The 461,373-nt window shown below is 46.7% G+C and carries 467 protein-coding genes, 2 tRNA genes, 1 other RNA gene, 2 pseudogenes, 1 riboswitch and 4 other annotated features (2 of these 477 cut by a window edge); of the genes and pseudogenes, 81 read left to right on the forward strand and 391 right to left on the reverse strand.

Annotated elements, in window-relative coordinates; genetic code table 11:
- Positions 1-332, reverse strand: the 5' portion of a protein-coding gene (locus U719_RS16495; protein ID WP_023468487.1) for a zinc dependent phospholipase C family protein. Its footprint begins 292 nt before the window's first position; 332 of the gene's 624 nt are visible here — the first part of the coding sequence; the start codon lies at positions 330-332; the stop codon falls past the left edge of the window.
- 3 nt (positions 333-335) lie between these two features.
- Complete coding sequence (locus U719_RS09200; RefSeq protein ID WP_023468488.1) at positions 336-905, reverse strand: GNAT family N-acetyltransferase; 570 nt, start codon at positions 903-905, stop codon at positions 336-338.
- 130 nt (positions 906-1,035) lie between these two features.
- On the opposite strand from U719_RS09200, the gene U719_RS09205 reads away from it, so the two are divergent.
- Complete coding sequence (locus tag U719_RS09205) at positions 1,036-2,247, forward strand: MFS transporter (protein ID WP_023468489.1); 1,212 nt, start codon at positions 1,036-1,038, stop codon at positions 2,245-2,247.
- 16 nt (positions 2,248-2,263) lie between these two features.
- Here the strand turns inward: U719_RS09205 and U719_RS09210 are convergent, their stop codons facing one another.
- The 3 genes from U719_RS09210 to U719_RS09220 form a co-directional block, all read right to left on the reverse strand.
- Entirely contained in the window at positions 2,264-2,809 is a 546-nt protein-coding gene (locus tag U719_RS09210; RefSeq protein ID WP_023468490.1) for a DUF402 domain-containing protein, read from the reverse strand.
- Between the two features lie 105 nt (positions 2,810-2,914).
- Positions 2,915-4,372 (reverse strand): 6-phospho-beta-glucosidase BglA, encoded by a 1,458-nt coding sequence (gene bglA / locus U719_RS09215; RefSeq protein WP_023468491.1) that lies wholly within the window; start codon positions 4,370-4,372, stop codon positions 2,915-2,917.
- Positions 4,373-4,396: 24 nt separating this feature from the next.
- On the reverse strand, positions 4,397-6,289 hold the full coding sequence (locus U719_RS09220; protein WP_023468492.1) for a beta-glucoside-specific PTS transporter subunit IIABC: 1,893 nt from the start codon (positions 6,287-6,289) through the stop codon (positions 4,397-4,399).
- Between the two features lie 164 nt (positions 6,290-6,453).
- Here U719_RS09220 and U719_RS09225 point away from each other — a divergent pair, with 164 nt between their 5' ends.
- Both U719_RS09225 and U719_RS09230 read left to right on the forward strand, forming a co-directional pair.
- Positions 6,454-7,164 (forward strand): GntR family transcriptional regulator, encoded by a 711-nt coding sequence (locus U719_RS09225; protein ID WP_023468493.1) that lies wholly within the window; start codon positions 6,454-6,456, stop codon positions 7,162-7,164.
- Positions 7,165-7,182: 18 nt separating this feature from the next.
- Positions 7,183-7,638, forward strand: a complete 456-nt coding sequence (locus tag U719_RS09230; RefSeq protein ID WP_023468494.1) for a hypothetical protein — start codon at positions 7,183-7,185, stop codon at positions 7,636-7,638.
- A 92-nt stretch (positions 7,639-7,730) separates the two neighbouring features.
- On the opposite strand, the gene U719_RS09235 is transcribed toward U719_RS09230, so the two are convergent.
- Positions 7,731-8,072: a hypothetical protein gene (locus tag U719_RS09235; RefSeq protein ID WP_023468495.1), complete on the reverse strand. Its 342-nt coding sequence runs from the start codon at positions 8,070-8,072 to the stop codon at positions 7,731-7,733.
- 322 nt (positions 8,073-8,394) lie between these two features.
- Between U719_RS09235 and U719_RS09240 the strand changes: the two genes are divergently transcribed.
- Positions 8,395-9,780 carry an MFS transporter gene (locus tag U719_RS09240; protein ID WP_023468496.1) on the forward strand — a complete coding sequence of 462 codons (1,386 nt, stop codon included), beginning with the start codon at positions 8,395-8,397 and terminating at the stop codon, positions 9,778-9,780.
- Between the two features lie 231 nt (positions 9,781-10,011).
- On the opposite strand, the gene U719_RS09245 is transcribed toward U719_RS09240, so the two are convergent.
- Genes U719_RS09245 through U719_RS09255 form a run of 3 tightly spaced genes read right to left on the reverse strand, consistent with a single transcriptional unit; the run spans position 10,012 to position 11,944 of the window.
- Positions 10,012-10,644: an HAD hydrolase-like protein gene (locus tag U719_RS09245; protein ID WP_023468497.1), complete on the reverse strand. Its 633-nt coding sequence runs from the start codon at positions 10,642-10,644 to the stop codon at positions 10,012-10,014.
- A complete protein-coding gene (locus tag U719_RS09250) occupies positions 10,641-11,135 on the reverse strand; it encodes an AAA family ATPase (protein ID WP_023468498.1) in 495 nt (164 codons plus the stop codon). The genes U719_RS09245 and U719_RS09250 overlap by 4 nt, the downstream gene beginning before the upstream one ends.
- Positions 11,132-11,944: an MBL fold metallo-hydrolase gene (locus U719_RS09255; RefSeq protein ID WP_023468499.1), complete on the reverse strand. Its 813-nt coding sequence runs from the start codon at positions 11,942-11,944 to the stop codon at positions 11,132-11,134. Before U719_RS09255 ends, U719_RS09250 begins: the two co-directional genes overlap by 4 nt.
- A 127-nt stretch (positions 11,945-12,071) precedes the next feature.
- Here U719_RS09255 and U719_RS09260 point away from each other — a divergent pair, with 127 nt between their 5' ends.
- Positions 12,072-12,455, forward strand: coding sequence for a VOC family protein (locus U719_RS09260; RefSeq protein WP_023468500.1), 384 nt, complete (start codon positions 12,072-12,074; stop codon positions 12,453-12,455).
- 79 nt (positions 12,456-12,534) lie between these two features.
- Here the strand turns inward: U719_RS09260 and U719_RS09265 are convergent, their stop codons facing one another.
- Positions 12,535-12,930 carry an Rrf2 family transcriptional regulator gene (locus U719_RS09265; protein WP_235147578.1) on the reverse strand — a complete coding sequence of 132 codons (396 nt, stop codon included), beginning with the start codon at positions 12,928-12,930 and terminating at the stop codon, positions 12,535-12,537.
- Between the two features lie 267 nt (positions 12,931-13,197).
- On the reverse strand, positions 13,198-13,587 hold the full coding sequence (locus tag U719_RS09270) for a thiol-disulfide oxidoreductase DCC family protein (RefSeq protein ID WP_023468502.1): 390 nt from the start codon (positions 13,585-13,587) through the stop codon (positions 13,198-13,200).
- Between the two features lie 202 nt (positions 13,588-13,789).
- On the opposite strand from U719_RS09270, the gene U719_RS09275 reads away from it, so the two are divergent.
- Positions 13,790-14,533 (forward strand): SDR family oxidoreductase, encoded by a 744-nt coding sequence (locus tag U719_RS09275; protein WP_023468503.1) that lies wholly within the window; start codon positions 13,790-13,792, stop codon positions 14,531-14,533.
- Between the two features lie 55 nt (positions 14,534-14,588).
- On the opposite strand, the gene U719_RS09280 is transcribed toward U719_RS09275, so the two are convergent.
- From U719_RS09280 to U719_RS16855, 4 genes are read right to left on the reverse strand one after another with little or no spacing between them, the layout of a single operon-like run.
- Entirely contained in the window at positions 14,589-15,047 is a 459-nt protein-coding gene (locus U719_RS09280) for an NUDIX hydrolase (RefSeq protein ID WP_023468504.1), read from the reverse strand.
- Positions 15,019-15,744 carry an alpha/beta fold hydrolase gene (locus U719_RS09285; protein ID WP_023468505.1) on the reverse strand — a complete coding sequence of 242 codons (726 nt, stop codon included), beginning with the start codon at positions 15,742-15,744 and terminating at the stop codon, positions 15,019-15,021. The genes U719_RS09280 and U719_RS09285 overlap by 29 nt, the downstream gene beginning before the upstream one ends.
- On the reverse strand, positions 15,734-16,147 hold the full coding sequence (locus U719_RS09290) for an RDD family protein (protein WP_023468506.1): 414 nt from the start codon (positions 16,145-16,147) through the stop codon (positions 15,734-15,736). Before U719_RS09290 ends, U719_RS09285 begins: the two co-directional genes overlap by 11 nt.
- Positions 16,148-16,159: 12 nt before the next feature.
- Entirely contained in the window at positions 16,160-16,327 is a 168-nt protein-coding gene (locus tag U719_RS16855) for a hypothetical protein (RefSeq protein ID WP_023468507.1), read from the reverse strand.
- Between the two features lie 122 nt (positions 16,328-16,449).
- Here U719_RS16855 and U719_RS09295 point away from each other — a divergent pair, with 122 nt between their 5' ends.
- Positions 16,450-17,376 (forward strand): zinc-binding alcohol dehydrogenase, encoded by a 927-nt coding sequence (locus tag U719_RS09295; protein ID WP_023468508.1) that lies wholly within the window; start codon positions 16,450-16,452, stop codon positions 17,374-17,376.
- On the opposite strand, the gene U719_RS09300 is transcribed toward U719_RS09295, so the two are convergent.
- Both U719_RS09300 and U719_RS09305 read right to left on the reverse strand, forming a co-directional pair.
- Entirely contained in the window at positions 17,358-17,954 is a 597-nt protein-coding gene (locus U719_RS09300; RefSeq protein ID WP_023468509.1) for a hypothetical protein, read from the reverse strand. The genes U719_RS09295 and U719_RS09300 overlap by 19 nt on opposite strands.
- The gene (locus U719_RS09305; protein ID WP_023468510.1) at positions 17,955-18,686 is read right to left on the reverse strand and encodes a DUF5694 domain-containing protein; all 732 of its coding nucleotides are present in this window, start codon (positions 18,684-18,686) and stop codon (positions 17,955-17,957) included.
- A 109-nt stretch (positions 18,687-18,795) separates the two neighbouring features.
- Here U719_RS09305 and U719_RS09310 point away from each other — a divergent pair, with 109 nt between their 5' ends.
- On the forward strand, positions 18,796-19,146 hold the full coding sequence (locus U719_RS09310) for a hypothetical protein (RefSeq protein ID WP_023468511.1): 351 nt from the start codon (positions 18,796-18,798) through the stop codon (positions 19,144-19,146).
- Positions 19,147-19,490: 344 nt separating this feature from the next.
- On the opposite strand, the gene U719_RS09315 is transcribed toward U719_RS09310, so the two are convergent.
- Complete coding sequence (locus U719_RS09315; RefSeq protein ID WP_023468512.1) at positions 19,491-20,843, reverse strand: phenylacetate--CoA ligase family protein; 1,353 nt, start codon at positions 20,841-20,843, stop codon at positions 19,491-19,493.
- A 172-nt stretch (positions 20,844-21,015) separates the two neighbouring features.
- Here U719_RS09315 and U719_RS09320 point away from each other — a divergent pair, with 172 nt between their 5' ends.
- Positions 21,016-21,870: an AraC family transcriptional regulator gene (locus tag U719_RS09320; protein WP_023468513.1), complete on the forward strand. Its 855-nt coding sequence runs from the start codon at positions 21,016-21,018 to the stop codon at positions 21,868-21,870.
- 55 nt (positions 21,871-21,925) lie between these two features.
- Here the strand turns inward: U719_RS09320 and U719_RS09325 are convergent, their stop codons facing one another.
- Positions 21,926-23,275 (reverse strand): phenylacetate--CoA ligase family protein, encoded by a 1,350-nt coding sequence (locus tag U719_RS09325; RefSeq protein WP_023468514.1) that lies wholly within the window; start codon positions 23,273-23,275, stop codon positions 21,926-21,928.
- Between the two features lie 245 nt (positions 23,276-23,520).
- A complete protein-coding gene (locus U719_RS09330) occupies positions 23,521-23,910 on the reverse strand; it encodes a hypothetical protein (RefSeq protein ID WP_023468515.1) in 390 nt (129 codons plus the stop codon).
- 159 nt (positions 23,911-24,069) lie between these two features.
- Here U719_RS09330 and U719_RS09335 point away from each other — a divergent pair, with 159 nt between their 5' ends.
- Complete coding sequence (locus U719_RS09335; RefSeq protein ID WP_023468516.1) at positions 24,070-25,494, forward strand: NAD(P)H-binding protein; 1,425 nt, start codon at positions 24,070-24,072, stop codon at positions 25,492-25,494.
- A gap of 121 nt (positions 25,495-25,615) precedes the next feature.
- The gene (locus U719_RS09340; protein WP_041255502.1) at positions 25,616-29,203 is read left to right on the forward strand and encodes a dynamin family protein; all 3,588 of its coding nucleotides are present in this window, start codon (positions 25,616-25,618) and stop codon (positions 29,201-29,203) included.
- Positions 29,204-29,258: 55 nt separating this feature from the next.
- Here the strand turns inward: U719_RS09340 and U719_RS09345 are convergent, their stop codons facing one another.
- The 3 genes from U719_RS09345 to U719_RS09355 form a co-directional block, all read right to left on the reverse strand.
- Positions 29,259-30,167: a LysR family transcriptional regulator gene (locus tag U719_RS09345; protein WP_023468518.1), complete on the reverse strand. Its 909-nt coding sequence runs from the start codon at positions 30,165-30,167 to the stop codon at positions 29,259-29,261.
- 12 nt (positions 30,168-30,179) lie between these two features.
- Positions 30,180-31,130, reverse strand: coding sequence for a magnesium/cobalt transporter CorA (gene corA / locus U719_RS09350; RefSeq protein ID WP_023468519.1), 951 nt, complete (start codon positions 31,128-31,130; stop codon positions 30,180-30,182).
- 306 nt (positions 31,131-31,436) lie between these two features.
- Positions 31,437-31,985 carry a hypothetical protein gene (locus tag U719_RS09355; RefSeq protein ID WP_023468520.1) on the reverse strand — a complete coding sequence of 183 codons (549 nt, stop codon included), beginning with the start codon at positions 31,983-31,985 and terminating at the stop codon, positions 31,437-31,439.
- A 284-nt stretch (positions 31,986-32,269) separates the two neighbouring features.
- On the opposite strand from U719_RS09355, the gene U719_RS09360 reads away from it, so the two are divergent.
- Complete coding sequence (locus U719_RS09360; RefSeq protein WP_023468521.1) at positions 32,270-33,388, forward strand: FAD-binding oxidoreductase; 1,119 nt, start codon at positions 32,270-32,272, stop codon at positions 33,386-33,388.
- A gap of 42 nt (positions 33,389-33,430) precedes the next feature.
- Positions 33,431-33,754, forward strand: a complete 324-nt coding sequence (locus U719_RS09365) for a hypothetical protein (RefSeq protein WP_023468522.1) — start codon at positions 33,431-33,433, stop codon at positions 33,752-33,754.
- An 82-nt stretch (positions 33,755-33,836) separates the two neighbouring features.
- Here the strand turns inward: U719_RS09365 and egtD are convergent, their stop codons facing one another.
- The 5 genes from egtD to U719_RS09390 all read right to left on the reverse strand — a co-directional run bounded on the left by egtD (position 33,837) and on the right by U719_RS09390 (position 38,413).
- Positions 33,837-34,793 carry an L-histidine N(alpha)-methyltransferase gene (egtD, locus tag U719_RS09370; protein ID WP_023468523.1) on the reverse strand — a complete coding sequence of 319 codons (957 nt, stop codon included), beginning with the start codon at positions 34,791-34,793 and terminating at the stop codon, positions 33,837-33,839.
- Complete coding sequence (egtB, locus tag U719_RS09375; RefSeq protein WP_023468524.1) at positions 34,793-36,073, reverse strand: ergothioneine biosynthesis protein EgtB; 1,281 nt, start codon at positions 36,071-36,073, stop codon at positions 34,793-34,795. Before egtB ends, egtD begins: the two co-directional genes overlap by 1 nt.
- 123 nt (positions 36,074-36,196) lie before the next feature.
- Entirely contained in the window at positions 36,197-37,180 is a 984-nt protein-coding gene (gene guaC, locus U719_RS09380; protein ID WP_023468525.1) for a GMP reductase, read from the reverse strand.
- 161 nt (positions 37,181-37,341) lie between these two features.
- Positions 37,342-37,848, reverse strand: coding sequence for an NUDIX domain-containing protein (locus tag U719_RS09385; protein ID WP_023468526.1), 507 nt, complete (start codon positions 37,846-37,848; stop codon positions 37,342-37,344).
- Positions 37,835-38,413, reverse strand: a complete 579-nt coding sequence (locus tag U719_RS09390) for a GNAT family N-acetyltransferase (protein ID WP_369792078.1) — start codon at positions 38,411-38,413, stop codon at positions 37,835-37,837. Before U719_RS09390 ends, U719_RS09385 begins: the two co-directional genes overlap by 14 nt.
- A gap of 123 nt (positions 38,414-38,536) precedes the next feature.
- Between U719_RS09390 and U719_RS09395 the strand changes: the two genes are divergently transcribed.
- The 6 genes from U719_RS09395 to U719_RS09420 all read left to right on the forward strand — a co-directional run bounded on the left by U719_RS09395 (position 38,537) and on the right by U719_RS09420 (position 43,255).
- Positions 38,537-38,797 carry a hypothetical protein gene (locus U719_RS09395; protein WP_023468528.1) on the forward strand — a complete coding sequence of 87 codons (261 nt, stop codon included), beginning with the start codon at positions 38,537-38,539 and terminating at the stop codon, positions 38,795-38,797.
- A 243-nt stretch (positions 38,798-39,040) separates the two neighbouring features.
- Positions 39,041-39,241: a cold-shock protein gene (locus tag U719_RS09400; protein ID WP_023468529.1), complete on the forward strand. Its 201-nt coding sequence runs from the start codon at positions 39,041-39,043 to the stop codon at positions 39,239-39,241.
- 84 nt (positions 39,242-39,325) lie between these two features.
- A complete protein-coding gene (locus U719_RS09405; RefSeq protein WP_023468530.1) occupies positions 39,326-39,691 on the forward strand; it encodes a nuclear transport factor 2 family protein in 366 nt (121 codons plus the stop codon).
- 124 nt (positions 39,692-39,815) lie between these two features.
- Positions 39,816-40,880, forward strand: coding sequence for a 3-phosphoserine/phosphohydroxythreonine transaminase (gene serC / locus U719_RS09410; RefSeq protein WP_023468531.1), 1,065 nt, complete (start codon positions 39,816-39,818; stop codon positions 40,878-40,880).
- Positions 40,881-42,038 (forward strand): phosphoglycerate dehydrogenase, encoded by a 1,158-nt coding sequence (locus U719_RS09415; RefSeq protein ID WP_023468532.1) that lies wholly within the window; start codon positions 40,881-40,883, stop codon positions 42,036-42,038.
- 14 nt (positions 42,039-42,052) lie between these two features.
- Positions 42,053-43,255, forward strand: coding sequence for a DUF1015 domain-containing protein (locus tag U719_RS09420; RefSeq protein WP_023468533.1), 1,203 nt, complete (start codon positions 42,053-42,055; stop codon positions 43,253-43,255).
- Positions 43,256-43,310: 55 nt separating this feature from the next.
- Here the strand turns inward: U719_RS09420 and U719_RS09425 are convergent, their stop codons facing one another.
- Positions 43,311-45,083, reverse strand: coding sequence for a glycoside hydrolase family 13 protein (locus tag U719_RS09425; RefSeq protein ID WP_023468534.1), 1,773 nt, complete (start codon positions 45,081-45,083; stop codon positions 43,311-43,313).
- 194 nt (positions 45,084-45,277) lie between these two features.
- Here U719_RS09425 and U719_RS09430 point away from each other — a divergent pair, with 194 nt between their 5' ends.
- Entirely contained in the window at positions 45,278-45,991 is a 714-nt protein-coding gene (locus tag U719_RS09430) for a YebC/PmpR family DNA-binding transcriptional regulator (RefSeq protein ID WP_023468535.1), read from the forward strand.
- A 244-nt stretch (positions 45,992-46,235) separates the two neighbouring features.
- Positions 46,236-46,529 carry a hypothetical protein gene (locus U719_RS09435; protein ID WP_023468536.1) on the forward strand — a complete coding sequence of 98 codons (294 nt, stop codon included), beginning with the start codon at positions 46,236-46,238 and terminating at the stop codon, positions 46,527-46,529.
- 40 nt (positions 46,530-46,569) lie between these two features.
- On the opposite strand, the gene U719_RS09440 is transcribed toward U719_RS09435, so the two are convergent.
- On the reverse strand, positions 46,570-46,821 hold the full coding sequence (locus tag U719_RS09440) for a hypothetical protein (RefSeq protein WP_023468537.1): 252 nt from the start codon (positions 46,819-46,821) through the stop codon (positions 46,570-46,572).
- A gap of 357 nt (positions 46,822-47,178) precedes the next feature.
- Between U719_RS09440 and U719_RS09445 the strand changes: the two genes are divergently transcribed.
- The 7 genes from U719_RS09445 to mnhG are packed head-to-tail and all read left to right on the forward strand — an operon-like array spanning position 47,179 to position 52,966.
- On the forward strand, positions 47,179-49,584 hold the full coding sequence (locus U719_RS09445) for a Na+/H+ antiporter subunit A (RefSeq protein WP_023468538.1): 2,406 nt from the start codon (positions 47,179-47,181) through the stop codon (positions 49,582-49,584).
- Positions 49,581-50,021, forward strand: coding sequence for a Na(+)/H(+) antiporter subunit B (locus U719_RS09450; protein WP_023468539.1), 441 nt, complete (start codon positions 49,581-49,583; stop codon positions 50,019-50,021). Before U719_RS09445 ends, U719_RS09450 begins: the two co-directional genes overlap by 4 nt.
- Before the next feature lies 1 nt (position 50,022).
- The gene (locus U719_RS09455; protein WP_023468540.1) at positions 50,023-50,364 is read left to right on the forward strand and encodes a Na(+)/H(+) antiporter subunit C; all 342 of its coding nucleotides are present in this window, start codon (positions 50,023-50,025) and stop codon (positions 50,362-50,364) included.
- Positions 50,357-51,844, forward strand: a complete 1,488-nt coding sequence (locus tag U719_RS09460) for a Na+/H+ antiporter subunit D (RefSeq protein WP_023468541.1) — start codon at positions 50,357-50,359, stop codon at positions 51,842-51,844. Before U719_RS09455 ends, U719_RS09460 begins: the two co-directional genes overlap by 8 nt.
- A 3-nt stretch (positions 51,845-51,847) precedes the next feature.
- The gene (locus tag U719_RS09465) at positions 51,848-52,324 is read left to right on the forward strand and encodes a Na+/H+ antiporter subunit E (RefSeq protein ID WP_023468542.1); all 477 of its coding nucleotides are present in this window, start codon (positions 51,848-51,850) and stop codon (positions 52,322-52,324) included.
- 47 nt (positions 52,325-52,371) lie between these two features.
- Positions 52,372-52,608 carry a Na(+)/H(+) antiporter subunit F1 gene (locus U719_RS09470; RefSeq protein WP_369792086.1) on the forward strand — a complete coding sequence of 79 codons (237 nt, stop codon included), beginning with the start codon at positions 52,372-52,374 and terminating at the stop codon, positions 52,606-52,608.
- Positions 52,592-52,966, forward strand: a complete 375-nt coding sequence (mnhG, locus tag U719_RS09475) for a monovalent cation/H(+) antiporter subunit G (protein ID WP_023468544.1) — start codon at positions 52,592-52,594, stop codon at positions 52,964-52,966. The genes U719_RS09470 and mnhG overlap by 17 nt, the downstream gene beginning before the upstream one ends.
- 53 nt (positions 52,967-53,019) lie before the next feature.
- On the opposite strand, the gene U719_RS09480 is transcribed toward mnhG, so the two are convergent.
- The 22 genes from U719_RS09480 to gltB form a co-directional block, all read right to left on the reverse strand.
- Positions 53,020-53,463 (reverse strand): Rrf2 family transcriptional regulator, encoded by a 444-nt coding sequence (locus U719_RS09480; RefSeq protein WP_023468545.1) that lies wholly within the window; start codon positions 53,461-53,463, stop codon positions 53,020-53,022.
- A gap of 216 nt (positions 53,464-53,679) precedes the next feature.
- Positions 53,680-54,576: a glycerophosphodiester phosphodiesterase gene (locus tag U719_RS09485; RefSeq protein ID WP_023468546.1), complete on the reverse strand. Its 897-nt coding sequence runs from the start codon at positions 54,574-54,576 to the stop codon at positions 53,680-53,682.
- 157 nt (positions 54,577-54,733) lie between these two features.
- A complete protein-coding gene (gene odhB, locus U719_RS09490) occupies positions 54,734-55,978 on the reverse strand; it encodes a 2-oxoglutarate dehydrogenase complex dihydrolipoyllysine-residue succinyltransferase (RefSeq protein ID WP_023468547.1) in 1,245 nt (414 codons plus the stop codon).
- A 35-nt stretch (positions 55,979-56,013) separates the two neighbouring features.
- Positions 56,014-58,854, reverse strand: a complete 2,841-nt coding sequence (locus U719_RS09495; protein ID WP_023468548.1) for a 2-oxoglutarate dehydrogenase E1 component — start codon at positions 58,852-58,854, stop codon at positions 56,014-56,016.
- Between the two features lie 312 nt (positions 58,855-59,166).
- Positions 59,167-59,895: an amino acid ABC transporter ATP-binding protein gene (locus tag U719_RS09500; RefSeq protein WP_023468549.1), complete on the reverse strand. Its 729-nt coding sequence runs from the start codon at positions 59,893-59,895 to the stop codon at positions 59,167-59,169.
- Positions 59,892-60,536, reverse strand: a complete 645-nt coding sequence (locus tag U719_RS09505) for an amino acid ABC transporter permease (RefSeq protein WP_023468550.1) — start codon at positions 60,534-60,536, stop codon at positions 59,892-59,894. The genes U719_RS09500 and U719_RS09505 overlap by 4 nt, the downstream gene beginning before the upstream one ends.
- A gap of 31 nt (positions 60,537-60,567) precedes the next feature.
- On the reverse strand, positions 60,568-61,335 hold the full coding sequence (locus U719_RS09510) for a transporter substrate-binding domain-containing protein (RefSeq protein WP_023468551.1): 768 nt from the start codon (positions 61,333-61,335) through the stop codon (positions 60,568-60,570).
- Between the two features lie 201 nt (positions 61,336-61,536).
- A tRNA-Leu gene (locus U719_RS09515) sits at positions 61,537-61,620 on the reverse strand.
- Positions 61,621-61,662: 42 nt separating this feature from the next.
- Positions 61,663-62,595, reverse strand: coding sequence for an alpha/beta hydrolase (locus U719_RS09520; RefSeq protein ID WP_023468552.1), 933 nt, complete (start codon positions 62,593-62,595; stop codon positions 61,663-61,665).
- Between the two features lie 21 nt (positions 62,596-62,616).
- Complete coding sequence (locus tag U719_RS09525; protein ID WP_023468553.1) at positions 62,617-62,958, reverse strand: hypothetical protein; 342 nt, start codon at positions 62,956-62,958, stop codon at positions 62,617-62,619.
- Positions 62,959-62,973: 15 nt separating this feature from the next.
- Positions 62,974-63,984, reverse strand: coding sequence for a S66 peptidase family protein (locus U719_RS09530; protein ID WP_023468554.1), 1,011 nt, complete (start codon positions 63,982-63,984; stop codon positions 62,974-62,976).
- 184 nt (positions 63,985-64,168) lie between these two features.
- The gene (locus U719_RS09535; RefSeq protein ID WP_023468555.1) at positions 64,169-64,531 is read right to left on the reverse strand and encodes a DUF779 domain-containing protein; all 363 of its coding nucleotides are present in this window, start codon (positions 64,529-64,531) and stop codon (positions 64,169-64,171) included.
- Between the two features lie 22 nt (positions 64,532-64,553).
- Positions 64,554-66,074, reverse strand: coding sequence for an aldehyde dehydrogenase (gene adh / locus U719_RS09540; RefSeq protein ID WP_023468556.1), 1,521 nt, complete (start codon positions 66,072-66,074; stop codon positions 64,554-64,556).
- Between the two features lie 195 nt (positions 66,075-66,269).
- Entirely contained in the window at positions 66,270-66,794 is a 525-nt protein-coding gene (locus U719_RS09545; RefSeq protein WP_023468557.1) for a TraR/DksA C4-type zinc finger protein, read from the reverse strand.
- 68 nt (positions 66,795-66,862) lie between these two features.
- On the reverse strand, positions 66,863-67,645 hold the full coding sequence (locus tag U719_RS09550) for a hypothetical protein (RefSeq protein WP_235147580.1): 783 nt from the start codon (positions 67,643-67,645) through the stop codon (positions 66,863-66,865).
- A gap of 253 nt (positions 67,646-67,898) precedes the next feature.
- Positions 67,899-69,041 (reverse strand): mannitol-1-phosphate 5-dehydrogenase, encoded by a 1,143-nt coding sequence (locus U719_RS09555; RefSeq protein ID WP_023468559.1) that lies wholly within the window; start codon positions 69,039-69,041, stop codon positions 67,899-67,901.
- Between the two features lie 2 nt (positions 69,042-69,043).
- Complete coding sequence (locus U719_RS09560; RefSeq protein WP_023468560.1) at positions 69,044-69,481, reverse strand: PTS sugar transporter subunit IIA; 438 nt, start codon at positions 69,479-69,481, stop codon at positions 69,044-69,046.
- Positions 69,482-69,515: 34 nt separating this feature from the next.
- Positions 69,516-70,946, reverse strand: a complete 1,431-nt coding sequence (locus tag U719_RS09565; protein ID WP_023468561.1) for a PTS mannitol transporter subunit IICB — start codon at positions 70,944-70,946, stop codon at positions 69,516-69,518.
- Positions 70,947-71,139: 193 nt separating this feature from the next.
- The gene (locus U719_RS09570; protein WP_023468562.1) at positions 71,140-73,152 is read right to left on the reverse strand and encodes a BglG family transcription antiterminator; all 2,013 of its coding nucleotides are present in this window, start codon (positions 73,150-73,152) and stop codon (positions 71,140-71,142) included.
- Complete coding sequence (locus U719_RS09575; RefSeq protein WP_023468563.1) at positions 73,145-73,438, reverse strand: hypothetical protein; 294 nt, start codon at positions 73,436-73,438, stop codon at positions 73,145-73,147. Before U719_RS09575 ends, U719_RS09570 begins: the two co-directional genes overlap by 8 nt.
- Before the next feature lie 158 nt (positions 73,439-73,596).
- On the reverse strand, positions 73,597-75,063 hold the full coding sequence (locus tag U719_RS09580; protein ID WP_023468564.1) for a glutamate synthase subunit beta: 1,467 nt from the start codon (positions 75,061-75,063) through the stop codon (positions 73,597-73,599).
- Complete coding sequence (gene gltB / locus U719_RS09585; protein ID WP_023468565.1) at positions 75,060-79,532, reverse strand: glutamate synthase large subunit; 4,473 nt, start codon at positions 79,530-79,532, stop codon at positions 75,060-75,062. The genes U719_RS09580 and gltB overlap by 4 nt, the downstream gene beginning before the upstream one ends.
- 294 nt (positions 79,533-79,826) lie before the next feature.
- On the opposite strand from gltB, the gene U719_RS09590 reads away from it, so the two are divergent.
- On the forward strand, positions 79,827-80,669 hold the full coding sequence (locus tag U719_RS09590; RefSeq protein ID WP_023468566.1) for a transporter substrate-binding domain-containing protein: 843 nt from the start codon (positions 79,827-79,829) through the stop codon (positions 80,667-80,669).
- Positions 80,670-80,671: 2 nt separating this feature from the next.
- Positions 80,672-81,349 (forward strand): amino acid ABC transporter permease, encoded by a 678-nt coding sequence (locus U719_RS09595; RefSeq protein ID WP_023468567.1) that lies wholly within the window; start codon positions 80,672-80,674, stop codon positions 81,347-81,349.
- Positions 81,350-81,431: 82 nt separating this feature from the next.
- Here the strand turns inward: U719_RS09595 and U719_RS09600 are convergent, their stop codons facing one another.
- The gene (locus tag U719_RS09600; RefSeq protein WP_235147581.1) at positions 81,432-83,243 is read right to left on the reverse strand and encodes a bifunctional diguanylate cyclase/phosphodiesterase; all 1,812 of its coding nucleotides are present in this window, start codon (positions 83,241-83,243) and stop codon (positions 81,432-81,434) included.
- A 176-nt stretch (positions 83,244-83,419) separates the two neighbouring features.
- Here U719_RS09600 and U719_RS09605 point away from each other — a divergent pair, with 176 nt between their 5' ends.
- Entirely contained in the window at positions 83,420-84,049 is a 630-nt protein-coding gene (locus U719_RS09605; RefSeq protein WP_023468569.1) for an FMN-dependent NADH-azoreductase, read from the forward strand.
- Here U719_RS09605 and U719_RS09610 read toward each other — a convergent pair.
- The 6 genes from U719_RS09610 to U719_RS09635 all read right to left on the reverse strand — a co-directional run bounded on the left by U719_RS09610 (position 84,046) and on the right by U719_RS09635 (position 88,847).
- A complete protein-coding gene (locus U719_RS09610) occupies positions 84,046-84,921 on the reverse strand; it encodes a helix-turn-helix domain-containing protein (protein ID WP_023468570.1) in 876 nt (291 codons plus the stop codon). The genes U719_RS09605 and U719_RS09610 overlap by 4 nt on opposite strands.
- A 22-nt stretch (positions 84,922-84,943) precedes the next feature.
- Entirely contained in the window at positions 84,944-85,810 is an 867-nt protein-coding gene (locus tag U719_RS09615) for a helix-turn-helix domain-containing protein (protein WP_023468571.1), read from the reverse strand.
- A 203-nt stretch (positions 85,811-86,013) separates the two neighbouring features.
- Positions 86,014-86,889 carry a helix-turn-helix domain-containing protein gene (locus tag U719_RS09620; RefSeq protein WP_158408700.1) on the reverse strand — a complete coding sequence of 292 codons (876 nt, stop codon included), beginning with the start codon at positions 86,887-86,889 and terminating at the stop codon, positions 86,014-86,016.
- Positions 86,890-86,901: 12 nt separating this feature from the next.
- Positions 86,902-87,792 (reverse strand): helix-turn-helix domain-containing protein, encoded by an 891-nt coding sequence (locus U719_RS09625; protein ID WP_023468573.1) that lies wholly within the window; start codon positions 87,790-87,792, stop codon positions 86,902-86,904.
- A 7-nt stretch (positions 87,793-87,799) separates the two neighbouring features.
- Positions 87,800-88,687 (reverse strand): helix-turn-helix domain-containing protein, encoded by an 888-nt coding sequence (locus tag U719_RS09630; RefSeq protein ID WP_023468574.1) that lies wholly within the window; start codon positions 88,685-88,687, stop codon positions 87,800-87,802.
- An 89-nt stretch (positions 88,688-88,776) separates the two neighbouring features.
- Positions 88,777-88,847, reverse strand: a tRNA-Thr gene (locus U719_RS09635).
- 437 nt (positions 88,848-89,284) lie between these two features.
- On the opposite strand from U719_RS09635, the gene U719_RS09645 reads away from it, so the two are divergent.
- Positions 89,285-90,460: a MalY/PatB family protein gene (locus tag U719_RS09645; RefSeq protein WP_023468576.1), complete on the forward strand. Its 1,176-nt coding sequence runs from the start codon at positions 89,285-89,287 to the stop codon at positions 90,458-90,460.
- Positions 90,461-90,721: 261 nt separating this feature from the next.
- Positions 90,722-92,194 (forward strand): sodium/proline symporter PutP, encoded by a 1,473-nt coding sequence (gene putP, locus U719_RS09650; protein WP_023468577.1) that lies wholly within the window; start codon positions 90,722-90,724, stop codon positions 92,192-92,194.
- Between the two features lie 56 nt (positions 92,195-92,250).
- On the opposite strand, the gene U719_RS09655 is transcribed toward putP, so the two are convergent.
- Positions 92,251-93,042 carry a class I SAM-dependent methyltransferase gene (locus U719_RS09655; RefSeq protein ID WP_023468578.1) on the reverse strand — a complete coding sequence of 264 codons (792 nt, stop codon included), beginning with the start codon at positions 93,040-93,042 and terminating at the stop codon, positions 92,251-92,253.
- A 41-nt stretch (positions 93,043-93,083) separates the two neighbouring features.
- The gene (locus U719_RS09660) at positions 93,084-93,398 is read right to left on the reverse strand and encodes a hypothetical protein (RefSeq protein ID WP_023468579.1); all 315 of its coding nucleotides are present in this window, start codon (positions 93,396-93,398) and stop codon (positions 93,084-93,086) included.
- Positions 93,399-93,602: 204 nt separating this feature from the next.
- Between U719_RS09660 and U719_RS09665 the strand changes: the two genes are divergently transcribed.
- The 3 genes from U719_RS09665 (at position 93,603) to U719_RS09675 (ending at position 95,326) form a co-directional block, all read left to right on the forward strand.
- Positions 93,603-94,085, forward strand: coding sequence for a GNAT family N-acetyltransferase (locus U719_RS09665; protein WP_023468580.1), 483 nt, complete (start codon positions 93,603-93,605; stop codon positions 94,083-94,085).
- 126 nt (positions 94,086-94,211) lie between these two features.
- Positions 94,212-94,910, forward strand: a complete 699-nt coding sequence (locus U719_RS09670) for a queuosine precursor transporter (RefSeq protein WP_023468581.1) — start codon at positions 94,212-94,214, stop codon at positions 94,908-94,910.
- Positions 94,911-94,969: 59 nt separating this feature from the next.
- A complete protein-coding gene (locus tag U719_RS09675) occupies positions 94,970-95,326 on the forward strand; it encodes a PilZ domain-containing protein (RefSeq protein ID WP_023468582.1) in 357 nt (118 codons plus the stop codon).
- Positions 95,327-95,561: 235 nt separating this feature from the next.
- Here the strand turns inward: U719_RS09675 and U719_RS09680 are convergent, their stop codons facing one another.
- Positions 95,562-97,232 (reverse strand): alpha-glucosidase, encoded by a 1,671-nt coding sequence (locus tag U719_RS09680; protein WP_023468583.1) that lies wholly within the window; start codon positions 97,230-97,232, stop codon positions 95,562-95,564.
- A gap of 224 nt (positions 97,233-97,456) precedes the next feature.
- On the opposite strand from U719_RS09680, the gene U719_RS09685 reads away from it, so the two are divergent.
- From U719_RS09685 to U719_RS09695, 3 genes are read left to right on the forward strand one after another with little or no spacing between them, the layout of a single operon-like run.
- A complete protein-coding gene (locus tag U719_RS09685) occupies positions 97,457-98,074 on the forward strand; it encodes a hypothetical protein (RefSeq protein WP_023468584.1) in 618 nt (205 codons plus the stop codon).
- A gap of 48 nt (positions 98,075-98,122) precedes the next feature.
- Positions 98,123-98,917, forward strand: coding sequence for a thymidylate synthase (locus U719_RS09690; protein ID WP_023468585.1), 795 nt, complete (start codon positions 98,123-98,125; stop codon positions 98,915-98,917).
- Entirely contained in the window at positions 98,914-99,390 is a 477-nt protein-coding gene (locus tag U719_RS09695; protein ID WP_023468586.1) for a dihydrofolate reductase, read from the forward strand. The genes U719_RS09690 and U719_RS09695 overlap by 4 nt, the downstream gene beginning before the upstream one ends.
- A 50-nt stretch (positions 99,391-99,440) precedes the next feature.
- Here U719_RS09695 and U719_RS09700 read toward each other — a convergent pair whose 3' ends face one another.
- Together U719_RS09700 and fumC are read right to left on the reverse strand one after the other, a co-directional pair.
- Complete coding sequence (locus U719_RS09700) at positions 99,441-100,958, reverse strand: diguanylate cyclase (protein ID WP_023468587.1); 1,518 nt, start codon at positions 100,956-100,958, stop codon at positions 99,441-99,443.
- Between the two features lie 80 nt (positions 100,959-101,038).
- Positions 101,039-102,433: a class II fumarate hydratase gene (gene fumC, locus U719_RS09705; RefSeq protein ID WP_023468588.1), complete on the reverse strand. Its 1,395-nt coding sequence runs from the start codon at positions 102,431-102,433 to the stop codon at positions 101,039-101,041.
- Positions 102,434-102,551: 118 nt separating this feature from the next.
- Between fumC and U719_RS09710 the strand changes: the two genes are divergently transcribed.
- Complete coding sequence (locus U719_RS09710) at positions 102,552-103,856, forward strand: hemolysin family protein (RefSeq protein ID WP_035396939.1); 1,305 nt, start codon at positions 102,552-102,554, stop codon at positions 103,854-103,856.
- Between the two features lie 22 nt (positions 103,857-103,878).
- Here U719_RS09710 and U719_RS09715 read toward each other — a convergent pair whose 3' ends face one another.
- From U719_RS09715 to U719_RS09725, 3 genes are read right to left on the reverse strand one after another with little or no spacing between them, the layout of a single operon-like run.
- Positions 103,879-104,280: a reverse transcriptase-like protein gene (locus U719_RS09715; protein WP_023468589.1), complete on the reverse strand. Its 402-nt coding sequence runs from the start codon at positions 104,278-104,280 to the stop codon at positions 103,879-103,881.
- Positions 104,273-105,232 (reverse strand): GTP-binding protein, encoded by a 960-nt coding sequence (locus tag U719_RS09720; RefSeq protein WP_023468590.1) that lies wholly within the window; start codon positions 105,230-105,232, stop codon positions 104,273-104,275. The genes U719_RS09715 and U719_RS09720 overlap by 8 nt, the downstream gene beginning before the upstream one ends.
- Before the next feature lie 11 nt (positions 105,233-105,243).
- The gene (locus tag U719_RS09725; protein ID WP_023468591.1) at positions 105,244-106,434 is read right to left on the reverse strand and encodes an HD domain-containing protein; all 1,191 of its coding nucleotides are present in this window, start codon (positions 106,432-106,434) and stop codon (positions 105,244-105,246) included.
- A gap of 139 nt (positions 106,435-106,573) precedes the next feature.
- Here U719_RS09725 and U719_RS09730 point away from each other — a divergent pair, with 139 nt between their 5' ends.
- A complete protein-coding gene (locus U719_RS09730; protein ID WP_023468592.1) occupies positions 106,574-107,059 on the forward strand; it encodes a hypothetical protein in 486 nt (161 codons plus the stop codon).
- Between the two features lie 270 nt (positions 107,060-107,329).
- Here the strand turns inward: U719_RS09730 and U719_RS09735 are convergent, their stop codons facing one another.
- The 11 genes from U719_RS09735 to yvfG all read right to left on the reverse strand — a co-directional run bounded on the left by U719_RS09735 (position 107,330) and on the right by yvfG (position 117,032).
- Positions 107,330-107,896: a deaminase gene (locus U719_RS09735; RefSeq protein WP_023468593.1), complete on the reverse strand. Its 567-nt coding sequence runs from the start codon at positions 107,894-107,896 to the stop codon at positions 107,330-107,332.
- Between the two features lie 47 nt (positions 107,897-107,943).
- Positions 107,944-109,152 carry a toxic anion resistance protein gene (locus tag U719_RS09740; protein ID WP_023468594.1) on the reverse strand — a complete coding sequence of 403 codons (1,209 nt, stop codon included), beginning with the start codon at positions 109,150-109,152 and terminating at the stop codon, positions 107,944-107,946.
- Positions 109,139-109,882, reverse strand: coding sequence for a 5-bromo-4-chloroindolyl phosphate hydrolysis family protein (locus U719_RS09745; RefSeq protein WP_023468595.1), 744 nt, complete (start codon positions 109,880-109,882; stop codon positions 109,139-109,141). Before U719_RS09745 ends, U719_RS09740 begins: the two co-directional genes overlap by 14 nt.
- Positions 109,883-110,133: 251 nt before the next feature.
- Complete coding sequence (locus tag U719_RS09750) at positions 110,134-111,477, reverse strand: sodium-dependent transporter (RefSeq protein WP_023468596.1); 1,344 nt, start codon at positions 111,475-111,477, stop codon at positions 110,134-110,136.
- A gap of 173 nt (positions 111,478-111,650) precedes the next feature.
- On the reverse strand, positions 111,651-112,523 hold the full coding sequence (locus tag U719_RS09755; protein ID WP_023468597.1) for a diacylglycerol kinase family protein: 873 nt from the start codon (positions 112,521-112,523) through the stop codon (positions 111,651-111,653).
- Positions 112,520-114,037 (reverse strand): ABC transporter permease/substrate-binding protein, encoded by a 1,518-nt coding sequence (locus U719_RS09760; RefSeq protein WP_023468598.1) that lies wholly within the window; start codon positions 114,035-114,037, stop codon positions 112,520-112,522. The genes U719_RS09755 and U719_RS09760 overlap by 4 nt, the downstream gene beginning before the upstream one ends.
- Positions 114,034-114,765 (reverse strand): ABC transporter ATP-binding protein, encoded by a 732-nt coding sequence (locus tag U719_RS09765; protein ID WP_035396921.1) that lies wholly within the window; start codon positions 114,763-114,765, stop codon positions 114,034-114,036. Before U719_RS09765 ends, U719_RS09760 begins: the two co-directional genes overlap by 4 nt.
- 184 nt (positions 114,766-114,949) lie before the next feature.
- The gene (locus U719_RS16645) at positions 114,950-115,585 is read right to left on the reverse strand and encodes a 3D domain-containing protein (RefSeq protein WP_023468600.1); all 636 of its coding nucleotides are present in this window, start codon (positions 115,583-115,585) and stop codon (positions 114,950-114,952) included.
- A gap of 347 nt (positions 115,586-115,932) precedes the next feature.
- Entirely contained in the window at positions 115,933-116,142 is a 210-nt protein-coding gene (locus U719_RS09775; RefSeq protein ID WP_023468601.1) for a hypothetical protein, read from the reverse strand.
- A gap of 60 nt (positions 116,143-116,202) precedes the next feature.
- Positions 116,203-116,814, reverse strand: coding sequence for a CoA pyrophosphatase (locus tag U719_RS09780; protein ID WP_023468602.1), 612 nt, complete (start codon positions 116,812-116,814; stop codon positions 116,203-116,205).
- Positions 116,811-117,032: a protein YvfG gene (yvfG, locus tag U719_RS09785; protein WP_023468603.1), complete on the reverse strand. Its 222-nt coding sequence runs from the start codon at positions 117,030-117,032 to the stop codon at positions 116,811-116,813. Before yvfG ends, U719_RS09780 begins: the two co-directional genes overlap by 4 nt.
- An 88-nt stretch (positions 117,033-117,120) precedes the next feature.
- On the opposite strand from yvfG, the gene U719_RS09790 reads away from it, so the two are divergent.
- Together U719_RS09790 and U719_RS09795 are read left to right on the forward strand one after the other, a co-directional pair.
- Positions 117,121-118,695 carry an FAD-dependent monooxygenase gene (locus U719_RS09790; protein WP_023468604.1) on the forward strand — a complete coding sequence of 525 codons (1,575 nt, stop codon included), beginning with the start codon at positions 117,121-117,123 and terminating at the stop codon, positions 118,693-118,695.
- Between the two features lie 33 nt (positions 118,696-118,728).
- Positions 118,729-119,046, forward strand: coding sequence for a hypothetical protein (locus U719_RS09795; protein WP_023468605.1), 318 nt, complete (start codon positions 118,729-118,731; stop codon positions 119,044-119,046).
- A gap of 44 nt (positions 119,047-119,090) precedes the next feature.
- Here the strand turns inward: U719_RS09795 and U719_RS09800 are convergent, their stop codons facing one another.
- From U719_RS09800 to recU, 7 genes are all read right to left on the reverse strand, one after another.
- On the reverse strand, positions 119,091-119,645 hold the full coding sequence (locus U719_RS09800; RefSeq protein ID WP_023468606.1) for a nuclease-related domain-containing protein: 555 nt from the start codon (positions 119,643-119,645) through the stop codon (positions 119,091-119,093).
- 131 nt (positions 119,646-119,776) lie between these two features.
- Positions 119,777-120,091 (reverse strand): cell division regulator GpsB, encoded by a 315-nt coding sequence (gpsB, locus tag U719_RS09805; protein ID WP_023468607.1) that lies wholly within the window; start codon positions 120,089-120,091, stop codon positions 119,777-119,779.
- A 5-nt stretch (positions 120,092-120,096) separates the two neighbouring features.
- Positions 120,097-120,657 (reverse strand): SLOG family protein, encoded by a 561-nt coding sequence (locus tag U719_RS09810; protein ID WP_023468608.1) that lies wholly within the window; start codon positions 120,655-120,657, stop codon positions 120,097-120,099.
- Positions 120,654-121,838: a ribonuclease H-like domain-containing protein gene (locus U719_RS09815; protein ID WP_235147582.1), complete on the reverse strand. Its 1,185-nt coding sequence runs from the start codon at positions 121,836-121,838 to the stop codon at positions 120,654-120,656. Before U719_RS09815 ends, U719_RS09810 begins: the two co-directional genes overlap by 4 nt.
- A 17-nt stretch (positions 121,839-121,855) precedes the next feature.
- The gene (locus U719_RS09820; RefSeq protein ID WP_023468610.1) at positions 121,856-124,120 is read right to left on the reverse strand and encodes a DEAD/DEAH box helicase; all 2,265 of its coding nucleotides are present in this window, start codon (positions 124,118-124,120) and stop codon (positions 121,856-121,858) included.
- A gap of 103 nt (positions 124,121-124,223) precedes the next feature.
- Positions 124,224-126,860 carry a PBP1A family penicillin-binding protein gene (locus tag U719_RS09825; protein WP_023468611.1) on the reverse strand — a complete coding sequence of 879 codons (2,637 nt, stop codon included), beginning with the start codon at positions 126,858-126,860 and terminating at the stop codon, positions 124,224-124,226.
- A 20-nt stretch (positions 126,861-126,880) separates the two neighbouring features.
- Positions 126,881-127,507, reverse strand: coding sequence for a Holliday junction resolvase RecU (gene recU, locus U719_RS09830; protein WP_035396916.1), 627 nt, complete (start codon positions 127,505-127,507; stop codon positions 126,881-126,883).
- A 74-nt stretch (positions 127,508-127,581) separates the two neighbouring features.
- Between recU and U719_RS09835 the strand changes: the two genes are divergently transcribed.
- A complete protein-coding gene (locus U719_RS09835; protein ID WP_023468613.1) occupies positions 127,582-127,884 on the forward strand; it encodes a DUF1798 family protein in 303 nt (100 codons plus the stop codon).
- A 175-nt stretch (positions 127,885-128,059) separates the two neighbouring features.
- Positions 128,060-128,974, forward strand: a complete 915-nt coding sequence (locus U719_RS09840) for a DUF3800 domain-containing protein (RefSeq protein WP_023468614.1) — start codon at positions 128,060-128,062, stop codon at positions 128,972-128,974.
- A gap of 39 nt (positions 128,975-129,013) precedes the next feature.
- On the opposite strand, the gene nth is transcribed toward U719_RS09840, so the two are convergent.
- The 13 genes from nth to bshA form a co-directional block, all read right to left on the reverse strand.
- Positions 129,014-129,670 (reverse strand): endonuclease III, encoded by a 657-nt coding sequence (gene nth / locus U719_RS09845; RefSeq protein WP_023468615.1) that lies wholly within the window; start codon positions 129,668-129,670, stop codon positions 129,014-129,016.
- Positions 129,671-129,674: 4 nt separating this feature from the next.
- Positions 129,675-130,253 carry a DnaD domain-containing protein gene (locus tag U719_RS09850; protein ID WP_023468616.1) on the reverse strand — a complete coding sequence of 193 codons (579 nt, stop codon included), beginning with the start codon at positions 130,251-130,253 and terminating at the stop codon, positions 129,675-129,677.
- A gap of 75 nt (positions 130,254-130,328) precedes the next feature.
- Complete coding sequence (gene asnS / locus U719_RS09855; protein WP_174316766.1) at positions 130,329-131,618, reverse strand: asparagine--tRNA ligase; 1,290 nt, start codon at positions 131,616-131,618, stop codon at positions 130,329-130,331.
- A 29-nt stretch (positions 131,619-131,647) separates the two neighbouring features.
- Positions 131,648-132,829: a pyridoxal phosphate-dependent aminotransferase gene (locus U719_RS09860; RefSeq protein ID WP_023468618.1), complete on the reverse strand. Its 1,182-nt coding sequence runs from the start codon at positions 132,827-132,829 to the stop codon at positions 131,648-131,650.
- A gap of 14 nt (positions 132,830-132,843) precedes the next feature.
- Positions 132,844-133,311 (reverse strand): hypothetical protein, encoded by a 468-nt coding sequence (locus U719_RS09865; RefSeq protein WP_023468619.1) that lies wholly within the window; start codon positions 133,309-133,311, stop codon positions 132,844-132,846.
- Entirely contained in the window at positions 133,308-133,478 is a 171-nt protein-coding gene (locus U719_RS16650; RefSeq protein ID WP_012370646.1) for a YpmA family protein, read from the reverse strand. The genes U719_RS09865 and U719_RS16650 overlap by 4 nt, the downstream gene beginning before the upstream one ends.
- Before the next feature lie 62 nt (positions 133,479-133,540).
- Positions 133,541-136,354, reverse strand: a complete 2,814-nt coding sequence (gene dinG / locus U719_RS09870; RefSeq protein WP_041255512.1) for an ATP-dependent DNA helicase DinG — start codon at positions 136,352-136,354, stop codon at positions 133,541-133,543.
- A 105-nt stretch (positions 136,355-136,459) separates the two neighbouring features.
- A complete protein-coding gene (panD, locus tag U719_RS09875; RefSeq protein WP_029341994.1) occupies positions 136,460-136,843 on the reverse strand; it encodes an aspartate 1-decarboxylase in 384 nt (127 codons plus the stop codon).
- Between the two features lie 2 nt (positions 136,844-136,845).
- Positions 136,846-137,676: a pantoate--beta-alanine ligase gene (gene panC / locus U719_RS09880; RefSeq protein WP_023468622.1), complete on the reverse strand. Its 831-nt coding sequence runs from the start codon at positions 137,674-137,676 to the stop codon at positions 136,846-136,848.
- The gene (gene panB, locus U719_RS09885; RefSeq protein WP_023468623.1) at positions 137,673-138,512 is read right to left on the reverse strand and encodes a 3-methyl-2-oxobutanoate hydroxymethyltransferase; all 840 of its coding nucleotides are present in this window, start codon (positions 138,510-138,512) and stop codon (positions 137,673-137,675) included. The genes panC and panB overlap by 4 nt, the downstream gene beginning before the upstream one ends.
- Before the next feature lie 248 nt (positions 138,513-138,760).
- Complete coding sequence (locus U719_RS09890; RefSeq protein WP_023468624.1) at positions 138,761-139,732, reverse strand: biotin--[acetyl-CoA-carboxylase] ligase; 972 nt, start codon at positions 139,730-139,732, stop codon at positions 138,761-138,763.
- Entirely contained in the window at positions 139,702-140,835 is a 1,134-nt protein-coding gene (locus U719_RS09895; RefSeq protein WP_023468625.1) for a CCA tRNA nucleotidyltransferase, read from the reverse strand. The genes U719_RS09890 and U719_RS09895 overlap by 31 nt, the downstream gene beginning before the upstream one ends.
- Positions 140,822-141,964: an N-acetyl-alpha-D-glucosaminyl L-malate synthase BshA gene (gene bshA / locus U719_RS09900; RefSeq protein WP_023468626.1), complete on the reverse strand. Its 1,143-nt coding sequence runs from the start codon at positions 141,962-141,964 to the stop codon at positions 140,822-140,824. Before bshA ends, U719_RS09895 begins: the two co-directional genes overlap by 14 nt.
- Before the next feature lie 170 nt (positions 141,965-142,134).
- Between bshA and U719_RS09905 the strand changes: the two genes are divergently transcribed.
- Positions 142,135-143,022: a YitT family protein gene (locus tag U719_RS09905; RefSeq protein ID WP_023468627.1), complete on the forward strand. Its 888-nt coding sequence runs from the start codon at positions 142,135-142,137 to the stop codon at positions 143,020-143,022.
- Positions 143,023-143,065: 43 nt separating this feature from the next.
- Here the strand turns inward: U719_RS09905 and U719_RS09910 are convergent, their stop codons facing one another.
- From U719_RS09910 to prsW, 26 genes are all read right to left on the reverse strand, one after another.
- On the reverse strand, positions 143,066-143,746 hold the full coding sequence (locus tag U719_RS09910) for a zinc metallopeptidase (RefSeq protein ID WP_023468628.1): 681 nt from the start codon (positions 143,744-143,746) through the stop codon (positions 143,066-143,068).
- 45 nt (positions 143,747-143,791) lie between these two features.
- Complete coding sequence (locus tag U719_RS09915) at positions 143,792-144,394, reverse strand: DUF1405 domain-containing protein (protein ID WP_023468629.1); 603 nt, start codon at positions 144,392-144,394, stop codon at positions 143,792-143,794.
- Positions 144,395-144,448: 54 nt separating this feature from the next.
- Positions 144,449-145,240, reverse strand: coding sequence for a menaquinol-cytochrome c reductase cytochrome b/c subunit (locus U719_RS09920; RefSeq protein WP_023468630.1), 792 nt, complete (start codon positions 145,238-145,240; stop codon positions 144,449-144,451).
- 40 nt (positions 145,241-145,280) lie between these two features.
- Positions 145,281-145,952, reverse strand: a complete 672-nt coding sequence (qcrB, locus tag U719_RS09925; RefSeq protein ID WP_012370658.1) for a menaquinol-cytochrome c reductase cytochrome b subunit — start codon at positions 145,950-145,952, stop codon at positions 145,281-145,283.
- A 3-nt stretch (positions 145,953-145,955) separates the two neighbouring features.
- Positions 145,956-146,462, reverse strand: coding sequence for a ubiquinol-cytochrome c reductase iron-sulfur subunit (locus tag U719_RS09930; protein ID WP_023468631.1), 507 nt, complete (start codon positions 146,460-146,462; stop codon positions 145,956-145,958).
- Positions 146,463-146,566: 104 nt separating this feature from the next.
- Positions 146,567-147,007, reverse strand: coding sequence for a DUF2487 family protein (locus U719_RS09935; protein WP_023468632.1), 441 nt, complete (start codon positions 147,005-147,007; stop codon positions 146,567-146,569).
- 181 nt (positions 147,008-147,188) lie between these two features.
- Positions 147,189-147,719, reverse strand: coding sequence for a ReoY family proteolytic degradation factor (locus U719_RS09940; RefSeq protein ID WP_023468633.1), 531 nt, complete (start codon positions 147,717-147,719; stop codon positions 147,189-147,191).
- A 28-nt stretch (positions 147,720-147,747) separates the two neighbouring features.
- Positions 147,748-149,034: a tetratricopeptide repeat protein gene (locus U719_RS09945; protein WP_023468634.1), complete on the reverse strand. Its 1,287-nt coding sequence runs from the start codon at positions 149,032-149,034 to the stop codon at positions 147,748-147,750.
- 11 nt (positions 149,035-149,045) lie between these two features.
- Positions 149,046-150,302, reverse strand: a complete 1,257-nt coding sequence (gene aroA, locus U719_RS09950) for a 3-phosphoshikimate 1-carboxyvinyltransferase (RefSeq protein ID WP_023468635.1) — start codon at positions 150,300-150,302, stop codon at positions 149,046-149,048.
- On the reverse strand, positions 150,293-151,354 hold the full coding sequence (aroB, locus tag U719_RS09955) for a 3-dehydroquinate synthase (protein WP_023468636.1): 1,062 nt from the start codon (positions 151,352-151,354) through the stop codon (positions 150,293-150,295). The genes aroA and aroB overlap by 10 nt, the downstream gene beginning before the upstream one ends.
- Complete coding sequence (aroC, locus tag U719_RS09960) at positions 151,351-152,505, reverse strand: chorismate synthase (RefSeq protein ID WP_023468637.1); 1,155 nt, start codon at positions 152,503-152,505, stop codon at positions 151,351-151,353. Before aroC ends, aroB begins: the two co-directional genes overlap by 4 nt.
- Before the next feature lie 19 nt (positions 152,506-152,524).
- Positions 152,525-153,301, reverse strand: coding sequence for a protein-glutamate O-methyltransferase CheR (locus U719_RS09965; protein ID WP_023468638.1), 777 nt, complete (start codon positions 153,299-153,301; stop codon positions 152,525-152,527).
- Positions 153,302-153,493: 192 nt separating this feature from the next.
- A complete protein-coding gene (gene ndk, locus U719_RS09970) occupies positions 153,494-153,910 on the reverse strand; it encodes a nucleoside-diphosphate kinase (protein WP_023468639.1) in 417 nt (138 codons plus the stop codon).
- A 93-nt stretch (positions 153,911-154,003) separates the two neighbouring features.
- Positions 154,004-154,966, reverse strand: coding sequence for a polyprenyl synthetase family protein (locus U719_RS09975; protein WP_023468640.1), 963 nt, complete (start codon positions 154,964-154,966; stop codon positions 154,004-154,006).
- 1 nt (position 154,967) lies between these two features.
- The gene (locus U719_RS09980) at positions 154,968-155,675 is read right to left on the reverse strand and encodes a demethylmenaquinone methyltransferase (protein WP_023468641.1); all 708 of its coding nucleotides are present in this window, start codon (positions 155,673-155,675) and stop codon (positions 154,968-154,970) included.
- A gap of 22 nt (positions 155,676-155,697) precedes the next feature.
- A complete protein-coding gene (locus tag U719_RS09985; protein ID WP_023468642.1) occupies positions 155,698-156,276 on the reverse strand; it encodes a heptaprenyl diphosphate synthase component 1 in 579 nt (192 codons plus the stop codon).
- Between the two features lie 140 nt (positions 156,277-156,416).
- Positions 156,417-156,689, reverse strand: a complete 273-nt coding sequence (locus U719_RS09990; protein WP_012370671.1) for an HU family DNA-binding protein — start codon at positions 156,687-156,689, stop codon at positions 156,417-156,419.
- A gap of 85 nt (positions 156,690-156,774) precedes the next feature.
- The gene (locus U719_RS09995; RefSeq protein WP_023468643.1) at positions 156,775-157,509 is read right to left on the reverse strand and encodes a hypothetical protein; all 735 of its coding nucleotides are present in this window, start codon (positions 157,507-157,509) and stop codon (positions 156,775-156,777) included.
- Positions 157,506-157,682 (reverse strand): DUF2768 domain-containing protein, encoded by a 177-nt coding sequence (locus tag U719_RS16655; protein ID WP_023468644.1) that lies wholly within the window; start codon positions 157,680-157,682, stop codon positions 157,506-157,508. Before U719_RS16655 ends, U719_RS09995 begins: the two co-directional genes overlap by 4 nt.
- Positions 157,683-157,721: 39 nt before the next feature.
- Complete coding sequence (locus tag U719_RS10005) at positions 157,722-158,747, reverse strand: NAD(P)H-dependent glycerol-3-phosphate dehydrogenase (protein ID WP_023468645.1); 1,026 nt, start codon at positions 158,745-158,747, stop codon at positions 157,722-157,724.
- Positions 158,748-158,761: 14 nt separating this feature from the next.
- Positions 158,762-160,072: a ribosome biogenesis GTPase Der gene (gene der / locus U719_RS10010; protein ID WP_023468646.1), complete on the reverse strand. Its 1,311-nt coding sequence runs from the start codon at positions 160,070-160,072 to the stop codon at positions 158,762-158,764.
- A 123-nt stretch (positions 160,073-160,195) separates the two neighbouring features.
- Positions 160,196-161,329 (reverse strand): 30S ribosomal protein S1, encoded by a 1,134-nt coding sequence (rpsA, locus tag U719_RS10015; RefSeq protein WP_023468647.1) that lies wholly within the window; start codon positions 161,327-161,329, stop codon positions 160,196-160,198.
- A 102-nt stretch (positions 161,330-161,431) separates the two neighbouring features.
- The gene (locus U719_RS10020; RefSeq protein WP_023468648.1) at positions 161,432-162,031 is read right to left on the reverse strand and encodes a 1-acyl-sn-glycerol-3-phosphate acyltransferase; all 600 of its coding nucleotides are present in this window, start codon (positions 162,029-162,031) and stop codon (positions 161,432-161,434) included.
- The gene (cmk, locus tag U719_RS10025; RefSeq protein WP_023468649.1) at positions 162,028-162,702 is read right to left on the reverse strand and encodes a (d)CMP kinase; all 675 of its coding nucleotides are present in this window, start codon (positions 162,700-162,702) and stop codon (positions 162,028-162,030) included. The genes U719_RS10020 and cmk overlap by 4 nt, the downstream gene beginning before the upstream one ends.
- A gap of 76 nt (positions 162,703-162,778) precedes the next feature.
- Positions 162,779-163,435 (reverse strand): flagellar brake protein, encoded by a 657-nt coding sequence (locus tag U719_RS10030; protein ID WP_023468650.1) that lies wholly within the window; start codon positions 163,433-163,435, stop codon positions 162,779-162,781.
- Positions 163,436-163,454: 19 nt separating this feature from the next.
- A complete protein-coding gene (prsW, locus tag U719_RS10035) occupies positions 163,455-164,132 on the reverse strand; it encodes a glutamic-type intramembrane protease PrsW (RefSeq protein WP_023468651.1) in 678 nt (225 codons plus the stop codon).
- 168 nt (positions 164,133-164,300) lie between these two features.
- Between prsW and U719_RS10040 the strand changes: the two genes are divergently transcribed.
- A complete protein-coding gene (locus U719_RS10040; RefSeq protein WP_023468652.1) occupies positions 164,301-165,269 on the forward strand; it encodes an asparaginase in 969 nt (322 codons plus the stop codon).
- 52 nt (positions 165,270-165,321) lie between these two features.
- Here U719_RS10040 and U719_RS10045 read toward each other — a convergent pair whose 3' ends face one another.
- The 8 genes from U719_RS10045 to U719_RS10080 form a co-directional block, all read right to left on the reverse strand.
- Positions 165,322-166,311 carry a YpdA family putative bacillithiol disulfide reductase gene (locus tag U719_RS10045; protein ID WP_023468653.1) on the reverse strand — a complete coding sequence of 330 codons (990 nt, stop codon included), beginning with the start codon at positions 166,309-166,311 and terminating at the stop codon, positions 165,322-165,324.
- Between the two features lie 121 nt (positions 166,312-166,432).
- The gene (locus U719_RS10050) at positions 166,433-167,698 is read right to left on the reverse strand and encodes a Glu/Leu/Phe/Val dehydrogenase (RefSeq protein WP_023468654.1); all 1,266 of its coding nucleotides are present in this window, start codon (positions 167,696-167,698) and stop codon (positions 166,433-166,435) included.
- Positions 167,699-167,832: 134 nt separating this feature from the next.
- Positions 167,833-168,777, reverse strand: coding sequence for a D-alanine--D-alanine ligase (locus U719_RS10055; RefSeq protein ID WP_023468655.1), 945 nt, complete (start codon positions 168,775-168,777; stop codon positions 167,833-167,835).
- Between the two features lie 139 nt (positions 168,778-168,916).
- Positions 168,917-169,507, reverse strand: coding sequence for an adaptor protein MecA (locus U719_RS10060; protein ID WP_023468656.1), 591 nt, complete (start codon positions 169,505-169,507; stop codon positions 168,917-168,919).
- Between the two features lie 58 nt (positions 169,508-169,565).
- Entirely contained in the window at positions 169,566-170,450 is an 885-nt protein-coding gene (locus tag U719_RS10065; protein ID WP_023468657.1) for a B12-binding domain-containing protein, read from the reverse strand.
- 71 nt (positions 170,451-170,521) lie between these two features.
- Positions 170,522-170,716 (reverse strand): hypothetical protein, encoded by a 195-nt coding sequence (locus U719_RS10070; RefSeq protein ID WP_023468658.1) that lies wholly within the window; start codon positions 170,714-170,716, stop codon positions 170,522-170,524.
- A gap of 43 nt (positions 170,717-170,759) precedes the next feature.
- Complete coding sequence (locus U719_RS10075) at positions 170,760-172,190, reverse strand: ATP-dependent DNA helicase RecQ (RefSeq protein ID WP_041255143.1); 1,431 nt, start codon at positions 172,188-172,190, stop codon at positions 170,760-170,762.
- Positions 172,190-173,212, reverse strand: a complete 1,023-nt coding sequence (locus U719_RS10080) for a helix-turn-helix domain-containing protein (RefSeq protein WP_023468660.1) — start codon at positions 173,210-173,212, stop codon at positions 172,190-172,192. The genes U719_RS10075 and U719_RS10080 overlap by 1 nt, the downstream gene beginning before the upstream one ends.
- 230 nt (positions 173,213-173,442) lie before the next feature.
- Between U719_RS10080 and U719_RS10085 the strand changes: the two genes are divergently transcribed.
- Positions 173,443-173,691: a ferredoxin gene (locus tag U719_RS10085; protein WP_023468661.1), complete on the forward strand. Its 249-nt coding sequence runs from the start codon at positions 173,443-173,445 to the stop codon at positions 173,689-173,691.
- A gap of 129 nt (positions 173,692-173,820) precedes the next feature.
- On the opposite strand, the gene U719_RS10090 is transcribed toward U719_RS10085, so the two are convergent.
- From U719_RS10090 to smc, 86 genes and pseudogenes are all read right to left on the reverse strand, one after another.
- Positions 173,821-174,780 (reverse strand): ABC transporter permease, encoded by a 960-nt coding sequence (locus tag U719_RS10090; RefSeq protein WP_023468662.1) that lies wholly within the window; start codon positions 174,778-174,780, stop codon positions 173,821-173,823.
- Positions 174,780-175,850, reverse strand: a complete 1,071-nt coding sequence (locus U719_RS10095; RefSeq protein ID WP_023468663.1) for an ABC transporter permease — start codon at positions 175,848-175,850, stop codon at positions 174,780-174,782. The genes U719_RS10090 and U719_RS10095 overlap by 1 nt, the downstream gene beginning before the upstream one ends.
- Positions 175,847-177,376 carry an ABC transporter ATP-binding protein gene (locus U719_RS10100; protein ID WP_023468664.1) on the reverse strand — a complete coding sequence of 510 codons (1,530 nt, stop codon included), beginning with the start codon at positions 177,374-177,376 and terminating at the stop codon, positions 175,847-175,849. The genes U719_RS10095 and U719_RS10100 overlap by 4 nt, the downstream gene beginning before the upstream one ends.
- A 66-nt stretch (positions 177,377-177,442) precedes the next feature.
- A complete protein-coding gene (locus tag U719_RS10105) occupies positions 177,443-178,516 on the reverse strand; it encodes a BMP family protein (protein WP_023468665.1) in 1,074 nt (357 codons plus the stop codon).
- 129 nt (positions 178,517-178,645) lie between these two features.
- Entirely contained in the window at positions 178,646-179,365 is a 720-nt protein-coding gene (locus tag U719_RS10110) for a GntR family transcriptional regulator (protein ID WP_023468666.1), read from the reverse strand.
- A 222-nt stretch (positions 179,366-179,587) separates the two neighbouring features.
- On the reverse strand, positions 179,588-180,601 hold the full coding sequence (locus U719_RS10115; protein WP_023468667.1) for a BMP family protein: 1,014 nt from the start codon (positions 180,599-180,601) through the stop codon (positions 179,588-179,590).
- Positions 180,602-180,933: 332 nt separating this feature from the next.
- A complete protein-coding gene (locus U719_RS10125) occupies positions 180,934-183,081 on the reverse strand; it encodes a DNA translocase FtsK (protein WP_023468669.1) in 2,148 nt (715 codons plus the stop codon).
- A gap of 68 nt (positions 183,082-183,149) precedes the next feature.
- Positions 183,150-184,814 carry a ribonuclease J gene (locus U719_RS10130; protein WP_023468670.1) on the reverse strand — a complete coding sequence of 555 codons (1,665 nt, stop codon included), beginning with the start codon at positions 184,812-184,814 and terminating at the stop codon, positions 183,150-183,152.
- 153 nt (positions 184,815-184,967) lie between these two features.
- The gene (locus U719_RS10135) at positions 184,968-185,630 is read right to left on the reverse strand and encodes a M15 family metallopeptidase (protein WP_023468671.1); all 663 of its coding nucleotides are present in this window, start codon (positions 185,628-185,630) and stop codon (positions 184,968-184,970) included.
- Positions 185,630-186,889, reverse strand: coding sequence for a lipid II:glycine glycyltransferase FemX (locus U719_RS10140; protein ID WP_023468672.1), 1,260 nt, complete (start codon positions 186,887-186,889; stop codon positions 185,630-185,632). The genes U719_RS10135 and U719_RS10140 overlap by 1 nt, the downstream gene beginning before the upstream one ends.
- Positions 186,886-188,349 carry a UDP-N-acetylmuramoyl-L-alanyl-D-glutamate--2,6-diaminopimelate ligase gene (locus U719_RS10145; RefSeq protein ID WP_023468673.1) on the reverse strand — a complete coding sequence of 488 codons (1,464 nt, stop codon included), beginning with the start codon at positions 188,347-188,349 and terminating at the stop codon, positions 186,886-186,888. Before U719_RS10145 ends, U719_RS10140 begins: the two co-directional genes overlap by 4 nt.
- 59 nt (positions 188,350-188,408) lie before the next feature.
- Positions 188,409-189,641, reverse strand: coding sequence for a pitrilysin family protein (locus tag U719_RS10150; protein ID WP_023468674.1), 1,233 nt, complete (start codon positions 189,639-189,641; stop codon positions 188,409-188,411).
- 74 nt (positions 189,642-189,715) lie between these two features.
- On the reverse strand, positions 189,716-191,935 hold the full coding sequence (pnp, locus tag U719_RS10155) for a polyribonucleotide nucleotidyltransferase (RefSeq protein ID WP_023468675.1): 2,220 nt from the start codon (positions 191,933-191,935) through the stop codon (positions 189,716-189,718).
- A gap of 138 nt (positions 191,936-192,073) precedes the next feature.
- Complete coding sequence (gene rpsO / locus U719_RS10160; RefSeq protein WP_023468676.1) at positions 192,074-192,343, reverse strand: 30S ribosomal protein S15; 270 nt, start codon at positions 192,341-192,343, stop codon at positions 192,074-192,076.
- A 123-nt stretch (positions 192,344-192,466) separates the two neighbouring features.
- On the reverse strand, positions 192,467-193,396 hold the full coding sequence (locus tag U719_RS10165) for a bifunctional riboflavin kinase/FAD synthetase (RefSeq protein ID WP_023468677.1): 930 nt from the start codon (positions 193,394-193,396) through the stop codon (positions 192,467-192,469).
- A 16-nt stretch (positions 193,397-193,412) separates the two neighbouring features.
- On the reverse strand, positions 193,413-194,321 hold the full coding sequence (truB, locus tag U719_RS10170) for a tRNA pseudouridine(55) synthase TruB (RefSeq protein ID WP_023468678.1): 909 nt from the start codon (positions 194,319-194,321) through the stop codon (positions 193,413-193,415).
- A 50-nt stretch (positions 194,322-194,371) separates the two neighbouring features.
- Positions 194,372-194,713, reverse strand: a complete 342-nt coding sequence (rbfA, locus tag U719_RS10175; protein ID WP_023468679.1) for a 30S ribosome-binding factor RbfA — start codon at positions 194,711-194,713, stop codon at positions 194,372-194,374.
- Positions 194,714-194,752: 39 nt separating this feature from the next.
- Entirely contained in the window at positions 194,753-196,924 is a 2,172-nt protein-coding gene (infB, locus tag U719_RS10180) for a translation initiation factor IF-2 (protein ID WP_023468680.1), read from the reverse strand.
- 15 nt (positions 196,925-196,939) lie between these two features.
- Positions 196,940-197,242: a YlxQ family RNA-binding protein gene (locus U719_RS10185; protein WP_023468681.1), complete on the reverse strand. Its 303-nt coding sequence runs from the start codon at positions 197,240-197,242 to the stop codon at positions 196,940-196,942.
- Positions 197,235-197,504 carry an RNase P modulator RnpM gene (gene rnpM, locus U719_RS10190; protein ID WP_023468682.1) on the reverse strand — a complete coding sequence of 90 codons (270 nt, stop codon included), beginning with the start codon at positions 197,502-197,504 and terminating at the stop codon, positions 197,235-197,237. The genes U719_RS10185 and rnpM overlap by 8 nt, the downstream gene beginning before the upstream one ends.
- Before the next feature lie 3 nt (positions 197,505-197,507).
- Positions 197,508-198,617 carry a transcription termination factor NusA gene (nusA, locus tag U719_RS10195; RefSeq protein ID WP_023468683.1) on the reverse strand — a complete coding sequence of 370 codons (1,110 nt, stop codon included), beginning with the start codon at positions 198,615-198,617 and terminating at the stop codon, positions 197,508-197,510.
- A gap of 17 nt (positions 198,618-198,634) precedes the next feature.
- A complete protein-coding gene (gene rimP, locus U719_RS10200; protein WP_023468684.1) occupies positions 198,635-199,102 on the reverse strand; it encodes a ribosome maturation factor RimP in 468 nt (155 codons plus the stop codon).
- A gap of 129 nt (positions 199,103-199,231) precedes the next feature.
- Positions 199,232-203,503 carry a PolC-type DNA polymerase III gene (locus tag U719_RS10205; RefSeq protein WP_200864059.1) on the reverse strand — a complete coding sequence of 1,424 codons (4,272 nt, stop codon included), beginning with the start codon at positions 203,501-203,503 and terminating at the stop codon, positions 199,232-199,234.
- 147 nt (positions 203,504-203,650) lie between these two features.
- Positions 203,651-205,351, reverse strand: coding sequence for a proline--tRNA ligase (locus U719_RS10210; RefSeq protein WP_023468686.1), 1,701 nt, complete (start codon positions 205,349-205,351; stop codon positions 203,651-203,653).
- A gap of 34 nt (positions 205,352-205,385) precedes the next feature.
- Positions 205,386-206,627 carry an RIP metalloprotease RseP gene (gene rseP, locus U719_RS10215; RefSeq protein ID WP_023468687.1) on the reverse strand — a complete coding sequence of 414 codons (1,242 nt, stop codon included), beginning with the start codon at positions 206,625-206,627 and terminating at the stop codon, positions 205,386-205,388.
- A 14-nt stretch (positions 206,628-206,641) separates the two neighbouring features.
- Complete coding sequence (locus tag U719_RS10220; protein ID WP_023468688.1) at positions 206,642-207,796, reverse strand: 1-deoxy-D-xylulose-5-phosphate reductoisomerase; 1,155 nt, start codon at positions 207,794-207,796, stop codon at positions 206,642-206,644.
- 14 nt (positions 207,797-207,810) lie between these two features.
- Positions 207,811-208,611, reverse strand: coding sequence for a phosphatidate cytidylyltransferase (locus U719_RS10225; RefSeq protein ID WP_023468689.1), 801 nt, complete (start codon positions 208,609-208,611; stop codon positions 207,811-207,813).
- A 19-nt stretch (positions 208,612-208,630) separates the two neighbouring features.
- On the reverse strand, positions 208,631-209,371 hold the full coding sequence (locus tag U719_RS10230) for an isoprenyl transferase (protein WP_023468690.1): 741 nt from the start codon (positions 209,369-209,371) through the stop codon (positions 208,631-208,633).
- Between the two features lie 79 nt (positions 209,372-209,450).
- A complete protein-coding gene (gene frr, locus U719_RS10235) occupies positions 209,451-210,008 on the reverse strand; it encodes a ribosome recycling factor (RefSeq protein ID WP_023468691.1) in 558 nt (185 codons plus the stop codon).
- A gap of 1 nt (position 210,009) precedes the next feature.
- Positions 210,010-210,729 (reverse strand): UMP kinase, encoded by a 720-nt coding sequence (gene pyrH / locus U719_RS10240; protein WP_023468692.1) that lies wholly within the window; start codon positions 210,727-210,729, stop codon positions 210,010-210,012.
- A gap of 111 nt (positions 210,730-210,840) precedes the next feature.
- Positions 210,841-211,722, reverse strand: a complete 882-nt coding sequence (gene tsf, locus U719_RS10245) for a translation elongation factor Ts (protein WP_023468693.1) — start codon at positions 211,720-211,722, stop codon at positions 210,841-210,843.
- A gap of 82 nt (positions 211,723-211,804) precedes the next feature.
- The gene (gene rpsB, locus U719_RS10250; RefSeq protein WP_012370721.1) at positions 211,805-212,539 is read right to left on the reverse strand and encodes a 30S ribosomal protein S2; all 735 of its coding nucleotides are present in this window, start codon (positions 212,537-212,539) and stop codon (positions 211,805-211,807) included.
- A 129-nt stretch (positions 212,540-212,668) separates the two neighbouring features.
- Complete coding sequence (locus U719_RS10255) at positions 212,669-213,130, reverse strand: hypothetical protein (RefSeq protein ID WP_023468694.1); 462 nt, start codon at positions 213,128-213,130, stop codon at positions 212,669-212,671.
- A 13-nt stretch (positions 213,131-213,143) separates the two neighbouring features.
- Complete coding sequence (locus U719_RS10260) at positions 213,144-213,917, reverse strand: FliA/WhiG family RNA polymerase sigma factor (protein WP_023468695.1); 774 nt, start codon at positions 213,915-213,917, stop codon at positions 213,144-213,146.
- A 13-nt stretch (positions 213,918-213,930) separates the two neighbouring features.
- Complete coding sequence (locus U719_RS10265; RefSeq protein ID WP_023468696.1) at positions 213,931-214,413, reverse strand: chemotaxis protein CheD; 483 nt, start codon at positions 214,411-214,413, stop codon at positions 213,931-213,933.
- Positions 214,406-215,014 carry a chemotaxis protein CheC gene (locus U719_RS10270; protein ID WP_023468697.1) on the reverse strand — a complete coding sequence of 203 codons (609 nt, stop codon included), beginning with the start codon at positions 215,012-215,014 and terminating at the stop codon, positions 214,406-214,408. The genes U719_RS10265 and U719_RS10270 overlap by 8 nt, the downstream gene beginning before the upstream one ends.
- Positions 215,007-215,435 carry a chemotaxis protein CheW gene (locus tag U719_RS10275; RefSeq protein WP_023468698.1) on the reverse strand — a complete coding sequence of 143 codons (429 nt, stop codon included), beginning with the start codon at positions 215,433-215,435 and terminating at the stop codon, positions 215,007-215,009. Before U719_RS10275 ends, U719_RS10270 begins: the two co-directional genes overlap by 8 nt.
- A gap of 11 nt (positions 215,436-215,446) precedes the next feature.
- Positions 215,447-217,444 carry a chemotaxis protein CheA gene (locus tag U719_RS10280; RefSeq protein WP_023468699.1) on the reverse strand — a complete coding sequence of 666 codons (1,998 nt, stop codon included), beginning with the start codon at positions 217,442-217,444 and terminating at the stop codon, positions 215,447-215,449.
- A gap of 26 nt (positions 217,445-217,470) precedes the next feature.
- Positions 217,471-218,325, reverse strand: a complete 855-nt coding sequence (locus U719_RS10285) for a MinD/ParA family protein (protein ID WP_035396779.1) — start codon at positions 218,323-218,325, stop codon at positions 217,471-217,473.
- Positions 218,322-219,374: a GTP-binding protein gene (locus U719_RS10290; protein WP_023468701.1), complete on the reverse strand. Its 1,053-nt coding sequence runs from the start codon at positions 219,372-219,374 to the stop codon at positions 218,322-218,324. Before U719_RS10290 ends, U719_RS10285 begins: the two co-directional genes overlap by 4 nt.
- Before the next feature lie 3 nt (positions 219,375-219,377).
- The gene (gene flhA / locus U719_RS10295) at positions 219,378-221,402 is read right to left on the reverse strand and encodes a flagellar biosynthesis protein FlhA (RefSeq protein WP_023468702.1); all 2,025 of its coding nucleotides are present in this window, start codon (positions 221,400-221,402) and stop codon (positions 219,378-219,380) included.
- Positions 221,403-221,416: 14 nt separating this feature from the next.
- On the reverse strand, positions 221,417-222,508 hold the full coding sequence (gene flhB / locus U719_RS10300) for a flagellar biosynthesis protein FlhB (protein ID WP_023468703.1): 1,092 nt from the start codon (positions 222,506-222,508) through the stop codon (positions 221,417-221,419).
- Positions 222,509-222,512: 4 nt separating this feature from the next.
- Positions 222,513-223,280 carry a flagellar biosynthetic protein FliR gene (gene fliR / locus U719_RS10305; RefSeq protein ID WP_023468704.1) on the reverse strand — a complete coding sequence of 256 codons (768 nt, stop codon included), beginning with the start codon at positions 223,278-223,280 and terminating at the stop codon, positions 222,513-222,515.
- Positions 223,277-223,549, reverse strand: a complete 273-nt coding sequence (gene fliQ, locus U719_RS10310; protein WP_023468705.1) for a flagellar biosynthesis protein FliQ — start codon at positions 223,547-223,549, stop codon at positions 223,277-223,279. Before fliQ ends, fliR begins: the two co-directional genes overlap by 4 nt.
- A gap of 12 nt (positions 223,550-223,561) precedes the next feature.
- Entirely contained in the window at positions 223,562-224,230 is a 669-nt protein-coding gene (gene fliP, locus U719_RS10315; protein WP_023468706.1) for a flagellar type III secretion system pore protein FliP, read from the reverse strand.
- Positions 224,227-224,718 carry a flagellar biosynthetic protein FliO gene (locus tag U719_RS10320; RefSeq protein WP_023468707.1) on the reverse strand — a complete coding sequence of 164 codons (492 nt, stop codon included), beginning with the start codon at positions 224,716-224,718 and terminating at the stop codon, positions 224,227-224,229. The genes fliP and U719_RS10320 overlap by 4 nt, the downstream gene beginning before the upstream one ends.
- The gene (locus U719_RS10325) at positions 224,715-225,080 is read right to left on the reverse strand and encodes a response regulator (RefSeq protein ID WP_023468708.1); all 366 of its coding nucleotides are present in this window, start codon (positions 225,078-225,080) and stop codon (positions 224,715-224,717) included. Before U719_RS10325 ends, U719_RS10320 begins: the two co-directional genes overlap by 4 nt.
- Positions 225,081-225,094: 14 nt before the next feature.
- Entirely contained in the window at positions 225,095-226,225 is a 1,131-nt protein-coding gene (gene fliY / locus U719_RS10330; RefSeq protein WP_023468709.1) for a flagellar motor switch phosphatase FliY, read from the reverse strand.
- A gap of 1 nt (position 226,226) precedes the next feature.
- Entirely contained in the window at positions 226,227-227,210 is a 984-nt protein-coding gene (fliM, locus tag U719_RS10335; protein ID WP_023468710.1) for a flagellar motor switch protein FliM, read from the reverse strand.
- 9 nt (positions 227,211-227,219) lie between these two features.
- Entirely contained in the window at positions 227,220-227,672 is a 453-nt protein-coding gene (locus U719_RS10340) for a flagellar basal body-associated FliL family protein (protein WP_023468711.1), read from the reverse strand.
- The gene (locus U719_RS10345) at positions 227,644-227,883 is read right to left on the reverse strand and encodes a flagellar FlbD family protein (RefSeq protein WP_023468712.1); all 240 of its coding nucleotides are present in this window, start codon (positions 227,881-227,883) and stop codon (positions 227,644-227,646) included. The genes U719_RS10340 and U719_RS10345 overlap by 29 nt, the downstream gene beginning before the upstream one ends.
- Entirely contained in the window at positions 227,880-228,749 is an 870-nt protein-coding gene (gene flgG, locus U719_RS10350) for a flagellar basal body rod protein FlgG (RefSeq protein WP_023468713.1), read from the reverse strand. Before flgG ends, U719_RS10345 begins: the two co-directional genes overlap by 4 nt.
- Positions 228,749-229,204, reverse strand: a complete 456-nt coding sequence (gene flgD / locus U719_RS10355) for a flagellar hook assembly protein FlgD (RefSeq protein WP_023468714.1) — start codon at positions 229,202-229,204, stop codon at positions 228,749-228,751. The genes flgG and flgD overlap by 1 nt, the downstream gene beginning before the upstream one ends.
- The gene (locus U719_RS16505; protein ID WP_023468715.1) at positions 229,188-230,324 is read right to left on the reverse strand and encodes a flagellar hook-length control protein FliK; all 1,137 of its coding nucleotides are present in this window, start codon (positions 230,322-230,324) and stop codon (positions 229,188-229,190) included. Before U719_RS16505 ends, flgD begins: the two co-directional genes overlap by 17 nt.
- Positions 230,325-230,334: 10 nt before the next feature.
- A complete protein-coding gene (locus tag U719_RS10365; protein WP_023468716.1) occupies positions 230,335-230,886 on the reverse strand; it encodes a MotE family protein in 552 nt (183 codons plus the stop codon).
- The gene (locus U719_RS10370; RefSeq protein ID WP_023468717.1) at positions 230,883-231,317 is read right to left on the reverse strand and encodes a flagellar export protein FliJ; all 435 of its coding nucleotides are present in this window, start codon (positions 231,315-231,317) and stop codon (positions 230,883-230,885) included. Before U719_RS10370 ends, U719_RS10365 begins: the two co-directional genes overlap by 4 nt.
- Before the next feature lie 11 nt (positions 231,318-231,328).
- On the reverse strand, positions 231,329-232,642 hold the full coding sequence (gene fliI / locus U719_RS10375; RefSeq protein WP_023468718.1) for a flagellar protein export ATPase FliI: 1,314 nt from the start codon (positions 232,640-232,642) through the stop codon (positions 231,329-231,331).
- The gene (locus tag U719_RS10380) at positions 232,635-233,360 is read right to left on the reverse strand and encodes a FliH/SctL family protein (protein WP_023468719.1); all 726 of its coding nucleotides are present in this window, start codon (positions 233,358-233,360) and stop codon (positions 232,635-232,637) included. The genes fliI and U719_RS10380 overlap by 8 nt, the downstream gene beginning before the upstream one ends.
- Positions 233,353-234,360, reverse strand: a complete 1,008-nt coding sequence (fliG, locus tag U719_RS10385; RefSeq protein WP_023468720.1) for a flagellar motor switch protein FliG — start codon at positions 234,358-234,360, stop codon at positions 233,353-233,355. Before fliG ends, U719_RS10380 begins: the two co-directional genes overlap by 8 nt.
- Before the next feature lie 4 nt (positions 234,361-234,364).
- On the reverse strand, positions 234,365-235,936 hold the full coding sequence (gene fliF / locus U719_RS10390; RefSeq protein ID WP_023468721.1) for a flagellar basal-body MS-ring/collar protein FliF: 1,572 nt from the start codon (positions 235,934-235,936) through the stop codon (positions 234,365-234,367).
- Positions 235,937-235,964: 28 nt separating this feature from the next.
- Complete coding sequence (gene fliE / locus U719_RS10395; RefSeq protein ID WP_035396905.1) at positions 235,965-236,252, reverse strand: flagellar hook-basal body complex protein FliE; 288 nt, start codon at positions 236,250-236,252, stop codon at positions 235,965-235,967.
- Between the two features lie 23 nt (positions 236,253-236,275).
- Positions 236,276-236,674, reverse strand: a complete 399-nt coding sequence (flgC, locus tag U719_RS10400; RefSeq protein ID WP_023468723.1) for a flagellar basal body rod protein FlgC — start codon at positions 236,672-236,674, stop codon at positions 236,276-236,278.
- Between the two features lie 2 nt (positions 236,675-236,676).
- Positions 236,677-237,039 (reverse strand): flagellar basal body rod protein FlgB, encoded by a 363-nt coding sequence (flgB, locus tag U719_RS10405; RefSeq protein ID WP_023468724.1) that lies wholly within the window; start codon positions 237,037-237,039, stop codon positions 236,677-236,679.
- Positions 237,040-237,643: 604 nt separating this feature from the next.
- Positions 237,644-238,423 carry a GTP-sensing pleiotropic transcriptional regulator CodY gene (gene codY / locus U719_RS10410; protein WP_023468725.1) on the reverse strand — a complete coding sequence of 260 codons (780 nt, stop codon included), beginning with the start codon at positions 238,421-238,423 and terminating at the stop codon, positions 237,644-237,646.
- Between the two features lie 16 nt (positions 238,424-238,439).
- Positions 238,440-239,813, reverse strand: coding sequence for an ATP-dependent protease ATPase subunit HslU (gene hslU / locus U719_RS10415; protein WP_023468726.1), 1,374 nt, complete (start codon positions 239,811-239,813; stop codon positions 238,440-238,442).
- Positions 239,806-240,357, reverse strand: a complete 552-nt coding sequence (gene hslV, locus U719_RS10420) for an ATP-dependent protease subunit HslV (RefSeq protein ID WP_023468727.1) — start codon at positions 240,355-240,357, stop codon at positions 239,806-239,808. The genes hslU and hslV overlap by 8 nt, the downstream gene beginning before the upstream one ends.
- A gap of 14 nt (positions 240,358-240,371) precedes the next feature.
- Positions 240,372-241,250, reverse strand: a complete 879-nt coding sequence (locus U719_RS10425) for a tyrosine recombinase XerC (protein ID WP_023468728.1) — start codon at positions 241,248-241,250, stop codon at positions 240,372-240,374.
- Between the two features lie 172 nt (positions 241,251-241,422).
- Positions 241,423-242,727, reverse strand: coding sequence for an FADH(2)-oxidizing methylenetetrahydrofolate--tRNA-(uracil(54)-C(5))-methyltransferase TrmFO (gene trmFO, locus U719_RS10430; protein ID WP_023468729.1), 1,305 nt, complete (start codon positions 242,725-242,727; stop codon positions 241,423-241,425).
- Between the two features lie 3 nt (positions 242,728-242,730).
- The gene (locus tag U719_RS17125; protein WP_369792087.1) at positions 242,731-243,069 is read right to left on the reverse strand and encodes a topoisomerase DNA-binding C4 zinc finger domain-containing protein; all 339 of its coding nucleotides are present in this window, start codon (positions 243,067-243,069) and stop codon (positions 242,731-242,733) included.
- Positions 243,052-244,826: pseudogene (topA, locus tag U719_RS10435) on the reverse strand (type I DNA topoisomerase); the annotation flags it as partial. The gene U719_RS17125 and the pseudogene topA, both read right to left, overlap by 18 nt.
- Before the next feature lie 47 nt (positions 244,827-244,873).
- Positions 244,874-245,701: a DNA-processing protein DprA gene (gene dprA, locus U719_RS10440; RefSeq protein WP_023468730.1), complete on the reverse strand. Its 828-nt coding sequence runs from the start codon at positions 245,699-245,701 to the stop codon at positions 244,874-244,876.
- A gap of 83 nt (positions 245,702-245,784) precedes the next feature.
- Entirely contained in the window at positions 245,785-246,702 is a 918-nt protein-coding gene (sucD, locus tag U719_RS10445) for a succinate--CoA ligase subunit alpha (RefSeq protein WP_023468731.1), read from the reverse strand.
- A gap of 13 nt (positions 246,703-246,715) precedes the next feature.
- Positions 246,716-247,876: an ADP-forming succinate--CoA ligase subunit beta gene (sucC, locus tag U719_RS10450; RefSeq protein ID WP_023468732.1), complete on the reverse strand. Its 1,161-nt coding sequence runs from the start codon at positions 247,874-247,876 to the stop codon at positions 246,716-246,718.
- Between the two features lie 87 nt (positions 247,877-247,963).
- A complete protein-coding gene (locus U719_RS10455; RefSeq protein ID WP_023468733.1) occupies positions 247,964-248,224 on the reverse strand; it encodes an EscU/YscU/HrcU family type III secretion system export apparatus switch protein in 261 nt (86 codons plus the stop codon).
- Complete coding sequence (locus U719_RS10460) at positions 248,221-249,087, reverse strand: flagellar hook-length control protein FliK (RefSeq protein WP_023468734.1); 867 nt, start codon at positions 249,085-249,087, stop codon at positions 248,221-248,223. The genes U719_RS10455 and U719_RS10460 overlap by 4 nt, the downstream gene beginning before the upstream one ends.
- A gap of 12 nt (positions 249,088-249,099) precedes the next feature.
- The gene (locus U719_RS10465; protein ID WP_023468735.1) at positions 249,100-249,852 is read right to left on the reverse strand and encodes a ribonuclease HII; all 753 of its coding nucleotides are present in this window, start codon (positions 249,850-249,852) and stop codon (positions 249,100-249,102) included.
- A gap of 51 nt (positions 249,853-249,903) precedes the next feature.
- Entirely contained in the window at positions 249,904-250,767 is an 864-nt protein-coding gene (gene ylqF, locus U719_RS10470) for a ribosome biogenesis GTPase YlqF (RefSeq protein WP_035396901.1), read from the reverse strand.
- Positions 250,768-250,914: 147 nt separating this feature from the next.
- Positions 250,915-251,454, reverse strand: a complete 540-nt coding sequence (lepB, locus tag U719_RS10475) for a signal peptidase I (protein ID WP_023468737.1) — start codon at positions 251,452-251,454, stop codon at positions 250,915-250,917.
- A 104-nt stretch (positions 251,455-251,558) separates the two neighbouring features.
- Positions 251,559-251,912, reverse strand: coding sequence for a 50S ribosomal protein L19 (gene rplS / locus U719_RS10480; RefSeq protein WP_023468738.1), 354 nt, complete (start codon positions 251,910-251,912; stop codon positions 251,559-251,561).
- 112 nt (positions 251,913-252,024) lie between these two features.
- On the reverse strand, positions 252,025-252,753 hold the full coding sequence (gene trmD, locus U719_RS10485) for a tRNA (guanosine(37)-N1)-methyltransferase TrmD (RefSeq protein ID WP_023468739.1): 729 nt from the start codon (positions 252,751-252,753) through the stop codon (positions 252,025-252,027).
- Positions 252,750-253,259 (reverse strand): ribosome maturation factor RimM, encoded by a 510-nt coding sequence (gene rimM / locus U719_RS10490; RefSeq protein ID WP_023468740.1) that lies wholly within the window; start codon positions 253,257-253,259, stop codon positions 252,750-252,752. Before rimM ends, trmD begins: the two co-directional genes overlap by 4 nt.
- A 62-nt stretch (positions 253,260-253,321) precedes the next feature.
- The gene (gene rpsP, locus U719_RS10495) at positions 253,322-253,597 is read right to left on the reverse strand and encodes a 30S ribosomal protein S16 (protein ID WP_023468741.1); all 276 of its coding nucleotides are present in this window, start codon (positions 253,595-253,597) and stop codon (positions 253,322-253,324) included.
- Between the two features lie 93 nt (positions 253,598-253,690).
- The gene (ffh, locus tag U719_RS10500) at positions 253,691-255,040 is read right to left on the reverse strand and encodes a signal recognition particle protein (protein ID WP_023468742.1); all 1,350 of its coding nucleotides are present in this window, start codon (positions 255,038-255,040) and stop codon (positions 253,691-253,693) included.
- A 12-nt stretch (positions 255,041-255,052) separates the two neighbouring features.
- Positions 255,053-255,373 (reverse strand): putative DNA-binding protein, encoded by a 321-nt coding sequence (locus U719_RS10505; RefSeq protein ID WP_023468743.1) that lies wholly within the window; start codon positions 255,371-255,373, stop codon positions 255,053-255,055.
- Positions 255,374-255,472: 99 nt separating this feature from the next.
- The gene (gene ftsY / locus U719_RS10510) at positions 255,473-256,477 is read right to left on the reverse strand and encodes a signal recognition particle-docking protein FtsY (RefSeq protein ID WP_023468744.1); all 1,005 of its coding nucleotides are present in this window, start codon (positions 256,475-256,477) and stop codon (positions 255,473-255,475) included.
- Positions 256,474-260,037: a chromosome segregation protein SMC gene (gene smc, locus U719_RS10515; protein ID WP_023468745.1), complete on the reverse strand. Its 3,564-nt coding sequence runs from the start codon at positions 260,035-260,037 to the stop codon at positions 256,474-256,476. Before smc ends, ftsY begins: the two co-directional genes overlap by 4 nt.
- Before the next feature lie 126 nt (positions 260,038-260,163).
- Here smc and U719_RS10520 point away from each other — a divergent pair, with 126 nt between their 5' ends.
- The gene (locus tag U719_RS10520; RefSeq protein WP_023468746.1) at positions 260,164-260,364 is read left to right on the forward strand and encodes a DUF1128 family protein; all 201 of its coding nucleotides are present in this window, start codon (positions 260,164-260,166) and stop codon (positions 260,362-260,364) included.
- A gap of 70 nt (positions 260,365-260,434) precedes the next feature.
- Here the strand turns inward: U719_RS10520 and rnc are convergent, their stop codons facing one another.
- The 11 genes from rnc to U719_RS10575 form a co-directional block, all read right to left on the reverse strand.
- Positions 260,435-261,205 carry a ribonuclease III gene (rnc, locus tag U719_RS10525; RefSeq protein ID WP_023468747.1) on the reverse strand — a complete coding sequence of 257 codons (771 nt, stop codon included), beginning with the start codon at positions 261,203-261,205 and terminating at the stop codon, positions 260,435-260,437.
- A gap of 56 nt (positions 261,206-261,261) precedes the next feature.
- Positions 261,262-261,501, reverse strand: coding sequence for an acyl carrier protein (gene acpP, locus U719_RS10530; protein WP_029342095.1), 240 nt, complete (start codon positions 261,499-261,501; stop codon positions 261,262-261,264).
- A 70-nt stretch (positions 261,502-261,571) separates the two neighbouring features.
- On the reverse strand, positions 261,572-262,303 hold the full coding sequence (gene fabG, locus U719_RS10535; RefSeq protein WP_023468749.1) for a 3-oxoacyl-[acyl-carrier-protein] reductase: 732 nt from the start codon (positions 262,301-262,303) through the stop codon (positions 261,572-261,574).
- Complete coding sequence (gene fabD, locus U719_RS10540; protein WP_023468750.1) at positions 262,300-263,220, reverse strand: ACP S-malonyltransferase; 921 nt, start codon at positions 263,218-263,220, stop codon at positions 262,300-262,302. The genes fabG and fabD overlap by 4 nt, the downstream gene beginning before the upstream one ends.
- A 16-nt stretch (positions 263,221-263,236) precedes the next feature.
- Positions 263,237-264,232 carry a phosphate acyltransferase PlsX gene (gene plsX / locus U719_RS10545; RefSeq protein WP_023468751.1) on the reverse strand — a complete coding sequence of 332 codons (996 nt, stop codon included), beginning with the start codon at positions 264,230-264,232 and terminating at the stop codon, positions 263,237-263,239.
- Positions 264,229-264,798 (reverse strand): transcription factor FapR, encoded by a 570-nt coding sequence (fapR, locus tag U719_RS10550; protein ID WP_023468752.1) that lies wholly within the window; start codon positions 264,796-264,798, stop codon positions 264,229-264,231. Before fapR ends, plsX begins: the two co-directional genes overlap by 4 nt.
- Positions 264,799-264,883: 85 nt before the next feature.
- A complete protein-coding gene (gene recG / locus U719_RS10555; protein WP_023468753.1) occupies positions 264,884-266,914 on the reverse strand; it encodes an ATP-dependent DNA helicase RecG in 2,031 nt (676 codons plus the stop codon).
- A complete protein-coding gene (gene sdaAA, locus U719_RS10560; RefSeq protein WP_023468754.1) occupies positions 266,898-267,794 on the reverse strand; it encodes an L-serine ammonia-lyase, iron-sulfur-dependent, subunit alpha in 897 nt (298 codons plus the stop codon). The genes recG and sdaAA overlap by 17 nt, the downstream gene beginning before the upstream one ends.
- A 4-nt stretch (positions 267,795-267,798) precedes the next feature.
- On the reverse strand, positions 267,799-268,461 hold the full coding sequence (gene sdaAB, locus U719_RS10565; protein WP_023468755.1) for an L-serine ammonia-lyase, iron-sulfur-dependent subunit beta: 663 nt from the start codon (positions 268,459-268,461) through the stop codon (positions 267,799-267,801).
- Positions 268,462-268,561: 100 nt separating this feature from the next.
- The gene (locus tag U719_RS10570) at positions 268,562-270,235 is read right to left on the reverse strand and encodes a DAK2 domain-containing protein (RefSeq protein ID WP_369792079.1); all 1,674 of its coding nucleotides are present in this window, start codon (positions 270,233-270,235) and stop codon (positions 268,562-268,564) included.
- A 25-nt stretch (positions 270,236-270,260) separates the two neighbouring features.
- On the reverse strand, positions 270,261-270,623 hold the full coding sequence (locus U719_RS10575; RefSeq protein ID WP_023468757.1) for an Asp23/Gls24 family envelope stress response protein: 363 nt from the start codon (positions 270,621-270,623) through the stop codon (positions 270,261-270,263).
- Between the two features lie 283 nt (positions 270,624-270,906).
- Here U719_RS10575 and rpmB point away from each other — a divergent pair, with 283 nt between their 5' ends.
- Both rpmB and U719_RS10585 read left to right on the forward strand, forming a co-directional pair.
- Positions 270,907-271,095 carry a 50S ribosomal protein L28 gene (gene rpmB / locus U719_RS10580; RefSeq protein ID WP_023468758.1) on the forward strand — a complete coding sequence of 63 codons (189 nt, stop codon included), beginning with the start codon at positions 270,907-270,909 and terminating at the stop codon, positions 271,093-271,095.
- Between the two features lie 140 nt (positions 271,096-271,235).
- Positions 271,236-272,639, forward strand: coding sequence for an amino acid permease (locus U719_RS10585; RefSeq protein ID WP_023468759.1), 1,404 nt, complete (start codon positions 271,236-271,238; stop codon positions 272,637-272,639).
- Between the two features lie 54 nt (positions 272,640-272,693).
- Here the strand turns inward: U719_RS10585 and U719_RS10590 are convergent, their stop codons facing one another.
- From U719_RS10590 to gmk, 12 genes are all read right to left on the reverse strand, one after another.
- On the reverse strand, positions 272,694-273,296 hold the full coding sequence (locus U719_RS10590) for a thiamine diphosphokinase (protein WP_023468760.1): 603 nt from the start codon (positions 273,294-273,296) through the stop codon (positions 272,694-272,696).
- 1 nt (position 273,297) lies between these two features.
- Complete coding sequence (gene thiT, locus U719_RS10595) at positions 273,298-273,858, reverse strand: energy-coupled thiamine transporter ThiT (RefSeq protein WP_023468761.1); 561 nt, start codon at positions 273,856-273,858, stop codon at positions 273,298-273,300.
- 60 nt (positions 273,859-273,918) lie between these two features.
- Positions 273,919-274,028, reverse strand: a riboswitch (TPP riboswitch).
- 22 nt (positions 274,029-274,050) lie between these two features.
- A complete protein-coding gene (gene rpe / locus U719_RS10600; RefSeq protein WP_023468762.1) occupies positions 274,051-274,707 on the reverse strand; it encodes a ribulose-phosphate 3-epimerase in 657 nt (218 codons plus the stop codon).
- A 2-nt stretch (positions 274,708-274,709) separates the two neighbouring features.
- Positions 274,710-275,615, reverse strand: coding sequence for a ribosome small subunit-dependent GTPase A (rsgA, locus tag U719_RS10605; protein ID WP_023468763.1), 906 nt, complete (start codon positions 275,613-275,615; stop codon positions 274,710-274,712).
- A gap of 25 nt (positions 275,616-275,640) precedes the next feature.
- The gene (gene pknB, locus U719_RS10610; RefSeq protein WP_023468764.1) at positions 275,641-277,575 is read right to left on the reverse strand and encodes a Stk1 family PASTA domain-containing Ser/Thr kinase; all 1,935 of its coding nucleotides are present in this window, start codon (positions 277,573-277,575) and stop codon (positions 275,641-275,643) included.
- Between the two features lie 2 nt (positions 277,576-277,577).
- The gene (locus U719_RS10615) at positions 277,578-278,312 is read right to left on the reverse strand and encodes a Stp1/IreP family PP2C-type Ser/Thr phosphatase (RefSeq protein ID WP_023468765.1); all 735 of its coding nucleotides are present in this window, start codon (positions 278,310-278,312) and stop codon (positions 277,578-277,580) included.
- A gap of 18 nt (positions 278,313-278,330) precedes the next feature.
- The gene (gene rsmB, locus U719_RS10620; protein WP_023468766.1) at positions 278,331-279,662 is read right to left on the reverse strand and encodes a 16S rRNA (cytosine(967)-C(5))-methyltransferase RsmB; all 1,332 of its coding nucleotides are present in this window, start codon (positions 279,660-279,662) and stop codon (positions 278,331-278,333) included.
- Positions 279,659-281,041 (reverse strand): methionyl-tRNA formyltransferase, encoded by a 1,383-nt coding sequence (fmt, locus tag U719_RS10625; protein WP_023468767.1) that lies wholly within the window; start codon positions 281,039-281,041, stop codon positions 279,659-279,661. The genes rsmB and fmt overlap by 4 nt, the downstream gene beginning before the upstream one ends.
- A gap of 9 nt (positions 281,042-281,050) precedes the next feature.
- A complete protein-coding gene (gene priA, locus U719_RS10635) occupies positions 281,051-283,375 on the reverse strand; it encodes a primosomal protein N' (RefSeq protein ID WP_023468768.1) in 2,325 nt (774 codons plus the stop codon).
- Positions 283,372-284,562, reverse strand: a complete 1,191-nt coding sequence (coaBC, locus tag U719_RS10640) for a bifunctional phosphopantothenoylcysteine decarboxylase/phosphopantothenate--cysteine ligase CoaBC (protein WP_023468769.1) — start codon at positions 284,560-284,562, stop codon at positions 283,372-283,374. The genes priA and coaBC overlap by 4 nt, the downstream gene beginning before the upstream one ends.
- 56 nt (positions 284,563-284,618) lie before the next feature.
- On the reverse strand, positions 284,619-284,822 hold the full coding sequence (gene rpoZ / locus U719_RS10645) for a DNA-directed RNA polymerase subunit omega (protein ID WP_023468770.1): 204 nt from the start codon (positions 284,820-284,822) through the stop codon (positions 284,619-284,621).
- Position 284,823: 1 nt separating this feature from the next.
- Positions 284,824-285,441 (reverse strand): guanylate kinase, encoded by a 618-nt coding sequence (gene gmk, locus U719_RS10650; RefSeq protein WP_174316772.1) that lies wholly within the window; start codon positions 285,439-285,441, stop codon positions 284,824-284,826.
- A gap of 168 nt (positions 285,442-285,609) precedes the next feature.
- Between gmk and U719_RS10655 the strand changes: the two genes are divergently transcribed.
- Positions 285,610-287,301, forward strand: coding sequence for an NFACT family protein (locus U719_RS10655; RefSeq protein ID WP_023468772.1), 1,692 nt, complete (start codon positions 285,610-285,612; stop codon positions 287,299-287,301).
- A gap of 63 nt (positions 287,302-287,364) precedes the next feature.
- Here U719_RS10655 and U719_RS10660 read toward each other — a convergent pair whose 3' ends face one another.
- The 4 genes from U719_RS10660 to U719_RS10675 all read right to left on the reverse strand — a co-directional run bounded on the left by U719_RS10660 (position 287,365) and on the right by U719_RS10675 (position 290,382).
- Positions 287,365-288,276 (reverse strand): aromatic acid exporter family protein, encoded by a 912-nt coding sequence (locus tag U719_RS10660; RefSeq protein WP_023468773.1) that lies wholly within the window; start codon positions 288,274-288,276, stop codon positions 287,365-287,367.
- Positions 288,273-289,175 (reverse strand): hypothetical protein, encoded by a 903-nt coding sequence (locus U719_RS10665; RefSeq protein WP_023468774.1) that lies wholly within the window; start codon positions 289,173-289,175, stop codon positions 288,273-288,275. Before U719_RS10665 ends, U719_RS10660 begins: the two co-directional genes overlap by 4 nt.
- Before the next feature lie 183 nt (positions 289,176-289,358).
- Positions 289,359-290,048 carry a metal-dependent hydrolase gene (locus U719_RS10670; RefSeq protein ID WP_023468776.1) on the reverse strand — a complete coding sequence of 230 codons (690 nt, stop codon included), beginning with the start codon at positions 290,046-290,048 and terminating at the stop codon, positions 289,359-289,361.
- A 19-nt stretch (positions 290,049-290,067) separates the two neighbouring features.
- Complete coding sequence (locus tag U719_RS10675; protein ID WP_023468777.1) at positions 290,068-290,382, reverse strand: helix-turn-helix domain-containing protein; 315 nt, start codon at positions 290,380-290,382, stop codon at positions 290,068-290,070.
- Between the two features lie 104 nt (positions 290,383-290,486).
- On the opposite strand from U719_RS10675, the gene U719_RS10680 reads away from it, so the two are divergent.
- The gene (locus U719_RS10680) at positions 290,487-290,978 is read left to right on the forward strand and encodes a lactoylglutathione lyase family protein (RefSeq protein WP_023468778.1); all 492 of its coding nucleotides are present in this window, start codon (positions 290,487-290,489) and stop codon (positions 290,976-290,978) included.
- A 2-nt stretch (positions 290,979-290,980) separates the two neighbouring features.
- Positions 290,981-291,952, forward strand: a complete 972-nt coding sequence (locus U719_RS10685) for a zinc-binding dehydrogenase (RefSeq protein WP_023468779.1) — start codon at positions 290,981-290,983, stop codon at positions 291,950-291,952.
- A gap of 108 nt (positions 291,953-292,060) precedes the next feature.
- Here the strand turns inward: U719_RS10685 and U719_RS10690 are convergent, their stop codons facing one another.
- The 35 genes from U719_RS10690 to U719_RS10860 form a co-directional block, all read right to left on the reverse strand.
- On the reverse strand, positions 292,061-292,870 hold the full coding sequence (locus U719_RS10690) for a GNAT family N-acetyltransferase (RefSeq protein ID WP_023468780.1): 810 nt from the start codon (positions 292,868-292,870) through the stop codon (positions 292,061-292,063).
- Positions 292,871-292,950: 80 nt separating this feature from the next.
- Positions 292,951-293,586, reverse strand: a complete 636-nt coding sequence (pyrE, locus tag U719_RS10695) for an orotate phosphoribosyltransferase (RefSeq protein WP_023468781.1) — start codon at positions 293,584-293,586, stop codon at positions 292,951-292,953.
- Complete coding sequence (gene pyrF / locus U719_RS10700; RefSeq protein WP_023468782.1) at positions 293,580-294,281, reverse strand: orotidine-5'-phosphate decarboxylase; 702 nt, start codon at positions 294,279-294,281, stop codon at positions 293,580-293,582. Before pyrF ends, pyrE begins: the two co-directional genes overlap by 7 nt.
- Entirely contained in the window at positions 294,256-295,188 is a 933-nt protein-coding gene (locus U719_RS10705; RefSeq protein ID WP_023468783.1) for a dihydroorotate dehydrogenase, read from the reverse strand. Before U719_RS10705 ends, pyrF begins: the two co-directional genes overlap by 26 nt.
- Positions 295,185-295,916: an oxidoreductase gene (locus U719_RS10710; protein WP_023468784.1), complete on the reverse strand. Its 732-nt coding sequence runs from the start codon at positions 295,914-295,916 to the stop codon at positions 295,185-295,187. The genes U719_RS10705 and U719_RS10710 overlap by 4 nt, the downstream gene beginning before the upstream one ends.
- Positions 295,913-299,122, reverse strand: a complete 3,210-nt coding sequence (gene carB, locus U719_RS10715) for a carbamoyl-phosphate synthase large subunit (protein ID WP_023468785.1) — start codon at positions 299,120-299,122, stop codon at positions 295,913-295,915. Before carB ends, U719_RS10710 begins: the two co-directional genes overlap by 4 nt.
- On the reverse strand, positions 299,115-300,203 hold the full coding sequence (locus tag U719_RS10720) for a carbamoyl phosphate synthase small subunit (RefSeq protein WP_023468786.1): 1,089 nt from the start codon (positions 300,201-300,203) through the stop codon (positions 299,115-299,117). Before U719_RS10720 ends, carB begins: the two co-directional genes overlap by 8 nt.
- Positions 300,196-301,467 (reverse strand): dihydroorotase, encoded by a 1,272-nt coding sequence (locus tag U719_RS10725; protein ID WP_023468787.1) that lies wholly within the window; start codon positions 301,465-301,467, stop codon positions 300,196-300,198. The genes U719_RS10720 and U719_RS10725 overlap by 8 nt, the downstream gene beginning before the upstream one ends.
- A complete protein-coding gene (locus U719_RS10730; protein ID WP_023468788.1) occupies positions 301,451-302,386 on the reverse strand; it encodes an aspartate carbamoyltransferase catalytic subunit in 936 nt (311 codons plus the stop codon). The genes U719_RS10725 and U719_RS10730 overlap by 17 nt, the downstream gene beginning before the upstream one ends.
- Positions 302,387-302,509: 123 nt before the next feature.
- On the reverse strand, positions 302,510-303,823 hold the full coding sequence (locus tag U719_RS10735) for a uracil-xanthine permease family protein (protein ID WP_023468789.1): 1,314 nt from the start codon (positions 303,821-303,823) through the stop codon (positions 302,510-302,512).
- Between the two features lie 51 nt (positions 303,824-303,874).
- A complete protein-coding gene (gene pyrR, locus U719_RS10740; RefSeq protein WP_035396895.1) occupies positions 303,875-304,405 on the reverse strand; it encodes a bifunctional pyr operon transcriptional regulator/uracil phosphoribosyltransferase PyrR in 531 nt (176 codons plus the stop codon).
- A gap of 248 nt (positions 304,406-304,653) precedes the next feature.
- Entirely contained in the window at positions 304,654-305,577 is a 924-nt protein-coding gene (locus tag U719_RS10745) for an RluA family pseudouridine synthase (RefSeq protein WP_023468791.1), read from the reverse strand.
- A complete protein-coding gene (gene lspA / locus U719_RS10750; protein WP_023468792.1) occupies positions 305,574-306,050 on the reverse strand; it encodes a signal peptidase II in 477 nt (158 codons plus the stop codon). Before lspA ends, U719_RS10745 begins: the two co-directional genes overlap by 4 nt.
- Before the next feature lie 72 nt (positions 306,051-306,122).
- Complete coding sequence (gene ileS / locus U719_RS10755) at positions 306,123-308,858, reverse strand: isoleucine--tRNA ligase (protein WP_023468793.1); 2,736 nt, start codon at positions 308,856-308,858, stop codon at positions 306,123-306,125.
- 299 nt (positions 308,859-309,157) lie between these two features.
- Positions 309,158-309,679: a DivIVA domain-containing protein gene (locus U719_RS10760; protein WP_023468794.1), complete on the reverse strand. Its 522-nt coding sequence runs from the start codon at positions 309,677-309,679 to the stop codon at positions 309,158-309,160.
- A 25-nt stretch (positions 309,680-309,704) separates the two neighbouring features.
- Entirely contained in the window at positions 309,705-310,475 is a 771-nt protein-coding gene (locus U719_RS10765) for an RNA-binding protein (protein ID WP_023468795.1), read from the reverse strand.
- Positions 310,472-310,747 (reverse strand): YggT family protein, encoded by a 276-nt coding sequence (locus U719_RS10770; protein ID WP_023468796.1) that lies wholly within the window; start codon positions 310,745-310,747, stop codon positions 310,472-310,474. The genes U719_RS10765 and U719_RS10770 overlap by 4 nt, the downstream gene beginning before the upstream one ends.
- A 2-nt stretch (positions 310,748-310,749) precedes the next feature.
- On the reverse strand, positions 310,750-311,076 hold the full coding sequence (locus U719_RS10775) for a cell division protein SepF (RefSeq protein ID WP_231496839.1): 327 nt from the start codon (positions 311,074-311,076) through the stop codon (positions 310,750-310,752).
- Positions 311,077-311,269: 193 nt separating this feature from the next.
- Entirely contained in the window at positions 311,270-311,941 is a 672-nt protein-coding gene (locus U719_RS10780; protein ID WP_023468798.1) for a YggS family pyridoxal phosphate-dependent enzyme, read from the reverse strand.
- Entirely contained in the window at positions 311,928-312,704 is a 777-nt protein-coding gene (gene pgeF / locus U719_RS10785; protein ID WP_023468799.1) for a peptidoglycan editing factor PgeF, read from the reverse strand. The genes U719_RS10780 and pgeF overlap by 14 nt, the downstream gene beginning before the upstream one ends.
- Positions 312,705-312,788: 84 nt before the next feature.
- The gene (ftsZ, locus tag U719_RS10790; RefSeq protein ID WP_023468800.1) at positions 312,789-313,943 is read right to left on the reverse strand and encodes a cell division protein FtsZ; all 1,155 of its coding nucleotides are present in this window, start codon (positions 313,941-313,943) and stop codon (positions 312,789-312,791) included.
- A gap of 47 nt (positions 313,944-313,990) precedes the next feature.
- Positions 313,991-315,295, reverse strand: a complete 1,305-nt coding sequence (gene ftsA, locus U719_RS10795) for a cell division protein FtsA (protein WP_023468801.1) — start codon at positions 315,293-315,295, stop codon at positions 313,991-313,993.
- 229 nt (positions 315,296-315,524) lie between these two features.
- Positions 315,525-316,304, reverse strand: a complete 780-nt coding sequence (locus U719_RS10800) for a cell division protein FtsQ/DivIB (RefSeq protein ID WP_023468802.1) — start codon at positions 316,302-316,304, stop codon at positions 315,525-315,527.
- A 61-nt stretch (positions 316,305-316,365) separates the two neighbouring features.
- A complete protein-coding gene (gene murG, locus U719_RS10805) occupies positions 316,366-317,460 on the reverse strand; it encodes an undecaprenyldiphospho-muramoylpentapeptide beta-N-acetylglucosaminyltransferase (protein WP_023468803.1) in 1,095 nt (364 codons plus the stop codon).
- The gene (gene murD / locus U719_RS10810) at positions 317,457-318,803 is read right to left on the reverse strand and encodes a UDP-N-acetylmuramoyl-L-alanine--D-glutamate ligase (protein WP_041255152.1); all 1,347 of its coding nucleotides are present in this window, start codon (positions 318,801-318,803) and stop codon (positions 317,457-317,459) included. The genes murG and murD overlap by 4 nt, the downstream gene beginning before the upstream one ends.
- A 33-nt stretch (positions 318,804-318,836) precedes the next feature.
- Positions 318,837-319,799: a phospho-N-acetylmuramoyl-pentapeptide-transferase gene (mraY, locus tag U719_RS10815; protein WP_023468805.1), complete on the reverse strand. Its 963-nt coding sequence runs from the start codon at positions 319,797-319,799 to the stop codon at positions 318,837-318,839.
- A 22-nt stretch (positions 319,800-319,821) separates the two neighbouring features.
- Positions 319,822-321,141, reverse strand: coding sequence for a UDP-N-acetylmuramoyl-tripeptide--D-alanyl-D-alanine ligase (murF, locus tag U719_RS10820; RefSeq protein WP_023468806.1), 1,320 nt, complete (start codon positions 321,139-321,141; stop codon positions 319,822-319,824).
- 109 nt (positions 321,142-321,250) lie between these two features.
- A complete protein-coding gene (locus tag U719_RS10825; RefSeq protein WP_235147584.1) occupies positions 321,251-323,296 on the reverse strand; it encodes a penicillin-binding protein in 2,046 nt (681 codons plus the stop codon).
- Between the two features lie 89 nt (positions 323,297-323,385).
- Positions 323,386-323,772 (reverse strand): cell division protein FtsL, encoded by a 387-nt coding sequence (gene ftsL / locus U719_RS10830; RefSeq protein WP_023468808.1) that lies wholly within the window; start codon positions 323,770-323,772, stop codon positions 323,386-323,388.
- 13 nt (positions 323,773-323,785) lie between these two features.
- Entirely contained in the window at positions 323,786-324,724 is a 939-nt protein-coding gene (rsmH, locus tag U719_RS10835) for a 16S rRNA (cytosine(1402)-N(4))-methyltransferase RsmH (protein WP_023468809.1), read from the reverse strand.
- A 161-nt stretch (positions 324,725-324,885) separates the two neighbouring features.
- Positions 324,886-326,448 carry a bacillithiol biosynthesis cysteine-adding enzyme BshC gene (gene bshC / locus U719_RS10840; protein ID WP_023468810.1) on the reverse strand — a complete coding sequence of 521 codons (1,563 nt, stop codon included), beginning with the start codon at positions 326,446-326,448 and terminating at the stop codon, positions 324,886-324,888.
- 29 nt (positions 326,449-326,477) lie between these two features.
- A complete protein-coding gene (locus U719_RS10845; RefSeq protein ID WP_023468811.1) occupies positions 326,478-326,834 on the reverse strand; it encodes a DUF3397 domain-containing protein in 357 nt (118 codons plus the stop codon).
- The gene (locus U719_RS10850; RefSeq protein ID WP_023468812.1) at positions 326,831-327,640 is read right to left on the reverse strand and encodes a ketopantoate reductase family protein; all 810 of its coding nucleotides are present in this window, start codon (positions 327,638-327,640) and stop codon (positions 326,831-326,833) included. The genes U719_RS10845 and U719_RS10850 overlap by 4 nt, the downstream gene beginning before the upstream one ends.
- An 83-nt stretch (positions 327,641-327,723) precedes the next feature.
- Positions 327,724-327,897: a 50S ribosomal protein L32 gene (gene rpmF, locus U719_RS10855; protein WP_012370841.1), complete on the reverse strand. Its 174-nt coding sequence runs from the start codon at positions 327,895-327,897 to the stop codon at positions 327,724-327,726.
- A gap of 46 nt (positions 327,898-327,943) precedes the next feature.
- A complete protein-coding gene (locus U719_RS10860) occupies positions 327,944-328,468 on the reverse strand; it encodes a DUF177 domain-containing protein (protein WP_023468813.1) in 525 nt (174 codons plus the stop codon).
- 156 nt (positions 328,469-328,624) lie between these two features.
- Between U719_RS10860 and U719_RS10865 the strand changes: the two genes are divergently transcribed.
- Complete coding sequence (locus tag U719_RS10865) at positions 328,625-329,776, forward strand: nucleotidyltransferase family protein (protein WP_023468814.1); 1,152 nt, start codon at positions 328,625-328,627, stop codon at positions 329,774-329,776.
- Here the strand turns inward: U719_RS10865 and U719_RS10870 are convergent.
- Genes U719_RS10870 through U719_RS10890 form a run of 5 tightly spaced genes read right to left on the reverse strand, consistent with a single transcriptional unit; the run spans position 329,749 to position 332,612 of the window.
- Complete coding sequence (locus tag U719_RS10870) at positions 329,749-330,747, reverse strand: SepM family pheromone-processing serine protease (protein WP_023468815.1); 999 nt, start codon at positions 330,745-330,747, stop codon at positions 329,749-329,751. The genes U719_RS10865 and U719_RS10870 overlap by 28 nt on opposite strands.
- A complete protein-coding gene (gene coaD / locus U719_RS10875; protein WP_023468816.1) occupies positions 330,747-331,238 on the reverse strand; it encodes a pantetheine-phosphate adenylyltransferase in 492 nt (163 codons plus the stop codon). Before coaD ends, U719_RS10870 begins: the two co-directional genes overlap by 1 nt.
- On the reverse strand, positions 331,235-331,816 hold the full coding sequence (gene rsmD, locus U719_RS10880) for a 16S rRNA (guanine(966)-N(2))-methyltransferase RsmD (protein ID WP_074668417.1): 582 nt from the start codon (positions 331,814-331,816) through the stop codon (positions 331,235-331,237). Before rsmD ends, coaD begins: the two co-directional genes overlap by 4 nt.
- Before the next feature lie 46 nt (positions 331,817-331,862).
- On the reverse strand, positions 331,863-332,120 hold the full coding sequence (locus tag U719_RS10885; protein WP_023468818.1) for a YlbG family protein: 258 nt from the start codon (positions 332,118-332,120) through the stop codon (positions 331,863-331,865).
- 24 nt (positions 332,121-332,144) lie between these two features.
- Positions 332,145-332,612 (reverse strand): YlbF family regulator, encoded by a 468-nt coding sequence (locus U719_RS10890; RefSeq protein WP_217448912.1) that lies wholly within the window; start codon positions 332,610-332,612, stop codon positions 332,145-332,147.
- A gap of 74 nt (positions 332,613-332,686) precedes the next feature.
- Here U719_RS10890 and U719_RS10895 point away from each other — a divergent pair, with 74 nt between their 5' ends.
- Entirely contained in the window at positions 332,687-333,454 is a 768-nt protein-coding gene (locus U719_RS10895; protein WP_231681737.1) for a RimK family alpha-L-glutamate ligase, read from the forward strand.
- A gap of 110 nt (positions 333,455-333,564) precedes the next feature.
- Positions 333,565-333,915, forward strand: coding sequence for a YugN family protein (locus U719_RS10900; protein ID WP_023468821.1), 351 nt, complete (start codon positions 333,565-333,567; stop codon positions 333,913-333,915).
- Positions 333,916-334,062: 147 nt separating this feature from the next.
- Here the strand turns inward: U719_RS10900 and U719_RS10905 are convergent, their stop codons facing one another.
- From U719_RS10905 to cyoE, 9 genes are all read right to left on the reverse strand, one after another.
- Positions 334,063-334,320: a hypothetical protein gene (locus U719_RS10905; protein ID WP_023468822.1), complete on the reverse strand. Its 258-nt coding sequence runs from the start codon at positions 334,318-334,320 to the stop codon at positions 334,063-334,065.
- Between the two features lie 6 nt (positions 334,321-334,326).
- Entirely contained in the window at positions 334,327-334,932 is a 606-nt protein-coding gene (locus U719_RS10910; RefSeq protein ID WP_023468823.1) for an SCO family protein, read from the reverse strand.
- 12 nt (positions 334,933-334,944) lie between these two features.
- Positions 334,945-335,406, reverse strand: coding sequence for a DUF420 domain-containing protein (locus tag U719_RS10915; RefSeq protein ID WP_023468824.1), 462 nt, complete (start codon positions 335,404-335,406; stop codon positions 334,945-334,947).
- Between the two features lie 18 nt (positions 335,407-335,424).
- On the reverse strand, positions 335,425-336,330 hold the full coding sequence (gene ctaG, locus U719_RS10920) for a cytochrome c oxidase assembly factor CtaG (RefSeq protein ID WP_023468825.1): 906 nt from the start codon (positions 336,328-336,330) through the stop codon (positions 335,425-335,427).
- Between the two features lie 131 nt (positions 336,331-336,461).
- Entirely contained in the window at positions 336,462-336,791 is a 330-nt protein-coding gene (locus U719_RS10925) for a cytochrome C oxidase subunit IV family protein (RefSeq protein WP_023468826.1), read from the reverse strand.
- Between the two features lies 1 nt (position 336,792).
- Entirely contained in the window at positions 336,793-337,422 is a 630-nt protein-coding gene (locus U719_RS10930; RefSeq protein WP_023468827.1) for a cytochrome c oxidase subunit 3, read from the reverse strand.
- 1 nt (position 337,423) lies between these two features.
- Positions 337,424-339,292 (reverse strand): cytochrome c oxidase subunit I, encoded by a 1,869-nt coding sequence (gene ctaD / locus U719_RS10935; RefSeq protein ID WP_029342162.1) that lies wholly within the window; start codon positions 339,290-339,292, stop codon positions 337,424-337,426.
- A 35-nt stretch (positions 339,293-339,327) separates the two neighbouring features.
- Positions 339,328-340,359, reverse strand: coding sequence for a cytochrome c oxidase subunit II (gene coxB, locus U719_RS10940; RefSeq protein ID WP_023468829.1), 1,032 nt, complete (start codon positions 340,357-340,359; stop codon positions 339,328-339,330).
- A gap of 64 nt (positions 340,360-340,423) precedes the next feature.
- On the reverse strand, positions 340,424-341,356 hold the full coding sequence (gene cyoE / locus U719_RS10945; protein ID WP_023468830.1) for a heme o synthase: 933 nt from the start codon (positions 341,354-341,356) through the stop codon (positions 340,424-340,426).
- A gap of 343 nt (positions 341,357-341,699) precedes the next feature.
- Here cyoE and U719_RS10950 point away from each other — a divergent pair, with 343 nt between their 5' ends.
- Positions 341,700-342,575: a heme A synthase gene (locus U719_RS10950; protein WP_035396889.1), complete on the forward strand. Its 876-nt coding sequence runs from the start codon at positions 341,700-341,702 to the stop codon at positions 342,573-342,575.
- Positions 342,576-342,621: 46 nt separating this feature from the next.
- Here U719_RS10950 and U719_RS10955 read toward each other — a convergent pair whose 3' ends face one another.
- The 4 genes from U719_RS10955 to U719_RS10970 form a co-directional block, all read right to left on the reverse strand.
- Positions 342,622-343,977, reverse strand: a complete 1,356-nt coding sequence (locus U719_RS10955) for a deoxyribodipyrimidine photo-lyase (protein ID WP_023468832.1) — start codon at positions 343,975-343,977, stop codon at positions 342,622-342,624.
- A gap of 75 nt (positions 343,978-344,052) precedes the next feature.
- Positions 344,053-347,487 (reverse strand): pyruvate carboxylase, encoded by a 3,435-nt coding sequence (locus U719_RS10960; protein WP_023468833.1) that lies wholly within the window; start codon positions 347,485-347,487, stop codon positions 344,053-344,055.
- Entirely contained in the window at positions 347,480-348,751 is a 1,272-nt protein-coding gene (locus tag U719_RS10965; RefSeq protein WP_023468834.1) for an FtsW/RodA/SpoVE family cell cycle protein, read from the reverse strand. Before U719_RS10965 ends, U719_RS10960 begins: the two co-directional genes overlap by 8 nt.
- A 70-nt stretch (positions 348,752-348,821) precedes the next feature.
- Positions 348,822-349,100 carry a YlaN family protein gene (locus tag U719_RS10970; RefSeq protein ID WP_023468835.1) on the reverse strand — a complete coding sequence of 93 codons (279 nt, stop codon included), beginning with the start codon at positions 349,098-349,100 and terminating at the stop codon, positions 348,822-348,824.
- Between the two features lie 123 nt (positions 349,101-349,223).
- Between U719_RS10970 and U719_RS10975 the strand changes: the two genes are divergently transcribed.
- Complete coding sequence (locus tag U719_RS10975; protein WP_023468836.1) at positions 349,224-349,685, forward strand: hypothetical protein; 462 nt, start codon at positions 349,224-349,226, stop codon at positions 349,683-349,685.
- A gap of 39 nt (positions 349,686-349,724) precedes the next feature.
- Here the strand turns inward: U719_RS10975 and U719_RS10980 are convergent, their stop codons facing one another.
- The gene (locus U719_RS10980) at positions 349,725-351,041 is read right to left on the reverse strand and encodes a PhoH family protein (protein ID WP_023468837.1); all 1,317 of its coding nucleotides are present in this window, start codon (positions 351,039-351,041) and stop codon (positions 349,725-349,727) included.
- A 40-nt stretch (positions 351,042-351,081) separates the two neighbouring features.
- The gene (locus U719_RS10985) at positions 351,082-351,534 is read right to left on the reverse strand and encodes a hypothetical protein (RefSeq protein ID WP_023468838.1); all 453 of its coding nucleotides are present in this window, start codon (positions 351,532-351,534) and stop codon (positions 351,082-351,084) included.
- 117 nt (positions 351,535-351,651) lie between these two features.
- Here U719_RS10985 and U719_RS10990 point away from each other — a divergent pair, with 117 nt between their 5' ends.
- Positions 351,652-351,855 (forward strand): YlaI family protein, encoded by a 204-nt coding sequence (locus U719_RS10990; RefSeq protein ID WP_023468839.1) that lies wholly within the window; start codon positions 351,652-351,654, stop codon positions 351,853-351,855.
- Between the two features lie 43 nt (positions 351,856-351,898).
- Here the strand turns inward: U719_RS10990 and U719_RS10995 are convergent, their stop codons facing one another.
- From U719_RS10995 to typA, 3 genes are all read right to left on the reverse strand, one after another.
- The gene (locus U719_RS10995; RefSeq protein WP_023468840.1) at positions 351,899-352,996 is read right to left on the reverse strand and encodes a sorbosone dehydrogenase family protein; all 1,098 of its coding nucleotides are present in this window, start codon (positions 352,994-352,996) and stop codon (positions 351,899-351,901) included.
- A 121-nt stretch (positions 352,997-353,117) separates the two neighbouring features.
- Complete coding sequence (locus U719_RS11000; RefSeq protein ID WP_023468841.1) at positions 353,118-353,471, reverse strand: YlaH-like family protein; 354 nt, start codon at positions 353,469-353,471, stop codon at positions 353,118-353,120.
- Positions 353,472-353,497: 26 nt separating this feature from the next.
- A complete protein-coding gene (gene typA, locus U719_RS11005) occupies positions 353,498-355,345 on the reverse strand; it encodes a translational GTPase TypA (protein ID WP_023468842.1) in 1,848 nt (615 codons plus the stop codon).
- Between the two features lie 185 nt (positions 355,346-355,530).
- Here typA and U719_RS16860 point away from each other — a divergent pair, with 185 nt between their 5' ends.
- Complete coding sequence (locus U719_RS16860; protein WP_023468843.1) at positions 355,531-355,701, forward strand: DUF5325 family protein; 171 nt, start codon at positions 355,531-355,533, stop codon at positions 355,699-355,701.
- Positions 355,702-355,742: 41 nt separating this feature from the next.
- Here the strand turns inward: U719_RS16860 and U719_RS11010 are convergent, their stop codons facing one another.
- From U719_RS11010 to U719_RS11020, 3 genes are all read right to left on the reverse strand, one after another.
- Positions 355,743-356,528 (reverse strand): inositol monophosphatase family protein, encoded by a 786-nt coding sequence (locus U719_RS11010; protein WP_023468844.1) that lies wholly within the window; start codon positions 356,526-356,528, stop codon positions 355,743-355,745.
- A 124-nt stretch (positions 356,529-356,652) separates the two neighbouring features.
- Positions 356,653-356,841 (reverse strand): hypothetical protein, encoded by a 189-nt coding sequence (locus U719_RS11015; protein WP_023468845.1) that lies wholly within the window; start codon positions 356,839-356,841, stop codon positions 356,653-356,655.
- A 282-nt stretch (positions 356,842-357,123) separates the two neighbouring features.
- A complete protein-coding gene (locus U719_RS11020) occupies positions 357,124-357,396 on the reverse strand; it encodes a UPF0223 family protein (RefSeq protein ID WP_023468846.1) in 273 nt (90 codons plus the stop codon).
- 132 nt (positions 357,397-357,528) lie between these two features.
- Between U719_RS11020 and U719_RS11025 the strand changes: the two genes are divergently transcribed.
- On the forward strand, positions 357,529-359,016 hold the full coding sequence (locus U719_RS11025) for an aminotransferase class I/II-fold pyridoxal phosphate-dependent enzyme (protein ID WP_023468847.1): 1,488 nt from the start codon (positions 357,529-357,531) through the stop codon (positions 359,014-359,016).
- A gap of 56 nt (positions 359,017-359,072) precedes the next feature.
- On the opposite strand, the gene U719_RS11030 is transcribed toward U719_RS11025, so the two are convergent.
- The 5 genes from U719_RS11030 to pdhA all read right to left on the reverse strand — a co-directional run bounded on the left by U719_RS11030 (position 359,073) and on the right by pdhA (position 364,362).
- Entirely contained in the window at positions 359,073-359,378 is a 306-nt protein-coding gene (locus tag U719_RS11030) for an SAV0927 family protein (protein ID WP_023468848.1), read from the reverse strand.
- A 110-nt stretch (positions 359,379-359,488) separates the two neighbouring features.
- Positions 359,489-360,901: a dihydrolipoyl dehydrogenase gene (gene lpdA, locus U719_RS11035; RefSeq protein WP_023468849.1), complete on the reverse strand. Its 1,413-nt coding sequence runs from the start codon at positions 360,899-360,901 to the stop codon at positions 359,489-359,491.
- Positions 360,902-360,904: 3 nt separating this feature from the next.
- Entirely contained in the window at positions 360,905-362,197 is a 1,293-nt protein-coding gene (locus U719_RS11040) for a dihydrolipoamide acetyltransferase family protein (RefSeq protein ID WP_023468850.1), read from the reverse strand.
- Positions 362,198-362,298: 101 nt separating this feature from the next.
- On the reverse strand, positions 362,299-363,276 hold the full coding sequence (locus U719_RS11045) for an alpha-ketoacid dehydrogenase subunit beta (protein ID WP_023468851.1): 978 nt from the start codon (positions 363,274-363,276) through the stop codon (positions 362,299-362,301).
- 3 nt (positions 363,277-363,279) lie between these two features.
- The gene (gene pdhA / locus U719_RS11050) at positions 363,280-364,362 is read right to left on the reverse strand and encodes a pyruvate dehydrogenase (acetyl-transferring) E1 component subunit alpha (RefSeq protein WP_023468852.1); all 1,083 of its coding nucleotides are present in this window, start codon (positions 364,360-364,362) and stop codon (positions 363,280-363,282) included.
- Positions 364,363-364,739: 377 nt separating this feature from the next.
- Between pdhA and def the strand changes: the two genes are divergently transcribed.
- Complete coding sequence (def, locus tag U719_RS11055) at positions 364,740-365,279, forward strand: peptide deformylase (RefSeq protein WP_023468853.1); 540 nt, start codon at positions 364,740-364,742, stop codon at positions 365,277-365,279.
- Between the two features lie 45 nt (positions 365,280-365,324).
- Here the strand turns inward: def and rnjA are convergent, their stop codons facing one another.
- Entirely contained in the window at positions 365,325-366,992 is a 1,668-nt protein-coding gene (gene rnjA / locus U719_RS11060; protein ID WP_023468854.1) for a ribonuclease J1, read from the reverse strand.
- A complete protein-coding gene (locus U719_RS11065) occupies positions 366,989-367,204 on the reverse strand; it encodes a DNA-dependent RNA polymerase subunit epsilon (RefSeq protein WP_023468855.1) in 216 nt (71 codons plus the stop codon). The genes rnjA and U719_RS11065 overlap by 4 nt, the downstream gene beginning before the upstream one ends.
- A gap of 173 nt (positions 367,205-367,377) precedes the next feature.
- Here U719_RS11065 and U719_RS11070 point away from each other — a divergent pair, with 173 nt between their 5' ends.
- A complete protein-coding gene (locus U719_RS11070; RefSeq protein ID WP_023468856.1) occupies positions 367,378-368,154 on the forward strand; it encodes a Cof-type HAD-IIB family hydrolase in 777 nt (258 codons plus the stop codon).
- Between the two features lie 38 nt (positions 368,155-368,192).
- Here the strand turns inward: U719_RS11070 and U719_RS11075 are convergent, their stop codons facing one another.
- The 5 genes from U719_RS11075 to U719_RS11095 form a co-directional block, all read right to left on the reverse strand.
- Complete coding sequence (locus U719_RS11075) at positions 368,193-368,861, reverse strand: TrkA family potassium uptake protein (protein ID WP_023468857.1); 669 nt, start codon at positions 368,859-368,861, stop codon at positions 368,193-368,195.
- A gap of 104 nt (positions 368,862-368,965) precedes the next feature.
- Positions 368,966-369,988, reverse strand: a complete 1,023-nt coding sequence (locus U719_RS11080) for a cytochrome d ubiquinol oxidase subunit II (protein ID WP_023468858.1) — start codon at positions 369,986-369,988, stop codon at positions 368,966-368,968.
- A gap of 12 nt (positions 369,989-370,000) precedes the next feature.
- Entirely contained in the window at positions 370,001-371,398 is a 1,398-nt protein-coding gene (locus U719_RS11085) for a cytochrome ubiquinol oxidase subunit I (protein WP_023468859.1), read from the reverse strand.
- Between the two features lie 234 nt (positions 371,399-371,632).
- Positions 371,633-372,745: an N-acetyldiaminopimelate deacetylase gene (locus U719_RS11090; protein ID WP_023468860.1), complete on the reverse strand. Its 1,113-nt coding sequence runs from the start codon at positions 372,743-372,745 to the stop codon at positions 371,633-371,635.
- The gene (locus U719_RS11095) at positions 372,729-373,619 is read right to left on the reverse strand and encodes a LysR family transcriptional regulator (protein ID WP_023468861.1); all 891 of its coding nucleotides are present in this window, start codon (positions 373,617-373,619) and stop codon (positions 372,729-372,731) included. Before U719_RS11095 ends, U719_RS11090 begins: the two co-directional genes overlap by 17 nt.
- Positions 373,620-373,684: 65 nt before the next feature.
- Between U719_RS11095 and U719_RS11100 the strand changes: the two genes are divergently transcribed.
- Positions 373,685-374,080: a disulfide bond formation protein B gene (locus U719_RS11100; RefSeq protein ID WP_023468862.1), complete on the forward strand. Its 396-nt coding sequence runs from the start codon at positions 373,685-373,687 to the stop codon at positions 374,078-374,080.
- 49 nt (positions 374,081-374,129) lie between these two features.
- Here U719_RS11100 and U719_RS11105 read toward each other — a convergent pair whose 3' ends face one another.
- From U719_RS11105 to U719_RS11135, 7 genes are all read right to left on the reverse strand, one after another.
- A complete protein-coding gene (locus tag U719_RS11105; protein WP_023468863.1) occupies positions 374,130-375,401 on the reverse strand; it encodes an FAD-dependent oxidoreductase in 1,272 nt (423 codons plus the stop codon).
- A gap of 115 nt (positions 375,402-375,516) precedes the next feature.
- The gene (gene nadE / locus U719_RS11110; RefSeq protein WP_023468864.1) at positions 375,517-376,335 is read right to left on the reverse strand and encodes an ammonia-dependent NAD(+) synthetase; all 819 of its coding nucleotides are present in this window, start codon (positions 376,333-376,335) and stop codon (positions 375,517-375,519) included.
- A 33-nt stretch (positions 376,336-376,368) separates the two neighbouring features.
- Positions 376,369-376,815, reverse strand: coding sequence for a BsuPI-related putative proteinase inhibitor (locus tag U719_RS11115; RefSeq protein WP_023468865.1), 447 nt, complete (start codon positions 376,813-376,815; stop codon positions 376,369-376,371).
- A 79-nt stretch (positions 376,816-376,894) separates the two neighbouring features.
- Positions 376,895-377,107: a hypothetical protein gene (locus U719_RS11120; protein ID WP_023468866.1), complete on the reverse strand. Its 213-nt coding sequence runs from the start codon at positions 377,105-377,107 to the stop codon at positions 376,895-376,897.
- A gap of 360 nt (positions 377,108-377,467) precedes the next feature.
- The gene (locus U719_RS11125; protein WP_023468867.1) at positions 377,468-378,559 is read right to left on the reverse strand and encodes a conserved virulence factor C family protein; all 1,092 of its coding nucleotides are present in this window, start codon (positions 378,557-378,559) and stop codon (positions 377,468-377,470) included.
- A gap of 86 nt (positions 378,560-378,645) precedes the next feature.
- A complete protein-coding gene (locus tag U719_RS11130) occupies positions 378,646-379,359 on the reverse strand; it encodes an alpha/beta fold hydrolase (protein ID WP_023468868.1) in 714 nt (237 codons plus the stop codon).
- Between the two features lie 8 nt (positions 379,360-379,367).
- Complete coding sequence (locus tag U719_RS11135; RefSeq protein WP_023468869.1) at positions 379,368-379,925, reverse strand: GNAT family N-acetyltransferase; 558 nt, start codon at positions 379,923-379,925, stop codon at positions 379,368-379,370.
- A gap of 111 nt (positions 379,926-380,036) precedes the next feature.
- Between U719_RS11135 and U719_RS11140 the strand changes: the two genes are divergently transcribed.
- The 4 genes from U719_RS11140 to U719_RS11155 all read left to right on the forward strand — a co-directional run bounded on the left by U719_RS11140 (position 380,037) and on the right by U719_RS11155 (position 383,943).
- Positions 380,037-380,789, forward strand: a complete 753-nt coding sequence (locus U719_RS11140; RefSeq protein ID WP_235147585.1) for a hypothetical protein — start codon at positions 380,037-380,039, stop codon at positions 380,787-380,789.
- A 247-nt stretch (positions 380,790-381,036) separates the two neighbouring features.
- Positions 381,037-381,330, forward strand: a complete 294-nt coding sequence (locus tag U719_RS11145) for a hypothetical protein (RefSeq protein ID WP_023468871.1) — start codon at positions 381,037-381,039, stop codon at positions 381,328-381,330.
- A gap of 346 nt (positions 381,331-381,676) precedes the next feature.
- Positions 381,677-383,002, forward strand: coding sequence for a branched-chain amino acid transport system II carrier protein (brnQ, locus tag U719_RS11150; protein ID WP_023468872.1), 1,326 nt, complete (start codon positions 381,677-381,679; stop codon positions 383,000-383,002).
- A 65-nt stretch (positions 383,003-383,067) separates the two neighbouring features.
- A complete protein-coding gene (locus U719_RS11155) occupies positions 383,068-383,943 on the forward strand; it encodes a DegV family protein (protein ID WP_023468873.1) in 876 nt (291 codons plus the stop codon).
- Between the two features lie 55 nt (positions 383,944-383,998).
- Here U719_RS11155 and U719_RS11160 read toward each other — a convergent pair whose 3' ends face one another.
- From U719_RS11160 to U719_RS11170, 3 genes are read right to left on the reverse strand one after another with little or no spacing between them, the layout of a single operon-like run.
- Entirely contained in the window at positions 383,999-384,496 is a 498-nt protein-coding gene (locus U719_RS11160; RefSeq protein WP_023468874.1) for a hypothetical protein, read from the reverse strand.
- A complete protein-coding gene (locus tag U719_RS16510) occupies positions 384,496-385,116 on the reverse strand; it encodes a phosphatase PAP2 family protein (protein WP_023468875.1) in 621 nt (206 codons plus the stop codon). The genes U719_RS11160 and U719_RS16510 overlap by 1 nt, the downstream gene beginning before the upstream one ends.
- A complete protein-coding gene (locus U719_RS11170) occupies positions 385,116-385,658 on the reverse strand; it encodes a phosphatidylglycerophosphatase A (RefSeq protein WP_034786059.1) in 543 nt (180 codons plus the stop codon). The genes U719_RS16510 and U719_RS11170 overlap by 1 nt, the downstream gene beginning before the upstream one ends.
- Positions 385,659-385,803: 145 nt before the next feature.
- Here U719_RS11170 and U719_RS11175 point away from each other — a divergent pair, with 145 nt between their 5' ends.
- Positions 385,804-386,316, forward strand: coding sequence for a YjcG family protein (locus U719_RS11175; RefSeq protein ID WP_023468877.1), 513 nt, complete (start codon positions 385,804-385,806; stop codon positions 386,314-386,316).
- A 4-nt stretch (positions 386,317-386,320) separates the two neighbouring features.
- Here the strand turns inward: U719_RS11175 and U719_RS11180 are convergent, their stop codons facing one another.
- Positions 386,321-386,539, reverse strand: a complete 219-nt coding sequence (locus tag U719_RS11180) for a hypothetical protein (RefSeq protein WP_023468878.1) — start codon at positions 386,537-386,539, stop codon at positions 386,321-386,323.
- Between the two features lie 112 nt (positions 386,540-386,651).
- The gene (gene fabI, locus U719_RS11185) at positions 386,652-387,425 is read right to left on the reverse strand and encodes an enoyl-ACP reductase FabI (RefSeq protein ID WP_023468879.1); all 774 of its coding nucleotides are present in this window, start codon (positions 387,423-387,425) and stop codon (positions 386,652-386,654) included.
- A 144-nt stretch (positions 387,426-387,569) separates the two neighbouring features.
- Between fabI and U719_RS11190 the strand changes: the two genes are divergently transcribed.
- Positions 387,570-388,739 carry an FtsW/RodA/SpoVE family cell cycle protein gene (locus tag U719_RS11190; protein WP_023468880.1) on the forward strand — a complete coding sequence of 390 codons (1,170 nt, stop codon included), beginning with the start codon at positions 387,570-387,572 and terminating at the stop codon, positions 388,737-388,739.
- Positions 388,740-388,789: 50 nt separating this feature from the next.
- Here U719_RS11190 and U719_RS11195 read toward each other — a convergent pair whose 3' ends face one another.
- The 3 genes from U719_RS11195 to U719_RS11205 are packed head-to-tail and all read right to left on the reverse strand — an operon-like array spanning position 388,790 to position 391,154.
- Positions 388,790-389,677: an RluA family pseudouridine synthase gene (locus U719_RS11195; RefSeq protein WP_023468881.1), complete on the reverse strand. Its 888-nt coding sequence runs from the start codon at positions 389,675-389,677 to the stop codon at positions 388,790-388,792.
- Positions 389,678-389,695: 18 nt separating this feature from the next.
- Entirely contained in the window at positions 389,696-390,499 is an 804-nt protein-coding gene (locus tag U719_RS11200; protein WP_023468882.1) for an NAD kinase, read from the reverse strand.
- A gap of 10 nt (positions 390,500-390,509) precedes the next feature.
- Positions 390,510-391,154, reverse strand: a complete 645-nt coding sequence (locus tag U719_RS11205) for a GTP pyrophosphokinase family protein (protein ID WP_023468883.1) — start codon at positions 391,152-391,154, stop codon at positions 390,510-390,512.
- Positions 391,155-391,271: 117 nt separating this feature from the next.
- On the opposite strand from U719_RS11205, the gene U719_RS11210 reads away from it, so the two are divergent.
- Both U719_RS11210 and U719_RS11215 read left to right on the forward strand, forming a co-directional pair.
- The gene (locus tag U719_RS11210; RefSeq protein ID WP_051353632.1) at positions 391,272-391,832 is read left to right on the forward strand and encodes a CYTH domain-containing protein; all 561 of its coding nucleotides are present in this window, start codon (positions 391,272-391,274) and stop codon (positions 391,830-391,832) included.
- Between the two features lie 94 nt (positions 391,833-391,926).
- Positions 391,927-392,718: a DsbA family protein gene (locus tag U719_RS11215; RefSeq protein ID WP_023468885.1), complete on the forward strand. Its 792-nt coding sequence runs from the start codon at positions 391,927-391,929 to the stop codon at positions 392,716-392,718.
- A gap of 219 nt (positions 392,719-392,937) precedes the next feature.
- On the opposite strand, the gene pepF is transcribed toward U719_RS11215, so the two are convergent.
- The 3 genes from pepF to cls all read right to left on the reverse strand — a co-directional run bounded on the left by pepF (position 392,938) and on the right by cls (position 397,285).
- Positions 392,938-394,740: an oligoendopeptidase F gene (gene pepF / locus U719_RS11220; protein WP_023468886.1), complete on the reverse strand. Its 1,803-nt coding sequence runs from the start codon at positions 394,738-394,740 to the stop codon at positions 392,938-392,940.
- A gap of 64 nt (positions 394,741-394,804) precedes the next feature.
- Positions 394,805-395,755: a competence protein CoiA family protein gene (locus U719_RS11225; RefSeq protein WP_081706932.1), complete on the reverse strand. Its 951-nt coding sequence runs from the start codon at positions 395,753-395,755 to the stop codon at positions 394,805-394,807.
- Between the two features lie 18 nt (positions 395,756-395,773).
- On the reverse strand, positions 395,774-397,285 hold the full coding sequence (gene cls, locus U719_RS11230; protein WP_023468887.1) for a cardiolipin synthase: 1,512 nt from the start codon (positions 397,283-397,285) through the stop codon (positions 395,774-395,776).
- A 68-nt stretch (positions 397,286-397,353) separates the two neighbouring features.
- Between cls and U719_RS11235 the strand changes: the two genes are divergently transcribed.
- The gene (locus tag U719_RS11235; RefSeq protein WP_023468888.1) at positions 397,354-398,076 is read left to right on the forward strand and encodes an SDR family NAD(P)-dependent oxidoreductase; all 723 of its coding nucleotides are present in this window, start codon (positions 397,354-397,356) and stop codon (positions 398,074-398,076) included.
- 62 nt (positions 398,077-398,138) lie between these two features.
- Here the strand turns inward: U719_RS11235 and mecA are convergent, their stop codons facing one another.
- The 3 genes from mecA to U719_RS16945 form a co-directional block, all read right to left on the reverse strand.
- Positions 398,139-398,765, reverse strand: coding sequence for an adaptor protein MecA (gene mecA / locus U719_RS11240; protein WP_023468889.1), 627 nt, complete (start codon positions 398,763-398,765; stop codon positions 398,139-398,141).
- A gap of 171 nt (positions 398,766-398,936) precedes the next feature.
- The gene (gene spxA / locus U719_RS11245) at positions 398,937-399,335 is read right to left on the reverse strand and encodes a transcriptional regulator SpxA (protein WP_012370920.1); all 399 of its coding nucleotides are present in this window, start codon (positions 399,333-399,335) and stop codon (positions 398,937-398,939) included.
- A 172-nt stretch (positions 399,336-399,507) separates the two neighbouring features.
- Positions 399,508-399,645 carry a hypothetical protein gene (locus U719_RS16945; protein WP_023468890.1) on the reverse strand — a complete coding sequence of 46 codons (138 nt, stop codon included), beginning with the start codon at positions 399,643-399,645 and terminating at the stop codon, positions 399,508-399,510.
- 224 nt (positions 399,646-399,869) lie between these two features.
- On the opposite strand from U719_RS16945, the gene U719_RS11250 reads away from it, so the two are divergent.
- The gene (locus tag U719_RS11250) at positions 399,870-400,403 is read left to right on the forward strand and encodes an HD domain-containing protein (RefSeq protein ID WP_023468891.1); all 534 of its coding nucleotides are present in this window, start codon (positions 399,870-399,872) and stop codon (positions 400,401-400,403) included.
- 47 nt (positions 400,404-400,450) lie between these two features.
- Here the strand turns inward: U719_RS11250 and U719_RS11255 are convergent, their stop codons facing one another.
- From U719_RS11255 to U719_RS11275, 5 genes are all read right to left on the reverse strand, one after another.
- Positions 400,451-401,404: an ABC transporter ATP-binding protein gene (locus U719_RS11255; RefSeq protein WP_023468892.1), complete on the reverse strand. Its 954-nt coding sequence runs from the start codon at positions 401,402-401,404 to the stop codon at positions 400,451-400,453.
- Entirely contained in the window at positions 401,404-402,477 is a 1,074-nt protein-coding gene (locus U719_RS11260; RefSeq protein WP_023468893.1) for an ABC transporter ATP-binding protein, read from the reverse strand. The genes U719_RS11255 and U719_RS11260 overlap by 1 nt, the downstream gene beginning before the upstream one ends.
- Before the next feature lie 27 nt (positions 402,478-402,504).
- Positions 402,505-403,536, reverse strand: coding sequence for an oligopeptide ABC transporter permease (gene opp3C / locus U719_RS11265; RefSeq protein ID WP_023468894.1), 1,032 nt, complete (start codon positions 403,534-403,536; stop codon positions 402,505-402,507).
- The gene (gene opp3b / locus U719_RS11270) at positions 403,536-404,462 is read right to left on the reverse strand and encodes an oligopeptide ABC transporter permease (RefSeq protein WP_023468895.1); all 927 of its coding nucleotides are present in this window, start codon (positions 404,460-404,462) and stop codon (positions 403,536-403,538) included. The genes opp3C and opp3b overlap by 1 nt, the downstream gene beginning before the upstream one ends.
- A 333-nt stretch (positions 404,463-404,795) precedes the next feature.
- Positions 404,796-406,409, reverse strand: coding sequence for a peptide ABC transporter substrate-binding protein (locus tag U719_RS11275; protein WP_023468896.1), 1,614 nt, complete (start codon positions 406,407-406,409; stop codon positions 404,796-404,798).
- A 272-nt stretch (positions 406,410-406,681) separates the two neighbouring features.
- On the opposite strand from U719_RS11275, the gene U719_RS11280 reads away from it, so the two are divergent.
- Positions 406,682-407,062 (forward strand): DUF3899 domain-containing protein, encoded by a 381-nt coding sequence (locus U719_RS11280; RefSeq protein WP_023468897.1) that lies wholly within the window; start codon positions 406,682-406,684, stop codon positions 407,060-407,062.
- 56 nt (positions 407,063-407,118) lie between these two features.
- Positions 407,119-407,324, forward strand: a binding site (T-box leader).
- 51 nt (positions 407,325-407,375) lie between these two features.
- Positions 407,376-408,377 carry a tryptophan--tRNA ligase gene (gene trpS / locus U719_RS11285; protein WP_023468898.1) on the forward strand — a complete coding sequence of 334 codons (1,002 nt, stop codon included), beginning with the start codon at positions 407,376-407,378 and terminating at the stop codon, positions 408,375-408,377.
- 98 nt (positions 408,378-408,475) lie between these two features.
- Here the strand turns inward: trpS and U719_RS11290 are convergent, their stop codons facing one another.
- From U719_RS11290 to U719_RS11360, 15 genes are all read right to left on the reverse strand, one after another.
- Positions 408,476-410,119 (reverse strand): peptide ABC transporter substrate-binding protein, encoded by a 1,644-nt coding sequence (locus U719_RS11290; protein ID WP_023468899.1) that lies wholly within the window; start codon positions 410,117-410,119, stop codon positions 408,476-408,478.
- 205 nt (positions 410,120-410,324) lie between these two features.
- Entirely contained in the window at positions 410,325-411,752 is a 1,428-nt protein-coding gene (locus U719_RS11295) for a peptide ABC transporter substrate-binding protein (RefSeq protein ID WP_158408701.1), read from the reverse strand.
- A gap of 223 nt (positions 411,753-411,975) precedes the next feature.
- The gene (gene fabF, locus U719_RS11300; RefSeq protein ID WP_023468901.1) at positions 411,976-413,214 is read right to left on the reverse strand and encodes a beta-ketoacyl-ACP synthase II; all 1,239 of its coding nucleotides are present in this window, start codon (positions 413,212-413,214) and stop codon (positions 411,976-411,978) included.
- 1 nt (position 413,215) lies between these two features.
- Entirely contained in the window at positions 413,216-414,160 is a 945-nt protein-coding gene (locus tag U719_RS11305) for a beta-ketoacyl-ACP synthase III (RefSeq protein WP_023468902.1), read from the reverse strand.
- 106 nt (positions 414,161-414,266) lie between these two features.
- Positions 414,267-414,965, reverse strand: coding sequence for a 5'-methylthioadenosine/S-adenosylhomocysteine nucleosidase (mtnN, locus tag U719_RS11310; protein ID WP_023468903.1), 699 nt, complete (start codon positions 414,963-414,965; stop codon positions 414,267-414,269).
- A 52-nt stretch (positions 414,966-415,017) separates the two neighbouring features.
- Positions 415,018-415,491, reverse strand: coding sequence for a transcription elongation factor GreA (greA, locus tag U719_RS11315; protein ID WP_023468904.1), 474 nt, complete (start codon positions 415,489-415,491; stop codon positions 415,018-415,020).
- A 56-nt stretch (positions 415,492-415,547) separates the two neighbouring features.
- Positions 415,548-416,195 (reverse strand): uridine kinase, encoded by a 648-nt coding sequence (gene udk, locus U719_RS11320; protein ID WP_023468905.1) that lies wholly within the window; start codon positions 416,193-416,195, stop codon positions 415,548-415,550.
- 16 nt (positions 416,196-416,211) lie between these two features.
- On the reverse strand, positions 416,212-416,850 hold the full coding sequence (locus U719_RS11325; protein WP_023468906.1) for an O-methyltransferase: 639 nt from the start codon (positions 416,848-416,850) through the stop codon (positions 416,212-416,214).
- A 71-nt stretch (positions 416,851-416,921) separates the two neighbouring features.
- Positions 416,922-418,070 carry an endolytic transglycosylase MltG gene (gene mltG / locus U719_RS11330; RefSeq protein WP_023468907.1) on the reverse strand — a complete coding sequence of 383 codons (1,149 nt, stop codon included), beginning with the start codon at positions 418,068-418,070 and terminating at the stop codon, positions 416,922-416,924.
- 78 nt (positions 418,071-418,148) lie between these two features.
- Entirely contained in the window at positions 418,149-418,442 is a 294-nt protein-coding gene (locus tag U719_RS11335; RefSeq protein WP_023468908.1) for a DUF1292 domain-containing protein, read from the reverse strand.
- Positions 418,429-418,716, reverse strand: a complete 288-nt coding sequence (locus U719_RS11340; protein WP_023468909.1) for a DUF1292 domain-containing protein — start codon at positions 418,714-418,716, stop codon at positions 418,429-418,431. Before U719_RS11340 ends, U719_RS11335 begins: the two co-directional genes overlap by 14 nt.
- Before the next feature lie 14 nt (positions 418,717-418,730).
- The gene (gene ruvX, locus U719_RS11345; protein WP_023468910.1) at positions 418,731-419,153 is read right to left on the reverse strand and encodes a Holliday junction resolvase RuvX; all 423 of its coding nucleotides are present in this window, start codon (positions 419,151-419,153) and stop codon (positions 418,731-418,733) included.
- Positions 419,150-419,419, reverse strand: coding sequence for an IreB family regulatory phosphoprotein (locus U719_RS11350; RefSeq protein ID WP_029342229.1), 270 nt, complete (start codon positions 419,417-419,419; stop codon positions 419,150-419,152). The genes ruvX and U719_RS11350 overlap by 4 nt, the downstream gene beginning before the upstream one ends.
- A 34-nt stretch (positions 419,420-419,453) precedes the next feature.
- Positions 419,454-422,096 carry an alanine--tRNA ligase gene (gene alaS / locus U719_RS11355; protein WP_023468912.1) on the reverse strand — a complete coding sequence of 881 codons (2,643 nt, stop codon included), beginning with the start codon at positions 422,094-422,096 and terminating at the stop codon, positions 419,454-419,456.
- Positions 422,097-422,153: 57 nt separating this feature from the next.
- Positions 422,154-422,364: a binding site (T-box leader), on the reverse strand.
- Positions 422,365-422,406: 42 nt separating this feature from the next.
- Positions 422,407-424,632 carry an ATP-dependent RecD-like DNA helicase gene (locus tag U719_RS11360; protein ID WP_023468913.1) on the reverse strand — a complete coding sequence of 742 codons (2,226 nt, stop codon included), beginning with the start codon at positions 424,630-424,632 and terminating at the stop codon, positions 422,407-422,409.
- A gap of 116 nt (positions 424,633-424,748) precedes the next feature.
- Between U719_RS11360 and U719_RS11365 the strand changes: the two genes are divergently transcribed.
- A complete protein-coding gene (locus tag U719_RS11365; protein WP_023468914.1) occupies positions 424,749-425,297 on the forward strand; it encodes a VOC family protein in 549 nt (182 codons plus the stop codon).
- Between the two features lie 45 nt (positions 425,298-425,342).
- Here U719_RS11365 and U719_RS11370 read toward each other — a convergent pair whose 3' ends face one another.
- Genes U719_RS11370 through cymR form a run of 4 tightly spaced genes read right to left on the reverse strand, consistent with a single transcriptional unit; the run spans position 425,343 to position 428,708 of the window.
- Positions 425,343-426,008 (reverse strand): lipopolysaccharide assembly protein LapB, encoded by a 666-nt coding sequence (locus U719_RS11370; protein ID WP_023468915.1) that lies wholly within the window; start codon positions 426,006-426,008, stop codon positions 425,343-425,345.
- A 13-nt stretch (positions 426,009-426,021) separates the two neighbouring features.
- Positions 426,022-427,143 carry a tRNA 2-thiouridine(34) synthase MnmA gene (gene mnmA / locus U719_RS11375; RefSeq protein WP_023468916.1) on the reverse strand — a complete coding sequence of 374 codons (1,122 nt, stop codon included), beginning with the start codon at positions 427,141-427,143 and terminating at the stop codon, positions 426,022-426,024.
- Positions 427,144-427,159: 16 nt separating this feature from the next.
- Positions 427,160-428,287 (reverse strand): cysteine desulfurase family protein, encoded by a 1,128-nt coding sequence (locus U719_RS11380; protein ID WP_023468917.1) that lies wholly within the window; start codon positions 428,285-428,287, stop codon positions 427,160-427,162.
- Positions 428,288-428,300: 13 nt separating this feature from the next.
- Positions 428,301-428,708, reverse strand: a complete 408-nt coding sequence (cymR, locus tag U719_RS11385) for a cysteine metabolism transcriptional regulator CymR (protein ID WP_029342236.1) — start codon at positions 428,706-428,708, stop codon at positions 428,301-428,303.
- A gap of 60 nt (positions 428,709-428,768) precedes the next feature.
- On the opposite strand from cymR, the gene U719_RS11390 reads away from it, so the two are divergent.
- Positions 428,769-430,106, forward strand: coding sequence for a replication-associated recombination protein A (locus U719_RS11390; RefSeq protein ID WP_023468919.1), 1,338 nt, complete (start codon positions 428,769-428,771; stop codon positions 430,104-430,106).
- A gap of 11 nt (positions 430,107-430,117) precedes the next feature.
- On the opposite strand, the gene U719_RS11395 is transcribed toward U719_RS11390, so the two are convergent.
- The 19 genes and pseudogenes from U719_RS11395 to U719_RS11480 form a co-directional block, all read right to left on the reverse strand.
- Complete coding sequence (locus U719_RS11395) at positions 430,118-430,882, reverse strand: ThiF family adenylyltransferase (RefSeq protein WP_023468920.1); 765 nt, start codon at positions 430,880-430,882, stop codon at positions 430,118-430,120.
- 93 nt (positions 430,883-430,975) lie between these two features.
- Positions 430,976-431,165: non-coding RNA, 6S RNA (gene ssrS / locus U719_RS16660), on the reverse strand.
- A gap of 74 nt (positions 431,166-431,239) precedes the next feature.
- A complete protein-coding gene (locus U719_RS11400) occupies positions 431,240-432,424 on the reverse strand; it encodes a DASH family cryptochrome (RefSeq protein WP_023468921.1) in 1,185 nt (394 codons plus the stop codon).
- A gap of 290 nt (positions 432,425-432,714) precedes the next feature.
- On the reverse strand, positions 432,715-433,299 hold the full coding sequence (locus tag U719_RS11405) for a DNA-3-methyladenine glycosylase (RefSeq protein ID WP_023468923.1): 585 nt from the start codon (positions 433,297-433,299) through the stop codon (positions 432,715-432,717).
- Positions 433,300-433,361: 62 nt separating this feature from the next.
- A complete protein-coding gene (gene aspS / locus U719_RS11410) occupies positions 433,362-435,128 on the reverse strand; it encodes an aspartate--tRNA ligase (protein WP_023468924.1) in 1,767 nt (588 codons plus the stop codon).
- A complete protein-coding gene (gene hisS, locus U719_RS11415; protein WP_023468925.1) occupies positions 435,125-436,405 on the reverse strand; it encodes a histidine--tRNA ligase in 1,281 nt (426 codons plus the stop codon). The genes aspS and hisS overlap by 4 nt, the downstream gene beginning before the upstream one ends.
- Positions 436,406-436,447: 42 nt before the next feature.
- Positions 436,448-436,669, reverse strand: a binding site (T-box leader).
- A 45-nt stretch (positions 436,670-436,714) separates the two neighbouring features.
- Entirely contained in the window at positions 436,715-437,164 is a 450-nt protein-coding gene (dtd, locus tag U719_RS11420; protein WP_023468926.1) for a D-aminoacyl-tRNA deacylase, read from the reverse strand.
- 14 nt (positions 437,165-437,178) lie between these two features.
- Positions 437,179-439,377, reverse strand: coding sequence for a bifunctional (p)ppGpp synthetase/guanosine-3',5'-bis(diphosphate) 3'-pyrophosphohydrolase (locus tag U719_RS11425; protein ID WP_023468927.1), 2,199 nt, complete (start codon positions 439,375-439,377; stop codon positions 437,179-437,181).
- A gap of 141 nt (positions 439,378-439,518) precedes the next feature.
- Complete coding sequence (locus tag U719_RS11430) at positions 439,519-440,037, reverse strand: adenine phosphoribosyltransferase (protein ID WP_023468928.1); 519 nt, start codon at positions 440,035-440,037, stop codon at positions 439,519-439,521.
- Positions 440,016-442,325 carry a single-stranded-DNA-specific exonuclease RecJ gene (gene recJ / locus U719_RS11435; RefSeq protein ID WP_023468929.1) on the reverse strand — a complete coding sequence of 770 codons (2,310 nt, stop codon included), beginning with the start codon at positions 442,323-442,325 and terminating at the stop codon, positions 440,016-440,018. The genes U719_RS11430 and recJ overlap by 22 nt, the downstream gene beginning before the upstream one ends.
- 72 nt (positions 442,326-442,397) lie before the next feature.
- A pseudogene (secD, locus tag U719_RS17045) lies at positions 442,398-444,609 on the reverse strand (protein translocase subunit SecD).
- Between the two features lie 153 nt (positions 444,610-444,762).
- Positions 444,763-445,053, reverse strand: coding sequence for a preprotein translocase subunit YajC (gene yajC / locus U719_RS11445; protein WP_023468932.1), 291 nt, complete (start codon positions 445,051-445,053; stop codon positions 444,763-444,765).
- A 72-nt stretch (positions 445,054-445,125) separates the two neighbouring features.
- A complete protein-coding gene (tgt, locus tag U719_RS11450) occupies positions 445,126-446,271 on the reverse strand; it encodes a tRNA guanosine(34) transglycosylase Tgt (RefSeq protein ID WP_023468933.1) in 1,146 nt (381 codons plus the stop codon).
- The gene (gene queA / locus U719_RS11455; RefSeq protein ID WP_023468934.1) at positions 446,271-447,311 is read right to left on the reverse strand and encodes a tRNA preQ1(34) S-adenosylmethionine ribosyltransferase-isomerase QueA; all 1,041 of its coding nucleotides are present in this window, start codon (positions 447,309-447,311) and stop codon (positions 446,271-446,273) included. The genes tgt and queA overlap by 1 nt, the downstream gene beginning before the upstream one ends.
- A gap of 4 nt (positions 447,312-447,315) precedes the next feature.
- Complete coding sequence (gene ruvB / locus U719_RS11460) at positions 447,316-448,311, reverse strand: Holliday junction branch migration DNA helicase RuvB (protein ID WP_023468935.1); 996 nt, start codon at positions 448,309-448,311, stop codon at positions 447,316-447,318.
- Between the two features lie 4 nt (positions 448,312-448,315).
- Positions 448,316-448,909, reverse strand: a complete 594-nt coding sequence (gene ruvA / locus U719_RS11465; RefSeq protein WP_023468936.1) for a Holliday junction branch migration protein RuvA — start codon at positions 448,907-448,909, stop codon at positions 448,316-448,318.
- A 163-nt stretch (positions 448,910-449,072) separates the two neighbouring features.
- The gene (gene nadA / locus U719_RS11470) at positions 449,073-450,170 is read right to left on the reverse strand and encodes a quinolinate synthase NadA (protein ID WP_023468937.1); all 1,098 of its coding nucleotides are present in this window, start codon (positions 450,168-450,170) and stop codon (positions 449,073-449,075) included.
- Entirely contained in the window at positions 450,160-451,002 is an 843-nt protein-coding gene (gene nadC, locus U719_RS11475) for a carboxylating nicotinate-nucleotide diphosphorylase (RefSeq protein ID WP_023468938.1), read from the reverse strand. Before nadC ends, nadA begins: the two co-directional genes overlap by 11 nt.
- Positions 450,926-452,395, reverse strand: coding sequence for an L-aspartate oxidase (locus U719_RS11480; protein WP_023468939.1), 1,470 nt, complete (start codon positions 452,393-452,395; stop codon positions 450,926-450,928). The genes nadC and U719_RS11480 overlap by 77 nt, the downstream gene beginning before the upstream one ends.
- A gap of 98 nt (positions 452,396-452,493) precedes the next feature.
- On the opposite strand from U719_RS11480, the gene U719_RS11485 reads away from it, so the two are divergent.
- The gene (locus U719_RS11485; protein WP_023468940.1) at positions 452,494-453,576 is read left to right on the forward strand and encodes a cysteine desulfurase family protein; all 1,083 of its coding nucleotides are present in this window, start codon (positions 452,494-452,496) and stop codon (positions 453,574-453,576) included.
- A gap of 24 nt (positions 453,577-453,600) precedes the next feature.
- A complete protein-coding gene (locus U719_RS11490; RefSeq protein WP_023468941.1) occupies positions 453,601-454,143 on the forward strand; it encodes a transcription repressor NadR in 543 nt (180 codons plus the stop codon).
- Positions 454,144-454,184: 41 nt separating this feature from the next.
- Here the strand turns inward: U719_RS11490 and U719_RS11495 are convergent, their stop codons facing one another.
- The 9 genes from U719_RS11495 to U719_RS11535 form a co-directional block, all read right to left on the reverse strand.
- Positions 454,185-455,459 carry a hemolysin family protein gene (locus U719_RS11495; RefSeq protein WP_023468942.1) on the reverse strand — a complete coding sequence of 425 codons (1,275 nt, stop codon included), beginning with the start codon at positions 455,457-455,459 and terminating at the stop codon, positions 454,185-454,187.
- A gap of 53 nt (positions 455,460-455,512) precedes the next feature.
- Positions 455,513-456,808, reverse strand: a complete 1,296-nt coding sequence (obgE, locus tag U719_RS11500) for a GTPase ObgE (RefSeq protein WP_023468943.1) — start codon at positions 456,806-456,808, stop codon at positions 455,513-455,515.
- A 15-nt stretch (positions 456,809-456,823) separates the two neighbouring features.
- Positions 456,824-457,306: a Spo0B domain-containing protein gene (locus tag U719_RS11505; RefSeq protein ID WP_023468944.1), complete on the reverse strand. Its 483-nt coding sequence runs from the start codon at positions 457,304-457,306 to the stop codon at positions 456,824-456,826.
- 68 nt (positions 457,307-457,374) lie between these two features.
- Positions 457,375-457,653, reverse strand: coding sequence for a 50S ribosomal protein L27 (gene rpmA / locus U719_RS11510; RefSeq protein WP_012370976.1), 279 nt, complete (start codon positions 457,651-457,653; stop codon positions 457,375-457,377).
- A gap of 14 nt (positions 457,654-457,667) precedes the next feature.
- Positions 457,668-458,006, reverse strand: a complete 339-nt coding sequence (locus U719_RS11515; RefSeq protein ID WP_023468945.1) for a ribosomal-processing cysteine protease Prp — start codon at positions 458,004-458,006, stop codon at positions 457,668-457,670.
- Positions 458,007-458,009: 3 nt separating this feature from the next.
- Positions 458,010-458,318, reverse strand: a complete 309-nt coding sequence (rplU, locus tag U719_RS11520; protein WP_012370978.1) for a 50S ribosomal protein L21 — start codon at positions 458,316-458,318, stop codon at positions 458,010-458,012.
- Between the two features lie 15 nt (positions 458,319-458,333).
- Positions 458,334-458,403 (reverse strand) — a sequence feature (ribosomal protein L21 leader region).
- Positions 458,404-458,477: 74 nt separating this feature from the next.
- The gene (locus U719_RS11525) at positions 458,478-459,818 is read right to left on the reverse strand and encodes a ribonuclease E/G (protein ID WP_023468946.1); all 1,341 of its coding nucleotides are present in this window, start codon (positions 459,816-459,818) and stop codon (positions 458,478-458,480) included.
- Between the two features lie 63 nt (positions 459,819-459,881).
- Positions 459,882-460,685, reverse strand: a complete 804-nt coding sequence (minD, locus tag U719_RS11530; RefSeq protein WP_029342255.1) for a septum site-determining protein MinD — start codon at positions 460,683-460,685, stop codon at positions 459,882-459,884.
- A 50-nt stretch (positions 460,686-460,735) separates the two neighbouring features.
- Positions 460,736-461,373: the 3' portion of a septum site-determining protein MinC gene (locus U719_RS11535; RefSeq protein ID WP_023468948.1), read on the reverse strand. It continues 37 nt past the right edge of the window; the window shows 638 of its 675 coding nt (coding positions 38-675); its start codon lies off the right edge, out of view — the gene reads right to left on this strand; it ends in the stop codon at positions 460,736-460,738.

Below are 461,373 nucleotides of genomic sequence, written 5' to 3' on the forward strand. Positions count from 1 at the left end.
TGATATCTTGAACCGATTGAAGCGTCGGCTATGATCGCTTGCCGCAACCAGGTCATATAAAAGCCGCGTAACCAAATATCGTCCGCTATCAGATGGACGTAATAGCCACTTCGAAAAGATGGATCCCAAGACGTCGAGTCTCTCCAAAATGCTTCGTAGTCAATTGTTCGTGTCCCGTTCGCTAATTCACCCGTATAATAGTGGGCTTGCTCCTTCTCGTCATAGCGCGCATCAGGAGCGATCGTACCGAGAAGAAATCGAGCGGGGTCTAGTTCCGGAAGTAACGTAATTAATCGTTGTCCGATGTAGGCATGCATCAGTCGTGAACCCATCGCTTACTTCCCTTCGTAATCGCTACGCGTGATCGCGTAAATTTTTAAGTCCCAGAAACGCTCTTTAACGAATAAAGCACTCCGCGAGATCCCTTCAAACGTCATACCGATCTTTTCCATGACACGAGCAGATCCATCATTCGCAACAAAACAACGGGCTTGAATGCGCTCGAGTCCGAGTGTCTCAAAACCGTACTGTACGAGACGCGCTGCTGCTTCCGGCATCAAACACTTCCCCCAGTAATCGCGCGACAGCGCATAACCAAGTTCTGCTTGCTGTTGCTCAAACGAGACTTTGATGAAATCAATCGTTCCGATGACTCGTCCGCTCGTTTTGTCTTCGATTGCCCATGGTGCCGGATTCCCTTGTTCGTATTGACGAAGGATGTAATCGACGAATTGCTCAGAGTCCTTGAGGCTTTTATGCGCATGCCAGCTGACATAACGCGCCGTCTCTTCATCTTTCGTGTAGGCATAGATATCTGCTGCATCTTCTGTGCGAACTGGTCGTAAACGGAGTCGTTCCGTTTCAAGTACAGGCAATGCGTGATATAAATCGATGGTCGTTAGCATGATCGAACCCTTCTTCCTTTTATTTTTTCCAAGTATACCCACTCTTCCATAAAAAGTATAGAGATATACGAAAACGTTATTAGAATTTTCTGGTATACTATTGGAAAATGATGTAAGAAAGGGTGCTGTCATGTCTTCTCGGGAACGAATACTCTTAAGTGCGCTCGGTATTTCACAGTTTGGTGACTTCATTTATCTCGTTGCGATCAACGTATATATCTATCGCTTGACCGGCTCAGCGTCAGCCGTTGCTGCGCTGTGGATCATCAGTCCGGTCGTCGCTCTCATCATCAAGTCGTTCGCAGGAAGTTGGGTCGACCGATCCGACTTACTTCGACTGTTGATTCAGACTGATTTGTTGCGTGCTTTCTTAATCGGGATCATGCCATTTTTACCATTATCGTTGCTTTACATCGATTTGATCGCCTTAGCTATCATCAAAGCGGTCGTTGAACCGGCAACGTTGACCTACATCACGACGCTTGTTTCACAAAACGATCGGACGTCGTTTAATGCCTATCGTAGTCTGATCACGTCTGGTGCCTTTTTAGTTGGTCCGGCTCTCGCTGGAGGACTGCTCTATGTTGCTTCTGCCGACGTTGCCATTTGGCTCAACGCTGTCTCGTTTCTCGGATCAGCTGTCCTGCTGATGCGCTTGCCGCGTTTTACCGCTTCGGTCGAACGAGGGATGCGGCTGCAAGACATTATATCCGATTGGCGGCTTGTCTATCAGTTCAGCAAAAGCGCACGCTACGTGACCGGATTATACATCCTCGCGATGCTGATGATGATCGCGACACTTGCACTTGATACGCAAGAAGTCGTCTTTTTACAGCGAAGCATCGGCTTATCGGAAACCGATTATGGTTTACTGATGAGTCTGACTGGGATTGGTTCCGTCGCCGGCAGCTGGGTCGTCGCCCGCTACGCCAAAACACTCTCCGTTCGGATGATGCTGACGATCGGCTATGTATTCGTCGCCGTCGGTTACATGCTGTATGCAAGTGCGAATTCGTTTTCAATCGTCTGTATCGGTTTCTTGTTGCTCGGTTGTTTCCACGCATTTGCGGGGACCGGTTTCCTAACGTTCCAACAGACGAATATCCCACTCCACTTAATGGGGCGCTTTACGAGTCTTTACGGAGTCGGTGTCAGTTTGCTACAGATTCTAGCGATCGTCGCGATCGGTCTGCTCGGTGATATCTGGTCGATTCGCTTCAGTACGATTCTATTTGCCGGTCTCCTTGTAATTGTAACGATCTTTTTTCTTGGATTGGTTCTCCTCCCGAGCAAGCAACAGTATTTCGCAACGAACGAGATTAACGAAGAACGACATGCCTAAAAAACAGGGAACCCCGTCAACGCGGTGTTCCCTGTTTAAGTTGCTGTTTTATCACTTTTGCGTGTGCGACGAGCGGAAAAGATCCATCTTGTAGTTGTTTTTGCAGTCGCTTCGCTTCTGCCCAAGCGAGCGCATATTCCGCTTCTGAGACAATCCCTTGATCCCGTGCTGCTTCTAGTTCGTCCGTGTCGATTAACAAAACTTGTCCTGATGGCAAGGCGATGAGATCGAGAAACAAATCCTCCCAGTAAATACGTTCGTCCTCCACTCCAGTACGAAGACAGATATCGATATAGGTTTGTACCAACTGACCTGTGGCGTCAAACATCGAGGTCACGGCATGATGGGCATCGCTTGGGAATTGTTGTACCCAAACGTAACCAGCGTCAGCGATTCGAATCGTTTCGTCACCATAACGGACATCTAACGGTGAAGCGACTTCAATCAATTGAAGGAGTGTCACATGTCCTTTGAACACTTCGTTGTCTACTTGTTCATGAACATAGTGGCGTTGTGTGATGCGACGCCAGTCATGTCGATCGGCATAGCGTTTTTTGATCATTTACCTGTCCCCCGTTTTTTCCTTAGTGTGCCATACCCAACTTCTTTTTCATTCTAATTCTTTTAAAAAAGGGGCAACGGATTTTTTCCGTTGCCCCTTACTTCATCATTTTGCCGTCTCTGAACCGTGTAACGCAGCACCATTTGTCTCGATGACGTGACGATACCAATCGAACGAATCCTTTTTCATCCGTTCCATCGATCCGTGACCTTCGTTATCCCGATCGACGTAGATCATGCCGTAGCGTTTTTTCATCTCCCCTGTCGTAAAGGAGACGATGTCGATGACGCCCCACGGCGTGTAACCAATCAACTCGACACCATCTTCGAGTACAGCTGCTTTGAATGCTTCGATATGCGCACGCAAGTAATCAATTCGCGCCGTGTCATGAATCTGACCATCCTCGATCGTATCGATTGCACCAAAGCCATTTTCGACGATGAACAACGGAATCTGGTAACGATCGTATAGACGATTCATCGCATAGCGCAGACCAACCGGATCAATCGCCCAACCCCAATCACTCGACTGGATGTATGGGTTCTCAACGCCGTTCGCGAGACCACCGTTGACGATATTTCCCGTGTTATTGACGACAGCATCATGTTTGACGGTCGTCGACATATAGTAACTGAATCCAAGATAGTCGACTGTTCCGTTTCGTAAGATTTCTGCGTCACCGTCTAGGAGCGGAATATCATACCCTTTCCGTTTGAACTCATTCAACGCATAAGACGGGTAGTAGCCGCGGACTTGGACGTCTGGGAAGAAGTAGCGCTGACGCATCGATGTCTCAGCGAGCAGAATATCTTCCGGATGCGATGAGTACGGATAGATCGGTACGTGTGAGACCATTGCTCCGATTTCGAAGTCCGGGTTGATCGCTTTCCCTTTCGCGACGGCAAGTGCACTCGCGAGCAACTCGTGGTGACCCGTTTGATACATGACTTCCATCGCGTTCTCTTCCGGATCAAGGAGGACACCGGAATTCGTCCAGAGGAATAATGGATTGCTGACATCCATCTTGTTGTTGATTTCATTGAATGTCATCCAGTACTTGACCTTGTCTTTGTAACGCGTGAAACAGACTTCCGCGAATTTTTCGAAGAACAGCGCTACTTTCCGGTTGCGGAAACCGCCATATTCACGCGCAAGATGGAGGGGCATCTCAAAATGCGACAACGTGATGATCGGCTCGATGTCGTATTTCAGTAATTCGTCGAAGACGTCATCATAAAACTTCAGTCCTTCTTCGTTCGGTTCCGCTTCGTCTCCGTTTGGGAAAATCCGACTCCAACCGATTGACGTCCGGAGACACTTTAGTCCCATCTCAGCAAACAGGGCGATGTCCTCTTTATAACGGTGATAAAAATCAATCGCCTCGTGATTCGGATAAAATTCATTCTCCTCTACCTGATCCGTGATACGTCGTGCAACGCCGTGTGCTCCTGCCGTCAATACATCAACGACGCTCGGTCCTTTTCCACCAGCATTCCAGCCACCTTCGAATTGATGCGCTGCTAACGCACCGCCCCATAAGAAATCGTTTGGTAATGTCTTCATCTTCATGTCCTCCTTCTTTTTCTCTTACTTGATGATCGTCAAAATCTGTGTATTTGCCGTCGTGACCGTCTCGTCCGTCGGTAGGATTTGTGCATAACTCTGAGTGTTCGTGATAATGATTGGCGTGATCGTCTCGAGTCCATGCGCTTCAATCGCTGTCGCATCAAACGTTACGAGTAGATCGCCTGTCGTCACGGATTCGCCTTCTTTGACGTGAAGCGTAAACGGTTTACCGTCGAGCGTCACGGTCTCAAGACCGACATGGATCAAAACTTCGACACCACTCGTCGAGCGTAATCCGATCGCGTGACCTGACGGAGCGACCATGACGACGGTACCGTCAAACGGAGCCGTGACCCGGTTGTTCGTCGGACGAATCGCTACCCCTTGTCCCATCGCACCGGAAGCAAATACAGGATCCGGTACATCTGATAAAGCAACAATCGTTCCTTCAAGTGGTGCGCGAAGCGTCTCTTCGTTTGTCAGAGTTGCGCTGACTTCCTGTTTTGCAACTGGTGTCGCTGTACTTTCAGGTGCTACGACCGGAGCAGCCTGCTCCCCAAAACCGAACACTTGAATCAAAACGATGGGTAGAATCAAGGCAATCGCCGTTCCGATCAATAAGCCGATGATCGACGATGGATAGTCGGAATCGATGCCGTTGACGAGCGTCAATGGTCCCGGTAATCCGGCGTAGGCAAAGTAATACGGTTTAAAGAAACTTGCCGTGACTGCGCCGATTGCTCCCGAGATACAGCCATAGATAAACGGTTTTTTAAAACGGAGCGTCACCCCATAGATGGCTGGTTCCGTGATACCGAAGATGCCCGTCAGTCCGGCTGAGACCCCGACTTTTTTCGTTTCTTTGTTGCGTGCTTTCAAGATGACTCCGATGACAGCACCGATTTGGGCGATGACGGCAATCGTTTGGTAGGCTTGGAACGAGTCGCGACCATATTGCTCAAAGTTTGCGAGCACCATCGGCGTGACACCCCAGTGGACACCGAAGATAACTATGACTTGCCAGAAGCCACCGATGATGAGACCAGCTACCGCAGGAGCATTCTCCGCTAAGTAGTTATACCCGTTTGCGATCCCTTCTGCACCAAGCGTCGTGATCGGCCCGATCAAGAGAATCGTAAGCGGCACCATCAACACCATACTGAAGAATGGAACGAACAACGGACGAATGACTTCATGAATCGTCTTGTTCAGGAATCGCTCAACATAGGACAAAATCCAGACGAGGAATAATGGCGGTAAGACCGATGACGTATACGTCGTACCGGATAAAGCGATTCCTAGGAACGTGATGGATTCACCGGCAGTGATGCGTGCTGCGATATCTGCCCATGTTGGACTGACAAGTGCCGCACTACAGGCGACCGCGATGAAGGCGTTGACCTTAAAATGATTCGCTGCCGTGATAGCAATGAAGATCGGCAAGAACGTAAACGGTGCCCATGAGATGAAGCTAAAGACTTCATAAGTACCCGTCTTCGCAAATGCTGGAAAAGCGAGCGTCGTCAAAATCAAAGTTCCCTGCAGAATCCCCGCTGCAGCTAAGATGTAGACGAACGGTGCAAAGACGGCTGACATCGTCGCAATAATTCGGTTGAGGACCGTCCCTTTCGGCGCCTCTTCCGTTTCTGGTTGCTCCAAATCGACGAGCTTCAAAAATTCTTGATGGACTTCCCCAACGTGTTGACCAATGACGACTTGAAACTGCCCGCCAGACTCAACGACCGTAATGACGCCAGGTAATGCACTGACTGTTTCCTTGGCTGACGAATCCGATCGTTTCAAGACAAGACGAAGTCGTGTGGCACATCGGACGGCGCTGATGACGTTGTCTTCTCCCCCGACGGCTTCTAAAATCGAATGCGCCAATTGTTGATAATCGCGAACCTTGCCCATATCGTTTACCTCCCCTGAATATGACGCGTTGAATACCCTTTCATTTTAATTGTACATGCACAATTAATCAATACATAAATAATTTAATTTACCATGTTATTAATCAGGAGATGGCTTATGCTATACTGAAGAAAGAAAAAGTTCGCAAGAAAAGAAGGTGTCCTATGCTGAAATACCAACAGACGGCCGATGAAATCGAACGATACATAGAACAACATGAGTTGAAACAAGGGGACAAACTACCGATTCTCGAAGAGTTGATCCGGCAGTTCGCTGTCAGTAAGACGACGATGACAAAGTCACTTGAGTTACTTGAACGAAAAGGAATCATTTTTCAAGTGCGTGGAAGCGGAATTTTTGTCCGGAAGACGAATCGCACCGGCTATATTCGCCTGTTCTCGACCCAAGGATTCAAGCAGAATCTCGTCGGTCATACGATTGAGTCAACCGTTCTCGCACTCGAACCAACTACTGCAACCGATAACATCGCGAAGAATCTCGGGATCGAGGCAGGTGAGACGGTTTATTACGTCAAGCGAATCCGCTACATCGATGGCAAGATCCTCTGTCTCGAAGAGTCTTATTATCGCCAATCGATCGTTCCGTATTTAAATCGTGAAATCGTCGAGCAGTCGATCTTCGAATACTTAGAGACGGCACTCCAATTGAATATTGGGTTCTCGGATATGTACATGCACGTCGGGAAGTTAAGCGCTGAGTCGGCTCGTCATCTGGATCTCACCGAGGGCGATCCTGGATTAACGATCGAGACAGTATTTCATTTGACGAACGGTCGTCCGTTCGACTATTCCATCATCACATACCATTATGAACATTCGCATTTCGTCGTTCAGGCGAATGGACTATATTTATGAAGAACGGAGCTAAATCAAATGAATCGTGAACTCATTCTGTATTACGGAATGCTTATACTCGGAATCATTACACTTTTTGGTGGCATCTTCTTTACGATTGATACATGGAAAGACTCGACAGAAACATTTAAAGACAAACTTCAGTTCATCTTCATCACGTTACTTGGATTTGGACTACTTTACTGGACGGTCCCTAGCCTATCGCAAATCGTCTTCAAGGACTACGCTGTCATCAAAGGTGACTGTTATGTAGAGGAAAACTCAGGAAAGACACAATCCATGTCTATTATTTTCGACTCAACCGAAGATTATGAGGATTTTACCTTTCAAGATTATCCGGAATTAGGAGCGTACGGAGAAGACGTGCCCTATTTCTGTCGCGTCATTTCAACAAAGAACCATCGATTTCCGATTTCCTATAAAATTTACGATTCTAAGACACATAAACAACTCTCCTCTTCCGAAGATGATTAAAACAAAAAGGATTGCATGAGCTGATGCCCATGCAATCCTTTTGAAGTGCTTACAGTAATGAGACAAGCCAATCGTTGTCTCATTTCATTGTGTTATAACCGAATCTTTTCTTTACTCGAATTTTCGAGATACAGTTCCCCATCAAACGTCGTCAAGGCAATCACCTTCCCGTCTTTTTCATACCACGCCGTCGTTCCTTCACGATCGAGTTCTTTCCAACCGGCTTGGCGAATCCGAGTCCCATAGAGTAAACCCGGTCCGTCAGTTTCAGAGACTAGACGGGTTTTGATTTTCCACTCGCCTTGTTTTTCAACTGCCGTAGCAAATCGCGGCATCGGAAAACCGGATACTTTTGATTCTTGAAATCCAGCATACCAACCACCGACGACTACAATGAGCCCAAGACATACAATGGCGATCCATTTCTTCTTCATAAGCATTCTCCTTTACTTTCCACCCTCATTTTAAAAATTACCAAAATATAGTTTTCTTTCCCTCATCCTAAAGACGGATTACTGATTTTTTCGTTGTGAAAACACATGAAAATTGTTTCGAATTTATGAAAACATCCAAAAAATTTTCAATTTTTTTCATAAAAAATGCACACCTTTGTTCGTCCTTAGAGTCGCAACGGTTTGACAACTCCAGGCACAGAGCCATTTTCAGTCATTTCCAAGTGGTTAAGCACATTAGCAACTTGACTTCATTTCCTGCTATGGTACGATACGAACTTATTAAAGGGAGTGAACAGAACTTATGAAATTCAGAAAAGAAAAAGTCAATGTCGTTGACATGCAGCAAACCAAAAAGAGTGTCTACGCGACCGGAATTGGGAATGCGATGGAATGGTTCGATTTTGGTCTTTATTCCTATCTCGCAATCATCATCAGTCAAAACTTCTTTAGCGCTGTTGAAAATGATGAACTGAAGCTCGTCTTTACGTTTGCGACGTTTGCGATCGCTTTTTTAATGCGACCAATCGGCGGAATCGTCTTTGGACGAATTGGAGATCGACTCGGTCGGAAGGTCGTCTTAACAACGACGATCGTCATGATGGCCGGTTCCACGCTCATCATTGGTCTATTACCAACTTACGATCAAATCGGAATTTGGGCACCGATCCTGTTATTGTTAGCCCGGATCTTACAAGGATTCTCGACTGGCGGTGAATATGCCGGCGCAATGGTCTACATCGCTGAGTCATCACCAGATAACAAACGGAGTGCCCTCGGAAGTGGACTTGAAATCGGTACACTCGGTGGATATATTCTCGCATCATTACTGGCTACAACACTTTTTGTCACCTTATCGGATGATCAAATGGCATCTTGGGGATGGCGGATTCCCTTCATTCTTGGGGCACCACTCGGTTTATTTGGTCTCTATTTACGTCGCCACTTGGATGAATCACCGATCTTCGAAAATGAGATCAATGAAAATACAGAAGAACCCGCGACATTCCGCGAAATCCTGCGTGACCACAAACGTGATATCATCGTTTGTTTCATCGCTGTCGCCTTCTTCAACATTACGAACTACATGCTCTTGTCCTACATGCCATCGTACCTCGATGAAGTCATCGGCATGTCAAGTTCGACAAGTACGATTCTCATCACCGGTGTCATGGTGATCATGATTCCGCTCGCTTACTTCTTCGGGAAGCTTAGTGACAAAAAAGGAAATCGCAATATCGTTCTTTTCGCGTTAGCCGGACTATCGTTGCTTTCAATCTTGTCGTTCTTCTTGATTGGTCTTAAACCACTCTTGTTCGTCGGGATCGGAATCTTCATCCTTGGCTTCTTCTTGGCGATCTTTGAAGGAACGATGCCAAGTCTTCTACCGAGTATCTTCTATACGGATGTCCGATACCGGACGCTATCCGTGACGTTCAACGTCTCTGTCTCGATCTTCGGTGGAACGACGCCACTCGTTTCGACGTGGCTCGTCCATACGACACAAAACCCGCTCGCTCCTGCTTTCTATTTAACAGCAGTCAGCGTCATCGGCTTCGTTACGTTCTTCTTCTTCTTTAAGAATACAGCTGGTAAGGCACTGAAAGGGTCGCATCCGACTGTATCGAGTGAAAAAGAAGTCGCGTCGATCGCGAAGAAACCAGACGACGCCCTCTGGTGGGCAGAATAATTGCTATAAGTAAAAGGGAGGACAGATCATCAATCTGTCCTCCCTTATCTCGTAATAAAAAAAAATGACGCGTCACACGCCACTCCTACAGGAAAAACGCATTTATGCGTTGTAAGAGACGAACAAGACCCGTTTTCCTGCTTCAACAAAGCAGGAAAACTGGCTTGTGTCTCGCCTGAGGAAAGGGCGTGAAAAGACGCGTCATTCTTTTTTTGGAGTCAGCCCCCTTTTTTAGTAGACAGCACTCAACTCTTTTACGACGCGGTCCGCGACTGCGAGTTCCTGCTCTTGCGCAAAATCGAAATGACAACCGATTGCAGCGAGTCCGTTCGCATGCGCCGCTTTGAAATCAGATAAGCGGTCACCGACAACGTAGCCCGACGAGATGTCGTGCGTCTTACAAATCTCCCGTACGAGTGCTGATTTATCACCGGAACGGATGTCTTCGATACTATAGACATGATCGATATAGGCTTCGAGTCCATACGTCGTCACGATCGCTGACAAGTAGGATGGCCACCCATTACTGGCGATATAGACAGAGTGATCCGCTTGTTTCAAACGACTTAGCAACTCGACCGTTCCTGGATATAAGCAACCGTGCCCCGCCTTGACTGCCTGCTCCAGGCTGTTTCGAAATTTTTGATCCGCAGCCTGTTGATCTGTGGCTGAAAAGTCCGGCAGCAACGTCTGCCAGACTTCCGGTAACGAGACGCCCATGATCTGCTGATAGAGGGCGACTGGTGTCTCTCCCTCCCAGCGCCCCGTCTGACGCAACTCATGAAAGACATCTTCTAGCGCATGCGCAAGCACGGCATTCGTTTGAAACAACGTTCCATCCATGTCAAAAATGTAGTGTGTCATTCGCTCTCCCCTTTTTGCTCTTGTTTTATTTTCTGAATCATGGCTTCTATCGATGTATCCTCAGCAATCAGACGATCCGTCGGGCGGTGATCCCGATCAATCCACCAGCGTTTCATATCCGTCTCAGAAAACTCCGTCGGCTGGCGCATCGCATGGCGACGAATGGTTTCTTCGAATGAGACGTCAAAATAATACGCCGCGTACCGTGACGTAAAGCGACGTTCCAACCGGTCAATCATCTCACCGTACCAATCCTGTGCAAGAATGCCTTCCAGCAGAATCGTCGCGTGGCGTCCGTCAGCAAGTCCGACCAACTCCTCGATCCAGCGAATCGCCGGATTTCCTGGTCCATCTTTTACGTTCAACATCTCTCTGCGGATAACATCTTGTGAAAACAAGATGCTATCCGGTAAGACCGATCGTAACCCTTTGGCAAGCGTCGTTTTTCCACTACCAGAATTCCCGCGAATGACGATCAAGCGCGACTTCATGTCGTGAACCAGTCCCCGTTCAAGGCAGCAATGTACCGCTCTGCAGAGCGCACTACTGCTTCAGACGAACCGGTTTCGATTTTCCGATGAAAAGCGTCATATAATTTTTCAAATTGCAGCGGACGTAACGTTTCTGCCATTCGCGCGACCGTCTTTGCCGGAAGCGGAATCACATTCGGATAGCTGTACATGAAACTGACCCATGCCCGATCGGCAACGATCCGAATGATGTCCCCTGTCAACAATAGACCCGCTGATGCGTCTTTTCGTTCACAGATGACTGCTCCTTTGAAGTGACCACCGACGCGATGTAACATCACATCTTCTGCCAATTCCAAGCGTTCACCACTCCAGAAGACGATGCGTTCGCTTGGTCGCGTCACGAACGACGCATCATCTTCATGAATATAGATCGGCACGTCAAAAGTCTCCGCCCATTCGACTTGTGTCGCGTAATAATGCGGATGTGATAAAGCAATCGCCTGAATCCCGCCTAATTCGTCAAGTTGCTCTTTCGTTGTTGAATCAAGATATGTAATGCAGTCCCATAACAGGTTGAACGATTTTCCTTTTACAAGATATGCCGTCTGACCGATCCCGAACGCCGGTGTCGTCTGAATCGCATAGACGCCTGCTCCGTCGTCACTAATGACGTTTTGATACGTTCCTGACGTTTGCATGGCAGCGAGCGTCGTCCACGTTTGACCAGTTGGATTGACATACTGTCGTTCCTCTAAGCAAATCGGACACGTTTCGCGCTCTGGATTGATTTGTTCGACGCCACACGTCGTACAAATGATGGTTTCCATATCATCATTCCTTTCCAATTCGTAAATGATTTTCCTGATACATCATAACATATTCCATTTATAGGGATTGAAGGAATTAAGAGGCGTTTACCGAAAGAAACATGTATGAAAAAAGGAGGAGATGCTCATGTCAATTTCGACACACCTCATTGCACCTCGCATGAACGCTGTATTTTTGCATGTTCAGGATGTGAAACGTGCCGCCGTTTGGTATCACCAGTTACTACAGTTGCCGTTTGATGTGTCGCGTGTCTCGTCACCTGTTTACAATCTCCCACTCGAAGGTCCAACGAGTTTGACGCTCGATGATCATTCGAATGACGCAACGTACCAACATCGTCCCTCCCCACATGCCTTATTTAATTTTTACACGACGGACATCGATGCCTCCTATCAGTTCGTCTTATCACTACAAGCACCTATCATTCGTGACATCGAACGTTTCGATGACTTTGCTTACTTTACGTTTGCAGATCCCGACGGCAACGTCTTGATGCTCTGTACAGGGTAAGACAAAAGCAGGCCGAACCACTGATGTGGCTCGACCTGCTTCGTTTAGGATGACGCTTTGACAGCTTCAGGTCGTAATTTCAATCAACCCGTGTTGGCGCCATTAGATCAATCAACGTGTAAGCACTTAACGTTTCTTTGAAGGACGAAAATGCCCGATCGAATGCACGACGCGTATTTTGTAAACTGCTATTGTCATGTGTTACAGACACGGTTTCCAGATAAGATACTTCTTCAAAAAGGTGAACGATTTCTCCCAGTGTGATCGTGTCCGGTGATTTTGCTAATCTAAAGCCACCATTACGACCTTGCACGGAAATGATGAGACCAAACTTACTCAATGCATGAACGATCTTCATTAGGTGGTTCTTAGAGATATCATAATATGTTGCCACTTCTTGAATTTGTACGAGCCGAGTCGGATGGGACGCCGCAAAAATCAGTACACGAATGGCATAGTCCGTAGAGCGATTCATCTTCATGCATTTCACCTTCTTTTCTAATCCTTCATAATGAAAGAGCGAGAACTCATTCTTCTCAAGAGCCTTCAAATGAACCTTAATTTAAATCAAACGTGCATCTGCACATATATCGACTATCTTAAAGGATTGGAAGGACTGAAATCTACAATTTTTTTCAGAAGTAGGTAGAACGATTTTTTAATGATCCTAATCTGTATGCTTAACGAGAAAAAATCCATGTACTTAATAAAACCGCGACCGATTCGTCGCGGTTTTTCATCTTTAGTCGTGAAATCGAGCTCGCGTCTCCGGAGACGGTAACGCGCACTGCTGCTTTTGTCCAAACCAGCGATGACGATTGTTCGCAACGAAATCATAGACGCGATCTCGAAGTGAACGTGGAACAATCTGAAACACACTCAACAGACGCCATCCACCTTTTAAATGACGGGCAATCCGTAACGCTGCATCTGATTTGATATAGGGTACACCACGGTCAATCACAACGACACTGTCGATCGTTTCCGAAAGATGATGACGGCGGACGATTTCTTGTCCTGTTTCCCCTTGCAACGAAGCAAAATCATGATAACCTTGGTCTCGTTTCAAAATGAACTGGACACTCGCGTCACAGAGATTACATTCTCCGTCGAATAAGACGATTGCTTTCATGATCGATTCATCCTTCCCCACCTGTTTAACGATTAATTTCGTACACTTTTTCTTTACCACGTTTCAAGTCAAAACATGCATTTAATCAGTATGTTAAATCATGATAACGCTTCCGTTCATTGTCTTTCTTACGCTATACTGTTTTTGTAAACATTTGGAACCATTCATTTATTTGAATGTATCTATGTAAAGGAGCGTACATATGACGAAACGACCGATTGCCATCGTGACCGGTGCCAGTCAGACACGCGACATCGGAGCTGCGATTTGCCGCCAGCTTGCCTCGTCTGGACATGACCTGGTCTTTACTTATTTTAAAACAACAGCGGATTGGGCGGCTAGTTTTACGACCGAACTTGAAAATCAAGGTGCCCGCGTCCTTGCGATTGAACTTGATTTAGGTCAAGCAGATGCCGCTGATGATTTATTCGATCAGGTAGAAGACTTTGGAACACCAAATATCCTGATCAATAACGCTGCCCATTCGACGATGACGGATTGGCGAACACTTGATGCAGCCAGTCTTGATCAACACTATGCCGTCAATCTCCGGGCACCGTTGTTGCTCGCGACACGTTTCACGAAACAATTCGTTGAAGCACATCTAACGTCCGGTCGTATCATTCAACTGACGTCCGGACAGGATCTCGGTCCGATGCCTGACGAGATTGCTTACGCGACGACAAAAGGTGCCTTGTCGACGTTTACGAAGACTTACGCGGCAGCCGTGGCAGCGCTTGGCATCACCGTCAATGCGGTTAATCCGGGTCCGACAGACTCGACTTGGATGGATGAAGCAACCCGGACGGCGCTTAAACCTAGTTTTCCGTTCGGGCGAATCGGTGCGCCGGAAGACGTCGCACGATTGATCCAATTCCTCGTCAGTCCTGACGGTGGCTGGGTGACCGGGCAAGTCATCCATTCCGAAGGTGGCTTTGAACGCTGAATATGTCGCATGTAAAAACATCCCTCTGACGTTAAAATCAGAAGGATGTTTTGCATTATCGAAAGACCGGACCCGTTTCCGTCAAAAAATCGTTCCAGGCTGTTTGATGCAGTTCGCTATAGAGCTCTGGCATTTGGTCTCTTTCAAAAAAAGCAACGTCGAGTGATTCATCGGAATCAATCGTCAATTGCCCCCCATTGATTCGGCAAACGAAAAAATGGACGATCGGCTGGACGACATCCCCGTTTGGATACATCTCTTCGTATTTCGAATAGACACCACTCAAACGTTCGATCGTGACATGAAAACCGGTCTCTTCAAAAATCTCACGCTGTGCGGCTTCAACGAGCGACTCTCCCAGTTCCAGTGCGCCGCCGGGAAAGCCCCATGCTTGTTGCTCCCACCGTTTTTGAAGAAGAACGCGCCCCTCCTCGTCGATGACGATGCCATCCGCAAAGTTCAACATCACTTTTTCTTGACCAACCTTACTGCGAAGAAAGCGTATGTAGTCCATCTGTCGCCCCTTGAAGTTTGACGTGCTTCAGCCATGTGATCAGTTGCTTGATCATAGCATCAGTCACGGTATGATTGATATCTGGAAAAACATCTAAAATAGTCGTTTGTGCCCTACCTGCTTGAACAGCGGTTGCGTGATAGAACTGCTGGATTGATAGTGGAATGATGTCATCGGCATCCCCGTGCAGGAGCAACCGCGGACGCTCATCCATCACACTGATTGGATCGAGCTTCCATGGTACATCCACCTGTTTGATGGCAGGTCGCCCGTCGCGAACGCGGAATTGACGTTCCGCTTCAAGATAGGCACCGCCCCCATTGATCGCAACGAGTGCTTTAATCGGCTGACGCGACATGATCCCGTGGGCAATGAACCCACCCATCGAGACGCCGATCGCTATCACGTCTGAAACATGCCAGCCTGATTGTTCGATGATAGCTGTCGCTTCCGTAATCGATTGTTCGACGACGGACCAAAAATAGGTCGTCGTTATTTCTGGATCAAATGGATGATCAAGCGGTTCACGCTGGTCATGTCGAAGAAGTTCCGGGATGAAGACATCGTATCCTTCGTCAGATAATTGTCGCGCAAACTCTAGATAAGAAACAGCCGTTCCGCCCCAACCATGGTAGAGCAGAATGGCTCCCGTTGGTTGAGAGGCACGGACACAATGAACATGAAAATCAAGCTTCATTATTTAGCTTCTCCTGATTCAAGCGGACGATCGTTCTCGCGAAGTCATCTTCCGGTAATCGTTGTCCGTTCTCAAGAAACGGTTTCCAATACGGTCGAATCTTAAATAGCGAGACCGTATCACGATAGACTGTTCGGCGGACAATTTGTTTTGTCGTCAACGGCAATCCGTTCTCGCTTTCAACCTGGATGCCGCAAATCCGACCACCAATCGTTTTCCCGTTCAACAGTTTTAATTGCGCGACTTCTCCTAGAAAACTGATTGTCGGTTGTGTCACGACAGCGTGAACGACTTCTGACTTCACACGTCGTAACACCGTTTTTTCGATGACGAAGGAAAGTCCGAAATAAACAGCTTGGTTGATGATATACGCACCGATTCGTCGTTTAGTCGTTAAATGCATGGGTGGTCCTCCTTATACGTTGAAATAGACGACAGCGCCAAGTCCACTGACGGCAATCAAATAAAAGACGATTGCGAGTCGTTTGTTTGCAGCAGAGATATCCTTTCGGACGAGGATCTTACTATACCGATACGTCAAGAATGCGAACACGAGCAATGCCAAAATCAATAATGGTTCCATTCGATTCCCTCCTTTTCTTTCTTATTCTACATCATTTCTGGTTTCGAATTGTTATATTTTACAAGTAAAGTGGTATATGCTTGATCCATATGTCATCAATCCAACAATGAAATGAGGTTTACATGTTGAACACTACAACGATTTGCTGTCTTGTGGAGTCGAAGACACCTGGTTATCTTGTTCGGGAACTGCCGCCGCTTGGCATCCATGACGTCCACGTCCGCACCTTAGCCGGTGCCATCAGTATTGGTGCCGAACTTCCCCAATGGCTGGAACAAGATATGACCGAAACCAGCTATGACTATCCGCTCGAGACCGGATATGAAAGCTACGGCGAAGTGCTTGCAGTTGGTGACGCCGTCCAAATCGTCAAGCCCGGTGATCGGGTCGTCAGCTTCTATGGTCATCAAGATCAGGCGATCGTTCCTGTATCGAAGGTCATCCCGGTTCCTGCTCATATCTCACCGCGCGAAGCCCTACTGTTGATTCTGTCCTGTGACGCGGCAAAAGGCGTCCGAAAGCTGACATTGACACCCGACACAAGCGTCTTAGTTTCTGGAATGGGTACGCTCGGTTTGCTGACGGTACATTACTTACGGCATTATATCAACGTTCGTCAGATTGATATCATCGAGCCGCTTACGTCCCGAGCGGAGTTAGCACGTCAATTAGGTGCACGTGTCGTCACACCGGATTCAAGTATGTATGACGCCGCCATCGAATGTTCCGGACGCCAAGCGGCCTTTGCCGAACTTCAGTCTGCTGTCCGTCCTCATGGTTCAATCTGCGTCTTATCGGACGGCAACCGGGAATCCTTGGCGTTGACGCCCGCTTTTCACGCGAAAGAACTTCAGATCGTTGCATCGAGTGACGGCTGGGACTACCGCAAGCACGCAGACTGGCTCTTTGCAGACGAGCGTCACGCGACATTGCCCGCTTTGTTCGAACACGAGACTTCGTTTTCGGAGCTCGCCAGTTGCTTCGCTGCCTTAATGGAAACACCAGATCTCCCGATTAAAGTATTCGTTGATTATGAGCAGACGAGCTGAACACCGTTCGGATCCGTACCTACGAGCGATACGTCGGAAAAGACTGCTTCTTGCAAGACGGTCTTCTCTCCGCGGACGGTTTGGATTTGTGACATCGGTCGATTGAACAGTTTCGCTAAATCCGCCTCTAATCCTTCTCGTGGCGTCGCCAGAACGAGACGCTCAAGTGTCGTTCCATCAGTATCCGCAATCGCATCTTCATGGACTTGCAGTTCAATCCGTAATCCGTATGGTGTCTGCAAGAACGTCCGACGCTCGTTCGCTTGGACCGTGAACGATAACGTTTCTGCGCGGTCGAGAATCGTTTGCACGTCACCAGGCTGAATCAAAAATCCGATGTGATCGAAGCGAACCGTTTTTCCGAATCCGATCGTCACGTTGACCGCCCCCCGTTTCATTTCGATGATTCGGAATAAAATTTGATCCGCTCGAAAATCATTCCATGACAGAGGTGGATTAAACGACGAAAATTCTCCGTCCTTCTTCCCGATGCGCTGGGAAACGTGAAACCCGCGTGCCGTGTACCAGGCTTCTGTTTCTTCCAAATGTGGTGTCCAGATATGGTAGTGAAATAGCATTTACATACACTCCTTTTTGTTGTTCCAATCGTTCCACGTCATCACTTCGACTTGGTTCGATTCATTCAAATATTGTCGTAATAACGGGAGGTGCGCAGCACCGTACAAACAGACGATTCGTTCGTTCGCCTGAGCGAGGTGCAGTAAACGATTTGCGATCTTTTGATTGCGGACTCGCCAGTAGCGTTCAACCCAAATCCGACCACTCTCCAGTCGTTCGATTTGATCATAGATTCTAGCCGACGCTGCAATCGTTTCTTCAGCGTGCAATCGATCGAGCCATTCGGAGAATGATGACTGCTCCATCGCGTGCTCTAACTGTTCTGTCCGCTTCATCTCAGCCGCGACGATCGTCTCAAAGGCTTCCGGATGATGTGAACGGACGATTCCTAAATCCGGTACGCCGGGTACGATTTCGTTCCAATCGACCCCATGGAGATGTGCTACTCCCGCCATCCGGGCTAATCGAAAGCCAATTTGTTGCCGTTCATTTTCGGTTAAATCGCTCTCATGTTGATAGGTGTCATATGTATGTTGCAGGTCACTCATGCGTTCAGGTGCCGTCTCAAGGGCAACGCATGTCGGTCGAAATGCGTTCAATCGAGCGACGACTTCTTGGATTTCTCGTTGCCTTCTCTCTGACGCGATATCAAAAATTGCTGGACGAATCATGTCACCATTTGCCGGGCGATCGAGATGGAACATGCCTAACAGTAAAATCTGAGGTTTCATCTATCTCCCTCCTTTTCCTGATTTTACCTTATACTTGGTAAAAGAATCGACTATTACCTATCATGAATTTACGTTCCTATTCAACGAATACTCATATAAGGAGGTTCCGATGAAAAAGATATTCGTCATTGTGTTCATTGGATTTTTATTCGGATGCAGTCAAACCGGTACAGAGGACGAAGTTAGTCATGCCATGATCGTCATTGTGAATAACAAAGAGTATAACGGAACAGAAGTTGAATTGGATGCATCTATGCAACAAGGAGAAAAAATGAGCACGATACTAAAGAAAACAAAAGCATATGAAATGCCCCAAGCGAACAGTCAATCGAATCTTTTTTCAGTCGGGTCCACCATCTATTCTGTTAAAGGAACAGAAGATTTTATCATCGTAAAAGACAAAGAAAATAAAAAATGGCTTTTACAAAAGGTAAGAGATATCAAAAACCATTTGAATTAATGAGGTACTTAACACTTTTAACGTGGTACCTCTTTAGAAGTACTAACAACGGAGATGTTTTGTACTTTTACACGAGGTATGGTGAAAAGTAATTAAAAGGGGCTGACTCAAAAAAGAATGACGCGTCTTTTCACGCCTTTTCCTCAGGCGAGACACAAGCCAGTTTTCCTGCTTCATTCAAGCAGGAAAGCGGGTCTTGTTCGTCTCTGACAGCGCATAAATGCGCTTGTTCCTGTAGGAGTGGCGTGTGACGCGTCATTCTTTTTGTTACGAGATAAGGATGGCAGATCATCATTCTGCCATCCTTATCTTTGTAGAGACTGACTTTTGAGTCAGCCCTTTTTTTATCCTGTTAAACTTGATTTAACGAGCAAAATCTTACCACTTTCCTCGGCATCGATATAAGATACGGCTTGTACATCGAGATGGATATCGCGACCGAACAAACGATACAGCCGTTCCATTAGAAGGTGTTCGTCTGATTGACTGAACCGATCTGCGTCCGGAACGTAGTAGATCGATACGCTATTTGTCGTCATTTGAACATATTGAATACGCTCGATACTGTTCGGCAAATGTTTGACGAGACTCGACAGTTGCGCTTCAAAAATCTTTTGTCCATCCGATTTTTGGATGAAGGCCCGCCCCCTGCCGTCAATCGATTCGATGATTGGTCCCGGATGACCACAGGAACAGGTGCGCTGACTGAGCGTCATCCGATCTCCGACCCGGTAACGAATGAGGGGGGTGCCGTGTGTATCAAAACTCGTCACGAGAATCTCCCCGTCTGTATCGAGTTCGATGATCCCCATCTCATGATGCAGATGTTTTTGACCAAACCGGCATTCCGAAACGATTGGTGCCCCTTCAGACGATGCATATTGATCAAAGACTGGTCCGTGAAACACTTCTTCGATGACTTGGCGCTCTTCCGCGTCGATCCGTTCAGCCGTCGGAAAAATCGCAATCGGTTGACACGTCAAGCGGATCCCTTCTCGCTTCGCGAACCGGGCGAGCTCAATCATCGCTGACGGAAGACCATCGATCGTTTCTGGTTGAAAACGTTCGATGGCTTCAAGATAAGCTGCCATCGTCCTTGGGGATAATCGTTTTACCGTGAACAAGAGTTGATTCGCCGCTCGATTCATTCGCCAGTAGACGTCCACCTGTTGACGCTCGGGTACGAGATCCTGTGCCGTAAAGCTGATTCGTCGCATGCCACGGTAGACACCGTGGGTCGCCTTGAAATAATCCAGATGGGCCATGCGAATTTGCATATCCGGTATCGTATATCGTACTTGCAGTGACGTGCCTGTCGTTCCGCCCGTTTTCCCTATGATTGGCGCAGCGACATCTGTTTGAATGTCCTCCATGTGTGTTCGTAATTTTTCTTTTGATAGTACAGGAATATGTTTTAGTTCGGATAAGTCCGTTAACGGTAGGCGAATGCCATGTGAAGTGAAGAGCTGACGGTAATAGGGACTGTGTTCCGTACAGAAGCGAAGGAAGTCATTTAAACGATCAAGTTGTTCCGCTTTGACGTCGATCGTCGTATGTTCTCGTTCGAGGAGCATCCGGAACCGTTCTTGATAGACCGGTCCATAACGTTCGCGATGCAATTGATACCCATAGAGGGTTGTGAAGAAGTGCTGGAGAAATAGAGGAGAGCGATTGTAGATCTGCTCTTTGATACCCATGTCATCACGTCCTTTCGCAAGGGAAGTAACGGTTTCGATGACTCTACGATAGCCTATGTACCTGACAGGAATATGACAAAAATAAGGGAACATGCCTCCTGACAAATTGCTATCACCTTGGACAGGTCCGACGATCATCGCTCTACTATACTGAAAACAAGGAGGTGACAAGATGTGGCTCGAATCGATTCAACGCGTTATTGACTATATCGAAGATCATTTAGAAGACTCGCTCGATCTCAACGTTTTGACAAAAGTCGCTCAGATGCAGGCTTATCCTTTACAACGGGCGTTTTCGTTACTTGCGATGATGACGTTACCGGAATACATCCGAGGACGACGTCTGACGCTCGCTGCCCAACAATTGACACAGACGGACCAAAAAATCATCGATCTCGCCTTACGTTTTGGTTATGAGACGCCGGAAGCTTTCACAAAAGCTTTCAAACGTCAGCATGGTTGTTCGCCAACGTTGATGCGAAACGAGCGACGTCCGATTCACGCCTATAACCGCCTGAGCATTCAGGTGACCTTGAAGGGACTGGAGCAAATGGATTACCAACTCATCGAACGACCGGCTTTACAAATTTCAGGATGGCGAAAACATTTCCCGACGCAAGATGGTGCCCAACAACAACTGATTCCGTTGTTTTGGAATGATGTGAATCATTCTGGTCAAGATGCTACCTTGTTTAAACAAAATGACGGTCAGATTGAAGGTGTGATTGGTGTCTGCTCCAATTTCACCGAAGCATCGATGGATTATTGGATCGCGACGACGACAACGGAAGTTCTGCCCGGTCAGGAAACGATGACGATTCCGGCGAGTCTTTGGGCGACGTTTCCGGTCGTTGGTCCGATGCCGCATGCCATTCAAGAGATGTGGCAGCGTATCTATCAAGAGTGGATCCCATCGCATGGATATGATCCTCTACCTCACGCTGAACTCGAAGTTTATTCGGCAGGCGACCCGTCTGCCGCCGATTATCAATCTGCCATCTGGATTCCGGTGCGACCACGCGACTGACAGTTTCAGGACATACGAAAAAGCGAGATCATCGGTGACCTCGCCTTTTCATGTGTCATGCATACTGTTGTTTAATCAGTAACGTTTTTCCACTGATTTCTTTCGGAATTTCGGGTACCGCGCGCATGACGACATTCAATTGTCCGTCAAACAGTCGGTCAAGAACGAAAAAGAGTTTCTTCTCATGTTCTTTCTCGAAGCATCGTTCATCCGGAACATATAATAAAACAATCTCATCCCGCGTCTCTTGAATGTATTGCACGCGTTCGATACAGTTCGGGAACGCTCGAACGATTCCCGCAAGTTCGCCTTCAAAGACACGGTGCCCGTTTCTGAGTTGAATGAAGCTTCTCCCCCGTCCGTCGATCGAAGCGATGATCGGACCTTGATGACCACAGGGACACGTTTCCTGACTGAGCGTCATCCGATCGCCAACGCGGTAACGGACAAGTGGTGTACCATGCGTATCGAAGCTCGTCACAAGGATTTCACCGTCCTCATCACGTTCAATGATTCCCATCTCATAATGTAAATGTTTTTTCCCATACGGACATTCGGCGACGATCGGCGCCCCTTCTGACGACGCATACTGATCATAGATTGGCGCATGGAAGACTTCTTCGACGAGCGTTCGTTCTTCTGCCGTCATCATCTCAGCCGTCGGGAAGATTGCTTTGGGACGAAACGTACAGGTCATCCCATATTTTTTAGCATATCGTGCGACTTCGATCATTCCTGAAGGCAAACCATCAATCGATTCCGGCTGAAACCGATTCAGTTGTTCGATGTATGCAGCGGCGGTTTTCGGATTGATGTTTTTGATCGAGAACAACATCTGATTGATGACTTTATTCGTCCGCCAATAAACCGGTGCCTTTTGTTGCGGGGAAGCAAGCGTTTGACCGGTAAAACTTGCACGGCGCATCCCTTGATCGACTCCATGGGTCCACTTGAAGAAGTCAAGATGTGCCATCCGGATTTGCATGTCTTCCTTTGTATAATGCACTTGAATCGATTTACCGGTCGTACCGCCCGTTTTTCCGAGAATCGGGGCATGGACGTGCGCATGGACGTCCTCATTTTGTTGGCGTAAGATTTCTTTCGTCAAAGGGGGAATCTGTTTTAGTTCGTCAATCGATTTTAGCGGGAGCTCTAGTGCAATGGTAGAAAACAATTCCTGATAGTATGGACTATGTGTTTGGCAAAAAGAAAGGAAGTCGTTTAATCGATGCAATTGTTCTGCTCGAACGTCATGCGGTCGTCCTAACTTCTGTTTCAGTTCTTGTAAACGTTGCTGATAGGCGGGACCGTATCGTTCATGGAACAGGCGACGTCCTTGTAAAGTCGTCAACAAGTTTTGGATGAAAATCGGTGAGTGAAAGTAGATCGATTCTTTGAGCTGCATGATGTCACTCCTTCCATAGTTAGACCACCTTTTACTGATACTTTCATCTTATTTCCAGTCGCCGCCCATCTCAATTAGTTCTTCGTGAATAAACTTAGCTTTTATTTTCATGGCGATTTATTTTAATGAACTCTGATTCACGAACATCTTCTTACCGATTCTTGAACTTACAACTTTTCTTCCCTCACAAAAAATCCGATTGATGAAGAGGAGTTTCTTCATCAATCGGATTCATACGAGTGGCATTACGATTTCGCACCTTTTTGTAACATCTGACATCCGTATGCCCGCAATTTAATCGCTTCGAGTACGAGCGACATCTGTTGCTCATCCAATCGTTCAATCAGCTCGATGATTGTGATCGTCGTTCGTCCATTATACAATTGGACGATCAAGTGAATGATCGCTTCTAACGCTGGACTCGGATAGGGTTCAGCTAGAAATTCACGATCAAAAAACTCACCGCTATCCGGAAAGAAGTAATCCGAGAACCGTTCGAGCACTTGTGGCTGTCCTGTCGCAAGGTACAGCATCGAGACCATCGCTGCATCTTCTCGTTGTTTCGGCTTTAATCGTCTCCACAACAGATCGAATCGTCGTTCATGTCCCTCTTGCATGAATTGTATCGTCTGCATGGTTGAAGCCCCCTTTGTTTTCATACTTCCTGTTGGTTCTTTTCCATATGTTACTATTCCCTATTCCATTCAACTGAATCGTCTCAGCATATCCTCTTGCGATTGAACCGACTCGATTGGGGGTACATTACAACAGATATAAGAGAGGAGTTTACATCCATGCCAACGCGCCTAGCTTTAGCCGGAGCCACCGGATACATTGGTCACAATTTACTGAACGAACTAAAGAAAAAATATGACGTCATCGCCCTTTCACGAAATGGTGACGACAAGGATAATGAGGAACGCGTCGAATGGCGATCGTGCGACCTCTTTTCTCTAGACGATACGATCGCTGGTATGAAAGGAGCGGACATCGCTGTCTACCTCGTCCATTCGATGATGCCATCTGCTAAATTGACACAAGGATCGTTTGAGAATATGGACTTATTGTTAGCCGATAACTTCGCCCGTGCCGCAAAAGAAAACGGCATCCGGCAAATCATCTACTTAAGTGGTATCATCCCCGAGGAAACAGAAAATCTATCGCGTCACTTAAAGAGTCGACTTGAAGTCGAACGCGTTCTCGGTGCGTACGGAACACCGGTGACGACGATCCGTGCTGCGTTAATCGTTGGTCCTAAAGGTTCATCGTTCCCAATATTATCGAAACTCGTCAAACGCTTACCCGTCATGGCACTCCCACGATGGACACGTAACAAGACACATCCTGTCGCCTTACCCGACGTCATTCATGCTCTTGGTGAAAGTGTCGATCGCGATGATGTCAAAGACCGGGCCATCGATATCGGTGGTCCAGAAGCGATGACCTACAAAGAGATGATCCTTAAAACAGCCGACATCATGGGTAAACGACAACCGACGATCGATATTCCTTTATTGACCGTTAAATTATCCCGCCTTTGGGTGACACTCGTGTCCGGAGAACCAAAAGAAACCGTCTATCCACTCGTTGAAAGCATGGTCCATGAGATGGTTGCGGATCCAGAAAAAATGATTCCCGGCATCAGTGACGGCAAAATCACATTCGAACAATCAGTCCGAGATGCGTTAAAAGAGGAGGAGGAACAAAAAGGATCTTCTTCCTCGTCGTCTTCGACACCAGACGTCCTTGACGTCCGATCGGTACAACGTGTTCTTTTGCCAAAGGATCGCGATGCCGACTGGGCAGCTGAAGATTATATGAACTGGTTGTCATCATTTGCTCGCCCTTTCCTATCGTCAACCGTGCAAGATCAAGTCGTTCGGATCCACATTCCGTTTTACGAACAACCGCTGCTGGAATTGACGAAGGAACCGGTTCACGATCGACACATGGCGACGTACCGGATTACCGGCGGATTGTTCGCAAAAGTCGAGCAAGACAGCCGTGGTCGGATTGAATTCCGGCAAATTCCCGGTACGCAGGAATGTATCATCGCCATCCATGAATTCGTCCCTACGCTACCGTGGATACTCTACAAGGCAACACAGGCGAACGTTCACCTGCTCGTGATGTATCTCTTCAAATTACACTTGTTGCGCCGGATTCATTCGACGGAACAAGAATCGACACGTGCGGACGAAATCGTTCCGTCGTCTTGATGCCAATCAAAACGATTCGCCTCTTCCTTGGCGAATCGTTTTTTGACGTTTACAGAAGGATGACGAAATGGAAAAAATCGTGATACACTGGACGATGACTGAAAGAAAGGGGTTTCATCGCATGCGCTCATTTGAGGAACGATTATCGAACCAACTCGAGGCGACGGCTTCACTCGCCACATTGATTCAACCTTCAACGGATCAACTCCGTTTAGATAAACTAGATAAATTCGCTAGCAAACTATTAAAACGAGAGTTCACGATTGCGTTTGCCGGTCACTTTTCAGCTGGAAAATCGAGCATGATCAACGCCTTGACGGGTGAATCGGTCTTACCGACGAGTCCGATTCCGACGAGTGCGAACATCGTGACACTTCAGCAAGGTGAGACGGATTCAGCAATCGTTCACTTTCATGAACAGCCCTCTGTTCGTCTGACAGCAGCAGAGCAAGAGGAGCATCTTCAATCGCTTGGGAAAAGTGGTGATGTCCGACAAATCGATTTGACGCATGCCGCGTCCGCGCTGCCTCCTGGTCTCGTCTTGATGGATACGCCAGGCGTCGACTCGGTCGATGATGCCCACCGGGTCTCAACGGAGTCTTCCCTTCACTTGGCTGACATCTTGTTTTACGTCATGGATTACAATCATGTTCAATCCGAATTGAACTTCATGGTGACGGATGAATTACAAGCTGCCGTGCCGGAATTATATTTAATCGTCAATCAAATCGATAAACATCGTGACGATGAACTATCATTCGACGCCTTCCGTCGTTCGGTTCATGCGTCCTTCGCCGAACACGGTGTCGTACCGAAAGGTATTTTCTTTACGAGCCTACGGGACCCAGCCCATCCGCATAACGATTTCACGGAAGTCGAACAACTCGTCAAACAAAGCATTCGCGACGCTCAACCGAAGTTGTTGACTTCTGCCGCTCTGACACTTGAAAGTCTTCACCAGGAGCATACACGTTATCTCACACGTCTCGTCTCAGAAACCTACGAGACGATGGCTGAGCAATTGAATGACACTGAACAACGGGATCCGGCGAAAATCGAAACCGAATTAGCGCGTGTCTCGCAACAGTTAGAAGCACGTCAACCGGACCGCTGGGTACAGACGTTTTCGCTTCATCGGGATCAACTTTTGAAAAATGCGACATTGATGCCGTTTGAATTACGCGAGAAGATGCGCCGCTTCCTCGAGTCACGTCAGCGTGATTTCAAGATTGGATTATTCCGTAGCGCGAAAAAAACGGAAGCGGCTCAAGCAGAGATCGCACAAGACGTGCTCCGTGCCTATCAGACAGTGACCGCTTCTGAAATTTCGCTTCATTTACGTAACTTGATGAAACAATCGTTACGTGACCTTGGTCTCCTACAGGATACGCACATCGTCGCAATCGATCAGCTCTCACTTGACCCACCGCTTTCCGTACTCGAAAGTGCCTTGCCAACCGGTATTACGATCACAGGTGAATCAGTGCTCCAGTTCACGAATCGTGTCGCCGAACAGACACAAGCGTGGTTCGTCAAGGAAACGAACGCATGGCGTGAGCTTATTCGTCAAGAGTTGACGGCAACTTTCCCGAAAGAGCAAGCTGAGCTATTGCAACAACAGACGTCACTACAGCATAAATGGAATAGCGTTCAAGCATGGCAACAGGCTACCGTAGCACTCGAGCGATATGAGCATGGCGTTGCGAGTCCATCCGATCAACAACTCGAACAGGCTCGGACGCAAGTCTCAGTTTGGGAGGAGCAATTGATTCAGCAAGAAGCGGCGATCGTTTCCTTTACCGGATATGAATCGGTGACAGAAACTACTGCGTTTGAAGTTGCGACGACGATCAGTGAGCAACAAGCCGTCCGTTATGCACCGGAAGACGTCGCTCAAATCCGTCAGCATCTAAATGGTCTTCAAGGTTTTGAAGATGCCGTCGCTTATTTGAATGACAAATTGGACCGACTGACACACCAATCGTTCACGATTGCCTTATTCGGTGCCTTCAGTGCCGGAAAATCATCGTTTTGCAATGCCTTACTCGGAGACAAGGTCCTTCCGGTCTCTCCGAATCCGACGACGGCATCGATCAACCGAATTCACCCTGTTGACGCTGCACACCCGCACGGCGTGGCAGAAGTCACGTTCAAGTCGGAAGCAGCGATGCTTGAGGACTTAAATGAAGCGATGGTCGGAACGATGACGTTCGAGTCAACGAAACAGGCATACGATATGCTCTTATCACGTGCCGCGTCACTGACGGACCCGTTCTTGCGTGCTTTCTTGAAAGGATTCCCTACCGTCCAATCCTTCATCGGTACCGCTCAGACGGTCGATCAAGACGCTTTTAAACAGTATGTCGCGCAGGAAGAACGAAGCTGTTTCGTAGATGTTATCGATTTCTATTACGATAGTCCGTTAACACGTCTCGGCGTGACGCTCGTCGATACGCCAGGAGCAGATTCAATCAATGCCCGTCATACTGATGTCGCTTTTGATTACATCAAGAACGCGGATGCGATCTTGTTCGTCACGTACTTCAATCATGCCTTTGCCCGCGCTGACCGTGAATTCTTGATTCAACTCGGTCGTGTCAAAGACGCCTTCGAACTCGATAAGATGTTCTTCCTCGTCAATGCGATTGATCTCGCTGCTTCAGATAGCGAACGTCAAGATGTCTTGAACTATGTCGCGACGGAATTGCAACGCTTCGGGATTCGATCGCCTCGACTGTATGGAGTCTCGAGCTTACAAGGACTCACGGAAAAGCAACAAGAGCGATCAGATTCAACTTCCGGTTTACCTGAATTCGAGGAGGCATTCCATCACTTCCTAGCGGAGGATTTGACCGGTCTCGCTAAAGTATCGTTGTCTGAGCAAACGGAAAAGACCGTCCAGCGACTCGAACGATTTATCGCTGCGACTGAAGCGAATCTGTTGCGAAAAGAAGAACGGTTGGCTGAGCTATCTGCTCTAGAACAGCAGGTCACGGATCGTTTCGAAGACAATCGCGCCGCTGTGATCGAACCTGCACTCAAAGCAGAGATCCATGAGCTATTGCACCATGTCGTACAACGCATTTATTACCGTTTCCCTGACTTTTTCAAGGAAGCCTATAACCCTGTTCGTTTTGCTCAAACTGGCAAAGGAGCAGCATTACAAGATGCGTTAACGGAACTGTTGACGTTCCTTCGGTTCGATTTTGAGCAAGAGCTCCGTGTCACGCATTTCCGTGTCGATCAATGGCTCGAAGCGTCCTTGATCCGGCGTCAACAAGAGGAGCAACAGTTGCTAGAGCAATGGAACGAATCCTTCCAGCTCGCTCCTGTTACGGTCTCTCGATTAAACGAAATGACGTTCGATGGTCCATTCGAAGATGCAACGCCTTATGTCGGCGTCAAACGCCACTTCCGGAATGCGAAAGCCTTCTTTGAGAAAAATGAGAAGGAGCAGTTGAAGGAGGAGCTTGCGACATTAACTAAGCAAGAAGCACTCGCGTATACTGCCACTCAAGAAGAACGCTTGCTTGCAGTCGCGTCGGCACATCTGGACACTTCTTTGACAGCCGTTTCAGAGCACCTATTACGCCAAACACTCGAGCAACTTGAGAGTGAACGCGCGACGTTACAGGCACAAGAGACGCTGACTCCTTATAAACAAGCAGCAAAGCAGATTCGCAGTCTGACGCAACACGTCACTTCATAAAATACAATCGTTCAACACAAAAGACCGGAGCGCGATGCGTTCCGGTCTTTTTTCTTCATCGCGCAGGCGTTGGCCAATACGACTGAAAATAGTGGACGATGTATTGGTGGACGTGCCGGACAACAGGACGTAATTCCGTCCCGACGAGTCGGTTCAACGAGACATCCCATAACATCGGTGGGTCGAACGGGATGATTTTAATGTCATCCGCATGATGAAACCGTAGTATCGGCTCCGGTAGGATTGAGATGACGTCAAGTTCTTGGACCATCCCGATCAACAAGTCCCATGCCCCTGACATGAAGAAGATATTCGGCTCTTGCTGCACTTTACGAAACTCCGATAGTATTTGATGATGTAACATGAATCGATCGTTCAAGATGACAAGTGGTTCATTTCCGATATCACGATACGACAACGCTTCTTTGGCTTGAAACGGGTGATTCGGACGCACGGCGACGACGACCTCATCTTCGATCAATCGAAAACGTTCGATACCATAGGATTCGCCCGGTTCAATCAAAATGGCCAAGTCGAGTTCTTCAAGTAACAGTCGACGCTTGAGTTCAAACGCCCCCTCTTCGATGATTTCGAGTTCGATGCCTGGATGTTCCGCCATGAACTTCGGAATCAACTGCGAAAATAAAACAGGGAGGATGACGGGTGGGATGCCGAGACGGACCTTTCCTCGGACGACGTTCGAACGTTCACGCAGATGACCCATCAATGCTTGATGACGTGTCAGAACGATCTTCGCATCCTCATACAATTGACGTCCTGTTTCCGATAATCCTGTCAACCGTCCGTGCTTTCGAATGAACAGTTCTACTTGCTCCAGCTGTTCGAAGTCGCGGATCATCTGACTAAGCGCCGGTTGCGAGATTGACAAGTGCTTCGAAGCACGCGTTAAATTATAGCCTTGCTCGACGATCGTCGTAAAAAAGAGCAATTGTCGAATATCCACTTACATCCCCCCTTATTCATCAAACCAGCGATTTTTTTTGAAGAACAGAATCATTCCTAAAGCGAGGAGTCCCATTGCCCCTAACGTTACGAAATAACCATACTGGGTCGTCAGTTCTGGCATGTGTTCGAAGTTCATACCATATATACCTGCGATGAACGTCAACGGCATGAAAATCGTCGTGAAGATCGTCAATGTCTTCATGATACTATTCATCCGGTACGAGTTGAGAGAGATGAAATTATCCCGAAACTCAGATGTCATCAATCGATTGTATTCGATCATTTCCGATAACTTCAGTAAGTGATCGTACAAATCGCGAAAGAATGCCTGTTTCTTTGGATGAATCGATAAACGCTTTGATTCGACGACACGATACAGTAAGTCCCGCATCGGCATGACCGTCCGCGAGATTCGAAGTAACCGCGCGCGTAGTTCGAAAATCTCCTCCATCAACCGACGATCATTGCCACGCGTTCGGTAGCGTTCCTCAAGCGCAAACAATTCATCTTCCGTTGCATGAACGATCGGAAAATACCCGTCGACGATCTTATCCATGATTTTATGTACGAGGTCGACTGTTTCTTGTTTGTCGAGGCGTTGGCTACACTGTTCAAACACGATATCAATTTCTGGTGAAGATTGCTCATGGTAGCTAACGAGATGCCGATCACTTGCGAACAAATTGATTTCACGACTCGTCAATGTTCCTTCATCGAGCGCATGAAGGACAAAAAAGCTATGTTCTGTATAATATTCAAGCTTTGGGCGTTGCAAGTAATGAAAACAATCTTCAATCGCCAGTGGATGAAAATCAAAAACCTCAATCAATTTTTGCTTCTCTACGTCTGTCGGTTGATCGAAATCAACGAAATAACGTTTCATGCCCGACTCCTGTGTCCGACTTACATCATCGGTCAAAATGATTGTGTCATTCGCATCGATCAGTATACAACGAATCAACTTTTTCTCCCCCTTTTCCTATGTAAGCGTACTATATTTTTTAGTATGCAACAAAAAAAGGATTTCCTCGAAGAGAAATCCTTTCAGATTGTAGACAAATGAACTGACTCAAAAAATGACACACCTTTTCACGCCTTTTCCTCAGGCGAGACACAAGCCAGAGCGACCCTGCAGCGAAGCGAAGCTTGTCCCAGGAAAACGATGCGAGTCGAACAAAAAAAGCGCAATCCTTCTCGTTAGAGAACAATTGCACTTGTCTTCAGTCTCAAAAGATTTCCCCAAAGAGAAATCCGTTTCAAATAGCAATCAACCATGTTCAATATAAAATCCGCTCCAATAAACCTGACGATACGTAAACTCTTTTCCACTCTTCGTCGTCACAAGCATTTCATCTTCTGCCATGACGGCAATTTTAATGGGTACTTCACCGTGATCCGTCAAATAATTGAGGATCTCAAGATGCCGATTCAACCAAAGACGACGGCGGAACCAACGAAAACGACTGAATGCCGCACTGAAGTGGAGTAAAGCGAGCGCAAGGATAATTAAAGCAAACGGAAGTGGAATGTCGAACAACGCAATCAAATATACATCTGCAATCAGCAAGGATAACGAGAGACCCATTTCCGTCATCTCCATGAAAGATGCTTTATAGGTCGCGAAGTAGGTCATCACACGAAAAAGGAAGATGACCGTGAGGTACGGTACGAAGTACATTTGAAACACATGGTCCGTGCCGCTGTTGACGAACATGAGCAACGGCAGGAAGAATAGCAATTTCCAGATTAGGATGGCGGAATAAAATAAAGTATGATCCGTGTAGCGTCTGCGTACGATGGCTTGACTCATATTCATTGCCTTCCCCTCCTTCATGATGGACCGTTTCAAAGTCGATGATGACAGGACATGATGCCTATAAGGGTATGTTTCCGAATTCAGCTGTTTCTAATCGTCTAATTCACAGTTTTTAGAAACTGTATATTTAGTATACGTCATGACGCGCCAAATGGTTCACTTTCCCCATCATTTCCCATCATTCGATGTGCTACAGATTGGAAACCCGCTCTTGCTAGTCGTCCGGATCTTCTACTGCTACAATATAAGATATTCCAATTGAACAGAATCGAGTTGAATCTCTCATGTACACCCATATCATCATCGGCGCCGGCATTCTCGGTGCCTCGACTGCCTATCATTTATCGAAGGCTGGTGAACGCGTCTTACTCGTCGATCGGAAGGAACCTGGTCGAGCCTCTCATGCGGCAGCCGGCATTATCTGTCCATGGATGACACAGCGACGAAATAAGGCATGGTACAAATTAGCGAATAACGGGGCTCATTTTTACAAGACATTGATTCCTGAACTCGAAGCACTCGGTGAGACGAGTACGGGTTATCAGCAAGTTGGCACGATCGCCTTACACGAAACATCAAAAATCGAAAAGATGGAGACGATTGCGCAAAACCGTTTTCCGGAAGCACCTGCCATCGAACGTATCGAACGACTGGACCAAGATCGTGTCAAAACGCTCTTTCCACTCGTCGAACAGATCGAAGATGCCTTATTCGTTTCCGGTGGTGCCCGCGTTGACGGACGTGCCTTGTGTGCTGCACTGATTCGTGGCGCTGTCGAACACGGTGCGACCGTCCTAGAAGGAGATGCTTCTCTTATCGTAGACAAGGGAGTCGTCACCGGTATAACCATGGAAAATGAACAGTACTCGGCAGAACAGTTCATTTTAACGGCGGGTGTTTGGTTAAATGACCTGCTCCGTCCACTTGAGCTTAAAATCGATTTGCATCCGGAGAAGGGACAGATCCTGCAACTCGATTTGACGGATTCTACATCAACGACTTGGCCCGTCGTCATGGGACAACGCGGATTATATCTCGTCTCTATCCACGAAGGGAAACTGATCGTCGGTTCAACACACGAAAAACAGACCGACTACGACTTGAAACCAACCGTTAAGGGGATGTATGCCTTATTGAATCGGGCTTTACCTGTCTTACCGCGTCTCGAAGAAACAACGATTGATGAACTGCGTATCGGCTTACGCCCGTATACGAAAAACTCCCTGCCGGTGATTGGACCGCTTCAAAATCATCCGAACGTGTTCCTAGCGAACGGACTCGGTGCATCTGGTTTGACGATCGGACCCTATCTCGGTAGCCAATTAGCGAAGCTTGCACGTCATCAAGCGCCTGATATCGAATGGACGACTTATGAGCCGACCTATGTCTCTCTCGACTCCTGACCCACTCTATGCTTCACTTTGAAAGGAAGTACACCATTGTCCATGAAACCAATCGTTCCTCTTGAATTATTCGATGCTTTAGATATACGTGTTGGTACAATCCAGTCGCTTTCGGATCTTACCGATGGCTCAATTCAGCTTGAACTACAATTCGACGGATTTACGCGTTTATTCTCACTCGACTGGGAATCACTGCGACCCGATGTCCATGAATTGCTTGGAAAACAAGCGATTGCCGTACTCAATATACCTGGTCGTACGCCTGAAGAGTCCGGGCGGTTGCTTGAGATCGGACGTTCGGAACAATGGATGCCGATCCTCGTCGTACCGGAACATCCGATTCCGGAAGGCGCTCGAATCGAATAAACGCTTTCACCCACAAAAATACTCCCCTGCATCGCTTCTACACAGAAGCTTACAAGCGGGAGTATTTTTAGTTTTTTCGCCGTTACATTTTTTCTAAATAATGCACGCTGAATCGTTCATCGTCATCGATCCAGCAATTGACTGAATGAAAACCACTTTGACGGGCAAGTGTCTCAAACTCTTCTTTACTATACTTATAGGAGTTTTCCGTATGAATCGTTTCCCCTTGTTTAAACGGAACCGTCACATCTCCAACTTGCACGAGTTGATCGAGTTGACTCCGAAGATGCATTTCGATTCGTCCTTTTTCTTCATTATAAAAAGCATGATGTTCGAATCGTGTCACATCAAACGTTCCCTCGAGCATCTGATTCAAATGCGTCAACATGTTCAAATTGAATGCTGCTGTGACACCTGCTGCATCATTATAAGCCCGTTCAAGCACATCAACAGACTTTTTCAGATCGACACCGATCAAGAATCCATCTCCCGTTTCAAGAATTCGTGAGGAATGACGTAAGAAGCGCATCGCTTCCTCCGGTTCAAAGTTACCAATCGTCGATCCCGGGAAAAAGATGACTCGTTTTTGAGACTCCTCGACCGGTAAAGAAATCGATTGTGAGTAATCCCCACAGACCGCTTTAATATGCAGCGCAGGATACCGTTCCGACAATTGGCGTGCAGATTCCATCAGGAAGTCTTTTGAGATATCAATTGGCATATACGTGTCGAGATGTGTAAATGTCTCCAGTAATATCTGGATTTTACGACTGCTGCCACTTCCATATTCAATCAGTGTATGCACATCGCCGATACTTCGTGCGATCTCCGCTCGATGCTGCTCCAAGATGGCGAGTTCTGTCCGTGTCGGATAATATTCCGGTTGTTGCGTAATCTGTTCGAACAACTGGGATCCGATATGATCATAAAAATATTTTGCCGGTAAGACCTTTTGTTCTCGCATCAGACCTTCGATGACTTCTAAACGCATGTTTTGTTGCGGCGTATATAAATCGTACCCAATGACTGTCTCTCGCATCACATGTCACCTGCCAATCGGAAGCCGCCAAATAACCAACGTTTATCAGGCGGGAAGAAGTTGCGGTATGTCTCGCGAATGTGATCGTCAGGCGTCACGCACGCTCCTCCACGCAGTACCATTTGATTACACATGAACTTCGCATTGTATTCCCCGAGTGCTCCTTCGAGCGGTTTACTGCCTGGATATGAACTATAAGCGCTCGACGTCCACTCCCAGACGTTTCCGAACATGCTCGCAAGCGTCGTCTCTGACTCTTCGACGGCTACCGGATGGAAGGTTCCGCTTCCCATCATATTACGCTTCGTGACAGAATCGACTTGGCGAGAAGCCCATTCCCATTCCGCTTCTGTCGGCAAGCGTTTCCCTATAAAGCGACTATAAGCGTCCGCCTCATAAAAACTGACATGACAGACCGGTTCATCGAGACGAAGTGGTTCGACACCGTTCATCGTAAAGATCGTCCACTCTCCCGCGTCATCCTTCATCCAATATAACGGGGCTTTCCAGCCTTCTTTTTGCACCGTCGCAAAGCCGTCAGATAACCAATACTCTGATTTTTCATAGCCCCCTGCTTCAATGAACGCCAAATACTCACCGTTCGTGACAGGACGCGTCGCGAGTTCAAATGGATGCAGCCACGTTTTATGACGTGGACTTTCGTTGTCGAACGCAAATCCGTCTCCTGTATGACCGATTTCGACGAGTCCTTCCTCGAATTGGATAAACGATGTTTCCTTGACTGCATTTTCAGGCACATCTGATGCCAACGACTTTGATTGATAAGCAGGTAACAGTGGATTCGTGAAAAAGTTATACTTCACGTCCATCAAGATCAATTCCTGGTGTTGTTGCTCGTGTTGTAGTCCCATCTCGACTAATGTTTCGATTTTTCGTTGGTCTTCTGGAGTCCGTTCTTCCTTCAAGAACTCGACCATTTGTCCATCGACATATGCCCGGTAAGCAATGATGTCCTCGACGGTCGGACGTGATAACATCCCTCGTTGTTGACGAGGCTGGTAAGCACCAATCGAGTTGTAGTACGAATTGAACAGATAATTGTACTTCGGATGGAAGACGCGATAGCCTTCACTATATTCTTGTAGTATCATTCGTTCAAAAAACCAAGTCGTATGGGCGATATGCCATTTCGGCGGACTCACGTCCGAACTCGCTTGAATGATGAAGTCTTCTGCTTCGAGCGGTTCAATCAAGGCAATTGTTTGGTTACGAACAGTGGCAAATTTTTCGATTAAGTACGATGTCGTTTCAAATAGCATGTCAATCACTCCCTATCCAAAATATTCCGAATCTTTTGGTCCATTTGATGTATACCCCTCCTATGGAAGAGTTATGCTAAAGAAACAAAAAAAGTCCGCTCCGTTAAGAGCGAACTGATCACTTTAATATACTTTATCGCCGTTGAAGATCGAGTTCTTGACGACGACGTAGTCGACCGTCCGAATCGCTTGCAATTTGTTCCCGCCAGCGTACGAAATTGCCGATTGCAAATCTTGCTCCATCTCGATCAACGTATCCGCTAGACTTCCTTTATGCTCGACGAACATCTTCTTTCCTTCGACGTTCTTGCGTTCCCCTTTTTGGAACTCAGAAGCAGAACCGAAGTATTCCTTGACGAGCACCCCATCTACTTCATGCGTCTCACCAGGCGATTCCTCGTGCCCTGCGAAGAGTGAACCGATCATGACCATCGAAGCACCGAACCGAACCGACTTCGCGATGTCGCCATGCGTCCGAATCCCGCCATCCGCGATGATCGGTTTACTTGCTGCTTTTGCACACCAACGAAGTGCCGCGAGTTGCCAACCACCTGTACCGAATCCTGTCTTAATCTTCGTAATACACACTTTACCTGGTCCGATCCCGACTTTTGTTGCGTCGGCTCCCGCATTCTCAAGTTCGCGCACCGCTTCTGGCGTACCAACGTTACCCGCGATGACGAAACTTGCTGGTAGAAGCGACTTGATGTGACGAATCATCTGAATGACGGCTTCCGAATGACCGTGTGCGATATCAATCGTGATGTATTCAGGAGTTAGGCCCTCTGCCGCAAGCTGTTCGATCAGCTGATATTCTTCTTCCTTGACACCGACGCTGATTGAAGCGAACAGTTGACGTTCTTGCATCATACGTACGAATGCCAAACGACGAGCCGGTTCGAATCGATGCATGATATAAAAATAATCGCCTTCCGCTAAGAACAAAGCAATCGATTCATCAATGATCGTTTGCATGTTTGCCGGTACGACCGGAAGCTTGAAACGTCTACCACCGAACTCGACTGACGTATCACATTCCGAACGACTACCAACGATTGATTTTGCTGGAATTAATTGAATATCTTCATAATCGAATACTACATCCATGAATAACACCTCTAATTACGAATATTTTTTAATATATTGGCGATAATCATTCGCCCCTTGACTACTATAACGAACTGTCATCATAGTGTCAAAGAAATTTTCGCATTTTTAAGGTTTTTCAAGAACTTTATTCCGTTATCAGCAATTTAATGTTCGGTTTTTTACCGATTTTGTTGTTGTAAATCTGTCAACCAGTGCTCTTCCCAGTCAAAATAGCTCGTTGCTTCGGATGCTTCAAACACGTGATCAGGATAAGGCAGTGCTAAAGGAGGACGATCCTGTTTCGGAAAATACGCCAGTTGCTTTGATTCGTCATCGATGGCTTCGAGCGTTCCGCCGACTACCTTACACTCGAATACCGTCGCTACATATTCAACTTCGTTTCCATCTGGGTACGTCAAACGGAACGACTCTCCACCGAAGGTCGCAATCAGACGGACCGGTCGGACGAATAGACCCGTCTCTTCATAGACTTCGCGAATGACTGCCTGTGCCGGTGATTCCCCCAGTTCGATTGCTCCAGCAGGCAAACTCCAAAACGGACCTCCTGGATCCTGAAAGAGGATGTGACCTGCTTCGTTTCGAATGATCGCTGCGACGCATGGTGTAAAAAGACGCTGCGTTCCGACAAGTTGGCGCAGATTGGCATAATAATTAGAGATTGGCATGACGTGACTCCTTTCGGTCTTCTTTTAATAGGGCAAACAAAACAAAGTCTTCCCAGGCATCGTTGATGAAGAGATTTTGTTTCGCGATTCCTTCTTTACGAAATCCGACTTTTTCAAGGACACGGATCGAGCCGATATTCTCTGGCATGACTTCAGCTCGGATCCGGTGAAACTGGTGGATATCAAATAAATGATCCACGAACAATCCGACCGCTTGTGCCATATATCCTCGTCCTGAAAAGGCGGCATCCAACTGGTAGCCAATCATGCACGTCTCCGCTGGTCCACGTTGAACGAACATCGCCGAAACATCCCCAATCAACTGGTCCGTCTCGGATAAAAAAACACCATACGCATAATAAGCATCTTGACGCATCAACTCTAGATGACGATGAATCCGTTCTCGTTGCCCTTCTATCGTGTATTGTTCAGGTGACGGCTTGATTGGCATCCAGTATTCAAAGTGATCACGGTTTCGCAAATTCACCTCAAGGATCTCCGCTGCATCCTCCAAGATGTACGGGCGTATGTATATAGGAAGCATATAACGTTCCTCCATTTCCATTATTATCTTTAGTTCAAGAAGTTTGGGTGTTTCATAATTCATATAGCGGGAATCTACATAATAGTTTCATTACATTACAGTGACAGCATACTATAGAGAAAACTGTCGAAGAAGGAGTGACCTATGTATTCAGACATTGATTTGCTCAATCAAATCAAACAACGCGATTCCGTCGCGTTAGAACGATTATACGATCGTTACGAAAAAACACTCTTTCTTCTATTCCGTCGCACACAAGTCGAGGATGCACTCATTTATGCCGCGATGACGCAATTGTTTCGTACCGTTTGGGAACAACCGACACGTTATCCGAACTTCCAAGGATTCATTTTGCATACATTACGACAACTTAGTAGTAAAAGAGAACATATTCCGACTCGTTGAAAGAATCAGTTATACTCTTTCGACACAAGTAGAATGAACCCTTTAATTGCATGCTTTATTCAGAGAAGAACAGCTTCGTTTGTTCTTTTTTTGTTTTGTCCTTTCTTTTTCGATTCAGGCATGCTATATTATTAAGTAATTATTGTTGTTCGGTGGAGATACGAAGTGTTTCACTTTATATTCGATGAAATTGATCACGGTAGTAATAATCAGTGTGCCAGTCACACGCAGGAGGCAATACACATGGAACAAGGTAAAGTAAAATGGTTTAACGCAGAAAAAGGATTCGGCTTCATCGAGCGCGAAAGCGGAGACGACGTATTCGTACACTTCTCAGCAATCCAATCTGAAGGTTTCAAATCACTTGACGAAGGTCAAGAGGTTTCTTTCGAAGTTGAAGAAGGTCAACGTGGACCACAAGCAACTAACGTTGTAAAACTTTAATTTCTTTTAGACCCTGCTCACGCAGGGTCTTTTTTTGTGTTTATATATGCTACACTAGCGATTCAGGAAGAAAGGAGATGTAACATGACACTCGAACAAACGATGCAACACCTTCAAGACGCTATGCTAAAAGGAGATTTATCACAAGTCTCGCATCTATTATCTCCTGAATTCACGTTCATCGATGCGTTAGGGCGGTCATTCGATGCCGAGACCTACCTCGATCATTACGTGGATCCTGCAAACATCCGCTGGTTATCCCGGACCGATGATTTTTCATACATTGATCATTTCGAAGATACGGCAATCCAATATAGTTTGACAGAAGATCGATTTGAATACGGAACAACTCAATACGTTGGTCGTTTCCGGATCGTATCCATCTATCGTGCTACGTCAGATGGTTGGAAATGGCACTTTGGTCAATTGACATCTCTTGATCCGTCGTAACGGATTCAAGGGATGTTTTTGTTTTCATTTTCCATTCATCGTCAGTTGGAATTGCTTCTCATTTTTCATTCCGTTACACTTGAGTGGTACATATTTTCTGAAAATTCAAGAAGGAGTGTTCCTCATGACGGTTTATAACTTCTCTGCCGGTCCAGCAGTCCTTCCTGCCCCGGTCCTATTGAAGGCTCAATCCGAGCTACTCGATTATGAAAATTCAGGACAATCCGTTCTTGAAATGAGTCATCGTTCGCCAATCTTCGAATCGATTCGGGAGGCAGCTGAACAATCCTTACGGAGACTGATGTCGATTCCCGATTCGTACTCCGTATTGTTTCTTCAAGGAGGAGCTACACTTCAGTTCACGATGTTACCGCAAAATCTGGCGACGAAGACCGGACGGATTGATTTCATCGATACCGGCGGCTGGTCGACGAAGGCGATTGCAGATGCCAAACTGTACGCCACGGTCAACGTGCTCGCCTCTTCCGCTGATCACGGGTATCGCTTCATCCCAGAAGGTCCGTTCACGTCAACGGCCGACTATTTGCACATCACTTGGAACAATACCCTCGAAGGGACGACGTATCAGACACCGCCACATGTCGATGTGCCACTCGTCGCTGATGTCTCGTCTTCGATTTTGTCTGAACCATTGCCAATCGAGTCATTCGATGTGTTGTATGCTGGTGCTCAAAAAAACCTTGGTGTCGCTGGTTTAACGGTCGTCATCGTGAAGAACGAGTTGCTTGATCGTGTTCCTGACACGATTGGTGCCTACTTACGGTATGACATCCATGCCAAACAGCGGTCTCTTTATAACACGCCACCGACGTTTAGTCTTTATATGACGAAATTAGTGCTCGATTGGATTGAAGAGACGGGACTCGAGACGATCGCGGCACGAAACGTCTCACAAGCGCGCATGTTATATGAAGCAATTGATCAATCCGATCTATTTCATAACCATGTAGCCGTCAAGGATCGAAGCCGGATGAACATTCCATTCTCGACCGGAAGCGAATCGAAAGACGCTGCTTTCTTGAACTTTGCTGCGCGTCACGATTTAATCAACCTTGCCGGTCACCGCTCGATTGGTGGAATGCGCGCGAGTCTTTACAATGCGATGCCGACCGAAGGAGTTACGGCACTGATTCACATCATGCACCGTTTTGAACAGGGGGAACGTTAAATGTATCAAATTCAACTATGGAATGATCTATCAGACAAAGGATTAAAACGATTTACAGACGACTATCACGTCCAGCGGGAAACGGAGCAACCAGACGCCTTTCTCGTCCGCAGCAAGGATTTACATGACATGCGCTTTCCAGATAGTCTCAAAGCCGTCGCCCGAGCTGGCGTCGGTGTCAATACGATTCCACTCGATCAACTCGCGAACCGCGGGATTCCCGTCTTTTCGACACCAGGTGCCAATGCGAATGCCGTCAAGGAACTTGTCATCGGTAGTTTGTTCCTGACGGCGCGAAAACTCGTCCCGAGTCTGCTTTGGACGAACAACTTGCGCGGACCGGATATTCCGGAGCGGATCGAAGCGAACAAAAAACAATTCGTCGGAACGGAGTTACTCGGGAAACGAATCGGGATCGTTGGACTTGGGGCGATCGGGGCAAACTTAGCCAACACCCTTCACGAGCTCGGCATGACCGTCACAGGCTATGATCCACACATGTCCGTCGAGTCCGCTTGGCGCGTCTCGAATCAGATTCAGCGGGCGACACAGCTTGAGGATCTTCTCGCGACAAGTGACTATATCACGTTGCACCTGCCGCTCGTTGACGCAACGACAGGTTTACTCAATGCATCACTTTTCTCGAAGATGAAACATGGCGCGACCCTACTCAACTTCTCGCGTGGTGAACTCGTCGATGAACAAGCGTTAGCAGACGTACTCCGGTCCGGTCGCCTGGCGAACTATGTGACGGATTTCCCGAACGCCTTCATCTTGTCCCTCCCCCGAGTCATTGCCTTACCACATATCGGGGCATCAACGAGTGAAGCGGAAGAAAACTGTGCCATCATGGCGGTCGATCAACTGCGTCTGTTCCTTGAGACAGGAAACGTCCGCAATGCTGTCAATTTTCCAGCTGTCGAGTTACCGTTCACTGGAAAACGACGGATTACGATTGCTCACCACAATATTCCGAACATGGTCGGTCAAATCGCCTCCGTGTTAGCACAAGAGTCGATCAATATCGCGAATATGATCAACGGTAGTAAAGATGCGATTGCCTATACAATCATCGATATCGATAACCATGCGGACGAATCGATATCGCTCGACCGACTGAATCAGATTCCTGGCGTCTTGAAAACACGTCTACTTTAAAAGGAGTGAACCCCATGCCAACTTTCGAACCTTTTGCGGCGTTACGACCGGACTCAAAATATGCGGCAGAATTTGCTGCCTTACCGTATGATGTTTATTCGCGCGAAGAAGCACGTTCTGAGATCCGACGTCATCCGCTGTCTTTTTTGCGGATCGATAAAGCAGAAGCCACCCTTCCGTCATTGATCGCTGAAGATGACCCACGCGTTTATCAGCAAGCAGCGCTTGCCTTCGAAGAGAGTCAAACAAACGGCATCTTACAGCTCGATGCAGACGAGACGTATTACATTTATCAATTGTCAGATGGAACACATACGCAATCCGGTTTCGTCGGATGTGTTGCCGTCAGTGATTATGGGACGAATCAAATTCGTAAACATGAGTTCACACGTCCTGATAAAGAGCGCGACCGTGTCCGACACGTCGAACAGTTACAAGCACATACGGGTCCGATTTTACTTGCGCATCAAACCGATGCACAACTCGAAGCAATCGTCACGACGATTACTGCTGGCGATCCCCTATATGATTTCACCGTCGATGGAGTGACGCATCGAATTTATAAAATCACCGATCGTAATCATCTATTGACGATCGGGAGCCAGTTCGCCCGTCACGATGCTCTCTATATCGCTGATGGTCACCACCGCGCTGCAGCAGCAGCCATCGTTGCCAGTCGGACGGACCAGGAGGAAGCACAACGTTTTCTTGGCGTCTCCTTCCCGCAGGATCAATTACGAATCCTTGGCTACCATCGTGTCGTTGAAGATTTGTACGGGCAATCCGTCGTTGATTTCCTCGAGCGATTAGCCCATCGCTTTACGATCACAAAAGGACGTGCCGAACAAACGAAGCCTCACCAAATCGAGATGTATCTCAACCGGCAATGGTATACCCTTTCGTACGATTCTGAACGAACAGGGACGAAAGCGAATCTCGACGTCTCGATTTTACAAGAAGAGTTGTTGACACCGTTACTCGGTATCGAAGATCCACGGACGGACGCACGGATCCAGTTCGTCGGTGGTCATAAGGGGTATGCCGGTCTTGAGCAGATCGTGGACTCTGGACATGCCGCTGTCGCCTTCCACTTGCATCCGACTTCGATCGAAGATTTAATGGCTGTGGCTGATGCGGGAGAAGTGATGCCGCCGAAGTCGACTTGGTTCGAACCGAAGCTTCGGAGCGGTTTACTGATCCATCCGTTTGATTCATAATGCACACGCACTAAAAAAGCAAGTCGCGGATTCGATATCCACGACTTGCTTTTTCTTATACGTGTCGCAAAAGAAGAGCCGACACAGCTTCTACTTGAATAGTTCCCGACAACGTCGTTGCATTTAACAGACTTTCATACGTTCCCTCAAGCGAAAGAGATTGTGCCTCTTCACTTACGTTGACCACGAGCAAGTAAATCTGTTCACCCTGACGTCGCTCGACGACAAATGTCTGTTTTGTATCATCGATCCTTTGGAAATGATACGTTCCGGCATTTGCTAAAACCGGATGCTGTTTTCGAAGAGCGATCAACTGTGCAACGTGATCGAACAACTCACGGTTCTGCTTCGTCTCATCCCATTCCATACACGCACGGTTTGCCGGGTCTTGCCCCCCAGTCATTCCAATCTCATCGCCATAGTAGATGACGGGTGAACCCGGAAACGTCAACAGTGTAGTGAAGAGTAACTTCATTCGATCGATATTCCCTTTCGCACGCGTTAGAGCACGCGGCGTATCATGCGAGTCAATCAAATTGAACATGACCTCGTTGACATTTTGAGAATGCCAGTTTAAATTCCGGCTGACTGCATGTGAGAAATCACGAACGCTCGTCTCGCCCGTCGCAAAACAAGTCAAAAAGCTCTCTGTCAAACCGTAATTCATGACGGCATCAAATTGATCGCCGAGGAGCCATGGTTGCGAATCCGTCCAGCATTCGCCGACGATATAACATGTTCCGTTCGCAGCCCGGACTTCCTTTCGAAACTCACGCCAAAACGCATGATCGACTTCACTAGCGACATCCAGACGCCAGCCGTCAATTCCGAATTCCTCGACCCAGTAACGTCCGACGTGAAGCAAATAGTCTTTGACGTCCGGATGGGCAGTATTCAACTTCGGCATGTTTCGTTCAAATGCAAACACTTCATAGTTTGGAATCGATGGATCGACCGGGAAGGAATCAATCGTAAACCAGTTGGCGTATTTTGAGTCTTGTCCCTTTTCTAAGACATCTTGAAATGCTGGGTGCTCTTCACTAATATGATTAAAGACGGCATCGAGTAATACGCGGATACCGTTCTCATGTAGCACATCGATCATCTTGCGGAACGTTTTCTCGTCACCGAACGCAGGATCAAGCTTCAAGTAATCAAGCGTATCGTATTTATGATTGGATGGTGCTTCAAAGACTGGGCAGAAGTAGACACCCGTGACGCCGAGACGTTGTAAATGATCGACGTGATCAATGACCCCTTGAAAATCTCCACCGAAGAAATTCTGAAAAGCCGGTGCTTCACTTCCCCACTCCTTCGTTCCCGCTGGATCATTCGTCGTGTCACCATTCGCAAATCGTTCCGGGAAAATTTGATACCAGACCGTATCCTTCACCCAATCCGGTGTATCAAAGACATCCGTCGCATGAACATATGGCACAGAAAAATAATAGCCTGGATGATCGAGTGGTGCTTCGTCATACCAGCCGCGCTCGGTTAAAACGGCTATCTTATCGCCATGAACCTCAAACCCATACCGTACCCGCTTCCGTTCTGGACGGATTGCAATGAACCAATAGTCATACGTCGCATCACTTCCATTGTGTTGCATCGGCGTCCGTTTCACTTTCCATGATTTTTCTTTCTCCGGATCAAAATTCCAATCTCGGTCTTCTTCTTTTTCCGCTTCCCATTCATACGGATCACCATATATCAATTCAACTTTTTCAATATCGCCTTTAGCCGTCATGAGTCGGACATGGACGGTTTCTTGATCATAGGCATAAACGAACGGTGATAATGCGCGATGAACTACTCCAGCCTGATTCAAATTCTGCCACTCTCCCTTAAATTGATATTTCTCTATCGGTAAAGTTCCTTTCTTCCGCATCGCTTAAACGTATTTAGTAGAAATTCAACTGTTCCACCGACATTTTAGTTCAGTCTGTCAGGTAGTTTAAGGTATACTGATAACGCATAGGAAATCAGGGATTTCTGATATTACGGAAAGAGAGTGGATACGAAATGGGTCGTAAATGGAACAACATCAAGGAAAAAAAAGCATCAAAAGACAAAAATACGAGTCGGATCTACGCAAAGTTCGGTCGTGAGATTTATGTAGCGGCTAAACAAGGTGAACCCGATCCAGAATCAAACCAAGCATTAAAGGTCGTTCTCGAACGAGCGAAGACATACAACGTGCCACGTGCCATCGTCGATCGGGCGATTGAAAAAGCAAAAGGTGGAGCGGAAGAAAACTACGATGTCTTACGTTATGAAGGATTCGGTCCAAGCGGTTCAATGGTCATCGTCGAAACGTTGACGAACAACGTTAACCGGACGGCTTCTGACGTCCGTGCTGCATTCGGAAAAAATGGCGGAAACATGGGCGTGAGCGGATCCGTCGCTTATATGTTCGATGCGACGGCAATCTTTGCCTTCGAAGGTAAAACTGCAGATGACGTTCTCGAGTTGATGATGGAAGCGGATATTGATGTGCGCGATATCCTCGAAGAAGACGAATCTGTCATCATCTACGCTGAGCCGGAACAATTCCATGCTGTGCAAGAAGCGTTGAAAGCTGCAGGGATCACCGAGTTCTCACTTGCCGAACTCGTCATGCTCGCTCAAAACGAAGTCGCGTTGTCTGAAGACGACGTCGCACAATTCGAGAAAATGATCGATGCACTGGAAGATCTTGAGGATGTGCAACAGGTCTACCACAACGTAGAACTATAATCAAAAAGACAAGGGGATGGTCACGACCATCCCCTTGTCTTTTTGATTATAGTTTCTGTATCGGTTAACACCCAGAATCGGTCACGCACCGTCTGTATTCATCATAAAGTATGAAACGCGTTTCATAACAAGAACTAAAAAAGATTCATTTATGATGTTTATTTCTTGAATTTAATGGGAATAGTAATATTCGGAGTTGATTATAACTTATTTTGCTTTGAAGAAATAAAAGGAGGAACGAACGATGACATATTCTTTAATTGAAACATTCAAACACATCGTAAGCGAGGCAACTAGCTTTAAGCGCGTTGATTTCGGAGGATACGATATTTATATGCAGACAACAGATGGACGAACGATTACGGCACACATCCGCTATGATGGTGGTGGAACAGACTTCAATGAAGCTTATTTAATGCTAGAATCGAGTACCGGTCAACGTCGCACAGCGACCTTAACGCTTTATCAATTCGAACATCTTTCTTCTTATACTGCACACAGTGAACGGACACGTGCCCTAGTCACAACAAGTGCTTAATGACTATAAAACACGCCTCTCATTCGAGAGACGTGTTTTTTTAATTTTCTTCTCGCTCGAGGCGTTCGAGTTCTGCGTGCGTTTGTGGGAATCCATTCGCTTGCCAATCTGCCCGATGAATGGAATCAAGTTGTGTCAGTCCGACTTCAGCCGGATCGCGTTTCGCGTCGACACTTGGACGATGATCAATATCGTCTGAAGTCGTTTTTCGTTGTTGGTATTGTTGATAGGCGATTGTCGCAATCGCCGCTAGACCACCTAAAATGACACCTGTCTTGAATGTTGCTCGCATGAAAGTTCCCCCTCTATGGTCATTAGTTGTGCTCTAGGTAGATGTACCCGAGTTACTTGAATTTGAATCATTCTTCTCATGGATCAACGTGTTATTTGAAAAAAATCAAAAAAAATTTCAGCCTATTTCTGCCGTGTTCCTACATATTTAATAATCAAGAGAGAAAATGGCTCTATCCCTTATGCTTCAACGCTTCACGTCATGCAAGAAGGAAAAAAGTACGCTATACTTGATTCAGAAACATCTTCGACGAACAAAATGAATCGTGTCTTCTACTGGACAGTTCCGAGCTTCAACAGCTTGCGTTCGCGTCCCTTTTTCATTTTTGGTCGTCGATGTCACAAAGGAGGGAATTTCGTGTCCGTGATGCACGGGGCTATTTTACTGCCCATATTGATCAGTCTTTTCATTCCGCTTCTAGCGAAACGCCTTCCGAACATTCATACCGGTTGGTTTGTACTTGTCGTACCTGTACTGCTCGTTTCGTATTTCAGCCGCTTTCTCGCTGGTACGATGTCAGGTGAGACCTTTACGGCACGCATGCCGTGGATACCATCGCTCGGTATCGATTTCGTCACGTATCTCGACGGACTCGGCTTATTGTTCGCACTATTGATCACAGGAATCGGCTCACTCGTCGTTCTTTATTCGATTTTTTATTTAGATGCGAAAAAAGAATCACTCGGAACATTTTATGTTTATCTGTTGATGTTCATGACCGCCATGCTTGGCGTCGTGCTGTCAGATAACATGATCGTCCTCTATCTGTTCTGGGAATTAACGTCGATTTCGTCGTTCTTATTGATCGCCTATTGGTACGAGCGGGAACGTTCTCGTTACGGCGCTCAAAAATCGATGCTGATCACCGTCTTCGGTGGACTAGCGATGCTTGGGGGAATCGCGATTCTCTCAACACTCAGTGGATCGTTAAGTATTCGTGAGACCTATGCGTCGCTTGAATCGATTCAAGGTGAACCCTTCTTTTCGGTCGCCCTCGTTTTATTCTTGCTAGCTGCCTTCACGAAATCGGCTCAATTTCCGTTCCACATCTGGTTACCGGATGCGATGGAAGCACCGACCCCTGTCAGCGCCTACTTGCACTCGGCAACGATGGTCAAGGCAGGGTTGTATCTTGTCGCTCGTTTCAGTCCGATTTTTGCGGATGAGTCGCTCTGGTTCTATCTCGTCTCATCTGTCGGAATATTCACCTTATTCTGGGGTTCACTCAATGCGGTGAAACAACATGATTTGAAAGGAATCCTTGCTTACTCGACGATTTCTCAGCTTGGATTGATCATGTCCTTGCTCGGACTCGGAGCAGCCGCCTTGCACGTCGACGCGTTAGATGACGGATTATATACGATTGCGACAGTCGCTGCGATCTTCCACCTGATCAACCACGCGACGTTTAAAGGCAGTCTCTTCATGATGGCGGGAATCGTCGATCACGAGACTGGTACTCGCGACATTCGGAAGCTCGGTGGTCTTGCGCAACTCATGCCGATTTCGATGACGATTGCGATGATCGGGACCCTTTCGATGGCGGGGATTCCACCATTCAATGGTTTCTTAAGTAAAGAGATGTTCTTGACAGGTGTACTTGAAGTTTCAGGATCTGACTTGTTCCACTTACCGTCTTACGGTTGGATTATTCCTGTACTCGCCGTCGTCGGAAGTATCTTTACATTCGTCTATAGCATCTTGATCGTCCGCAGAACGTTCTTCGGTAAGCGTCAAGACGACAAGTTACCGAAAACACCACACGAGGCACCGATTGGCATGTTGATTCCACCTCTCGTCCTCGTCTCGCTCGTCGTCATCATCGGACTCTTCCCGAATATATTATCGGATACGTTGATTCGACCGGCAGTCGAAGCGATCTTACCGCAAGTCGTTGATGCGGGTGGCAAGATTGATGTGCATATTTCAATGTGGCATGGATTCAATACTGAATTATTCCTGACACTCGTGATCATCAGTGCTGGCGTAATCTTGTATAAAACACTCCCACGTTGGCAATCGCTTTACAACCGGATGCCACGTGCCGTCTCCTTGAATCATCAATATGACGCCTTGTTACGTCGTGGTGAACAGACATCGACAAAGATCCATGATACGGTCATGACCGGATACATGCGGTCGTATCTCGTCTACATCTTCGGATTCATCGTCATCTTGATCTTGACGGCATTATACGGGTTTAATGCCTTCCGCTTCGCGGTTGATCCAATCAGCTCGATTGACGCGTATGAGATCATCCTTGCACTCGTTCTCGTTTCGAGTGCCCTCTCGATCACCTTTGCGCGTTCACGACTGACATCGATCATCTTGCTCGGTGTGACAGGTTATACGGTCGCTCTGTTCTTCGTCTTGTTCCGAGCGCCAGACCTTGCCTTGACGCAACTCGTCATCGAGACAGTATCGGTCGCTCTGTTCCTGCTCGTTTTCTATCGTTTACCGGAAATCAGCCGGAAAGAAGAGCGCATTCCGTTCAAGCTCGGCAACGCCTTGATTTCGGCACTCGTCGGACTGACGGTGACACTCGTCGCACTTGCTTCTCTCAGCCAACGATCGTTTACTTCAATCGCCAAATATTACATCGATAATGTCGCTGATCTTGCCGCTGGCGGTAATATGGTCAACGTCATTCTCGTCGACTTCCGTGGCTTCGATACGTTGTTTGAGATTGCCGTTCTCGCACTTGCCGGAATCGGAATTTACACGATGATTAAATTCAGACGAACAGGAGGGATGGATAAATGAAAAAGCAGACAAAAAAGCATACGAATGACGTCATCTTAGAGTCCGCGACTTCCTTTATCACGTTCATCATCTTCCTGTTTGCTGTCTACTTGTTCTTTGCTGGACACTATACGCCAGGTGGCGGTTTCATTGGTGGTCTTGTGACGGCGTCTGCTCTTGTCTTGATCTTACTTGCTTACGACATCAAGACGTTACGCCGGATTTTGCCATTCGACTACAAATGGATCACGGCTCTTGGCATGTTGATTGCCGTACTGACGGCTTCAGGAGCGCTTGTCTTTAACGTCCCGTTCTTCACACATGCACATGACTATTTCAACCTACCGTTATTCGGTAAGACATCACTTCATACTGCGATGTTGTTTGATCTTGGTGTTTATCTTGTTGTCGTCGGTGTGACGATGACGATTATTCAAACGATTGGGGAGAGTGATTAATATGGAAATCATCATGGCGATCGCCGCAGGCATCCTGACGATGTGTGCCATTTATCTCATTCTTTCGAAAAGTATTCTTCGCATTATCATCGGAACAGGGTTGCTCAGCCACGCTGCCCATCTACTCGTCATGACGATGGGTGGATTAAAACGAGGCGCGGCTCCGGTCTTAAAGGACGGCGTGACTTCCTATACGGATCCACTACCGCAAGCACTCGTCTTGACCGCCATCGTCATCAGCTTTGGTGTCACTGCCTTTTTCTTGGTACTCGCTTATCGTGCCTATCAAGAACTCGGAACCGATAATATCGAAGAGATGAAAGGAACCGATTCGAATGATTAACTTACCGCTACTACCAATCATCATCCCTTTGTTGACGGGTGTCCTCTTGATGTTTTTCCCGCGACACCTCAAAGGACAACGAATCGTTTCCCTCTTTTCGACGATTTTGACTGTCTGTGCCTCCATCTATCTCGTGCTGACTGTCCGGTCGAACGGCATCTTAACAGTCACACTCGGTAGCTGGCCAGCACCTTTTGGTATTACGCTCGTCTCAGACATGCTATCCGCTTTACTCGTCACGACGACGAGCATTCTTGTTCTTTGTATCATCTGGTATGCCATTGTCTACTTGAGCGTTTCCTATCAACGGTACTACTATTTCATCGCCGTTCAATTCCTGCTCGTTGGTGTCAATGGTGCCTTTACGACAGGTGATATCTTTAACATGTTCGTCTTCTTCGAAGTCTTCCTGATTTCGTCTTATGTCTTGATCGTTCTCGGCGGGAAACCGGCACAATTACGAGAATCGCTGAAGTATCTTTTGATCAACGTCATCTCGTCCGCATTATTCGTCATGACGGTGGCCTTCTTGTACGGAATCATCGGATCACTCAGCATGGCGGATATCAGTCAAAAGATTTCAGAGGTCGGACAGCCGGCAATCCTCAACGTCATCGCCTTGTTATTCCTGATCGTCTTCGGATTAAAAGGTGCGATCTTCCCGCTCTACTTCTGGTTACCTGGTTCTTATCAAGTACCGCCGACGCCTGTTCTTGCTCTGTTCGGTGCCTTGCTGACGAAGGTCGGGGTCTACGGGATTTTACGGACGTATAGTTTGTTCTTCTCAAATGAGATTGGAACGATTCATCAAATCTTAAGTATCCTTGCTCTCAGTACGATCATCATCGGGGTGATCGGTGCGCTTGCGACACGGGATGCGAAGCAAATCATCATCTACAACATCATCGTCGCAGTCGGGGTCATCTTGTACGGGGTTTCCCTCATGACACCGCAAGCACTAGAAGGTGCGATTTTCTACCTTCTTCATGATATGTTGATCAAAGCCGCTTTATTTCTTCTCGTAGGGATCATGGTCGGAATTGCCGGCTCGAGTAAACTGAAAGATATGGGAGGGATGATCAAAACCTATCCTGTACTAGGTTGGACGTTCTTCATCGCGGCGTTATCACTTGCCGGGATTCCACCGCTCAGCGGGTTCATTGGGAAATTCCTGATTGTTCGTGGTGGTATTGAAGCTGGTGAGTTGATTGGACCGATCATCGTCTTACTATCAAGTCTGCTCGTCTTGTATTCCGTCGTTCAATTGTTCATGCGTGCCTTTTGGGGAACACCGAAGACCTACTCGGGTGATAAACAAGCGCTTGTTCCCAAGCTGCTAGTTCCTACGATTGTCTTAGTTGCGCTCAGCGTTCTCTATGGAGTAGGTGCTGAGGCGATGCGTCCACTGATTCAACAAGCCGTCGAACCGTTGACGAATCCAACGCTCTATATCGATGCCGTACTAAAAGGAGGTCGTTAATTCATGGCATTTCAAGTCTTGCTCAACTTATTTCTTGCATTCTTGTGGATGTTTCTCTCAAACAATTTCTCGGCCTCCGGTTTCGTCATCGGTTACGCGCTAGGGCTGATTGCGATGTTCGCTTTCCGTCGCGGCTTCAAAGGTCGCTTTTATCTCGGACCTGTCGTCGCACTCGTCCTATTGTTTTTCCGCTTTCTCTACGAGCTTGTCGTCGCGAACATCGATGTCTTGAAAATCATTTTAAAGCCGAAGTTAGATATTCAACCTGGTATCTTCGCCTATGAGACCGAACTCGATCAACCGTGGCAAATCACGTTGCTGTCAATGCTGATCACGCTGACACCGGGAACGCTTGTCGTTGATATCTCGGATGATAATAAGACACTCTACATTCATGCACTCCACATGCCAGAGGTCGATGAAGCGGTCGCTTCGATTCGCGATAGTTTTGAGAAAGCCATTCTGGAGGTGAGTCGGTGATGTTCGATATTTTAATCTATATCGCACTCGGGGGTGTCTTTCTCTCGATGCTTGGTCTGTTTTACCGGGTCATCAAAGGACCAAGTATTGCGGATCGTGTCATCGCGCTTGATTCAATTGGTATCAGCTTGATTTCAATCGTTGGACTTGTCTCGATCATCTTACGGACGAGCGACTACCTCGAAGTCATCCTGTTGATTGGTATACTCGCCTTCATCGGTACAGTTGCCTTTTCAAAATATATCGAGAAAGGAGAGATCATCGAACGTGATCGCAACCAATGAATTGATCGTCGCGGTCTTCGCCTTGCTCGGTATGGGATTTAGTCTCGTCACCGCGCTTGGTCTGATCCGCTTACCGGATGTCTATACGCGTGCTCACGCTGCATCTAAAAGCGCGACATTAGGTGTCATGTCGATTTTAATCGGCGTCATCATCTATTTCGTCACTGAAGATGGATTCTTCTCCTCTCGTGTCGTTCTCGGCATCCTGTTCGTGCTCATCACAGCACCGATTGGAGGACATCTGATCGCTCGTGCTGCATATTACAGCAATGTTCCGTTGTGGAAATCGTCTGTTCGTGACGACTTGTCCCAGAATAAAGAACATGTGGAACCAAAGAAACGCCAAGATGACGTATAAGTATCGATCTGACAAAACCCTCGCTTCCATTCACGGAAACGAGGGTTTTTTGATTAGGAACGCTGTAAAGATGAGGCAGCAAACAAGAGTGCCAACTCATCACGATTATCTAGCAATTCTTCTAATGTATGCTGTTCCAGTTCCCGGATAAAAGCTCGAAGCGCTCGTCCGAGCACACCTTTTAGACGGCATCCTGGTTCGATGACACAATGACCGTTGCTTCCAAAACACTCGACGATATCCATCGGTTCCATCTCCCGAACGACTTTCCCGATGTTGATGTCTTTTGGCTCACGAATCAAACGGAGTCCGCCTGACCGACCTCTTGTTGATTCGACATAGCCAAGTTTCGCTAATTGTTGTGTTACCTTCATTAAATGGTTGGATGAGATGCCATAATGCTTGGCAATCTGCGGCATTGGTGTGATAACATCCCGGTGCACCCCGAGATACATCAACACACGTAGTCCATAATCCGTATACTGTGTAATTCTCACGATCCTCACTCCATTCCTTCCCAAAACTGCACTGTTATCGTACCATGAAATACGAAACTGACTACATTGTTTTGTCTCATGATTCGAAATTCTGATAAACCTCTATAGGGTTTACGTATGGAATGAAATATTGGATTTAAAATACGAGTTTTAAAAACAAAAAACTATTCCTCCTTTCCTGTTCGAAAGAAGAAATAGTACTGTTTCGTTTTTACTTTATTTTTTGTACAGCCCTTTCACGACATCATTGAAACGGTCGGCATAGTTCGTAAAGACACCTGTAACACCATAATCAAGCATACGTACCATATCCGCTTTTTCATTGACAGTATACGGGTGAAGTAATAAATCATGCGCGCGAATCGCTGAGACGTTCTCACGTGTCAACGCTTTGAAGGAAGGACCGACACCGACTGCATACTGACGGATTGCAGTCAATCGATCATCCGTCAATGCCTTGACTTCGTTCGCTTCCATCAACTGAATAAGCGGTACATTCGGATCCATGGCTTTGACTTTTTGAAGGCTTGCTTCACTGAACGATTGAATTAAGACTTGACCCGGTTTTACACGATCACTCGATAAACCATAAGCTTTTAAGGTATTCAATAACTTCTCTTCCATACCTGGATAAACCTCTGGCGATTTTGTTTCAATATAATAGTTCGCATGCTTTCCATATGTCGAGAAAATTTCTTCAAGTGTCGGCACTTTTAATCCAGCGTACTCTTTTCGAGCAAGTGAAGGGTTTACTTCATTGAACCAGCTTCCTGCATCAAGCTTCTTGATTTCTTCAAGTGTCTTGTCTTTGACAGCACCCGTCCCATCTGTCGTCCGATCAACCGTTTCATCGTGCATCGCAATCAATTGACCATCTTTTGTCATCTGTAAGTCAATCTCGATGTAATCTGCTTTAAATTTCTTATGTCCCATTTCATAAGCTGGCATCGTATGCTCTGGTGCATACCCGGAAGCTCCGCGGTGAGCGACGTTGATGATTCGATTTGGATCGAGCAATGATTTTCCTTTTGATTGTGCACCGACATCTTCTGTCGGAAAACCTGTACTTAATATCGCGCCTGCAGCCATCGTTAACCCAAATTGTTTCAACATAATTGATTCCCCCTTGAAATATTCTTACAATACCTATCCTAAGTCGTATGTATGAAGCTGATATAGAGAAAATGTAAATGTCATTTCGTGATTTGATGACAAAGTGTTATTACGACATAGAAAAAGACCCGTTCGATCAAACGGGTCTTCTTGAAACTTACGCTTCGAAAATCAATGACTCTGGATCTTCAAGCAAATCTTTGATGTGCTTCAGGAACGTAACGGCTTCTTTTCCATCAACGATTCGGTGGTCGTAGGAGAGTGCGACATACATCATCGGACGGTTTTCCATCCGTTCAGCATCAATCGCGACAGGACGCAAGTTGATTGCATGCATCCCTAGAATCGCGACTTGTGGACCGTTTAAGATCGGTGTCGACATGAGTGAACCGAACGTACCACCATTCGTGATCGTGAACGTACCACCCGTCAAGTCAGATAGACCGAGTTTGTTGTCACGCGCTTTGACAGCGAGTTGAATGATATCTTTTTCAATCTCAGCGAAGTTCTTCTTGTCCGCATCACGTACGACAGGAACGACGAGACCGTCCGGTGCTGAGACCGCAATCCCGATATCGTAGAATTTCTTCAGGACGATTTCATCCCCTTGAATCTCAGCATTCAAGTATGGCATCTTCTTCAGTGCTGCGACTGCTGCTTTTGTAAAGAATGACATGAAGCCGAGCTTGACTTCGTTTTCCTTCACAAATTTCTCTTGGCGACGTTTACGTAGTGCCATGACCGCTGACATATCGATCTCATTGAATGTCGTCAACATCGCTGCCGTTTGTTGAACTTCAACGAGTCGGTTCGCAATCGTCTTACGACGGCGTGACATCTTGATTCGCTCTTCCGGTTTCCCAGGAGCGGCTGCAGGTGCTGGTGCCGGTGTAGCGGGTTTCGTAGGAGCCGGTTTTGCTTGCTCACGTGGTGCTACTTCAAACGTCGCGACGTCTTGGACGCGGATGCGACCAAGTGGATCTTGCGTCGCCACTTGTGCTAAATCGATTCCTTTTTCACGAGCCAGTTTACGGGCAGCAGGTGAAGCAATCGGACGATCCGCAACAGATGTACTTTCAGTCGCTGCTGCAGCCACCGGTTGTTCCGCTTTTTCTTCTGCTTTTGGCGTTTCTTGTACTGGTTCTGCCGCAGCCGGTTTTGAAGCCTCGCCACCAGCAGAGATGACAGCAATCGTTTCCCCGACGCGAACTGTATCTCCTTCAGCAGCCATCACTTCCGTCAACGTACCTGCTTCATCTGACGGTACTTCGATGTTGACTTTATCTGTCTCGAGCTCAACGATGGCTTCCCCTTTTTCCACGTGATCACCTGGTTGTTTTAACCAAGACGCCACCGTTCCTTCAGTAATTGATTCGGCAAGTTCTGGTACTTTGATTTCCATCGTATTCTCCCCCTATGACTCGATTCTATCTTAAGTTATAATGTGTGATTTGATACGTGTGATGGTGCTGTTGGAGTAGAAACAGTCGCTGTGAGTGCATCATTGATGATACGTGCCTGCTCTACTTTATGACCTGACGGGTCACCTTCTGCTGTACTAGAACGACGACGACGACCGATGTAACGGACGGTTTGGATGCCGTTCGGTGCGACTGTCTCAAGTCGAGGTTCCATGAAGGACCAAGCCCCCATGTTTTTCGGTTCTTCTTGTACCCAGACCATCTCTTCGACGGCTTCATAGCGCGCGATGACTTCTTGTAAGGCTTTCGCCGGGAACGGATACAACTCCTCGACCCGGACGATTTGTAGCCAATCGAGATTCTCATCTGATTTTGAAACGGCTTCTGCTAGATCGATTGCCATCTTACCAGAACAGAACACAAGACGTTTAACACGATCTGGTGCTTCGCCAAGTCCAGCTTGTTCGATGACACGTTGGAAACTACCTTCCGTCAACTCAGAGACATCGGATGTTGCAAGCGGATGACGCAAGAGACTCTTCGGCGTCATGACGACGAGCGGTCGGACTTCCTCTTTCCCGAGAATCGCTGCTTGTCGGCGCAACAGGTGGAAGTACTGGGCAGCACTTGACACGTTCGCGACCGTCCAGTTTTTCTCACCCGATAACGTCAAGAAACGTTCTAAACGACCACTCGAGTGTTCTGGTCCTTGCCCCTCATAACCATGCGGAAGCAACATGACGAGACCTGACGTTTGTCCCCATTTTGCTCGGCTAGCTGAGATGAACTGGTCGAAGATGACTTGACCTGAGTTCGCAAAGTCCCCATATTGCGCTTCCCATAATACAAGTGTTTCCGGAGCGAAGACGTTATAACCGTATTCAAAACCAAGTACACCTGCTTCAGACAACGGACTGTTGTAGACCGAGAATGATGCAGTTGCCGTTGACAAGGCATGGAGTGGCGAGAAGCCTTCTCCTGTTTTCACATCATGAAGATTAATGTTCCGTTGTGCGAACGTTCCCCGTTCAGAATCTTGACCGCTCAAGCGGATGGGTGTTCCATCTGAGAGAATCGAAGCGAACGCCAATGTTTCGGCATGTCCCCAGTCAATTCCGTTCTTCGTTGAGAACGCATCCGTCCGGCGCTTCAGGACCTTCTCAAGTTTATGGAACACTTGGAAGCCGTCCGGCCACTGTAATAATTCTTCATTGTACGCCGTCAATGTTTCAATCGAGACCCCTGTCTCGATGGTCGGAACGCCTTTAAAGACGACGTCCGGCATGACCCCACCGTACTCTTTCTCGACGTTTGGTACTTTTTCACGAGCTGCTTTCATCTGGTCATTGATCGATGTTTCAATCGATTGAATTTCGTCAGCTGTCGCATCCCCGTTCGCGACAAGTGTTTTCCCGTACAAGACACGAATTGGATCATGTTTATGAATCAAATCGTATAAGACCGGGTTCGTATTCATCGGTTCATCCATTTCGTTATGACCAAAACGACGATATCCGATCAAATCAATCATGACATCCTTCTTAAACGTTGCCCGGTACTCGCTCGCGAGCAACGCGACAGCGAGACAGCTTTCCGGCTCATCCGCATTGACGTGGAAGACTGGGATCTCATATCCTTTGGCAAGATCACTCGAGTAACGCGTCGAACGGGAGTCCGTCGGCTCCGTCGTGAAGCCGATCGTGTTGTTCGCGATGATATGAATCGTTCCGCCGGTGTTATATCCTTTGAGATTCGCTAAGTTCAATGTTTCAGCCACGATTCCTTGACCTGGGAACGCTGCATCACCGTGGATCAGGATCGCAGCAGCAGCCGCTTGCTCTTGGCGTGGTGCTCCTTTTTGTGAGCGATCATCTTGTGCCGCACGTGTGAAGCCTTCGACGACTGGGTCGACGAACTCAAGGTGCGACGGATTGTTCGCAAGCGTCATCCGCACGTTACGTGTCTCTTGCTCAAGTTTTCGGTTTAAACCGAGGTGATACTTCACGTCGCCCGTCCAACCGTACGTGATCCCAATCGAGCCTTCAGATGGTACGAGGTCGTGGTTTGGTGCATGCTGGAACTCAGCAAAGATCATTTCATACGGCTTCCCGAGTACGTGCGCCAAAACGTTCAACCGTCCACGGTGTGCCATTCCGATATTGATCGTCTCCGACCCGTTCGAGATGAGGTGTCCGACGATTGTGTCGAGCAATGGCACCATCGCGTCAAGTCCTTCAATCGAGAAGCGTTTTTGACCGACGTATGTTTTGTGCAAGTATTTTTCGAAGAGGTCCGTTTCAGCTAAGCGTTTGAACAACTGTTTCTTTTGTTCAGCATCTAGCGTCGCTGTCAAAGCACCTTGCTCGATTTTCTGACGGAGCCATTTCTTTTCATCGAGATCGTCGACATGCTGGAACTCAACTGCGGCTGCTCCCGTGTACTGCGCTTTTAAATGTTCGATGCCTTCAAATGCGTCCTGTACACCAGTTGGTGGTTCAGGACAGACGAGTGAGACTGGCATTTTTCGAAGATCTGCTTCTGTCAATCCGTACTGACTCAATTCAAATAATCCTGTTTCTCGCGGATGGTCCTTCAGCGGATAGATATCCGCCGCAAGATGTCCTTTTGCACGAATTTGTTCCGCTAAACGATTCGCCGCAAGATATTTTTCGAAATCTCCTGTCTCGACTTGCATCGGTACAACTGGTTCCGTCACGGGTGCACCATGCTCTTCGAAGTAAGCACGTGTCTCCTCATCAACGGATGTTTTGTCTTCTAAAAAACGCTCGTACAATTCAATGATGTAGCCAAGGTTTGGTCCATAGAATGCTTGTTGATCTTGCTCGTGGCCTGCCATGTACGGTTCCCCCCGTTTCTATATTTCTCCCCACACATCCAGTGGATACTCGATGTGTTTCCAGCCCTCTACCTGTTAGCGCTTTCAAAAGGAATTGCATGAATAAAACGCTGAACGTCATGAGAAGGAATGATCGTGTCATTCTTCCATGAAAGTGCCTTCGTTACTATATTACTACTCTTTTCCTGTGTGTGCATTTCGAATTCCCAAATTCTTGCGCTTAAATGTATAAGTTTTTCTTATGAGCGCTTAGCCAGTTATTTATGATTCGTCAAAAAACCGGCGTATCCGCATTTAGATACGCCGGTTCCATCATAAGACTTTACTAAGGAACGATTGCGTCCGTTCGTGTTGTGGAGAATCAAACAATGCTTGTGGCACGTTCTCTTCGACGATATAGCCACCATCCATGAATAAGACGCGATCTCCAACCTCTCGAGCAAATCCCATCTCATGGGTCACGACGACCATCGTCATGCCTTCAAGGGCAAGCTGTTTCATGACGGCAAGCACGTCACCGACCATTTCCGGGTCAAGCGCTGACGTTGGCTCATCAAACAACATGATTTTCGGATTCATCGCAAGCGCGCGGGCAATAGCGACCCGCTGTTTTTGACCTCCAGATAATTCACCTGGATAATTATCCGCTTTTTCACGTAATCCGACTTTATCGAGTAGTTCAAGTGCCCGCTGTTTCGCCTGTTCTTTATCCGATTTACGCACTTTAATCGGTGCGAGCGTGACGTTTTCTAGCACGGTCTTATGTGGGAAGAGATTAAAATGTTGAAAGACCATCCCGACTTCTTCCCGGACCTTGTTGATATCGACCTTTGGACTCGTAATGTCGAAATCATCGACGATGACCGTGCCACCCGTGATCTCTTCCAATCGATTCAAACAGCGTAAAAACGTACTTTTCCCAGATCCCGACGGACCGATGACACAAACGACTTCTTTTTCTGCAATCGAGACGTTGATGTCTTTTAAGACTTCATTCGAACCGAAGGATTTTTTTAAGTTCTTCACTTCAATGATACTCATCGTAATGTAAACCTCCGTTCCAAGAACTTCGCCACTAAGGACAAGAGATAAATGATGACGAAGTACATCAATCCGACGACAGACCAGACGATAAATGGTTCGAACGTCGTCGATTGCTGAACCTGACCTTGTTGCGTCAAGTCAGCGATTCCGATGATCGACAGCAACGATGTATCTTTTAAGCTGATGATCGATTGGTTCGTAATCGTTGGTAACATCCGTCGGAATGCTTGCGGTAAGATGATCTGTACCATCGTTTGACGCCCTGTCATCCCGAGTGAACGCGCAGCTTCTGTTTGTCCTTTATCAATCGACTGGATACCAGCTCGAATGATCTCCGCAAAATAAGCACCGGCATTGATTGCGACCGTCAATATCCCTGCATACATCCGGTCCATCGATAACCATTCGAGCGAATTGAGTCCAAAATAGATGAAGAATAACTGAACGATGAACGGCGTTCCGCGAATGACATCAATATAGACAATTGCGATCCCGTTTAAGATTTTTGATGGTGATAACCGCATCAATGCGACGACTAAGCCAATCAGAAAGCCGACGATGACCGCGATGATGAAAATATACAATGTGACTTGAAGCCCTTCCAAGAAAAATGGAAATGCGGTTTTGACCACTTCCATTGGCTATCCCACTCCCTTATCGCCTTGCGACTTATTTCAGATACGTGTCAACGATTTTATCGTATTCACCGTTTTCTTTCAGATTCGCAAGCCCTTTGTTGATTTTCTTCATCAGATCCTCGTTCTCACCTTTTAAGACAGCGATTCCGTAGTTGTCCCCGTTGAGACGGTCTCCGACAAGTTTTAATCCAAGGTTTTGTTGTTTGTTTGCATATGAGATGACAGGATAATCTTCAATCAAAGCAGCAGCGTTACCATTCTTCACTTCTTGGAACATCGCTGGACTGTCATTGAACTGTGTGACTGTAAAGCCCAGTTTATCTGCGTTATCCGTTGCATATTTCGCACCCGTCGTTCCCTTTTTGACGGCTACTTTTTTCCCTTTTAAATCGTTGACAGATTTAATACCATTCTCATCTTCTTTGACGACTAGAATAAGACCAGCTTTGAAGTATGGATCCGAGAATGTGACGACTTTCTTCCGTTCTGGCGTAATACTCATACCGGCAATGGCAACGTCCAATTGATTTGCTTGAAGTGCCGGAATGATGCCGCTAAAGTCCATCGCCTCAAATTGAATCTTGAAGTTCTGATCCTTCGCAATTGCTTTCATGAGATCGATGTCGATTCCTTTGTACGTATCCCCGTCTTTATATTCGAATGGTGGATACGTGACGTCAATGCCGACCTTATAAGTCTTTCCTTCAGACGACTCTTCTTCTTTCGAACCGATGCTACATGCACCAAGTACGAGAACACAGCTCATCAAGAGCGCTAGCAAGATACTCCCTTTTTTCATGTTTGTTTCCCCTCTCCTATGTGTTAAAGATTGTCTACTTCACTTAGTACTTTCCCTGAAGAGTACCCTCTTTAAAACGTATTTTACCAGAAAAATTCTAAAAAGATAAATATTTCTGAATTTTTATTCGTTGTAATCGTTTTCTATTCAGCAATAAAAAAAGGGCAACCCCCTGCTGGGATTGCCTCCTTCAATCATTTATGCCGCCGAGAGGACTTGAACCTCCACGGTGTTGCCACCACTAGATTCTGAGTCTAGCGCGTCTACCAGTTCCGCCACGACGACGTTGATTTATGATATTAATATAGCGGGTAAAGAACGGAGTTGTCAATCATTTCGCAAGATGTTGCGAACGAACTTCTCGACGACATCATCATACAATGCTGGATCCTCAAAATAGGCCATCGCATGAGCGGCATTTGGAATGACGACGAGCTCTTTTTCCGTTGGACAAGCTTCATACAGCTCATACACCATGTCTGTCGGTACGAATGTATCCGCCCCACCATGGATGAACAAAATCGGTACTTGTGCCTTTTTGACCTGTTTCAGCGCAGATGCTTCACGGAACGTATAACCAGCCTTTAGCTTCGTCAATACGCTCGTCATGCCTAAGAACGGAAAGTGTGGTAGACGGTACATCCGCTTCATCTGATACGCAAGGACTGCATTAACGGACGTATAGGCACAATCAGAAATGATTCCTTTGATTTGTGGTGGGAGTTGTTCGCCACTCGTCATCAATACGGTCGCCCCTCCCATCGATACGCCATGCAGGAATAGTTTCGCCTCCTGTCCGATCCGTTCAATCAGATAGTTCGACCAACTGAGACAATCTTCCCGATCATGCCATCCGAATCCGATGTAGTGACCGTCACTCATTCCGTGTCCACGATTATCGGGCATCATGACATGGAAACCGGCCTGATGGTACAGATAGGCGAATCCGGCTAAATCCGTTCCGACGCCTCCGTACCCGTGCACGAGAATGACGATCCGATTTGACGGAACAGGTGACGGAAGAAAATGCCCGCGTAACGTTAAACCGTCTTTCGCTTCAATCTCGATCCGCTCAAGCGGTTGCTCCTTGATCCATGTCTGACCAGGTTGCATCAATCGGACCATCTCGTCACTTAGATCTCGATTATTCGATAAGAATGGCTTTGGATTCGTAGCGATTGCCATCTCGTAAAAATAATAACTCGCTGCTACTAATCCGGATCCGATGACTCCGATTCCAATTTTTGTTCTGCGACGCATCTGCCCCACTCCTTCTTTCCGTTATAACTCGATCTTCAGTTGAGCAGCATGGTCATCCTCTTCATCCTGCAAGACTTGTTGACGTAATCGCTGTTCTTGTTGCTGACGCCGGTAGGCAAATTCTTGGACGAGCTCTGTACCCGTGAATCCATCTTCTACGAGTTCGCTCAATAAATCTGTTTCTGTCTCGACGACCTCCCCCGGACGTCGCATGACGAGAACATCTCCGACTTGTGCAATCAGCAATTCATCTTCTAGACGAAGTGCATCGTAAAATGGTTCCGGTAACGTCATCCGACGTGTCTCCGGATTGATATGGACGCGTTTATAAACGCCTAATGCTTGAAACTTACGACGTGCCATTGCGTGCTCTCCTTTTTAGTTGAACGTCAGATCGATTCGTGAATCTTTTCCTTGAATACGAACCGTACCCGTCGCTCCATTGATTAACGTCACCTGCGGCGGCTGATGACCGATGTCAAGATCGTATAAGACTGGTAAGCCTGTCTCATCCGCTAGATATTGATACACGTTTAGCCATGTCAGGTCTTCTGTAATCCTTGCAGACGTGCGCCCGAATAAAAAGCCAGCCGCATGGTTGAACCAGCCAGCATACGCCATTTGTCGCAGCGTCCGGTGCACCTCTGCCGAATTCGCTTCAGACACCTCAAAGTACCAGAGTATCGGTTCTCCGTTGATCTCTTCACGCTGGAAACGCTGCACATCTCCATACGGTGTCCCAATCAGATGGCGAATCGTCTCTAGGCACCCACCAAGTATACGTCCGGTCACTTCTGTTCGCTCATCAAGTGCTTTCCATTCCGTCGCTTCCGTTAGCTGAAATAACGAACCTGCTGGACGTTCTTCATCAGTCCATTTGGATTGATAACGATCGGAAGCCCACTGTGTAACGGTTCCTCCAGTTGGCGTCGCAAGTACTCGTCGCCAGGCACTTGTCGTCTCGTCCCATTCTTCACTTCGAAGCTCAACGAAATTCGGACCATGTGCTGTTGCAATTCCCGTCTGAAGCGTCAGACTGAGCAATAGCGTACTGATATCGGAATAGCCAAGCAACCATTTTGTTTGGTAAGTAGCTAGCGTCAACTCAGGTAAAAGATCAATGGCGCGTTCCCCGCCAAATGGCGGGATGACGGCATCAATCGTCTCATCCGTCATCATGCGGTTCAATTCTTCGGCCCGTTGTTTAGCCGGTGCACTCTCAGCATGTTGATGCGACCAAATCGTTTCGCCTAAACGGACGTTCATTTGTCGTGCTTGTACCTGTTCAACTGCTCGTTCGACCCATTCCTGTTGCTGTTCACTTAATCCGGAGGAGGGCGCCGTCACTCCGATCGTTTGACCTGTCCAACCTAAAAATGGATATTTCATGGTGACCCCCTATAATGTCATAGTGTGAAACTATCTTCTCGTCAAAATATGAGTTCATTATACCGTTCTTATGCCGCATTACCAACTTTTATCCTGTTCGAACGTCGTGATACGAACAAAAAACACGATTCCGTACGAGCGACCTGAATGAACAAGTCACCTCGACGAAACCGTGTTTGATTCCTTAGCTTGATGCTGATAGTTCAGCGTATTCCTCTTGCGTGAACGCACGGGAGCGTGTCAAAAAACGTTTCCCTTCGACACCTTCAAGAGAGAACATTCCGCCTCGACCATCCACGACATCAATGATGAGTTGCGTATGTTTCCAGTACTCATATTGATCTTCATGAATATAAAACGGACAACCACCGATCTCTCCCAGTTTTTTATCCTGATCTCCCAGGAATAGATCACCCTGCGCAAAACACATCGGGGAACTGCCATCGCAACAACCACCAGATTGATGAAACATCAACGGACCGTGTTTTTCTCTCAACTGGTCGATTAACTCTAGACAAGCTGCTGTCGCCTGAACACGTTCCACCATTTGCATCCACGTCCTTTCCGACTTAGAAGAAACCGAGTTTATTCGGGTTGTAGCTAACGAGTAGGTTTTTCGTCCGTTGGTAATGGTTGAGCATCATCTTATGGTTTTCACGTCCGATCCCTGACATTTTGTAACCACCAAACGCCGCGTGAGCTGGATATTGGTGATAACAGTTCGTCCAGACACGTCCTGCTTCGATTGCACGACCAAACCGGTAAGCACGGTTCATATCGCGTGTCCAGACGCCGGCACCAAGACCATATAACGTATCATTCGCAATTTCGAGTGCTTCTTCTTCCGTTTTGAATGTCGTGACCGATAGAACCGGTCCGAAAATTTCTTCTTGGAAGATTCGCATCTTGTTATGCCCTTTGAAGATCGTTGGTTGGATGTAATATCCTTCGGCAAGATCCCCTTCAAGCATGTTACGCTCTCCACCGATGAGACACTCTGCGCCTTCCGACTTACCGATTTCAAGATATGAAAGGATTTTCTCCATCTGTTCGTTCGAAGCTTGAGCCCCCATCATGACGTCCGAATCAAGAGGATTTCCGATCTTGATGGCTTTGACACGCTCAAGAACACGTTCCATGAACGGCTCGTAAATTGATTCTTGAATCAAGGCACGCGACGGACACGTACAGACTTCTCCTTGGTTCAACGCAAACATCAGTAATCCTTCGATTGCTTTATCGAAGAAAGCATCATCTGCCTGCATGATATCTTCGAAGAAGATGTTCGGTGATTTCCCACCGAGCTCGAGGGTGACCGGAATCAAGTTTTGCGATGCGTACTGCATGATCAAACGTCCTGTCGTTGTCTCACCCGTAAAGGCGATTTTGGCAATCCGTTTGCTCGACGCGAGCGGTTTCCCTGCTTCAAGACCAAAACCGTTGACGATGTTAAGAACACCCGGTGGGAGTAAATCCTCAATGAGCTCAACGAGTACCATGATGCTCGCTGGTGTTTGTTCTGCTGGTTTTAAGACGACACAGTTTCCTGCTGCGAGAGCCGGTGCCAGCTTCCAGACAGCCATCAGGAGAGGGAAGTTCCACGGAATGATTTGACCAACGACGCCAAGTGGCTCATGGAAGTGGTACGCTACCGTGTCTTGATCGAGTTCGCCGACCGAACCTTCTTGGGCACGGATGACGCCGGCGAAATAACGGAAGTGATCGATTGCGAGCGGTAGATCGGCGTTGAGTGTCTCACGGACCGCTTTCCCGTTCTCAAGTGTCTCTGCATAAGCGAGCATCTCAAGGTTTTCTTCCATCCGATTCGCGATTTTATTTAAAATGTTTGAGCGTTCCGTTACAGACGTTTTTCCCCATGCTTCTTTTGCCGCGTGTGCTGCATCAAGAGCCAGTTCGATGTCTTCCTTACCGGAACGAGCGACTTGGCACAATACTTTACCAGTGACAGGTGTGACATTATCAAAATATTCTCCCCCGACAGGTGCCGTCCACTTTCCATTGATGTAATTTTCATACCGTTCCTTGTACTGTACTTTTGACCCTTGCTTGTTCGGAATGTCATAAATCATGCGTTATTTCCTCCCTCAACTAAAATGGTCAAGCAGTGAGACGGATGCTTGTATGCGCTTACATTTTAATATAGGCTAAAACAGCCCCCTCGATACCATCGTACCAAAATTATATGAAAAGTCAAAAAATTCCGGTAAATATCTGTGATTTTTTTCGAGAAAAAACATCTCCATTTTCGGGAGATGTTTTGCCGGTCAAGACCGTGTCGGGTCAATTCCGTCTTCTTGGTCAGACGGTGTATCGGAACTACCGAAATCACTTACTTTCGAGAATCCATCCGTATCACCGTCGATGTCTTTCCCGCGGGCTGTAACAGATGGATCCAGTACATCTTCTTCACTTGGTCGCGAATTCGGATCGTTCTCGTTTTGTTCTGCTTCTTCTTTTGCATGCTCGATACATAATAGCGTTTCCGGAATGATATCAAGACGCTCAATCTCAATCTCTTTTCCACAGACCTTACAAATGCCATACGTTCCGTCCTCGATCGCTTTTAGGGCACGATCCACATCAGAGAGCATATCCTCTTGCATGTCCGTGATCGCTTGATCGCGTTCCCGTAAGAATAATTCATCGCCGGAATCGGCAGGATGATTATCGTAACTCGACAATTCACCTTCATCGTAATCGGTATCGCGTTGTTCGATGTTTGATGTCGTCTTTTCTTTTTCCTTTAATAATCGTTGCTTGAATTCTTCCGTCTGTTGTTTAGATAACATGATTGTTCGACTCCCCTTCGTTAGAACCTCTGTTAAGAATGTAGCCTATTCGAAGAAGAGTTAAACCATCACGAACACTTATAAGAACGAATTGATCCATGAAGATCACAGATAACCGTCATGCATTCATTCCCATCGTTAAAACAAATCTGATGTGATCGTCCGTTCTTGGATGTCGTGATGTCATCGATCCACAGTTGCGAAGCATCTGCCGAAGACAGCATCGCGATTTTGTCACGAATCATGAATAAATCAAACGGTAACAGATTCAAGGATTGAATCGTTAACCCATGTTTACGGAAAAGTGGATCAAGCTGGTATTGCGAGAGACTATATAAAGACTTTTCCGTCCCACCAATCAGTAGTTGAATCGAATGTGACGGTTCATGACTGTCGATTCGTTCCTTATGCAGGATGATTCGTCCTCGAACACCAGACTCATTGAATATTCGTTGCGTATCCTCTTGTGACAGTCGTGGTCCACCTTCCTTGACCTTTAAGACGATGTGGGCGAATTCCGCAAAATCCGGTTTTCCGATTTCAAGCGCTGGGATATGACGGACTTCTTCTCGTTCAATGATTTCAATCAAGTCACGCTCTACTTTGACACTGACCGTATCTGTTGAAAAGACACGAACGTCGATCACAAATTGATCAAGTACTGCATTTACTTCGATCGTGTAAGTCAAATCAAGGTTTTTTTCTTGTTCAACCAATAGTCGATTCAAGATGAGTTGATGCAATAAATGGACTGGTGTACGTGAAGAAAATTGACTCGAATAAATCAAATGTTTTGGTCCGGTTCCTTTTGTTGCTTTTGGTCGTGCTCCGTTTAATCTATATACGTTCACTTTATAATTCAACATATTATCACCTTCTCTTACCTGAAAAATCGGAATAGAGATGTTCCGTTCATATAGCGTACAATGTATTTTAATCGCTAAATATTCGTTTTCGAATATTCCAAATTGAATATACAAATTGTAATCAAATTGTGATAGAAGATTTGCAAAAACTGATTATTTCGATGACGATGCGCTACGTGTTATTAGATATACAAAACCACCCTTCACGTAACGTGAAAGGTGGTGCGCACACTTATTCTCAAGCAATCGAATTGACTTGTTGTTGCATCGCTTCATAATGTTCGATGATTCGAGATCCAAGTGGATCCGTTGCTGACAGTTTTAGATATGCGTTTAACGCATCTTCAATTCCATGTTTCGTGATATATGCATTTAATTCAGAAGATTCTGAATCATTTGGATCGAAATAGGTCAGTGCTGCTGCGATTCCGCGCGCTAATCCATCTGCTTCAATCCCGCGCTCCATCAATTCCTTCGCTGGTTTGACGAGTCGGTCACTTGGACTCAGTTTACGAATCGGTGAACGAGCGACACGAATGATTTCATCATGAATTCGCGGGTTTTCAAAGCGTTTCATATTCTTTTGGATATACGCACTATGGTCGACGGGGTTAAAGCCGTACTTTTCAAGTAACAACCACCCTGTTTCGTAAAGTGCTGTCTGGACACCACGACGGATGCGTGGATCCGTTAGACTTTCAGCGATTGTCTCTTTATGAAAGAGTGCTCCGAGGTACGAAGCGATCGCATGTCCCGTATTAACGGTGAACAGTTTCCGCTCGATGAACGGTTCGATGTTTTCGACATAGGTAACACCTTTAATCCGTGGATAGGCTTCCGGTAGTCCAGTCGTCTCAATCACCCATTCGAAGAATTCTTCCACTTCGACGTACAACGGGTCTTCATGATGCTGAAGCGGCACGATCCGGTCAACCGCTGCATTCGGGAAATACCAGTTCTCCGCTACCGTCTGATGTTTCGCTACCTCCGCTTGCAAGTGTTTTGACCCACCGATCATATTCTCACACGCAATGACGTAGACAGGTGTCTGTTGATCACGTTGACGTAACCCTTCCGCGATCAAAGGAGCTACTTTCGACAACAAGCTCGGACCGACAGCTGTCGTAATCACATCTGCATCGCGAATCGCTGCAATGACCTGATCCGGTTCAGACAAACTGTTGAGCGCCGTCACGCCGTCGACCCGTTCACGTCCTCCTTGTTCAGAGGCATAACCGACCTCATAGGTATGTCGTGATTTTAATGCATCGACGACCGTCGTATTGACATCTACGAAACAGACTTCGTAACCCGTCTTGACGAGTTGTAAGCCGATGAAACCACGTCCAATGTTACCGGCACCAAAATGAATGGCTTTCATGCTTACACCTCCGCTGTCAATAAGGCAATGATTTCTTCTTTTGATTTCGCTGCCACGATACGCTCGACGTTCTCCTCATCGGAGCAAATGACTGCGATATTCGATAACAACTCGAGGTGTTCGTCCCCAACACCAGCGATACCGATGACGAGTCGTGCTTGTTCCGTTCCGAACGCTACGCCTTGCGGTACTTGTAGAATCGATAGCCCCGTTTTCTTGACTTGTGATTTAGCCGACTCTGTTCCGTGGGGAATTGCGACATGGTTGCCGATATAAACCGTTGATAAAGCGTGACGCTCCTGCATTGAATCGATATAACCCGCTTCGACATATCCATGGTCGACGAGGAGTTGACCGGCAGCCGTAATGGCTGCCGTCTCGTCTGCGAATTGTTGATCCAGTAATACGAGTTCCGGTGAAAGGTTCATTGTCGTTGTCATGTTTATTCCTCCTTGAATATCTCTATCTTTATTTTTAAGAAATCTTATTTCGTGCTGTTTCAATCTCATGAACGAGTTGGTCATAATAACCGGCATTCAAGAAATTATCGACTGATCGGTGTTCTGCCGTTGGAACCTGTTCCTTCGCTCGCTCCGTCAAATCACGATGCGTGATGATCAGTTCGGCGTTTTGCGGCAATTGACTGATTGACGTATTCGTTACCTTGATCGGTAAGCCCGCTTTGTTGATTTTATTGCGAAGGACGGATGCTCCCATCGCACTTGATCCCATACCAGCGTCACAAGCGAAAATGATATGTTCGACTTCCGCAAGTGGTTTAGCATCAGCTGAAACGAGTGTCGAGGCAATCGATTGTTTGCCTTTCATCGCACTGACGTTCGCGCTTGCTTCTTCAAGCGATGTCTCTTTTGCTTTGCTTGTTTTCAATAAGACAGTCGAGACAACGAATGTCACAGACGCTGAAACAAGGACACCGGCGATCAATCCGATGTAAGAGCCGCGGGATGCCATCGCAAGAACCGCAATGATACTACCTGGCGAAGCAGGTGCGACTAAACCGACATCAAATAGGACGAATGTGAGAATTCCACTCATACCACCTGCGATCATCGCAAGCAATAAGACCGGCTTCATCAAGACATACGGGAAGTAAATTTCGTGAATCCCACCGATGAACTGAATGAACGCGGCACCCGGTGCTGTTTTCTTTGCTGCACCAGAACCGAAGAACGAGTACGCGAGTAACAATCCGAGACCCGGACCCGGGTTAGCTTCGAGTAGGAACAGTACCGATTTTCCTGCTTCATTCACTTGATCGAGACCAAGTGGGCTTAAGATACCGTGGTTGATGGCGTTATTTAAGAACAAAATTTTCGCTGGTTCGATGAATAAACTAGCAAGCGGTAATAAGTGCGCACTGACGATTGCACCAACTGCTGCAGCCATGATGTCGTCAAGACCTGTCATGAGTGGTCCGAATAACTTGAACCCACCGAGCATCAACAAACCACCAATGATTCCGACCGAGAAATTGTTGACGAGCATCTCGAGACCCGGTTTGACTTTTCCTTCGATCAACTGATCGAACTTTTTGATGACGTATCCACCAAGTGGTCCCATGATCATGGCACCGAGGAACATCGGAATCTCTGTGCCGACGATGACCCCCATCGTCGCGAGCGTCCCGACGACACCCCCTCTGACGTCATGCATTAATTTCCCGCCTGTGTATCCGATCAGCAACGGTAAGAGATAGGTGATCGTCGGACCGACGAGTTCACCGAGTTCCTTATTTGGTGCCCATCCAGTTGGGATGAACAGTGCCGTGATGATCCCCCAGGCGATGAATGCACCGATGTTCGGCATGACCATACCGCTTAAAAAGCTTCCGAACCGTTGAACTTGTACACGGATGCCCCGTGCTCCATTTTGAGCTGTCGCCATTGTGTTAGCCTCCATTTCGTGTATGAGTTGATAAGATGATTGCTTTGCTATGACCTTATTGTAAGAGTACTGCAAGCGCTTACTCAATCTTTCCTAGTTCAGTCTTTGTCCAAGAAGTTGGACAGACTGGAAAGAAGCCTGCTTGACATAAAAAAATCCCTGTCACTTCAGGAATGGAGTGACAGGGATTTTTTTAAGTGTGACCGAGGAACTGATCAATGACCGTTCGAAACGTTCGATTCAATAGCAGACGAATCGTCTGTTCCTCCCCGAACTCGAATTGATCCATTTGTTCGGGACTCTCGATGATCGCAGCACTGATCGAACTGAGTAATTCAAGCAGTTCGTTCGAGGTCTCTTCCGGTGCGACCAAGACGAGGAGCCGTTCGACGGATTGTAACTGTTGATCCATTCCGAGCAAGTCGATCGGTTCAGGCAATTCAAAGATGAGGAATCCCCCTCGTTGAATCGTCGCATCGCGTCCGTGAAACAGCGCAAGCCGCGTTCCCGGAATACCAAGACCTGACATCTCATGACGACGTAGCAATTGTCCAGAGAGCGAAACAGCTGACTTCGCCAATCCTTGCTCGACCATGCGTGTACTGATCTCAAACAAGAGCGATTCAATCCCATCGCCCACCCGCTCTAACCGTTCCATTCGGAATCCGTCCGATACTTGAATGGACGACGCAACGAGCCGATGCAATTGCTCAAGTTCGAGCCATTCCGTTTTCGTCTTTCGCGGTGCCGGTTGAAAGGATTTAGGCAAGGCGAGAATTAATTTCCGAATCCGTTCGACCTCATCCTGAGGAAGCAATGGGTTGACGAGAAGATGTGGTGGACGAATGTCAGGCAATGGCACAGTCGACAATACAAAGTCGTACGAGTCGATTGGTAACCGTTCGATGCCAAACAGGGACGAGTTATCGATGTGCTCGAGTTCAGCGAATTCTTGCCGTAGCCGATTCATCAACAACTTCGAGGAACCGAGTCCAGCAGAGCAGACGACTAGAACACGATATGGGAGTTTTGGTGTCGGTTTGCTGAGCACGGCACCGAAATGCATGACCCAAAATGCTAAATCTACGTCTTCAAATGTCGCATCGGTGAAGATCGACAGTGCTGTTTGTTTGACCGCATCAAACAAGCGCGGATATTCCCGTTCGATTTGTTTGATGACATAGGACGGATTGACGCTATTTTGACGTGTGTACGATTGAATATGCGAGACGAGTCCGCGTTCTAGCGCGTGATCCTTCGTAAAGTTCGTTCCATATAATAAGGAGACATGCTCAATCAATCGTTTTACACGAAGGCGCGTGACGAGTTCCTCCGTATCTCCTGCGTCCGATTGAAAGAAAGCACGCAATTCTTCTGATAACCATTGGCGTTCGGCAATCGACAACGTGTCAGGTAAACGCTCTTCGACGCGTTCCACCCATTTGAGGATTTCGACCGGATACGCTTTTAACTCGTAACGCATCGGAAACTGATCTTTGCGTAACGCTTGTAAAGCTAAGCTGAGTGTCGCACGCATGATTTGTCGGTCATTGAGACGCCCTTCTTTCGTCAATGGCGCTATGACCGCGTACGCTTGATTGATCATCTCAAGCCAGGATGTTCGATTCATGCGTAACAGATGAGGTAATTGCCCGGCGTCGCCTTGTAACAACCGATAGAAAGCGAGAACATCCCATTGCGTAAAGATCAATGAAATCAGTAAACGGCGTTTGTTGATTTCTTCGCCGATGACTTCGGCACCAATACCTTTTTTGCGCTTGATTTCAAGGTCATATTGTAGAAACCATTCATCAATCCGTTCTAAATCCTGGCTAACGGTGCTCGGAGCCACATACATCGCATGGGCGATTGCCTGTAATTTGACCATCCCTTCTTCTTGTAGTAGCCGATACGCTAACTCGACTTGGCGATCTTCAGCGTTCGGTAATTGTTTATGTGACAATAAGAGTTGGTCCCGTAATGCATGTTTGGCTTCGTCCGTTCCCTCAATTAAGAGACCTCTGCCGCGAACATATGTCAAACGCAAATTATGATCTTCTAAAGACTGGGCAAGACGATCGCGTTCACGTTGAATCGTTCGTTCCGATGTCTCGAGCGTTTCCGCAATCTCTTGTATTTGAACAGGTTCCTCGCGTGATAAGAGGAAAAATAAGATATCATGTTCCCGTGGTGTAAATTCAGTCATGCAGCCTCACTCTTTTCTGCCAAGATTCGAGGATGACGTCATATGCAGTCGGATCAAGAATCCGATCGACTGGATGAACCGAACAATGTGTTTTCCATACGTGTCGATGGACGAGTTGCGTTTCTCCGACGATAAAAGCTGCTTGATCAGGTAGTTCTGCGATCCGACATGTCTTGACGTCTGTCGTAATACCACATTCAAGTAAGCGCTTTCTTAAAATCGTAGCCCCCATGATACTACTCGCCATTCCACTCTCGCATACGAAATAGATGATTTCTGAATTCATCTGTCATACCTCCTCTTCATTTTATAAGAATAGCAGAAATATTTTCGGTGTTTCACCTTGAAACAAAATCAATAGTTATTTTTGAACTGGCAGATTTCTTTGCCAAACACAAAAAAGCCTGGATTTCCGATGATGCCAGAAAATCCAGACGATGTGATTTAGCCTGTTTGTTGCATTGCTTTTAAATATTGTCCAACGGCTTCTGCTACTTCACGACCTTCGCGAATCGCCCAGACGATCAATGATTGACCACGTCTTGCGTCACCTGCGGCAAATACGCCTGGACGGTTCGTCGCGTAACGTGTCGTCTTGATTTTCCCACGTTCCGAGGCGACTGCTAAATGTTCGAGTACGTTCTCTTCGACACCACTGAATCCAATGGCAATCCAGACTTGATCGACTGGGAAGTAACGATCGCTCCCTTCGATCTCCTCAAAGATCACTGTACCCGATTCAGTTTTTGTTTTCGTCGTTTGAATCGTCCAGACACCGGTGACTTGACCCGATTCACTTGTTGTGAATCGCTTGATCGCGATCAAGTATTCACGAGGATCCCGACCGAATTGTTGCAACGCTTCTGCGTACCCATAATCGATGGAGTAGAGTGACGGTGTATCCGGCCACATGTTTCCTGTTGCACGCGTCGTACCCGGTTGTTCATGTTTACCGAATTGGACGACGGAGCGACAGCGTTGACGGAGTGCTGTTGCCACACAGTCCGCTCCGGTATCGCCTCCACCGATGACGAGAATATCTTTATCTTTCGCATCGTGATCAGCAGACAACGGTTCTTGCGAGAGCACGTGACGTGTCACCCCTGTCAAATAATCCATCGCATAACCAACCCCACGCGTTGGCGCATCCGTTAATTTGCGTGGTTCCGTCGCGCCGACACATAAGATAACGGCGTCATACTCCGCTTCAAGTGTCTCGAGAGTGATATCTGCACCGATCGTGACGTTCGTCCGGAAGTGGATCCCTTCTGCTTCAAGCAAATCAACACGGCGCTGTACGACCTCTTTATCAAGTTTCATGGCTGGTATACCGTACGTGAGTAATCCGCCAATCCGATCTTCCCGCTCGTAGACCGTCACTTGGTGACCGGCTTGATTCAGCTGATCGGCAGCCGCAAGACCGGCAGGACCAGATCCAACGATGGCAATCGAACGTGTCGATCGTATTGCTGGAATTCGGGGCACGACCCATCCTTTTTCGAAGCCAATGTCGATGATTGTCCGTTCGATATCTTTGATCGCGACCGCAGGTTCATGAATCGACAACGTACACGATCCTTCACATGGCGCTGGGCAGACACGACCCGTGAATTCCGGGAAATTGTTCGTCTCAAGAAGGCGATCGAGTGCCTCTTGAAAACGTCCTTCTTCTACGAGCAAGTTCCATTCTGGAATCAAGTTATAGACTGGACAACCAATCTTCACTTGATCAAATACTTCCCCTACATGGCAAAACGGGGTGCCACAATCCATACATCGACTTGCTTGTTGACTCGCTTCCGCTTCCGTCAAAGCCGTCTTATATTCCTTAAAATCACCCACCCGTTCGCTTGGATGTCGTTCCGTTCCACCCGAACGAGCAACTGTCATGAATTGATCGCGTCGTTTCATCGTACCCCTCCTGTTCTGCGCCCTAGATGTGTCTCAAATGCGAGCAACATCGCTTCTTCGGTGTTGTGTCCTTGTTTTGCGAAATCAGCCATCAACGTCGTCACTTTCTCATACGTCGAAGGAATGACGCGGATGAACGAATGAATGACATGATCCCAGTTCGCTAGAATCGCATCGCCCTGCTCACTACCGGTCCGTGCGACGTGACGTTCGATGAACGTCTTCAGTCGCGCAATCTCTTCGACATGCGTGACAGGTCCCGTCGAAACGAGTTCGCGGTTGACACGTTGTAAAAATTGTTCAGGATGACGCGGCAAGACATAAGCGACACCACCTGACATACCGGCAGCAAAGTTTTTTCCGACATCGCCAAGGACGACAACGGATCCACCGGTCATATACTCGAGTCCATGGTTACCGATTCCTTCGACGACAGCGACGGCTCCACTGTTTCGAACCGCAAATCGCTCACCTGCCTGACCGTTGACATAGAGTTCTCCACTCGTCGCCCCGTAAAGTGCGACGTTACCAATGATCGACTGATCGGACGAGACGAACGAAATCGAACGTGGAGGATGAACGGCGATGATACCTCCGGACAATCCTTTCCCGACGTAATCATTCGCTTCTCCCGTGACATCAAGCGTTACTCCGCGTGGTAAATACGCACCTAAACTTTGTCCGGCAGATCCATTCAGTTCGAGTTTCAATCGATCCGTTGGCAGACCAAGGGCCCCAAACCGTCTTGTTAGCATGGCACCGGTCTGCGTTCCGATCGCACGGTCTGTATTTTGAATCGTTAAACGTAGTGTCTGAGGCTGACTGAAATCTGCCGCCTCCAAATACGGCGAGATTTCACGCGCGTCAAAGGAACGCTCGACATGATGCTGTTGTTGTTCAGCCGGACCGTGTGTCACGTGAACGAGGAGACGCGAAAAATCAAGACTCTTCGCCTTCCAATGCGTCCGTTGTCGCTCCGATGGTTCGAGTAGGTCCGTCCGCCCTACGAGATCTTGTAGTCGGCTAACTCCGAGCTTCGCTAAATGTTCTCGTACTTCCTCTGCGATGAACGTCATGAAATGGACGACGTCATCGGCAGATCCCGTGAATTTCTTACGGAGCTCTGGATCTTGCGTCGCGACACCAACAGGACACGTATCGAGATGACAAGCACGCATCATGATACATCCGACGGCGATGAGCGGAGCTGTCGCAAACCCATACTCATTCGCTCCGAGCATCGCGGCGAGGATGACGTCGCGACCAGTCAATAGCTTTCCGTCGGTTTCAAGGACGACACGCTCGCGCAACCCGTTTAATGTCAACGTTTGGTGCGTCTCAGCAAGACCAAGCTCCCATGGCAGTCCGGCATGTTGAATACTCGTCTTCGGCGAGGCACCCGTGCCGCCGTCATGACCACTGATGACAATGACGTCCGCAAGCCCCTTCGCAACTCCAGCCGCGATCGTCCCAACGCCACCTTTTGCGACAAGTTTGACGCTAATCCGGGCTTGATCATTGGCACGTTTTAAGTCATGAATTAACTGGGCCAAATCTTCAATCGAATAGATATCATGGTGTGGTGGTGGGGAAATCAATCCAACACCCGGTGTCGATGCACGCACCCGTGCGATCCACGGATAGACTTTTTCACCAGGCAATTGACCACCTTCTCCGGGCTTCGCACCTTGTGCCACCTTGATTTGTAATTCGTCCGCGTGAACGAGGTAATGACTTGTCACCCCAAAACGACCAGAGGCGATCTGCTTGATTCGGCTCATCCGGAAGTCACCATTTTCATCCCGTTCGTATCGTTCCTCCTCTTCACCGCCTTCACCACTATTACTCTTTCCGCCTAAGCGGTTCATCGCGATCGCAAGCGTCTCGTGCGCTTCTTTTGATAACGAGCCGTATGACATCGCACCCGTCTTGAAGTATTTGACGATTTCGCTGACAGGCTCAACTTCTTCAATTGGGATCGCCTTCGTCTCCTTGAACGTCAACAGATGTCGTAGCACCGTTGCCGGCTCCTCCTGAATGCGTTGAGCGTACTTTTGATAAAGCCGGTAATCATTCGTACGGCATGCGTGTTGCAACAAATGAATCGTTGCTGGGTTAAAGGCATGATGTTCTCCTGCTTGACGGTACCGGAAGACACTACCGGACTCTAAATAAATCCGTTCATCTGCAACCTGTTGTGCTCGTCGGACTTCTTCTTCCATCAGTTCAAGCGTCATCCCGCTCAATTGAGAGACCGTACCAGTGAAATGCTGGTCGATGACGGAGCGATCGATTCCGACTGCTTCAAAGATTTGCGCACCACGGTAGCTGAAGACCGTCGAAATGCCCATCTTCGACATGACTTTGACGACGCCTTCCGTGACTGCTTTTTGGTAACGTTTGTCTACATCCGTAAAACGATCCCCTACCGCTTCTTCAAGCGTCGCATATGCCAGGTACGGATAAATCGCATCCGCACCATATCCGAGCAACGTCGCGACATGGTGGACTTCACGAATCTCTCCCCCTTCAACGATCAAGCTGAGATTTGTACGTAATCCCTTGCGGATCAGCGCATGATGAATCGCACTCGTCACTAAGAGGATTGGCATCGGCAATGTGCCGGGGCGTACGAGACGATCCGATAATGTCAATAATTCATACCCGTTTCGTGCAGCGGTCACAGCCTCATCAACGATCATGTCGAGCGCTTCTGCAAGCGAGTCGGTGAACGTCGTCGAAATCGTTTTTTGCTTAAGTCCACTTTGTTTAAGCGCATGGGCTTCGTCTGGTCGCAGAATCGGGGTCTCTAAGCGAACACGACGACAGTTCGCGCGGTTCGGCGTCAGCAGTTCCCCTTGTCGACCAAGCCATGTCAGCGTCGAGGTGACGATCTCTTCGCGTAACGCGTCAATTGGTGGATTCGTGACTTGTGCGAACAGTTGCTTGAAATATCGGAACAAGGATTGAGGGCGTTCACTTAAGACCGCTAGCGGTATATCCGTCCCCATCGCACCTAACGGATCCTTTTGTTCTTCGACGAGCGGGATCAAGTATTGATCGATATCTTCACGCGTATATCCGAAGTGTCGTTGTTTCGTTCCAAGTTCAACGAGTGTTTCCTTGAAGTCGTTACTTGAAAGGGAAACGACTTCTTGCGCGAGCCACTCCGCGTAGGGATGACGTGTCGCTAGCTCCCGTTTAATCTCTTCGTCTGCGATCAACTGACCGGACGCAAAGTCGAGTAAAAGCAGTTCACCCGGTGCTAATCGTTTTTTGTACAGGATGTCTTGTTCACGAAGAGGGAGTACTCCTGCTTCTGACGACAACATGAAGTGACCATCGCGTAACAATACATATCGCGCTGGACGTAAACCGTTTCGGTCAAGCGTCGCACCAATCTGTTTTCCGTTCGTAAAGACAATCGCAGACGGACCATCCCATGGCTCCATCATGCTACTGTGGTACTCATAATATGCGCGCTTAGCCGGTCTGATCTCAGCATGTTCGAATGGTTCCGGTACGAGCATCAGTGCTGTCTCAGCGAGCGAGAGTCCGGACAGATGAAGAAACTCAAACGCATTATCAAGCATCGACGAGTCACTACCTGTCTCATCTAGAATCGGTAACACTTCCTCTGCCCGATTACCATACGTCGTCTCGGCCAGTCGACGTTCTCGACCGCGCATCGCCCGAATATTTCCTTGCAACGTGTTGATTTCACCGTTGTGAATCAAATAACGGTTCGGGTGAGCACGTTTCCAACTTGGGAACGTATTCGTACTAAAACGCGAATGCACGATACCAAATCCTGATTGATAGCGCTCATCTCGTAAGTCATCGAAGTACGCGCGCAATTGATCCGTCGTCACGAGTCCTTTGTAAACGATCGTTTCACTCGAGCTACTCAAGACGTATTGTTCAAGACCGAGTTGTTCTGATTCACGTTCAAATGCGCGACGAATCAAAAAGAGTGTTCGTTCAAATGTCAATCCTTCCATCGCCTTTGCACCAATGAAACATTGACGAATGACTGGCTCCGTGCGGCGGGCACCCGACCCAAGCACTTCTGACTGAACAGGTACAGTACGCCATCCTAAGACGTCTTGTCCTTCTGTCAAGATGATGGATTCTAATGTTCGTTCGAGTCGCATCCGTTCCCGTTCCTCACGTGGTAAGAACATCATGAAAACGCCATAATCCCCTTTTTTAGGGAAGGAAATGTGGCGAACCGTTTCACGAAACAAACGATCTGGTAATTGCGTTAAAATACCCGCCCCGTCTCCCGTCTTCGCATCGCTTCCTTGTCCACCACGATGTTCCATTTGACAAAGCATGGCCAATGCATGTTCAACAATTTCATGACTCGCTCGTCCTGTTTGATGTGCGTAAACCCCGATCCCACACGCATCATGTTCCATACGAGGGTCGTATAATCCCTGCTGTTCAGGGTACTGATGAAATGTCATGGTAGCACTCTCCTTGCCTTCTTAATTTTCTGTATATTCAGTTAAATTATACTTTACACTCTTTTATGTTTATTCGCTACTATGCATAATCACCATTTTATTTAACCTTTGAAGATAGAAATACCATATATCAACATTGATAACGCTTACATAAATATGGATATTCATTCAATATTTTTTTTAGTTGAATTCTACACTTTGTGCGCGTATTACTTTGCCCGAACATAAGATTCCGTGGTATTTTTAACTATGAAAAGAGTTATTGATCATGGAAGTAGAGAGAGGAATAATACGATGAAAAAAACAATGCAATTTACGGGTCTCTTGATCGCAGGAAGCTCGATCTTATTAAGCGCATGTGGTCAGCAAGAGGAGAAGGCAACCGCATATGACAAGATTCAAAAAGATGGCACAATTGTTGTCGCGACGGCTGGTACACTTTTCCCGACATCTTACCATGAAGAGAAAAACAATAAGTTGACTGGATTTGATGTCGAAGTCGTCAAAGAAGTAGCAAAGCGTCTTGATTTGAAAGTGAAATTCAAAGAGATGTCATTCGACGGTATGTTGACAAGCGTCAATACAGGTCAAGTCGATCTTGCTGCTAACGACATTACGATTACCGATGATCGTAAAGAAAAATTCGCGTTCTCAAAACCATATAAATATACGTATGGTACGGCAATCGTCCGTAAAAGTGATTTATCAGGCATCAAGTCTCTTGAAGACTTGAAAGGGAAAAAAGCTGCCGGAGAAGCTACAACGACATATATGCAGATTGCTAAAAAATACGGTGCAAAAGAAGTCACGTACGATAACGCGACGAACGATCAGTATCTACGAGATGTCTCAAATGGTCGAACAGACGTCATCTTGAATGATTACTACTTGCAAACACTCGCTGTCGATTTCTTCAAGGACTTCGATATTACGATTCACCCTGATATCGCTTATAATCCAAGTCAGGTTGGTTTAATCATGGATTTAGATAACAAGGAACTTCAATCCAACATTAACGAACAACTCGATAAAATGAAGGAAGATGGCACATTAAAGGAAATTTCGAAGCAATTCTATGCTGGAAAAGATGTCTCTCAAATGCCTGACGTCAAAACGACGATCGTCGATGTGAATTAACGATGTCTTCGATTGATTGGCGGTCCGTCTTCAATCCGGAATTGGCGGTTGAATCGTTTCCTTATATTTTGAGTGGACTGGGACAGACGCTATGGATTTCCTTGCTCAGCATGGCCATTGGTCTTGGAATTGGTTTGCTCCTTGCCCTTTGTCGTCTGTCTAGGCTTCGACTTTTACGTATCGGAGCGAGCGCCTACATCTCGTTCATGCGAGGTGTTCCGATTCTCGTGTTGCTGTTCATGTTGTATTTCGGACTGCCGGTCATCAATATTCAACTGGACGCGTTAACAGCAGCAATTACCGGTTTTAGTTTGAATAGTGCTGCGTACATGGCAGAGATCATTCGTTCTTCCTTACTATCGATTGATCGTGGTCAGGAAGAAGCGGCAGCTTCGCTTGGTTTATCGCGATATCGAACGTTCGTTGGTATTATTTTGCCACAAGCGATCCGAATCGCCATCCCACCGCTTTCAAACGTCTTGCTTGATCTCGTCAAAGCCTCGTCGCTTGCTGCCATGATTACTGTCCCTGAAATATTTCAAAAGGCAAAAATCGTTGGTGGGCGTGAATTTGATTATATGACCGTTTACTTTGTCGTTGCGTTCATTTACTGGGGAATTTGTTCCTGTATCGCAGTCATCCAAGAGATTCTCGAGCGTCGTTTTGCACGGTATCTCTGATTCATTATTTCGCAAACTGTTATACAAACAGGCGATGGACCATGTCCATCGCCTGTTTGCTTTTTAAATTTTTACTGATTGGTTACCCTTCCCGATACATCGCTAAAAAATGTTCGAGTTGCCGCGGTTGTAGCGGTCGATGGAAGAGGTACCCTTGCAACGTATGACATCCTAACCGCTCGAGCAACGCTGCCTCTTCTTCTAGTTCGATTCCTTCTGCGACGATCGTCATATCTAATCGTTTCCCTAATTGAATGATTGTCTCGATCATCGCTCGTTTTTTTTCAGAATGAATCGCTTCTTGAACGATTTCTTTCGGAATCTTCAATTGATCGAATGGAAGTTCAACGAGAGGCTGCATAGAGGAAAAACCGGTTCCGAAATCATCGAGTGCAATTCGAATTCCGTATAAATGGAGCGCATTCAATGTCTCAATGATTTGTTCCGTTCCCTCGATGAAGATGTGTTCTGTCATCTCGATTTCAAGGAGTGATGGTGGAAAACCTGTTTGTTTTAAGGTCGTCAGTACTCGATCTGTAAAATCAGGTTGTCGCAATTCCCAAGGCGAAACATTCACTGAAATCGTTATAGGTTCCTTCCCTTCTTCCAACCATACTTTTCCTTGTAAGCAAGCTTGTCGCATGACCCAGCTTCCAAGCGTTTCAATGAAACGTGTCCGTTCCGCAAGTGGAATGAACTCATTTGGCGGAACGAGACCATACTCCGGGTGATTCCAACGAATTAATGCTTCCACTCCTGTGATTTGACGCGTTCGTGCATTGACTTGAGGTTGAAATAAAACGAAGAAATCACGATCCAACTCTGCATCGTACAAATCGCGTGTTAATTGAAGCGCTCGCTTTCGTTCATTTTGAGTCGCTAAATCTGTAATCGCATACGTATTTTTTCGATTTGCCTTTGCTGTAAATAATGCAATCTCTGCATCGTTAATGACATGGTCTGTTGTTTCATCGTTCATGTATGAAACACCGATACTTGCAGTTACATTAATCTGCTTAAAATCGATTTGTACACGTTCTGCTACACTCGACAAAATATCATCACAGAGCACGCGTGCATCGTAATGGTGTGGTGCATGCAATAAAAAAGCACTTCCACTTGCTTTCGCAATTGTACAGTCCGGAAAGTGATTCATCAATCGCCGGCCAATGATGTGTAACGAGCGGTCTCCAGTTCGGTATCCGAATGCATCGTTGACTGTTTTGAAATCGTCCAGATCAACGAGACAAATCATATCACCTTCTCGTTTCTTCTTATCTACTTCAATCACAAATGAAGATCGGTTTGATAAACCTGTCACAGGATCCGTGAATGCTTGTTCTTGTAAACGGGCTAGGTAGTCAATATTACGTTCAAGACGGGTGACGTATTGATTATGAATCAATAAACTAATGATCGTCGCAATCAAGATAAGTCCAATGCGCGCGATGTGATCGGATGCAAACATCGTGGCATTTTCAAAAGATGGAGTATGATACCAAATATAGAGAAGAGAAATCGTCGTAATGCTCGTTGCATACAGCAACATTGTCCGATTAATGACGACTAATGACGCTAAAATGAAAAGAAGTGCACATGCCCAAACCGTTTGGACACCACGATCGATGAACGGATAATAAATGTATGGAATCAACAAAAAAACACTCGACATTATATGTGGCTTTAGCCGATCTGACAGTGTACTTTTACCAATGAAGTATTGTGCTATTCCAGCACTCGCAATGACGAGAGCGCGAATCCAATCCTCCCCATTTAAACCAGAACGACTAAACAGGTTAGCAACGATATATAAAATGGCACCACAACTCGTCAATACAAAAATGATCATCCCGAACAACTGATAATTTGCCCGGATTTCTCGATGATATTGCAAACTATTGGAAGAACGTCGCTGTGTGTTCACCGCCATCCCCTCTTTCTAGTTCCTGTCGGTTATTTTCCTTATCAGAACCAAAACAAAACCTGAATTTTCTAAAAATAATAAAATAATGGGAAGTCATGATTTTGATTAGAATGGGAATAGATAGGTATAGAAAGGAGCGATTAACTATGTCTCATCTACTGTTTATTGAAGCCAACGATAGCACACATCAAAAAAAAGGCATTAGTTCTGAATTGAACGATGCTTTCCTAAATGCGTATCGTGAGCATCATCCTGGCGATACAATCACGGTTTTGAATTTATTCGAGGAACGTCTCCCCTTCTTTGATTTAAAGCTTGCGAATGCGGCAGGTCGACTATTTAAAGGAGAGGAATTAACGGGAGATGATGCGATCCACGCACAACGGCTTCAAGAATATTTAAACGGATTCTTAGATGCCGATAAGGTCGTCTTTTCATTTCCGATGTGGAACTTAACAGTTCCTGCACCGCTTCACAACTATATGGATTATCTCGCACAGGCTGGTCAAACGTTTCGTTACACAGCTGAAGGTTCGATCGGACTGGTTGAAAACAAACAAGTGTTGTTGATTCATTCACGCGGTGGCGATTACTCGACAAAAGAGAAAGCACCAAGTGAACACGCTGTTCGCTACATGTTAGACTTATTAGCATTTTTCGGAATTGATGATGTATCGACAGTCATTTTAGAAGGGCATCAACAATACCCCGATCGTGCATCTGAATTGATTGAACAGGCACTTCTTGCATGTAAAAAGACAGGTGAACGATTCTAAATACGAAATAAAACAAATGAACTATTTTTTTCAAGTAAGATTTTTTCATGAACAGGTAGATTAAAGGTACGGAATAATGAGTACGCCATTGTAAAGTCTTTTTGGATGTCAGAGGGGTTACGATTCAAAATTTTTTTGAAGTAACCTCTTTGATAATATAGTTGACCTAAAAGTTGACCATCTTCAATTTGCAAGCTCTCTTGAATGCCTTGTTCAGTAATCTCTAATCCAAGTTGATTTCGATTTTGTTCAGATAGTTGTTTTGCATAGTTATAAAGAATCTTAATACGAACTTTTTTCAGTTCAGTTGTGTCATAGTTAAACCGAAGCAATTCTTGAAAGCTATTTTCTGCTGAATCAAAATCCTCATGCTCAATAAAAGAAATCGCGATTGCCATATGAATTCTTAAATAAAGCGTTGGAGATTTGAATTGTAATGACGTATGCATCAATAATTGTTTAAATTCACCAATGGTTTCAAGATAAGTTCTAAAATTTCGTTTTTCATGAATGATAATTTCATAATACATTGCTAAAAATTTTATCTCATCGTAGTCTATTTTGTTTTTTATATCATCAATAATCATGCGGGCTTCTTCAAATTGATGACTTTGTAACAACCTCAATAATTGTTGATCATAAGATGTAAACATATCACTCCGAAGATGATCTTCAAACAACATGGAGAGCGGTACCTTAAGACGTTTTGCAACTTGTTGTAACCAATCAATTGTTGGTGAATTTTTACCATTTTCTACTTTACTAATTTCGGCTTGACTACATATTCCCTTACATAATTCAGCTTGAGTCATATTTTTCTCTTTTCGAATCCGTTTAATTTCATATCCTATTGATGAAGATAAATGACTCATACGATCTCCTCCTTCATCTATTTTAAAGTTCAAAGTATAAAAAATCACGTTTACCATTTAATACTAGTTCAGCGTGATTTCTATTGTCTAACGCGTGAAATATGGTATACGCGTGAGTAAATGCTTCTTGAATGTCCTTACGTGGATAATCTAACTTTTCATAAAAACAACCTCGTTGATAAAAAAAATGACCTAACAATGACGTATCTTTTCTTTCTAGAGATGATTGAATGCCTTTTTCCGTTATCTTCAGTCCCATTTCAAAATCTGATTGAAAGTACAGTTGCTGCGCATAGTTATACATAATTTTAGATTTTAGTTTTATCAAATCATATGTCATATAATCATACTCTAATAATTCTTCATATATTTTTCGCGCATATTGATATTGGTGATTTAAATAATAATAGTTTGCGACAGACATTTTAATTCTTAAGAAAATAGATGGGTATTCGATTTCCATTTGTTCTTGATCTGATAAGTAAAGTAATTGAGAAATACAAGTACGGTAGTCAATATCTTTTTTACCCTCACGAGCTACCCACTCAAAATAACGAATTAATAATTGAACAGAAGAAGGTAAATCATTTGGTGTTTGTTTAATGAAATCAAGCATGTCATCATAACGATGTCGTCTAGAAAAGTCAGACAATTGTCTATCAAATTGATGAAATAGACTGGTCTCATTCGCATCAATGAAGAGATGAGCCGTTGAAGTATGGAGCTTTTGGGATAACCGTTGAACAATATCTATCGTCGGCATGATTTTTCCATTTTCGATTTTACTCAATTCCGCTTGGCTACATACATCTCTTGCTAATTCTGTTTGCGTTAAATTTCTTTCGACACGTAGTTGTTTAATATGTTGACCAAATGCTTCGATTTCCAAAATTTCTGCTCCTTTCTTGTAGTTTCATTTTCACTTAACAGCGTGTTTATTATTTGATTAAGTATACGGAGAAATCAGTTTTTGATTCCGAAAAATTTTTCTTAACAGATAAAGAAGATAGCGAATTTTATGCACTCTAAAAAACAAGATATAGTATAAGATTTCGCATTGGGACAAGCGCCTATATAGGATTACTTTTAAGTCTACTCAAAAGTAAATAATAAGTGTTCCTCTTTTAGATCAACAACTTTTTGTTTAGTCGATTTAAGCTCTAATGCATGCAACAATGTATACGCAACTGTATATGTTTTTTGAAATGAATCTATTCCTACCGCTTCTTGATAGTTACCTAATTGAAAATACAAATGCCCTAAAAGAAAAGTTTGCTGATGAAGTAAACATAATTCAATTCCTTTTTGAATATATATTTTTGATTCTTCAAACAGATCTTGATACAAAAGGATTTGGGCATGATTAAAATAAATTTTGATTAAAGAGGTGACATATAATGAGCTATTAAGACTCTCTAACAAAATTTCGATATCCAAATAAGAATTCGTCGTTAAATGGAATAGCTTATGTTCAGCATATAAATTGGCAATCGCGGTTTTGATTCGAATGAACAAAGTGATTGATTCGTTTTGAACATCCCGTTCAATTAGAAGGTTATTTAATAGGAAAGTCGCGGTCCTAAAATCATACTGATCCTGTTTCAAGTCGACGATGATTCGAAAATATGCATTTAATATGACTAACTCAATATTTTCATTATTATTGTGCTTAGAAATGTATCTCTTGATTTGCTCATACTTTTCATCTCGAAGTAGCGCTGAAACAGTCTGATCAAAGCGTTCCATTTCTTCGTTTTCTTGAAGTTCTTCGAATAAAAGTGCAATTGGAACTTTTAATCGAGTGGCAATTTGCTTCATTAAATCTACAGTGGGTGAATTCAAACCATTTTCAATTTTACTAATCTCAGCTTGGCTACAAATACCATTACACAGTTCGTTTTGTGTCATCTGCTTTTCAATACGCAACTGTTTTATTTTTGTACCAATCGATGAAGTTAGTGAATTCATCTTCATCATTTTTCACTCACTTTCATCTATTGGGAATAGCAATAGTTCTGCTAAATGCACTTCAAGAATTTTTTGGTAAGCATGATTATTTGTTGCAATAAAAAAGGAATAGGCAATGGTATATGCCTCTCTAATATCATTATTTGCAGCATATAATGATTCTAAAAAGAAACCTTTTTGATAATAAAAGTGACCAAGATATGTTAAATCTTGTAGTCTTTTTGTCTCTTCAATTACTTGTTCAACTTCTTGCAATCCTTCTTCAAATCGCTTTAGTCTATACAAATTTCTTAAATAATTGTACATGATTTTCATTTTAATTTTTTTATATTCACAGGTCTGATATGGCATTTTTAATAAATCTTCATAAATTTGGTGAGAATGCGCATATTCCTTATTATTCGTATAGAGAACAGCAATTGCCATTTGAATTCGAATATAAAGAAGAGACGACTGTTCCATGATTTTCTTTTGCGCAACTAATTGAAGTAAGGATGTAATGCATGAACGAAAATCAATATTTCCTCTTTCATATTCAAGCAGGACTTGATAATAATGAATAAAAATTCTAATTTCAAATATGGTTGTAGAGTTAGAATATTGAACTAACTCTGCTGACATTTCCCCATACGTTTTTTCTCTAAAATGCCGTAACATTTTTTGGTCAATTTCGTTCAACTTTTGCGAGACCTGTTCATCCGCAAAAAATAAAGAAATGGGTATTCGTAGTTTTCTAGAAATTTGTTGTAATAAATCAATTGTTGGAATGTTTCTTCCATTCTCGATTTTACTAATCTCAGCTTGACTACAAATATCCTCACACAGTTCCTTTTGAGTCATCCGTTTTTCTAATCGTAACATCTTAATTTTTTTACCAATCGATGAAGTTGGTAAATCTATCATTTTTTGTTCACTCACTTTCATTAATCGGAAATAAGAGGTGATCAGAAAAATAGGTTTCAAGGATTTTTAGATAAGAGTGATTCTGAGTAGCAATGAAAAAAGAATAAGCGGTCGTATACGCTTCTTTTGTTTCTGATTCAGATGCTTTTAACGCCTCTAATAAGATTCCTTTTTGAAAATAAAACTGTCCGAGATACGTTAAATCCTGCAATTGTTTTGTCTCTTCGATGACCTTCTCAACTTCCTGCAACCCTTCTTCGAATCGTTCAAACTCTACTAAATTACGTATGAAATTATACATGATCTTCATTCGAATTTTTTTATATTCTCTTGTTTGATAAGGTAAGTCTAATAGTTCTTTATAGATTTGATGGGCACGACTATATTCTTCGTGGTTCGTATACAGAACAGCAATTACCATCTGAATTCGTGTATAAAGAAGAAATGATTTGTCTTTGATCTGTTCCTGTCTGACAACTTGTAATAAAGAGGCGATACATGTCCGAAAATCAATATTTCCTCTTTCATAGTCTAGTAATTCTTGATGGTAGCGAATTAAAATTTGAGTTTCAACCGCATTATTGACGTTCTCATATTTTGCTAAGTCTTTTGCCATATCTGAGTACGTTTTTTCACGCAAATGCCGAATCATTCGTTGGTCTATTTCATTTAATTTTTGTGAGACGATTTCATCTTCAAAAAACAATGAAATCGGGATGCGTAGTCTTCGACAAATCTGCTGTAACAAATCAATCGTTGGGGAATTTCGACCATTTTCGATTTTACTGATTTCAGCCTGACTACAAATTCCTTCACAAAGTGCTTTTTGTGTCATTCCTTGTTTTTTTCGTTCTTGTTTGATTTTATCACCAACAGAATGAATGACTGGATGCATAGAGGTCACTCCTCAAATCAAAAATATCGAACTCATGAAAAAAGTCTTCCGTTTCAAGTATATATCACTTGAGACGGAAGACGTGTCTATGCTTCCGGCGAGAATCGAACTCGCACTGCAGCATTACCATTGCTGAGGTCTGCCATTAACCTACGGAAGCTTGTAAAACCTAATTTTAGTATAACTTATAGAAAAAGACAAAACAAGAAGTCGATGCTTTTCAGCTCAACTTCTTGTCACTCATTTACAGTGTAGTTTTCGTTAGCGAGTTATCATAGACGACTAAAACTGAATAATGTTCATCCGCTTTAGACGCAACGAATGTTGAAAATTTTAATGTAATGATGGCGTTTGATCCGACCCCATTATTTTCAAAAAATTCATTAAGTCTTTCCTCTAATTCCTCAGGCGATCGCCCGACGACTACTTTAGAATGCAACATGATCATCACTCCGTTTCATTATGGTAGGTTCGAGTTTAGTAATTGCCTGATCGTATAAATGTTAAACCTTTATTTTTTCGACTTGCCCCACTCTCTCTCTATCCGCTATGGTGAAATGGAGTCATTCAACTATTGAAGAACAGGAGTGAAGTCTGATGGAACAAATCAATTTTGATGAAACGATCGAGAAACGAAATACAGGATCCGTCAAGTGGGACGGGCTCCCTTCGCTATATGGATCAGATGAGCTGATTCCAATGTGGGTCGCCGACATGGACGTCCGTCCACCCCACAATTTGACAGAACGATTGACTAGACGTGCTGCTACAGGTCATTTCGGTTACTCGATGTTTGAAGACGAAGCCAAACGAGCAATTCAACAATGGTTTCAAAAGCGATATGACGTCACAATCACTACTGATTCCATTCTCTACTCAAGTGGTGTTGTTCCAGGACTTGCACATACTGTCCTCGCACTGACGGAACCGAGTGATGAAATCATCATCCAGACACCGGTCTATCCTCCATTTCATCAAATCATTCAGTCTAATCAACGACAACTCATTGAAAATCCGCTTCTTTTAGACGGTGAGACGTACCAGACTGACTTTTCACTTCTCGAACGGCAAATGCGAACAGCACGTATGATGATTCTTTGTAGCCCGCATAATCCAAGCGGTAAAGTCTATCCGAGAGAAGAATTACAACAAATCGTCGAACTCGCGAAGCAACATGATGTTTATCTTGTATCCGATGAGATTCATGCGGACCTCGTCTATACAGGTTCCGTGCACACGCCCATTCTCGGTTTGGATTATGAAAAACTCATTTTAGTGAGTGCCCCATCCAAAACGTTCAATATTCCGGGTCTCTATGCGTCTTATCTAATCGTACCTGACATCTCGATTCGTCAACAAATCGAACGTGTCCAACAACGTCATTTCGTTCACCCGAATGCATTGGCTTCGACTGCGATTTCAGCAGCGTATGGTGATGCTATGAGTGAACAATGGCTGTCACAATTACTTGTGTATTTAGAAGGAAATCGTGACCATGCCATCCGTCGGATTCGCCAAGAGATGCCAAAATTAGACGTTGTCATTCCAGAAGCAACTTTCTTGTTGTGGATCGACTTCAAAGCACTCAAACTGGATAGTAAAACACGAGCAGATTGGCTCGTCAAGGAGGCAAAAATCGCTCTAACACATGGTTCTTCGTTCGGATCTGGCGGAGAAACATTTGAACGGTTAAATATCGGGTGTCCTCGTGCACAATTAGATCAGGCATTAGACCGTTTAAGCTCCGCATACCAACAGTTTTGGACCCATTAACATGACACGAATGATCCTAATTTATTAGGGTCATTTATTTTTCATTTAATTATTCTGAACATTCGAACTAGTAGAACTTCAACAGGGACTAAAACCGTCCCAATCCCTTAAGGCACTAGGCGTAGCGGTACTTTTCATGAATTTGACGTGACTTGCAAAGTCGTTTTATCCCCTGTAAGGTGGGGAACATATCATTTGGCGAATGAGTCAATACATGCTTGATCGCTGAAAAAAACTATTGCATTTGGAGGATTTAACTTTATGACGCAAGAATGGATTTCAATCATCCTGTATCTTGTTCTCATGTTGGCAATCGGTTATTTTGCCTACAAGCGAACGACGAATACAGAAGATTACATGTTAGGCGGACGCGATCTCGGTCCAGGTGTCACAGCACTCTCTGCTGGTGCATCGGATATGAGTGGATGGATGCTCATGGGACTTCCCGGCGCCATGTACGCGACAGGTGTTTCAGCACTCTGGCTCGCACTCGGATTATTGATTGGATGTTACGTAAACTATTTAGTACTCGCACCACGTTTTCGACTTTATACGGAAATGGCGAACGACTCGATTACGATCCCTGATTTCTTAGAGAATCGTTTTGAAGACAAATCACGTGTGCTTCGTACTGTATCAGCACTCGTCATCATCATCTTCTTCACGTTCTACACATCAGCTGGAATCGTCTCAGGTGGAAAATTATTTGTCAGCTCATTCGGATTTGATTACCACTATGGTATGCTCTTGACGATTGCGGTCGTAATCGCCTACACGTTATTTGGCGGTTTTCTCGCAGTTAGTTGGACCGACTTCGTCCAGGGCTGTATCATGTTCATCGCACTCGTGCTTGTTCCTGTCGTCGCATTGACAGACGTCGGCGGAGTCGATGGTGCATACAACTACGCTGAAAAATTAGACCCTTCGTTGTTTGATCCACTTAAAGGAACAACAGTTCTTGGAATCATCGGATTCCTTGCCTGGGGACTTGGTTACTTCGGTCAACCACACATCATCGTCCGTTTCATGGCGATTCGCTCAGTCAAGGATTTAAAAAGCGCCCGTCGTATCGGGATCGGATGGATGTTCATCTCGATTCTTGGTGCGATGATGACAGGACTCGTCGGAATCGCCTATTTCGAAGGTCAAGGGAACGGACTTGGCGACCCGGAAACGGTCTTTATCCGCTTCTCTGACGTACTGTTCCACCCTTATATCACTGGGTTCTTGATGGCTGCGATTCTTGCAGCAATCATGTCGACGATTTCATCACAGTTGCTCGTTACTTCGAGTGCGTTGACAGAAGATTTTTATAAAACGTTCTTGAAAAAGGATGCAACGGATAAACAACTCGTCTTTACTGGTCGAATCTCTGTGCTTCTCGTAGCAATCGTTGCAAGTGTACTCGCTTGGAATCCGTCAGCGACGATTCTTGCACTTGTCGGTTATGCATGGGCTGGATTCGGTTCTGCCTTTGGTCCGATCATCTTGCTTTCTCTCTACTGGAAACGGATGACGAAACAAGGTGCACTGGCTGGTATCATCTCAGGTGCCTTGACTGTCATCATCTGGGTTCAACTCGGACTTAGTACGACGCTTTACGAAATGGTACCTGGATTCTTCACAAGCTTGATCTTTACGGTCGTTGTCAGCTTGATGACGAAACAACCAGTCAATGCCGTTCAGGAAACGTTTGAAGAGATGGAAGACGAATTAAAAGACGCTGTTCAATAATCAGCGAATAACGAGTAAGACCTCTGCCGTATGATTGGCAGAGGTCTTTTTTTGATCTACAGTTCAATCACGCCATAATGCAACTTCGACGTTTTACGCTTTGTTCGTTCGAACCCAAACCGTTCAAACAAGGGGCTCTCATAATGTGCTTTTAAAACGATACGCTGACGTGCCACACGCTTCGCCTCCACCATCGCTTCCACAGATAAAGCTTCATAGTTCGCAAGCGTTCGTAAAGCGTCGAGATGCGTCGATTCTTCGACGGTCTGTTCGAACATAGGATCAAAGTAGATGACATCAAAGGAGTTATCCGGACATTCTTTCAAAAAGGCTAAATGGTGTTTGACTTTCACTTCGATTCGTCGCATCGCTTGATTGATCGGTTCGTAAGATTCTTCCCACCGTTTTAATCCATTCTTGACGACAAATGCTGTCTCAACCCGGCTTTCTAACCCGATGATCCGCCCCCGCTCTCCGATGGAATGACTCATGACAATGGCATCTGCTCCAAGACCAAGTGTGCAGTCAAGCACACGCATCCCTTCCGATAAGCGTCCGATTGTAACGAGAGGATCGCCTCCTCCTGCATCAATTTGTTTGATGCGAAACACCGCACTTGAAGGATGGAAAAAGAACGATGTGGTCTCACCTAGTGGATATAAATCAAGCCGTTGTTTATCGACGACAAGCACCGGTAATCCTGTCTCCTGTTGCAAGTGTTCTATGCTTTTTTTCTGACGCACGACATAGATAAAATGTATCGTCTCATCCGCTAACAACTGCTTCACACGATGATGCACGTCGTCAGTCGGACGAAGACATGTCGTCAGTCCAATGGTTGGTTTCATAATGCGTTCCTCCATAAAAAAATAAGCTAGCCGGAGCTAGCTTATTTCTTTTTCTTCAATAATCCTTCGATATCTTCAATCAATGCTTTTTTCGAAATTAGGTCTTCTTGCTTTTCCTGTTCGACTTTTGCATCGACCGTGGTCCGCTTCATGAGTGCCTGAAGCGTTTCATCGATGCTTGACTTCAAATGATCGCGGTCTTCTTTATTAAGGGAAAGATCATGTTGAACTTCATCCCCTTGTTCATCTAATTGGCGTAAGCGTTCCGTCAATTGTTTCGCTTCACGATTCAAGTCCGAATACAATCGTTCGATTTGCTCTAGACGCAATTTGATTCCGTCACGTTCTGTGAACACGTTTTCCAGCCCCTTCCAGTATGCAGTTGTCTACATCATTACTTTACCATATTCCACGGGAATTAAAACAATCACAAGATGATTACAGAATGACTTTTTTTATATTTGTCACTACGCATCGGCTTTAGTTAATTTTTGCAATTGCACGGAGGGTATCGCTATAATGTAAACGAAGCATCAATTGGGATGAGGGAGGATTTTGTGATGGAATTGAGACGTCGAACATTACGTCATGTCGATCAAGCTGAGTACGATCATTTCTTGAAGTATGGCGAGCAAGCATATGGACTGACTCCGCAAGAAATCAAAGGGTATGACCATGAGCTTGGAGAAGAGCGGGCTTTTGATTCCGTCGAGCACAGCTATCCTGAAGATTATTACTTTGATATCGTTGAAGCGGATACGATCATGGGGCGGGTTCTGCTCTTAAAAATGGGTCACTACTTCCAACTCGACTTCATGGTGTTTGATCCCTATACGCGTCGGGGTCTAGCTACTCAAGCAGTTGCTGAAGCATTGACGTATTCTGGGGTACTAGATCGTCACGAAGTACGCGCGCGTGTCCTTGAACAATCACCACACGCTTCGTTTGCAAAACGCATTTTGGAAGCGAATGATTTTACGTCGACAGAGAACTATTACGTCAAAGGAAGACGTCGTCGGTACTCTCTGCAACGAATGGGCTAAAGACCATCCGAAAGACCATGAAACTCATGGTCTTTTTTTAATGCCCCTCATCGCTTCGTCACCTTTGACAGTTGATGAATTTCAGCGTACAATTTTCATCTGTATGAACAGAAAGGAGTACATCTCATGAACGAATGGTTATGGATCCCTTCCATTTTTTTAACGATGGGATTATTGATTTTCAGTTATTATTTATTTGGTAAGACAGGATTGTTGATGTGGATTGCCATCGCAACAATCATTGCAAACATCCAAGTCACACAAACCGTCGATATTTTTGGTTTCGTCTTCACGTTAGGGAACGTCGTGTATGGCAGTTGTTATCTAGCGACAGATATCCTCAATGAAAAATACGGAAAACAGGTCGCTCGTAAAGGCGTCTATATGGGGTTCTTCTCCCTGATCACGACGACCGTCCTCATGCAGTTCAGTCTCTTGTATACACCACTTGCTGATAAGGCTGCACTCGAAACATCCGATTCCTTGCATTTATTGTTTGGACTCTTACCATGGATTGCTGTTGGTAGTCTTGCCGCTTATCTCGTCTCGCAACTATTCGATGTCTTTATCTATTCAAAGATCCGTCAGAAGACAGGCGAACGTAAGCTTTGGTTACGGACGACAGGGTCAACCGTATTAAGTCAATTGCTTGATACGTTGACGTTTTGTGCGATTGCCTTTCACGATATGCCCTTCTCCATCTGGTGGCAAATCTTCATTACGACGTATCTTGCGAAATTCGTCGTCGCTTGGTTCGCGACACCATTCATGTATTTAGCAAAACGTATCCACCCAACGAAACAATCGTCAGACGCTGCTGCATGATCTAAAAAAAACTAGAAGACTTGACGAAATTGTCGGATAATGGGAGTGGAGGTGCCTACATGAAAATTAAACGGAATGAACCCTTTCGATATACGCTGAAAAAACCAATAACAGGTGAATTTCATTTATTGAAAAATGACCAGCGTACTCCTAAAGGGCTGATGAAAATTCATAATATCTCACCGAACGGACTAGCAATCAGCACAGAACTAAAACTTCCACTCCTCAAATCAATGAAAATCGTGGTTGAGTTCTCATTGATCGAGGGTCAAGAACCTTTGTGCATCGAAGGTCAGTTATTGCACGAGAAGCCAGTGGGTCCCGAAAGACTGTATGGCATCCGCCTCAATCCATCAACGACTGATCGTGATACAATCATCGCTCAGGTTAAACAAGTCGCTCAATTGGAGCGATAATTTATAAAGAAAGGGTGGCAGAATGATGATCTGCCACCCTTTTCTCGTAAAAAATGACGCGTCACACGCAACTTCTATAGGAAACAGCGCATTTATGCGCTTCAGAGACAAACAAGACCCGCTTTCCTGCTTGAATGAAGTAGGAAAGCGGGCTTAGTGTCTCGCCTGAGAAAGGGGCGTGAAAAGACGCGTCATTCTTTTTTTGAGTCAGCCCTCTGTTTTATGGCTAGATGAATCAACCTTCAAACGTACGGAAGACGACTGCCTCATAAGGTCGAAGTGTGAGTTCGTCGGTAATGACGGACTCTTCATAGTTTCCGATGACCCGATCTGACGTATCATGCGTAGACGGAATATTCACATCATGATCCGCAAACGAACAGTAGACATACCATGTCTCCCCTTCAAGCGTTCGTGAGTAGGCGTAAACTTCTGGATGATCTTCGAGTAAGAGTTGATAGCGACCATAGACGACGAGCTCATGGTCATGTCGTAGACGAATCAACTGTTGATAGTAATAAAAGATGGATTGCTCATCTGCAAGCGCCTGTTCGACGTTGATTTCCGGATAGTTTGGATTGACCTTCAACCACGGTGTTCCCGTTGAGAAACCAGCGTTCTCCGACGCATCCCACTGCATCGGTGTCCGCGCATTGTCTCGTCCTTTGATATGGATGGAACGTAGTAGTTCAGCCGGTGATGCCCCTTGTTCCGTACGTTCTTTCCACATGTTTCGAATTTCGATATCTTCATAGTCCGCGATGTCTTCAAAAGCGACGTTCGTCATGCCGATTTCCTCGCCTTGATAGATATATGGCGTCCCTTTTAACAAATGCAACAATGTAGCAAGCATTTTAGCTGACTCGACGCGGTACGTCGTGTCATTTCCGAATCGACTAACGACACGGGGTTGATCGTGGTTGTTCCAATAGAGCGAGTTCCAACCCGTCTCATGTAAGGCCGTCTGCCATTTGGTGAAGTTTTGCTTGAGTTTAAGTAAATCAAACGGAATGACGTCCCATTTCCCATTCGGACCTGAATCGAGATCCATATGTTCGAACGTAAAGACCATGTTGACCTCTTTACGTGCCGGATCCGTGTAAAGAATGGCATCATCCGTCGTCGCTCCTGGCATCTCACCGACTGTCAGGACATCGTATTTACCGAAGGAGTCTTCGTTCATCTCGTGTAAAAACTCATGGACACGCGGTCCGTTGATATAATGTTCTCCACCATCTCCATACAGTGCTCCTGGATGGACCGTCGCATCTGGTAAGCCGGGTGTCTTCGAAATCAAGTTGATGACATCCATTCGGAAACCATCAATCCCTCGATCCAACCACCGACGAATCATCCCGTACACATCATGACGCATCTGCTCATTTTCCCAGTTCAAGTCAGGCTGCTTCTTCGAGAATAAGTGTAAGTAATACTCATTCGTTGTTTCATCATATTCCCAGGCAGGTCCAGAGAAAATCGATCCCCAGTTGTTTGGTAGCGAACCGTCTGGATTTGCCGGGCGCCACATATAATAATCCCGATATGGATTGTCCTTGCTTTGACGCGACTCCGCGAACCACTGATGTTCATCTGACGAATGATTGATGACGAGGTCCATGACGATTTTGATATCTCGTGCATGTGCCTCATCTAGAAGACGATCAAAATCATCCATCGTCCCGAATTCCTTCATGATGGCTTCATAATCACGGATATCATAGCCATTATCGTCATTCGGTGAATCATAGACAGGACTTAGCCAAATGACGTCGATACCAAGTGTCTTCAAATAATCCAACTTTTCGATGATTCCGTTCAAGTCACCGATTCCATCCCCATTCGAATCATTATAACTACGTGGGTAAATTTGATAAACGACACTATCATGCCACCATTTACGTTCCATCCTCAACACTCTCCTCTTTTATGTACGTAACGTGCTACATATTGAGCAAACGATTGCATCAATTTGTAAAAGCGCTTTCAATTCTCACAACGTCATCTTAACATGTCCATGAGAGGTGCTCAAGCAAGAACCTTAACATATTTGATATCATGAAATATGAAATGCAAGTGTTTACTACATCCAAGATGATGGGAAAGAAAGGTATGAGAAAGGAGTGTGGACAAATGTATCGTCGATATTTGCTCTTCCTTGTCTGGGCGATTGCTATTGTCTTCATCTTATTATTTGGAAATAATCGTGTCTTTCCAGAAGGTTTCTTGATGTCGTTTTTACGTTTCGACCAAAGTCAATTTGATACATCCGCGTTAAGTTTATTTGCCTTACTCGGTATTTATCCGTTCGCTTTCTTTTTACTATTTCTAGATGAGAAACGATTCATGCGCCCCGGACCGCTCGTCGCAAGTATTGGATCGTTCTTCTTAGGTGCCTTCGTGTTGATGCCTTATGTCGCCCTCGCTATTCCAAGGAAAACGTTTCTTCCTTTTCGTCGTCGCGGGTGGATTCCTACCGTCGTCGCCTTACTCAGCGTCGTGACGACATTATTGCTTTGGATTGCTCTTGCTCGGTCTGATTGGAGTATATTCCGCATCTACTTTGAGACCAATCAATTCGTTCGAACGATGACCGTCGATTTGTTATTATTCTACATTCTGCAAGTCTATCTGCTCCGGCGCATTCGTGTTCGGAATGCACAATCACTAGAGTGGCAAGACGTGATTCCGCTCTTTGGCTTATTCCGTTATCTATTCGCAAGACATTTACCGACATCCTCAAAATCTTAATTTATGGTACAATGAAATTTGGATTTTTCGAAAAGGAGATGTCATCCGATGGAACAATATCATGCACTTTGCGAACACATTTTGGAACACGGAACAAAAAAGGAAGACCGGACGGGAACGGGAACACTCAGCGTGTTTGGTCACCAAATGCGCTTCTCCCTTCAAGATGGTTTTCCTCTCATTACGACGAAAAAGTTACATATGAAGTCGATCATCCATGAGTTGATTTGGTTCATCTCGGGTGATACGAATATTCGTTATCTACAGGAAAATGGTGTGCGGATTTGGAACGAATGGGCCGATGAGAACGGAAATCTAGGTCCTGTTTACGGGGCACAATGGCGCTCTTTTCCACGTCCAGATGGTACGACGGTCGATCAGCTAGCACAAGTCATTGAACAGATTAAGACGAATCCGGATTCTCGTCGTTTGATCGTCAGTGCTTGGAATCCTGGACAAGTCGATGAGATGGCTTTACCACCTTGTCATCTCTTGTTCCAATTTTATGTCGCTGACGGAAAACTATCATGCCAATTGTATCAACGTTCAGCTGATGTTTTCCTAGGCGTACCATTTAATATTGCATCTTATGCGTTACTGACACATATGATTGCTCATGTGTGTGGACTTGAGGTTGGTGACTTCGTTCATACGCTCGGTGACGCTCATATCTATTCAAATCATATTGAACAAGTTAATCTTCAGTTGACGCGTACCCCGAAAAAATTACCGACGCTGCGCTTCGCTCGAACAGTCGATCGTATTGAAGACTTCCGCTTCGAAGACATCATCATTGAAGGCTATGATCCTGATCCGCACATTAAAGGTGTGGTAGCCGTATGATCACACATATCGTAGCGTTTACAAAAAATCATGTCATCGGTCGTGACAATGCGATGCCTTGGCACCTTCCAGCTGATTTAGCTCACTTCAAGCGTACGACGATTGGCAAACCGATCATCATGGGACGAAAGACGTTCGAATCCATCGGACGACCGTTGCCCGGTCGAGAGAACATCGTCATTACGCGCGATCAGACGTTTGCAGCCGAAGGTGTAACGGTATGGCATGATTTATCTGCTTTACAACCATACGTCGATTCAGAAGAAGAAGTCTTTTTAATTGGTGGTGGAGAGTTGTTTGCTCAAACGCTTCCTCTTGCTCGCCGCTTGTATGTCACCGAAATTGATGCGGTTCTTTCTGGAGATGTACATTATCCCGAAATCCCGTCTTCATTTCAGATTACTTCCGAAATACATTATGATGCGGTCGAGGGAAACGATTATCCGTTCATCATTCGTCGATATGATCAGTAACTAAAAAACAGCCACATTGCTCCGTATGATGGACGAATGTGGCTGTTTTTTTAAGGAATTTGCATGATCCATTCAGCAATCCATTCCTCCATATCAGAATCGATCTGTGAGGTCATGATATAGTCTGTCGCACCGCATGATAGCGCATTGGCTAAACGATCGTCTTCTTGATCCGTCACGACCAAAGCATCAATGATCGATTCCCGTTGTTGTCTCCACTCCTCTAATCGTACAAAGTTCTCGCTTGCTAACTGATCGAGTGAAAGAATCGCCAATTGTATTGGCGACGTCCGTTGATCATCTAGCGGAATCACCTCAATATGGTATTTCGGATGACCCGGCATATCAAGCGTATGTACCTGTTTAAGGAATCCTTCCTCGACACGGATATAGACTGGTATTTTTTCGATCGATATCGCTGTCGAATAGGACACCACTTGATTACGACCATTACGTTTCGCTTGATACAGAGCTTCATCTGCCTCTGCTGTTGCTTGCGCCAGGGATGTGAGGAGATCAAAAGCAAAGGAGAGACCAATCGAAACCGTTACTTTTAATCCGTTCGCAAAAATATGGCGCTCGACACGCTCGCGAATTTTATTCATACTCGCAACGGCTTGCGGTACTGTTTCTGCTGAAAACAATAAGATGAATTCCTCACCACCGAAACGAATGAATTCATCATCGAGACGAGCGGCTTGTTGAACGATGGTAGCTAGTTCGGAGAGGACCAAATCCCCCGTTGGATGTCCATGTAAATCATTGATCCTCTTAAAATGATCGATATCAAAAATCGCTAACCCAAATGTCCGCTGTTCACGTTCGAGACGTGCTACGCGACGATCAAAGGCATTTTGGAGGTATTTCCGGTTATAAGCTCCCGTCAGTTCATCGACCAAGATCGTCGAAGATACGACCCTTAATTTTCGTAATAGTCTCGCTAGACGAACATGTCGTTCTTCATTCGTCACTGTCTCATCCCAGTAGTCATCGGCTCCCATCTCATAGCTGACTTGACGAATATCAGACCGGTTTGGACCTACGATGATGACGGGAACGAATGCTGACTCCATTTGTTTGATCAGTTTTTGGAACAACTCCAATGATTCCACGATAGATGAATGGTCGATAATGACGGCATCCATAGCAATATCATGTGATATCGACAACGTGTCTTCCACCGAACTGAAGAATCGTGACATATAGCGCTCCTGTTCGAGCGATTTTTTCCATTTGATATTCTCAAGAAAACGTCTTGTCACAGTGACGACCAATTCTTTTCGAATCCGGTTGGCGCGTGAACGGTCCGACAACTGATCGACGATTGGCTGCAGTAATTCTTTAACGATTGGCTGCGTGATGACCGCATTCATTTGTTCCCACGTCGCTTTTTCCCGACTCACTTGATCGGCAAGTCCTCTGAACAGTTCCTCTCTCCCGAGTCCTTCAAGCCAGCTTGCCAATGCGAGTAGTTCTGTTCGTGGCACGGCCGGCATCCGAAGTAACGTCTCGACCATGATGATCGTCTGTTGCAGTTGTTTTTCTATTCGTTTTCGACTTCGTTCCATCCAATCCCCTCTCTTTCTATACATCCGAAGAACAATCCTCGGATAAAGAGAAAGCGAGGGAAATCCCCCGCTTTTTCAACTCACGCTTTTAAGTTCGGACGGACCATATCTGCTGGTACGATCCATTGATCATATTGTTCTTCTGTTAGTAGACCAGTCGCAAGTGCTGCTTCTTTTAAGGTTGACCCGGATTGATGCGCTGCCTTTGCAATTTTCGCCGCATTCTCATATCCGATATGCGGGTTGAGTGCAGTGACGAGCATCAACGAACGTTCGACGTTCTCAGCGATGACGGACTGTTCTGGTTCGATTCCGATCGCACAGTGTTCATTGAACGAATGCAAGGCATCTGTCAGTAAACGAACCGATTGTATGAAGTTATACATGATGACCGGCTTGAAGACGTTTAGTTCGAAGTTTCCTTGACTTGCAGCAAAACCAATCGTCGCATCGTTTCCAAGGACTTGCGCTGCGACCATCGTCAACGCTTCACTTTGAGTCGGATTGACTTTCCCCGGCATGATTGAGCTTCCCGGCTCATTTTCTGGAATCGTAATTTCGCCGATTCCTGCTCGTGGACCTGACGCGAGCCAGCGAACGTCGTTTGCGATCTTCATCGCGTCCATCGCTAACGCTTTGACCGCACCATGCGTAAAGACGAGTTGATCGTGGCTGGTTAGGGCGTGGAATTTGTTTTCCGCGCTCGTGAATTCATATCCCGTCTCCTCGCTCATCTTTTGCGCAGCCAAATCACCGAAGTCCGGATGTGCGTTGATGCCCGTTCCAACAGCCGTACCTCCGATTGCTAATTCTGTTAACGGATCAAGCGTCCGTTCGATCATCTGCTTCGAAAGTGCAAGCATCCGGACCCAACCGCTGATTTCTTGACCGAGTGTGATCGGTGTAGCATCTTGCAAGTGTGTCCGTCCAATCTTGACGATATCCGCAAACGCGTTCGCTTTTTCGTCAAGTGTCGCATGCAACGCATCGATTGCTGGGAATAGTGATTCCAGCAAGACTGTCTTCGCTGCTAAGTGCATCGCTGTCGGATATGTATCATTTGAACTTTGTGATTTGTTGACGTCATCATTCGGATGAATCGTCGTCTCACTGCCTTGTTCTTTCAACTTACGTGTCGCGACCCGAGCGATCACTTCATTGACGTTCATATTCGACTGTGTACCTGAACCCGTTTGCCAAACGACAAGCGGAAACTCATCATCGAATTTCCCCGCGATGATCTCGTCACATACTTCAGCGATGACACCCGCTTTTTCTGCCTCAAGCACGCCTAAGTCGCGGTTCGCAAGCGCCGCTCCTTTTTTCAGGACTGCAAAGGCACGAATAACTTCAATCGGCATTTTTTCCGTTCCGATCTTAAAGTTTTCTAGACTACGTTGTGTTTGTGCGCCCCATTCCTGCGCTTCTGGTACACGAATTTCCCCCATCGTGTCACGTTCTACACGGTATTCCATAAACAAATTCCCCCTTTTGATTATTTCTCTTTTAGTTTAACGCAAAAGTAGACAGAATGGGAATGAGAGAGACAGTTTTCGGGAATAGTTTATTATCGAAAAAAGGAGTGAAGATTTCATGTGGTTGATTAACTTAACGATTGTACTGCTTTTGATTCTAGCAAACGGTATTTTTGCGATGACTGAACTCGCTTTGCTTTCCTCTAAACGGTCCAAATTAGAGAAAGCAGCGAATGATGGCAAAAAGTCAGCCCATGTTGCGTTAGAGTTACTCGATCGACCAACCGATCTGTTATCGACTGTTCAAGTCGGCATCACGTTAATCGGAATCGTCAATGGTGCCTTTGGTGGTGCTGCTCTCTCAGGACCGGTCATCAAGTGGCTTGCTCAATTCGCGTGGCTCGCTCCTTATGCCAGTACGATCGGTTATATTCTCGTCGTAACGATCATCACCTATATTTCGCTCGTCATCGGTGAACTCGTTCCTAAGCGTATCGCCCTTGTCAGTCCAGAACGGGTCACGATGTGGCTTGCCCCACCGATGCGTTTTTTCTCGATTGTGCTTCGACCATTCATTTGGGTTCTAAGTAAGTCGACGAGTTCCATCTTCCGTTTGATTGGTCTGGATCGCCTGCAAACAGAAGACGAGACGGAAGACGAAGTCCGGCAATTACTGATTCGTGGTACGCAAGAGGGCACCTTCAATCGATCTGAAGCAGAGCAAGTCTCTCGTGTGTTTGATTTTCATGATTTGTACGCGTACGAACTGATGGAGCCGCGTACCGTTACCGAATGGATTGACTTAGCGGATGACTCCGACACGATCTTACAAGAGCTCCGGCAAGCGCGACATCGAAACTTACCGGTTGGTCATGGTGACCTGGATCACTTCGTCGGTTTCATCGATGCGAAAGAGGTGCTATCAACGGAACGACCTATCCAGGAACTTGAACGACTGATTCAGTCGCCACTGATCGTTCCCCGTCAATTGAAAGCAACCGTCTTGCTTGAACGGATGCGCAAAGAGACGGTATCCATCGCCTTTGTTCTTGATGAATACGGTGGTTTCCTCGGCATGATCACCTTATTCGACATCCTCGAAGCATTCGTTGGCGAAATTTCAAGCGTCGAGGAAGAACCGGAACTCGTCATGCGAAAGGATGGCTCCTTCCTCGCGGATGGTCTATTGCACATTGATGATTTAAAGCGGACGCTCGGTTATACAGAAGACTTACCCGGTGAACAGTTGAACGCCTATCATACGGTTGCTGGTTTGATTCTATATACGTTAGGTGATGTACCCTCCCGTGGAAGTACTGTCGAAATTGGACCGTACCGGTTTGAAGTCGTTGATTTAGACGGACGACGCGTCGACCAAATTCTGATCGAGCGCATCGAACATGAACAAACACCCCTACCGTGAGGATAGGGGTGTTTGTCGTCAATCATGCTTCGTATAATCGTAACGCTTCTCGTGCGACACGATCTGCTTTGTTCTCCGACCGTGGAATCCACTTCACGAAAGCGAGTGGTAAGAGTTGATAACGCGCAAAGGCAGGATCAAAAATCGTCTGTGTTCGTTTGTTCTTGACGAATTCGCGTTCGACTGCGAGTGCAACCGCTTCTGAATCCGTCCGAAACGAAATGACGCTCTCGCCTTGTGCAATCAGTTCGTGCGCCCAATCGACGGCTTTCGCAAAAGCAATAAATTCTGCTTCATGATTATTGATCGCTTGAATTTGATACATTTTTTCCGTGACTTCTCCCTCGGAATTTTTACTGAAAAGCCCAACCGCCGCTTCATCATTTGAAGGACGGACCGTACCGTCAAAATAAAGTTCAACCATGTTCAATTGCCGCCTCGATTCCTTTTCGTATCGCTTGTTCATCTAGCCCTTTCCCAATGAAGACGAGCGTCGTCTTTGGTTGTTCGCTAAATGGTTCTCTGATTGCTGTGCCGTAAATCATGCCAGTACCTTGTAAAATAACCTTTCGATCCGTATCTGCAAAATGAATGATTCCTTTATAGCGATAGAGATCTTCCGCATACGCTTCTAACACCTCACGTAGGACCATTCCGAATCGATTTCGGTTCAAGGGTCGTTCCTCGACGATCGTCAATGCCGTGAAATCCTCAACCGACTGATGAATCTGATCCGTTTGTTGACTGAGTCGTACTTGCTCTTCTTTTGGAAAATGGAACGTTTCAAACAGTCGGTCCGATTCAAGTTGAGCCTGTTCCGTTTCAATGATAGCTGCAGAAGGATTTCGTTCGCGCAGTAAAGCGGACAACGTTTCGCGCTTTGACTCGTCAATCAAATCCATTTTATTCAAGATCAGGACGTCAGCAAAGCCGATTTGTTTCACATTTTCTTGGAACGTCAGTTGACGTTCCAAGTGGTACGCATCGATGACTGTGACAACACTTGAAATCTGATAGGACTGTTCAACAGCCGGCTCAAAGTAGAATGTCTGTAGAATCGGTCCTGGGTCCGCAACGCCTGTCGTCTCAATCAATAATCGATCAAACGATAACTCCCCATCTCGACGGCGTTTTGCGATCCGTAGCAACGCATCCCGTAAATCGCCGCGAATCGAACAACAAATGCAGCCATTCGTCAATTCGATCATCTCTTCGTCACTTCGTTCAATCAATGCTTCATCAATATGAACAGAACCTACTTCATTGACGAGCAAGGCAAATTTTTCTGTCGGTTGAGAAACGAGATGATTGAGTAGCGTAGTTTTACCGGCACCTAAAAAACCAGTGATGACGGTCGTACGTATTTTGTCTTGCATGATTTCACTCCTTAGCGTCCTTGTTGCTGACGCCATTTTTCTTTTCGTGCATCGAGTAGATCAATCGCATGAAGATACCAAGCATCTGTCGTTTGCGGCGTAACACTTGATCCCCACTCGCGTTTACCATGGTGTGATAATACCATATGCATGAGACGGTGATAAACAGCACGCGGTAATCGGATATCTTCTTCTCGAAGTGTTTGTTCAAGAACAAAACAACCATATGGCATATGACCCATCAATACACCGTCCGGATCAAGCGCAATACCTGCCAGTTCTTCCTCTTCCTCTGTTACGTGCAACAGTCTTGAAAAACGATCTGTCGATGCACCCGCATGCGTATACTCCCATAGCTTTCCGATGTCGTGCAATAAAATACCGAGCAACAACTCATTCGGATTCGGTCGTTGATCTAACAGAGCAATCCCTTTTGCCGCTTGATAGAGGGCATCAAAACTGTCATCCCAAGAAAATTGACGTATCTCTCGTTCAGCTGCTTGGAAGAGTTCATTTTTATGATCGGCTTCTGCTTCTTGAATACATTTGAGTAGCGTCAAGTATGGTTGTTCACTATCACAGATTCCTCGACCAATCGTCATCATACAAGCAGTATGTTTCAGCAACCCACCGATATAGGCATGGTGATGAAACAGAGCAGCCGGTCGTGTTGAAAAATCCGCCCAGTACTGTCGCAGAATCGATAGTGCGATTTCTTGGTAAGGAGAATCAAGTTGATCGATTAGTCCAAACAACTGATCACGATACGTTTCAAGGGATTCATCTGCCGGTAATTGCGGCAAGAACTGCGTCGGTGAGGCATCATGAATCGGAGTGACGCGCTGAACGGTCAATGACTTGTTTCCGGATTGCGGCGGATATTCCTCTACCTTCGCCTCGACCCGAACGATTCGTGTTTCGAAATATGGACGAAGTGCTTCTTCTGCCGTTCCTTGATTGATCCACTGTTTTCCCTTACAAGATCCAGCGGGCGAATTGAACGTGAACTGTAACCATTCTCTCCCGGTTTGACCAGTACGGATTTCACCAGAGGCAACGAGTAACACTTCTTCGATTCGTTCACCCGGAACAAGCGTCTCTATCGAAAGTCCAATCGGTTGATTCGATTGATGGATGGAAAAAGCATCATTTCCATAAGAAGGCATTGTCACTTCCGGAAGTGCTTTGAATAATTGAATCACGTCATCTCACTCCTTTTTCTTCACTCATATCATAGCAGACACGATTTCATCACGACTACTAATAAACAGATATTGTAAGCGTTTTCTAAATGAATTATGATGAAACTGGAAGTCCATTTATGCTTAAGGAGGAGAAACGATGATTCGACCACTTACTCAACTATACAGTGAAGCTGTTGGCACACTCGATCAATGGACGGTATCCGAAATCGTGACACGCGATCAAATTCGGCAAGCTGTCCAGGTGTACGATCCATATCAAATGCATACGTCGTATGCTTTGGAACATTTGTTGATTCATGAATTGCGTGAGGCTTGTCATCATGTCCAAGAACAAGGGCTAACGTTGGCTGATGCGCAAACAGAGCTTCTCATCCTCTCTGCTTTCCAAAGTGATGCTGGCTACCAAGCAGAGGAAATTCAAGATATGTCTCCCACTGCAATCAAACGGCACTTGTCTTCGCTAGACGCCGCCTTCAACCGACTATTACATCAACTGTTTTTACATCAATCGCAACCAGACATCCTCTGTCAGCGATTCATGACGATCCTCTCAGGTGCGGTCGCCACAAAATGCGCAATCCGTGCTAAACGCCTCAAGGAAGCGACACTTGTTCATCCATAAAAAAAATCCTGACTCATGTGAGTCAGGATTTTTCATTCAACGACCTGGCATTCCAGCTCCTTGATTGGTTTTGTATGAAAATGCGGCGTTCCGCTTCGTCATATTCTATAGTCATCATGCCAAACTATTCAAGTCCTGTCAATTCTTTTCTAAAAAAAAAGTGGACCGATTTTCGATTGAAAATCAGTCCGAATGGAAGAGTGAATAATTACCATGGCAATGCTTGATTTCATCATACAATGCTATGGAAGCGTTTACAACCCTTTTTCGTTAAATTTTTTCAAGAAAATATTCGTTTGCGAGTGGCAAGTGGATGACTTCGATTCCACTTTGTCGCATCAGGTTCAGTCCGTCCCCATACTCATACCCTGTCGAATAAACGACACGATCGATTTTAGAAGCGATGAGCGCTAAACTACACGCATGACACGGACTATGTGTGACATAAGCTGTTGCATGACGCGCGCTCGTCGAATCAGCTGCTAGCTTACCGAGCGCGTTGATTTCAGCATGAATCTCATGTTGCTTCGACCATTCATGGTGTTCTTCCTGATTTTCGCACCGATAAAAGAGAGTTCCGTTTCGTTCAACCGATTCTTCAACAATCGGGTGGTCAGGACGTGATGTATAGAGAATACCATCTTGCTTTAAGTAAATTTCGTTGCAATTCACATGCTGACTAGGTGTTCCGTTTATTCCGATCGAAATTGGCTTTTCATCTTTAACGATGACACAGGCAACGGATTTTGAGGCACATTTTGAATGACGGTCTGCCATCATCCGTGCGAATAATAACCATGTCGTATCCCATTTCAACTGCTTCTCTTCATTATTCATTCAAACTCTCCTTTCATGAAGGAAAGGAACACGAAATGTCGTGTTCCTTAGTATGGTCGATTCGGTAATTCTCTGCTTTTTGAGGCGACTTCGATGACTTTTTGTTTCAATTCATTCTCCATTCGCTCTAGTTCATGCTCTGCGTCGCGGCGTTTTTGTTTTCCTTCTTGTTGGATGCGTAATGTCTCATCCAGTGTCTCGATCAAGTTTTGGTGCGCTACTTTTAACGATTCGACGGATACGATGCCTTTTTCGTTTTCTTCCGCAATTTCAATCGACGATTCCTTCAGCAACTTCGAATTTTGCTCAAGTAACTGGTTCGTCGTATTGGTGACATCCTTCTGCATTTCAAGTGCTGCTTTTTGACGCGACAGACTCAAAGATAGGACAACTTGGTTCTTCCAAAGTGGAATCGTATTGACGACTGCTGATTCAATTTTTTCCGCTAGAATTTGGTTATTTTGTTGAATGACACGAATTTGCGGTGCCATCTGCAAGCTAATTGTTCGGGATAATTTTAAATCATGGATTTTCTTTTCAAAACGATCCGTCAATTGAATCAAGTCATTCAATTCCTGTAACTTCGTTTGATCCCGCGATACCTCGACTTCCGTTCGTAACGGTTCGATTTCATGTTGACGAACGTGAGCGATTTTCGTCTCGCCAGCTGCAATATAGACGTTTAATTCCTCAAAATAACGCTTGTTCTTTTGATACATTTGATCGAGTAACGTGATGTCTTTCATCAATCCAAATTTTGATCGATCAAGATTGTGTACGACTTCTTCGAGATAAGCGCTCATTTTCTCGTATTGCAAGAAATACGTTTCCGCTTTTTTCTTCGCCCGACCGATGACCGGCACGTTCGACCAGAAGCTCTTTTTTTCTTGAAGCGTATCTGGATCCATTTGGCGGACACGCTGCATTAAGTCACTCAGTAATTTCCCTGCTTCCCCGCCGTCCTTCATCTTCACTTCACTTAAGACTTGATCAGAGAATTGGGATAGTTCACGCTGAACGGGCGCCCCGAATTGCATGACGGCATCCGTTTTTTGTAGATCGATCACCTGCAGTAGACGTTCAATCTTTTGTCGTTGTTCTGCCGGAACATCCGAAGGAATCATTTCTTCGACAGGGCGAGCCGGCATTTTGGGCGGTGTCTCCGCTACGTTTAAGTCGACCGACGGATCAGAAATCGTCGGTTGATCTTGCTCATCAGGCCATTGTTGCCATGTATCTTTATCAGAATGGGTCATGTCGGTAACTCTCCTCCTGTTTTCGTTGTTCAGTCTCTTGCGTCAATACCTTTTCAATCGTTAAGAGTTCCCGTTCTAAATCAACGGTATCCCCTTCAAGCAACAAGGTTTGTTGTTGCTTTAATTTTTGTCCGATCATTTTCAAGTTCGAAATCAATTGATTTTTCGTATCCAATTGAACTTGAGCGCCACGGCGTTCCAAATCGGCATATTTTTCTGAAATCGACAGTAAGGAATCCAGATAGAACGTAAAGAAGTCCCGAACTTTTTTGACGTCGCGTGGACTTTCATATAACTCCTCGAACAAGACATGTGCTTCCCGTGAGACGATGCGCATCTCACTTCTGATTTCACTATCTCGAATAGAGGGAACGATTTGATCGTACGTCTGGATTTTTGTGAATCCTTCTTCGATCGTCCGTTGCAATACTTGAAGTTCTAAATCATCCGTCTCTTCAAATCGGCGTGTCGCCCGTTCCGGTTTTAAAATGACACTTCCGACGAACTCATCTTCGTCATCAAGTAGTAATTTCTTTTTCACATTTTTCCGCTTGATTTCGGTCGATTTCCGTTCTGTCCGATATCGTCGACCTGGTTTTGTTCGATAACCGCTCCAAATGAACCACAAACCAAGAGCGATGAAGATTCCCGAGAAGTTGAACGTATCGGCCAATTGTAGAAATACGAACATCATACCGATGGAACCAAATATCCACCATGAAGACTTCATGTCATCCCCTCTTCCTTCGTACTGATTCTTCTATCAGGTTTACGTGTCTTTATTTTAACATTACGTAACGTCTAACAAAAAGTTTCCCGTTTTTCCGAAATGTTACGCCTCGTGTATTTATATTTCAACATACTTTTAAAAATATCGCATCAGACCGAAGAATGAACTATTCGTTCTTTCTTTCGCATGATTCTTTTGACAACAAATAAGGTAGTCGACAAAATTGTCGACTACCCAAAAAAAGTGATCTATTATCCGAACATTGGCCATACAAGGATGATCAAAATTGCGATCGGACTCAAGTAACAAACACTCACACGCCACACAGGCACGATTTTTTTCATGAATGGACTCGTCACGAGTTCCTGTTCGACAAGAGCTCGATCGAGCTTGTACCCAGCAAAAATCGAAATCAGTAAAGCACCAATCGGCATTAAAATATTCGAGACAAGGAAATCAACGCTGTCAAAGAACGTTTTCCCCATGAATTGAGCATCACTCAACATACCGAACGAGAGTGCGGACGGAATTCCGACGATCGCAATCGCAAGTGTCGCAAGCCATGTCGTCCGCTTTTTATCACGCGATGTCGCATTCTCCTTACGATCCGTTAATGAAGCAACAACGACCTCAAGCATAGCAATCGATGAAGTGATCGATGCGAAAGCAAACAGAAGGAAGAAAAGTGTTAAGAACAACGAGCCAAACTGGATCTGACTGAAAACAGTCGGCAATACGATGAAAAGCAATGCCGGTCCTTCTGCAGGGTCAAGACCCGAAGCAAAAACAGCTGGGAAAATCGCGAATCCAGCTAATAATGAGACCGCGACATTCATCGCGACGATCCATGCGGCGGAACGATTAATCTCGCCACGTTCCTTCATGTAGGAAGCATACGTCAGCATCGCTGATACACCGAGCGATAAGGAGAAGAACGCTTGGCCAAGCGCACTCAGGACAGAAGTTCGGTTGAGGACCGAAAAATCAGGCTGTATGAAGAATTTAACACCTTCCATTGCACCATCAAGTGTCAATGATCGAACGACAAGGATGATGAAGCACACGAATAATAATGGCATCATGATTTTACTCATTTTTTCAATACCGGATTGAACACCACGTAAGACGATCCAACATGTCAAAGCGAGGAAAATCAATTGCCCTGAAATGACATATAACGGTGAGGCGGAAATCGTTCCGAACAATTCACCAAGCGCACCACTGTCCATCGTCGTCAGGCGACCTGTGAAACCAAGAATGGTATAAATCAAAACCCATCCTCCGATGACGCTGTAGAAAGAGAGCAACAAGAAACAGGCGATGACACCCAGTACACCAATGAATGTGAACTTCTTATGACCAAGTGCCGAGAACGCTTGAAGTGCTGTTTTTCCACTCGTACGACCGATTAAAAACTCGGCAATTAAAACGGGCAGTCCAAGTAATAAGGTAAACACGAGGAACAAGAGTAAAAACGCGCCTCCTCCGTTCGTTCCAGTCGTGTACGGGAATTTCCAGATGGCCCCCAGACCAATGGCGGATCCCGCTGCTGCTAAAATAAATCCTACTTTTGAAGCCCATGCGTTTCCTTTCATGGTGCTCCACCTCCTTTTCAAAATACTTTTTCATTGTACAGAAAGAATCATTGAAAGTCATCCTTTATCAAATATTTTCTTTAAAGCGTCAAAGCATAACCGCATATATGTACTGAAAGATAAAAAAGAAGACCGTTTTTTATGACGACCTTCTTTTCATTCATTACTTTATATTATTGTGTGCCTCCATACATGCGCAGATACTCCGGCAATACTTTAACTGTAACCGGTGTATGGATGGCTTTTTCACCATCTGTATCGATCACTTTTGTGTCTTTTGTTTTCAACTGAAACCCACTCGTCAAGATATGTGTAAAGGAAGGATCATTGGCAAGACCAATTTTTTGAAGGATCACATCTCGAATGGTTGTTAAATTTACTTCATCGACGATCACTAAATCAAGTTTCCCGTCATTATAGGCTCCATCTGATAAGTTCGTCTCGATTCCACCGAGCGATTCTCCGTTTGCCGCAAGAATGAGAACCGCTTCGCCGGTCATGTGACGACCTTCATCTAAAATCAGTTCATATTCGAAGGGTTGTGCTTCTAGACTTGAGCGAATCGTCGATAGATAATATCCCATCTTCCCGAGGCGTGCTTTTTCTTCTGTATCGATGCCAATCGATGCCTCTGCGACAAGACCGACACCAAGGAAATTCAAGAAATAGCTATTTTCGACTTGTCCGAGATCGACCTGAACAACGTGTTGCATCGCGATCGCTTCTGCAGCAAGCCGAGGAGCCATCGGTAAGCCAAGCGTTCGAGCGAAGTCGTTACAGGTCCCTCCAGGAATGATACCGAGTATCGGGCGATCATCCAGTTTTGCGACCCCGTTGATTGTCTCAAACACCGTTCCATCTCCACCGATGACGACGACCGCATCAAATGCGGATGAATCTTCCGCAAATTGCATCGCATCTCCAGCTTGCTTCGTATTCTTGATGACGATTTCATCGAATAATGTACTTAATGGTTCGATGACTTCTCCAAGTAATCCGGTGCCGTTCGTCCCAGCTGTCGGGTTACTGATCAGTAAAAGTTTCATTGAATGACGCCTTCCTTCTTCAGGTAATCACGAGCGACCTCATTCGCCGTCTTTCCGCCGTATGCGACAGCTTCATTCATTTTTGACATCTCTTCATCTGAAATTTTACCTGATAATTGCTCAAGTGCTTGTTTTACTTCTGGATACTCCTCGATCGTCTCTTGTCGCAGAAGAGGAGCTCCTTCATATGGAGGAAATAGTTGCTGATCGTCTTTTAAGACGACCATGTCGTATTTCGCAATCTCCGGATCTGTCGAGTAAGCATCAATGACATCGATCTCACCTGACTCGATTGCTTTATAGCGCAATTTTGGTTCCATCGTGACGACTTTCTGGAAATTAACATCATATTTATCTTGAATCCCTTTATACCCATCCTGTCGATCCTTAAATTCTAACGTGAATCCAGCCGTCAACTGATTCGCGACCTGTTTTAAATCAGAGATCGTCTTCAAATCGTAACGGTCTGCTAATTTCTTTGGAACAGCTACAGCATAGGTATTGTTATAGTTCATCGGTGGTAGCAAGGCTAAATCTTGTTTTTCAAGACCGGCTTTTGCCTGTTCATACACTTCTTTTGCATCATTCGACTTCGGTTTTTCATTCGTCAAACTAGCGAGCACCGTTCCTGTAAACTCTGGATACGCATCGATATCACCTGATTCGAGCGCCTTATAGACGAAGGTCGTCTTCCCGAAGTTCGGTTTGACTTGTACCGTCAAATCCGTTTCATCTTCAATGACAATCTTATACATGTTCATTAAAATTTCCGGTTCTACACCTAGTTTTCCAGCGACGACGAGATCTGGTCGTTCACTGCGACCGACAGCAAAAGGTGCGACGACGATCGCAACCATCAAGACGACTGCCGTTACGAGACGTGCTGTTTGTCGTTTACGAGTCGCTACTTCCGTTTGACGTAATAAGCCGTCAAATAAAAGCGCGAGCAGTGCTGCTGGAATCGCACCGAGCAATAATAGATAGTTATCATTACGGTCAATCCCGAGAAGAATGATCGAGCCTAATCCTCCAGCACCAATCAGGGCGGCAATCGTCGCCGTACCAATGATCAGTACCATCGCGGTCCGAATCCCGGCCATCATAACAGGTAAAGCTAGTGGGAGCTCGACTTTCCAAAGGCTCTGCATCGGAGTCATCCCACATGCGCGTGCCGCTTCCTTAATCGAAGGATCAACTTCGGCAAGCCCTGTATAAGTGTTTCGAACGATCGGTAATAAAGAATACAAGACAAGTGCAATAATGGACGGGACTGTACCGATTCCGACAAGTGGTATCATCAGACCGAGTAACGCGAGTGATGGAATCGTCTGGATGACAGAGGTTACACCAATCGACCACTCACTCAGACGTTTATTGCGTGATAAGTAAATCCCCAGTGGAATAGCGATCACACATGCGATCAGCAAGGAAATGACCGATAATTGAATATGCTCGATTAGCGCTTGAAGCAATTCAGTCTTCCGGTCTTGATACGTTTCGATCAATCCATTCATTCGACACTCCCCCTGACTTGACGCATGAATTCTTGAACGAACGGATCGTTACTGGCTAGTACCTCGTCCTTCGTACCGATGAAAGCAATCTCTCCAGCGTTCATCAGACAGATGCGACTCCCTAGTTTCAACGCTTCATTCATGTCATGCGTGACGAACAAAATTGTTTTACCAAGCTCTTCGTTTAGATGCAACAAATCATTTTGTAATTGTTCCCGTGAAATGGGATCAAGAGCAGAAAATGGTTCGTCCATCAAGATGACGTCTTGTTCTGCTGCGAGTGCCCGCATAACCCCAACACGTTGTTGCTGTCCACCAGAGAGTTCACTTGGATATTTTTTCTTAAGTGAGGTGTTTAACCCAGTCAACCGAAATAATTCATCGACCCGTTGTACTACTTTCTCCTTATTCCACTTCAATAACTCAGGTACGACGCTGACGTTCTCCTCAATCGTCATATGTGGAAAGAGGGCAATCTGTTGTAAGACGTAGCCAATTCGCCGACGGAGTTCATGTTCATTGATCGACATGATTGGTTCACCATCGATCCAAATTTGTCCTTCCGTATGATCAATCAATCGATTAACCATTTTCATCGTCGTTGTTTTACCGCACCCTGAAGGACCGATCAAACAAAAAATCTCGCCTTGTTCAACCGTAAAATTCACGTGTTGCACTGCCTTTGTTCCGTCTGCATACGTTTTGCCGACATCCTTGAATTCAATCACGAACCATCCCTCGTTTCCCGGTTTATTATCTTTGTAAAATTCCCCTTTCTTGGACATTCTAAAACCTATTCCGTCCACTCTTTCCCCTGTTTTCTAAATCCAACATCGAACAGATCGTTTTTTTATCCTTCCTCAAAACAAAAAAGACGATGGAAACTATCCATCGCCTAACCGTATACTGCTCTTATTCGAACGTCACCGTGACTTGACGGCGACCCCATTCTAAAGCTTCTTGTTTTGAACCGACAAGAAGATCCATGATTTTCCCGCGAATCGCACCACCTGTATCGAGCGCAATTGCGTCGCCGAAACCTTCTACATGTACCTTAGTTCCAAGCGGTACGACCGATGGATCGACAGCAACGATGCGACGTCCTTCGTATGTAATCGTATTCGTGACGTCATAACCCGATGCTGTTAAGGCACGACCATTATACAAACGGCTTCCATTGTTTTCTGGATTCGTCGTATATGCTGTCGTCTCAAACGTTTCCGTACGCTTTGTGGAACGGTTAGCGTTTGCTTGTGTTCGACTTTGTTTCTTTACCTGTCGTGTTTCCTTTTTGGCTTCTTGTGCTGCTTTTGCTTTTTGCTCTGCGTCTGCTTTTTGCTTAGCCAAGGCTTTTAGACGCGCTTGTTTTTTCGCCTCTGCTTGTTCACGCTTCTCTTGAGCAGCTTGACGCTTCATCTCTAATGGATTTTGTACGATCGTTTTCTCCGTACCGATCCCGATTTGTGCTGCCGACGCTTCATGATGCGGCAAAAGAATAAATATGAATCCCGCTAAACAAAGGGATAAAAGGAATGATGTTCGTTTCATGTTGATGCCAACCTTTCTCGCCGTTTTACGACCCGCACAACGTATCACGGTGACAAATAGTTTGAAAAGCGAACACCATGAATTGAAATATATCTGTTAAAAAGTAACGAAATGGTTACACGCTTACAAAAAACGCTCTCAATCGTTGTATATCAACGTTTTTATATTTTGTAACCGTTCTGTTACGAATTAATCTTTGTTACTCTTTTGTAATAAATGTATCTTTTCGATGTTTTCAGTCATTTTGTCCAATTCTTCAAAAATCAAAAGAATGTAGGATTTCATTATTATTCAGTTCGCTGGATGAACATAAAAAAACACACCAACATGTGGTGTGCTTTCATGTGTTACTTTGTTTTACGTTCTAACAATTCAATCTCTGACTTTAATAAGACTTGTTTTTCAAACTCTAATCCGAGTGCCTCAAAGTTTTTCGTGTGGGATACATCACCAACGACCGTATTTGTCAATACTGCCGTTACTTCCGCTACCCAGCCTTCTTTCGTTTTTACCATATCGCCAACGATATAATCGAATAACTCTTCTGTTTCTTCCATTTGACTCATCTCCTGACACGTTCAATTACAGTTAATCATATAAAATAACGACCGAAAAAGCTAGTCACGCGTCAATTGAGCTAAGAACTGGCGCAAGATTTTAGCGGTTAATCCCCAAATCAGATAATCCCCGTGCTCATAAAAGTGCTCCGTGACTGTATACGTACGATCCAGATAGGCTTCTCGATTCGCCATGCGTTCGGTTGGCACTTCCTTACCGGGGCGGATCCGCCACTCCATATCTCCTTTAATCGGCTTCGAAGTCATCAATTCCGTTAATGACACGAGAAACACATGATCGACTTCGGCCGGCGAAGGATTAAAGTCCGTCGCATGAAGAATACCAAGATACGGGTAAATGATCGACCGGTTCGGTGTCACGAGTGGTTCAAGCGTTCCAATCACTTCAATCTCAGAAGCACTGACATTTAATTCTTCGACCGTTTCACGGACAGCTGCTGCTTTCGGTAATTCACCACCATCGATCCGACCACCTGGAAAAGCGATTTCACCTGGTTGCGAACGTAGTGTCTTAGCTCTCACTTGAAATAACAAATAGACTTCGCCATCTTGCTCGACTAATGGAACGAGTACAGCTGCCGCATGACGAGGTAAACGTTCTTCAGAATCTACGTAATGCTTTCGGATATCGGCTAAGTTCACCTGTTTCATCGCCCTTCTTGTGCAACGTGTTGGTACGCCTCTTCCAGATGGCGCATACGGACGATGAGATCCGCATTCTTAGCAATCCGGTCCGATAAAATCGATCCTGCTACCGTCTTGTAATAGGCGTTTAACGCATGTCGTTTCGTCAGATGTGCCTCATTCTGACGGATATATTCTTTAAAATTCGCAATCAATCGTTCTGTCGTAAAAAGTTGTTCGTTCACAAGTTTCATCCTTTCACACGTCAAGCGTGTCATCAATAGTTTAATGGTAACGAGTTTTGGCTAAGATGTAAATTAAGGGGGGTTATCCGTGAATAAAAAATTAGATGTCCTCATTATCGGTGCCGGACCAACCGGTTTAACACTCGCACTCGCACTCTCACGCTATGGATTATCCTTTCGCATCGTCGAACGTGCAAGCGGACCATCTGTCGTCTCAAAAGCGATCGGGATTCAAGCGCGTTCTCTGGAGTTGTTCGCAAGGCTTGGTGTTGCAGAAGACTTGATGGAGAATGCAATCAAAATCAATCAAGGAAACCTCTATGTCAATGGTGCATGGCAGGCAAAACTTGATTTTACGGATTTGAATACACCTTTTCCGTTCGTCACGCTGTTGCCTCAAAGTGAGACGGAACGGATTCTCGAAGCGCAACTCGCCAAATATGGACACGTAGTCGAGCGCGAAACAGAATTAACAGGGTTTGCTCAATTTCCAACATTCGTTACAGCATCCTTACAACATAAAGGAGAAACAGAGACGGTCGACGCTTCCTTCATCATCGGAGCAGATGGTGCAAACAGTTTCGTCCGTCGTGAGCTCGGGCTTCCGTTCAGCGGGAAGTCGTTTAAAGAATCGTGGGCACTGGCTGACATCGAGGTCGACTGGCCGCTCTCTTCTGAGGAGGTTCATATCTTTTTCTCTGATCATGGCGTTATCGAGTCGTTCCCTCTCCAGTCGAACTTGTTCCGGATTACCGGCAATCTAACGAGCGGACCTGTTCCGACCGACCATAAAGCGATTGACGATTTTTTACAAAATCGAGCCAAAGTACCGTTTGAGCTCAAAAAAGTCCATTGGTATTCGATGTTTCGCGTCCATAACCGGATTATCGAGAAATTCGGACACCACCGGATTTATTTGATCGGGGATGCAGCACACATCAATTCACCCGTCGGTGGTCAAGGAATGAATACCGGAATTGCTGATGCGATGAACCTCGCTTGGAAACTATGGTGTGTCCATCAGTTCAAGGCGAGTTTTCCGTTACTTGATTCTTACAGCGTCGAACGCCGAGAAGCGGCACAAGGGATTTTACGATCAACCAATCTTGCAACGGAACTCTTGCAAATCAATATTCCCTTTTTATTACCCTTGCAGGAAAAAGTCATTCGTAATAGCCTCAAGATCGCACCCTTACATCATTTCGTGACGAACCGGATTGCACAGCTCAACAGCCACTACCCAGCGAGTTCGACCTTCGTCACACAAGGACACTTTAGTCCATTGACACCAAAACCAGGTGAACCGATGCCTTACAGTGAAGTCGTTCACCCGCGGACGAAAAAGAACGAACTATTGTTACGTCGTGCCGATCGGAATTTCTTATTACTACTGTTCTTACCAAAAAATGCAACCGATGATCTTCTTGAGCCATTCAAGGAACTCGCCTATACCTATCCCGATCTATTTGAGACAGTACCGATCCATCAATCCCTTAAAGAGGATGGTGTCGTCGATCAAGGTGGTGAACTGGCACGACGCTTTGGCATCAAGCAATCTGGATTATATTTAATTCGCCCTGACGGTTATATCGCGTATCGCCAACAAGGTTTGAAAAGTAAATCGTTCGCCCGCTATGTTGAACGTTTACTTTATGCGCGTTAACTCGGTATGATAGTAGGTGAGGTGAAGGCAAAGATGGATATACAGCTAGTTCGAACGGTTTTAATCATTCTTTTAGTCATTGCATTTCTCGTCATCGTCAGCAGACGAACGAAGGAAAACCTTCGATGGTCACTGATCGGGGAAGCATTTGGTGAAAAAGGAGAAGATTTATTAAAGGACGCTGCGCGACTCGAAGCAGCTGACTTAGAGATTCGAGTCGAACGCGGCGTCAAGACTTCGTTTTTATTCCGACGTTTCAGTAAAGACTTGGATGATCGCGTAGCGGTGTATGTCTTGAAAGAAGACTTGGATCAAGCTGAAGACATTCTTGCGTCTCGACCAAGACGATGAATTCAAACGAAAAGGCAGTGAAGCGAGCGCTTCACTGCCTTTGTTCATTCCTGTTGCTGCGCGAGATAAAACGCAACTTGTTTTCGTTCTTGCTCTTGAACAGGGGAGGATTTCTTTGAGACGATGAACGCCCGCACATCTTTAAAGCTGTTCCCCGTCGGGAATTTAATTCGTTCCGTCCGCATCTGTGGTGCATTCGGAAAAAGTGTAATGCCATGAATCGGAATGATGATCCCTTGTTCTTTTAGCGTTTTTCGAACCGCTTGAACGATTTGTTTCGACTGATGGATGGGATGAGGTGCAAACACTTTTCTTCCATGCTCATCATCCATGACATGGCAAGATTCCTCCGTCATCCATTCTACGACCGCATCGTTTTGTAACACGAGGAATAATCCTTTTGGTCCAATCAGCGCAAAAGGAATGACTATCGTGTCAGAAAGACGAATCCGATCAAACAACATCCAATCAAAACGACAAACATGACGGATTTCATTACAGAGTGCATCCGTTTCACTCGTCGTCGTACTCACTTGTTTACTTGCAAAAAAACGACGGCGCGGTGGTTGAGGAACAGAAGCAGTCATGACTTGTAACATGGTTCATCATCCTTTGTAGTATGTATTATTAGTTATCTTAACACCGTTTTCACTCAGATGACGATTCTTTCAAAAAAGAAGGAAATAAAAAAAGACACTTCTGATCTGACAGAAATGTCTTTTTTGATGCGTCAATCTTGGTGCGGACGTCCGAAAACGGCCTTCTCTAAATTTGAAATACGACGTAACATGTCATAGTTCGATGAACTTGATACTTGTGGCTCCGCTTGCTCGACGCGGCGCTCTTCACGTTTTACCGGTTGTGCTGGTGCTTGTTTTAACGCCTCGTTCTCTTTCTTCAGACGTTCGATCTCACGTTCGAATCCTTCATAATCTTTAATGATTTGATCCAAATATCCATCGACATCTTCGATGACATAGCCACGGAGGCCGGTTTTGAATTCCTTTTTGTAAATATCGTCCGCTGTCAACAATGGCTTATACATCCTCTTCACTCCCACTGATCATTGTATTGTAATTCTTGTTCGAGCCAAGATAAATCATCTTGTGTAATTAAAAACAACTGATAATCGGATTGTTCCATTTCTATTCTAGCACGCTCTACTAAAAATTTCGCTGATCCTCCATGTTCTTCATCAAAAACCGACAATAATCCTTGGCTTTTTTGAATCATGAACTCGGTTTTATTACGTAACTGCGATGGATCCGTATACGGTTTCTGGCTGATTGCTTCGACGAAGTCAGCTTGTTCAAGAATGGAAAGGTACTGCGCTTGAACTGGCTCTTTCCAGCGTGCTTCCTGTTCCAAGAACGGCAACAGAATACCGAGACGAATATGGGGATACTCTTCCTTTAATTCAAGTACGACCTCGCATGCCCAGATTTCGCAACCCGGTGAGGCATTCGTGATAAACCACTCTGTGCCTCGATCCTCAATTAAGCGAATCATCCGCTCTCGATATGCTGCCTTTAAGACCCGGATCCCAGGGTGTTTTTGATCAAAGATACCTAGTTCATTGGGTTTATATCCTGTGATGGCGACAACTTTCACACGTCACACTTCCTTTTCAACCGACGTCCTCGATGATCCAGCTCTGCCAAAATTCGTTCTTTTTTCGTAATCAACCAATGATGGCGCTCGACGTGTTGTCGTGCTCGTTCCGTATAATCATAAGCAAGCACCGGATCTTTTGCAATGTGCTCTGCCCACTTCGCAAGCTCGACATACCCTAAATAACTGTCGCTCTTCAAGAAACACTCTCGAGCTTGTTCATGGTTCTTCATTTTTTTATGCAAATATCCTTGGCGCAACCATCCTTCTGCTGATAGTTCTTTGACTTGCTGAAAATGAGCGTGTGATCCTTCATGAATTCCGAGATCTGCCAGCCAAATCGCGATGTTTTCTTGAATTGGGGAAGGCGCCTCCGCTCGATGTGTGACGAGTCGGTTGCACGCATCATAGAGTCCGACAAGCGTCAGACAATCATCCAGATGATGTTGCAAGACCCCTGTCATGATATCCGGATGCTGGTGTTCGACGTACTGGAAATAATGCATCGGTGCCAAAAATCCAGGTAGATCCCCTTCCCGCTCAAATCCGATTCGCTCTTCCATCGCTGTCAATCGATAGGAATCATACATTCCTTTAAAGATTCGCCGCGCGACATGAAGTAAATCGAGATGACCGACTTTCGGTAATCGCGGAACCCGTTCCCGAACAAAGACATGACGTGTCTTGATTTGCGGCCAATCAAAGCTTTTCCCGTTATAGGTCACAAAGCGGACATCATCTCCGATATCATGCAGGAAGTGATGGTAAAAAGCAGCTTCAAAGTGAGGATGTGGTAAGAAATACTGTCGCATCAGCAATCCACCCTTCTCAAAGCGCGCGAACCCGAGTAAAAAGATCGTCGTTCCGGTTCCTCGTAATCCTGTCGTCTCCGTATCAAAGAAAATGACTTGCTCAAGTGGAACATCCAGTGCAAGCGGTGGATGAGGAAGCTGTAAGGACTCATACACTTCGGCAAAACTCCGATCTCCATGCCGATCTATTAATGCATATCGCTTGTCGATCCTGACGATCCACTCTTCCTCGAACGTCAAGATATCGGCCCCACGATCAATCCAGGCTTGCTGTTCGTCAGTCCATCCGGTTGGTGCCTTCAGCGTTTCCACTTCAGGTGCGGAAGACACTTGATTCTCTGGTACGGCGTCTGATGTAGATTTCAGCATACGTCTAAGACGATTTTTCATGATAATTCCTTCTCCATTTCTGCCAACAACTGAATCGTTCGTTCTTTTTCGTCAGCTACGCCAACCATACCGATACAAGCTGGACAACCGTCCTGACAAGGACATGTGACGATCGAATCACGGGCGGCACGCAACATGACACCACGTTGCTTATATATCGACTCCGCGAGACCGACACCTCCAGGGTAACGATCATATAGATAAACAGTTGGCTGTTGCGTGTGTGTCGCCTTGACTTGTGGCACGACGAAGACATCACTGGCATCACACATCAAATAAAGCGGTGCGACACGTCTGAGACTATTCGCGACTCCTTCTAGCACTTGTTCGAGCTCTGTCGAAGAGCGTGCGTGATCGGGTAACGTGAACCAGACACCTGTCGTATGAATTTCTCGTTCCGGTAAGTGAATCGGACCAGAGCCGATGTTCTCATGCGTACCGAACTTAATCTTCTTGAACATCGTCGCCATCCCCCGAACACTGACATCTCCACGCGCAACACTGTATTCTCCCTCTGCATACTGTTCATCTTCTTCGAGAACGGAAAGGTCGACTGAAAAATTAGCATCCGTATAATAATCAACGTCTACTGCACGGACGAATGCTTTTTTCTCTTCGAAATCCAAATGCTCAACTTGGTATTGATCAGCTCCGTGAAGATAAATGGCCTCGTCATGTAACAATGTCATCGCACTAAACGTATCCATTTCACCGATGACTCGATTCGGTACCTCGGTCTGATCGACGATGATGACGTTCTCTTGATCACTCGACCGAAGTGATATTCCATGAGCCGGAAACGCATCGTTCATCCAATAAAATCGATCGCCCCGTTCGTGCAGGACACGCTCTTCGACTAAGTATTCGAGGATATCTTCCGTCTCGAGCGTTCCAAATGATTCTCCTTTCGTAAAAGGCAGTTCAAACGCTGCACATTTGACGTGATCGACGGCAATGATCAGATTATCTGGATCGAGTCGGGCTGCTTCCGGGGATTGATTCAAGAATAACTCTGGTCGTTCTGCGACATATTGATCGAGCATACCGGAAGAAGCGACAAGAATGATTAACGCATCATCTTGACGGCGCCCCGCTCGTCCTGCTTGTTGCCAAAGCGAAGCAATTGTTCCCGGATAACCATTCATGATACAGACTTGCAGTTGACCGATGTCGACACCAAGTTCGAGAGCGTTCGTCGAGACGATACCGGTGATCTCTCCTTGACGTAACCGTCGTTCGATATCGCGACGCTCACTCGGCAAATAACCGCCCCGGTACCCTTCGATCGATCTCGGACCGAGCTCATGCGGATAGATGCTTCTTAGATACGTCAGTAAGACTTCAACGCGAACGCGTGACCGTGCAAAGACGATCGTTTGGAACTTTTTCTTGATGAAACGCATCGCCAGTTGTTTCGTCTCAAGCGTCGCAGAACGTCGAATGCCGAGTTGTGCGTTGACGATCGGTGGTTGATAGACAAGAAAATGTTTACGTCCTGTTGGCGCACCGTTGTCATCAATCAAACCGACTGTTTTTTCCGTCAGACGTTCTGCCAGTTCCTTGGGATTGGCAATCGTCGCACTCGTCATGATGAAGACGGGATCACTACCATAATACCGACAAATCCGTCGTAAGCGACGAATGACATTGGCGACATGACTACCAAACACGCCACGATAGGTGTGAAGCTCATCGATGACGATATACTTCAAGTTCTCGAACAGTTCGATCCATTTCGTATGGTGTGGTAGGATGCCGGAATGTAGCATATCCGGATTCGTGATGACGATATTACCAGCTTTTCGTACTTTTGTTCGAATCGTCGGTGACGTATCTCCGTCATAGGTAAAACATCGGATCGGCGCCTCTAATTGATCGATCAGTTCAAGTAATTCACTATTTTGATCCTGTGCGAGGGCCTTTGTCGGATAGAGATATAATGCCCGCGCGTTCGGATGCTCGAGCAGGTGCGATAAGACCGGTAAGTTAAAACAATAGGTCTTTCCGGAGGCAGTCGGTGTGACGATGACCGTCGATTCTCCCGCTTGTACACGTTCAAACGCTAACCCTTGGTGACGATACAATTGTGTGATCCCACGTGTGCGAAGGGCTTGTCGTAAACGCTCCGGGAGTCGTTCTGGAAAATCGACATAACGCCCAGCTGTCGCTTCCATCGTTTTCATATACGTAATCCGCTCCATGAACGAGCGGTCCTGTTTCAATTCTTCGAGAAATGCAACGAGCGTTTGTTTCGCTTGCATGCCTTCACTTCCTTCCACTTCTCATTATACAAAAAAAGAGGCAAGACCAAAGAACGAACTACTCGTCTTTGGTCTTGTCTACTTTACAAGTGACGCTCCTTTATTAATCTTCAGAGTCGTCTCCACTGTTATTCGGATTGTTCGGATTGTTGTTTCGTTCCGCTGGTACATTTGAGTTATTTTGAGCATTCGCCCCATCATTCGATGACGGTTCATCCGTCGTCGGCTCGTCCGTTGATGGTTCATCCGTCGTCGGTTCGTCCGTCGTCGGCTCGTCCGTTGATGGTTCATCCGTCGTCGGCTCATCCGTCGTCGGTTCATCCGTCGTCGGTTCATCCGTCGTCGGTTCGTCCGTCGTCGGTTCGTCCGTCGTCGGTTCGTCCGTTGTCGGTTCGTCCGTTGTCGGTTCGTCCGTTGTCGGTTCTTCTGCTTCAGGATCCGTGACCGTTACTGTCGTCGAAACCGGACCTGATTTTTCTCCGGAAGCCTTCGCGACGACTTGGAATGTCGAGCGACCTGGCTTCAATCCACTGATCGCAATTCGATTCGTCGAGCTCGTTCCGACTGTCGATGATTGACCATCAGCATCCGTCATTGTCACTTCAAACGAGACATCGTCATACCCATTGGCACGAAGCGCAGCATCATTATAGTTCCAAGTCAGTTCACCGCTCTTTGTGTCTTCATCGTAAGATGCTTGTAATCCAGTCGGAGCGGGTACCGTCTTTTTTTCAACGACAGGTTCCTTCGTCCCTTTCACGTACAATTCGTTTCCGATACTGAGGACAGAACTAGGTTGTTCAAATGGTGCCGGCGTACGATCACGTGTCTTCGTGATGAAATCTTTCCAGATTTGTTGCGCCATCGTACTGTTATACGGACCACTGAGCCCTGCACCATTGTTATTGCCGGACTTCGTAGTTCCTGTCCATACACTGATTGAAACGTCTGATGTGTATCCAGCAAACCAGACATCTTTGTAAGCATTCGTCGTCCCAGTTTTTCCAGCTGCGTCAAACGATAATCCAGCGCTTGGGAACGTACCGCCTGGTTTCAAGACATCACGCAACATGTCCGTCAACATATACGCCGTGTAGTCTTCCATTGCTTTTTTCGATTTGACTGGTGATTTGATTTTTGATCCATCACTGTATTCAATCGATTTGATCAGATGCGGTTTGATATAATCGCCACCGTTTCCGAGTGTCGCATAAGCCCCAGCCATTTGAGTCGTATTGAAACCATGTTTCATCCCACCAATCGCATAAGCTGGTGAAATCGACTCATCGTCTTCTAATTTCAAACCTGATTTTTCAGCGAATGCTTGAACTGGGTCACCACCGATTTCTTGATACGTTTGGATGGCCGGTGTGTTCGCTGAAATTTTTAACCAGTGGCGTATCGTATTCGTACCACGGTATCCATCATAATAGTTACCAATCTCTTTTCCATTGACTTCTGTTGGTTTATCCGTCAATTGCTTCGCAGTCGACCATTTATCGTTCTCGATCGCTGGACCATACGCGAAGAATGGTTTTGCGGACGATCCCGGTTGGTGCGGTTCATTTGCGTAGTTTCGTCTCGCTGTTCCCTTACCCGGATTTTTTCCGTCTACGACAGCTAAAATCTCACCCGTTTGTGTATTCACTGCCGAAGCAGCTGTCTCTGCATATTCAGGCATTTTAACGATTTGGTCTTTTTTGATGGCTTCGTTCATATAATCGTGCATCGGTTTATCGATCGATGTATAGATTTTTAAACCTTGACCATAGATGTCTTTTCCTTCCAAGCCAAAATCATCTTCTAACTCTTTTGATACCATATCGAAGATGACACTATCGTAAGATTCATCCTTTGTTGACTTCGGTGCCGGATTGATCAATTTTGAGATTGGCTGCTTCACTGCTTTATCTCGTTGTGCTTCTGTAATGACGCCTGTCGTCTGCATCGCATTGAGTACTTGCGTCTGACGCCATTTCGTTAACTTCGGATCTCCTTTAATTGGATCGTATGCCGTCGGACGCTGTGGGAGTCCTGCGAGCATCGCGGCTTCCGCATAATTCAATTTATTTACAGGCTTATTGAAGTATGCTTTTGAAGCGGTTTGGATGCCAAATGAATTTTGACCATAGTAGTTTTTGTTCAAGTACATCTCTAAAATTTGATCTTTTGTATAGTCCTGTTCTAAACGAATCGCGAGCCATTGCTCTTGGACTTTCCGTGTAATCGTCTTATCAAAAGTCAGGAACGACTGTTTGACGACCTGTTGCGTGATTGTCGAAGCCCCTTCAGAACCAAATCCGTCCGTCACGTTCGCGATGATGGCTCCGCCAAGACGACGGAAATCGATTCCATTGTGCTGATAGAAACGACGGTCCTCAATCGAAATGAATGCGTCCTTGACGACTTCAGGGACTTCATCAATCGAGACGTATTCCCGACTCGTTCCACCTTTCGTAATTTCCTTCTTATTACTTGCGTAAATTTTTAGCGGCAAAGCATCACGTAATTCTGCTTCATCCAGCTCAGGAGCAGTAGCTACGGCATATGCTGCAAAACCGCCACCAATCAGCATCATTAAGATGAATAGACCGGTAGCAATCAGTAATAACTTTTTCCAAAGTGGACCTTTCCCACCGGAACCTCCACCTGACTTTTTCTTTTGGGGACGTTTCGTCCGTTTCATCTTTTTCTCAGATGACTTCGTCTCTTCACGACGTGCGACACGACTTCTTTCCATATGCTATCCTTCTCCTTCAATCAAAAAGTGTCTGAATTGAAATATAGTTCGTCCACTGCCTTTAAATAATCGATGGCAGGGTACGCGCCAGTCTCGACTTTGATACCGTCTCGTTCAATGACCGTCAGCGGAATAGATTTTCGTCCGCTTTCTAGCTGATCCCACCAGGGGAACACGTGCTCGACTGAAAGCACATATTGCACATTATACAGACTGAAACGAATGATGACAAAACAAATTCCTCCATGTTCGACACATTGGCGCATGTGTGCGATTTGATGGGGGTGAAAATTTTTTATCGGGAAGGATGTTTTATTCGTCGTCTCCTTCGCTTCGAAATCAATATATTTTCCGCGATAAACACCGTTATAGTCCGTCGTCGACGGTTGCTTGAAATAGGCTTCCTTGACGACCGCTGCCGACCGTTTTGGATAATCGACTTGGACGATTTGTAACGGAGTGGGTTTCTTGTGAATGATTGCCCGATTATGGGTCAGGTAAAACGTATTACTTTCATTCAATAATTTTTCGAGCGTCATCCCTCGATTCGAAAAGGTCGAATCGGTTGATCGCGCCTTCTTGATTCGGGTTCCATGCGACTCGAGTGGCTTTTGAAATTTTTTCCCGTTCGGGTAATTCAAAACGATTCCCCTCCTATCGCGTTTATTGTACCATGATATGTGATTGTACCGTATCGGCCGAGAGGAGTAGTTAAAAACCAATGACAATTGAACCGTTATTACAAGAGATTGAACGTATTTATCAAGAAGGACGTGCCGGAACCGAATATGACTTCAATCGTGACGTCGTACCGTTCGTTGAACGAGCGGATCAACTGATTGCACAGTGGCAAACGAATGCCCAGGATAGTCCTTACTTACGACCTAGCATGGTCGAAAGCGCCGTGGATCAACTAAAGCAAATTTCCGTTCAAGCATTTCAGCCAAAAACGAGTCTGAAACGCTTCAATGAAACGATTAAATCCGTTCGTTATATCGATCGCTTGATGAATGGTGAAGAATAACGATTAAAAAACAGGAATTATCTTCCTTAAGTCGAACACCTAATCATACGAGAGAATGTTTCTACGGTTTCACTTATCAGGCTATAGCTTTTCAGCCGCCTAGCGTGTAAAGTGGCATCAAGAGCATTTCTTTCGAAAAGACTGTGTAATTATTGTGCAATTGGAGGAGATTCATTTGAACAAACGGGTACAATCGAACGTCAAAGGCGTTGACGTCAAAGGATTTCCTAAGAATTCAACCCCTGCCCCGAAGAAATACATCATGTTCGTCGATGAAACTGGGACACCGAAAGGGAATACACAATTCAACTTAACGGGTGTCTTGATGGAATATAAATATGCCATCGATTCGGATGAGACCGGTGAACCAAGTCCGCTTCGTCAACGTTTGATGGATTTTAAGGCAAAAGTTTTTGAAGATCCACATATTCCGCTTCATTTGAAGGAGATTTTAAAAGCGGAGCATCCGTACGGTAAAGAAGATGGCATCACGATCGATATGTTACGACATTTCTGGATCGCCTTGCCGGAATTTTTAGTTGATATTGATTGTACGATCGTCAGCGTCGAAGTCGATAAACAGAAGCTACAAGACTTCTTCTCGACACCGAAGGATCCGTATGTCGTTGCCTTCGCTCATTTGATGAAGTCGTTTTATTCCTTCCTCGATGAGACAGAAGCAACGAGTGCGCGTGTTGTTCTTGAAAGCCGTGATGATTATCAAAACTTGCTCATTCAAAAGGCGTTCTTCGATATCTTCAATTCGGGAACGGTCCATCTCGACGTCGAAAAAAGTCGTCAAAAAATCAAAGGCTTCATCTTTGCTGAAAAAGACAGCGACCTCTACCAATCTGGTCTTGAGATTGCCGACTTGGTCTGCTTACCTTTATCTCGCGTTCGTCGTGGTGTCATCGAGGTAAAACCCCGGTTTGTCCATTATGGGGACGAAAACCGGATTTTTAAAGCCATCAAAGATAAGATTTACATTCGCCGTGATAGTCCGGACCAAGATTTCCGAAACTGGGGATTCAAAAAAGTACCGATCACGAAAAAGCGTCGTGAATGGTCCGATACTCCTTGGAATGGATGATATGCAAAAAAAGTGGATCCGGTATCGGATCCACTTTTTTTATGGTGTAGCTAGTCCTTTTGTCCGCTTTTTCCCCTCTCGACACATGTCGAGTAACGGGCACGCTTCACAGTTCGGACGTTGTGCCTTGCAGTGATAACGTCCAAAGAAGATGAATTGGTGATGAAGCTTTGACCAACGCTCCCGTTTGAAGCGACGCATCAGTGTCGCTTCAACCTGCGTGACATTATCCTTCCAGCGACAGATCCCGAGGCGCTTCGAAACACGTTCGACATGCGTATCAACCGCAAATGCCGGTACATCGAAAGCGACAGACAAGACGACGTTCGCCGTCTTGCGTCCAACGCCAGGTAAGGCTTCGAGCCCGGCGCGTTCCGTCGGGACTTCTCCGTCGTGTTGCGCAAGGAGTTGTGCCGCAAGCGCTTTGATGTTTTTGGCTTTATTTCGGTACAATCCCAGTCGTTTGATTTTATCCTCGATTTCCTCAACGGGTGCCGCAGCAAGCGAAGCAGGATCCGGATACGCTGCGAACAACCCAGGCGTCACCTGATTGACAAGTACGTCGGTCGCTTGTGCACTGAGTGCAACCGCTACGACCAGCTCAAACGGGTTGCGATGAATCAACTCACAAAATGCATCCGGAAACATCTCTTCTAACGTTGCTTCAATCCGATCGATTTCTGCCTTTCGTAACATCTCCTTAACCTCCCCGCCCTGCGAGATCCTCAAGCGTCTTGATCCCTTCACGTTCCCATGTCCGCAGAATTTGATTGATATAGGTCATTTTGCGGACATTATGATAGACTGCTTCTCGAAGTGCGGCAAGCACTAGCTCTTCCGAAATGTTCTCGATCGTCAACCACTGAATGATCTGCTCCATCTGAAACGGTGACATCATCCCGAGTTCCCGTTCGAATTGTTGGAAGACGGACGGGTTGATCGTATCAAAGTTCGGTGCTTCCTGTTCCGGTGGTGCCATCAGCTTTTCGTAAAGCGGAACAAGCGAATAACGTTCAGACCCATTGACGTTCTCCATTGCCAATAATCCTTTTTGTAATAAACCGAGTGTCGTCTCGATTGTTTCCGTCTCGGATAGTCCAAGTCGATTACTTAACTCTTCCGGTGACGGCATCTCCATACCTTCTGCCCGGCAAGCAAACAGTTGACCAATCAATGTGAACTCGACAAAACTGATGCCTAACCGTTTTGCCTCGGTGAACAATCGTTTCGGTAAGACGACCGTCCCTTCCTCGAATAATTGCACTAAATTATGATTCATCGTATTTCCTCGATTCTCTAGTCTAAACAAGAAATCGACCCGTCGAGACGATGGGTCGATGTTTTTCCTTACTGCTTATGGATAGAGGCGGTTTAGCAAACGTGGGAACGGAATTGTTTCCCGAACGTGCTCGACACCTGTGATCCAAGCGACTGTCCGCTCTAAACCAAGACCGAAGCCACTGTGTGGAACAGAACCGTATTGGCGTGTTTCGAGATACCATTTATAAGCACCTGTCTCGTCAAGACCATGTTTCTTCATCTCAGCGAGGAGTTTTTCGTGATCTTCTTCACGTTGTGAACCACCGACGATTTCCCCGTATCCTTCAGGGGCAATCAAATCATCACACAAGACGAAGTCTGGGTTTTCCGGATCTTCTTTCATGTAGAACGGTTTGATTGCTTTTGGCCAATGCGTGATGAAGACAGGACGTGCGAAGCTGTTTGCGATTGCTGTCTCGTGTGGTGCACCAAAGTCATCGCCGAATTCGATATCATCGAATCCTTGCTCCTTGAGCATATCGATTGCTTCCGTGTACTTGACGCGCGGGAACGGTGCTTTAATGTTTTCAAGGACCGTCAAGTCACGTCCAAGCAACTCAAGTTCTGCACGACAGTTTTTCAGTGCTGATTGCACAAGGTGCGAAACATAGTTTTCTTGGACTTCGAGGTTCATCTCGTGATCGTGGAATGCCATCTCAGGCTCCATCATCCAGAATTCGATCAAGTGACGACGTGTTTTTGATTTTTCAGCACGGAACGTTGGACCGAACGAGAAGACCTTTCCAAGTGCCATTGCTGCCGCTTCCATGTAAAGCTGACCCGATTGTGAAAGATACGCATCTTCATCGAAATATTTCGTATGGAACAATTCTGTTGTTCCTTCTGGTGCGCTACCTGTCAAGATTGGCGGATCCACTTTAATGAATCCTTCTTGGTTAAAGAATTCGTACGTTGCACGAATCAATTCGTTTCGAACGACCATGACCGCATGCTGGCGCTTTGAACGCAACCAGAGGTGACGGTTATCCATTAAGAAGTCCGTTCCGTGTGCTTTTGGTGTGATCGGATAATCGATTGCTTCATGGATGACTTCGATTTTTGAAATTTCCATTTCATGACCAATCGCTGTCCGACCGCCATCTGATTTGATGACACCTGTCACCCATAGTGATGATTCCTGCGTTAAGCCTTTTGCTTGTTTGAATAAGTCTTCGCCGACTGTTTCTTTGACGACGACACCCTGCATGAATCCAGAGCCATCCCGAAGTTGGAGGAAGGCGATCTTACCGCTTGAGCGTTTGTTTGCTAACCAACACCCGATCGTCACTTCTTCTCCTACATATTTGTTTACATCCCGAATCATTGCTTTCAACAGTCAACATCCTCTCTCTATTAAACGGCCGTATGTGCCGTGATGAATCCTTCAATCCGGTCGAGTGCCTCTAGGACACGTGCCGGATCCGTCGCGTAAGATAGGCGGACATAGTCCGGTGCACCAAATCCTGAACCTGGAATCAAGGCGACCTTCGCTTCAGATAAAACAGCTGTACACCAGTCATCGACATTATCGAATCCACACATCTCGGCAGCTTGCTTTGCATGTGGGAACAAGTAGAAAGCCCCTTCTGGCTTCAGACACGTCAATCCTTTGATTTCAATGAGTCGTGCATAGATTTTCTCAAGTCGTTCCTCAAAGATGACACGCATCGCTTCGACCGGTGCATCGCCTTCTGCATACGCAGCAACCGATGCTGCTTGCGCAATCGATGTCGGGTTCGACGTCGAATGGCTCGCTAAGTTCGTCATCGCTGAGATGATCTCTTTCGGTCCGATTGCATACCCGATCCGCCAGCCTGTCATCGCATGGGACTTCGAGACACCATTGATGATGACCGTCCGTTCGCGCATCTCTGGCAAGGACGCGATCGAAATATGTGTCGCACCGTTATAGAGCAACTTTTCATAAATCTCGTCACTGATGACGAGTAGATCGTGCTTGATCGCAACATCTGCTACCATCTCGAGCTCTTCTTTCGAATAGACCATTCCTGTCGGATTCGATGGTGAGTTCAAGACGAGTGCTTTCGTTTTTGGGGTAATGTGTTGCTCGAGCAATTCCCGTGTCACTTTGAAGCGAGACGATTCGTCCGTTTCTAAAATGACCGGTATGCCGTCACTGAGTTTAATTTGCTCTGGATAACTGACCCAGTATGGTGCTGGGACGATGACTTCATCGCCTGGATCGAGAATCGCTTGGAACAACGTTGATAGTGCATGCTTTGCGCCTGAAGCGACCATGACTTCTGAGCGTTCGTATGGCATCCATAAGTCACGGCGTGTCTTTTCGATGATCGCATCCTTTAAGGCAACCGTTCCGCCAGACGGCGTATACTTCGTATCGCCCGCTTCTGCTGCCTCGAATGCTGCTTGGATGATGAATTCCGGTGTATTGAAGTCGGGCTCTCCCGCACCTAAACCGATGATGTCTTGACCTTCTTCACGTAGTGCCTTGGCTTTCGCTGTGATGGCTAGCGTCGTAGATGGTGTCAATTGTCGTACGCGTTTCGATAACATGTCGCCCACTCCCTTTACTTGATTCGTAATCGCTTGATGAAAGAACCTTCTTGATACGTGTAATACGAATAATCATAGCCTGTCGTCGTCTTTGAAACGATCTCGATGACGGCACGATCCTCAAAGCCGTACTTAGCAGACACGATGTCTCCTAGTTCCGGATGATCCGCGATGACCGTTTTGATGGCAATACCATCAGCAACTGGTCGTGTCTCAATCGTTCCTTTTTTCGGAACGAACGCCCGTACCGCCTGTCCATTCTGCTTCATCGTAAAAACGACATATTGACGTTTCCCGTTAAAGACTGATTCGAACCGGACGTCCGTTGGTTTGAGTTCTTTTTTCAGACGCGCCTCTGCTTGTTCGGCGACGCTCTGTTCCCGGTCTTTTGCCTCAGCGATCGTCACCTGATAAACGGCGGTGCCAAGTACAGTCAAAAGGATGAGTGCACTTAGCAGACCAAGCGTGATTTTCCACTTCATGTGCGGTAGATGGTAAAGACCATCTGCTCCTTGTCTTTTTCATCGAGAGCAAGACCGAACATTAAATCTTCCGTTTTCAGTGTCCGATTCAACAAGTCGACGATTTTATACGTATCGTCATGGCGGTTCACTTTGACGGTCGCAAGTGTTTCAATTTTTGAATCCATCTGTATGTCCTCCCTCATTTTTCTCTATCTATTATAATGCGATAGGGTTTATCTGAATAGACTTAATCGCCATCATTCAAGAACAATTCTAGTTCTGCCGTCAGTTCATCAAGCGGTTTTGATAAAACAGGCACTTTCGGCAGACTCGTGACGAACCGTTTTCCATAACGCGTCGTCTCAATCCGGCGATCAAGTACGAAGACGACACCTCGGTCGTTCGTCGTCCGGATCAAGCGACCAAAGCCTTGCTTAAAGCGAATGATCGCTTGCGGTAAGCTGTATTCGAAAAATGATGATTTCCCGAGTTTTTCGATCCGTTCCGAGCGTGCCTGGACGATCGGTTGATCCGGTGGCGCGAACGGTAGTCGGACGATGACGAGACAACTGAGATCATCTCCTGGGATATCGACCCCTTCCCAAAAGCTAGCCGTCCCGAACAAGATACAGGCGTCGAGTTGCTTGAACTGTTTCATCAGTCGTTGCCGTGAACCTTGCGTGACCCCTTGCGAGAGTAACGTAAACCGTTCAGGTAACAGCGGTTTCGTCGCTTCATGCGTCAGTCTTAGCAAGTCATTTGAGGTAAACAAGACGAGCATCCGTCCTTCCGTCACCTCTGCGATTTGTAAGATGGCTTCCGCAATCGTCTCTGCGAATTCCGGCAATGGTACATCCTGTAGGAGCGGGAGATCCGTCGGAATCATCAATCGCACGTTATCGGCATATCCGAACGGCGACGGAACGACGAAACGACGTGTCTCGAACGCATCGAGCCCTAAACGGTTCTCAATGAACTGGAACTTGTTCGAGACAGTCAGCGTCGCAGACGTCAGGATACACGTCCGTTTCGAAAAGACATCGCGTCGCAGTCGCTCTGAAATGTCGATTGGTTGTGTGTAGACCCGTGTTAGTTTCCGGTTCTTAACAGACGTCTCGATCCAAGATACCGTCTCATCGTGCGGGGCAAGCATCGTCTCGAAGATGGCGAGCTCCGCTTCTTCGATTTGTGACGTGATCGCTTTTAAATCTGCGACGAGTGAACGTTCGCGATAACTCATCTGCTCCCGGTGTTCATGGAATAGTTTATGAATCGCCCGGATTGCTTGACGCAAACGCCGCAACACCAATTCAACCCGCTTGGCACTTTCCTGGACGGCACGCATCGAACGGTCGAGTCGCTTGAAGCGAATGCTGACCATTCCTTCCCGTCGTGCTTTGCGGGAAGCCAGTTCGAGCCCGTATGCTTGAATAATCATCAATAGACCGTCTGCCTCTTCGAGCAACGTCGTCAGTGCCTCATCGACCGTCTCACTATGGGCTTCGACCATCTCGGCGATGTCCCATTCTTCCGACAGATCGAGCAAGCGGTGTAATAATTTTTTATCGGACGAATACCCGAGTTGTCGGAACAGACGATCAAACGTATGTCCATCAAAGACGAGACCAAAATGATGGCTCGCGACCTCTTCGATTTGATGTGCCTCGTCAAGAATCAACGGACTTCCTTTCGGTAAGACCCCGGCTTCGAACTGCAGATCACTAAACAACAAGGCATGGTTCGTGACGATGATCGTTGCATCCTTTGCTTGGCGAATCGCATGTTGGAAGAAGTCCCGGCTGTACCACGGGTCAAACCGCCCGAGTTGCGATTGGCTATCAGACTGGATCAACTGTTTGATCCCGATATTGCCTTGCGCTGCACCGCCTGGTAAGCTGACTTCTTCTAAATCTCCCGTTTCCGTCTCCGTCAACCAGACGAGTAGAATTGCTTTTGCGAGCGTGAAGTTGTAAGCATCCTCTTGATCATTCAAGAAAAATTCGAATTTCCGTAAATCAATATAGTTACTCCGTCCCTTAAGCAATGCAATCTGGACCGGCGCATCGAACAGTTGACGCAAGAGCGGTAAATCACGCGCGAATAGTTGCTCCTGCAATTGAATCGTGTGCGTACTGACGACAATCGGGACTTCATGTTCAAGTGCGTAATGCGCTGCCGGAACAAGATAACCGAGCGATTTTCCTGTTCCTGTTCCCGCTTCGACGAGTAACGGTGTTTCTTGATCGAGCGATTGATAGACATGACGCATCATCTCGAGCTGCCCACGTCGCTCTTCATATCCTTCGAATAGACGAGGGAACGTAACGGTGTTCAATTCATCAACGAATGGTCCGAACGGTTCAAGAACGGGCGGATGTGCCAACCGCTCTATCGTCTGGCGCTTTTTCAAAGCGATTTTACGGAAACGATCAAACTGTGAATCCTCCTCGATGCCGACTAAACGAATCGCATGGTCGATTTCCTCTTCGATGGCACTGAACAGGCGTGGTGATAAACGTCTTAAGTGCTTCAATGTCTCAAGCGGCAACGTATGTAGTCGTTTGAGTAGTTCAAGCAACAATTCAGCCGTCGCCGAAGCGTCACTCCCTGCCCGGTGCGCCTCTTGATGGGCAAGTTGTAATGACTCTGACAGATGCGACAGCGCGTGGCTTTCTGCTGTCGGAAGTAAGATTCGTGCGAGTTCGACCGTATCGATGACAGGACCTGTGTACGGCAAGTATCCTTCCTCTTCTAACGCATCGTTTAAGAAGTTTAAATCGAACTGCACATTATGTGCGACGAAGACACCACCGTCGAGCAATGATAAGACACGCGGTGCGATGACATCGAATGTCTCGGCCTCTTTGACATCCTCATCCGTGATGCCCGTCAACTGGGAAATGAATGGAGGAATCGGTTGGGTCGGACGCACGAAGGCAGACAATTGTTCTGTCAACTGTCCATCTTCAATGACCGCCATGCCGATCTCAATCATCTCATCGCCAGCCTTTATGGAATGACCTGTCGTTTCCAGGTCGACTACGACGTACTTTTTCTTCAACACTGATCCTCCACCTTTTATCCATCCTCTCCATGACCGGATGGCATTTCATTCTTCATCTTAACAAAAAAAGAGACCCGCTGACATGATCGGGTCTCTAAAATTTCATAAGATCGTGTGGGCGATTTCTTGAGACAACATTTGTTTGATGTCGTTCTGTTCATTTAGAACAGCCACTTTTGGAACATGTGTCGCGATTTCTTCCGTCGATAGTTGCGCGTACGCCATGATGATGACCTCATCCCCGACTTGGAAATGGCGTGCTGCCGCACCGTTCAAACAGATGACACCTGAACCACGAGCACCTTTAATCGCATACGTTTCAATCCGTGCACCGTTCTGATTGTTCGTCACTTGGACTTTTTCATTTTCAAGAATCCCGACAGCATCGAGTAAATCCTCATCGATCGTAATCGAACCAACATAGTGTAAGTTCGCCTCGGTGACCCGGGCCTTGTGTAGTTTAGCGTGCATGAATGTGCGTAACATCGTCATGCTCCTCTCGTATATAGTAAATTATCGATCAAGCGTGCCGATGCAAACTGCACGGCGACTGCTAAGAGAATCGTAGTCGTTTGTTCAGTGACGGGTCTTAGTGACGGGTAGTCGACGGCTTCGACGTAATCGATTGTCGTCCCTTCGAATCGAAGTGCTTCGCGCGTCCGCTCGAGAACCGTTTCAACAGGCACCCCTTGATCGAGTGCTTGTTTCGCTTGTTGCAACGCCTGCTGAATTCCTGGTGCTTGCGCCCGCTCCGTTTCCGAAAGATAGACATTGCGTGACGATTTTGCTAGACCATCCGCTTCGCGAATGATCGGGCAACGGACGATCTCAACCGGAACGAAGTAATCAGCGACATACGCTTCAATCAATGCGAGCTGTTGTGCGTCCTTTAAGCCGAAATAAGCACGGGTTGGACGGACGACGTTCAATAGTTTGCTGACGACCGTCAACACACCATCAAAATGTCCTGGTCGTGATGCGCCGCATAAGACATCATCACCGGAGCGGACCGTAACACGGGCCATATCCAGCGGATACATCGTCTCGTTCGTCGGATAGAACAGATAATCGACCCCTTCTGCCTCCGCGATTTTCTGATCGCGTTCCGCGTCTCGTGGATAACGATCCAAATCTTCGTTTGGTCCGAATTGTGTCGGGTTGACGAAAATACTCAAGACGACGACATCATTCTCTTGTCGTGCTTGTTTGAGCAAGGAGGCATGCCCTTCATGCAAGAATCCCATCGTCGGTACAAAACCGATTGAACCGGCTCCCGCTAAACATTCGCGTAACGTCTGGACGTCCTGAATGATCTTCATTCCTTAGTCCCTCCATAAAGCGCACCAATCAGTTCTTCGTCCATCTGGAACGAGTGTGCTAGTTCAGGGAAAGCACCGGCTTTGACGTCTTTGACGTAAGCAGCGATTGCTTCCGTTCCTGAAGTATTCCAGTCCGTGTACGCTTTGACGAACTTCGGTAAACGACCGACACCATACGTCAAGATGTCATGATAGACAAGTACTTGACCGGCGACGTCTGCACCGGCACCGATGCCGATGACCGGAATCGAGAGGAGCTCTTGAATGCGTTTCGCGAGCGGATGCGGCACACATTCGAGGACGAGCATCTTCGCTCCGGCACGCTCTGCTTCCAAACTGTCTGCAATCAGTTGTTCGGCTGCTTCTAATGATTTCCCTTGGACTTTGAATCCTTCAAGGACACCAACGGATTGTGGTGTTAATCCGAGATGCGCGACGCAAGGCATCCCAGCGTCCGTCAAACGACGAATCGTCTTTAAGATCTCCCCTGCCCCTTCCAGCTTCAAGGCATCTGCCTGCGACTCTTGAAAGATACGCGCCGCTGATTCAAGCGTGCGATCAAATGAACCGTGATAGCTTGCGAACGGCATATCGACGATCATGAACGTCTGTGGTGCGCCGCGGCGTACCGCACGCGCATGATGAACCATGTCATCGACCGTGACGGCAATCGTTGAGTCATAGCCGAGGATGACGTTTCCGAGGGAATCGCCAACGAGCAACATATCAACTCCTGCTGCCTCCGATAGTTTTGCTGAAGGATAATCATACGCCGTCAACATGACGAGCTTCTCTCCAGCTTGTTGTTTTTTGAGTATTGGACCCATTGTGTGCATCGTGTTCTCTCCTTACGTGTGTAGGGAGGACAAAAGGAAAACGCCTTCTTCTCCAAAATAAATGCATGCGGAAAAGAAGGCGGAATAATTGAATATCGTCCTTCTGTCCCTGTCCGTTAAGATCAAGGCAGTTGAAACAGCTAAAACTGGCACCTGTCAATTCGGTATGGTTCCGGCAAGCGGATACCATCCGTGGCTTTATTATACATGACGGGAAAAGCTCTCTGCAAACCGTCTGATTCAAACCTTTATTCTTTTTCCCAGTAAATCAGCTCTGCCGAATGGAAACGGGTTTCCCCCGTTTCCGTCTCAATCCGAATCGTGCCCGTCTCGTCAATACCGAGCAATGTTCCGGAAGCGGTCATCTGACGTGTCCGTAGCGTCACTCGTTCATGTAAGCGATCTGCGAGTGTTTCCCACTCGGAGACGAAAGATCCGAACCCTAGCTCGAGCCACTGTGTGTATAGTCGTTCAAATCGATTCAAAAACGTCGCGACGACCTCCGCACGTCGGAAAGTTCTTCCTGATTCTCGGACGAGCGAGGTAGCACGGTCTTTGATCCCTTCCGGAAACTGCTCGTGATGCACATTGATGCCGATGCCAATGATGACTGAACTGATTCGGTCCGCCTCGGTCTGCATTTCCGTCAAAATGCCTGCCACCTTACGACCGTTGATTAAGATATCGTTCGGCCATTTAATCGTAACCGGAACATCGAATGTCCGGAGAGACTGGGCAAGTGCAATACCTGCTACGAGCGTTAATTGACCTGCTTGGTGCATCGGTACATCTGGTCGGACGAGTAGACTCATCGCGATGCCCTCATTTTTCGCCTCATGCCACGTTCTCCCTAGCTGTCCGCGTCCATTCGTCTGGTGATCGCATACGACGAGTGTTCCTTCCTGCGCTTGCTGTTGCGCTTGCTCATGTGCAATCCGCTGCGTCGTGTCCAGTTCTTCGAAATGAAGGATGTGGCGACCAAGGCGCGCTGTCGTTAACCATTGTTCAATCGCAATCGGTGTCAGCAAATCGCCTTCATCGACTAATTGATAGCCTTGTTTTTTATTCGAGATGATCTGGTATCCTTCTTCCTTCAAGGTTTGCATATGTTTCCAAATAGCGGTACGTGAAATATTTAGTGTCTCTGCTAATTCCTGTCCGGAGTACCACGTTCGCTGACGAAGTGCGATCAAGATTTGTTCTCGGACTGAGTGCGCCATCGCTCTACCTCCTTCAATAATGTCACGCGGTCGTTTAGGCAAGCGCGCGTGACGACACTGTATTCCAAATGCAAAAGTGCTTCTTTGATCTGTTGTTTTTGAAGACCGAGGCGGATCATGTCTTTTCCGTCGACAGCGAGCTCTTTACGACTGCGAATCGGTAAGTCTGATCGCTCTGGATAATCCGTTCCGGTCATTTCCCGAAGGATCATCAGTTCCTCGTCCGACAATCGATAACGATCCCAGTCTTGTAACGGTCGGTGTAACAGAGGTATTAAACGCGTTGCGAGCTGCACTTGATGTTTCGATCGTTTCCAGCGCGTCAATTGATCTTTCGCGAGACCGGCATCGAGTACGAGTGTCCAGACGGCATCCTTTGAAACACCCTGAAACGACTGCTGCGCGAGTCCTTTGACGATTTCTGAAGTCATGCCGGGAAGGTAGCGTTCGATTCCTATCCGGAGCATCGCCTGTAACGCCCGCTGTTTTCCAGGACCAAGTAAGAGCTTCTCGAACTCGATCGCGATCCGCTCAATCGCAACGGCCGCTAGATGCGGAGCGAGTTTAACGATTGCTTGTTCAGTTGCTTCGTCAAGCGAGAAATCCAGTTGGCTCATGAAGCGGAACGCCCGCATCATTCGAAGTGCATCTTCATTAAAACGTTCGGCTGGTTCGCCGACCGTCCGGATGATCCGCTCTTCGATGTCACGCGCTCCTCCAAACAGATCGACACGACCTGATGGTCTGAGTGCCATCGCGTTGATCGTAAAGTCACGCCGGGTCAAATCCTCTTCCAAACTAACGCCAAGCGTCACCTCGTCCGGTCGCCGGCGATCGCTGTACGTTGCTTCTGAGCGAAACGTCGTGATCTCGTACGGCACGTGGTTGAGAACGACCGTCACGGTTCCATGCTCGAGTCCTGTCGGAATGACAACAGGGAATAAATCGATGATCTGTTCCGGTAACATCGAGCTCGCTAAATCATAGTCTCCTGGTGTCCGGTCGAGCAACATATCACGAACGGCACCACCGACGATATACGCTTCACCACCGGCCTCCTCGATCGTCTGAATGATATGATGTGCGCCTTCAAGCAAGTTCATGACGCGCACACACCCGTTCATAGACTTGTTCATAACGACGAACAATCTCATTCGAATCAAAACGACGACGCGTATCGCGAATGCCCTCTTCTGCCATCCGTTCCCGTAACATCGGATCATCCGCGAGTTCACCGATTCGTGCCGCAGCCATTTTGACATCGTAGGTCGGAACGATATATCCGGTTACGCCGTCTTGTATGACTTCCGGTAAGCCACCTGCTGTCGAGACGACACTCGGGACGCCAATTGCCATCGCCTCAAGAACGACGAGCCCGAACGCTTCTTTTTCAGACAACAGGACATGAATATCACTAATGGCGAGCAATTGCGCGACGTGTTCCTGTTTACCGGCAAAGATCACTTTGTCATAAATGCCGAGTTCCTTTGCGCGACGTCTCGTTTGTCCCATCTCTGGACCATCCCCGACGAGCAACAGACGCATCTTCCGGTCTTTCGCTGCAATGGCGAACGCCGCAAGCGTATCATCGATTCGTTTGACCGGTCGGAAGTTCGAGATGTGAATGACGACGACTTCGTCCGCTTCGATGCCGTAATGCCGCTTCAAGCGTTCATCCCGCATCGGATAATAGACACTCTCATCAATCGAGTTCGCAATGACATCGATGTCGTAGTGTGCGTTGAGCGTCGCATTCGTCTCAATCGCTAGACTCTCGGAGACGGCCGTGACCGCGTCTGATCGTTCGATGCCGTACCGGATTGCCGGTTGCATCTCTAAATCTTGCCCGATGACGGTGATGTCCGTTCCGTGTAACGTCGTCACGACGGCGACACCTTTTTTCTTTGCCATGTTTCGCCCGAGATCTGCACAGACCGCGTGCGGAACGGCGTAATGGGCATGGATGACATCAAGATCGAATAAATCAATGATTTCTGCCACTTTTGACGCTAACGTAATGTCGTATGGTGGATATTTAAAAACGGAATACTGGTTGACTTCAACCAAATGGACCGTGATGTTTGGCCGATATTCCGTCAAGCGAAACGGCATGCTCGATGTAATGAAGTGGACATCATGTCCACGATCCGCTAATTTCATACCAAGCTCCGTCGCGACGACCCCACTCCCGCCGACGGATGGATAACAAAGAATCCCAATTGCTTTTTTCATAATAAAACCACACTCTCTTTATGACTTCTATTCGTCTCTATTCTAAGCAATATCAATCGGAATGACCATACTGATCACTTTTCGACTGATTTTTATAGGAAAAGCTAGTCTTTTTCCGACCGTGCCGTTACCCTAGAGAAAGAGTCTTGATTTGAAAGGAGCATACGGAAATGGCACCTCCATTCCAATTTCCGATTCGGATCCAGAACATTTTCTGGATTTTGATCGGATCATTCATCTTTGCTTTTGGTATTTATCATTTTAACGTTCAAAATGAGTTAGCAGAAGGCGGTTTTACTGGGATTACCTTGATCTTAAAAGGACTGTTCGGATGGTCTCCATCGATCACAAACTTAGTGTTGAATGTCCCACTTTTTTTCGTCAGTTATAAGATTCTTGGTCGGACGACCTTCGTCTACACGTTGATCGGTACATTCAGTTTTTCCTTCTGGTATGGATTGATTGCCAAGTATTCACCACTCGTCATCGACTTGCGCGACGATATGGTGCTTGCTGCGCTCTTTGCCGGTGTCTTCATCGGTGTTGGTCTTGGCATCATCTTCAACAACGGTGGTACGACAGGTGGTGTCGATATCATCGCGCGTTTGACGAAGCGCTACTTCGGTTGGTCGATCGGTCGAACGTTCTTAGTCTTTGATTTCTTCGTCATCGTCGCATCCTTGACGTATCTCGATTATAAGCAGGCAATGTATACGTTACTTGCCGTCTACGTCGGCGCCCGCGTCATCGATTGGATGCAAGAGGGCACGTATGCCGGTAAAGCAGCGATGATCATCAGTGATCACCGGACAGAAATTGCCGACGGTATTCATGCGACGATGAACCGTGGCACGACCCGTCTAATCGCAAAAGGCGGTTACTCCGGACGGGATCTCGAAGTATTGTACGTCGTCGTCGCTCGCAATGAAATCAATCGCTTGAAGACGCTCGTTAAAAGTGTCGACCAGCACGCCTTCATCACGTTGCATGATGTCTATGAAGTAACAGGAGAAGGATTCACGTTCGATGAAAATCGAGTCCCAATCAAAGAAACGTAAAAAAAACACGGATCGCTCAAACGAGCAATCCGTGTTTTTCGTTTTAGTCATCACTTGACGGGTTGAAGACGAGCAGTGCGAGACGAAGGAACTCGGCGACAGCAACGAGTGTTGCTGCGACGTACGTCCAAGCCGCTGCGTTTAAGACACGACGTGAACCACGTTCTTCTTCGGCATCAATGATTCCGTGTTCCGTCAACTGCGCCATCGCTCGATTCGAGGCGTCAAACTCGACCGGTAACGTGACGAGTTGGAAGATAACGGCACCGAGCATCAAGACGACACCAAGCATCGCAAGACCACTGAAACCGGCAAATAGACCAATCAACAACAGTGGGAACGATAAGTTCGATGTGATTGACGCGACAGGTGCGATCCGGTGACGGACACGCATCATATTGTAATCCGTCGCATCTTGAATGACGTGGCCGATTTCGTGTGCTGCGATCGAAACGGCTGAGACCGTCGAACCGTAATAGACGTCTTCCGACAAACGAACGACTTTGTTCGTTGGGTCATAATGGTCGGACATCGTTCCACCGATTGGCTCGAGACGGACGTTCGTGATCCCGTTCTGCTTCATGATGAAGTCTGCGACCTGCGCTCCCGTCACCCCACTCTGAATCGGAACATCTTGATATTTTTTATAGGTGCTCCGCACCCGCATCTGAGCCCAGATCGGGACGATGATGATGATCGCGAGATAGATCAAATAGTTTGCCACGAGACATCGTTCCTTTCTTTTTTTGATTATAGGTCTATTTTATGTTCAAGTGATCTTATTGTCAATTGAATCGCGCGCAACAAGCAGATATCCCATCAAAAGACATAATCCGGTCAACCAGAAGGAGCCATAGCCGATCCACTGGATATGCTCCGCAAGCGCTGGGTAACGCGGCCACTGACCGAGGACGTAATCCACGACATCGTTATGAATGACCCAGATGGCGACGAGGACGAGTTCCTTGACGCGAAACGTCATCAGCGGACTGTATAACAACGCCTGGAACGCCATCGCTCCGTGCGATACCATCAACATCAGTGCCATTGCTGTTAAGAACGAATCCCCCGTTCCAAGTTGATTTAACATCAAGGCGTTCATGACGACTGCCCAGACCCCATATTTGATCAATGTCACGAACGCGAGCGCTTCAAACAGTCGGGAACGTCGTCCGAAAATCCAAAGAAAGACGATAATCGTAAAGAAGAGGGATGCTGTCGGGCTATCTGGAATGAACGGATAGTAATACCACTTCGATGTCGCAAGTTGTGGTTCATACCAGTAGTAACCGTATAAAGTACCTGCTAAGTTGATCAATCCGACAATCCAGAGTACGGCTTTATGTCGGAGTAATGTCAAAATACCTTGCAATCGTTTCACCTCATCATCGACAAAAGCCGGAGGATTGCTCCCCCGGCTTTTGGCTTATTTATTGTTTTCGCCGCCTTCACCGTATGAAGCGATGAATTTCGCGAGTTCTTTACGATCCGCGTCTGATCCTTTGTACTGACCAGCAGGCATCGAACCGACACCTTTATCTGCGATTTCATAAATCTCTTCTTCTGTCTTCTTCGTACCAACGAGTGCCGGAGCTGCTGCTCCACCCTCGAGGTTCTTACCATGACAGTTGACACATGACTGGTTCGAATAAATTTCGTATCCTTTTGCCGATGTATCAATTTTTGGTCCTTCGTTCATCGTCAACTCACCTTGTTTATGGATTGTATCCCAGTGAGTCGTTTGAACAGATTCCCATGTCAAGAAGACGATTGAGACGACTGCGAGAAGCATCATGCTGACTGCGATCGGACGTTTCGCAGGACGACGTTCAAGACCTTGGTCGAGCCATGGCGCGACGAGAAGTGCTGTGAACGCAAGACCTGGGAGGATGACCGTTCCCATCAAGATGTACGGACCTGCAGCGAATTGGTATTTCAAGAGCTGATAGAGGAATAGGAAGTACCAGTCCGGAAGCGGAATGTACGACGTATTCGTCGGATCGGCAATGTTTTGAAGTGGTGCTGCTTCTACGATTGTCAATGTCATGAAGCCGATCAAGAAGACCGCTCCAACCATCCATTCGCGAAGTAAGAAGTTTGGCCAGAACGCTTCCGTTCGACCTGGATATTCCGAATAATCTTTCGACTTGTTCGGCATCCGGTTGTTGATCGACACCCGTGAATCGGTGACGAATTTCATTCCTTTACCACGATGCATCGTGTTCTCCCCCTTTTTTGTTGTCTAGATGATAGTCGGTTTAAAGTGGTCCAGAGATCCCTTGTTTACGGATCATCATGAAGTGGGCCCCGAGCAAGACGAACAATGCTGCAGGAAGGAAGAAGACGTGAATCGCAAAGAATCGAGCGATTGTACTTGCGCCGACGATTTCTCCACCCGCAAGGAGGGTCTTCGCGATACCACCGATGACCGGAATACTTTCAGCAATCTGAATCGTAACTTTTGTCGCGAACAATGCTTTCATGTCCCAAGGCAATAGGTATCCTGTCAGACCGAGAGCTAAGACGACGAAGAACAAGAGAACTCCGACGACCCAGTTCAATTCACGTGGTTTTTTGTATGAACCAGTGAAGAAGACACGTAATGTATGTAGGAACAACATTACGATAACGACCGACGCACCCCAGTGGTGCATACCACGAACGATTTGTCCGTGTGCGACTTCATTTTGAAGATAGTAGACGGACGCGTGTGCGTTGATGATGTCCGGTACATAATACATCGTCAAGAACATCCCCGAAAGAATCTGGATGACGATCGTAAAGAACGTCAATCCGCCAAAACAATAAACGAAAGCTGAAAAGTTATGTGCCGGGTTGACGTGCTCCGGTACTTCATGGTCGGCGATATCTCGCCAGAGCGGCGTAATGTCAACGCGCTCATCAATCCAATCATAGATTTTTTGCATCATCGCTTACGCACCTCTTTCGACTGGTTTACCAAGGTAGAGGAAACCATCTTTCTGCTGCATTTCATAACCATCGAGTGGTTTCGTCGGAGGCGTTCCTGGAACGTTGACGCCATCTTTCGTGTACCGACCGAAGTGACATGGGCAATAGAATTGCTCCGGGTGCGTCGGATCTGAACCGAAGCTGACTTGGCAACCTAAGTGTTTACAAATTGGTGAGAGGGCTAAAATTTCTCCCTTATCATCTTTGAACACCCAAGCTGACAACGTTTCTTCGAACTCATACCATGCATCTTGCGTTTGTTTCTTGAAGTCGACCCGTTTTGGTTCTGTCGTGATATCCGACAACTTCATTACTTTTACTTTATCGCCTGCTCCTGATTTCTTCAGGACTGGATCAACTGCGAAGTTGACCATCGGCATGACCATCGTCGCCGCCATGAAACCGCCGACGCCTGTCAATGTATACGTCAAGAACTGACGACGTGTTACGTTAGACCCGTTTTGAGCCATCTCGATCCCCCCTTGTGATGTACGCTGTGCCCCAAGACGACAGTACTTCACACAAATTTCTCACATGGTAATAGTATCTTAATAAAATCATTGCGTCAACCGCTTCATAGCGCGGTCCAACGGTTTCCTAACTGTTCGAGAACTTGTCCTACGAAATTCCCGACCATCTGACCTTGTTGGTCACGACTCATCGTCTCAAGAGCTAGACGTGGCACGTAGATAATCTCTTCGGCGGCAGTCTCCTTCCACCTTAAATCAGCAGTGATGAAGGTGATGAAACGGAATTGCCCGGAAGCAGCCGCTTGACGCCATCCTTCCAACTGTTCGATCGACGGTGCATCGATATAGGTCAGAGCAGGAACGAGCAACGCCCGTCCGGATAGCTGGCGTTCGACTTCGGACGCCACCGTCAATGTCATGTCTGCGCATTCCGCGTAAGCATGCATCGCCTCATCGAAACCGACCGGAAGCAAAGGCACGATCAGCGTATCGATGTACGCTTGCTCGCTTCGTGTCCGCTGTACGTCGGATGGTTTGAAACGCAAGTCATTTCCCCCTTTCTTCGTACTTACAATTCGTCACATTTAATGTATCATATCCGCATTTCCTCCTACTCTCTTAATGTGAACGTTTTATGAAATTCCACTCTATTTTTCTTCATATTTTGCACAAATCTTCACATACGAAAGGACCCTACCGCCTGCACTGGGCAATAGAGTCCTTCTGTTAAGGAAGTTGACTTCGAACGAGCCGTAACTGTTCGGAAAGAGAGTGGAATCGATGTTGATCGCGTGCATCCAGCGCTTCATCAATCAAACGGACTAAACGTTCTTCTTCCTGCCGATTGACCGTGACCGCGATGAAATGTGTCGCTTCATCCGCTAAGCGCGGTTCAACAGCAACTTCTGGGCGAAACGGATTTTCCTCGAGTAAAGATAAATACTCGTCATCCATCATCATACCTTGGAAGTTCAACTCGATATAGATATCTTCCGATGTCAGGCGAATATCATGATACGCTTTTTCTGGATCTAGCGTCGTGACATTCCCTTTTTTGAAGAGAAATGGTTCCGCATCGAATCCGTATGTCGTCATGATGATTGCCTTCGGAGCGAAGGTCGCATTTTGAACGAAGTGTACCTGCTCAAGTTTTGCCTCATTGCGCAACCAATAATCGATGATCCATTTCGCTTCCCGTCGCTTTAACGTGTAATAGGTCAAGATGCGGCGTAAGAATCGCTGCTTTCTCTCTATCATCTCAATCCTACTCCCTTCTCCCGTGAAGTCATCCATCCATTCGTTCAACATAGTCGACAAGTTCGTTATCTTCTGGTGTCAACATAGCAGCGCGACGGAGAAGACGTTGTCCTTCTTCACGCCGTCCTTCCTCGACGAGTGCGAATCCGTACTCTTTCAAGAAGAGCGCATCTTCCGTGAATGCACCTTCGACTATCGCATAATTCTCCATCGCTTGCGTGTATTCCTCTAAGGCATACAAAGCGCGTGCCCGGTACCATGTCAGAATCGGAGCAGTGACGTGTTCTTCGATGGCAGAGATCGTCTCGATCATCGCTTCGTGGTCCTCGTCTTCAGCAAGCAACGACAGCAAACGTTCCGCTGCGACGATTGATTCCGGATTCAAGGCAAGTGCTTCACGCAACGCTTGGACGCTTCCAGCGCGATCGCCGAGTTTTAGAAGGAACAAGGCTTCCATCGTCCGCAACTCATCATTGTAATCGTCGCGCTCCATTCCCTGTTTGATGACGTTCAGCGCTTCTTTTGTCAAACCAAGTTCGGCTTGGCTTTCCGCGTATGGTACGTACGCCGACGTATAGTCCGGATCCTGTGCAATCAATTGCTGGAATGTCTCGACCGCTTTTTGGTGTTGACCGACACGGTGAGCCGTCATCGCAAGACCAAACAGTGTATGCAAGTCGGAGCGTTCTGCGACAGCACGTTCGTACAGTGGAATCGCATCTTCAAATTGTCCTGTCATCGCGAGTGATTCCGCGTAAAGGGCATCGAGCGGCAATTCAGCACGTAACTCTGGTCGCTCCGCGATTTCGGCGAATAACGGTACCGCCTGATCAAACGCACCGAGCGTCATGTAGAGCTCAGCCAAACCGTATGCCAGTAACGGTTCGTCCGGTGCAAGGTTACGCGCTTCCTTCAGTTTCGCTAACGCTACTTCGTCAAGACCTTGCGACTGATAGAGGTCAGCGAGTAATACGAGAGAACGTGGACCATATTCCATGTCAGTTGTGTCGACCTGCTCGAGGACGGAGATTGCTTCTTCTTCGCGATCCAAATCGATATAACACTCTGCTAGTAACAAGGCGACTCCCGCATTACCCGCATATTCGACGTAAAGTGGCGCCAAGAGATCGACCGCCCGGTCAGACAATCCGAGTTCGATATAGAGATCGGCAACGGCGAGGCGGTCCTCATCCGTTCCTGTCTTTTCGAGTTTTTCTAATGCTGCTAACGCTTCTGAGGTGTGACCGTGTTCCAATTCTTCGATGATGCCATTCAATAGTTGTTCATTCAAGGCAAACGCCCCACTTTCTGTCATCCGCCTCTTGCTTACTCAAATTGGTCGGATTGAAGTTTCTTTAAATCATCATAGAACGTTGGGTAGCTGACTTCAACTACTTCGCGTCCATGAACCATAATTTCTGGATTGATCGTCGCCGCAATCGTCAACATCATCGCAAGCCGGTGATCACCTGCACTGTCGACTTCCGCTGCTTGCAGAGGTGTCGGTCCTTCGATGATCATGCCGTCATCCGTTGCCTCGATATTCGCTCCAAGACGCTGTAATGCCGTCACGACGGTCTCGATCCGATCCGTTTCCTTGACACGAAGCTCTTGTGCATCACGAATGATCGTTTTTCCTTCCGCTTGCGTCGCAAGCAAAGCGAGTAGCGGGATCTCATCAATCAAGGATGGAATCTGGTCACCTTCGACCGTGATTGCTTGTAACGATGTCGTCTCGACGGTCACATCTGCCGTCTCCTCTCCACCGTCTTCTGAGCGATGATTGATTTCGACACTTGCACCCATCTGGCGTAACGTCTGTAAAAAACCAATCCGTGTCGGATTCATCAAGACGTGGGTCGTCGTGATGCGACTATCCTGCCCGATCGCTGCCGCCGTCCACCAAAACGCTGCTGACGATGGATCCCCTGGAATGTCGAGTGACGTTGCTTGTAAGCGTACAGGACCTTGAACACGAATGTGCCGACCATCCTCATGTTCAACGATTGCTACGTCAACGCCGAACTGCGGCAACATCCGTTCCGTATGGTCGCGTGACAGGATCGGCTCGATGATCGTCGTCTCACCCGTCGCATGCAGACCTGCGAGCAACACGGCGCTTTTCACCTGTGCACTTGCGACTGGTAACGTATACGTCGTTCCGACAAGCGGCGTTCCTGTAATGTGAAGCGGCGCCGTCTCACCTGTGATGTTCGCTCCGAACAACGCAAGCGGTTCCGTGATCCGTTTCATCGGACGTCTACGTAAGGAAGCGTCGCCATCGAGCGCGTACGTCGCTTGACCGCCTGCTAGGATACCGCTCAAGAGACGAATCGTTGTCCCCGAGTTTCCGCAATCAATTGTCGCTTCTTGGAACGTATCCGTTCCGGTAATCCGAATTTCCTCTGGTGTTCGATCGATTTGTGCACCAAGCGCCTGCATCGCTTCTAGTGAAGCAAGACAATCGGCCCCTTCAAGTGCGTTTCTGACACGTGTCGTTCCCTCGGCGATTCCGCCGAACAGGAAAGCGCGGTGCGTCATTGATTTATCGCCTGGTACTTGTACTGTTCCTCTTAAGCCCATTCTAGACACCTCACTGTTTGATTGAATGCTTGGCGCAATCGTTCTTCACTAATCGCTTCTAAAATGAAGCGCCCTTCTTTTTCAAGGACGAATCGAATCATTGCTTGGTGGTTCTTCTTGTCGCGACGCATCAGTTCAAGATAGGTCTTAAACGATTGTCGATTCGGTAATTCCGTTCCAAGACGGTGGAGCAATTGCCCGAGCTGCTTCGCCTGTCCGTCATTTCCTTCCAAGAACTTGACGAAGACAAGTCCGATCCCTACTGCCTCGCCATGCGCAAGACCAGGACTCGCATATTCAACGGCATGACCGAATGTATGTCCATAATTCAAGAACGCACGCATCCCTTGCTCCGTCTCATCTTGTTCGACGATATCCCGTTTCACATTGATCCCCCGTGCGAGCCAGTCTTCTAAGTCGAGTCCTTTGACAGCATCCAGCGAAATATCGAGTAACGAATCCGCAAATGATGGTCGCGCAAGGAACCCATGCTTGACTAACTCAAAGAAGCCACTTCGCCATTCCCGGTCTGGTAATGTCTGAAGGAGCGTTAAATCATATACGACACCACTTGGCTGATAAAATGCACCGACTAAGTTTTTACCGAGGGAGAGGTTGAGACCAACCTTTCCACCAACACTTGAATCATGCGCTAACAGTGTCGTCGGAATTTGAAGGAACGGGATGCCGCGCAAAAAGGTTGCCGCGACGAATCCCGCTAAATCACCAATCATTCCACCACCGAACGCAAGGATCAGGCTATGACGTGTCATCCCGTACCGAACCCCTTCTTCGAGTAGAGCGCCATAGACGGCAAGCGACTTACTGTTCTCCCCTGGCGCAACAGTGCTGATATGAACATCGATCGACGGCGATACATCCGCTAATGCAGCCTGCAATCGATCCATCTGCAAGTGATGTACTGTTTCATCCGTGATGACCCAAATGCGGTCCGCCTCGTTCAGAGCGGAAAGATGCGATAACCGGGCTAATGCCCCATTTCCGATAAGTACTGGATATGACGTGTTCAACCGGATATCAAATTCGATCAAAACGTCCGGACCTCCTCTTTGTAAGCAGCGACGGCAGCCTGAAGGCGATCGAGTGTCGATGTCCCGAACATTTCAAGGATAGCGACCGCAATCTCAAACGCGACGACGGCTTCTAGAACAACCGATGCGGCCGGAACGGCACAGGCATCACTTCGTTCGATTTGTGCCGTGAATGCTTCCTTCGTCTCGATATCGACTGATTGTAGTGGACGATAGAGCGTCGGAATCGGCTTCATCGCAATTTGGACGCGAATCGGCATGCCTGTCGACATTCCACCTTCGATTCCGCCTAGATGGTTCGTCCGCCGATGATAGCCGGATGCATCATGAACGATTTCATCTTGGACGGTACTCCCCTTGCGACGACCGAGTTCATATCCGTCACCAAAACCGACTGATTTCATCGCATTGACGCTGATGACAGCTTGCGCAATTCGACTGTCGAGCTTTAAATCGTTTTGAGTGAAGGATCCGACTCCTGGCATCATGCCCGTCACGACGACTTCGATTTCACCGCCGAGTGTATCCCCTTCTTTTTTGGCCGCATCAATTTCCTCCATCATCCGTTGCCCTGCTTGTTCGTCAGCACAGCGAACGGGTGAAGCGTCAATCGTTTCCTGATGTTCGACGGGATCTTTCAACGGTGCATCGATGCCACCAATCGACCGTACGTGCGAGAACACTTCAATCCCGAGTTCATTCAGTAATTGTTTAGCGAAGGCGCCGACGGCAACACGTGCTGCCGTCTCACGAGCGGAAGAACGTTCTAGTACATCGCGTAAATCGCGATGACCGTACTTCAATCCACCAACGAGATCCGCATGTCCGGGGCGTGGACGCGTCAACGTCCGCGGGCGCTCCAACTGTTCTTCGAGCGGTTCCGCTTGCATGACTTGTGTCCAGTGCGTATGATCCTTATTCTCGATGAACAAACTGATCGGTGATCCTGTCGTGTATCCATGACGGATCCCGCCACGCGCATCGATTTGATCCTGTTCGATTTGCATGCGTCGTCCGCGTCCGTATCCGCCTTGGCGACGTGTCATTTCACGCTGGATGGCTTCGAAATCAATCGTGAGTCCTGCTGGCATCCCATCGATGATGACGGTCAACCCTTTTCCATGTGATTCTCCTGCTGTCATGTAACGCATTCGCTTCATCCCTTCCTGATCAACCGATTTTTTCGTAAAAGAAGCTCTGTTTCATCTTTAACCCAAACCGTTCGGGTTGGAAAATTTGTTCCGTTCCACCAACGAATAAGATTCCGCCTGGCTTTAAGGCCTCGACGAACGAACGATAGACGTGCGCTTTCGCTTCTTCTGTAAAATAAATCAGCACGTTGCGGCAGATGATTAAATCAAACCCCGTATCGTACCGGTCTCCTAGCAGATTATGTTTACTGAAACGAACGAGTCGTTTGATTTCCGGAACGACTTCGAACGTTTGCTCTTGCTCAATGAAGTATTTCTTTTTACGCGCTTCGACGACTTCATTCAATGCAGAAGCTCCGTATCGACCAAGCTTGGCTTTTTCTAGGACGAGTTCATCCAAATCTGTTGCTTGAATCGTAAAGGCGGATGGATCGAGCCGTTCACTTAAAATCATCGCAAGGGAGTATGGTTCTTCTCCGGTCGAACAAGCTGCGCTCCACGTCCGGATTCGTCCATGTGCTCGCGACTCTAGGATCGGTAAGATATCTTGTTCCAATTGTTGCCAACGAATCGGATTACGGAAAAATTCACTGACATTGATCGTCATTCGATCTAAAAACTCGTCGTATAACGATGTGTCCTTATCCATTGCCTGCATATAAGAAGCAAATGTACTATATCCTTTTTTGTCACGTAACGCCGTCAATCGCCGTTTCATCTGTGCTTCTTTATACTGACCGAGATCAATCCCTGATTTGGTCTTGAATCGTTGAATAAAAAGTTCATAATCTTCCAATTGGCACACCTCGCTCACTCTCGATATCGAATGGTCATCTCCATGACCGGTTCAACTTATTTTCTATAGTAGCATAAAGCTATAGGCATTCCAAAAAGCAATTCGACAATTGGGTCATTCCGTTTTACAAGAACACGACAAAAGGGATTCGATCAAATCGAATCCCTTCCCCGTTGTCTTTCTATTCATGAATTACGCGTTGACTGGCTGTCCTTGAAACCAGAGGGCAAGCTCACGCTCCGCACTCTCGACACTATCTGAACCATGGATGACGTTCTCACTCATCGTGTTCGCGAAATCACCACGGATCGTTCCAGGTGCTGCTTCAAGTGGTTTTGTTTTCCCGATCATCAAACGCGAGACGGCAACGACGTCTGCACCCTCGACACGAAGTGCAACGACAGGACCTGATGTGAGGAAAGTGACCAACTCTCCAAAGAACGGTTTCTCCGCGTGCTCTTCGTAATGTGCTTTTGCTAACTCTTCTGTGACGTTCATCATTTTCATTTCACGAATGATGAATCCTTTGCGTTCGATCCGTCCAATGATTTCCCCAATCAATCCACGTTCTACGCCATCCGGTTTGACCATCAAAAATGTCTGTTCCATCTCTAGTTCCCCCTATGAAATGCTTTTAGAAAAGCGCTTACATAGTCAGTTTACTGGCTTTTAAGAAGAACAGCAAGAAATTTTTGACAATCTTCAACCTTTTCGTTTTCCAACGTAGCGCGCGACTTCTTCAAGCGATCGCTTCGCAGAGGATTTAGGTAATGGTTCGAGACGTTTGATGGCACGATGGATGTAATGATCGACTGTTTGTTGCGTTCGTTCGAGAGCACCCGAAGTTTGAAGAAACGACAATAAAGGTGCGACTTCTTCATGTGTTGGCATACTCTCGATTTTTGAAAGACGTTCATAAAAGACAGCATCTTCTGCACCATAAAAGACAGGTAATGTTTTGTGTCCATGACGCAAATCCTCTGCTACGGGCTTACCAAGTTCTGTGCGATTCGCTGTGAAATCAAGCAAATCGTCAGCAATTTGAAACGCAAGTCCGATATCTCGTCCAAACAACCGTAACGCTTTCGTATCGGCTGCAGAACAGTTCGCAACAATGGCACCTAGGTGACAACTCGCTTCGATGAGAATGGCTGTTTTTCGTTCGATCCGTTTGATGTAGCGTTTAATCGACTGTTCCCAATCATATTGGTCATAGATTTGTTCAATCTCACCTTCGCAAATTTCACGCATCGTATGGACCATCACTTGGACAAGTTCCGGCTTTCCGACTTCACCAATCAATCGAATCGCCTCTCCAAACAGATAGTTCCCGGAATACAGTGCGACTTCTTCATCAAAGTATTGCATGACAGTCGGTTTCCCTCGTCGTAGTTCCGCGTCATCAATGACATCGTCATGAACGAGTGATGCCATATGGACGAGCTCAAGACTGGCCGCCACACGAATCAGCTCATCCCGATCTGCTTCACCGAATTTAGACGCTAACAATACGAATGCCGGTCGAATCCGTTTTCCACCAGCCTTCAACAGTTGCTTTCCTGCCGCATCGATCGTTGGTTCCTCAGAAGCGATGTGACTGATCAGAAAACGATCGACTAAATTAACTTCCTTCGTGACATCACGGTATATGGAATGCAGTGACATCTCACCACTTCTTCCCAAGGTGCATCGCAGCAGCCCCACCCGCGAATGCCTTGACTTCCACTTGCATGAAGCCTGCCTGTTCGAAGAGTTGTTTCAGTTCGACGCGGTCGAGGAACACTTCCGTCGATTCTTGTAGCCAGTTGTATTGATCGTATGATTTCGCAAGCAATCGCCCGACTTGTGGCATGATTTTTCCGAAATACAATGAATATGCCTCGCGGAAAATCGGTGCCGTCGGTTGACTCGTCTCGAGACAGACGACCGTTCCACCTGGTTTTAAGACACGATGCATCTCTTTGATGACCTGTAGATAATCCGGTACGTTTCGTAGACCAAACCCGATCGTCACATAATCGAACGAGTTATCACCGAACGGTAGATCCATCGCATTTCCGTGAATCAATTCGATGTTTTTCATATCGAGCGCTTCTACTTTCTCCACGCCGACTCTTAGCATGTTCTCTGAAAAATCAAGTCCTTTGATGACACCTGTCGGACCGGCTGCTTTCGCTAGTTGAATCGTCCAGTCCGCTGTTCCACAACAAAGATCGAGACATTTAGCACCCGGGAAGACTTGCATCCGGCGCATCGTCTCGCGTCTCCATAGTTTATGCAGTCGGAAGCTGATGACTGAATTCATTTGATCATAGTTCGTTGATATCGATTGAAACACTTCATATACTTTTTTTTCTTTATCTTTTGCCTGCACACCGCTCACCCTTTCCAAGATCTCATGCTACCGCCATCTGCTCGAGATGCGATAACAGTAATTTCTGTGCGACCAGATCCAATTGTTCTGCCTGTTGTTGAATGATCTGCCGTCCCTGTCGTGTCAGCCATTCTCGTTTCGTGATTGCTGCGAGTCCTTGCATTAATCCGAACTCTGCTGTTAACCATAAGAGAACTCGTTCTTCCGTCGATGCATAATTCATTTCGTGAAGGGCACACTTTGCCTCGTTGACCCGTTGAATCGTCCGTCCGAGTGAAACGAGAATCTCTTTTGGTAACCCAGCTAGCTGTTCGAAAAAGTAGCTCGAGAATAAATCTCCTGCTAATACAAGCAACTGTCGCTCCTTCGAACCGCGTAGGGTTTCATTGACACGCTCATGCAGACGTAGCGCTACTTGTGCGAAATGAATCGCTTTGACGAGTGCTTCCGTATCCAGCGTGTCATGTTGAGCGACATCAATCAACCAACTGATCTGTTCACGATCGATGGAAGGGAAATCCACATGTCGAGCCAATCGTGTCGTTTGTTTAGTGGTGAGTGCAGTGATGATTTCATCCACGCGCAGCTCATGTTGTTCCATGCTTTTACCCCCCGATCTCCAGTGCCATCTCGTTGATGGACGTTCTTCTTTTTTAATATACCATAATCGGCGGGCTTTCACGCTTCTGAATGTCCACAAAAAAGCCGCCCGAGAAAATCTCGGGCGACTATGTAGCCGGATTACTTCACAGCATCTTTCAATGCTTTACCTGGTTTGAAGGCAGGTACTTTACTTGCTGGAATCTCGATATCTTCTTTCGTACGTGGGTTGCGACCTTTACGGGCTGCACGCTCACGGACTTCGAAGTTACCAAATCCAATCAATTGGACTTTTTCTCCAGACTGAAGTGTCTCAGTGATCGATTCGAATGTTGATTCAACAACTTTCGTCACGTCTTTTTTTGTAAGACCTGATTTTTCGACGACTGCTTGAATGAGTTCAGTTTTGTTCATTACTTTCACCCCCTCCCAATCACTTCTTCGAGGGTAATCATACCCCATAAACGTTGCTATTACAACATTTTCGTGTAAATAACGTTCAATTTTCAGATTCTTCGCTCGATTTCTCTGAAAACACAGGTTCGCCTTTTTCGTTTATCGTGTAGCTTTGAGAATAGGCAGGAACAAAAGGTTGATCTTCATAGAGCAAATACCGAATATCTTGACCGACTTTCGGCTTTTTCTTCGCAGTTTGAACAGCTTTCTTCAACTCTGGTAAATAGTTGATGAAGAGGCGTCCTTGACCATCGACATAGATTGACAACTTTTCACCTGAATACGGACTTGGGACAGTCGGTTCTTTTTTGATGAATAGTTTTTTATAGTCAAGCGTAAACTGGTTTTTTCCGAACGATCCTTTAAACGGATACTTTTCGTTCTTCTTCCGATACGCATCAATCCGAACTTGGAGCTTCTGTAACTCTTCTGCAACAAGTAAATCCATCAACTTAACAGTTGGTTTCGTGTCGACATCAACTAACAGATAGATGAATGTTCCGCCACCTTCAAAACTGTTTGATGGTGGGTCACTCATATAACGCGGAATGAGCCGCCCTAATTCGATTTGATAACGCTCCATGAGCGGAGTGTCCGCTTCCATCGTCTTAATGGGCAAAACACCCGTGTCTTTTTGATACGCATCGACAGCATCCTGTACGGTACGTAACTGTTGCGGATACGGTACGCGGTTCGACGGTTTCTGACTGTCTGGAAATAGACAACCTGATAACAACGTCACCGGAATGAGCATGAGGATCACGAACCACTTCTTCATGCGCTTGGTCCCGCCATGACGATGAACACCATGATGATCGATGCGACGATGAAACAGACGAATGCCAAAGTCGATACGAGAATCTGCCATATCCCTTTCAATTTCGTCCGACTGACCGTGACCAGCAAGACACTGATCGCAAAGAGTCCGATGCCAGCGAACGAGATCCACATTTTTATTAATCCTGGACTCAAGGTTTCCACCCCACTCCGTTAATCTTTCGTCGTGAAGAGATGCTCGATTTCATTTTTTTGTGGTCGTTGCATCAACTTTTTGACTTCTTCTTCCGGCGTATGACCATCGAAAAGAACGTGGTATAACGCAGAAGTGATTGGCAGTTCGCACTGCTTCGTCTCCGCTAAATCATAGGCGGCTTGTGTCGCACGAACACCTTCGACGACCATTCCCATGTTTTCTAGCACCGTTTCTAACTTTTCACCGCGACCGATGGCATTCCCCGCACGCCAATTGCGACTATGGACCGATGTACAAGTAACGATCAAGTCACCCATTCCCGTCAATCCAGTAAACGTCATCGGTTTAGCTCCAAGCATCGTACCGAGACGCGCCATTTCGACCATTCCACGCGTTATCAAAGCAGCTTTCGCGTTGTCACCATAACCAAGACCATCCGTCATCCCGGCGGCAAGCGCGATGATGTTCTTCAAAGCACCACCGAGTTCTGCGCCAATGATATCCGCATTCAGATAGACACGGAAGTTTTCATTCGTGAACAGCTCTTGAACACGACCTGCTTCTTCTAAATCTTCTGAAGCAATCGTTACCGTCGTCGGTTTACGTAATGCGACCTCTTCAGCATGGGATGGACCCGTCAAGACACAAATCGCTTTACGCTTCGCTGGATCGACCTCTGCTTCGATTAATTCTGACAATCGAAGATGTGTCTTTGGCTCGATTCCTTTCGATGCATGGATCAAAACGACAGGTTCCGTCAGCAACTCATTTAGTTGACGAGAAACCGCTCGAATCGCAGAGGATGGTGTGACGATCAAGATATGCGTCGCCCCTTCGACCGCTTCTTTAAGATCCGTCGTTGCCTTTAATGCTTTTGGTAACGCAACACCTGGCAAGAACTGCGTATTTTCATGATGCTCATTGATGCGGTCGACATTCATTTGTTCACGACCGTAAAGAATGACTTCTTGATCATTATCAGCTAAGACGAGCGAGAGGGCTGTTCCCCAGCTCCCTGCTCCGATGACTGCGATTTTGGTCATACTGACTCACCTCATTATTGTTTTTGACGGGCTAAAATCCGGATTGGTGTACCTGTGAAGTCAAATGCCTCCCGGATCCGGTTCTCAAGATATCGTTTATAAGAGAAGTGCAGCAATTCTGGATCATTGACGAACAAGACGAACGTTGGCGGACGTGACGCGACTTGAGTCGCATAGTTGATCCGAAGACGAACCCCTTTATCCGTCGGCGCCGGGTTCATCGCGACAGCGTCAACGATGACATCGTTCAAGACACTTGTCTGAATCCGTTGTGCATGACTGTGTGCTGCTTGTTGAATGACCGGTAACAACGTCTGCAAACGACGTTTTGTTTTTGCTGAGACGAAGACGATCGGTGCATAGTCAAGGAAACGGAATTCTTCCCGGATCTCTTCTTGCATCTTTTTCATCGTCTTATCATCTTTTTCGACAGCATCCCATTTATTGACGACAATGATGACCGCGCGACCTGCTTCATGCGCATATCCCGCCACTTTTTTATCTTGCTCGATGATGCCTTCTTCGCCATCAAGAACGACACAGACGACATCTGCCCGTTCGATTGCTTTTTGAGCACGCATGACGCTAAAACGTTCTGTTGATTCATAGACTTTCCCGCGTTTTCGCATCCCGGCCGTATCGATGATGACGTATTCTTGATCATCCCGTGTAAACGGTGTATCGATCGCATCGCGTGTCGTACCAGCGATGTTTGAGACGATGACACGTTCTTCACCGAGAATCGAGTTCGTCATACTTGATTTCCCGACGTTCGGACGACCAATCAAGGCAAACTTGATCGTACTTTCGTCATATTCTAATTCTTCTTTATCTGGTGCGAGTTCAAGGACACGGTCAAGTAAATCACCGAGACCAAGACCATGTGTACCAGAAATCGGGAACAAGTCTCCGAATCCAAGGGAGTAAAATTCATACATTAAATCACGCATTTCAAAGTTATCGACTTTGTTGACAGCGACGACGACCGGTTTATTCGAACGGAATAACATGTTCGCGACTTCCTCATCCGCTGCTGTAATTCCTTCGCGTCCGTTCACCATGAAAATGATGACATCCGCTTCATCAATGGCGAGCTCCGCCTGATGACGCATCATTTGAAGTAGGGGCTCATCCCCGACTTCGATTCCACCTGTATCAATCAAATGAAAATGACGATTCAGCCATTCTCCAGTTCCGTAAATACGGTCGCGGGTAACGCCTGGCTTGTCTTCTACGATTGAAACCCGATCTCCAATCACCCGGTTAAAAATCGTCGACTTTCCGATATTTGGGCGACCTACGATCGCCACGACTGGAATTGCCATCCCAACACCTTCTTTCTCTTCTCTCGCTTCATAGCCGTTCTATTGTATCAAATCAAACTGTCATATACCATAACAAACCGCATATAAAAAGCGGACACGCTTGTGTCCGCTTTGTGTCATTACTTATTCTTTCTGATCAGAATCGTCTTCAGTCAAGTCAGCGACTGAGAATCCTTCTGATTGATTCGTATAATCCGAATAATCGTCAGCGGATGATTCTTCCTCTTCAAGGACACGTGTTGATAGCGAAATCTTATGCTCATCAAGACGCACTTCGAGTACTTTCGCCTCAATTTCCTGTCCTTCTTCGAGTACTTCCGAAGGTGAACCGATGTGACGGTTCGCGATTTGCGAAATGTGTAAAAGTCCTTCTACTTGTGGCGCAAGTTCGATGAAAGCCCCGAACTGAACGAGACGACGTACACGTCCTTTGACGATATCGCCAGCTTCGATCTTCCCTTCCATTTGTTGCCATGGACCAGGTTGTGTTTCCTTGATCGATAACTTCACCTTTTCCGTATCACGGTCGACACCAAGTACTTTGACTTCGACTTTTTGACCTTCCGTGACGATATCCGAAGGACGTTCGACACGGTGGTGTGCCATCTCCGAGATATGAACGAGACCGTCGACGCCACCGATATCAACGAAAGCACCAAAGTCAGTTAAACGTTGGACTGTACCTTCGAGGATTTGACCTACTTCTAAATTTTCGAGTGTCTCTTTTTTCTTCGCGTTCAATTCGCCTTCAACGACCGCTTTATGCGAGAGAATGACACGGTTCTTCTCTTGATCGAGTTCAACGACCTTGACTTCGATCGAACGACCGATGTAATCCGAGAAATCCTCGACATAATGCCGTTCGACGAGTGACGCCGGAATGAATCCGCGGACACCGATATCAACGACGAGTCCACCTTTGACGATGTCCTTGACGACAACTTCAAAGATCTCACCTGATTTATACTTCTCTTCTACTTGCTCCCACGCTTTGAGCGCGTCGATTTCTCGTTTCGAGACGACGACCTCTTCATCCGTGATTTTCTTGACCTTCACTTGTAGTTCATCTCCGACGTTCAGCACGCCGCGAATATCATCGAGATGAAGACTCGATACTTCGCTGATCGGTAAGATGGCTTCTGTTTTATATCCGATATCAATGAGTGCTTGCTTGTCTTCAATTTTCACGACCATTCCGGTAACTACCTGGTCCCGATGAATTTCAAAATCAGGCATATCTTTCATTTCTTCGACCATTCCAAAACAACCTCCTCACGATGAGTACAAGAAACGCCTGACACATGTCAATGCGTTTATCCTGCTTCTAACTTCTTACAATTCTGACTATTTGTCAAGGTATTAAGCGTGATTGAAGTAGACGGATTTGATTTCGTCCATGATTCGGTCAGAAATCGATTTCGCCGCGCCCCGCTGGTCACGTAAATCCGAGATATCAACCGGTTTTCCGATCGCAACATGCATCCGTTTGAACGGGCGGTATGATCCGATGATTGCAATCGGTAAAATCTGAGCATTCGATCGTAACGCAAAGAAGCCGACACCTGGTTGTGCTGATGTGAATTCACCTGGCGCAGATCGCGTTCCTTCTGGGAAAATACCGACCGTCTCATCCGTATTCAAGAGCTCAATCGTCCGTTTCAAAGCTTGACGATCGCCTTGACCGCGACCGACAGGATATGTTCCTGCCGCAATCATTAATTGTTTTAAGGCAGGAACTTTGAACAGTTCTTCTTTTGCCATGTAACGAACCGCGCGTTTTGGCGGAATCGCGCTGACGAGGAAGACTGGGTCCCAGTTCGAGCTGTGGTTGGCACAGACAAGTAAGGAACCGTCTTTCGGAATGTTCTCTTGCCCAGTCACTTTCAATCGGAAGACTGTTTTCGCAATGACCCAGACGACAAACCGCGCAATCCGGTAAATGGTATCTTGACGTTTCATTTTAGGACACCCTCTGCTAGCTCCATCAATCGGACGACGACTTCATCAATCGTCATCTCTGTCGTATCGAGATATAGTGCATCGTCAGCTTGGCGTAATGGCGAGACTTCACGCTCACTGTCGCGCTTATCACGCAGTGCGATCTCTTCTTGAAGAATCGTGATGTCACTGTCCATTCCACGCGCGATATTTTCACGATGTCTTCGAGCTGCACGCTCTTCCACAGTTGCCGTTAAAAAGACTTTTAATTCTGCATCCGGCAATACGACTGTACCGATATCACGTCCATCCATGACGATTCCGCCGCGTTCAGCTAATTTTCGCTGTGCCGTGACGAGTGCAGCCCGGACTTCTTTTTGACGAGCGACGAACGAGACATTATTCGTGATTTCGATGGAACGAATCGCATCCGTCACTTCGCGATCACCAATAAAGACACGTTGCCCGTTTTCGCCTGGTGTTAAACGAATATCAAGCGATTTCATTAATTCTCCGAGCGCTTCCCCATTATTGAGATCAAGCGATTGTTCAAGTGCTGCCAACGTCACGGCCCGGTACATAGCTCCTGTATCAATGTATACATAATCAAGGCGTGCTGCCAATTGTTTTGCGATCGTACTTTTCCCAGCACCCGCTGGTCCATCTAAAGCGATTTGAATCTTTTTCATCATCCATCCAATCCTTCCATCTTCCCTATGATTGATAGGGATTCATTCTTCCGAACGTTATCATAGCAAAAAAATGCGGTCAGGTGAATGGATTCATGCCCCTTCTTGAACTTTTCATTTGCATTTGATAACAGTGACGCAATACAAGTTCACGACTTCTGTCGGGAATCATCGTAAATTGAAAGGCTAATTCATACCTTTCTTCCCGTCGATCGATTCGAACAAGTTCAGCCACGACGTCTAGTGTACTTGATACCCCATCACCCGTAGGTAAGATGAATGTCATCTCCACTTCTTCATCTTTTGCAATCGGTAATTGATCTGACAAGATCATCATTCCACCAGCCGATAAATCAAGCGTCACCGTCGTAAACGGCTCGAAATGCGCTTTATGAGGATGTACAGCGACATCGAGTATTTGCGGCACTCGAACGAACTGACGTCGTTGGATGCGTTCGATTTGATCATCCTTTGGTCGTTTCAAAGCATAACGTTGACCACGAAGTGGATCATTTTGTCGTTCAACGACGACCGTATCAAATCCAAATAATTTGCCTTTCTCCTTAAAAAAATAAAATGAAACTTCTTCTTGCTCTGACAAGATGAATGTTTTAAGTGTCGCGACCTCACTTGGCGCTTCAATCCAAATCAAACGGTTCGTCACGGCCGTCACTTTTGAGCGACCTTGTCGATCCTCACTATTCGAAAGCATTACCAAATCCCCGATTTCCATCATGTTACTCCGCTCCTACTCTCTATTCGATACCATCTGAATGTTGTTTTTTCCGTTTAAATCGTCGATTCAAACGATTGGCACCTCGTACTTGAAATAATCCAATCGTCCATAAGATAACCATAAAGACGATTGGCAAAAAGGATATACCACCATTTTCCAATATTAACAAATTAAATAAGATATGCGCAAATACCGGAAGCGCAATCGAGAGGGATAGCCAACGATAAGGATGAGGCGAGAATTTCGCCATCCCCATGAAGAATCCCATGATGACAGCAAACAATGCATGCCCAGATACGGGTAAGAGTGCCCGGAAGAGCATATGTTCGACAGTTCCATTCACCATCAGATATAAAATATTCTCAAGCGTTGCGAACCCAAGTGAACAGGCTACCGCGTAGATGATCCCGTCGTAATAATCATTAAACCGTTGATGAATATAGACCGTATAAAAGACGACAAACCATTTGGCGAATTCTTCCGTAACGGCTGTTCGAATCAACTGCACCTCTTCACGCCCACCAAATTCGGTCTGGACGATATAGTCGATGAACATCAAGGGAAAGACCAGTAAAATACCAAAAATGAAACTTCGAAGGATATAGCCGACTGGCTCCGACTCATGTTCGTGACGGAGATAAAAATAAGTTAGGAGTGCGATGCCTGGGGCAACTCCGGAGAAAACGATTTGAACCACGCTTCCTCTCCCCCTTTCTTCCTCATTTATAAGAATAAAGGTTTCTTGGAAAAAAGAAAACGTCCTCGTTGTTTCAAGAGTGAAAAAGGTTACAATATGGGAGAACGAACCGAATCCGTCATAGAAAGTAGGTGAAGGTCTTCTGTCTGTAGACAAGGACCCTTTAGCATGAAATCATTATTACTCATTCATACGGGTGGAACGATCGCCATGGCACAGGATCATGCTGGTCATGTCTTACCAAATGATATCAATCCACTCGATGCTTCACTCCCGCGAGCAACAGATATTGCCAACATCACGACGCGTCACTTCGCAAACTTACCTTCTCCGCACATGACACCTGACATCATGTTGCGTCTAGCCCATTTCATCGAGAGTGAGCTCAAGAAGGAACATTACGACGGCGTCGTTATCACTCACGGCACAGACACACTGGAAGAGACGGCTTATTTCTTACATTTGACGCTTGGCGCACCTGTTCCGATCGTTTTGACAGGAGCTATGCGTTCTTCCAATGAGGTCGGATCCGATGGTGAGTTTAATCTGATTACGGCACTTCGTGTCGCTGTCAGTGAAGCTGCGCGCGGAAAAGGTGTCCTCGTCGTCTTCAACGGGGAAATTCATTCGGCATTCAACGTCACAAAAACGCATACGTCATCCGTCGATACGTTCAAATCCGTTCATTTCGGAAACCTTGGGATGGTAACGAAGGATCATGTCTACTTATTCAATACACCGCTCTTAAAACAAACACACATGGTGACTTCGCTCTCAAAACGGGTCGCCGTTCTCAAAGTCTATGCCGGTATGGAACCCGACTTATTACTTGCTGTGAAACAACTCGGCTATGATGGACTCGTCCTTGAAGTCCTCGGTCAAGGAAATGTACCACCAAGTATCGTGGATGCGATCGCTGAATTGATTACCGTCATGCCGATCGTCATCGTCAGCCGTTGTTTCAACGGAATCGTTCAAGACGTCTACGGATATACGGGTGGCGGACAACAATTAAAAGAACTCGGCGTCATTTTCTCAAATGGACTGAATTCACAAAAAGCGCGGCTTAAACTGATGGTCGAACTTGAAATCGATGCTTCGCAACTAGAACTCGAAGAATCATTCCGCGTTGAATAAATGAAAAAACCTCTTGATTCGGAAATTTTCCTTCCAAATCAAGAGGTTTTGTTTAGGCTTGTATCGATACACCACGTAACCGTTCAACGAGATGATTGGCAATGCTTGCACCGTGAAAACGTCCATTTTCAATGAATATTTTATTGGCGTCAAATCCTGCTGCCACGACACCTGCGATATAGATGCCCGGGACATTCGACTCCATCGTCTCTTCGTCATGACTTGGAATACCTGTTTTACGATCAATCGTAATGCCTGTGTCAGCGAACAATCCGACATCGGGTGTGTAACCTGTCATCGCAAACACAAAATCAGCACGGACGGTCTGTTTATCTCCATCTATTTGATAAACCACCTCTTGCTCCGTAATTTCTTCGATTGACGCTCCAAAAATCATCTTGACCTTTTCCGAACGAACGAGAGATTCGAAGTTCGGCAACACCCATGGTTTGATGGATGGACTATACTCCGGTCCACGGTAAAGGACTGTCACACGTGCTCCCGCTTTTTCAAGTTCAATCGCTGCATCGACGCTCGAGTTTTTTCCACCGATAACGACGACATCTTGATCAAAATACGGATGTCCTTCCGTAAAGTAGTGCGAGACATGAGGTAATTCCTCTCCAGGAACATCCATTCGGTTCGGTAAACCATAATAACCTGTCGCAAGCACGACGGAGCGAGCTTCTCGGCTTCTTTTTTCCCCGGAACGCTCCGAATGGATAATAAAATGATCCGCTTGACGTTCAATCCGCTCAACCGTCTCAAACGGACGAATCGTCAACTGTTTTCGTTTGACGACTTCTCGATAATAGACGAGCGCGTCGAGACGTCGCGGTTTTAATTCTTTATTGATAAACGGTATACCACCAATTTCTAACTTCTCACTACTTGAAAAGAACGTTTGATGCGTCGGATAACGATAGATCGCTTCGACGATATTTCCCTTTTCGAGCACTTCGACGTCTAGTCCCCGATCTTGCATTTCGATCGCTGCCGATAACCCACACGGTCCTGCACCGATTACGATACAATCTAACATTCGAATATCTCCTCTTCCGGTTGCTTTTTTTATATCTTAGCAAATCTCTACCATAGACGAAAGAAATTGCAATGCAAAACGCCCGCTCTTCGTAAAGAAGAAGCGGACGTTCATCTTAATATTAGACCCAGCCACGGAAACGAGATGCTTCCGCCATCTTCCGGACACCTACCATATAAGCGGCAAGTCGCATGTCGACATTTCGCGTCTGCGCTGTCTGATAGACTTGGTTGAACGAGTTCACGAGTACTTTTTCAAGTTTCTCGTGTACTTCCTCTTCCGTCCAGTAATATCCTTGGTTGTTCTGTACCCATTCGAAGTAAGAAACCGTTACGCCACCACTCGAAGCAAGAACATCCGGAACGATCAAAATGTCACGTTCAGCGAGAATTTTCGTCGCTTCGTTCGTCGTCGGACCGTTAGCCGCTTCAACGACGATCGCTGCTTTGATATCGTGCGCATTGTCTTCTGTGATTTGATTCTCGATTGCTGCCGGAACAAGAATATCACATTCAAGTTCAAGCAATTCTTTATTCGAGATCGTATTTTTGAACAATGTCGTCACGGTACCGAACGAGTCACGACGGTCGAGTAGGTATGGAATATCGAGACCGTTTGGATCATGGAGTGCCCCGTACGCATCGCTGATCGCGATGACTTTTGCACCTAAATCATACATGAATTTCGATAAGAAACTTCCGGCGTTGCCGAATCCTTGAACGACGACACGTGCGCCTTCGAGCGAGATACCCTTTTTAGCAGCCGCTTCCCGAATCATGATTGCGACACCTTTCGCCGTCGCTGTCTCACGACCGTGTGAGCCACCGAGGACGAGCGGTTTCCCTGTAATGAAACCAGGTGAGTTGAATTCATCGATTCGACTGTATTCGTCCATCATCCATGCCATGATTTGCGAGTTCGTGAAGACGTCAGGTGCTGGAATATCCTTCGTCGGTCCAACGATTTGACTGATAGCACGGACATACCCACGGCTGAGACGTTCGATTTCACGGAAGCTCATCTCACGTGGATCACAGATGATTCCGCCTTTCCCGCCGCCGTATGGTAAGTCAACGATACCTGCCTTCAGACTCATCCAGACGGATAATGCTTTGACTTCGACTTCCGTCACGTTCGGGTGGAAACGAATTCCACCTTTCGTTGGTCCAACGGCATCGTTATGTTGCGCACGATATCCTGTGAAGATTTTCGTCGAACCATCATCCATCCGTACCGGAATCCGGACTGTCAACATCCGGAGTGGTTCTTTAAGTAATTCGTACATCTCGTCTGGATAACCAAGTTTCCCTAGTGCCTCCTTGACGATTTCTTGTGTCGCTTCCAGTACGTTCTTGCGATGATTCGCATGTTGTTGGTCAGTGATCATTCCAACGTTCCTCCCCATAAGTGGCATCCCCTATGCCGTTTCCTTGTTCGGATAAAGTATACTCTTTTCTCGAACGTAATGAAAGGGGTTACGCCTATATTTGTAAGCGCTTTCTCACTTCTTTTCCTAGGATATCATTGATTTGGTTGTTTTGTTTGACGATGTCGTTCGATCGCAAGTTCCATGAAATATTCGACCAATTCCGGATATTCAATTCCCACTGCTCGTGCACCGTCCGGGAATAGACTAGTCGAAGTCATACCAGGAAGTGTATTCGTCTCCAAGATGACTGGATTTCCGGATTCCGGCACAAGGAAATCAGATCGCGAGTATCCTGCACAGCCAAGGACTTGATGCGCTTTAACAGCCCATTCTTGAAGTTTTTCTGTCGTTGCTTCATCCAGTTCAGCAGGACAAATATGCTCCGAACCACCGATGGCATATTTGGATTCATAGTCATAAAAGGCGTTCTTCGGAATGATCTCGATGACAGGTAGTGCTTTTTCTGCCCCTTTATGACCGACGACCGGGACTGTCACTTCACGCCCTTTAATGAATTGTTCAACAAGCACTGCATCGTCCGCTTCGAACGCCTTCGCGATTCCTTCACGTAACATCTTCTCGTCTTGAGCAATCGTCAATCCGTTTGATGAGCCTTCTTGTGCTGGTTTGACGACACAAGGAAATTGACCATCCCACTCTGCGATTTTCGCTTCGATATCAGCTCCACGCTCTAACAGCACATCACGGGCGATCGTAATGCCTGCTTTATCAAAGTGAACTTTCGAACGTGCCTTATCCATCGCAAGCGCTGACGCTAACACACCTGAACCTGTATATGGAATGTCTGCCAGTTCAAGCAATGCTTGTACGCGTCCATCTTCACCAATTTTCCCGTGAAGAGCGATGACAGCCACATCTACATCCAGCTGGAAGAGTTCATGCGCTTGATCAGGATGGAAATCAACAGCCGTGACCTCATGCCCTTTACTGTTTAATGCTTCCATGATCGACTTTCCACTGTTTAATGAAACCTCCCGTTCTCCTGAAGTCCCACCGTATAATACTGCCACTTTCATCCTACTTCACTCCTTCTTCTTACGTTCAATGATTATCATACCATCCTTCTGACGATGAAAAAATACAAAATGGTGCCACTTCCAGCAGAAGACAAAAAGGTGCGGCATCCCCCTATGATGGAATGTCGCACCTGATGTTTTACATATTAAACTGTTCGGCTATCGTTGCGACGGCATGTTCCGCCTGAATCGTTTTCCCATACTCCGCCATGACGAGTGGACTTTTCGGGCTCGGCTCACCGTATTCAGACAAAATCGTCGTCACCGTCTGCTCGAGCGCCTCATTCATTCGTTCTTGGAAATAGAGATAGTAGCTTCCCTCGAAGAAGTAGAGGCTACCACCTGTCTCTGTCCGAGGCATATGTCGCAATAATCCATGACTCGCTTGAATGACGTCTTCTAGCGAGTGTAGAGCATATAAGACGTGATGGACGATATCGACTGTCATGCGGATTTCGACTTGATCGAACTCCTCGTTCATCTCTTCTGGCAAATCGCCTTCACGACGTACATCAACGAGCATCCCGTCATTTGGAAAGAATGTAACGAAAAATTCGAGTGTTCCCGCTGCTTGAAAACCAAAATTCGATTCGGCTTCTTCTAATAGATTACGCAATAAAGCTTGTCCCTTCCCGATAGCCAACGTTTCTGGTCGGACGTCGTGAAGCGATAACTCTTGCTTTGTGATGAAGACACGAAGGTGTCCTTGTTTCATTTGTTCAAACCTCATAATAGACTCCTCCAGTCAAAACCGGAAACACAGATGTCTCCGTTCGTTATGAACCATACTATACACCAGTTGTCGGAGTGAGTCGACTTAACCAACTTTTCCAAGATTGATCGTCTGCACCAAGTAAATGTGGACCATATCGTTCCGGGAGCTGATCGACCGCATAACCACCAAGACCAATCTCAAGATCCGGAAAATCAGACATTAGACGTGCTAACGCTTCATCAAGTAACGGTAAATGATCGGATAACGTGCAGGAAAGAATAACGGCTTTCGGTTGCAACTGATGCGTGACAGTCACTAAGTCCTGAACCGGTATACCGGAACCGAGGAAAATGACATCAAATCCAGATTGACGTAAGTAAAGCGTGAAGAAAAGTAGCCCAAGTTCGTGTTCTTCTTCCGGCGCGCAGACACAGACGATTCGCGGTAAAAATGGATTGATCGGCATCTGTAACGACAGTGTCGAGAGGCGAGCTCTTAGAAATGCCGTCGCAAAATGCTCATGCGCAATCGTAATCTCTCCCGACTCCCACTTCACTCCAATCTCATGTAAGAGCGGACCGACGATGTCCTGAATGACTTTATCGAAGCTAAACATCGAGAATGCTTTATTCATAATGTCGTGCGCATGTCGTTCTTCAAAGTTCGTCAATGCCTGGAACAACTGATCTCGCAGTTCGACTCCATAATCGTGCGGTACCTCAGCCCGATTAACAGGCATCTCATACAACTGGATTGCTTTAGAGACAGACAATCCCTCTTTTTGTTTATCGACGATCCAGCGTAATTTCGCGACGTCGTTATCACTATAAATGCGATGTCCGGATTCACTTCGATCCGGATCGAGCACCTGATATCTCCGCTCCCAAGCACGAATGGTCGTCGGGTTGAGTCCCACTAACGCAGCGACTGCTTTGATATTATATTTCCCACGATCCATGCATCGTGCCTCCTTCCCCTTCCTTTCTAGTATACGCTGAAAGGAAAAAAATCTCCGTTCACAATGTGCCCTTACATCATGAAACCGATGGAGACGAAGGCGATGATGATCGTGATCATGAGTACCGTCAGCGTGATTGCTAGCGGATTTTTTCGAAACGGTTGTTTCAATCGCTCGTTACGAACGTGTTCGATACGCGAAGAACGCGGTGGCAATGACTGATCCTCTTCGTTCTGATGCAACCGTCGTTGATCTTGTTTACTCAATGTTTATCACCTTTTCTTGAAAAATATAACGATATTGTCTAGTTTACACCGAATCTAGTGATGAAAAAAAGACTTGTTCTAAACGCATTTTCCAATCTACCGGTTGATGGGTCTTTCTCTTCACCGGATTTTCCCATTCAATCGTTCCGCACACATCACAACACCGTGGTTGTACGATTGCCTGCTCATCAAAATGATGCAACAACATCGTACGGCGACATTCGTTCCGATGAATGTAGTCCATCATCAGGTTGACCTCTTGTCTTTTTAATTGTTTACGTTCCGTTTGCCACTGGATGATGCGTTCCTTCGACCACCCGTTCTCGAGTTGCGATTTGAGTAATCGATATGCCGGATCTTCCGGATTAAGACGAAGACGATTTTCCATCTTGGCATAGGATTCGCCTTGATTCATCCCTTGTTGCAATTGATCGATCCATAAGACGGGTGCATATTGCGTGTCGATCAAGTACGTCTGTAATTGTTCATCTTGAGCAGCGTAGAGTAAAATCGCCGTTGCCTCTTTACCATCACGACCAGCACGTCCGACTTCCTGCATATAGGCTTCAATCGTCGCAGGCATCGTATAGTGAATGACCGTTCGGACGTTACCTTTATCGACACCCATTCCGAACGCACTCGTACACACGAGACAGTCCATCTCATCATGAAGAAACTGTTGTTGAACAAGTTGGCGATCTTCTATCGTCAACCCAGCATGATAATAGGTCGCACCGTCAATGATTCCAGCAATTCGTTCCGCTTCTTTACGGGTCGTCGTATAGATGACGCATGGGCGAACGATGCGTTCCATCCACCGAGCAACTGCCGCATCTTTTTCTTCTCGATCAACGCGATCGACAACATATTGGATTTCTGGTCGGTTGACAGAACGACGGATGATTTGTGGCTCATGCATACGCAGTTGTGTTCGAATATCTTGCTCGACAGCACGAGTTGCTGTTGCCGTTAAGGCGAGACATGGTGGAAGGCCGAGTTCTTGTCGAATGTGACCAAGTCTTGCATACTCCGGTCGAAATTCGTGACCCCATTGGGAGATACAATGCGCCTCATCTACGACGAAGAGCGCAATCTTTACCTGTTTTAGCCGAGCCCGAATCTGCGGCAGCGCGAGTTGCTCCGGTGATAAGTAAAGATATCGTAGATGTTCAAGTACAGATAAAATCTGTTCTTTCTCTTCTCGCGTCTCGACAGATGTTAATTTAGCGACAGATCGCTCTCCTCGGCGCTTGATTTGCATGACCTGGTCTTCAATCAACGAGAGTAACGGAGACAAAATCAACGTCAGCCCTTCATTTTGTACATAAGAAGGAAATTGATAACAGACAGACTTTCCTCCACCTGTCGGCAAAATTGCTAGTGTATCTGTTCCGTTTAGGATGGCATCGATGATTTGGCGTTGCCCTGGTCGAAATGCTTCGTAACCAAAATGACGATGCAATAACGCTTCCATTACATTCCCTCCCATTTACTACGTGCTAACACCAATCGAATTTGAAAATAAGATATATCGGATTGCATCTCACTCTTGATTCGCTTTAGCGCGTAGGTTCCGAGTCGCTGTGCAATCTGTCGTACCTCTTCTTGCTGAGATGGCGTGACAAAATGATCCAGCGGAAACGAAGGAGCATACATCGCAATCTCAACGAGATGATCTTCCATCGTACTATTTTTTAATCGTCTTCGGATCGCAACCGCTTCAACGGTTAACCCCTGTTGCAATAACTCCCATGTCGTTTGCGCAGACTGCGTCATTTTTGTCGTGTGTAGATCAGCGCCTATTTGCTTTAAAAGTGGTGTTTTTTCCAAGTCATCGATGCACTTTCGCCAAGCGATCGTAAATTCGTATTGGACAGTCTCCACATCTGTTTTCATCATTTGAGCTAATTGTGGATAAGACCATCCTGCTTGCACGCCAGACAAGCGGTAACTAATTAATGTCGCATCTCGTTCTGATAAGCGCTCAAGGAGAAATATCAACTCTTGCTGCATATCATGTAACCATTCTGCTCGATTCGAGATGGTCGGAAGAACACTTTTTACCCATTCACGGACGATGGTTTCCTGTTGCACAGGAATGAACGGCTGTTTTGCTTCCAAGCAAATCATCGTTTGAACCAAAAGGCTGAGTCGTTTCCACATCATCTCAGCATAACCACGAAGTTCTCCACCTAGTTGATCAATGATCGCACGATCCGTTTGATTTATTAGTCGTGCGCCTTCGTGCGTCAGTCGCAAGGTCTCTTGCCGCTCAATCCAATTCTTCTGCGCGAGTTCAGCCAAGATTGTTTCGAATCGTTGTTTACTGACTAATACAGTACCGAACACCGATTCCAAATCATAAAAATGGGCATCTTGCAGAGAAGTCGCTGATTTCTTTCCTTGAAAAACATGATAAAGACTCCGGTCTGATCGTTCATTTCGAAGGCGCTGAATCGATTCCAGAAAAATACGCTCGAGTAAAGAAACTTCCATATGTCACGCTCCCTTCTAATGTAAATTGTTTATCAATTTGAAGATGATTTCCCATCCTTTTTCTTTTCGTTACGTTTTAGACATACTATTTGCGGGCATGTGATGATATATACATTTTCTGTTGTCACTTACGCTTCGTCATTGAAATGCAACGATGAGTCCGATACAATGACATATAGATGAGAACAGCGTGTTTCAATAATGTTTTCGTATAGAGAGGAGACCGTTCAATGGCTAAATTTACGATTGTCGACAAAGATACTTGCATCGCTTGTGGTGCTTGTGGAGCAGCGGCACCAGATATCTATGATTATGATGATGAGGGTTTGGCGTATGTCATTCTTGATGATAACAATGGTACTGCCGAAATTCCAGAAGCATTATTCGACGATATGATTGATGCATTCGAAGGTTGCCCGACGGATTCAATCAAAGTAGCAGATGAATCGTTCGATGGCGATGCGTTAAAATTCGAATAAGTGAATAAAAAAAGATGTTTCCTCGCGAAGCATCTTTTTTTATTGGACTTTTTCTCATTCAATCTATCGATTATCTAAAAAAACCGGACATCGCCAATTGGCAACATCCGGTCTATGATTAGTAAAAATTTAGCGTTTTCCTTTGATATACGGTACACCGACAGCTTTTGGTGCATCCGCACGACCAACGACACCAGCAAGTGCTAAGATCGTCAATAAATACGGCGCAATCAACAGATACACTTGTGGAATTTGATCGAGTAACGGCAATTGCTGACCGATGATCGAAATCGCTTGAGCGAACCCGAAGAAGAGGGCTGCCCCCATGGCACCGAGCGGATTCCATTTTCCGAAGATCATCGCCGCAATCGCGAGGAAGCCTTGACCGAGAATCGTCGTCACACTGAAGTTCAATGAAATCGACGTCGCGTAGACAGCACCAGCAAGACCACCGAAACCACCAGAGATCATAACACCGATGAAACGCATCTTCGTGACGTTGATTCCCATCGTGTCCGCTGCCATCGGGTGTTCCCCGACAGAACGTAAACGAAGACCAAATGGTGTCTTGAAGATGATGTACCAGGCGACGAACGCGAGAACGATCGCGATATACGATGTGTAGTAGACGTTCGCGAAGAACATCTTCAAGACTGGAATATCAGACAAGAATGGTACATTTTCTTTCGAAATCCGGTTTGGAATCGAATCCGTCTGTCCTTTACTGTAAAGTGCCCGGACAAGGAAGATCGCAAGACCGACCGCAAGCAAGTTGATCGCTACTCCAAGAACCGTTTGGTCTGCTCGGAAGAGGATTGCTGGAATCGCAAGGAACAGTGAGAAAACTGCCCCAACGACGATCGCGATGAGCATCGCAAGCCAAGGACTCGCAGCACCTAAGCCCATTTTCGATAAAGTCAATGCCGTGACGACACCTGTGAAGGCACCCATGACCATTAATCCTTCTAACGCGATGTTGACGACGCCAGAACGCTCACTGAAAATGCCGCCAAGTGCTGCAATGATTAACGGAGCCGAATAGGCGAGTGCGATTGGCACGATGATATAAAGTACTTCAAGAAAGCCCATTATTGACCGGCTCCTTTCGCTTTTTTAGATTCTTTCTTAACCGTGAACTTCTCGATGACGAGACGAATCGCGTAACCCGAAGCCACGAAGATGATGATGAATGCGATGATGATTTTGATCAGTTCCGGTGGAATACCAATCTGTTGCATCGACAGACCACCGATGTTGAGTCCTGCAAACAGTAACGCCGCGAGAACGACACCGATCGGGTTATTCGCACCTAACAAGGCAACCGCGATTCCGTCGAATCCAACACCTGTGAAGGACGCGTTCAATGTCATGTTTTGGAACGTCCCAAGACCTTCCATCGCTCCAGCGAGACCTGCGAACACACCTGAGATGACGAACGATAAGATGATGTTTCGGTTAACGCCCATCCCTGCATATTCTGCAGCATTTTTATTGAATCCAACTGCTCGGAGTTCATAACCAAGCGTTGTTTTCCACAAAATGAACCAGAAGACGAGGGCAGCGATGACTGCGATGAAAATCCCGTTATGCAAACGTGAAAAATCCGTGATCTCTTGTAAGAACGGTGACGCAAGGGATGCTGATTCCTTGACTGACTCCGTCCGCTCGTTCGTAATACCGATGACGTGACGTAAAATATCATTCGTCACATACAACGCGATATAGTTCATCATGATTGACGTGATGACTTCATGCACGTGGAACTTCGCTTTTAAGATACCAGGAATCGATGCCCAAAGTGCACCTGCTAAACCTGCTCCAATTAGAGCAAGCGGTAAATGAATCGCCATCGGTAGATCAAACTCAATCCCGATCCAAACTGCGACCATCCACCCGACGAGAACCTGACCTTCAACCCCGATGTTAAAGAGTCCAGTTCGGAAAGCAAATGCGACAGCAAGACCGGCAAAGATCAACGGAGCTGCTGCTCGCAATGTTTCACCGATGCTGTATGGTTCGCCAAAAATACCATAGAATAACTGATCAAAACCGGCAATCGGATCATACCCGCCGATGACCATGACGATCGCCCCGACGACCATTCCAAGGATGATGGAAAGAATCGGAATGAGGATGCCGTAAAAACGCTCTAACTTCATGAATGACCTACCTCCTCTTTCTTACCGCCGGCCATCAAGAAGCCAAGCTCGATCTCATTCGTTTCTTTTGGATCCAAGAAGGCAACTGTTTTTCCTTCATAAAGAACGGCAATCCGATCTGATACTTGAAGAATTTCTTCGAGTTCGAATGAAATCAACAAGACAGCGCGACCTTTTTCGCGTTCAAGAACCAACTGTTCATGAATGAACTCGATTGCTCCGACATCCAGACCACGTGTCGGCTGTGCTGCAATCAATAGGTCTGGTGAACGATCCACTTCACGCGCAATGATCGCTTTTTGCTGGTTACCACCTGACAAGGCACGAGCAAACGTCTCTGGACTTGGAGTTCGGACGTCGAACTTCTCGATGAGCGTTTTTGCTTTTTCCATGACTTGTTTATAGTTCATGATGCCTGCTTTTGAATACGGTTGTTTGTAATACGTTTGTAAAACCATGTTATGTCCGATTGAATAATCGAGGACAAGTCCATGTTTATGACGGTCTTGCGGAATGTGACCGACACCTGATTCCGTCACTTTACGTGGCTTCAAGTTTTTGATCGATTTATTGTTGAGGAAGATTTCCCCACTATCCGCTTTACGAAGACCAGTGATGGCTTCAATCAATTCCGTCTGCCCGTTTCCGTCGATTCCGGCAATTCCGACGATCTCTCCAGCACGAATGTCGAGATTTAATCCATCGACGGCTTTGATGCCACGACTGTCCTTGACGACTAAGTCCTTGATGTCGAGAACGAGTTCTTGTGGAGTTGCCTTGGAATACTCCGCATTAAAGTTGACTTCACGACCTACCATCATTTCAGCAAGACGCGACTGTGTCATCGTCTCATCGATATCGACCGTTCCGATATACTTACCACGGCGAATCGTCGTACAGCGATCAGCTACTTCCATGATTTCTTTCAGTTTATGCGTGATGAGGATGATCGACTTTCCTTCTGCGATCAAACGATTCATGATCTGAATCAATTCCTTGATCTCTTGTGGTGTCAAGACAGCAGATGGTTCATCGAAGATCAAGATGTCTGCACCACGGTACAACGTCTTTAAAATTTCAACACGCTGTTGCATTCCGACTGAGATATCCTCGATTTTTGCATCAGGATCAACAGCAAGACCATACTGTTCAGAAATCTGGCGTACCTTCTCACGTGCAGTTGCACGGTCGATCTTAATTCCGGCACGTGGCTCTGCACCTAAAATGATGTTTTCAGTAACAGTGAAATTTTGAACGAGCATGAAGTGTTGGTGCACCATACCGATTCCAAGATCGTTCGCGACGTTCGGACTCGTTATATTGACTTTTTCACCACGTACACGAATTTCTCCAGCCTCAGGCTGATACAAACCAAATAAGACGTTCATCAGCGTCGATTTTCCGGCACCGTTTTCACCAAGTAAAGCGTGAATCTCACCTTTCCGAAGCTGGAGCGTGATGTTATCATTTGCGACGAAACTGCCAAACTCTTTTCTGATGTTTAGCATCTCAATGACGTATTCCAAGAAAATCCACTCCCATGTTTAGTTTAAAAGGGGGAGCCGCAATGCTAGCGACCCCCGCTTTCATTATTATTTCAGTGACGCTTCGTATTCTTTGTACTCGTCGTCTGTCGCTGGGACTTTGATGTCGCCATCGATGATTTGTTTTTTGTACTCTTCGACTTTGTCGAGCGCTTCTTTCGAAACGTTGTCTTTTGAAGGTGCGATATCAACACCGCCGTCTTTCAAACCGAACTCAACGACTTTACCTGCTGGGAAGTTGCCGTCTTTCGTATCTTTCGCGACTTGTTCAACTGCTGTATCAACGCGTTTGACCATTGACGTCAATGTGACGTTCTCTGGCATACCTTCTTCGACTTGGTCACGGTCTACACCGATAACCCAAACATCTTCACCGTTTTTCTTACGGTTTTTCGCTTCTGTGAATACCCCTTGTCCTGTACCACCAGCTGCATGATAGATGACGTCGACTTTTTTACCGTACATACCTGAAGCGATTGCTTGTCCTTTTTCAGCAGCGTTGAAGTCTTCTGCATATTGAACTTCGATGTCAGCGTCTGGGTTGACTGCTTTAACACCTGCTTTGAATCCACTTTCGAACTTCTTGATCAAGTCAGAGTTAACGCCGCCGACGAATCCGACTTTATCTGATTTCGTTGTCAAACCAGCAACGACACCAACAAGGAATGATCCTTCATTTTCTTTGAAGACGATTGACGCGACGTTTGGCTTGTCAACGACCATATCGACGAGTGCGAAGTTGTTCTTTTTGAACTGATCCGCTACTTTACCGATATCTTCAGCCATCAAGAATCCGATACCGAGGATCAAGTCGTATTTAGCACGAGCTAATTGCTGAAGGTTTGGTTGGTAATCCGATTGTTTTGCAGATTGAAGATATTTGTAGCCAGTACCTTCTTTTAAGTCGTTGTCTTTTCCGAACTTCTGGATACCTTCCCAAGCAGATTGGTTGAATGATTTATCATCCACGCCGCCTGTATCTGTAACCATACCTACTTTAAAGCCTTCTGATTTGCTACCGCTACCTGAATCTTTTGAATCGTCGTTGCCACCACATGCTGCAAGGACCGAACTCATTGCTAAACCTGTTGCTGCTAATGCGAGAAGTGACTTCTTTTTCATCTGGAAAATCCCCTTTCGAATATGGTCATACAAAGTTCAAGACTACGTCTAGCACCCGAGGCTGGCGATGAGGAGCGTTACGTAGGTTATGACGGAAAGCGCTTTCAGTATTCATCCTAAAACAATGGCTCACACACGTTTACGGATGACGTGGAAATCAAACTTATCTGCTCGAAAATAGTTCGCTGAAAAAAGAACGGAACGGTCGAGCTCATCATAATGCGTTTGACGCAAAGCGAGCAGAGGTTGGTCCGTATGTAATTGTTCAGCGATTTTCGGATCAATACGTGGCTCGATGTGCGTCACGGCATGCGTGACACGTCGTCCAAGTTCTTTTTCTAAAGCATCAAATAATGATGTCGAAGAGGTGAACTGCTCTTCATTTTTAATATAATGGCTTGGAATCTTATCGATACAATAGACGACAGGAACATCCCCTGCGAGTCGGATTCGTTCGATTCGATAAACCAATTCATCCGGACCAAGTTGAAAACGCTCTCGGTCGCGCTCAGTCGGTTGGACCATCTCGGATGATAACACTTCTGATGTCGGAACCATACCTGCGCGCGCAATCATTTCTGTTACGCTGTACAATTCTTCGATTCCAGAAGTAAACGGTGGTCTTGCATTGATAAACGTACCGACACCGTGTTTACGGATGACGATGTTCTCATCTTCAAGAATTCGTAATGCCTCTCGAAGAGTAGCTCGACTGACGCCAAGTTGCTTTGAAAGTTCAAACTCTGAAGGGAGCTTCTCGCCTTCCTTGTAAACGCCGTCATCGATGTCAGACTTGATCTTTTCAATCACACGTAAATAAAGCAAACGATGATCTAATTTAATCGACATGACGCATCTCCATCCTCTATCTAGTTGTAACCAGTGCTCAGACTTCTGACGTATGAGAACTCCAGCCAAGATAAGTATATGACGCCCAACACAATCCTGCAATCATTTTGTAACAGGTTAGAAGTCTGACTTCTGGCGCTTTTGTAACCCTTTTCATAACGCAATCAATAATGGAAGAAAATAGGGCATTCTACCTAAGAATGCCCCTTCTTTTTTCAACGCTTATTGCTCAGGTACTTCGATTTTTCCAGAAACGACATCTGATTTTGCTTTCTCAAGCGCAGTCAACGTCTTCTTCGAAATCTTTTCAGATGGTACGATATCAACTCCATCTTCTTTCAGACCATAACGAATCGTTTTGCCGCCCTCGAGTTTACCATCCTTCGCTGCGTTTGCTGTATCTTCGACTGCACGGTCGACACGTTTGATGACAGAAGTTAATGTAACGTCTTCCGGCATACCCTCTTCTTTTTGGTCTCGGTCGACACCGATGACTGAGACGTTTTCACCGTTTTTCTTGCGGTTTTTCGCCTCTGTGAAGACACCGTTTCCTGTACCACCTGCTGCTGGGAAGATGATATCTGCGCCTTTACCATACATTCCAGCTGCGATCGCTTGACCTTTTTCTGGAGCTGCGAAGTCTTCTGCGTATTGGATATCGATTTTAATCTTCGGATTGACGGACTTAGCACCTGCTTCGAAACCGGCACGGAAACGCTCGATGACGTCCATCTTCATCCCACCAACGAAACCGATATGATCTTTTTTCGTCTCCATTGCAGCAACAATCCCTGCAAGATATGCTCCTTCATTTTCCTTGAATGTGATCGACGTGACGTTCTTTCCTTCAACGACGTTATCGATGATTGCGAATTGTGTGTCTTTGAATTGATCAGCAACTGTTTTGATATCCTCATTGAACGTGTTCCCGATTCCGAAAACTAAATCTTCTCCCCCACGAGCAAGACGCGATAGATTCGGTTGATAATCTTGTTGCGATTTAGATTGTAGATAAGAGAACCCTTCATTCTTTTGAAGTTTGTTGTCTTTACCGTACGCTTGCAGACCTTCCCAAGCGGATTGGTTGAACGATTTATCATCGATCCCACCCTTATCGGCTACCATCGCAACAGAGAATTGATCTTTTTGATCGGCTTTCTCACCTGAACCACCACAAGCAGCAAGACCAACTGTCGCTACTGACATCATCGATACGATTACCTGTTTCTTCTTCATTTCATCCATCTCCTCTGCAATTATGAGAGCGCTTTCATTATCTATTTGTGAAAAAGCCGCTCCCAGCCCTCGTGTTGAAGGTCGGTCACTCATATGACTGAGTATGCCAAAAACACTACTGAAAATCAACAGACGTCTGACAACTATTTTCATGAAAGCGATTTTATTTTTGATGCCTTCATTAATTTTTCCAGTCATTTCTATTTTTACAAAATCATCATGTCTTTTTTCATATGTCTTTTACTTTTTTCGAGATACCGGGGCTTCTCTATACATTTTTCTAGAAAAGAAAAGGAAGCCTTGGAATATTCCACGACTTCCTTTCTACTCGATTAACGTCCCATGACGCGACGTGGTTTAGATCCTTCAGATGGACCAATCAGACCGTTTTCTTCTAACGCATCAATAAGACGGGCAGCTCGGTTGTAACCGATGCGGTACTTTCGTTGAATCATCGACGTTGATGCCGTCTCTTGTGTCAGAATGAACTGGACGACCTCATCGTAAAGTGGATCGTCGACCTCTGTTTCGCCCTCTGGTACATCTTTTGGAATCATCGCTTCAACATACTGTGCCTTTTGCTGACTGATGACATGATTGACGACCTTCTCGACTTCTTCGTCCGATAAAAAGGCTCCTTGTACGCGGACCGGTTTGTTCATGCCGTTACCAAGTAACAACATATCTCCTCGTCCGAGCAATTTATCAGCGCCTCCCGTATCAAGAATCGTCCGCGAGTCAGTCGCACTCGATACACTGAATGCGATCCGCGACGGGATATTCGCCTTGATGACACCGGTGATGATGTCAACACTCGGACGCTGCGTCGCAATGACCATATGAATTCCTGCTGCTCGCGCCATTTGTGCAAGTCGCATGATCGCATCTTCGACTTCGTTTGACGCGACCATCATCAAGTCAGCTAACTCATCGACGATGACAACGATGTACGGTAATCGTTGATGCACTTTCTCCTCTGCGTTCATCTTATCAATGAGTGCATTGTAGCCTTCGATGTTGCGCGCTCCGTTTTGACTGAAGATCTCATAACGGCGTTCCATTTCCGAGACAACCTGTTTTAATGCCTGTGCCGCTTTTTTAGGATCGGTGACGACGGGCGCTAAGAGGTGCGGAATGCCGTTGTAGACGTTCAATTCGACCATTTTCGGGTCAATCATCATCAAGCGGACTTCATCCGGTCGTGCCCGCATCAATATCGAGACAATCATCCCATTGATACAGACCGATTTACCGGAACCCGTCGAACCGGCAACTAAGACGTGTGGCATCTTATTCAACTTCGCTGTCACCGTCTCACCAGAAATGCTTCGTCCGAGTGCGACGAGCAAACGATCGCTGTCCGATTGGACGCTCTCCGCTCCTAGTACTTCTCGAAGTGATACCATGGCGACTTCACGGTTCGGCACCTCGATTCCAACAGCCGCTTTACCCGGAATCGGTGCTTCGATCCGAATATCTTTTGCGGCTAACGCTAGCGCTAAGTCATCGGCGAGTCCCGTGATTCGACTAAGCTTGATTCCTTGTTTTGGTTCAATCTCGTACTTCGTGACACTAGGTCCGAGATGAATCTTTAAAACTTTTGCTCCGATCCCGAACGACTTTAAGGTCGCGATTAATTTCGTCGCATTGTCCTTCAATCGTTTGTTCTCACCGGACAAGTCTTTTGATGTTGGTTCTGCTAACAAATCAAGCGACGGCAATTGATAACCGTCGGGTGTCTCTGTCATCGTCAACGGTCCTTGTGTCTCCGCTGCTTGCGGTTCAACGTGATCCGTGAAACCGATGATCGGAACGTCTTGAATGTTGACGGAAGGATCTTCTGCTTCTTGTTCCGTTTCGATCGGTTCCTCGATAGTTGCTGGTCGCAATGTCTTCGTTTTTTTCTCACGAACCGGTTTCGCTTTCAACTCTTTTTCGACACGAGGACGTGGTGTCCGTTCACGATTGTGAAACTCTTCTGCACGTTCTCGGAGCCCAAGCCACAGCTCTCCATAAAACGATGGGTTTAGTATATGAACGGCCGTTCCGATGAAGAACAGACCAATCAAGAAGGCACCCACGCTCGAAATATAATAAGCTGCGTTTTGATAGAGCCATCCATTGAGAATACCACGTGGTGCTCCGAGCAATAGATCAATCCAGACGACTGAACCCATCAGTAACATCGACCATGCCCATTTTTGAGCACGCGACGCATTCGAGAGGAGTAAAAGTAGCACAGCACCGATTCCACCATATAATAAGGAACCGAACTGACCAATTAACCGCTCTCCTCCATCAGCTAGCGTCAGTCCGACTTTCCCGAACTCCCCGAAAGCGAGAACGAAAGCTAATAATGAGACGATTGCGATGATGGTCGCATATGTACGATACGCAATCGGCTGACGTTGTTTCTTCGCTGCCGGTCGTTTCCGTGGCGGCGTTTTTTTTCGTACAGGTTTTCGTTTCGTCGTCGCCATACGTCATCCCTCCTGATAAAAAAACGGCTCAGTGGACCAGGTATTGGTCAATCTGAGCCGCTCGTTTGTTAAATCTCCATGATGATTGGAAGAATCATCGGGCGGCGTTTCGTCTGTTCATAGAGATAAGCACTCAGTTTATCTCGAATCAACGACTTCATCTCCGTCCAATCCAATTCTCCGTTTAATTTACCTTGTAGTTGTTTCGCAACGATTCGGTTTGCTTCGTTGATCATATCCTCTGATTCACGCATGTAGACGAATCCGCGAGAGATGATTTCTGGTCCCGATACGATCGTTTTGTTTTTCCGGCTGATCGTAATGACACAAAGGACGACACCGTCTTGCGATAACAAGCGACGATCACGAAGGACGATGTTTCCGACATCACCCACACCGATTCCGTCGATCAAGACGTTTCCAGCGTTCACTTTGCGTGACATCCGTGCTTTGCGCTTCTCGAACTCAACGACATCCCCATTCTCGATGATGAAGATGTTGTTCGCATTCACGCCAACCGTCTGTGCGAGACGACTGTGTGCCTTTTGCATCCGGAATTCTCCGTGAATCGGTAGGAAGAATTTCGGTTTGATCAAGTTGAGCATCAACTTCAGATCTTCCGCATGACCGTGACCGGACACGTGTACTTTCCGTTGGTTGTAAATGACATTCGCACCAGCACGGAACAAAAGATCGATCGTTTTCGAAACCGACTTTTCGTTACCCGGAATCGGCGAAGCCGCAACGACGACCGTATCGTTCAAGCGAATATTGACTTGCTTATGTGCGTTACGCGCCATTCGTGTCAAGGCTGCCATCGGCTCACCTTGCGATCCTGTCGTCAAGATGACGACTTGGTTGTCGTCGAGGCGGTTGATGTCAGATAGATCAATCAATGTTTTCTGTTTGAAGCGTAAGTAATTCAAACGCTGTGCCACTTCGACGTTATTGACCATGCTACGACCAACGACCGCTACTTTTCGATTGTTCGCTTCTGCTGCCGCAAACACTTGTTGTAGACGATGAATGTTCGAAGCAAATGAAGCGACGATGACACGACCTGGTGCCTCATAGATGACGTCGTTCAGTTCAGAACCGACGATCGATTCTGATCCAGACATCCCTGGTCGCTCTGCATTCGTTGAGTCAGACAGTAAGCAAAGCACTCCCCGTTGACCAATTGCTGCAATCTTCCCGAAATCCGCCTGTTTTCCATCAACTGGTGTGTAATCGAACTTGAAATCCCCTGTATGGACGATCGCACCTTGAGATGTTTGAATACATACCCCGACTGCATCCGGAATCGAGTGGTTGACCCGGAAGAACGTAATAAAATGACCTGCAACGGTTAATTTCGTCTTGGCATCAATTGGACGAAGATCTGCCTTTTTCAATAAACCGGCTTCTTTTAATTTGTGTTCAATCAAACCGAGCGTCAAACGCGTTCCGTAAACCGGTACTTTTAAGTCACGCAAGACGTAACTGAGTGCCCCGATATGATCCTCGTGACCATGGGTAATGAAAATCCCTTGAATCCGCTCTTTGTTTTCTTTTAAATAACTGATGTCTGGAATGACTTTATCGATTCCAAGCATCTCGTCTCCTGGGAACATTAATCCGGCATCGATGACGAAGATGTCCTCGTCGAGTTCGACGACGTACATGTTCTTCCCGATCTCACCGGCGCCACCAAGAGCAAAGACGCTTACTTTTTCCGTCTTCTTCTTTGACACAACATGACCTCCTATAATTCATATTCACTTTTCGTGAGCCGTCCACTTATCACTATCACTATTCTAGCCGAATTTTCACAATCTGCCAACAATCGGACTAGGAAATCTAAAAAAAACGTCATTCCTGCCACATTACTCCAGGAATGACGTTGATCACGTATTCAACAAATCTTCGACTTCTTCCGTTCGTTTCGCTTTTTCCGAACGGCTTGGACGTTCACCAGCCTTCAGTTCGTCGAGCGAATACCCGAACGTCATCTCAAAATGAGGATAGTCGACGAATCGTTTCCAATCGCCTCCCCATTCAAAACCGAGCGCTTTTCCGATATCCGCGACTTCACGCCAATCACTTTTCCCTGACCGATTCCCATCATACTCAAGATCATATGAAATCTCTCCATTCACGAGCTGAACGAAATCGACAGCGAGTCCATAATTGTGCATCGATTCACCACCACGTGCATTCGTGACGACTTCCCCTGCCTTAGAACGTCCTTGTTCATAAAGCGCGTTCTGTTGCTGAATCGAGCGGTATCCTTGCGTAATCTTGATATCGATATTGTAGCACGAATGCGCAACACGGATCAGATCCTTTGCCCCTGCTTCGACAGCTGGGTGGAGACGCTTCAGGTTCGTCTCGCTTGCATTGATTAAGCGATCTTCCCCCGCTACATCTCGTGGACAACTATCAATCCCGAGCTCCGGTTGATCCATTAAAATCGTCGGCATCCGATTCATGGATGCCGCAAGAAACAATCCAATCGCAAACATCGTCAATAAAAATACGATCCAACCGAAGATTGTTCCCCGTTTCATCAGCGGCGAAGCTTCTTCCGAAGTTTTTGTAAAATCGGTAACCCAGTCTCAAGCAACAGATAGAGCGGACGATTGAGTACATAATCGAACTCACCGATTTTTTCAATCATCCGGCTACCCCAACCAGATTTAAAGGCATAGAGTCCCGCGTAATGATCATCCGGGTCTGTCGAACCACTGACTCCACCGAAGTCATAGGAGAGCGCACCATGTTCTTTCGCATATTGCATCATCGTCCACTGCATCAAGTGGTTCGGCATGAATTCCCGGTACTCGTTCGATGAAGCGCCGTATAAGTAATACGAGCGACGACCAGCAAGCGTCAAAAGACCACCAGACAGGATGACACCGTTTGGATGTTTGGCAGCAATCGTCATCAGTTCCGTCTTCGACTTCTCGGCTTTTTCGATTTGTGCTGTCGTCTGCTCCAAGCGATTGTTTAAGCTCTTTAACTTTTTCTCAGCCGTCTCTTTCTCAAGCTGACGATGAATCTTCGAGAGTTCCTTATCGGCTTGAAGTAATAAGGCTTCTGTATTCTCAAGCGCACGTACGACATCGAGTTTCGTCAAAAACAAGACCGCATCACCTTTTGGATGGAGATGATCGTACAGATTCTCGAAATAATCCAGACCGCGGATCGAGAAACCATCCCGTTCGCCCGTCTCGATCATCAGTTTCGCAAATGTCTTTAGCCCTTCACGATCCGCTTGTTCGCATACGATACCTTTGCGTTCAGCAAGGCGGACGTTGTAGCGGAACTTCGAATGGAAACCGTCGAAGATCTCTTTTTCTGTCCCTACAAGACTCGTCTCCATCGTAAAGCGTGGCTGCGCGTAGTCAAAACCGCCACCGAAGCCATTATGTTTAAAGCCAAGTCCTTGCATCTCCTGCAACAGACCAGGATATTCTTCCCGCTCGACGTTTGGATCAAATTTAATCGCAATTGCCTTCTGTTGTTTTGCGACACGAATCGCTTCGTCACGAAGGGCGCGAAGTGCGTCCGTATCCGTATAATCGACGACGAAACCGCGCGGTGCATAACAAAGCGTGAACGGTAGCTTCGGTACTTTCTTGAACAAAAGAAGACCAACTCCGGCAATCTCACCGGAAGCCGTTCCGACCGCGATCCGTTCATGTGTCCATCCTGTCGCGCTTTTGACTTCTCCCCATGCTGGAAGCTGGAGTAAGTCGCCTTTGGGATGTGTTTTTACGAATGTTTCAAATTGATCTATGGTTACAACGATTGGTTGATAAGTCACTTCTGTTCCTCCATTTGCCGTATCATCTCTTTGACGATGATTTCCTCATCGAGCGGGAATTTCTCATCCCCAATGATTTGATATTTTTCATGGCCCTTACCGGCTAAGATGACGATATTATCTGGTCGTGCGAGTCGTGCTGCGTAACGCACAGCCTCTTCCCGATCACCGATTTCAACGAACTGATCGTGGGTCATCCCTTTGGCGATGCCGGATGTAATCGACTCATATGCTTCATATCGTGGATCATCCGTTGTGATGACAACGGTTCCTGCGTACGTCGAAGCGAGTTCGCCCATCTTTGGTCGTTTCGTCACATCGCGATTTCCACCTGTCCCGATCAGGAAGACGATCTTTTCCTTCGGTACGTCAACGAGTGCTTTCAGACACTGTTCGATGCCGTCAGGCGTATGCGCATAGTCGACATACACGTTATATCCTTCAATCGGCAAGCGTTGCATCCGACCTTTTGCCGGACGGATTGCTGAAATCGCGCCTGCAATCGTCGCTAGCTCATATCCGCAAGATAAGAGGATCCCTGTCGCAAGCAACAGATTGTAGACGTTGAAGCGACCGATGAAATTCGCCGTGACATCGACTTGTTCTTCCTTGTACAGCATCGTGAACGTCGTTTGTTGAAGCGACTGTTCAATCGCTGTTGCTCGAAGATCAGCTGCGTTGTCGATGCCGTATGTCATGACACGAGCACCTGTCATCATCTCATACAGCTCACTCGTCGGATCATCCGCATTCAAGACCGCGACTTTCTCTGTCGACAGCCGTTGACCGAGTTGTGCAAACAACAATCCTTTGGCACGCGCATAGTTTTCAAACGTTTTGTGGAAATCAAGGTGATCATGCGTCAGATTCGTGAATCCCGCAACGTCGTAATCGACACCCGTTACCCGACCAAGCTCTAATCCATGTGAAGAGACTTCCATGATGACATCTTGGACATCTTCTTCGTGCATCTGATACAGAAAGGCTTGTAACTCGGAGCTTTGTGGTGTCGTATTGCGACTTGGCACGACGCGGTCACCAATCTTGACTTCAACCGTACCGATGATGCCCGTCTTCCGACCAAGGTGCGCTAATATATCACGGACGATCGTCGTCGTCGTCGTTTTCCCATTCGTTCCCGTAATACCAATCATCCGCATCTTTTCAGAAGGATAATCATAGAATTTGCCAGCCAACTCGGCAATGGCACGTGATGTACTACGAACAAGAATGACAGGAATCGACACGTCGACCGGTTGTTCCGCGACGATTGCGACCGCTCCTTGTGCTTCCGCCTGTTTAGCATAGTCGTGTCCATCAACAGTATATCCTTTGATGGCGACGAACAATGTTCCCGGTTTAACATCCCGTGAATCGGTCGTAATGGACGTAACGTCCACTTCTACCATTCGTTCGATTTTTTGCGTCTGTATGACTTGAATCAATTCAGCTAAATTCAACGGTATTCCTTCTTTCTCGACATCGTCATTTCATATGTTTCATCTATTCCGTTCTGCTATCATGCTTCCTCTTCTTCGTCTGCCGGAAGAATATAGGCCTTTGCCGGTTCCTCCGAAAAGATGTGCTCAATCAGCCCTTCGATATCCGATGGACGAATCCGTTCGACATCCGCTAACACTTCTTCAAGTGATGGATGGCGATGTAGATGCAACTCATTTCGGGCGTTTCGATTCATGTGACTCGATGTGCCTTCGTTGCCTAGAATCAGAGAACCTTTCAGCTGTTCAATCCCATCTTCGAGTTCCTTCGTCGATAATCCATCCCGCTTCAAGCGATCGATTTCAGCAGCGAGGACCTGTTCGACCTCTTCGACCGATTCCGGAGACGTGCCGACATAGATCGTGAACGTTCCATGATCGTCAAACGTCGTGTAATAGGAAAAGACTGAATAGGCAAGACCGCGTTCCTCTCGGATGGATTGGAACAAGCGACTCGACATCGTCGCACCGAATGCATTATTGAGTAAGGCGAGGGCAGGCAAACGTGGGTCAGCAGAAGGAATCGCACGGAAATTATAACAAATATGAGCCTGCTCCGTATCCTTTTCCTTACGAATCACACCATTTTGTAACCTTGGCTCTGTCGTCTCGCGTGTCTTCGATCGTGATTCGAGAATCGACATCCGCTCTTGAATCTGCGCAATCAACTCGTCTGAGACGTTTCCGGCAACGGAAATGACGATTTGATCCGGAGCATACGCTTCTTCGAGATATCGTCCGATCATCGCACGATCAATCCGAAGCACACTCTCTTCCGTTCCAAGAATCGGTCGAGCCATGACATCTTCTCCGTAAGCCGCAACAGCTAATAACTCATGGACGAGATCATCCGGTGTGTCATCGTACATCTTGATCTCTTCAATGACGACCTTTTTCTCTTTTTCCAGTTCATCCGCGTCAAACGTCGATTCAAGGAACATGTCCGCCAATACGTGAAAGGCTTCGCCTGCATGTTCATCTAGTGTCTTGACGTAATAACACGTTTGATCCTTACTCGTGAACGCATTAATATTTCCACCAAGTCGGTCAAAGTAAACCGCAATCTCTTTTGCCGTATGGCGTTTTGTTCCTTTAAACATCATATGCTCGATGAGATGACTGATACCATGCTCCTCGATCTGTTCCGTCCGACTTCCTGCTTGAATGAAGATTCCGGTCGCGACGCTGCGTGCTTCCGGCATCCGTTCAACGATCAGTCGAACTCCGTTTTCTAATTGTATCCGTTCGATCATAGTAATTCCTCCAAATATAGGAAACAAGGTGGCTCTCGTTGCATTCTCTGCACCGTCGAGCCACCTTGGATTCATTAGTTACGACGTGGTGGACGTTGTCCGTCACGTGGTGGGCGTGAACCCTGATCCCGACGTGGCGGGCGGTTCTCACGCTCTGTCTTTTTCTTTTCTTCGTATGCAGCACGATCTTCTTCACTTAAGCCTTCGACGAGCAGGACTTTGTGTGAAGCGTTGACGCGTCCTTTGTCATCGATTTCCGTGACACGGACTTTTAGCTTATCTCCAAGTTTGACGACATCTTCCGTTTGACCGACACGGTTAAGTGCGAGTTCCGAAATGTGGACGAGTGCGTCTTTTCCTTTGAACAATTCGACGAATGCACCGAATTTCTCAACACGACGAACTGTTCCATCGAACTCTTCACCGACGACGACTTCACGGACGATATCTTCGACCAATTGACGGGCACGATCGATGCCGGCTTGATCCGTCGAAGCGATAAAGACGGTTCCGTCTTGATCGATGTCGATCTTGACGCCTGTCTCATCGATGATACCGTTGATGACTTTACCACCAGGTCCGATGACATCACGGATTTTATCTGGATTGATTTTGAGTGTGACGATTTTTGGTGCGTATTGTGACAATTCGACACGTGGTTCAGCGATGACCGTTTGCATATGCTCAAGAATGTGCAGACGACCAAGACGTGCTTGCTCGAGTGCTTCTTCGAGGATTTGACGCGTGATTCCGCCAATTTTCATATCCATTTGCAGAGCTGTGACACCTTCGTGAGTTCCAGCGACTTTAAAGTCCATATCTCCGAGATGATCTTCCATCCCTTGGATATCCGTCAAGATCGAGTAATTGTCGCCTTCCATGATCAAGCCCATCGCAATACCAGCGACAGGTGCTTTAAGTGGAACACCAGCATCCATCATGGCAAGAATCGAACCACAGATTGAAGCCTGTGATGAAGAACCGTTCGACTCAAGGACTTCTGACACGAGACGAATCGTGTACGGGAAATCGACTTCATTCGGAAGAACTGGTAAGAGTGCGCGTTCTCCAAGTGCCCCGTGACCAATTTCACGACGACCTGGTGCACGCATCGGACGTGCTTCCCCGACTGAGAATGGCGGGAAGTTATAGTGGTGCATGAAACGCTTCTCTTCCTTCAGACCCAGTCCATCGATGATTTGAGCGTCACCCGCAACACCGAGTGTCGCAACAGACAAGACTTGTGTCTGACCGCGAGTGAACAAACCTGAACCGTGTGCACGTGGTAAGAGACCGACTTCTGAATCAAGTGGACGGATCTCAGCAAGACCACGACCATCTGGACGGACTTTATCTTCTGTGATCAGACGGCGGACTTCGTCTTTGACGAACTTGTTGAGAACGCCTGATACTTCTGCTAGTTGTTCTGCTGTGACTGACTCGTCAGCTGCATACAACTCGATGTATTTTGCGATGACTTCGTTGATGGCAACGTCACGTGCTTGTTTTTCTTCGACTTGAACTGCTTGTGTGACTTCTGCCAATGCTTCTGCTTTCAGGCGATTGACGATTGTCTCATCGAAGCTTGATACCGTGTAGTCGAACTTCTCTTTACCGACTTGTGCGACGATTTCTTCTTGGAACGCGATCATTTCCTTGATGACATCGTGTCCGAGCAAGATCGCTTCAAGCATTGCTTGTTCCGATACTTCCTTCGCACCTGCTTCAACCATGTTGACGGCATGTTTTGTCCCGGCAACTTGAAGGTCGATGTCGCTGACTTCCATTTGCGCTGAAGTCGGGTTCACGACGAACTCTCCGTCGACGCGACCGATTGTCACGCCTGCGATTGGACCGTCGAATGGAATATCCGAGATCGAAAGCGCAATCGAAGCTCCGATCATCGCAGCGACTTCTGGTGAATTGTCAGCATCTGACGAAAGAACCGTCGTCGCGACTTGAACGTCGTGACGGAAACCGTCCGGGAATAGTGGACGGATCGGACGGTCGATCAGACGCGAAGTCAAGATCGCGCTCTCTCCAGGGCGTCCTTCACGTTTGAGGAATCCACCTGGGATTTTCCCTGCCGCATATAATTTTTCTTCATAGTTCACTGTTAATGGGAAGAAATCTAAGTCCTTCGGTTGTTTTGATGCAACGACCGTAGCAAGAACGGCTGTATCGCCGTAACGAATCAATGCTGCTCCGTTCGCTTGTTTTGCTAATTGACCGATTTCAATCGTTAATGGACGTCCACCGAGTTCGGTCGAAAACGTCTGTTTTGTTTGTGACATGCACAAATCTCCTCTCACTGCTATCCGTTTTTTCATTCAAATCTAATTATGTAGGTTCTTGCGCAAAAAGTCCATGAATCGGCAAAAAAAAGAAACAGGAGACGATGCTCCTGCTTCCCTACCTCGTTCTCGTCGGGATTAGCGACGGAGACCAAGACGCTCGATCAACGAACGGTAACGTGCAACATCCTTGTTACGAAGGTATGTGAGCAAGTTACGGCGACGACCGACCATTTTCAAGAGACCACGACGTGAGTGGTGATCCTTTTTGTGTGTACGTAAGTGATCGTTCAAAGTTGTGATCTGTTCAGTTAAAACAGCAACTTGTACTTCCGGCGAACCAGTATCGCCTTGTTTCGTAGCATATGCTTCGATGATTTCGTTTTTACGTTCTTTTGTGAGTGCCATTGTCACTCCACCTCCATCTTATGAATGACCGTATTCCCGAGCATCGGATGGTGAGACCAGATGCCAAGTGAATCGGCTGTACGTAATCGTACTGACCTATCATAACGAACCCTGTCCGTACTGTCAAACGCTTAATCGTGTATTTGCCTCTTCGCGGTCTCGTGTCAACTGTTCTTTCAATTGATCGATACCATTGAAGGCTTTTTCATCGCGTAAATAAGCAATCCATTCAAGCGTCAATTCTTGACCATAAAGATCCTCATCAAAGTCAAGAAGATGTGTCTCAATACTGACGTCTCCCGTCTCATAAAACGTCGGGCGTCTGCCGACGTTCGTCATCGCTTTGAATCGACGACCGTCCGCTAAGCGAACGAATGTCGCATACACACCAAGTTTCGGTATGACGTAAGAAAATTCCGGACGCATGTTGGCTGTCGGGAAGCCAATTTGTCGACCGCGTGCGTCACCGTGAATGATCGTGCCTTTGATTTGGTAGGGTTCTCCGAGTAAACGTGCAGCCGGTTCGACTTCTCCTGCAGCAAGTAAACGACGAATCCGGGTTGAGCTGATTTTTTCTGCTTCTTCTTGGAACTCTGCTACAACGGTGTGCGTGAACGTGCCCCGACTATGAAAATCAAGCGTCGTCATTTTGCCAGCTCCGAAGCGACCGTAGGAATAATCAAATCCAGCGACGACATGCTCTGCACCGGACGCAATCAGATATTCATCGACGAAAGCTTGCGGTGACAATTCCGAGAAAGGAATCGTGAACTCAATGACGTAAACACGATCGACACCAAGGCGTTCGATTTTCTCTAATTTACGTTCAAGCGGCGTGATGTAGCGGACCGGTTCATCCCCTTTACCAAGTACTTGTTTCGGATGTGGATCAAAGGTCATGACAGCCAAAGGCAGGCGACGAGCCTCCGCTTCTTTCCGTGCTGCTGCGATGACTTGCTGATGTCCGAGATGTACACCGTCAAAAAAGCCAAGTGCGATGACAGCAGGGGCTTTTTGAGGCTGTTCCGGATATGTCAAATGTATGATGTCCATGATGCTCTCTCCGATCTTAATCGATTTGTAGCATGACCTCGACGCGTGCTACCTGTTCTTCTGGAAGACGTCGATATAGCGCTAAAGGTACGTCCTCTTCATTATAGACAGTAAACAGCTCGAATTCGACTGGAATGCTTGTCAGCTTTGCTCCGTTCAAGACACGTTGCGCTGTTGCTGCATCAACCGTCAATCGTGGCCATTTTTGGATGACGTGTTCGATCGGAAGGACGTGTTGCATCCGCTCTTCGACTGTCTCATACGATTCGAGTGTCTCGAGTGTGACGGTGTCCGTCTCAGCAATCGCACCAGAACCTGTCCGGCGTAAGTCGCTCATGTGTGCGGCATAACCGAGTCGTTCTCCGATTTCGACTGCTAGTGTCCGGATATAGGTCCCTTTTCCACATGCGATATCAAGGCGGAAGCGACAAAGACCATCTTCGAACACAAGGTCCGATGTCCGTTCCAATCGATCGATACGGACGATCCGTGTCGGTCGCTCGACTTCAATCCCTTTTCGTGCATATTCGTATAGTTTCTTCCCGTTCACTTTGACTGCTGAATAATACGGTGGCGTCTGTTCGATTTCTCCTGTCAAGGCGCTCAGAATATCAGCGATCGCCTCTTCAGTAATACTTTCGGGTTCGACCGGTGTTTCACGAACGATCTCTCCGTGTGCATCTTCTGTCGTCGTTGCAAAACCGATCGTCACTTCCGCCGCGTAACGTTTTCCTTCATCCGTGATGAAACGGGCAAGTTTCGTCGCTCGACCGAGACAAATCGGTAAGACACCTGTTACTTCTGGGTCAAGCGTCCCTGTATGTCCGACTTTTTTCGTCTGAAACAAGCGACGTAGACGAAAGACACAATCATGACTCGTCATGCCGGCTGGTTTATCTAGTGGTAATACTCCGATGGGTTCCACGTGATGTCCTCCTTGAAAAAAGGCAACCACACGCGTGGTTGCCTTAGGTGTTAATCTTTGTTCAAATTCCGAAGCAACTCATCAATGCGTGATCCGTATTCGACAGAAGAATCGACCTCGAACAATAGTTCAGGTGTTTTCCGCAGACGAATCCGCGATCCGATTTCCTTACGCATGAAGCCTTTTGATTTTTCAAGACCGATGCGCGCATCCTCACGTGCTTTTTCGTCACCGAGGACTGAATAGAAGATCGTCGCTTGTTGCAAGTCTCCTGTCACTTCGACACCTGTGACGGTAATCGGCTTGACGCGTGGATCCTTGACATCCTTGATGAGCAGTTGCGTAATTTCCTTACGCACCTGTTCGGCGACACGATTCGAGCGTAAACTCATGTTTGTTCCCTCCAGTTCGGAAGAATGGATTCCGTTCTGTTACTTCCGTTTGACTTCTTCCATGATGAACGCTTCGATGACATCATCGACTTTTACGTCATCATAACGTTCGATCTTAATACCACACTCGTAACCAGCAGCGACTTCTTTGACATCATCTTTGAAGCGGCGAAGTGTATCGAGTTTTCCTTCGTAGATGACAATGCTGTCACGAACGACACGGACACCTGCATCACGCGTTAACTTACCTTCCGTGACATATCCACCCGCGATCGTACCAACTTTCGATACTTTGATGACATCGCGGACTTCAGCTTGACCGATGATTTTCTCGACGAATTCAGGATCAAGGAGACCTTTCATCGCTTGCTCGATTTCTTCAATCGCGTTATAGATGATCCGGTGAAGACGAATTTCAACCTTCTCCTGATCCGCCATTGATTTCGCGTTACCATCCGGACGAACGTTGAATCCGATGATGATCGCATTTGCTGCCGAGGCGAGGATGACGTCACCTTCCGTGATCGCACCAACACCTGAGTGTACGATGTTAATTTTAACACCTTCGACATCAATTTTCTTCAATGAACCGGCTAAGGCTTCAACTGAACCTTGGACATCACCTTTGATGATGATGTTGAGGTCCTTGACTTCGCCTTCTTTGATGCGGTCGAAGAGATCTTCTAAGCTAACTTTCGCTGAATCGCGACGTTGTGCTTCGATTTCACGTTGGTAACGTGCTTCACCGATTTGGCGTGCTTTTTTCTCATCTTCGAATGCGAAGAATTGATCGCCCGCTTTCGGGACATCGTTTAGACCTGTGATTTCGATTGGCGTCGATGGTCCGACTTCTTTGACACGACGACCGATATCGTTGACCATTGCCCGGATACGACCGAACGTGTGACCGACAACGATCGGGTCACCAACGCGAAGTGTTCCGTGTTGAACGAGAAGTGTAGCGACTGGACCGCGTCCTTTATCGAGTTTCGCCTCGATGACTGTTCCGCGACCGTTCATGTCTGGTGTTGATTTGTATTCTTGAACTTCTGAGACGAGAAGGATCATCTCGAGCAATTCGTCGATGCCGTCTCCTTTAAGAGCTGAAACCGGTACGAAGATCGTATCGCCGCCCCAGTCCTCTGCAACGAGTTCGAACTCTGTCAATTCTTGTTTGACACGGTCAGGGTTCGCACCCTCTTTATCCATCTTGTTGACAGCGACGATGATTGGAACGCCAGCTGCTTTCGCGTGGCTGATCGCTTCTTCCGTCTGCGGCATGACACCGTCATCGGCTGCAACGACGATGATTGCGATATCCGTGACATCTGCTCCACGTGCACGCATCGTCGTGAACGCCGCGTGACCTGGTGTATCAAGGAACGTGATCTTCTTGCCGTCGATCTCAACTTGGTAAGCACCGATGTGCTGCGTGATCCCGCCGGCTTCGCCTGCAGTGACCTTCGTGTTACGGATCGAATCGAGCAATGTCGTTTTACCGTGGTCGACGTGTCCCATGATCGTAACGACCGGTGGACGCTCAGACAATTCGTACTGGTCAAGGTTCAATTCGTATTGATCAAAGTCCGTCTCATCGACTTGGACAGTCTTTTCGACTTCAAAACCAAACTCTGTCGCGAGCAGTTCGACTGTCTCGTCATCAAGATCTTGGTTGATCGTCGCCATGACACCGAGACCCATCAATTTCATGATCAGTTCATTCGGTTTTTTCGCCATTTTTTCAGCGAGTTCACCGACTGTCAAGTTGTCAGAGTATTGAACGACATTTGCCATCGCCTCTTCTTGCGCCCGGCGAGCTGCTTTCCGTTGACTCGACTTCGAGTTCGGATCCGCAACTTCAAGTTTGCGTGGTTCTGCTTTCTTTTGGTTCGGACGACGTTTGCCGCCACGGTTGTTACGGTTGCCGAATTCTGGGCGTCCGCCTTTGCTGTTACGTGATTGGTTACCTGCTGGTTTGTTTGTACTTCCTGGTCGGTTCGGTTTATTATCTGATTTCACTTGTTTTGGAGCCTCCGTCTTTTGAGCCCGATATTTTTCGGGATTAAATACTTGATCGAGTTGCTGTACTGTCTGTTCATCTAATACTGCCATATGATTCTTGACTGGTTTCTCCAGCTTTTCGAGCTGGGTGATGACCTGCTTACTTGTTACGTTTTGTTCCTTGGCGAATTCGTATACACGTTTACCCAAAGGATCCACCTCCAATTAGTCGTTCGAGAGGAGTTCAGTTAGCTTTTTCGCAAATCCGGCTTCATTGACTGACACGACAACACGCGCATCCTTTCCTAATGCTTGACCGAGAATCGTCCGGTCGGCGACTTCTAGGTAAGGAACCTGATAACTCGTACATTTATCTGTGACTTTCTTACGCGTGGCAGCCCCCGCATCTGCTGCTAAAAGAACAAGCTTCGCTTGTCCTCCTCGTACTTCTTTCAGTACGAGTTCTTCTCCCGTCGTCACTTTTCTAGCTCGATTCGCGAGACCGAGAAGGGATTCCCATTTACTCATTTGTACCTCCCGCGATTTCAAGCAATTCATCGTATAAGGCATCTGTCGTCTTGACCTTCAAATGATGATCAAGCGTCCGTTTTTTCTTCGCCGTCGCAATGACTGCCGCATCTTTCGATAAATAGGCACCTCGCCCATTCATCTTACCATTTAAATCGATGACGACCTCTTGTTCAGGTGTCCGGACGACACGAATTAATTCTTTTTTCGGTTTCATTTCTTGTGTGATGACACACTTACGTAATGGTACCTTTTTTTGCACGAATTATTCCTCGCCTTCGACTTGGACCGCTTCTACTGCCGGCTCTTCCGTCGCGAAGACATCTTCGAGATCCATTGCTTCCGCTTCAGACTCGCTCTTGATGTCGATTTTCCATCCTGTCAATTTCGCTGCGAGACGCGCGTTTTGACCACGTTTCCCGATTGCAAGCGACAATTGGAAATCTGGAACGACGACGATTGTCGCTTTCGCTGGTTCGTTCACATAGACCGCAACGACTTGAGCTGGGCTGAGTGCGTTCGCGACATATTCTTTCGGATCATCCGAGTAACGGACGATATCGATTTTTTCCCCGTTTAAATCATTGACGATGCGTTGAACACGCGCCCCTTTTTGTCCGACACATGCACCGACTGGATCGATGTCATCCGCCGCGACTGCGATTTTCGAACGGTCGCCCGCTTCACGCGCCACAGACTTGACTTCGACTTCGCCACTTGAAATCTCTGGTACTTCGATTTCAAAGAGACGTTTTAAGAGACCTGGATGTGTCCGTGATACAAGAATCGATGCCCCTGATCCTTTGACCATTGGATCAACTTTCGTGACGTACACCTTGATGCGATCACGAATCCCGAAACGCTCGTTCGGCATTTGCTCGTGTGTCGTCAAGACAGCTTCGATACCTTCTAGGTTGACGTACAAGTTGCGTGCATCTTGACGCTCGACGATACCTGTCATGATCTCATCTTCACGATCCGCGAAGTGATTGTAGATGCGTTCGCGTTCTGCTTCACGCATTTTTTGTGTGACGATCTGTTTCGCTGTTTGTGCTGCAACACGACCGAAGTCGCCTGGCGTCACTTCGACTTTATGGAAATCGCCGAGTTCATATGTCGGATCGATCTCGTGCGCTTCTTCAAGCGAAAGTTGCTCTTCTGGTTGTGTCAATCGTTCGACGACTTCCTTAAGCGCAAAGACACGGATGTCTCCTGTCTGCTGGTCGAATTCGACCTTTACAGCCTCCGATTCTTTTCCGAAGTTGCGTCGGTACGCTGAAATCAATGCCTGTTCGAGCGCATCGATGATGATGTTCTTGTCAATTTCCTTCTCTTTCGCGATTTGATTGATCGCCTCGAGTAACTGTGGTCCCATCGTTCTCTTCCTTTCCGTCAGAACATTACCGCAAGTCGCGCAAGTGAAATCTTGTCGACCGGTATCTCAATTTTCAATTTTCTTGTTTTGACACGCACTTCGATTTCAAGCATCTCAGGTGTGTACGCGAGCAACGTTCCTTCGAATTCAACCGCATTCTTTACTGGATCGTGCGTTTTGATGTACACATGTTTCCCAATCGCCTTTTCGAAGTCCTCGTCTTTCTTCAGTGGACGTTCCGCTCCTGGACTAGCGACGTCGAGGTAATACGGCTCGTCGATCGGATCATTGTCATTCAATGCTTCCGATAACTGTTCATTGATTTTGACGCAGTCTTCAAGATCTACGCCACCCTCTTTGTCGATGGAGACACGTAGGAACCAATCCGCCCCTTCTTTGACGAATTCAACGTCGACTAGCTCCATCCCCTCTCGTTCGACGATTGGTTTTGCGAGCGCTTCGACCTTTTCCGTTACGTTCGTCATCTTCATCCTCCTTCAAAAAACAAACAAGAAAGGAGCAGGTCCCCCTACTCCTTCCAAGTCGTAGTATAAAAAACATTTCCTCACTCAATATAGCATAGGAAAGCGCTCAAAGCAAGTGTTCCTAAGGGCTTACAAGTCGAACAAGGAGAGCTGATTCTCGTCCGGTAACCCTTCGAGACAGCCTAGGTTATCGAGCGTCTCAATGATCGATTTCGATAACTTAGCGCGTTTTTGGAGGTCTTCCTTCGAGAGGAATTCGCCGCCTTTACGTGCTTCGACGATCTGCTTCGCTGCATTCGTCCCGAGACCTGTCACGGCATTAAACGGTGGTAACAACGTATCTCCATCAATGAGGAATTCCGTTGCACTTGAGCGGTAGAGATCGACCTTTTGGAACGTAAAGCCACGTTCGATCATCTCAAGCGCGATTTCAAGAACCGTATACAGCCCTTTATCCTTCGCCGTCGCTTCAAATCCTTTATCCTTGATGTCTTGCAAGACTTTCCGAACGGCAGCAGAGCCTTTATTCATCGCACCGATATCAAAGTCACCCGCACGAACCGTAAAGTACGAAGCGTAGTAATACATCGGATGGTGGACCTTATAGTAAGCAATCCGGACAGCCATCAAGACGTAGGCGGCAGCATGGGCTTTCGGGAACATGTACTTGATTTTCTTACAAGAATCGATATACCAGAGCGGTACATCGTTCTCGATCATCGCCTCTTCCATGTCAATCGAGAGTCCTTTCCCTTTTCGGACCGACTCCATGATTTTAAAGGCAAGCGACGGTTCAAGACCGGCGTAGATCAAGTAGACCATGATGTCATCTCGACAACCGATGACGTCTTTTAGTTCACACGTTCCGTTGTAGATCAATTCGCTGGCGTTTCCGAGCCAGACATCCGTTCCGTGCGAGAGTCCTGAAATCTGAACGAGCTCTGAGAACGTCGTCGGTTTCGTCTCTTCTAACATTTGGCGGACGAACTTTGTTCCAAACTCCGGAATGCCGAGCGTTCCTGTTTTTGAATCAATCTGTTCCGGCGTTACACCGATCGATTCCGTCGAACTGAAGATTTTCATGACTTCTGGGTCATCGACCGGAATCGTCTTCGGATCACGTCCTGACAGATCTTGTAGCATCCGGATCATTGTCGGGTCATCGTGACCGAGGATATCGAGTTTGAGTAAGTTATCGTGAATCGAGTGGAAGTCAAAGTGTGTCGTCTTCCATTCAGAACCCATATCGTCTGCCGGATACTGAATCGGACTAATATCGTAAATATCCATATAGTCCGGTACAACGATGATCCCACCCGGGTGTTGTCCGGTCGTCCGTTTGACACCGGTGACACCACTGACGAGACGATCGACTTCCGCATTCCGATACGTCAACTCATTCTCCGACTGATACCCTTTGACGTAGCCATACGCTGTCTTCTCAGCGATCGTACCGATCGTTCCGGCACGGTAGACGTAATCGTCACCGAACAGGACTTTCGTATAGGCGTGTGCTTGTGGCTGGTATTCTCCACTGAAGTTCAAATCGATATCCGGTACTTTATCCCCTTTAAATCCGAGGAACGTCTCGAACGGAATATCATGACCATCCTTAAACAATGGGACATCACATTTCGAACAAGACTTATCCGGTAAATCGAATCCCGAACCGACGGAACCGTCATCGAAGAACTCCGATTCCTTACAATTCGGACAGACGTAATGCGGTGGCAATGGATTGACTTCCGTGATCTCGGTCATCGTCGCAACGAGACTTGATCCGACCGATCCTCGTGAACCGACCAAATAGCCGTCGTCAAGCGACTTTTTAACGAGTTTATGGGAAATCAGATAGATGACGGCGAATCCGTGACCGATGATCGACTTCAACTCTTTTTCGAGGCGGGCTTCGACGATCTCCGGTAACGTGTCGCCGTAAATCCGGTGCGCCATATCGTACGACAAGTTCCGTACTTCTTCATCTGCCCCTTCGATCTTCGGTGTATAGAGATCCTTTGGAATGATGTCGATGTTCTCGAACTGTTCCGCGACGGCTTGACTGTTCGTGATGACGAGACGTTCCGACACATCCGGTCCGAGGAACTTGAAGTCATCCATCATTTCCTTCGTCGTCCGGAAGTGTGCCGGTGGCAATTGTTTTCGCATGTTCAGCATGTTCGCTCCACCTTGCGTCCGGATCAAGATCTCCCGGTACGTCGCGTCATGTTGATCGAGGTAATGCACATTCCCTGTCGCGACTGGTAAGATATCATGTTCTTCCGCGACGCGGATGATCTTTTTGATCAGTTCGCGCAGTTCGAGTTCATTCTGAACGATTTCCCGTTCAATCAAATGACCATACATTGCGGGTGGCTGAATCTCGATGAAATCATAGAACTGCATCACTTTTGCTAAATCTTCGTCCGACTTGTTCAAGGCAGCATCAAACACCTCGCCATTATCGCAAGCTGATCCAATGATCAATCCATCCCGATGCGCGACGAGTTGCGAGCGTGGTGTGCGGACGACACGGTGCACGTGTTTCGTGTGAGCAATCGAAATCAATTGGTACAGATTCTTCAAGCCCGTCCGGTTCTTCGCATAGACCGTCGCGTGGTATGGCCGTGCCCGCGAGATATCTTTCCCCATCTCCCGGTTGAGCGAAGCGTGTGTCTTCATGTCGAACATCTCATCTGCCATTTGCAGCAATTTGACCATCAAATAGCCTGTCGCTTCCGCGTCATAGATGGCGCGGTGATGCTGCGTCAATTCGATGTCAAATCGTTTCGCGAGTGTGTTCAATCGATGGTTTTTTAGCGTCGGCATCAAAACACGGGCTAGCTCAAGCGTATCAATGACTGGCAAGACCGATTCATCGTGTCCACCGGAACGGAGTGTCGCATTCAAGAATCCGATATCGAATGAGGCATTATGGGCAACGAGAATCGAATCGCCGACCCAGTCCATAAATTCCTTGACGACTTGTTCCGGGTCTGGTTTTCCGCGGACCATATCATCGGTGATTCCTGTCAAATCAATCGTCGTCGCCGACAATAGATGCTTCGGATCCGCGAACGCTTCGAACTTATCGATGATATCACCGTCGTGGATCTTGACGGCTGCAAGTTCGATGATCTTGTTGTACATCGCCGATAGACCCGTCGTCTCGACGTCAAAGACAACGAATGTCGCGTCATCTAAGTTACGGTCCACGGGATGATAGGCGACTTGCACCCCGTCATCGACGACATTCGCTTCGATTCCATACAATACCTTGATATCGTTTTTCTTTCCGGCATAGTAGGCATCCGGGAAACTTTGGGCACCCGCGTGATCCGTGATCGCAACAGCAGGATGACCCCATTTCGCCGCGCGTTCAACGTATTTCGTCACGTTCATGACGGCGTCCATTTGACTCATTTGCGAGTGTGCATGTAACTCGACACGCTTCTCGCCTGCCCAAGGGTCAGCAGGGGCTTCCATCTTCACCTCTGACAGTTGGGCAATCATCATACAAAGATCGCGCAGGAACGTATCGAACTCAACGCGACCTGCCGCTTGAATCCACATCCCTTTTTTGATCGCAGAGAGTATCTTGACGTCTGTTTCGTCACGCGCAAACATCTTGACGACGAGGGAGTCCGTATAATCCGTCATTTTGAACGTAAAGATTGTCTTTCCACTTCGTAGTTCACGACTCTCTGCCGAGAAGACGAGACCACGAATCGCAATCCGTCGTTCCTCATCTTGGATCGTCTTAATCGGGACAATCTCATCTTGAATTGGTTTCCCGATCCGAATCTCAACCGGTCCTTCATCGTCATCCCGCGATTGTTCTCGTTTGAACTGCAACTCGAGCATCCGTTTTGCTTCTTCCATGTCTTCCTGTTTTACCTGATTGCGCAACGCTTCTTGTTTCGATTCGTTGATTTGAACAATCGGTTCACAGTTGAATTTCGGAAATCCGTAAGCACTATAAAGTAACTGCAATTCCCCACATAAGCTACTTTTTAAGAATCCTGCTTCCGGTTCACTTCGGACTGGAATGAATAATTTCTGTTCTTTGAACTCCGGTAAGACACGTCCGAGTTGTGTCCGCAGCGCCGATGAAACGTCGGCGAGATCTTGCACGACATATGGCCAGTAATCATGATATAGGCGTTCGTCTGGTCGACTATCCGCGTATAGGATAACTTTGACTTCGGCGAATTGCTGATACCGACTTATCAAACGACTCGTAAAGAGTTGATAGACGTTTTGGGGCAAAACCTGTGGCAAGCGGATTTCAAATGTCCAGGTTGCTTTTGCTTTATTGACGCGAAGCTTCTCAAGAACTGCTTCGTTAAAGTATTCTTCAATGATACCGTTCGGTAATTCCAAGTCACTCAGCAACAGTGACATGCGTTGTTGTGTATCCACTCGCAATTGTGCTGTCTGATCGCTTCACACCGTGACAGCAACTCCTCCTCCTCTTGCGGATTGCCCAAGGGGCGAATGGGTGTGAGACAAGAAAACAGTCACTTTATGAAAAGTGACCGTCTCCATTCTTTATTCTAAACCTTCATAGAGTGAACGAACAGCCTCAACGACTTGTTCTTGTCCAATTTCTTCTGCATCGCCACCGCGACGAGCTTTTAATTCGACGATTCCTTCTGCCGCTTTTTTGCCGACGTTCAAGCGAACCGGTAGACCAATCAAATCCGCATCGGCGAATTTGACGCCTGCTCGTTCTTTCCGGTCGTCAAGCAGGACGCTGAATCCTGCAGCTGTCAATTCACGGTATAGTGTTTCTCCGAGTTCAAGCTGTTCTGCATTTTTACCATTGACGACAATCAAATGGACATCGTATGGTGCGATCGCTTTTGGCCAAATGATTCCGCGCTCATCATAATGTTGTTCGACGACTGCCGACAATGTCCGCGAGACACCGATGCCGTAACATCCCATGATGAGCGGTTGTGCTTTACCGCCTTCATCAAGGAACGTCGCTCCCATTCCTTCAGAGTAACGTGTTCCGAGTTTGAAGACTTGACCGACTTCGATGCCACGTGCGAATTTAACGTTTCCGTTGCCGTCTGGTGACGCGTCACCTTCTTCGACGAAGCGCAAGTCCGTATAGTCTGCTTCGAAATCACGGCTTGGATCGACATGGATATAATGTGTTTCCGCTTTGTTTGCACCACAGACAGCGTTCGTCAAGGCACGTACCGCGTAATCGGCGACGATCTTCATGTCTGCCCCGATCGGTCCGAGTGTTCCAGGCGTTGAGTGAAGCGCTGCTTCAATCTCTTCGTCGCTCGCCATCGTGATGTCGAGTGCGCCCAGATAGTTTTTCAATTTGATATCGTTGACTTCGTGATCGCCCCGGACGAGTGCCATGACAAGTCCTTGTTCCGTTTTGAAAATGACGGTCTTGATCGATTCATTTGCTGGTAAGTTCAGATGTGCACTGACCGCTTCAATCGTCTTCGCATCTGCCGTATGCACTTCTTCAAGTGCTTCTGGTGCTTTGTCTTGCTTCGGATAGGCATCGATCGACTCTGCCATCTCTAAGTTCGCTGCATAATCCGATTGGTCCGAGTAGACGATCGTGTCTTCACCGATTGCTGCTAACGCATGGAACTCATGTGTTCCACTACCACCGATTGCACCCGAGTCAGCGACGACTGGACGGAACTCAAGACCCACACGTGAGAAAATCCGCGAATACGTATCAAACATGTTTTGATACTCTTCGTCTAAGCTCTCTTGTGACGAATGGAACGAGTAGGCATCTTTCATGATGAACTCACGACCACGTAATAAACCGAAACGTGGGCGACGTTCGTCACGGTATTTCATTTGAATCTGGAAGAGATTGACCGGTAACTTTTTGTACGAGTTCAATTCATCACGAACGATTGAAGTGATCAGTTCCTCGTGCGTCGCTCCGAGCGCGAACCGGCGATCATGACGATCCGTCAAGCGCATTAATTCAGGTCCATAGATATCCCAGCGTCCTGTTTCTTCCCATAGTTCAGCTGGTTGAATCGCTGGCATCAGTAATTCTTGCGCACCCGCTGCCTCTAATTCCTCGCGAATGATTGTCTCGATGTTTGCGAGAACCCGTTTTGCGAGTGGGAGATACGAATAGATTCCAGCGGCATTTTGACGCATGAATCCTGCACGAAGCAAGAGTTGGTGACTGATGGCTTCTGCATCAGATGGTACTTCACGCAACGTTGGCATGAATAGTTTTGATTGTTTCATAATGAGTCACGAACTCCTTTGACTGAGTGATTAATTAAAAGAATTTTTGAATGTCGTTCCAAGTAACGACGAGCATGAGTAACATCAAAAGCGCAAAACCGACGAAGTGAACCAATCCTTCTTTTTGAGGATCGACCGGTTTACCGCGTAAGGCTTCAAGGAAGAGGAACAGCAAGCGTCCTCCGTCAAGTGCTGGAAGTGGCAACAAGTTGAAGACTGCTAAGTTCACGGACAACAGTGCCGTCCATGTCAAGAGCATCGAGAACCCACTATCTGCGACCTGATCGGTCATCTTGACGATCCCGACTGGCCCTGATAATTGATCGACGCCAACGACACCGGTCACGAGATCTCCAACCGCTCCGACGATGAGCGTCGACATCCGCCATGTTTCTGAAACGCCCGTTTGTAGTGCTGTTCCGAATGATTTTTCTGTCTCATTCGTAACACCAATGATGCCGACCTTCTGTTCTCCTTGCTGTTGCACTTTTGGCGTGATCTCAGTTGTCGTCTCTTTCCCATCACGCTCATATTTTACTTCTGTCGCTTTCCCAGCACGATCTTGGAATCCAGCACGTAAATCCGTCCATTTGGCTGTATCCTGTCCGTTGACTGAGATGATCCGGTCACCTTCAACAAGTCCTGCTTGATCGGCAGGTGAACCTTTTTGTACTGTTCCGATGACGCTTTCCCCTGTCGGAGAGCCATTATATAAGGCAAGACCGAATAAAATGACGAACGCGAGGACAAAGTTCATGAACGGTCCTGCAGCAATCGCAAGGACGCGTTTCCAAACGGATTTCGAACCAAATGTGCGGTCATACGGCGCAATTTGTGTCCGTGTCTGACCTTCGACAAGAAATGCTGTCGGGGAGACAGGGTATCGGACCGAGGTCTCATCCTGTAACCCAACGAGTTCGAGTTGACGCAACAAGTCAATCCGCTCGACAGTAACGACTTGGTCGACTTGTGGCTGATCTGCATCGAAATAAATCGTCTCGATGACACCGTCTTTTAACTGTAATCCGACGGTTTGACCTGATTTGATCTCAACGAGTTCAGGTTCTTCACCCGCCATCTTGACATAACCGCCAATCGGCAACAGGCGCACCGTATACAACGTCTCATTTTTAAACACTGAAAAGATCTTCGGTCCAAATCCAATCGCGAATTCCCGACAGAGAATACCTGCCCTCTTCGCCATTACGAGATGACCCCATTCATGGACGGCGACGAGTACACCGAACATCAGTACGATTGAAATAAAGGTCGTCATTACTTATCCCATCCTTAGTTAGCGAATGTAAGAGACGATACGAACTCACGCGCCCATCGATCGGCTTCAAGGATTTGATCCAAGGAAGGCTCGTCGATAAGGGTGTGAGCTTGAAGCGCCGCCTCAACGCTCGCTTCGATTTCTAAAAAGCGAATGTCCCCTTTTAAAAAACGGTCCACTGCTTGTTCGTTCGCAGCATTGAGTACTGATGGCATCGAACCACCGGCTTGACCCGCTTCAAAAGCAAGTCGTAACAACGGATAACGTTCGAATGAAGCATCAGCAAAGTGTAAGCGTCCGATTTCCTTTAAGTTTAACCGTTCTCCCCCTTGAATTTCAAGGCGGGACGGATATGTAAGAGCGTACTGAATCGGCTCCCGCATGTCGGGCATACCAAGCTGCGCCATGACGGCACCATCGTTGAACTCAACCATCGAGTGGATGATCGATTCACGATGAATGACGACATCGATATCCGCATAGTCGACATCAAATAACCAGTGCGCTTCAATGACTTCGAACCCTTTGTTCATCATCGTCGCCGAATCAATCGTGATTTTTGCTCCCATCGACCAGTTCGGATGCGCCAGTGCTTGTTCGACCGTCACGTCTGCCAGATCTTCCCGTGATTGATCACGGAAGCTTCCGCCTGACGCCGTTAAGATGATTTGACGCACATCTTCTCGCCGCTCCCCGTTCAAACATTGGAAAATCGCCGCATGTTCACTATCAACGGGTAAAATCGTCACGTTTTTTTCGCGTGCAATCTTCATGACAAGGTGCCCTGCCGTGACGAGTGTTTCTTTGTTCGCAAGACCAATCGTTTTACCCGCCTCGATTGCAGCAAGTGTTGGACGTAAGCCAACGGCTCCTACGACCGCTGTAATGACTGTATCGACTTCAGGATGCGTCACGATATCAAGCAATCCTTCTTCACCGATGACGATCGTCGGCTGATAGGTCAACTGCTGCTCGAGTTCTTGACGCGTTGTCTCATCTTGAACGCCGACAAGCATCGGTTGCAAACGATTCAACCACGGTACGGCGACCGTTGTGTTGCGACCAAATGCAAAACTCGTCAATTCAAAAAGATCTGGATTAGCCGCAATGACATCAAGCGTCTGCGTACCAATCGATCCCGTTCCACCGATGATACTGATTTTCTTCATAATGAAGCGCCTCCTCAAGCAAAGATATCGAGTACGACGAGGACCGTAAAGACGATCATCATGCTGTCGAACCGATCTAGAATACCACCATGGCCCGGTAGTAACGTTCCAGAATCCTTCACACCATAATGGCGTTTGTAAGCGGACTGGACCAAGTCACCAAGTTGCCCAACGACGGCAACGATGATGGCAAGGACAATGACTTTCCCAAAACCGACTGTCGGTTCGATACTTTCAAACACGACACCGAGTAAGATGGCAAGTAGCACGCCACCGACTGCCCCTTCAATCGTTTTGTTCGGGCTGATTGACGGCCACAGTTTATTCTTACCAAATCGTTTCCCGACGAAGTACGCCCCTGAATCCGTAAACCAGATCAAGAGAATGATCAAGAGCGACCACGTTAATCCATGTTCGAGTAAGCGGATGTAGGCGAACGATGCAAAACCGACACCAACATAAACCGCAGTCAGCAGTAAAAAGGCGACATCATCGAACGTAAAGACATTTTTCGAAAACACGTTCCAAAAGAGACCGATCAATAAAATGATCATTGCCCAAGCGATTGGTGAAAGTCCGATTGGGAGTGTCCGATCGACTGCCTCTTCATAGATACCGACGAATGGTAATAACGTACCGATCCCGAATAAAATCCGTGGAATGCGCGAGCCGCTCCATTGTCGCATCCGGACGAGCTCGGTATAACCGAGAATCGTTAGTACTGCCATAAACGCTAAAAAGGGAAGTCCACCGATGTACAAAAGCGCCAAAAAGATGGCGCCTGCCCATATCCCTGTGATAATCCGAGTTTTCATAAGCTAGTTCCTCATTTAATCAGACGCCGCCAAATCGGCGTGTCCGTTGATTGTAATCTTCAATTGCTGCCAAGAAAGCATCCCGACGAAACTCTGGCCACAAGACATCTGTAAAATAAAACTCTGCGTACGCCGCTTGCCAAAGTAAGAAGTTCGATAACCGTTGTTCGCCACTCGTTCGAATCACGAAATCGACATCGGTTACGGATCCTGTCATTAGCTCGCGCTCGATCGTCTCCGGTGTAATCGCATCCGGTGACAATGTTCCTGCCTGAACCTGTGCGCCCAGTTTTTGCATGACTTGCACGAGTTCATCGCGTCCTCCATAATTCAGAGCGAAAATCAGACGAAGTCCTGTATTGTGTTGCGTATCCAGTTTCGCTTGTTCGACCGCCTCACGCGTGAAATGAGGGAGGCGAGATACTTCACCTGCTACCTCGACCTTAACATTTTGGGCATCGAGTTCTTTCAAATCTGATTCTAAAAACTGAGCTGGGAGCTTCATCAAAAAATTAACTTCTTCTTCTGGACGCGTCCAGTTTTCAGTTGAAAAGGCATATAGTGTCAAGCTTCTGATACCAAGCTCATTTGCAACTCGAACGACTTCTCGAATCGATTTCATCCCTTCACGATGTCCCATAATTCGCGGAAGCCCACGTTTTTTTGCCCATCGTCCATTTCCATCCATGATGATCGCAACATGTTCTGGCACCCGTTCATAGGTTTCGGTTTCTTTCGTCTGATTCAACCATTGAAACATTCGCACTTCCTCCTCTCTCAATTATGAAGAAAGGGACTCTTCGTGTGACAAAGAGTCCCCCACATGACGATCCGTCGCGTCATACTTCCATGATTTCTTGTTCTTTTTCCGTTGCCGTTTGATCAAGTTGTTTGACGAACTTGTCTGTCAACGTCTGAACATCTTCTGTATAACCACGTAGATCATCTTCTGTCAATGCACCATCTTTTTCTTGTTTCTTCAACTGTTCGTTCGTGTCACGACGAATGTTACGGAGGGCAACCTTGCCTTCTTCCGTATACTTCTTGACGAGTTTAACCAGTTCCTTCCGACGCTCTTCCGTTAATGGTGGAATCGCAAGACGGATGACCGTACCATCAGATGATGGTGCAAGACCAAGATCAGCACGTTGAATCGCTTTTTCAATCTCACTCACCATTGACTTATCCCAAGGAGTGATCAAGATTAGGCGTGCCTCTGGTGTGTTGACATTCGCTACTTGATTCAGCGGTGTTGGTGAACCATAGTATTCGACTTGAACGGGATCCAAAATCGCAACGTTCGCACGACCTGCACGGAGTGTCGCAAGTTCCTTCTTAAGTGAAAGATGTGCTTTTTCCATCCGTTCTTCGGCTTGTTTTAAGATTTCTTTTGACATATTAGTTCCCCCTTACGATTGTCCCGATTTCGTCACCGATGACGACACGTTTGATGTTACCTTCTTCCATCAACGAGAAGACGATGAGCGGGATGTCATTGTCCATACAAAGTGATGTAGCTGTAGAATCCATGACTTGGAGTCCATCTTTTAAGACATCCAAGTAAGAGAGCGTCTCGAATTTTTTCGCTTCTGGATCAACGTTCGGATCCGCTGAGTACACACCATCGACATTGTTTTTCGCCATCAAGATGACTTCTGCTTCGATTTCTGCTGCACGAAGAGCAGCCGTTGTGTCAGTTGAGAAATAAGGATTTCCGGTACCTGCTGCAAAAATAACAACTCGTCCTTTTTCAAGATGACGCATTGCACGGCGACGAATATATGGTTCTGCTACTTGGCGCATCTCGATCGATGTTTGAACACGTGTTTCAACACCTACATCTTCTAAACTGTCTTGAAGCGCAAGCGAGTTCATGACTGTCGCTAGCATCCCCATATAATCGGCATTGGCCCGGTCCATCCCAAGTTCTGCACCTGTTTTACCACGCCAAATATTTCCAGCTCCGACAACGACCGCTACTTCAACATTTAATTCAATCAATTCGCGAATCTGTTCCGAGATGGATTTGACGATGACAGGATTAATCCCAAACCCTTGATCTCCTGCGAGCGCTTCTCCGCTCAATTTTAACACAATCCGGTTATATTTCGGTTGCATGACTATGTCCCCCTTGCTAAATTCCGTAAAAAAGGAACACGAACCACTTCCACACGAAAGTGGATTGAAGCATACGTGTTCCTTCTCTTGTCATCAGGATGATCCCGATTCTTATTTTTTAAGTTGGTTCATAACTTCTTCAGCGAAGTTCTCTTCGCGTTTTTCCATACCTTCTCCAACTTCGAAGCGTACGAATGACACGACTTTACCGCCTTTAGATTCTACATATTTACCAACTTTGAAGTCTGGATCCTTAACGAACGTTTGATCGACGAGGCAGATTTCCTCGAAGAACTTGTTCATACGACCAACGATCATTTTTTCAACGATGTTAGCTGGTTTTCCTTCGTTCAATGCTTGCTCAGTGAGGACTTTTTCTTCACGTGCTTTTTCTTCTTCTGTGACAGAAGTACGGTCAACGTAAAGTGGACGTGCTGCTGCGATGTGCATTGCAACGTCTTTTGCAACTGTTTCGTCTGTTGTACCTTCGATAACGACGACTGAACCGATGCGACCACCCATGTGGAGGTAAGAACCGAAGACTGCATCATCTGCTTTTGTGAAGAGCGCTACGCGACGGAGTGAGATTTTCTCTCCGATTGTTGAAGCTTCTTCTGAGATGTATGTGTCGATTGTTTTGCCTGCTTCGTATTCAGAAGCAAGAGCAGCTTCTGCTGTCTCAGAACCGTTACGGAGAACAGCGTCTGCGATGTTTTGAACGAGTGTTTGGAAACGTTCGTTTTTCGCAACGAAGTCTGTTTCTGAGTTGATTTCAACGAGTGCCGCTTTGTTGCCGTCAACTGCAACTGCAGTCAACCCTTCAGCTGCGATACGATCGCCTTTTGCTGCTGCTTTAGCGATCCCTTTTTCACGCAAGAAATCTACTGCTGCGTTCATGTCACCGTCAGTTTCAACGAGTGCTTTTTTGCAGTCGAGCATACCTGCACCTGTTTTTTCACGAAGTTCTTTAACCATTGCTGCTGTAATAGCCATTCGATATTCCTCCTTATAACATCCTTAGTTTCAAAAAAAAGGTGATAAAAGGTCGATTCCCTTTATCACCTGGCATCACGAATTACTCAGCGTCTGCTACTACTTCTTCAGTAGTTTCAGGTGCTACGTTATCTTCGCCTTGTTTAACTTCGAGGATTGCGTCAGCCATTTTACCAGTGAGCAATTTGACTGCACGGATCGCATCGTCGTTCGCTGGGATGACGTAGTCGATTTCGTCTGGATCACAGTTCGTATCAACAATCGCAACGATTGGGATGTTGAGTTTGTGTGCTTCTGCAATCGCGATACGCTCTTTGCGTGGGTCAACGATGAAGAGTGCATCCGGAACGCCTGGCATATCTTTGATACCGCCGAGGAATTTCTCAAGACGAGTCATTTCTTTTTTAAGAATGATGACTTCTTTTTTAGGAAGAACTTCGAATGTACCGTTCTCTTCCATTTTTTCAAGTTGTTTCAAACGGTTGATACGTTTTTTGATTGTAGAGAAGTTCGTGAGAGTTCCACCCAACCAACGTTCGTTGATGAAGTATTGACCTGCACGGATCGCTTCTTCTTTCACAGTGTCTTGAGCTTGTTTTTTCGTACCAACGAAAAGAACGTTTCCGCCTTCAGACGCTACTTCACGGATGAAGTTGTATGCTTCGTCTACTTTTTTGACCGTTTTTTGAAGGTCGATGATGTAGATTCCGTTCCGTTCTGTGAAGATGTATTTCGCCATTTTTGGGTTCCAACGGCGTGTTTGGTGACCGAAGTGTACACCAGCTTCTAACAATTGTTTCATCGAGATTACTGCCATGATGAATTCCTCCTTTTGGGTTTTGGATGTCCTCCGCGATGATCGTCTGTCCAGCTAACCTATTAAAGGCACCGCAGCTGGCGATACATGCGTGCGTAATTAACACCGTAGACTAATATAGCATAAAGATTAACGAGGAGCAACCTTCGTTTGACGAGAAAGTTTAGCAATTAAAGCGACCTCACCCGTTCCCCGGTTCAAAGAACGAGCGAGTGTCTCAAGATCTGTTCCTTCGCGTAAAGCCTGCTCCACATCTGTTAAGACCTGTTCTTCGTTCTGTACTTCAGAAGGAACTGGTGTTTCAATATATGATTCAGCTCGTTCATTTTGTACACCATTTTCCTCAGGTAAAACTGATTCTATTGATGGATTCTGATATGTTTCATTTATAGGATTAGATGATACCTCAGATTTTACGTTCTGCTCGGTCATTTCATTTACTTGCTCCATAAAGCTTAATAAAACTTGCTCTGTTTCGCTTTTTTCAAGCTCTAAACGGGATATACGATCTTTTAAATCCGCTTGCTGACGAAACAGCACAAGTAGTGCGTAGCATATAAGAGCTGCTAAGAGTATATACACGACTGTCATGATTGATTTCCTTTCACATTGCGACACGATCTGCTAAGTAGGCACTTCCCAATGCATTTTTTAATTTACGGAGAGCCTTAGAGTGGATTTGAGAAATTCGAGATGTTGACAATTCAAGGATTTCGCCAATCTCAGTCAATGTTAATTCTTCATAGTAGAACAAGGAAACGACGAGTTGTTCTTTTTCTGACAGCTCTTTAACTTCCTCTGCTAATTTAGCAATCAACTCACGCATTAATAACATGTCTTCCGGAGTCGCAGTATCAGGGTCTAGATAGGAAACGGTCATTGCTTTCCCTTCATCTTGTAAAGTGACGGCTTCGTCAATCGATAATATATTTGCAAAATAACTTTCAGCTAACGCACTCTTCACTTCATCTGTAGACATTTCTACAATCGAAGATACTTCTTCAATCGTCGGAGTTCTTTGAAGAGATTGCTCTAGTATTTCAACAGCTGCTTCGACCCGCTTTGCTTTTTCTCGTAAAGAACGTGGTAACCAATCGATTTTTCGCAATCCGTCTAAAATTGCTCCTCGAATCCGAAAGGCGGCATACGTGTCGAATTTATTATTATGATTTTGATCGAATTTTTGAAGAGCATCGTACAATCCCATCATCCCTAAACTTTTCAATTCATCCCGATCGACACTTTTAGGTAATGTTGCACTTAGTCGTTGAACATGATACTGAACGAGAGGCTCGTAATTCAAAAGTAATTCATCTGCTACCGTGATATCACGTGTCGATAGCCATCGATCCCAAAGTTGTTGTAATTCCTCACGCATGACCATTCCTCCTCTATATTTCCAACGTCCCGACATTTACTGTCCGGATAACGAGACGTCCTGACTTTGAGTGGAACTCGATCGTCCGCCCATTCGTGCCACCTACATCTTCTGCAACGAGTGGGATTCCTGTCTTTTGTAACATATCTTTGACGGACGCAATGTTTCGTTCTCCAATTCGCATCGATTCATGTTCGTATTTGAATTGGAACATCTGTGCACCACCAGCAATCTTAGCACGTAAGCGTAATGCACCATTTGCTCGTAAGCGTTTTACGATTTCTAAAATAGCAGTATCTGCAAACTTACCGATTTCTGCCTCGCGATTACGACTAATGGCCGAATCTGGCAACATCACGTGTGCCATGCTTGATAACCCTCGCTCTTGATCATAGATGACGACCCCAACGCAAGAACCAAGACCAGCAGTGCGAAGAATGACAGGCTGTTTGCTGATTGCGTATTCTGCAATTCCAATACGTATGAGTTCATCCATCAATGTCCACACCCAATCGCTGAAAAACTGTCTGAAACGCATTTGCTTCTGGAAGGAGAAGCAAGTGTCCAGTCAATTCATTCCCGGCACTAGAAAGATGAGTGTCGATATACAAAGCCATATTTCCCGGTGTTGAAGATTCAAGCAATGCCACCTCGAGAAGTGCGCCAACCATATCAAATGCAGAAGCAGGAACACTGACTTGGAGGGACAAATCCAACCAATCTGAAATCGATCGTGCATATGCCCCAATTAGTATATTCCCGATTTCCTCCCAGGCAGAAACCCCCATTTCATGAGAATCAGAGAAAAATTGGAATTCAGATTTCATTAGCTGTCCAATTAACTTTTCTGCATCATGGAGTGGCATCAAAAAAAGCAAGGTCGCTCGAATATCACCTGAAAACCGTAACAATGCGCCAGCCGTGTAAGCTTCTGCACCGCCCACACGATCTATGATCGTTGTAAACGATTCTAATTCGGCAGAAGGCACTTCGATTTCAATTGGTTTCCCTAAAAGTGTAGACAATGCTGTAGCAGCATGACCTGCTCCGATATTTCCAATTTCTCTGAAAATATCTTTTTGATCTGAATTAAGCATGAACGATATCCTCAAATAATCGATTTGGTTCGATTAAAGAAAACAGTTGGTCTTCTCCTTTTGCGACTGCCGTTAGGTAAGATGCATCTTCCTGTTTTTGTTCGCCCAAAGGCTCGATTCTAACTTCAGAAGATTCTACGACTTCATTCGCTCGATCAACGATGAATCCAGCGTCTCCGTGCTCAAGTGTTGCAATGATGATCCGTGTTTCTTCTGTTTCTTCGATCACGTCAAAACCTAAACGTGAACGTAAATCAATCACAGGTGTTACGACTCCACGCAAATTAATTACACCTTTAACGTAAGAAGCAGCATTTGGAATTCGTGTGATGGGAATGAGACGTTCAATTGAACGAACAGATTGTACGTCAATCCCATATGAATTCTCTTCTAGTTGAAAAACAACCCACTTTTGTTCCATCTTCAATTCCCTCACTTTCGTAATAGAGCGTTACTGTCAATGATTAATGCCACTTGCCCATCGCCAAGTATAGTTGCTCCGGAAATAGCCCGAATACCTTCGAGATAACTACCTAGCGGCTTCATGACAATTTCTTGTTGTCCAATCAATTCAGAAACGATTAAACCTGCCAGCTTTTCACCACTACGAACAACAACAACGGAGTAAGCCTCCGCCTCATGTTGCGGCAATCCATAGACTTCATTTAATGAGATCAATGGAACCAATTGTCCACGGAAATCGAATACTTTCTCGCGATGCGCCTGTAAGATCGAAGAGCTTCTTAATGATGTTGTCTCAATGATTGCCGTCAACGGAATAGCATACGTTTCTTTACCAAGTTCAACCAACATTGCTGAAATGATAGATAACGTAAGTGGTAGACTAATTCGGAAAATAGTACCTTCACCACGACGTGTTTCTACAAATACTTCCCCACCAAGAGATTCAATCTTGGATTTCACAACATCGAGTCCTACACCTCGCCCGGACAAATCTGTCACCGTTTCTGCTGTCGAAAAACCTGGAGCGAATAATAACATCGATGCTTCTTCAATTGTTAATAGTGCCGCCTCTTCTTCCGTAATTAGCCCCTTTTCAATCGCGATTCGTGTGACGCGCTCGTGGTTAATTCCAGCACCATCATCTTCGATTTCAATGAAGACTCGATTTCCCGAATGATAGGCGCGTAATGATAAATTCCCTTCAACAGGTTTTCCAGCAAGAATTCGGTCCGCTTTGTTTTCGATTCCATGATCGATTGCATTACGAATCAAGTGAACTAATGGATCTCCGATCTCATCGATGACTGTTCGATCCAACTCTGTCTCAGCACCAGTGATATGAAGTTTTATGTGTTTTCCGACATCTTTCGATACAGAACGTACCATTCGTGGGAAACGATTAAATACTTGTTCAATTGGCATCATACGTAAAGTCAATACGAGAGACTGTAATTCGTTCGTCCCACGCTTAATTCGCTCAACAGTATCCGTCAATTCAGGAGAACCTACTTCTGCCGCAATTCGTTCTAAGCGACCTCGATCGATGATGAACTCCTCAAATAAGTTCATGAGGCGGTCAATCCGTTCAAGATTGACACGGATCGTTTTTGAAGCGACTGGTGCAGTGACATCCATTGGTTCACTCGTCGTAGAAGTCGCCTCTTTTTGAATCTCTTCAGTAACAGGTTCTTGTTGCAACGTAGAAGTGGCAACTTCTGCTTCTGACGTCGTCTCAAAAGGGACGATGGAAACATTCGCCACTTCTGATACGGCTTCAACTGCTTCTCGAATCGTCTCTTTTTCACTTTGTGTTACGAATAAAATCTCAAATGATGTATCAAAATGTTCTTGCTCTAAGTCATCTGAAGTCGGATTTGATAAAATGACGTCCCCCAGTGATTGAAGACGATCAAACACCATATAAACGCGAGCAGCTTTTAAGATGACATCAGCTGATAGTTCGACTGATAACACGTATGCTTGATAGCCTGCTGCAATCGATTGTTGGACAACCGCTTTTGAATAGACATCACATTCAAAATTCTGTTGCGTAGTAGGTAGAACATTCGTTTCAACTTGTACATCATTCGGTTGAATGAATCGCTTCAATCGATTAACCGTCTCCGTTACATCTAACTTTCCTTTTCCGCCTCGACTAATATCTTCAACCATCGTTTCAAGTTGTTCTGCCGCGACGAATAATACATCAATCAGTTCGGAAGTAGCTGGTTGTTTTTTAGAGCGAACTAAATCGAGAGCACTCTCCATTTCATGCGTTAAGTCAGCGATAGCATCATACCCCATCGTTCCTGCCATTCCTTTGAGTGTGTGAGCTGACCGGAAAATTTGATCAATGACAGCTTCGTCATCCATACGTTGTTCGAAATCCAATAAGCTTGTATTGATTGCTTGAAGGTGCTCCATTGATTCATCAAGGAACAATCCTACATATTCATTTAAGTCCATGAATGATTTCCTCCTTTATTTCCAACTTAATGGACATGATCTTTCCCATGCTTTAGCCGACTTAATAATCGATCTAAAAACTTTCGTTCTTTTACGCGAACACCCGTCAATGAAGTAGTAATGTGATCCATTCGCCAACTGACATGACTTTTTCGATCCATGATATAAAATGGCATTTGGGCTTTGACCGCTTTCACTACTGTTTGATCTTCAGGTAGAAAACCAATGAAACGTAGTGATTTTCTTAAAAATTGAGAGCTGACTAATTCGAGTCGATCAAATGTTTCAAGAGCTTCTTCACCATTCGTAGCTCGATTAACAATCACGGAAACAGGCAATTCATTCGCATGATGATGGGCTAATTTTACAAACGCGTACCCATCCATGATGGAAGTAGGTTCTGGTGTAACAACTAGCCATGCTTCATCTGCACTACCAATGAAATCAAACGTTTGATGATTAGCACCGGCACCTAGATCAAGTAATACATAATCATATTCATAGAAGAATCGAAATTCACGTAATAAAAAGGTAATGTCATCACTCGTGAAATTCGTCAATTCAGCAAATCCACTTCCCCCATGAATGAACTGAAGGGTTGGTGAATATTCTACAATTGACTGTTGTAGTGATTCTCTTTTCTTCACACATTCCATCAGTGATAACTTAGAAGATTTACCGAGTAAAATACCAATGTTGGCCATACCGATATCTAAATCGATAATAAGTACCTTCTTGTTTTGAAGAGATAGAGCAACACCTAAGTTGACAGCGACGTTCGTTTTCCCAACGCCACCTTTACCACTAACAATAGCAATCGTTTTAGTTTCATTTACGGATAACTTAGAGCGTAGGACTCGAGCTTGATCTTCTTGCATCATCCCATTCCTCTCTCGACGATCATCTGGGATATCTCTTCTACAGAACTAAACAAGATATCTTCAGGTACCTCTTGACCAGTGGTTATACAATAGATGGGTACATCACTTTCTTCCGCGAGACCAACGATTGACCATAATTCACTTGTCTCGTCCGCTTTTGAGAAAATAATTCCAGATACAGGTACGGATTGAAAGCGATCATACATACGAAGTAGATCTTGATATTTCGCAGTCAGACTGAGTACGAGAAATACATCCGTCTCTTCAAAAGTATGCCGACTTTTTAATTGTTCAACATACCCGACATCAAGGAAATTCCTACCCGCTGTGTCAATCAGAACGATATCGCATGATTGTAATGCTTCTTTCGCTTGTTCAAAGTCATTCAGATCGTATGCAACATGAATCGGGATACCTAGTATATCTGCATATGTGTTTAATTGTTCAATGGCAGATATCCGATATGTATCCGTCGTAATAAGACCGACTCGTTTTTTTTCTGTTAACGTAAAATGTGCTGCTAGTTTTGCAATCGTAGTCGTCTTTCCGACACCTGTAGGACCTGTTAACATAATGAATTTCGAATGCGTCGTTTTCGTCCGAATCTTCGCTTGAACCTCTTCGAGTAATACCGTGTTCAATTCAGCTTGCTGCGTTTGATAATAAGTTGACACAAGTTTCTCGTGTAGGTGTTCTGCCAACTGATTCAACGCTGGCTCCACAAGTAACTTAGCGTACTGTCTTAGTTCTCTTGGTAATGGTCTTTCCCCTGTCGTAATAATTGTAGGGCGTTCTACGATTGATCGCTGTTCTATTTGGTTTACATGAAGGTTCACTCTATTCGGCTGTTCTACTTTAACAGTCCTTTTATCCTCTACATGTTCATCCACCGAACCGACCAATTCTACTTTTCGTTTTGCAAAAACCCCGAAAATACCACCGACTTTTATATGCCGTGTATTCAAGATGATAGCTTCTTCGCCTAACTCCTGTTTAACTCGCTCCATTGCTTCAGCCACCGTATCTGCTACGATTTTTTTCACTATCATTGCTTATATCACCCCAATACTCTTCACTTCGATCGTCGGCATCAATTCGTTATACGATAAGACCGGAATATCCGGGAAGTATCGTTCCGTCAACTGACGAACGAACATTCGAATACTTGGAGAAGTCAGAATGATTGGATGTGCGCCATAGCGTTCAAACTCCATCGTCCGTTCTTGCAGCGTTTCGATGAAGCGACTCGCTTTTTCGGGATCAAGCGCTAAATAATTACCAAACTCTGTCTTCTGGATCGCCGACTGGATATCGAGTTCCATCTCACTTGAGACTGTTACGACGTGTAACACCTCTCCTTGCATGACTTGTTCAGTGATTTGACGTGATAAGGATTGGCGAACATACTCTGCTAGTAATTCACTATCCTTGGTTACTGCGGCATAATCAGCAAGCGTTTCAAAAATTAAAGGTAAATTTCGAATCGATATTTTCTCTTTTAGTAATTGAACGAACACTTTTTGCAAATCCCCAATCGAAAGTAGTTGCGGCGTAACTTCTTCCACTAAAATCGGATGAGATTCTTTTAAATGATCGACCAATTGTTTCGTTTCTTCTCGACCAAGTAATTCAGCAGCATGTTTCTTTAAGAGTTCTGTTAAGTGCGTAGCAACGACAGATGGTGGATCAACGACCGTATAGCCTGACATTTCTGCTCGGCTCCGTGTCTGTTCATCAATCCAGAGTGCCGGCATACCAAATGCCGGTTCAACTGTCTCGATCCCTCGAATCTCTGGATCGTCGACACCCGGACTCATCGCTAAGTAATGATCAAGTAACAGTTCGCCGGTTGCCATCTCACTTCCGCGAATCTTAATCCGGTACTGATTCGGTGATAACTGTAAGTGATCCCGAATCCGAACGGTCGGAAGAACGAATCCGAGTTCAAGAGCTAGTTGCCTACGAATCATGACGACACGATCGAGTAAATCGCCACCTTGCGCTTCATCAGCAAGCGGAATCAAACCATAACCGAATTCGAATTCAATCGTATCAACATTCAGTAAGGAAATAACTGATTCGCTTGATCGTAAATTTTCGCTTGGTGCTTCTTCGACAGCAACTTCTTCTTGCATCGTCTTCGTCGCCTGCTTCATTCGCCAAGCAAAGAATCCAAACAGTGCAGCGATCGGCATCGTGACGTAATCCGGAATCGCCGTGAACAGTCCAAGTAAGAAGATAGCTCCTGCTGCAATTCCAACGAGGAGTGGTGTCCGTGTCAATTGACCGATGACATCCTCTCCAAGATTTCCATCAGACGTTGAACGTGTGACGATAATACCGGTCGCAACCGATATCAAAAGGGCTGGAATCTGACTGACAAGACCGTCACCAACTGTTAGCAACGTATACAAATTGACGGATTCCATCATCGGTAAACCCTGCTGGACAACACCGATGATCATCCCGAAAATCAAGTTGATGATGACGATGATGATGCCTGCGATTGCATCTCCTTTAACGAACTTCGACGCCCCATCCATCGCACCATAAAAATCCGCTTCCGACTGAATTTTTTGGCGACGAGTCCGGGCTTGCAATTCGTCAATCATGCCGGAGTTCAAATCAGCATCGATCGCCATTTGTTTCCCTGGCATCGCATCGAGCGTAAAACGTGCCGAGACTTCCGAGACTCGTTCTGAACCCTTTGTGATGACAAGAAACTGGATTAAGACGAGAATCAAGAAGACGACGAAGCCGACAAGCGCGTTACCTCCGACAACAAAACTACCGAAAGCCTCGATGACTTCGCCACCGTTTCCGTTTGATAAAATCGCCCGTGTCGTTGAGACATTGAGCGCAAGACGAAACAGCGTAACGATCAGTAACAATGTCGGAAATACAGAAAACTCAAGTGCCTCTTTGGCATTCATCGCAACGAGTAGTACCATCAAGGCAATTAAAATATTGATGATGATTAAAAAATCGAGCATGATAGCGGGCAGTGGAATGACGAGCATGAAGACGATCATGATGACGCCTAGCAGAACCGTTAAATCTCGTGTTGATATACTCATGATGCTTCATCCTTTCATTTTGCTTGTTTCAGTTGATAGACAAAGGCGAGTGTTTCAGCGAGCGCCTGATAGAACGTTTCATCCACTGCCATACCAATTTCTGATTGAGCGAACAACGCCCGCGCCAGCGGACGATTTTCAACAATCGGGACATCAGCTGCTGTCGCCTTCTCCCGAATCCGGAACGCGACAGCATCTACGCCTTTAGCAACGACAATCGGTGCCATATGTTTTCCGTCATCGTATTGAATCGCTACCGCATAATGGGTTGGGTTCGTGATGACGACGTCGGCATTTGGTATTTCTTGCATCATCCGCCGCATCGCCATCTCCCGTTGTTGTTGTTTGATTTTCCCTTTGATTTGAGGGTCACCCTCTGTGTTTTTATGCTCATCTTTTAAATCCTGTTTACTCATTCGGATCGACTTCTCGAAATCAAATTTTTGATAAGCGAAGTCCAAAATGGCTAATGCAATCAAAGCGATACTAACAGATAAACCGAGTAAAAATGTTAAATGACCAATGATAGCTAATGCATCACCGATTGGTTCCGAAGTCAACCGTGAAATTTCGACCTTGTTATTCCATAAGACCGTGCCGCTCGTCACACCGATGACAAGCAGTTTAAAGACCGATTTTAAAAATTCGACGAGCGCTTTGACACTAACAATTCGTTTGACGCCTTGTAGTGGATTAATCCGATCCAGTTTCGGTTGGATCGCCTCGCCACTCAAAAGTACACCAATTTGAACAAAATTCCCGAGAACACCGATGACGACCGCTGTTAAAAAGAACGGTGCGACGAGAATTCCCATTTGAATCAGCATCTCGACTAATATCTGTTCAATTCGTCCCTCCTCAACAGCCTGCAACACTTGACTTGCACTTAGACCATCTTGTAGAACGAGGACGAATCGTCGTCCTAGAAATGGACCAAAAAAATAGAGGACGAGGAACATCGCGAATAACATAAAACTACTTGTCAGATCCGCTGATTTTGCGACTTGCCCCTTCTTGCGGGAATCATCCCGCTTTCGAGGTGTCGCCTTCTCCGTCTTCTCACCAGCGAAGTACTGAAGGTCAAGGCGTAATCGATATGAATGCATGTCCTCAACCTCCTAGTAATCGAATGGCATCTGCAAGTACATCTTGTAGTAATGGAACGAATCGACCGATTCCTGTGATCGTCGCTCCTGCTAATAAAAACAGAATCGCGTATCCCATCAATAGTTTGACGGAAAAACCAATCGCAAAAATGTTGAATTGGGGAGCCGTTTTCGCTAGGAAACCGAGCGCGAGATCAACTAAAAAGAGTGAAACGACGAGTGGCATCGCCATTTGTAAGGCAGTCAACATCGCAAGCCCAACGACACGGATGACAAGGCTCATTCCTGCGTCGCCCGATACCGCAATCAGGCTACCTGGTGGAAAGATTTGAAAACTCGTGTAGATGCCGTCAAGTAAAATCAGGTGCATATCAGAAGCGAGCAAGACGAGTAATGTCAGCATGTAATAAAAACGACCAACGATGGGAGACTGTCCACCAAACATCGGGTCATAAGCGGAAGCCATTGCAAGCCCCATTTGCAAATCAATGATGGAACCGGCAATTTGTGGCGCATACAATAAAAAACTGGCAAGTAACCCAAGTGCTAGACCGACTAAAACTTCTGTTCCCATTCGAAAGAAAAAATCGAAATCTTCTACGCGGACATCTGTTTTGACGGCATAACTTGCAAAGTAAGCTAGGCCTGCCGCCAATGCTAATTTATGTTGTGCTGGTAGTTGCTTTGAAGAAAACAACGGAGCTGCAACGAGAAATCCGACGATCCGACCAAAGATGAGTAAAAAAACACTCAAGAAAGAAAGTAACGTCATTTGCGGGAAACCTCAGCGATTTGTTTGAATAGATCAATCGTAAAGGTCTGTAGCTCCTGCATGATCCAAGGACCAAAAAAGACGAGTGCTAAAAATACGGCAACGATCTTTGGAACGAACGATAACGTCTGTTCCTGAATTTGCGTCGTCGCCTGCAAAATACTAACGAGCAGACCTACGACGAGCGAGACGAGTAGCAAGGGAGCCGATACCTTGAGTAATGTCCAGACGGCAGAACTTGCAAGCTGTATGATCATTTCTTGAGTCATTCGGATCCCTCCCTAACGCATACTGACGAGCAACGATTCAACGATCAGGTGCCAGCCGTCAACTAAAATAAATAACAATAATTTAAACGGTAACGCAATCATGACCGGCGGCAACATCATCATTCCCATCGACATCAGGACACTTGAGACGACCATATCGATGACAAGAAAAGGTATGAAGATCATGAACCCGATTTGAAAGGCCGTTTTTAATTCACTGATCGCATAAGCTGGAACAAGTGCGACAAGTGGAATATCTTCAATTTTTTCTGGTTTTTCATAATTACCGTACTTTAAAAACAACTCTAAATCGTTTGTTCGCGTGTGTTTCGACATGAACCGTTTCATCGTATCTCCCGCTTTATCAAACGCTTCATCTTGACTGATTTTATCTGCCATATATGGTTTTAAGGCCGTCGTGTTTAATTCAGATAAAACAGGCGACATAACGAATAATGTAATGAACAAAGCGAGTCCAACGAGGAGCTGGTTTGGTGGCGTCTGTTGTGTTCCAAGAGCAGAACGGACAAAAGACAACACAACGACAACACGCGTAAAGCAGGTCATCAAAATGAGCAGTGACGGCGCAAGTGATAACAACGTCAGTAACACAAGTAGCTTAATCGATGTCGCTGTTCCTGACGGAGTATCAAGTGATATCAGATTCTCAATCGTATTCATGAGCGACCTCGATTCTTTTGCAGTTGTTCGAGTTGTTGTTTAAACGTCTCAAGAAACGGCGAAGGTGAGGATTTCGGGGAAGACTCTTCAAAATCCGTTGGTTCATATCCTTCCAGATCATCCAATGTATCTAATAATTGTACGTTTTCACCGACACCGACGACGTAAATCTTATCTTGTATCTTGACTAACTGAACCGATCGATCTTTCCCGAGTGGTACTCCACCTAAATGGGTCAATCGTCCGGAATGTCTGACACCTCGCGTTCGTTCGTGAATGAATCGTGTCACAAGGATGAATCCGCCGATCAAGACGATAAGAACGACGACTCCTTTAAAAATAGTCAACGCCATGGAAGGACTCTCATCGACTTGCTGAGTCGCCGGTGCATCGTTCTGAGTTGGATTTAATTTTTCTTCGACTGTTTCTGCACTTACGGGAACCGAAAGCAAAAACAGCAGACAAATCAGCAAAGTCACTTTTTTCATGACGAGACAGTTTTCGAAACCGCTTCTAGTACACGATCTGCTTGGAACGGTTTAACGATGAAATCTTTAGCACCTGCTTGAATAGCATCGATAACCATTGACTGTTGTCCCATTGCTGAACACATGATGACTTTAGCAGCCGGATTAATTGCTTTAATTTCCTTTAAAGCAGAGATTCCGTCCATTTCTGGCATCGTGATATCGAGTGTGACGAGATCTGGTGTTAATTCCTTATACTTTGAAACAGCCTCTAATCCATTCTCCGCTTCGCCAACGACATCGTAGCCATTCTTCGATAAAATTTCCTTGATCATCATTCGCATGAAAGCAGCGTCATCTACGATTAATACTTTTGCACTCATTTTATAGTTCCTCCTTAGAACATCCGAAGACGTTCTTTTGTATTTACGATTTCTGTAATGCGTACTCCGAAGTTTTCTTCAATGACTACAACTTCTCCGGTTGCAATCAACGTGTTGTTTACAAATACATCTACTGGTTCACCTGCTAATTTATCAAGTTCAATGATGGAACCTTGCGTCAGTTCTAGGATATCTCTAACCGATCGTCGTGTACGTCCTAGTTCAACCGTGACGTTCAACGGTACGTCATACAACATCCCAATATTAGCCGGCGTACCGTCTACTTGTGCATCACTTAATTGACCGAATTGGACAGGACTGACAGCAACACTTTCTTTCACTACTTGTTCCTGAACTGGAGCAGGTTTTGCTGGCGGTGGAGAAGCTTCAACGGCTGGTGACGGTTTAGGTTGAGTTTGTGCTGCAGGTTGAGCCGGTGAAGGCTCATTTGATACTTCAGTACTCGCTAAGAACAACTTTTGAATGAGTTGTTTAGAAAACTCGAGCGGTGCCAACTGTACGATTTTCGAATCAATCAATGTCCCGATTTTCAAATCGAACTCAATGATGACCATACTGTCCCAAAGAGAGAAACTATCTACGATACTTTTCTCTTGCGAAAAATCAAAAATTTCAACAGCTGGAGGTGAGATATCAATTCTCATGGAGAATACCGTGGACATCGATGTAGCGGCAGCTCCCATCATTTGGTTCATTGCTTCTTGTACAGCTGAAAGCGCAATCGGCTCCATCTCAGCAGTTTCATCAATGACACCATCTCCGCCCATCATTAAGTTCGCAATAATGGAGGCATCCCGTTGTGTTAAGATGAGGACATTTTCACCTTTAAAACCTTCTGTATATCCAACGCGTAAGGCAACATGCGGAATGGGATAACGACTTCTTAATTCATCCATCGTAATCATTCGAACATGTGGCGTCGTAATTTCTACTTTTTGATTCAACAATGCGGATAAAGCGGTAGCTGAATTTCCTAATGAAATATTCCCTACTTCTCCAAGCGCATCGATTTCCATCTCATCTAAAACTTCTTCATTTGATTGGGTATCGCTTGCATCATCAGAATCAGATGGTGTTCCTCTTAATAAAGCATCGATCTCATCTTGCGAAAGCATATCGCTCATGTTATTCCTCCTCAATTCGTTGTATGACTTGTAAAGCGAGATGCTTCCCATTTAGACCTGGTCGCGCCTTGAACATTTTACGATCATCGACGAACAGTTCAACCGGATCAGATGTACGTGTCTTCAGGGATAGACAGTCGCCAACTTCGAGGTGTAACAACTCACCAAACGACAGATCCGTCTGGCCAAGCACTGCTTTCAAATCGACGACAGAACTCATTAATTGAGTCTGCATATGTTCAGACGCTTGATCATTGATTGACTTACGCTTATCTTGTTGCATCCAAAAATGACTGGATAGTTTAGGTAAAATCGGTTCTAATGTGACGAAAGGTAAACATACATTTAATGTGCCACTCACTTCACCGACCGTTACATAAATGGACACAAGAATAACCGTTTCATTTGGAGAGACGAGCTGGAGAAATTGTGGATTGATCTCAAGATCATCGTATTCAGCTTCTAATTCTGTAATCGATTCCCAAGCCGCTCCATATTGCACAAATGCTCGTTTAAACAGCTGCGTCAAAATACGTGTTTCAATTTCAGTTAAGTTCTCAATTTTGTTCATTCCTTCGCCCGGTCCACCAAGCAGACGATCTAACATTGCATACGCAATATTTGGATTCACTTCGAAAATGACTTTCCCGTCTAATGGTTGAAGGTTGACCAAATTGATTAATGTCATATTTGGAATAGAATGAATGAATTCGTCATAAGGCAGTTGTTCCACTGTATTCACTGTGAACTGGACATATGTTCTTAACTGAGCTGAAAAATGAGTCGTTAGCACTCGAGCAAATTGCTCATGAATGCGCGTTAAGTTTCGTAATTGGTCTTTAGAGAAACGAAGGGCACGTTTGAAATCATATACCTTAACGCGCCGCTCTTCTTCTTGACTCCTGATTTCCTCAACTTCCATATCTCCACTTGAAATAGCTGATAGCAAGGCGTCAATTTCATGTTGTGATAATACTTCGCTCATGCTGCCACCTCACTGGATGATTTTTTTCGTAGTGTAGACACGTTGGACATCACCCTCTTGGATGAGTTTTTTGAACTGGACACGTAATTTTTCTTCCAGTTTCTCCATGTCGGCTTTCGAATCCAAATCCGATTTTTTCATGGTAGATAAATCCCCAAGAATGATATTGTTAATTTGGAATTTACGTAATTCTAAATCATCCCGTGTTTTTTGGTCATCGGTTACGATTGTAAATTGTACATTCAAGAAACGTTCGTCTGAGATGTTCGTCGTCAAATCATCAGTCTGAAGACTACGTGCATCAAGCTCTTCTCCAGTCGGCTGTTCTACTTTTGCTTTCGTTTCATCTGGAGCAATCAAATATTTCATTACCATGTACCCAGCTCCAACCATCATGAGAGCAACGATGACCATGATCAATGGTAATTTAAGCTTACTTTTCTTTTTCTCTTCTTCCGCCATCATCGATCCTCCTTACACTCGTCAAACCGGTCAATCCGATTTGACGATAAAATTGAATTGCTGCCTCCGTCACTTCCTCCATCGATTCTTGTACGACATACGTTTGTCCACCAATGAGGTGAATCGTCGTATCAGGAGTCGAACGAATGGATTCAATCAAGCTGGCATTAATGACTAATGGTGTTTTCCGTAACGTCGTTAACTGAATCATCGTTTCAGATTGACGAGTTCTTCTAACACTTGGTCACTCGTTGTAATGATTCGTGTGTTTGCCTGGAAACCGCGCTGTGCAATGATCATTTCCGTAAATTCTTCTGACAAATCGACGTTTGACATCTCGAGTGTTCCAGATGTCAATTGACCGAGACCGTTTGTACTAGGGGTTCCGGTTGCTGCTGCACCAGAGTTTTGAGAAGAAGCAAATAAATTTACACCAGACTTTTCAAGACCACCTGGGTTAGGGAAGTTTGCTAATGTAATATACCCTACCGTAGTTAGCGCACCCGTATTATTTACATAAGTGACTAATCCATCTTTCCCAATCGATAAGTTTCGTGCATCAGTAGGGATTTTTAATTTTTGATAACCTGGAGTCGGCGCTGCAGGTGGAACAGAACCATTCGGTAAGTTATTAGGAACAGGACCTGTTGGAACAGCAGCTGTTCCAGTACCAACAACGTAGTTTCCATCACCAGTAACGATGTTTCCGTCTAAATCCGTATAGAAGTTTCCAGATCTCGTATAGCGAATACCTTCCGCTGTCATGACTTGATAGAATCCTTCACCAGAAATCCCGACGTCAAGCGTCCGACCGGTATTTTGAAGTGCTCCTTGGTTGTAGACGTTATCGACTGTTGACATCGATGCCCCAAGACCGACTTGTTTCGGGTTCGTTCCCCCGACGCCGCCACCCGCACCAGAAGCAGATCCGACAGATTGGTTAACTAAATCCTTGAACGTAACACGCCCTTTTTTGTAACCGAATGTATTGACGTTTGCGATGTTATTACCGACGACATCCAATTTCGTTTGGAAGTTTTTCAACCCACTGATTCCTGAATACATTGAACGTAACATTATTTTTCCTCCTTAGATTTGATTTGCGTCAGGTCATACACACTGACCCGTTTACCGTTCGATAATTCAGCGATGACATCCACACCATCTCGTTTGACACTTAGTACAGTTGCTGTCTCTTCCGTTGAAGACGTTTCATCCTCAGCGTTAGCAGACGGTGTATAACTGACATCTTTCCCAATCAGGTTACTGTACGTCATCAACGCACCCGCATGCTGATTTAGGATCATCGTTTCCATCCCTTTTCCAATCGATTGCATCTGTTCTAACGAAGAAAACTGAGCCATTTGGGCAATGAACTCTTTATCTTCCATCGGAGCTGTTGGATCTTGGTTCGATAACTGGGCGATTAAAATTTTCATGAACATATCTTTATCCATCGAGTTGTTGGATACGGTTTGCTTTTTTTCAGGTAACTGAAACGAAGAACCGTCATTTTTAATCCCTTCCGTCATCTTCTTCCTCCTCTCGCTCTTCTTCTTGCTGATGTGAAGAAGATTCCTGTTTTTCCTGTTCACGTCGTTCTGAAGAGAATCCTTGTTCAAATTCTCTTGCAGCAGTCGCAATGATACCTGTTTCGATTTTCACAACCGGACTCTGTTGATGTAGTGTCGTATGTAGTTTTCCGAGTTGTTGTTCGATCAATTGCTTCGTTTGCTCATTCGCCATGAAAAGCTTAATCGTAAGTTCATTTCCTTTTCGATCTACTTGAACGACTAGTTCACCTAACTGTTCAGGATATAAACGAATAGAGATTTTTGAAGAACCATCTTTACCGTTTATAAAAGGTGCTTGCTTTAACGCCGCTTCGATTCGATTCATGATTTGCTCATCGACCGGTAAAAATGGAACTGTGCGATTCACGCTATTGAAAAGGAGCGCATGATTCATTCGATTTACACTTACTGCCGGTGCTGCTGTATTCGCTTTAATATCTTGTTCCAGTGCTGAGGAGGGCTCTTGACTTTGTTTCTGAATAACATTCACTATTTTATTCTGACCCGTTTCCATGAACTTTTCTTTCGACGACATCAGTTCATTTTTGACGGGTAAAATCAACTTCTCCATGTTTTCTTCTACTGGAGCCGTTCCAATACTTTGCACGGAATTTACTTCTGGCTTCAATTGCTGATTCTGTTTCTGTAATACATTTCCGATTAACGCATTAATTTGAGCGGGAGTGATGGATGATTGATCGAGTAGCTGAACAGCAGATTCGATATTTCCATCTTGAATCGCCTTTAAAATCTGAACAATCTCTCGATGCTTCACCGAATGAATTGGAAGGCTACTGACCTCAGGTTGCTCCAGCACTTCTAAAATCATTTCTGGATGATCCATAAGCGACTGGATATTTTGAAGCAATACAGCCTTTTCAGATTTTCCATCTACATCTACACGTTCCAAATCTTTTAGTGATACATCCGGTATTCCTTGATTTACAGTCAACTCATTGCTCGTTAGAAATTGTAAAAGTGTCGCAAACTTACCTGTTGCATCTGTTGCGTTCCCCATCTCATCGGTACCTATCGCTGTTCCTTGTACCGGATTCATTTGAAGATCTGAAATATTCATGATCTCACCTCTATTCCGAAGCTAATAATTGAGTTAATGCTGCTGCTTTTTTGGCATCCATTTTGGCAATGATTGCAGCTTGCTGTTCTGCATCGATGTTTTCAATGATCGAAACCACTTCAGTTGGGCTGAGTTCATTAAAGATTAACGCCGCTTCTTTAGGTGACATTTCTGCATATACATCAGATACTGGTGTTTTCTTAGTTTTCTTCTCACTCGTAGAAGTAGTTGAAGCAGCAGGAGTTGATGCTTTTTTTAACTGATCCCGTTCTGAGATTAGTTTCGTGATTTCTTGTTCTTTCACTTGCAACGTTTGCTTTTGTTCTTCTTTTTCATTGCGTAATTTCTTAATTTCGTTGTTTGCTACTTTTAAACGTTTGACCAACTCTTGGTCATTAGAGGTAGCAGTAGATTTTGCTGTTTTTTCTGTATCGAACGGTAAAGATAATAATGGTCTTCCGTTCGCATAATTCAACACGAAGTATGCTGTCAGCAAGATGATGATAAACGGGATGATCACTAATGGTAATATCCACTGCTTTGACGTCTTTTGTTCACTCATATCGTTTGACCTCTTTTAAAATGTAGAAGAGATAGCTCATCTAGTTGATTTTGTTCTACTATTGCAAGTTCTCGCCGTACTTCAATAAAATGATTTTCTTGTAGTTTGGTGAATTTTTTCTCTTCGATCATGGCTTCTTTTAATGCCAATTGCGCTTTTTCATAAACGTTCTTAGCTTGCGTGACGAACAACTGTTGTCTCTCGATTTGTTGCTTCACTACATCCCTGGCTCTTTCACGATATTGTGAATCAACCAACTCAATCCGTCCGATTTGATCCTGTTCTTTCAAAAACGTTTCGTACCGGACTAACAGTTGATACAGCTTCTGCATTTCCTCTTCATAACGCATCTTTTTTTCAGCTGTTTCTTTTGAGACTCGATCCTTTTCCGCTTCAGCGAGCGGAATGATTCGTTCATATATCGTTCGCATGTCCGCTCCCCTTATGGAATAATCTGAAATAGTCTTTCAATTGCGGCATCTAAGTCACTCACTTCATGGACAGACTGTTTTAGAAATTCGATGAGTTGTGGATAGATTTGAATGGCCCGATCGATTTCTGGATTTGTTCCGCTTTTATACGCTCCAATGTTAATCAAATCTTCCGCATCTAAATAAGTAGAGAGAAGCTGACGAAAAACGATGGCCTTTTGTTTATGCTCTTCTGAAGTGATTTGATTCATGACACGACTGATGGAGCGTAATACATGAATCGCAGGATATTGTCCTTTGTTCGCTAAATTCCGATCCAGTACAAAGTGACCATCCAAAATTCCGCGTACAGCATCTGCAATCGGTTCATTCATATCATCCCCATCAACCAAGACGGTATAGAATGCTGTGATCGAGCCTTTTTCAGTCTTACCGCTTCGCTCCAAAAGTTGTGGGAGTAGCGCAAAGACACTTGGTGTATATCCTTTTGAAGCGGGAGGTTCACCTGTTGCTAGTCCGATTTCACGTTGTGCCATTGCAAATCGTGTAACGGAGTCCATCATCAGGACGACATTTTTCCCTTGATCCCGAAAGTACTCAGCAATCGCTGTTGCAGTGTAAGCACCTTTAAGTCGTACAAGGGGCGATTGATCACTCGTTGCTACAACGATGATCGACCGACTCATTCCTTCCTCACCTAACTCCGCTTCGATAAACTCTTTGACTTCACGTCCACGCTCTCCAATTAAAGCAATCACGTTGATATCCGCTGTTGACCGTTTCGCAATCATTCCTAAAAGTGTGGACTTTCCGACGCCTGATCCTGCAAATAACCCAACACGCTGTCCTTCACCTACTGTTAATAACGTATCAATTGCTCGTATCCCAGTTGAGAGTACTTCGCTAATACGTGGGCGACTAAGCGGACTTGGTGGCTTTCTAACAATGGATGTTGTTTTTAAATCCTCTAGGTTTTCACCGTCTAATGGTCTGCCTAGTCCATCTAACACTTGACCTATCAACTCTTCGCCTACAGGAACGTGTAACGGTTTACCTGAAGCAACAACGATGGACCCTGGAGCGATTGCTGTCGTTTCACCATAAGGCATAAGTAGAACATGCCCCTCTTTAAAGCCAACGACCTCTGCTTCAATTTCATGGTGTGCGTTCAATTGAATAAAACAGCGCTCTCCAATTGATACAGCAGTAGGTCCTCTCGATTCGATCATCAAACCAATAACTTGGACTACTTTACCTGAATGTCGAAGCAGATCATCAAATTTAATGTCTTGAATCGCTTCTTGCAAATGTTGAACTTTATACATCCGTCAACACCTCAAAAATCTTTTTCTCAAGATGTTTAAAACTGGAGTGTAACCCACCCGTAATCGCTCCATTTTCAGAATCGATTCTAAAATCACGTGGTGACAATTCTGGATCTAACCGGAGTTGGACACTGACTGTCGCTCCGAGAATAGATTGAATCTTATCTTCCATCATGACTAAGCGTTCAAAATCTTGAGGCGATGCATAGACAAATAATTTCTCGCGATCTCTAAACTGAATCAATAGTTTATGAATCATCTTATACAATGTCTCTTCATCGGAATCTAATAGATTTTCTAGAAATAAATGTGTCGTTTGAAGAGCAGCTACACATAGATCATGTTCCATCATCATAAGTTTCTCTTGAAAACGTTGCTCTAATTTCTCACTTAACGCATTTAAGTCAGACATTGCCTTATCATATGTTGCGAAGCCGCTTGATTGTCCTTCAACAAACCCTGCTTCATACCCTTGCAGCGTTGCCGCCTCGAGGGTTCTTAACTTTTCTTCTTCCAATTGCGCTAGTCTTGATTCGTGTTCTTCCATCAAACGCTTTTCTAAAAGTGTCAATTGATTCTGACGTTCTAACCATTCTTCTTCATAGGAAATCGTAACGAGATTACTGTCATGATCAACGTTTTCAGACGATGCTACTGGCTGATGAATCAAACGCTGCGATTTAGACAAGACACTCTGCCGTTTAATGACGTTAGACAACGATATCATCTCCTCCACCGCGTGCGACGACGATCTCACCCATATCTTCTAAACGACGAATGATACCGACAATTCGACTTTGTGCTTCTTCGACATCGCGTAATCGAACAGGACCCATGAACTCCATATCTTCTTTGAACGACTCGACCATCCGCTGAGACATATTTCGATACACCATGTCTTTGACGTCATCAGATGATACTTTCAATGCTAAAAGAAGATCCTCATTTGAAACTTCACGAATGATACGTTGAATTGCACGTGCATCCAATGTGACAATATCCTCAAATACGAACATCCGCTTTTTAATTTCCTCAGCGAGTTCAGGATCTTGAATTTCAAGCGTATCCAAAATCGTTCGTTCTGTCGTTCGGTCAACACCATTCAACACTTGAACCACTGCTTCAATCCCGCCTGACTGAGCATAGTCTTGCATTCCTGCTTGAGACAGGTTACGTTCTAAAATCAACTCAACTTCACTAATGATTTCCGGATTCATTCGATCCATCGTAGCAATTCGTCTCGCTACATCCGACTGTGCCTCTGCCGGAAGCTCAGAAAGGATTTGTCCTGACTTCGCTGGATCCAAATGAGCAAGGACTAGAGCAATCGTTTGCGGATGTTCATTTTGAATAAAATTCAATAATTGTTTTGAATCTGCTTTTCGTGCAAACTCGAAAGGACGTACTTGAAGTGTTGATGTGAGGCGATGAATCAATTCCATCGCCTTTTCTTCACCAACAGCTTTTTCTAATACGGATTTCGCAAAACCGATACCACCTTGCGTGATATAGTTCTGTGCCATTGCTAAATCATGAAATTCATCCAGAACACCTGCTTTATCTTCAGGGTCAATTCGTTTCATGCTTGAGATTTGTAACGTCAACCATTCCATCTCTTCTTCACTTAGATGCTTATATACGTTCGCCGCGACTTCTGGACCTAATGAAATCATTAGAACGGCAGCCTTTTCACGACTATTCATCTCTAATTTCTTCATAGGATCAATCCTCCGCTAACCAAGTTCTAAGCAGTTTTGCAAATTCGTCTGGATTTGACGCTGCTAATTTTTCTAGTTGTTTTCGTTTTTGTGCTTCATTGCTATTATCTTCAGTCGATAACTCAGGGATTTCTGTTTCGATCGGTGTCCATTCCTCTAAGCTTTCCTCTTCTTCTTTTTTACGTTTACGAACCATGAAGAAAATCATGCCTATGATGACTAAAGCTGCTGCACCTAATGCAAACCAAACCCACATCGGAATTGTTTCTGAAGTAGCGGTCTGTTTAGTTGTCGTGTTAGCAAATGGTCGAGACATGACAACTACTTTATTTGTCAGTTCCGCATCTGTTAACGTCGTTTTAGCATCTTGTTTTGTAATGGACGTACGAATGATAGAATACATCATCGTCTGTAAGTCCGTTTGTAACTGCGGATCAATTTGTGTCTGACCCTTTGGTGGTTCTACAATGATTTGAATACCTAAGTCACGAATTTCATATGGTGCCCCAGAAATCTGTTTCGTGATTCGATTTACTTCATAGTTAATAATATCGTGTGTTTTTTCACTCGTATCTCCAGCTTCACCATTTCCTGTCGGGAAATTGATTGTTTCATTTTCGCCAGTCCCAGCAGTTCCTTGATTCGCTGCACCAGTGTATGCTTCAGCTACTTTTTCAGCAGATGTGACGATTCCTTCGATTTTATCTGGATCTACTGGTTCTACTAATTTTTGTTCTTCCTGACGTTTCGTAACATCTACGTCCGCTGTGACCGATACGAGTGCTTTTTGCGGTCCAAGAACAACGGAAAGCATTTGTTGGATCTGTTTCCGTAAATCGTTCTCTGTTGCTTTTTTAAGCGCCATCGGATCTGTTCCACCTGCTGTCTGCGTCGCATTGCCCGGTTCATAGTACGTGAAGTACTGATCCATGATCGTAATGTTTTCTTCTTTAAGATTTGGAATACTTTTAGCGATCAAATGATACAGACCTTGAACCGTTTGATTATTCAAGTTACTACCTGCGCTAGAGGTCAATACGACCGATACTGTTGAAGATTCTTTCTCATCCGATAAAAAGACACTCTTTTCTGGGAGCGTAATCATGACTTTAGCTGACTCGATTCCATTGACTTGTGTAATCAAGTTTTCGAGTTCCGTCTGCATCGTGTCGCGTTCCAAGATGTTCATTTCTTTATCCGTCGTTCCGAAACCCGCGTTTTCACTAAAGAAGGAATAATCAATTTGACCAGACTTTGGAATACCAGCTGTTGCTAATTCGACTTTCAAATTCTCAACATTCGCCTCTGGAACAAGAATGGTCACGCCATTAGCTTCACTAACAACTTCAGACTGAATACCGTCCTCGTTTAGTTTTTCCGTCACTTGTCCGGCTTCTTGTGGTGATAATTTTGAATAAAGGGGTGTCATCGTTGGTTTAGATAACCAGAGAATAGCGACGATCAACGCTGCTAAAACGACGATAATACTTCCAAGAATCATCGCCTTTTTAGCGAGTGACCATGATTTCCACGTTGTATTAATGGTGTTCCATCTTGCTTTTAATCCTTCGTTCATTCAACATCTCCCACGCTTTCCTTAACATTCACAGTTGCATACGCATCATTTCTTGGTATGCTTCGATGCCCTTATTACGGACCTCAATGGCGAGTTGCATAGAGAGAGATGCTTCTTCTGTTTTAATCATAATATTATGTAGATCTGTTGACTTTCCCGTCGCCAAATCTACTCGTGCTTGAGATGAAGCGCTTTGTGTCGCATTTAATCCATTCATTGCTTGACTTAACACTTCGCTAAAGTCACTTGGTGTTGTTTTAGGAGTCATTTGATTTTGAAGAATGGGTTGTAATCCCTGAATTGCTTGAATTGCCATGGTCATTCATCATCCCTTCATTCTTACTTACCGATCTCCATCGCTTTAACAAGCATTGCTTTCGTCGCGTTAAGAGCTGTCACGTTTGCTTCATAAGATCGTGTCGCGCCCATCATATCGACCATTTCTTTTAAAATGTCGACATTCGGCATTTTGACGTATCCAAGCTCGTCTGCATCCGGATGACTTGGGTTGTATTCTAATTTAAAAGGCTCTTCATCTTTTCGAAGTTCGCTAACCGTTACACCGTTAGCCGTTTCCTTAAGTACTGCTAATTTACGAGCGTAGGGTTGCCATTGACCATCTACAAGTTCTCCCCGTGTCGTTTGAGCATTTGCAATATTTGCTGAAACCGTATCAAGCCGGAGACGTTGTGCAGTTAACCCTGATGCAGAAGTATGAAATCCACCGAACATACTCACTTTTATCTGCCTCCTCTAATTACTGATTGGATTCCTGAAAATTTCCGATTCAGCTGTTCTACTAATGCCTCATACTCGATTTGATTGCGTGATAATTCAGACATCTCAAAATCAATATCGACACCATTTCCATCGTTACGCATAGAAGTCGATTGCTCAACGATCGAACCTTGCGCATCAATTTGAGCATGACGCTTTAGACTCATTTTCATTTGAGAGTCTAGTACATCCGAAAACACTAAACGTTGTGCTTTGTATCCAGGTGTATCAACATTCGCAATATTTTTAGATATTACTTTTTGAGAATCTACAGTACGATTGACTGCTTTAGTGAGTAAAGAATAATCGGAACCTAACCAATCCATTTATCCGCCCTCCATCTATGAATAGTTTGGAATTGAAGAATATTAAAACTAGTAAGTCATTAGTAACATATCTGAAATAATTGAAACAAATAGGTCAATGTTTGAAAAGGATAAATTTTAAAAAAAGGGTAATGAGATGTTCATTTTTCACCTTTAATTACCATTTTGTTCAAAAATGATAAATATTACCTATGCATCTACGAATAGAAAAAAGTTTAATTAATAAAAATGGACTAATTTATGATTTACAGAAAATGTCTAAACTAAGATTTAAAATATTTCATTCATGAGCAACAGAATTGATTATACATCTAATACAGAATGAAAAAAACACCAAATTGTAATTTCTTTGAATAAATATAAAAATAGTTCCTTCTCTTTTAACTTTTTTATCCACCCCTTTTCTTGGTATTTTTCATTGATACTCTACGATAACCATTTAAAGAAGAGTGGATCTGCATTGCTTCTTCTATCACCTGATGGATGTTTGTAAGAAATCGTCTTTAACAAAAAAAGCGATTCTTCTCACATTGAAGAAGAATCGCTTATCTAATACAGACGTTAAAAACGATTAACGAAAAATACGCTGTATCTCATTATTTTTTTAGTTCGATTTAATACGCTCTAACTCATAAAGGAAATTGTCGTTCAAAATTTTAATGTAAGTTCCTTTCATTCCAAGTGAACGCGACTCGATGACGCCTGCACTTTCGAGTTTACGCAGTGCGTTGACAATGACAGAACGCGTGATACCGACGCGATCGGCAATCTTGGAAGCGACGAGTAGTCCTTCATTTCCTTCCAGCTCTTCGAAGATATGTTCAATCGCTTCAAGTTCTGAATAAGACAACGAATTGATCGCCATCTGAACGACCGCTTTCTTCCGTGCTTTATCTTCCGCCTCATGTGCCTTCTCACGAAGGATTTCCATCCCGACGACTGTCGCACCATACTCTGCAAGCACGAGGTCTTCTTCGTTGAAGTCTTCCACCATACGACCGAGAACCAGTGTACCAAGGCGTTCGCCACCACCGATGATCGGTACGATCGTCGTTTTCGACGTTTCGAACGTATCACGGTTGTCGACTGGGAATGCCGTATGTTCACTATCGATGGCAATGTTTGCTGTCGTTTCCGTGACGTTAAATAATTTTTTCGTGTAATCTTCCGGGAATTGACGTTCTTCTAAGAAACCACGGACCCGGTCATTTTCGATTTGTTGCTTGATTGCGATACCTAGTAACTTACCGCGCCGACTTACGATGAATGTGTTCGATTCCATGACTTCGCTGAGTCGATCAGCCATGACCTTGAAATCAACATGTGTGCTCGCTTCTTGTTGTAACATCGTATTCAGCTTCCGCGTTTTCGCCAATAAATTCATTTTTTCTTCCTCCACTTTATAAGATGAACTGACTTAAGTCTCGATCATCTGCTACTTTTCCAACTCGTTCCGTCACGTATTGTGGCGTGATCGTCACATCCGTCTCCGGCATGTCTGCTGCTTCGAAGGATAATTCTTCAAGGACGCGCTCCATGATCGTATACAAGCGTCGTGCTCCAATATTATCCGTCTCATCGTTTACCTGTGCAGCAATCCGCGCGATTTCACGAATGGCTTCTTCTGTAAAGGTGACATGAACGTGCTCTGCCCCTAATAATGCTTTATATTGTTTGAGTAATGCTTGATTCGGTTCAGTTAAAATCTTAACAAAGTCATCTTCTGTCAAACTATCGAGTTCGACACGAATTGGGAAACGACCTTGGAGTTCAGGAATCAGATCAGATGGTTTCGCCATATGGAATGCACCCGCAGCGATGAACAAGATGTGATCCGTCTTGACTGGACCATATTTCGTAACGATCGTCGATCCTTCAACGATCGGTAAGATGTCTCGTTGAACACCCTCTCGTGAAACACCAGCTGAATCATGTCCTTTTGTCGCGATCTTATCGATCTCATCGACGAAGATGATCCCCATCTGTTCTGCGCGACGAACCGCTTCGTCATGGACTTCGTTCAAGTCGAGCAACCGCTCCGCTTCTTCCGCCGTCAGGATTGGTCGTGCTTCCTTGACTGTGAGCTGACGCTTCTTCGTTTTCTTCGGCATGACTTGTCCGAGCATATCCTGAAGATTCGCGAGTCCCTCCATGCCTTGTTGCCCAGAGAATAAATCCACTTGGCGTTCTTCAACATCGACCTCAATCATGCGATCCTCAAGTTGCCCTGTCAGTAATTGCTGACGAAGTAACGAACGGTCGGCTGTCGCTTCCGATGTATCCGGCTCTTGTTGCTTCTGGTTCCCTCCAAACAACATCTCAAACGGATTCGTTCCACCACCGAGACCAGATGACGCTTTTTTACCAGATAACGCATCGACGATTCGTTCGTTCGCCACTGCTTCCGCTCGATCTTTGAGCGCTTCTTTTTTCTCATCTTTGACAAGACGTAGAGACGCTTCCACGAGATCCCGCACCATTGACTCCACATCACGACCGACGTACCCTACTTCCGTGAACTTCGTCGCTTCAATCTTGACGAACGGCGCACGGACGAGTTTCGCGAGGCGTCGCGCAATTTCAGTCTTTCCGACTCCGGTCGGTCCGATCATCAGGATATTCTTCGGTGTGACTTCATCCCGCATCGATGCATCGAGTAATTGTCGACGGTACCGATTACGTAAAGCAATCGCCACCGCACGTTTAGCATCCGCTTGTCCGATGACATGTTCATTTAACTTCTCGACGATTTGTCTTGGCGTCAATTCATGCATGGTCATTGCCTCCGATCGTTTCTAGGATGATTTGATCGTTCGTAAAGACACAGAGTTCACCAGCCGTCTCAAGCGCTGCGCGGGCGATCTCCTCTGCTGTGAGATGACTTGCATGTCGAGCTAACGCGCGACCTGCTGCAAGCGCATAATTACCACCTGAACCGATTGCGAGAATGCCGTCATCCGGTTCGATGACTTCCCCGTTTCCGGATACAAGTAAGAGATGTGTTCCATCCATGACAAGTAAGAGTGCTTCAAGTTGACGCAACATCTTATCGCCTCGCCATTCCTTCGCCAGCTCAACTGCTGCCCGTTGTAAGTTCCCGTTATACATTTCAAGCTTCGCTTCGAATTTTTCAAAGAGTGTGAACGCGTCCGCGACACTTCCAGCAAATCCGGCAATGACTTTGCCACCATAGAGGCGCCGTACTTTTTTCGCACTTTTCTTCATGATGACTTGGTTTCCGAAAGTCACCTGTCCGTCTCCGCTCATCGCGGATTGTCCGTTATGTTGAATCGCAAAAATCGTCGTTGCATGAAACATCAATGTTTCCTCCCTTAGGCACGAGGATGTGCTTGTTGATAAACATGTCGTAATCGTTCCGTCGTTACGTGTGTATACTGACCGGTCGTCGACAGCGATGCGTGTCCAAGTAACTCCTGGACCGCTCGCAAATCGGCGCCTCTTTCCAGTAAATCTGTCGCGAAACTATGACGAAGCGCATGTGGTGTCACATGTTTCCCAACGAGTTGTTCCCCTTTTTTCATGATTTTCCGAATCGCATCCGTCGTCAATCGACGCCCTGAATGAGACAAGAACAACGCTTGCTCATGACCTGCGACTGGATCTCGTGATGGTAAGTACAGTTCTAATGCATCTTTAGCAAAGGTTCCGATTGGTGCGATGCGTTCCTTCCCACCTTTTCCATACACATGGACGTAGGAGTGATCAGTCGCGAGATCACGAAGATCCAGTTGAACGACCTCGCTGACCCGCATACCCGTCGCATATAAAAGTTCTACTAACGCCACATTCCGGTTGCCAAGCGTATCACTCGATCGAAAGGCATCGAGGAAACGTTCATATTCCGTTGGGACGAGGAATGTCGGAAGTCCTTGTTGTCGTTTTGGTGCTTTTAATCCATCGAAGGGATTAGGCTCATCGGTGTCACGTGTCAAAAAACGACCAAATTGTTTGAGGCAGGAAACTTTTTGTGCAATCGTCGCCCGCGCCAGCTCCTGATCGTAAAGAGCATACAAATAACGCCGTGCACTTGCCAATTCAATCGATCGTAACTGATGATCGCGGCAAAAAGCGGCGTATTGTCGAAGTGTTTGATCATAAGAGCGACCTGTATTCGGAGATAATTGACGTTCAATATGAACATACCGCATGAAATCTTCTAGCAGTCGCTCAAAAGCAGTGTCTATCCCCATGAATGCGCCCCCTTCTGACCATTTCATTCTCGAATCGCCCTTAGCATAGCACAGACCAAGTAGTCTGACAATAGACCAAAAACCGAAAAATTAACGAAATTATCACGCTTTTATGACAAATTAAGAAATGGGGAGAAAGAGCGCTAAATCACGCCTTTCTCCCCATCAAAAATCACATATCCGTGAAATCTTTGATTGCTTCAAGTGCTCGCTCTGCGTAGAGCGCATACTTCTCAGGTTTTTTCATCCGAACCGGATGACCGACGAGTGCTGGTACCAATCCGAAGTTGGCATTCATTGGCTGGAAGTTCTTCCCTTCCGTCGTCGTGATATAGTGCGACATCGCACCCATCATCGTTTCCTGCGGGAACGTAACCGGTTCCGCCTCATTGACGAGACGTGCCGCATTGATTCCTGCCGTCAAACCGGACGCTGCTGACTCGACGTACCCTTCGACACCTGTCATTTGACCAGCAAAGAACAAGTCGTCACGTGTACGTGTCTGATACGTTGGTTTCAATAAATTCGGTGAGTTGACGAACGTGTTACGGTGCATGACACCATAACGGACGATTTCTGCATTCTCAAGACCAGGAATCAAGCGAATGATCCGCTTTTGTTCGCCCCATTTCAAATGTGTCTGGAAGCCGACAAGGTTGAACAATGTTCCAGCTGAGTTATCCTGACGCAATTGAACGACAGCATATGGTCGTTTGCCTGTCTTCGGATCTTCAAGTCCAACTGGCTTCATCGGTCCAAACAAGAGTGTTTTCGGTCCGCGTGAAGCGAGAACTTCAAATGGCATACAGCCCTCGAAGTAAATCTCTTTTTCAAATTCCTTCAATGGAACGACTTCCGCATTGATCAGCTCATCATAGAAGAGCTGGAATTCTTCTTCCGTCATTGGACAATTCAAGTAGGCAGCTTCGCCTTTATCATATCGTGATTTCAGGTAAACCTTCTCACGATCGATCGTGTCTCCATCGAGAATCGGTGCCGCTGCATCGAAGAAGTATAGGTAATCTTCACCTGTGAATTGTTTAAGTGATTCCGATAATGCCGCACTCGTCAACGGACCCGTCGCGACGATCGTCGGACCATCTGGAATCGCTTCGATTTCTTCATGATGGACGGTAACGTTCGGGTGGTTTTTCAACGTTTCCGTCACATATCCTGCGAAGTCGTGCCGATCGACAGCAAGTGCTCCACCTGCTGGAACGCTCGCTAAGTCTGCTGCTTTCATGATCAAGGAATCGAGCTGACGCATCTCTTCCTTTAAGACACCAACTGCGTTCGTTAACTGGTTCGCTCGAAGTGAGTTCGAACAGACGAGTTCAGCGAATTGGTCTGTATGGTGCGCGGGTGTCTGTTTGACAGGCCGCATTTCATATAAATCTACTTGTACGCCGCGTTTTGCAAGTTGCCATGCTGCTTCAGAACCTGCAAGTCCCGCGCCGATTACCGTTACACGTTTCAACGGTCATTCCTCCTCTTGCTCCTGATCGATGCGTGTTTCATGATGTCCACAAGATGTACATTCTACTTTCACACCGTTCTTGATTTTCTTTTGTACCATCATACTACTACATACCGGACATGGTTCTTCGACCGGTTTATCCCATGAGACGAACTCACACTCCGGATAGTTCGAACAACCGTAGAACAAACGTCCTTTTTTACTACGACGTTCGACGATGTCGCCCGTTCCACATGTCGGACACTTCACACCGATCTCGACTTGGATCGGTTTCGTATTACGACACTCTGGGAAGTTCGAGCACGCCATGAACTTGCCATAACGTCCCATCTTGATGACCATCGGGTGACCACAGACTTCACAATCTTCTCCAGCCGGTTCATCTTTGATTTCAATCTTCTCGATTTCTGCTTCTGCTCGTGTCAGACGCTTTGCAAAGGACTTATAGATTGGATCGACGACTTCCGTCCACTGCATGTCACCTTTTTCGATCGCATCGAGTAAAGCTTCCATGTCTGCCGTGAACTGGACAGTGATGAACTCTTGGAAATAGTCGCTGATCATATCGATGACGAGTTCACCGAGTTCCGTTGGTAAGAATTTCTTCTCTTCAAGCGTCACGTAACCCCGCTTTTGAATCGTATCGAGCGTCGGCGCATACGTCGACGGACGACCGATACCGAGCTCTTCCATCGCCCGGACAAGACGTGCTTCCGTATAACGTGGTGGTGGTTGTGTGAAGTGTTGTTTCGGTTCGATTGCTGATTGTTTCAACTCTTCCCCTTCATCGAGTGGAGGAAGTAGTCCTTCCTTGACGTCTGAAACCGCCTCATCGTCCGTATCTTCGATGTAGACCTTCATGAAGCCCGGGAATTTAACGGTCGACCCGTTCGCACGGAACGTGACGTCGTTCGAGACGAGATCGATTTTGACAGTATCGAGAATCGCTGGCGCCATCTGGCTTGCGACGAACCGTTCCCAAATTAGTTTATATAAGCGGAACTGATCACGCGATAAATACGATTTGACGAGTTGCGGCTCGCGCATCGTCGAAGTTGGACGAACCGCTTCGTGTGCGTCTTGTGAGTTCGCTGATTTCTTTTCTTTACGTTTCTCGCTTGCGATGTATTCTTTTCCGTACGCCTGCTCAATGAACCCGTGTGCTTCTAGGTTCGCCGAATCTGACGTCCGTGTCGAATCGGTACGCATATACGTGATCAAACCGACTGTACCTTCTTTTCCAATTTCGATTCCTTCGTATAGCTGTTGTGCGATCATCATCGTCTTCTTCGCTCGGAAGTTCAGCTTACGTGCTGCTTCCTGTTGCAAAGAACTCGTCGTAAACGGTAACGCCGGATTCCGTTTCCGCTCTTTTTTCGTGACGGAATCAACTGTAAAGTCTTCTGAGAGTTGATTCAAGATTTGATCGACTTCTTCTTGCGAATGAAGTTCACGCTTCTTGCCATCGACTCCGTAGAAGTTCGCTTCGAGCTTTTCACCGTTTGCATCGAGTTCGAGTTTGATCGTCCAGTATTCTTCAGGCATGAACGCATTGATTTCTTGTTCACGATCGATGATCATCTTGACGGCAACGGATTGAACGCGTCCCGCAGATAACCCTTTTTTAATCTTTTTCCATAATAACGGACTCATGCTGTAACCAACAAGGCGGTCCAAGATACGACGGGCTTGCTGCGCATCGACAAGATCATAGTTGAGCTTGCGTGGTCGCTTGAACGAATCCTTGATGGCATCTTTCGTGATTTCATTGAAGACGACGCGGCACTCCGTTGATTCATCAACGCCTAATGCTTTAGCTAAATGCCATGCGATCGCTTCCCCTTCACGGTCGGGGTCGGCTGCGAGATAGATTTTTTGTGCTTTTTTCGCAGCTGTCTTGAGTTCTTTTAAGACCGGACCTTTACCACGGATCGTGATATATTTCGGTTCATAGTCATGTTCGACGTCGACTCCCATTTGGCTTTTCGGCAAGTCAATGACGTGCCCATCGACGCTTTCACGGTATAGTTGGATCCGAGATAACGTTTAATGGTTTTTGCCTTAGCGGGTGACTCGACGATTACTAGATATTTTGCCATTGCAATCGCTCCCTATTAGAGGCGTACTCGTATTTTAATCTCACTTATCATAGTAGTCTCGATTCCCATTTGTCAACGTTCAGCCGAATACTTTTTGAAACTTCTTCCGGATCAAGGAGTGGAATCGCTCCTTCTGCGATCAATTGATTCGTTCCGGTAAAGAACGATTCCGTGGGACAACCCGGCAAACAATAGACATCTTTTCCTTGGTCAAGCGCATGACTGGCAGTATTCATCGTACCGCTTCGTTTCGCCGCTTCGACGATGATCAATGATGAAGATAATCCAGCAATGATCCGATTCCGTTCTAGAAATTGAAAATTTTGAATAGGAGTTCCGGGTGGATATTCAGAGAGAAGAAGACCGTTCGAGAGGATGCGTTCAAAAAGAGAAGCATGGGAAGTAGGATATAGACGATCAAGTCCGCCAGCGAGAACCGCAATCGTTGTCTGCTGATGTTTTAAGGATAGACGATGGACGAGGGCATCGATACCATAGGCACCTCCGGAAACGGTGGCGAGATCTGGATGAAAGAAGGGTTGCAAGAAACGCATACGGGAAAGATGGTGCGGTGAGGGGGTTCGACTACCGATGATACTGACGCGTGGAAGTGTTAAGCGGGACGGATCACCGCGGTAAAAGAGGGCATAGACCGGTTGAGGGATCGTCAGTAACACAGTCGTAAACAGTGGATCTCCTTTGACTAGAATCGACTCTTCGATCCAATCAAGCTGTAATGCTTGTTCATACCGTTTTCGAAGACGCGTCGAAACGGGTAATTCATGACTGGGAACGATTCCGAATTGCTCAATCAATCGGACGATCGTGTACGGTACCTGACACATGGCGAAGCGGACATACAGTTCACGTTTCATGAGATCAGCGCTCCTTATTTAAGCTTCTTATTTATATAGAAGAAAGCCGTCCTGATTTGATCAGGACAGCTTCTTTTTTTGATTTATTTGACTGTGCTGTTCGTCACGCACTCGTCATAGATCCCTGCTTCTTTGATGACACGGATTAACGTCTCACCAATGACAGCTGGTGTTTCTGCCACTTCAATTCCGTTTGCACGGAGTGTCTTGATTTTTTCAGCAGCTGTTCCTTTACCGCCAGAGATGATCGCACCTGCGTGACCCATCCGTTTGCCGGCAGGAGCTGTTTGACCACCGATGAAACCAATGACTGGTTTCGTCATGTTCGCTTTGACCCACTCAGCCGCTTCTTCTTCAGCTGTTCCACCGATTTCCCCTAACATGATGACGGCTTTTGTTTCTGGATCTTCATTGAATGCTTTGAGCGTATCGATGAAGTCCGTTCCATTGACCGGGTCACCCCCGATACCAACAGCTGTCGATTGACCGATACCAGCAGTCGTCAATTGATGGACAGCTTCATATGTCAAAGTCCCAGAACGTGAGACGATACCGACATGACCTGGTGTATGGATGTATCCTGGCATGATACCAAGTTTCGCGACACCTGGAGTGATGACGCCCGGGCAGTTCGGTCCGATGAGACGAACTGGTTTGCCTTCGAGGTAACGTTTTACTTTGACCATATCAAGAACTGGAATACCTTCCGTGATACAGATGATCAACGCGATGTTCGCATCTGCTGCTTCCATGATTGCATCCGCTGCGAATGCTGGTGGTACGTAGATGATCGATGCGTTCGCACCCGTTTTTTCGACCGCTTGCGCGACCGTATCAAAGACAGGAACACCACCGAGTACTTCCGTACCGCCTTTTCCTGGTGTGACACCGCCTACGAGGTTTGTGCCGTAGTCGATCATCTGTTCACCATGGAACATCCCTTGGTTACCAGTAATCCCTTGAATAATGACTTTCGTCGATTCGTTCACCCAAATACTCATCTTTAGCTCCCCCTTACTTCACGAGCGCAGCGATTTTTTCTGCGCCGTCTGCCATTGATGTAGCTGCTGTAATCGCTAGACCTGAATCTTTGAGAATTTGTTTCCCTGCATCAACGTTCGTACCTTCAAGACGAACGACGAGTGGCAATTCGAGACCGACTTCTTTTGTCGCCGCAACGATACCTTCTGCGATAACGTCACATTTCATGATTCCACCGAAGATGTTGACGAAAATCCCTTTGACGTTCTCATCCGATAAGATCAGTTTGAAGGCTTCTGTTACTTTTTCCTTCGTCGCACCACCACCGACATCGAGGAAGTTCGCAGGATCACCACTGAAGTGTTTGATGATATCCATCGTTGCCATGGCAAGACCAGCACCATTGACGAGGCAACCGATGTTTCCATCGAGCGCGATGTAGTTCAAATCACTCTTTGATGCTTCGACTTCGCGTGGATCTTCTTCTGTTTCATCACGTAACGCCACGATGTCCGCATGACGATACAATGCATTTGAGTCGAAGTTCAACTTCGCATCCAGTGCGAGGACTTCGCCATCCTTCGTCGTAACGAGTGGGTTGATTTCTGCGATCGAACAATCCTTGTCGACGAAGAAGTTGTAGAGTTTCGTGACCATGCCGACGAACTTGTTGACGAGCTTCACAGGAACACCCATTGCGAACGCAAGTTTACGCGCTTGGAATCCTTGAAGACCAACTGCAGGATCGACGACTTCCTTGATGATTTTTTCTGGTGTCGCTTCCGCTACCTCTTCGATGTCCATACCACCTTCGCTTGATCCCATGATGACGACACGTCCTGTCACACGATCAAGTACGATTCCAAGATAGTATTCTTTGTCAATCGCACACCCTTCTTCGACGAGAAGACGTTGAACGACTTTTCCTTCTGGACCTGTTTGGTGCGTGACGAGCGTTTTGCCGAGTAACTCCGTCGCATATTCTTTCACTTCTTCTTGCGATTTCGCAAGCTTGACGCCACCTGCTTTACCGCGTCCCCCCGCGTGAATTTGAGCTTTGACGACTTTAATCGGGCCTGACAATTGTTCTGATGCATCGACCGCCTCTTCGACGGTGAAGGCTGCGATTCCGTTTGGTACGGGTACACCGTACGAACGAAGTAATTCTTTTGCCTGATACTCATGTACATTCATGAAAAAATCCCCCTTAACCCCTTTAGTTTCGGCTCTTTCATTGTAGTTAAAATTGGAAGCGCTGTCTATCGTTATCGACCGAAAGCTTTATTTTTTCAGAATTTCATCTTGATCGAGACGATATAAAAAGGCAAATAACTCGGCAATGACACCGTATAATTCTTCCGGAATCTGTTCTGATACTTGAACAGCATCTAGTAACGTCATCAACGTTTCGTCCTGCCGGATCGGAATATCATGTTTTAATGCCTCTTCTAAAATCCGTTCTGCGATGTGTTCCGATCCCTTAGCAACGACTTTTGGGGCATGCATCTGTTCTTCGTATGATAGAGCTATTGCTTTTTTCATATATGAAGATCCACCCTTCCGTTACGCGTTGAGATATCATGCGGTACGCGCTCTTTCGTCTGTTCGACCCAATCGAATCGCGTCAATGCATAGCCTTGTTCCTCAAGACGAGTCTGAATTTGCGGTGTGTAGGCTTGCATGAACGTATTGACGTGCGCATTCGGATGAAAGACGGAAATCGAAACATTCCGGTCTGCAATCAAGACATCAACAGCGACCTCACCGAGCGTCGGTAATTGAAGATATAAGACGACACGGGCATGATTTGGATCAAACGTCCGTTCGAACGGTGCTTCCATCATGAGATCCACATCTTCGAACGGTCCAAATTGAGGTAATTGAAATAAATAGACTCCTTTCCCCGCTTCGTTCGTTGCTTGAACGAGTTGTTGCGCTAAAATCTGATCACTCGTCTTTCGATCAAGCGTTCGACCTGTCTCATCACCCTTTGCCAGTTGAACGAGTTCGGTAAGGGCGTGTTTTAACTGCTTCGCTTCTCCTTCCGTCACCGGTTGACCAATTTGCCTTAGGAGTTCCCGTGTTTCCGCAGTCGGTACCGTCTGGCGTTGTAAAAAGGAGTCGAGTAACTGGGGGAGAGCCGACTTTTGCGGAACAGACTCGGTCGAGATGATTTTTAAAACCGGTTGTCCCTCTGCTGAAACGACTTGAAAGCGATACATGTTCCCTTCTTTTAGTTCAGCTGTCGTCCCTGCCGTCAAGACGCGTTGACCGACTTGGAGTTCCATTAATCCGTCCGGCAACAGCTTTAAAACTTTACCGACGATGTTTGCGCCTTCCCGTAACGGTAGGTTCGCATGATCGATGATTTTAAATGGAAGTAAGGCGCGATGTTCGATTTGCATGCTCGATTCCTCCTAAAGACGTTCTTTGACAGGACGGAATGTTTTCCGGTGAATCGGTGTGACGCCCAGTGTATCGAGCGCTTGTAAATGTAAGGGTGTTCCGTAACCTGCGTGTGTTTCAAATCCATATCCCGGATACTCGATCGCGTATTGTTCCATCATCGCATCTCGTGTCTCTTTCGCAACGACACTTGCAGCAGCAATGGAGACACTCCGCGCATCTCCTTTGATAAGAGAGAGTTGTGGTGTATCGTCGTCGAGTGTCATCGCATCGACAAGTAAGGCATCTGGTTTGAGTTGACGAACTGCGTCTTGCATTGCCCGTTTCGATGCTTGATAGATATTAATTTCGTCGATTTCAGCCGGTTCGATGATGCCGATCGCAATCTCAGCAACTTCTTGCAAATGCTTCAGTGCCGCTTGCCGCTGTACTTTACTCATCTGTTTGGAATCCGTTAGTCCTGGATGATAGAATCCGTCTGGTAAGATGACCGCTGCTGCGACGACTGGACCAGCTAGTGGACCTCGCCCGACTTCGTCCACTCCTGCAATTCGAACGTATCCTTGCTGACGATACTCGTCTTCAAATGCGAGTCGTTTCTTGAAATCGATCCGTTGCTGCTCTTCGAGTGCAAATCGTCGTTCTGTCTGACGAAACAGCGTATGCACCCCTTTTCGCGTATCTGAAGCCAGTTCCTGCTTCAATTGAATAAATTCTTCTAGTGTTGCTTTTTGCAATCGTTCTTTTACTTCTGCTATCTTCATACATCCTGCTCCTTTGAAAAAAACTTGGACATCAAAGGATGTCCAAGTCCGTTATGCATGCGTTTCCCATTCTTCGACTGTTTCAAGCGTCACCCGACCGAGCTTTTCCGTTCGTAGCTCATGCAGGAGCATTTCGCTCGTCCGCTCGAAATCGACATAGCCACCTGAGACGAAACCACGTTTTTTACCGATTGCTTCAAGTACATCAACCGCTTCTCCCGATACTTCGTCGAGTCGATAGCGCTCACGTAACTGCTCCGGATACCGTGTCTTTAGCTCACGAAGGGCAAATAGCGCGATATCGTCGATGTTTAAGATGTCATCCTTGATCGCTCCTGTCGCTGCTAACCGATATCCGACGACTTGATCGTCGAACTTCGGCCAGAGGATACCTGGTGTATCAAGTAATTCCATCTCACCTGTCTTCATCTTGATCCACTGCTGGCGTTTCGTCACACCCGGACGGTCACCCGTGATAGCGATATTTCGGCCAGCAAGTCGATTGATGAGCGTCGATTTCCCGACGTTCGGAATGCCGATGATCAAGGCACGGATCGCACTCGGATTCCGCCCTTTCTCCCGCATCCGTGCGTGTTTTTCTTTCATTAGTCGTAAAGCACCCTCATGGATTTGATTCAATCCTTTATTGTGCTTCGCGTCAACCGCAACGACATCAACACCATCTGCTCGTAATGCCTGCATCCATTGCTCCGTCACTCGTTTATCCGCCATATCCGCCTTGTTGAGGACAATCAGTCGCGGCTTACCTGCCGTGATCTGTTCGACCATCGGGTTACGGCTCGACATCGGAAGACGGGCATCGACGAGTTCGATCACCACATCGATCAACTTTAGTTTTTCTGTGACTTCCCGACGTGCTTTGGCCATGTGACCGGGGAACCATTGAATCGTCATATCCTTCACCTCGTTCATATATTCCTGGACTTCTTGCTGATCATACGATACATGAAAAAACATCCACTCCCTAGTATACGCAACTTCAGACAAGAAAAGAAGATGAGCTGCTTACTTTTAACGGCAAGCGTCTCATCTTCGTTCGTTTTAATCGACAGAGCGTACATCATTGAATGGATAGAAGACGAAGTTCGTCGTTCCGACGATTTGATCTTCATCCACAAAACCGATATCACGACTATCTTTTGAATTTTGACGATTATCTCCCATGACGAATACTTTTCCTTTTGGAACAGTCGTCTCTCCTGTTCGCTCTTCAAGCGTGAAGTCTTCCGTCAATGGCACACCACTCATCTGGGCTTTGTATTCTTTCAAATACGGTTCGGCGACTTTCTTATCGTTGACATACAATGTATCATCTTTGTAATACATCGTATCTCCCGGAACAGCGATGACCCGTTTGATGTAGTCTCGTGTTTCCGTTGCATGGAAGACGACGATATCGCCTCTTTCTGGTTCATTAAAATAGTATGGGATCTTATTGACGATCATTCGATCCGCATTGTGTAAGGTTGGCATCATCGATTCCCCATCAACGATGACGGGTACGAACAGAAACGTTCGAATGATGAACGCGATGACGAGCGCTACGACGAGCGCCTTTACCCAACTGAATAACTCCTTCACGAATTCCACTCCCTTGATAAACGCAATTTCTTCCTAAGGACTAGTATACGCATAAACAGCAAAAAAAAGAAGCTTGTCCGGAGACAAGCCACTTTTTCACATGATTAACGACGAATTTCTTTAATACGCGCCGCTTTACCACGAAGGTTACGGAGGTAGTAAAGTTTCGCACGACGGACTTTACCGTAGCGAACGACTTCGATTTGTGCAACACGTGGTGAGTGGAGCGGGAAAGCACGCTCAACGCCAACTCCGTAAGAAATTTTACGGACTGTGAATGTTTCACTGATGCCGCCACCGTGACGTTTGATGACTACGCCTTCGAAGAGCTGAATACGCTCACGCGTACCCTCGACGACTTTAACGTGTACACGGACTGTATCCCCAGGACGGAACGCAGGGACGTCTGACTTGATTTGTTCTTGTGTAAGTTCACGGAACAATTGTTGTGTGTTCATGAATGATTTCTCCTTTTTTCACCAATGTTCTTATCTTCATTTGCTTCAAGCATCCGACAGCGGAACATCGTTAATGGGTGGCTTTTGCCACATGTTTTAACTTATCATAGATTCAGTCGTTTGACAATCCTGAAATCGAGTCTAAATAACGCTGATCTTCATCCGTTAACGATGCATCCACGAGAAGATCAGGGCGCCGCTCATATGTCCGCTTCAGCGACTGTTCCCGTCGCCACTTTTCAATCCGGGCATGGTTGCCTGATAACAAAACATCGGGTACTCGGTACCCTTTATATTCTGCCGGACGTGTATAGTGCGGGTATTCGAGAAGTCCTGTTGAGAAGGAATCATCTTCGTGACTCGCAGACGCACCGAGGACGTCCGGTAAGAGGCGGACGACGGCGTCAATCATCGTCATCGCAGCGAGTTCTCCTCCCGTCAAGACGAAATCTCCGAGCGAGACCTCATCCGTCACCAACTGATCATGGATTCGCTGATCAAACCCCTCATAGTGACCACATAAGAAGACCAATTCTTCTTCGTTTGCCCACTCTTCCGCCATTCGTTGCGAAAACCGTTTACCGGTCGGTGTCATGACGATGATTCGTCGTTTTCGTTCCGGTAGACTTGCCATCGCATCGAAGACGGGTTGAGGTGTCAACAGCATGCCCGCTCCTCCACCATACGGATAATCATCGACCTTACCATGTCGATTCGTTGAAAAATCTCGAAAATTGATGGTTTCAAGTATGACGTGTTGATCGTCTTGCGCTCGCTTGACAATCGAATGGTCAAGCGCTGAAAACATTTCTGGAAACAACGTCAATACACGGATGTTCATTCTTCGATCAGTCCCGGAAGCGGCGTGATCTGAATGCGTTTCTGTTCGACGTCGACGGAAGCGACGACTTGTTCGATATACGGAATCAGGACGTCTTTTTTTCCGTCACGTTTGATCGTCCAGACGTCATTTGCGCCCGTTTCGAGAATGTCGGATACGACTCCGATTTTCGTCTCACCGTCATAAACCGTACAACCGATGATCTCATGATAGTAAAATTCATGCTCGTCTAAGTCCTGTAAGTCTTCTGCATGGACATAGAGTTTCAATCCTTTGTACTTCTCGACGTCATTGATATGATGCATGCCTTTGAACGTCACCATGATGAATTGTTTATGCTTCCGGTAGCCACTGATCGTTACCGGTGTATACGTGCCTTCAGAGCCGAGAAAGACTTCTTTTCCGACCTTAAAGCGTTCTTCCGGGAAATCCGTGCTTGCAAGTAACTTCAATTCCCCTTTTAGACCGTGCGTGTTGGCGATTTTCGCAATTTCCAACCATTCCATTCGTTTCACTTCCTTTCTTGAATTAAAAAAAGGAGGTAAGCTTTCGCTCACCTCCTAACGTCTTACTTCGCGAGTTTCGCGTTGTGGAATTTCTCCATGATACCAGCTTGTGAGAAGAGGTTACGAACTGTGTCCGAAGGTTTAGCACCTTCAGAGAGCCATTTAAGAGCTAGCTCTTCGTTGATTTTAACTTCTGCTTCTGGTTTAGCAACTGGATTGTAGTATCCGATTTGCTCGATGAAACGACCATCACGTGGTGCACGTGAGTCTGCTACTACCACACGGTAGAAAGGTGATTTTTTTGCGCCCATGCGCTTAAGACGAATTTTAACTGCCATTCGTAAGTCCCTCCAAATAATAAATGATTTTTTCGTTTAGTCAAATTGACAACTTCATTAGTATACAACGTTACAGCAAAAGAGAAAAGACTTTTAAAAGAATGGAAGACCAAAGCCTTTCTTTTTCCCTTTGCCCATCTGTCCGGAAAATTGTTTCATCATTTTCCGCATGTCTTCGAACTGTTTAATGAGGCGGTTGACTTCTTGGATACTGCGTCCGCTACCACGGGCAATCCGCTTCCGACGGCTCGCATTCAAGATTTCAGGTTCAGTCCGCTCTCGTTTCGTCATCGATTGGATGATCGCTTCGACATACACGAGTTGCTTCTCATCGATTTGGGCGTTTTTCAACCCCTTCATCTTCCCTTTACCTGCCCCAGGGATCATTCCCAACAGTTCGTCGAGTGGACCCATCTGTTTCACTTGCTGCAACTGCTCGATGAAATCATCGAATGTAAACGATGCATCGCGCATTTTGCTTTCTAACTCTTTGGCACGCGTAGCGTCCATTTGTGACTCTGCTTTTTCAATCAGTGTCAGCATGTCTCCCATGCCTAGAATCCGAGACGCCATCCGCTCGGGATAGAATGGTTCGATGGCATCGAGCTTCTCTCCAAGACCGACGAACTTAATCGGTGCTCCGGTGACTGCCTTGATGGAGAGTGCTGCACCACCTCGCGTATCTCCGTCGAGCTTCGTCAGAACGACTCCCGTTACGCCAAGCTTCTCGTTGAAGCTCTCTGCGACGTTGACGGCATCCTGACCCGTCATCGAATCGACGACAAGGAAGATTTCATGCGGTTTGGCGATCTCCTTAACATCAACGAGTTCCTGCATCAGTTCCTCATCGACGTGTAAGCGACCTGCCGTATCGATCAACACGATATCGTGATGATGCTCTTTTGCATAATCGAGTGCACCGGTAACGATTTCTTGTGGACTAACCTGATCTCCCATCGAGAAGACCGGTAACTCCAATTGTTTTCCGAGTGTCTCTAATTGTTTGATTGCTGCCGGACGATAAATATCCGCCGCAACAAGCAAAGGACTACGATTATGTTTTTTACGTAAATGATTGGCAAGTTTACCCGTTGTCGTTGTTTTACCTGCCCCTTGCAGACCGGTCATCATGATGACGGTCGGAGGACGGTTCGCAAGCGTCAATGGTGACACTTCTGCACCCATCAGATTCGTCAATTCATCGTGGACGATTTTGACGACTTGTTGTCCTGGCGTCAAAGACGTCATGACATCCTGTCCGACGGCGCGTTCCTTTACATCATTTACGAATTGTTTGACGACCTTGAAGTTGACGTCGGCTTCGAGTAGCGCTAAGCGAACTTCGCGCATCATCTCTTTGACGTCTGCTTCAGAAATCTTACCTTTACCTCGCATTTTAGCGAGACTGGCTTGAAGCCGTTCCGATAATCCTTCGAATGCCATTAAGAATGCCTCCTACTCTAATTGCTCCAATGTCTCAATGATCACTAGGGCTTCACCCGGAAGGTCGCATTGCTTCAGCTGATCGAGTAACTGCTTTCGCCGTTCGTGTTTCTTGAACAGCGATAGTCGTTCTTCATACTGCTCGAGCATGGCTTCCGTGCGTTTTATGTTGTCGTAGACTGCTTGTCGGCTGACTTCAAACTCATCGGCGATCTCACCTAAGGAAAAGTCATCTAAGTAATAGAGTGACATGTAATTCCGTTGTTTTGGCGTCAAAAGCTCCTGATAAAAGTCAATCAGATAATTCATCCGGTTCGTTTTATCAAGTGTCATTTGAGCACCTCCGCAATGTTAAGTGAAATTCCTTTACAGATAGTATAGTACAGCCCTCACAGTGTGTTGTCAAGTTTTTTTCTTTACATGAAACGTCGCTTATTCCGCGCTTTCTTCCGTGTCGACGTTTTCTTTTTCTTCAAAGACATCGCCGAACAGTCCATATACGAATTGTTCTGCGTCAAACGGTTGTAAATCATCGATCTTTTCACCGAGACCCACGAACTTCACCGGTAGATTCAGCTCGTTCTTGATCGCAAGAACAATCCCGCCTTTTGCTGTGCCATCAAGCTTCGTCAAGACGATTCCGCTGACGTTCGTCGCTTGTTTGAAGGCTTTTGCCTGCACCATCGCGTTTTGCCCTGTTGTCGCGTCAAGCGCCAACAATACTTCATGGGGTGCACCAGGAATTTCACGTTCGATGACGCGTTTGACCTTTTCGAGCTCGTTCATCAAATTGACCTTGTTTTGTAGGCGTCCTGCCGTATCACAAATCAGGACGTCGACCTTACGTGCTTTCGCTGCTTGGACGGCGTCATAAACGACAGCAGCCGGATCGGAGCCTTCGCCTTGACGAATGACCGGTACACCGGAGCGTTCGCCCCAGACTTGCAGTTGATCGATCGCACCAGCCCGGAACGTATCCCCCGCTGCTAACATGACGCTCTTGCCTTCTTGTTTTAAGCGGTTCGCAAGTTTTCCGATCGTCGTCGTCTTACCGACCCCGTTGACACCAACGAAGAGGATGACATTCAGCTCATGATCAAGATCAAGGGCTGTCTCTTCTTCTTCGACTAACATGTTCGCGACGACTTCAACGAGGACATCCCGGACTTGTTTTGGATCCTTGACGTTACGTCGTTTGACTTCTGTCTTTAGTTCCTCGACCAAATCCATCGTCGTCGTCACACCGACGTCGGCTTGGATCAACACTTCTTCTAACTCTTCGAAAAAGTCTTCATCGACTTCACGGAAGCGGTAGACGAGATCATTGACGGCACTCGCTAATCCGTCGCGTGTCTTCGTCAAGCCTTCCGTAAATTTAGTCGTGACTTCTTGTGTCGAAGTCGTCAAGCGGTCTTTCAGTTTTTTAAAGAAACTCATCGTTTAATCTCCTTTGGTTCTTCACTTAATGTACGTCGTGCCTCTTCTAGTTTAACGGATAACACTTCAGATATCCCGTTTTGCTGCATCGTGACGCCGTAAAGGACATCTGCCGCCTCCATCGTTCCTTTCCGATGGGTGATGATGACGAACTGTGTCTCGCGTGCTAGCTGATGTACGAACTCGCCGAATCGCGCGACGTTCGCTTCGTCAAGCGCCGCCTCGACCTCATCGAGGACACAGAACGGGACAGGACGTGTCTTTAGAATCGCAAATAATAAGGCGATTGCTGTCAAGGCACGCTCTCCACCGGACAAGAGCGACAAATTCTGCAGCTTCTTACCAGGCGGTTTCGCAACGATATCAATTCCACTCGTCAACAGATCACTCGGGTCAACGAGGACTAGATCGGCTTCACCGCCCCCGAATAACTCGCGGAATGTTTCCCGGAAGTGTTCTCGGACAGCATCATACGTTTGACGGAACAATCGAATGACTTCTCGGTCCATCTCTTCGATGACGCCATAGAGATCGGTTTTAGCAGCGACGAGATCATCCCGTTGCGCGGATAGGAACGTAAACCGTTCATCTACCTCTGCGAATTCCTCAATCGCACCGATGTTGACGATGCCGATTTCTTCGAGTTGGCGTTTGAGCAGATGAATTTCCTCTTTTGCCTCTTCATACGATAGATCAAGTGGTGCAATCAGTTCGAGCAGTAATCCCATCTCTTCCAGCATTTCTTGTCTTGTCTCAAGACGCGTGCTCGTTTTCCCTTGCGAGAGTCGTAGTTGCTCGAGTGCCTGTTTCGTCGTTTGTTGATCGTCCTTCGTTTTCGCTTCGCGGATCCGGATCAAGCGTAGGGATTCTGCTTGTACTTGAATCCGTTGTCCGATCGCGGCGAGTTCGGTCTCGACCCGTTGTTGTTCCTGTTCCTGTTCACGCTGTTCCGCGTGCAAGGCATCAATCTTCGCTTCGTCGAATCCTTCAAGGACATGACGCAAGTCACGGCGTTTATGACCACGTTCAAGCTTCGCGTGACTGACCTGTTCCGTCAGGCGTTCGATCTCTTGCGAAAGCTGCGCTTGTTTCATTTGGATCGTCCGCTCTTCGAGAACTGCTTCCGCTTGTTCCTTCTTCAGTTCGTCCATCGTGACGGCACCACGGGCTTGCGCATCCTTAAGACGATCTAAGGCTTGTCTGAGCTCTGTTTGACGCTCCGTCCATTTTGCGATCTCGACTTCCGACGTCTCGATGATCCGACGTGCTTCCTGTTCTTGTTCGAGTACACGTGCCATCTGTCGATCTTCAACCGACAATTCAGACGTCATGACAGCGAGATGACGGTTCGCATCTGCTAACGTATCGCGCGATTGTTCGAGTTGCCCTTGTAATGCTTGAATCGTTTCTGTCCGTGTCCGAGCCGTAGCATCAAGAGTCTGGATCGCCGCTCTCAGATCTTCTAAGCGGCGCATCTGCTCCCGAATGACCGCTTGCCCGCGCGTCAGTCCCTCTTTTAACTCGTCAAGTTCGCGCGATTGACTGAACAGTGGTGTACCTTTTTTCCGGCTTCCACCAGTCATCGTACCGCCGACGTTGACGACATCTCCTTCGAGCGTGACGAGACGATAGCGATGTCCTGTCGAACGGGCGATTTGGTTCGCCTGTTCAAGTGACTCGACGACGAGTGTCGTACCGAGCAAGTTCATCTTTAATTTCGTCAGCGTTTCGTCTGTCGTCACGAGATCACTTGCGATCCCGACGAATCCAGACATCCCTCCGACTTGTTCTCGCACTGAACGATTGACTTCGCGTGCTTGGAGTGAGGCGAGCGGCATGAACGTCGCTCGACCGGCATTTAATCGTCGAAGCTCCTGGATCAGACGACGTCCTGTCGCATCGGTATCAACGACGATATTTTGCATCGCACCACCAAGCGCTGTCTCGATTGCCGCTTCAAAGCGCGCCGGAACCGAAATCAACTCCGCGACCGCTCCGTGGATACCTGGGTGCTGATCTCGTTGTTTTAAAATCGTCTTCACAGCACCGAAATAACCGCTATAGTCGGCTTTGACGGATTCAAGGAATTCAATTCGGTCTTCCGTCTTATGCCGACGTCGCTCTAAATCCGCAACGGACTGTTCGACTTGGCGTAACGCATGTTGTTGTTCATTTCGTGCTGCAAGTGCCGTTGTCTCTTCTTCTGTTGCTTGGTCCAACTTCGTCCGGATTGAAGCGACATCCGCTTCTAGTCGAGCGACGTCTTCCTCGAGTTGACGACGCGTCGATTGTTTCGTACCGCTGTCCGCCGTAAATGAACGTTGTTGTTCTTCTGCCTGCATGAGATCTTGCTTCGCCCGGTTATAGGCATTATTCGTCGCAGCTAATCGACTCGCCACTTCAAAGGCTTCCGAACGTAATACTTCGGCTTCCTTATCAAAATCACGATCGGTTTGTGTCAGCGCTTGATCGGCTCTTTCCCGTTCAGCCGTGATCCGTTTTGCTTCCTGATCGACTTCTGCTTGGCGTTCCTGTAAAGCGGTCAGTTCGAGTTCCAGTTCCTTGACGCGTTCTTCGACGACGGCAACCTCTTGTTCGAGTCGCTCTTTCGTCTCGGTCCCGTGTTTTTCACGCTCTTTCGCTAGGTTAAGGGCACCTTGGATTTCAACCAGTCGCGTCGAGACATGTCGAAGTTGCTCCTGCAACGCGTTTTCTTGTTGTCGTTCTTCTTCAAGCGCCGATTCTTGATTCTCTCGGGACACGACGGTCTCTTCGTAAGTCGTCTTTTGAGACGCAAGGCGTTCTTCACATTGTGCGATGTCACGCGCTAGTGTTTCGAGCTCCGTCTGATACGTCGTGATTTCATGCGCCAAGATACCACGCTCGAGGACATCATGCCGTTCTCGAGCGACGAGATACTCTTTCGCGAGCGCCGCTTGTTCACGTAACGGCTCGATTCGTCCGCCAAGTTCATATAAAATATCATCGACACGCGATAGATTCGCTTCCGTATCACTTAATTTCCGCTCGGCTTGCTTCTTGCGATGACGATACTTCAAAACGCCTGCTGCTTCCTCGATAACAGCACGACGTTCTTCCGGTTTACCGGAGATGACTTGTTCAACTCGCCCTTGTCCGATGATCGCAAACGCATCACGCGACAAGCCTGTGTCCATGAACAGATCAAGAACATCCTTCAGGCGACATGGTTTTTTATTTAAAAAATAATCGCTGTCTCCGTTGCGGCTGACACGCCGCGTGACGCTGATCTCCTGATACGGCAACGCAACCGTTCCCGACTCGTTGTCTAAGACGAGCGTCACCTCGGCAAATTGTTTCCGGTGTTCAGACAGACTGCCGGCAAAAATGACGTCTTCCATCTTCGCCCCACGCAGTGACTTCGCAGATTGTTCTCCGAGCACCCAACGGACAGCGTCCGATATATTTGATTTCCCACTTCCGTTCGGTCCGACGACTGCCGTGACACCCGGAAGGAATTCTAGTTCAGTTCGACTGGCAAATGATTTGAAGCCATTGATTTCAATTCGTTTTAAGTACATCTTGATCACCCGTATGTTTAAATTTCTTTTGAATTTCTTTCAGTTTACCATAGCCGAAACGCGAGCAACATGATAGGTTTTAAGGTAGTATCACGCGAAACAAGAAGAAGAGGAGCGAATAACACGATGACGATTGAACAAATGATTGAAGCGATCTTAGATAAATTGAACATCATCAACAAAGGGGTCATTAAAGCAGAACAATTCGACGGTTCAAAAAATGAGGACTTAAAAGAGATTTATGAGTTCGTCATGATGCGCGACTCGTTATCACTGGCAGAGGTCGACGCGATCGTCGACGAACTGAAATCCCTTAAGACTGTCTAATCAAGCGAACTTCACACGATAAAGGCCGATCATCTCTCACGCATTCGAGAGATGGTCGGCCTTTTGTTGCTTAAAACTGTTTCTTTAATTCAAGTAAGGCTTGTTTTGCTGCCTGTTGCTCTGCCTCTTTTTTCGATCGGCCTGTCCCGATCCCTTCCAGCTCATCCGCGACTTGGACACGCGAGATGAATTCCCGACTATGCGCCGGACCGCGCTCCTCGATGATTTCATACTCGATGACACCTAAGCCGACACGTTGAATGGCTTCCTGTAATTGACTCTTAAAATCTGTCTGTTCTTCAAAAAAGCCTGTCGCCACTTTCGGAAAAACCGCTTCGGCGAGGAATCGTTCGGCTGCTTCGATGCCTTGGTCAAGATACAAGGCGCCAATGAAGGATTCGAAGACATCCGCAAGTAAGGCTGGACGATTCCGACCACCGGTCAGTTCTTCCCCCTTACCTAACAGAATCATATCGGAAAACTGATAGTGATTCGCAAATTGGACGAGTGACGGTTCACAGACGATTGCCGCTCGCAATTTCGTTAATTCCCCCTCGGAACGTTCCGGGTAGTGTTCGAATAGATAGCGTGACACCGTCAACTCTAAGACAGCGTCCCCTAAAAATTCTAGACGTTCGTTATCCCCTTCCGACTCGCGTTGTTCATTGACGAACGAAGAGTGCGTGAAGGCCTGTTTTAATAGCTCGACATTAGAAAACGTGATATTCAGGCGCTCTTGTAACGCTTCGAATTTCTGCTCAATTTGAGCGAGCGTCCGAGCATCCTTGCGTCGTTTTACATAAGGTCCTTTTCGGACACGACGTCCTTTTTGATTCGTCATAGTTCCTCCTAAACAGCTAAAGCCCACCGCAAATTGCGGTGGGTCAGCTTCAATGATCAGACTTGTGTTTCGATGTAGTTGACGACATCGCCGACAGTCTTCAAGTTTTCTGCTTGCTCATCTTCGATCGTGATTTCGAACTTGTCTTCTAAGTCCATGACGAGTTCCATGACTTCGAGAGAGTCAGCACCGAGGTCGTCTTTGAACGATTTATCAAGTGTGATTTCACTTTGTTCTTTTCCTAATTTTTCTGCGATTGCTTCTTGTACGTCTACTAAGATTTGTTCTTTTGTCATTTTAAAATCCCTCCATGAGTTGAGTATATAAGATGATTGCCGATTTGGCAAAGTACTACCGTTAGTTGTGTTACATCGTCATGCCGCCATCGACGGCAAGAGTTTGTCCTGTGATGTATCGTGCTTCATCTGAAGCGATGAAACTGACGAGTGAAGCGATATCGTCCGTTTGACCGAAGCGTTTCAACGGAATTTGCCCGAGTGACAGGTTCCGCTGTTCTTCCGTCAATTCATCCGTCATGTCCGTCTCGATGAAGCCTGGACAGATGGCATTGACTGTGACACCTTTACTCGCGAGTTCACGTGCGACGGATTTCGTCAGCCCGATCAGACCCGCTTTCGCTGCGACATAGTTCGCTTGCCCTGGATTTCCGGAAATACCGACGACTGATGCGATGTTGATGATACGACCGCTTGTTTTTAACAATGGACGTGTCGCAGCTTGCGTGACGAGAAACGCACCTTTCAGATTCGTATCGATGACAGCATCGAAATCCGCTTCCTTCATGCGCATCAGCAAACCATCACGCGTGATGCCGGCATTATTGACGACACAATCCAGTTGACCGAACGTGTCGATCGTCTGTTTGATCATCTGTTTGACAGCATCTGCTTCAGCGACATTCGCTTGAATCGCGAATGCCTCTCCGCCTGCTTCCTTGATTTCACGGACGACTGCTTCCGCCTTGTCCGTGCTTCCTGCATAGTTGACGACGACACGGAAACCATCTGTTGCCAATCGCTTCGCGATGGCAGCTCCGATGCCGCGTGACGCGCCAGTGACGAGTGCTACTTTACTCAACGAATTCCCTCCGCTTCCAATTGCTCAAGTGTCGTGATGCTGATGATCTTCGCATCTTTTTTGATTCGTTTCACGAGACCGCTAAGCGGAGACGATGGACCAAACTCGATGAATGTATCCGCACCTTCTTCGATCAGACGCTCAACGCATGATTCGAATCGAACCGGTGAGTAGAGCTGCTGAACGAGCAAACGAATCAATTCGTCTGGTTGATCGTGGAACGCACTGTCGACGTTCGAGATGAATTTCGTCTTCGCCGCTTCAAACGGTGACGAGACGAGAATATCTTCGAATCGTGGTGCGAATGGTGTCATGAGCGACGAATGGAACGCACCTGATACATCAAGCGGTAAGACACGTTTTGCTCCGAGCTCTTTTAACTTCGCTGTAGCGGATTCGACCGCTGCGATTTGTCCAGAGATGACGAATTGCCCAGGACAGTTGTAGTTGGCGATCTGTACGATCTCTCCCGTTGCCGCAATCGATTCGACCGCGTGATGAGCTGCCTCGACATCATTCATGCCGATGACCGCCGCCATCGTTCCACCCGTGACTTGATTCATGAGTTTTCCGCGTTCGCGGACGAGATAGACGGCTTCAGACGGTGTGATGACAGAAGCTGCGACGAGCGCGCTATATTCTCCAACACTGTGTCCGAGTACGAAATCAGGTGTATGTCCTTGTGCTGCGTACTGCTGTGCGAGTAATGCACTGTGTGCGACGATGGCTGGTTGAGCGATATCTGTTGCTTTCAATTCATCCTTCGTCCCTGTCGTCATCAGCGTCGTCAGATCCAGACCAATTCGCGTTCCGAGGTCAGCGAGTGATTGGCGTGTCTCGTCTTGCGTGATGAGCGTCTGTCCCATTCCAGGCGTCTGTGACCCTTGTCCCGGAAACATCCAAACTGTTTTCCCCATCTCGTCTCACTCCTTCTTAACGTGCTTCTGTTGCCTTCGCTTGAACGATTTTAGCAACGACTTCTTGTTCGACCATCTTCTCAGCTTGAACGAGCGCTCGGCTGAAGGCGTAGGCATTACTTGAACCATGCGCCTTAATGACCGGAGCCGCAATCCCGAATAGTCCGGCACCGCCATATTCTTCATAAGCGAGCAACTGCTTCATTTTTTTCAACTTCGGTTTTAGTACGAGAGCGGCGAGCTTTGATGTCCAAGAGCTCATGAATTGTTCTTTCATGACACCCATGATCATACTGGCAGCCCCTTCTGTACTCTTAAGTAACGTATTGCCGGCAAAACCTTCCGTGACGATGACATCGACGTCACCGCTCATCGCTTCTCTCGCCTCGACGTTCCCAACGAAATGAATCGGTGCTGTCTCAAGTAGCGGATACGTTTCCTTCGTCAGTGCATTCCCTTTACCGGCTTCTGATCCGATATTCAGGAGTCCGACTTTCGGACGTGTGATGCCGCGAACTTGTTCTGCGTAGACAGACCCCATGATGGCATAATCGAGCAGATGCTCTGCCTTCGCATCTGGGTTGGCGCCAACATCTAAGATGACGACACCTTTCCCATTACGTGTCGGGAAAGTCGGGGCCAGTGCAGGACGGTCAACTCCTTCGATTCGACCGATGACGAACAATCCGGCAGTCATGAGCGCTCCCGTGTTGCCTGCTGAAATCAAGGCATCTGCCTCTCCTGATTTCACCAGGTTTGCAGCCACAACGAGTGAGCTATCTTTCTTGCGGCGAATCGCACGTACCGGTTCATCTTCTCCAGTGATGACGGATGCCGCGTGGACGATCGTCACGCGCGGATCCTCGATTGTGTATGAGCGTAATTTCAACTCATCTCCGACTAGTCGGATATCGATGTTTTCGTTTGGATGTTCTGCCAAATAGGCAACGACCCCTTCTACGATGGCACGGGGTGCGTGATCGCCCCCCATAGCGTCAACTGCTAAAATCATTTCGATTCCTCCTTACTACTTCGATACACCGTGAACTCACCGATGAAGACACATTCTTCACCGACATAACTCTCCACCGTGATGTCAGAACGACCATCTTGACGATGGGAACTGACGAATGCCTTCGCAACGACGCGTTCTCCGACGTGAACGGAGCGTGTGAACTGAACGTTCGCACGTGTCGTCAACGCGAGTTCATCGTCGATGAGCGCAATCGCAAGCGAGTTTGCCTGCGCGAACAAAATATGTCCGCGGGCGATTGCATTCCGACTAAACGCATGTTCCGGCAAAATCTCAAGGATCGAGATCGCAGATGTATCGAGTTTCAGGTCAATCATATCACCAATGACTTCATTTTCAGTCAACGTACGCACATCATCCAGCCGTTCGGTCGCGACGTGTTTAATTCGCTCCCGTAATTCCGGAATCTTTAATTCCATCCGGTCGAGACGAATCGTCTGGATACTGACACGGAATCGTGTCGCCAGCGCTTCATCCGTGATGAACGGATTTTGCTCGATCGTCTGTAATAATTCTTGTTGTCTCTCTTTTTTAGGTACCCGCATGTATGTTCCTCCCACAAGAAGGATGACCACTATTATTACCTGGTACTAACAGTAGTATATATCCCTTGTTGTTCACTTTCAAGTATTATTCGATTCTTTCTCCTTCAAGTAGCCCTTGTCGTTCGATATAGTCACGTAAGACATCGTATTCCGGTGCCTGCCAAAATGCGTCCGATCGCAGTAAGCGGACTGCATCTTGTCGTGCGGTTTCCATGACTTGTATATCGAGCGCAGGATCAGTCAAGACGAAGCGCGGTAATCCACTTTGTTCGGTACCGAAGAAATTTCCGGCTCCGCGCAGTTTCAAATCCTTTTCCGCTAGCTTGAAGCCATCGTTCGTCTCCGTCATCGTCTTGATCCGTTCTTTTCCCGTATCGGAAGAGGGATCGGCGATTAGAATACAGTAAGACTGGGCATCGCCTCGACCGACGCGCCCTCTTAATTGGTGTAATTGCGCAAGACCGAAGCGTTCTGCATCATGAATGACGATGATCGACGCGTTCGGAACGTTCACGCCGACCTCGACGACCGTCGTTGAAACAAGGATTTGAACAGTATTCTCCTTAAACGCCTGCATGACCTCGTCTTTTTCAGAAGAAGTCAAGCGCCCATGCATCAAACCGACATGATAGGGCTTGAACCGCTCAGTCAATGTCGCATGTAATTCAATCGCATTTTGAACTTCGAGTGATTCGGATTCCTCGATCAATGGCGTGATGACGTAGGCTTGTCGACCTTGCGACAATTCTTTCTCGACGAACCCGAAAACGCGTTCCATCTGTTGCGGTTTCGCCCAGTAGGTCTCGATTTCCTTTCGTCCAGCCGGCATCTCATCGATGATCGAAACATCCATATCTCCAAAGACCGATATCGCAAGCGTACGCGGAATCGGTGTCGCTGTCATATATAATACATCTGCCTGTTCGGCTTTCGCGCGCAATCGCTTCCGTTGTTCGACACCGAAGCGATGTTGTTCATCGGTGATGACGAGGTGTAATGCCTTGAACTGGACGGTGTCTTGAATCAGCGCATGTGTTCCGACCAAGACGTCGATTTCTCCTGTTGCGAGGGCTTCGAGCAAGTGTGCGCGCGCTTTCCCTTTAACGGAACTCGTCAGTAGACCGACTCGGATCCCAAGTGGTTCAAGCAATGGGGCGAGCGACGCTGCATGCTGTTCCGCTAAAATTTCGGTCGGCACCATTAAGGCGCCTTGTCTTCCGGCACGAACCGTCGCGAATAAGGCGATGGCTGCGATGACGGTCTTTCCGCTTCCGACATCTCCTTGCAACAACCGATTCATTCGTTCGGCGCGACCGATGTCGTCTAGGATCTCTTTTGTCACACGTTGCTGTGCACCTGTCAGCGGAAACGGCAGGCTCTTGATGAAATTGGCAATATCCGTTTCATGTAAAGGCAAGGCAATCCCTTGACCTTTCCGTCGTCCAAGACGTAACGCCTGTAATTTCAGTTGGAAATAGAGGCACTCCTCGTAGACATAACTGCGACGAGCAGCCGTTAACTCTTGTCGATTCGTTGGGAAATGAAGCGACTTCAACATCGTCATCCGGTCTTGCAACCGATACGTCTTCCGGATGCTATCCGGGATTCGTTCAGCTAATGCCTCAGTCTCCTTGAACGCCAAGTCGACGACGCGTCGGAATGTCTTCATCCGCATGTCACCCCGGAGCGAGTAAACGGGTGTCAATTCGCCTTCGATTGCCCCGAATTGCAATTCCGTCGCAGAGATCGTCATCCGGTGTAAATCCCACTTGCCACTGACCGTCACTTCTGCTCCAAGTTGCAATTGGTCTTTGTAGAATGCCCGGTTGAACATCGTTACGGTCACACTATACCGTTCTTCAACGAGCAGACGGAACGTTAAACGATTCTTTCCTTTGCCGTAATAGCGCACAAGTGGTTCAGACTGGACTTGACCTGTGAACTTGACTTTATTCTCATGGATTGCTTCCGTTAGACTTCCCGTCACGAAGTCGTCATAACGAAACGGGACGTGCTCGAGCACGTCCGCAACGGTGAGAATATTCATCTCTTCTAGTTTTTTCGCTAAATCCCGTCCGACACCTTTTAATGTCTTGACGTCACGTGATGGATTCATTCGATAACTCTCCGAAGATTTTCGCTTCGAGCCAGCGACCCGTCGGCGTATTCGCGAGTCCACCTTTTGCTGTCTCGCGAAGCGCAGACGGCATCATCTGACCAATCTCATGCATGGCTGAGATGACTTCATCACACGGAATCCGTGACGTGATTCCAGCGAGTGCCATGTCGGCAGCGACAACAGCATTCGCCCCACCCATCGCATTGCGTTTCACGCATGGCACTTCGACGAGTCCTGCAACAGGATCACAGACGAGTCCAAGCATGTTTTTCAGCGCGATTGCAAAAGCATGCGCTGACTGATCCGGTGTTCCGCCCGCCATCTCAACGATGGCAGCTGCTGCCATCGCTGTTGCCGAACCAACTTCTGCTTGACAGCCACCAGCCGCTCCAGAAATCGATGCATTGTTCGCGACGACGAAACCAAACGCACCGGATGTGAACAAGAAGCGTAACATCTGCTCACGCGTTGGGTTTAACCGATCTTTGACAGCAAATAGTGTACCTGGTACGACGCCGGCACTCCCTGCCGTTGGTGTCGCACAAATTTTTCCCATCGCAGCATTGACTTCATTCGTTCCGATTGCCTTACTAACGGCGTCCAGTAATAAATCACCGGATAATCCTTTACCTGAAGCACGGTACCGTTGAAGCAAGACAGCATCCCCACCGGTCAGTCCTGTCACCGACTGGACACCGTCACCATCAAGTGAACGAGCGACTGCTTCTTCCATCACTTGTAGGTTTCGTTCCATCATCGCATAGACTTCATCTCGCTCTAAATGACGAACCGTCATCTCTTGCTCGATCATGACTTCCGAAATCGGAATATTTCGTTCCGTCGCGATGGCGACGAGTTCTTTTACGGATTTAAACATGTCTTCACTCTCCCATCATGACGGCACGCTCGACTTGAGGTAACCGATCGATTTCTTCCAACACTTCTGCCGTTATCCGGTCATCAATCTCAATTGCCATGAGTGCTTGTTTTCCTTTTTCATGCCGTGACACTTCCATATGCCCGATGTTGATTTCGTAATCAGCCAAAATGCTCGTCACGGCTGCAATCGCACCAAAGCGGTCATGGTGCAAGACGACGAGTGCCGGTCCCCCACCGGACAAACGAAGCGGTACACCATTTAATTCCGTGATCTCAATCGTTCCCCCACCAATTGAAATACCGACCAATTCAAACTCTTCTACTCCATTCGTCAAATGGACACGAGCCGTATTCGGATGATCCGTCAACGCTTCACTCGTCTCGAAATGAATCTCAATCCCTTTCGACTTCGCGATATCGATTGATTGTGGAATCCGGTCGTCAAACGTATCGTATCCGAGAACACCGCCGATGATGGCGACATCCGTTCCATGTCCACGATACGTATCCGCGAATGAACCGTAAAACGTGATGTGGATGACAGTAGGCGTTTCCCCGAATAATTTACCCGCCATCAATCCAATCCGTGCAGCTCCCGCTGTATGCGAGCTCGATGGACCAACCATGACTGGTCCGATGATGTCAAAGACGCTACGATATTTCATTTCTTTTCCCCTCTCTATGAAACAAACGAAATCCCACCTCTATTATCGCAGATGGTGGGATTCGTGAAAAGGCTAGTCGCCCTTTTTCAGTATGATGGTTTTATTCGACGCTTAAAATGTACGAATAAAGTGGTTGTTTGCCGTCGTGGACTTCCACTTCAGCATCCGGATTAACCGATTCGATGTACGCAACGAGGTCGTCGACTTCTTCTGTCGAAACGCCTTCACCGTAAAGAACCGTGATGATTTCGTCGTCCTCCGTGACGAGTGTATCGACGAGTTTCTTGACTGCACCAAGACTTGAAGCGTCCGTAGCGACGATTTGTTTTTCAGCAATCGCCATATGGTCGTCTTTCTTGATTTCTACACCATCGATGTTCGTATCACGTACGGCATATGTGACTTGTCCCGACTTAACGGCTGCAATCGCATCTGCCATATGCGCTTCGTTCTCTTCGACAGTCGCTTCTGGATTATAGACGATTGTTGCTGCTAAACCTTGTGGGACTGTTTTTGATTTCACGACCGTCACACCACAATTCGCGACAGATGCTGCTTGTTCAGCGGCCATGATGATGTTCGAGTTGTTTGGATAGACATAAACGTGTTCAGCATGTGCATCCTCGATCGCCTTAACGATATCTTCCGTCGACGGGTTCATCGTTTGTCCGCCTTCGATGACGACACTGACACCGAGTGATTTAAAGAGTTCGCTGATTCCTTCACCCATTGCGACTGTCACGAGGGCTGCTTTCGCTTTTGCCTTCGGTGCAGCGACTGGAGTGACTTGGTTCGCACCTTCTTCTTCAAGGATCGTCGAGTGTTGTTGACGCATGTTTTCAATCTTAACAGCGACGAGTTCACCGAAACGTTGTCCTTTTGTGATGACTTCTCCTGGTGTTTCAACGTGGACGTGAACTTTCAACAGTTCTTCATCCGCTACGACGAGCAATGAATCACCGAATTCCGCTAATTCGTTACGGAAGTCTTCTTCGCTAAATGGTGCATTCGCAAGCTTGTCATCTTGGAAACGAACCATGATTTCCGTACAGTAACCGTAATGGATTTCTTCTGTCGACATGAAGCTTTGAGCCGTTTTATGATGCTCTGCTTCGACGAGTGCTTCCATGACAGGCGCATGCGGTTTGTCGAGTTCTTTTCCTTCGAGTGTTGCGAGGAATCCTTCATAGATACAAACGAGACCTTGACCACCAGAGTCAACGACGCCGACTTCTTTTAATACCGGAAGAAGTTCTGGTGTTCCGTCGAGCGATACTTTCGAAGCTTCGACGAGTTGACGCATCAACTCTAAGAAATCCGTCGTCGTCTCAGATTGTGCGATAGCAGCGACCGCTGTTTCACGGGCAACCGTCAAGATTGTTCCTTCAACCGGTTTCATGACTGCTTTGTATGCTGTATCGACACCTTTTTGTAACGCATCTGCGAATTCCTTCGTATCAATCGTTGTTTTGCCTTCGATTGATTTCGAGAATCCACGGAACAATTGACTTAAGATGACGCCAGAGTTTCCGCGCGCCCCCATCAATAATCCACGTGCGAAGACGTTCGCGACTTCCGATACAGAATCCGAAGTTGATTTACCTGCTTCTTTCGCACCTGAAGTCATCGTCAAATTCATGTTCGTTCCCGTATCACCATCTGGCACAGGGAAGACGTTCAATGAATCGACGAAATCTGCATTTTGATAGAGATTCGCCGCGCCATTTTGAATCATCTTGACTAACTGCGCTCCTGTTAAACGATCTACACTCACTAAAGTTTCCTCCTCTATTCCCGCCTTAGACATTCGTCAAGCGGACTCCTTGGACAAAGATGTTCACAGATGTCACATCAAGACCTAGTGCCTGACTGAGCGTGTATTTCACGCGACTCTGTACGTTATTCGCCACCTCTGAGATTTTCGTTCCATAACTTACGATGATATGCATATCGATATGGACCTGCTCTGAAGCCTGTCGAACGATGACACCGCGTGCAAAGTTCTCACGTTTTAAGAGTTCAGCAAGACCATCCTTGATTTGAGACTGGGATGCCATACCAACGACACCAAAACATTCCATTGCCGCGCCGCCCGCAAGTTGCGCGACGACATCATTATCTACATCAATCTTTCCATAGGTCGTTTTCATCTCGATCGCCACCTGAGTAGCCCCCTTTGAATATTGTATTCTTCTCATAATTCTACTATAAGGACCTACTATTGAAAAGTCGCCGTACTGACTATACAATGAATAAGTGAAAAATAGTAGCGGTCAAATGAACTTTTACCATCATCCTCATCCATTATTTTAAATTTCGAGGTTGTCTGTCAAGTTTTTTTCTTGTCAGCTACTTTTTTTATGTTGCAACCGCCCTGACACCATGCTAAGATAGCAAAGTGTCTATTAGGACGAACGCAAAACAACATAAAAGGAGGCGGAACGCATGGCACGTAAATGCTACGTTACTGGGAAATCGCCAAAGTCGGGTAACAACCGTTCACACGCATTGAACAAAACAAAACGTACTTGGGGAGTCAACGTACAAAAAGTACGTATCCTCGTCGACGGTAAGCCGAAAAAGGTTTGGGTTTCAGCTCGAGCTCTTAAATCAGGTAAAGTCGAACGCGTATAAGGCGCAACCACCGGATGGGAATCTTCCCTTCCGGTTTTTTTATGCCCTCATTTATTTTTCTCATAAACTAATTGTCGCTTTTATTGAAAACGCTTACAATAGGAACGTACTTTATTTTGTCAGAATTGGGGGAAGTCATCATGCAACTCAAACGAGAGATGACGAGTCGACATCTGTTCATGATTTCACTTGGCGGAATCATCGGAACAGGCTTATTTTTAGGGTCAGGATTAACGATTTCACAAGCAGGACCTCTCGGGGCGGTCCTCAGTTACATCGTGGGTGGGACCATCATGTATCTGACAATGTTATGTCTAGGGGAATTAGCGGTCTATCTGCCGGTCTCGGGGTCATTTCAGACCTATACGACCCGCTTCATCGGACCAGGGATCGGCTTTGCCGTCGGTTGGATTTATTGGCTCGGCTGGGCCGTGACGGTGGCACTCGAAATCACAGCTGCCGGCAGTTTAATGGACCGCTGGTTTCCGAATGTACCCGTCGTCGTCTGGTGTACCGCCTTTACGGTCTTGCTGTTCGGTCTGAATGCCGTCTCCGCCAAAGCATTCGGTGAAGCTGAATTCTGGTTCTCGAGTTTGAAGGTCCTCGCGATCCTATTCTTCATCATTTTAGGTGGCGCTGCTTGGTTCGGCTGGTTACCGATGGAAGCAGATCGCCCAACATCGTTATTTGCGAACTTTACGGCAAGCGGTTGGTTTCCAAACGGGATTCTTGGTGTCTTGACGACGATGATCGCCGTCAACTTCGCCTTCCAAGGAACGGAATTGATCGGTGTTGCGGCTGGGGAGTCCGACACGCCAGAAAAATCGATTCCAAAAGCGATCCGCAATACAGTCTGGCGGACGTTCATCTTCTTCGTCTTATCGATTACGATCGTTGGTGCATTAATTCCGTATGAGACGGCTGGCGGAGTCAGCAGTCCGTTCATCATGGTCTTTGATGCGATCGGCATTCCGTACGCTGCTGATTTGATGAATATCGTCGTCTTGACGGCACTATTATCCGTCGGAAACTCCGGATTATATGCGGCGACTCGGATGTTATGGGCAATGGCGCAAGAAGGGATGATTTCAAAGAAATTATCTTACGTCAATGCACGTGGTGTGCCAATGCGTGCTTTACTCTTTACGATGATGTTCGCGATGTTATCGCTTCTGACCGCATTTTTCGCAGAAGATACCGTCTTCATTTGGCTCTTGTCCTTAGCCGGACTCGGGGCTCAAGTCGGCTGGATTTCGATCTCTGCTTCTCAGCTTGCATTTCGTCGTCAGTTCGTCCGAAACGGACACGATGTATCCGAACTGAAATTCAAGACACCACTCTATCCGGTGTTACCACTGATTTCGTTGACACTTAACGTCGTCGTCCTCGTCAGTCTTGCGTTTCAAGCGGATCAACGAATCGCTCTATACATCGGTGTTCCTTTCTTCCTTGTCATGTGGGGAAGTTATCATCTCTTCGTCAAAGGAAAACATCTATCCGCTCAAAGCGACATCCGTGTCGCCCCTTCTCAACTCGAAGAATAATTTCACACAAAAAGAGGTCGCGGAGTCATCCACGGCCTCTTTCCTATGATTGTGCTATTCCTTAAGCGTCCGCATCATCAATAGTTCTCCTTGATGGAGCTCTACCTTCGCTTCTGACGCACACCATTCATTACTGACGGTCAAGGAACCTCCGACCGGTACTGGATGTGCATCAAGTGGATATTTGACTCCGGATAAGCTTAAAGTCGATGGTACGAGTGGAATGAACGAAAGATAATAATAGCTCCCTGCTTCGACTGTATACGTTCCCTCAGCCAAGTATCGTACCTCTTCTCGTTTCGTCACGAGTCGTGCCTCTGGGTATCGCTTCAATAAATATACATTTTGGACGGTCATGTCGAGCCGCCCACCTGTCGCCCCGATAATGAAGGTATCCTCAAACTGTTTCTTCTCTGAGACTGTACGAAGTGCCAGTTCGAGATCCGTTTCATCTTTCTCGGCCGGATGAACGATTGCCCCTTCTGGTACATAACCAAGCGAATCAAAATCACCAATCGTCAGGTCGCATGTCAGCCCAAACGATTCAATCGTCTGAACACCACCGTCAACACCGACGATAAAATCACCTGGCTGACAAAACGTCCGTAAATCCGGCGCTTCTTCTCGCGGACCGGCACAGACGAGAATCGCCCGCATCTCAGACGCCTCGTGCCGAATAACGGAGTAAGCGTGGCGCAGTCGTGAATAAAAGACCCGCAACGACACCACAAAGAACGTAAGACGGTACCATGTATGTCGCGTTATAAATCAATGAATACGGTACGACTGGACCTTCGGCATACTCGGCAAAAAAGACGATTCCACTGATGACATGACAGATATAACGGAGTCCTGCGCCTAATAACGTCGCCAGGAGAACGAACGCCATCAAGCTTTTCTTTTGTCCATTGCGCGCGGCTAGTCTGACTTGACGCGCGAACAGACCACTTAATCCGACGACACCATACGCAATCGTATAGTCAAGCATCGGTTGAACGATCGTCAAGACTTGTGGAGCGAACATCAATTGAATCGTACCGACAAGCGCTCCCGTAACGACCCCTCCAACGACACCGTGGCGAAATGCCATGACGAAGATCGGTAACATCGCTAAGCTGATTGAGCCTCCTTGTGGCATTTTGAATGGAATCAGTAAATCAAAGACGACTCCGAGACTGGCAAAGATGGCAATTTCCATCATCATTTGTAACCGTTTCATGCTATTTTCCTCCTTCATTGTACGAGAGGACGCAAAAAGGCAGTACGACGAACGCCGTACTGCCTGCGTGCGCCACATCCCTACGTCCGTTTGAACGGAACAGGTTCGAAGGGTTAAAGTCTAAAAGACTCCTCTCAGCCGCTTTTCAAGCGACACCCCTTGCGGTCATCATATTTCGTTTTCTCGTTCTTATTATACGGCAGCCCCTTGACGAATGCTAGTGATCGCTTCCGCATAATCTGGTGCATTGTAGATTGCTGATCCTGCGACGAGAACGTTCGCACCGTTATCGATGCAAAGCTTTGCCGTTTCCGGATTGACGCCACCGTCAATCTCGATTTCAAATGTCAGACCACGATCTGCTTTCACTTGCGCAAGTGCTGCGAGTTTCGGCATGACACGCTCGATGAAGGCTTGTCCACCGAAGCCCGGATTGACCGTCATCAATAAAACCATATCGACATCCTCAAGGACGTGTTCAATCGTTGATAATGGCGTATGGGGATTCAAGACGACTCCTGCCTTTGCGCCCGCTGCTTTGATTTGTTGCAAGACACGATGGACATGATTCGTCGCTTCGATGTGGAACGTCACGATGTCCGCCCCTGCTTTGACGAAATCCTCGACGAAACGTTCTGGCTGGTCGATCATCAAATGGACATCGAGAATCATATCCGTCTTTTGACGTAAGCTGCTAAGCACAGGTAATCCAAATGAGATGTTCGGTACGAACTGACCGTCCATGACATCAAAATGGATATAGTCCGCGCCTGCTGCTTCGACTGCTTTAACATCGCGTTCGAGATTCGCAAAATCTGCTGATAAGATAGATGGTGCAATTTTAATCATCTTCAATACCTCCGGGCTCGATTCTTGATTTCGTCTATAAACATACCATAGTTCTCATAACGAGAGGACATGATTTCTTGGGCTTCGACGGCTTCCTTGACGGCACAACCGGGTTCATTCAAATGCAAGCAACCTCGGTATTTGCAATCATCTTGTACAGCCACGAATTCAGGGAAACTCCACCGTACATCCTCGATTTCCATATCATACGGAAAATCGAGGTTCGAGAAACCTGGCGTATCGGCAATCAATCCTTCGGCAAGCGGCATCAATGTGACGTGGCGCGTCGTATGACGTCCGCGTCCGAGTGATTTCGAGATCGCACTTGTTTCTAAATCAAGAGAGGGCTCCAGTGCATTGAGCAATGAACTTTTCCCGACACCGGATTGTCCGGCGAGAACGCTCGTTTTTCCAGCAAGTAACGGACGGACTTGCTCAACACCCGTCAACGTCTCACTTGATGTCTCGATGACCGTATACCCAATCTTCCGGTAAGCGGCAATCGCCTCTCGGACAGCCGGTCCTTTGACTTCGTCAAGTAAATCCATCTTCGTTAACAGGATGACGGGTTGGATTTCCTTCGCTTCGATCAAGACGAGAAATCGGTCGAGTAGATGCGCTGAAAAATCAGGTTCTGCCGCCGAGACGACAAGCAACGCTTGATCGATATTCGCGACAGGCGGGCGTACTAAAAAGTTGTCCCGCTCCTTCACTTCGAGAATGTACCCGGTCTCACTTTCGATATGAAGCACGACTTCATCTCCGACGACTGGACTGATGCCGCGTTTTCGGAAATTTCCTCTTGCTCGTGAACGAACTTCTCCTTCTGGTGTCATGACATCATAAAAGCCGCCCTGCAGGCGTATGATCGTTCCTTCTCGATTCTCTTCGATGCGTTGTTCCGTCATCCTATGCACTCCTCTTTTATCACATTCATTGTGCGTCTTTTGCTTGATTGTACGTGATGGTTTTTGAACGATACACCGTATCGTCTTTATAGATCGTAATTTTGCCTTCTTCACCCGGATCAATCGTTAATGGCACGTCGAATGTCTCATCTTGATCAATTGATTCCTCGATGACGGTCCGCTTCCCTTTCGCGTCTTCCGTCTCGATTCGGATGACTTGTTTCGGCGGAGCCTCTTCTTCATCTTCACTAACAGCATCATAGACGACCTTTTCAGGGAACGTCGCCGTCACTGTTTTTTCTTCCTCACCTTTAGAGATGAAGACCGTCACGGAGTCGTTCGGCTCGACTTGTGCGCCAGCTTGCGGGAACTGACGGATGACTTGATCGAGTTTGACATCGCTAGAAAATTCTTGTTCGAACGTTCCGTCTAATCCTACTTTATCGAGATAAGCTTTTGCTTCATCACTCGATAAATTCGTCAAATCCTTCAACTCGAAAGAAGACGTCCCCTCAGATACAGTAATCGTAATCGTTTGTTCTTTCGCAATGACCTCCGTTCCAGCAGAAATTGACTGTCGAATCACATTTCCTCGATCGATCTCATCCGACTTCTCTCGCTCGACTTCGACTTTTGCGAATCCTGCTTCTTTTAGCGTTGCAATTGCTTCTTTTTCAGCTTCATCCGTCACATCCGGTACCTCAACCGGAGCGCTACCAGTAGAAACGACCAAATTGACTGTCGAGCCCTTCTTGACCTGTGCTTTTTCACGAGGCGTTTGACTGATGACATCGCCTTCTTCGACCGTATCGCTACTCCGTTCCGTTGTCTCGACGACAAATCCAAGTTTCTCAAGCTTCGTTTCCGCATCGTCTCCATCCGTCTTGACGACAGATGGTACGGTGACCGTTGGATCCGGCCACATCGCGAACGTCGTAGCCGCCCCACCCAGTAAAAGGAGTAACAAGAGGACGATCCACCAGCGTTTTTTCTTTTTCTTTTCCGGTGTTTTCGGTTGAACGGTCGTGACAGCGGGTGATTCTAGTTCCGCTTTTGATTCTTCTGGCACTTGTACAGGCGATAAGACCATCGTCTTTTCCATCTCATCCTCTTCTGCACCACGGATGCCTTCACTTGCTCGTTCGTCAGACAACGCCGTCACCATATCTGTCTTAAACGCTGCGACGGACTGTTGGCGGTCATGCGGTGCTTTTGCGAGCGCCTGCATGATACAGTTCTCAAGCGCTTGTGGCACTTTCGGATTCAAGACGGATGGACGCCGCGGTGTATCTTGCAGATGCTTTAAAGCGATCGCAACCGGTGAATCACCTTCGAACGGGACTTGTCCTGTAACAAGTTCGTATAAGACAGCACCAAGCGAATAGATATCCGACTTCTCATCCGCAAATTTACCTTTTGCTTGTTCCGGTGAAAAGTAATGGACGGACCCAAGAACGGACATCGTATGCGTCAGCGTCGCATTCGACATCGCCACAGCGATTCCGAAATCCGTTACTTTGACGGTACCATCTTCTCGAATCAACATGTTTTGCGGTTTGATATCGCGATGGATGATCCGGTGTGCATGGGCGTGATCAATCGCATCACAAATTTGAGCGATGATATCGACGGCCTGCGGCACAGGTAATGCTTGATTTTCACAAAATGTTTTTAATGTCATACCATCGATATACTCCATGACGATGTAATAGATGGCATCTTCTTCGCCTACATCATAGACGGCAACGATGTTTGGATGATTCAAGCTGGTAGCAGCATGCGCTTCACGTTCGAATCGACGAATGAACTGTTCGTCATGCGAAAATTCAGTCCGTAAAATCTTAATGGCAACATGACGCTTTAAAATCTCATCATAGGCTTGATAGACATTCGCCATCCCGCCACTTCCAACTAGCCGTTCTATGCGGTAGCGGTCATTTAATCGATCTCCGTATCGCATATTCAGACCCTCTTTCTTTCTTTGAACCGGATGGCGGCAATCGTAATATTATCCGCGCCTCCTCGAGCATTCGCTTCTTTCACCAATCGTCCAACGATCTCATCAAGCGGCTCATCCTGTAAGATGATCTGTTCGATGACATCATCTGGCACTTCATCGGTCAATCCGTCACTACAGACGAGGACGAGGTCATAGTCTGGAGCATCTCTGACTTGAATGTCGACTTCGACTGTTTCGTTCGAGCCGACCGACCGTGTGATGACATTCTTACGTGGATGATTTTCGACTTCCTCATCCGAAAGTTCCCCCATTTGTCGTAACATGTTGACGTAAGAATGATCATCCGTCAATTGTTTTAACGCCGTACCTTCAAGGGCATAGACCCTACTATCTCCAACATGACCGATGACGAGCAAATCTTCGACCCAGCATACGCAGGCAATGGTCGTTCCGACGATTGCAAGTTGCTCGTCTTTTGAAAACTGAAGAATCCGGGCATTTGCCTCGGCTACACGTTGTTCTATCCATTCAGACAATTCCATCGGACGATTTGGCATGAGTGAAAAGGATGCTTCAAATACCTCGCGAACGATCGCACTTGCGATATCGCCAGCAGCATGACCTCCCATACCGTCCGCAACGACGGCAAGACCACGTTCGGCGTTCCCGACGAGTAATACCGTATCCTCATTTTTAGTCCTGACTTTCCCAGTAGTCGAAAGGTGAGCTAGCTCCATGACAGTCCTCCGTTCGTGTCAATCTTCTCGTTTTTTAAACGCGGCAATATAGAAGCCGTCCGTTCCGACTGTCGTCGGTAACAACTTGAGTTCTGCTCGATCCCCAATCAGATGTCGCACGGATTCTGGCATGCGTGCCGCGAAGGATGTGTCAAAATCGAACCCTTGATCGAGAATGAACGCTGTCTGCTCCTCGTTCTCGGTCGGATCAATCGTACAAGTCGAATAGACGAAGGTTCCACCCTTTTTAACGAGTGGTAAGACAGATGTCAGAATATCTCGTTGAATTTTCGGGAGTTGCTCGAGTTGTTCCGGACGTTTCGTCCATTTGATATCTGGTTTTCTCCGAATGACACCGAGTCCTGAACAAGGTGCGTCGACAAGAATCCGATCAAAGGATTCTATTTCGAAGCGTTCCCCTGCTTTACGGGCATCTAACGCTTCTGCTTGAACAGTCGTAAGACCTAATCGTGTTGCTTGCTGTTCAATTAATTTAATCTTATGTGGATGAAGATCAAGTGCCTGTAGTGTTCCCGTTGTCAAACCTTCAGCAATATGCATCGCTTTCCCACCAGGTGCGGCACAGCTGTCAAGTACATGATCAGATGTTTCTGCACCGAGTGCACGGGCGACGAGCATTGAGCTCTCATCCTGCAGAGAAAGATACCCACGGTCAATCAGATCCGTTTTTTGAACACTTCCTCGTTCGATTTCGAGACCGTCTGGCGCGACCGTAGATGGTTTTGCCGTCACACCTTGGTCGAGTAGAAGCTCGATCGCTTCCTCTCGCGTCGTCTTCGTCCGATTGATGCGAACCGTGACCGGTGCAGGTGTGTTATTCAATTGACAGATTTGAAGCGTTTCTTCCGGACCAAACAGTTCAATCCAGCGTTCGACGAGCCACTGCGGATGACTCGTTTCGATGCTGATTCGTTTTGCGACAGGCTCAATCTCAGCGAAGTGAGGCATTCCCGCCCGTAATACATTCCGGAGCACTCCGTTGACGACTTTCGAGACGTGGACTTTTCCACGTTTTTTAGCAATCTCGACAGCTTCATGGATGACGGCATGATCCGGTACACGATCAAGATAAAACAATTGATACACACTCATCCGTAACAACGGACGCATGAATGGGTCAAGTTTTTTCTGTTTTGCTAGATACGGCTCCAAAATATAATCCAGTGTCAATTCACGACTGAGCGTCCCGTAGACGAGTTCCGTGAACAAGCCGACATCTGTTGCTGAGATAGCACGCTTTTCAAGCATCTGGTGGACGGTGATTGTCGAGAAGGCACCACCTTGACCAATTTTCATCAGTGTCGTTACTGCTGCGTCACGTACATTCATGCGTTCTCACCTACTTGTTGTCCGAGTTCAAGCGATTGACCGATCCCGCGCATGAACGTAGCACCGTCCATCCGTTTTTTTCCGGACGGCTGTAAGTCGATCAGCTTCAACGCTGTCTCCGAACCTGTCGCGATGACGGGACCATCCGCTTCTAAAGCGATGATTTCGCCTGGTCGTCCCGTTCCTTTGACTTTCGTCGCGAAAAAGACTTTCAATCGGTCATCACCAAGCATCGTGTACGTACTTGGGAAAGGATTCATTCCTCGGATTTGATCATAGAGTGTCTCACCCGGTAACGTAAAATCAAGCCGTTCCCGTTCACGTGAGATATTCGGTGCAAACGTCGCTTCTCCCTCGACTTGTGCTTCCGGTGTCAATTCACCTGCGAACAAACGCGGTAACGTCTCAAGCAACAGACGCGCTCCTGCGTCCGCTAATTTTTCAAACATCGTTCCAACTGTATCGTTCTCTTCAATCGGAACGATGATTTTTGACAACATATCACCGGCATCCAATCGATCGACCATGTACATGATCGTCACACCTGTCTCTTTTTCACCATCGATGATTGCTTGATGAATCGGTGCACCGCCACGATATTTCGGTAAGAGTGACGCATGGACATTGATCGCCCCAAAACGTGGTGCTTCCAAAATCACCGTTGGTACGATCTGACCGTAAGCTGCCGTGATGATGAGATCTGGTTTTAAATCGAGAACATCTTGATAATCCTCGCGAATCCGTTTCGGTTGCAACACAGGAATATCGTGCTCCATCGCGACGAGTTTCACTGGTGTCGGTTTGACTTCCCGTTTTCGTCCGACCGGCTTATCGGGTTGTGAGACGACACCGACGACGTCATATCCGGCATCGATCACTTCACGCAGTGTTCCTGCCGCAAACTCAGGCGTCCCCATGAAGACGACGCGCGGTTTTTCTTGCTCGACGAGTTTATCCGTGAACAGGACACCGTCTAAATGATCCATCTCATGCTGGATGGCACGTGCAAAAAAGCCGTTTGCTTTGATTTTGACCGTTCGTCCGAGTCGATCCTGCGACTTGACGACGATGCGGTCGAACCGTTCGACAGGACCAAAGATGCCGGGCATGCTGAGGCATCCTTCGTCATCGATTTGTGAACCGTCGGCTTCGATGATTTCCGGATTGATCAGCTCGATCGGTCCCGTCTCATCATCCGTATGGACGACCGCAACACGGATCGGTTGATTGATTTGCGGTGCCGCTAAGCCGACACCATCATATTCATACATCGTATCGAACATCCGGTCGATCATCTTACCAAGTTTTTTATCGAACTTCGTGACAGGTTCACAAACCTGTCGTAATACATCGTTGGGTACTTCTACTACTTTATACATACAGACACCTCACATGAATACAAATGGATTCAAGTCGATCGCGACTTGTGTTTTTGACTTTTGACGAAGGGCTAAGATATCACGGAGATGTGTCCGGACATCTTCCTGCCCTTTATGTTTAATTAAGACCTGTTGTCGGTACATATTCTTCAGTCGAGCAAGTGGCGCATCGAACGGTCCATTGACGACTAAATCCTCCGATTCGAAAGCCCGCAGCTCGGAAGCGATTTGTTGCGCTTCTGCTTGTGCTTCAAGTGGATGTGTCGCCGAGACCGTGATCAGACCAAGGAACCAGAATGGAGGGTGTCCCCCGAGTTTGCGCAACTGCATCTCCCGCTTATAGAACGTTTCGAAATCATGCTGTTTTGCCGTCTGAATGACGTAGTGTTCCGGATTATAGGTCTGGATGATCGACTGTCCGGCGAGTTGCCCCCGCCCGGCACGACCCGACACTTGCGTGATCAACTGAAATGTTCGCTCACTTGCCCGAAAATCCGGAATACCGAGCGTCGCATCGGCAGCGAGCACCCCAACGAGCGTGACATTTGGAAAGTCGAGACCTTTTGCGATCATCTGTGTCCCGAGAAGAATGTTTCCTTCCTTACGCTCGAAGGCATCGAGTAACTTCTCGTGTGCGCCTTTACGAGACGTCGTATCTTGATCCATCCGGATAATGCGCGCTTCCGGAATCAAATGCGCCAACTCTTCCTCGATCTTTTGTGTCCCCGTTCCGAACTGACGAATCTTCGTCGATTCACAGGACGGACAAGTTTTCGGCATCGCTGCCTCAAATCCACAATAGTGGCACTTTAAGCGATTTTCATGTTGATGATACGTTAAATTGACGGCACAATGCGGACATTGAAGCGTCTCCCCGCAATCCCGACATAAGACGAAGGTCGTGTATCCACGACGGTTCAAAAGTAATACCGTCTGTTCCCCACGCTCGATTCGTTCTTTGATGCCTTCGATGAGCGCGAGGCTGAACGGAGTCCGATTGCCCCGTTCAAGTTCCTTACGCATATCAACGATGTCGACCGGAGGCAGTTCTCCACCGAATCGTTCACGAAGCGGTAAGTAGCGATAGACCCCTTTTTGTGCCCGCGCATATGTCTCGAGTAACGGCGTCGCGCTTCCGAGCACGACAGGACATCGATGATAGGCCGCTCGCCATTTTGCAACATCACGCGTATGATAGCGCGGATTCTCTTCTTGTTTATAGGTTGTTTCATGTTCTTCATCGAGAATGATGATTCCGATATTCGTCAGCGGTGCGAACACGGCGGATCGTGCACCGACGACGACATCAACCTCACCTTGTGCGATTTTGCGCCACTCATCATACTTTTCTCCGAGCGATAGACCGCTATGCAAGACAGCGACCCGTTCTCCGAAACGACGTTTGAACCGTTTGACCATCATCGGTGTCAGACTGATTTCAGGGACGAGCAAGATCGCTTGTCTACCGCGTTCGAGTTGTGCATGAATCGATTCAAGATAGACTTCTGTCTTACCGCTTCCTGTTACGCCATGTAACAAAAACGTTCCGGTCTCCGCTTCAGCTGTTATCGCCGAGACGGCTTCCTGTTGCTTTTCCGTCAAAGAAGACGGCACAAAGATGTCTTGGACGAGATGCTCGTAAGGATTTCGCCGTACATCAATCGTCTCGACTTCAATGATGCCCTTTTTCTCGAGGGCGTTCAATGTTGCGCTCGTTGCGCCTGTCGCCTGCTTGATTTCACTCCAAAGCGCATTCGGAAATTCTTCGATATACGAGTAAAGTGCCACTTGTTGGCTCGCTTGTTTCGTAAAAGTTGCCTGTTCCTCGAGGAGACGAATCCGTTTATCCGTCTTAGACGTCTTTTTCTCACGAATGACCGGTTGAAGCGTCACGTCAGCTTGTTTCGCCGCTGTTAAGATGATTTGTTGGACTTCCGTTGGTAATTGACTCATTTTCTTACCATGATATGCCCGAAGTGGGCCCGACTCGACTATGACCAGTTTATCATAACTCACCTTCAAGGCAGCCGGCAGCATCGCAAGCAACGCCGTCGCCTGAAAACACAATGTCGTTTCTGATAGATAAGCCGACAGCTCGAGTAATTCCTGCGTATAGGTCGGCGTCTCATCTAAGACACGAACGATCGATTTGACGTTCGTCAGATCAGATGTGGCTTTCGTCCCGACGACGATCCCAAGCAACGCACGTGGACCGAACGGAACCTCGACGCGCATCCCGGGAACGATCAGCTCCTGCCAAAGTTCCGGCACGGCATAATCAAATGGACGATCGACAGTGGCCGCTGCGACATCGACGATGACTTCAGCTATCATGCCAATGCCTCCGCAAATTGGCGCATGAGCGCTTTAGCGAGCGTCGATTTCAATTGTTGATCGTATCGCGTGACGGAATCATTCTTCCCGAAGACGACGACCTCATTTTCGTCGCTGACAAATCCGATGTCAGAACGAGAGACATCATTCGCGACAATGAAATCCGCCTTCTTTCGGACGAGTTTCTGTTTCGCGAACGTCTCGACGTCCGTCGTCTCCGCTGCAAATCCAACTAATACCTGATGTTGTTTCTGCTCACCGAGCGTCTTCAGAATATCCGTCGTCTCCTCGAGTTCAATCCGCAATGGTCCGTGAATTTTCTTCTGCTTCTGATCGTACTGGACAGACGGTCGATAGTCAGCTACGGCAGCGGACATGATGACGATGTCTTGCGTCTCATAGTCACGTAACATGGCTTCAAGCATCTCTTCCCCTGATTCAACAGCAATCGTCGCCATCCCGGTCGGTAATCCGATCCGAAGGGGACCATGGACGAGCGTGACATCTGCTCCTGCGTCTCGTGCCGCCTCTGCTAGCGCAATTCCAGTTTTCCCTGAAGAATCATTCGTCAAATAACGGACCGGGTCAATCCGTTCAACGGTCGGACCTGCACTGATCAAAACTTTTCGCCCAGCTAGATATTTTTCTTCAAAGAACGTTGAGAGTGTTGCGACCAAATCTTCTGGTTCCGGTAAACGACCTTTTCCGACCCAACCACATGCGAGATTTCCGACTCCCGGTGCAATCACCTGGACACCATCCTGCTTGAGTTGTTCGATATTGCGGACAGTCGCCGGATGTTCGAGCATGTTGACATTCATCGCCGGTGCGACGATGACGGGACACGTTGCTGCAAGGATCGTCGTCGTAATGAAGTCATCTGCGATCCCGTGCGCGAGTTTTGCAATCAAGTTCGCGGTCGCTGGTGCGACGACGATCAAGTCCGCTTCGTCCGCTAAATCGATATGGGCGATTTTTGACGGATCATGCTCGATGAAGACGTCATCATAGACCGCTTTTCGCGTCAGTGCTTCAAACGTCGTCTTACCGACGAATTGTTGCGCATTACGCGTCATCGCGACTTGAACGTGTGCGCCTGCTTGGACGAGTTTTGAAGCGAGTGCTGCTGATTTATAGGAAGCGATTCCACCGCCGACACACAGTAGAATGTTTCGGTTGGTTAACATGTAGGTGTCCTCCTTATTGAAAAAAACAGCCACGATGACAAGTGGCTGCTTCAAAATTAGTCTTGCGGTTGGTTCGTGACGGATACTTCTTCGAAATAAAGCTCTTCTAAAGCTTTCCCGACCGGTTTATGCGATTTTGGGTTCGTGACTCTCACGCGTTTCCCGTCTTGGATTTGACGCGCACGCTTAGCGGCAACTGTAACGATCGTATATTTCGATGGCACTTTCTTTTGAAGCTTATCAACTGATGGATATAACATATCACTTAACCTCCATGGCTTTTTTATATAGGGACGCGACACGTTCCCGACTGCAATGTTCCGCTGTGACGATCGCTTGAATTCGATCACAGGCTTTATGAATTTCGTCGTTCGTCACGACATAGTCATACGCATCCATCATCTCAATCTCTTCCTTAGCGACGAGAAGACGTTGCTTGATGACTTCCTCCGATTCCGTTCCACGCCCTACGAGGCGGTTCCGCAATTCTTGGAGGCTTGGAGGTGCAAGGAATAAGAAGACAGCTTCCGGAAAATGTTCTTTGACCTGCATGGCCCCTTGAACTTCGATTTCGAGAATGACGTCTTTTCCTTCATCTAGGATCTGGTTTACCCATTCGACAGGCGTTCCATAATAATTCCCTACGAATTCAGCATATTCCAAGAGTTGATTGTTCGCAATCATCTCTTCGAATTCTTCACGCGATTTAAAGAAATAGTGGACACCATCTACTTCTCCTTCACGCGGTTGGCGCGTCGTACAGGATACCGAGTAATGCAGATCGTTATCCTGATCTTCGCGCAAGGCACGACAGACCGTTCCCTTTCCGACACCACTTGGACCTGATAATACGAGTAATAAGCCACGCTCTTTGAAAATCACTTCAAAACCCCTCCATCTCACAAACTTCACATTGTTTCATATTAGCAGTAGAGACGGGAAGTTCGCAAGTCATCTTTTTTAGCTCGACTGCTTTATCATACCATAACGATGCTATTTCTGTTACCTTTAGAAAGTGAGAACGAAATCAAGAAAGAAGGTAATCGTATGGCTTTTGACGGATTGATGACGACACGCGTCGTCGAAGAACTCCAACCGCTCGTCGGAGGACGGATCAATAAGGTATACCAACCGTATACATTGGATTTAGTATTCCAGGTCCGGGCCGAGCGAAAAAACGTATTATTGCTCGCCTCTGCGAATGCCATGTATGCACGAATGCACATTACGTCGGAAGCGGTTAGCAACCCGAGTGAACCCCCACTCTTCTGTATGATGCTCCGTAAACATGTCGAAGGCGGGTTCATCGAGTCAATCGAACAACTCGAACGCGACCGGATCATCGTCTTGCGCGTCCGCTCCCGGAACGAACTTGGCGATGAGGAAGCGAAAAAAATCTATATCGAATTGATGGGACGTCACTCGAACATCATTTTGACCGATGGACAAGATAAGATCCTCGATGCGATCAAACACTTACCACTCAGTCAAAATACCTTCCGGACGATCATGCCAGGGATGACATACCAGCTTCCGCCGGCACAGGATAAAGTTGATCCGCTCACAGGAGATATCGAAAAGGCGCTTCACCGGATTGACTGGAACGCTGGGAAGCTCGATCGTCAGTTACTTGGTCTCTTCAGTGGTCTGTCCCCGCAAATCGCAAAAGAAATCGTCTCGCGAGCAGGTCTAGCCAACCGGACGACTCTCGCGTCTGCCTTTCAAGAAGTCCTGAAGGAACTCGATGGCCCTTATGTGTTGCAACGGATGGATGGCGGGAAGGAACGTTTCGCCCCTATCCGCTTGACGGAAGGATCCATCATCGATGAGAAGACGTTCGAGACGAGTGGTCAAGTCCTCGACGCCTTCTTCCATCAAAAGGCGAACCGCGATCGCGTCAAACAACAAGCAGTCGATCTCGAACGGTTCATCAAAAGTGAATATGATAAAAATATTCTAAAACGCTCGAAACTCGAAAAAGATTTAGAAGCGACGTTACGGATGGATGAGTGGAAACATAAAGGGGAATTACTGACGACCTATCTGTATCAGCTCGAACGCGGGATGAAGGAAGCGACAGTCGTCGATTACTATGACCCAGACGGCGCTGAGATAACGATTTCGCTCGATCCTCGCTTTTCACCGAATGAGAACGCGCAGCGCTACTACAAACGGTACAACAAATTAAAAACCGCCAAAGTCGAAGTCGCGCGTCAGCTCGAGAAGAACCAAGCTGAGATTGCGTACTTCGAAGGCTTACTTGCGCAACTCGATGTCGCATCCCCAGAAGACATCCGGGAAATGCGCGAGGAACTCGTCGAAGAAGGTTATCTGCGCGAACGACAAAAGAAGAAAAAGAAACCGCAGCTCCCACAACTCGAAGCATACCGTTCTTCGACTGGTCTTCCATTCTTCGTAGGAAAGAACAATAAACAAAATGATTACGCGACGTTCAAGTTCGGACGCAGGTCCGATACGTGGTTACACACGAAGGATATCCCGGGATCGCACGTCATCATTCAAAGTGATGCACCGGACGAGACGACGTTGAAGGAAGCAGCGATCGTCGCGGCTTATTTCTCGAAAGCACGTGAGTCGAGCCAAGTCCCGGTCGACTTCACGGAACTACGTTATGTCAAAAAACCGAGTGGTGCAAAGCCCGGATTCGTCATCTACACGGATCAAACAACTCTTTACGTCACACCTGATCCAGATGTCGTCCAATCCTTACGTCAATGACGCTACACAAAAAAGCGCTGTTTTTCCTAAATGTTACTTAGGAGAAACAGCGCTTTTTCATCTTCACTTCATTTTTTCTAACTGTTCCCGGTAATCAAGCAAATGCCCATGGATGATATCCTTCGCTTCGCTTAATTCTTGATCGAATGAGAACATCGCCTGTTTTCGTTCGTGGGAGAAGATGACATCGTAATGATGGCTGAGTAAGAAATCAATTTCCTGACCGAGCGTCTTTTCCTGTTCTTCTGTCATCGGGATATCCCGGTGACTAGCAATGCTTTCAAGCAAGACGAGCAACTTGTCTTCAAGATCGACAAGCTCCTTCAGTCGAATGAACGCTTCACTTTGACCGCTTGCCACCAATGGATATTTTTGATCCTCTTGAAGCATCAGCATCATTTCCTCATGTTTGAGGATTTGTTTACGGACGGCAAGCAAGCGTCCATCATCTTGCACAAGGGTTCGCCAATCTTCCATCAACTGTTGCGTCGTTTTTTTGACGAGTAATAGCAAGCGGTCTTCATAATGTGGTGGGAAGACGATGTAGTTGACGAGAACGGCAGATAACACACCGACGACAGTCAGCAACGATCGTGATAAGGCATAGTGGACATAGTCGGCGGTCGGGCTCTCGAACATCAAGACGATCGCAAAGGCAGCGAACGTCGACATATCCGTTCGTCCAATCATCGAATTGAGGACGAGTGAGACGACGACGGCGAGTCCGATCGTCAGCGGATTGGCACCAAGTGTCGCAACGATGGCGAGTCCACACATTAGTCCGAGTACCGTTCCGAAAATTCGATTGAAGACGATTTTAAATGAACGATGGATTGTCGGTTGCATCGCAACGATGGCTGCGACAGCCCCCATTCCTGAATAAATATCAAATACATACCAAGAGATGCTGAGTGCAAGAGCTACCGCGATGCCAGTCTTAATCGTTCGAAGTCCAATCCGAAACTTTAATTTCACTCGAGCGTCACCTGCCCGACTTCACTATTGACTGTCACTTCCGGTTTTTCTTGTTTCGACAGTTCATAAATCGTCTCATCCTTATTCTTTTGTTTCGTATATCGATCAGAGGCTTTAATATCGCCTCCCGTGTCGATCGTAATCGTACCGGCTGATTTATCTGGCTTCAATTTCGTCGCGCCGTCAATCGTCGTGACGTCAAGACTCAACTTCGCCATATAGTCTGCCAGCGAGACACTCTCGCCTGTCACCTGCGCATGTACGGCGTCCATTTCCTTGACGGAAATCGCACGTGTTGCATTCAGTGTAATCTCATCACCTTTCACTTTATCGAGACTCATCGCTTCTCCATCCATCTCGATCGTTTTTGCGTAGATGCCCATCCCTTTCAGTGTACCGGCATCGACATCAACACGGTTCATATAACTTGGTAATCCTACTTGAATCGTATAGTCTGCTGTTTTCTCGCTCGGACGATTGCCAAGTCGAGACAGCCAACCATCTCGTCCTGTCACCGTCACCGTATTCGTCGATGTACTGATTTTCAGTCGCTTCCCACTCGACGCACTATCGACGAGTTTGATTTGGACGTTTCCGTCTGTGCTTCGAACGAATTGTACCGTTGCGTGCGGCGCCTCGATGGCGAGAGATTTATAGCGATTCGTCGTCTTAAATGACTCGCCGCGCGATAACAATTCCGTTGAGACGAGCAATGTGATCGAATAGATGACGACAAGTCCGAGAATGACACCACCGTATAAGTAGATTGGCCGTTTCACTGGTCCTTTTTCTCCAATCCGGTTCAATCGTGCATCCATCTTTTGTTTTTGTTTATTTTTTAAGCGTGTGAACGACGATTGTTTTCGTTTTCGCACACTCCTACTATTATGTTCTTCCATGTCAGCCCCTCCATCTCATGTCTTCCATTATTCCGAATATCCGAATCGGCTGTCAACAGCCCCTTTCTTATCATAGAAGAAGTTCACCGTTTCGCCATCGGGCGGAAGAAGGAAGGAAGTCAGAAAAACGGCGACAAAAAGGAGAGGAACCATGACGGTTCCTCTCCTTTGCTTAAGAACGGATTATAATTCGAGTGACTCGCCAATCGCGAGTGGATGGCCCGTTTGACCTTGCGCTTCAATCTTTTCACAGAAGGCGTTCGCATCTTGTTTGATTAAATCAAATGTATCGTAGTGGATTGGTACGACGGCTTTCGCTTGCAACATATCTGCAGCAATCAACGCGTCGTCCGGACCCATCGTGAAGTTATCACCAATCGGTAAGAAAGCTAAATCGATTTCGTGATGGGCACCATAAAGAGCTAAATCCCCGAACAGTGCCGTATCACCTGCATGATAGATTTCCTTTCCTTCGATCGTCAGCAAGAATCCAGCCGGCATCCCCATGTACGTAATTGTCTGTTTTTCCTCATCGATGATACTTGATGAATGGAATGCCTGTGTCATCTTCACTTTACCAAACGGAAACTCAAACTGTCCGCCGAGGTTCATCGGGTGAACGTTGAGCCCTTTGAAACTCAGATACGTCGCCAGTTCATGAGTAGCAATGATTGTAGCTCCCGTCGCTTTCGCGATTCGCTCTGCATCAAGCATATGATCGGCATGCGCATGCGTCAAAAGGATGAAATCCGCTTTGACGTCATCGGGATTCGTCGTCGCTTTTTCGTTACCGCTAAAGAATGGATCGATGACGAGATGATGCCCGTTCGTCTCGATTGTTACTGTCGATTGTCCGTGATAAGTCAATTTCATGAGTGTCACTGCCTCTCGTTTAGGATTCGGATAATTGATTCCCTTCCCCCCACGCGCATAAACCTTTCATGGCCGGTTGCAGTGTAAATGCCGCCTCTGTCAATTTGTATTCGACGTGTAAGACGGCTTCATCATACTCAATCCGCTCGATCATTCCGAGTCGTTCAAGTTCTTTTAACTGATCGGTCAAGACTTTCCGAGAAATCCCGGGAATGGCACGTTGTAACTCTAAAAAACGTTTCGGACCGTTCTCTAACGTGCAATATAATTGTGGACGCCATTTTCCGCCGATGATGGCGAGCGCCCGATTGACCGGAAATTGTTCTGTCGACATGTTGTTCTCTCCTCCAGAGTAGTTACTTCAAAGTGCGTACTATGCAATCGAGTGTAGCGTAAGTTAGAGTATGCGTAAATCATTTTGCAAAAGGAGTGTTAAGCATGACGTATCCACGTAATTTTTCGCACATCGGTCTTTCCGTGCCGAATCTCGACGAAGCCGTCCGTTTTTATCAAGAGGTGATGGGCTGGTATATCATCATGGAACCGTCTGATGTCCTCGAAGATGATTCTGCCATCGGTGTCATGTGTACGGATGTCTTTGGTGCAGGGTGGAACAAGTTCCGGATTGCTCACATGGCGACAGGTGACCGCATCGGAATCGAGTTGTTCGAATTCCCGAACAATGAACAACCCGAAAACAACTTCGAATTCTGGAAAACAGGCATCTTCCATTATGCGATTCAAGATCCAGACGTCGAAGGACTCGTCGAAAAAATCGTTGCCCATGGTGGCAAACAACGGATGCCAATCCGCGAATACTATCCGGGAGACAAGCCGTATCGAATGGTCTACTGTGAGGATCCATTCGGTAACCTCGTCGAAATCTACTCTCACTCGTATGAACTCACGTATTCGGAAGGAGCGTATTAAACATGAAAGCATGGTTAAATCACTCAGGTACAGCCATTGATCAATGGACATTTGAAGAGGTCGAGACGCCGACGCCAGGAGAAGGTCAAGCTTTGATTCGCGTCAAGACCGTCGCACTGAATCCCGTCGACTATAAGGCGACTAACAATCCAGCTTGGACGTTCCCGCATATTCCAGGCGTCGATCTAGCTGGTGTCGTCGAACAAATCGGACCCGGCGCAGAAGTGAAAATCGGCGATCGCGTAGCGATTCATACGAACCTGCAACGCGATGGTGCTTTTGCTGAATATGCACTCGTCGATACACGTGCCCTCGCCCTGATTCCGGAAGACATCTCATTCGCTGAAGCCGCTGCGATTCTTTGCGCAGGCATGACGGCCTATGAAGCCATCATTCAGAAGATGAACACGACAGGAAAAGAGACGATCCTCATTCATGCTGGTGCAGGTGGTGTTGGTGGCATCGGCATTCAACTCGCAAAACGCCTGGGTCTTTCAGTCGCAACGACTGCTTCGACGGAAAACCACGAGTGGGTCAAGCGACTCGGTGCCGATCTTGCAATCGACTACAAAAAAGAAAATGTCACGGATGTCATCCGCGATTGGACGAATGGTCGCGGCGCTGACTTGATTTTTAATACGGTCGGTCGAGATGAAGCAACAGCGGATCTCGGACGTCTTGCCTTCTCGGGGCAACTTGCCTTCATCGCCGGTGGTCCCGATCAGTCGGTCGTCAAGCCGTTCACGCTCTCCCCTTCGATCCATGAAGTAGCACTCGCGGCTGCTTATGCAAGCGAAGATGACCGTGCCATCCGAAACCTCGGTCATATGGCAAGCGAGTTATTAAAACTCGTCGCAGCAAAAGAACTAGATCCACTCGTCACAGAAGAGATTCCAGCAGCGGACATCGTCAAAGGATTGCAACGTCTATCTGAACGCCATGTCCGTGGTAAAATCATCGCTACATTCAATTGATTTCTCAGTTTGACATGAAACAGCCGATCGTCCTTAGATAACAGGATGATCGGCTGTTGTTGTACATATCAATGTCTAGACATGTCCAAGAAACAAGTGGCTCGATATTCATCGATAGCGCTCTTGTTTCTTGATATGTAAGGATCGCCCGACTAACTCGAAACCGACATGCTGATAGATCTTATTCGCTGTCTGGTTCGACCAATCGGTGTAGAGCGTCACGACCGGATAAGACTTTAGTAGATGTTCAGATAGTTTGGCGACGAGATAAGAGGCATACCCATTTCCACGCAGTTCTTTCGGCGTATAGACGTAAGAAATCGTAATCCCAGTTTGCGTCGGACGCGTTGCTGCCGCCATCGCGACAAGCATATCTCCACGAAACAGTCCGAACAAGCTTCCTTGCTGGATGTGGCGCGTCATCGACTGATGGAGTTGAGTAAGCTGTCGCTCAGAAGGTCGCGTTTCAACTTCATGTAAAAATCCGGACGCAAATGCTAAGGCTTGTTGTCTTTCATCGTCCGAAATCGGTCGGAAGACGACGTTTTCCGGAACAAGCGGCATCTCGACCTCTGTCAGTGCATACATCCCTTGTTCCATATGTACCTCATACATGGAATGTGGGAGTAAAAGCGGCGCTAAGATGGCCTGTTCTCCGACGAATCCTGGACTATCAAGAATTCGCGCGAGCTTTCGGATTCCTTCTTGCGAGAACACATCACCTGCGACGATGGCTTGCTCCGGTATCGTTTGCAATATGACGAGACGATGATCGTCTTCTTGTGCCGTTGCCATCAAGAGCGGTTCATCCCCACGTTCTAATATGCCAAGAATCAACTGATGGGTATCCGGACGTTCAAGCAAAAACGGGAGGACGACCTTTTTGAACTGTTCATAATCACGATAATGCGTCACCATAGTCGACGACCTCCTTTATTTTTCTAGTGTACCAAAACATTCACTAGAAATCGTAGGTCGTCCGACGGAATCTATCGATTTTAGACATTCGCTGTAAAACGTTCGCTCCAAGCGACTGGATCTTTCGACCAATCCGCCAACTGTTTTTGCTCTTCTATAGTAATATCACCTTGTTGTTGTGCGGTTTCGAGTAACGCTTCGAACGTCAGTAATGCATCCGCTTCGATCTTTGCGTCGCGGAGATTGTTTGACAAGCGCTCCATCCCGTACGAGAAGATCGCTTGAATGCGAATGACATTTGCTCCCTTCGCTTGCAGAGCTTGCGCCGCTTCGATTGCAGACATCCCCGTCGATAATAAGTCTTCGATGACGACGACACGTTGTCCAGGTTGAATGACACCTTCGATTTGATTCCCTTTACCGTGTTTCTTGTTGCCACTACGTACGTAGACCATCGGTAATCCTAGTCGTTCCGCGACGAATGCTGCGTGTGGAATACCTGCCGTCGCAGTTCCAGCAATCACATCGACTGCAAGTCCCTTCACTTTCTCAGCGAGTGCATCTGCAATCAAGGAACGAACTTCTGGGTACGAGAGCGTCAAACGATTATCACAATAAATCGGTGAACGAAGTCCACTTGCCCATGTGTATGGATCGTTTGGCGATAAGGTGACGGCTTCAATACGGAGTAACGCACTAGCGATTGGATTTAACATGAGAATTGCCCCTTCCATTGTTCAAGTAACATCAGATAGACCTGTTCTGGATGTTCTGCACGCGTAATCGGACGACCGATCACTAAATCCGTCGCTCCATTTTGACGAGCGTCAAGAACGGTCGCGACCCGCTTTTGATCATCCGCTTGACTGTTCGTCGGACGAATGCCGGGTGTGACGAATCGAAAATCTGTCCGACAAGCTGAAACTAGTTCCGGAAGATCGAGTGCTGAACAGACGATACCATCTAGTCCTGCTGCTTCTGCGAGTTGCGCATATTCACGAACGACTGCCGGCATCACTCCTTCAATCTTTAAATCGCGTAACATCGCTTCATCCGTCGATGTCAACTGAGTCACGCCAATCAGTTGTGTCTCAGCGTTCGTCTCACGCAGTCCTTCTCGGGCTGCGATCATCATCTCTTTCCCACCAGCAACATGGACGTTCGTCAGTTCGACGTCTAATTGTCCGATGATACGCATCGTCCGACGTGCCGTTTCTGGAATGTCGTGGACTTTGACATCGAGGAACACCGCATGTCCGCGCTCGACGAGTTTTCGGACGAAGGTTCCGCCTGCTGCATAAAACAATTCCATCCCGACTTTCACAGCTGGTCGTGTCGCTTCGAACCGTTCGAGAAACGAAAAGACTTCTGCTTCGGTCGGAAAATCAAGCGCGATGTAAAGTTGATTCATATGCTTTCCCCCTGATGTCTAAAATATGATCAATACCAAGTTCGTCCATGCGTTCCGGTAACTGCTGAATCAATTCTTGACAGATGTATGGATTGACGAAGTTTGCGGTACCGACGGCAACAGCCGAAGCTCCAGCGTAAATCATTTCGAGGACATCATCGACCTCCATCACGCCACCCATGCCAATGATCGGGATCGAAACGGCTTGCGCGACATCATGAATCATCCGAATCGCAACCGGTTTGATCGATGGACCGGATAATCCACCAATCCGATTGGCAAGGATCGGCTGCCCCGTCCGGACATCGATTCGCATCCCAACGAGTGTATTGATCATCGTCAGACCATCTGCACCAGCTGCTTCGACGGCACGTGCCATCTCAACGATCGAGGTGACATTCGGTGATAGTTTGACGTAGACTGGTTTAGTCGAAACCCGTTTGACACGTCGTGTCAATTCAGCAGCAAGCGACGGATCCGTTCCGAATTGAATTCCACCCGATTTGACGTTCGGACAAGAAATATTTAATTCCAGTGCATGAATGCCAGGATGCTGACTCATTTTCTCTGCGACGAGCTCATATTCTTCCGGTGTCGAACCCGCGACATTGGCGATGATCGCCGTATCGAACGTCTCGAGGAAAGGCATCTTATTCGTTAGGATGCCATCGACACCCGGGTTTTGGAGACCGATTGCATTCAACATCCCCATCCCACTCTCTGCGACACGCGGCGTCGGGTTTCCGTAGCGTTCTTCACCCGTCGCTGCTTTAATCATGATCGCCCCAAGCTCTGATAAATCATACAACTTCGCATATTCCTCACCGAACCCAAAACATCCGGATGCCGGCATGATCGGATTTTTTAAAGAGAGTCCCGGCAACTCGACACGCAATCGTTCCGTCATAGTACGACCTCCTCTGCCCGAAAGACTGGACCATCGGAACACGTCTTGACGTACCCGCCCGTCGGTGTTTGACAGACACAGGCAAAGCATGCTCCGATCCCGCACCCCATTCGGTTTTCGATCGACAGATACTTATGTTCAATCGGTTGTTGCTGTAGTGACTTCAGCATCGGTTCCGGTCCGCAGGCGAGTAGGACATCGTAGCTTTCCGGATGTAAGGCAGCCGTGACGAATCCTGCTATACCATGCGTCCCATCGACGGTCGTGACCGTCGTCTTACCGAGCGCTTGGAATTCCGCTTCGTAAAAAACACTTGTTGCAGTATCGAATCCTAGAATCGCTTCACATGTCACACCCCGGGCGACAAGTTGGCGCATCGTCTCATACAGCGGTGGTACACCGATCCCCCCACCAACGAGGACGACGCGTTGAGTTGGATGGATAGCAGCAATCGGAAACCCGTTTCCAAGCGGTCCGAGGGCATCGATCGTATCATCCGGACGCAAAGAAGCCAGTTCTGCTGTTCCTTGTCCGATTTCTTTAAAGAGAAACGTGATCAAATCATGGTCGACCCGGGCAATCGAGATCGGTCGGCGTAAGAGTGGCCCGACGCGAAGATGCATGAATCGCCCTGGCGCGATGACCTGAGGTTGCTCAAGGCGACAGACGAGTTCTGTCGCACCTTGAGCTACCGTTCGTCGAGAAACGACCGTCAAGAGTTGCTTCATTGGATCACCACTTTCTTTTCATGTGTGAAGGCTTGGATCGCACTGGCTTCAAATGAGCGACTTTCGATGACACGTAGAATTGCTTCCGCCGTATCGAGTGATGTCAGACAGACGACTTGATTCTCGGCTGCTGCCCGGCGAATGATGAAGCCATCTTTCGTGACTTGCGAGTCCCGACTCATCGTATTGATGACGTATTCGATTTCCCCTTTTTCAATCACGTCGAGCATCGATTCGGAAGACGAGTCGATTTTGCCGACCGTCTGGACCGGTAATCCTTGCTCCGTCAAGTACGCTGCCGTTCCTTCCGTTGCAAGTAACGTGAATCCAAGTGAGGCAAAGCGTCGTGCGAGATCCGTCATTTCTGCTTTATCTGGATCTGCGACTGTCAAGAGGACACGACCGTGCTCTGGAATCGCCATCCCTGATGCGAGCAACCCTTTATAGAGCGCTTTTTCGAGCGTCCGGTCCGTTCCGATGACTTCACCGGTTGATTTCATTTCCGGTCCGAGTGTCGGATCAACTTCTTTAAGCTTCGCAAATGAGAAGACCGGTACTTTGACCGAGACGAGTGGTTCTTCCGGTAGGACACCACTTGTTAATCCATAAGAAGCGAGTGTCTCACCGAGAATGATGTCCGTTGCGAGACGCGCGACCGGAAGTCCCGTCACTTTCGAGATGAATGGCACCGTCCGGCTAGCACGCGGATTGACTTCAAGGACATAGAGAGCGCCGTCCGCGTAGACGAACTGGATGTTGAGTAAGCCTTTGATGCCGAATGCTTTCGCAATCCGTGTCGTGTAGTCGACGATCCGGTCCTTGATGTCTTGGGAGACACGTTGTGGCGGATAGACACCAATCGAGTCACCCGAGTGAACACCGGCACGTTCGATGTGCTCCATGATGCCTGGAATGACGACATCCGTTCCGTCGCAGATTGCGTCGACCTCGAGTTCGATTCCTGTCAGATAGCGGTCAACGAGGACCGGTCGTTCCGGTGAGGCGATGACCGCGTGTTTCATATAATGTTCCAGTTCTTCTTGAGCATAGACGATTTCCATTGCCCGACCGCCGAGGACGTACGATGGACGAACGAGAACCGGGTAACCGAGTGACGCTGCTGCCGTGACCGCTTCTTCGACTGTCACGGCCGTTTTACCTGGTGGCTGTGGAATGTCGAGCGCCGTCAATGCTGCTTCGAACTGTTTCCGGTCCTCAGCCCGGTCGAGATCCTCAAGCGATGTCCCGAGGATTTTTACACCTTCTGCTGCTAATGACTCGGCTAAGTTGATCGCTGTCTGTCCACCGAACTGGACGATGACACCGAGTGGACGTTCGTTTCGGATGACTTCCAGTACATCCTCCGTCGTCAGTGGTTCAAAGTAGAGCCGATCGGAAATCGAGAAGTCGGTCGACACCGTTTCTGGATTGTTGTTGACGATGATTGCTTCGTAGCCGGCTTGTCGAATCGCTTGAATCGAATGGACTGTCGCGTAATCGAACTCGACTCCTTGACCAATCCGGATCGGTCCCGATCCTAGGACGAGAATCGAAGAACGGTTCGTCGCGATTGCTTCATTTTCGCGTTCGTATGTTCCGTAATAGTATGGCGTGTCGGACGCGAACTCTGCCGCACACGTATCGACCATCTTATAGACCGGGTGAATCGCTTGTGCTTCACGCATCCGGCGAATCTCCGTTTCCGTTTGTCCGGTGATCCGAGCGAGCATCGGGTCACTGAATCCATATCGCTTCACATGCAGGAGTAGCTCAGGTGTCAAACCAGTTGCGACTGATTGCTCGAGCTGCCAAATATGGTGCAACTTTTCAAGGAACAGGCGATCAATCGCTGTCCAGTCATGAATCTGTTCGACGCTGTAACCGCGGACGAAGCCCGCGTACAAGGCGAAGAGTCGATCGTCCGTCGCTTGGCGAATCGCTTGTTGTAACGCATCATCTGCCATTTCGATGAAGCGTGGCATATACAGATCCGCTGTACCGATTTCAAGCGAACGGACCGCTTTCAGTAATGCCTCTTCCATCGTCCGTCCCATTGCCATGACCTCACCAGTTGCTTTCATCTGTGTGCCGAGTGTCCGGTCCGCCGTTTCGAATTTATCGAACGGCCAGCGCGGAATCTTGGCGACGACGTAATCGAGTGCCGGTTCGAACGAAGCAAAACTTGTCTCGGTGATCGGGTTCTTTAATTCGGACAAGGCATACCCGACGGCAATTTTCGCAGCCAGTTTTGCGATTGGGTAACCCGTTGCTTTTGACGCGAGTGCAGACGAGCGTGAGACACGTGGGTTGACTTCGATGACATAGTAGTCGAAGCTCGTCGGATCCAGTGCGAACTGGATGTTACATCCGCCCTCGATTCCAAGTGCACGAATGATATCGAGCGAGACGTTTCGCAACAATTGATAATCGCGATCCGATAGCGTTTGCGTCGGAGCGAAGACGATCGAGTCTCCGGTATGAACGCCGACGGGATCGAAGTTTTCCATCGCACAGACGATGATCGCCTGATTCGTCGCATCGCGCATGACTTCGAACTCGACTTCCTTCATCCCGGCAATTGATTTTTCAAGAAGTACCTGTGTTGCCGGACTTGCCTTGAGTCCCCCTTCGACGATTCGCGTGAACTCTTCTGGTGTGTTGGCGATTCCGCCGCCCGTTCCCCCAAGCGTATACGCCGGACGGATGATGATCGGTAGACCGATCTGTTGCCGGAATTGTTGTGCCTCTTCGAGCGTATGCACGATTTCACTGTCCGGCACACCATGCCCGCGTTTAAACATCAGTTGACGGAACAAATCACGATCTTCTGCCTCTTCGATTGCTGACAATTTCGTACCGAGTAACTCGACACCATACTCAGCAAGGACACCGAGACGATCCAGTTCGACAGCCAAGTTCAGACCCGTTTGACCTCCGAGTGTCGCAAGCAAAGCATCCGGACGTTCCTTGCGGATGATCCGTGAGACGAACTCTGCTTGGAGGGGCTCGATGTAGACACGATCAGCGACCGTTGGATCCGTCATGATCGTTGCTGGGTTCGAGTTGACGAGGATGACTTCATATCCTTCTTCCTTCAAGGCTTGACACGCTTGTGTTCCAGCGTAGTCGAATTCAGCTGCTTGTCCGATCACGATAGGACCGGACCCGATAACGAGAATTTTCTGGATATCTTGACGTTTAGGCATGAGAGACCTCCTGTTGTTTCGTGATTTCTTCTAAAAACTGTTGGAATAGACCGTTCGCATCCATCGGACCAGGTGATGCTTCCGGATGGTACTGGACGGAGAAGACCGCTGCTGTCGTATGACGGATTCCTTCGACCGTTCCGTCGTTAATCGCAAGATGCGTCACTTCAAGCACGGTATCGCGTAATGACTGTTCGTCAACGGCATACCCGTGGTTTTGCGACGTGATATCGACGCGACCAGTCCGGATATCTTGGACTGGATGATTCGCCCCTCGGTGACCGAATGGGAGCTTGAACGTATCCGCCCCGTGCGCTAGTGCAATCAACTGATGACCGAGACAGATGCCGAAGATGACGACTTTTCCCGTCAATTCTTGAATCATCGGAATCGCTGTCGGGACATCCTTTGGATTCCCTGGTCCGTTCGATAGCATTACACCGTCCGGACGATAGCGTAAGACTTCCGTTGCACTGACGTCGTAGGGCACGACGACGACTTCACAGCCGCGTTTGACGAGTTCGCGGACGATTCCGAGCTTCGCACCGAAATCGACGAGAACGATCCGCGGTCCAGCACCCGGAATGATGTACGCTCGTTCCGTTGAAGCCCGCTTGACTTGATCCGTCTCGATAGGTGCATTTTGAAGATGAACCAGTTCTGCTGCTAAATCGAACTCACCGTCAACGAGTCGTCCACGCATGACACCTTTCGAACGGATATGCCGTGTCAGTTGACGCGTATCGATTCCACTTAATCCTGGAATATCAAGATCTTGAAGTGCTGCATCGAGCGACATCTCACTTCGGAAATTCGACGGCGTCTGACAATGTTCACGTACGATCAGTGCTTTAGCGAGCGGACGCGTCGTCTCATAATCTTCTCGGTTAATCCCGTAGTTTCCGATCAACGGGTTCGTCAACACGATCATCTGATCGCAGTAAGATGGATCCGATAACATTTCCTGATATCCTGTCATTCCGGTCTGGAAGACGACCTCTCCTGTTGTTGTCGTATCTGATCCAAACGCCGTTCCTTCAAACGTCATCCCATCTTCTAGTATCAGTGTCCGTTTACGCATGTGCTGTGTCCTCCTTGAATACGATTTCTCCCTTGACGAGCGTCATGACCGGGAATCCTTTTAACCGTTCTCCTGCGAACGGTGTGTTCTTGCCTTTTGAGCGGAATCGTTCCGGTGATACGGTACGCTCCGTTTCTAGATCAAGCAAAACTAGATCTGCTTCCGCCCCCACTTCGAGTTTCCCGTAAGGAAGTTCAAAGATGGCTGCTGCCTTATCCGTCAAATTCCGAATCAGTGTCTCAAGTGTCATCTCTCCTTCAGCGACGAGCTTCGTATAGAGGAGTGGGAAGGCCGTCTCGAACCCTGTGATGCCGAACGGGGCGCGTTCGATACCGAGTGCCTTCTCTTCTGCCGCATGGGGAGCATGATCGGTCGCGATGCAATCAATCGTTCCGTCCGCTAACCCCTCGAGCAATGCTTGGCGATCTGCTTCACTTCGTAAGGGAGGATTCATTTTAAAGTTCGGGTCCTGATTCGGTATGTCTTCATCGATCAACACCAGATGGTGCGGTGTGACTTCTGCCGTCACCCGAATCCCTGCTCGTTTCGCGTCACGGATGACACGGACCGATTCTTTCGTCGAGACATGACAGACGTGATAATGACAGCCGGTTTCTTCTGCGATCAGAACATCACGTGCGATGTGGATACTCTCAGCAAGCGACGGAATACCTTGTAGTCCTTCCCGTCGACTGTAGTTCCCCTCGTGCACACATCCTGCTTTTAACGAATCATCTTCGCAGTGAGCAACGATCGTTTTCCCGAGCCGTGCCGCCTGTTGCATCGCTGTCCGCATGACTGCTGCCGTCTGGACGCCGACACCATCATCCGTAAAGGCGACAGCATCTGTTAATTGGTCGAACGCGACGAGTTCTTGTCCGAGTTGATTTTTTGAAATCGCCGCGTAAGGCAAAACCCGAACGGACGCTGTCTCTTCAATCTTTTGGAACAACGCATCAAGTGTTTGACGATCGTCTGGTACGGGGCGCGTGTTCGGCATCGGACAAATCGTCGTGAATCCACCCGCTGCCGCCGCTGCCGTGCCGGTCGCAATCGTCTCCTTATGTTCGCCACCCGGTTCCCGCAGGTGGACATGGATGTCAACGAATCCTGGTGCGACGAATAAGCCGGACGCATCAATGACCGTTTCATTCGCTTGCGGTGTTGCTGCTAAATCCGTGATTTTCCCGGCTTCAATCCGAATATCTCCCGTTCGAACTTGTCCCGCCTCGTACCATCTCGCATTCTCAATTCGTGTTGTCATCTGCATCGTCTCCTTTGATTGATTTCGTTGAAAAGCACCATTCCAGAATCGCCATCCGTGCAAAGACACCGTTTTTCATCTGTTCAAAAATCCGCGATCGCGGATGTTCGACCAGTTCGTCGGCAATCTCGACTCCCCGATTGACCGGTGCCGGATGAAGCACGATCGCGGAATGCTTCAGACGGTTCATCCGCTCATCTGTCAATCCGTGCGTTGTGTGGTAGACTGCTGGATCAAATCGCGTCGTCCCGTCATGCCGTTCGTGCTGGACACGCAGTAACATCAAGATGTCGCACTGCTCGACGGCTTCATCCATCGGAAGATACGGTATGCCCATCGCAGGGTCGTACCACTCAATAGGTCCTGATCCATAGACGATGGCACCGAGTCGTTTTAAGATGTCAGCGTTCGATCGGGCGACGCGACTATGTTGTAAGTCCCCACAGATGACGACGACTTTTCCTTCGACCGTTCCATACGTTTCGACCATCGTCATCAAATCGAGTAAGGACTGAGACGGATGTTGACCGCTCCCATCTCCCGCATTGATGATCGGAATATTGAGCGTCTGCATCAGTTCTTCGTAATATCCGGTTGCTCCGTGACGAATGACCAAAGCATCTGCGCCGATTGCTTCGAGTGTCTTGCATGTATCGCGTAACGTTTCTCCTTTTTGCACGGAGGAAGTCGCCGTTTCGAACGGCAGTAGATGCATATTCAGACGATGCTCTGCCATCTCAAAGGAAGAGCGTGTCCGCGTCGAGTTTTCAAAGAACAGATTGACGAGTGTCTTACCGGAAAAATCTGGTGCTGGCTCGCCTCGTTTAAAAGCGAGACTGCGTTCAATCAAAGAATTGATTTCTGTCGTGGATAAACTTTCTAGGTTGACGAAATGCCGGGTTTTTAGGATCGTCTTCATATCATTCACTCCTCTTCAGGTCATGAAAAAGGCGCACCTTCTAAGTGAAGGTGCGCCGAAAGAAGGCAGAGTGATTCCCTGCATCTTTTCATGGCCTTCACTTTATCGTTCTCTCGGAACGTCTTAAAAGTTGTTAGCTACCGATTGAGTTGTAGAGGTTTCCGTTGTTTCTTCGACCTGCTCTGTCGTTTTCGGAAGAACTAGATTCAGGATGATTCCAAGAATCGTCGCTAGTGCCATTCCTTCGAGAGAGAAGTTGCCGATTTTAAGCGCCGCGCCTCCGATACCTGTGACGAGAATGACGGCTGTAATTGTCAGATTTCGTTTATCGGCAAGATCGATCTTACTTTCCGTCAGCGTCCGGAGACCATTCGACGCGATGACTCCGAACAAGAGGATACTGATTCCACCCATGACCGGTGTCGGAATCGTCTTGATGAACCCTTCGACATATCCGAGGAATCCGAAGCTGATCGCAAGAACCGCCGCGCCACCGAGGACATAGACACTGTAGACACGTGTGATCGACATGACACCGTTGTTCTCACCATACGTCGTAACCGGTGGTCCGCCAAGCATCGACGCGACTGTCTTCGCGATCCCGTCACCCAGTACGGTCCGATGCATCCCTGGATCGAGAAGCGTCTCGCGCCCGATGATCCGTGATGTCACTTTTTGTTCGCCGATGTGCTCCGTCAGTGTGACGAGCGTCACAGGAACAATCAGAAGCAAGGCGGCTGTATTCCACGATGGTGTGTAATTCAAGAACGGAATCGTGAAGTCCGGCACGTGGAAGAACGTGGCTTGTTGGAGTGGTGTGAAGTCAATGATTCCGACCGATGCCGCAACGAGATAACCAACTGTGATCCCGAACAAAATCGGAATCGTACTCCACATTCCTTTTAAGTACGTCATCGCAAGGAGTGTGACGCCGAGTGTGACCATCGCAACGAGGAAGTACAGTCCGTTGTACTTACCATCCGCTCCGTTCATCGCCATGTTGACAGCGGTCGGGGCGAGCGATAGACCGATGACCATGATGACCGGTCCGATGACGACCGGCGGGAGTAAGCGAAGCAACCAAGCAGCTCCCGTGTAGCGGATGAGGAGTGAGATGAGTCCGTAGACGAGTCCAGCGACCATTCCGCCGATTAAGGCATCCTCGACACCCCACCGCTCACTGACGGCGATGATTGGGGCGATGTAGGCAAAACTCGAACCAAGATATGTGGGTACTTTGAAGCGGGTGACGGCGAGGAAAATCAGTGTGCCGACTCCGCTTGCGACGAGCGCGACCGATGTGTTGAGTCCCGTTAAGAGCGGGACGAGCACGGTCGCACCAAACATCGCGAAGACGTGTTGTAAGCTGAGCATCAGCCAGTTTAGAGGGTGAGTAGGTACTTCTTGTACATCAAGTACTGCGGCATGTTTTGCCATATGGATGACTCCCTTTCTGGTCTCTCTGGACCACCTTAAAGGTTTTGAATTTTAGCGTTTAATGAATACTTGATCGGCTTCATCGACTTCGGCGAGCGCGACGACGACTTGTTCCTCGCGGGATGTCGGGACGTTCTTACCGATGAAATCTGGTCGAATCGGTAACTCCCGATGTCCGCGGTCGACGAGGACAGCAAGTTGAATCATACTCGGTCTTCCGTGATCGACGAGCGCATCCATCGCGGCGCGAACGGTGCGTCCTGTGTAGAGGACGTCGTCAACGAGGACGACGATTTTCCCGGTGATGTCTTCCGGTAGATCAGAACCTTTGATTTCTGGTTCTAAACTTCGTTTCGACAAGTCATCCCGGTACATCGAGATGTCGACGACACCGAGTAAGACCGGTTTTCCTTCGATTTGTTCGATGCGCTTCGCAAGTCGGCGAGCGAGTGTCTCGCCTCGCGTCTTGATTCCGACGATCATCAAATCATGAATTCCTTTGTTACGTTCGATGATTTCATGGGCGATCCGTGTCAGTGCACGTCCGATCGCGGCTTCATCTAAGATGACGGCTGGTTTCATGGTTTCTCCTTTCATACAAAAGACCTTCTGCGGAAATCCGCAGAAGGTCATCGAAGACAGAATCATGGCATACGTGTTGTATGCATGCCTACGCACGATCGTGGTAGGTTCTCCCTTTCGCAGCCTCTCCGGACTCGATTAAAGGTGATACTAGTTAGGTAGGATCGTCACTCGGACGACCGAAGTGTCAGTAGAGGATGTCTCGCATCGCGCTCTAGGTGATACTCTACCGTTTTATTAGAAAAACGTCAAGACTCTAATTCAAGTTTTTTCAATTGACCGATTTCAAATGTCATCTCTTCTGGGAGCGGTGCTTCAAAGCGCATCCACTCACCTGTGCGTGGATGTTCGAAACCGAGAACCGCAGCATGCAAGGCTTGACCGTTCATTTTCATCGTCTTACGTGGACCATATTTCGGGTCACCCGCAAGCGGGAAACCGATATAACGCATATGGACACGGATTTGGTGCGTCCGTCCTGTTTCAAGTTTACATTCAACGACCGTAAAGCCTTCGTACCGATCGAGAACACGGAAATGGGTCACGGCAGACTTTGAATTCTTATCCGTTACCGTCATTCGTTGACGGTCGTTCTTATCGCGTCCGATTGGGGCTTCGATCGTTCCGAGTTCGTGCGGGATTTCACCGTGCACGAGCGCGATGTAGAGACGTTCCGTCGTCTTCTCTTTCAATTGATGCGCCAGTGACTCATGCGCTAAGTCGTTCTTAGCGACCATCAACAGACCTGACGTATCCTTATCGATCCGGTGAACGATTCCTGGACGTTTGACGCCATTGATGCCTGAGAGATCTTGACAGTGGTGTAATAAGGCGTTGACGAGCGTTCCTGAGACATGACCTGCCGCCGGGTGGACGACCATCCCTTTTGGTTTGTTGACGACGATGACGTCCGAGTCCTCATACACGACTTCAAGTGGGATGTCTTCCGGTAAGATCTCGAGCTCCACCGCTTCCGGGATATGAACGACAATCGATTCCGTTCCCGATAATTTATAGTTCGGTTTGACGACACGACCATCGACTTCGACACGTCCCGCTTTCAACCATTCCTGTACTTGCGAACGCGACCAATCGTTTTGTTCTGCGAGCCATTTATCAATGCGCCCTGTCGCTCCATCCGCTTGTACGGACCATGTTTCTACTTCATTCATTTATCCATCGTTCCTTTCTTAGTCAACCGTTCTTCGAACATGACGCTGATCAACATCGTGATGACACCAAACGTCAAACAGACGTCTGCGACATTAAAGATCGGAAAATTATAGCCGAACGGGAAGAAGTGGAAGAAATCAACGACTTCTCCTCGTGCCATTCGATCAATGAAATTTCCGATCGCACCACTGAGCAATAACGCGATGCTCCAAGCAAATACCTTATTTTTCGTGCCTTCCTTGTAGAGGAAGTAAATCAATCCAATGACGACGACGACCGTAACGATGAAGAAAAAGCCGAATTTACCTTCGAGCATTCCCCACGCGGCGCCACGATTCCGATACGAGTTGAGATAAAAGAAATCCGGAATGACCGTGATCGCTTGACCAATCGTCATGTTTTGAACGACGATCCATTTCGTCAACTGGTCGATTCCAACGAGTAAAGCAGCAATCCCTAAGTAAAGCCACATCCTATTGTCCTCCGCATCCAAAAATAATGAGGGACGTCCTGCGAAGTCGCAGTCGCCCCTCCCTTTGTATCATTATAAAGAATTGACGACTTCAGTACAACGTGGGCAAAGCGTCGGATGAGCCGGATCTTGTCCGAGTTCCGTCGAATATGTCCAACAACGTTCACATTTTTCACCGTCAGCTTTTTGAACCGTGATGCCAGTCGTCTCATACATCTTATCCGCTGTTTCCACGAATTCGAGTTGTGAGACTTGGAGTAATTGCTCAAGATGATCGATTGTTCCGAGCAAGGCTTTCGTCTCTTCCTTCGGTGCAAGCAAGAGTTTCGCTTCGAGTGTCTTACCGACGAGTTTCTCAACGCGCGCTTCCTCGAGTGCTTTTAAGACATCATCGCGGAACGTCAGGAACGCGTTCCATTTCTCGATGAGGGCAAGTCCTTCTTCTGAGACTTCGACCGTTTCCGGAAGGTCTGTCAAGAAGATACTCTTCGTCTCAACAGCTGGTACGAATTCCCATGCTTCGTCTGCTGTGTGTGGCAAGACCGGTGCCATCAATTGCAACAAAGCAACGACTGTATCATACATGACCGTCTGAACCGCACGACGCGATGTCGCGTCTGCTTTTTCGATATACAGGATATCTTTCGTGTAATCGAGGTAGAACGACGACAAATCAAGGACACAGAAGTTGTGGAGCAATTGATAGACCGACATGAAGTCGTACGCATCATAAGCCGCTTTTACTTTTCCAACAAGTTGGTCCAGTTTCGTCCGCATGAAACGGTCTGACTCTGGTAAGTCTTCAAATGCGACGCGGTGCGTCGCAGGATCGAATTGATCCAAGTTTCCGAGGAGGAAACGAACCGTGTTGCGGATTTTCCGGTATGACTCTGAGACTTGTTTGAAGTTATCCATCGATGCCCGGACATCAGCTTGATAATCGACAGATGCGACCCACAAGCGAAGGATCTCTGCTCCGAATTGCTGCATGACTTGAATCGGAGCAATCGTGTTACCGATCGATTTCGACATCTTGCGACCTTGACCATCCAGAACGAATCCGTGACTGACGACCGCTTTGTATGGTGCTTTTCCTGTCGTTGCGACGGCTGTCGATAGCGACGAGTTGAACCAACCACGATATTGGTCAGATCCTTCAAGATAGAGATCCGCTGGACGTGTCAATTCAGGACGTGTCGCAAGGACACCGGCATGTGATGAACCAGAATCGAACCAGACATCCATGATGTCCGTTTCCTTTTTGAAGATACCGTTCGGGCTTGCTGGATGTGTGAATCCTTCAGGAAGCAAGTCGACTGCTTCGCGCTCATACCAGACATTTGATCCGTGAGCTGCAAATAAATTCGCGATATGATCAATCGTTTCTGGTGTGACGATTTCCGTTCCATCTTCAGCATAGAAGATTGGAAGCGGAACGCCCCAAGCACGTTGACGTGAGATGACCCAGTCGCCGCGGTCTTTGAACATGTTGTGGAGACGTGTTTCGCCCCACTCTGGTACCCACTGGACACCTTTGATCTCATCAAGGATTTCCGCACGGAAGTCTTTGATTGAAGCGAACCACTGTGGCGTTGCCCGGAAGATGACCGGTTTTTTCGTCCGCCAGTCGTGTGGATACGAGTGTTTGATGAACGACAGTTTTAAGAGAGCGCCTGCTTCTTCGAGTGCAAGACCGATTTCTTTGTTCGCTTCCTCATAGAACATGCCTTCGAATCCAGGCGCTTCTGCTGTCATGACCCCTTTATCGTCGACTGGGCAAAGAACGTCAAGACCGTACGCTTGACCGATACGGAAGTCATCTTCCCCGTGACCTGGAGCCGTATGCACGACACCTGTCGCTTCCGCTGTAACGTGATCGCCAAGCATGACGAGTGATTCACGGTCGTACAATGGATGTTTTGCTTTCATGTATTCGAAGTCCGCACCATTAAAGATACGTCCGACTGTTGCGTCTTCCCATCCGAGTGCTTCGATGACTTCAGGAACGAGTGTTTCCGCTACGATATAGCCTTTTCCTTGATACTCGATCCGCGCATATGTCAGTTCCGCACTGACAGAGATTCCGAGGTTCGCTGGAATCGTCCATGGTGTCGTCGTCCAGATGACGAAATGATCCGTCGGCTCTAAGATGTTTTTCCCGTCCATGACTTGGAACGCGACATAGATGGCAGCTGACCGTTTATCTTGATATTCGATTTCTGCTTCAGCGAGTGCTGATTCAGAAGACGGTGACCAATAGACCGGTTTCTTCCCTTTGTAGATATAGCCTTTGTTCGCCATATCCCCGAATAAACGAATTTGAGCTGCTTCAAATTCTGGTTGCAGGGTGATGTATGGGTTGTCATAGTCACCGAGAACGCCGAGGCGTTTGAATTGTTCGCGTTGGTGATCGACTTGTTCGAGCGCATATTTCGCACATAATTCACGGAATTCTGCGACCGTCATCGATTTACGATCAACACCGGCTTTTTGAAGTGCTGTTTCAATCGGTAATCCGTGTGTGTCCCAACCAGGCACGTACGGAGACTGGAAGCCGTTCATCGATTTGTAGCGGACGATGATGTCTTTTAAGACTTTGTTTAATCCGTGACCCATGTGGATGTCACCATTCGCATATGGAGGACCATCGTGGAGGATGAACGTCGGCTTTCCAGCGTTCTTTTCCTGGACCGCAGCGTAGAGATTCATCTCTTCCCATCGTGCTTGCATATCTGGTTCACGTTTTGGCAAGTTGCCTCGCATTAAAAACTCCGTTTTCATCATCAATAAGGTTTCTTTGTAATCCATCTGACCATCTCTCACCTTTCGCTTTAAAAGTACAAAAAAAGCCAAGCTCATCCCTGAGATAGGGACGAGCTTGGCTGAACTCGCGGTACCACCCTACTAATCCCGCTCGCCAGTTTGACGACGCAGGACCGCTTAAGAACTCGATAACGGGAGTGAGCCGGCATGACTTACTGTTCAGCGAACGTTCAGTCATGCACTCCAAGGGGATACCCCATCTTTTTCGTTGCTCGGGCTTCCACCATTCCCCCGATTCGCTGTCAACCGTCCAAGATACGACGTGTCCTTGTCATTGATTTTATTTATACGACATCGTCGTCATTATACGCAACTGCTGGAACATCGTCAAGCGCTCCACGAGAAGAGAAATCAAACGCATCCCAGTCATGGCTCGTCAATAATTCCATCTGCGCATCGATCAATACTTTGAATCGATTACGATAGAGTTCGATTTTTTTGCGCATTTGCTCGACTTCGAAGTCTGTCCGTTGTGCCCGGCGTTGCGCCGCATCTTGCAACTGCTCTGCTTCACGTTCTGCTTGCTTTAGGATCAAGCTCGCTTCTTTTGAAGCATTGGCTTTGACTTCTTCAGCCGCTTCCTGTGCAACGATGATCGATTTATTCAACGTTTCTTCCATCGAACTGAAGTAGTCGACACGCGCTTGCATGTTTTGGATGACTTCTTGTTGTTGACGGTTCTCACGTAACAACAATTCAAAATCCTTGATGACTTGATCTAGGAATTCGTTCACTTCATCTTCGTCATAGCCGCGAAACTTTCGTGTGAACTCCTTATTATGAATATCGAGTGGCGTTAATGGCATGATGAATTCCTCCTCCGCATTTATCTTATCCTTTTAAAATACCGTATTGTAGTTTGATTCGATCACGTTTCGTTGATCCGAGGATTGCAATCAACTTGACGCGTCCTGTTCCACGCAAGGAAAGTAAGTCGCCTTCTTCTAGCATGAAGCTCGAATCATCCACTACTTTATAATTCACTTTACTCTCACCCTGTTTAATGAGCGCCTGTGCTTTTTGACGTGAGAAGCCTAGAATTTCACTCACGACCGTATCGAACCGAAGTGAGCTGACAAACCCAAGTGTCTCTTCCCACTCTTGATCCTTCACTTTCAAGCGATCTTCTGCGTCTACGCGCGAAAGACGAATCTTCGTCTTCCCTGCTCGTTCGACGTTTGCTTCGATATAGGTCGCGACTTCGTCCGCGACGGCAAACTGTACTTGATCCTGAATGATGACGTCGCCGAATTTGGCTCGTTTCAATCCGACGTTCAATAATGTACCGGTGACTTGACGATGAGAAAGTTCAACGAATTTAGTAGGATAATGAATGCGATAGATGGAAATGTCAAAGTCATCCGCGTTGTATTCATAATAATCTGGTGCGAGGATTGCCCGTTTACGTTCAGCGCCTTCGAAACCGCCCTCAAAAAAGAGGGCGCATTTCGAACCGACGAGTTCTTGTGTGATTTGTTGTTCACGTGGATCTAGGAAATCCGTTAATTTGAACGTATAGGTCGCTTCCACATGATCGATCCAGTTCAAGACTGAGTCGACGAATTCCCGCTCGCTTCCACGATAATGATCATATACGCTCATACTAAAAAGATTGCTCGGATACCCGATTGAGCCAAGTTCAAGACGAGGAAGGCTACAATCGGCGAGATATCCAGCATGCCCCCGATAGGCGGGATGATACGACGGAAGGGCGCTAGGAATGGCTCGACCAACATCGCGAGCACTTGTCCGAATTTAGAATCACGGGCATTCGGGAACCACGAAAGCAGGATATAAACGATCATGACGTAACTGTAATACTGTAATAACGTACTCAATGTACGACCAATTGCGTACATCACTTGAGAATCCATACTTACCACCCCTTATGATTAATATCATCTTCTCCAAGAAGATTCGAGATGCTACCAGCTAACTCGACGTTGTTCGGAACACAGAGGAGGGTATTCTGACTGATCGTCGTAATCGTTCCATCGAGAGCGAAGACGACACCAGATAAGAAATTAATCATCTGTCGTGATTGATCTTTTGACATACGCTGCATATTGACGATGACAGCACGGTTCTGACGAAGATGTTCCCCGATTTCCTGGGCTTCGTTGAAGACACGTGGTTCACTCAAGATGACTTGCGATTTCGTTTTTTTCGTCGCATGAAGCGGCACGATATTCGATTGTCTCACGCTGTCCTCCTTTTGAGTAACACTTGGGGTAGATTCCTCGTAATACTCTTCATACTCGTGTTGTGAAGCACCTCTACCTTTATTTATTGTAGCATCATTTTCATATTCAAGTTCATCTAAATCGTCGCTGTTGCCGAGAAATAGATTTTGCATTTTTGATTTAAAACCCATATCCATTCTCCCTTCTTCTCGTTTAGGTGTGAACGAGCGTCGTCCCGATTCGGACGAACGTCGCCCCTTCTTCGATGGCGATTTCAAAATCCGATGACATTCCCATAGATAACTCCGTACATGGAGCATACGACAATTTTTTCGCCTTGACCTCTTCTTGCAATGTTTTTAATGACCGGAATACCTCACGGATACGCGCCGTATCTTCCGTCAACGGTGCCATCGTCATCAGTCCGATGACACGAATCGCGGGATATTGACCGATTTCGTGTAAGAACGATGGTACATCCTCAGGCGCGATGCCTTGCTTCGATTCTTCCCCAGAAACGTTGACTTGGATGAAACAATCAATGATTCGGTCTGTTCGTTTATTGATCTCTTCCGCCAAATGAAGACGGTCAAGGGAATGCAACACGTCAATGGCATCGATGATTTGACGAACTTTACGCGTTTGTAGTGTACCAATGAAGTGCCACGTACAAGCAGTTCGTCCGAGCTCTGCCTGTTTTTCAAGCAATCCGTCCGGACGATTTTCTCCGAGATGGGTCACGCCAGCTGCTAATAATTCAGAAGCAACTTGACTTGAGACTGATTTCGTCACACCAATCAACTGTACCTGCTTTTCAGAAGAACTCTTTTCACTCGCTTGTTCCATTCGTTTTGTAACTTCTTGTACATTATCAAGAATTGACATCCAATGACTCCTTTACGATCAAACTTGCAAAGCGCCCACCGTGGTCACCGTGGCGATAAGAGAAGTAATCTTCCGCCTGACAGTGTGTACATAGACCTGAGTCAAGGACATCACCGACTCCACAACGCTCAGCTAGCGCAGCATTCGTTTTTTGTAGCGATAACATCGCTTTTCCATCTTCCTTGCGTATGTAAGGAGACTCATCGAGTTCAAGCGCATCGATTGCATCGATGACCGGTTGATCGACTTCGTAACAACAATCACGAATCGATGGACCAATGACCATTTGAATCGATGAACGACTCGCACCCGCACGTTCCATTTGCTTGACTGTTTCCTCGACGATATTGCCAACGGTTCCGCGCCAGCCGGCATGCGTATTCGCGATGATTCCTGTCGTCGGATCACAGAAGACAAGCGGCACACAGTCAGCGAAGAGCATCATCAATAAGACATTCGAATCGGTCGTCACCAATCCATCTGTACCCGGAATCGCTGTTTCGTAATCCAAAGCACCGCGCCCGGAGTCAAGTGTCGTCACCTGTTCGACGTGATTTCCGTGAACTTGCTGTGCCCAAATCGAGTTCTCGAGCGAGAGATCAAGCTGACGTGCGATGACTTGTCGATTCTGAATGACACCGTCGCGATCATCGTTGACATGTAACCCTAAATTTCCGTTTTCATGAGGGGCAGCGAACTTCGTCGTAAAGGCGGCACGTACGGTACCTGTCGGTGTATCCCATTTGATCCATTGTCCAAACATGTTCATGCCTCCTTTGATTTTAAAAAAAGAGGCGCCGCTTTCGCGACACCTCATCGTTTAGCAGTCGTGTCACTGGAACATCGATCAACGATTATTCCGGCGAAGGAAAGATGGGATGTCCATCGTTTCTTCGACATCTGGCTCTTTAGCCGGTTCGGGATTCGAGCTGACAGGTGTCTCTTCGACTTGTGGTTTTGACTCCTCTGTTGGTGGTGGAGTCGCTTGTTTTTTCTTCAATAAATTCTTCATCATTTCTTGAGCGGATGGAATTTCGAAATCGAGTGGTTCGTTTTCGAATTCCGTCGCGATGACTGTAACGATGATTTCATCTTCTAGGTTATCGTTGATGACAGAACCAAAGATCAAGTTGACTTCCTCATCAGCTGCACTCTGAACGATTTGTGCGGCTTCCGTCACTTCGTACAAGCTAAGGTTCGCACTACCTGTGATGTTCATCAGAACACCTTTCGCGCCTTCGATCGAGGTCTCAAGCAACGGACTCGAAATCGCTTTTTTCGCTGCTTCCGTCGCGCGATGTTCGCCTGTCGCGACACCGACACCCATTAAAGCAGAACCTTTTTCCGTCATGATCGTCTTCACATCGGCGAAGTCGAGGTTGATCAGACCAGGTACGGCGATCAAGTCAGTGATACCTTGTACACCTTGACGCAAGACGTTATCTGCTTCTTTGAACGCTTCAAGCATTGGTGTGTTCCGATCAACGATTTCAAGTAACTTATCGTTCGGAATGACGATCAACGTATCGACTTTTTCTTTGAAGTTCTGGACACCTGAAACAGCATGTTGCATCCGTTTACGTCCTTCGAACATAAATGGTTTTGTGACGACGCCGACTGTCAATGCACCGATTTCTTTTGAAATCTCCGCGATGACAGGAGCAGCTCCTGTACCAGTTCCGCCACCCATCCCAGCTGTGACGAAGACCATGTCAGCGCCTGAAAGGATTTCTGTTAATTGCTCACGGCTCTCTTCCGCCGCTTTTTTACCGATTTCCGGATTGGCACCCGCACCGAGACCACGTGTCAATTTAGCACCGAGTTGTAGTTTTACGTCAGCTTGTGACATGTTCAATGCCTGCGCGTCCGTGTTTACTGCGATGAATTCTACGCCTTGGACACCGTGTTCAATCATTCGGTTGACGGCGTTCGAACCGCCACCACCTACACCGATGACCTTGATTTTTGCTACTTGGTCCATCATTTCATCAAAATGCAACATAAAAAGGGCCCCCTAATATTTTTTACTCATTGGATTTTTTGTAGGCATTAACCAAAGAATTTCTCAAAGAAACTACTGAATGACTTTTTCTCTTTCGGAGGCTGTTCACGTGTTGGCCGTTCGTTTCGCGTAGGTGACGTCTGTTCGTTCATGAGCAGTGCATCCTGTTCATGTCCGTGCGCTACGGCTTCCTTCTCTTCCGCCCGGTCGAAACCTGATTTCGATACGGCGCTTCTTGAGAGCACATAACGTAACATACCGGCTGCGACGGCATACTTCGGATGACGAATACCAAGACTAGCAGGTTGATAGACATTGACGCTCTGCTTGAAGATTCGTTTTCCGAGCTGATCGATTCCTGGTAATGAAGAACTTCCCCCACATAAGATTAAGCCACTATTCATGTGAGCGTATCCTGCTTGCGTCATTCGTTTTTGAATCATCTCGAAGATTTCCTCAAGTCGTGCTTCTAAAACGAATCCAATCTCTGATTGTGGTTCGAAACGATGTTCGCCGTTGATCGTGACGTAGGAAACTTTCTCTTCCGGATCCCCGAGTGCTTCAAGCGCAACACCATATTCTTCTTTAGCAAGTTTCGCGTCTTGATATTTACAATTCATCTTGTACGTCAAATCACGTGTCAGATGATCACCACCGTATGGCAACGTCGTCGAGTAGACGAGATCATTCTTTTCGTAGATGGAAAGTGTCGTCGTCTCATGACCGATATCGATGATTCCGACACCGAGTTCGAGTTCATCAATCGATGCTGCGATTCTAGATACCGCTAAACTCTCCAGCACATATCCAGCAAGCTCTAAACCAGCCCGTTCAATGGAACGTTTAATGCTATGTAGGATCGTCTTCGCTCCGATGATGAGCTTCCCTGTTACTTCGAGACGATAACCGATCATTCCTCTCGGATCAGTGATTTCTGTTTGCTGATCGACCGTAAAGGTCTTCGGCAAGACATCGACGACACTGAGTTCGTTCGGAATTCGCATGACCATCGCAGAATGCAGAACGTCTTTCACGTCATCATCCGTGATTTCATTGTCCTCACCTTTGATCGATGTCATCCCTTGGCAATCCTTCACTTGAATGTGTTCACCGGAAATAGCGACATATACTTCACCAATTGGTTCACCAAGTGTACGTTCCACTTCCGTAACCGCTTGTTTAATGGCTTGTACCGTTTGATCGATGTCAACGATGACACCTCGTTTAACACCCGCGGATGGTGCAGAACCTTCAGCAAGAACGTTCAGCGTTCCACCAAGTAGTTCACCGACGATGAGTTTCACCTCCGATGTCCCAATGTCGAGCGCGGCAATCGTACCTTTCGTTTCCATGGGAGTGACACCTCCACTTTCATAATACTAATCCTTTTTATTCCTAATTATATTCTAGGAATGAGTCAGGCTTCTTCTCGTTTAAGTCTACACTATATAAATACTTACGAAAAGAAGTTATTGCCCGTCTTAGCGTTCGAATAGATTACGATTTGATGACGATTCGAACAAAGGTCGACGAATGAAAACACACGTTTGTTTTTTTATTCGTCAGCCCTTTACGAATCTTCTATTTTTTTCCTTTATATGGCTTGAAATAGATACCGCCATCAATTGTAATCGTTCCCGTCTTTCCTTTTGGTAAGGCAGAAATGACCTTTACGTATTCATTCAAGGAATTTGAAAAGGATGATGTACTGAGTAACACCGTATTCCCATCCGTCATGAATAATTTCAGACCACCCTTGTCCGTCTTATCGTTTGCGACGATTTCAGAGATCCGACTACGTACTTTCGGCTCGATCTTAACGAGTTCCTTCGTCAACCGATTTAATGATTGATCCGTAAATCCAGTCAGAATTGGTGCATCGAACAATTCTTCCTTCGACTTTCCGGGAATGATCGTTCCGTCCGCCAGTACGATCCGGTCTCCTGGTTTATCCTTTGCGTAAGCGATCTCTTTCTCTTCCGTCACCGTCACGCGATATTGATGCAAAAACTGTTTTTGCATCGTTGCTTCCTGAATGCCTGGAACCCTCTCGATTCGTTCAAGAATGTCTTCCTCTGATAGATTAAAGGCGTGTGTCTCATTCACCTTAACTCCTGATGCCTTCAAGATATCTGATGTTTTGACATTAAGATTACCATCAATATCAAATCGAGCGACCCGAGAATAACTCGACTGTAGATAAAAAACGACACCGACCAATAGACCAATCAGAATCAGGACATAGATGAGCCTCCGGTTGGCTTTTTTGCGACGTTGTTCACGGATATAAGGTATCTTATCCTCGAGGCTGCGGACGTTCTCGTCCTCTTGTGGTCGTCCAACCGCTCTCCGTTCCCTCACGTCTCATTCCCCCTCTATAACGTAACAATTCATTTCCCTATCGGTCTTTTCCTGCAATAGTTTAGTTTTTTTGTCCTGTCAGTCGTAACAATTCATCGACTAAGTCCCGTGAAGCGTTCGGCATACCGAGCGCAAGCGCCGCTTCAGACATCATTTGTTGTTGTGCTAACGCTTTTTCGCATGCCTCAAACAACCGGTCTCCCGTTAGCTCTTGTTCACGAATCAATAGACTCGCACCTGTCTCGACGAGCGATGAGGCATTGACCTCTTGGTGATTTTCCGTCACGTAAGGACTCGGGATGAGCACACTCGGTAAGCCGAGTGTCGTCAGCTCTGCCAATGTGCTTGCTCCCGAACGTGAAATGACGAGTTGACTTGCTTTTAAGATGTTCGGTAAATCATATACGAATGGGCGAAGTTGAATGCGTTCTGGTACGGAACCAACGCGTGACATAATCGTATCGTAATGAATTTGACCAGTAACGAAGAGGAGCGACCAGCCTGCTTGCTCGACCTTCGGCATCATATCGACGACTGCTTCGTTGATTGCAGGTGCGCCACGACTACCGCCATAGATGACGACGAGAGGACGTCCTTCCTCAAAACCGAAACGTTGTCGCTCTTCAAGCGGATTGATGTTGAGCTCTGCCACTTCAGAAGCACGCGGATTTCCGATTAAAACCGTCTTCGCTTCATTCTTACCGAAGTGATGTCCAGACCCTTTAAAAGAGAGTGCAACACAATCCACATACCGAGCTAAAAATTTATTCGTGATACCAGGTAGACTGTTTTGTTCATGAACGAGTGTCTTGAAACCCATTTTTGCAGCCGTATACAATACCGGTCCACAAACGAACCCACCTGTACCGACGACGATATCCGGTTGGAACTGACGCAGTAGTCGACGAACACGCCGGACGCTCTTGACGAACCGGATACCGGTCTTGACGTTTTCGAACGACAAGGAACGACGGATGCCAGAAATCTCAATCGATTCAAATGGAATTCCCGCACGACGGACGATATCCGCCTCGAGACCATTTTCTGTTCCGATATAGAGGACCTCACACGGCATGCGTTGTTCGAGCTCCCGGATCATAGCGAGTGCCGGATAGATGTGACCGCCTGTACCGCCTCCAGAGACGACGATTTTCATACTGTTGTTCCTCCTACTTCATGTACGGCACGAACGAAATGATCGCCGCGCTCTTCATATGTCTTGTATTGATCCCAACTTGCAGATGCTGGTGATAGAAGAATGATGTCGCCGGGTCGTGACACTTCAAACGCTACTTTCACGGCTTCATCCATCGCCTCAACGACGGTCGACGCATAGCCATTTTCTGACGCAAGCGTTCCGAATCGATGACCCGTCTCCCCCAGTCCGATGACATGTTTGACATGCTTCATTGAATCGAGTAACGGTGTCAAATCCGCTCCACGCTCGAGTCCGCCACATAACCAGATGATGGGTGCCGTAAATCCAGACAACGCCGCTTCTGTTGCCACATTATTCGTTGCTTTTGAGTCGTTGTAAACTTTTCGGCCAGCAATTTCACCGACGAACTGTGTCCGGTGCTCTACACCACCAAACGTCCGTAGAACATGTTGAACGTCAGATAATGCTAAGTTAAACGGTTCGACGAGTGTTAAGGCTGCGAGAACGTTCTCGACATTATGCCCACCACCGAGAGCTAGTTCACTAACAGGTAAGATACTCGTCCCATTGATTGTCAACGTCTCGTTCATGATTTCTGCATACGCCGATTGACGACGAGAGAACAAGAGTGGCGTTACTTCAGCTGTCTTTCCGAGTGCATTGACGGACGCATCATCGGCATTCAAGACAAGACGATCCGTTTCTTTCATGTTCTTAAAGATCCGGGCTTTCGCTTCGCCATACGATTCAAAATCACCATGATAATCCAGATGTGCTGGTGATAAATTCAAAAATGCTGCCGTATATGGTCGGAACTGCTCGATCCCCATCAATTGAAAACTTGATAATTCAATGACGATGATATCGTCCTGTTTCGCCTGACATGCGATTTCAATTGCCGGGAATCCAATGTTTCCTGCCAAATGTACACGCCGCGTACCGGTTTTCAACAACTCATGGACAAGCGTTGTCGTCGTCGTTTTCCCGTTCGATCCTGTGATGGCAATCCACGTCGCATCGGTTGCTTGATACGCTAGTTCTACTTCTGTCCAAACCGGAATGTCGCGTCGTAAGGCTTCTTGTAGCAGATCGATGTGATACGGAATTCCTGGATTCTTGACGATCAAATCGATGTCATCGAGTAGTGTGAGCGGGTGCTCACCGTAAACCGTCTTAACATCGAGTGATGCAAGCGTCGCTTGATCACTCTCGGACGGCGTTTTCCCGTCATTGACCGTTACTTCTGCACCAACACTCGCTAAATACCGAGCTGCTGCGATTCCACTTTTCGCCGTTCCGAGAACGAGCACTTTTTGATCATTCCATTGTCGTTGTTCCATTGTTGAATCGCTCACTTTCTCTCTTCTTTTTTATTACACGAATAGATAGGCGATGAATGCCATCAAACAGCTGATTCCTGCGAATGTACCGACGATCCGCCATTCGCTCCAACCGACCATTTCGAAGTGGTGGTGAATTGGGCTCATTTTGAAAATTCGTTTTCCTGTCGTCTTAAAGGAGATGACTTGTAGAATGACTGATAATGTCTCGACAACGAAAACGATACCGATTAAGACGAGTAGTAATTCCAGTTTTAAGACAATCGATAGACCTGCTAATGCAGCTCCAAGTGCAAGTGACCCTGTATCTCCCATGAAGATCTTCGCTGGGTGCGCATTGAATAATAGGAATCCGATCAAGGCACCGACCGCTGAGAAAGCAAAACAAGCAGCGCCTACTTCATCTGCGATAAACCAACTGTATAATCCGAAGAACAAGAATGTTGGAATCGCTGTAAATGATACGAGACCGTCCAATCCATCCGTCAAGTTGACTGCATTTGAGAAACCAACTAACCAGAACAAGGCAACAAACGGATAGACGATACCGAAATCAAGCTCAAAATCGGTAAATGGAATCGATAGATACGTCGCGTCACTTGTAAATCCACCACTCAACCAGACAAATAACAATCCGACGACGATTTGTCCAAGTAATTTTTGTTTTGAATTCAGACCAAGGTTACGTTTCTTGACGACTTTGATGTAATCATCAATGAAGCCGATAACGCCATACGCAAGTGTTAAAAACAGTAACGATAATTGTGTCGTCGATAGATCGCCCATGACGACTGCACCGAGAACGCTGACGATCATCGCGACAAGAATGACGATTCCACCCATCGTCGGTGTTCCGGATTTGACCTGATGCCATTGCGGTCCTTCTTCCCGAATTTCCTGACCGAACTTCAATTGGTGTAGAAACGGAATCGCTTTTGGCATGACGAGTAATACAACAAGAAATGCAAGAATAAGACTGATGAATAATGTGATCATAGCAGACACCCTTTTTCAAAAATTAGTTTTCGTTCAGATAGGTTAATATCCGTTCAAGCGCCATCCCACGTGACGCTTTCAATAAGACGATTGTTCGTTCTCCGAGCAATGGGCGCAATCGTTTTGCAGCATCCTCGACGGTTGTCGCGAATTGGATTTGAACAGACGGGTCGCTGATTCCTTCAGCAATCCACGCGCCTTTCTCCCCTACTAGGATAGCATGCGAGACAGGTAACGCAATCCGCTTTCCGACCGAGTCATGTAATAAGCGTTCTTGGTCCCCTAATTCATACATATCGCCGAGGACGAGAACGCGTGTCGTATACCCTTCCAGCGCAGTGACCGTCTCAATCGCTGCATTCATTGATGTCGGACTCGCGTTATACGCATCATTGATGACCGCAGTCTCTTCAAAGAGTAATCGTTCCATCCGCATCGGTGTCAATTCAACCGCATCGAACCCTTCTTGAATCCGGGCGTCCGTCACGCCAAGTGCACGTGCTGTCGCAATCGCGTATGCTGCATTTCGGACTTGGTGTTTCCCTAGCACTGGTAGGTGAAAAGCGGTGCCATCGTAAGTAAAGGCCGTTCCAAAGAACGTTGCTTCCTTCGTTTCGATCCGGTACGTATTTCCGATTTGATAGCCGATCTTCTCCGCTTCGACTTCTGCGAGAAGTGGTTCGTCACCATCAACGAATAAATGACCACCTGGTTTGAGTCCGGATTGAATCTCAAGCTTCGCTTTGGCGATGCCACTGCGTCCACCGACTTGCTCCGCATGCGATTCGCCGATGTTCGTGACGAGTGCGATATCTGGCTCAGCTAGATTCGATAGGAATTCAATATCGCCAAACCCGTTCATTCCCATCTCAAGCACAGCGACTTCTGTATCAGCTGGCATCATGAGAATCGTTAACGGCATTCCGATATCCGAATTGAAGTTTCCTTGTGTCTTATGTGTCTTAAACGTCGTCTTGAGTACGCTCTCGACCATGTCCTTCGTCGATGTCTTCCCATTTGATCCAGTGATGGCGACGATTTTTGGCGCAACCTGCAGTAAGTATCGTTTTGCGATGTGTTGCAGGGCAACCAATGGTTCATCGACTTCTAAAAAGACGATATCGATGTCTGGTCGATCAATGCCTTTCTTCCATAAGGTGACGATCGCTCCTTGGTTTTTTGCACCTTCAAGGAATCGATGACCATCAACGCGTGCTCCTTGAATCGGAACATAGAGACCGTCTTCAAGTTGTGCGCGTGAATCCGTTGCAAAATGACGAACGATACGATCATCTTTCACATCGAGATGCAACCATTCAGCGAGTTGCGTAATTGTTAACATGATATATACCCTCCATTTGATGACAGCAAAAGAGGACGAATGCAAAAGTCAACGAATGACTCCTGTTCGTCCTCGTCTTCCTGTAGAAATCAGGAAATTTGCCCCACCGTTATTCTTTAGGTTCAGCTAGTTCGACCGTTAACTTTCCATTTTCCCTCACTAGTGTACCAGTTCGAGCTGATTGTTTGGTTACAAAACCTTTACCAATGACATCAAGCTTCAAGTCATACAAGCTGACGAGTTTTTTGACGTCTCGCTGCGACCACCCCGTCAAATCCGGCATTTTGAACGTATTTGCTGTCTTCAGCAAGACACGCTCTCCGCTGACGAATTCTTGACCACGAGACGGAATCTGCGAAACGACTTCAGCACCATCGCCTAGGATGATTGGAACAGCCTCTTGTTCTTTTGCTAAATCCGTCGCTTGTCGGGCACTCTTCTTGATGTAGCTTGGCGTAATTTTCGCTTTGACATCCACCGAGTCCTTTTGCGTTTCCGGTTGAATGCTCCGGTATTGCAATGCTGTGTTCATGACACTCTTGAACACCGGACTCATGATGAGTGGTCCTGAAACAGACGATTCACTTTTCGAAGGACGATCGACTGCGATGTACATGATCAATTCCGGATCATCTTTTGGCGCCATACCGATGAACGAGTGAATGAATTGTCCTTGAATGTATTTCCCATTCTCAGAAATTTGAGCTGTACCGGTCTTCCCGATGACACGGTAGTCTTTCAACTTATACATTTGCCCGGTTCCGATTTTACTATTGACGACACCGTCAAGTGCATCCCGCGTCGCTTTTGCCGCCTCTGCCGAAATCGGCTTACCGACGACCTCTGTTTTCGCCCGGTACGGTGCTTTATCCGTATGATCCGCTTTTTGGATGATATGCGGTTTGACCATCTCGCCGTCACCAGCAATTGCCGTTGCCCCTTGAAGCAGTTGCATTGGTGTGACCGCAGTCGATTGTCCCCATGACGTAATGAGCGCATTCAACGGTTTCGACAAGTCAGATTGACTGTTTACTTCTCCCGAGATGTCTATACCCGTTCGTTGGTCAAAATGAAACTTCTTAAAGTATTCTTTATAACGCTCAATCCCAAGTTTTTCTGCTGTCAACTTCGAGAACATGACGTTCGAGGAGTGATAGACTCCTTCAATCATCGGAATAGTTCCCCAACCGACATCGTTATAATCCTTGATGACCGTTCCTTTGTAGTTATAACTACCCGATTTATACATCTCATTCGGACGGAACACTCCCGCATCAATCGCCGCTGCGAGCGTAAAGATTTTCATCGTCGAACCGGGTTCGAACCGTGACGAGACGGCAAAATTCGTGAAATCTTTCATGTCACGTAAGTTCGGGTTGAACGATGGACGATCCGCCATGGCAAGGATTTCACCGGTTTTCGCATCCATGACGATCCCTGTCGCATTTTTCGGTTTGTACGTGTTGTACATTTTTTGCATTTGTTTCTCTAGCGACTGTTGAATGCGGTGATCGATCGTCAAGTACAGGTTTGACCCGTCCTTCGGTTCATTCGAGACACGCGACGAGCCTTGGATCAACGGATTACCGCTCCGATCTTTCTCGAAGACACGTGCCCCGTAAGATTCGCTTAAGGCATCGTCATACTGTTTTTCGATCCCCATTTGTCCCTGTAACGCGACACGACCATTCTCCTCGGTGATCTTTTGGACGAATCCAAGTGTATCGGACAAGAAGATACCATTCGGGTAATATCGTTTCGGCTCTTCAATCATCCGGATTCCAGGAAGTTTCAACTTATCGATCTTCTCTTTTTGATCGAGCGTCAAATCATTTCCTTTTTTTCCGAATTCGATTTGCGAACGATCTTTGTTCTCAATCAAATAGGTCTCCAGTTCCTTCGTCGTCATCCCAAGAATCGGTGCAAGACCTTCAGCCGTCTTTTTAAAATCGACGATCGTCTCGTCCGGATCTTTGACGCCACCTAGTCGGTAAATACCAATCAAATGATAGGATGGAACATTGATCGCGATCGGTGAACCGAGTCGGTCGAAAATTTCACCGCGTTCTGCCCCTAGCGTCTCCTGAGACTCCCATCGCTTTTTCTCAGCATAGGCGATCATGTCTTCCCCATGGAATTGTTTTGTTGTCGCCAAGTATAAAAATCGACCAATGAACACAAAAAAGAGAGTAGCAAATATCACCATGATAAAGGCTACTCTCCAACGGGATTTTTTCAGTGGATTCATTTAGGAATCACCTTGATGTTCCCTTTACGCATATCAAGACCCTGTTCTTTTGCAATCTTATAAATCCGTTCCGGAGAGCTTAAGTTCGTGACCTCTAGTTGTAAACGTTCGTTTTCTTTTTTGAGTGATTGTGTGACTTGGTTCTCTTTCGCTAAATCACGGCTCACATTATACGCTTCGTTATGCGTACTGATCGTCAAACTCCCAAATAACACAAGACCACCAATCATCGCACTGTATAAGAATTTTTCAAAGGGATACAAGCGATACTTCGGACGGACGGCGACGCGACGCGCGATATCTTCCGTCTTTCGTGGTTCCTGAACAGGTTGTTGACGAACGGGTTGAACCGTTTGGACCGATTTACGAAGTGGTTCTGCCATTGGAATGCTCCTCTCAAGTTTCTTTCATTTTTTCAGCAACTCGTAATTTTGCCGATCGGGCGCGACGGTTATCATCGAGCTCTTCAACACCCGCCGTAATCGGCTTGCGTGTGACGAGTCGGAGTTCCGGCTCCATTTCGACGGGAATCATCGGTAACCCCGGTGGAAGCTCGGGTAGTGATGATTTTTCTTTGATTGCTTGTTTACACATGCGATCTTCAAGTGAATGGAACGTAATGACACATAGACGTCCACCGACCCGTAATAAATCAATGGCTTGGTGTACCGCACGATCAAAGACGTTCAGTTCATCATTGACAGCGATCCGGATTGCTTGGAAAGTCCGTTTCGCAGGGTGACCACCTTTACGTCGTGCTGGTGCCGGAATCGCATCCTTGATCAATTCGACGAGTTCAAATGTCGTCTCGATCGGTCGCTCTTCCCGCGCTTTTTCGATTTTACGCGCAATCTGTTTCGAGAATTTCTCTTCCCCGTATGTAAAGAAGATACGTACGAGATCATTGTACGACCACTCATTGACGACTTCGTAAGCAGAAAGTGGAGAAGATTGATCCATGCGCATGTCGAGACGTGCGTCGTGATTGTAACTAAATCCCCGTTCCCCTTCGTCTAATTGTGGTGAAGAGACACCGAGATCGAATAGGATGCCGTCCACTTTCTCGACGCCATGTGTTGCTAATTGCTCTTTCAGATAAGCAAAATTACTCTTTATTAAAGTAAAGCGACCTTCATACGCCGCGAGACGTTCTGCTGCATGAGCGAGGGCGACATCATCTTGATCAAATGCGTATAGATGACCTGTCGTCAGTTGCTTGACGATCTCTTCGCTGTGTCCTGCTCCACCTAATGTACAATCGACGTAAATACCGTCGGGTTTAATCGCGAGTCCTTCAATCGACTCCCATTTCAATACTGTTTCATGCTCAAACATGTCCTGCCTCACCTTTCACTGTCCTTGAAGGACGTTACTCTTTTTCAATGTATCACATTCTCTCGTGAAAACGTTACGAAAATGAGACAGTTTCCTTGATTTATTTAACTTTTGTGTAATTTTCGCTAAAAAACTAAAAAAACCTGCTAGTTTCAGCAGGTTTAAAGGAAAATCTTCAGTTGATCACTCGTATTCGCTTCATAGGCTGTTCTTAAGTCCCGAACAAAATCAAGACCATGGTGATTCAACCACGGGAGGACAGAATGAATCCGCTCTTGTGGCGCTCCAGCAGGAAGAAGATGATAAGCCGTCTCTTTATATTGCCGTGTCTGTCGGTCAAACTGACGTCGATCTTCTGCCAGTAGACTAGCAATTGCTTGATCGAGCTGTTTCTTGACCTTCTCACTCTTACTCGATGTCCGCAGTAGATTCTGTTCGAGCGAGAGGAATTCCGAGACGAAACTGTCTTTTAGCATCGCTGCCGTCTGCATACGTCCTGTCATCTTCTCTTCTGAATAGAGCGGAATCGGTACGCCTGATCGGACGATTTCTTCGAGCGACACCTCAAGTTTAGCAAGACGCTTTTCATCGCTACGGCGCACGAGTAACCCACCCATGCGGGGAATCAATAACGGCATCGTCCAATTCAGGTGATGAAAGAGCGGTCGTAAGCGTGTCCAGTATGCTAACTCCCCCGGACCCCCGATATAGGCAAGCGTCGGGAACAGGTAATCCTGCATCAATGGACGTGTGACGACACTGTTGGAGAAACGTTCCGGACTGGCGTACAGCAACGCGATCAATTCAAGCTCCGTATATTGCTTTCCTTGTTTCGTCTCGAATCCGTCTGCTGTCGGATACAGTAACTGACGACCGTGATCATCGACGAAAAGATGCGCCGCTTCCTCGTTCAAGAATGTATCCGCTAACTCTTGCGTCTGTGAAATACCATCCGTCAATGCTCGTCTAAATTCCGCATTGTCTTGAATCAACCGTTCAAAGAACGGAATCTCGAGTTCACGGACAGAATGTGTATCCGCATCAAAGAAGACGATATCAAAATCGATCAATTCACCGATCAATTGTGAGAAAAACATCCCATACGATGTACACGCTTCAACGAGTTGCTTCAGGCGCGCAACTAATTGTTTCGTATGAACCGTTTCTGGCATTGCTCGGAATGTCTCTTCGATGATTTCAAGAAGTGCTGCTTGATCAAAAGAGAGCCGACTGACCGAGCGGGCAATCGATTCTGAAGGTGTGACAGCGATTTTACGCGTTTGATAATCCGCTGTCGGAACGTAAACATGGTTAATCTCATCAAAATCGTGATCTTCGGTCGCGAGCCAAAAAATCGGAACGACAGGTCGCCCAAGTGTCGTTTCCGCCTGCTGCGCGACCTTCAGACAGGTCAACAATTTATAGATGGCATATAATGGTCCGCCAAAGATACCCGTTTGTTGCCCTGTAATGACAACTTGAGCTTCACCCGTACGAAGCTTCGCGACACGCTCCCGCAAACGCTCCGTCATGTTCGGATTTTGACGTTCGAGTTCGTCTGTCAGTGCCGCAAGATGCGGATAGTGACGTTCTTCAAGCAAACGGCTCCTCGACGCTAAACCACTCTCTCCAAAGTGGTCGACATATGTTAAGAATTCTTCTCGTGAAGCACGATGCATCAACGAGTTATCATCGTATAAGGCTTCAAATGGTTGTACCTTCAAACAAAATCCCTTCTTTCTTACCTAACTGGTCAGCTGATGAACAGTTGACGAATACCGAGTACGAACAGTATGAAATGGACAGGTAATGCCAGCAAGATGATGATTCGCCAACTGTGGCGAATCATTTGTCTCAAATCAACATCAAGTTGACGAATTCGTTGCCAGAGTGCATTCAACGCAAACACCAACAATACGACGATGACGATCCACCCTAAGTAATTTGTTCCGGTCAAAGCAATCAATGCAACATGAATCGCATACAGAACGATGAATGTTCCAAAGTCGAGTGCAAATCGAACGGCCTTCCCATGTTTCCGAAATAGAAGTAGAAAGACGAGATACAACGCAATCAGGCTGAATAAAGGAAAAATGATGAAGACTGTCACTGCGGACCCTCCCTCTGTTTGATCTGTTCATAATAAAAAGATAAACGTGGCGTCGCAGTCGTCGCCTGACGCAATGCGTATCCAAGTATCGGTTCTACTTCCGTTCGTCGTCCATACTCAAGATCTCGTAACATGGAAGAACGATTTTTGCTCGTATTCTTCATGATCCGCTCGATTTCGGAATAAGTAATGTCATGGTGCGGGAAAATCGTCCGCATTTCGTCAAATAATTGACGGGCTTCTTCTCGATAAGGCATCTCTAATAAGGATCCATTCTCAACACCGTAATAAGCCGTCACTGGATTGATGACGACGTTGATGAACAGCTTCGTCAATAAAACGGCTTCCATATCTGACTCAAGTTCAAAGCACAGCTGCTTTGACGACAAGTTCGCTACCTCTTGATTTCCGTAGCGGATGCGTCCTTTTCCAGTATGCTGGACTTCAAACGGTGCAGTACGCATGGCACCATGTTCGACGATACCAAATAAGACGTGCGGCAATTGCTCTTTCCATTTCAAATGATCCATTCCATTTTGCAGGAACATGACGGGACACGTCAGCCGTTTAAGGAATGGAATCACACTTTTTATATCATACGACTTTGTCGCGACAAACACCAAGTCTTCTGACTCGAGCCGATCAATCTTCCGGATCCGTACGAGACGACTCGCTTGTCCATCGCGAATGATTGGTCGTTCCTCCTCTTGTTCTTGTCGCACATAAAGCGTGACTGCATGATCTTCCGATAAATAAGAGGCAAGCAATAACCCGATGGCACCCGCGCCAATGATTCCAACATTCATCTATTCCTATCCCCTTTCATGAAAAAAGCGACCTTAAAACCGATTTCTCGATTCGAAGGTCGCTTTTATACCGATCAATCAGCTTATTTGCTGACGATTTCTTTACCTTTGTACGAGCCACATGCTTTACAAACGCGGTGTGAAAGTTTCATTTCACCACAGTTTGGGCACTCGACCATACCTGGTACACGGAGTTTGAAATGAGTACGGCGAAGACGTTTGCGTGTTTTCGACGTTCTGCGGAATGGTACTGCCATCGTTGTCCACCTCCTTGAAAAAATACACTCGCCTTTACTTCAGAAATCAGGAATCCTGATCTTTTTTAAAGAACTGAGCGAGACCCGCGAGTCGCGGATCGATTTTTGGTTCGGTTTCCTCTGGATCTTCTTCAGAAAGAATCGTCCAGCCTTCCCCCTCAACCAACTGATTCTCTTCATCATCCCCATGCACTTGCACTGGCACATGAAGTAAAATCAATTCTTGCACGAGCGGTCGAAGATCGACCGTATTCCCGATCGGCACGTTGATGTCATCTGCTTCGTTCGAAACAGCATCGACCTCGAGCAGGAATGGCTCGATGGATTCAATCTCGAATGGATAAGCGACGTCATTTAGCGTCCGGGCATCCGGAAGCGTCATTTCGCCGGTAATCCGAAGATTGAATATTAATTGATTCGATGTAAACGATGCATTTGCACGAACGTGCACAGGTTGCACCGCCCGGATATCCGGATGGAGGGCGACTAGCTCATTGAGCTCGATCGTCTCGTTAACCTGAAGTTGACCCAGATTGCGCAATTTATTCAATTGCATCAGGGACCATTTCATCCGAATCACCTCAATTGCAACAATATGAATTATAGAGAGGACATCTTGTTTTGTCAATGTTTTTTCTTTACACTGAAATCGCTAGAGAACGAACACTTTTGGACGTCTTTATCCATATTACCGCACTTAATTCGGTTTGCAAAGGAGAAAGTTTTCATGAGGATGACAGCTATCATTTCAGAGTACAATCCGTTTCATAACGGACACTATTATCAAGCGACAACAGCACGACGGGAAACGGATGCCGACGTCATCGTCGCCATCATGAGCGGGACGTTCATGCAGCGTGGTGAGCCCGCCTTTACGGATAAATGGACACGTGCTCAGGCAGCCGTCGCGAGCGGTGCCATCGATCTCGTTCTTGAACTTCCCTTCTATTTTGCTGTCCAGCGTGCTGATCGCTTTGCACTCGGTGGTGTGACGATTGCCGAGACAATCGGCTGTCAGTCGCTTTCGTTTGGAAGCGAGTGTGGAGACATCGAACCTTTTCTGCATGCGGCAGCGGAACAGATCGAAGAGACACCTGCATACAAGCAAGCGTTACACGATGGATTATCAGCGGGCCTCTCTTCTGCTCACGCCGCCAGTCAAGCATTCAGGAGCGTCTCACAGACGCTTGATTTGACACAACCGAACAATACGCTTGGCTATTATTACGCTCGCGCCGCAAATACCCTATCGCTCCACACGACGAAACGGATTGGAAGTGGCTACCACGACTTATCCACCGGGGACATCATGAGCGCCACCGCGATACGCGCCCATCATCAGACACACGGTCAGCTGCTTGCACTTCCTGAACAGACCGAAGACGTCTTAGCAAGTGCCTCTTTCGCCAACTTCTCGCATTATTATCCATGGATTCGACAACGTCTACTAACGACTCCAGTACCCGAGTTGATGCGAATCGCTGGGATCGACGCTTCGTTAGCACCACGACTCATCGAAGGGGCTAAACAAGCAACGACGTTCGACACCTTTCTGAATTACGTCAAAACACGCCGTTATACGCGGACGAGCCTGCAGCGTGCCTTGATCTATCTATTGACCTCAACGACGGCAGAGGAGGTCGCACGGATCGATTACGACCATGTTGATTTCGTTCGTCCCCTCGCCTTTTCAGAACGAGGACGACAGGCACTCAAAACCATCAAAACGCGGACTGCCGTATTCAGCACCTTCACGAGTCATCCTTGGCTAACGAAAGAAAGCCAAGTGACAGCTGCATATGCACTGCCATTGGCTCGCTACGACGCGTTGCTTGAACACCGTCGCTTTCCTTATTTCGCTGGAAGTTCTTCTAAATAATCAATCGCATCTTCGACTGTCTTGATCGGAACGAGCTTCATGTTCGTTCCGAGTTTTTTGATGGATGGTTTTGCTTCTTTGTAGTTCTCTCCTGCTGGTACGAACATGATTTCTGCTTCTGCCTCGTCTGCAGCGACCACCTTTTGCCACGCTCCACCGATTGGTCCCACCTTGCCACCTTCTTCAATGGTTCCTGTGCCGGCGATTTTATGCCCTTTCGCCAAATCTCCCGGCGTCAATTGATCATAGATTTCAAGAGTGAACATCATTCCTGCAGAAGGTCCCCCGACGTCTTCGACCTGAAACTCGATCTCAGGATCCGTCTTCACGTTCGAGATCGGGAGCGGTTCGTAAATGCCGAGCCCGACTCGCTTGACCTCTTTAGATAACTGATCCACTCGAATCGTCGTCTTCTTGTCTTCCGATTTACGCGTGAACTGAATCGGAACAGCTGTTTTGGCTTTTTTTGCTTGAATCGTCTTCATGAAACCTTCAAATGACGTAATCGGTTTTCCGTCAACACTTGTAATCCGATCCCCTGCCTTCAGTTTCCCTTCGGCTGGACCACCGGGAATGACGCCGGAGACGTAGACCCCTTCGAAATCGACATCGACCTTTTGATCCGCTAATTCATACGCTTCGATTGTTGCGTTATGTTGTGCTTCTTCCATATACAGCTTCTGACGCGTTTCATACTGCGCGTCCGACTCGCCGTCGTACAGATAATCACTTACACTCGATGTTTCGGAGAACGGTAGAAATAAGCTTTCAATGAGAAAGTAAGGCGTTGCCCGACGTTGTGCGATCGTCAGCATCATCAAATCTCCCGGTTCCTTGTCGCCTCCAGATACTTCAATCAAATCTTCCGTCGACGTCGCGTCACCCGGATAGGAGATGAAATAAGGAAGTGGTAAGAAAAATACGATCAAGGCAGCGATGATCGCTGCTAAGGCAGGTTTCCAAGCTTTCATCACAGTTCTCCTTTCGCATATTTCTGACGTAGCGCCTCTTCGACGGAAGGCGGTACGAGATCGGCAACGGAAGCACCATATTTGGCAGCTTCCTTGACGATCGAAGAACTCAAGAAGGAATACTGATTATTCGTCATCATGAATAGTGTCTCGATTTGATCGTTCATCTTCTTGTTGATAGAAGCGACTTGCATTTCGTATTCAAAATCCGAAACTGCTCGTAAACCGCGTACGATCGCGGTTGCTCCAACTTCCGCCGCATAATCGACCAGTAGACCATTAAAGGAATCCACCTTGATTTGAGGTAGGTGCGATGTCACATCGGCAATTAACTCCATCCGTTCCTGGACAGAAAAGAGTGGTTGCTTCGAAGAATTATTCAGTACGGCAACGATGATCTCATCAAAAATCGGAACGGCACGCTCGATGATGTCTAAATGTCCGTTCGTGATCGGATCAAAGCTACCTGGGCAAATGGCGATTCGTTTCATTCGTGGTCTTCCTCCGCTTCCATGAATTCGTACAATGTAATCGAAATGACAGCGGAATAACGAAGTCGACGCACGACTTCTAGTCGTCCGATCTGGTCCGGTAATTCAACCGCTGAGTCATGTTCACAGACGATGACACCATTGTCCGTCAACATATTGTGTTGCTCTATGTACGTGACATGTTCCGTCAATCGCTCTTTTGCATAGGGAGGGTCTAGATAAATCAACTTAAACGGCTCTTCAGATGCGAGTTCCGTTAAAGCGATCGCTACATCTTTTTTTAAAACACGTGCTTGGTCCGTATAGCGCGTCGTTCGTAAATTATCTTGGATCGTTTGGATCGCTTTATGGTGTTGGTCGACGAACACCGCCTCATCGCATCCTCTTGAAAGAGATTCAATCCCAAGACCACCGCTCCCCGCAAACAGATCCAGTGCTCGTCCTCCGTTGAAATAAGGACCGATGACGTTGAATAAGGATTCTTTTACCTTATCCGTCGTCGGTCGTGTTTGATCCCCTGGCACTGCTTTTAATCGTGTACCTTTCCGTTCCCCTGAAATGACTCGCATTTCCTTCATTCCTTTCAACAAAGAAGCGACGAGGATGTCCTCATCGCTCCATGGATTATGCTTCTTCTGGCATTTTACCTTTTTTGTTCGCGAACGTCTCCGTGATGAACGGTCGTTCTGAACGTTTGATCGATTCGACGAACGGGAGAGTCGAAATGACTTCCATCACCTGTTCATGCTGATCTAAATCGACATACAGATGAACGTATCGTTCACGTTTAGACGTAAAGTAGACGTTCCCGTAACGGCGTAATTGACGGGATGCTTTCATCGCATTGACATAGACGATGAGTCCCACTCGTTCCTTGATCACGCCAGCCTACCCCCTTCACCTTCGTTATCCGCTACAGCTACAGCTGCCACCGGTCGAACAACCTCCAGCGCATCCTTGATCGAAGAAAGGATTTCCCGTCGGTACTTTAATTTGCGGTGATACTTCTCCAGCGAGCTTCAGACTGATTTGTCCGAGTAACGTCTCGAGTTGTTTTTCCGCCTTTTTAAACTGCGCGACTTCCTCTTGTAAATCAAGTCGCCGTTTGACTTCATGGACCCTTTTCGTGATCGTCTGATAGTCAGGATGATACCGTCCGAATCGCTGTACGAGTTCGTAGTCCTCCTTGACTTGATGAAAATCGCGAATGACAGCCTGTGCCTCTGTTGACTCTTGCTGTGCTTGTTTCGCACATCTATATGCTTGCCCCGTTTCACTTTGAGCGAGAGATCGAATGAGGTCTTCCGCTGCGTTGATGAGGTCAATCGTCTTATCGGTATATATCACAACGAATCTCCTCCTTAACTTTACCATCTTATCATAACATTTCTCTCCCTCCTAGCCTGTTGAATTGTGTATAATTTGTTCAGAAGGAAGGAATGAACTTTATGCAACTGCTCTCTTTTAATATGTTCCGGACGATTGGAATCAAGACGGAACATGCCAAATCAGATTATCACTTTGATTCCTTGAAAAAAATCGAACAGGCGGATGTCGTCCTGTTCCCGGAATACTGGCAAATCCACTCAATCATCTACGGAATGAAAAAACCGATTTTCCCGTCGGCTGCTACGTTCCACTTAGGTCATGACAAGATCGAGATGACGCGGATTTTTCAAACCGTCATTCCGGATAACATCCCTCGAACCGGCATCTATGGAAAAAATGAATTCACCGTCGAACGTGTCTTACGTGAATTTTCGTTTCCGTTCGTTGCGAAGACAGTCCGTAGCTCCATGGGACAAGGTGTCCATCTCATCAAAAATGAAACAGACTGGAAGAAATACACGGATACACACGAGACGTTCTACATTCAGGAGTACATTCCGAATGAGAAGGACTTACGTGTCGTCGTCGTCGGCGATCAAGTTCTTGCTGCGTACTGGCGCGTCGGTGGTGCTCAGTTCTTAAATAACGTCGCTCAAGGTGGTGTCCTTGATTTTGATGATGTGCCACAAGGAGCGATCGACTTCGTGCTCGCTCTCGCGAAACAGCTCGATATCGATCACGCTGGTTTTGATCTCATCATCCGTGACGGACAGTGGTACGTTCTTGAGTTCAATGTCTTCTTCGGTGGGGAAGGTCTCAATCACCTTGGTATCCACGCACCGGATACGATTCTTGAATATGTCGAACGAAAATATGGAAGTTCATGAATTCTTCAAAATGACTTCACATCTTTTACGTCATCGTTTCATTCATTATGGTATGATAGTTTGGAAAGACTAGTATCTACTAGCAAACTGGGGTATAGGGGGATTCAAACATGAAGTTTGAACAATATGGCATCGAAGGCAAGGAACTGAAGTTCGGTCTTCTCGAAACAATCATGGAACATCACCGCTTCGTTCGTGAAGGACAGTGGGATTACGAACGCGCGATGTACGACATGAAATATGAAAAACAATCAACAGGTGAAGTATTCTACCTGCGTGTTCCTGTCTATGCGATCCAAGGCGAGATTGAAGACCGCCATGCTGTCGTTCGTATGATGACACCACTTCTCGGTAAACACTACTATCCACACGGTGTCGAGTATGATGAGACGTTCCCTCCGGAAATCGTCAAAGACTGCGAACGTCGTTTAGCAGCATTGCTCGAAACACTCGAAAAATAAGATCCACACGTAGAGGTTCCAATGAGGAGCCTCTATTTTTTTGTTTTTCATGCCAAACAAAAAAGCTAACGACCTCGCATCATCCACGAAATCATTAGCTGTTCTGTCCACCTGATTGTTATTCTTATAATACACGCGAAATCGCTTTTAACGCGCGACGAATTGTACATAAGATACGACATCGTCTCCGAGCTGAATCCCAAGCTGCTCGCGTACATGAAGATAAAGTGCGTGAAGTGACGTTGCCGGTGCATTGACCTTTACGCTAAATGCAATCTCTTCCCGGTCCATCCGTTTGATCCGGGAGTGATGGATTCCATAATCCTCGATCGCACAAGCAAGTAATTCCTCGATGGCTTGAATAGAGACGGTAACATCTCCTTGCATGTACTCTTCATAAGTCATCTACCTTCACTCCTTTGCTAATTGTGTGACCGAAGACATGACCTCTTCTAAGTCGACCGGTTCATCCGGTGTCTTCGCCATAGACGAAATCGCCCGTACTTTATTCTCACGGTCCAAAATGAACATTTGTGTTCCGTGTGTCACTAAGCCGCTCTCAGCCTTCGAGTAATAGAAATTCAACTGACGTGTCAAACGATCGATGACGACTGGATCTCCCGTCAATACTCTCCACCCTTTGGCATCTGCTTCAAAGTTCGAAGCATACTTTTTCAAGACTTTCGGTGTATCCACTTTTGGATCAACCGTCACTGCGACGAGTTCGACGTCACTTCCGTACAATTCTTCGCTCCGAAGCTTCTTCTCAAGCTTACGGTAATCATTTAACGTCAACGGACAAATATCAGGACAGTTCGAGTAGAAGAACGTCAACACTTTGACTTTTCCGTCTTCCGAATTGAATGATTTTCCGTCTACGGCATTCGTTAATTCAAATGGTGTCGGTTCAGCGATGACAGGTAACTTTTCTTTCATGAAGAAATAATAATATCCCCCGGCTGCCGCAACTAAGATAAGGACGACGGCAGCGACCGTCAAGTAACTATTCTTTTTCAAGTTGGCTCCCCCTTAATGACTCCAGATCGCCCGGAATACGTTCGTCGTCTCACCCGGATCGTAGACGACATATAGTAAGCAATACACGATCACACCGGTAATGGCTGTCAAAAACCAAACGATTGAGGCAACCGGTCCGATTTTACGGTGACGTGCAAAGTTCTTCTTATACGCGTGATAGAGTGCCATCAAACCGAGCACCCCACCAGATGTCGCAAGAAGAATGTGGAAGATCAAGAATCCTGTGTAGTAGGCTTTGACGGATTCAGGACCGCCAAAGGCTGTGTTACCAAGCAAAATCGTCCGCAAGGCATACATGATGAAGAACAATAAAGCGAGTGCAGCTGCAATCGTCATCACGGTTTGGTGAGCTTTCATGTTACGACGCGTTTGGGCGATCAAAAACCAGCCAATCGCTACGAAAATCGCACTGATGACAATCAGCGACACACAAATCAACGGCAAATAACTCATGTTCCAACTTCCTCCAATTTAATCCGCTTTTGGTGTGAAGGACATGCCTTCATCCACGGCAGTACTTTTTGAACGGCGCACCCATGTAAAGAAGGTCAGTCCGAAGAATAGACCATACACGAGTTCTTGACCGAGCTTCATGAGAACACCACCAAAGCGTTGGTCCTCTAATAAGTCATCTGTCGTTCCGAGCAATCGTTCCAGGTTCAATCCGCTTAAATCATTGTTCGGCATACAGTAAGCGAGTACTTTCGCGAATGTCGCCGGATCCTGATACGCTTGATACTGAAAACTTTGACTGAAGATCATGAAGGCACAGGCTGGTGTCAACAACACACCATTCGCTACGATGTAGACCATCTTCTTCAGGTCAGAAAGGCTGTCCGCCTCATTGACCGGTGCAATGATCGGATACCACATCGTCATACTCAAGAAAATCAATGTTCCGTGGAACAGACGGTGAACGGTATAGTTCGTCAAGACATAATCAAAAATAAATGGCATGTGATAGAACGTAAACAAGGCATTAAAGACGACAAGTGCAATCAGCGGCTTGATGAAGAAGCGAAGAATCCTACCAAGATACGGTGTATCGAACAAGCGCTTATAAAGCCACTCTGGTATCGCAATCAACAAGAGCGGCGGTGCGACCATATAGACGAATACCATCTGCAGCATGTGTGCTGAGAACGTGATATGTGCTAGCAGGTCTAACGGACTTCCAAAACCGATGTAAAAAACGATCAATGCCGCGAGCATCGAAAACTTTTGCCCAAGCGTTGTTTCCGGCTCATCCGGACGACGCAACTTTTCTGTCACGACAGCATATAGGATATACAATCCAACGAGTATCAACGCATAATACGGACTCCATAAGACAGTCCATTCGAATTGCGAAAGTGCTCCCCTTAAATTGCCTAACATATTTTTTCACCCCGTTCCTTTCTCTTACAAACTAAGATTACCGTTCCCCTATTTCATTGTAAAGGTTTCTCATAAAACGATTCCAAAATAAAAGACCATCCTGCTAAACGTTAGCAGAATGGTCACATTTCTTACCAGATCAACAGACGAAGCGTCGCAACGATCGTCAAGGCGACGAATACACCGAGACCCATCATGACTTTGATCCATGTGTTGCCTTTGTTGTTCATATGCATGAACATGTAAAGCTGCAGGTAAACCTGAACGATTGCCATGATGATCAAGAAACCACCAGCTGCCCAGTGCGGCATGAGATCAGCCATGACAGCACCGAAAGCGATGAGCGTCAAGAAAATCATGAGTGCGAAACTGATGAGTTGCAGTTGTGTCTCACGACCACGTTCTGCTTTCATCTCAAGCTCGATTTGATTGCGCGTAAGTTGCGGTTCGTGTTTTTCCATCTTATTTCACCATCCCCATGAGGTAGACGACTGAGAAGATAAAGACCCAGACGACGTCAATGAAGTGCCAGTAAAGACTTGAAACATAGTACTTCGGCGCATTCACGACCGTGATGCCACGGTTCCAGTTCCGGATGAGCAATGTCGAGATCCAGAGAAGACCGAACAAGACGTGCGCACCGTGGAATCCGACGAGAGTGTAGAAGGCAGAACCAAATGCACTCGACGTGAACGTATGACCGATGTGGTAGTAGTGATTAAACTCATAAATCTCACCACTTAAGAATCCAAGACCGAGAAGCAATGTGATGATGAGCCAAAGCTTCATCTTTTTCACATCATTACGTTTCATTGCCATCATTGCAAGAACGCTTGTTAATGAACTCGTCAAGAGAAGCATCGTCATGATGAAGACGAGACCCATTTCAAAGATGTCATAACTGCGTAATCCTTCTTTTGCACCGGAGTTATGGAGACCGATGTATGTCCCGAAGAGAGAGGCGAACAAAGTCGTCTCTCCTCCAAGGAAGAACCAGAAGGCTACATATTTATTCTTACCCTCAAGTGTTGCTTTTTCAACATGATCCGGAATACCGGTGATCGGGTTATTCGGTACTGAATGATGACCCATCTTACTTCGCCTCCTTTTCTGCTTCAAGGCGTAGATCTTCTTCGACGACTGATTTCGGGATGTAGTATCCTTCATCGTCAATCCAAGAACGGAAGAACATCGCGATCAATGTCATCGCAAGACCAATCAAGGCAACGACGAGACCAACAGTTCCATAGTCTAGGCGAAGAATAAATCCGAGACCTGCAAGGAATAGACCGACTGACATGACGAATGGCAAGATCGTGTTATTCGGCATGTGGATATCGCCGACTTCTTCCGATACAGAAACTGTTTTGTTTCCTGCCATTTTTTCGAGCCAATACGTATCCAAACCTTTGACGAGTGGGATTTGAGCGAAGTTATACTCTGGAGTTGGAACTGGAAGTGTCCACTCAAGTGTACGTCCATCTCCCCAGACGTCGCGTTTTACATATTCTTTTGACATCAATGCTGCTGCAATCGAAATGACGAGAACGATCGTCGACACACCCATGAAGGCTGCACCGATTGATGAAAGTAAGTTCATTGTTTCCCAGCCTTGGTTTGGCAAGTACGTGAAGACACGACGTGGCATACCTGTAAGACCAAGAATATGTTGCGGGAAGAACGTCAAGTGGAAGCCGATGAAGAACAACCAGAATTGAATTTTTCCCCAGAATTCGTTGAGCTGTTTCCCGAACATAAGTGGGAACCAGTAGTAAAGACCTGCGAAGAGACCAAAGACAACCCCACCAACGATAACGTAGTGGAAGTGAGCTACTACGAAGTAACTGTCATGGTACTGGTAATCGGCAGGTGCAACAGAAAGCATGACCCCTGTCATACCACCAACAAGGAATGATGGAATGAACGCGACCGAGTAAAGCATTGCGACTGGGAACGTCAACTTACCGCCCCATAACGTAAAGAGCCAGTTGAAGATCTTGACCCCTGTCGGTACAGCAATCGCCATCGTTGCTACGGCGAAGATCGCGTTTGCGACCGGACCGAGACCAACTGTGAACATGTGGTGGACCCATACCATGAATCCGAGGAAACCGATCAACATCGTCGCAAAGACCATCGTCGTGTAACCGAAGAGACGCTTACGAGCAAATGTAGGAATGATTTCAGAGAAAATACCGAATGCCGGTAAGATCAAGATATAAACTTCCGGGTGACCGAAGATCCAGAAGAGGTGTTCCCAGATGACGATGTTCCCGCCCGCTGCCGGGTCGAAGAAATGCGCTCCGAAGAGTCGCTCGAACGTCAAGAGGAACAATCCAACCGTAAGTGGTGGGAATGCGAAAACGATCAAGGCAGAAGCAACGAATGCTGTCCATGTGAAGAGCGGCATCCGCATCAGTTTCATACCTGGTGCACGCATGTTCAAAATCGTAACGAGGAAGTTAATCCCCCCCATAAGTGTACCGAAACCAGAAATCTGAAGACCCAACGCGTAGAAGTCTACACCGAGAGACTCAGGTACCGTCGAGAGTGGTGCGTATGCAGTCCACCCTGCGTTCGGTGCAGCGCCGAAGAACCAAGAAAGGTTCAACAAGACTCCACCGAAGAAGAACAACCAGAAACCAAGTGCATTCAAGAATGGGAACGCAACGTCACGTGCCCCGATTTGAAGCGGTACTGCTGCGTTCATGTATCCGATCAACATCGGCATCGCTGCCAAGAAGATCATCGTCGTACCGTGCATCGTGATCAATTGGTTAAAGAGTTCACCGCTGACGAAATCGTTCATCGGTTTAATCAATTGAAAACGAATCATTAGGGCTTCTACGCCACCGACTAGAAGGAAGAACAATCCAGACATGATGTAGAGAATCCCGATTTTCTTATGGTCGACTGTCGTTAGCCAGTCCATGATGCCGCTTTTTTTCTGCGGCATACCCATAGTATGTGTCCCCACTATGATTCCCCCTTAAAAAATTATTGGAGCTTTTTGTCCAATAGATAATCTGCCAATTCGCTCAATTCTTCATCGCTGATCTGATCTTCAGAGAATCCAGGCATTTTTGTACCTTGTTTCTCTTTTTGAGGATCGCGAATCCATTTTTCGAGGTTTTCTTTATCATGGTCGAGGTAACCCGCGATACGTTGACGATCACCGAAGTTCGTCAAGCTAGGTGCGACTTTCCCGCCACCATGACAGCTGAGACAGTTCTGGGCATAGACTTTCTCGCCAGTCGTCCAGTTCTTTTCATTCTTTTTATCAAGCTGCTTCGTCTCTGCTTCTTTCGCAGCTTTCATATCTTTCAACCAGTTGTCGTAGTCCTCTTGTTCAAGTGCAACGACTTTGAAGTCCATCAATGCGTGAGAAGGACCACACAACTCGGCACATTTACCGTAGTAAGTGCCTGCTTCTTTTGCTTGTAACCACATTTCGTTCTCAAGACCTGGGTTCGTATCTGTTTTACCAGAAAGAGCTGGTACCCAGAATGAGTGAATGACGTCTTTAGACGTCAAGTTAACAGCAACACGTTTACCGACTGGGATGACAAGTTCTTGTCCTGTCGAAACACCTTTGTCTGGGTATTCGAACTCCCACCAGTAGAGGTTTGCTGTAACGTTGATTTGTTCGTTTTTCTTCGCTTCTTTTGCATCTGCGAGTTCAACCGTTGTTTTGATCGTCGGAATTGCAAGAACGATCAAAAGAAGAATCGGAATGACTGTCCAGATGATTTCAAGCGTATGGTTCCCTTCGACTTGCTTCGGAACCGTGTTATCACCTGATTTACGACGGAATTTCATAAGTACGTAAATATAAATGACGGCTACGATCGCAAGGACGAACAACATGACCCACAAGCTAAGCTTGATGATCTCAAGTTGCATCTCAGCGCCTTCTCCGCGAGGCTGTAGCGCAGACAATTCCGGAATTCCACAACCTGATAACATGAGTGCCATCAAGCCGATTGGAAGAAGCCGGAAGAGCATTTTTACTGATTTTTTCACAACCATCCCCACTTTCTTTGTCCCCAATTTTGTCTTTCGTAATGGTGTACGTGAATTATGTCAAATCGTTTTAGAGAGAAACGAGTACGACCGTCACGATCCAAGCCGTGAAATAAAACAGTGAGAAGAAGAACATCTTCGACGCCCATTTGATTTCGGCTTGTTCATCTTGGATCTTCAGACCTTTCAGTCCCATATAGAGCCAATATCCACCGAGCAATGCCATGACGATCATGTAGATGATGCCATAGTGTGCTAAGAGGAGTGATGATGGAATGAGTACTGCAATCCACCATACAATTTGTCGTTTCGTGATCGCGAATCCGTTTACGACAGGTAACATCGGGATACCTGCTGCCCGATACTCCTCTGTCCGTCGCATCGCGAGTGCAAGGAAATGTGGTGGTTGCCACACGAACATGATGAGGAATAAAATCCACGCATCAATGTGAAGCGTCGGAGTGACTGCCGCAAATCCAATGATTGGTGGCACAGCTCCTGATATACCACCTACGACTGTATTGATCGTGTGCGTCCGCTTTAACCACATCGTATAAATCACGACGTAAACGAATGATCCGATCAATCCGAACACTGCCGCCACATGGTTGACGATCAACAACAATACCGTACCGGTCGCAAGAATACCGAGTCCTAGTGCGAGTATCCGCTGTCCATCCATCTTCCCAGTAACGCTTGGTCTTCCCATCGTCCGTTCCATCTTGTAATCGATGTCCCGGTCAATGTAGTTATTGAGGTAGCAACTTCCGGCAATGACCAATCCACTCCCGAGAAGCGTCCACAGTAACATCCACTTGGTTTGCCACAAGTACAACAGGACATCATCCGTTATGTACGATGCTGCTACGACATACCCCGCGAAGACCGTAATCAGATTGGCACGAACAATCCCCATTTTTGCTAGGGTAATATAGTCCTTGAATGTCGGCTGATCTGCTTGCTCGATCGCCATATCCAGTGCCTCTCCAGTAACTTTCGCCATGCTGTTCCCTCCTTTTCACCGTCTGCTTCCGTTTAGCACCTAAGCTTCACGTAATTTCTTCACAGAAATAACACAGACATGCCACGAAACGCCCTTTTCTCTATAAAAGATACCACATATCGAGGACCGTGACGTATGAAAATACTTTCGACATAATGAACAAAATGTGAAATCTATGTGATTTTCATCACAGTTCACCATATTTACCTAATACTAGAATAGCGTTGTTCTAAAAGATTGCAACCCTTTCAGTACTTTTTATGCGATACTAGACCTATGGAAATCCATGTATTTCGTATTTTTTTAGAAAGGTGGTGTCCAAATCTTGAATCGAAAACTTTCGATGTTTTCAGCCTTCGTCACGTTTACGATGATGATCGTCTTACTGATGGGTGGGACAGTCACAAAAACGGATTCGGGAGATGGTTGCGGAACGGATTGGCCACTCTGTCACGGGGAACTCATTCCGACGAACCCAAGTGTTGAAACGATGATTGAATATAGTCACCGCGCTGTGACTGGAGTCGTTGGACTCTTAATCATTGCCTTATGTCTCTGGACGCTCGTTGCCTTCAAGGATCGATTAGATACGAAGATCTTTGCGTTTCTTGCTTTCATCTTCATGTTGATTCAATCGATCGTCGGTGCTGGAGCAGTCGTTTGGCAACAATCAGACCTCGTCATGGCGTTACATTTCGGAATCTCTTTGATTTCCTTTGCTTCGCTATTGATTTTGACACTGTTGATCATGGAGCGTCCGGGTCAGGAATTCAGGGAATCTGTCCCAGCATTCTTACGGAAGCTCTTGTACGGTCTACTCATCTATACGCTGATCGTCGTTTATACGGGTGCTTACGTACGCCACGTCGGGGCTACATATGCTTGCGTTGGTTGGCCTGTCTGTTCTCAACCTTCCATGACGTTCGAAGCGTGGGTGCAGATGATTCACCGAATCATGGCAGGATTACTGTTCCTGTTCACCTTATTCGTCCATGTCGTTGCGATTCGCTTAAAGCATCGGACGACAACGATTGGTATGGCGTTCGCGACGTTCTTCATCTCGTGCCAAGTCGCCACTGGGGCTTGGATCGTTCTTGGTGGACATGCAACGTATGTGCCGTTACTCCACGCCTTCTTGATCACATGTTACTTCGGGGTCTTATCTTACTTGACGTACCATGCATTCCGAACGCGTAAGGCAAATAGTCGTCTTCAATAAGGTCATAAAAAAGGATGTTCCTCACTTGAGGGACATCCTTTTTTCATTATTTGAATCGAGCAATCGCACGCTTTCGCGCTTCGTCATGTGCGACGATTGGTTCTGGATAGCCATAATCCTTGCGTTGCTCAGCAGTCGGTTCATGAATATACTGCTTTGATAAATCCTTGATTTCCGTGACATACTTTCGAATGAACGCTCCATCCTTATCGAACTTCTTCGATTGAGTCGTCGGATTGAAGACGCGGAAGTACGGGACGGCATCCGTTCCGACTGATGCTGCCCATTGCCAACCCCCGATGTTTGATGCCGCTTCGTAATCAACGAGTTTCTGCTGGAAATATCGTTCGCCTTTCTGCCAATCGACCAACAAGTCTTTTGTCAGGAAAGAAGCGACGATCATCCGTAGACGATTATGCATCCACCCTGTTTGATTCAATTGCCGCATCGCTGCATCAACGATCGGATAGCCCGTCTTGCCTTCACACCACGCCTTGAAGCCCTCTTCATCTTTCTCCCATTCGATTTCCCGATATTGCGTATTGACGGCTTGTCGTTTTGATTCCGGGAAATGCATTAAAATCATGTAATAGAATTCACGCCAGATGAGTTCGGTGATGAAGGTCTGTTTCCCTTTTGATTCTTTTGCCTCCTGAACAGCCGCATAGACGGTCCGAATGCTGATTTCTCCAGTCCGTAAATAGCGAGAAAGTAAACTCGTACCGTCGACAGCAGGAAAATCACGGTTCTCTTCGTAATCTTCAAGCGATTGTTCGATGAATTTCTTCAAGCGTTGTTTCGCCTGCTTTTCACCTGGATAGAAGACAGCTTCCGACTCTGCCTTTTTAAAATAAGCGTTGATGAAACTATTATCGTGCTGACGCTTTTGATAATGATCCCGCAGCGTTTGCCATTTGACTTCGTATGGTGCAGGAATGTCTTTTTTCATGAATGCATTCTTATATGGCGTGAATACTTTATAGAACTTTCCATCTTGCTTTTTAATGTCATGTGGATGAAGAAGATGCCGGTCTAGTAGTCGCTCCGTCTGACGATCTTTACGCTTTTTAATGATTTTTTCATCTCGCGTCTTAAATGGTTCGACATATTCCGCATTAAATAACAAAACGTCCGCATCACCAGTTGCGTCTAAGAAAGCCTGTTCATCGCCTTCGATGAAACGGATTGGCATCTCTTTCTCTTTGCAGGCATCAGAAAACATCTCGAGCGCTTGGAAGAAATATTGTTGCCGTGCTTCATATTCTCCGATGTAATCCGGATTGAGCCAAAAGACGAACTCGACCGCCGCCTTCGGATTTTCATTTAGTAATTCAACAGCACGTGCCAACATGTGGTTATCTTGTAATCGAAAATCACTTCGTACCCAACAAATAATGTTCAATCGTATCCTCTCCCACTACGTATTGAATGAAAAACAGGCAGCCCGCCGAGCGTGCGCCTGTTTTTCCTTGTGACCTTATACGAATTCAATCAGTAAGTCTTGACTCGCGATGGCTTCGCCTTCCTTGACGTGGACGGCTTTGATTTCACCGTCTTCCGGTGCTTGGATCGTCGTTTCCATCTTCATCGCTTCCGTGACGAGGAGTTGCTCTCCTTTACGGACACGTGTACCCGTCTCGACGAGCACCTTCAGCACGCTCCCCGGCATTGATGCACCGATTTGTTTCGCATTGCTTCGATCTGCTTTTGGACGACTTGATGAACTTTCCTTAATACTGATGTCTTTGACTTCGACTTCACGAGGAACACCGTTCATCTCATAATAGATCGTCCGCATACCATGATCGTCTGGCTGACCGATTTGAATCAACTTAAGGTAGAGTGTCTTGCCTCGTTCGATTTCAACCTCGATCGTCTCCCCTAGACGCATTCCATGGAAGAACGTATTCGTATCAAGAACAGAGATATCGCCATATCGCGCGACATACGAACTGTAGTCCATGAAGACTTTTGGATAGAGCGCGTAAGCGAGTGCATCAAATTCTGTAACGGGACGTTCAAGTTTTTCGAACAACTCATGTTTGATCGCATCAAAATTGAGTGGTTCCATCATCTTACCTGGACGTTCTGTCAGCGGAGCAGCTCCCTTGAGAATAGCCTGTTGAACGTCTTGCGGGAAACCATCCGGTGGTGTTCCGAGCTCCCCTTTCATCAGTTCGACGACTGAATCCGGGAAATCAAGTCCACTTGCACGGTGCAAGACATCCTCTTCCGTCAGATGATGTTGAACCATGAAGAGTGCCATGTCTCCAACGACTTTTGACGATGGTGTGACTTTGACGATATCGCCAAACAGCATATTGACACGCGCATACATCTCTTTGACTTCAGACCAACGATCCGCAAGTCCAACCGCTTTTGCTTGTTGCTGTAAGTTCGAATACTGTCCACCCGGCATCTCATGGTCGTAGACCGTTGGATTCGGTGCGATCATATCGAGTTCGAATGCTTGATACAGATGACGCACGTCCTGCCAATAATCCGAAATCTGTTCAAACTTCTGTGCTGATACGAGCGGTTGACGTGGATGACCACTTAAGGCATGAATCAAGCTACCACCCGCTGGCTGACTCGTCAGTCCCGACATGCTTGATGCGGCGACGTCTACGACGTCGACACCTGCATCGATCGCACGCGCATACGTATAAATCCCGTTCCCACTCGCATCGTGTGTGTGGAGATGGATCGGTAGCGATACCGCATCTTTAAGTGCTGATACGAGCGCATAGGCTGCTTCCGGTTTCAAGAGACCCGCCATATCCTTGATGGCAATGATATGAGCGCCGCTTTCTTCCAGTTGTTTCGCCAGATTGACGTAATACGGCAGGTGATATTTCGGTCGATTCGCATCGAATAGATCCCCTGTGTAACAGACAGCTGCTTCCGCGATTTTACCTGTCGGCAAGACCGCATCGATCGCAAGTTGGATTGACTCCGGGTTGTTCAAGCTATCGAAGATTCGGAAAACGTCGACTCCTGCCTGCGCCGCTTCCTTAACGAACGTGTGAATGACATTGTCCGGATAGTTTTTGTAACCAACGCCGTTCGCACCACGAAGCAACATTTGAATGAGGACGTTCGGCATCTTTTCACGTAATTTCATCAGACGAACCCATGGATCCTCCGATAAGAATCGGTAGGCGACATCAAATGTCGCGCCTCCCCATGCTTCGACAGAGAACAGTTCAGGTAGCAGTTTCGCTTCCGCTTCGGCGATTGCAACGAGATCCTTCGTCCGCATCCGCGTCGCAAGGAGCGACTGATGGGCATCACGGAATGTCGTATCTGTCAACAAAACGTTCTCCTGAGCTGCCAACCATTTTGCGACGGCTTCTGGACCTTCCGCATCGAGAATCGCTTTTGCACCTGGTATATAGTCTGTCGGGAGATTTTTCGGAATCCGGACGTCGCGTGCAAGCGGCTTGTCCAATTTTCCGATTCCCGGGAATCCATTGACGGAAACCTCTCCGATGTACGTCAAAAGTTTCGTTCCACGGTCTTGACGTTTCGGGAAAATGAATAATTCTTGTGTATCATCAATGAATGATGTGTTGTAATCCCCGCTGACGAACGCATGGTGCTTCAAGACGTTGCTCAAGAATGGAATATTTGTCTTGATTCCACGGATTCGGAATTCACTTAAATTTCGACGCATCTTCGCGACGGCTTGGTCGTATGTCAAACCATGCGTCGAGATTTTAACAAGCAACGAGTCATAATATGGTGAGATTTCCGCTCCAACATAAGCATTTCCACCATCGAGACGTACACCAAAACCACCTGGTGAACGATAGGCTTTAATTTTCCCTGTATCCGGCAAGAAGCCGTTTTCCGGATCTTCTGACGTGATTCGGCTTTGGATCGCAAAACCAAGCATCTTAATGTCTTCTTGTTGCGGAATACCAACGAGGTCGCTATGTAACGATTCGCCTTCAGCAACACGGATTTGTGTCTGGACGATATCAACGCCTGTGATCATCTCCGTAATCGTGTGCTCGACTTGGACACGTGGGTTGACCTCGATGAAGTAGAACGATTCATCTTGTGTCACGAGAAATTCGACCGTACCCGCATTTTCGTATCCGACATGTTTCATCAACGTGACGGCTGCGTCACAAATCTTTTGTCGACCTTCGTCTGATAGCGTCACACACGGCGCCACTTCGACGACTTTTTGGTGACGACGCTGTACGGAACAATCACGTTCAAACAAATGAATGATGTTCCCATGGGCGTCACCGATGATTTGAACTTCGATATGTTTTGGTCGTTCAATTAATTTTTCGACGTAAATCTCATCCGAACCAAACGCTTTTAAGGCTTCAGATTTCGCACGTTCGATCATGTCTGGGAGCTCTTCTTCTGTCCGGACGACACGCATACCGCGTCCACCACCGCCAAGCGATGCTTTGACCATGAGTGGATAGCCTGCTTCTTTTGCGAACGCATATGCTTCATCAATGGATGAGATCGGACCATCCGTTCCTGGAATGACAGGAAGACCGGCCTCAATCGCTGTCGTTCGTGCCCGTACTTTATCCCCGAACTTATACAGATGCTCTTCTTGCGGTCCGATGAAGATGATTCCTTCTTCACGACAACGTTTGGCTAGCTCAATATTCTCAGAGAGGAATCCATAACCAGGATGGATTGCATCACATTCGGCTTTTTTCGCTGTTGCGATGATATCTTCAATATCGAGATAGGCTTCGATCGGTTTTTTCCCTTCTCCGATCCGGTACGCTTCATCGGCTTTATAGCGATGAAGAGAACCCATGTCCTCTCGCGAATAAATGGCAACGGTACGAATACCGAGTTCTGTCGCTGCACGGAAAACGCGAATCGCAATCTCCCCACGGTTTGCTACGAGAATCTTCTGGATTTTAGTCAACTGATGCTCCCCCTTTAGTTAATGAGCTTGTGGCACTCATCGAACGTGCAATCCGCACTTCTTTCTGATAAGCCACTCGATATTTGTTTTGCATGGAAATGTTCGCCATTACACCAAGCATCGTACTCATGACGAGTAACGATGACCCACCGTAACTGATGAATGGCAAGGTGACGCCGGTTCCTGGAAAGAGACCAGACATCGCCGCGATATTGATACATGTCTGAATGAAGATAATACCTGAAATCCCAAGCGCAAGCATACTCGAATAAATAGAAACACACCGGTTAGCGATAATCGCCCCTTGAATCATCAAGTAGAACAGTAGACCAAGCACGACGAGGACACCGACGAATCCAAGTTCCTCCGAGATGATCGACATGATGTAGTCAGTTTCAGGTTCAGGCAAATAACCATACTTCTGAAAGCTATTCCCGAGACCTACTCCGAATAATCCCCCGTGTGCAATCGATATGACGGAGTTGATGAGCTGATATCCCTTACCTTCTGCGTCAAGGAAGGGATTCAAACTTGCCTGAATCCGTTGCATCTGATTATCCGAAAAGTTGTTCCAGGCATACATGAAGATGATTGGTACGGTGATGACACATAACATGATGTAACCACTCGGTAATCCAACTGCGAATAAAATCATCGCCGTGATGAGCAACAGAATGAACAATCCGCCGTCATCCGGTTGCATGCGAATGATGATTGCGTATGGTGCCAGTAACACAACCATCGGAATCAAAATCCAGTCCGAGAAACTAAGTAAAATTCTTCGGCCTGGAGACGTCGCTTTGATTTGACGATGGATGAAGTGGTGGACGATCCCAATCACGCCGTCCATCTTCCCTTTGTGCTTTTGATCAAAATAACTCGCAAGTCCGACGACGAGGACGAATTTACAGAGCTCGATCGGTTGAATCAAGAAGATACCGAAGTTCAGCCATGCACGAGCACCATTGAGTGGAGCCGAAAACAACGTTGCCATCAACATCAACCATGTAATCGCGTACAAGAGTAAGCGAATAACCGGTCCACGGAACACCTCATGATTTACTTGCGAAACGAAAAGGAACAAGGCGATCGCCATCGCATCAAACATCAACTGCTTCTCAAAGAAGGACGTATTCGCATAATCCCCACCGTTCCACACGCTCGCACTATAGACCATGACCGTACTGATCGCCATGAGGATGAGCATCGTAAAGAAGAGACCATAGTCAAAAAATGCTCGTTTTTCTTTAAACTTCGCTAACATATGTACACGTCCTTTTTTCATTTTCTAAAAAAAAATACCCAAACGCCGCATTTCACGTTTGAGTAGAAAATCAGCACGTCTCCGCATCATGTAAATCAGATAATTGCTGTTCAAGTGATTCGAGTAATTGTTTCCCCTCACCCGCATCAATCAGTTCAAGACGTACCGCAAAATCAATCTGACGGGATAATCCGAACATTTGTGTATCCAATACTTCCTCGTAAAGAGGACATTGTGGCATCGTTAAATTCGCAAGCTGGACCTCGATCAACCGGCGGATTTTTTGTGCATCCGCTTCTAGTAGCTCAAGAGCGCGCTGGCGATGAACTGTCTCGATTTCAGTTGACAATCCAATCCCTCCTCATCAAATGACGCGTTCCTGTTATAGCTAAACTTTACCTTACTTTCGCCAACAATTCAACGTTTCGGTATAATGGATTTGTTGGACTTACACATTTAGGGGGTAGAACAAATGATTTTTCCGATTAACGGTAAAGTACGGCATCAGTTGACGATTGATCCGACAGTCTGGATCTTTGATGAACGAAAGGTGGAAATCGAGAAAATCGGTCAACCAGCCGACACAAGTGAACAAGAAGCGTACTACGCGAAAATGGGGGCTGCGTGGGATAAAGGCATCATGGAAGGCAGTCGTACGGATCACAATCGTCCGATGACACGTGCTGAAAAAGAAGCCGCGCTTCAAGGGTCATTCGCCATGGCGCTTGCACCGTTCATCCGGAATGCCGAACTTTTACCAGATGCGATTGCCATTCGTTTTGAAGGCGAAGAAACGGTTGAACTTCCACTTGAGCAACTCGACGAAGTGTATCTGCAGTTCTCACAAGACGGCAAAGTATTAGCAGATGGACCCGTTCATCTGTTACACGGACAACGGATCGTCAAATCCGTTCATACGGTTACCGTCATATAAGGAAAACGTGGTGCGCCTGAATAGACGCACCACGTTTTTTCATAGTAAATCGGCTGCGAGGCGCGCCAAGTTCGAGCGCTCCCCTTTGACGAGTTTGACGTGTCCCGTCATCTTCTCATTTTTAAGTCGTTCTACGGCGTAGGATAAACCATTGGAATACTCATCTAGATACGGATGATCAATCTGTTGTGGATCCCCGACTAACACGATTTTCGAGTTTTCACCGACACGTGTCAAAATCGTCTTGACTTCATGTTTCGTCAAATTCTGCGCTTCATCGATGATGATGAATTGTCCCGGCATACTGCGTCCCCGGATATACGTTAAAGCTTCCAGTTGAATCGTCTTCATTCCGGCGAGAATGTTACCTAGTTCGTCTCCCGATCCCGTATTGAAAAGGTGTTCAAGGTTATCGTAGATGGGTTGCATCCACGGACGAAGCTTCTCTTCCATTTCACCCGGCAAGTAGCCGATATCGTTTCCCATCGGTACGACTGGACGAGCAACGACCAGTTTTTTATATTTATGCTCGTCTTCCACTTGCAGGAGACCCGCAGCGAGTGCAAGTAACGTTTTTCCGGTACCTGCCTTACCAACGAGTGTCACAAGTGGTACATCGTCACGTAATAATAACTCAAATGCCATCCGTTGTTGGACGTTTCGTGGAATGACGCCCCAGACTTGATCGACATCGATCGAAAGTGCCCGAATGATTGGCAGGTTCTGATCAACGACGGCGATGGCTGAAGCTTTCGACATGTTACTTTTTAAGATGACGAACTCATTCGGTTGCACTTTTTCTGGCAAGACATCCACCGAAAGCCGTTTGTCCTGATAGAAGGCATCAATATATTCCTGATCGACGGTCACTTCGATGAATCCTGTATAAAGACCGGTCAAATCAGCGATATGATCTGTCATATAATCTTCAGCGACTAATCCATACGCATCCGCTTTGACGCGGACTAAGATATCTTTTGAGACGAGAATGACATCTCGTGGGGTCGCTTCGGTTTGTTGTTCCTGATGAATCGACCACGCCAGTTCAATGATCTTATTATCGTTCGATTCATGCGTAAACGGCGAACCTTCATGAATGGAGTCCCCAATATCGACGCGAAGAATACCGCCATTTCCGAGTGGCACTCCCGCATGAAGCTGACCCGTTTCTCGTAATTGGTCTAAAATGCGAGCTGTTTCTCGTGCATTACGTCCAACCTCATCCATGTTGCGTTTTTTTCCATCTAGTTCTTCTAATACGATCGCTGGTATGACGACGTCGTGCTCCTGGAATTGGAAAAGAGAAAGTGGATCGTGAAGCATGACATTAGTATCAAGTACGTATATTTTTTTCATTCCATCGTTCGCCCCTTTAGAGTCGAGTTTGTGATGAATGTTACGCTTTTAGGATGCGATGAACGAGTTGATCCAACCGTTCAGCTGCTTGTTCATCGTATGTTTTTTCGATAGTTGGTCGTTGTGTGACCGCTGCTCCGTAAAACAAGATGTCACGTACCTCCTCAACGCGTCCCTCATAAAAAGCGAGTGGCAACGGAAGGTCTTCTTGCGGCGTAAACGCCTTGACGTCCGTACACGTTAAGCTGTACGTCGATTGATCTGCAAAAAAGATCAATGTGAAGACCGGATGTTCTCGTAATGTTTTAACGAGATGAGAATCTGCTTCGATTGTAAAACGAACCGTTTGCGAATCCGTCGCATGTACCCAACTGATTGCGTGTGTGATGGGCCAATGTTTGGATTGATCATGCGTAATCAAAAAAACAAGTGGTAATTGCGATAGTGCTTCTAGTTGATCTGAGTTGAGCTGTTGTTCAACTTTATTTGCCATGACATCACCCCCTCTACGACTTAGTGATGATATTTCGAGATATACTTCTCGTTTCCCTTTTTTACATCTGAATAATCTTCTAATATGATATACTAAGAAAAAAAGGGAGGACCTGGCATGCGAGTGAAATGTACGATTTGCGATAAGCGTGAAACGATTGATGATTGGTCCTTCACGGCGAAGCGATTACGCAATAAACCTGTTCGTGTCCACATTTGTGATGAATGTCGATCACGCATAGAAGAACGGACACTTGAACGCCACGCTTCTGGGCAATTCCATCTATACCCGACTTGGGAAACGAAACGAAAACACTGGTAAACAAAAGGTCTGCGGGGAAATTCCCTGACAGACCTTTTATTGTTCATCGATTGATACGAACGAGTCGATCATCATCTGCCGATGGATTCCCTCTTCCGTCCGTATTATTTGTAATATAGTAAATCGATGTCTCGTCAATCCAGACATCTCGAATCCGACCTTGATTTTCGACGATTGTCTTGACTTGCTTCGTCTCTAGATCGATGGTTTGTAATCGTTGTCCGACAAGTGTTGCAAAATAAAGTATATTCTCTGCCGTTGCAACTCCACTTGGTGCTACAGATTGTTCTCCTACTTCGTACCACGGCGTCACCAGTCCATCTGCTTGTTCTTTCCCTTCAATCGTCGGCCATCCATAATTCTTTTGCTCGATTCGGTTGATTTCATCATGCCCACTTTGCCCATGTTCACTTGCATACAGTTGATCATCGACGAAAACAAGTCCTTGTGGATTCCGATGACCGAGACTGTAGACATATCCTTTTTGATTCCCCTCGAACGGTTTCCCTTCAGATGTGATGCGTAAAATCTTTCCTGCCAATGAATCAATGTCTTGCGCTAGTTCGGGATTTGCTGCGTCTCCTGCTGTGACGTAGAGTGCGCCCTCAGGTCCCCACTCCAGTCGTCCCCCGTTATGAATCGTCGCTCCGGGAATATCATCGAGTAAGACACGTTCTTCCGTCCACTGATCACCCTCTTCTTTTATCGCAATGACGCGATTCGTCGCTTGTCCTTGTTTGGCGTACGTATGGTAGACGTATGCTGTCTGATTGTCCTTAAAATCAGGATCAAGTACCATCCCAAGCAATCCACCTTCTCCTTCAGCGAGGACATCCTCTTTCAGCTGAAGGCGCATCCGTTCATAATCATCTTTTTCTCCTTTGACAATCGTTCCTTCTCGTTCCGTGATGTAAAATACCTCTCCTTCTCGGACAATATTCCACGGAGCGTTTAGTTCTTTAAATACGACACCTTCTTGTGCTTGAGATGATTGCGTCGCTTCTTGATCACCTGAATCCTGTTGATTGTTTTCTTGTGTCGTCTGATTCGTTTCCTCTGTTGACGATTCTTCTGACGTTTGTGTACAACCCATCAGAATACCCGCTAACAGGAGGGGTGATATGACATACTTGATCTTCAATGTTTTCTCCCCCTTTTAGTATTCTAGTTCCCGCTACGCTTTAAATCATGCATCTGAATTAGCTCAAAAAAAGAACGAACCTCCGAAGAGATTCGTTCTTTTGATTCATGACATGCTTCCGTCAAGAAGCTGTCCGTTCACGTTCACGCTTGACCATCCACATCCGGAAGCGATAAATACCAAGTACGAAGACCATCGCTAAGAGTACTTCAGGAATCGGCCATGTCCAGAAGACAAGCGTCAATGCTGCCGAGAAGACGGCGAGCAAGAGATAGACGATCAGTGATTTCCACCATGCTAGTTCCTTAGCAAATCCTAACTTAAAGACGACAAGTGTCAAGATGACGACAGTGATCATTAAAGGATAAAATCCCGCTTCGATGTTATTCGGATCACTTCCGATACCGAGAAGTTTCGCGATGAACGGAATATCGTATTTCGAGAAATCAGAAGCAACGGCAGCTTGTGCATTCATTGCCAGTCCCCCTATTCGTTCAAGACTTAATCTTTACCTAGACGACGACGTTTTTCTTGCTTTTCACGTTCGTTCTTATTCAAGACTTGTTTACGGAGACGAACCGATTGTGGTGTGATTTCACAGTACTCATCTTCGTTCAAGAATGTCAACGACTCTTCAAGTGAGAAGACACGTGGACGTTTAAGAACGTTCGTTGAATCTTTTGCAGATGCACGCATGTTCGTTAATTGTTTTGCTTTAACGACGTTGACAGCGAGATCGACATCACGGTTACATTCGCCGATGATCATACCTTCGTATACTTCAATACCAGGCTCGATGAAGATCGTTCCGCGGTCTTCAAGAGCTGAGATCGCGTAAGCAGTTGCTTTACCTGTTTCGATCGAGACCATAACTCCACTACGACGTCCACCAATATCCGCTTGGATGAACGGACGGTATTCTTCGAATGTGTGGTTCATGATTCCGTATCCGCGTGTAGCAGAAAGGAATTCGTTACGGTAACCGATCAAACCACGTGAAGGAACGATGAATTCCATTTTTGTTTGACCGTTGTCCATTGTTTGCATGTTCGTCAATTCACCTTTGCGGAGACCGATCGATTCCATGACAGAACCTGTGTACTCTTCTGGTGTATCGATGACGACGCGTTCGAATGGCTCGACTTTGACGCCTTCTTCTTCTTTGATGATTACTTGCGGTTTCGATACTTGAATTTCGTATCCTTCACGGCGCATGTTTTCGATCAAGATCCCGAGGTGAAGTTCCCCACGACCAGAAACGATCCAGCGGTCCGGTGAGTCTGTGTTTTCGATGCGAAGTGAAACGTCTGTTTCGAGTTCTTTTTCAAGACGCTCTTCGATTTTACGTGAAGTAACGAGATCCCCTTCACGACCAGCGAATGGCGAGTTGTTGACGATGAATGTCATTTGAAGCGTTGGCTCATCGATACGTAATAATGGGAGTGGATCAACGTGTGAAGTCGGGCAAACCGTCTCACCGACGTTGATATCTTCCATACCAGCGATCGCAATCAAATCTCCAGCTTTTGCTGTTTCGATTTCGACACGTTTTAGGCCGAAGTAACCGAACAACTTCGTAACACGGAAGTTCTTCGTTGAACCATCAAGTTTTGAAAGCGAAACGCTATCACCAACTTTGATTTCTCCACGGAAGACACGACCGACACCGATCCGTCCGAGGTAGTTATCATAGTCAAGCATCGTCACTTGGAACTGAAGCGGCTCCATTGTGTTATCGACAGGCGCTGGTGTGTGCTCAAGAATTAAATCAAGAACGTTTGTGATTGTATCTTCTTGTTTCTCTAATTCAGGTTCAAATGAACTTGAGCCGTTGACTGCCGATGCATAAACGACTGGGAATTCGAGTTGATCTTCGTCAGCTCCGAGGTCGATCAAGAGATCAACGACTTCGTCGACGACTTCAAGAGGACGGACCATCGGTTTGTCAATTTTGTTGACGACGACGATTGGTTGAAGTCCTTGCTCGAGTGCTTTTTTCAAAACGAAACGTGTTTGTGGCATACAGCCTTCACGTGCATCGACAACGAGGATAACGCCATCAACCATACGCATGATCCGCTCAACTTCTCCACCGAAATCGGCGTGTCCTGGCGTATCAACGATGTTGATGCGTGTGTTCTTGTAATCAATTGCAGTGTTTTTCGCAAGAATCGTGATTCCACGTTCCCGCTCGATGTCATTTGAGTCCATTGCGCGTTCTTCGACTTGTTCGTTCGTACGGAACGTACCAGACTGTTTTAAAAGCTCATCGACTAATGTTGTTTTACCATGGTCAACGTGGGCGATGATCGCAACGTTGCGTAAATCATTTCGTACTAATGTTGTCATAGGTGTGTACCTCTTTCTATTCATTTAAATAAATCTTATCATACTTTCGGTCAACTTTAAGAGTATAGCACAGGTAGAGTCCTAATTGGCAATGACTAAGATTCGACATCAGTCCGAAAGCCTTTTCATTATCCTTCATTCACGCTACACTGTTAACGTACTCACGGGTAGAGGGGGAAAAGAACATGCGCCTGCTATTTTTATTACTCGCCATGCTTGCCGTAGGATCCATGGCAGCCATCGGCATCTTCATCGCGGAACAAAACGTCCCGATGACGATCGCCTCTGTCATCTTGATGATTGTTGCGATGGGTGCTGGGTTCGTCTTAAAGGCACGTTTACGAAAACAAGCATGAGCAAAAAGGTTCCTTTCGTTCAAGACGAAAGAAACCTTTTTTCAATCCTCTTGTGTTTGTACGAATGTCAACACATCTTCAACGAACGTCTGGCTCCCTGCTAGCACACTCGTTTGTTCGAGAAATGACATCGATTCACCTGTGATCGTTCCGACACGCCCACCGACCTCTTCAATCAATAACTGACCGGCTGCATAATCCCAAGGCATATTACGCATCGTGATATACCCATCAACGCGTCCTGCAGCTGTCCATGCGAGTTCAAGTGATGCTGCACCAATTGCTCGTACACCTACCGCGTGTCGCACGAGCGGAGCAAGGCGATCCGTATTGATCCGGCGATTCGGTGTCACCCAGGTCGCATTCATACAGATGATTGCTTCTTTAACACTCCGCTCCTCGATTTGTGGTAGTCGTATGCCGTTTTGATAAGCACCATGCCCCTTGATGACATGGAACAACTCGTCAGCCATGACATCGTAGACGAAACCATAGCGTAACTCACCATCTATCATGATCGCGATCGAGATGGCAAACATTCGTTTTTGACGAATGAAGTTCATCGTTCCATCGATCGGATCAACGAACCAGATCGTGCCTTCGAGTGTATCAGGTCGAGCGATTCGTCCCTCTTCCCCATAAATATGATGATTCGGATAGCGATCTAAAATACCTTGGATCAATAAATCCTCGACGGCTTGATCAATCTCTGTCACTAAATCGCTTTTTCCGGTTTTTTGTTCGACGTGATACGAACCATCAATTTTTTCGCGAATGTACTTTCCCGCTCGTTTGATCAAATCTATCGCATCCAACTCAATCTGCATTTGAGTTCACTCCTTCATCATTGTTTCCAGCTTCTTCTATAGTAACAAAAAAAGAAAACCAGCGAACAGTTCGCTGGTTGAAGAGTTGATATTTTATTATAAGGTAGAGATTGGAACGTTGAAATCAAGCTTCAAGACGTACCATCTCTTGACGATATTTTTCGAGGCGCTCTTTACTTGCGCCAACAGCTTCTGCGTCACTTGCCACCATCGCATCGTGTAATGTAGCAAGCTCATAATCGATTTCGAGACGCAATACAGGAATGCGTTTTTCTGCATCTTTTCTCTTGTATGCTTCTATCACTTGTTTCACAGTAACCACACTCCTTCGCGGGATAAACAGAGGTTTAATTTGTCAGACAATTGCGACTTATTAGTGGATTGAATCTATAATAGTACGATTCAACTTAGATGTAAAGCATCTAATTTTAAAAAATACAGTTTCACATATTTGTAAGGTCAACGTCTTGTATGTAGTATATAGCCGCTTCCTTTCCACTTTAAACAAATGTTGATCATTTCCCGCACATTTCCAGTCGGATTAAAAGATAAGACTCCTACGCGATCGCATAGGAGTCTTATCTTCATGATCCAATTATTTCTTCATACGAACAATCGGTTCTTCCTGACGTTTTGCTTGTTGCATCGTCCGATAACTCGAGCAACCGGTCTCTTCCATATAAAACTGATCCCACTGTTTTTCCTCGGATTTCGAGGTGACGATTTGCTTGAATTCACGATACGCTTCGAGCAACCGTTGTCGTTCAACACCTGTCTCATACGCTTGCTCGACTAAATTAAAGAAGTCGATGACTTTCACGATTTCTTCAGTCGACCAATCGGAATTGAGCGGATAATTCAATGCCATCATTCCCACTTCCTTTCTGCACTTTTCTATTTTACACGGAAAAGAAGCATAAAACAGTTGCAACCGTCCGAAAACTTGTTATAGTTAGCTTGTTTGATTGTATTTTTATTCGGTTTTAAGGGGGGAAATCTGGTGCAAACAAAAAGCTTAACACAGCTCGATACACCTTTATTCGATGCGCTACTCGCGCATGCGAAACGTCAACCAATTCAATTTCATATTCCCGGTCATAAAAATGGTCAGGGAATGGATCCAGCCTTTCGATCGTTCATCGGTCAGAATGCGCTCGATATCGATTTAATCAATATCGCTCCCCTTGATGATCTCCATCATCCAAAGGCAATCATTAAGGAAGCTCATCAATTGGCAGCTCAAGCCTTCCACGCCGACGAAACGTTCTTTTCCGTACAAGGAACTTCAACGGCCATCATGGCGATGATCATGAGTGTCGTCGGACCTGATGATAAAATTCTCGTTCCTCGGAACGTGCATAAATCGGTGATGTCAGCTATCGTTCTTTCTGGTGCGCATCCGATTTTCATTCACCCTGAATTCGATGAGACATTCGGAATCGCACACGGTATCACACCAAGCGCGGTAGAACGTGCCCTTGCACTTCATCCCGATACAAAAGCCGTTCTCGTCATCAACCCGACCTATTTTGGCGTTGCTGGTGACTTAGAAAGCATCGTCAAGCTTTCCCATAGTAAAGGTATTCCGGTACTCGTCGACGAAGCACACGGCGTCCATATCGCATTCCACGAAGATATGCCGTTGTCAGCGATGCAAGCAGGAGCTGATCTTGCCGCAACCAGCGTGCATAAACTCGGTGGCTCACTTACAGGAAGCTCTGTCCTGAACGTTCGTCGCGGACTTGTCTCTCCAGATAAAGTTCAAGCAGTGCTCTCGATGTTGACGACGACATCGACATCTTACCTGTTGCTCGCTTCTCTTGACTGCGCTCGGCGTCATCTTGCGATCAACGGTGAAGCGATGAATCGTCGGGCACTTGAACTTGCGACACGGATGCGCTTTGGATTAGCGAAGCTTCCTTATCTCGCTGTTTTCGGTGAATCCGATCTTCATTCGAGTGCGACGTTCGCCTTTGATCCAACGAAAGTGCTTGTTTCCGTCAAAGGGCTTGGCATTTCTGGTCACCTCGTCGAAGAGTTCTTACGCGAAGAACATCGGATCGAAGTTGAACTTTCTGATTTGAACAACATTCTCGTCATCATCACGTCTGGTGACTCAGAAGAGACGATTGATGCCTTTTTACATGCGATGTCATTACTTGTCGCACGTTATCAAAATAATGGCGCCGAGACGACTGATCATTCGATTGTTCTTCCAGACATCCCAGCGCTCGCTCTCAGTCCTCGTGATGCATTCTATGAAGAGACAGAGACGATTCCGTTGATCGATGCGGTTGGGCGGATTTCAGCTGAATTCATGATGGTATATCCACCTGGTATTCCTATCTTCATCCCAGGCGAAATGATCACGGCAGACAACCTTGCCTATATTAAAGAAAACATCGAAGCCGGTCTTCCGGTTCAAGGTCTTGAAGATCATTCGCTTGAGACGATCAAAGTCATTCAACAATCGAATGCGATTCGGTGAAGACAAGATAAAGCAGTAATCCTTAGTTAATGAGGATTACTGCTTTTTTTGTCATTTCATTCTGCGTACTCATCGTTTGGTGAACAAGGAATGAATGCTGCGAGTGCTTCACCGATTACTTCGACATCCTCTCGTTCAATCGCAAATGTACGAATTAAGACATCTCCATTCAACACATCCTGTTGATCGAGTAACGCTGACTGACCACCGGTTAAACTGACGACAAGTACTTTCCCGAAGAATTGTCCCGTACAGACGACAGCAAAATCATAGCGGGCGAGTGCGGTCGTCCAGCCGACAAAACGAACCTTATCCATTTCCGATACGTAATACAGCTCCTCTAAGGTAGTCACGGATTCCATGTGCGTCCACCCTCTCCGATTTTTACTTTTTCTTTTCCTTTTTTGTATCAAGACCAAACAAAAAAACACCTCATACACGGTCGGCTCCCCGTGTATGAGGTGTTTCGATATTATTTAATGATGTGGATTGGGCTACCGATTGCAACTTCAGCAGTTTCCATTGCGATTTCACCGAGTGATGGGTGTGCATGGATTGTGAGTGCGATATCTTCAGCTGTCATACCAGACTCGATTGCGAGTCCCATTTCAGCGATCATATCAGATGCGCCTGTACCAGCGATTTGCGCGCCGATCAAGAGACCATCTGATTTACGAGTGATCATTTTCAAGAAGCCGTCTGGCTCGTTGAGTGCAAGTGCACGACCATTCGCAGCGTAAGGGAATTTAGACGCGATGTAATCGAGTCCTTCTTCTTTCGCTTGTGCTTCCGTGTAACCGACTGTAGCGAGTTCTGGATCTGTGAAGACGACCGCTGGAATCGCGCTGTAGTCGAGGTATGCAGGGTGTCCTGCAGCTGCTTCAGCAGCAATTTTAGCTTCGAATGAAGCTTTGTGTGCAAGTGGTGGTCCTGGAACGATATCACCGATTGCGTAGATGTTTTCGTTTGAAGTACGGCACTGATCGTCGATTTCGACAAGACCACGGTCGCTGACTTTGACTTCTGCCATTTCAAGACCAAGATCACCAGTGTTCGGACGGCGACCGACAGTAACGAGGACGTAGTCCGCTTCAACTGTTTGTGCTTCACCGTTGACTTCGAATGTTACTTTAACGCCATCTTCCGACTCTTCTACACTTTGAGCAAGTGCTTCGTTGTGAATTGTGATGTTACCTTTTTGTTTGAGCTTTTTCTTAACGACTTGCGTCATAGCAGGCTCGAAACCAGAAAGGATGTCTTTTGTTCCTTCAAGAATGATGACTTCTGTATCGAAGTTCGCATACGCTGTACCAAGCTCCATCCCGATGTATCCGCCACCGATGACGATGAGTTTTTTCGGGATTTCAGGAAGGTTCAATGCGCCTGTTGAAGAAAGGACGCGTTTTGACCATTTGAAAGCTGGAAGTTCGATTGGAGTCGAACCTGTCGCGATGATACATTTCTTGAATTTGTAAGGAGTCGAAGAATCTTCGTTGATGATACGGACTGTATCTTCTGATTGGAAGTAAGCTTCCCCAACGACAGTCTCGACTTTGTTCCCTTTAAGAAGACCACTAACGCCGCCAGTCAATTTGTTGACGACAGATTGTTTCCAAGATTGAACTTTCGAGAAATCGACAGTTGCATTCTCAGAAGTGATCCCCATATCGCTTGAACCTTTAGCATGCTGGAAGTTATGACCTGCAGTGATCAAGGCTTTTGATGGGATACATCCAACGTTTAAGCAAACACCACCGACGTTTTCACGTTCAACGATTGTTACTTTCATACCGAGTTGCGCGCCGCGGATTGCAGCAACGTAACCACCAGGGCCAGCCCCGATTACGAGTAAATCTGTTTCTTGTGCGAATTCACCTACTACCATTGCTTATCCCTCCATGATGAGAAGTTGTGGGTCGTTCAATAGGCGTTTAACTAAGTTAAGCGCGTTTTGTGCAGTTGCACCATCGATGAGACGGTGGTCGAAGCTGAATGAAAGTGCAAGAACTGGTGCAGCAACGATTTCGCCGTTTTTAACGACTGCTTTTTCAGCGATACGGCCGATACCGAGGATTGCAACTTCTGGGTGGTTGATGACTGGTGTGAACCACTGACCGCCAGCAGAACCGATGTTAGTGATCGTGATTGATCCGCCTTTCATCTCTTCGCCAGAAAGTTTACCTTCGCGTGCTTTACCAGCAAGGTCGTTGATGTCGTCAGCGAGTGAGAAGATCGATTTACGATCTGCATCTTTAACGACTGGTACGACAAGACCGTTGTCTGTATCTGCAGCGATACCGATGTTGAAGTAGTTTTTGTAGACGATTTCTTCGTTTACATCGTCGATTGATGCGTTGATTGCTGGGTATTTTTTAGCAGCAGCAGTCAATGCTTTTACGACGAACGGAAGGTAAGTCAATTTCGTACCTTGAGCAGCCGCAACTTCTTTGAAGTTTTTACGGAGTGCTACGAGGTTCGTAACATCGACTTCGTCCATGAGTGTTACGTGTGGAGCTGTATGTTTCGAGTTAACCATTGCTTTCGAAATCGCTTTACGGATTCCTTTGATTTTCTCGCGTGTTTCAAGTTCAGGTTGAGCAGCAACGTATGGCTTAACTTCTGTTTTTGGTGCAGAAGCAGCTGCAGCTGGTGCTTTTTCTTCTGTTGCTGGTGCTTCAGAAGTTTGACCACCGTTTGCGAATGCATCGATGTCTTCTTTGACGACACGACCGTTGTCTCCAGAACCTTGGACTTCACGGATGTCGACACCTTTTTCACGTGCATATTTACGGACAGATGGCATCGCGATGACGCGTTCTGATTTATGGATTTGAACCTCGTTTGGTTTGTCTTCCACTTTTTGATCCGTATCTTGAACGTCTTTTGCGTTGTCTTCAGCTTTTGGTTGCTCTGCTTCTTCAGAAGGAGCAGAACCTTCGCCTTCGACTTCGAAAGTGATGAGGACGTCGCCAACGACAGCTACGACACCTTCGTCAACTTTTACTTCTTTAACAGTACCATCAACTGGTGATGGGATTTCAACGACTGCTTTATCGTTTTGTACTTCAAGAAGAACGTCGTCTTCCTTGACAGTGTCGCCCGCTTTTACGAACCACTTTACGATTTCACCTTCATGAATACCCTCACCGATATCCGGCAATTTGAATTCAAATAAACCCATTTGAATATGCCTCCTTTTAGTTCACTCTTCTAGTCGATTGTTATCTGTAAAAACGGAAGCAAGGAGAGAATGAACCCCTCTCCTTATTTTCCGAAATGCTCTTAGAAATTGTAGACAGTTTTGACTTTCTCAACGATATCTTTGTGATCTGGGATCCAGACGTCTTCACCTTGTGCGAATGGGAAGATTGTATCTGGAGCAGCAACACGAAGAATTGGCGCTTCGAGGTCAAGGATTGCACGTTCTTGGATTTCAGTTGCAACCATTGCAGCGATACCCGCTTGTTTTTGTGCTTCTTGAACGACGACGACACGGTTTGTTTTCTTGACAGAAGCAAGAATCGTATCGATGTCGATTGGGCTGATTGTCATCAAGTCGATGATTTCGACGCTGATGTTTTCTTTTTCGAGCTCTTCCGCTGCTTTAAGTGAAGCGTGTACCATCGCACCGTAAGTGACGATTGTTACGTCTGTACCTTCACGTTTAACATCAGCTTTTCCGAGTTCGATCGTGTAATCGCCCTCTGGCACTTCACCGCGGAATGAACGGTAGAGTTTCATGTGCTCGAGGAATACGACTGGGTCGTTGTCGCGGATTGACGCGATCAAAAGACCTTTTGCATCGTAAGGTGTTGAAGGAATGACAACTTTAAGTCCTGGTGACTGAGCCATGAGTCCTTCGAGGTTATCTGCGTGAAGTTCCGGTGTTTTAACACCGCCACCGAATGGTGAACGGATTGTAACAGGTGCACTGTATGTGCCGCCTGAACGGTAACGGAGACGCGCAAGTTGTGCTGCGACTGAATCGAATACTTCGAATACGAATCCGAAGAATTGGATTTCCATGATTGGACGGAATCCTGTCAGACTGAATCCGACAGCAAGACCACCAATACCTGATTCTGCAAGTGGTGTATCGAAGACGCGGTCTTCGCCGAGCTCATCTTGAAGACCTTCTGTCGCACGGAATACCCCACCGTTTTTACCGACGTCTTCACCGAACAAGAGAACTTGTTCGTCGCGTTTCATCTCGACGCGCATTGCGTCAGTGATCGCTTGGATCATCGTCATTTGTGCCATGGGTTATTTCGACTCCTTTGCTGTATACTCATCAAGCTGCTCTTGCAGGTTTTGTGGAAGCTTTTCAGCCATCACGTTGATGAAATCTGTAACTTTTTGTTTTGGTTCTTTGTCAGCTTGTGCAAGTGCTTCCTTAACGTCAGCTTTAGCTTGCTCGATGACTTCGTTCTCTTTATCTTCGTTCCAAAGACCTTTTGCTTCCATGAAAGCACGGAAACGGACGAGTGGATCTTGCGCTTGATACTCATCATCCATGTCTTTTGTACGGTAACGTGTTGGATCATCACCAGCGAGTGTGTGTGGTCCGTAACGGTAAGTCAATGTTTCGATCAATGTCGGAACACCGTTGAGTGCTTCAACACGCGCTTGTTTCGTAGCTGCGTATACAGCAAGAACGTCCATACCGTCGACTTGGATACCATTGATCCCAGCAGCGACAGCTTTTTGAGCGATTGTTTTCGCCATAGATTGTTTTTCGACAGGTGTCGAGATTGCGAAACGGTTGTTTTGAACGACGAAGATTGCAGGTGCTTTGAAAGCTCCAGCGAAGTTCATACCTTCATAGAAGTCACCTTGTGAAGAACCACCATCACCTGTGTAAGTGATTGCGACTTGTTCTTTACCGCTTTTCTTAAGACCGAGAGCAACACCAGCCGCTTGAACGATCTGCGCACCGATGATGATTTGTGGCATTAAGACGTTAACACCTTCAGGAATCTTACCACCTGTGATGTGACCGCGTGAGAACAAGAATGCTTTGTAAAGTGGGAAGCCATGGAAGACCATTTGTGGAATATCACGGTATCCAGGAAGAATCCAGTCATCTTTATCCAAAGCGAATTGCGTACCAATCATAGACGCTTCTTGTCCAGCTACTGGAGCGTAGAAACCAAGGCGTCCTTGACGGTTAAGTGAGATTGCACGTTGGTCCCAGATACGTGTGTATACGAGACGGCGCATTAATTCCGTAAGCTCTTCATCCGAGAGGTCTGGCATAGCGTCTTTATTGACGACTTCACCTTTCTCGTCAAGAATGCGGAACGTTTCAAAGTTTTCTTCCACGTTTTTAAACATGTTTACGTTCATCTTTTCACCTCATCCTTTCACTGCGTTCAGCGAAATATTCCTCTGACTGATTTGCCCACATGACAATAGTGTCCAAAAAACGAAGTCCCGTGTGACTATCCTTTGAACATGTGTCTGTGTACCTATTCAGTTGAGTAAACTGTATTATCATGAATCGACACGTTATAGTGTCTTGTTCATTACGTTACAAGTATAAATCTGTAACACCTTAAAATCAAAGGAAATGTTTTATTTTTTTCGCGTTTCATATTGTGAATTCAATCACAAAACTAGAATATTCCATCTTCTGTATCATTCGATATTTTCCTACTGTGTTAGTTGTCATCATTCCCCACTTTCCTATGCTATACTTTTTGTAGACGAAAGGAGTGTTGTTCATGATCACCATGAATGAAATCGTACGCGAAGACGTTCCTGCTCTTCACGAACGGTCAGTAGAAGTGACCTTCCCTCTCAGCGATGAGGATAAGGAAACGATGCGACTCATGCGCGAGTTCCTCGCCAACAGTCAAGATGATGAAATTGCGAAGAAATACGATTTACGAAGCGGCATTGGACTTGCAGCACCACAAATCGGTGTCAACAAGCGCATGTTCGCGATCCGCTTACCAGATGGTGATGATTTGCTGGAATTTGGTATCTATAATCCAAAAATCATCAGTCATTCCGTCGAGCAGACGTATTTAACGGGCGGCGAAGGATGTCTGTCCGTCGACCGTGAAGTCGAAGGACATGTACCGCGCTATATGCGTATTACCCTAACTGGCATCGATCATAACGGAAATCCTGTAAAATTACGTTTAAAAGGGATGAAAGCAATCGTCTGCCAGCATGAATACGATCATCTAGATGGCGTCATGTTTTATGATCGGATTGATAAAAAAGAACCGTTCAAGGAATACGGTCCTGCCACGTAATACAAAAATCCTCGTTTCCGTTTTCGGAGACGAGGATTTTTTGAATCAGACTTCCATGATGATCGGCATGACCATTGGATGACGTTGTGTTTTTTCTATTAAATACGGTGTGAGCGTATCATTGATGACTTGTTTGATGTCCGTCCATTTCGTATTACGGTTCGCAAGCGATTGATCAAGTGAACGCTTGAGAAGACGTTCAGCATCTTTAATCAAATTACCCGACTCACGCATGTAGACGAAACCACGCGAGATGATGTCCGGTCCAGAGACGAGACGATTCGTCTTCGAGTCAAGCGTCACGACGACGACGACGAGTCCCTCTTCTGAGAGAATACGGCGATCGCGTAAAACGATGTTTCCGATGTCTCCAATTCCTTTCCCGTCGACATAAACCGCATTCGCTTGAATCTTTCCAGTGATAGCGGCTGCATTCGCATCTAATGCCAGTACTTCACCGTTATCCATGACGAAGCAGTTCTCTTCCGGTACACCAGCATCCATCGCAAGCGACATATGCTTCTTCAGCATCCGGTATTCCCCGTGAATCGGCATGAAGTATTTCGGATTCAATAGACGTAACATGAGCAACTGCTCTTGTTGACTACCGTGACCTGATGTATGGATATCATTTAGTTTACCGTACATGACATCTGCGCCAGCTTTGTACAGCTGATTGATCGTCTTTCCGACAGAAACGACGTTTCCTGGGATTGGTGACGAAGAGAAGATGACGAGATCATCCGGAATGATCGAGATTTGACGATGTGTTCCGTTTGCGATACGGCTAAGTGCAGCCATTGGTTCTCCTTGTGAACCCGTACAAAGGATCGTCAACTCATTTGATTTATAACGTTTCATCTCGTTCGGCTCGATGATCGTACCCTTCGGCGCTTTGATGAAATCAAGTTCTTGACCAATCATCATGACCTTGTCCATGCTCCGTCCGAAGACGACGATTTTCCGTCCTGCTTCTACAGAAGCATTGACGACTTGTTGCAGACGATAGATGTTCGACGCAAACGTCGCGAAGATAATCCGCCCTTCCGCTTTACGGAAGATGTCTGAGATCGTTTCCCCAACGACACGTTCACTCATCGTAAACCCTTCCACTTCTGCGTTCGTTGAGTCCGATAGAAGACACAATACACCTTCTTTACCGAGTTCAGCCATTTTCGCTAGATCAGCTGGCTCTCCGACTGGCGTGAAATCGAACTTGAAGTCCCCTGTATGCACGATGTTCCCTTGTGGTGTTTTGACGACGACACCGAACGAATTCGGAATCGAGTGTGTCGTACGGAAGAACGAGATGCTTGTCTTCCGGAACTTGATGACCGAATCTTCATCAATCTCATGCAGTTCCGCGTTGCGAAGCAAACCATGCTCTTCTAACTTCACCTTGATGAGACCCATCGCAATCTTCCCAGCGTAAATCGGTAAGTTCACTTGTTTAAGCAAGAAAGGCAGACCGCCAATGTGATCTTCATGACCGTGTGTGATGAAGACGCCTTTGACCTTATCCTTGTTCTTGATCAAGTACGTGTAATCTGGAATCACATAGTCGATTCCGAGTAATTCATCTTCTGGGAACATGACACCCGCGTCAATGACGATGATCTCATCTTGGAATTGAACGACATACGTGTTCTTCCCGATTTCCCCGAGTCCACCGAGTGCGAAAACGGCGGCCTGATGGTTTTTGACGAACTTCATTCGAACGTCGCAACCTTGAAATCAGGATGTTGTTGTTCGTATGTCAAAAATTCTCCGCTGACTTCGCGGATGAACTCGATGTTGATATCTTTGAGGTGGTCAATCGTTGATCGCACGTCACGAATGCTTTCCCCTTCTACATACATTGTTTCTGTCCGTTCACGAACAGGTGCTTCCGAACGAAGCGGTTGGTAAAATACTTTAAAAATCATGCCTAGCAACTCCTTATCAGTACATTGTTTTTTGTCCTTAGTACAGTATACACGATACACGGACTATTTTTCATCCTTATTCCGCATGTTCCCTTCAGGCAACACGCTTTTGGTTATGCTATACTTTCACGTGAACAGGTCATTTTGACCAATTAAAAAGAGAAGGTGAAACCATGGCAAATCAGAAAGTCGTCTTTTTCGATATCGACGGAACCTTATTGCATGATGGTCATTTTGTTCCGGAATCAACAAAACAGGCAATTCGTAAGCTTCAAGAAAATGGTGTCTATGTAGCCCTTGCAACCGGACGCGGACCTGCGATGTTGTCTGGAATCCGTGAACTACTCAACATCGATACGATTATCGGCTATAACGGGCAAATCGTCGTTCATCAAAATGAAATCATCTACAAACGTCCACAACCGAAGACGGATTTAACGCATTTAACGCAACAAGCGAAAGAAAACGGGCATACACTCGTTTATCTTGGCGAAACAAAAGGCTTCACGACGAAATCAAATGATGTTCATGTCGTCGATTCACTCGGGGAGCTTGATATGCCGTTGCCGATTCACGATGAAGAAGCATTCTTATCGCATGATGTTTTCCAAACGCTCGTCTACTGTACGGCTGAAGAAGAGAGCGATTATGTTAAACGCTATGACGCATTTGATTTCATTCGTTGGCACCCACATGCAATGGATGTCATCAATGTCGGTTCTTCGAAAGCAGAAGGGATCAAACAATTCCTGAAATTGACGAATATTCGCCGCGAAGATACCTTTGCATTTGGTGATGCTTTAAACGATCTAGAGATGCTTCGCTACGTCGGAACGGGTATTGCAATGGGCAACGGACTTCCAGAAACGAAAGCTGCCGCTGACTATGTCACGAAACCCATCCTTGAGGACGGTATCGCACACGGATTAAAAGAATTCCAACTCATTTAATTAAGTAAATGTAAAGCTGAGGCGCGCCTCAGCTTTTTTTAGTTCTTCACTTTATGAATCGCACGCTCTAGACGGTCGAGGTCCTCATTTTCACCAATGACGACGAGATAGTCCCCTTTTTCAATCATTTCGTCAGCTTGTAGAGAAATCAGAACGTTTTCTCCACGTTTAATGGCGACAACGTTCGCTCCGTATTTGCTCCGTAGATCCAGGTCAATCAATGTTTGTTTTGCCATCCGATCACTGACTTTAATTTCAACGATCGAAAATTCTTGAGATAAATCGAGATAGTCAAGAATATTGGAACTCATTAAACCATTTGCAATCCGGACTCCCATATCCCGTTCGGGGTGAACGATGAAATCTGCTCCGATTTTTCGTAATACTTTTTCGTGGTAATCGTTCGTCGCTTTAACGGTGATCGATTGTACCCCAAGCTCTTTTAAGATCAATGTCGTCAAGATGGATGCTTGAATATTTTCCCCGATCGCAACGATGACATGATCGAAGTTTCGGATTCCTAGACTCTTTAAGACGTTCTCATCCGTCGTATCCGCGATGACGGAATGCGTCGCAATTCCCATGAATTCATTGACGCGCTCCTCGTCGGAGTCAATCGCTAAGACATCATAGCCATTTTTCGATAATTCACGGACAATCGAGCCACCAAAGCGCCCTAGTCCAATTACTGCAAACTCTCCATTCATTTTCACAACTCTCCTTCACAATCGCTCTTCCTTAGTAGTGTACCCGATTCAATTTAAAAATACTATAAACGCCCCTGCGATTCGCAGAGGCGTGTATTCATCCATTATTTTGAGGATTTCCCACGTACATAATCGTTATCGAACAAGAAGAGTCGTAAAATCAAGTACAACGCCGGAATCAAGAGTAAGAGTCCGAAGATGAAGACAACGACGAGTGCGGAAGCCATTGTTTCGTTAACGACCGCTTTGTTGATATCGATATATGGATACAAGATATATGGTAAGTGCGTATAACCGTAACCGAACCATGCCACTCCATACTGTAGCATGACCGCGACGAAAGCAATTCCGTAATTCTTCTTCATGTAGACGAGTGTCACCGCAACGAGGAAGAAGATGAAACTAGCAGCGAACCACCACCAGTTCCCGTTTAAGATGTTCTCATAGTGCCATGCCGCTTGATTTTTCAATCCAAAGAAGACGAGTGCACAGACTAGAATCGTCGGACCACTCCAGAAGAGCGCCCACTTACGAATCAATGGCGTAGCCCCTTCATCCTTCGCTTTATCTGCGTAGAACAAGAGGAACATCGCACTGATATAGAGGACGGATACGATAGCGAGTGCTACGACCGACCAAGAGTAAAAGTTCGTAAATAATTTTGTTCCTAAAAACTCGACTGTTTCATTCGTTTTACGAATGAATCCACCTTGACTGATCGTCAAAGTCGTTGACATCGCCGCCGGAATCAATAGACCAGTTGCTCCGTATAAGAACGTATAGAACATGCTGTCGTTTGATCCATAATTGGCAAATGCATAGAAGCTACCACGAATCGCAATTAATACGAGAACGATTGAGGCTGGCACGAGCAGTGCCGTACCGAAATAATAAGCGGTATCCGGGAAGAACCCGACTAGTCCGACGAAGAAGAATACGAAGAAGACATTCGTTACCTCCCACACTGGTGAGAGATAACGAAGAATCAATCGATTCGTTAAATGATCCCGCTTCGTATATTTTGAATAAAAGGCGTAAAATCCAGCACCGAAGTCAATTGAGGCAACGATGAGATATCCGTACAGGAAAGTCCAAAGGACCGTAATTCCTAGTGTTTGAACGTCCAAATCGTTCCCTCCTTACTTGTTATCATCCACGAACATAGCTTCCCCACGTGCGTGGTGGTTTTCAGCAAGTTCTTGAAGTTCTTTTCCAACCGGGTTTTTCTTGAACATCCGTAATAATACGACTGTACAAATCGTACCGAGCATCAAGTACAAGGCACTGAATAGAATCAACATCGGACCAACAGCAGTTGATGTCGTCGCCGCATCTGCTGTCCGCATGATGCCGTACAGTGTCCAAGGTTGACGACCAATTTCAGCATACATCCAACCTGCTTCAATTGAAATCATCGCCAGAGGTCCACCGATGAAGACACCTCTTAAAATCCATTTGTTATAAGGATTTAATTTTTTCAAACGGAATGCCAAGATGAACAAGGCAGAGATGGCAGCCAAATACATACCAATCGAAACCATGATATCGAAGAAATAGTGAACGATCAGCGGTGCTTGATCTTCTTTTGCGAACTCATTTAGACCAATGACTTCTGTATCTGGAGCTCCACCCGCAAGAATTGAGAGTGCATATGGGATTTTGACGGCACCCTTGATTTCATAACTGCCGTCTTCTTGCTGATCAAGTATCCCACCGAAGATCAACTCGGCTTCACTTGTCGTTTCAAAATGCCATTCAGCAGCTGCGAGTTTCTCTGGCTGGTATTTCGCCAAGTATTTCCCTGAGAAGTCACCGACAAGTGCCGTCGAGAAGGCAAAAATCAATCCAGCCATGACCGTTAAGCGAAGTGCTTTTTTGTGATACGCTGTTTCCGCTGCCGAGAGTGTTTTTTTGCGGAGTAAGTGGAACGCCGCGATTGCCGCCAAGATGAATGCGACTGTTAAATAAGCCGATACGATGACGTGTGTTGCTTTTGTAGGTGTTGCTGTATTGAACATTGCTTTTAATGGTTCAATTTGCGTTAGCGTTCCGTTGACGATCTTAAATCCTTCTGGTGAGTTCATGAAGGAGTTGACCGTCGTAATGAAGAATGCTGATGCTGTCGCACCAATGACGACCGGAATCCCGATCAACCAGTGTAACCATGGGTTTTTGAACCGATCCCATGTATACAGATAAATACCGAGGAAAATCGCTTCAAAGAAGAATGCGAATGTTTCCATAAATAGCGGTAGTGCGATCGTTTGACCAGCCACTTGCATGAGTGACGGCCAAAGTAGTGATAATTGCAATCCGATGGCCGTCCCTGTCACGACACCGACTGCGACGGTAACGACGTATCCACGCGTCCACCGTCTTGCTAATAAAATATAATCCGGATCTTTGCGTTTCAGACCGATGAATTCAGCTGCGAGTACCATGAGTGGTACCCCGACGCCAATCGTCGCGAATATAATATGAAACGCTAATGTGAGCCCTGTCAACAATCGACTGAGCAATACGGGATCATTGAACATGTATATAGCCCCCTCTTCCTAAAACATACTTCTCTATATGGTCTATAACCGTATCATAGAGAACATAACCCTTTATGTCTGTTTATAATGTTTGATGTAACAAATTGTTCACATGTGCACGTGATTTTTTTCACAAAATGTTCGAAAACTCCTATTCTTACATATATAAAAAGCTTTCCCATTCTTGATTTCGAAAGGGAAAGCTTAATGTCCTTTATTATTTCATAAAACTTTTTAAACATATTCTCGGAAATAATGATCGAGTAAATCAATCACAAATGGAATAGCGGATTCATCTGGATTCAAGGTTGGTTGATGAAGTCCAGATGTCGGATTGTCGACTCCAAGCCAAAACATCATCCCTGGAATTTCCTTCAACATGAATCCAAAGTCTTCTCCTGTCATTGCTGCATCACATTCAATATAGTTCGCATTCATCTTAACGAATGATGAAAATTTATCAACGATGTGTCGGTCATTGACGACCTCGTAATAACGATTTCCGAATTGTAGATCAATCTTGACGCCAAAGGAAGCTTCTATTCCCCGGATGATGTCACGAACGCGTCGTTCCAGTTTTTCCATGTCTTCCCCGTTGAGTGCGCGCATCGTACCGTCAAGAACAGCTCTACCGGCGATGACGTTTTCTCGAATCCCGGCATCGACCTTTCCGATCGTGATGACGCTACAGTTCATCGGATTGATGGATCGGCTGACGATTGTTTGCAATTGCATGATCAAGGCTGCTTGCGCAACGACCGTATCAATCGTCAAATGAGGAAATGCCGCGTGACCACTTTGACCATAGATCGTGATATGGACTTCTCGAGCACTCGCGAACAAGACGCCGGGACGGCTTGCAATCGTACCGACTGGATACTCCGGTGCGACGTGAAGACCATACATCTCACTTGGACGATATTTTTCAAACAACGGACTTTTAATCATCGGTTCTGCCCCGCCCGGACCTTCTTCCGCTGGTTGGAATAAAAAGACGACATCATCCATGACCGGCAATTCAATGATTCGTTTCATCAATCCCAACGCAATCGACGTGTGCATATCGTGGCCACAGGCATGCATGAAGCCTGGATGTTCCGAGCAAAATGGAAGACCTGTCGCTTCTTCGATTGGTAACCCATCAATGTCTGCCCGGTATCCAATCGTCCGATTTCCAGTCAATCCTTTCACTCGAACGAAAACACCCGTTTCAAACGTGTCATACGTGACACGATCTGGTGGATAAGCACGAATTTGTTCCAATATAAAAGCTTGCGTCTTAAATTCCTTGAACCCTGGTTCTGGTATTTTATGAAGCGCGCGCCGCATTTCAATGGCGTATTCCATCTGACTGACTTCCTCCTTCTTCTTTTACGATATCCCAAAATGCTTGAACTTGTTTTAGTTCAAGCATCGATTCCGTAGACAAAATCCATGTATCTCGCTTTAATACCTTTCCAGATGATGTTTTTAACGGAAGCTGCATGACTTCATTTGATTGTTGGATCGTCGATTCGGGTAAAATCGCAAATCCAATTCCATGTAGAGCCATCTGCTTACATGTCTCGATTTGATCGACGACCAGCGTCCGCGATGGCGGACTTGCGAACCGATCTTGCCACCATTCTAAAATTTCTTGATAGTACGTTGAATCACTCTTGAACTGGATGAATGGTCGATCCGTCACGCGTAACTGTTCGATTGACGTCAACTCACTATCGACTAAATAGAGCGGATCCGAGAAAAGACGTTCTTTAACACCTTTCCAGTCCGGGTTTCCACGAATGATCCCGATATGAAAATGTTCCTCTAACATATGACGCATCATCTCACTGGACCATCCCGTGACAAGCTGAACACGGACATGCGGATAACGCTCAACGAATCGTTTCAAGACACGAGGGAGCCAATATTGCCCCATGATGGAAGCGACGGCAATCCGAAGCGTTCCATAAACGGCACCCTCTTCTGCTGTCAATTCACTTTTTAACTCAAGTTCCTTTCGATTCATCTCTTTTGCGAGACCGATTACTTTTTCTCCTTGTGGTGTGATGCTTAACCCACGCGATGAACGAATGAATAATTTTGTTCCCCAGCGTCTTTCAATCGCAACGAGACGTTGACTAAGCGCAGGTTGCGAGACGAATAATCGTTCGGCAGCGCGCCTCATATTCAATTCTTCCGATAAGGTGATCAACATTTCCATTTCCGACACTTGCAATGTGAGATTCGACTCCTCATGATATAAGATGGCATTAGTTTAACACGTTAGAAAGGACGATACATATGACACGCTATCATTTTATGTTCATCATCTCAACGATTGCAACGCTTGGCAGTCTCTATTTCAGTGAAATTCGTGGATTCATCCCCTGCCCTCTCTGTTGGTGGCAACGACTATTCATGTATACGACTGCCTTTTATTTGCTCATCTCGCTATTCCGGTCGAAAACGATTGATCCACTCTTCGTCCGCCTGTATGTGCTTGCCGGCTTTGGTGTCGCCTTGTACCACGTCATTCTTGAGCGCTTACCCGATGGCGAAGCGTTATGTACAAGCGGCTGTCTCATCAAGTGGGTCAACTATTTTGGTTTCTTGACGATTCCGATGATGAGTCTCATTGCCTTTACATTACTCTTGATTCTAGCGTTCTATCCAGCACGTTCGAACAATGAAGCATAAGATACAAAAAAGAGAAGTCGATTCGACTTCTCTTTTTTGTCGTTTGATATCACGCCCATCGATTGAAGACGCTGACGGCGCTTGAGAACGCAAGCTCTGAGAGCTGTCCCGTACCTTCACACCAGTCCCCGACGAAAGCGACACCTGCATGATCCGGAATATGAGTCGCAAGCGGCGCTTGCCCCATTTTCCATTTGATTTCTTGTACGACTGCTCGTTTGATCGTTCGTTCTGCGACGATACGTTGTCGCCAATCTGCAAAATGAACGTCAAGCATCTGTTCGATTCCTGTTCGGACATGTCCAATATAATCAGGATCCTCGAGTCGATCGTGTTCAAGGTAGGCGATTGCTTGAAGGACTTGACCATCCTTCGGTGCAAGACTTGCATCATAATGCGATAAATCCGTGATGAACGCTCGATGCGAACGGTCGTAGATGTATGAATACGGTGTTTGGATATACGGATGAAGTCCAAGATCATACACGAATACTTCTACCGGTTCATGGCTCGCGTACGGTGTAACAAATCGCTGAATGGCAGTGGGAGTCGCCATTTTCAAGATTTCACGCGGTGGTACGGCAAAGATGATCCGTTCGACGTTCCATTCTTGTTTCTTTCGATCACGTACTAAAAATCCGGTCTTAGTCGATTCGACTGCTGTTATTTTTGTTTTTTTCAGGATCTCTCCACGGTTTTCTAGGATGATCCGTTCCAACTCCTGAACTAACCCTTGCCATCCACCTTCGATGTATGAGACAGGCTTGCGCGTCCGAAAAAGTTTTTGATAATACTCGAAATAGACGTCTGACGGAATTTTTTCGGGTTCTGCCGTAAAAAAGTTCGTTGATGCCAAATCAAGCATCAACTGTGCCACTTGTTCATCGACTCGTTCTGTTTTTAACCATTGCCCGATTGATTGTTGCGGATCCCCTCGTTCGACTCGTAAAATCGTTTTAATGATTTCCCATGTGAAACGTACTTTGTTCGTTCCTTCGATGACTTCTGTTTTCAATAATCCCCAGGCATTCGCAGGAATTGCCGTCAAATGACCTGAAAACTCATATTTCGCACGACTTGCTGAGAAATCCAGCCACGTCACTTCGATACCGAGCTGTTTCGTTAATTTGCGAAGAATCGATTGATCGCGTCCATAAATCGCATGAGCACCGTAATTAAACGTAAATCCTTTTACGGTTTGAGAGGTGGCACGTCCTCCAAGTAATCCCGCATCCCAGAGCGTGACCGGCGTTCCTTGTTTTGCGAATAATGCCGCTGCCGTCAAGCCGGATAACCCTCCACCTATGATACCAATCGTCATACTCCCGCCTCCTCAATCGTCATTTCTTTTCTTTTCCCATAACGATTGAAGAAGAATCGAAGAACATGAAAAAAGGCGCGATTTCAATCTTGAAATCACGCCTCCTTATTTTGGATTATGCTTTCCACCATTCATCGAGTGGTGAGACCGGCATATGATGCTTGTGTCCAACACGTTTATACTGCGTCTCTAACTTTTCTTGACTTGCTTCTGAAATCGTCTTTCCTTCCAAGTAGTCATCGATTTCTTCATATGTCATACCAAGTGCCACTTCGTCTGGTAGTGCCGGACGATTTTCCTCAAGGTCTGCTGTCGGAACTTTTTCAATCAAGACTTCTGGTGCGTTCAAGTAACGTAACAGTTGTTTCCCTTGCCGTTTATTCAGTCCTGTCAATGGCGTCAAATCACATGCACCATCACCGTGTTTCGTGTAGAATCCCGTCACGAATTCAGCTGCATGATCTGTTCCAACGACTAAACAGCCATAATGAGCAGCTAAATCATATTGGCTTTTCATTCGCTCCCGCGCTTTCGTATTTCCTTTATTAAAGTCGGAAAGTTCTGCACCTGTCGCTTCTTTGAACGCCTGCATCGATGCTTCGACTGCTGGTTTAATGTTCACACGAAGCGAATGATCCGGTTGAATGAACGTCAAGGCTGTCTGTGCGTCTGCTTCATCTTGTTGTTCCCCGTAAGGCAAGCGGACCGCATAAAATGCGACATCTTTCCCCTCTTCTTTTCGCAACTCTTCAACTGCCAGTTGGCACAGACGACCTGCGAGCGAAGAATCTTGTCCCCCTGAGATGCCCAATACGAATCCTTTTGCTCCTGTATGGTTGAGATACGCTTTCAAGAAGGCTACCCGCTCGTTTACTTCTTGTGCTGGGTCAATGACAGGCTTTACTCCTGTTACTTGGATGATTTCTTTTTGCATGAATCGCTTCACTCCTTCATATTGTGTTGATCGTCATTTTGAATCAATCATTTGTTGATCCGTCGTTTGTTTTGCACTTGCTCCCTTGAATTGACGGATTGTCGATACGCGAACTTCCGTGCTATCACCTAAAGAGGAGATTGGTAATTCAACCGTATACTGTTTCGTTTCATGTTTCGTGAACGTATCTTTTTCAATCGCTTGCGTGAATACTTGCTCTTTCTCAAAATCATACGTTACGTGTTGTTTCGCATCAATCAATTGAGCCTGAAAACGTTGTGAGGAAGGATACGTCACGTTCACACTGTGATCATTTGGATTCGTTAAAGAAATGTCTAATTGCATCATGTCGTCCTGCTTTGTCGTTTTGACTGCGATCCGAATCGGTTCGTTCGTAGTTGTTGTTGCCTGTTGTTTCTTTTCTTGGCAACCTGCTAAACAAACAGAAAGCAGTAGCAGAATGAAAACGAGACGTTTCATCTCATCCCTCCTTTTATCTCTAATAATTTTATCACAAAAAAAGCGAGAGAGGATTCTCCTCTCTCGCACGGTTATTCACTTATGCCACAGGTAAAGTCGATGGATTCATCTTGAATGAAAACAATTGCTCTAGTCCTGTCGCAAACAGTTCGTCACAAATATCCTCTGCCGCGTTTGCTGGTGCGACTAATGTAATCGTACGACTGTCGATTGTTTCGATCGTTACATATACCCCTGTTTTTGTCCGTTCCTTATATCCTACTGCTAAATCAGTTTCAGCGAAAAGTAACATATCCCCGATTCTCCCCTTTTCTCATTCATAATGCCCAGCCAAGAGATGACCTACATGTTCCGAATTCGTTATTGTAGGTTAACTGTACCAAAGGGCAGAAAAAAGAAGAAAATTGTCATTCGACATTTCATTTCAAAACAATATTTCAATTTCATCAGGGATATTTTGGAATAATCCATTTAGTTGTTAGATGCAAGCGTTTTAATAAGCATTTCCAACACATTTCATTTCGATTTCAAAAAGATGACAACATGATTTAGATTATTTTACCAGTATTTTTAGGAAACAGGGAATATATACCTAGACAATTAGTGACTCATTTTGTCGAATGATTCTCTCACTCAATTATTTTTTAAGTTCTCATGAACTTTCATCTATCATTCGATTCATTTGCTGCCAAACCGTTCCTAGTGCTTCTTCCCCACTCTCGATCCGCGTTAATGCGAGTTCGGCTTGTAGAGCTACTTCATATTCCCGGTCTCGGCTTGCTTCACGCAGTCTTGGGATTGACTGTTCCGTTCCGACATCAAACAGGAAGCGTGCAGCTCGCCAGCGTACTAATTTATTTTTATCCGCTAACGCTTCCATCATCATTGGTTCAGCTTCTGGCATCGCCCAATCTGAAATCGTATCGCCTGCTGTCCGACGAACGATCCCTGACGGATCATGCAGTGCACTCGTCAAATACTCTAACAGTTCTTCTCGATGATCTTCGAACATCCCAAGCTTTACAATCGCTTGACGCCGAATTTGCATCTTCTCATCCTGTAACAGGCGAGCATAAGCTGGAACCCATTCCATCTCAACAGGTAATTCATCGAGCGCCGCGAATCGTTCTTTCCAATCGGATGATTGAATCGCTTGACCGCTAAACGTAATATCTTCTCCTGCTGCGAGCGACTTGAGACGTTCGATACGTTCGACTGGATAGGCAATCTCAATCTCATTCGCTACTTCACGCAAACTTTCGTCAAGATCTCCGTATCGAGGTGCTTGTTCCACCCAGCGTCGATCGCTAATGACATTCTGAACGAATGGTTGGACGAATAGCGCTGCTTCTCGGAAACGTTCCGACAGTCCTTCTCGTTTTTCTTCTAATCCTTTCACACCTTTGATTTGCATCGGTACGCCTAAAATGAACTGCACGAATAGATGGACAGGCTCATACTCAGCATCTGTCTCGTGCTGTTCAACATCATTCAACGTTTCACCGAACGCACGTCGTATATCGATGACAAGCGAGCGCCAATCATATTTCGGATAACGCTCGATCGATAAAAAGTCACTGACCTGATAAACGAACTTAACGCCAGGTATTTCAAGTAATCGCTGAATGTGTTCCGGTGCGCCAAAGGCATGCTCGAATGTCTGCCCCTTTTCCGGAAAGACCTCATCAACGATGACTTTCATGTTATTTGGACTTGGTGTTGGTTCAATCGCTACGATTTTCATGTGTATCCCCTCCATTTCTATCATTTCAGATATCTAATCTGAAATGCAAAGCAAATGCCCTACAGACGTGACTGTAGGGCAAAAACTTACTTGAATGCCTCTTCGATGATTGCAACGAAAGCATCCGGTTTCTCAAGCATCCCCATGTGTCCACTGTCTGTTGACCGATGTATGAGATGATCATTCTTTGGTGCAAATGCACTTTCCTCTGAAATCAGTTGATCTTTCGTGCCGTGAATGATGACACCCTTCACGTTTGACCTCGTCAAGACCTTCGTCATATCTCGCCGATCTCGCATCGCAGAGAGCGCACGAATCGCTCCTTCGACCGTCATCATGTACCCGATTTCAAGTGCTTCAGCGACAGCGAACTCATCTGCCCCTTCAGCGAATAAGGATGGAACAAGACCATTGACGAATTCTCTGACACCGACTTCTTCAACGCGTGTGATGTTTTGATTTCGTTTTTGTTTCGCTTGTTCATCATCTGCTTTAGCTGTCGAATACACAAGACCGTATCCACTGATTTGATCCGCATACCCTTCAACGATTGCAGCTGTGATGTATCCACCAAAGGAATGTCCGATGATGATCGGCTTTTTGATACCACGTCGATCAAGTTCATGCATGACCCATTCGGCAAAGCCTTCAATCGTATCCGGACCAACATCAAGTCCCTCATGCCCCGGTAAACTTAGTGGTAAGACATCAAAGGAATGTCGTAAATTTGCCTCTACCCGATTAAAATAATCTGTTCCTCCTGTAAATCCATGCAGGAGTACAAGTGTTTGTTTTTCCATTGACTACCTCATCCCTTCCATTCAGATGCGAGCATACGGTACATCGTCAAATCCATGAAACGACCATGACTGTATGCATAATCTTCTAGTAATCCTTCTGCTTTGAATCCTAATTTTTGAACCAATGCGTTAGAAGCGAGGTTTTCAGGTGCGACGAGGGCGCTGATTCGATGGAGAGCAAATTCTTCAAAGCCATATGTCAGAACAGCTCTTGCCGCTTCCGAAGCGACACCACGTTGCCAATAATCTTGACTAACTTCAAAACCAATTTCAGCCCGATGGTATTGAGACAGCCAGTTATGAAAACCGATCGTACCGATCAATTGATTCGTTTGTGCATCAGCAATTGCCCAGCGAATCGCTTTACCTTGCGTGAACTGTTCTTTAAAGTAACTGATGACATTTTTAGCTTCATAGACCGTCACGAGCGGATCTGATCCGTAATAATACATGACTTTATCGTCCGATAGGATTTTAAACAATTCGCGTGCGTCACGGTTTTCGAGCTCACGTAATATGAAGCGCTCGGTCCGCAATTCCGGGAAAGGCTTTCGCAAGCCCCACATGCTCCATCACCTCTCTTTATGCTTCTCTATGTAGTATGCCCGTTTTCAGAAGTAAATATCCTTTCAGGCAATTCGAAGTTTTGCTACTATTAAATTATGAAGGAGTTAGTCATGGAAAGGAAGCGAAGTGGTATGTCGAGTGCGTTACTTTACTTATATGAGGACGAGGAAAATCAACGATTAACGATGTCAGGAGTACATTTCTCTGATTTCGCTGCAGCCGTCGATTTGAAACGTCCTTTACTCATTTCAGGAAGTGATTTCAAACAGACGAAACAATCGTTTCGAACGATGCTTCATTACATCGAAGCGCATGAGATCGAACAGTTTTCACAATCAACGGATGTCCAGCGTCATCCTTTGACTGCTATTGATATTCGCTCCTCTCATTCGCTTGATGTATTGACGGATGTCGAAATCGCGGAGTTATTATTTTTAATGCATATGAAACGAGGGACACCGCTTCCTTTCCTTGACTCGATCGAGAATGAACTGGTCTATTTTAGCGAACACGATGGTCTTCATGCTTCTGTTTACTTGAAGGATTGGTCACGGGTAGAACAACTTATCTCTGATCTCGTACAACGGAAATTTCGTCAGCACGCACGATCCGTCGCCTCGATCGCTTTAACAGCTGAAATCATGATTCATATCCGTCATCTTCTCAAAGAAGGAGTATTGATTGATTTCGAAAGTGCAAAACGGTCTGTTTTCTCAAGAAATATCACGATTCCCGTCTATGTAGCAGGACGGTACGAAGACATGAACGTATTACATGAAGATTTTGAAGCAGAGAAAGAATCGATCCTTCGACGTGGATCGCTTGTTTGTCGCAAAAAGAAATGGAGTTTTGAGTTAGATTGACCTTTAGCATCTTTTTCTTTTGGAAAAGGATGCTTTTGTTCTATTTGAATTTCATATCACGATTGCCTCTTAACAGGTATTCCTATCCATATGACAATATTGTTAAAAAATTTTTCGAATTTTCACACAAAATAAGACTAGCATCTTGTGAAGACTTCGCTATAATGAGGATAACCTTTTCAAGATAGAAGTTAGACCCTGTTTTTTATAGGGATAGTACTGGAATCAGCAGAAGGAGGAATTCAATATGGATCAGTTAAAAGTGAACGGAATTGGCTCATTCACGAAATTTGCGACAAATGGGAACATCCTGAAATTAAAGGATGCGACACTCGGTGAAGTGAAATTGTCGCTGAATGAAGCGAGTTCAATGACCATCGCCCCTGTCGATGAAGAAAATGGACTTTTCATCATTAGAGGGCAACAGCAGGAATCGCTTGTTGAACTGACGTTACCACGTCAATCCTGTGAGGTCGTTCACGCTTGGCTCCTCCATAAATTGAAACGCCACAAAAAAACGCGCTCGATTGCAACGAGCTGATATGTAATCCGAAACGCCTCTAGTAGAGAACCTCATCTCTACTAGAGGCGTTATTTATTTTCAAAAATTCGGTGATGAATTTTCAGAAAATATTGTTTTATTAAATTCTTCATGTTATCCTTAGAAAAATTCAAACAGGAGGTTTTAAACATGACACACGCAATGCTCATCCAAGAACGACTGATTGTGATTAAGAGTAGGGACTGAAGATTCATTTCTCGTTTGAGAAAATGAAGATCCAGGCCCTTTTCGTCATTTCGACAAGGCGTCTGAGCAAACGACGCCTATCCACAAACTTAGTGGATGAGGCTTTTTTTATGAAATTAGGATGAATGGAGGACAACACATGTTTAAGACAAAAGATACATTTGCTTTAGGATTTATGATTTTTGCTTTATTTTTCGGTGCCGGTAACCTGATCTTCCCACCGGAACTCGGTGCGCTTGCGGGTTCACAGTTCCTTCCTGCCATCCTTGGTTTTATCGTAACGGGTGTCGGTCTTCCTTTGCTCGGCTTACTTGCAGTTGCCTCTATCGGGGGTGGCATCAAAACACTTGCTGCACCACTCCCTCGTTTTGTAGGTGCTGCCTTGACGTTCGCACTCTATGTTGCGATCGGTCCCTTTTTCGGAATTCCGCGCACATCGGTTGTCACGTATGAGCTCGGAGTCGTACCATTTCTTGGTGCTCCCTCACAAATGACGTTGATCATCTCATCGAGTCTCTTTTTCCTTGCCACACTTTATCTTGTACTACGACCAGGAAAATTACTTGAGATCATCGGGCGTTTCATCACACCATTATTACTGATTGCTCTTGCTGCATTAAGCATCAGTAGCATCATTTCGCCACTTTCGGGTGTCGCTTCACCAAACGAAGCGTATGAGACGACTGGACAGGCATTCATTCAAGGTTTCCTTCAAGGATACTTAACGCTTGATGCACTCGGCGCCTTGGTATTTGGTGTCGTCGTACTGCATACATTGAAAAGCCGAGGCGTTCATGAACGAAAAGCACAATTTAAAGTCGTCACTCGTGCCGGAATTATCGCTGCCACTGCTTTGACTCTCGTCTATGTCGGACTTGGAATGATCGGACGTAACACATTTGCCGCCATCGGAAAAGTTGATGGTCCAGCACTTCTTCAGCATTATGCAAATACTGCCTTCGGCTCAATTGGTTTAGCTTTACTTGGTCTTGCAATTCTGCTTGCATGTTTGACGACATCAGTTGGTCTCGTCACCGCATTTGCAGAATATATGATGACGATTTCCAACCGTGTATCTTTAAAAGCGGCAAGTATCTTCACGACTGCTCTTGGTCTTACGGTATCGATCGTCGGATTGCAAACATTGTTATCCATTGCTGTTCCGGTATTGATGTTCCTTTATCCAATCGTCATCGTCTTGATCGCATTGACATTCATGCGTCATCTGTTCCGTCGTAAGTCGGTTGTTTATCAATCAACTCTTGGTGTAACAATTTTCTTCTCATTCTGTAGTGCGTTGAATCAACTTTCGCTTTTCCCGGGAAATCTTAAGACGTTCTATCAATCCTTACCTTTAGTGGATCAAAGTTTAGAATGGTTATTCCCAACACTCATCGCCTTCGGTATCAGTTCATGGTTTGGACACGTTTCCAGTGCTTCTATCACACAAAAACGCGCTAGCTAGTGATTCCGCTTTCATCGCTATGGTATGATGAACAAAATGGTTCTATTAATGGAGGCGTCATATACATGGATAAGATTGCTTGGATTACCGACAGCATGGCTTTTTTTGAGCCAGGAGAGGCTGAAAAAATCGGAGTCCATGTGATACCGACTTTACTCATCTTAAACGGAGAGTCTTACCGGGAGTATGTCGATATCTCGATTGAACAGCTTGATCAAAAAATGCGAGAAGATTCTCACGTTTCACCGACGACTTCTCAACCATCATTCGGTGACTTCGTAACCTTGTATGAACAATTGCTTGAAGATGGCTATGATTATGGGTATGCGATTCATATCACGAGTGGACTGAGCGGCACATATTCGAGTTCCGTCGCTGCAGCTGAAGCTGTCGGTTTCCCCTTATACGCGATTGATTCGTATACAGGTGCTGCGAATCAGCAAGAACTTGTCCGGATCGCACAACGACTCGTTGCTGCTGGTAAAGGTCCAGATGAAGTCATGTCTACGCTTGAGACATTCAAACACAAATCGCATTTTTATCTGATCATCGGAAATATGGAGACGATGCGACGGAGCGGACGTGTCTCAGGAAGTCAATTTTTACTAGCAAACATGCTCAATATTAAACCAATCGCTCAATTTAATGAGGAAGGACGACTTGTCCCATTTAAAAAAGTCCGTTCCATCAAAAAAGCTTTTAAAGAAATGGTCAGTGAAATTTCATCAAAAGTCAGTGCTCATGGTGTATATGATCGGACGCTTTATGTCAGTCATACGCTCGCTCATGCCGCTGCTGAAGAATTACGGCGCTTGATTTCTACAGAACATCCGGAGCTTCAAGTACGCATTACCCAATTTGGTCCTTCCATCTTGGCACATGCTGGTGCTGAGACGGTCGGTGTGTACTGGTTCGATGAGATTCCTTTACCAACAACTTGATATCTTGCACGAAACGATGAAAACCGGACGGTCTGCTTGAGACCGTCCGGTTTTTTCATGTCGTTTCATACTTACGAAATAGTTCTTCTAATAATACGGCTTCGTCCGTCGTCCGTTGAATCGACTCATGCGGAAGCGTGATTACACTGGATAACGTCTCAGAAGGATATACATCAATCGAAACTTGTTCCATTTCGATGAGATACTCAAGGATGGAATCAAGTGATGTCTCCTTATTGAACTGACGAAGCCAATTTTCATATCGACGATCCACTTTTCCTTCTTTAAGCAAAATCTTTCCACCGTCAATGATCGCCCACTTCGGTGGCGCATCGATTTGAAAGAGTTCCAACTGCTGGTACTCTTCCATCGTTCGTTTCGTCACCGGAACAACACCGTTAATCGATACTAACCGTTTTAATCTAAGATGCGCTCGCATCGTCATAAAACGAGGTCGCCCAGCGACTCGCTCGACAAGCAACGTCGGCTTGTCGATGGAGCGCATCGTCTCTTCATCAAATAATAAACTATGATCAACATCTAACAGTAACATCAAGCCACTCCTTTTTTTCTACGGGAGACGATGAATGCATAGGAGCTACATAAAAGAATCGCGGCAAAACAATATCCACCGATGACATCTGAGAAATAGTGAACGTTTAAAATGATTCGAGAAGCTCCCATGGCGAGGAATAATCCAATCGTCACGATCGATACAAGTACCTTCCCACCTGTTTTCAAATGACGAAACGCAACAACGAGAAATCCGGTATAGACGGCAAAAGCCATCGCTGAGTGACCACTCGGAAAACTGTATCCTACGCCACCAACCAATTCATTTAATGAGGGGCGCTCTCGGACAAAGGCAAATTTAACGACTTGATTCAATACACCTACTGATATTGCCATGATTACATACCAGATACTTGCGATGCGATCCCGCCACAAAACATAACTCAGTATTCCAAGTAACACCGTCATCGTCATCGCCCCTGGACCTGATCCGAGTTGAGTGAACCAAGAAACGTAATCCCCTGGGACGTGTTGCGACATATATGACGATAATTGAGCATCAAATAAAAAATAGCCTGTCGTCCGAATGGAGACAGCGATGATCACGAATAAGACGACAGCGATGGATGCACCAATCCATGCCCCTCTCGCACCTCGCATCAGTATGTCCCCTTACGTTCTTCTAATTCTTCTGCTGAATAGTCTTCCTTATCTCGCAAACGATGCGCTAGTCGTCCGGATGCATTTGCTGCGATGGCTGCGACGATATCATCCATGAACGTATTGACTTTTCCGTCCCCAAGCTTCGTATCGAGTTCTTTGATGATACCGACCTTTGCTTTATCCAAATAGCCGAACGTCGTAACCGCAATCGAACCATACGTGTTGACGGCACCAATCGCAATCGTCTCATCTACGCCAAATAGCCCTTCATCGCTTTGGATGATGGACAGGAGGGGTTCTGATAATAACCCTTTTTCCGCCAAGATGTCTAGTTCTGCTCCGACGAGAATCGCATGTTGTAATTCACGTTTTTCAAGAACACGTTCTACTGAACTGACACATGTTTCAATTGTCAGATCCACCGTGTAGGGGGCCTGCATTTGGTAAACGATCTCAGCGATTGCATGAATCGTCACCCCTCGTTCATGTAACTTATCGATAGCTGCCTGTTTGACCTCTTTTGAATGTGTTTTCTTCATGACTATATCCACCTCTCCAACAAAGTACTTCATTAGTATACACGGATTCTGAACCTCCTCTCAAACTTCTTTGACATCGACGCCAGAATCCGTCATGATTATTTTGTAAAGCGTTATCATTTCAGGGGAAAGTAGGGGATTTTCGATGAACATCGGGGTTGTATTGTTTCCATCGAAACGCGTTCAAGATTTTGCAAATTCATACCGAAAGAGATATGACTCGAAGTATGCACTGATCACACCTCATATCACGCTACGGGAGCGGATGGAAGTTGATGAGACAGAATTAGACCACATCGTGACGGAGTTGAATCGAATCGCGTCCGAAACGAAGCCTGTCAATTTGCACATCCAAGGAGCTCGTTCGTTCCATCCGACGAACAATGTCTTGTTCCTTAAAGTAATGCCGACGGATGAGTTAGAACAATTACATCGCGCTTTGCATACGGGACCACTCGAACATAAGCCGAAATACGATTTCTTGCCACACATCACAATCGGTCAAGAACTGTCGGATGTCGAACTGTTCGATGTACTAGAACGTCTCAAGATGGAAGATATCCGTTTCCAAGAGGACGTCACGAAAATGGCTTTATTGTATGAACTGGAGAACGGTGCTTGGAGTGTCTATGAGACATTCCGCTTCACAGGTCAATGAATGATTAAACTTCCCGGTCGAAGCTTCGACCGGGAAGTTTTAGTTCTGGTAATACACCGTATGCATTTGCCTGTTCTTCTAAAAAGTCGTCCGCTTCGTGTTCGCGGTAAGGGTCAGTTGGGCGTATCGGTTGAACTCGAGCGACTGGTTCAGTCTTTAGCTGTGGATCGACACGTACTTGACGATTGACATATTGTACGACTGTAAAATCGATTGCGTTCATCCTCTGCACTTCCTCTCTCCTTCTAGTGACACTTATATTTGTTAGTTCCCCGATCGAGCACAAAAAAAACCAAGCCTCCCGCATGGGAAAGCCTGGCTTAATCGATCGTTTATTAAAGAATGTGGAATCCGCTATCGACGTGAAGAATTTCTCCTGTCACCCCACTCGACATTTGCGAAAGCAAGAACAATCCACTTTGACCAATTTGTTCCGTCGTCACGTTACGATGAAGTGGCGCTCGTTCTTCGATGCTATCAAGAATGGAATTGAAGTCGCCGACACCTTTTGCGGATACTGTCCGAATTGGACCAGCTGAAATCGCATTGACACGAACGCCTTGCTGACCGTATTCAGCAGCGAGATAACGAACGCTTGCATCTAATGCGGCTTTCGCAACACCCATGACGTTGTAGTTCGGAACCATTTTCTCACCACCGAGGTATGTCAACGTGATGACGGATGCATCTTCCGTGAAGAAATCCTTCGCGGCCTTGACGACTGCTGTTAAGCTGTAGGCTGAGATATCAAGTGCTTGCGCAAACTGTTCACGCGTTACCCCAGAAAACTCACCGCGAAGCGCTTCTTTATCCGCGAATGCGATCGAGTGAGCGATCCCTGAAATCTTACCGTGGTCCGCATGAATCATTTGGAAGACCTGTTCAATCTCTTCGTCACTCGTGACATCACACGTATAATAAGAAGCCGGTCGTGATAATTCTTGTCCTAATTTTTCAAGTGGTGCCTTGAAACGTTCTCCGACATATGTAAATGCCAGGCTTGCTCCAGCAGCGTCGAGCGCACGTGCGATACCCCATGCAATCGAACGTTGGTTAATGACGCCCATGACGACGTACGTCTTGCCTTCGAGTGAAGGATAAATATTCATGATAAAGTCCCCCTTGAATTAGTACCTGGTAATAAAACCTATCTTCAGGTTACAAAAACGTAACGCTTCTGTCAACCATCGCTCTTGATATTGCGGATTTGATAAATTACGGTAATATAGAAAGAGATAGAAAGTAGGGATGAAATGAATCGATTCAAATCATTTACACAACGTTATGATCATACGTTGCTTTTTTTACTCGCCTGTCTGATGGTCATCAGTATCATCGCCATCTATACAGCACAACCTTCGCTTAAAGGTGCGATCAGTGCCATTAACTTCTCTGCCAAACAAATTCAATGGTATGTCATCGGCTTCATGGCGTTATCCGTCGTCATTTTCATCGATTATGAACAGTTGAAGCGATTCCACTGGTTTTTATATGGAGCAGGTATCGTGTCATTGATCGGTCTTGTCGTTCTTCGAAACACACCAATCGTCACTGAAATAAAAGGGGCATACGGTTGGTATCAATTCCCCGTTATCGGTACGGTTCAACCGGCTGAGTTCATGAAGTTCTTTTTGATCGTTACGCTCGCTGCCGTCATTACCGAGCACAATGCGCGTTATGTTCAACATGAAAGAGATCTCTTGTTACTTATCAAGTTGGTCGCGGTTACAGCCTTACCGCTCGGTCTTATCATCATTCAGCCCGATCTAGGGATCGGTTTGATTCTATGCGTCATCTTAGCATGTGCGATGTTGTTATCCGGACTAAACTGGAAATGGCTTTTGACGATGTTCGGTCTGTTCGCAGGAGCCGTCATCATCTTCTTTTACCTGTTCTTTTTCCAAAACGATTTACTCGCAACCTTTTTCCCAGGTCACGCGATGAACCGGATCATGGCTTGGTTGCAACCGTTCGAATATGCGGATGATCTGTCGTACCAACTCGTCCAAGCAATCAACGCAACAGGTTCAGGGCAAATGTTCGGCGTTGGGTACGGGAAACTGCAAATGTTCGTTCCAGAATTGCATACAGACTTCATCTTTACGACGATTGCCTCACACTACGGTTTCATCGGGGCTGCCATCGTCTTGATCGTCTTGTTCCTGTTCGTCTATCGCTTGATTCAGATTGCTCTCGAGACAGCGGATCCATTTGGTACCTATATCGTGACAGGATATGTCGCGATGTTTACGTTCCAAATCTTCCAAAACATCGGGATGACGATTGGTGTCTTACCAATCACAGGTCTTCCCTTACCGTTCATCAGTTATGGGGGATCAACGATGATCGTAAACCTCGTCGGTCTAGGATTGATCATGGCAATCGCCTCTCAATCTCGGATTTCCATGTTCGATGAAGACTAAACACAAATAAAAGGCAGTGGACCGAGTCCATTGCCTTTTATTTGTGTACTTTATCCTTCCAATCGAAGATCCTCAGGAAGTGGTGCTTCAAAACGAACCCGTTCTCCCGTCGCAGGATGAAGGAACGTTGCTGACGCACTATGGAGCGCCTGACGCGGAAGTAACGGGTTCCCTTGATACATCGTATCGCCAATCAAGGGATGCCCAAGAAAAGCAAGATGGACACGAATTTGGTGTGTCCGACCTGTCTCTAGTCGGATATCGAGTAATGAAATTTCTTGGTCAAAGGCTCGAACTAGACGGCTATTTAAGATATGCGTGATGGCACGTTGACCATCTGGTCGTACCATCCGTTCCATAAAGGAATGATCGGTTTGACCAATCGGTTGATCAATCGTTTGTACCGGTACGTTTCCGGGTGCATACGCTAAATAATGTCGTTCTAATTCATTAGATCGTTGCATGAGACTCATCCGGTGATGGGCAAGCCCGTGTTTCGCGAACAAGACAAGACCACTCGTATCACGATCGAGCCGATTAACGATATGGATTGCATACGGAATTCCTTGTTTTCGGTAATAACCAAGGACATAGTTCGATAATGAGCGTTCCGGATGCAGTCGTGACGGGATCGATGCCATGCCCGGCGGTTTATTGACGACGAGCAACCAATCATCTTCAAACAAAATATCAAGTTCCCCTTCTGTCGCCACCATATCCGGTGCTGGTGTCTCTTCCGGGAAGAAGACATGGACACGATCACCCGCGTGTAAGACGTCGTGGACGTTAACATGCTGACCATTACGCGTGATATCCCCATGATTTTTAATCGATACTAACATTTTCCGCGAAATCCCTAAGCGGGTCGTACAAAAATGACTGACACGCCAGCCATCCTCAATGTCAGTCACCATCTGTTGTAGCTGAAATCCATTCATGTTTCCATTTCCTTTACTTTAACGTCTTTCGTCTGCCAGGAAAGATTCCCGCACCCGTTGCCAGAACGGGAAAGAACGAAAACGAGCAAATTTCACTTTTTTATCAGAGACCCGGCACCGAATCGATGTCACGTTTTGATGAATGATCGAAGCATAGTGGTCATAGGTCATCTGAAAATCAATCGGATTAACGGGACGAATTTCGACATCATGATGTTTGGGTAGCAACATCGGTGAGCCGATCGTCCGGTAGACACGATTGTTGATGGAAGCCATCTCTGTAATTTGAATTGCTTCGAGCGCCGGGTGAACGATCGCTCCGCCGAGTGCCTTATTGTACGCTGTCGAACCAGACGGTGTCGATACACACAGTCCATCACCTCGGAATGTCTCAAAGTAGTCGCCTCGAATCGATAAATCGCAAACGAGCGTCTGATTAAAACTTTTAATCGTACATTCATTCAAGGCAAGCAGTTGGTTGTGTGAACCGTCCGCATAATCAATCGAGAGTTCAAGCAACGGGTATTGAACCGTCGCTAAATCCTGCTTCGCGATATGATCAATCAGTTCATCCATTTCTTCAGGGCGCCAATCCGCATAAAAACCAAGATGCCCCGTATGAATCCCAACAAGCGTGATCGTCTCTACTTGATCGAGATACGAATGGAACGCCTGTAGCATCGTTCCGTCTCCACCGATCGAGACGACGATTTCCGGCTGGCTGACATCAAGAATACATCCCCGATCCGTCAATGCCTGCTCGAGTTGCTGTTTCAGCGCATGAGATCGCTCATCATCACGAGCCGTGATTGCAAAACGCATGGTCATCCCCCTACTCTTTTAATCGTTCAGACGCCTTAGCGTCGCGTTGAAAGACGAGTTGTGCGTCTTGGATTTCTACTTTCAGCTGGCTCATCTCCGCATCAAGCAAAAATGCTGCCTCTGCTGCACGACGCAGACGCTCACGCGTCTCTTCCGGAATATTTCCTTGGTACTTATAATTCAACGAGTGTTCAATCGTTGCCCAGAAGTTCATCGCAAGCGTTCGAATTTGGATCTCGACTAACGTCGGAACTTCACCTTCGATCGTCTGTACCGGATAGGCAATGATGACGTGATACGATCGATAGCCACTATCCTTTTTTTGCGTAATGTAGTTCCGTTCTTCGACGATTTTAAAATCTCCGCGCGAGCGCAACAGCTCAAGGACATAAATGATATCATCGACGAATTGACACATGATACGTAATCCGGCGATATCCTGCATGTCTTGTTCTAATGACTCACGCGCAATTGCTTTTCGTTCCGCTTTTTGAAGAATGCTCTTTACAGGTTTGACCCGTCCTGTGACAAATTCAATCGGTGAATGTTCTCCCCGTTGCTGAAATTGTTTACGAATCGCTTTTAGCTTAACTTTCAACTCATCGACCGCGATCTGATACGGTGCAAGAAATAAATCCCAATTTTCTTTTGTCATCTGATTTGTCACCACTTTTAATCGAATAGTATTGGTTCACTGCCTGTTCCTACCTCATTCATGTTATCATATTTTCAGACATTCAACTAGAAAGGCGTGATTCCGATTAGACAAGAATTGGAAATCGAATTTAAGAACTTATTGTCTGAACAAGAATATCTATCGTTATTTACCCATTATGCATCAGCTAAACAACCCATTTGGCAAGCAAATGATTATTTTGATACGCCAGATTTTGAACTTCGAAAAAAAGGTGCTGCATTACGGATTCGTGAGAAAAAACAAGGGCTCGTCCTGACTTTAAAACAACCCCATGAGGAAGGGTTGCTTGAAACGCATGTCACGTTATCATCAACTGAAGCAGAAGATCTGTTCAAATACGGTCTAATTCATTCCGAAGAGATGAACGAACAGCTAAAGTCATTTGATTTACAGGGATCTTTGGAGCATTTAGGTCGATTAGAGACAGAACGAATCGAAACCGTGCTCCCGGAAGGATTGCTTGTCCTTGATAAAAGTCGCTATCTCGGACACACCGATTATGAGGTAGAGTTTGAGGTCAGTAACTTCGAACAAGGGCAAAAGGATTTCGAGCGACTTCTTTCAGAACATGACATTCCCCAGCGCAAAACAAAAAACAAAATCGTTCGCTTCATGGAGCGTAAAGCGCTTTCTTGATTTTTCGTGTAAGAATGAACAAGCAAAACCTTTGCTCTTTCTTTTTTTTCGTTGCTAAAATAGGGTAACGATAACAACAGGAAGGGGTGAACGGATGGAACACTCACAATGTAACGGATCTTATTGTTCATTGGACGAACCATCGATTCAACAACCGACGAAACCTCTGGAAATCTATCATTTTCTAGATGTGACACAAACGGATGGTTTACGGTTGATACCCGTCCTCAAGAAGCTAGAGCTAGAATATGGTCATCTGTTCCGTCTTCGGACGATTGCAACGATTCCATGTGCTCCATCACGATCTGCATGCGATATGTCACCACTCGTCATTCTAAAAGCAATTGAGCTTCAAGGAAAGACGTTTGGTATGCGATTCATGCGACGCCTTCGAATGCTTCATAACGTCGAAGGAGAAAGTGCTTATAGTCGCCCATCATTGATGCGGCTAGCAGAGGCATTAACGGAGTATGGTTTGGATTTAGAAGAGTTTCATCGTGATGTCTCGTCGGATACGATTCAGCAAATGCTCGAGAAAGAAACCGAACTAGTCACCGATTGGGATGTTCGGATTCTTCCAACACTCGCTTTTGTCGGAGACGAAGAAGCGATCAAAGCAGAAGGACCTTATGAGTATTTGGTGTATGTCTCGATCTTAAGTGAATTGCTAGATCATACGATCGAGAAACAACCGAAGCCACCACTCGAACAATTCTTGAGACGGTATGAAACAGCAACAACGGCTGAAATCGCCTTTATTTATGATGCTCCTGAATCCCAGATTGAACACGAATTAAAAAAACTGGTCTTGCAACAAAAATGTGCTTCTCTATCGTACTGTGATGGAAAAGTATGGCGTCATTTAAAAGATTCGGCACACGCATGATAAAAACAATAAAAAGGGACAGTGAAGCATGCTTCACTGTCCCTTTTTAGTATTTACTCATAGAATAAGAAAAAGTCCTTCATGACGAGAAGGACTTTTCTTTTGACCACTGGATGGGGGAAAAAGAGAATCGACTGGGGAATGTGACCCTCTTCACAATATAAGTATATCGTGGACTTCGCCTCTTTTCCACTCTTTGTTCACTTTGTCACAAAGATGTCACTCTGCTAACAAAGCTTCAAATTCATCTAGGACACGTTCAAATTGACGCAATGCTGCTTCAACTGGCGCTTTTGTTGTCATATCGACACCCGCAGCTTTTAATACTTCGATTGGATAATCACTTGATCCCGCTTTTAAGAAATTGTTAATGTATCGCTCTACAGCAGGTTGTCCTTCTTCTAGAATCTGATCCGTCAAAGCAGCGGCAGCAGAAATGCCCGTTGCATACTGATAGACATAATAATTGTAATAGAAGTGTGGAATCCGAGCCCATTCTAGACCGATTTCTTCATCCAATACAATTTCTTCTCCGAAGTATTTTTGATTCAACGCATAATACGTTGACGTTAAGAATTCCGGTGTCAGCGATTGGCCAAGACGAGCCGCATCATGAATTGCATGTTCGAACTCGGCGAACATCGTTTGTCGGAACAATGTTCCACGGAATGTTTCGAGTTGATTGTTTAATAAATAGAGTTTTTCTTTACGATCCGTTACTTTCTTCAATAGATAGTCGTTCAACAATGCTTCATTCGTCGTTGAGGCAACTTCTGCGACGAAGATTGAATAATCACCATATGGATATGGTTGAGACTTCCGCGTGTAATAACTATGGACAGAATGTCCGAATTCATGTGCGAGTGTAAAGAGGTTGTTGATGTTGTCTTGCCAGTTCATCAAAATGAACGGCTGTGTATCATAAGCACCAGAAGAGTAGGCTCCACTCCGTTTACCACGCGTCTCTCGGACATCAACCCAACGTTCAGACAATCCTTCTTCGAGGATGTGCTTATACTCTGTTCCAAGCGGTGCAAGTCCTTCAACCATCAATTGTTTCGCTTCCTCGTAAGAGACTTTCATCTCCACCTCAGAAACGAGCGGTGTGTACATATCATACACGTGTAGTTCATCAAGTCCAAGTACTCGCTTACGTAAAGCGACGTAACGATGGAGTAATGGTAAATGCTCATGTACCGCTTCAACTAATCCATCATAGACGGACTCAGGAATCGCATTACCATGTAAAGCTGCTGCGCGTGCCGATGGGAACTTCCGGACATCCGCATAGAAGTTGTCTTTCTTAACTGACCCAGCAAGTGTCGAAGCGAGCGTATTCGTGTATTTTGCATATGTTCCATACATCGCTTTAAATGCAGCTTCACGGACCGAACGATCAGATGACTCGAGGAATGTGATAAAGCGACCATGTGTCAACTCTGTCTCTTCTCCGTCTTCCCCTTTGATTTTCGGGAATGTCAGATCTGCATTGTTCAACATGCCGAACGTCGTACCGGATTGACCGAGTACTTCTCCTGCCTTTGCAAGAATCGCTTCTTCCGCTTCCGTCAGGACGTGTTCACGCTCTTGATTCAATTCATCAAATGCATGACGATACATCGCAAGATCTGGATTCTCATTAAGATACGTCTCAATCGTTGACTCAGGTACAGCTAACAATTCTGGTGTCATGAAAGCAAGTGTTGCTCCGATTTGCGACGCGAGCGTCCGAGCACGGTCATTCATAGCTTGGTAGAAGCTGTCTGCTGTATTTTCGTCATAACGCATGTGCGCGTATGTATAAAGCTTATAAAGGCGTCTTGAGACTTCGTCGCGTAACTGTAACCCTTCATAGAGTGTTTCTGCACTCTGTCCAAGACGACCCTTATACTCGACGAGTAATGGAAGCATCGCTTTCACCGATTCGAATTCTTCTTCCCACGCTTCGTTCGTTGCGTAAATCGACTCTAGATTCCATGTTTCTGTAACGTCAACATCTTGACGTGTTAATACTTCTGCCATTTCCCTCACTCCTTTAATTCAGTTATACCTGTTTTCTTTTCGACAAACAATCGAAGTGCTCCTGCTAAAACAGCTTATTCGCCTCCTCGATCCGTTCCATCCATTCTCTGACGAGAGCATCAATCAAATCTCTTTCAATCGATAGATTCAATTGGTAAAGCAGTTGATTTATGGCATGTTCTAGATGGATTGAAGTATATCTCCCTTTTAGCTTTAAAAAGACTGCGATTTGAAATTCAAAGGGATGGACAGGGAGAAATAATAGACGTGTGATCGGAAGAAACACAAATGAGGGAAGGTTTTGTAGATGGAGACCTGCTTGATACAGTGGGGTCTTGAGAATGCGTGGAGGTAATGAAGGATAAAAAGGACGTCTCCGATAGCGATGAACGATCCCTTGCCATCGAGCGATTGAAAATTTCCGAGGAAATGATGAAGGATCTGTCGAGAGAAAATCAGATAACGAGAGCGATTGAACCGTGCAATAGACATGGTGTTTTGCAAAAGGAACTGGATGTCGAAATCTCCGGATTTGATTCTCGACGATCAGATCCAAATAATCATTTTGTAACAATGCTTGTCGCATCCAACCCTGCAATCGCAACGTGACACCATGTGAAGGATGAAATCCGATCCACCGAACCGTTTGTTCTTGTTTCGCATCAAGTAAGGCTCGTCTAATCCATTCTTCTGCCGACATCGGAGAACGTTGAATCTCAATTCCAAGTTTCTGTTCTGGTATCCACAGGTCAAAACGTCTCTCTCCAGTCACCCATTCAATTTCGACTTGGATACCTGCATTTATTAAAGAATCGGCAATGCGCTTTTTCCAGGACATATGCACACTACTTTCTCCTGAACAAGCTGAGATATGTGCAAAATGTGGTCGTCGTCCTTGCCTGACGCGCAAGGGCTTCAGGCAATACGGACAACGTAAGGACATCGCTTTTAATTCATGGATGGGAAATCTGTGAATCATGATGCGTTTACCAGAAGCATCAATGGCTTCAAACATCTGAATCGTCCCCTTTTTCTAGAGTAACGGTGAGAATAAACGTGAAATCGATTCAATCAATCGACGGCGTAATGGACGCCGATGGAACATATCAGCATCAACTTGTGTCGAATGGCTAAAATCTTCATAAAAATCACGTGTTAGTTCATGGACAGAGTTCGTTCCATATAAGAAAGCATTCACTTCGAAATTCAAATGAAAACTACGTAAATCCATGTTCGCTGTCCCAATCGTTGCGATGGCGTCGTCCACAACGATGACTTTCGAGTGCATGAATCCTTTATTGTACTCGTAAATTTTCACACCAGCTCGTAGCAAGTCATCAAAATAAGAACGGCTCGCAAAAAATACGATTTTATGGTCTGGAAAGCTCGGTAGCAAAATACGGACATCAATCCCTGCCATAGCAGCTGTCTTCAGTGCTGTCATCAGATCTTCATCCGGTATCAAATACGGAGAAGCAATATAGACTGATTCACGCGCTTCCGTGATGAGCCCGAAGTAAAGTGATTTCATTGCCTCATGTGGCTCATCAGGACCGCTCGCAATGATTTGAACACCCCCTGTTGCTTCTTCAACGTACTCAAGTGGCTCCATGTAAAACGGTGTAAACAGCCGTTCACCTGTCATGTAATACCAGTCTTGGAGAAAAATCAGTTGGAGTTCAGAGACAGCCTCTCCCCTTACGAGAAGATGGGTATCACGCCAAAAACCAAAATGTTGATCGCGACCGATATACTCATCCCCAATGTTGATTCCGCCTGTAAATGCAACCGTTCCATCGATGACGACAATTTTCCGATGATTCCGGTAGTTCGATTTACTAGAAATAAACGGTAAGACGACAGGGAAAAACGCGCGAACCTCAACGCCAGCCGCCTGCATCTTCTTGAAATAATGCTTATCCGTCGAAAAACATCCGACGGCATCATAAAGAAAACGGACCTCGATTCCTTGCTCGGCCTTTTCAATCAACGCTTCCTGTAACTGAAGCGCAAGTTGATCATCCCGTACGATATAGTACTCCAAATGAATATGATGCTGTGCTTGACGAATCTCTTCTAAAAGAATCGGAAACTTTTCCTGACCATTCGTCAAGATTCTTGTATGTGTATTATACGAAATCGGAAGACGACTGATTGAATCGATAAGTGTCACAACTTTTCCATAACGCCCTTCTTGGAACACTGATTGGTGTACCCCTGCCTTAAACTGGGTACGATATTTAATGTAAGACTCCTCATCAAGCATTGCCTTCAGTCGAAACATTCGTTTTCGGCGGTAGTTCTGACCAAATGTGAAATACACGAATACGCCAACGACAGGCAATGCCATCATGACGAGTGCCCAGACGAGCGTTCGTTCTGGGTTTCGATTTTCGAGTAGAATGATGACGAACACGCTCATGACGACCAAAATGATGACGATGGACAGCCAACCTACCATGTAGACACTCCAATAGTAGGATAAAAAGGCAATCAAGCCGATGGTCAAGATGAGGGTCATGAGAAGTTGTACACGTCGTAGCATGAATCCCCCTCCTTTTATGTAAGTAGTACAAATCGTATTTAAACTGATGACAGAAAGGAAGCGTTTAAATGGGTACGTATATCATTACTGGTGCAACAAGTGGAATTGGTGAGGCAACTGCGCTTCAACTCATCCGGGAGGGACATACTGTCCTTGCGATTGGTCGTAATGAAGATAAAGGATCCTCGCTTGAATCAAATGGAGAAGGACGTTTATATTTCTTCCCTGTCGACTTAACTGATTCCTCTGCAATCGATGCGTTCTTTGAAGAAACACAAGAAGATTTCCCAGAAATCGATGGTATTTTCAACAATGCAGGTACTTTCGGTAAACCCGTTGCACCTGAACGTGTCTCCGATCAACAAAAAGAAGTATTCCAAGTGAACTATCACGCACCCGAACGAATCATACAGCTCGCGACGAAACGCTTTTCAAAAGGTGCTTCCATCGTCAATAATAGCGCCATCGTAGGTCATGTTAAGTTTCCAGCAATGCTACTGCCTTACGCTTCGTCTAAAAGTGCTTTACTGACGCTAACAAAGACATACGCCGCCCGCTTCCATGGTAAGTACCGATTTAATGCGATTTGCCCGGGACCAGTCGATACAGCGCTCAGTCATGCGTTATATGGCGGGAAAGATAAATTTGACCTCGCAATGAAACATCACCTTCGAGGTGAGCCTGCACAACCTTCTGAAATCGCTGAGGTCGTTTGTTTCTTATTATCAAACAAAGCGAGTTACATCAACGGTCAAGCGCTCATCGTAGATGGAGGCTATACACTCACTTAATACCAGAACAAAAGGAGGTATCACGATATGTGATCCTCCTTTTCCTCGCACTTTTTCTGACCTTAGTTCGGAAAATGTTTCCGAATGAACGGAAAGACATCTGAAGCAATGATCTGTTTCCCGTATTCAGCTACAGGATGTATTGTTTGTTCGCTGAACTGGAGATACTCTGCGATTAAACTCATGACGTTTTCTTGCGCTTCTACGTTCACATCATCTTCGAAATGAACATGCAGTAAATAGAGCCCATCTTTTTGATAAAGCGCTGTTTCAAGTTCTGCGAATACAGGAGCATTCGCATATTGACTGAGCGCGATGATATGTTCGAAATCGCGAGTTTCAAATAAAACATCTTGGCTTAACTCTGTATCTTTATCTTCTGTCTCAGACATCGCTGATCGTAAAAGTGAATCGAGTTCGTCTTCATCGACTTGCTCGCCATCAACTGCATTTTTCGCGATCGTTACAGTGACTTCAAGACCTTTTTCAAATGCTTGCACTTGTATCCACAGTGGACCTTCGAAGGAGATGGACTCTTTTTCATTCGCTTCGTCCATCATCTGCCAGAATAACTGTTCTCCCCGTTCCCGGTTATACCAAATCTCATCTCGGGCAAAACCACGGCGTTCGATGTCGGTGTACGTGATGAAGAACTTGACCGTATTGTCATTGACGCGTTCGATTTTCAAACTGTCCACTCCTTTCTTCTCGTTCCTTATCTAGAATACGAACGAGGACATAACTTGGATTCATGGTTTTGAATCCGAAGGATATATTTCTATTCCTTTGTTATCTTTATTTTAACCTTTTTTATCGGTAACAAAAAGCACACTGCTCACGAAGCAGCGTGCTTTTTGAAATTACTCGTTGACAAGACGCTGCGCTTCCAAAAGTTGGAACGTACGCACCTTGCGAGGTAAGAATCGACGAATTTCATCCTCGTTGTATCCCACTTGAAGGCGTTTTTCATCAATCAAGATTGGGCGACGCAATAATCCCGGGTATTCTTGAATCAAATCGTATAGATGTTGCAACGATAAGTTTTCAACGGAAACATCGAGTTTCGAGAAGACTTTTGAACGTGTTGAGATAATCTCGTCCGTTCCATCTTCCGTCATACGAAGAATCTGTTTGATTTCATCGAGCGATAATGGTTCAGAAAAGATATTACGTTCTACGAACGGGATTTCATGTTCTTCAAGCCACGCGCGTGCTTTCCGACAAGAAGTACAACTTGGTGAAGTATAGAGTGTTACCATTGAAAAACATCCTCCCCCTGATTTAACATCATTCAACACCTATGTGAATAAGCAGATATTGATGATGGTTCTATTACTTGACAGTTTACATCTAATAAAGCAGAAAACCTAGCTTTTTTCTAAAGATGAAAGAACTTTTCGTAAAAAAGCTTGTTAAAGCCACCACGTGGCTTTAACAAGCTGGCGTGTGATCAAATGGCTGAGAAATCGTCTCTTTTGCTTTAGGAAGTTTCATTTCTTTCAGTTTTTTCTCTAAAATGTCCCGCAAAAGGCGCTTCTTCAGCTTTTTCTTCTTGTCACGTTCTTTCATATTCCGACACCCCATTCGGCCCGAAACAGAACTAACAACCATACGAAAGCGAATAAATCATCTTCTACACTAGTAAGTATACCACGTATCTCAAAAATCTATTCCTACTTTAAGCAATTAAATATGTGAGATTGTCGATTGATAAATGAAAAATAGTTGCAATTTCTTTCAAATTTCTGTAGAGTATATAGAAATATCAACGCTCAGAAAGGAGTTTTTCATTCATGGCATTAACACTCGTTACGATTCTCGATCATCCGATCGCTCAAAAATATTTATCTCGTTCTGGCTTGAATCATGCGATTTCAGTAGCGGAACGCGCACTGACACTCGCTACGAAACGTGGTTTAGATGCTGACACTGCTACGAAGGCAGCACTCTTACATGATATTGGTCATTACGAATGGTATACCGACGGCACTTGGAACTATGATTTATATCGCCAAAATGATATTCATGCCATTAAAGGAGCTGAACGTGCTCATAAACTATTGATTCGCCTTGGTGAAGAACCAGCACGCGCAAAAGAAATTGCTCTCGCTGTTCTTTTGCATACGGATTCCTATCTCCCACCAGGTGCGATCAACCGAACACCTCTTCAACAACTTGTTCATGATGCGGATACGCTGGAAGAACAGCCGGGCGGACTCCATCATTACGAAAAAATTGACTTTGAAGAAGCCATGCGTCGTCTTGATGCGATCGATTCAGTCGTCCACCGATTTGCTCATCTACCGCGTATCGCATCAGAAAATTAAAAAGGCATTTCCACGTTGATCGTGGAAATGCCTTTTATTTTAAAAAATTATACGAGTTGCGCTTGATACGCTTCAAGTTCTGCATCCGTCATCGAAACGAAGTGACCTGGCTCGATTTCACGAAGTGGTGGAATGCTCGAATCTTCATCCGATTTACCAACCGGTCCACTCGTCGGACGATCAAAGATAATCCGTTTACGTGTCCGCTCGTGCTCTGGATCCGGAAGCGGAATCGCAGATAGAAGTGACTTCGTATACGCATGAACTGGATTCTCATACAGACGATCTGCATCACACAATTCAACGAGGTGACCCTGATACATAACACCGATCCGGTCTGAGATATACTTGACCATCGATAAATCGTGGGCGATGAACAAGTATGTCAAACTGCGATCCCGTTGTAGTTTTTTCATCAAGTTGACGACTTGGGCTTGAATCGATACATCGAGTGCTGAAATCGGCTCATCCGCAATGATGAAGTCCGGCTCTACAGCAAGTGCGCGTGCGATCCCAATCCGCTGACGCTGACCACCTGAGAACTCATGCGGGTAACGACTCGCGTGTTCTTTCGTTAAACCAACAGTCTCAAGTAAATCATACACACGGTTATTACGCTCCTCTTTCGAGTTCGCTAAGCCATGGATATCGATACCTTCAGCGATGATATCACCGACTGTCATACGTGGATTTAAAGAGGCATATGGATCTTGGAAGATCATTTGCATCGCACGGTTAAACTTCAGTTTCTCTTTACGCGATTTTTTCGCGTGTACGTTTTCACCTTTGAACATGACTTCGCCGTCTGTCGCATCATACAAGCCGATGATCGAACGACCAGTTGTCGATTTACCGCAGCCTGACTCCCCTACAAGACCGAGCACTTCTCCTTCATAGATATCAAACGAGAGACCATCGACTGCTTTAACGACACGACCGCGACCAATATTAAAGTGTTGTTTTAAGTTTTTTACTTCAAGTAGTTTCTTACGGTTTTCCATTACTTCAGACCGCCTTTCAGAAGCGATTTTGAGAACACGCTGTCCGGACGGTATTTTAATGCCAAGTCACGGATTGCTGCAGGTGGTTCGACGTATGGTGCTTGTGGATGTAGCAACCACGTCGCCGCTTCGTGTGTATCTGAGATTTTGAAGAAAGGTGGTTCTTTCTCGAAATCAATCTTCATCGCGTATTTATTACGCGGTGCAAACGCATCACCTACTGGTGGGTGCATCAAGTTCGGTGGCGTTCCAGGAATTGCTGGAAGATCTTGCGAACGGTCATCCGATGGACGTGGCATCGAACCAAGTAGTCCCCATGTGTATGGATGACGTGGCTCATAGAAGATCTCATCTACCGTTCCTTTTTCAATCAATTTACCAGCATACATGACGGCTACACGGTCAGCCATGTTCGCTACGACACCTAAATCGTGTGTAATGAAGATAATCGCTGTACCCGTTTTTTGCTGGATGTCTTTCAATAACTCAAGAATCTGAGCTTGAATCGTAACATCGAGTGCAGTTGTCGGCTCATCCGCAATCAATACTTTCGGGTTACAAGCAAGTGCGATCGCGATGACAATCCGTTGACGCATCCCACCTGATAATTGGTGTGGGTATTGTTTCAGACGCGCTTCTGGGTTTGGAATCCCTACGAGTGTCAAAAGTTCGAGTGTACGTTTCTTCGCTGCGTCACCCGTTAAACCTTGGTGACGTTTTAAGCCTTCAGCGATTTGTTTATAGATTGTCATCGTCGGGTTAAGTGATGTCATTGGATCCTGGAAGATCATTGCGATATCACGACCACGGACTTTTTGCATCTCTTTATCGGAAAGCTTAACTAAGTCACGACCTTCGAATAAAATCTCGCCTTTCGTGATTTCACCCGGTGGGTTTGGAATCAAACGCATGATTGCTTTTGAAGTAACTGACTTACCAGAACCAGACTCACCAACGATTGCGAGTGTCTCGCCTTTTTTCAAATCAAACGATACACCGCGGACGGCTTGAACCGTCCCGGCATACGTATGGAAAGCGACATTCAGGTCGCGAACAGATAAAATAGTTTCCATTGTGAATGAGCTCCTCTCTAGTTTCCGTTAGCGTCGTAAACGTGGGTCGAACGCATCACGTAATCCATCTGCCAACATGTTGAAGCTGATCATGAGGAGTACGATGACCGTCGATGGAACAACGAGCAAGTAAGGGAACGTTTTGAGTTCTTTATACCCTTCGTTGATCAAAGTACCAAGTGACGGTTGTGGTGGTGCAAGTCCTAAACCGATGAAGCTTAAGAATGCTTCAAAGAAAATTGCACTTGGAATCGTGAACATGAGTGAGATGATGATCGTTCCCAAGGTATTTGGAATCAAGTGTTTGAAGATCAACCGTGTGCTAGAAGCACCAAGTGTCCGTGCTGCAAGAACGAACTCTTGGTTCTTTAGTTTCAAAATTTGACCACGAACAAGTCGGCTCATCCCGATCCAGCCGGTAATCGTCATCGCAAGGATGATCGTCGTAATCCCTGGTTCAAGAATTAAGATGAACAAGATAATTAAGATCAAGTTCGGTACACCTGTCAAAATTTCAGCAATCCGTTGCATGATGTTATCGACACGTCCACCATAATAAGCAGAGATACCACCGTATGTGACACCTACGAGAACGTCAATGACTGCTGCCATTAAACCGATGAATAAGGAAATCTTTGTGCCTTCCCAGACACGTGACCAAAGATCACGACCAAGGTGATCCGTACCAAACCAGAAGTTCTCTGTCACCTGTTTTTGTTTATAAAAATCAATCGGTGTTTCACCAAGTGTTGCCATACCATCAAAACCAGCCCACTCTAACCCTGAAACTTTAGGCGGAAGTTTAGCCTGTGTGATTGTTTGGGTATAAGGATCATTACCAGAAAGTGAAGAACCCACTAGTGACATGATCGCGATGATGATGATGACCGCTAACGATAGGATCGCCGCTTTGTTCTTACGCAAACGCATCCATGCATCTTGCCAGAAGTTTAAACTTTTACCAGCAAGGCGTTCTCCCGCCTGTTCATTGAACTCAACGTGTTGGAACAGTGACGAATCAAACTGTTCTGATTTTGCATTTGAATTTTGTTCAGCCATTATTTGTTACCCCCCAAACGAATCCGTGGATCAACGACACCGTACAGTAAATCGACGATTAAGATCATGAGAATGAAGACTGCCGAGAAGAATAACGTCGTTCCCATGATAACCGTGTAGTCATTTTGTGTGATCGATGATACGAATAACTCACCCAGTCCTGGTACCGCAAAGATTTTTTCAATAACAAGCGTACCTGTGATTAGCGCAGCTGTCATCGGTCCAAGAATCGTGATTGCCGGAATCAAAGCATTCCGAACCATGTGTTTCCAAGTAATCGCTTGACCATCTAGGCCTTTTGCTTTAGCTAACGTGACGTAATCCTGACCTGTAACTTCCAACATCTCTGTACGGACGAATCGAGCAATCGAGGCCGTGACCCCAAGTGATAACGATATGGTCGGTAAAATAGTATGCGCCGGGCTTTCCCAGAACGCGACTGGCAAAACGCCCCATTTCACGCCGACATAGTACTGAAGGAGTGAGGCGAATACGAAGGAAGGTACTGAGATCCCGATAACCGATACGAACATCGCACCATAATCAATCACTGTGTTGTGACGAAGCGCCGCGATAACACCAAGTACAAGCCCTAGTAGGACGCCAAGAATCAACGCCTGAACTCCAAGTTGAGCCGATGGTCCAATTCGTTCAGAGATCAGATCCGTTACCGGACGGCTATCATACTTAAATGAAATACCAAGATCTCCTTGGAACAAGTTGACCATGTACGCTGCGTAGCGTTGCGGAAGTGGATCATTCAAGTTGTACTTATCCCGAAGGATGTTCAACTGTTCAGGAGAAAGTTTCTCCTGGTTTTGGAACGGTGAACCTGGTAGCAGATCCATCAAGAAGAAAGTGAACGAAGCGATGAGTAAAAACGTCATTACGCCGTAGATCAGGCGTTGAGCTAAATAACGGCCCATAAGATGGCACCCCCTATAAAGATTTTCTGTTTTTTTCGAAACATCAATAAAATCAGTATGACCCACAATTGTCGGAACATTCAAGAATTTTGTCATAAAAATTTAAAAATTCTTTTTTATTGTGCTTTGATTTGATGTTCGTTTGGATGTTTTTCTAATTTCATCCAATAGTCAGAATTTTTCGTTTGATTCCATTATACTTTGCTAACAAAGTAATTAGAACTACTTTTTTACGAAACTTTCACATTTTCGTAAAAAATGAGTTTCCATTCAGAAAAAGTAGTATAAAACAGGAGCGTACCCGAACTGATCAGGGGACGCTCCCATTCTCGATTACTTAATGTCAACGTATTTGTATTGGAAATCTGCTCCGAACAATTGACGGTTGAAATCTTTGACCGTCGGACGGCTTAAATATGCAGAACCAGCTTGATAAATTGGAGCAATCGCTTGATCTTTTTCGATCAATTGTGCTTCCGCTTGTTTAAAGAGATCAAGACGTTTTGTTAAATCTGACTCTTCATTCGCTGCATTCAACAATTTATCATAGGCAGAGGATTTATACTTGACGTCGTTTTGGCTGTTTGTTGATTCAAAGATCGAGAGGTTAGACATTGGATCTTGGTAGTCTGGACCCCAAAGTGAGTAAGAGATTTGATAATCTCCTTTTGCTTCAAGATCGAGTTTATTCTTAAACGGCTGTTGCTTGATAGCAACTGTGACGTTTGGAAGATTCTTCTCGATTTGACCTTTCATATACTCTCCGATTTTTTTCGCATCTTCACTATCGAATGAGAGCAATTCAATCGTCGTCTTTTTGTTACCATTTGCTTTTTTCCAAAGATCTGCTGCTTCTTTAGCATCACGATCGAACCAGTTGATGTCGCTTGTATAGTCTTTTCCTGATGCATCTTTGACAAATTCTTTTGGAATGAAGCTTGTTGTTGGAATCGATCCGTTCGCAAGAAGCGTATCCGTGATTCCTTTTGGATCGATCGCACGAGCGATGGCTTTACGTGCATTCACGTCCTTCATCGTTGCATCTTCGTTGTTGAATTTCAAATAAGCAATCGAAGAGCGAAGAGCTGTTTTGAATTCCGGCTTCGATTTATAAGCTTCAACTTGCTCTGAAGTCAGACCTGCATAATCAATCTCATTTGAATCATAAAGATTCGCTACTGTTGACGTATCCTTAACGACACTGATCGTAACTTCATCAAGTTTGACGGCATCTTTATCCCAGTAGTTGTCGTTCTTTTTCAGAACACGTTTTGAATCCGTTTTCCACGATTCCCAAACGAAAGGACCGTTATAAAGCAATTTATCTGGTTTAAGTGAGAAGTCTTTTTCATTCTTTTTGTAGAAATCTTCGCTAATTGGCGTGTACGTACCGAAAGATGTCAATGAGAGGAAGTAAGGAGCCGGACGCTCAAGTTTTACTTCTAACGTTTTGTCATCGATTGCTTTAACACCGAGTTCGTCGACAGATTTTTTACCTTTTGTCACATCAGAGCCGTTTTTTAACGTGTCAAAGATGTAAGAATAACCAGAACCTGTTTTCGGATCAGCTGCACGCTTCCATGCAAATTCAAAGTCTTGTGCTTTGACCGGCGTACCGTCAGACCATTTCGAATCACGAAGTGTGAACGTATACGTTAAATTGTCACTTGAAATATCTGTTTTTTCTGCAAGTGCTGGAATCGCTTTTCCGTCTTTGTCTAAACGATAAAGACCTTCCATCGTGTTCCCGATCATGTTAAACGCGACAGCATCCGTAGCTTTCGCTGGGTCAACTGTCGTGATATCCGATGTATCCGTCAAACGTAAATTTTTCTTTCCGTCTGTCGAACCTGAATCACTATCTCCTCCACCTGTCGAACATCCAGCAAGCACAGCGCTTCCTGCAAGCATGACGGATAAAGCAAGACCGACTGTTTTTTTCTTCATCGGTAAGTCATCTCCTTTTCAATTTCCAAGTTGCCATAATGCCTATGACATCAATAACGTCCCGTCGAAACTGCAATGTATTCCCCAAAATCCATTGACCTAGTTTCAAAAACCTAAACGAAGTGATAAATTGATTTTATGTGAGAATAGCATTAACGTCAAGTAAATAGTCACACTATTTGCTATTTTGCATCATTCGTCTGTTACTGATTCGTAACAGGATTAAAAGTTTCGTATACTAAGAGTATCAATGCAATAAAGGGGGATTTTTCATGCAATCGACCTATTTCCGACCGGTCATCATTGCGGTCATTCTGGTGTTACTTTATACGATATGGGCGACTATCATCGATTCGACGCACGGTATTATATACCATCTATCCGGTGGGTTGTTCATTGGAGGCTTTTTGCTGATGGCAATCGGATTCTTTTCCAACATGTCGGCTAACGGCTTCTTCCGTGGCATGACAGCTGGATTTAAAAAACAACGGGAGGCGAAGCTTCGAGAGATTGATGGTGATTACTACGAAGATGATGACGAAGAGGAAGAAGTCCTCCGTAAAAAGCAAAATCGGGCTTCTGCGCGAACAAAACCTTATGTATCTAGCGGTGTCATCTTCATTATCGTATCGCTGATCATCTCTTACTTTTAATCGAAATCACCGTGACGTGTCTTCTATCGTATGGTAAACTTAAATGAATTAAACAAGAAAACACGACGACAAAGAGTAGTAACTTAGGTACATCCCTTTCAGAGAGTCCATGGTGCTGAAAATGGACAGGTGATGCCTACGTGAATGGACTTTCGAGTGGCTGACTTGAATCAAGTAGAGTCAGATGGGGTTGCCCATTACAGCAAATTGAGCGGCTATGCGAATAGCAACTTGGGTGGCAACGCGATGATTCGTCCCTTGATTTTCAAGGGACGTTTTTTATTTTGATTTTATTATTTGGAGGGATTTCACTATGAAAACGATTTTCTCAGGTATCAAACCAACAGGAACAGTGACACTCGGAAATTACTTAGGTGCCATGAAACACTTCGTTAACTTACAGGACGGGCATGATGCGTATTATTGCGTCGTTGATTTACATTCGATCACGGTCGATATCGATCGTGTCGAACTGATGAACAATACACGTGCACTCGCTGCACTTTACATCGCAAGTGGTCTGAATCCAGAAAAATCAACGATCTTCGTTCAATCGGAAGTCAAAGCGCATGCGCAACTCGGCTGGATGTTGACGTGTCTCTCCGGGATGGGTGAGCTCGAGCGTATGACACAGTATAAAGATAAATCTCAAGGAAAAGACCGGATTGGTGCAGGTCTGTTTGTTTATCCAACACTCATGGCAGCCGATATCCTACTCTATGATGCGGAACTCGTTCCGGTCGGGGATGATCAAAAACAACACATTGAGTTAACGCGCGACCTAGCTCAGCGTTTCAATAGTCGTTACTATGAGACGTTCACATTACCAGAACCAATCATCGCTGAGTCAGGAGCTCGGATCATGAGCCTGACGACGCCAGACAAAAAGATGTCAAAATCTGATCAGAATCCAAAAGGCTTCATCTCGATGCTTGACGCACCAGACGTCATTCGTAAAAAAGTGAAATCTGCCGTCACGGACTCGGAAGGTATCGTCAAATTCGATCGAGAAAACAAACCAGGTGTGTCGAATTTGCTTGAGATCTACTCCCTACTCGCTGGCATCTCGATTCCAGATCTCGAAACTAAATATGAAGGTTCGAACTACGGAACATTTAAAGAAGATGTCGCCGAAGCGATCATTTCGGAACTTGAACCGATTCAACAACGCTACTATGAATTGATTGATTCGGAAGAACTCGATCAGATTCTTGATGCTGGGCGTGACCGTGCTGAAGCCGTTGCCGCTAAAAAACTCGCGAAAATCGAGAAGGCAATGGGCTTACAGCGGAAGCGTGCCAAAGTAAAAAAATAAGTTTTTCTCCAAAAGAGATCGGAATGCTCCGGTCTTTTTTGATATTTCCAAACAAAAAAACTACTTCCGGATGAAATCGGAAGTAGTTTTTATTTTGCTTATTTTCCTTCGATCGAAGCCCATTTGTAAGAGAAGTCTGCGCCGAAGTTATGCTCGACGACTCCTTTGACGTATGGTTTAACGAGGAATGCACGTCCACGCTGATAAACAGGTGAGATCGCTGCAGAATCAAGAAGGATTTTCTCAGCTTCTTGCAATTCAGACCAACGTTTTGCTGCATCTGTTTGTGTTTGTGCGTCTTTGATGAGTTTATCGTACTCTTCATTTGACCATTTACCACGGTTGTATGGTCCGCCAGTGACGAAGAGATCGAGGAACGTCATTGGATCTTGATAGTCAGGACCCCAGCCCGCTACTGAGAACTCGAAATCGCCTTTGTTCTCAAGATCAAGTTTGTTTTTGAACGGTTGTTGCTTGATCGTAACCTTCATACCTGGAAGGTTTTTCTCAAGCTCGCCTTTCAAGAACTCACCAATTTTCTTCGAATCATCGCTATCATAGTTCAAGAGTTCAAGATCAACCGATTTTTGACCGATTTCTTTTAAGCCCTCTTCCCAGAGTTTTTTCGCTTCGTCTGCATTGTATTCGTTGAATGTTGGATACTTGTCACGGAAGTCTTTTCCGTCAGCGTCTTTCGCGAAATCTTTTGGTACAAGATAGTTTGCTGGAAGTGATCCGTTTGCAAGGATAACATCCGTGATTCCTTTTTTGTTGTAACCCATATCGATGGCGCGACGGATTTTTTCGTTATCAAGTGCTTTTACCTTTGTGTTGAGGTAAAGGTAGAAGATTGTTGATTCACCTTTTGTTTTAAACTCTTTATTGTCTTTGTACTGAGCAACAAACTCAGAAGTTAGACCTGTACGATCGATGTCACCTTTTTCGTAAAGGTTAACACCTGTCGCTGTCTCTTTAACGACCTTAACGTTGATCGTTTTAAGTTTGACCGCATCTTTATCCCAGTAGTTATCGTTTTTAACCATTTTCCAGCCTTGCTCACGTGTCCACTCTGTTAATTTGAATGGTCCGTTATAGAGCGACTTATCTGCAGTCGAACCGAAGTCTTTACCGATTTTCTTCGAAAGTTCTTCTGATTTCGGCATGAATGGTCCGAATCCAGTGAGACCGAGGAAGTAATCTGCAGGTGCTTTTAACTTAACTTCGAGCGTTTTGTCATCGACTGCTTTAACACCGACAGCATCACGATCGCCTTTTTTCGTGTTGTACTCTTCTGCACCTTCGATATTGTAGAAGACATATGCATACTGTGAAGCGTTCTCAGGATTTAGAACTTCTTTCCATGCATATTCGAAATCTTTTGCAGTAAGTGGTGTACCATCAGACCATTTCGCATCACGTAATTTGAACGTGTACGTCAACTTGTCGTCCGATACTTTGTGGCTTTCAGCAATACCTGGTGTTGGTTGCTGCTTGTCATCAAGACGGTACAGACCTTCCATTGTGTTATTCAACACGTTGAATGAGACTGAGTCCGTCGAAGTCGTCGGGTTCAGTGTAGGAATATCAGCTGATTCAATCAAGTTAAGCGTTTGTTCACTTGATTTTTTGCTTGAACCTGTGTCGCCCGATTTGTCGCCTGAATCCGTTGTCGAACAAGCTGCGAGGAACGCACTTGATACGAGAGCTACAGATGTAGCTAGAGCAAAGCTTTTCTTCTTCATGTTACGATGACCCCCCTAAAATTCTAAAAGCATGATACTGTCAGGTTTTTGACCGAAAAAAAAAGAATTACTATATTCGAATCAAACCCTTCGTTACAAATAGTTTACAATGTTCTGATAATTTTGCAAACCTTTTATCCGATTTTTCTAAATATTTTTTCAAAAAAGACTGGGACCACACGCAAAAATAGTCCCAGTTAAATAATTATTTTAGAATTTTCATCGATCGAAGTAGGTATTCTGGTCCATAGATGGGGACTTCAATTCCTTGAATCGTATCAGAAACATATAATTTTTCAGTCGTCTGATACAAAGGAACGATGACAGCATCTTGTTTAATTAAACGTTTTTCCGCTTGATGATACAGTGCTTGTTTTTTCTTTACATCTTGTGTCTGTCGTGCTTTTTCAATCGTCTGATCATACGTATCGGATTGATAGTTTACGGAATTTAACGGATTATCCGAAACGAACTGATTCAAATACGCAAGTGGACCTGGATAATCTGGCATCCAACCTGTAAGTGTCATCGCATATTGTGCTGATTGTTCTTTATTTATTTTCTCTTCAATCGCAACGGGTTTAAGGACGATATCAATATCAGGCAACTGTTTCTCAAGATACGTCTCGAGCTGTTTCCCGATCCGTTTTGCCTGTGGATCATCAAAATTAAGCATCTCGATTCGTTGTTTCTTCTGTTGTTTACCATTTTCTTTTTTTACTTGTACCGGTTCTGTCATTAATACATTCGTATCTGTGACAACGAATCGATTCGTCGGAATGCCTGCATATCCTAAAGGAAGTTGAACGGACTCTTTTTCTATCAAGGCGTAAGCAATTCGTTGTCGGAGTGTTTTTTCGCGGAAGGCTTCATTTTTTTGATTAAATGCGATATAAAAGACACCGCTTCGCTTTTTTTGATAGGTTGGTCGAGAGACTTGATCTTCTTGTGTCTCGACACTCTCTTGTAACGGAAGAATCGCTGCTTTACTGTTCTCATACGTACTCCATTGCGTCTGATGATCAAAGATGATGCGACTTTTCACTTTCTCGACCGTGACAACATTTTGTTGATGATACTGGTTGTTTTTCTTAAGCGTATATCCGTTTTTCGACATCTGTTCTAGTGTAAACGCACCATTACCCGTGAGCTCCTGCCACTTCTTAGATTCCGGTTGGGGATAAAAGACGGACATCGCGAGTAATTCTTTTAGATTCGAAACCGGCTGATTCAGCGTGATGACAAGTTGATCGCGTCCTTTCGCCTTTACACCTAAACGCTCTGGCTTCATTTTTCCGTCGTTGACGGCACGTCCATTTTCAAACACTTCAAATAAAAAACCATAAGGAGAATTCGTTTTATTAGCTGCTACACGTCGGAAACTATCGACAAAGTCTTGTGCCGTGATCGACTGACCCTGCGCATTTTTCGTTTGTTTGAGTTGAATCGTATACGTCAGACGATCCTTTGAGACTGACATATCCTGTGCTAATCCTCTACGGACGGATGTCCCAGAAGTAAAGACATATAATCCTTCATACAGTTGTGCTAACAGTGTCTGAGAACGGCTATCCGTCGCTAACGCAATATCGGATGTTTTCGGGAGTGATGATTCAATTAATTCAACCTTCACTGCTTGGGTCTCCTGATCTGTTTTCGTCTTTTGAGATGATAGACGATATATGAGCGTACCACTGAGACCAATCAATAAAAATAGGATCAGTATCAGGATTGATGTTTTTCTTGTGATGTTAGTCATAAACGACTCCTTTCTGCGTCAAACACGCATTTCTCTATTGAATCAGAAAATCAGCAAAAAAGCGACCCCCTCGTTTTTCCAAGGGAATCGCTTAAGCTTAAGCTTCGTAACGTTTGAAGACGAGTGATGCGTTGTGTCCACCGAACCCGAGCGAGTTGCTCAGGGCGTAATTCAATTCGACGCTCCGTGCACCTTCCGTCACGTAATCAAGATCACAACCTTCACTCGGCTGTTTGAGATGAATCGTTGGGTGAACGGTTTGTTCTTGTAGCGATTTAATCGTCGCAATCGCCTCGACCCCACCTGCGCCACCAAGCAAGTGACCAATCATCGATTTCGTCGAATTGACGACGAGTTGTTTTGCCTGTTCACCGAAGACACTGTGGATCGCTTTCGTTTCAAGAATGTCGTTCATCGGTGTACTCGTTCCGTGTGCATTGATATATCCGACTGCTCCTGGTGCGATACCTGCATCTTGGATTGCCATTGCCATCGCACGTGCTCCACCGTCTCCATCTGGATCTGGAGCTGTGATGTGGTAGGCGTCAGCTGTTAATCCATACCCACTGACTTCGGCATAGATTTTTGCGCCACGTGCTACCGCATGCTCGTACTCTTCAAGAATCAAGATGCCTGCTCCTTCTCCCATGACGAATCCATCACGTCCTTCGTCAAACGGACGGCTTGCTGTCTCAGGATCGTGATTCGTTGACATCGCTTTGTTGGAACAAAAACCAGCAAACGCTAAGTTCGTGATTGGTGCTTCCGCTCCACCAGCGATCATGACATCTGCATCGCCCCGTTCGATGACACGAAGTGCTTCCCCGATCGCATTCGTTCCTGAAGCACATGCTGTGACAGAACAGTTATTCGGCCCCTTGGCTCCGGTATAGATCGATACCTGACCGCTTGCCATGTTCGGAATCATCATCGGAATGAAGAACGGGCTGACACGACGGTGTCCGCGCTCGAAGTAAATTTTTGCTTGTTTCTCGATTGTCTCCACGCCACCAATCCCTGATCCAATCCAGACACCTGCACGTTCAGCAATCGACTTGATATCAATTCCAGCATCTTTTACAGCTTCCATGCTTGCGACAAGTGAGTAATGAACGAAGCGGTCCATCTTGCGTGCTTCTTTCGCCTCGATGAATTCTGTCACGTCGAAGTTCTGCAATTCGCCAGTGACCTTTGTTGGATATTCATCGATATCGAGACGCTCCATCGGTCGAATCCCGTTCGTTCCTTCTTTTAATGCTTCCCAGAATGTATTAGCATCGTTCCCGATTGGTGTCAGTGCTCCGATTCCTGTGACTACAACGCGTTTTCTCATCATCTTATGTGTTCTCTCCTTTAGTCCAAGTAATGTATGCTGCTCCCCAAGTCAATCCGGCACCAAATCCAGCAAGTACGAGCTTCGTACCAGGTGTCAAGCGTCCTTGTTGACGTGCTTCTTCGAGCGCGAGTGGGATTGAAGCAGCCGATGTATTCGCATGCTCATCGATGGTGACGATGACTTTCTCTTGCGGTATATGCAGTCGTTCGCACGCTGCATCGATAATTCGTAGGTTTGCCTGATGCGGAATCAAGATATCAATGTCTTCGAGTGTGCTATCCGCTTTTTGAATGACTTTTTCAACGATTTCCGGTAATTTGCGAACAGCGAACTTAAAGACTTCACGACCATTCATCTCGATTGGTCCATCGATGTCCTTAAATAACAAATGTGCTCCGCGTCCATCTGTTCCAAGCTCAAAGGCATTAAGACCCTCTTGCTCAGTTGATCCGATGACGACTGCCCCTGCACCGTCTCCAAATAAGATGGCAGTTGACCGGTCTGACCAGTCGACGATACTCGACATTTTTTCAGCACCGATGACGAGCGCATGTTTTCCTTCGACTGTTGCTAACATACTAGCAGCTGTTTGTAATGCAAAGATGAAACCACTACATGCCGCACTAATATCGAATGCAGTCGCTCCGCGTGCTCCAAGACGCTCTTGAACGATACAGGCAGTAGACGGAAATGCTCGTCCTGTTGCCGTTCCGACGACGATCAACCCGATGTCCTCTACTGTCAATCCAGCATCATCAAGCGCTTTCTGAGCAGCTTCTGTCGCTAAGTCAGTGACATCCACATCATCGGCTGCAATCCGTCGTGCCCCGATTCCTGTCCGTGTCCGAATCCATTCATCGCTCGTATCGAGCGTCGTTGCTAATTCATCGTTCGTCACGCGGCGTGACGGCAAAGACGTTCCTAATCCTACAATCCCGATCTTCATAAGGCATCCCCTTTTGTTATTAGTATCTGGTACTAATATAAAGCGTTAATATGCTTTTGTCAAAGAAAAAAGGAAGAGCATGGTCTCCCGTGCCCTTCCCCATACCTCATTCTGCTAACGTCCGTACGACTTCCATGACCATTTTAGCGGAATTGATTGACGCAATCTCGAGGAACTCATCAAACGAGAGTGACGCTTCTTCATTGGCGCTATCTGAAATCGAACGCGTTACGACGAACGGAACACCGAACTGATGACAGACTTGTGCGATTGGTGCTGCTTCCATCTCGACGGCTGCGACTTCTGGGAAGTGCGCCTTGATTTGAGCAGAGCGCTCTGAATCGTGGATGAACGAATCACCTGTCGCAATCAATCCATGAACGACGCGAATTGCATCCATCCGCTCGATGACGGCTTCTGCCGTTGCAACAAGCTTCGGATCTGCTTGATAGGCAGCTGGCATTCCAGGTACCTGTCCATATTCGTATCCAAATGCCGTCACGTCGACGTCGTGGTGACGTACTTCTGTTGAGACGACGACATCCCCGACCGTTAACCCTTCCTTGAATCCGCCTGCTGAGCCTGTATTGATGACAGCACTTGGTTTGTAGTGGTCTAGCAATAATGTCGTCCCGATCGCAGCGTTCACTTTCCCGATTCCTGACTTCAAGATGACGACAGGAACGCTATTTAAAAGCCCTTCATAAAAATGATAGTTTGCGATGACTGTATCTTTACGTTCTGATAACTCATTACGCAATAAGTTGACTTCCTCTTCCATTGCGCCGATGATTGCGATTGGCATAATTCATTCCTCCATCAAACAGAAAGCCGGATTGCTCCGGCTCCTGTGTTCTTTATTTGATCGATGTAATTTTTACTGCGTATTCGCCGCCGGGTGCTGGTACAGAGACTTGATCTCCGACTTGGTGCCCCATTAAACTTTTCGCGATTGGTGATTCGTTCGAGATTTTACCCGTGAACGGATCTGCTTCGGCACTACCGACGATCGTGTACGTATCTTCTTCGTTATCTTCGACACTTAAGAAAGTGACTGTCGTTCCGATACTGACGACCGAGATATCCTTCTCTTCTTCTGAGATGATGGCAACATTACGAAGCATCTCTTCAAGTTGAGCGATCCGGCCTTCGACCATCGCTTGCTCTTCTTTTGCTGAATCGTACTCTGCGTTCTCTGAAAGGTCACCGAACGAACGGGCGATCTTGATGTTCTCGACGACTTCTTTCCGGCGGACTGACTTCAATTCATTCAATTCATTTTCAATGTTCGCTTTACCTTCAAGCGTCATGTAGTATTGCTTTTCTGCCATTTTTGTCACGCTCCTTTTTATTCCACTAGTATAGTATATTCACATCTTTTTTGGAATCAATATCCTCTTTGATCGAGTGCTGAACGATAATCAAGAATCGCTCGAATCTTCGTCACGAGTAAATCGATCGCGACATGATTCTCGCCGCCTTCCGGTACGATGATGTCCGCATACCGTTTTGTTGGTTCACAGAACTGCAGATGCATCGGACGAACGACGTTCGTGTACTGCTCAACGACTGAGTCGATCGAGCGTCCACGTTCGTTAATATCACGTTGCATCCGACGAAGAATGCGAACGTCCGCATCCGTATCGACGAACACCTTGATATCCATTAGTTCCCGTAACCGTTCGTCTTCAAGCGCTAAAATTCCTTCTACGATGATGACATCGCGTGGTTCGAGACGAATCGTTTCTTGTGCCCGTGTGTGGGCGACATAATCATATACCGGTTTTTCAACGGCAATGTTTTCACGGAGCGACTGAATGTGCTCAATCAACAGACCATTATCAAAAGCGAACGGGTGATCATAGTTTGTCTGATACCGCTCCTCCATTGATAAATCACTTTGATCTTTATAATACGCGTCCTGCTCAATCATGACGATTGATTCACTTGGGAACGCATCGACGAGTGAACGTGCCACCGTCGTCTTCCCTGAACCCGTTCCGCCCGCTACGCCAATTACTACCGGTTTTTGCATGTCATTCGTTCCTCCATCATTTCGACTTTTTCCGACTGACGGATACACCGTCACCGAGCGGAAAAATCGTCGTATCGTATTGTTCTTGTTCCATCATCCAGACCGTGAATTCCTTGACGAGACGCACGAGTCGACGTCTTCTTCGATCGAATGTCTTCGGATCAGACTCGAGGACATCTCCGTGTAAGAAGAGATTATCCGTATAGAGTACGCCGCCTTCAGGAATGAGTCGCCCATATCCTGCAAAGAATTTTTTATACTGTCCTTTAGCGGCATCAATGAAGACCGCATCGAACTGGTCTTCAAGCGTTTCGGCTAATTCTACTGCATCACCGAAAATGATGTCAATCCGGTCCGCCACATCTGACCGGGCGATGAAGGTTTTTGCTTCTTCATACCGCTTTGCATTTCGTTCAATCGTCGTAATGCGCGCATCCGGTAGCGCACGCGCCATCCGAATCGCACTATATCCGATTGCGGTTCCGACTTCTAAAATGCGCTTCGGTTGTTGTAATCGCAGGAGCGATAACAAGACTTCGGAACCTGTCAGTTCGATGATTGGTATATGATGTTCTTCCGCATAACGCTCCATTTCTTCTAACAGAGCATCTCGAGGATGAATCATTGATTCGACATAGGTCGTGAAATCATTCACGCCATTCACTCCCTCTTCCGCATAAACAGGTTGACTTGAAGCGAACTTCCCGCTTCAACCCAACCCGTTGCTCATTGCTCTTTACTCGCTTCGTATTCCACCCATTCCGGCTTATACTTAACGACGTTTCGTTGATGTTCTTCATATGTCTCTTCGTATAGAATCTGTCCTCGTGGATGTTTATCACTTGGTGGACGGGCGAAGAAATAGACATATTTCGTTTTATTCGGATTTAACACGGCAAGTACCGAATCCTTACTGACCGTTGAAATCGGACCAATCGGAATCCCTTCGTACTTGTACGTATTGTACTTCGAATTGTTCTCGAGATCCTTCAGCGTCGTTAAAGCCGTATTTTCACCTGTGCCATACCAAACCGTTGGATCCGACTGTAACTTCATACCGTCATCCAATCGATTTTTAAAGACACCAGCGATTTCACGACGATCATCTGCTGTCGCCGCTTCACGCTCGACCATGGAACCGAGACTGAGTACTTCATGGAAGGTCATGCCAGACTTTTGAATGGCATCCGCATTCTCATCGTAGACTTTTTCTGTTTCATCGAGCATCGTCTCGACGATTTGATCAATGCTTTTTCCTTTATCAAACTCATACGTTGCTGGGAAGAGGTACCCTTCAAGTGCATACAGGACACCATCTTTTTTCACTTCATCCGTCAACATCGGATATTTTTCAATCATGCTGTCGATGAATGTCGCATCCGTCAATTCTTTACGGACCGTCTCTTCCTTGAAGTTCGTTGCTTTCGCGATCAAAGCGATTTGACGATCCATCGTGATGCCTTCAGGTAACGTGATTTTCACATCCGCTGCCTTCATGACCGTTCCCGTCTTTAATTCATTGATGATTTCATCCGGGGACATGGCTTGTGACAGTGTATACGTACCCGCCTGGAATGACGATTCATTCTTATAACGGACGTAATAACGGAAAATCGTCTCGTTTGCGATCAAGTCTTTTTCCTTTAGTAAGGAGGCAATCGTACTCGTCCCTGCTCCTAAAGGAACTTCGACTTTGACGGATTTCGTCGCTGTTTCATCGACTGGTTCAAGCGCATTTTTCAAAAAGACATAGACGACCGCACTGGCAACTAGAAAAATCGTCAACAATACAGAAAGGATGATTAGCGTAATCCGCCGTGATGTCCGGCGTCGCCTTTTTTCGATTTCGGCATTTTGCTTCCATTCGTTCTCCATCGGTTCCTCCTTCTTCTCTTAAAACAAGGTGACATCGTAAGAGAAAGTCTCTTACGACGTCACCTGTCATGAGTCGGGTTAGTCTAACTGATCTTCGAGCGTGTTAAAGACTTCTTCGATTTCATCCCAAGTCGCTGTATCATCTTCATCGATCGGTACGAGGTTGAAGTCGTTGTCTCCATCACCGTATTCGTCAAGTTCGTAAACGAAGATATCGACTTCTTCTGCTTCGTCATAGTCTGCTCCGATTGGCTCAAGGAAGATGTATGTCTTACTCGAACGTGGGCTTTCGTAACGCAGACGTTCTACGAATTCGAAATCATTTCCTTCGCCGTCCGGAATTACGTAACGTGTTGGTTCATTCTGTTGCATCAGTGATCCGCTCCTTTAACGCAAGCTCGAGTTCATCCCAAGTTTGCTCATCATTTTCATCGATCAGGCTCAATTCGAAATCATCTTCGCCTTCTCCATATTCATCGATCTCACAGATGATCAGATCATCTGCTCCTTCGTCAGGGTTACCGATCATTTCAAGAAACAGATAGGTTTTTCCTGTACGTTCACTCGAGTAACGGTACCATTCTTCGAAAAGATGTTCGCCGCCCTCTTCATCTGGAAAGAGATACTGACGTTTTTCTTCAGCCATCGGTTTCTCCCCCTTCATCGGTTCGTCCGATCCAAGTACGATTGCAGGATCATGACGGCAGCCATCTTATCGATGACTTGTTTACGCTTTTTACGGCTGACATCGGCATCGATCAGCATCCGTTCTGCTTGCATCGTCGTCAACCGTTCATCCATGAAGACGACTTCAAGCCCGGTATGCTGTTCGATTTCCTTCGCAAAAGCTTCACTTGCTTCTGCGCGGGGACCGATGGAACCGTTCATGTTTTTCGGAAGACCAATGACTAGGATTTCGACATTGTATGTCTTCATGATGACATCGAGCCGTTTGAAGGCTTCTGGGTAATCCGGTTCCGTCCACTTGACCGTCTCGACGCCTTGCGCCGTCCAGCCCATCAAGTCACTGACCGCTACCCCGATCGTCTTCGAACCGACATCTAGTCCCATTGCACGTTTCATTTTGAATTTCCACTCTCCGCCAAATAAGATTTCACGAGTTCTTCGAGCAATTCGTCGCGTTCAATCTTACGAATTAAATTACGTGCGTCATTATGACGAGGAATGTAAGCAGGATCTCCTGAAAGGAGATAGCCGACGATTTGGTTGATCGGATGATATCCTTTTTCTTCTAAAGCATGATAGACCGTCAACAACACATCCCGTGTCGCTGCTTTGTTATCGTCTTCCGGAAAGTTGAATTTCATCGTTTGATCCATCTGACTCACGTTCATCACCTCTTTCATATACACTACGTTTCTATTATGCCAGTGATTGCACGTATTGTGAAGCGTACGCGAGTGCTTCTTCTAATTTCGACGCATCTTTTCCACCAGCTTGAGCCATGTCAGGGCGACCGCCACCGCCACCACCGCAGCGTGTTGCGACTTCCTTGATCAATTTACCAGCATGATAGCCTTGGTCGATTAAATCTTTTGAGACGCTTGCGACGAGATTGACTTTCTCGCCTTGCGCACTTCCGAGAACGATGATTGCCGATCCGAGCGAGCTCTTCAACTCGTCCATCATACCGCGAAGAGCATCCATATCTGAGACATCGACCCGTTTCGCAAGCACACGCACACCGTTGATTTTCTCAACATCGTCCTTCAATGAAGCAGCTTCGATGTTCGCGAGTTTTGCTTGCAACGATTCATTCGCCCGTTCCGTCTCACGGAGCTGTTGTTGCAGTGCTTCGATGCGAACAGGAACTTCTGTCGTCTTCGTCTTCAAGACAGCTGCTGCTTGTTCGAGTGTTTCCAAGTGTTGATTCATGACACGATATGCGCCTGCACCCGTTACCGCTTCGATTCGGCGTGTACCTGCACCGATACCAGACTCTGAAACGATCTTGAACAAGCCGATTTCGGCAGTGTTCCCGACGTGGATACCGCCACACAACTCGATCGAGTATGTGCCTGCTGAGACGACACGAACCGTTTCACCGTATTTCTCACCGAACAATGCCATTGCGCCTTTTGCTTTTGCATCAGCGATGTTCATCTCTTCGATATCAACCGGTAGTGATGCCCAGATTGCTTGGTTGACGTCTTGTTCAATCTTCGTCAACTCTTCTTGTGTCACTGCACCGAAGTGTGAGAAGTCGAAACGAAGACGATCTGGAGAAACGAGTGATCCTGCTTGGTTGACGTGTGTTCCGAGCGTATCTTTCAATGCTTTATGAAGCAAGTGTGTTGCCGTATGGTTTTTCGTGACGGCTTTACGCTCTGCTGCTTCGACTGTTGCAACGACGTCTGCAGCTTCCGTTGCGATCCCTGTACGAACGATGACCGTATGCAAGTTTTGACCGTTTGGTGCTTTTTGAACATCTTTGACATCAAGAACGAAGTCTTTGCCTTCGATTGTTCCTGTATCCGCGACTTCACCACCACTTTCAGCGTAGAACGGTGTGATGTCGAGAATGACTTGTGCTTCTTCACCAGCAGCGACTTCTGTGACTCGTTCTCCATCATGCAACAATGCGATGATTTTCGCATCCGCCTTAAGGTCGGTATAGCCGACGAACGTACTTTTATCTTTTAGCGTCGAAAGGACTTCCGATTGCTGTTGCATCGAACCACTCTCTTCACGCGCTGCACGTGCACGCTGACGTTGTGCATCCATCGCTAGTTTGAAGCCTTCTTCATCAACAGACATCTGATGATCTTCCGCATACTCGACTGTCAATTCGAGTGGGAAACCATACGTGTCATACAGACGGAACGCATCTTCGCCACTGATAACATGCTCACCGTTCTCCTTAGACGTCTGAGCGACTGTGTTCAAGATTGCAAGACCGTCATGAAGTGTCTCATGGAAACGTTCTTCTTCGTTTTTGATGACACGTTTGATGAAGTCTGCTTTTTCTGGAACTTGTGGGTAGAAGTCGACCATGACATTCCCGACCGTATCGACGAGTTCATACATGAACGGACGTTCGATTCCAAGCATCTTCGCATAACGAACCGCACGGCGTAGTAAACGACGAAGGACATATCCACGACCTTCATTCGAAGGAAGCGCACCGTCACCGATTGCGAATGACACAGTACGGATGTGGTCTGCGATGACCTTGAATGCTACATCGAGTTTCGAATCATCACGGTAGATTTTACCGCTGATCTCTTCTGTTTTGTGAATGATCGGCATGAACAGATCCGTATCGAAGTTCGTCGGCACGTCCTGCATGACACATGCCATCCGTTCGAGTCCCATTCCTGTATCGATGTTTTTACGCGGAAGTTCCGTGTAGTTGCCGTGTCCATCGTGGTTATACTGACTGAAAACGATATTCCAGATCTCGAGATAGCGTTCGTTTTCGCCACCTGGGTAGAGTTCTGAATCGTTCGGATCGTCTCCAAAAGCAGGTCCACGGTCGAAGAAGATTTCCGTGTTCGGACCAGATGGACCTTCACCGATTTCCCAGAAGTTATCTTCAAGTGGAATGATCCGCTCAGCCGGTACACCGAGTTCAAGCCAGATTTGACGCGCTGCGTCATCTTCCGGGTGAATCGTGACCGAGAGACGTTCCGGGTCAAGACCGTACCAGTCATCACTCGTCAAGAGTTCCCAGCCCCATTTGATTGCATCTTCACGGAAGTAATCACCGACAGAGAAGTTTCCGAGCATCTCGAAGAACGTATGGTGACGTGCTGTTTTCCCGACGTTTTCGATATCATTCGTCCGGATTGATTTTTGTGCGTTGACGATACGTGGATTATCAGGAATGACACGACCATCGAAATATTTCTTGAGTGTCGCAACCCCTGAGTTGATCCACAAGAGCGATGGATCCTCGACCGGTACGAGTGAAGCACTCGGTTCGATCGCATGCCCTTTGCTTTGGAAGAAATCAAGATACATCTGACGGATTTGTGCACCCGTTAATGGTTTTAGAGCTTTCATGAACAGTTACCCCCATTGGTTTTATTTGGACGCAAAAAAGCGATGCCTTCATCCCTGAAAAGGGACGAAAGCATCGCTTCCGTGGTACCACCCTCGTTCGTAAGCAATCCATTGCCTACCTCGAACATCTGATAACGGGGATGACCCGCAGGTGTTTACACCCGACTCCGGAAGGAGCTTCAAAGGGACTCGAGAAAGTGATTGCAGCAGACTCACTTCTCTCTGGACTCGAGTTTTCCTTTTACTTATCTTCCATCAACGTGTTACGTCCATTCATCTATCGTGATTATTACCTATCACACAGCATCCGTCAAGTCTTTGTCACCCCACCGAGTCGTTCAATCAATCGTGTTCGGCGCCGCGGCTCCTCTTCTTGCGACGCTTTATGAAACGCTCGTGGGTCGCCGAACAATAATAAACTCGACTTCGCACGGGTGACCGCCGTATAAATCAAGTTTCGGGAATGCTTGAATGCCCCCGTGAAATAGACCGGCATCAAGACGATCGGAAACTCGGACCCTTGTGCCTTGTGGATCGTAATCGCGTAGGCATGCGTGAATTGATCCCAGTCACTCCGGTTGTACTCGACTTCCGTCTGGTCGAAGCGGGCGATGATCTTATCCACCTTGTCGACGTTCTCTTTGGCGAAGAAGATATTGACGATTTCGCCGATATCTCCGTTATAGACGTTCTCTTCCGCATTATTGACGAGCTGAAGAATCTTATCCCCGGTCCGGTAAATCCGAGTGCCTTGTTTGACTTCGCGTTTTTTCGGTTCCTCCGGATTGTAGACGCGTTGCAAGGCGACATTCAGTTCGTCGATTCCGACCTGCCCACGGTAAGTCGGTGCCAGAACCTGAACATCGAATTTCGAATACCCTTTTGCGAGTGCTTTTTCCGCGAAGGCTGAGATGCCGCGTAACGTCTCTTGCGGAGACGCGGTGTAAAAGCGACGATCCGCAAGTGGTGATAACAAATCAGCTGACGTCGTCCGGTTCTTCAAATCATGCGCGAGCCGTAAAATCGAAGAATCTTCCGCTTGGCGATGGACGACGTTCAAACGAACGACGGGAATCCCTTCCGTATCCATCAAATCTGCCAGCACCTGCCCTGGACCGACGGATGGTAACTGATCGCGGTCACCGACGAACAAGATTTTCATACCGTTCGGCACAGCACGGAGCAGACTCGATAACAAGTAGATATCAATCATCGACGACTCATCGATGATCAGTACTTTCCCGGTGATCGGCTGATCTTCATTTAATTGGAAATTCGTTCCGTCATACTTCAACAGACGATGAATCGTCATCGCTGGGACGTCCGTTGCTTCCGACAAACGTTTAGCGGCGCGTCCGGTCGGTGCAACAAGGACGTACGGATAAACATCTCCCGTCTTGACGCGACTCTTCTCAAGCGGCCAATCATGAATTTCTTGCAGGGCATGTAAAATTCCCTTGATAACAGTCGTCTTACCGGTACCGGGTCCACCGGTCAGGACCATCAGCGGTGCTTTGACCGCTAACTCGATCGCTTCTCGCTGTTGCGCCGCATATTCCATGCCAAACTGTTCTTCGAGATGCCCGATTGCTTCAAGGATCGTCGCGACATCGACTTCCTGTTCGGCACCGTTCGCCATGACGCGCGCCAGTTCCTTCGCCGCTCGGACTTCGGCATAAAAGATCGTCGGTAAATACAAACAGCCTTCTTCGAGCTTGACCTTATCTTCAGCGAGCAACAGTTCAATCGCTTGTTCTAGCCGTTCACCCGGGTCTTCACCAAGCAAACGGGGTGCTCGCTGCAATAGTGAGTCGACTGTCGCAAAGGCATGTCCCTCTCCTGCTTCTTGTTCTAATATGTGCATGATCGAAGCAGCGACGCGCTCCGGGTGTAATCCGACGAGTCCGAGATGTGATGCGATATGATCGGCTGTCTTAAAACCAATCCCATTCACTTCATACATCAAGGAATATGGATTCTCTCGTATTCGCGCCATGGCGTCCCCTTCGTAAGCAGCATAAATCTTTGCCGCTAGCTTCGGCGTAACATCAAATGGTGCTAAGAACAGCATCAACTGATCGACACCGTATAACGTGGCGAGTCGACTCAAGATGATGTCAGCTTGTTTTTGTTTTAACCCAGGCACCTGATTCAGTACCCGTTCATCTTTCAAAATGAGATCCACTGCCTCTTCTCCGAGAGCATCGACGATATTTTTCGCTGTCTTCGGACCAATGCCGGTGAACGAACCATTCGTCAAGAAGCGGATCGTCGCATGTTTTGTCATCGGAACCGATCGCCGAATCAGTTCCGCCTTCAGTTGTTTTCCGAATCGGGGATGATCGACGAGACGACCGAATGCTTGATACGTTCCTCCGAGTTCGATCCCAACCCCAGTACCCGTGATGACGAGCTCGGTTTCTTTCAGTTCAAAGTTCTTTTCTTTGACGGCGACCAATACAATGGAGTGTGCTTCTTCTTCAGAAGAAAAGAGCACACGTTTGACGCGCCCGACGACTTGATGGGGGTGCTCCATCACTCCACCTTCTTTCTCTCTTTTTCATTCGCTGCTTTCATCATAGCATTCGTTTACCGGATTTTAAATCAGGGAAAGATACCCTGAAACATTTCGTTAAGAGGAGGAGTTTAAGGATGGCACGTTTACCGATTGCAGGATTGTGTGAATTAGTACTTGAAGTCGAGGATATGGACCGTGCGGTTGGCTTTTGGAATGGGACACTAGGCATTCCAGTCGTCGAGCAATGGGCTCCTGAAGATGCGGAACCAAGTAAAGAACAATCTAAACAAGACGGGGTCTGGGCCACGTGGCTTTACATTGGCGGTAATACTCGACTCGGCCTGTGGCTGAAGCGAGACTTCACGATGGAAGAACGGACCGTCAAACACTTACCAGTATCCGAATGGGACACGTTGTACGATGAAGGTGGTGTCCATGTCCACTGTGCTTTCTACGTTGAGAAGGACGAGTTCCAGCAAGCCTTGAATCAATTGCGGGAAGCATCAATCACCGTGAAGCTCAGAGAATGGGACGAACAGGAGACATCGAATCAAAAAGAACATTCTGCTTATTTCAAGGATACGGAAAATAACGTCATCGAACTGTACACGAAAAACATGGATGAAGCCTATGAAGACTTTTCCGGTCCACCACTTCGTGTCATCCGTGAAGTTGGGAATTAAATAGCATAAAAAAAGACGACTCCAGGCGGAATCGTCTTTTTTATATCAGTCTGCTTGTTTTAATAACGCATCCATCTTCGCTTTCGCGTCCCGCGCAAGGGCGTGTTCCGGCTGGTAGGCAAGAACGGCTTCGAGTTCTGCATAACAGGCTTCTTGTTGACCAAGGAAAGCAAGGGCAATCGCATAATTGTATCGTGCATCTGTATGCGTTTCGTCAAGCATCAAGACATGCTCGAACATCTCGACCGCTTCTTCCAACTTCTCGTTTTGCGCTAAGGCAAGTCCGTATTGGAATGCGATCTCGATATCGACACCGTTTAATTCGGACGCGCGCTGTAGACGAGGTAAACCACGTACTGGATCACCGAGTTTTTGATACGTCATCCCAAGCATGAAATGGAGATCCGCGTCGTCAAGTCCATATAATAACGCTGCCCGCAATGATTCCTCTGCTTCGACGAGTTGATCGGCAGCAAAGAACAGCGCCCCTTTTGCATAATAGGCACTCGCAAACGTATTATCGATCATCAGTGCCCGATCATAAAAACGAAGGGCACGATCAGCGTCGTTCATCGATTGGAGTAATGTTCCAAGATTGACGTACGCTGTCGGATCTTTTGGATTTTCTTCGATCGCGTCGTTAAACGCTTGCGCTGCTAATTCATAATTTCCAGCTTCTAGATGCCGGAACCCTACTTCATTATAGTTCATCTTCTTTTGCTCCTTACGCTAGATAAGCGAGGCGTTCGCCTGCTTTATAGGCTGCATCGATCGTCGCACCACCGAGGCAGATGTCCCCATCATAGAACACGACTGCTTGTCCTGGTGTGATTGCTCGTTGACGCTCGTCAAATGAAACATCGAGTCCATCTTCGAGGACACGAACCGTGACGGTTGTATCTTGTTGACGGTAACGGAATTTCGCCGTACAACGGAATGTCTCACCGACCGGACGCTCAGATGTCCAGCTGACATCTGAAGCAAGTAACCCTTCCGAATACAACAATTCGTTATGGAATCCTTGATCGACATAGAGGATGTTCTCCTCTAAATTTTTCCCGACGACGAACCAAGGCTCTCCGTCGCCACCGATACCGAGTCCATGACGTTGCCCCATCGTATAGTACATCAATCCATCGTGACGTCCCATGACGTTGCCGTCAAGTGTCCGCATCTCACCGGGTTGCGCCGGCAGATATTGACCGAGGAACTGTTTGAAGTTCCGCTCGCCAATGAAGCAAATGCCTGTCGAGTCTTTTTTCTTCGCCGTTGCGAGGTTCGCTTCTTCTGCGATCCGGCGCACTTCTGATTTTTCCATGTGCCCGATCGGGAACATCGCCTTCGCGATTTGCTCTTGCGACAATTGATTCAAGAAATATGTTTGATCCTTGTTTGCATCAACGCCTCGAAGCAATTTATGTTCTCCATCCTCATAGACGGCACGCGCATAGTGCCCTGTCGCGACGAAATCGGCACCAAGACGCATCGCGTGATCGAGGAAGGCTTTGAACTTGATTTCCTTGTTACACATGACGTCCGGATTCGGTGTCCGACCGAGTTTATATTCATCGAGGAAGTACGTGAATACTTTATCCCAGTACTCTTTCTCGAAATTGACTGCATAGTACGGAATGCCGATTTGATTGGCTACGGCGATGACGTCTTCATAATCTTCCGTCGCCGTACAAAAGCCGTTCTCATCCGTGTCATCCCAGTTTTTCATGAAGATTCCGATGACGTTATAGCCTTGCTCTTTTAATAAATGAGCCGTCACAGAAGAATCGACACCGCCCGACATCCCAACGACGACTGTCGTTTCACTCGGGGCTTTTGCTCGTGTATTCATTTATTTCACCTCTTAGTTAATTCTGAAACGATTTTACGACATCTTGCAAGGCTTGTGCGAGTAGTTCGACTTGCGCGAGCTCATTTCCGTGACCAAAACTGATCCGGACCGATGCTCGTGTCCGTTCATCTTCGCCATACATCGCCGATAAGACATGCGAAGGTTCGACGGACCCTGCCGTACATGCACTCCCGCTCGATACGGCCATTTGACGCATATCAAGCATGATCAGGAACGGTTCGATTTCAATTTGCGGGAAGTAAAGATTGAGGACATTCGGCAATCCTTCAACACCGTTGACTTCGTAAGTGACGCCACTTTCATCCAATCGCGTTAGCAAAACGCTACGCAGTTGTTTGATGTGGTCCTGTTGTTGATCGCGCTCTGCGATCATCAGTTCGAGCGCTTTCGCTAAACCGACGATTCCCGGTACGTTCTCCGTACCAGCGCGACGCTTGCGTTCCTGTTCTCCTCCGAACGTTTGAGGAGCCAACTTCACACCAGTCCGCACATACAACAATCCGATTCCTTTTGGACCATTGATTTTATGACCAGACGCGGATAAAAGATCGACCTGTAACGCTTCGACATCGATTGCTTGTTTTCCGAACACTTGCACCGCGTCCGTATGGAATAAAATACCGCGTTCTCGTAAAAATTGACCGAATGCCGCAATCGGCTGAATCGTTCCGACTTCATTGTTGCCGAACATGATCGAGACGAGTGTCGTATCTTCCCGGACGGCTTCTTGCAAGGCAGTCAATGAGACGACGCCTGTAGTTGGAACATCGAGATACGTGACGTCATAGCCTTGTTTTTCGAGCTCTTCGAACGCATGCAAAACAGCATGGTGCTCAAACCGTGTCGTAATGAGATGACGCCCTTTTTCACGCGCCGCCTCAGCCGCACCGAAGATTGCATAATTATCCGATTCCGTTCCACCGCTCGTGAAAATCAGTTCGGTTGGTTTCGCGTTCAATTCTTGTGCGATCTGCCGACGTGCTTTGTCAATTGCTGCCCGAGCAGACCGACCAGCCGCGTGGACACTAGATGGGTTGCCATACTGTTCGAGCAAATAAGGCGTCATCGCCTCAAGGACTTCCGGACGCATCGGCGTCGTCGCCGAGTGGTCAAAGTAATTCATTCGTTTTCACCTCTCAAATATAGAACATGTATCCTGTATCTTCTTCTTCCGCTAAGTCTTGTAGCGTCGTTGAATCGAGTACTTGATCGACTGCTTGCTGGATTTTATCCCACAGTTTGCGTTTTGTGACCTCGTCACACGCATCGCCTTCGACGACGACGAGTGGTCCTTCAAGCAGGCGGATGATTTCACCCGCTGTGATATTTTGCGCTTCACGACCGAGCTTGTACCCGCCGTAAGCACCGCGTACACTTTTGACGAGACCTCCATTACGAAGGGGGGCAATCAACTGTTCAAGATAATGCTCAGATAGGTCATACATCTGCGCGATTTTTTTTAGGGATAATGGTTTAGATTCAGCTTCTTTCGCGAGTGCGATCATGATCGTCAGACCATATCGCCCTTTCGTCGAGATTTTCATCATGCGAAGGATCATCCTTTCTAGTATAGTAGTAGCTAAAAGTGGAAGGAGCGTATGTGTATGGCACATTTATTTGAATCCCAGTCACCTGCCGGACCGCTCGCGAATCGAATGCGTCCGCAGAATCTGGATGAAATCGTCGGACAACGCCATCTGATCGGAGAGACGACGCTCCTGCGGCGTGCCATCTTAGCCGATCGTCTCGGAACCGTCATTTTTTACGGTCCACCCGGAACCGGTAAGACGACGCTCGCGCGTGTCATCTCCAGTTATACGAAATCAGCGTTCGAGCAATTGAACGCGGTCACGGCGAAACTGGAACAATTACGGGAAATTCTAAAAGCGGCCGAAGCCCGTCTTCAGTTCGAGGATCAAAAAACGATTCTCTTTCTCGATGAGATCCATCGATTCAATAAGATGCAACAAGACGCCTTACTGCCAGCGCTCGAAGCAGGTACGATCACGTTGATCGGGGCGACGACTGAAAATCCGAGTTTTGAGGTCAACGCCGCTCTGTTATCGCGGGCAACAGTCTTTCGTTTCGAACCCCCGACGCCAGATGACTTACGGATCGTCCTCGACCGGACCCTAAAAGACGAAGAGCGTGGTCTTGGCAAATATCCGATCACGATCACGGATGACGCGATCGATCATTACGTCAAGTTGTCGGATGGCGATTACCGGGCATTATTGAATGCGCTTGAACTCGCCGTCTTAACGACACCGGAAATCGATGGTCAAATCACAATCGATCTCGCTGTCGCCGAGGAATCGATTCAACAAAAAGCATTGAAGTACGATAAGGACGGCGATCGGCATTATGATGTCATCTCCGCCTTCATCAAATCGATTCGGGGTTCCGATCCCGACGCTGCGCTCTACTGGCTCGCTGTCATGATTGAAGCGGGCGAAAGTCCGCGCTTCATCGTACGGCGTCTCTACGTCCATGCGGCAGAAGACATCGGTCTGTCTGATCCGCAAGCGTTATTGATGGTCGATGCCTGCGCACGCGCGTGCGAGTACGTCGGTTTCCCTGAAGCAAGGATTCCGCTCGCTGAAACCGTCTTATATCTCGCGACGGCACCGAAATCGAATGCTGTCATCTCAGCAATCGATCAAGCATTGACACTCGTTCGCCGTTCAGACGGCGGTCCGGTACCGCCACATTTGCGCGATGCCCATCATCCGGGGGCAGCGGCACTTGGGAATGGCGTCACCTATCAGTACCCGCACGACTTCGAACATGCCTATGTGCCACAGAATTACTGGCCGGAGAACCTTGCCCGGACAAAACCGGTCTTTTATCGTCCAAGCCCACGCGGTTTTGAGAAACAACTGCAAGCTCGACTTGATTTTTGGAACAAACAAACAGCCACACATCAGAAAAAGCGACCATAAGGTCGCTTTTTTTAACGAACGCGTTCGATCGTCACGCCGGCTTCACGGACGATCTCGTTGATGACGTAGCTCGCTGCGATCAATCCACCAACTGATGGAACGAACGCATTTGAACTTGGCGGCATCTTTGCCTTACGAATTGCAGCCGCATCGTTTCCGACGACTTGACGGACTTCTTCGATGATCTTAACGGGCGGTTCATCGGAGAAGACGACAGGAACACCTTTATGGATGCCGGCTTTCCGAAGTTTCGTCCGAATGACCTTCGCTAGTGGATCATAACTTGTATCTTTGATGTCAACGATCTTGATGCGTGTTGGATCCATCTTGTTCGCCATCCCCATGCTTGAGATGATTGGAATGTTACGTTTCTTACATTCCTGAATCAAGTGAATCTTGAACGAGACCGTGTCCGATGCATCGATGACATAATCCGGTTGCTGTTCGAAGAACGACTCGAATGTCTCTTCATTGTAGAACATCTTCAAGCGAACGATTTCAAGATCCGGATTGATTAACGCAAGACGTTCTGCCATCGCATCGACCTTCGGTTGACCAACCGTCGGAAGCAAAGCATGGATTTGTCGGTTGACGTTCGTGATGTCGATATCGTCCTTATCGACAAGAATCAAACGACCTACACCACTGCGGGCAAGTGCTTCTGCTGAGAACGATCCAACACCACCGATACCCAGAATAGCGACGGATTTGGATGCCAATGCGTCAAGTCCAGTTTTACCGATTGCTAATTCATTACGCGAAAATTGATGTAACATCTCATAACCTCACAATACTCATACTGTTTTACTCGGAATTATATCATAAAAAAAAACGTCATGCGACGTGTCAAACAACAAAATAATAAGACGATGGGACCCGAAGTGCCGTGTCGATACCTTATTTTTGAACCTGCTGTGCAGGTGGGTGTCTTATCCGATTCCTATTCGTACGTCCTCCTGCTGTGTTACGAGGCATGTACTACTAGTTGGAACGTCAAACTCCCTATCAAAAAAGAGTGGCTCAAAGATAAAAGGCGGCTCTCGTACAATTCAGGAACCCCATCTGATGCATTTAATATAGCATCCTCCCCTCTGAAATGCAACTACTTCCCACTCCAGAAAAAGATGCTTTTTTCAGGTCCAACGTTTCGTGAAGTGTTGATTCGGATCATATCGTTGTTGTTGGAATGCAGGATCAAATCGTGGTGTGCGTGTTGCATTCCCAACACCCGCGATGAACGCCCAGTTCCCATAATTCGAAGCGACATCATAGTCGATCAATTGCTGTTCGAAATATCGCGCTCCGATGCGCCAGTCCTGCTTTAATTCATGAATTAGATAACTGGCAACGATCTGCCTGCCGCGGTTCGACATCCATCCCGTCTCGCGAATCTCGTTCATGAAGGCGTCGACGAATGGCACACCAGTTTTTCCTTCTATCCAGCGTTCGACAGCCAGCTGGTTCGCCTTCCACGTGTATTGACCTTCTTGTAATCCGCTCGCACGGAACAGACGGCTTCCTGTCTCACGCATCGTCAAATGGAAGAAGTCACGCCATAACAATTCGAAATACAACCAGTACGTCGATTCATTCGCTCCCTGTTTTCGCTCGGCTTCTTGTAATTCAGCCATGACGCGGCGCGGTGAGAGTGAACCGTTCGCTAGCCAGGCAGACAACTTCGAAGAATCATTTCGTAAGAACCCATTCCGTGTTTCTTTATAGGTGAATACGGGCTCGGCGAGATATTCCTGAAGGCGTGCCCTTCCCGCTGATTCGCCTCCCCGAAATGGGAACGCGGTCTCTGGGGCCGCTTCAACTGATTCCTCTTTTATTAGCTGAATACCGGTTGGTGGATCGAGTGGATCGTAGAAGGTCCCTTTCGCCTCGACCCGTTTTCGAAATGCCGTAAAGACGCGCTTTAATTCATCACTTCCGATATCTTCCCGACGATGTAACGTCTGTGTTTCAAAAGAGCGGACGGTATATCTGTCTTCGATATACTGCTCACTTGTCGCTTCTTCTGTTCCGGTCATCTTATGGAAATAGACGGTATCATCCGCTTGCAGGTAAGAATCGAGTGTCTCATGCACCTTCCCTTCTAGAATATCTAGCGTGATTCCGATCTGAGCCAGATGATTTGCTAGGTTCTCTAGTGTCTCTTGTTCAAATCGCGCTTGTTGTGTACCTCTTTTAAAATCGCGTTTCTTTTGGTCTTTGACGTATACGGCACGAATGACGTCCTGTTCTTCACACGCACTCCGAAGTGCCTCATGATCATCGACACGTAAATCATGACGATACCAAACGACTGCTCCCATATTGATCGACTCCCTTCTCCTTATACTATGACCCGACCAAGGTAGATAGAAAACCACTTGATGTGCCGATGAGGTTTTAAGACGTTGTTTTCGTGGAATATGATTAGTACAACAAATCAGAGGAGTGAATGAATCAATGGCAGCAAAACGCGGTAAACTCAGAACATTAATGACGCTCGTAACGACGGTTGGTCCAATCGTCTATAAATTCTATAAAAAGCAACAGTCGAAAAAATCAATCAACAACCCTAAATAAAAAATGGACGTCTCCTTATCGGAGCGTCCATTTTTTAACGTTTACTTACCCCTTCACTCGCCTCTACATAAAACCGCCATGGATAGGCTGTCGCTTCTCCTGCATTCGGAATACCGATCCGTGTCGTCTGGACGACCGCGTCGACCGAGTCAGCAACAAGTCGGAAACGGTCTTGATAAAGATCCTGTCCCGAATCAGCTGTCGTTAGACCGAATCCTTGGCACAGTTTCGCCGGTCCATTGACGAGATTGCGTCGTTGCGCCGCTGTCAACTCTGCGTAGGAACAACCAAAACGACGTTCCGCGACGAGATCGTGCCCACTAATGATTTCCGCACCTCGTAGCAACAATCCGTATCCTTCCCCTTCATGTCCACAAACGATATTCATGCAGTGATGCATCCCATATGTGAAATAAACATAGAGATGCCCCGGTGGACCGAACATCGGTGCCGTCCGTTTCGTTGGTTTTCCGGAAAACGAATGCGCTGCTTGATCGTGAGGACCGAGATAGGCTTCGACCTCGACGATCCGCATCGTCACCTCATCGACTGTGATCTGTGTTCCTAAGAAGTCTGGACCGACTTCAACCGGAGACCGTTCAAAAAAGTGTCGTTCCATCCGTTCATCCTCCTTCATGAAACAAGCGAATCTCCCATACCGGAAGATTCGCTTGTCGTATCTTACGATTGTTTGACCGCTGTTCGAATCGAGAGATCGTTTAATTGTGCATCCGAGACTGGGCTTGGTGCTGCCGTCAACAGATCACTTGCTGATGCTGTTTTCGGGAAGGCAATCGTATCACGCAAGTTTGAACGTCCTGCGAGTAACATAACGAGACGGTCTAGACCAAGTGCGATCCCCGCATGTGGTGGTGTTCCGTATTCGAATGCTTCCATCAAGAAACCGAACTGCTCGTTTGCTTCTTCTTCTGTGAAGCCAAGCAACTTAAACATCCGCTCTTGGATATCCCGTTCGTAGATCCGTTGTGATCCACCGCCGAGCTCGTATCCGTTCAAGACGAGGTCGTACGCGACGGCGAGGACTTTTCCGGGATCCGTCTCGAGCAATTCGAGATCTTCACGACGTGGCATCGTGAACGGGTGGTGGTTCGCGTAGAAACGACCTTCTTCTTCTTCATACGTGACGAGTGGGAAGTCCGTCACCCAAAGGAAGTTGAAGACCGACTCATCGATCAAGTCCAGTTCCTTCGCTAATTTCTGACGGAGCGCACCTAAGCTGTCTGCTACGATCGATGCTTTTGCTGCGACGAACAACAATAAGTCGCCTGCTTCCGCACCTGTCGCCGCTGTCAGGCGAGCAGCTGCTTCTTCGTCGAAGAACTTCGCGATCGGACCGTTCAGTCCGTCCCCTGTCACTTTGACCCACGCGAGACCTTTTGCACCGTAAATCGCCGTGAATTCTTGTAACTTATCGATATCTTTCCGCGAGAAGCGCTCTGCTGCACCTTTGACGTTCAAGGCTTTAACTTCGCCACCAGCTTCTAGTGCCATGTCGAATACTTTGAATCCTGCCCCTTTGACGGCTTCCGCGACATCAATCAATTCGAGACCGAAGCGTGTATCCGGTTTATCCGAACCATACCGGCTCATCGCTTCCGCGTACGGCATCCGTGGGAACGGTGTCACGATATCTTTACCAAGCGTTTCCTTCATGACACGTGTCATCATCGATTCCATCATCGCATACAAGTCTTCGATGTCCATGAAGCTCGTCTCGATGTCGACTTGCGTGAATTCAGGTTGACGGTCTGCCCGTAAGTCTTCGTCACGGAAACAACGTGCAATTTGGAAGTACCGTTCAAAACCAGACACCATCAGCAATTGTTTGAACAATTGCGGTGATTGTGGCAAGGCATAGAACTCACCTGGGTGAACACGACTCGGAACGAGATAGTCACGTGCGCCTTCTGGTGTTGATTTCGTTAAGATTGGTGTCTCGACTTCCAAGAAGTCTTGCTCATCGAGGAAGTTCCGCATAATGTTCGATGCTTTCGAACGAAGACGGAATGTCTCTTGAAGCGACGGACGACGCAAGTCAAGATAACGATATTTAAGACGTAAATCTTCTGACGTCTGCTCTGCTTCTTCACTGATCGGGAATGGTGTCATCTTCGCTGCATTCAAGATGACGACTTCATCCGCGACGACCTCGACTTGCCCAGTCGGAATGTTCGGGTTCGGATTCTCACGTGCGATGACGTGTCCTTTGATATCGAGGACATACTCTGAACGAATTGATTCTGCAAGGCGGTGTGCCTGCTCGTTTTCCGGTTGGAAGACGATTTGGACGATACCACTCCGGTCGCGGAGATCAAGGAAGATCAATCCTCCTAAGTCACGTCGTTTTTGAACCCATCCTTTAAGTTGAACGTGTTGTCCGATGACTTCTTCCGTCACCTGACCGTTCATATGCGTGCGTCCGATCATTGTGCTTCCTCCTTTAATTTCGCGACGATCGTATCAGCGACTGCTGATAACGGAACGTCCGTCTGCTCCCCTGTAGCCATGTTCTTCAGCGCCGCTGCACCACGCTCGACTTCTTCATCCCCGAGGATGACCGTGTAGCGTGCTTTCAAGCGATCGGCTGCTTTGAATTGCCCTTTGAACTTCCGACCGAGATAATCCCGATCGGCGACAAGTCCTTCGAGACGCATCAATTGTAAGAGACGTGTTGCTGTCTTTTCGACTTCGTCACTGCCTTGCGCGACGATGAAGACATCGATTTGATCATCGACTGCCGGTAAGACGTTCTCATTCTCAAGCGCCATCAATAAACGCTCGATGCCGATTCCGAATCCGATTCCCGGTGTTGCCGGTCCACCGATTTGTTCGACGAGACCGTTGTATCGTCCACCACCACATAGTGTCGTGATTGCTCCGAAGCCTTCTGCTTCTGACATGATCTCGAACGCCGTGTGATTGTAATAATCGATTCCGCGAACGAGCGTTGGATCAACGACATACTCGATGCCGAGTGCATCTAAGTGAAGCAATACTTCGTCGAAGTAAGCTTTTGATGCCGGGTTTAAGTAATCGAGAATTGATGGTGCTGTTGCCATGCTCGGGTGATCGCGGTCGACTTTACAGTCAAGGACACGAAGTGGATTCGTTTCGAGACGGTTCTGACAGTCCTGACATAACTCGTGAACGACCGGTTTGAAGTGATCGACAAGTGCTGCCCGGTGTGCGGCGCGACTTTCGTTATCCCCGAGTGTATTGATGACGAGCTTAAGGTGCTTCAATCCAAATGAACGGTAGATGCTCATCGCGAGACTGATGACTTCCGCATCGATCGCTGGTTGTTCACTGCCAAGTGCTTCGACTCCGTATTGGTGGAGCTGACGGAAACGACCTGCTTGCGGACGTTCATAACGGAACATCGGTCCAATGTAGAACAATTTCGTCGGTTGGTTTGGTGAACCGAACAGCTTGTTCGTTACGAATGAACGAACAACAGCAGCCGTTCCTTCTGGACGTAACGTCAACTGGTCTTTTCCGCGTTTCTCAAGCATGAACATCTCTTTTTGAACGATATCCGTCGTCTCACCGACGCCACGTTTAAAGAGTTCTGTCTCCTCAAAAATCGGCGTCCGGATTTCCTTATAGTTGTAACGCTTACTAATGTCACGTAATTGTTGCTCGATGTACTGCCAGCGTTCGACTGTTCCTGGAAGGACATCAAACGTACCGCGTGGTAATTTCATCTCAAATTCCTCCTTTTTTGAATACAAAAAAGTCCTCGTCCGCAAAGGGACGAGAACTTGAAGATCCCGTGGTACCACCCTGGTTGTCAAATCACATTTGACCACTCGGTGCAGTTAACGCCTGCGTACGACCTTCCCTACTATCGGTTCAGGAAGATACCTCGGAAGGGTCTTTCATCGAGTTCGTCTGTTCGCCCTTCCAGCCAAGGGGCGACTCTCTAAGCAGACGAGGTCTTGATTACTCCTCTTCGTCTTCGGTCGTATGAATCATTTGGTTACGTCTAATATTGCCTCGTCTCTCGGTTCCTGTCAAGCGTTTGCTTCTTTTTCAAGAATCAATGTCACCGGTCCATCATTGACGAGCGCGATATCCATCATCGCACCGAACTGACCTGTCTCGACTGTCAGTCCTTGCGCGCGAAGACGTTCATTGAACGCTTCATACAATTCGTTGGCAACATCAGGTTTCGCTGCTTCCGTAAACGCTGGGCGACGTCCTTTTTTGACATCACCATACAACGTGAACTGCGAGACGGATAGAATCTGACCGTCGACATCTTGCAACGAGCGGTTCATCCGTTCCTCTTCATCTTCAAACACGCGGAGTCCTGCGATTTTATCAGCTAACCAGTTCACCTGATTGATCGTGTCTTCGTGCGTGACACCGACAAGCAAGAGAAAACCTTGCTTGATTTGACCGATGACCTCCTGATCGACTGTGACACTTGCTTCTTTGACTCGTTGTAATACGACTCGCATGACTCATCCGCTCCTTACGTCATCATGACGCGATGCACAGCATACACGTCAGAGATTTGTTTGATCCGATCGACGACTTTTTGTAAATGGTTGACGTTGTTGATCGCGATCGTCATCGTGATTTTGGCTTGTTTACTGTCGTCGCCTTTCCCGCTGACGGCAACAATGTTCGTATTCGTCGCAGATACCGACTGCAGGACATCGTTCAATAATCCAGCCCGGTCGAATCCAGAAATTTCGATTTCGACGTTATAACTCTTAACGGCTTTGCCTTCGTGTTCCCACTCGACTTCGAGCAAGCGTTCTGGATTTTGTTCATGAATGACATTCAAACAATCCGTCCGGTGAATCGAGACACCCCGTCCACGTGTGATATACCCGACGATATCGTCCCCTGGTACTGGATTACAACAACGACTCATGCGAACGAGCATGTTATCGATTCCTTTTACACGAACGCCTTCTGGATTTTCCTTCTTCGGACGATCAAACGTCTTCATCTCACTGATGGCTTCGTTCAGTTCAAGATTTTTGGACTCTTTGTCTTTGCGTAACTTTTCCGTCAATTTATGCGCGACTTGGGCAGCGGTCAGACCATGATACCCAACAGCAGCATACATGTCTTCTTCTTGCGCGAAGTTGAACTTCCGCGTCACGTCTTCGAGCGTCTTCTCATTGATGACTTCCTTCGGCTCGAATCCGAGTTTCTTGACTTCTGCTTCGATCAGTTCCCGTCCTTTAGAGACGTTCTCTTCGCGTTGCTGACGTTTGAACCATTGACGGATCTTGTTTTTCGCCTGACTCGACACACAAATCTTGAGCCAGTCCTTACTTGGACCATAACTGTGTTTTGATGTGACGATTTCAATAATGTCGCCTGTCTTCAGCTTATAATCAATCGGTACCATCCGTCCGTTGACTTTCGCTCCGATCGTTCGGTGACCGATCTCTGTATGAATCCGGTAGGCATAATCAATCGGAACAGAGCCTTTCGGCAATTCGATGACGTCGCCTTTTGGTGTAAAGACGTACAACATGTCACTAAAGAAATCGACTTTGACCGATTCCATGAATTCTTCAGCATCCGCCGTATCCTTCTGTAACTCAAGAATTTCACGGAAATGGGCAATCTTATCCTCAAAGCCTGATTTCGCTTCCTGTTCCTTGCCTTCTTTATACGCCCAGTGAGCGGCAATCCCGTACTCGGCAATAAAGTGCATGTCCCGTGTCCGAATTTGGACCTCGAGCGGCTCGCCTTTCGGTCCGATGACCGTCGTATGCAGCGATTGATACATGTTCGGCTTCGGCATCGCGATATAATCCTTGAAACGTCCCGGCATCGGTTTATATTGCGTATGAATGATTCCGAGAACAGCGTAACAGTCCTTGATTGAATCAACGATGATGCGCACAGCCATCAAGTCATAAATTTCGCTGAACTCTTTTTTCGAGTTTTGCATCTTGTTATAAATGGAATAGATATGCTTCGGACGTCCATCGACTTCCGCTGCGATTTGTACATCATCGAGTACTTCGTTGACCTCTTCAATGACCGAACTGACTAGCGCTTCGCGTTCCGTCCGTTTTTGTTTCATCATTGAGACAATCCGGTAGTACTGTTGTGGATTGATATAACGCAAACTGATGTCTTCGAGTTCCCACTTGATCGTCGAGATCCCGAGACGATGCGCAAGCGGTGCAAAGATTTCGAGCGTCTCTTCTGCCTTTTGCACCTGCTTTTCCTTGACCATATGTTGCAACGTTCGCATGTTATGCAGACGGTCAGCCAGTTTGATCAAGATGACGCGAATGTCTTCTGCCATCGCGATGAACATCTTCCGGTGGTTCTCAGCCAATTCTTCGCGTTTCGATTTATATTTGATTTTCCCGAGTTTCGTGACGCCGTCAACGAGCATCGCGACGTCGGGTCCGAATCGTTCCGTTAATTCTTCGAGTGTAATGTCCGTATCTTCGACGACATCATGAAGAAGCGCAGCGACGATCGTCGTTGCATCCAAACCAATATCGACTAAGATACCGGCAACTTGTACCGGATGAATGATGTAGGGTTCCCCAGAACGGCGGAATTGCCCATCATGTTCGTCTTTCGCGAATTGGTAAGCCCGTTCGATGTCTTTGACTTCAGCTTGCGTCATGTATTCCGCACATCGAGCGAGAAGGTCTTCTACATTTACGATTTGTTTGTTTGTCATCCCTTTTCCTCACCCAGTCCCCGGGATCGTCTGCAACGGAATCCCTAATATATAGTTCTTATTATCGTGAAATCTTGAGAAGATGTCAAAATAAAAAGAAATACCCCCTTGGTCACCATGTACCAAGAGAGTATATATGCTTTAGTCTTCGTAACGAATCAATGAAAGAACGTCGTATCCTTCGAGTTTCTCACGTCCACCAAGACCATCGAGTTCAATCAAGAATCCGATTCCGGCAACCGTTCCGCCTAATTTTTCAATCATTTGGATCGTCGCTTCGATCGTACCACCTGTCGCAAGCAAGTCGTCAAGGATGACGACGCGTTGTCCTGGTTGAATCGCATCTTCATGCATCGTCAAGACGTCTTTTCCGTACTCAAGACCATACTCGACACGGACTGTCTCACGTGGTAATTTTCCTTCTTTACGGACAGGTACGAATCCGATTTCCATCGCGTAAGCGGCTGGGCAACCAACTACGAATCCACGTGCTTCCGGACCCGCGATGACATCAGCACCTTTACTGCGTGCATATTCGACAAGTGCATCAACCGATTGTTTGTATACTGGTCCGTTCTGCATGAGTGATGTGATGTCTTTGAAACTGATTCCTTCTTTCGGCCAGTTTTCGACCTCTTTTATATGCTGTTTGAACTCCATGTCTTTTCCTCCTGCTTCGCCGCTTCTACCAAAGTATCAAAACGCTCTTTCAACTGAGCGAGTGACGAATAAATGTATTGTTGCTCGAGCTCTTGACGCGCTTCATGACGCTGGTACGTTGGAGCTTCCGTCAGATCTCGCTTTGCAGCATTTGGGTTCACACCCGGCAGCCCGTCCTCCATTGTAACAAGAAAATCAAGTTCCGAGAATACCGAATGCATAAAGTTAATCGATCGTTTCGTCCATTTTCGCGATTTCGACAAACGTACAAGACCGATCCGGAGCTCGTCACGCGGACATTTCGCGAAATACTGGAAGTAATGCTTGAAGTCCTCCCGCGACGGAATCGTCTCGAAATAATATCCCTCGTCCTTAAAGGCACAATAAATCCGCTCTGCCTGTTGCACGTATGGATAAAATGCTGCTTCTTCTTCCGGTAGATCAAGGAAAACGATATTTTGATGGATCGGACCGTTCAACGGACGTTCCGTGTACTTCTCTTTCACCTCATCGGTAAAGGCGACGAATGTCGTCGTCTCATGCGGTAAGGCGAATAGTTCGCTCAGCGGCCGCTTACCGCCGCGGTAATCGAACACTTGGACATCTTCGACAGCGACGTCTTGAATCATCAATTGTGGTTTACGGAACCCATTCCATTCATTGATGTTCAGACTGCCCATCAAGTGAATCTCCGATAAGGTCGAGACTTCATCGACAAGGTCGCCGAAGCCGAAGCCGATCGCATCGAGTTCCTTCCCGTCGCCTGATAGTAGTGCTTTGACATGCGTCAAGTCACGACCGATCCGTTTCATGTCACGGATCTTCGCTTGCTCGATGACGATCCGTGGTGCGGGATTTCCCATCCCGAACGGTGCCAATCGCTGAATATCTTCAATCAACTGAATCGACACATCACTGACCTGTAGACGTAGATCCACATCGATCGTCGCGATGAAGGCATCGTCCGGCAACGTACTTGCTTGTTCATTCAAACGTTGACGTAACGCCTCGACGTCATCGGAAGAGAGCGTCATGCCGGCAGCAGCCGGATGTCCTCCGAAATGCGGCAAGATATCTTCACATTTCGTGAGTTCAGCGAATAAATCAAAGGCTGGAATCGATCGTCCAGAACCCTTCGCTGTTCCTTTTTCAGCATCATGACACAGCATGATGACGGGACGATGGTATTTTTCAACGAGTCGCGAGGCGACGATCCCGACGACACCTGGATTCCAATCTGCCGCATCGACGACGAGTACGCGGTCATCTTTAAAACGTTCTTCGACAAGCGCCGTTGCTTCCTCCGCAATCTGCTTGACGATATCTTGACGTTGTTTATTTTGTTGGTCGAGTTGTTTCGCGAGATGAAGTGCCTCATCTTTGCTTTCCGCTAGTAACATCTCAAGCGCTGGCATCGCCGAATCAAGACGACCTGCCGCATTGATCCGCGGACCGAATGCAAATCCGACTGATTCTTCCGTCAGTTCGTCTTCCGTCAAACTACAAACGTCACGTAACGCAAGGATACCCGGGCGTTCACTCGCATTCAGCGCCTCGATGCCGCGTATCGCAAGCAACCTGTTCTCTCCGACGAGCGGCACAAGATCGGCAATCGTTCCGAGCACCGCAAGATCGAGTAACTCGACGGGTTCACGGTCAAGGAGTGCATGTGCGACTTTAAAGGCAACACCTGCCCCAGCAAGCTTCGAGAACGGATAGTCTGGATCGACACCTGGGTGAATTAAGGCAAAGGCATCAGGTAACGTTTCTTTTGCTTCGTGGTGATCGGTGATGATTAAATCGACCCCGAGTTCCTTTAGGACATCGGCTTCATGAATGCCGGAAATCCCACAGTCGACCGTGATAACGAGGCTGAACCCTTCTTCTGCAGCCCAGCGAAACGCGGCTTCGTTTGGTCCATAGCCTTCCGTGAAACGGTTCGGGATATAACACTCTGCCATTCCTCCGATTTCAATCAAGGCATGCCAGAGAATCGCAGCGGAACTCACGCCGTCGACATCATAATCACCGTAAATCAAAATCATCTCGCCCTCGTCGACGGCACGTTGAATCCGTTCGACGACTTTTGGCATGTCTTTGAAAGCAAATGGATCATGAAATGCCATTTGATCGGTCTCTAAAAAATCACGGGCAGCTTCACGTGTTGTGAATCCCCGTTGGACAAGTAGTTGTGCGACGTGCGGTGAGATTGTGCCATCCGCCGTCAATTGTTCGATTTGTTCTGAATCGATGACTTTATCAAGCCATGTTTTTTTAGCATGGTACATCTCAAACCCTCCAATCAACTTCCCCATTATAATTGAAAATCCGCACCAGCGATAGCTGATGCGGATACTCTTTTAAGAAGCGCGTTTTGTACGACCAAGTGTCCGACCCTTCATGACGAGCCAGAGTTGCGCGGCGATGAAGATCGAAGAATACATCCCCATGATCAACCCGACAAGCAGGGCGAGACTGAATCCACGGATTGCTTCGCTACCGAAGATGTAGAGCGCTGCTGCTGTCATGACGACCGTGACGACGGTATTGATCGAGCGGATGATCGTCTGTTGGATTGATTCATTGACGATATGCGCCAATTCATCAAACGAGACTTTCCGACCACCTTTTTCAGCGAGTCCGAGATTTTCTCGTACCCTGTCGAACGTAACGATCGTATCGTTGACGGAATACCCGATGATCGTCAGGATTGCTGCGATGAAGTACAAGTTGACTTCGATCTGGAACAGCGAGAAGAATGCCACGATCATCAACGCATCATGTAGCAATGCGAGTACTGTCGCAATTCCGTATAACGGTTGGAATCGGAACGAGACGTAGATGACGATCCCGAGTGACGCGAGCAAGACGGCATAAATCGCGTTACGCGCGATTTCTTGACCAACTTGTGCGGAAACCGTCGAGATGCTCGGTTCCTTATCATACTGCGCTTCAATCGTTTGTTTCATTTCAGAAATTTGATCCTGACTAAATTCACCAACGAACGTGACGTTCGCTAACTTTCCGCCTTGAGCGAACTGAATGCCATCGATTTCTTCCGCATCGATCCCGGCATCTTCAATGACGGAGCGAACGTCCGCTTCCTTAATTTGATTCTCAGAAGAAATCTCGACGCGAGTTCCTTGCGTGAAGTCAATCCCAAGGTTCAGACCACGGAACGACAACAAGAGTACAGAAACGATGACAAGCGCGATCGTGATCGCGAAATAAATTTTTCGATGTTTGATGTAATCGAATTTCGTAGGATTAAAGCTCACGGATTTCACTCTCCTTTACACCGAACCATGATTTCTTCTTATCGAACCATCGGCTACTGACAAGGAGTTGCATCAGGTAACGTGAGACAAAGACGTTCGTGACGAACGTGACGGCAATCGAAACCATCAACATGATGGCGAATCCTTTGACCGTACTTGTACCAAAGTAGTACAACACGCCAGCAGAGATCAACGTCGTCAAGTTGGCATCAAGAATCGTACCGAATGAACGACGGTTACCGGCTTTGAATGCAGACAAGACGGATTTTCCACTTCGTAATTCATCCTTGATCCGTTCAGCGGTGATGATGTTCGCATCGACCGCCATCCCGACTCCAAGAACGAGTGCGGCGATCCCCGGTAACGTGAGGACGGCGTTGATCCCGTTAAAGAAGATCATGACAAGATAGATGTAGAACAGCAACGTGATGATGGATACGAATCCAGAGATCCGGTAGAACAGTAGCATGAACAAGAAGACAGCGGCTACACCAATTGCTGACGCGAACAATGTTTGATCAAGTGCATCCTGTCCAAAAGCAGCAGAGACCGACGTCGAGTAGATTTCCTCGAGTTTGACCGGTAACGCACCGGCGTTTAGGATCGAAGACAATTGTTTCCCGTATGCGGCATCGATATCGCCACCAGAAATGATCGCTTTGTCCGAATTGATTGGTTCTTGAACAGATGCATCCGAAACGATTTTCGAGTTTTTCTTTTGAATCTCTTTTTCGTACGAATCACCTTTCTCGTAATCGAGCCAGATGACGAGACGATTCGCAGGTGGTTGCATTTGTGAAATCTTTTGAGTCACATCATAGAACTTTTGTTTTGATTTAAGTGAAAGTTCTACAAGCGGTTGGTTCGTTTGTGGATCGTATCCGACTTTTGCGCCTTTGGCTTTTAAATCCGATCCATCCAGTAACAACTTATTGTTGATGTCACGGAATGATAATTGTGCTGTCGAAGATAGGATTTGACGCGCTTCCGTCTGATCCTTGACGCCAGCAAGCTGAACGCGAATCCGGTTATCGCCTTCGATCCGGATGTCTGGTTCAGAGACACCGAGGACGTTGACACGGTTCTCGATTGCCGTCAGCGTCGCACTCATCGCATTTTGATCGATGACGTCTCCTTCTTTCAGTGGTTGTACTTCATACAAGACTTCGAAGCCACCCTTAAGGTCAAGGCCAAGCTTCGTATCCTTCAACAACCATGACGATGTCGTACCGATCAGTACGAGCAACGCGATGACGACGATGAAGAATGTGGCAAGTTTCCCTTTCTTGATCATGCTACATTGTCCTTTCTCTAGTTCCCAGTATATTTTCAGACAACTTTGTTCTCCTATCCTAGCTTACAAAAGAAATGGTAATCTTAGCAAACGTTTTTCTCATATATAAACAGAAAAGACGCTCCGGAATCCGGAAAGCGCCTTTTCAATGCCTTATTCGACAGTTTCGTCGTCCATGACAGTCGTTGATTTTTTCGTCACTTCTGCGACAGCACTCCGGTTGAATGTCAATTGTGCATTACCTGACTTCAATGTCACCGTCATGTCGTCAACTTTTTGGACAACCCCGTGAAGACCACCGATCGTAACGATCGAGTCGCCGCGTGAGAGTTCATTTTGCATCTGACGTACTTGCTTCTGGCGTTTGTTCTGTGGACGGATCAACAAGAAATAGAACACCACGAAGATCAAGATCATCGGGAGGAATGTGAATAAACCTTCCATCTGATTCAGCTCCTTTTATCATTCAAATCACGTTCATTATACCGTGAAAGAATTGATTTGTCAGACGATTTGTTAGAAATTCTTTGCGTTCGGTAAATTGTAACCGTATTCTTCGAAGAATTCTTCCTTGAAATCGAGCAGACGATCCTCACGAATCGCTTGGCGAACGCCTTCCATCAACTTGACGAGGAAGTGAAGATTGTGTGTCGAACAGAGATGCAGACCGAACGTTTCTTGCGCCCGGATCAAGTGATGGATGTACGAACGCGAGTAATTCTTACACGCGTAGCAATCACATTTCTCATCGAGCGGACGGAAATCACGTGCATATTTCGCGTTCCGGACGACGAGACGTCCTTGTGATGTCATCAATGTGCCGTTTCGTGCGATCCGTGTCGGTAAGACACAGTCGAACATATCGATTCCGCGAATCGCACCTTCGATCAATGCGTCCGGTGAACCAACGCCCATCAAATAACGTGGTTTGTCTTCCGGCATAAGTGGTGTCGTGAATTCGAGCGCACGGTACATGACGTCTTTTGGCTCTCCGACCGATAGACCACCGACCGCATAACCCGGGAAATCAAGGGCAACGAGGTCTTTTGCACTTTGGCGACGCAAGTCTTCGTATTCTCCGCCTTGGATGATACCGAACAGCGCTTGATCGTGTGGACGTTCGTGCGCAGCAAGACAACGTTTCGCCCAGCGGCTCGTCCGTTCGACAGATGCTTTCATGTACTCGTGAGAAGCTGGGTACGGTGGGCACTCGTCAAACGCCATCATGATATCTGAACCGAGTGCATTTTGAATTTCCATCGCTTTTTCCGGTGATAAGAACAATTTGTCCCCGTTCAAGTGGTTACGGAAATGAACACCCTCCTCAGAAATGTTCCGAAGATCAGCAAGTGAGAAGACTTGGAAGCCACCTGAATCCGTGAGAATCGCGCCATCCCAGTTCATGAATTTATGCAGACCGCCCGCTTCCTTGATGACATCATGTCCTGGACGCACCCAGAGGTGGTACGTGTTCGCGAGGATGATGTTCGCGTTCATGTCCTTGATTTGTTCCGGTGCCATCGTCTTGACCGTCGCTTGCGTTCCGACCGGCATGAAGACTGGTGTCTCGAAACTACCGTGCGGCGTGTGGACGATTCCTAACCGCGCTCCGGATTGTTTACATGTTTTGATATGTTCATATGTTACCGCGTGTTTTGTCATTAGTTTCGTTCCTCTCTCGTTAAGAACATCGCATCACCGAAGCTAAAGAAGCGATAGCCGTTTGCGACTGCTTCTTCGTAGGCATGCAGAATGTGTTCCCGTGTCGATAACGCGGACACGAGCATGATCAATGTTGATTTCGGTAAGTGGAAGTTCGTGATCAGACCATCAATCCCTTTGACTTCCTGACCCGGGAAGATGAAGATGTCCGTCCAGCCCGTTGCTTCGACGAAGTCGCCATGGTCGCGAATGACCGTCTCAAGCGTTCGTGTCGACGTCGTCCCGACCGCGATGATCCGTCCGCCTTGTTTTCGTGTTTCGCGTAGCAAAGCAGCTGAACTTTCCGGCAGTTCGTAATACTCACTGTGCATCTTGTGACTATCGACGTCGTCGACCGAGACAGGACGGAATGTGCCAAGTCCAACGTGTAACGTCAATGGTGCGATCCGAACGCCTTTCGCTTTAAGCGCTTCAAGCAACTCGGGTGTAAAGTGAAGACCAGCCGTCGGTGCTGCCGCACTTCCGCGTTCCCGAGCATAAACCGTCTGATAACGATCTTGATCCTCGAGTTGTTCATGAATGTACGGCGGTAGTGGCATCGTTCCGAGTTGGTCGAGCACTTCATAAAAAATGCCGTCATAGAAAAACTTCAGGATGCGTCCTCCATCTTCAAGTGCTTCGACACACTCAGCACGAAGTAATCCGTCACCAAACGACAAAATCGTTCCTGGTTTGACGCGTTTTGCCGGTTTCGCCAGTGTTTCCCACACATCGTCACTCGTTTGCTTCAAGAGTAACAATTCGATCTTCCCACCTGTCTCTTCCTTCACACCAAAGAGACGTGCTGGTAAAACTTTCGTATCGTTGATGACGAGTGTATCACCTTCGCGGAAGTGATCGACGATATCATGGAAGTGTTGATGCTGAATCGCACCCGTCTCCCGATCGAGAACCATCAATTTCGAACTCGTCCGGTCGAGCAATGGCACTTGGGCAATTTGTTCTTCTGGTAAATGAAAATCAAATAAGTTTACATCCATTGGTTCAATTTCCTTCTTTCAGTCCTAAATGTTGGCGGGCGAACGGTGTTAAGACACGTCCGCGCGGAGTACGTTGTAAAAAGCCTTGTTGCAGTAGATATGGTTCATATACATCCTCAATCGTCTGCGCATCTTCCCCGATCGTCGCTGCGATCGTCTCAAGACCGACCGGACCACCGGCAAACCGTTCTGCAAGCGATCGTAGTAAACGATGGTCGACATCGTCGAGCCCAAGCGCATCGACATGCAAACGATCAAGTGCACTTGTCGCGAGCACGGCATCGATCTCGGTTTGATGGGCGACTTGAGCGAAATCACGGACACGCCGTAACAACCGATTCGCGACACGTGGTGTTCCACGTGAACGAAGCGCGATGGCTTCTGCAGCCAGACGATCCGCTTCGAATCCGAACAATCGTGACGTTCGGGTCACGATGGCAGACAACTCTGACATCGTATAATATTCAAGCTTCAGCGTCACGCCAAAACGATCGCGGAGCGGTGCCGATAACATCCCCGCACGCGTCGTTGCACCAACGAGCGTAAACGGTGGTAAATCAATTCGGACGCTGCGGGCGAGTTCACCTTGACCGATGACGATATCGAGACAATAATCCTCCATTGCTGGATACAGAATCTCTTCGATTGATCGACTCAATCGATGAATCTCGTCGATGAACAGGACATCGCCCGGTTCAAGCGATGATAGGATCGCCGCTAAATCACCCGGTCGTTCAATTGCAGGACCGGCTGTCGTCTTGATGCCGACCCCCATCTCGTTCGCAATGATCGTCGCAAGCGTCGTCTTCCCAAGACCCGGAGGACCGTAGAGAAGCACGTGATCGAGTGTTTCCTGACGAATTTTTGCCGCCTCGATGAAGACACTTAAGTTTCCTTTTGCTTTCTCCTGCCCGATGTATTGCTCGAGCGTCTGAGGACGCAGACTCCACTCTTCTTGATCTTCCGCATGGGCGGATTCTGACAAAATGCGCTCTTCCATGTCCTCACCTCACATTCAATAACAACTGGAGTGCCCGTTTGACATATTGATCCGTCGACAGGACTTCTGCCTGCAACGCTTTTTTGACTTTCTCGACTTCTCGGTCACTGTAACCAAGCGCCGTCAAGGCTTCACAAGCTTCATTCAGCTCAGCATTGCCTTGCGCGAACAAGCCTTCGCTCGGTACGTAATCCGGTGCGAGCTCGGCTAACTTTCCTTTTAGGTCGAGCGTCATTTGCTTCGCTGTTTTCTTGCCGACCCCCGGGAACTTGACGAGATAACTCTCTTTCTCTTGTTCAATTGCTTCAACGAGCGCATCGACATTCCCTGATGCGACGATCGCGAGCGCTCCCTTCGGTCCAATTCCTGTGACACCGAGCAACTTCGTGAACAAGGCACGCTCACGACGGGAACGGAATCCAAATAAGACTTCTTGGTCCTCACGGACATAATGATACGTATATACGATGATCTGTTCGTCTCCGGTCCGATAAAAAAACGGGTTCGGTGCTACGATCTTGTAGCCAATCCCGCCAACTTCTACCGTCACGAATTCCGCACAGACATAAGCGACTTCGCCGCGTACGAATTCTATCAATGTGGAACGCTCCCATCCTTAAACAAACTCTCGTGTTATTGTAGCATACATCTTCGTTTGGCTTCAAAGCGTTCTTCAGCAAAAATCAATACATATGTTCGCTCTCTCAATCCGAAGACAAAAAAGCGTGATCGTTCGCACGACCACGCTCCGATCCTCTATTTTACGAACGCGCAAGCATCCGGTCGAGCGCCAGCACGGCATGCCGCGTCGTCTCTGCATCTACCGTAATGATGTTGACCGGCTCACCTGCTTCGACTTGTTCGAGCGCCCACGCCAAGTGCGGTAAGTCGATCCGGTTCATCGTCAGACACGGACACATGAATGGATTGAGCGACACGATATCGAGTTCCGGATGCGTCGTCGCGAGTCGATTGACGAGATTCATCTCTGTTCCGATCGCCCACTTCGTTCCGGGAGCAGCCTGTTCGATTTGTTGAATGATGTACGCGGTGGATCCATTGAGATCAGACGCTGTCACGACTTCGTGCGAACATTCCGGGTGAACGAGAATCTTTCGCTCCGGATCCGTCTTGCGGAACTGTTCAATCTGACCGACCGTGAATTTTTCATGGACCGAGCAGTGTCCTTTCCACAAGATGACGCGGACGTCCTGGTCTTCTCCATCAAAAACGAGTTCGTCCTTGATCGGATCCCAAATCGCCATCTGTTCTAACGGAATTCCGAGTGCGTGCGCCGTATTGCGACCGAGGTGTTGATCGGGCAGGAAGAATAAGATGTCGCGTTCAGCAAGCGCCCACTCAACCATCTGGACAGCATTTGACGACGTCACCGTTGCCCCACCGTGACGACCGACGAATGCTTTGATGGCTGCCGTCGAATTGACATACGTCAACGGTAAAATCGACTCCCCGAATCGTTCCGTCAAGATTGTAAAGGCGCGCTCCGTTTGCGTATCATTCGCCATATCTGCCATCGAACAGCCAGCACGCATGTCAGGCAAAACAACTGTATGTGACGCATCCGTCAGCATGTCTGCCGTCTCTGCCATGAAGTGGACACCACAAAAGACTGTATATTCCGCTTCTGTCATCTGCTTCGCGACTTGCGCGAGCTGGAGCGAATCTCCCGTCGCATCCGCGAACTGGACAACTTCATCCTTTTGGTAGTGGTGGGCAGGTAAGAACAAGCGACTGCCCATCCGTGCTTTGACCCCTTCAATGATCGCAATTAATTCTGCTTCCGATTGCTGTAAGTACGACGCCGGAATCCCCTCATGACGTAATAAGTCAAATGACATCTTTTTTTCCTCCTTCGATTTTCATACTGATATCAAGCGCTGTTGCTGAATGGGTGAGTGCCCCGAGTGAGATGACGTCTGCTCCGCTATCCGCGAAGTCTGATAACGTGTCTATCGTGATTCCGCCGGATAACTCGACCGTGATATGCGGTGGAATCAATTGCCGAAGCTGTTTGATCTCTGCTGGTGTCCGGTTATCGAGCATGATGATATCAACTTTTGCAGCTACTGCCTCTAGCACTTCCGCTTCCGTTTCGACTTCGACTTCAATCGGTGTCGTATGACCTGCGACACGTTTTGCTCGCGCCACCGCCTCTGTGATCGATCCCGCGACCGTGATGTGGTTATCCTTGATCATGACGGCGTCATCGAGTCGTCCGCGATGACTATAGCCACCCCCGACGCGAACAGCGTGTTTTTCGAGCATTCGTAACCCTGGGGTCGTCTTTCGTGTATCCGTGATCCGAATCCGTCCTGCCGCTACCTCGACTGCTTGACGAGTTTTTGTCGCGATCCCGGATAAGCGTTGCACCAGGTTCAAGGCGACCCGTTCTCCGCTTAAGATGTCCTGTAACGAACCCGACCACTCGGCAAGGAGTGTTCCTCGCGTGACGATCGTCCCTTCCGCTACATGAATCGTCACGTCGACTTGTAAGAGATGCGCCATCTCCCGAATGATGTCAACTCCGCAAAAAACACCGTCTTCCTTAGCTAGAAAACGACCAGTCCCGCGTTCTTGTCCCGTCAGACATCCTTCACTCGTGATATCCCACTGTCCGATATCCTCGATTAAAAATGCCTCCAGTTGTTGCCGTAACTGCCACTTGTTCAACGTTCTCATCCTCTCCTGTCAATCGACTTCGCGCCCCTTCAAGCAATAGACATGCCGTTACGTGACGTAATCGATTTTCTTCCGCTTCCTGTCCGGATTCGTCTAATGTCCAGCCTTTTAATGTGTCCAGACATTCTTGTATCTGTTTCACATCCATTTCAACACCAATGACCTGCGATAGACGGTCGGTTACGGAACGAAGTGTTCCCGGGCGTCGTTTCACTTGTTTTACTGAAAGTTTCGGTAACAACTCGAGCTGTTCTGCTACTGCTTTCCCCATAACAACACATTCAAGGAGCGAGTTCGACGCCAGACGATTTCGACCGTGTAGTCCAATCGATGCCGTCTCACCGACCGCGTAAAGTCCTTCGACATGCGTCTGCCCCGTCAGATTCGTTTCAATCCCACCCATCAAGAAATGGATGCCTGGTGCAATTTCAACGAGATCCGGATTTATGTTCAGACTTTCACATTTTTCAACAAACGTTGGAAACCGTTTCGTCCGGTCGACGACGTTTGACGTATCGAGATAGACCGGTTCACATTTTCGCACCTCATGGATTCGTTTTGCGACTTCATCTCGCGCTGCTAAATCTTGCATCGGATGATCCGCCATGATCCGGTCACCATTTTTCGTTACAAGCGTCGCTCCTGCACCTCGTAGTGCTTCCGTGATCAAACCTTCCGAACGACCAGCATGAACGAGTACCGTCGGATGATGCTGGATATAACCGAGATCACGAATCGTCGCCCCCGCTTCAAAGGCGAGCGCAATCCCGTCTCCTTGAATCAAAGGATCATTCGTCGACGCCGCGAATAATCCACCCACTCCACCGGTCGCAAGAATCGTCGCGCGCGCCACAATCTCGATTGGCTCTCCCTCGCTATATCCGACTGCACCTACTACCTGCCCGTTGACTTGAATCAACTCCGTGATACACGTCTGCTCAAGAATCGGAAATGGTACTCGCGGCATCAACGTCTCCATGATCCGTTTACCAGTCTCGTCCCCGCCACAGTGATAAATCCGCGACAAACGATGCGCTCCTTCACGACCGAGCAAAAACTCTCCCTCGGATTGATCGAATGGAACGCCTTGTCGTAACAAGAATTCCATCGCCTCGGTTCCCGATCGAGTGACGTAATCGACGACGGACGGATTGAAACGCCCTTTTGCTGCTTGGCACGTATCTTCAAAGTGACCACGATGATTGACTTCTGCATAAGCGGAAGCAATCCCACCTTGTGCTCGAACGGAATTTGTCTCAAACCGCGTACCTTTTGTGACAAGCAACGCTTCCGTTCCGGGTGGAAGATGCAGAGCGACCGATATTGCGGCGAGCCCAGTTCCAATGATCAACACATCCGTCTCAAGTCTTTTATGTAAAGACATATGTTTTACACCTCTATATCTAAATGTTTACTATTGACTTGACAATAAGTTTGGCATACTTTTAGCTGAGTGACAAGACGAAAGGACAGGATTTTTTCATGATCTATCTCGATTACGCAGCGACGACTCCGCTGCATCCACAAGCACTCGATCATTATCAACAAGCCGCTCAGTCGTTCTACGGCAACAGTTCTTCTCTTCATGACATCGGTGGCAACGCTGAACGTTTACTCGAACGAGCCCGTCAGTATCTGATGCAACAATTGGCTCAACAAGAAGGAACCGTCATCTTTACAGGGAGTGGATCTGAAGCAAACTACATCGCTTTGACCCATCTGATGCGACAGAGTAACAAATCAGTTGTCTTGACACTTCGATGTGAACACGACTCGGTCTTGCTTCCGCTTGCGCGCTGGGCACAAGAAACACGACACCTTTCTTTATTACCGGACGGAACGTTCGATTGGGAACAATTCGTTGCAGCTTGTACGGATGAAATCGGTGTTGTCTCGATTCAACATGTCAATTCGGATACGGGTTTTCGCTTTCCGGTCGAACGGATTGCAGCATACTGTCAATCGCGCGAGATTCTGTTTCATTGCGATGGTGTCCAAGGATTTTTAAAAGATGCAATCAACATCGACGCTTTTGATGCCTACACGATGAGTAGTCATAAAGTGTATGGACCAAAAGGATTGGGCGCTTTGTACTTGCGGCGTCCGCTCTTCAGCCCTTATTACGAGGGACATCACGAATTCGGAATCCGCCCAGGCACAGTGGACGTTCCAGGAATTGCCGCCTTCATCGCTGCCTGTGAGGCGTCTCGCTTCGAAAATCCAGGAATCCAAGCTTCAAGCCGTCGATTTCGTGGTATGCTAAAAAAAACATTGTCTTCGTCTCGTTACACGATCATCGAGTCGCCGACGCAACTCGCTTCCATCTGCGCCATCCATACGAAGCAACGGGATGGTCAATACGCATTGCTCGCCTTGAATCGTGCTGGAATCGCGGTTTCCGCTGGTAGTGCTTGTCGTGCTGGAGAAAACGGTCCGAATGCGACATTACGTGCCATCGGCTTTGACGAATCAGCGGCTCACGGGTTGATACGACTCAGTTTTGGAAGACAGACGACGAACGAAGAAATCGAACAGTGCATTGATGTGTTGAACACGATCTCATGACACTGAAGAAAGGTAGGAGACATGATGGGGAAACGCATCTCCGGAGAAGAACGCCGGAAATCATTACTTCGTATGATTGAGGAAAGTGAGCAACCTGTCACGGGAACGGCACTGGCGAAACAAGCAGGCGTCAGTCGTCAAGTGATCGTGCAGGATTTATCCTTGTTAAAGGCAAAAGGATATCCTGTCATCGCGACAGCTCGAGGTTATTTAATCAATGATCCTGAAATCGACGGATCGAAATTACGTCGCAAGATCGTTTGTCGTCACGGCATCGATCAATTAAAGGATGAGTGTGACGCCATTGTTGACGAAGGGGTCGTCATCCGCGATGTCATCATCGAACATCCCGTCTACGGCTTCATCACTGGAGAATTGATGCTAAAAAGCCGCCGGGATGTCCGGGTATTGCTAGAGAAGTTACATGAGACGCAAGCCACTCCACTCTCGAGCCTGACGGACGGAGTCCATATTCATACGCTTGAGGCTGATCATGAAGACGCACTGGAAGCCGCTATCGCTAAACTCGATCGTCTCGGAATTCTCGTTTCGGAACTCGATGTCTGAACATCAAAAAACCGCCTATTCCTAAGGAATAAGCGGTTTTTTTATCGTTCAATCGGTTCAAGTCGTGTCTCCGGCATCGTAGCAGGAGGATCGAACGTTGCTAAGACTTTGCGGACGCGTCGGTTTTCGATATGCAAGACGGTCAACGTGACACGTTCATAACGCATCGCCGTTCCGACGTCTGGCAATTGACCGCTCTCCTCCATGATCCATCCCCCAAGTGACTGGGCATCGGTGTCCGGCATTGTCAATTGAAATTGCTGACAGAAGTCTTCAATGTCATACTCCGCTAGACATTCGTATTGCTCTGGACCAATCCGTTTCGTATATTCCAACGATTCATCGTGTTCATCCCAAATCTCCCCGACGATTTCTTCTAAAATATCCTCAAGGGTGATCAGACCTGCCGTCCCTCCGAATTCATCAAGGACAACTGCCATGTGGGACTGCTTGACTTTGAGTTCCGGTAATAAATCCATCAATCGCGTCTGTGGTACGACGAACGATACCGGTCGAATCCATTCTCGGATATCAACGGAGCCGTTCTTCACGTATGCACGCAGAAAGTCCCGCTCCGATAATACACCAATGACGTGATCAATCGAATCTTTATAGACCGGTAGACGAGAATAGCCACCCTTTTGGACTTCTGCAATGATGTCTTCGAGCCGCGCATCAATATCGATCGCTTGAATATCCATCCGTGGCGTCAGCGCATCTTCGACCGTCGCATGTTGAAAATCAACTGCTTGATGAACGAGTTCAGCCTCTGCAAGCCCCATGATCCCTTCTTCCTGACTAATATCGACGAGTGCCTTGAGTTCCTGTTCGGTCACGAGCGGTCCTTTCGGATCAGCCCCAATCAATCGTAGCGCCAATTGGCGTAAGCGGAGTAACAGGAAAACGAGCGGTCGAAAGCACAGTAAGAAGAAACGCAGTGGACGTCCGATCAATAACACGTAACGTTCCGTATGTTCACGAGCATACGACTTCGGTATCAATTCTCCGAACAACAGCAACAGGAAAAATAGCGCAAGAAAGGCAACGGTTTGTGTTGCGATCGTCTCGACGAACTGGATGATCCACCAGCCACCAAATAAGATAAAGGCGACGTTGACGATCGTATTCCCAATCAAAATCGACGTCAGTGTCTCTTCGTAGCGTTGAAGTAAGCGAAACACACGGGACGCACGCGCGTCCCCTGCTTCCGATTGGTGCAACAACCGCAACCGGTTGACACTCGCGAGTGCCGTCTCGGCTGAGGAAAAGAATGCGGATAAGACGAGAATCGGAATTAACCAAACGACTGAAATCATGGGCAATGGGTCCACGATGCTTTCACACTCCGTTTCCTAATGGAATGAACCGCTTAGAATGATGACTCGACGAATTCGAACTCGAAATCGCGGATTCGAACGACGTCGCCGTCGATCGCACCAAGACGACGCAACTCTTCGTCGACACCCATTTGACGCAGTGTCCGAGCGAAACGTTTAATCGATTCTTCACGCATGAAGTTCGTCATAGTGAAGAGTTTTTCAATGCGTGGTCCTTTGATGACGAAGCAATCGTCTTCATCTTTCGAAATCGTAAAGCCAGCTTCTGGTGCTTCGTAACCGTAGACGACACGTGGTGTCGCTGTTTTCTCTTCGAGTTCCTCAAGACCGAATTCTGGTGTCGCATCGACGAGGTCAGCGATTCGGAATAACAGATCGCGTAACCCTTGACGTGTTGCTGCTGAAATCTCGAATACTTCAAGCTCTGGGAAAGCTTCCTTGAAGGCTTCAAGATGTTCTGCCGCATCTGGCATGTCCATCTTATTCGCGACGACGACTTGCGGACGTTCTGTTAAGCGCAGATTATAGTCCGCGAGTTCTTTATTGATGATGTTGTAGTCTTCGATTGGATCGCGACCTTCCATCCCACTCATGTCGATGACGTGGACGATGACTTTCGTCCGCTCGACGTGACGGAGGAACTGGTGACCGAGTCCGACCCCTTCACTTGCGCCTTCGATCAATCCTGGCAAGTCAGCCATGACGAAACTACGGCTATCTTCCGTTTCGACGACACCGATGTTCGGTGTGATCGTCGTGAAGTGATATGCGCCGATTTTCGGACGTGCTGCTGAAACGACCGATAACATCGTTGATTTTCCGACGCTCGGGAAACCGACGAGACCGACGTCTGCTAGCATCTTCAGCTCAAGCTTCAAGTACTTCTCTTCTCCTGGCTCACCGTTTTCAGCGTGCTCAGGTGCTGGGTTGGCTGGTGTCGCAAAACGTGTATTCCCACGGCCGCCACGTCCACCTTTTGCGACGATCGCTTGTTGTCCGTGATGGACGAGGTCAGCGATGACCGCATTCGTATCGTCATCGTAGACGACTGTGCCCGGTGGAACCTTGACGATTAGATGCTCGGCTTTACGACCGTGCATCCCTTTTGACATGCCGTTTTCACCTTGAACCGCTTTAAAGTGACGTTTGTAACGGAAGTCCATCAATGTCCGAAGTCCTTCGTCAACTTCAAGGACGACGTGTGCCCCGTGACCACCGTCACCGCCAGCAGGACCGCCGTCCGGAACATATTTCTCGCGACGGAACGCTACTTGCCCACGTCCTCCGTCACCTGCTTTTACATAAATATTTACCTGATCGACAAACATGTCGGATCCCTCCTCTTACTTCTCTTCCTCAAACGGAAGACTTTCAATCTCAATCACACACTCATTTTCCGTCTGCGACTCGATTTCCATCGGCGTCACTAGATCCTCAAGGCGCGACATATCTAGTAGATCCCGATAGATCTCGATGGTCACGCCCTCGTGGAAGGTCACGGATACTTCACCTACTCCTACATCAATCATGGCGATGGCTGCTTCGACGAGTTGCTTCAGCCGCTCATCTTCCATGTGGGGTGCTCCGATGACATCATACGTCACAGTTTTGCCTGACCATTCAGCTTGCAGTAACGCCAGTGCGGTTTTCGGCAATCCGATTCGCGCTAGACGTCCTTCCCGAGATGCTTGCTCCCGGTACGCCGAACAGATCGACTCGACTGCTTGTTCGTCTCCGATCGCGCCATACGAACGGACGAGTTGTATCCGGTTCAACCACTCGTGACGAAGAGTCTTTAAAAGATCAAGTACCTGCTGTTCCTCCATCGGTCGTTCCCTCCTAAAAAAAACAGACCCTAACCCTCGAAAGTGGCTAGAGTCTGCTTCGTCGATCCTTATGCTGGGTAAACGCTGACTTGTTTCTTGTCGCGTCCGAGACGTTCGAAACGAACGACACCAGTTGCAGTTGCGAAAAGTGTATCATCGCCACCACGTCCGACGTTCATACCTGGGTGAATCTTCGTACCGCGTTGACGGTAGAGGATTGAACCAGCAGAAACAGTTTGACCGTCTGCACGTTTCGCCCCAAGGCGTTTCGATTGCGAGTCACGACCGTTCTTTGTCGAACCTACCCCTTTTTTCGATGCGAAGAACTGAAGATTAAGTTTCAACATGTGGAATCCACCTCCTATACTTGTTCAAGTTGGATAAACTCACCGTAACTTTCAGCGATGGTACCAAGTTGGACCAAAGTCGCTTCCAGTAACAATTGGGTGCGCTCACTGACATCCGGTGCTAAGTCAGCGTACGGTTCTACATAAAAGTAGCCACCCTCTTGTTGTTCTGCCATTTCAAGGAGCAGGACCTGCCCGAGTAATGCTTCTATGGCATTGTATGCCCCGAAGATCACCGACGAGACGCCGGCACAGACAAGGTCGAGACCTGGTTCTGCAAACTCGGCATGTCCTGTCACTTCGATGGAGCGGACGAGTTCCGCTTCATCTCGTCGAATCTTGACACGTATCATGGCTTACGCTTCGATTTTCTCGATGCGGACCTTCGTGTAAGGTTGACGGTGACCTTGCTTACGACGGTAGTTCTTTTTCGCTTTCATTTTGAAGACAGTGATCTTTTTCGCGCGAGCGTGTTTGATGACCGTTGCTACGACCTTCGCACCTTCTACGAGTGGAGCGCCGACTTTAACATCGTCACCACCAAGGATCAATACTTCACCAAATTCAACTGTGCTGTCGACGTCTGCGTTTAATTTCTCAACGTAGATTTCTTGGCCAGCTTCAACTTTGACTTGTTTACCACCAGTTTTGATAATTGCGTACATTACGTGCACCTCCTCTTAGGAACTCAGACTCGCCATCACGGGCAGCGAATGCTTTAAAACCCGGTCTGTGCGGTTGTAGTCATTTGGGTGCTTCCAAACGAACTAACGTTATTCAGAATACCAAACGTTCTTCTACCTTGTCAATGCTGTTCTGAAGGATTATTCCGATCGTTCGATGAAATCGAGACAGTCCTGTGACGACCCGGTGAACAGGACCGCTGGATCGCCTTCGAGCACATGGACTTCGAGCGGTTGACGAGAGATGAATTCGTCCTGCAACAGATGCCGTGGTGCGCGAATCACGGCTGCTTCCGCATAGGTCGCAATCTCAAGTAACTTCGGTTCAATCAAGCGATAGACACTCAATCGCGTCCACTGTCCGGATTCCTGCGAGCGTTCCTGTAGCGATTTCCCGTGACGTTGTCGTGTCAGTTCGCATAAACCCATCTTCGTAAACCCATAGACTTCGATTTGTTTCGTCTCGAGTGCCGCGCGCTCTTTGAGGAGCTGGGTCACCCGTGTCTGCCCCTTACTTGAACCACGCAGGAAATCGATCGCAATCATCCCGCTGATGTTGCGTAACCGCAATTGCCGCATGACTTCGACAGCAGCCGCTTCATTGATTTGATCAAACGTCCGCTTTTGTTCCTTGACGGAGATCGTCTTCCCACTGTTGACGTCGATGACAGTCATCGTCTCGACCTCTTCAATCAAGAGATACGCTCCTCCGTCAAGCCAGACGACCCGTTGCATCGCTTTCTCGATTGCGCCATCGATTGCTTCCATCTCGGGTAAGCGTCCTTTTCGTAGCGAGCGTTCGACGGACAGACCAAGCAATTCGAGTCGTTCCTTTTCCGGACGCGTCATGACGAGTGCATCAGTAACGTGTGGAAGTCGTTTCGCTTCTTGGACGATCAGTGCCTCATCTTGTTCAAGACGCGGCGCCTGCAAAAGTTCTTTGTGACGTGTCCGTAATGACTGCAGCTCTTGTTTCAATTCATCGATTGATGCTTTCGCTGCTTCCGTTCGGTAAAGAATTCCTTCTTCTTCTGTTGTCGTTAATTGCTCCGCCAGTTGACGCTGAACGACGAGATCCAGCTTCCGACTGAAACGGATGCGGCGACCGTATGGAAAATAGACAAGATAACGTCCACCATAGGTGATATTCTGCGTCACCTTGTGTTGTTTTGGTGCGACCCCTTCCTTGACGACCTGGACAAGTAACGTCTGTCCGACCTGGACGGCTTGTCCAATCGTCGGTACGTCCGGATAGCGGCGAAGTGCTTCCACCGTCTCATTCAGCGGTAAATAAAGCGGTGTACCGTCAGTCGCGATCAAAAAGGCTGCCCCGAGCGTCGGATGCAACCGGTCGACCTTGGCATAGACGAATGTGCCGACCCGGATCTCGTCACGCATCCGTTCATGATATTCAATCAATCGACCGCCTTCGACCAATGCTAATCGTTCAAGCGAAGCGGTCTGTTCACTAATCCATCGCATACTGATCCCTCCAAAAAAATTAGACTAGGCGCGACGATGTCGTCCTAGTCTAATTTCCCATTCTTATTTCATCCCAAGCATCTTCTTCAATTTGACGAAGAAGCCTTTTTGCGGTTGTTCATTTAAATCAAGCAGTGGCACGGATTCTCCAAGAATTCGGCGGGCGATGTTTCGGTATCCGAGTCCAGCCCGATTATCCGGATTCATCGTCACAGGCACACCACGGTGGGAAGCGGCGATGACTTCTTCATCATCGATGATCAGACCCAGGAGGTCGATCGAAAGAATACGCATGATCTCATCGATGTCGAGCATATCACCCGATGCCATCATGTGTGAACGCACGCGGTTAATGACGAGTTTCGGAACGATGTTACGTTCTGAGCGCTCGAGCATCCCGATGATCCGGTCCGCATCCTGAACGGCTGCTTTTTCCGGTGTCGTCACGACGACGGCTTCATCGGCTCCAGCGATTGCATTCATGAAGCCTTGTTCGATTCCGGCAGGGCAGTCAATCAAAACAAAGTCGTATTCAAGTTTCAGTGTATCGATGATTGCCTTCACCTGTTCGGGTGTGACGGAGGACTTATCCTTTGATTGAGCAGCAGGCAACAGATACATCTCTTCAAAACGTTTATCGCGGACGAGCGCTTGGTGCAACTTACATTGCCCCGTCACGACGTCAACGATGTTATAGATACTCCGGTTATCGAGACCAAGCACGATATCCAGATTGCGTAACCCGATATCCGTATCGACGAGACAAACCGAATGTCCCATCAATGCAAGTGCTGTTCCAATGTTCGCAGTCGTCGTTGTCTTACCGACACCGCCTTTACCGGATGTGACGACGATGGCGCGTCCCATATTCGTCTTCGCCTCCATATGTACCTGTTCTTTCACTTGTTCCATATCCGTCACCCTCTTTCACTATCAATCGCAAACTGATCCATCCGCGCGAGCGGAACGGTTTGAAGGCGGGAGAATTCGACCCCGTCTTCACCTAAAAATGCACAACCCATATCGAGAGCAGGAATTGGTGCGTCCTCCGGTTCCTCATGGACGGTGCCAGCGACCGCAATCCACTTCGGTTGCAACACGCTCGCCGCGATGACGGCTTCCGTATTGCCACCTTTCCCGGCATGAACGGTCCCCCGTAACGCACCGAGACAATAGATACTTCCTGTCGCATGAACGACCGCCCCCGGATTGATATCTCCGATGATGACAATCGAGCCTTCGACGTCTAATACGTGCCCACTGCGTGCCGTGCCACCGAAATAATGGAACGTTCGCTCTCCGTACAAGGCTTTTGCCTCGTCCTTCGTGATGCACTCACTGTCATAACCTTTGAAAGAGAAGGAATCATGTCGCGCGACGATAGATTCGACGGCCGTCAACACCCCTTCATCGACATAACGTCGACCGAAGAAGAAGGTGATCGGTACGGCGCGTCCGTTCTCGACGGATTTGTCCGCAAGCGTCAACTCTAAATCGTCAAGAAATTCATCCACACTGCACCTTTCATTCACATAGACGGCGAGGCCACCACGAT

The organism is Exiguobacterium sp. MH3, from assembly GCF_000496635.1.
Lineage (GTDB): Bacteria > Bacillota > Bacilli > Exiguobacteriales > Exiguobacteriaceae > Exiguobacterium_A > Exiguobacterium_A indicum.

Bases quoted from the DNA above. Each gene is read 5' to 3' on its own strand.
- U719_RS09975 (WP_023468640.1), bottom strand. From the start codon at position 154,966: ATGTCACTGCATTCCATATACCGTGATGTCACGAAGGAAGTTAATTTA.
- recG (WP_023468753.1), bottom strand. From the start codon at position 266,914: ATGAATCCATCACGTGACGTCAAGACATTAAAAGGTGTCGGACGGGAT.
- U719_RS11275 (WP_023468896.1), bottom strand. From the start codon at position 406,409: ATGAAGAAAAAAACAGTCGGTCTTGCTTTATCCGTCATGCTTGCAGGA.
- U719_RS10760 (WP_023468794.1), bottom strand. From the start codon at position 309,679: ATGCCATTAACGCCACTCGATATTCATAATAAGGAGTTCACACGAAAG.
- U719_RS11045 (WP_023468851.1), bottom strand. From the start codon at position 363,276: ATGGCACAAATGACGATGATCCAAGCGATCACTGACGCAATGCGCGTC.
- U719_RS09630 (WP_023468574.1), bottom strand. From the start codon at position 88,687: ATGCATCCAGTCATTCATTCTGTTGGTGATAAAATCAAACAAGAACGA.
- U719_RS10585 (WP_023468759.1), top strand. From the start codon at position 271,236: ATGCAACTCAAACGAGAGATGACGAGTCGACATCTGTTCATGATTTCA.
- U719_RS09240 (WP_023468496.1), top strand. From the start codon at position 8,395: ATGAAATTCAGAAAAGAAAAAGTCAATGTCGTTGACATGCAGCAAACC.
- U719_RS09715 (WP_023468589.1), bottom strand. From the start codon at position 104,280: ATGGTTGAACTTTATTTTGACGGTACGGTCCGTCCTTCAAATGATGAA.
- nadA (WP_023468937.1), bottom strand. From the start codon at position 450,170: ATGTCATTTGACTTATTACGTCATGAGGGGATTCCGGCGTCGTACTTA.
- sdaAB (WP_023468755.1), bottom strand. From the start codon at position 268,461: ATGAAATATCGTAGCGTCTTTGACATCATCGGACCAGTCATGGTTGGT.
- rpmA (WP_012370976.1), bottom strand. From the start codon at position 457,653: ATGTTGAAACTTAATCTTCAGTTCTTCGCATCGAAAAAAGGGGTAGGT.
- U719_RS10095 (WP_023468663.1), bottom strand. From the start codon at position 175,850: ATGAAGTTAGAGCGTTTTTACGGCATCCTCATTCCGATTCTTTCCATC.
- ffh (WP_023468742.1), bottom strand. From the start codon at position 255,040: ATGGCATTCGAAGGATTATCGGAACGGCTTCAAGCCAGTCTCGCTAAA.
- flgB (WP_023468724.1), bottom strand. From the start codon at position 237,039: ATGGATTGGTTAGGTTCCGATTATTCTTTACTCACTAAAGCAGTCAAT.
- egtB (WP_023468524.1), bottom strand. From the start codon at position 36,073: ATGCTATTTGAAACGACATCGTACTTAATCGAAAAATTTGCCACTGTT.
- U719_RS09560 (WP_023468560.1), bottom strand. From the start codon at position 69,481: ATGACAACGACAATGAACCTTTCACCGGAACTCGTATTACTGGATCAA.
- U719_RS09670 (WP_023468581.1), top strand. From the start codon at position 94,212: ATGAACGAATGGTTATGGATCCCTTCCATTTTTTTAACGATGGGATTA.
- U719_RS11305 (WP_023468902.1), bottom strand. From the start codon at position 414,160: ATGAAGATCGGGATTGTAGGATTAGGAACGTCTTTGCCGTCACGCCGC.
- U719_RS09495 (WP_023468548.1), bottom strand. From the start codon at position 58,854: ATGGCAGGCCACGAGCAAGATCAACAAGCATTCTATGGACCAAACCTT.
- U719_RS09720 (WP_023468590.1), bottom strand. From the start codon at position 105,232: ATGCAAGACAAAATACGTACGACCGTCATCACTGGTTTTTTAGGTGCC.
- U719_RS10850 (WP_023468812.1), bottom strand. From the start codon at position 327,640: ATGAATGTTGGAATCATTGGCGCGGGTGCCATCGGGTTATTGCTTGCC.
- U719_RS09695 (WP_023468586.1), top strand. From the start codon at position 98,914: ATGATCACACATATCGTAGCGTTTACAAAAAATCATGTCATCGGTCGT.
- U719_RS11215 (WP_023468885.1), top strand. From the start codon at position 391,927: ATGGAACACTCACAATGTAACGGATCTTATTGTTCATTGGACGAACCA.
- U719_RS10680 (WP_023468778.1), top strand. From the start codon at position 290,487: ATGACGTATCCACGTAATTTTTCGCACATCGGTCTTTCCGTGCCGAAT.
- U719_RS09415 (WP_023468532.1), top strand. From the start codon at position 40,881: ATGTATCAAATTCAACTATGGAATGATCTATCAGACAAAGGATTAAAA.
- U719_RS09440 (WP_023468537.1), bottom strand. From the start codon at position 46,821: ATGCGAGCAACATTCAAGACAGGTGTCATTTTAGGTGGTCTAGCGGCG.
- coaD (WP_023468816.1), bottom strand. From the start codon at position 331,238: ATGAAACGAATCGCCATTTGCCCAGGTAGCTTTGATCCGATCACGAAC.
- U719_RS09320 (WP_023468513.1), top strand. From the start codon at position 21,016: ATGTGGCTCGAATCGATTCAACGCGTTATTGACTATATCGAAGATCAT.
- fumC (WP_023468588.1), bottom strand. From the start codon at position 102,433: ATGGAATACCGTGTAGAACGTGACACGATGGGGGAAATTCGTGTACCA.
- U719_RS10050 (WP_023468654.1), bottom strand. From the start codon at position 167,698: ATGATCACTGACCAACAACATGCGAATCATCGCAAGAACGTACTGGAA.
- tsf (WP_023468693.1), bottom strand. From the start codon at position 211,722: ATGGCTATTACAGCAGCAATGGTTAAAGAACTTCGTGAAAAAACAGGT.
- fliG (WP_023468720.1), bottom strand. From the start codon at position 234,360: ATGAAGAAATTAGAGATGAATAGTCGTGAAAAGGCTGCCGTTCTAATG.
- fmt (WP_023468767.1), bottom strand. From the start codon at position 281,041: ATGTATAAAGTAGTAGAAGTACCCAACGATGTATTACGACAGGTTTGT.
- U719_RS11395 (WP_023468920.1), bottom strand. From the start codon at position 430,882: ATGTTACATCAATTTTCGCGTAATGAATTAGCAATCGGTAAAACTGGA.
- U719_RS09365 (WP_023468522.1), top strand. From the start codon at position 33,431: ATGAAACCAATCGTTCCTCTTGAATTATTCGATGCTTTAGATATACGT.
- U719_RS10220 (WP_023468688.1), bottom strand. From the start codon at position 207,796: ATGAAGAAAATCAGTATCATCGGTGGAACGGGATCGATTGGTACGCAG.
- obgE (WP_023468943.1), bottom strand. From the start codon at position 456,808: ATGTTTGTCGATCAGGTAAATATTTATGTAAAAGCAGGTGACGGAGGA.
- U719_RS11370 (WP_023468915.1), bottom strand. From the start codon at position 426,008: ATGAACTATAATGAAGTAGGGTTCCGGCATCTAGAAGCTGGAAATTAT.
- cls (WP_023468887.1), bottom strand. From the start codon at position 397,285: ATGCTACGACGTGTACAACTTCTCATGACCCTCATCTTGACCATCGGC.
- serC (WP_023468531.1), top strand. From the start codon at position 39,816: ATGACGGTTTATAACTTCTCTGCCGGTCCAGCAGTCCTTCCTGCCCCG.
- U719_RS10895 (WP_231681737.1), top strand. From the start codon at position 332,687: ATGCAACTGCTCTCTTTTAATATGTTCCGGACGATTGGAATCAAGACG.
- U719_RS09735 (WP_023468593.1), bottom strand. From the start codon at position 107,896: ATGAATAATGAAGAGAAGCAGTTGAAATGGGATACGACATGGTTATTA.
- U719_RS11335 (WP_023468908.1), bottom strand. From the start codon at position 418,442: ATGCAACAGAATGAACCAACACGTTACGTAATTCCGGACGGCGAAGGA.
- U719_RS10770 (WP_023468796.1), bottom strand. From the start codon at position 310,747: ATGGATTCTCAAGTGATGTACGCAATTGGTCGTACATTGAGTACGTTA.
- rpmF (WP_012370841.1), bottom strand. From the start codon at position 327,897: ATGGCAGTACCATTCCGCAGAACGTCGAAAACACGCAAACGTCTTCGC.
- U719_RS11490 (WP_023468941.1), top strand. From the start codon at position 453,601: ATGGGGAAACGCATCTCCGGAGAAGAACGCCGGAAATCATTACTTCGT.
- U719_RS11175 (WP_023468877.1), top strand. From the start codon at position 385,804: ATGAACATCGGGGTTGTATTGTTTCCATCGAAACGCGTTCAAGATTTT.
- U719_RS10255 (WP_023468694.1), bottom strand. From the start codon at position 213,130: ATGACAGTCGTGTATATACTCTTAGCAGCTCTTATATGCTACGCACTA.
- U719_RS11010 (WP_023468844.1), bottom strand. From the start codon at position 356,528: ATGCAGATTGAGTTGGATGCGATAGATTTGATCAAACGAGCGGGAAAG.
- U719_RS09750 (WP_023468596.1), bottom strand. From the start codon at position 111,477: ATGAAAGGAAACGCATGGGCTTCAAAAGTAGGATTTATTTTAGCAGCA.
- U719_RS10990 (WP_023468839.1), top strand. From the start codon at position 351,652: ATGCGAGTGAAATGTACGATTTGCGATAAGCGTGAAACGATTGATGAT.
- U719_RS10735 (WP_023468789.1), bottom strand. From the start codon at position 303,823: ATGGCAAAACATGCCGCAGTACTTGATGTACAAGAAGTACCTACTCAC.
- U719_RS09555 (WP_023468559.1), bottom strand. From the start codon at position 69,041: ATGAAAGCCATTCATTTTGGTGCCGGTAACATTGGACGTGGTTTCATC.
- U719_RS10925 (WP_023468826.1), bottom strand. From the start codon at position 336,791: ATGGAAAAACACGAACCGCAACTTACGCGCAATCAAATCGAGCTTGAG.
- U719_RS10005 (WP_023468645.1), bottom strand. From the start codon at position 158,747: ATGACCAAAATCGCAGTCATCGGAGCAGGGAGCTGGGGAACAGCCCTC.
- hslU (WP_023468726.1), bottom strand. From the start codon at position 239,813: ATGCATGAATTGACGCCAAGACAAATCGTCGAGAAGTTAAATGAACAT.
- ileS (WP_023468793.1), bottom strand. From the start codon at position 308,858: ATGGATTACAAAGAAACCTTATTGATGATGAAAACGGAGTTTTTAATG.
- udk (WP_023468905.1), bottom strand. From the start codon at position 416,195: ATGCAAAAACCGGTAGTAATTGGCGTAGCGGGCGGAACGGGTTCAGGG.
- rnjA (WP_023468854.1), bottom strand. From the start codon at position 366,992: ATGAAGTTCGTCAAAAACCATCAGGCCGCCGTTTTCGCACTCGGTGGA.
- U719_RS09645 (WP_023468576.1), top strand. From the start codon at position 89,285: ATGGAACAAATCAATTTTGATGAAACGATCGAGAAACGAAATACAGGA.
- mtnN (WP_023468903.1), bottom strand. From the start codon at position 414,965: ATGCCAATCGCAATCATCGGCGCAATGGAAGAGGAAGTCAACTTATTG.
- U719_RS10725 (WP_023468787.1), bottom strand. From the start codon at position 301,467: ATGACAACACGAATTGAGAATGCGAGATGGTACGAGGCGGGACAAGTT.
- plsX (WP_023468751.1), bottom strand. From the start codon at position 264,232: ATGATTTTAGCAGTTGACGCTATGGGGGGCGATCACGCACCCCGTGCC.
- U719_RS11100 (WP_023468862.1), top strand. From the start codon at position 373,685: ATGACACGCTATCATTTTATGTTCATCATCTCAACGATTGCAACGCTT.
- U719_RS09760 (WP_023468598.1), bottom strand. From the start codon at position 114,037: ATGAATGGATTGATCGAAACGTATCAAGACCGGAAGACTGAATTGCTT.
- U719_RS09285 (WP_023468505.1), bottom strand. From the start codon at position 15,744: ATGAAGCTTGATTTTCATGTTCATTGTGTCCGTGCCTCTCAACCAACG.
- U719_RS10745 (WP_023468791.1), bottom strand. From the start codon at position 305,577: ATGAATGAAGTAGAAACATGGTCCGTACAAGCGGATGGAGCGACAGGG.
- bglA (WP_023468491.1), bottom strand. From the start codon at position 4,372: ATGAAGACATTACCAAACGATTTCTTATGGGGCGGTGCGTTAGCAGCG.
- U719_RS09685 (WP_023468584.1), top strand. From the start codon at position 97,457: ATGTATCGTCGATATTTGCTCTTCCTTGTCTGGGCGATTGCTATTGTC.
- U719_RS10950 (WP_035396889.1), top strand. From the start codon at position 341,700: ATGTTTTCAGCCTTCGTCACGTTTACGATGATGATCGTCTTACTGATG.
- U719_RS09850 (WP_023468616.1), bottom strand. From the start codon at position 130,253: ATGAATCATAATTTAGTGCAATTATTCGAGGAAGGGACGGTCGTCTTA.
- der (WP_023468646.1), bottom strand. From the start codon at position 160,072: ATGGCAATTCCAGTCGTGGCGATCGTAGGTCGCCCAAATATCGGAAAG.
- U719_RS09420 (WP_023468533.1), top strand. From the start codon at position 42,053: ATGCCAACTTTCGAACCTTTTGCGGCGTTACGACCGGACTCAAAATAT.
- U719_RS09295 (WP_023468508.1), top strand. From the start codon at position 16,450: ATGTTGAACACTACAACGATTTGCTGTCTTGTGGAGTCGAAGACACCT.
- U719_RS11075 (WP_023468857.1), bottom strand. From the start codon at position 368,861: ATGAATGGAGAGTTTGCAGTAATTGGACTAGGGCGCTTTGGTGGCTCG.
- U719_RS10520 (WP_023468746.1), top strand. From the start codon at position 260,164: ATGACGATTGAACAAATGATTGAAGCGATCTTAGATAAATTGAACATC.
- U719_RS09510 (WP_023468551.1), bottom strand. From the start codon at position 61,335: ATGAAAAAAGGGAGTATCTTGCTAGCGCTCTTGATGAGCTGTGTTCTC.
- tgt (WP_023468933.1), bottom strand. From the start codon at position 446,271: ATGACAAAACACGCGGTAACATATGAACATATCAAAACATGTAAACAA.
- pyrF (WP_023468782.1), bottom strand. From the start codon at position 294,281: ATGAATCAACTTTACATCGCGCTTGATTTTCCGACCGAAGCAGAAGTC.
- U719_RS09300 (WP_023468509.1), bottom strand. From the start codon at position 17,954: ATGCTATTTCACTACCATATCTGGACACCACATTTGGAAGAAACAGAA.
- U719_RS11135 (WP_023468869.1), bottom strand. From the start codon at position 379,925: ATGTGGGGCTTGCGAAAGCCTTTCCCGGAATTGCGGACCGAGCGCTTC.
- sucC (WP_023468732.1), bottom strand. From the start codon at position 247,876: ATGAATGTACATGAGTATCAGGCAAAAGAATTACTTCGTTCGTACGGT.
- fliI (WP_023468718.1), bottom strand. From the start codon at position 232,642: ATGTATAAAGTTCAACATTTGCAAGAAGCGATTCAAGACATTAAATTT.
- U719_RS10890 (WP_217448912.1), bottom strand. From the start codon at position 332,612: ATGGTAAAGTTAAGGAGGAGATTCGTTGTGATATATACCGATAAGACG.
- U719_RS11160 (WP_023468874.1), bottom strand. From the start codon at position 384,496: ATGTTACTGTTAGATGTTGATCATAGTTTATTATTTGATGAAGAGACG.
- U719_RS10590 (WP_023468760.1), bottom strand. From the start codon at position 273,296: ATGCGGGCGATTCTCGTCTGTGCCGGTCCGCGAGAAGAAGCGCCGGAT.
- U719_RS10975 (WP_023468836.1), top strand. From the start codon at position 349,224: ATGATTTTTCCGATTAACGGTAAAGTACGGCATCAGTTGACGATTGAT.
- panC (WP_023468622.1), bottom strand. From the start codon at position 137,676: ATGAAGATCATTCAGGACGTCCAGACGTTACGCGAATGTTTAGCGGGA.
- U719_RS09675 (WP_023468582.1), top strand. From the start codon at position 94,970: ATGAAAATTAAACGGAATGAACCCTTTCGATATACGCTGAAAAAACCA.
- U719_RS10370 (WP_023468717.1), bottom strand. From the start codon at position 231,317: ATGCGAACGATATATGAACGAATCATTCCGCTCGCTGAAGCGGAAAAG.
- U719_RS11280 (WP_023468897.1), top strand. From the start codon at position 406,682: ATGCAATCGACCTATTTCCGACCGGTCATCATTGCGGTCATTCTGGTG.
- U719_RS09895 (WP_023468625.1), bottom strand. From the start codon at position 140,835: ATGAACTTGCTTGAAGGCGCACATCATATCATTCAGACGATCGAGGAG.
- U719_RS11120 (WP_023468866.1), bottom strand. From the start codon at position 377,107: ATGTTACTTTTCGCTGAAACTGATTTAGCAGTAGGATATAAGGAACGG.
- U719_RS10675 (WP_023468777.1), bottom strand. From the start codon at position 290,382: ATGTCGACAGAACAATTTCCGGTCAATCGGGCGCTCGCCATCATCGGC.
- U719_RS10020 (WP_023468648.1), bottom strand. From the start codon at position 162,031: ATGAAACGTCAAGATACCATTTACCGGATTGCGCGGTTTGTCGTCTGG.
- pnp (WP_023468675.1), bottom strand. From the start codon at position 191,935: ATGTCACAAACAAAACAGACGTTTTCGACCGAACTCGGTGGACGTCCA.
- U719_RS09465 (WP_023468542.1), top strand. From the start codon at position 51,848: ATGGCATTTCAAGTCTTGCTCAACTTATTTCTTGCATTCTTGTGGATG.
- U719_RS09235 (WP_023468495.1), bottom strand. From the start codon at position 8,072: ATGAAGAAGAAATGGATCGCCATTGTATGTCTTGGGCTCATTGTAGTC.
- ftsY (WP_023468744.1), bottom strand. From the start codon at position 256,477: ATGAGTTTCTTTAAAAAACTGAAAGACCGCTTGACGACTTCGACACAA.
- cyoE (WP_023468830.1), bottom strand. From the start codon at position 341,356: ATGGCGAAAGTTACTGGAGAGGCACTGGATATGGCGATCGAGCAAGCA.
- U719_RS11170 (WP_034786059.1), bottom strand. From the start codon at position 385,658: ATGAAGAAAACACATTCAAAAGAGGTCAAACAGGCAGCTATCGATAAG.
- U719_RS10115 (WP_023468667.1), bottom strand. From the start codon at position 180,601: ATGAAGAAGAAACAGGTAATCGTATCGATGATGTCAGTAGCGACAGTT.
- U719_RS11515 (WP_023468945.1), bottom strand. From the start codon at position 458,006: ATGATACGTGTCAAGATTCGACGAGATGAAGCGGAACTCGTCCGCTCC.
- U719_RS09860 (WP_023468618.1), bottom strand. From the start codon at position 132,829: ATGTTATCGAAACGCGTACGACAATTGACACCATCTACGACGCTAGCC.
- priA (WP_023468768.1), bottom strand. From the start codon at position 283,375: ATGATAGCTGAAGTCATCGTCGATGTCGCAGCGGCCACTGTCGATCGT.
- U719_RS09260 (WP_023468500.1), top strand. From the start codon at position 12,072: ATGTCAATTTCGACACACCTCATTGCACCTCGCATGAACGCTGTATTT.
- asnS (WP_174316766.1), bottom strand. From the start codon at position 131,618: ATGATTCGGGATGTAAACAAATATGTAGGAGAAGAAGTGACGATCGGG.
- U719_RS10165 (WP_023468677.1), bottom strand. From the start codon at position 193,396: ATGGACATCATACATTTGACATATCCGGAACAGCCTCAAAAAGCCCCT.
- U719_RS09305 (WP_023468510.1), bottom strand. From the start codon at position 18,686: ATGAAACCTCAGATTTTACTGTTAGGCATGTTCCATCTCGATCGCCCG.
- U719_RS09565 (WP_023468561.1), bottom strand. From the start codon at position 70,946: ATGGCGACAGCTCAAAATGGAGCACGGGGCATCCGTGTACAAGTTCAA.
- dtd (WP_023468926.1), bottom strand. From the start codon at position 437,164: ATGCGAGTCGTATTACAACGAGTCAAAGAAGCAAGTGTCACAGTCGAT.
- U719_RS09985 (WP_023468642.1), bottom strand. From the start codon at position 156,276: ATGGAACAACATGAGCTGCGCGTGGATGAAATCATCACTGCACTCACC.
- U719_RS09945 (WP_023468634.1), bottom strand. From the start codon at position 149,034: ATGACAGAAAGTGGGGCGTTTGCCTTGAATGAACAACTATTGAATGGC.
- U719_RS09825 (WP_023468611.1), bottom strand. From the start codon at position 126,860: ATGGAAAGAAGTCGTGTCGCACGTCGTGAAGAGACGAAGTCATCTGAG.
- U719_RS10045 (WP_023468653.1), bottom strand. From the start codon at position 166,311: ATGTTAGATTGTATCGTAATCGGTGCAGGACCGTGTGGGTTATCGGCA.
- U719_RS10345 (WP_023468712.1), bottom strand. From the start codon at position 227,883: ATGATTCAGTTAACGACGTTACGGAAAACACCATTAGTCATTAATGCC.
- rimP (WP_023468684.1), bottom strand. From the start codon at position 199,102: ATGACGAACGTAACGGAAAAGGTCGAAGCGCTCGCAAAACCAATCGTC.
- fliQ (WP_023468705.1), bottom strand. From the start codon at position 223,549: ATGACTCAAGAAATGATCATACAGCTTGCAAGTTCTGCCGTCTGGACA.
- rplU (WP_012370978.1), bottom strand. From the start codon at position 458,318: ATGTACGCAATTATCAAAACTGGTGGTAAACAAGTCAAAGTTGAAGCT.
- coaBC (WP_023468769.1), bottom strand. From the start codon at position 284,562: ATGTTAACCAACCGAAACATTCTACTGTGTGTCGGCGGTGGAATCGCT.
- U719_RS09405 (WP_023468530.1), top strand. From the start codon at position 39,326: ATGACACTCGAACAAACGATGCAACACCTTCAAGACGCTATGCTAAAA.
- hisS (WP_023468925.1), bottom strand. From the start codon at position 436,405: ATGAAATTACCACGCGGTACGTTTGATGTCCTTCCAGGAACAGTCGAA.
- rimM (WP_023468740.1), bottom strand. From the start codon at position 253,259: ATGGAATGGTTGGAAATTGCGAAAATCGCCAACACGCACGGTCTAAAA.
- U719_RS09820 (WP_023468610.1), bottom strand. From the start codon at position 124,120: ATGCAAGCGAAACAAACGCTCGTTGCATTTCTCGAAGAATTGAAACAG.
- U719_RS09930 (WP_023468631.1), bottom strand. From the start codon at position 146,462: ATGGCTCAAAACGGGTCTAACGTAACACGTCGTCAGTTCTTGACGTAT.
- U719_RS09700 (WP_023468587.1), bottom strand. From the start codon at position 100,958: ATGGAACGAAGTCGAAAACGAATAGAAAAACAACTGCAACAGACGATC.
- recJ (WP_023468929.1), bottom strand. From the start codon at position 442,325: ATGTACCATGCTAAAAAAACATGGCTTGATAAAGTCATCGATTCAGAA.
- U719_RS11125 (WP_023468867.1), bottom strand. From the start codon at position 378,559: ATGAAAATCGTAGCGATTGAACCAACACCAAGTCCAAATAACATGAAA.
- U719_RS11020 (WP_023468846.1), bottom strand. From the start codon at position 357,396: ATGGCATTGAATTATCCGCTCAATTCCGATTGGTCGACTGAAGAAATC.
- rpsB (WP_012370721.1), bottom strand. From the start codon at position 212,539: ATGGCAGTAATCTCGATGAAACAATTGTTAGAAGCTGGTGTACACTTC.
- U719_RS11190 (WP_023468880.1), top strand. From the start codon at position 387,570: ATGAATCGATTCAAATCATTTACACAACGTTATGATCATACGTTGCTT.
- rseP (WP_023468687.1), bottom strand. From the start codon at position 206,627: ATGACGACCTTTATTTCAATCGTACTGATGTTCGGTGTACTCGTCGCC.
- U719_RS11480 (WP_023468939.1), bottom strand. From the start codon at position 452,395: ATGTCTTTACATAAAAGACTTGAGACGGATGTGTTGATCATTGGAACT.
- U719_RS10690 (WP_023468780.1), bottom strand. From the start codon at position 292,870: ATGGTGACGCATTATCGTGATTATGAACAGTTCAAAAAGGTCGTCCTC.
- U719_RS09680 (WP_023468583.1), bottom strand. From the start codon at position 97,232: ATGGAACGTAAATGGTGGCATGATAGTGTCGTTTATCAAATTTACCCA.
- pgeF (WP_023468799.1), bottom strand. From the start codon at position 312,704: ATGTTTGGACAATGGATCAAATGGGATACACCGACAGGTACCGTACGT.
- U719_RS09755 (WP_023468597.1), bottom strand. From the start codon at position 112,523: ATGAAACTTTTACTGATCAGTAACCCGACAGCTGGGACGAACGGCACC.
- U719_RS09590 (WP_023468566.1), top strand. From the start codon at position 79,827: ATGAAAAAAACAATGCAATTTACGGGTCTCTTGATCGCAGGAAGCTCG.
- fliF (WP_023468721.1), bottom strand. From the start codon at position 235,936: ATGAACGAAGGATTAAAAGCAAGATGGAACACCATTAATACAACGTGG.
- fliP (WP_023468706.1), bottom strand. From the start codon at position 224,230: ATGAATACGATTGAGAATCTGATATCACTTGATACTCCGTCAGGAACA.
- flhB (WP_023468703.1), bottom strand. From the start codon at position 222,508: ATGCATTCATATCGATTACGCCTTGACCTTCAGTACTTCGCTGGTGAG.
- murF (WP_023468806.1), bottom strand. From the start codon at position 321,141: ATGTTAACAATTACGCAACTCGCTGAATGGTTGCATCTCGATGTGAAA.
- U719_RS11085 (WP_023468859.1), bottom strand. From the start codon at position 371,398: ATGTTCAATGATCCCGTATTGCTCAGTCGATTGTTGACAGGGCTCACA.
- U719_RS10340 (WP_023468711.1), bottom strand. From the start codon at position 227,672: ATGGCGGAAGAAGAGAAAAAGAAAAGTAAGCTTAAATTACCATTGATC.
- pyrR (WP_035396895.1), bottom strand. From the start codon at position 304,405: ATGAAACCAGCCGTCATCTTAGATGAAGCCGCGATCGGACGTGCACTG.
- U719_RS16505 (WP_023468715.1), bottom strand. From the start codon at position 230,324: ATGAATATTTCAGATCTTCAAATGAATCCGGTACAAGGAACAGCGATA.
- U719_RS09800 (WP_023468606.1), bottom strand. From the start codon at position 119,645: ATGTTACAAGTCATGACTGCTTCTGTTCCTCAACCACCGCGCCGTCGT.
- U719_RS10280 (WP_023468699.1), bottom strand. From the start codon at position 217,444: ATGGACTTAAATGAATATGTAGGATTGTTCCTTGATGAATCAATGGAG.
- U719_RS10655 (WP_023468772.1), top strand. From the start codon at position 285,610: ATGGCTTTTGACGGATTGATGACGACACGCGTCGTCGAAGAACTCCAA.
- U719_RS11390 (WP_023468919.1), top strand. From the start codon at position 428,769: ATGGCACATTTATTTGAATCCCAGTCACCTGCCGGACCGCTCGCGAAT.
- U719_RS09325 (WP_023468514.1), bottom strand. From the start codon at position 23,275: ATGCAGCTCAAAGAATCGATCTACTTTCACTCACCGATTTTCATCCAA.
- U719_RS11250 (WP_023468891.1), top strand. From the start codon at position 399,870: ATGGCATTAACACTCGTTACGATTCTCGATCATCCGATCGCTCAAAAA.
- U719_RS11195 (WP_023468881.1), bottom strand. From the start codon at position 389,677: ATGAATGGATTTCAGCTACAACAGATGGTGACTGACATTGAGGATGGC.
- U719_RS09665 (WP_023468580.1), top strand. From the start codon at position 93,603: ATGGAATTGAGACGTCGAACATTACGTCATGTCGATCAAGCTGAGTAC.
- U719_RS09500 (WP_023468549.1), bottom strand. From the start codon at position 59,895: ATGAGTATCATTGAAGTGAAGAACTTAAAAAAATCCTTCGGTTCGAAT.
- sucD (WP_023468731.1), bottom strand. From the start codon at position 246,702: ATGAGTATTTGGGTGAACGAATCGACGAAAGTCATTATTCAAGGGATT.
- U719_RS09435 (WP_023468536.1), top strand. From the start codon at position 46,236: ATGACATATTCTTTAATTGAAACATTCAAACACATCGTAAGCGAGGCA.
- fliY (WP_023468709.1), bottom strand. From the start codon at position 226,225: ATGAGCGATATGCTTTCGCAAGATGAGATCGATGCTTTATTAAGAGGA.
- U719_RS09385 (WP_023468526.1), bottom strand. From the start codon at position 37,848: ATGCCAATCTCTAATTATTATGCCAATCTGCGCCAACTTGTCGGAACG.
- U719_RS10665 (WP_023468774.1), bottom strand. From the start codon at position 289,175: ATGGAAGAACATAATAGTAGGAGTGTGCGAAAACGAAAACAATCGTCG.
- U719_RS10080 (WP_023468660.1), bottom strand. From the start codon at position 173,212: ATGGAAGTTTCTTTACTCGAGCGTATTTTTCTGGAATCGATTCAGCGC.
- U719_RS09815 (WP_235147582.1), bottom strand. From the start codon at position 121,838: ATGCTGAAATCTACATCAGACGCCGTACCAGAGAATCAAGTGTCTTCC.
- flgD (WP_023468714.1), bottom strand. From the start codon at position 229,204: ATGACGGAAGGGATTAAAAATGACGGTTCTTCGTTTCAGTTACCTGAA.
- U719_RS09470 (WP_369792086.1), top strand. From the start codon at position 52,372: ATGCTTGGTCTGTTTTACCGGGTCATCAAAGGACCAAGTATTGCGGAT.
- U719_RS09545 (WP_023468557.1), bottom strand. From the start codon at position 66,794: ATGTTATCTAAACAACAGACGGAAGAATTCAAGCAACGATTATTAAAG.
- U719_RS09505 (WP_023468550.1), bottom strand. From the start codon at position 60,536: ATGGAAGTGGTCAAAACCGCATTTCCATTTTTCTTGGAAGGGCTTCAA.
- U719_RS11430 (WP_023468928.1), bottom strand. From the start codon at position 440,037: ATGGAGTTCAAACAGCATATAAAAGAGGTCGAAAACTGGCCGAAAGAA.
- rsgA (WP_023468763.1), bottom strand. From the start codon at position 275,615: ATGACGGAACAACGCATCGAAGAGAATCGAGAAGGAACGATCATACGC.
- U719_RS10275 (WP_023468698.1), bottom strand. From the start codon at position 215,435: ATGGAACAAAAGTGGGTTGTTTTTCAACTAGAAGAGAATTCATATGGG.
- fabF (WP_023468901.1), bottom strand. From the start codon at position 413,214: ATGATGAGAAAACGCGTTGTAGTCACAGGAATCGGAGCACTGACACCA.
- codY (WP_023468725.1), bottom strand. From the start codon at position 238,423: ATGAATTTATTGGCGAAAACGCGGAAGCTGAATACGATGTTACAACAA.
- fliM (WP_023468710.1), bottom strand. From the start codon at position 227,210: ATGAGCGAAGTATTATCACAACATGAAATTGACGCCTTGCTATCAGCT.
- ylqF (WP_035396901.1), bottom strand. From the start codon at position 250,767: ATGACGATTCAATGGTTCCCCGGTCACATGGCCAAAGCACGTCGGGAA.
- panB (WP_023468623.1), bottom strand. From the start codon at position 138,512: ATGCACACAATGGGTCCAATACTCAAAAAACAACAAGCTGGAGAGAAG.
- gltB (WP_023468565.1), bottom strand. From the start codon at position 79,532: ATGACATTTCATCAGTACCCTGAACAGCAGGGATTATACGACCCTCGT.
- U719_RS09995 (WP_023468643.1), bottom strand. From the start codon at position 157,509: ATGAAGAAGTGGTTCGTGATCCTCATGCTCATTCCGGTGACGTTGTTA.
- U719_RS09745 (WP_023468595.1), bottom strand. From the start codon at position 109,882: ATGAAGTCTTCATGGTGGATATTTGGTTCCATCGGTATGATGTTCGTA.
- U719_RS09245 (WP_023468497.1), bottom strand. From the start codon at position 10,644: ATGACACACTACATTTTTGACATGGATGGAACGTTGTTTCAAACGAAT.
- U719_RS09250 (WP_023468498.1), bottom strand. From the start codon at position 11,135: ATGAAGTCGCGCTTGATCGTCATTCGCGGGAATTCTGGTAGTGGAAAA.
- U719_RS09605 (WP_023468569.1), top strand. From the start codon at position 83,420: ATGTCTCATCTACTGTTTATTGAAGCCAACGATAGCACACATCAAAAA.
- rpsP (WP_023468741.1), bottom strand. From the start codon at position 253,597: ATGGCAGTTAAAATTCGTCTTAAGCGCATGGGCGCAAAAAAATCACCT.
- U719_RS09460 (WP_023468541.1), top strand. From the start codon at position 50,357: ATGATTAACTTACCGCTACTACCAATCATCATCCCTTTGTTGACGGGT.
- U719_RS11205 (WP_023468883.1), bottom strand. From the start codon at position 391,154: ATGACAAAAGAAAATTGGGATTTATTTCTTGCACCGTATCAGATCGCG.
- fliR (WP_023468704.1), bottom strand. From the start codon at position 223,280: ATGACGTTACTTTCTTTCTTGAGTGTTTTTTTACTCATCTTTGGTCGG.
- U719_RS11070 (WP_023468856.1), top strand. From the start codon at position 367,378: ATGGCAAATCAGAAAGTCGTCTTTTTCGATATCGACGGAACCTTATTG.
- U719_RS09690 (WP_023468585.1), top strand. From the start codon at position 98,123: ATGGAACAATATCATGCACTTTGCGAACACATTTTGGAACACGGAACA.
- U719_RS09865 (WP_023468619.1), bottom strand. From the start codon at position 133,311: ATGAAGTGGAAAATCACGCTTGGTCTGCTAAGTGCACTCATCCTTTTG.
- U719_RS09200 (WP_023468488.1), bottom strand. From the start codon at position 905: ATGCTAACGACCATCGATTTATATCACGCATTGCCTGTACTTGAAACG.
- U719_RS10425 (WP_023468728.1), bottom strand. From the start codon at position 241,250: ATGGGGATAGACACTGCTTTTGAGCGACTGCTAGAAGATTTCATGCGG.
- U719_RS10615 (WP_023468765.1), bottom strand. From the start codon at position 278,312: ATGGAGCTAGCTCACCTTTCGACTACTGGGAAAGTCAGGACTAAAAAT.
- U719_RS10075 (WP_041255143.1), bottom strand. From the start codon at position 172,190: ATGGAAGCGTTATTGCATCGTCATTTTGGTTACGAAGCATTTCGACCA.
- U719_RS11180 (WP_023468878.1), bottom strand. From the start codon at position 386,539: ATGAACGCAATCGATTTTACAGTCGTACAATATGTCAATCGTCAAGTA.
- queA (WP_023468934.1), bottom strand. From the start codon at position 447,311: ATGGATGTAAACTTATTTGATTTTCATTTACCAGAAGAACAAATTGCC.
- U719_RS11525 (WP_023468946.1), bottom strand. From the start codon at position 459,818: ATGCGATGGATTAGTGAACAGACCGCTTCGCTTGAACGATTAGCATTG.
- rsmB (WP_023468766.1), bottom strand. From the start codon at position 279,662: ATGAATGTACGTGACGCAGCAGTAACGACACTGATGAAAATTGGTCAA.
- greA (WP_023468904.1), bottom strand. From the start codon at position 415,491: ATGGCAGAAAAGCAATACTACATGACGCTTGAAGGTAAAGCGAACATT.
- U719_RS10505 (WP_023468743.1), bottom strand. From the start codon at position 255,373: ATGACACTTGATAAAACGAACCGGATGAATTATCTGATTGACTTTTAT.
- U719_RS09620 (WP_158408700.1), bottom strand. From the start codon at position 86,889: ATGAATTCACTAACTTCATCGATTGGTACAAAAATAAAACAGTTGCGT.
- U719_RS11360 (WP_023468913.1), bottom strand. From the start codon at position 424,632: ATGGAGCACCCCCATCAAGTCGTCGGGCGCGTCAAACGTGTGCTCTTT.
- U719_RS09315 (WP_023468512.1), bottom strand. From the start codon at position 20,843: ATGGGTATCAAAGAGCAGATCTACAATCGCTCTCCTCTATTTCTCCAG.
- yajC (WP_023468932.1), bottom strand. From the start codon at position 445,053: ATGGAAGGTTTATTCACATTCCTCCCGATGATCTTGATCTTCGTGGTG.
- U719_RS10055 (WP_023468655.1), bottom strand. From the start codon at position 168,777: ATGAAAGTGGCAGTATTATACGGTGGGACTTCAGGAGAACGGGAGGTT.
- U719_RS09890 (WP_023468624.1), bottom strand. From the start codon at position 139,732: ATGGCGCACTCAGTCCGAGAACAAATCTTGATCGCACTTCGTCAGCGA.
- U719_RS09575 (WP_023468563.1), bottom strand. From the start codon at position 73,438: ATGAATTCAGAAATCATCTATTTCGTATGCGAGAGTGGAATGGCGAGT.
- U719_RS09990 (WP_012370671.1), bottom strand. From the start codon at position 156,689: ATGAACAAAACTGAACTCATTCAAGCAGTCGTCGAAAAATCAGGTCTT.
- U719_RS10065 (WP_023468657.1), bottom strand. From the start codon at position 170,450: ATGGATCGTGGGAAATATAATATCAAAGCAGTCGCTGCGTTAGTGGGA.
- U719_RS10225 (WP_023468689.1), bottom strand. From the start codon at position 208,611: ATGAAAACTCGGATTATCACAGGGATATGGGCAGGCGCCATCTTTTTG.
- U719_RS10930 (WP_023468827.1), bottom strand. From the start codon at position 337,422: ATGGGTCATCATTCAGTACCGAATAACCCGATCACCGGTATTCCGGAT.
- U719_RS11290 (WP_023468899.1), bottom strand. From the start codon at position 410,119: ATGAAGAAGAAAAGCTTTGCTCTAGCTACATCTGTAGCTCTCGTATCA.
- U719_RS10185 (WP_023468681.1), bottom strand. From the start codon at position 197,242: ATGAGTAAATGGGAATCCCTTCTCGGTCTCGCGAATCGAGCTAGAAAA.
- U719_RS10105 (WP_023468665.1), bottom strand. From the start codon at position 178,516: ATGAAAAAGAAGTCACTTCTCGCATTAGCAGCAACAGGTTTAGCAATG.
- U719_RS11405 (WP_023468923.1), bottom strand. From the start codon at position 433,299: ATGGAACGACACTTTTTTGAACGGTCTCCGGTTGAAGTCGGTCCAGAC.
- U719_RS09220 (WP_023468492.1), bottom strand. From the start codon at position 6,289: ATGGGCAAGGTTCGCGATTATCAACAATTGGCGCATTCGATTTTAGAA.
- pyrH (WP_023468692.1), bottom strand. From the start codon at position 210,729: ATGCAACCGAAATATAACCGGATTGTGTTAAAATTGAGCGGAGAAGCG.
- pepF (WP_023468886.1), bottom strand. From the start codon at position 394,740: ATGGCAGAAGTATTAACACGTCAAGATGTTGACGTTACAGAAACATGG.
- U719_RS10870 (WP_023468815.1), bottom strand. From the start codon at position 330,747: ATGAAAGCTTGGAAACCTGCCTTAGCAGCGATCATCGCTGCCTTGATC.
- U719_RS11155 (WP_023468873.1), top strand. From the start codon at position 383,068: ATGGATAAGATTGCTTGGATTACCGACAGCATGGCTTTTTTTGAGCCA.
- U719_RS11140 (WP_235147585.1), top strand. From the start codon at position 380,037: ATGGAAAGGAAGCGAAGTGGTATGTCGAGTGCGTTACTTTACTTATAT.
- U719_RS16645 (WP_023468600.1), bottom strand. From the start codon at position 115,585: ATGAAACGAACATCATTCCTTTTATCCCTTTGTTTAGCGGGATTCATA.
- U719_RS10915 (WP_023468824.1), bottom strand. From the start codon at position 335,406: ATGAGTTATTTGCCGTTGATTTGTGTGTCGCTGATTGTCATCAGTGCG.
- rpe (WP_023468762.1), bottom strand. From the start codon at position 274,707: ATGATTAAAATTGCACCATCTATCTTATCAGCAGATTTTGCGAATCTC.
- U719_RS11425 (WP_023468927.1), bottom strand. From the start codon at position 439,377: ATGACAAACAAACAAATCGTAAATGTAGAAGACCTTCTCGCTCGATGT.
- U719_RS09450 (WP_023468539.1), top strand. From the start codon at position 49,581: ATGAAAAAGCAGACAAAAAAGCATACGAATGACGTCATCTTAGAGTCC.
- U719_RS10710 (WP_023468784.1), bottom strand. From the start codon at position 295,916: ATGAAGCAACTCTTGACGGTCGTTTCTCGACGAACGGTAGCTCAAGGT.
- qcrB (WP_012370658.1), bottom strand. From the start codon at position 145,952: ATGATGCAAAAAATCTATGATTGGATTGATGAGCGCGTTGACATTACG.
- fabD (WP_023468750.1), bottom strand. From the start codon at position 263,220: ATGGGGAAAACAGTTTGGATGTTTCCGGGACAAGGGTCACAGACGCCT.
- flgG (WP_023468713.1), bottom strand. From the start codon at position 228,749: ATGTTACGTTCAATGTATTCAGGAATCAGTGGGTTGAAAAACTTCCAA.
- U719_RS09655 (WP_023468578.1), bottom strand. From the start codon at position 93,042: ATGAAACCAACCATTGGACTGACGACATGTCTTCGTCCGACTGACGAC.
- U719_RS16945 (WP_023468890.1), bottom strand. From the start codon at position 399,645: ATGAAAGAACGTGACAAGAAGAAAAAGCTGAAGAAGCGCCTTTTGCGG.
- U719_RS09780 (WP_023468602.1), bottom strand. From the start codon at position 116,814: ATGAAACAGGTGAACTTAGCCGATATCCGAAAGCATTACGTAGATTCT.
- rpsO (WP_023468676.1), bottom strand. From the start codon at position 192,343: ATGGCACTCACAAAAGAACGTAAAAACGAAATCATCGAAGCATATGCT.
- aroA (WP_023468635.1), bottom strand. From the start codon at position 150,302: ATGGGCTTAAGAGGAACAGTACAAGTACCAGGCGATAAATCAATGACG.
- U719_RS10900 (WP_023468821.1), top strand. From the start codon at position 333,565: ATGAAGTTTGAACAATATGGCATCGAAGGCAAGGAACTGAAGTTCGGT.
- coxB (WP_023468829.1), bottom strand. From the start codon at position 340,359: ATGGTTGTGAAAAAATCAGTAAAAATGCTCTTCCGGCTTCTTCCAATC.
- U719_RS16860 (WP_023468843.1), top strand. From the start codon at position 355,531: ATGCGCCTGCTATTTTTATTACTCGCCATGCTTGCCGTAGGATCCATG.
- rnc (WP_023468747.1), bottom strand. From the start codon at position 261,205: ATGACGAATCAAAAAGGACGTCGTGTCCGAAAAGGACCTTATGTAAAA.
- brnQ (WP_023468872.1), top strand. From the start codon at position 381,677: ATGTTTAAGACAAAAGATACATTTGCTTTAGGATTTATGATTTTTGCT.
- mltG (WP_023468907.1), bottom strand. From the start codon at position 418,070: ATGGAGAACGAATGGAAGCAAAATGCCGAAATCGAAAAAAGGCGACGC.
- U719_RS10765 (WP_023468795.1), bottom strand. From the start codon at position 310,475: ATGAGCGTATATGATCATTATCGTGGAAGCGAGCGGGAATTCGTCGAC.
- U719_RS09455 (WP_023468540.1), top strand. From the start codon at position 50,023: ATGGAAATCATCATGGCGATCGCCGCAGGCATCCTGACGATGTGTGCC.
- hslV (WP_023468727.1), bottom strand. From the start codon at position 240,357: ATGTTTCATGCAACGACGATTTTTGCGATTCAACATAACGGACAATCC.
- U719_RS10290 (WP_023468701.1), bottom strand. From the start codon at position 219,374: ATGATAGTGAAAAAAATCGTAGCAGATACGGTGGCTGAAGCAATGGAG.
- U719_RS10110 (WP_023468666.1), bottom strand. From the start codon at position 179,365: ATGTCGATTAAATTAGATCATCGTTTGCTTTATTTACGTGTGATTGAA.
- murG (WP_023468803.1), bottom strand. From the start codon at position 317,460: ATGAAAATCGTCGTCTCTGGAGGCGGTACAGGCGGTCACATCTATCCG.
- nadE (WP_023468864.1), bottom strand. From the start codon at position 376,335: ATGCAAAAAGAAATCATCCAAGTAACAGGAGTAAAGCCTGTCATTGAC.
- U719_RS10260 (WP_023468695.1), bottom strand. From the start codon at position 213,917: ATGCGTGAGGAATTACAACAACTTTGGGATCGATGGCTATCGACACGT.
- U719_RS11255 (WP_023468892.1), bottom strand. From the start codon at position 401,404: ATGGAAAACCGTAAGAAACTACTTGAAGTAAAAAACTTAAAACAACAC.
- lspA (WP_023468792.1), bottom strand. From the start codon at position 306,050: ATGTGGCTTTACTTAGGGATTGCTGCTTTACTCGTTGGAATCGACCAG.
- U719_RS11400 (WP_023468921.1), bottom strand. From the start codon at position 432,424: ATGGGAGCAGTCGTTTGGTATCGTCATGATTTACGTGTCGATGATCAT.
- U719_RS09710 (WP_035396939.1), top strand. From the start codon at position 102,552: ATGTGGTTGATTAACTTAACGATTGTACTGCTTTTGATTCTAGCAAAC.
- U719_RS09570 (WP_023468562.1), bottom strand. From the start codon at position 73,152: ATGACTGAATTTACACCACGGGAACATGATATCTTATTTTTCCTCTTA.
- U719_RS09290 (WP_023468506.1), bottom strand. From the start codon at position 16,147: ATGCATTTAACGACTAAACGACGAATCGGTGCGTATATCATCAACCAA.
- rpmB (WP_023468758.1), top strand. From the start codon at position 270,907: ATGGCACGTAAATGCTACGTTACTGGGAAATCGCCAAAGTCGGGTAAC.
- murD (WP_041255152.1), bottom strand. From the start codon at position 318,803: ATGGAACAACGACAATGGAATGATCAAAAAGTGCTCGTTCTCGGAACG.
- U719_RS10965 (WP_023468834.1), bottom strand. From the start codon at position 348,751: ATGTTAGCGAAGTTTAAAGAAAAACGAGCATTTTTTGACTATGGTCTC.
- lpdA (WP_023468849.1), bottom strand. From the start codon at position 360,901: ATGGTAGTAGGTGAATTCGCACAAGAAACAGATTTACTCGTAATCGGG.
- U719_RS09230 (WP_023468494.1), top strand. From the start codon at position 7,183: ATGAATCGTGAACTCATTCTGTATTACGGAATGCTTATACTCGGAATC.
- U719_RS11130 (WP_023468868.1), bottom strand. From the start codon at position 379,359: ATGGAAAAACAAACACTTGTACTCCTGCATGGATTTACAGGAGGAACA.
- U719_RS09625 (WP_023468573.1), bottom strand. From the start codon at position 87,792: ATGATAGATTTACCAACTTCATCGATTGGTAAAAAAATTAAGATGTTA.
- pdhA (WP_023468852.1), bottom strand. From the start codon at position 364,362: ATGAACGTAAACATGTTTAAAAACGTGGAAGAAAACTTTGAAACGTTC.
- U719_RS10455 (WP_023468733.1), bottom strand. From the start codon at position 248,224: ATGAAAAAAGCAATAGCTCTATCATACGAAGAACAGATGCATGCCCCA.
- U719_RS09270 (WP_023468502.1), bottom strand. From the start codon at position 13,587: ATGAAAGCAATCGTCTTATTCGACGGAGAATGTAATCTCTGTGACGCG.
- opp3C (WP_023468894.1), bottom strand. From the start codon at position 403,536: ATGGCTGAACAAAATTCAAATGCAAAATCAGAACAGTTTGATTCGTCA.
- U719_RS09275 (WP_023468503.1), top strand. From the start codon at position 13,790: ATGACGAAACGACCGATTGCCATCGTGACCGGTGCCAGTCAGACACGC.
- U719_RS11090 (WP_023468860.1), bottom strand. From the start codon at position 372,745: ATGGAATACGCCATTGAAATGCGGCGCGCGCTTCATAAAATACCAGAA.
- U719_RS09210 (WP_023468490.1), bottom strand. From the start codon at position 2,809: ATGATCAAAAAACGCTATGCCGATCGACATGACTGGCGTCGCATCACA.
- U719_RS10265 (WP_023468696.1), bottom strand. From the start codon at position 214,413: ATGGATGAACTCATACGTATTGGAATTGCAGAATACGCAATCAGCAAA.
- rsmD (WP_074668417.1), bottom strand. From the start codon at position 331,816: ATGAAGGAAATGCGAGTCATTTCAGGGGAACGGAAAGGTACACGATTA.
- cmk (WP_023468649.1), bottom strand. From the start codon at position 162,702: ATGATGAAAAAGATTCAAATCGCTTTAGATGGACCAGCGGGTGCTGGG.
- U719_RS16650 (WP_012370646.1), bottom strand. From the start codon at position 133,478: ATGGATTCAAAAATTGAAACACTTGCGACCGTCAAAGTGAACCGCCAT.
- mnmA (WP_023468916.1), bottom strand. From the start codon at position 427,143: ATGAATACACGAGCAAAAGCCCCGAGTGAAACGACAGTCGTCGTTGGG.
- ruvX (WP_023468910.1), bottom strand. From the start codon at position 419,153: ATGAAACGTGCAATGGGACTAGATGTCGGTTCGAAGACGATCGGGGTA.
- U719_RS10860 (WP_023468813.1), bottom strand. From the start codon at position 328,468: ATGAAATGGTCCCTGATGCAATTGAATAAATTGCGCAATCTGGGTCAA.
- U719_RS10040 (WP_023468652.1), top strand. From the start codon at position 164,301: ATGAAATCATTATTACTCATTCATACGGGTGGAACGATCGCCATGGCA.
- adh (WP_023468556.1), bottom strand. From the start codon at position 66,074: ATGATTTATGACATTCCGAACAAGCAAGGGTCAAAAGTACAGTACAAG.
- U719_RS11380 (WP_023468917.1), bottom strand. From the start codon at position 428,287: ATGAATTACTTTGACCACTCGGCGACGACGCCGATGCGTCCGGAAGTC.
- U719_RS10780 (WP_023468798.1), bottom strand. From the start codon at position 311,941: ATGTCAATTCTTGATAATGTACAAGAAGTTACAAAACGAATGGAACAA.
- U719_RS10060 (WP_023468656.1), bottom strand. From the start codon at position 169,507: ATGAGGTTTGAACAAATGAAACAAGGACACCTTCGTGTCTTCATCACA.
- U719_RS10085 (WP_023468661.1), top strand. From the start codon at position 173,443: ATGGCTAAATTTACGATTGTCGACAAAGATACTTGCATCGCTTGTGGT.
- U719_RS10030 (WP_023468650.1), bottom strand. From the start codon at position 163,435: ATGATGGAAATCGGGGATTTGGTAATGCTTTCGAATAGTGAGGATCGA.
- U719_RS10465 (WP_023468735.1), bottom strand. From the start codon at position 249,852: ATGAAGATAGCAGAAGTAAAAGAACGATTGCAAAAAGCAACACTAGAA.
- trmD (WP_023468739.1), bottom strand. From the start codon at position 252,753: ATGAACATCCGTGTATTGACGTTGTTTCCAGAAATGTTTTCAGCGCTT.
- aroC (WP_023468637.1), bottom strand. From the start codon at position 152,505: ATGCGTTACATGACAGCAGGAGAATCACATGGAAAAGGGTTGACCGTC.
- U719_RS09335 (WP_023468516.1), top strand. From the start codon at position 24,070: ATGCCAACGCGCCTAGCTTTAGCCGGAGCCACCGGATACATTGGTCAC.
- U719_RS09355 (WP_023468520.1), bottom strand. From the start codon at position 31,985: ATGAATATGAGTCAAGCCATCGTACGCAGACGCTACACGGATCATACT.
- fabI (WP_023468879.1), bottom strand. From the start codon at position 387,425: ATGAATATTTATCCTTCACTCGAAGGCAAGACGTACGTCGTCATGGGC.
- U719_RS09310 (WP_023468511.1), top strand. From the start codon at position 18,796: ATGAAAAAGATATTCGTCATTGTGTTCATTGGATTTTTATTCGGATGC.
- U719_RS09795 (WP_023468605.1), top strand. From the start codon at position 118,729: ATGGATATACAGCTAGTTCGAACGGTTTTAATCATTCTTTTAGTCATT.
- rsmH (WP_023468809.1), bottom strand. From the start codon at position 324,724: ATGTTTGAGCATGAAACAGTATTGAAATGGGAGTCGATTGAAGGACTC.
- U719_RS09530 (WP_023468554.1), bottom strand. From the start codon at position 63,984: ATGAAATATCCATTTTTAGGTTGGACAGGTCAAACGATCGGAGTGACG.
- U719_RS11115 (WP_023468865.1), bottom strand. From the start codon at position 376,815: ATGAAACGTCTCGTTTTCATTCTGCTACTGCTTTCTGTTTGTTTAGCA.
- U719_RS09330 (WP_023468515.1), bottom strand. From the start codon at position 23,910: ATGCAGACGATACAATTCATGCAAGAGGGACATGAACGACGATTCGAT.
- cymR (WP_029342236.1), bottom strand. From the start codon at position 428,708: ATGAAAATCTCGACGAAAGGGCGATATGGTCTGACGATCATGATCGCA.
- U719_RS09775 (WP_023468601.1), bottom strand. From the start codon at position 116,142: ATGGAAGAAACAGAAGAGTTATTCGATTATATCGTTGGCGATATGGTA.
- U719_RS10705 (WP_023468783.1), bottom strand. From the start codon at position 295,188: ATGACGGAACGATTGCGTGTCGAGTTGCCGGGACTCTCTTTAAAAAAT.
- U719_RS10325 (WP_023468708.1), bottom strand. From the start codon at position 225,080: ATGAGTGCAAAAGTATTAATCGTAGATGACGCTGCTTTCATGCGAATG.
- fliE (WP_035396905.1), bottom strand. From the start codon at position 236,252: ATGGCAATTCAAGCAATTCAGGGATTACAACCCATTCTTCAAAATCAA.
- ruvB (WP_023468935.1), bottom strand. From the start codon at position 448,311: ATGGAAGAGCGCATTTTGTCAGAATCCGCCCATGCGGAAGATCAAGAA.
- U719_RS09390 (WP_369792078.1), bottom strand. From the start codon at position 38,413: ATGGAAATGGAGGAACGTTATATGCTTCCTATATACATACGCCCGTAC.
- U719_RS11235 (WP_023468888.1), top strand. From the start codon at position 397,354: ATGGGTACGTATATCATTACTGGTGCAACAAGTGGAATTGGTGAGGCA.
- U719_RS09400 (WP_023468529.1), top strand. From the start codon at position 39,041: ATGGAACAAGGTAAAGTAAAATGGTTTAACGCAGAAAAAGGATTCGGC.
- U719_RS09485 (WP_023468546.1), bottom strand. From the start codon at position 54,576: ATGTTGAAACAATTTGGGTTAACGATGGCTGCAGGCGCGATATTAAGT.
- U719_RS11260 (WP_023468893.1), bottom strand. From the start codon at position 402,477: ATGGAAACTATTTTATCTGTTCGCGACCTGAATGTCGCTTTCCATACG.
- ftsL (WP_023468808.1), bottom strand. From the start codon at position 323,772: ATGGCAGAACCACTTCGTAAATCGGTCCAAACGGTTCAACCCGTTCGT.
- rplS (WP_023468738.1), bottom strand. From the start codon at position 251,912: ATGAACACACAACAATTGTTCCGTGAACTTACACAAGAACAAATCAAG.
- U719_RS09595 (WP_023468567.1), top strand. From the start codon at position 80,672: ATGTCTTCGATTGATTGGCGGTCCGTCTTCAATCCGGAATTGGCGGTT.
- U719_RS10205 (WP_200864059.1), bottom strand. From the start codon at position 203,503: ATGTCACTGTTGCTGAGTGACTTGGAATTACCGAACGGTATCATTGAA.
- U719_RS10135 (WP_023468671.1), bottom strand. From the start codon at position 185,630: ATGAAACGGGGAACAATCTTCGGTTGGATCGTATTTTTATTGACGATG.
- guaC (WP_023468525.1), bottom strand. From the start codon at position 37,180: ATGGATGTAGTATTCGATTATGAAGATATTCAATTAATTCCAGCAAAA.
- U719_RS10985 (WP_023468838.1), bottom strand. From the start codon at position 351,534: ATGGCAAATAAAGTTGAACAACAGCTCAACTCAGATCAACTAGAAGCA.
- thiT (WP_023468761.1), bottom strand. From the start codon at position 273,858: ATGAAACGGTTACAAATGATGATGGAAATTGCCATCTTTGCCAGTCTC.
- frr (WP_023468691.1), bottom strand. From the start codon at position 210,008: ATGTCAAAAGAAATCTTAAAACAAGCCGAAGAACGGATGGAAAAAGCA.
- U719_RS11495 (WP_023468942.1), bottom strand. From the start codon at position 455,459: ATGATTTCAGTCGTTTGGTTAATTCCGATTCTCGTCTTATCCGCATTC.
- U719_RS09525 (WP_023468553.1), bottom strand. From the start codon at position 62,958: ATGGCACGTCGTAAGTTTCAAGCATTAGGCGTTTATAAACGCGTCCAT.
- smc (WP_023468745.1), bottom strand. From the start codon at position 260,037: ATGTACTTAAAACGAATTGAAATCAATGGCTTCAAATCATTTGCCAGT.
- gpsB (WP_023468607.1), bottom strand. From the start codon at position 120,091: ATGTATAAGCCATTGTTGACAGCGGACGATATTTACAAAAAGGAATTC.
- U719_RS10230 (WP_023468690.1), bottom strand. From the start codon at position 209,371: ATGTTTCAATGGTTGAATCAGACGAAAGAAACCGAAACCTATGAACGG.
- spxA (WP_012370920.1), bottom strand. From the start codon at position 399,335: ATGGTAACACTCTATACTTCACCAAGTTGTACTTCTTGTCGGAAAGCA.
- U719_RS09535 (WP_023468555.1), bottom strand. From the start codon at position 64,531: ATGGTGGAACGTGTTCAGGCGACAGCAGCTTGTCTAGAGTTAATCGAC.
- U719_RS10905 (WP_023468822.1), bottom strand. From the start codon at position 334,320: ATGACTTATGAAGAGTACATGCAAGGAGATGTTACCGTCTCTATTCAA.
- aspS (WP_023468924.1), bottom strand. From the start codon at position 435,128: ATGATCGGACGCACGCATATGAACGGTCAGGTGACGGAAGAAGTCATC.
- U719_RS09835 (WP_023468613.1), top strand. From the start codon at position 127,582: ATGACAATTGAACCGTTATTACAAGAGATTGAACGTATTTATCAAGAA.
- typA (WP_023468842.1), bottom strand. From the start codon at position 355,345: ATGACAACATTAGTACGAAATGATTTACGCAACGTTGCGATCATCGCC.
- ctaD (WP_029342162.1), bottom strand. From the start codon at position 339,292: ATGGGTATGCCGCAGAAAAAAAGCGGCATCATGGACTGGCTAACGACA.
- U719_RS11000 (WP_023468841.1), bottom strand. From the start codon at position 353,471: ATGAATGCACAAGCTGCCGTTGCTTCTGATTTCTCGAAATACGATATT.
- panD (WP_029341994.1), bottom strand. From the start codon at position 136,843: ATGTTACGCACATTCATGCACGCTAAACTACACAAGGCCCGGGTCACC.
- U719_RS10270 (WP_023468697.1), bottom strand. From the start codon at position 215,014: ATGCTTAATTCAGATCAAAAAGATATTTTCAGAGAAATTGGAAATATC.
- U719_RS10090 (WP_023468662.1), bottom strand. From the start codon at position 174,780: ATGGGCTTTCTTGAAGTACTTTATATCATCGTGCCAATCGCACTCGCC.
- nth (WP_023468615.1), bottom strand. From the start codon at position 129,670: ATGTTACGAAAGGCAGAAATCGATCGGATTGAAGCAACGTTAGAAGAG.
- U719_RS10460 (WP_023468734.1), bottom strand. From the start codon at position 249,087: ATGCAAATCGAACATCGCGCCTTACTTCCATTTAAAATCATCGATCAT.
- U719_RS09920 (WP_023468630.1), bottom strand. From the start codon at position 145,240: ATGCATCGTGGTAAAGGAATGAAATTCGTCACCGATTCACGGGTGTCG.
- putP (WP_023468577.1), top strand. From the start codon at position 90,722: ATGACGCAAGAATGGATTTCAATCATCCTGTATCTTGTTCTCATGTTG.
- U719_RS10365 (WP_023468716.1), bottom strand. From the start codon at position 230,886: ATGAGTGAACAAAAGACGTCAAAGCAGTGGATATTACCATTAGTGATC.
- flhA (WP_023468702.1), bottom strand. From the start codon at position 221,402: ATGAGTATATCAACACGAGATTTAACGGTTCTGCTAGGCGTCATCATG.
- U719_RS11145 (WP_023468871.1), top strand. From the start codon at position 381,037: ATGGATCAGTTAAAAGTGAACGGAATTGGCTCATTCACGAAATTTGCG.
- U719_RS10730 (WP_023468788.1), bottom strand. From the start codon at position 302,386: ATGAAGACGATCCTAAAAACCCGGCATTTCGTCAACCTAGAAAGTTTA.
- U719_RS10320 (WP_023468707.1), bottom strand. From the start codon at position 224,718: ATGAAAAAAGTGACTTTGCTGATTTGTCTGCTGTTTTTGCTTTCGGTT.
- U719_RS09225 (WP_023468493.1), top strand. From the start codon at position 6,454: ATGCTGAAATACCAACAGACGGCCGATGAAATCGAACGATACATAGAA.
- U719_RS10720 (WP_023468786.1), bottom strand. From the start codon at position 300,203: ATGCGTAAACGGACACTGATACTAGAAGATGGGATGACGTTTGAAGGA.
- carB (WP_023468785.1), bottom strand. From the start codon at position 299,122: ATGCCTAAACGTCAAGATATCCAGAAAATTCTCGTTATCGGGTCCGGT.
- U719_RS11200 (WP_023468882.1), bottom strand. From the start codon at position 390,499: ATGCGTTTTGCAATCACGGCTCGTGATGATGAGCGATCTCATGCGCTG.
- U719_RS09360 (WP_023468521.1), top strand. From the start codon at position 32,270: ATGTACACCCATATCATCATCGGCGCCGGCATTCTCGGTGCCTCGACT.
- U719_RS09205 (WP_023468489.1), top strand. From the start codon at position 1,036: ATGTCTTCTCGGGAACGAATACTCTTAAGTGCGCTCGGTATTTCACAG.
- ctaG (WP_023468825.1), bottom strand. From the start codon at position 336,330: ATGTTAGGCAATTTAAGGGGAGCACTTTCGCAATTCGAATGGACTGTC.
- U719_RS11365 (WP_023468914.1), top strand. From the start codon at position 424,749: ATGGCACGTTTACCGATTGCAGGATTGTGTGAATTAGTACTTGAAGTC.
- odhB (WP_023468547.1), bottom strand. From the start codon at position 55,978: ATGGAAATCAAAGTACCAGAACTTGCCGAATCAATTACTGAAGGAACG.
- U719_RS09255 (WP_023468499.1), bottom strand. From the start codon at position 11,944: ATGGAAACCATCATTTGTACGACGTGTGGCGTCGAACAAATCAATCCA.
- rpoZ (WP_023468770.1), bottom strand. From the start codon at position 284,822: ATGTTATATCCATCAGTTGATAAGCTTCAAAAGAAAGTGCCATCGAAA.
- mraY (WP_023468805.1), bottom strand. From the start codon at position 319,799: ATGATCACATTATTCATCAGTCTTATTCTTGCATTTCTTGTTGTATTA.
- U719_RS09905 (WP_023468627.1), top strand. From the start codon at position 142,135: ATGGCACCTCCATTCCAATTTCCGATTCGGATCCAGAACATTTTCTGG.
- U719_RS16855 (WP_023468507.1), bottom strand. From the start codon at position 16,327: ATGGAACCATTATTGATTTTGGCATTGCTCGTGTTCGCATTCTTGACG.
- U719_RS09430 (WP_023468535.1), top strand. From the start codon at position 45,278: ATGGGTCGTAAATGGAACAACATCAAGGAAAAAAAAGCATCAAAAGAC.
- ftsZ (WP_023468800.1), bottom strand. From the start codon at position 313,943: ATGTTGCATTTTGATGAAATGATGGACCAAGTAGCAAAAATCAAGGTC.
- U719_RS10210 (WP_023468686.1), bottom strand. From the start codon at position 205,351: ATGAAACAATCAAAACTATTCATGCCAACGTTGCGTGAAGTACCATCT.
- fapR (WP_023468752.1), bottom strand. From the start codon at position 264,798: ATGCGGGTACCTAAAAAAGAGAGACAACAAGAATTATTACAGACGATC.
- U719_RS10285 (WP_035396779.1), bottom strand. From the start codon at position 218,325: ATGATGCAAGAAGATCAAGCTCGAGTCCTACGCTCTAAGTTATCCGTA.
- U719_RS11105 (WP_023468863.1), bottom strand. From the start codon at position 375,401: ATGACGATTGGTATCATAGGTGGAGGGTTATCCGGCTTGACGGCAGCG.
- U719_RS11485 (WP_023468940.1), top strand. From the start codon at position 452,494: ATGATCTATCTCGATTACGCAGCGACGACTCCGCTGCATCCACAAGCA.
- U719_RS09340 (WP_041255502.1), top strand. From the start codon at position 25,616: ATGCGCTCATTTGAGGAACGATTATCGAACCAACTCGAGGCGACGGCT.
- minD (WP_029342255.1), bottom strand. From the start codon at position 460,685: ATGGGACGCGCCATCGTCGTCACATCCGGTAAAGGCGGTGTCGGTAAG.
- U719_RS10125 (WP_023468669.1), bottom strand. From the start codon at position 183,081: ATGGCGACGACGAAACGAAAACCTGTACGAAAAAAAACGCCGCCACGG.
- nusA (WP_023468683.1), bottom strand. From the start codon at position 198,617: ATGGGACCACAGTTACTCGAGGCGATCAATCAAATCGCGAAAGAGAAG.
- ftsA (WP_023468801.1), bottom strand. From the start codon at position 315,295: ATGGAAACGAAAGGTACGATTGCCGCGCTCGACATTGGGACATCGGAG.
- U719_RS11225 (WP_081706932.1), bottom strand. From the start codon at position 395,755: ATGTTTGAAGCCATTGATGCTTCTGGTAAACGCATCATGATTCACAGA.
- U719_RS10685 (WP_023468779.1), top strand. From the start codon at position 290,981: ATGAAAGCATGGTTAAATCACTCAGGTACAGCCATTGATCAATGGACA.
- U719_RS09940 (WP_023468633.1), bottom strand. From the start codon at position 147,719: ATGATAGAGAGAAAGCAGCGATTCTTACGCCGCATCTTGACCTATTAC.
- U719_RS10150 (WP_023468674.1), bottom strand. From the start codon at position 189,641: ATGATCGAACGGATACAATTAGAAAACGGAGTTCGACTGATCGTTGAA.
- U719_RS09610 (WP_023468570.1), bottom strand. From the start codon at position 84,921: ATGAGTCATTTATCTTCATCAATAGGATATGAAATTAAACGGATTCGA.
- U719_RS11030 (WP_023468848.1), bottom strand. From the start codon at position 359,378: ATGGAATCCGTGACTACCTTAGAGGAGCTGTATTACGTATCGGAAATG.
- U719_RS11040 (WP_023468850.1), bottom strand. From the start codon at position 362,197: ATGGGTTTATTTGAATTCAAATTGCCGGATATCGGTGAGGGTATTCAT.
- U719_RS09520 (WP_023468552.1), bottom strand. From the start codon at position 62,595: ATGCGTCGCAGAACAAAAATTGGAATCGGAGTCATCGGATCCGGATTA.
- acpP (WP_029342095.1), bottom strand. From the start codon at position 261,501: ATGACAAAAGAACAAATCTTAGTAGACGTACAAGAAGCAATCGCAGAA.
- U719_RS09280 (WP_023468504.1), bottom strand. From the start codon at position 15,047: ATGGACTACATACGCTTTCTTCGCAGTAAGGTTGGTCAAGAAAAAGTG.
- U719_RS10865 (WP_023468814.1), top strand. From the start codon at position 328,625: ATGAGGATGACAGCTATCATTTCAGAGTACAATCCGTTTCATAACGGA.
- U719_RS16655 (WP_023468644.1), bottom strand. From the start codon at position 157,682: ATGTGGATCTCGTTCGCTGGCATCGGACTCTTTGCGATCAGTGTCTTG.
- U719_RS09730 (WP_023468592.1), top strand. From the start codon at position 106,574: ATGATTCGACCACTTACTCAACTATACAGTGAAGCTGTTGGCACACTC.
- U719_RS10670 (WP_023468776.1), bottom strand. From the start codon at position 290,048: ATGAAATTGACTTATCACGGACAATCGACAGTAACAATCGAGACGAAC.
- U719_RS09395 (WP_023468528.1), top strand. From the start codon at position 38,537: ATGTATTCAGACATTGATTTGCTCAATCAAATCAAACAACGCGATTCC.
- sdaAA (WP_023468754.1), bottom strand. From the start codon at position 267,794: ATGTTTAAATCCGTAAAAGAACTCGTCGCCATCGCGACGGAACGAAAT.
- U719_RS09740 (WP_023468594.1), bottom strand. From the start codon at position 109,152: ATGACCCATTCTGATAAAGATACATGGCAACAATGGCCTGATGAGCAA.
- U719_RS11340 (WP_023468909.1), bottom strand. From the start codon at position 418,716: ATGGCTGAAGAAAAACGTCAGTATCTCTTTCCAGATGAAGAGGGCGGC.
- rbfA (WP_023468679.1), bottom strand. From the start codon at position 194,713: ATGAGTTTACGCTCGAATCGTGTCGCCGAACAGGTGCGTAAGGAAATT.
- U719_RS11065 (WP_023468855.1), bottom strand. From the start codon at position 367,204: ATGATTTTTAAAGTATTTTACCAACCGCTTCGTTCGGAAGCACCTGTT.
- U719_RS16510 (WP_023468875.1), bottom strand. From the start codon at position 385,116: ATGCGAGGTGCGAGAGGGGCATGGATTGGTGCATCCATCGCTGTCGTC.
- bshA (WP_023468626.1), bottom strand. From the start codon at position 141,964: ATGAAAAAAGCAATTGGGATTCTTTGTTATCCATCCGTCGGCGGGAGT.
- alaS (WP_023468912.1), bottom strand. From the start codon at position 422,096: ATGAAAGCTCTAAAACCATTAACGGGTGCACAAATCCGTCAGATGTAT.
- ndk (WP_023468639.1), bottom strand. From the start codon at position 153,910: ATGGAACAGACATTTTTGATGGTCAAACCGGATGGCGTAGAACGTGGA.
- U719_RS11505 (WP_023468944.1), bottom strand. From the start codon at position 457,306: ATGGAGGAACAGCAGGTACTTGATCTTTTAAAGACTCTTCGTCACGAG.
- U719_RS10980 (WP_023468837.1), bottom strand. From the start codon at position 351,041: ATGAAAAAAATATACGTACTTGATACTAATGTCATGCTTCACGATCCA.
- dprA (WP_023468730.1), bottom strand. From the start codon at position 245,701: ATGAAACGTGAACTGTATGTCCGCTTCGCCATGTGTCAGGTACCGTAC.
- pyrE (WP_023468781.1), bottom strand. From the start codon at position 293,586: ATGTTAAATCCAATCGCTAGTGCGTTACTCCGTATTGAAGCCGTCACC.
- rpsA (WP_023468647.1), bottom strand. From the start codon at position 161,329: ATGGTCGAAGAAATGAAAGATATGCCTGATTTTGAAATTCATCGGGAC.
- U719_RS09265 (WP_235147578.1), bottom strand. From the start codon at position 12,930: ATGAATCGCTCTACGGACTATGCCATTCGTGTACTGATTTTTGCGGCG.
- trpS (WP_023468898.1), top strand. From the start codon at position 407,376: ATGAAAACGATTTTCTCAGGTATCAAACCAACAGGAACAGTGACACTC.
- def (WP_023468853.1), top strand. From the start codon at position 364,740: ATGATCACCATGAATGAAATCGTACGCGAAGACGTTCCTGCTCTTCAC.
- opp3b (WP_023468895.1), bottom strand. From the start codon at position 404,462: ATGGGCCGTTATTTAGCTCAACGCCTGATCTACGGCGTAATGACGTTT.
- pknB (WP_023468764.1), bottom strand. From the start codon at position 277,575: ATGCGATACGGAGATCGATTAAATGACCGCTACCGCATAGAACGGCTA.
- U719_RS17125 (WP_369792087.1), bottom strand. From the start codon at position 243,069: ATGGTCATCAAGATGGGACGTTATGGCAAGTTCATGGCGTGCTCGAAC.
- U719_RS09580 (WP_023468564.1), bottom strand. From the start codon at position 75,063: ATGAAACGACGCGATCAATTCATGACAGTTGCTCGTTCGGGTGGAACG.
- egtD (WP_023468523.1), bottom strand. From the start codon at position 34,793: ATGCGAGAGACAGTCATTGGGTACGATTTATATACGCCGCAACAAAAC.